Below are 461,373 nucleotides of genomic sequence, written 5' to 3'. Positions count from 1 at the left end.
CTACTGAGACTCTGGCGTCGAGGCCTTGGAACTTGCGAAGAGCTTTGGATGGACGAACATATCAAGCTAAGTAGCGGCACCACCGCTCAGTTACAGCATGATATCGTCGATCACAACCTCAACAACCTGACCTGGTGGACGCAAAAGCATAACAATTATGCAATACGGGAAGTAATCGATTTATTGAATATAAAATATAATTTTGATAGTAAAGAGACTGTCGAACCCAGTTTCTGGGGAAGTCAGGAGCAACGCACACGTTTTCTGAAAATCAAGTACGCGGGCATGCCATTATTCACCCGTCCGTTTATCTACTTTTTTTACCGATATTTTTTAAAAGGTGGTTTTCTGGACGGCAAAAAAGGCTTAATCTGGCATTTTCTTCAGGGATTCTGGTACAGGTTCCTGGTAGACGCTAAGATTTACGAAGTGTATTTCAAAGTTGGAAGAAGCAAGGAAAGTATCATCTCACATTTCAGGACAGAATATGGAAAAGACCTTAAAAGCCCAAACCAATCTGTCCGGATATGACAACAGCTGGTACCAGCCAGGCGGTTTTATCAAGCAGCTTCTCTGGTACATCACCTGTCGGATGTTTGTGAACACTTACCTGCCCTACCCGTCTTTTTTTAAAGTATGGCTTTTGAGAATTTTTGGGGCGAAGATTGGTGTGAATGTGGTGCTGAAACCCAAAGTGAATATCAAATACCCATGGTTTCTGGAAATCAGGGACCAGGTCTGGATAGGTGAAAATGTGTGGATCGACAACCTCACTTTGGTGAGAATTGAATCAAACGTTTGCCTATCGCAGGGTTGCATGCTGCTGACGGGCAATCACAATTATACCAAAAGCACTTTTGACCTGATCGTCAAGCCCATTACAATTGAAAAAGGCGCCTGGATCGGAGCGAAAGCCACGGTTTGCCCGGGCGTACAAGTGGCTTCCCACGCGGTGCTGACTGTGAGCTCGGTAGCGACAACTAACCTGGAAGCCTATGGGATTTACCAGGGAAATCCGGCCAAATACATTAAAACAAGAAATATAACCAGTTGAAAGTAAGTATCCTGACCGTAGTTTTCAATGGCGTTCAAACTATTCGCCAGTGTATTGAGTCTGTGAAAGATCAGGACTATCCACTGATTGAATACATCGTAATCGACGGTAATTCTAAGGATGGCACCCAGGCGGTGGTCCAGTCTTATGGCGATAAAATTAGCAGATTTATCAGCGAGCCCGATGCGGGAATTTACGATGCCATGAACAAAGGCATACAATTAGCAACGGGTGATATCATTGGAATACTGAATGCGGATGATTTTTATGCAAACCGCACGGTGATCAGCGAAATGGTCGCAGCAATGTCAGCCGGTCATTTTCAGGGCTGCTATGGTGACTTGGAATATGTGGATTCGGTTGATGAAACCGTCATCAAAAGAAAATGGATATCAGGCAGTTATAAAAAAGGTGCCTTTTTAAATGGATGGATGCCGCCGCATCCGACCTTTTTTGTAAAAAAAGAAGTTTATGAGCAGTTCGGCAAGTTCAGGCTTGACCTTGGAAGCGCGGCAGATTACGAATTGATGCTGCGGTTCATTCACAAGGCAGGTATCAAAATTGCTTATTTACCAAAGGTACTTGTCAAAATGCGGATAGGAGGAGTTAGCAACAGTACACTAGCCAACCGCATTGCCGCTAACCGAAATGATTTAAAAGCCTGGAAGACAAATAATTTGACCCCCAGATTTTACACTTTGTGGCTAAAACCTTTGAGAAAAATTTTTCAGTTTATTTAAATAAAAGAAGCAGGATAGCGTCCAAACCGGATAATAAATATTTTGATATTCAGGTATTTACATGTTCTTAATATTGATTTAAATTACGACTTTTGGTTAGGATAACTCCCTAGCAACGTTATAACACTTCACATACATTGGCAGACACTATGGAATTACAACTACCTCTACAGATCCTAAGTGAAGGAAACTTCAATAACATCATCCATCACGATGTTTACCAATGCCTCCTCTCCTTTCTGATCGCCTGTTTCCTCTCCATTATTTCCATCCCCATTATCATTAACCTGTCGAATCTTTTACACTTGACAGCTAAGCCGGGTTTCAGGAGTTCGCATGAAACGGAAACGCCCACATTAGGTGGAATTGCCATTTTTGCCGCTACATTGATTGCCTATTTCCTTTGGCCACATTCTGAAAACATACTGGATTCCAACCTGATCAGCCTCGCCATGACGGGTGTGATCATTCTGTTTTTCCTCGGTATTAAGGATGATATACTGGCGGTAGACCCTACCAAAAAACTGATTATCCAGATTTTCGCATCGCTGATACTTGTGGCGATGGGTAACTTTAAGGTTGATAATTTCTACGGTATTTTTGGAATTCACCAGGTTTCAGACTTTATCAGTATCCCGCTCACGGTCTTTATTTTTATTGCCATCATCAATGCTATTAACCTGATCGACGGTATCGACGGTCTTGCAGGTGGTATCAGTCTGATCGCCGGTCTGGGTTTTGGGATCTGGTTTATCCTTAATGATCACTTCTCATTTGGCTGTCTGGCGTTTGCCATGTCGGGATCGCTGATGGGTTTCCTTCGTTTTAACTTCTCCAAGACCAGTAAGATCTTCATGGGAGATACCGGTTCACTGATCGTCGGTTATCTGCTTTCGATATTCTCTGTCGAATTTTTGTCATTAAATGTAGGCTACCTGCATGACCCCAATGCATACTTCAATGCACCGATCATTGTGATGGTGCTGCTGATCGTTCCAATTTTCGATACGCTGCGCGTGTTTATCGTCAGGCTTTTCAAAGGGGGGTCACCATTTGTTGCGGATCGCAATCATATGCACCACATCCTGATTGATAATGGGCTAAACCACTTTTGGGCTTCGTTCTCATTGTGGATGGTTACGATCCTGAACACTGCATTGTTTTTTACCTTTCATGGCGACATTACCAACACGGCATCTCTATACATTTACATCGCCTTATTTGGCCTGTACATGATATTTGCGCACTTCCTCAAGAAAAGGATCGTAACTGTAAAGGACAAAAAGAAAATGGTTAAAAGCCCTTCTTTCAATGACGATGACCTGTCTTCTTCCAATAAAGTTCTCAGGGATTTTTAGAAAATATCAGGTGAATTTACTGTGATTACCACAGTAAATCTCATTGCCTTGTATCGATTGTTTGTACCTTAGCGCCAAATCCATTGTCTAAAAGGTATGAATAAAAAGATCAGAAAAGAAGACGCTCTATACTACCATTCCAAAGGTAGGCCTGGTAAAATTCAGGTGATTCCTACCAAAGAAACCAGCACGCAACGTGACTTATCACTCGCTTATTCGCCCGGAGTAGCAGAGCCCTGTCTGGAAATCGCTGAAAATGTCGAAAATGCTTACCTCTATACAGCCAAGGGAAACCTGGTTGCTGTAATTAGTAACGGAACAGCCGTTTTGGGATTGGGTGATATCGGACCGGAAGCTTCCAAACCCGTAATGGAAGGTAAAGGACTCCTCTTTAAAATATATGCTGACATTGATGTCTTTGATATTGAGCTCAATACCAAAAATGTCGACGAATTTGTCAGGACCGTTAAAATTCTTGAACCAACCTTTGGCGGTGTTAACCTGGAAGATATCAAAGCTCCTGAGTGTTTCGAAATCGAAGCACGACTAAAAAAGGAGCTGAATATCCCCGTTATGCACGACGACCAGCATGGTACTGCGATCATTAGCGCAGCGGCAATGCTCAATGCATTGAAATTGGTCAACAAAGATATCAACGACATTCGCGTCGTCGTATCGGGAGCAGGCGCTTCTGCCGTTTCCTGTACCAAACTGTACCTCTCTCTTGGAGCCAATCCTAAGAACATTGCCATGTTTGATACCAAAGGCCACATTCACAATGGCCGGACGGATCTTACTGAAATGAAGAAACAGTTTGCAACCGAGGTTGCCTACGATTCACTTGAACATGCCATGAAAGGAGCAGACCTGTTTCTGGGACTTTCCACGGCCGATATTGTTTCCAAGGATATGGTCAAATCAATGGCTAAGGACCCGATCGTACTGGCCATGGCGAACCCCAATCCCGAAATTCCCTACCCGGATGCTGTGGAAGCCCGCGAGGATGTCATTATGGCAACCGGACGCTCGGATTATCCCAACCAGGTGAACAATGTACTCGGCTTTCCTTACATTTTCAGGGGCGCCCTCGATGTACGCGCGACTGAAATCAATGAAGAAATGAAGCTTGCAGCGGTTCATGCCCTGGCCGATCTGGCAACCAAGCCTGTTCCCGACATTGTCAATCTGGCGTACAATGAGACCAATATTGTTTTTGGTAAAAATTACATCATTCCAAAGCCGGTAGATCCCCGACTGCTGACTACTGTCGCTCCCGCAGTTGCGAAAGCAGCTATTGCGACAGGTGTTGCCCGAAAAACCATTACCGACTGGGATGCTTACGAACAGGAATTATCCAGCCGTTTGGGAAGGAACGAGCAGATTTCCCGTGTGATCCTCAACAAAGCCAAGCTCGCTCCAAAAAGAGTGGTTTTCGCCGACGCTGAGAACATTCAGGTACTCAGAGCTGCACAACAGGTTCGTGATGAAGGCATTGCCATTCCAATCCTGCTGGGAAGCAAGGATACCATTCAAAAAATGATCTCTGAAAGCAAGCTGGATTTAACCGACGTTTCAATTGTCGATCCGCGCGCCGACGAGAATGCCCATACGATCGATCAATATGCGAACGCGTTATACGAGAAACGCAAAAGAAAAGGGTTAACCCCTGTCGAAGCGCACAGATCGATCTATTTCAGAAGTTATTTCGGATCAATGATGGTGGAAAACGGCGAAGCCGACGCGCTCATTTCCGGACTGACGAGAACCTACCCCGACACCATTCGTCCGGCGTTGCAAGTGATCGGTAAAGATCCTGGCGTGAATAAAGTGGCCGGTATGTACATTTTACTTACCCCCAAAGGCCCGCTTTTCTTCTCGGATACCACCGTAAACCTGGATCCTACCGTAGATGAAATCGTTGAAATCACGGAACTGACTGCAAAAGCCGTTGAACGGTTTAACATTCATCCGCGGATTGCACTGCTCACATATGCCAACTACGGCAGCGCAGATGGTACGGACGCAGTGAAGATGCGGGAAGCGACTGCGATTCTTAAAAAACGTAATCCGTCCATGGTGGTAGAAGGAGAAATGCAGGCGCATTTGGCTTTCAACACGGCACTTTTGAAAGAAAACCACCCGTTTAGCGATCTCGTAGACGGTGGCGCCAATACCCTTATTTTCCCCAACCTCTCGGCAAGTAACATCGCCTATAACCTCCTGAAAGAGGCAGCGGAACTGGAAACGATCGGGCCGATTTTGCTAGGTATGAAAAAACCTGTTCACGTATTGCAGCTGGGAAGCTCTGTTCGTGAAATCGTTAATATGGTGGCGATCGCTGTCGTTGAAGCGCAAATGAAGATGTGATTTCTTGATCAGACGTTGTCATTTTTCGTCATTCGTTGTCAGATGTTGTCAGGTGCTATTTATGACAACATCTGACAACGAATGACAATATTAAACACCACCAAACAACACCTGACTAGAAATGACAATATCTGACAATTAGCGTAACACTATTACTTTATCTTCACCCACTCAGAATTATAAAGCGGCGAGTGAATATCTTTGAGCTTGGCCTCCGGTAACTTCACCACTTTTCTATCATAGGTCATCAAACCATTGATTTCAACCTCCACATCCGTAGTTTGTGTATAAACCGCGGCAGATAACCCCTTCCTGATCAGCGCTTCAAACCTACCGATAAACGACTCATAGCGTTTGTAGAGCTCGTCCTGGTTCTTAAAACTCTGGTATCCCCAGTTATCTTTTTGCTGCCAGGTATGCTGGTCAACTGGCAAGCCCAGTCCTCCAAATTCACCCAGAACGATAATTTGCTTGGGTCCAAAGATTTCAGGTTTGGGCATAACCGGAGCAGGATAATTATGCATATCGATAATATGCCCAACCGGATGGAAATTACCCCCGCTCGCGCTGTTTACCAGTCTGCTCGGGTCATATTGCATAGTCCAGTTCGTGATTTCTTCGGTCTTAAACTGCCCCCAAGCCTCATTGAACGGCACCCATACCACAATCGATGGAAAGTGGTAATTGGCATCCATGATCGCCTTCCATTCTGTTTTATAAATATTTTCCGACTCAGGCGTACGGTTTTTATCCGTTTCCGCGCCGGTAATGCCGGGTCGCTGTTCCCAGTTGTTGCCCAGATCACCACTTGGCATATCCTGCCACACCAGCATACCCAGTTCATCGCAGTACCGGTACCATCTTGCAGGCTCCACTTTCACATGCTTTCTGATCATATTGAAACCCATTTCTTTGGTTTTAACAATGTCAAATTTCAAAGCTTCGTCGGTCGGTGCGGTATAAAGCCCATCCGGCCACCATCCCTGGTCCAGTGGCCCGTATTGAAATAAAAACTTGTTATTGAGCATCATCCGCTGCACCCCATTTGCGTCAGGCTCCATGGATATTTTGCGCATGGCAAAGTAGCTTTTAACCTCGTCCACTGCTTTTCCATTCCGGATAATGGCGACGGTCAGGTCATATAAAAAAGGGGAATCCGGCGACCAAAGTTTCGGGTTACTAATGTTTAAAACTGCATCTGTACCAGCTGGCACTTCCTGCTCAGTCACTTTGCTGGTACCGTCCCAGGCTGTAATTTTTACTTTATCAGCTGGTTCGGCGCCTTTCACATCGGTATGCACGGTCACGGTTTGCTTATCAATGTCAGGTGTCTGTTTGATACCCTCCACATAGCTAGCCGATACAGTTTCCAACCAGACAGTTTGCCAGATACCCGTTACCGGCGTATACCAGATTCCATGTGGGTTCTTGATCTGCTTTCCTCTTGGCTGCGGCCCGTCGCTGCTGGGGTCCCACACTTTAACACTGATCTCCAACGGTTTTTTCTTGATAATCAAATCCGTAATATCAAATGTAAACGGGTCGTAACCACCCTGGTGTGAACCAGCGGCCTTTCCATTGACGAACACATCACATTTCCAATCCACAGCACCAAAGTGTATGAGCACCCTTTGATCCTTCGATTTCGGCGCAACAAAATCAATACTGCGGTTGTACCACAGAACGCTATCCTTTCCCACTGTTTTGCCAACTCCGGACAATGCAGATTCTACCGCAAAAGGGACCAGAATTTGACCGTCAAATGTGGTAGGTTTGGTATCAGCCATATTTTTCGCGACAATGGCGTAGCTCCACAAGCCATTGATGTTCTGCCAGTTTTGCCTGACAAGCTGTGGCCTGGGATATTCAGGAAGCGGGTTTTGAGCCGTCACTTTTTCGGCCCAGGGTGTCACAATCTTCCCTTGCACATATTTGTATTCCGCAGTTTTTTGCGCAAAAGATTGGTCGCAGAAGCTGCCCAACACGGCGCCTAAACAAAGCAGTATTTTTTTCATCCGGATTTTTGGTTACAATCGTATTAGTAAATATTTCAATGTAAAAAGAAATGCATCAGACGCCTCTACTGTCATAAATGGCATACATAACCCAGCGAAAACACGTTTTCTGCTGTATTTAATTGCTATAAAGGAATTATAAAGTTTAGTGATTAGATTTGGAACGGTTCACTCAAATTACAAAATCATGAAAAAGCTCTGCCTCGTTATTCTATCCCTATTTACCTTTCTGACCGTGTCCGCTCAGGATTATGCCAACAAGATCACACTGGTTTTGCACGGAGGTGCAGGCACCATTACGCGGGCGAACATGTCCCCGGAGCGCGAAAAGGCATATAGGGAAATACTCAACATGGCTTTGCAGAAAGGCTATGAGATTTTGAAAAAAGGCGGCACCAGTGTTCAGGCAGTAGAAGCGACCATTCACGTCATGGAAGACTCTCCGCTGTTCAATGCCGGCAAAGGGGCTGTATTTACCAATGAAGGAAGGAATGAGCTGGACGCTTCTATCATGGAAGGCAAGACATTGAAAGCGGGCGCAATCGCCGGTGTTACGACTATCAAAAATCCGATCAGTACCGCCATTGCTGTCATGGAAAAGTCACCGCATGTGATGATGGCAGGCAAAGGCGCTGAGAAATTCGCAAAAGAACAGGGTCTTGAAATAGTGGACCCCTCCTATTTTTACACTGAGGCCAGGTATAAGGCATTGCTCCGCGCCAAAGAGGAAGAAAAGACAGAGCTGGATCACGACGCAAAGGAAGAAAAGGAGATCAAGAAAAACCCAAAAACAGGTTTCCTGGATAACAGTGAGCTCATTTTTACAGAAGGCAAAAAATTTGGTACTGTGGGATGTGTGGCGCTGGATCAGTTTGGTAACCTTGCCGCAGGTACTTCTACCGGCGGAATGACCAATAAAAAATATGGCCGCATCGGCGATGCGCCCATTATCGGAGCAGGAACTTATGCGAATAATGCAACCTGCGCAGTCTCAGCCACGGGCCATGGCGAGTATTTTATCAGATCCGTTGTGGCTTACGACATATCTGCATTAATGGAATACAAAGGATTGTCACTGCAAGATGCTGCTAATGAAGTAGTCATGAAAAAGCTGGTGGAAAGAGGCGGTGAAGGAGGTGTGATCGCGCTGGACCGCAACGGAAATGTGGCCATGCCATTCAACAGCGAGGGAATGTATAGGGGATATATCAAAAGCGATGGAAAAAGTGAAATTTTGATTTATAAAGACTGATTTCTTCCTGAAAAGTCATACAAAAAAGGGTTGCCCGGACGTTCTGATTTTAGTAAAGAACCTACCGCTTCCTTTTCTTCGATATGAAATCAGTTTACAGAATTATCCTCCTGCTTTTGCTGATCACGCCTGTATGTTACGCGACCCATATCAAGGGTGGCGAGATTTCGGCTTCTTACGTTTCTGGACAAACATATAATATTAAAGTTCGCCTATACCTTGACGCGGGAAATGAAGCGAGTAGCGGTCAGTCGACCGTGAATGTTTGCTTCGGCGATGGTAGCATCAAAGAATTTACCAGGGTGCAGACAGGAACTATCTCCGGAAGTTCAAAGGTGAGCTATTCAGACTACATTGGAACACATACCTATGGGTCTATTGGTACTTACCAAATCTCGGTTTCGCTTCAAAATCGTAGTTCGGGTCTCATTAATCTGCCCAACTCCGAGCAGACTCCGTTCTTTTTATGGACTGTCATTAATACTCAACTTGCCAATAACACGCCGGTAATGCCCTATCCGGTATTTGAAGCAGGTGTCAGGCAGCTATTTTCGATTGACCTCAAACCATCCGTGCAGGATCAAGACAGCGTTACGGTGAAGGTATCGCGTCTTAGCAAAGCCTCACCTGGTACCTGCGGAGTGAGAATGGCGGATCATAGTTATTTGTTTCCTAATGAAATAAGCAGCTCAGGGGTTTTTAAAGTTGATGCTGCAAATAAGAGACTGGTTTGGCAGGCACCGGAAGTAGTTGGCAATTATGCTTATGCAATGGTGGTTAGCGAGTGGCGAGACGGCATCGTAATCTCGGAAATGTATCGAGAGGGCCTGATCTCGGTTGTTGACCGCCCGGGTGAAACAGTGGAAGTACTGCCTTATGAATCTTCGGAATTTGGTGGATTAATCACGTCGGCGCCCCAGGTAGATTCCCCGGAAGTTTCCATGGCCATTGAAGCCTATCCAGTACCCGCAGAAGATTTTGTAACGGTGAAAGCTTACAGCAAGACCAGGGCCGTGATCCGGTTGCAACTCATTGATATAAAAGGAAGAGTCATTCGGGAAATCACCAGCAAATCACCGGTCATTTTAGTCCAGGAAGAATTTGATGTAAGAAACCTGAGCAGAGGCCTTTACATTATCCGCGCCGACAATTCGGCCCATTCGGTGACTCAGAAAATAATACATTGAGCACAGAAGCGCTATTGGCCCACTACATCCACAGACGTGATTTTATCCCTGAAAAGCTGGCTTTTCAGAAGCATTTCTTTGATCATAGCCAGGTGCGTGTAGGTGATCATATGGCCGGCATTGTAGAGGAAAATATACTGCGCACGCTTACTGCGAATATGTTTTTTTGCAAAATCAATGTTGGAAGGATCGGCAATCCAGTCGTTACCGCCCTGAATAACCGTTGTGGGGACATGCAGGTTCTGCCAAACGGGCAGCAGCTTTTTCAACTCTTCGGAATGACTGTACTTCTCAGCAGTAGCGGTATTGAAAGCACCCGGTAGGAATAATTGGATAAAAGAGTTGCGACCCCATTTCGAAAACCAATAAAACTTCTCTTTTTCAGGATCAATGACCGGCGATACCATGATCAGTTCCTTCACTTTTTCCGGAACCATTGAAACCAGTTTTGCAGCGATCGGCGCGCCATATGACCTGCCGAGGACAGTTACCTTCTCATCGCTTTTGTTGAGATTGAAAACAGGCAATAAGGCATTGGCCTGGGTAGCAATAGAAGTTACAAACCTGCGTTTTTTCAACCTGGATTTACCATAGCCCACTCTGTCAACGGATACTATGTGAAAGTGCTTTTGCAAATCCTCATCGTCCATCAGGTTCATATAACCCCAAAGCGAGCCAGGTGCACCATGGATGAGCAGCAACATAGGAAGCGTATCAGAACCTATGCTGGCAATGCAAAGTGAGAGTGTATCGTTTTTAATGATTTGTTCGGTAGGTTTTACCTTCTTCAAAGCGTAATGTTTTCTGACCTGTTTTGCCGAAATAATATACCTTGAAAAGCACGAACTTAGCGAAGCCGAAAGGAAAAGGAATAACAGGGCAGACCGAAGGAATTTAAAACTTAACATATAATTCAAAGAATGTTACTCTATTTCATAAATTCACAGGATATTTCAATATACGATAAAATCACCCTTAAAGTGAAAAGGCTCAGCGATTTTTTAAAGAATCCACCCGGATTAAATTTTTCCGGTCGTTTCTGTGTTCACTAAAAAACGGATGCCAGCTATCAATTGACATGATTGTCTAACTTTTATTTTTAATGACAGCCAACCACCAAGAACTGTTCTTTCAGCGTCTGAGCAAACAGAATGAAAGATACAACTACAAATTGCCTTCCAGACAGGACGCTGGTAAATTCATCAAGGACCTGATCAATTTTTTATTTCCGATCAGCCAGGATTGCCCAAGTTGCCCATCCAAGGACTTGGCCATGAAATATGCTGACTTACGCCACAGTCTGGACTGCATGCTGCAACCGTTGCTGCCACAATTAAAAAAAGACAAAGAGGAGATCCTGGATCAGGTTTTTTCGCAGATTCCAGGTATCTACGAAGATCTTTTGATGGACGCCAAATCCATCACCGACAATGATCCCGCCTCGGTCAGTATCGAGGAGGTAATTTCTGTTTACCCGGGTTTTATGGCCATTGCAACCTACCGTTTCGCGCATTCTTTTGCCAAAGCCGGTATCCCGCTTCTGCCTCGTATGCTTACCGAATACGCCCACAGCCAAACCGGTATCGACATTCACCCTAATGCCGTGATAGGACATTCATTCTTTATCGATCATGGAACTGGCGTAGTTATCGGTGAGACTACCCATATTGGAAATAACGTAAAACTGTATCAGGGAGTAACGTTAGGTGCGACCCACGTTTCCAAGTCCCTTGCTTCCCGCAAGCGCCACCCTACAATTGAAGATAATGTGGTCGTTTATGCCAATGCGACCATTTTAGGGGGAGAGACCGTGATCGGTCATGATTCTGTGATCGGCGGAAATGCCTGGTTAGTAAGAAGCGTACCTCCATTTTCGCAGGTTTATCACCAGAGCAAAATAGAGATACGCCCGCAATCGGTGCCTTCTGTCACATAATGCTCCGGATAAATCTCCGGACGCCTTCCATGTAAACCGGTTCTGCCTGTGAAAAGGCATAACGAGGCTGTGTAGTCATTGTAATACTGATAAAACCATAGGTAAGGCACCACCACTCGTAGTAAGTTTTGGTTACGGCCTCGCCCGACTTTGGACGCAGGCCAGCGATCATTTCCCATACCGGGTTTCCTTTGATACTCATTGCCTGCGAGTAAACTCTCTTGGAATCACAGTATGCGCCTTCCAGGTTAAACATTACCTGGAAAACCTCTGGATTCTCAACGGCAAAATTCCATATACTTTGAGCAACTTCCACCAGTTGTTTCTGGGGATTGCTGAAATGTCCTTTTATCTTGATAAATTCTGATTGCAGGTAATCGAAACCTTCGATGCGGATTGCCTCAAGGAGTTTGTCTTTGCTTTCAAAATATTCGTATAGGATTGGCGGGCTGTATTCAATCACCTCAGCAATTTTGCGAATTGAAACAGCAGTCCACCCGTCTTCACGAGCAATCTCCTTCGCTGTTTTAACGATATCTGAACGAACCTGAATTCTAAGTCGCTCTCTTCGCTCTACTATTCCCATGCTACAATGTGTCTTTTATGATTGAGTCAGAATGATATGCTTTCAAATATAATCATATCCACCATACGGCTCAAGGGCATTTGGTGCCTTGGCAGCAAAAAAATTGCTCAGCTTTTTTATTTTTTTTCACAAACTGCGTTCATGAAATCTGACGGCTGATTATAAAATTTTACGGTTAGAAAATTTTTTTTAACCGTAAAAATTGTTATCACTCTACCTTCCTGGTTGCTCCGTTTTTCTCTATTTTTTCCACCAGCTTGTAATTCGCCTCCTGTGCCCTTAGTTTGCCCCGCGAATCATCGGCAATGCGTAAATTGTTCTGGTACAGATCCAGCCGCACCGACTTTTGGTTGTCATTTGCGTAGTTTCTGAGCACTATCCGCATTTGATTTTTCAATGTCTCATCCAATACTGGAAAACAGATATCCATCCTTCTGTGCAGGTTCCGGTGGGTCCAGTCACACGAGGAGAGGAAAATTTCATCATTGCCGCGATTCGCGAAATGAAAAATCCGTGTGTTTTCAACGTACCGGTCGACGTGGCGGCTGACGGTAATATTATCACTGATCGATGGCAAACCTGAGATCAGCCCGCAACTTTCGCTGACGATCACATGCACAGGAACGCCCATTTGCCCCGCCTGATAAAGCTTGTCAATCAGAATATGGTCCTGCAACTGATTGATCTTGATAGTAATAAAAGATTTGAGACCTGCATTACAATTGGCGATCTCCCGGTCGATCAGATCCAGCAATCTTTTCTGAAGGGTAAACTGAGTTACCTGCAAGAAATTGAAAGGCAAGTACTTATATTTTTTAGGTTCGTCCTGGGTCGATAGATATCCAAACAAAAGTTCAAGCTCATTAGTCAATTCCCTGTGGCTGGTCAGCAAAGCGTGATCGACTATCTCCCTACTGGTGAGCCTGTAAAAACCTCCCGTTCCTAAAAATGCATAACGCTCCCATCCTTTCTGTACCTTCCTTTTGACCAAAGCCATTTTGGCATGGACTTTCAGCCCCGGAACACTCAGAATGATCTTAACACCTGCATCCCGCATCTTTTTAGACCATTGTAAATTCTCTTGAATGTCGAGCTTGGTATTCAGTTCCACATAAGTCGTAACCCGCTTTCCATTTCTCGACGCACTGATCAATGAGTTAAGAATAAATGAATTAGGGCTGATCTTATAGAGTGAAACATGAATCTCTCTAACGTGGGGATCGATGGCGGCTTCATTAAAAAACCTGACGATCGGCTCATAGGATTGGTATGGAAGGTGAAGTAGCTGGTCTGCTTTCTGAATGGCATCAAAGACTGAGCTCTTCTCGTCAAAGTCAGGATTCTGAACAGGCCTCTGGTAAGGATAGTCCAGCCGCCGGGACAAAACGGGAAACTTGATCAAATCCTGCATACAGATATAATGTCCGCGCTCATGAAACTCGTTCATCGGTATAGCGGCCTTGCCTGCAAGGTATTCTCGCATAAAAAGCGGCATGCCCGACTCGTAAAAATATTGGAAGGGCTGAATAAAATTTCTTTTTTCAAGCTGTTTCAAAATGCGTTGGGTGATCTGCATCGGGTACTCGTCTTCCACTGACAGTTCGGTTTCCCGCTCAACGCGAATGGCGTAGCTTTCCAGAATCGTATAGCCCGGAAACAACAACGGGAGATTTTCCCGGATCACATCTTCGAGAAACGCAACATGCCTTTTCCCGTCCGATTCGGGCAGCTCAATGAAACGTCCAAATGGCTCAGAAGGCACATTCACAGTCGCATACCAATCCTCTTCCGGGTCTTCTTTAAGTTGCAACCTAACGACCAGATAAAGCTGCCTTGATTCAAAAAAAGGCATTTTGGAAGTGCGCCGACTGTCCATAAAAACAGGCTGCAAATATCTGAACAGCCTGTCGACAAAAAATTTACGCAGAAACGGCGAATGCTCCGCGGCAAAAACTTGCCGATAATAAAGATGGACGCCCTGATCGGCCAACGCAGGTAAAATGCCTGAAACTAAAATGTCATTGAATTCCCGCAACTGGTTTTCGACCGTCTCGTAAATATGTTCCAGCAGCGACTCAGGAAAGAGGTTCAGTTTGACGCGAATATCGTTGCTAACTTCTCCCATGGCAAGCAAACTCGGGATACGGACCCGGAAGAATTCCTTGGTCTGAGAAGCATAAATCCCCAAAAAACGCAGGCGTTCCCGCACTGGCACGGTTTCGTCGTTTGCTTCGAGCAGCAGCCGGTAATTATTAGAAAGCCAGCTTAGATTTGGATCGAAGTAGGGATAGGAAACATCAATCATTGAGTGTGGTGAAAAAGATTCTAATTTTGTTACAATATAAATACATTTGGCGGGTAAGGATATAACTTTGCGGCACAAAAATTAACCATGTACGGGAAGCGTCCGATGTTATATCTTCATTCAAATTCTTAATATTATTACTATGCGCTATCAATTATTGGGCCGGTCTGGTTTACGGGTATCAGAAGTTTGTCTGGGTACCATGACCTTCGGAACAGAATGGGGCTGGGGAGCTGACAAACACGAGAGTTTCAAAATATTCGAAGCATTTGCCAACGCCGGTGGCAATTTTATTGACACCGCCAACCGCTATACCGAAGGTTCTTCCGAAAAGTATGTAGGGGAATTTATTGAAAGTGACCGTGATCACTGGGTACTGGCTACCAAGTTCACGCTCAAAGACCGCAATAACGATCTGAACTTTGCCGGCAATCACCGCAAGAACATGTTCCGATCAGTTACGGCCAGCCTGAAAAGACTTAATACTGAGTACATTGACTTACTTTGGGTACATATGTGGGACAATACTACCCCTGTGGAAGAGGTAATGCGCGGCCTGGACGATCTTGTCAGCCGGGGGCTTGTGCACTACATTGGTATCTCCGATACACCTGCCTGGATAGTTTCTCAGGCCAATACCATTGCCGATTTTCGTGGCTGGAATGCCTTCGCCGCCATTCAATTTGAGTACTCATTGTTACAAAGGACACCAGAAAGGGACCTGTTGCCTATGGCCAAAGCGCTGGATCTGGCAGTTACCCCATGGGGAGCTATCGGTGGAGGGGCATTGACCGGAAAATATTTGAGAGGAGAAACCGGCCGCGTACCTGATGACAGTACCCGTCGCAATGAACACAGTAGCATTATTGCACAAACTGTGGTGGATGTTGCAGCAGAACTGGGGATTACGCCTGCCCAGGTGGCCATTAACTGGACACGTCATCGCGATCAGGTAATGATACCGATCATCGGCGCGTCCAAAGAAAAGCAACTGGTCGACTCGCTCGGATGTCTTACTTTTCAACTACCTGATGAGATCATTCAAAGACTTAACGAGGTCAGCAAGATCGAGCTGGGCTTCCCTCACGAATTTCTGAAATCCGACGGGGTTAAAGAGGAAGCGTTTGGGGGATTATTTGAGAAGCTGGATAACCATAGGGGCTGAAAATACTTCGGCTGTCGGCTTTCGGCCATCAAAAATAGATTGCCGAAAGCCGATCGCCGAAGTCTATTTACCCCACTGATCCGGGGCCACTCGCCATGCTCCAAGGCTTTCCACCTGAGAACTATTGACATAATCATGTTCCAATGCAGTTTCAATCAATGCATTATAGTTACTCAATGTGCTTAATTTCACATCTTTGGCTTTAAAATTATTTTCTGCAACTGCAAATCCGTAGGTAAAGATCGCCACCATTCCCGCCACTTCAATACCCGCTTCACGCAGTACGTCGACTACTTTAAGAGAGCTGCCTCCTGTCGAAATCAAGTCTTCAATAATGATAACGGATTGTCCTTTTTCGATTCTGCCCTCGATCTGGTTGCCCATTCCGTGCTTTTTAGGCTCTGGGCGGACGTAGGCAAAAGGAAGTTCGAGCAAATCAGCTACCAACGCACCCTGGGCAATTCCGCCAGTGGCCACACCTACCACTACCTGAGCATCCGGATATTCCTTTTTAATGAGCTCAGCAAGCATTTTCTTGATATATGTCCTGGTTTCGGGATAGGACAAAGCGACGCGGTTATCGCAATATATCGGTGAAAGCCAGCCAGAGCTCCATTGAAATGGCTTTTCGGGGCTTAGCTTAATGGCCTGGGCTTCAAGCAGCAGTTCTGCAATTCTTTTGGTACTATCCTGATTGTTCGACATTGTTACGCTTCGGATTCTTCTTTTCTATTATGATTTATAACTAATAACTTATCAATTCTGCTTCGGTCCATATCGATCACTTCAAATTCAAAGTGCTTCCATTTGAACTGCTCCCCCGTTTTAGGAATATTTTCCAGCACATGTAGCACAAAACCTCCCAGTGTGTTGAAACCTACCAGTTCCCGTCGTTCCGAATCCTGGATGTTCAAATTGAAATAATGCAAGAAATCGTCGAATGGGAGCTGCGCGTCAATCAAATAACTCCCGTCTTCGCGTTTGACAATCTCGGAAGCTTCTTCGATGTCCTCGGAAATATCGCCTACGAGCGCGTCCATAATGTCATGCATGGTCAGCACGCCCAGCAGTCCGCCGTATTCGTCGACGATAATGCCAAAATAAACGCGCTGCTCTTTGAATTTCTCTAAGGCCTGGTAAGCACGGTTGCTTTCGGGAAGGTATACCGGGTCACGAACTATGGCATTCAGATCCGTCATTTGGGCTTCAATGTCGGTAGCGATCAGATCTTTCACATAGACCAGCCCTACCACATCGTCCACAGTACCACGACAAACCGGATAAATGGAATGTCTTGAATCAAAGATCTTGGCTTTGTTTTCTTCAACGGTATCTTCCAGGTCCAGCCAAACGATCTCCTGCCGGTTGGTCATCAGCGAGGTTACTTTTCTGTCACCCAGCTGAAATACATTATGAACGATCTCCTGTTCAATCTCTTCGAAAACACCACCGGATGTACCTTCCTGAATGAGGCTTTTGATCTCCTCTTCGGTTACGGAATTCTCGCTTTGCTTAATATTCAGGATCTTAATGATCAGATCACTGGAAAAACCCAGCAGGGCGATGAATGGGGCGGTTATTTTCGAAAGCAGGTCCATGGGGGTAGCCATGAACTTGGATATGGCCTCGGGATTGGCCATACCAATTCTTTTCGGGACCAATTCTCCCAGAACAAGTGACAGATAAGTGATAAAAACCAGCACCGTACCGACGGCCAAAGAATGGCTGTATGGCGCCAAAATCGGTATAGTAGCAATAAAATGCTCGAAATCGGATGTAATGTTGTCCCCGCTATACATACCCGTTAAGAGACCTATCAGTGTAATACCGATCTGAACTGTTGATAGAAAACGGGTTGGTGAATTGGCTAGGTTTAATGCGGCTTTGGCGCTGGAATCACCATTTTTTGCAGCAGCTTCAAGACGGGATTTGCGAGATGAAACAAGTGCGATCTCAGACATGGAGAATATACCGTTGAGAAGCACAAGAAGTAGAATTATCAGGAGTTCCAAGAACTTTTAATTTGATACTATTACAAATTTATCAATAATAATCTCTGTCTAAACTAAACTCTTTACTTAATTTTGGCATCGATTCACGTACCATTTGAAAAATGATCATTTTTTTTGACGACCGTCCATTCAGAATTGTACGGACTAATCAGCTTTCTGCCACCGAAACTTCGGCTTTTGACCACATTGTGGACCTAAGATTGGAGAAGCTGCAAAAAAGCATGCTGACCGGGCATGTGTTATTCCTCAATTCCACTGCGACGAGCGCCATCCAGTTAATTCAAATTCTGGAAAAAGGCTTACCCAAAGAAATGTTGTCTATCACGATAGCAACGAGGGAGAAAACAGAGGTGGAGGACAGGATTAAAGGCCAGTATAAGGTCATTAAGGCCGCGGGAGGTGTTGTGGTAAAGAATGGCAAATGGCTTTTCATGTACCGTCGCAAGAAGTGGGACCTTCCAAAAGGAAAGCTTGATAAAGGCGAAAATTCCAAAACAGCCGCTATCAGGGAAATAGAAGAAGAAACTGGTGTGAAAGCACTGGTGAGAGACAAAATCTGCACAACATGGCATACCTATACGCTCAATAACAGTCGCATTCTGAAACGTACGAAATGGTATCTTTTCGATTGCCTGGACGATTCCAAAATGAGCCCGCAAGCGGAAGAGCAAATTGAAAAGCTGGACTGGTATACACAATCGGAAGCCAAGTCACTACTGATCAATTCATACAGCTCGATCAGATACGTGGTCGATAGCCTGGCGAAAACTCATAACATCAAGGAATCCTAACATTAGAAAGGAACTGAATAGACTCAGCCTTCCTGGTTGAGTTTATTCAGTTCCGAGAGTGAATAAGGCAGAAAATCGTCCACCTCCTGTCCATATCTGTGCAGGTCACGAATGATGCTCGAACTGATGGGTGCAAGTGGCGGTGAGGTGATCAGGAAAACAGTTTCAATCTCTTCGTACAAGTACCTGTTTACTTGTGAGATACCGTTTTCATATTCGAAATCGGTCGTGTTACGCAGGCCGCGGAGTAGAAATCTGGCCCCTAATTCCCTCGCTGTGTGAGCCGTAAGGTCATCATAAGTCACTACTTTCACATTCCGCTCTGAATCAAAAGTTTTTTCGATCATTTCCTTCATTACGTCCAGCGGAAAGTATCTTTTCTTGGTTGCATTATTACCGATACCGATCACAACCTCGTCAAAAAGCCTTAACCCGCGCAAAACAATGTCCTGATGTCCTTTGGTGAAAGGATCGAAGGACCCGGGAAAAAGTGCGATACGCTTCATAAGCTCAGCTGCGGTTGTATTAGGATGATACCAGGTACGTATTGAAAAGGCCGAAGTACCTGTGACCGGGAACATCGGCGCATTGGGGAGTATATTTTAATGTAGTAGGGCCGCTTCCGATCTGCAAATTGGGGAAAAATCGTGAAAGCTCCGTATATGCATCAGAAGAAGATGATATTTCACCGTAACACAAAACTTTCATTTCTTCCGGCAGCAAATTCAGCTGACTGAGTGTAAAAAGCATAATGTAGGCCAGCTCCTGTGTTTGTGAATATCTGAACCTATTGCAAAGGATCAATTGCTGGCTCTCGCTGACGATCAGGGTGAAATATTCCTTTTCAAAATAAACAGAAACGATCCGAAGCTCCTGCTGCTCGGCATGGCTTACCAGCGCACCGATAATCAAAGGACTCGTAATATGGTAAAATGCGATGCTGGATGAACCGAAATGATTGATCATCCAATCGTACCAGATCTGCGGGATACTGAAAACATTATTGGCATGCACCAATGGCAGTTCATGGTAAAGTACCCTTTCATCCTTTGGAACGGGATTTCCTAATGCGAAGGAAAGATAGTCCTGCGCAGAATCCTTTTCAAAGATCAAATTAGGTATCAGGCTGAAAGCGTGAGAATTAATAGCAATTCTAACATTTTTCCAGTCATTGGAAGACCATAGCAAATGCCCGGTAAAGATCTTTTTTAGTTTTTCAAAAATCTCGTCCGGATTCAAGGCGGTATCAAAAGCATAATCTTCCAGCCAGATACATTCCATGCTTTCATCCCGGACAATGCAAAACCGGATCCGCCTTTCGTCCACTTCAATGCATAATGTGCATCGCGGAATACTGGCCGCGTCAAATGAGCTATCGCCTACAAGCAGCGTAGGTATAATTTCAATGACCTGGTTTTCAGAATTTGCCACAGTAACAGGATAATTTTTTAATTAATATAGTTGTCAAGCCTCAGAATTCCCTCTACCGAATCGGTTTTGGAAAAGAGAATATGCAGTTGATCCGCACGGTATTGGCTGATCTCTTGCCAGCTCATAAAACAAACACTCCGTATAATCTGGTCGTCACTGGAAAACTCCGGATCGATGCCTTTCGTCAGTGTGCCTTCAAAGGATTTAATCTCAAAAAACAGCTCAATCGCGTGCAGTGGATCAGCGATATGCTCATTAAAAAAAAGCAATGGGCCCACCTTCACATCCAAACCCGTTTCTTCCTTAAACTCCCTTACGACAGCCTGTTGGGCACTTTCCCCAAAAAGTATTCCCCCACCCGGCGGACTCCAGAAAAACCCATTTTGTCCATACAGCGAATGATTTATAAGCAGGATTTTTCCTTCGGCCACACAAATACCGCAAGCGCGCACCCGGATCTGGCCTCCGTACAGACCCTTCACATGATCATTGACCGTATGCAAAATATGGTTTTTTAGAGCGGCAAAGATAACCATCCTGCCAGAATTGGCAAGACATAATTCTCCTTGCGGCAGTCTGCGTCACTTTGAAAAGAGCTAACAGATCCGTATCGCTTTCTGCGTGAAGTACTTAATTTGATTTTCAGGAATAAGGACTGCCCGAGATATAACTCTCAAGGGTATTGATATGCTCCTTTTGCTCCGTGATAATGGCCGAAACAATGTCATTGATAGAAATAATCCCAATCAATATCCCGTCGCGGTTCACAGGTAGATGCCGGATATGTTTATCGGACATAATCTGCATACATTCTTCAATCTTTTGGTCAGTTTCGACAGTAATCACCTTGGCCGTCATTACATCCCTGATGAGCGTATCACGTGAAGCTCTTCCCTGAAGAATAACCTTTCTTGCGTAATCCCTTTCCGAGAATATACCGATCAATTCATTATCTTCAAGAACCAAAACTGCACCAATGTTTTTCTCAGCCATGAGTTCCAGGGCCTCAAACACCGTGTTGTCCTGCGTTACCGACCAAAGCGCATTGACAGGCTTGTTGCCCATTACATATTGTACCAGCATAGATGTTTAGGTTTTGGTTGTGAGGTAAAAGGGAGTCTAATATATGGAATTGAAACATTAAAATCCAATTAATTCTGAGTATATTTTTGTAAAACTACCTCCACTTTGATATTACTTTTCCTTCCATTAGATTCGTTGGCATGGAAACAGACAAAATTTTACCTTCCGAGTTACTACGAAAACGTTTTCCTTTTAAACCCACTGACGGACAGCTTCGTTTTTTCAACAAAACCAATGATTTCCTCATCGAAGAAAAGGGCCTGGAACGATACAGGGACTGTTTTTTACTAAAAGGCTACGCTGGAACCGGTAAAACAACCATCATCAGTACACTCATAAAAGTCCTCAAAAACTTTGGGTACAAGTCCATTTTGCTGGCGCCGACGGGTCGCGCAGCGAAGGTAATGTCGGGTTATGCCGACAAAGTCGCATTGACGATACATAAGAAAATTTATAAACAAACTGCGGACTCGTTCTCGGGTACATTGACATTCCAGCGTCAAAAAAATTACCACGACAACACGTTGTTTATAGTCGATGAAGCCTCTATGATCACCGACGAGGCTGATTTTGGAAGCCGAAGCCTTTTGGCCGACCTTGTGGATTTTGTATTTGAAAATCCCGGCAACAAGCTCATGCTGGTCGGCGACGTTGCGCAGCTTCCTCCGGTGGGCAAAGAACTAAGTCCTGCATTGGACGGTGACTATCTGGAAAAAACCTACTATATGTCTGTTTTTCAGGAGGAGCTCAAAGAGGTAATGCGCCAGGATGAGCAGTCGGGGATATTGTTCAATGCCACTTTGTTAAGAAACCAGCTTGCAGCTGAAAAACCTGAAATTCAGATCACTACCCGCTCCTACCGGGATGTTTTCAAGATGACGGGTGAAAAACTGGAAGAAGGTTTACGGTACGCGTACGATAAATATGGGCAGGAAAATTCGATCATTCTGACCCGCTCCAATAAATCAGCCGTTCAATACAATGAGTACATCCGTCGAATGATCAATTTTTCGGAAGAAGAACTCGATGCGGGTGACAGACTGATGGTGGTACGCAATAATTATAATATTCTCGATGAGGAATCGCCGGCTGGCTTTATTGCCAATGGTGATTTTGTCGAACTTTTAAAGATCCGGAAAACGCAGGAAATGTATGGTTTCCGCTTTGCGGACGTCACATTACGGTTGAGTGACTATGAAAAACAGCCAGAGTTTGACGCCAAAATCTTTCTGGACACACTGCATTCTGCCTCTCCTTCCATGTCCTCGGAGGACAACAAGAAGCTATATGAGGCAGTTTTGGAAGATTATTTTCATATTAAATCAAAAAAAGAGCGGATCGAGGCTTTGCGTAAAGACCCCTATCTGAATGCATTGCAGGTCAAATTTGCCTATTCGCTTACCTGCCACAAAGCGCAGGGGGGACAATGGAGTGCGGTATTTATCGATCAGGGTTACTTACCCGAAGAGCAGATCAATGCAGAGTTTATCCGCTGGCTTTATACTGCCATCACCAGGGCTACCGATGAAGTATTTCTGATGAATTTTCATCCCCATTTTTTCAAGTAGTATGCATTCAGATTGTCATCATTTGGTTGCCGATGCTCTTTGCAATCTGTCATTGATGGCCAGTCCGAGCCCGGTCATCGGTACCCATTCGGCCTGTATAGTGGTTACCGGCAATGTATCCAGCTCGCGGAGGTAGGCAAATAAATGGTGTGCCGCCTCCTTCATATCCCCGGTAGGGCTCAAAACCCGCTGGTATTTCCTGTCCACACCTTCCAGATATCGGTCAAATAACAAATAACCCGTCAGCTCACTATTCTCACCAGAAATATCATTCTTCCTTTGAAGGTATAATGGTTTTCTCGGAGCATAGTGGCTTTTGAGCATGCCAGGGGCTTTGGGATCAGAGGATGAATGCGGCATCAGTATCACCGGGCCTGCCACGTTTTCTATGTCTTCAATGGCCAGACCTCCCAGCCGGTACACAATGGTATCCGTACCTTCAAAGCCAATGATGGTGGACTCAATTCCAACTTCGCACTCGCCACCGTCTAATATGTAGGGAATTTTGTCGCCCAGCTGCTGATTAACGTGCCCCGCATTGGTAGGACTAATGTATCCAAATGGGTTCGCACTCGGAGCGGCCAGCGGAAAAGTAAGACTGGCCAGCAGGTCCAGCAGCATCGGGTGCTTGGGAATGCGCACCGCAACCGTATCCAATCCGGAAGTGACCAGATCAGGAATAATTTGCTTCTTGGGCAAGAGCAATGTCAGCGGGCCAGGCCAGAAGTGCTCAGCCAGTCGCTGCGCTTTTTCGGGAAAATCCGACACGTATTCTTTCACCTTTTCGACCGAATCCGTGTGAATGATTAAGGGATCGAACGCAGGCCTGTTTTTTACTTCAAAAATGGACAAAACTGCTTTTTCATTCAACGCATTTCCGGCCAGCCCGTACACGGTCTCGGTAGGAATTGCTACCAGTTCTCCTTTAATAAGAAACTCTTTTGCAACGTTTAGTTCAGTTCCGGTGATTGCCAAAATATTGTTCGATTTTAAGAATACAAAAATAACTCCTGTGAATTTTAAATCCGCGACATCTCATTTAGATTGTTTTTAAATAACCCTGAAAGTTTGGCATAAAAGCACCCCGTTACGCAATCCCTGTTTATATTTATTGATTAAATAATACTATCTAAAACCCTTTTACCATGTTTCAAATCAAAGAACAACCTGCTGTTTTTGATGTCTGCATAATAGGCTCAGGAGCGGGAGGTGGAATGGCAGCTTACCAACTTGCAAAAGAGGGTGCCAAAGTGGCTCTTTTGGAAGCTGGCGGATATTTTGATCCTGCTGATCCAAAGTACATTACGCAATTAAAATGGCCTTACGAATCACCGAGACGCGGTGCTTCAACCCACCGCCCATTCGGAGACTTCGATGCTGCATGGGGTGGCTGGGAACTGGAAGGCGAACCATATACCCGTAAAAATGGAACGCAATTCGACTGGTTCCGCTCGCGTATGCTCGGCGGACGCACCAATCACTGGGGTAGGATTTCTCTGCGTTTCGGGCCAAAAGATTTTAAAAGAAAAAGCATCGACGGCCTTGGCGATGACTGGCCGATCGGTTATGACGATGTGAAACCGTACTATGACAAAGTAGATAAGCTGATAGGTGTTTTTGGAACTGTTGAAAACATCGATAATGAGCCGGATGGTATTTTCCTTCCTCCTCCCAAGCCACGTTTGCACGAATTGTTCCTTAAACAAGCTGGAAAAAAAGCGAACATTCCCGTTATTCCTTCGCGTTTATCGATCCTTACCAAACCCATCAATGATCAGCGCGGCGTGTGTTTTTATTGCAGTCAATGTTCTCGCTCGTGCCAGGCCTACGCGGATTTCTCTTCTTCATCAGTTCTTTGTATTCCTGCTATCAAGACCGGTAACGTAACCTTGATCAACAATGCAATGGCGCGTGAGGTCTTGACCGACCCTGTTACGGGACTTGCAACAGGCGTATCTTATGTAGACCGCGAAAAACTTACCGAGCATACAATTAAAGCCAAAGTGGTAGTACTTGCGGCAAGCGCAGGAGAGTCGGCCAGGTTGCTATTGAACTCTAAATCAGACCGTCACCCGAATGGACTTGCCAATTCCAGCGGAGTAGTAGGTAGATATCTGCATGATTCCACAGGCGCGTCCCGTGGAGCATTCCTCCCTCATTTAATGGATCGCAAGCGGTACAATGAAGATGGCGTAGGTGGTATGCACGTGTATACGCCGTGGTGGCTGGACAACAAAAAACTGGATTTCCCAAGAGGTTATCACATCGAATACGGTGGTGGTATGGGTATGCCAAGTTATGGTTTCGGTTCAGGAATTGAGCACCTGAACGGTAAATATGCTACCAAAGATGGTGTGATGAAGCCTGCTGGTGGCTATGGCGCTTCTCTTAAAGAGGATTACCGGCGCTTCTACGGAGCGAATATCGGAATGGCCGGCCGTGGTGAAGCCGTACCCGATTTCAACAACTATTGCGAGATCGATCCGAATGTAGTTGACAAATACGGTATTCCTGTACTTCGCTTCCACTACAAATGGTCGGATTACGAGATCAAGCAGGCCAAGCACATGCATGATACATTTGAAGAAATGATTCACGCATTGGGTGGAGTTCCCAATGGTGTAAAACCAGGTGCGGACACCAACTATGGTATTGCAGCCCCCGGTCGTATCATTCACGAGGTAGGAACTGTGAGAATGGGTAATGATCCGAAAACTTCGGCACTCAACAAGTACTCCCAGGCGCATGATGCTAAAAACGTATTTGTGGTAGATGGAGGTTCTTTCGTATCACAAGCGGATAAAAACCCGACCTGGACGATCCTTGCACTATCTATGAGAGCATCGGAATTCATTGTTGATCAGGTTAAATCAAAAAATATCTAATCATTTGAACATTGTTTCAAATCATACCTTATGAAACGCAGAGATACACTTAAAGCCTTGACGCTTAGCTCTCTGGGAATTACCGCGCTTAATCCGCAGGTAGCCCTTGCCGAGCAGAGAGAACTAGATACGATGACCCCACCGGAAACCCCGATCAAGATCCCGGGTGGAAGGCAAAAGGAAGAAGCGATCCGTGACGCCAAATTGATGAAAGAGAAATTTTTCACAGTTGCTGAATTAGCCACGATAAAAGTTCTTGTTGATATCATTATTCCAGCCGATGCAAAATCAGGAAGCGCTTCACAAGCAGGTGTCCCCGATTTTATAGAATTTATCGCCAAGGATATGCCTCAAAACCAGATTCCTTTGCGGGGAGGACTCAAATGGCTCGATATCGAATCAAACAAACGGTTCAAGAAGAATTTTACCCTCAGTACCAAAGCGCAGCAACTGCAGATCATTGACGACATCGCTTATCCTGAAAAAGCAAAACCTGCTTTAAGCCAGGGCGTGGCATTCTTTAATTTGATGCGTAACCTCACAGCATCGGGCTTTTATACGTCAAGGATAGGTATCGATGACCTTGGCTACGTAGGCAATACTCCCAATGTTTGGGAAGGCGTTCCGGCGGATGTACTGAAACAGTACGGTTTGAGCTACGATTAAGCAGGATTGTAATCCTTATAAAAAGAAACAGGCCTTCGATAACGAAGGCCTGTTTCTTTTTATAGCTATTCTATTTTTCTTAATACAACTTCTGTCGCTGCTGTTTGACGGTTTCGTCTTTTAAGAATTCGTCGTAGGTCATCAACTTGTCGAGAATACCTTTTGGCCCTATCTCAATGATCCGGTTGGCAATGGTATGCACGAACTGATGGTCATGGGAATAAAACAACAGACAGCCCTGAAAATCGATCAGACCATTGTTCAATGCCGTAATGGATTCAAGGTCAAGATGGTTGGTCGGATCATCCAAAACCAGCGCATTCGCACCCGAAAGCATGGTGCGAGAAAGCATACAACGTACTTTTTCACCTCCTGAAAGCACCTTCGCTTTCTTCAACGACTCCTCTCCCGAGAAAAGCATCCGGCCTAAAAACCCGCGGATAAAGCTTTCATCCTTCTCCTCAGAATACTGACGAAGCCAGTCCACCAGATTTAGATCGACATCAAAGAAAGATGTAGGGTCCTTGGTGAAATAGGATTTGGTGATTGTAACGCCCCAGGTGTAAGTACCTTTATCCGCTTTCTGAATCTCATTGATGATATCAAAAAACGAGCTGATAGCCATTACATTGCGGCTTACAAACGCAATTTTATCACCCTTATTAACATTAAAGCTCAGGTTTTCGAAAAGCTTGGTACCATCGTCTGCGGTTTTGGCCAATCCCTCAACGCGCAAAAGCTGATCACCCACTTCTCTTTCCGACTTGAATGCAATGTATGGGTACTTACGGGACGAAGGCTTGATATCGTCGATCGTCAGTTTCTCCAATAGTTTCGCGCGGGACGTTGCCTGCTTGGATTTTGAAGCATTGGCGCTAAACCTGCGAATAAACTCTTCAAGTTCTTTCTTTTTATCCTCTGATTTTCTGTTCGCATCCTGGCGCTGCTTCAAGGCCAATTGGCTGGATTCGTACCAGAATGAATAGTTACCTGAGAACATTTGCACTTTGCTGAAATCGATGTCTACCACATGCGTACAAACCTCGTCGAGGAAGTGGCGGTCATGGGATACAACGATGACCGTATTTTTGAAATCCGCCAGGAAGTTTTCCAGCCACAAAACTGTCTCCACGTCCAGGTTGTTGGTAGGCTCATCCAGCAAAAGAACATCAGGATTACCAAACAGGGCCTGCGCAAGAAGCACCCTCACTTTGTCATTCGCATTCAAATCACTCATCAATGCCGAATGCAGCTCCTCTCCAAGCCCCAGGCCGCTCAACAACTGCGCTGCTTCGGTTTCCGCTTCCCAACCATTCAGGTCCGCAAACTCAGCTTCAAGATCAGCAGCTTTTTCTCCGTCAGCATCTGTAAAATCTTCCTTTTCGTATATCGTCTCGCGCTCTTTCATGATTTTGTAAAGACGTTCGTGTCCCAAAATCACTGTATCCATTACTGTATAGGCATCAAATTCAAACTGGTCCTGTTTCAGGAATGTCATCCTTTCACCAGGGTTCATGCCGACACTTCCGGTTTGCGATTCAATTTCTCCTGAAAGGATTTTCAGAAATGTCGATTTACCTGCCCCGTTAGCTCCAATCACACCGTAACAATTACCCGGGACAAATTTTATATTTACTTCGTCGAATAATACCCTTTTACCGTATCGTAAGGATACGTTCTGAACCGTAATCATCTTAAAATTGATTTTTATGAATGAGACCGCAAAACTACAAAAAACACGCCGATTTAGCATGTTTGAATAAACTAAAAGCAAACAAAACGGGCCGGTAATCGCCGGCCCGTTGCAATTTAAAAACTGATTGGATCAAGGAATCACGCGTAACGTGTGTGCCCCTCTGCCCACGCTGATCTTCGCGCCTTGCTTTTTGAGTGCCGGGGTATCCCCTTTTGTTACACTCCAGAATTCTACACCGCCATTTCCACTGCCATACTCCAGATACTCGCAAACGCCAACGGCCAGGTTAGAGCCGTCTTTATCAAATGCGACACTTTGAGGGAAAATACCTTCAAATGGATAGTCGGCTACTTTCGTAGGGACGCCAGTCGCCGCAACTTTGCATAATGTGAGCGAAGCGCCTGTTCCGGCTCCTGCTTCTGTCCACGGCGCGCCGCTTTTTCCTGCATTTACTGCTACCAGCATTGTCCCATCCGGGCTGATCGCAAAAGAGCCGGTGTTGATACCTACCGGAACCTGCCCTGCCACTTTGTGTTCGACGGCGCCATCCATTGAAAAATCAACAACCACTACATCCCCTTCTGCGGTACCTTTTCCAGCCGCAGCTTTTGAATCCAGCACCAGATAGTGCTTTCCATCAGGCGAGAAACGTCCAAAGGTAGGGTCTGTACCCACTTTTATTGGCTTACCAACCATTTCGACATTTTTTAACTTGCCAGCTTCTCTGATTACTTTATATAATCCTACCTCATTGGAGTTGTCCAGTGTAAAAGCAATAAAATCACCCGATGGATGCCAGGAAAGATCAACGATCTTATTGGCTGTATCAATAGCTGCTGGCAAATTCAGGAAACGTGCAGGCTTACCGTCCGGTCCGGCTTCAATGAATACCAATTCCTTACCGGCGTCGGTTGTAGAAAGGATTAATTCGTTTTTGTTGATATCTATCGCTGTTGGCTTTCTGCCTACCGGGAAACCAAACTTAGCTTTTGGAGCAGCCAGATTTGTTATATCAACAACAAAAAGTTTTTCTCCCGCCGGAAATTCCTTTGCCGGATCTTTATACTCAGCAACAGCATCTTCCGGTCTGATTCGGTTTTCCAAAACAAAGGCCAGCCCCCCGTTTACGGGAACAGCTAGTCCCTTCGAGCCTGCCAGGGCGGAATTGGACACCAATGCGGTACCTAACCCTTTACTTCCTCTCTCAACCGGAAATTTGATGGTCGTTAACTGATCTCTCGATGTGACGTCCCTCAATAACTTACCATCAACAAGTGCCGAAGCTGCCATATCTGCGTCCGAAACTACAACCAGACCGCGTGCATTGAAGTTAATGGGTGATTGGGCAACCGACGGAAGACTTCCAAGAGCTGCCAAACCGGCAAATAATGCGACTTTTTTCATGTACCAGAATTTAGGTTTTAGGTGGTTTGAAAAATATAAAACGTATTTCATGAAAGAAACCTTGTAGGGCGGAGCGCCCTACAAGGTTTCTTTCATGAAATCGCAATATACAATAAAAAAAATAAACCCCGGCAATTAAGTTACCGGGGTTTATTTCCTTTTAGAAAAGTCTTATGCTGCTATCGCAAGTGAATTAACCAATTTGGCCAATTTCGACTTCTGGTTAGAAGCTTTTTTCTTATGGATAATATTTTTCTTTGCCAAACGATCCAACATTGAAGAAACAGTTTTGTAAACTTCAACAGCTACTGCCTTATCAGTCGTTTCACGCAATTTCTTTATGTACGAACGTGTAGTTTTGTGCTGGTAACGATTACGCAAACGCTTAGTTTCGTTAGCGCGAATTCTTTTTAAAGCTGATTTATGATTTGCCATTATTTTGTACTTGATATTTTTCTATTTCTCATTTCGGTTTGCAAAAATAGAAATTGCTTCTTAAAATGCCAAATTTAGCGGGAAATATATTTGAGAATCTTTCATCGGCTACTTCGGCATCCGCTGAACGTCCGATGCCAGATACTCTTCGATCCGGATTTCCAGCTCGTTATATGGAATATTGCTGTGCAGCTCCCCTTCCACGGCCAGTGAAATCTTGCCTGTCTGCTCTGAAATAACAATAACAATCGCGTCAGTAGCTTCACTCATTCCCATTGCCGCCCGGTGACGAAAGCCCAGTGAGGAGGGTACGTCCACGCCATCTGCAACAGGAAGTACGCATCTGGCGGCCTTTAAAACCCCGTCCACGATCACTACGGCGCCGTCGTGCAACTCACTATATTGGTTAAAAAGCGACACAAGCAGTGGCTTGGAAACACGGGCGTCCAACAATTCTCCCGTTTCCACATATTTACTCAGATCGTCCCGCTTATTAACTACGATCAGGGCCCCGGTAAAATTAGCGGCAATGGTTTTGCTGGCATCAATGATGTCTCTAAGGTTTTCCACTTTGAAATCCCTTACGGAATTCCCCATTACCTTTTTGAGAAAACCATTATTGGTATACACCGTTGATTTGCCAATAATGAGCAGAAAGCGACGGATTTCCTGTTGAAAAATAACGATCAAAGCCACAGCTCCCACACCCATAAAATACTGTAAAATGGCAGTCAGCAGGCCCAAACCCAATCCTTTTACAACCAGATAAAAAACATATACAAATAAATAGCCCAGAAAAACCCGGCTTGCAATACTTCCCCTCACCAGCGTATATACCTGATAAAGAAGAACAGACACTAAAAAAACATCCAGGACGTCAGCCCAATTGATGTTCAAAAAACCCACACGCATATGAAAATCAATATTATTTCGCGACTAAATTACTATTTTAATTCATACAGTTACCAGCCTGTATCCATAGTTTTACCACTTCTATCGCCGGCCTGACATCATGCACACGAAGAATGGAGGCGCCCCGTTGTAATGCCAGCGTGTTAAGCACCGTGGTCCCATTTAATGCTTCATCCGCTGAAACTCCAAGCGTTTTGTAAATGGTTGTCTTTCTCGAAATTCCTGCCAGCACCGGATACCCCAGTAAACTGAATTCAGGCAAATGCCGCATCAATTCAAAATTCTGTGCGATCGTCTTGGCAAATCCAAACCCGGGATCAATAATCAGGTCCGCCACTCCCCTCTTTCTTAGCTCAACGGCTTTGGCCTGAAGGTCGCTGATAATCTCCGATATTAGCTGGCCATATGTCGTCATTTGGTTCATTGTCTGGGGTGTTCCCCGCATGTGCATCAGAATGTAAGGTACTTTTAATGCGGCCACCGTATCAAACATTTCCATATCCAGGCTCCCGCCAGCAACATCATTAATAATATGTGCGCCCTTTTGTATCCCTCTTTTTGCCACCTGAGCACGAAAGGTATCAACAGAAATCACCAAATCAGGAAAATACTTACTGAGCGGCTCGACAGCCGATTCTATCCTATCTCCCTCCTCCTGCTGGTCAATTTCCTTCGCACCGGGCCGGGTAGAATAGCCGCCGATATCAATAATGCCCGCTCCTTCCTCGATCATTTTCCCGGCTTTGTCAATCAGCTCGTTGTGGGTTCCAACACGGCTTTCAGAGTAAAAAGAATCTTCGGTCATATTGAGTATTCCCATCACCACTGGCGTTGACAGATCGAAAAGCTGACCTCTTACGTTGAGCGTTTTTTTGCTAACTTGCGACATAAATCTTGTTAAATGCGGGCAATAGGATGAATATGAGGTAATTTGTTACTAACGCCACAAATGCAGTAAACCAATTAAACAGTGAAATCCACAGAAGCGGAATATCAGGAAATCATTCAGTATTGCCAAGATCTTTTTACAAAAAAAAATAAAGATTACGGAACTTCATGGCGCATTCTGCGCATTCCTTCCATTACGGATCAAATATTTATCAAAGCTCAGAGAATTCGCACCATTCAGGAAAAAGGTGTTCAAAAGGTCAGCGAAGATGTATCCTCCGAATTCATCGGAATTATCAACTATTGCGTGATGGCATTGATCCAGATCGCTTCCAGCGAGGGCAAGCAAATCATCGACGAGTCGGATCTAACCACTCTTTATAATATTCAGGTGAACGAAGTAAAAGAGCTTTTGTTTAATAAGAATCATGATTATGGTGAAGCCTGGCGCGATATGCGCGTAAGTTCCATGACCGATATCATCCTGATGAAGCTGCTAAGGATCAAACAAATTGAAGATAACCAGGGCTACACATTGGTATCTGAAGGCGTAAAAGCTGGTTACCAGGACATTATCAATTACTCTGTCTTCTGTTTGATTAAATCCAATTCATTGCAGACTAACTAATCATAACCAGCCGGAAGGCGAACCCGTTAACCCATCTGAAATGAAAATTCTTGCTCAGATTTCGCGTGTCATAGTAGGACTGCTATTCATATTTTCCGGTCTGATCAAGCTCAACGATCCGATCGGGACCCAATACAAGTTGGAAGAATATTTCGAAGTATTCGCAGCTGATCTTCCCGCTTTCCATGATTTTTTCATTTCACTGGTTCCGTTTGCCCTCTACTTTTCGGTATTCCTATGTACTGCCGAAGTGGTCCTGGGCATTGCGTTGTTGGTGGCATACAAGCCAAAAACGATTTCATGGCTTCTTCTGGCTATTATTCTGTTTTTTACTTTCCTAACTTTTTACTCCGCATATTTCAACAAGGTAACCGACTGCGGATGTTTCGGGGCGGCCATTAAACTCACTCCATGGACTTCATTTGGAAAAGATTTGTTCCTGCTGGCGCTGATTCTTGTCATCGTTTATTACCGCAAAAAATTCAAAGCCTTCCCCACCGGTATCATTGTGGTCATTTCGACCATTGCATCGCTCGCGATTGCCGTGTACTCTTTGAGACATTTACCGATTATTGATCTGCTGCCATATCGTGTGGGAGCTAACATTCCCGCTCAACTCAAACCTTCGGAACCGATTCGTTACCTGTATATTTTCGAAAAAGGAGGTGAAAAATTCGAGTTCGAAAAGTACCCGAGCGACACGACCCTGGTTTTCAAAGAAATGGTGGTTCTCAATGAGGATGCTAAACCAAAGATCACCGATTACAAAGTATGGAATGATGCAGGAGATTTCACCGAAGAAACATTCAAAGGCAAAAAGCTGTTTCTGATCATCAAAAATCTGACCGACATTAACACGGCTGCTTTGCCGGACATGAATAAGCTCATCAATAACGTACGGACAAAGGGCATTGACCCCGTCATTCTAACTTCCGGCAATAGCTCTGAGATCGAGAAATTCCTGAACGAACATCAGCTCAACGCGCCATATTACTACGTGGACGCGACTGTTTTGAAGACGATTTCACGTTCCAATCCCGGCCTGTGGCTACTGAAAGAGGGAACGGTTAAAGGAAAGTGGCATTATAATGACACTCCTACCGCTGAGGAAGTTATAAAATTGGTAAAATAGCAGCAGCTCTGCGGAAGAACCAGCATTCAATGAAAAACATTATACTCGTCGGAATGATGTCTTCCGGCAAAACTACCCTTGGCAAAAAACTGGCGCGGGCATTGGGATACCGCTTCGTTGACCTCGACAAGTTGATTGAAACAGATCAGCAGATGGACATTCCTTCTATTTTTAGTCAAAAAGGAGAAACTTACTTTCGTGAAGTTGAGAGCCGGATATTAAAGGAAACGGGAGCTCAAAAAGCGATCGTATTGGCGTCGGGCGGGGGTACCCCCTGTTTTTATGACAATATGTCTTTTATCAAAAAAATGGGTATCAGCATTTTCCTGGACGTACCGGCCGCTGATCTGGCGCGACGGATCGAGAACCACGGCAAAGACGACAGGCCGATTCTTTCGGGAACAGCCTCCTTACAAGATACTTTACAAAGTAAAATAACCGAGCGCCTACCCTACTACTCCCAGGCCGATATGACATTGAGCGGCGAGATCGAGGTGAAACACCTGTTGGAAGTCCTCGAACCCCTTCTATAACAAAAAGACCCGCGGTTTGCAGGTCTTTTTAAATTCATTTCATTATTTTTCTTTCAGAAGAAAGTCCCCAGCGTCAACATCACATTAACAGGCTTGTTGGAAATTTCAACGGAGGAATAATCTTGTACATTGTTCAAAGAATAAGGAGTAAATGCAGACTTATACGTGGTCATCGTGCCAGTCAGGTCGGCAAAAAATCTGCTCGTTCTCACACCCACACCAGCCGAAAACAATAGCTTGCTTCTGTCGATGCCATCATTTCTGCTCAGGTATGGATCGGAAATATAGGCACCTCCGACGCGGGCCCGGAATACATTCGCCCGAAACTCGCCCCCTAACCTGAAATTGACTGCGCTTCTATATGTATCCTGGATCTCTGCCTTTGTATCATTCTTAAAATTAGTATTGTCAGTACTGCTCAAATAACTGGTTTTAGCACGCATCATACTATAGTCCGCGTACTCTATAGATCCTGTGATAAAACCTTTGTCCTGTAAAAAAACGGTAGCCCCGAAATTGCCCCTTAGCGGGCTTACCAGGTTATACTCAAAGTCATTGGGTGCAAGAGGCAAGGTTGAATATGGAGGAGTGATCAATGTTCCGTCAGGACCCGTCACCAGGTTGTCGACATATTGAGCATTCACGTTTTGAGAAAAAGTCTCTTTAATGGCCGTAAATGTCGGGCTGATGATTGTTCCGCCTAGTTGAAATATTGGATTGATTTTATATATCACACCAACCGAAAGATTAATACCGCTTCCGGTCACGGTAAGGTCCTCACCCTGTTCGATGGATATTAGCTCGGGGCTGTCAATGTAATTGTCACGGAAGGTACGGCTGTATTTGTAACGCAGCCTGCTGAAACCAACATTGGCACCAATGTAAAATTTGTCATTTAGATTTCCCGCGTAGGCAAGAGTCCATTGGGTGTTTGCCCCAGTTGCACTATAAGACCCTGCCTGATCTACCACACTGCTTTGATCAACGGCATTATAAGGAGGGCCAGCCGCAGTGGTCGGATTGATCAGGTACATCTGATAATAAGCTGCGGGCACTGAAAAAGCGACTGGTCCGCCTTTGGTTGGATCGCTTTCAAAATCGGCTTCCAGTTGCGCAACAGAGGTTTTGTTTCTGTTCACATTCTCAACAACATTGTCCAGGTATGCGCTCCTGTTGTTACGTCCCGAATAATAATAAGTATCTTGAAATGATTGCTGGCGTGAAAACGAAATGCCCAGTGACGATCGCTTCCATTTCCTTTGAAAGCCCGGCTGACTGGCTATCACCAACGATGCCTGCGCCAGATTAACATTGGCTTTACTATCTGAATTGCCTGTTCCGAGATAATCGGTTTTCGTACTGATACCAGTTACAGCAGGGCTAATAGTCAGTTCAGAACGAGTATAGAACCCCAATCCTGCAGGATTGCCGTGAATGGCGCTTGGGTCGCCTCCTAATGATGCATGATTTCCACCCAGGGCCTGGAACCGGGCCGAGCCGGTCTGATTCATTTCTGAATAGCGCAGTGCGTCGGCTGCATATTGAGCATAGGATGTAGAGGAAGCGAGCAGGGCGATGGTGAGTGATGCCCATAAATATGGTTTTGTCATGGCATTTTTACTGATAACCGGAATCTTAATTTAACTATTAGCTAAACGAAAACCCTGCAAAATTATGACATCTTGCAGGGTTTTGTATATCAAATTCTATGCGTCACGCACGGGCCGCTACAATTATCTCGGTCCTCTTGACGAAGAACGGGTAGCTCCACCGCCTGACGAACCGCTGCTGGCTGGTGCACTGTAACTTCTTGACGGTGCACTGTAAGTTGGTGCGCTGTAAGTCCTGGTGGGTGCACTGTATGATTCAGTACTTCTGCTTGGTGTAGAGTAGGTTCCGCGTGAAGAAGGAGCACTATAATCCGACCGGCTCCGTGAAGGGGTGCTGTAAGACGGGGTGCTGTAGGAACTTCCGCTGCTTCCGCGTGACGAACGTGGTGAAGCATAACTTCCTGTGTTCCCACTTTCAGAAGAATAGCTGCTGCTACCAGATGAACGTGGACGAGAGTAGTACACATTGTTTCCTTCTCCCGAGGCTCCTCTTGAACCGTAAGACTCGCCGCTTGTTCTGCCACCTGCATCGGCGACTCCGCTCCGTCCGTAACTTCTGGATGATCTTGGTGAAGCGTAAGTATCACTGGCCGAAACCGTATTGGCCGATCTTCTGCCGCTGCGTTCCCCCGAGCCTGTGGCTGATCTTGGCGTATTTACAGAACCCGAGTTATAACGATCATTACTTCTGGATCTGCTGCCACCTACATTGGAAGCAACACGTGGTCCATAAGTTCTTGAAAGACCTCTTTCATAATTGCTATTTACGACAATCACCGGACGGCTGTAGGCCCAGGGATTGTAACCATAGCCTCCGCCGTAGAAGCTATCATAGTAGCCACCATATCCGTATCCATAGTTGCTGTAACCCCATGGACTGTAACCCCATGAATTATAACCAAATGGATCATAACCATATCCCATCATGCTTCCGTATCCCCAAGGCGAATATCCCAGCATCATGGAACCCATTCCAAAGCCCATATAAGGACGCATTCTGAACGAGTTACCAAATCCAAACTGGAACCCGATATTCATTGCGCTGCCTGGCCAGTAAGAACCAAGGCCGCCATAATATGGTAAAGTATTGGCTGTGGCAAGGTTATATCCGTCGGTAAACCCTGCATTGTAACCTACATCACTGGAAATTGCTCGTTTTACACTGCGTGATGAAAGGTATGATTCGTCGTAGTAGTCGCTGGTGCCTGATTCGGCGTAGTCTCCGGTATAAGTATAATCCGGATTGTCAGAGCGGGATACTTGATCTGCACCTCGGTCATTTAACACAACTCCGGAATTAGGATTCCCGCCATAAAGGTCGTCATATCCGCCACCCGAACGTGATACATATTGATTTGTGGTACATCCCCAAGCTCCCAGCAACACTAGCAAAGACAAATATTTTGCTTTATTGATCGTACTCATGGCTTTAAAGGATTAAAAGTTTGTTGCTAATATATATAAAATTCCGTTCCGTACAAGTAAGTAAACGTCTGTTACAATACATTAATTCCAAAGTTAACATAAAAAACTATCTTTGCAACTCCTAAAAAAGGAGGTACTATTTAACGATAAACTCCATTTCAATTACAAAATAATCCTAAGAATGAGTAAAGCCCTGCCAACCCGAAGTGAAAATTACTCCGAATGGTACAATGAGTTAGTAAAAAGAGCCGATTTGGCCGAAAATTCCGCGGTGAGAGGCTGTATGGTTATTAAACCTTATGGTTACTCGATCTGGGAAAAAATGCAGCGCGCATTGGATGATATGTTCAAAGAGACCGGACATTCCAATGCATATTTCCCTCTTTTTATCCCAAAATCTTATCTGAGTAAAGAAGCATCACACGTTGAGGGTTTCGCCAAAGAGTGTGCTGTTGTTACCCACTACAGATTAAAAAATGATCCCAACGGAAAAGGTGTGATCGTGGACCCGGACGCAAAGCTGGAAGAGGAGCTGATCGTGCGCCCTACGTCTGAAACTGTCATATGGAGTACTTATAAAAACTGGATACAGTCTTATCGCGACCTTCCGCTGCTCATTAATCAATGGGCCAATGTCGTGCGTTGGGAAATGCGTACGCGCCTTTTCCTGCGTACGGCTGAGTTCCTTTGGCAGGAAGGCCATACAGCGCACGCTACTGCTGCGGAGGCGATCGCAGAGACCAAACAAATGCTTGAAGTATACGCGACTTTTGCGGAGGAATGGATGGCTTTGCCAGTTGTTAAAGGCGTAAAAACCGCTAACGAACGCTTTGCAGGAGCAGAAGACACCTATTGTATCGAGGCATTAATGCAAGATGGGAAAGCACTTCAAGCAGGTACTTCCCATTTTCTAGGCCAGAATTTCGCTACTGCGTTTGATGTTAAATTCCAGGACAAAGAAGGCAAGCTGGAACATGTTTGGGGAACTTCCTGGGGTGTTAGCACCCGTCTGATGGGTGCTCTGATCATGGCGCACTCGGACGACAGTGGACTCGTGCTGCCTCCCAAGCTGGCCCCTATCCAGGTGGTGATCGTTCCGATTTATAAAAACGAGGAACAACTTGCCCAGATTTCTGAAAAAGTGAGTGAAATCACCAAGCAGCTTAAAAAACTGGGTATCAGCGTAAAATACGATAATAGCGACGCTTATAAGCCAGGCTATAAATTTGCGGAATATGAACTGAAAGGTGTTCCTGTAAGACTGGCACTGGGCGGCCGTGATCTTGAAAATGGTACTGTTGAAGTAGCAAGAAGGGACACAAAAACCAAAGAGACGGTTTCTTTGGATGGCATTGCTTCTTACATTCAGGACCTGCTCGACAACATTCAGGATTCGATTTACAATAAAGCACTGGCGTTTAGAAAAGAAAATACTTTCAGCGTAGATACATTCGAAGAATTTAACGAGGTACTGGACAACAAAGGAGGCTTTGTGCTGGCACATTGGGATGGAACTTCGGAGACAGAAGAAAAAATTAAGGAGGAAACCAAAGCTACCATCCGTTGTATTCCACTCGATCAGGAAGCGGAGGCAGGTGTTTGTATTTACTCTGGAAAACCGTCCGCCGGAAGAGTTGTCTTCGCCCGGGCATATTAATTTTACCACCCCGATTTTCCCAGTTCCGAGAGGAACAAAAAGAGGGATATTTTTAACCATTTAAGTTAACATACAATGAAGCAGGCGCAGGCAGGTGATCAAGTACAGGTTCATTACAAAGGAACCTTACCAGACGGGCAACTTTTTGATTCTTCGGAAGGACGTGAACCATTAAGCTTTCTACTTGGAAGCGGACAGGTGATAAAAGGATTTGATGACGGCGTAACGGGAATGGAAATTGGCAACAAAAAAACCATCCATATCCCTAACGCTGAGGCTTATGGCCCCGTCAACGAAGATATGATCATTAATTTTGAACGAAACCAGATACCTGCTGACATTCCTTTGGAAGTAGGCGGTACACTCAACATGCACCAGGATGGCGGACAGGTAATCCCTGTGGTGATCAGAGAGGTGACAGAAGAATATGTTATTTTGGATGCAAATCATCCGCTAGCCGGCCAGGACCTGATTTTTGAACTGGAATTGGTAGGGATCAATTAATTGACGCAGATTTAAACAGGATCAGCCTGAATATATTTCGGGCTGATCCTGTTTTTATTCAGCCCATTTCAGACTAAAAGTCTCGGGTTTCCCCCGGGAGATTTTGAGAAGTATTTGCTTCGCAGCCAGGTCCTGCAACATTCGCTCGGCTCTTTTTTCTGAAATATTAATAATCTTGGAAAAAACTTTTGCATTCACCGAATCAGTTTCTTTCAGGTAAGTGATCAGCGTCTTGACATGCCTCGATGCCAGAATTTTCCCGGTATCGGCATCTCCTTCTCCATAAAGTAAAAGCCTCGGAATTGGCAGGCTTTTGTCTTTAACCCTAATGTAAATAATACGCTCAGCCTTCTCGTTGATAGCATAATGTGGTTTCTCCGGGCTTTCATCCACTTCGATCAGCATGATCTTTTTCCCGTCAAGCTGCGCTGACTTCACACGGATCAGCAGCTTTTTTTCAATCAGTTCACCGAGCGCCTTTTCCAGCTTCTGCAATTCCTTTAATTCCGATTCAACACCCAATAGGGCCGCATTGTCGGCGACACCGATCAGCAGATTTCCACCGGCTGTGTTCGCAAACGAAACGATGGTTTTAGCGATTTTATAAGGACTATCGATTGTCCTTTTAAACTCGGTCGTGAGTCCCTCTCCCTGCTTAATCAGTTGAATGATACTTTTACTCATGCATTTACATTAACCCATATTTTTTGCCCGGTAATGACCGGACCATTCCCTGAAATTCCAGATTCAAAAGCAACGTTGCCAGTTTGTTCTGGTGCATGCCCGACTGCCAGGCCAGCTCATCGATCTGAACGGCCCCTTTTTGTTTTAAAAGTGCAAGTATCTGCCCCTCGTCCTGAGTAAATCCTTCGAAACTGCATTGGGCCTGCACCGTAGGAATTGTATCCGGCTTTTCAGTTTCCAATCCCCAACCCATTGCCGCCACCATATCCTCTACCGAAGTAAAAATAGATGCTTTATGGTCCCTGATCAGATAGTTGCAGCCCTCGGATTGCCCGCTCCCGATCATGCCCGGAACCGCGTAAACATCCCGATGATAATTTTGAGCAAACTCCACCGTGATCAGGCTTCCTCCCTTTTTGGCTGATTCCACAACTACAGTAACATCACTCAGGCCAGCAATAATTCGGTTTCGGGCAGGAAATCTCATAAAATCAGGCTTGGTACCCAATGCGTTTTCGGTTACAAGCCCTCCGTTTTCCTGCATTTCCAGGCCAGTGCGCTGATGCCCAGCCGGATAGATCACGTCCAGCCCACTGGCCATCACACCCAATGTAGGTAAATTGTATTTGAGGCAAGCGCGGTGCGCAGTAATGTCCACACCGTAAGCGAGGCCGCTGACGACCATTGCCTTATAGGGTTCAAGGTCTTTGATAATGGTTTCGGTCACCGATTTTCCGTAATCACTGATTTGCCTGGTTCCCACAATACCAATGCTGATAGCTGTATTAAAGTCAAATTTGCCTTTGGTATACAGCACGACCGGTGCGTCATATAAAGGTTTCAATCGCGCCGGATAGGTTGGATCCGTGAAAAAATGCAGATCAATGCCTGATCGGTTGCAGTTTTCCAGTTCCTTTTCAGCCATTGTGAGCGTTCTTTTGGCTAAAATAGCTTTGACTACCTTATCGCCTACACCGGGGATTTTGATGAGTTGTTTGTAATCGGCAAGGAATACGTGGGAAGCGCCACCGCAGTAACTAATGAGCTGGCGGATCGTAACTGAACCGATTCCGGCCGTGTGGATAAGCGCCAGGGTAAAGACTTTTTCGTCTTCGGCAGATTGTAACATATATAGTGTGTTTTTGAGGACTGAATTTGATGCAATCAGTCTATAAGCCTGCTGGCATACATTTTGTCAATATACGTCCAATAGTTTAGCTCAAAAATAACAATAATCTGCAAAAGGATATATGGAAAATTTACAGACTGATCAAGCGGAGACCGCCCAGCATTATGAAGGTATGGGAGCGACCTGCTATCCGGAGGGAGTGTATTATCGGGTATGGGCCCCTCACGCCGAAAGTGTCTCTGTGGTAGGGAGTTTCAATGATTGGAACGATTCAGCTACTCCTCTCCAACCAGAAGAAAATGGCGTTTGGGGCGTTTTGGTTGAAAATTCAAAGGAAGGTGACGAATATAAATTTGTGTTAAAGACGCCTTCGGGCAACCTGTACAGAAATGATCCTCATGCATTGAAAATGACCAATTCAGCTGGAAATTGTGTCGTATATAACCATTCGTCCTTTGATTGGCAGGATGTCGGTTTTCAGATCCCAAGCTGGCATGAGATCGTCATCTATGAATTGCATGTAGGTACCTTTCACGTGAAGGAGAAAAACCAGGTTGGAACACTGTATACGGCTATTGAAAAGCTGCCTTATTTAAAGGAAATGGGCTTCAACGCTGTTGAATTAATGCCCTGTTCTGAGTTTCCCGGATCGCGCTCATGGGGATATAATCCCGCAAACCCATTTTCGATAGAGTCCGACTATGGCGGCCCCGATGGATTGAAAGCATTTGTGAAAGCGGCTCACGAGGCGGGTATAGCCGTAATTTTGGACGTAGTTTATAACCATTTTGGCCCATCAGATCTGGACCTATGGCAATTTGACGGCTGGCAAGAAAACGATGGTGGCGGTATATACTTTTATAACGACTGGCGCGCAGAAACCCCATGGGGCAATACAAGGCCTGACTATGGCCGAAACGAAGTCAGGCAATACATTCATGACAATGCATTAATGTGGCTTAAAGATTACCGCATAGACGGCCTTCGGATGGACATGGTCCCCTACATTCGTAATGTGAAGGCCGATGGCAATCCGGGAAATGATATCAAGGAGGGAATGTCGCTGATCCAATGGATTAATAAGGATATTCGTGACAACTGTCCTAACTGCATTACTATTGCCGAAGACATGCATTCACTGGATTTTATTACCAATTCAGTTGAAAATGGAGGACTTGGTTATGGCTCTCAATGGGACGCTGAGTTCGTACATTCCATTCGGGATGCTATTATTACGGCCAATGATCAGGATAGAAATATGGATCAGGTTGTTGCCGCGATTACCAACAAATACAATACCGACTCTTTTCAGCGGATCATTTACACAGAATCTCACGATGAGGTCGCCAATGGTCAGGCCAGGGTCGTCGAGGAAATTGCTGAGGGAGATGTCAATAACTGGTATTCGAAAAAACGTGCTGCGCTGGGAGTTGCGTTGGTATTGACTTCGCCTGGCATTCCGATGATATTTCAGGGGCAACCGCTTCTCGAAGACAAATGGTTCTCTGACGACGATCCGATCGACTGGTCAAGGCTGGATAAATTCAGCGGGTTCGCTAACCTCCACCGGGATATGATCCACATTAGAAGGAATTGGTTTGGGGTTACAAAAGGATTGCAGGGACAGAATGTGCAAATAATACGTGCTGATAATGAGAAAAAAGTGATAGTCATGCATCGTTGGGATCAGGGTGGACCGAAGGACAGTGTGGTGGTGGTACTGAATTTCTCTACCGAAACTTTTTCAGATTATAAGGTTGGACTTCCAAGAACTGGCAAATGGAACCTGCGTTTCAACAGCGATAATGAACAATATGACTTAGAATTTTCTCATTTGGGTGTTTTTGACATTGAAACGATGGAAGGTGAATTTGATGATTTGCCGGTACACGGCTCTTTGCAGATCCCGCCATATACTGCATTGATTTTCTCGCAGGAAGAATAAAGTTGCAAGATCTTGGTACAACAGGACGAGGCTGGTTAACCGGCCTCGTTCTGTTGCTTATTGAATGATCCTAAAAATCCTGTCCCAGCGTAGTTTGTTTAAAAAACTGACAGGATTGGGATCTATGGACATCCAGACGAAAGCTGCTTTGCCTACAATATGATCCTTGGGCACAAATCCCCAGTACCTCGAATCCGCCGAATCGTGGCGGTTATCGCCCATCATAAAGAAATAATCTTGTTTGAATGTGTAGGATTCAAGGGTCTTTCCGCCGAGTGTTATTTTGTTGCTTCCCAGTGTAACCTGGTTGTTTCCTTCATAATTTTTGATAACCTCTCCGTAGAGCGCAATGTTAACTGCATTCATTGGGATCGTCGCGCCCTTCTTTGGGATCAGTACCGGCCCGTAATTGTCCTTATTCCAATCCAGTAAATTAGTCGTTGGAAACAAAAAAGGTTCTTTTAAACCCTTGCTCATGAAAACCGGTTCGATCCTTTTTACAAAATCATAAGATTTGAGCTTACCGGCAAGATCGCCCGTCGTTTTGACGATATAACCAAATTCATCATTCGAAGCAATGCTATCATCAAAGGTTTCGGTAAACTGGGTAAAGTCAGTAATGCCGTTTTTGTGAAATACATTTTCCTCATTGACTGCCGTAGTTGTCGAAACAAAGTACTCATTCTGCATCCGTACTGGATTGACCTGTTTGATACCATTAATGTAAACTTGTCCGCCCATGATTTCCAACCTGTCTCCCGGTAAAGCCACGCACCTTTTTATGTAATTGGAACGCTGATCCAGCGGATGAGGATGGAGTTCCGGCAAAACCGAACTATATTTCTGGTAAGCATCAGGGTGTTCCACCGGCAGATAGAACACAACTACATCTCCATGTTTTACCTCTGTGAAACCGGGAAGACGGAACGGAGGCAGCTGAATCCAGTCGAGATAAGAAGGAATATTGGAGCCCCAAATGGTCTGATGCGTGAGCGGTATTTGCAAAGGTGTCACCGGCGTCGTGGTTCCATAATGCAGCCTGCTGACAAAAAGGTAATCGCCTACCAGCAGGCTATTTTCCATCGAAGGCGTTGGAATTACAAAGGCACTGAAAAACAGCCAGCGTATGACGGTAGCTGCAATAACGGCAAACAATACAGAATCCAGCCATTCGCGAAATGCGGATTTCTTTGATTTTGTCCTGGCAGGCTTTTCTAAAATTTCTGTAACCGGCATTTTAGTGGGGATTAATGTGTCCGCAATATAGCATTAATCAAAATAATAAGAAAACAGTTATATAATGTTTATTTATATATAACCCGCAATAAAAAAGGGGAAAACCTGATGGCTTTCCCCTTTAAATGTATGTTTACTAATACTAGTTAATCACACGGAAAAGACGGCTCCAGCGGATTTTGCTAAAAAAGCTGGTCGGGCTCGGGTCGATCGACATCCAGACAAACACTGCTTTTCCCACGATATGATCCATGGGTACAAAACCCCAGTAGCGTGAATCCGCAGAATTATGACGGTTATCGCCCATCATGAAATAATAATCTTGCTTGAACGTATAGCTCGTGATAGCTTTCCCAGCCACTTTCACCGACTTTTCGTCCACTACTACGTCTTCATTCGCTTCATAATTTTTAATAACCGGTCCGTACATCGCCACATTTTCAGGCGTCAGCTGAACGGTCATGCCTTTGGCAGGGACGGTTACAGGTCCGTAGTTATCACGGTTCCATTTGAAAAGAGACGAATTTGGATACAACATCGGCTCGCTGATATCCTTTGAGGATTTCACCAACGTAATATTTTTAACGAAATCATACGTTTTCAGCTTGGCTGCGATCTCCACAGTCGTGAAAACCAGGTAGCCCATCTGATCATTGGAAGGAATGGTATCATTATAGCTCTCACTATATGCGTTGTATTCTGAAATTCCATTTTCTTTGAAAACCTTCTCCTCATTGACAGCTGTTGTAGTGGCCACAAAGTACTCGTTCTCCATCCGAACAGGGTTTTCAACGGCAGTACCATTGGCAAATACCTGCAAATCGCGCACTTCCAACTTATCTCCCGGCAATCCCATGCAGCGCTTGATATAATTGGTTTTCAGATCGACTGGGTGCTGTAATTCCGGTGGATAGTTGAACACAACCACATCACCGCGTTTTACATCGCTAAATCCGGGTAGCCGATATTGTGGCAACTGGATAGCGTCGGTATAGGAAGGAATATTGGTTCCCCAAATCGTCTGATGCGTTAATGGAACCTGCAATGGTGTTTTTGGGGTCCGTGTACCGTAGTGCAGCTTGCTTACAAAGAGAAAATCCCCCACCAGCAAACTGTTTTCCATGGAAGGGGTTGGTATTGTAAATGCTTCGAAAAACAGCCAGCGGATCAATGTCGCTGCCACAACAGCAAACAATATGGAGTCAAACCATTCTCTTACCGGAGATTTCTTTTTCTTATTATGAACAGCGTTAGAAGTCAGCTCTTTATTAATAGCCATGCTATGCAATGATTGTTAAGTGTATTAATCCAAATTTTTGAGAAGGTCATTCATGCCAAAAACCCCGTATCTGCCAGGGAGCCATTCTGCCGAAACCACCGCGCCTAGTGCAAATCCTTTGCGGCTGTGTGCAGTATGTGAAATTTCAATGGTGTCGACTTCTGATTCGTAGCGCACGACATGTGTGCCGGGCACTTCTCCCTCACGTTTTGCCAGAATCTGCACAAAACCTTCTTCGTCATCGGGAGCCAGCTTCCAACCTGTGAGACCTTCCTGCTCAGCAATCATGCCTTCTGCGAGTGTGATAGCAGTACCGCTGGGTGCGTCCAGTTTATGAATATGATGGATTTCGGTCATCGAAGCCTGGTATTCCTGCCCATTCATCAGGCGCGCAAGCTGCCGGCTCAGGCGGAAAAACAAGTTCACCCCAATACTATAATTCGAAGCGTAAAAGAAAGCGCCTGATTGCTCTTTGCACAGGTTTTCAATCTCGGTGCGGTGTTCCAGCCAGCCTGTGGTGCCACTTACTACCGGCCAGCCTTTCTTTAAGCAATAGGTAATGTTATCGTATGCTGCTTCCGGCGAGCTGAACTCGATGGCTACATCCACATCCGTGGATTTGAGCTTGTCCATATCGGCGCGGTTCTGTATATCTATTTTTCCAACGATCGAATGTCCCCTGTCCAGGGCAATTTGTTCAATCGTTTTTCCCATCTTGCCATACCCGAGTAATAATATTCTCATTAACTAAAAATTTGAATCCGTACTTATTTATCAATTACTTTAAATTAAAAACGAGCCTTAAACCGGGCGTCGGCGTAGTCATCGACGGTTGATGCAATTTGGGTTCTATTCTCAGACTCAGGTCTTCGGAGAGGTCAAATGTCTTTAAATGCGCCGCTACATTGGCCTCAATGATCGAAAGCGTGTAAATCAGTCCTGTTACAATTAAAGCAAATCCCCTGTTTCTCCTCCAATAATTTTTCCCCTTCGCGATCCTGTCCCTGGTGGCTGGTAAATACTGGCTACTGGTATTCAGCGTATTTCTAACCCTGACAATTTTGGTAGAATCAGCCGTCAAACCTTTCTTGATCTGCCCATATGTTGGGCTATTCTTATCCAGGTCATAAAAGTCTTTATAAGCGCTGAGATAGTCATGGTATTTAAGCGAGTTCAGATAATAGGTATACAACCCGCCACCAAATGCAATGTAAACAATGGGCAGCTTCCAGTAATCCCGGTTATAAATCTGCCCCATTCCGGGGATCAGAGCCAGTCTGGTTGCTGTTTTCGGAACGGGCATAAATTTCTTCTTCCCGTCGGTGTCTTTAACATTTTTTAACGAATCTGACCCGGTTACAATCAGGGTATCACCTGTAATTACGGTCTCCTTACCGATCTTTATAGTATCCCTTTTTGTTGCTGTTTGGGCTGCAAGCCCCTCCGAAAATAGCAAAATAACCCCAAGCCAAAACCAGTTTTTCAAGTCCTATTTGAATTTCAAAGTGTCCAAAATCTTTTTCAATTCGTCCTGAGAGGTAAAAGGGATCTTAATTTCACCCTTGTGCTCCTCATTGCTTTTTACAGAAACCTTGGCTCCGAAAAAGGACGATAATTGAAACTGTAACGACTTTATTTCCTGATTAATTGTTGCCGGTTTTTTGGTACCGAAAGAGATATCACTCATCATCCCCAGCTTTCTTACCTCCTCTTCCACCTTTCTGACAGACCAACCTTCTTCAATAATTTTATTGAAAATTTTAAGCTGGCTTTGGTCACTATTAATAGTAATAATGGCCCGGGCATGCCCCATACTGATCTGGTTGTCGCGAAGCGCGGCCTGGATCACGGGTGGCAATTTCAATAGTCTGATATAGTTATTGACGGTAGTGCGGTTCTTTCCGACTCTTACGCCCAGCTCTTCCTGTTTCAGGTTACATTCCAGAATCAGCCGCTGGTAGCTCAGGGCAATTTCTATGGAATTAAGATTTTCGCGCTGGATGTTTTCAATAAGGGCCATTTCCAGCATTTGCTGATCATTGGCAGTCCTTACGTAAGCAGGTATGGTGGTGAGCCCCAATGAGCGGGAAGCCTGCAAACGGCGTTCACCTGAGATAAGCTGGTAGGAATCGTCTCCAAGTTGCCTAACGGTGATCGGCTGAATGATGCCTTGCACACGAATAGAATCCGCCAGTTCCTGCAATGATTCCTGATCAAACTTGGTTCGCGGCTGGTACGGATTGGCTTCAATGTTGTTTACATCAATGTCGTTCATCGAGCCCACAACCTCTGTCGGAGCGAGACGGGCACTAGCCCGGGGCGGGTTCATTTTTTCCGAATCCTGCAGAAGAGCTCCCAATCCTCTTCCCAACCCGGTCATTTTCTTTGTCTTACTGCTGTTCTCCATCGTATGTAGCGCTATTCAAATCGTGTTAATCAGTTCACTCCCAGCTGTTTATCGGAAGATAGCAAACCATTTTTACTGAGAATTTCTCTTGCCAGATTCAAATAGCTGACAGCACCTTTGCTATCTGCATCCTGTGCCATCACTGGAATTCCAAAACTTGGCGCTTCACTGATACGTACGTTACGAGGGATAATGGTATTAAAAACGAGTGACTCAAAGTGGTTAGTAACCTCATTTACAACCTGATTGGATAAACGCAGGCGCAAATCATACATGGTTAACAGTATGCCTTCAATGACCAGCCCGGTGTTCAGGCGGGATTGAATGATTGTAATTGTATTCAATAACTTACCCAAACCTTCCAGCGCGAAATACTCGCATTGCACCGGAATGATCACCGAATCCGCTGCCGTCAGGCTGTTAATCGTGATCAGACCCAATGACGGAGAGCAGTCGATGACGATAAAATCGTAGTCTTCGCGCACTTCCGCAATGGCATCCTTCATCCTGTGTTCACGGTTTTTAAGATTAATCATCTCAATTTCCGCTCCTACCAGATCAATGTGCGAGGGTAATAAATGCAGGTAAGGAAAATCGGTTTCAAGTATAATATCGGCCGTTTTTGCCTGCTCAACCATGCATTCGTAAATACTATTTTCCATTTCCTGGGGGTTAAATCCCAGCCCCGAAGTGGAATTTGCCTGAGGGTCAGCGTCAATGATCAGCGTCCGGAACTCTAGCGCAGCTAAACTAGCGGCCAGGTTAATAGCAGTGGTGGTTTTCCCTACTCCTCCCTTTTGGTTTGCAATTGCAATTACTTTGCCCATGTATTAATTTCTGTTACCAATGTCAAATTTCCATTATTCGGGACAATTCACCAAAAAATGTTCCACGGAGTTTCAAATTAAATAAATAAGTGACTGTCTGTCAGAAATATATCTAACATTATTATTTGGTTAAAAATAAAATAGCATTGAAATAGGGGGATGTTTCACGCCCAAACCTGGGTCCCTTCTGTGCAATTTTTGCACATTTCAATCTCGGAGCGCGACCGGATCAGCGAAGCCCGGAAGTCCTGATACTTCTTGCCTTTCCAGAGCTGCCGGAAAGTCTGCCGCTTCATATCTCCCAGCTGGTATTCCGCGTCTTTGTCAAAACAGCACGGTACAACTGCCCCATCCCAGGTAATCACGCACGAATGCCACATTTTCCAGCAATGGTCGACAAATTTATTTTTAATAGAATAGCGCCCGGTTTCATGCTTTTCGTACCGCGAATATTTCTCAATGGTAGGTATCAGATCAGAGCCTTCCTCGTAGTCATAGATCTGGGCGGTTTTTAGTCCTACCTCATCCACGCCCATTTCCTCCGCGAGCTTTTTAACGTCCTCAATCTGATGTTCATTGGGTTTTACAACCAGAAACTGAAAAATCACGTGAGGCGTACTCGACTTCAATTCCTTTTTCCATTTAATGATGTTGCGGGTTCCCTCCAGCACTTTTTCGAGGTTCCCTCCTATCCGGTACTGCTGATAAACATCCTGTGTGGTACCATCAATGGAAATGATCAACCGGTCCAGTCCCGATTCAACCGTTTTTCTGGCTTTCTCATCCGTCAGGTAATGCGCGTTGGTAGAAGTAGCAGTATAAATGCCCTTGTCATGCGCATACTGAACCAGTTCGAAGAATTTCGGATGAAGGTAAGGCTCTCCCTGAAAGTAAAAAATGAGGTATAATAATGTATCAGCCAGCTCGTCAATGGTCTTTTTATAGAGCTTTTCCTCCATCATTCCGGTCGGTCTGGTAAAAGAACGCAGGCCGCTGGGACATTCCGGGCAACGCAGGTTACAGGAGGTGGTAGGTTCAAAAGAAATGGCGATCGGCATTCCCCAATGAACCGGGTTACCCGTTGCTTTTGAATAAAAGTAACTACTCAATATCTGAATGGCATTCCAGGCTCTCTTCACTGTCACTTTGGACATCAGGTTCAGGCCATCTTTAAAATTTTTATTCATTACTATGGCTATTCGGCTGCCAGCTATCCGCTATCGGCCTGATTTTAAGGATTGATTTAGTGCTTTTGTCCTTTCCAATTAAACGACAGCAATCCCTGTGGTATATTTGATTTCGGAAATTACAAAATAACTGCTGATGTGTAACACACTTTTCAGAGCAGAAAGTTTGTGCTGGTAAAATTGGTTGTATGCTTCCCCATCTTCGACCACTACTTTGAGCATGTAATCGAAATTACCCGAAACCACCGAGCATTCCAGTACCTCGCTCATGTTGACGATGGCCTGGTTAAAGTCCTCAAAGCTTTCCTTGCGTTGTTTGTCAAGGGTAACATTGCAATAAACGACCAGCGCCTTCCCTAATTTTCTACGGTTGAGCAAGCAAACATACTTATCAATAAACCCCTCCTTTTCCAGCTTTCGTATCCGCTCGTGTACTGGCGTCACCGAAAGATTAATCTGGCTGGCTATTTCCTTGATAGTCAGCTGCGAATTCTTTTGAAGCAGATCCAGAATTTTCCGGTCTGTAGCGTCAGGTTGCATACAGTTTTTTTTATTGCTAACTGGGATCTCAAAGTGTACAGGCAGAATTTTTTCTTACATATACGTTCAAAAATAGTTTTCTTTTCTGTCTTAAATACATTTGATAGTAAGTTTTTCCATCATAAATTAATTTTGCAGTCTCTTTTCAATACTATCCAACACTGCAAATACCCCATCCAATGATCATTGGCGTACCCAAAGAAATCAAGAACAATGAAAACCGTGTGGCACTGACCCCGGCAGGCGTAACCGAATTCCGTAAACACGGTCATACCGTTCACCTCCAAGCTGGGGCAGGCAAAAGCAGCGGCTTTTCAGATGAGCAGTATTCAGAGGCAGGTGCAAGCATTCTTTCGACCATAGAAGAGGTTTACGCAATCGCCGAAATGATCATTAAAGTAAAAGAGCCGATCGCAAGTGAATATGAGCTCATTAAGCCCGATCAACTTCTGTTTACCTATTTCCACTTCGCTTCTTCCGAGCCGCTGACTCACGCCATGATCGCCCGGAAGGCTGTATGCCTGGCTTATGAAACCGTTGAGAAAACAGACAGAAGTTTGCCACTATTGGTACCAATGAGCGAAGTAGCAGGTAGAATGGCCGTTCAGGAAGGCGCCAAGTATCTCGAAAAACCCATGGGTGGCTTCGGAATATTGCTTGGTGGTGTCGCAGGGGTTAAACCAGCCAATGTCCTGGTTCTGGGCGGTGGGATCGTAGGTACCCAATCTGCAAAAATGGCGTCTGGACTTGGCGCCAATGTCACAATCGTAGACATCAGTCTTGCCAGACTACGCTATCTGGAAGATATCATGCCGGCCAACGTGGATACCGTTATGTCCAATGAGTACAATATTCGTGAATTGGTAAAAAGTGCAAATCTGATCATCGGAGGCGTGCTCATTCCAGGTGCAAAAGCACCGTCGCTGATTACCCGGGATATGCTGAAGCTGATGAAGCCGGGTACCGTTATGGTAGACGTGGCCATCGACCAGGGCGGCTGTTTTGAAACCTCGAAAGCGACTACCCACGAAGATCCTATATATGAAGTGGACGGTGTCGTTCATTATTGCGTAGCTAACATGCCTGGTGCTGTGCCTTATACCTCCACATTAGCACTGACCAACGCTACCCTTCCATATGCATTACAGCTGGCGAACCTGGGCTGGAAACAAGCCTGCTCTAACAATGAAGAGCTTCGCAAAGGCCTCAATGTTGTAAACGGGAAAGTGGTATTTAAAGGTGTTTCGGATGCATGGAACCTCCCATACACCGATGTAAAAGAATTATTCTGATCAACAAACCTCTCTGAAAAAAGCCTGGTGGGGACAGATACCTGCCAGGCTTTGCTTTTCTAAAAATATTACAATTAATTTCCTTGCTGCATTGCGGTTTCCATTATTATTCTTACTTTTGCATAAATTTTAACGAACATCCGTTCGCTTCTCTGCTTCATACACGGTTTGGCATTAGTTAGATTAGCCACCAACCTTAAATTTGCCCGGTTGGATTTCCCGTTTCTCATGCAGAGCCCCACGGATCGTTTGTGGTGGGCTTTGCGCAATCCCTGTTTAAATTATTAAGAACTGCCTTGTCTTGTTGTCCGTTTAACCGGCAGCTTGAAACGACAATAGCAAAATCATATTCCTGTGTTCAACTGAAACTGAATGCATTTTGTCGGAAAACTGTGGTTTATCCGTAGTGAAGAATAAAATTATCTCACAAGAATTAATACTAATAAACATATAATGACAACAGAAACTATTGAAAATTTCTCAGAGCTTGGTCTCTCTGAAAACATCATTAAAGCCTTAACTGAAATGGGTTTTGAAAAACCCTCTCCTATACAGGCACAAGGAATTCCAGCAGTAATGCAAGGATCTGACGTAATTGGTCAGGCCCAAACCGGTACCGGTAAAACAGCTGCATTTGGTATTCCCGTGCTGGAAAGAATTGACACATCTAACAACGCAGTACAAGCCCTTATACTTTGCCCGACACGTGAATTAGCAGTACAGGTTTCTGAGGAATTAGGCCGGTTGGGCAAATTCATGAGAGGCATCAGAATTGAAGCTATATACGGAGGCGACTCTATCGATCGCCAGATCCGCTCTTTGAAAAAAGGTGTACATATCGTGGTAGGAACTCCTGGTCGTGTCATGGACCACATGGAGCGCAAGACATTGAAATTTGACGAAGTAAGAATGATGGTGCTTGACGAAGCGGATGAAATGCTTGACATGGGCTTCCGTGAAGACATTGAAAGCATCCTTGCTGATATGCCGGAAGACCGTCAGACTATTCTTTTCTCGGCAACGATGTCGAAACCGATTATGTCGATTACCAAGCGTTTCCTTAATGATCCTATCCTGATCAAAGTGGTTCGCAACGAATTGACAAACGTGAATATCGAACAGGTATACTTTGAAGTGAAGCCACAGGCCAAAGTTGAAGTAATGACCCGTCTGATTGACATGCACCATTTGAAATCCCTTCTGGTTTTCTGCAACACCAAACGCAAGGTGGATGAGATCGTTGAAGACCTTCAATTGAGAGGCTATGCTTCGGAAGGTATCCATGGCGACTTGCGCCAGCAGCAGCGTAGCAATGTGATGAGCAAATTCAAAGCTGGTGTTACTACTATCCTGGTTGCAACCGACGTAGCAGCTCGCGGTATTGACGTAAGCGGACTGGATGGCGTGATCAACTACGACATTCCTTTGGATGAAGAATATTACGTACACCGTATCGGCCGTACTGGTCGTGCAGGTTTGTCAGGAAAAGCATTCTCACTGGTTGCCCGTGACGAAAAATATCGTCTTAAAACCATTGAAGGCTTTACGAAGGTAAAAATTGAAAAAGGAGTAATTCCTTCTTACGAAGATATCGTTGGTGTTCGTAAAGCACGTTTTGTTGAAAACATCTCTACATCCATCAAAGAAGGTGATGACCTGGATCTTTTCAATGATGTCCTGGAAATGTTGCATCACAGTGGCTTCACTACCGAGCAAATTGTAGGGGCTTTGGCCAAGCAAATCATGGGCGTTCAGAAAAATGAATACGCTGACAGCAACCTGGCATGGGAAGAAAGACGCGGAGAACGTGATGGCCGTCGTGAAGGTGGAAGTGGAGATAGATTTGAGCGTCGTTCGTCAGGCGGAAGCCGTTTTGAAAGAGGTAATGATCGCAGAGAAGGCGACCGTCGTGGTACAGACCGTTATGCACCAGCCGGAAGAAGCGAATCCCGCAGACCAGAAGGTGGCCGTGACGAATCGAAACGTAGCGCTACGCCGGAAGCAGGTATGACCCGCTTGTTCCTGAGCCTTGGCCGTAAAGACCATATCTTGCCAAAAGACATCGTTGGAGCCATCGCTGGCGAAGCCAACATTCCGGGAAAGACCATCGGCGCAATTGACATTTATGACAAATTTACATTCGTAGATGTTCCTGAGCGTGATGCCCGTGCGGTACTACGCGCAATGGATGGCAACACGATCAAAGGAAAGCCTGTCCAAATTGACATTGCCAAATAAGGATTCAATCATTGCGATTACTAAAAGGGACTTGTAAAAAAGTCCCTTTTTTTGTTACCTTCCCGCATGCAAAATATCGAAAAACTCGAAGTCTGGCTGAGAGGCCCGCTACCAGGCATACCGTCGCTGTTGCAGCCGGTCGCACATGCATTGCTTCAGGCGCAGGAGGAGATTGGCACATTCGCAAACGCCTTCCCTACCAGACTTTTATGGGAACGCCCCGAAGGTCTCGCCTCTGTGGGCTTTCATTTGCAGCACATCACCGGTGTACTGGACCGGCTTTTCACCTACGCATCAGAAGAATCACTCAATGAAACTCAGCTTAACTATCTTAAAAACGAGGGAAAAGAGCCTTTCGAAGGATGTTCCTATCAGGACCTACTGAACGCATTTGCAAAACAAGTTGGGCTTGCGATTGACCAGCTCAAACTGACAGATGAAAACACATTAACCGAAATTCGCTACGTTGGCAGGGCGATGGTCCCCTCCACCCAGCTTGGCCTGCTCTTTCACGCAGCCGAACATACGCAGCGGCATGTTGGGCAACTTCTCGTAACCGCACGGATATTGCTGGCAAGAAATGAATAGAAAGATCTTGATGAGTGATCAATTATCACCTTCCGGTCGGGCTTGAAAAAGTCGTTGCAGCCAGGTTTGATTTTCCACATCTTCCCCTTTTGAATTAATATTTTCACTTGGAAGGCTTTCCATTTTACCAAGATCAGGCCGACCGGCATTGACCCAGCAAGTATACCAAACGTCCCCTACCATTTTGACGGAAGCTTTCATCCGTCTTTCCACCTGATGATCAAGCATCCTGTGATACTTTTCTGAAAACTCACGGGAGTAAGTTCGGGTTAAAATATTATTCCTCAGCTCGTAGCTGTACTTTTTATCAGGTTTGAAATTACTGGTCAATTCCTTTTCAAAATAAAAAACAGAATCGCTGGCCTGATGCGATGCAGCCACGGTTTGCCATACATCCTCCGCAATGTTATTCCGGTATTCAGCTTCTCCAATCCATAAATCGTAGTCTCCCGCAAACAACTCAGGCAGGCGGGATTCCCAAAAACCATGAATACCTTCCTGATTACTGAGCTGTCCATTGTAGTTTTTGGTGGTATGCAAAGGAACATGCGAATCGGCAATGTAATGCCCCAGATCAGCCGACACTCTCAAAATACGGCTGACATTCTTCTCCCTAAGTGCATCAGTTAACTGAAAAGCAGCCGCCTGGATATGCCAGGGAACAATACCATGTTTTCTCAAACTATCCTCCCCCATCTTCTCGATAGCTTCCCGCCAGTATTTTGGCAACACCAGTAAGGCACTGTCACCGTAAACGTCCAGATCGATAAAATGTCTCTCCGCTTCGCCCACAACCGAGTATCTTCTTTTGTCGGGATTCGTTGCGTTCTCGGATAAATAGTCAATATGCTTTTTGTAGAAAAACTGCATTTCGGCGGGAAGACGGTAGACAGCCAATCTGTTGATCCGCTTGTGCGCCCAGAATCCCCACTGCGGCGAGAAGCCTGAAAGTAGTACTGTCGAAGACATCAACACGGTACAAATCAGCCATTTTACTTCAAAAAACCTGATTTTTTCTAAAACTTTTTTTGCGAAGTCACTTTTTGCTACCATACAATATTTGGCTGCTGGTTAATAGCCTTTTACTGCCATTCAGACGTGACTTGCAAAAAAAAGTAACGATCTCGCCCGGTTTTTAACGCATTTTTTTCATTTCTGCATTTTTGAATAAGCCTCATTGCACATTCCACACCAATTTTTCGTGCAAATACTAAAAACAATCATAGTTCGCAATCCAAAATTAAATTTCGAAAAAACAGGTTTTACGTATCATTCATTTCATTTTTGATCAATTTTTCAGAATAATTTATATTTTATATATAAATAATACAATTATTAAATATTGTTTTAACTTTGTATCAAGAAAATTTTAGAAATGTATCTTATCGAATAAGCAATAATGAAAACGAGAAATAAAACATTAGGATATTTAGTACCCATCTTCGCTTTGTGCGTCTTTATGCTGGTTATTTACGGAGCGTACGTACCGCACAAACCTGCTGAGATCCAGCGCGTGGTTTGTATCAAATTCAAAGCGGGAACTACCAACGAAGATGTAGAAAAACACTTACGCGATTTTGCGATCATGAAAAACGCGGTGAAAGATGTGGTTGCCTATTCAGCCGGTCACGTTCAGAAATCAGGAGCTAGCGAAAATCAATTTGATGTTATTCATTATCTGACTTTCCGGACCAAAGAGGGTGCGCAACAATATGCAGCCAATGCCGACCGCAAAGCATTTGTTAATGCGAACCAGGCTAATTGGGACGATGTGCTGGAAATGAATTCCAACATTGAAAAATAATTAACAATAGTAATAGGAGTGAAAATCTTAAAAAGAGTCGGGCATCCCGACTCTTTTTTTCGTGTTACCCTACCAGTCAATCTCTTCAAGTCCCTGAGCTTTTAAGTATTCATTGGCTTTACTGAAGTGATGCGTACCAAACCAACCACCGTTGTTGGCTGACATCGGAGACGGGTGTCGCGCTTTTAATACATGATGCTTGGATGCATTGATAATACTGCCCTTGTCCTGCGCATACTTTCCCCAAAGCATAAACACCAGATTTTCCTTATTATCCGACAGGCATTTAATCACAGCATCTGTGAACCGTTCCCAGCCTCGGTTTTGGTGGGAACCTGCCGCACCACTTTGCACGGTTAATGTCGCATTGAGCAGTAAGACGCCCTGCTTAGCCCACCTTTCCAGGTTTCCTGTCGCAGGCACAGGCTTTCCGATGTCTTCCTTGATCTCTTTAAAAATATTTACCAGCGAAGGTGGCATTCTTACACCGTCATTGACCGAAAAACAAAGACCGTTTGCCTGTCCAAGACCGTGGTACGGATCCTGGCCTAGAATAACCACTTTGCAATCGTCAAAACTGCAAAAATTGAAGGCGTTAAATATCTGTTTAGCAGGTGGAAATATCTGTTTTGATTTGTATTCATCCTTTATGAAAGCCGTAAGCGAAATAAAATAAGGCTTTTCAAATTCCGGAGCGAGGTGCACTTTCCATGACTGCTCAATTTTTACATCCATACCATTGTTTTTAATTTGGAAACCAAATTATATGATTTTTGATTTGGTTTTATCAGTAATTGATGACTATTTTCGTTTAAACGGAAGTATTATTAAGTATATTTAGCGCAATACCCACCGTATCCAAAACTCACTAACACCCTCACCTATATGGTTTCCAAAGTGACAGATGGTGTGAAAGTCACCGTATTAACGGAATATCAACCCGATTACTCCAACCCGGGACAAGATCATTACGTTTTTACCTATAAGATCCTGATTGAAAATCATAGCGAGCATACTGTTAAACTGCTGAGGAGACATTGGCTAATATATGATGCGAATGGTACCGTCAGGGAAGTAGAGGGAGCAGGAATTGTTGGTCTTCAACCCATATTGGAACCAGGTGATGTGCATGACTATGTGTCCGGCTGCAACCTGAGAACGGATCTGGGGAAAATGGCGGGTACATATTTAATGGAACGGGTGTTGGACGGGCGCCAATTCAGGGTAATCATTCCCGCCTTTTCACTGGTAGCACCCTACCGAATGAACTAGAATTATCAGCCTACCCGCGGTCCGACTTTCCCCTAAATGCCAAACCATTGATTGCAGCTTATTTAAAATACCTTTTACGTTCGGGAAACGAACACGCTATCCATTCTCCTTTCCTTTTCGAGCTCTACACACAGGTAATTTCTGCCAAGAAAGACGATAACCCCGACTATGTTGCGCTTAAATCTTTACGCAAAGAGCTTTTGCGATCCCAGGAGGAAATTGCGATCCTTGATCTTGGAGCCGGGTCACGCGTTAATAAATCCAACCTGCGTAAAATAAGTACCATTGCCCGGAATGCTGAAAAGCCAGCCAAATTCGGCAGGCTCTTCAATCGACTCATCCAACGATTGCAGCCACAAACCATTCTCGAACTAGGAACTTCACTGGGATTGACTACCTTATATATGGCCAAGGCAAAGCCAGATGCCGACATTATTACCTTTGAAGGCTGCCCCGAAACCGCAAAAAAAGCACAGCATCATTTTGATAGCTCCAATGCCGCCAATATTGAAATCGTATTGGGCAATATTGACCATACCCTTCCGGAGACATTGAAACGGATGAACAAGGTGCTGGACTTTGCCTACTTTGACGCCAACCATCGTTTTGAACCAACCGTTCGTTATTTTGAGGAGTGCCTGCCTTACATTCAAAATGATTCAGTCTTTATTTTTGACGACATATACTGGTCGGAAGGTATGACACAGGCCTGGGAACAGATTAAGGCACATCCACAGGTTACGCTTACAGTGGACCTGTTCTGGATCGGATTGGTTTTCTTTAGAACTGAGCAGGTTAAGCAGAATTTTGTGCTGCGTTTTTAAGTTAGCAACCCCATTGGTCACAACCCATTCCGTTAGATAAGTTCGAAGGTTCCCGCGCGGCTTTATTTATGTAAAGTTGCTATATTTACTTTCCCTCGTCTAACAATTGATGAATACACAAACTATACTTAACGCACTGATAAGCAAAGAAGTATTATCAGCGCCTCAGGCTTCCGTCATTGAATCTTACGAAGCTACCAAACCGTTTTCCATTCACTGGGAACTGCGTTCGGTTCTCTACCTGGGCATCATCCTTTTTACCTCGGGAATCGGGATCATTATCTATGAAAATATAGATACCATTGGTCATCAGGTAATCATAGCAGCCATTGCGGCCCTTACCGCCGCTTGTTTTTATTATACAGTGAAACACAGCCTGCCCTGTAGTAACCAGGAGGTCAGGAATCCCAATAAGTTCGTTGACCATGTGCTCCTGCTGGGCTGCACGCTGTTCCTGGCTCTGGAAGGTTACCTGCAGTTCCAATACAATGTCTTTGGTTCCCGCTACGGACTTGCGATCATTATCCCCACTATCATATTCTTTGCCTGCGCTTACCGTTTTGACCATCGAGGCACCCTTTCCATGGCCATTACCGGCCTGGCCTCATGGCTTGGACTGACGATAGCGCCATTGTCCATTTTATCTGGTAATGATTTCACCGCAGAAAGGATATTAACCACAGCAGTTGCGCTTGGAATTGTGCTGGTTAGCTTCGGATGGGTGTCGGACAAAAAAGATGTAAAGAAACACTTCTCCTTTACTTATATGTTCATGGGGGGAAACCTGGCCAGTATCGCGGCGATAATCGGCCTGTTCTCTCACGATCTAAAAATAGTCTACTTTCTGATCGGGATAGCCCTCTCCTGCTTTTTCGTCTACCGGGCCCGACATGCACAATCGCTGGTTTTTTTATTAATGGGGGTGATTTACGGCTACACTATCATTACTTATTCGATATTCACCACAGTTGGAGAAGATGCCGCAATCGCTTTGGGCACATTCTACTTCCTGTTTTCCAGCATTGGTGTCATCTTCTTTCTTTTAAACTTTAAAAAATTCCTTGGGATCAAGAAATGAAAAAAGCCTATAACGAAAACTGGATTGAAAACCTGCACATTCAACAGACGGCTTCCGCCTGGCTGTCCAAAAATCTGCTGACCAAGGAGCAGTATGAACAGGTAAAGGCCCTCTTCCCCGAACAATTCTATCGGCCAGGGATCTTCGTTAAAATCGGGCTATTTTTCTTTGCCACCATCGCCTGTTCCTTTTTTGTAGGATTTGTCTCTATCTTCTTCATTGACAGTGGTTCAGAGATTGGATTCTCTTTCCTCAGTTTAATTTGCGCAGTTTGTTTTACGGTCTTTTTGGAATATCTAATCAAAAACAGAGGATTATTCCATTCAGGAGTCGACAATGCATTGTTATATGCTGCCGTTTCGGCAGCTATGGTACCGGTTTTCATGCTTTTTGAAAATGCAGGATTCTGGATCTACGGCATAGTGGCGCTGGCCATTCTGATCCCGGTTATCTTGCGGTATGCGGACTTACTGGCTACCCTGATTGCCTTTGGAGTACTTTTTACATTGCTGGCAGACTTAATGATGAAATTCCCGTTGGGGAAAGCATTGCTTCCGTTTTCAGTAATGATCTTATCAGTGGTCGTTTATTTCATGGCTAAGAAAAACAAAAGCCTCTACTACCAGGATTGCCAGAAAGTACTCGAAGTGCTTTCACTTTTTACATTCTATCTGGGTGGTAACTATTTCGTTGTCAGAGAAGGGAATGCTTTAATGAACGATTTTAGCCTTCCTGTTTCTCCACAGATCTCTTTTGCACCTTTGTTCTATTTTTTCACAATCATTATACCGCTCGCATACATTGTAACTGGTTTGAGAAAGCACGACCGGATCCTATTCATCATTGGCTTGCTCGCTTTTGCGTTCTCCATTTTCACATACCGCAGTTATTTCAGTCAACTTACACCTTCGCAGGAGCTGGCAGTAGCCGGCGCGCTGATGATCTTCATTGCCTGGGCCGCTATTCGTTATCTGCATACGCCGAAACATGAACTATGCGACGAGCCCGATGGCAGGCGTAAACTCGCCAATCTGGAAGCCATTTTGGTTGCTCAAAATCTGGGGCAGACACCTCATGAAAACGGAATAGAATTTGGCGGGGGTAATTTTGGAGGCGGAGGAGCCGGGGAAGTTTATTAATTTGATAAAAATTAAGAACTTTACAGAGAGTTACATATCTCTGTTGAAACCCGTCTAATGAAAAAACAACTTTTACTCCTGTCACTTTGCCTTTTTAGTTACTTTTCATTTTCCCAATCGGCTTCCAAAACTTCGGGTAACCCCGTTTTTCCGGGCTGGTATGCTGATCCGGAGGGAATTATCTTTGGCACCCGCTTTTGGATATACCCTACCTACTCTGCGCCCTACAACCAGCAGGTACATATGGATGCATTCTCTTCCAAAGATCTGGTAACCTGGGAAAAGCATAGCAATATCCTCGATACCGCCTCCATCAAATGGGCAAAACGAGCGATGTGGGCACCTTCCATCATCGAAAAAGACAAAAAGTATTATCTGTTCTTCGGAGCCAACGATATACAAAGCGACCAGGAAGCGGGTGGTATCGGGATTGCAGTTTCCGACAAACCGGAGGGGCCATTTAAAGATTACCTCGGCAAACCCCTCATTGATAAATTCCATAACAAAGCGCAGCCGATCGACCAGTTTGTTTTCAAAGACAAAGACGGCCAGTATTATCTATTCTACGGAGGCTGGCGTCACTGCAATGTAGCCAAGCTAAAAAATGACTTCACAGGTTTCATTCCCTTCGAAGATGGCACCATATTTCGTGAAATTACCCCCAAAGGCTACGTAGAAGGTCCATTCATGTTCATCAGAAACGGAAAATACTATTTCATGTGGTCAGAGGGCGGATGGACAGGTCCGGATTATTCAGTAGCCTATGCGATCGCTGATTCTCCTTTCGGACCCTTTGAAAGGGTTGGGAAAATTCTTCAGCAAGACCCCAAAGTGGCCACGGGTGCAGGCCACCATTCTGTCATCCAAATCCCCGGCAAAGATCAATGGTACATTGTCTATCACAGACGTCCGCTTACTGAAACGGATGGTAACCACCGTGAAACCTGCGTGGATGTGATGAGCTTCGATCAGAAAGGGCTGATCAATCCCGTAAAAATTACCCGTGAAGGGGTAAAACCGGTAAGCTTGAAGTAACCGTTCTTAAGTTCAACATTCAAAAAATCAACCCTTGTCAAGGATCATACCCCTGAAAGCAATGCTCTTGCTATTGCTTTTAAACCCGCTCTGCCAGGCGCAGCGGTTTTCGTCCGTTGTCTTCAATAAACTTCCCCAGGATTTTCAGCTCTATCCGCGAAATGCTGAAAACGAAGCAACGGTACCTGTGTCAGGTATTGTTGAAGCGGCCGGCTGGAAATACATTTCCGTGCAGGTTACCCGAAATGACGTGCCGGCTCAATACCAGAAGGCGGACATTCAGTATAACCAAAAGGGATTGGGCGTGTTTGAATTGGAAACAAAGATCAAGGCGGAGCTGGCCAACTACGGATTCAAAGTTTTTGTATCCAGGGGAACAGATTCTGTGTTGATCGTAACCAGGCAGAATGTGGTCAGCGGCGACGTTTATGTCCTTTCCGGTCAGTCAAATTCTACCGGCTTTTTTACAGAGTCCGATACGAGTCTCTTTTGCCGGACATTTGGGAAAATCACCAAAAACCTCAATACCTTTCCCTACGATGCAGCCGATACCTTATGGGTACTTTCCAACCAGAAGGCCTACGACAACGGCGTAGGCACCATGGGTCTTGAAATCCAAAAGCAGCTGGTTCAGAAATCCGGGATACCCAACTGCCTGATCAATGCAGGTTTCCATTGGTCCTCCGCATTTGGCCACGCTCAAAGAACGCCAGGCAATCCAGCCGATCTGAACAATGGGTATGGGAGAATGCTCTACAGGCTGCAAAAGGCAGGTTTGGCGCAGTCCGTGAAAGCGTACATTTTCCGCCAGGGAGAAACAGAGGCTTATCATGAGGGCGGCAACTGGCAGGGCTATTTCGATGTGCTGTACAAAAACCTGAAACTAGACCTTCCCAGCATTCAAAAATTATACGTTTTTCAAATTGATATTATCTACTATCCTTCCCCGGTTGGCGCAGAACTTCGCGATTATCAGAGGCGGCTTGCGGAAATTTATCCTGACATTCAATCTTTGGCCACAGTAGGAACTAAGGGTTTTGATGGCTTGCATTATAGTCGCGAAGGTAACCAGCAAAGCGGTTTTGAGCTTTCCAGAATGATGCTCAAAGATTTGTATGGGTCAAAAGATACGCTCGGCATTTACTCCCCCGGCATTAAAAAAGTATTCTACAAATCCGAAGAAAAGAAGCAACTGGTGCTGGTTTTCGATGAGGGGCAGCAACTTGTTTACCCTGAGCCTCATCTGACCAATCCGCACGTTACGCTCCAAATGAAGGATTTCTTTTATTTAGACGGGGCTTCCGGCGCGGTAAGTTCAGGAAAAGCGGAGGGAAACCGGATAATCTTAGAACTCAATGGTTCACGCCGGGAAAAAAGCATGAACTACCTACCCATGTATTTGGAGAAAGGTGGGCCGTATTATCCATTTAATGGGCCATACATTGCCAATAAGCAGGGAATGCGCGCTTTTACATTTTACAATGTCCCTATTGGAATCGGGTTGTCAATACCCGTGTTAGCCGCTGAGGCCACAACGGACGGAAGCGTGAAGCTGCTATGGGACCAGATTGCGGGCGCTGAGAATTACTTGTTGGAAAGAAAATTGGAAGGAGAAGATGCCTATACGGTCATTGCAATCCTTTCCAGCCCGACGGCACAATATGTTGACGAATCCGCGCTAGTCAGTACCGACATCCATTACAGGTTGAAAGCACTTAATCGGACCGCTGAATCCTCGGACTATTCCTATGCCAAAATCGAAGCTCCGATCGTTTTGGGGATAGAAGATAAAGGGTCTTTTTTCTCCGTTTATCCCAACCCAGTGTTAAAAAATCAGCCCGTCACCATTAAGTTCAACCAGGTTGTCAATGGAAGGATCTCTGTCTTTAATGCGACCGGGCAATATGTGTCTGGTAAGAATGTAAATCATGAAAAGGAAGTAAAATTGTCTGTACCCGATAAAAACTCGGGCTACCATTTTATCAGGTTTGACTCGGAAGGTCAGGTTTGGAATAAGAAAATATTACTACCTTAACCGCCATAAAGCCATTTCCGAAATGCATTCATTCAAAATAGTTTTAGAGGTCTCAGGCGGATTAATCATTCTTTTTTCCTTAATTCCACTGATTAGGAACGACTTCTGGGCTTTTCGTGTCTTTGAATACCCCAGGCTGCAAAAGTTGTTTTTGAACCTGCTGATTATCATCCTTTTTCTTTGCCTATACAACATTTCATCCGGTTTTGATTTCATTTTTACTGCCTTCGCGTCCTTGAATGCTTGCTATCTGATCTACCAGATATTTCCATTCACTTTTTTTGCAAAGAAGAGCATGTTGAAAGTGACTCAGATCAATGAGATGAACGGTATCAGCATGATCTCTTCCAATGTATTTCAGGACAATAAAAATACCGCGGGATGCATGAAAGTGCTAAAAAAATACAATCCCGACCTGATTTTACTACTGGAAGCTGACGAATCATGGGATGAGGGAACAAAGAAGCTGGCTAAGGATTATCCTTACAATGTGCTGGTCCCAATTGATAATACCTATGGAATGTTGCTTTACTCGAAACTGAAACTGGTCGATCCGGTGGTCAGGTATCTGGTCGACAAGGAGATCCCATCCATTAAAACAAAGGTAGAACTACGCTCGGGGAAAATCATTCAGTTATACTGCGTGCATCCCACTCCACCTGTTCCTGGGGAAAACATGTATTCGACCGAGCGCGATAAAGAACTGTTACTGGTTGCCAGGGAGGTAAAGGAGAACAATGTCCCCACTATTGTCGTTGGGGACCTTAATGATGTGGCCTGGTCCTATACTACTAATCTGTTTACGCAAATCAGTGGTTTGCTGGATCCAAGAAAAGGACGCGGATTTTTTAATACATTTCACGCCAAATACCCGTTCCTGAGATTTCCCCTTGATCATGTATTTTGCTCAACAGATTTCAAGTTGATCAGCTTGAAGCGGCTGGAGAACTTTTCGTCGGATCATTTTCCTATTTTAATTTCCTTACAATACGAGCGGACTGCTGATAGTGAACAGGAAGAGCCTGTGGCCGATCAGCAGGAAATCGAACTTGCCAAAGAAAAAATCGCAAAAGACACCAATTGATTTGCTGAGAAATGCATTCTCATTCTGACTTTTGGCGGGTTGGAATGATTTTTGCTACTTACAATCCGAATATCTGCCGTACCGGTTCCTCATTCTATCTGATTTAGCCATTGATCCAATATGCATAACATGACATATGAAGAAAAGATACAACCTGAACTAAACAAATGGCAGCGCAGAATGCAGAAGCGGCCCAATTTTGTTGACAGGACTTCGAAAACTTTTCAGGATAAAATCAATAATATCATTCCCGACAAAGTGCATCAGGTGATTACCGCGACCATTAAGCAAATGACCCGTGGTGTGCTCACCGGTGCAGAATTTACTACCTCAGCTCCATTGCAGACCAATAGTTTGGAAGAAATAGAGATTGCGGTAAAGAAGAAAATCGAATTTTATAAAAAGGCAGGGGCGGCGGAAGGCGGTATTACCGGCGCAGGGGGATTTTGGCTTGCACTGGCCGAATTCCCGATTCTGATTGGGATCAAAATGAAACTCCTGTTTGAAATCGCGGCGCTCTACGGTCGGCCGGTAGATGACTACCGGGAGCGGTTATTCATTCTGCATATTTTCCAACTAGCCTTTTCAAGCCAAAAGCAAAGACAAAAGGTATTTGAACAAATGACCCTGTGGCACGTCAAAAGTGCTGACCTGCCCCAGGATATCCACCAGTTTGACTGGAAAACATTTCAGCAGGAGTATCGCGACTATATTGACCTGGCAAAAATGGCGCAGCTTATTCCCGGAATCGGGGCGGCTGTGGGTCTGATCGTCAATTACAGATTGCTAGACAAGCTTGGTAAAACAGCGATGAATGCTTATAGGATGCGTTGGTTTGAAGAAAAGTATATCAACAACAGTTACTCAAAGATCACCTTGGAAAACAATTGAATGAGCGCTTCTAAAAAGGGACATGTATATACAAAAGGACTAGATTCCGCCTTTCTGGCAGTTTACAATGGTTACGTTTTCTTCCTGCGTTTTTTCAGGGAAGTCTTTAAGGGCAGAATGGAATTTCAGGAAATGATCAAGCAATGTTATGCGATTGGCAACAAATCATTGCTGCTGATCAGTTTGACAGGTTTCATCACCGGAATGGTTTTCACCAAACAGTCCCGGCCTTCGCTGGCAGAATTCGGTGCTACCTCCTGGCTGCCTTCTCTGGTAGCCATCGCCATTGTCAGAGCGCTCGCTGCATTGGTGACTGCATTGATCAGCGCAGGTAAAATCGGGTCGAGCATCGGTGCCGAGCTGGGCTCAATGCGTGTTACCGAGCAAATTGATGCGATGGAAGTGTCGGCGGTGAACCCCTTCAAGTTTCTGGTGGTCACCCGCGTACTGGCATCCACCATTACCATCCCCATTCTGATGTTCTATTGTACGCTCGTAAGTTTGTTGGGTGCTTTCTTGAACGTTACCCTCAACGAGGGCACGAGTTTCATTGCATTTTTTGAAAATGCGTTTGAACAGATCACCTTTCTCGATATCGGGACTTCCGTGGCCAAAGCCGTCGCCTACGGCTTTACCATCGGGATAGTGGGATGTTACCAGGGATACAATGCCAGCAAGGGTACCGAGGGTGTGGGTAAGGCTGCAAACTCTGCGGTCGTGATTTCAATGTTCCTCATTTTTATTGAGGAAGTAATAATTGTTCAGGTTTCGAATTATTTCAGAGGATAAAATGGAAGATAGTACCACGCTTGATAAGGCGGTTATCGAAATCAAAGATCTTTACAAATCTTTTGGTGATCTCCACGTGCTATGCGGAGTGGATCTCCAATTGAACAAAGGTGAAAATGTAGTGGTACTCGGACGATCGGGGACAGGGAAATCGGTATTGATCAAAATCATTGCAGGTTTGCTCAAACAGGACAGAGGAAGCTGCATCGTGCTGGGCGAGGAAGTGTCCACACTCAATGAGAAAGAACTGAGAAATCTTCGCTTGAAAATCGGCTTCTCCTTTCAGAACAGTGCATTATACGATAGTATGACCGTGCGCGAAAACCTGGAATTTCCATTAGTCCGAAACGTGGCCAATCTCACGCGGGCCGATATTAACGAGCAGGTAGAGTCGGTACTCGATGCAGTTGGATTGCTGCAAACGATCAATCAGGTGCCATCCGAGCTCTCAGGAGGGCAACGTAAGCGGATCGGCATTGCGCGGACCCTGATTCTCAAACCTGAAATAATGCTTTATGATGAACCCACAGCCGGTCTGGACCCCATCACCTGCCTGGAAATCAATGAGCTGATCAACGAGGTTAAAGAAAAATACCATACAAGTTCTATCATCATCACACACGACCTTACCTGCGCCAGAGCAACCGGTGACCGCATTGCGATGCTACTGGATGGAAAATTTCTCAAACAAGGAACATTTGAAGAGGTATTCGATACCGACGAAGAAAGAATCAAAAGTTTTTACGATTATAATTTTATTCAATAATAATGGAAACATCAACAAGAAAACGCTCCATCACCGTCGGTCTGTTTGTCCTCATCGGCATTATCATTTTCGTGGTAGGCATTCTGACGATCGGTAGCATGAAAAAAGTTTTTTCTTCCACCATAACGGTCAAAACCATCTTTGATGACGTCAACGGCTTGAAACCGGGTAACAATATCTGGTACTCAGGTGTTAAGATCGGAACGGTAAAAACCATCCGTTTCCTGGAAAACTCCCGCGTGGAGGTGATGCTCAACATTGAGGAGAAATCACAGGAATTCATCCGCAAAAATGCGAAAGCAAAAGTGAGCACCGACGGATTGATCGGCAATAAGATCATTGTTCTTTACGGTGGTACCCAGAAAGTACCATCCATCGAAGACGGCGACGAGCTGGTTGTTGAAAAAATAGAAAGTACGGAGGAAATGCTGGCTGTGCTTTCCGAAAATAACAAGAACCTGCTGGGCATAACCAGCGCTTTTAAAACGATCAGTAAAAATATCCTCGCCGGGAAAGGAACTGTGGGTATGCTACTCAATGATGAGAGGCTCTACAATGACGTGGACCAGACGTTAGCGGCACTCAAAAAAGCCTCTGTGAACGCTCAGACATTGACTTCTTCATTATCAGACTTCACAGACAAGCTCAATCAGAAAGGCGGCCTTGCCAATGATTTCGCGACTGATACTGTGATTATGAGCGACTTGCGAAGCACAATTAGCAAATTAAATGAAACCGTTTCCTCGGCCAATGTCATGGTCGGTAACCTTAAAACAGCCAGCGCTGACCTAAACTCGAATACAACCAGTCCACTGGGTGTGATGCTGCATGACGAAGGCACTGCCGCCAACCTGAAAAGTACATTAAAGAACCTGGAAAGCACGACAGAAAAACTCGACGAAAACATGACCGCGTTGAGGTCAAATTTCCTTTTCAGAAGGTATTTCAAAAGAAAAGCAAAAGAGGAGGCAAAAGAACCTTCTAAAGATGAAGTAAAAGAACAGGTAAACCAATAAATTCATAGTTTTGCAAACCCACTAACCTTTTCGGCGCTTGAAAAACTTTAACTGAATTCTTGATGGCTCTACAACTTAACCCTGCTCTTGATATTGCATACATTGATCAAGTATACGGAGATGATCCAGTTATTCTTTACATGATTTTCGATGCTTTCCTGAGCGATTCTGTGCCACGCTGGCACGCATTGCACCAAGCCCTTGACAATGAAGATATGAAGGAATCTGCCAGCATCGTGCACGGCCTCAAACCTTCTTTTACCATGACCGGCCTTACTGATATACGCCCCAAAGTAGAACTGTTGGAAAAAGCCATCAAAGAAAACAACCCGGTAGAAGCATTGCTGACCATGTATAAAGCCATTTCCGAAGAGCTCAATTCCATGATCCCAATACTGGAACAGGAATCGGAGCGATTGAAATTACTCTGAAATTGTTATTGTAAAATAGTTCAGCGCGTGGTGTAAACTACGCGCTCTTTCTTTTGGCCTTGTCCCAGGCTGCGCTCTGACTGCCTTGGATATACCGCCTTATGCCGGCCAAAACAGCATAATTCATCATACAGAAGTAATAAGGGACAAACAATGCTTTTACTTTGATCTTTCTTCTTTCCAGTGCCCAGCCTGCGAAGGAAAGCGAGTAAAAAAGGACCTGCGCAAAAAGGATGAGCTGGTAAAGCCAGCTTCCTCCTTGTAGCACGATCACAAAGTTGAGAATCAGCGCCAGGATCATCAGGAAAGGTGTGACCGTCCAGCGCAGTACCCGGTGACTGATATACTGGAAAGACAATATTGGGTAGTGAAACGGATTGAGCAGCTTTTTCAGTCTTAAAATAGACTGTATCCCGCCGGCCGCGATACGTACTTTCCTTTTAAGCTCCTCCTGAATGTTCTCTGACGAAAGCTCGGAAGCATAAGCCTCGGGCTCATAAATGATGCGGTATCCCTGCTGGGCAATGCGCATGGAAATCATAAAATCGTCCAGGATCGTGTCTGGTTCCACCGAAGTATAAACCGCATGCCGCACACTGAACAACTCGCCGGCTGCGCCCACCACAGAATACAATTCGGAATCCCATTTTTTCAGTGTTGACTCATACTTCCAATAAAATCCCTCTCCGGCCGTTGCATCGGATACCGCATCCTGCATAACCCGTTTTTCACCGGACACCGCCCCTACTGTCGGATCAGCGTAGTGACGTGCGATGAGTAGCAGCGCATCCTTGTTCAAAAAAGTATTTGCGTCTGTGTAAACAACCACCTCACTGTCGACCTCATACATGGCACGGTGCATGGCCAGAATTTTCCCGCTCCTCTCCGGCTTGTGCATCAGCTTGATCTGGCTGTAAGTGCTGATCAGGTCGGGGGTGCGATCGGTGGAGCCGTCGGTGACGAAGATTAGTTTTAACTTTTCTTTTGGATAGGAAAGGCCAAGCGTATTTGCAATTTTTTCCTCGATGATGCTTTCCTCATTATATGCCGCAATGATCAGCGTTAATGTAGGAAAATCCTGATCAAGACCGGGCGCTATGCGTTTTCCCTTGAAAATCCTTCGAATGCCTACAAGCGCATACAGTAAAATACCGTAGCCGAGGAATGTGTAGAATACGATGAATAAACTGAGCCAGAAGAGTATTTCCATAAATTAACGGGTGAGGGGAAAGCCCAGGTTATCGCTGTCGGCTTTGTTGGTAAAATGCCAGGTAATGGCTTTGATGAAAACAGCAATGAAACTAAACTCCTTGTTTTTTATATAATGTATCAGGTTTCGAGGAACTACTGTCGCCAGGAAATAACAGCAAAATATGAAGAAAGTAGGCCCAGGGGCATTTTTACGGATAAACAATATCCTGTTGCGGTTCATAAAAAATTCTTTCAACGCCGTGCGCTTTCCTACTGAAACGGACTCTTTGTGGTATATCAATGCCGAAAGATCTACGTGAATTTCATAGCCCGCTTTTCTGATCCGCTCGCACCAGTCCAGTTCTTCATAATATAGAAAATAGTTTTCTGCCATACCGCCGGCTTTCTCCAAGGCTTGCCGCCTAACCATCATCGCCGCTCCGTGAACATAACCAGTGACGCCGCTTAACGAGTCGTACTGGCCCTTATCCTCCTCAAACTGCCCGATACAGGCATTTCGCGCCGTATAATAATTCATGGGTGTGTACCCTGTGTATTGGAGCATACCCGGATGATCGAAATAATGGATTTTCGGCGATATCAGACCGATCTTCGGGTTTGCCTCCATGGTATTGACGAGCCTGGTTATCAGGTCAGCCGTTACTTCGGTGTCGTTATTGATCAGAAACAAATACTCACCCGTCGCTTCCCTGATACCAATGTTGTTACCGCCCGCAAAGCCAGTGTTTACCTCAGACCTGACAAACTTTATATCCTTATACGTGCGCTGCCAATTGGGAACAGGGTTCACCTTGCTTGCATTGTCAACGACTATTATTTCCAGATCGGGATAAGTATTAACCACTTCCAGTGATTTGAGCAAATCCTCTGTAACCTGAGGCTGGTTAAAATTCACAGTAACAATGGAGACGCTCTTCATACAAAATGAGAAACCGGGCTGTTCTGAATTGGGGAAAAATTTTTATTGATTTGTAGAACTATTTCAAATTTAACAATAAAAATATAGCTTTAACCAAAATGTGCCGCGAGCCAGCGGATTTTGTCGATAAGACCTGGCAAATGCTGTTTTAGCTAAACAAAATCTAATCAATTATTGACAAAGTGAAAATACCTAGGCTGCGGGATATCAAAAAAGTTGCGGAAGAAACCGAAAGTTACGTTTCCCAACCGACATCGGATTACACCCTACTTGATTCCAAGATAAAGGAACTAGTGCAGGTAATTGAGCAGACCAATGTAGACATCGATCATTCCAGGGCCTGTGAGCAGCGCATTGCAGACGCATTTAAACGATCCGCAATTACCCAGAAGCAGATTGCACCTTTTCAGGCACTCGATCAGGATAATAATCTATCTCGCGAGGAGCTGCTGGAAGGGCTTGAAAAATTGCTGGCAGAAAACAAAATAGACAGTAAAATGGCAAACAGGTTGCCCCGGCGCCATTTTTTGCAAAAGGGGGTTTTATTTTTGTTAGCCGTTTTGCTTATTGTTTTCGGCTTTGCCATGATCATTATGCCAGCGCCGCCCGACTTTGAGATCTTAACTGTTTTTTATTTTAATGCAAATGACGGTGTTACCGTAATGGATCTGGTTTCATTACTGATTATTTTTGGGGGAGTACTTCTGTTCGTGTTAAATTTCAACAAGAAATGATCAGTTTTCCCAACCCTCCCACCACCGTTAAAAAGATCCTTCTGGTAGAAGATAACCTTTTGTTTCGCAAGGTTATCGAAGCCTCCCTATTGAAAGCCGGCTACAATTGCGTGTTGTGCGAATCAGCCACAGAAGCCCTCGAGCTGCTACTGGTCGAAACCCCCGATCTGATTTTATCCGACTATGACATGCCGGAAATGAATGGCTTTGATTTTAGGCAGGCGGTTTTGCTAAATCCCAACGTCCGCGACATTCCATTCGTTTTCCTTACTTCGTTCACCGACAATTCGCTGGTGCTGGAAGGGCTCAGCATGTATGCGCTGGATTTTATCAATAAGGAAACACCTATCCCAGTGATCATTTCCAAGCTGAACAATATCATCACCTCTCTTCAAAATGAACATGTCAGATCGGTTCGCGAGCTAAAAATTGCTGCCGAAACACTTAATGTCAAGTCGATACCGATAAAGGCCCCAAAAGTGGCCGGTTACAGGATATACTTCTGGCACAGGGGATACCGGGGCTATCCCGGAGGGGATTTCATCGATTTTGTGCATGCCGACAGCCGCTTTTCTTTTGCTTTTTTGGGCGATATCATGGGCAAGAAATGGCAGGCATGGTTTTTCACATTCGGTTTTTTGAGCTATATCCGGGCTGCGATCCGGTTTTGCGTGCTGGACAACGATTTTAACCTTGACGTGATCGTCCAGAAAATCAATAAGCTCATTTACCTCGATGAAGGCCTTCAGAATATTTTATCCAGCCTCTCGCTTCTGCTGCTGGACAGCGAAACAGGCGAAGTTCATTACACAGGTGCAGGCGATCTGCCCCTGATCAGCTACAAGTCTGGCGACCGGCAAGTGACAACCATACAGTCTTCGGGATTGCTACTGGGCCTTCTCGAAGATGGCTTTTACGACAAACAGATCATCGGAATGAAGCCGGGGGACCAGCTTGCCATTTTTACCGATGGCATGATTGATATCCCATCCAATGGTTCGAAAAAAAGCGATTATCCGTTCTTTGTCGAGAAAATAAGTCCATACTTGGGCGAGCCGGAAAGTTTTGAGCAGATCACTTCACAAGTCCTGGAAAGGATCGATGATAATAATCAAATGGACGACGCCAGTATCATTTTTATAGAAAAACAATAATCCCCAATGATTTTACAAGTCACCCAAATTCACCGCGTTATACAAGCCACCATTTTACCGGAAGAGGCCAGTCTGACAAATGCCGAGTTATTCAAGGAGGAAATGATAAGCCTGATCGCCAACGGTGCCAGGCTGGTAATAGTAAGTTTCGAAAATGTGAATTATATCGACAGCTCTTTTCTGGGGAGTTTGGTGGTGGCATTAAAATATGCTATGCCTCGCAACGTCGATATCTATCTTGTCTCTCTTAAACCGGACGTCAAAAACCTGCTGACACTGATCAGGATGGATAAGGTCTTTAAAATGTTTAAAGACTATGAACAGGCGATGGAATCAGTAAAGTAGCTTATGAAGGAGGATTCAGACGAGATCAATATAGTTTTTAGATGTCACCGGGAGGCAATTCCCGGCACGTTGAATGTATGCCTGGACCAGATCAGAAAAAACACAGAATCCCATTTAATTGACGAATCTGTTTTATCGAGGATCAAATGGGTAATTACCGAGTTGCTGACCAATGCGGTCAAGCATTCAGGGCAGGACGAGTCAGCGCTGAAAATCAAGATCAGCAGATCTGAGCTGGTACTCGAAAAAGCGGACTCAGGAAAGCCGCTCATACTGACAGGGCAGAATAATGGAAAAATCAGCTGGCCATTGGAAAACCTCTCCCCTCCTATTGATTTCCCAATTTACCACAACGGGATGGACTCTTTGTGTGTCAGAACCGATCAAAATGGTAAAGCAGTTTTTTTTATTGAAAAAATGGCCGGTATGGAAATGCCGGGGCTGCTGACAGATACCAGCGAGCATTTTGGTCTGTTGATCATGACCAAGGCATCCGATGAATTCACCTACGAATACGATCCGCTGAACAAGGTAAACCGCTTTGCGTGCCTGTTCAATCTCAACAGCAAATAGTATGAAACACAGATTTGAAGTTTTAGATATTTTTCGTGGGTTATTCGCCTCTCTGGTCTTTATATTTCACCTGGCGCCTTTTTCGGACACACCAATATTGAATAATCAGTTTATTGAGAACTGCGATATGTTCGTAGATTTTTTCTTTGTCCTCAGCGGCTTTGTAATTGCCTACAGTTATCAGTTCCTCTCTGATGGCCCTCAGCTTAAACTGTTTCTGACTAAGAGAATTTACCGTGTTTATCCTCTTCATTTGGTGATGCTGCTGGCATTTGTTGGAATGGAAATTGCCAAAAATCTGCTTAGTCCCTACATTCAGGTTAACAATCTGGTGAATCCAGCCAATAACATTTATACATTTTTCAGCTCGTTATTTCTTCTCAACTCAACACCTTTTCCTGGCGTGGCTGACGTAAGCTGGAATATTCCCAGCTGGTCTATCAGCGCTGAAATGATTGCATACATTGTGTTTGGGACGCTTGTAGTCTTCATCCATTCATCGGGCCAATTCGCCCGTAAAAACGTCTTTTACGCACTGGTTATCATTATTTCACTAGCCGGGCTTTGGCAGGTATCCACCAATTTTCAGATCAATTACAGTTTCAACTACGGATTTCTCAGAGGAATTATGGGCTTTTTTACGGGCGTGACCTGCTTTAATCTGTTTGACAATACACACCAAACCCTTAGGACATGGCCGCCGGTCATTTTTTCGATTGCAGAGGTCATTACGCTCTCATTAATCATACTTTGTATTTATGAAGGTCAGATCATGAAACCTTGGGGGGCGGTATTTGAGATCTTATTTTTTGCCTGTATTTATACTTTTTCCTTTGAAAAAGGCATTGTATCAACAGGATTGAAAAGCATCAGACTCTTTCATCAGTTGGGAAAATATTCCTACTCTATCTATATGACACACGCGTTGATGATCAGTCTATTTAATGTGCTTTTCATTCGGCTGCTCAAATTTCAGCCGCAAGATTATTCCTACCTGGTCATTTTAAACTTTGCATTGATCTATTTTGTATCGGCTTGGACTTATAAGAACATTGAAATGCGCTTTCAATATAAGTCCAAGCGCAAACCTGCTCAGGAAGAAGTTGGAAAATAGTGTCAGGCTACTTGCATTGGTTTTGAAAAGACCGCTACCTTATTTGACGGCCAGTTTGAGCCAGTAAGTTTTCACCAGGCCAACAGCCTCGGTATACCCCGTAGCAAATACACTGAATAGGCTGAAAGGCTGAAAACGGTTGAGTCCCCAATAGCCAATACTCACGCCAATCAATGTCGGGAAAACACCTGCGACGGCCACCCCATACACATTGCCAATGAGGTAAATGCCTAAAAAGGAGGCCGAAACACTACCCGCAAGCATTAGAAGCACTTTTATAAAATTGATCTTGGGTTGATGGATCACGTCCAGGGTAAGTGCAAAAAAGCGGTCGAGCGGGTAGAGCAATGCGAATGTCATAAAAAGCCGCATAATATTAGCCGCCTCTGAATCAACATATTTGCTACCACCGATGATATTAATGGCGACATCCGCTAAGAGCACCGCGCCTATACAGGCAGGTAACAAGGCTACGGTGATGAGCCCGGTATAGCGTTTCATGGTCATGATCACTTTCTCCCGATTACCTTCGTTATAGGCGGCCGAAAGCTCGGGCATACCCGTAGCGGCAAAGCTACGGAGGGGGATTTCTATGACCTCCATCAACCTTTGCCCTAAATTAAAAACGGCCAATGCTTCCGGTCCCAGCATGAAATTGATGATCATGTTGTTGGAAGTTCCAAAAAGATTCGAACTGAGCGTAGTACCAACGCTATATTTTCCAAAATGAAATATCTCAGCGATACAGTATCGCGTCCTGTTCTTAAAATCAGACAGCCTGGCCCAGCCCATTACAACGGTAAAAACGCTAGTCATCGCCGCTCCCCCAAGGTAGGCGTAAATAATATTTTGCAGGTTGGCCGTTTTGGTGACCGCCATGATGATCACAAACAGTATAAAAACACCTTGACTTAAAAAACGGATGCATAACAACTGATCGAACCTTTGCTCAGCCTGCACTACGCATGAGGCGATAAAATAAGGCAGTGAAGCCACATAGATCACTCCAAACCATTCCAGAAAAAGGATCAGCGACGGATTTTTGAAATACGAAGAGCATAAAAAAGCCGGAATGTTGATCAGCAGCAGAATGGCGGTGATGGAGCCTCCGATAAACCAGGCCGAACCCACGACCTCGGCCTTTCTGCCTTCCTGGGCACCCGCGTAAAATTTGATGAAAGCCGTCGTCAGAAAACCAGACCGGAATGTATCCACCAAGAGCAGGATCGAAAGAAAGAACACCCACATTCCAATGCTTGCGACCGGCAGTGCGCGGTACAGGATAATCATGTTCAACATGCCTAAAACAGACATGATACCATTTCCGGCGAGTGAAAGAAAATGTTTGTTTCTTAACTTTTGTAAAAGTTGAAATGCCATTTATTTACAGAGTCAGAAAGTGAGCCGGGGTTTGATGAGCTTACGCAAATATGTCATTTTTTAATTAGATTTTATCTCAGGCACGAATTATTTCCAGCGATTATTTAACTAATTTGCCCAAACATCCTGCAGTCAGATCGTTAGAACTAATATTACATTTTTTTGTGCAAACCCGGATTAAAGTTTTAACTTTCCTCCAAGGCTCTGCACTCATCAACGGGAAAACATTAATTTGAAAGCTTATTGGAACCACTTTATTATTAAGACATGAGTTTATTTGGTTTGCCGAAATGGATTTTACCCCATTTATTTACCAACAAGCGGTTTCAGGATCTCACAGGCGAAGAAATTGATCATCTTAAATTGAATATCAGTCGTTTCAGGGACGAAAACCCCGATATCTCGGTGGTGATTCCTGCCTGGAATGAAGAAAATAACATTTATAGAACGCTCTCGTCGCTGTCTGCCAGCAACAGCAAATACAAAGTTGAAATAATTGTGATCAACAATAATTCAACGGACGGGACCCAAAATGTGCTCGATACATTGGGTGTGCGCAACTACCTGCAAACCGTTCAGGGAACACCTTTTGCCCGGCAAATGGGCCTTGAATTAGCCAGGGGAAAATACCATCTCTGCGCGGATTCCGACACTTTTTACCCCCCCGACTGGATGGACCTGATGGTAGCACCGATGGTGAAGGATTCAGGCATTACCGGGGTGTACGGCAATTATGCATTTATTCCACCGGATAGTCAAGGCCGCCTCGGACTCTGGCTTTACGAAAAGTTTGCCGGAATCATGATCAGAATCAGAAAGAAAAACAGGGAGTATCTCAATGTATACGGTTTCAATATGGGGTTTGTAACCGAAATTGGCCGTAGTACCGGAGGATTCAAAGTAAACGGCGCCCGCGTTTATGCCAATATTGTAGGAAGCGACTTTCAAAATGAAGCGGAAGACGGTCGAATGGCCCTGAACCTGAAAAAAGCGGGCAGCCTGAAAATGGTGACTGATTCCAAAGCCACCGTGTTTACATCCCCGCGTAGGCTGCTCGACGACGGCAGCATTGCTAATGCGTTTTTCAACCGGGCCAAACGACAATTGAAAGGAATGCGTGATTATCTCTCCATGTTTTGACCCTATGCATATTTTTCAGGACACGACACTGCTGATTACCCATTACAACCGAAGCGAATCTCTGGAACGTCTTTTGAACAGTTTTGAAGATCTTAATTGCCGGTTTGGAGACATTGTGGTTTCCGATGATGGAAGCAAACCAGAGCACCTTACCAAGGTGAAATCCCTTAAAAACAGGTTTAACTTCACACTTGTTACTACGCCGGTCAACAAAGGCCTCGGCAATAATATCAACAAGGGCCAGGATGCGGTCAAGACGCCGTACACTTTATATGTACAGGAAGATTTCCAACCGTCTGATCTCTTTCCGGAACACTTCGAGGATGCGCTCGGGTTTATGCGGGCCGATCACAAATGGGACATTGTCAGGTTTTACGCCTACTTTGCCTACCCCACCCTGAAACCTTTTCAAAAGGGGTTTTCCGAAATGGTATATTCGTTCTGGGACATGAACCATCTCAAATTTTACTATTACAGCGACCATCCGCATTTGAGGCGTAGCAGCTTTTTGGAGAAATTCGGAAGGTACCCCGAAGGAATTAAAGGCGATCTGACAGAATACAAAATGGCCGTAAGTTTTTTACAAAAAAAAGGTAAGGGGTTGTTTTTCAACGATTTTACAAAAATTTTCTACCAGAAAAACTCCTCTAACGAGCCGAGTACAATGGTAAGAGCCGACTGGAAACTCAGTGAAAACCCGCTGGTCAAACTAGCCCGCGTTGGCTACCTCCGTTACCGGTGGTTAAAGAATACACTCGACCTTGTGTTCATGAAATAAACCCGGGTGCATTGACTTAACCTATGAAAAAGGAACATTTCTTTAAAGGCGTGACATTGCTGGTCACCCATTACAACAGGAGCCAATCCCTGGAACAACTCTTAAAGTCATTTATCGATCTGGACTGCAGATTCGAAGATATCGTCGTTTCCGATGATGGCAGCAAACCCGAGCATATTGACTATCTTCAGTTATTGCAGAAGCAGTTTGATTTCCGGCTGCTCACAACTCCCAAAAACAAAGGATTGGGCAATAACATTAACAAGGGCCAGGATGCAGTCCAGACTCCGCTTACTTTATATGTACAGGAGGATTTTACACCTGCCGCCATTTTCCCCGAGCGTTTTGAGCATGCAGTGAGGCTGATCAATTCAAGGCCAGAGATTGACATGGTCCGCTTTTATGCCTATTTCGAATATCCGTACCTGAAAAACCCTGACCAGGGATACTATGATATGGTATTTAATTTGTGGAGGCCAGGTTATCGTAAGTTCTACATGTACAGCGATCACCCGCATCTGCGGCGCAACAACTTCTTTGCAAAATTCGGAAGGTATATTGAGGGTCAGAAAGGTGATTTTACCGAGTACAGTATGATGATGTCGTTTCTTAAAAAGAATGGAAAAGCGCTTTTTTATAGGGATTTTCAAAATTTGTTTACACAAAAAAATTCCGAAGCCGAGCCTAGCACAATGAAAAGGGAGAGCTGGCGGGAAAGCGACAATTTTTTTCTTTCACAATTAAGGCACCTATACCGGCATTTAAAATTTAACTTTGATTATCTGATCTGAAACCCTGGTTACGGCTTTTAGGATCTGGATACCAATCAGCTAATACCGAGAGCCCCTTAATTCAAGTCTATGCCGACCAGTTTGACAAAAGATTCATTCAGATGGTATTATGCGAGCATATACCTTGGCCTCGCGTTGATTTTTGGCTCGCAGTACTTCACCTATAAGAACGTGCGGGACCTCTCTCTCAACAATGAAAGGCTCACCCGGACCATTGGCGTTTTGAACCAAACCGCCAATTTCGGCCTGGTTACTAAGGATTTTCAGTCGAATATGCGGGGATACCTCATTACCGAGAACCGCGCTCTTCTGACTGACAACTATAATAAAAAGATTCAGCTCATCGGCATTACCGATACTTTATTCAATCTGGTTAAAGACGATTCAATTCAGACTAAAAGGGTAAAGGACCTGCTTTCGATATCCAGCAGCATTGTCGGTTATTCCCAGGGACTTATCACGCTGTACCGGACCGACGGACAAGAAAGAGCCTTTAGTAAAATCCAGGAAGGAGAGGGAATCCAGCTTAACAGTACATTGACACGAAAGATCAATGAAATTGAAGACTATGAAAATCACAATCTAAACCAGCGGCGCATGCTGGTAGCACGGACACAGGAAAATTCAGTGCTTTTCATCATCGTAACAGGTGTCGTAGGGTTTTTGTTGACGATACTTTCCATTATTTTCATGAATCTTGACAAACGCAAACAAGTCCTGTTGCAAAAAGAAATCAATGAAAAAGAGAGGCTGGTCAGCCAGTACCTGGAAGCTATCCCAGACGGGGTAATGGTGATCAATAAGCAAAGTGAAATTGTGTTTCTGAATCAATCAGGACGGGACATTTTAGGTTTGAAAACCGGTCGGCTCATCACCCTGGCTGATGAGCTCAACCAGATCAAACTGCTGGACCCAACCCGTTACCACGTGCGCTTTACACCCGACACACTTCCGGTGGCGCGGGGATTACACGGCGAGAAGTTGATCGGCAATAAAATTGATCTGGTCAGGAATGATAAAATTTATCATTTGGAAACCAACGTACAGCCAGTGATCGGGCTGGAAGGTGAAATCACCAGCGCTATTACTGTTTTCAGGGACATTACAGAACGTGCTAACTATGAGGCAACGCTGGAAAAGGCCCGCGTGCTTGCTGAAAAATCAGTTAGGGTCAAAGACATTTTTCTATCTAATGTAAGTCATGAGATCCGAACGCCGCTGAATGCGATCATTGGCTTTACCAACTTGCTGATCGGCGAGGTGACTGAGCCCAAAAGCGTTGAGTACGTAGGCTACATTCAATACGCAGGCAAAAATCTACTGGAATTGATCAACGATATTCTGGACTTCTCCAAAATCGAAGCCGGACAGGTACACCTTGAAAAAACAGCTATTTCACTCAAAGAAGTCGTCGAATCCGTTTCTGTGATCGTCAATCAAAAAGCCGTTGAAAAAGGGATTACTTTCCAGGCTGTCATGGCCGATGGGCTACCCGAGTTCGTTGAAGCCGACAAATTGCGGCTCACCCAGATTTTGCTGAATGTGTGCGGTAATGCCGTCAAATTTACAGAAAAAGGAAGGGTAAGCCTGACGGTGAACCCGATTAGCGAAATCGTGAATACTACACAGACAATCCGGATAGAGGTCATTGATACTGGAATCGGCATTGCCAAGGATAAGCTTCATGACGTTTTTAACAGGTTTGTACAGGCCACTGAGAGTACGACCAGGGTTTTTGGCGGTACAGGCTTAGGACTGAGCATTGTAAAATCATTAGTCCAACTTTTTGATGGCACTTTAAAACTGCAAAGCGAGGTGGGAAAAGGAAGCGTCTTCACCATGGACTTCCCGTTCAAGGTAATGAAGGACGCTGCACCTTTGGAGGACATCGAGGTGGACATTGATACAAGTGCGGCAATCAGTAAGCTGCGTGTGCTTGCTGCCGAAGATAACACCCTTAATCAGAAGCTATTACAAGCCATTTTTGAAAGAATAAAAATACCCCTGACCATCGTCAATAACGGCCAGGAAGCACTTGATAAATTGAATTCGGAAGAATTTGATATGGTTCTGATGGATATCCAGATGCCAATTATGGACGGCTATACGGCCATTAAGGAAATCCGCAGGTCCATTTCAAAAACCATCCCGATTATTACGATGACTGCCCACGCAATGGTCGGCGAGAAAGAAGAGTGCCTCAGCATCGGAGCTAACAGCTATATTTCAAAACCCTTTAAGGAAAGTGAATTGTTATATACGATCGCACATTTGGGCAATAAAGACAATATCGAAGCCCCTCCATCACCAACACCACAAACAAAAGATCTCAATTCTCAACCACCAAATAACATGTCCGATAATATTTTAAATCTTGACTATCTCTCTGAAATCACGGGCGGCGACCAGGAGCTTCGTGATGAGCTGATCGCGATGTTTGAAAAAGATAGCCAAATCCAGTTACGGACTATTGAGGAAGCATCCGCATCGGGAGATATGGATAGACTGCGCCAAACAATTCACAAGTTCAGATCTTCGTTATTTTCTGTGGGAATGCTGGCTACGGCCAATCAGTACAAAGACCTGGAAGCAATTCTCAAACAGGGAAACTGGAATGCGGAACTGAGCCAAAAACTGGTGCAGCTTAAAGCAGAATCCGAGTCAGGATTGGTTCAACTGAAATTGCTTTAATACTTATCGATTCTCAGCGTTTAGGACTACCAACCTGGTCGACAGCTTTGTAAATTTCGCTTACGCTGTTTTCCCAGCTATGAGAGCTCGCAAATGTCCTCCGCGCTGCAATCCTGGATTCTGAATTTTCGAAAAGCGCCAGCTCAATGAGTGAAATATAGTCCTCCTTGGTCTGACCCAGGTAAACGTGCTCAGAAAAAACACTCATCGCATCTGTCCGCGTCGCAACTACGGGTTTTCCTACGGCGAGATATTCGTCAATTTTTCTGGGATAATTCCCAATCGTTACTTCGTTAAGCAGCTGAGGGTTCAGGCACACATCGAAGGAATTGATATAGGCGGGCAGGTCTTTGATGTCCCTTGAGCCGGTAAATATTACATTAGGCAAGGCGTGTAAGCCACTTTCCCGAAATTCGTTATCCTCGGGCCCCACCAGCACCAGGTTCCAGTCGGGGCGCTTTTCGGCAATGTATTGCAACAAGTCCATGTTGAGACGAATGCTCTGCAATGCACCCACGTAACCAATGCGCGGACGCGAGCTCGCCCGCATGTCGTCAGGCTCAGCCGCATTGATGCCTTCCATAAAGATCTCCAAATCACAGCCTTGCCCTACATAATAGGCATTCGGGTTGTACCTTCTGCAATAGTCTGCCAGATAAGTTGAATTGGCAACGCAAAGATCACTTTTGGCGATCAGTGCGGGCTCAATAGCAGCCCCATGTTTTTTCCAGTAATCCACGGCGAGCATAAAATCCCTGGAATAGTAAATCGACAGCTTCGGTTTCAGCATATCTTTTAGATAAAAGCTCCGGAACATATCATTATCATTGAAATGGATATAATCCACAAAACCTAGCTTCGATACTGCCCTGGCGATGCTGCCGGCAAAGATCCTGTTGTTTCTTTTATTGAGATAAGTGAAGATCCTCTGAGAGGAAAGCCAGTTGATGGATTCTATTAATTCGTCGGGATATAATACCCAGAGGTTTTCCTGTATTTTTTCAAGTCCATCCCGTTTTTTTTTGATCACATCACGGCGTTTGGCCACTTTGGGGTCACTACCGTTTTTTAGCTGGCTGATCCGGTCAAGAGGCGAATTCACATACAGTACCCGATGCTTTTTGCAGAATTCCAACGCGATATTCTTGCAATTACTACCAATTTCCACATCCCAAGCCTGTTGTCCGGTAATAACAATGTCCATAAATAATTCACCGATAAGTAAAAAAAGAATTCTGCATCCGTTTTGAAAAAGACAACCAAGCCTTTAAACTAAGTGTGGCTGAGTATTTTTTTGTCAAGTTGATCAAGTATCCCGGGATGGTTTAACATGTCAAATTTTCTCGCAAAAAGAGCGCCGGAATTCAACAGTTTTTCCAGATCGCTTTCTTTTAATATTTCAGGGCTCGCTTTCCCGTTCTGCCAATCAATATACCTTAGGTTGTAATTTACCATTTTGTCCCGAAAACCCGAGTTATACAGAATCGTTTGAAAGATTATTTCATCAGGCGCCCATGTATGCCGGAAGAAAGATACGAGACCGGGATGCGACCGTAGATATTCTATTATGTACCTGGCAGCATCCAGTGTGATACTCATCCATTGCGACCGCCCGACGGGTACCGGATGCTCGGGCATTTGCCGAGACGGCAGTAACCGGTTCATCCATTTCTGCACAAAATACTTTCCTGGAAATGAATAATCCGTCAAATGATACTCGGTTAGCCTGGTAATAGCTTCCGTCCATTCCTCCATGACAAGCTGATATTCCATAAAGTTTTGTCCTTTATGCTCCTGAAAAAAAACGTGAATTTCATCCGGATTTTTCAGTGGGTAATCAGAACCGCTCAACAGATTGATATAATCAACTTCCAAGCCGGAATCTGAAATAGCCTGAAAACCGTTGACCATTGCTTGAACAATACTGTATGCACCCCAGCCCACTTTTACACGCTCCTTGACAAAAAATACCCGTTGTTTGGAAGCAAGAAACTGAAAATCACTCAATACCTCTTTCCGGTCAATGTGCAAAAAACAATACGCATCGGGATGTTCCAGCGCCTTGATCAGTCTTGCCAGTTGCCTGGGTTGGGAATGAGCCAAAATAAGATGGGCAATTCTCATAAACTGATCTATTAATTTGTAATTCTCGTCATTTTTTATGCAGGGTATCTGCATTTATATGACTTAACGTGGGCATAATTTAGTATTATTTGTATACATAATATTACTTGGCCTCATCAATTTAAAGCTACTAAGTCATCACTTTATAAGGCCGCCAAGCTTTCAAGTCCGATAAAAAATTACGGATATTGTGCAGTGGCCGCCAGCCTGGTCGGCTTCTCCTCTTGCTTGTCATCAATAATTTTGGTGACATTGATGATGGCAACGACCAGATAAAAGTAAATATTGGAAGGAAACTGCACCAAAGCTTCTTGTGGGTAATTACCGATGTTATAAGCGAATACAATCAGAAGCATGGCCATACAGTAGGTCTTTAGTTCCTTGTCGCGAATGGTAAAGTAGTTATTGATCCCTTCCCGCAAAATGAAAAACATCAGAAAACAAAATATACCCAGGCCAATCCAGCCCAGCTCCACTGCTACCCTGACATAGCCACTATCAGGAGGAAAATTGGCCAGGTAAGAATTCGGAGCAAAGCGCTGCCCCCAGGCACCCGTCGCGCCGAGCCCTCCACCCATTGGATGTGACAGTATATAGGGTTGAATGCGTTTTTGGTTATTTTTTCTGGCCTGAAATGAGATGTCCTCGTTGGGTTTGAAGGCCGTCTGAAAGCGTACAATATTGGAGTTGGAGGTAGGTACCAAAATCAGAAAGAGTATTCCAACCCCGGCAATGGCCGTACCGATCAGTACCTGACGGTTGAACCGAAGAATGACAAACAAAACCATTGCAGCAGGAAGGAGCACATACGCACCCCTGGTGCCTGAAAATAGCATTGCAGTAAAGAATAAGACCACAAAAAGGGCCAGCAATATCTTTTTCCAGATCTGTTTAACGAAAGTAATCAAGGCGATGCATAAAACACTGCTCACCACCATGTTGTATGAAAAAGCGACCGGATCCGAGAATATGGAAAATTTTCTCCAATGTCCTGCGATAAAGAGCAGGTTCTGAATATTAGGATCTGAATACAGCCACTCTTCCTCCGCGGCGGAAAACCCTATAAACTCTTGCTTGAATGCATATAGAGCCGCAAAAACAGCTAAAACAATCCACATTTTCAACAAAAATCGGATCTGTTTGACCGTTTTGATCTGGTACATGAAAACGAAGTACGTGAGCATCACTATGGCCACTGACCGTATCGTATAAACCCAGGCCAGCCGGGACTCGGTGACCGGATTGGCCACCTCTACAAAATTATAAACAATCCAGATCAGGATCATCGTGCTAATCGGTCCACTGAAAATTTTCCAGTTTGGATTGCGTTTTTGATGAATAAAAAAGCCCAGGATCAGTAAACCCTGAATGCCGTCCATGAGCGTCCCCATGGGAAAATCGATCCCTATCTTCATAATAAAGAAGAGCAGATACGCCAGCACCAGCAGAACGACCATTCCAAATTGCGGGAAAACCACAATTGAATACACCACGATTGGAACGATCATAAGTATCAGAATGATTGCAACCGCAAAAATCCCCTTGTAGGCGATGAGTGCCCCCAATCCTGCCGAAATCAAAAGCAGGATGACAAGCCCCGTAACATTGCTGAGCTTATCAACCCAAAAGAGCTGTCTGAGCCAGTTTTTAAAACCAGATCGGGAACTGTTTTCGCCGGGAACAAAAAGTTGTAAATCTTTCTCCACTTAAAAAAATAGAATTTTAAAGAAAAAAATGAATGCACTGACCAGTGCCAGCAACAGGGCCACCTGACGTGTCTTCTTTTGCAATGGCGTCAGATGATCGAAAGTCATCTTCTTTTTCTTTTCCGTTTTTGCTGGGTAAATTTTCATATCACAGAAGGCTATAACTGTTTATGGTCTGTTTGTCCACTTCTTGTTGCCACTGAAATCTGGTTTGCCTTCCGCGCATTGAGCAGCGCCAAAAGTTGAAAAGCAATAAACTTTGGAATGTTGACCAGCGACTGATAAATCCTCGGGTCGGTATGCGACCTCCTTAGTGATATATAAAAACCTGTTACAAAGACGCATAAGCCTACAAACCAGGCTATTACAACCGGAATGGAAATAAACAGGTTGATCAGCATGAAGAATACCGACAAAATCAGAAAAATGAAAAGCGGTGGTCTGAGCAGGACCAATCCAAAAAGCACCTGATTCCAGTTTAAATTGGCCAGCCCACTGAAAAAAATCTTGAAACCCAAGGCGAAATATTTGAACCAGGTATTGATCCAACGCGCCCGCTGCTTGACGAGTTGATCAGATCCAGTCGTCTTTTCGTCATAAACTATGGCTTTTCCGGTGAATGCAATACGGTACTTTCTAGTGACAATCCCTTCCTGCAGCACTTTGTCAAACCCCGCGCCAGTTACGTCCAGATGTCCCAGACACTCCTTGTAAAGAGCTGTGCTAAACGCCATACCCGACCCTGCCAGCGTGGCTGATGATCCGGCGCCAAAGAGAATCTTACCATCATAGAAATGATAATAAATGTCTCTGCCTGCATCCAGACAAGCATAGGTACTATCCAGGTTTTTAGCCTCCCTGACCCCTTGAACCGCCTGAAAACCAGCACTAAAATAGGTATTCAACTCATTGAGGTACTGCGGATCCGTTAAGTTGTCACTATCAATAATAGTCAGGTGCGAATGTGGCCTGATAAAATGTTTGATCGCATAAAAATGTGAGCGGGTGTTACTACCCAGAACCTGTTCAGGTCTTAGCAGCAACACTTTATCGACTGGAAAATGAAGATCACTAATGTCACATTTATCAGCCACTACATAAATATGATACTGCTCGTAGTTCAGTTCCAGCAGTGAAGCTACCACCGCAGGTAGCTGCTGGGTATACTCGTATGCTGTGACAATGATTCCGTAGTCCGGCAGATCTGTCACGTTGTTCTTACCTGGCTGCTGCTTCTCCCCTCCTCTTATGCTATAAATGAGCAACAAGATTACAGGAAAGACCAGGTTAAACCAGATCAAAAACTGAATAAGCAACCAGATTCCTTCTACGATTTTCATGCTTCCACGGGTTTGCCTATCTTACCTGCCTGCTCTGGAATATCTTCCGTATTGGTAAGTACCCAACCTGAGAACTTGTCTTCCAGATTGTTAAGGTATTGTATCTTGGATTCATCTTCTTCTGAAATAGAACGACCTGCTGCAAAAACGGCAACAACCCTGTCAGAGAATGTCACCCATTCCTTTGCCTTGTTCATCGCCGTCAGCGAATCGGCTTCTATCAGTATGATATCGAACTGCGCCTTCAAAGCTCGAAGACGTTCGCTGATCCCTTTCTCGCTGGCGAATTCCAGCAGGGAGACATCACCTCCTTTGTTGCCCAGGATACGTATCTGTCCTGGACTGGCTTCGATAATTGTATCACTTTTGATAAAGCCTTCAATCATGCTTGTGTCGGGGTTGAGCTTGGAAATATCAGGCTGTCCAAAATTACCGTCAATGAGCAGTACTGTTTTATTGATTTTTGAAAACGCCCAGGCTAATGCGATCACAAAAGAGGTTTTGCCCACCCCGTGCGACAGACTGGTCACCGCGATTACTTTCGGATCATCCAGCTCATTATCCAGCTCATAGCGAATCGAACGCACCAGGTTTTTGTAGAGCCTGATGGCCTTATCGTCCGAAGCATTCATACCAGAAAGGCTTAGACTGGAACCTTTGTCCAAAGCATTCAGATAGCCCAATACCGGCCGCTCGGTGGCATTGGCAAGCTGCAAAGGATAACGAATGGATTTGTCGAGATAAAATAAAATAAAGAAGACAAATACACAGAAAGCCAAACTGATCACACCGGAAAGGATCACGAGCACCATTTTTTTCGACGCCTGCACCTCTCCCGGCATTGCGCGTTCGATCAACCGCAGATAAACTGGAAAACTAAATTCCAAACTCGCCTCATTGTACCGCTGCAGTGATTCGATATATTCTTTACTAGCAATGTCGATCGAAGTTTCGTACTCCTGAATTTTCGCCTCATTGGGTACCAGCCCGTCAAATTTCTTGTTCAAACGGTCCAGTTCCCCCTGAATGGAGGCCACACTGTTTTTGGCCAGTTCCAAAGAAATTTCCATGGTCAGTTTCTGGGTTACCAGATCCTGTTTAAGCGCCATTGGATTATAAGCGTATTTATCCGATGCCTCGTCAATCTCGCCTGCAAGCTTGCTCCGAAGCGAATCCAGGCTGAATTTTAGGCGCGGATCAAAATTATTGAGCACATAACGTTCATTCAATGCCCTGAGATTTCCCTTTGTCGCAATGATTTTTTGGTTGATACCCGTAAGGGCGCTTTCGAAATATTTTCTTTCTGTAGGATCAAATTTGTGGTCAATGTTACGGATCGCCGCTCCTAGGGCAATGATATCCTTCTGCGCAACTTCTCTTCGGGTTTCGTAGTCGGCCATTTGTCCATAAATACTTTTCGCCTGTTCGTTGAGGTTCAACACCCGGTTCTGGATCTTGAAGTTTCTCAACGTGTTCATTCGCGCATTAAGCTCTGCCTGTTTTTGCAGCATAAAGTTCTGAAGGAAATCAATGGTCCTTTTATTGTTACCAACCACCCTGGACGAATTGTCAGAAATAAACTCCTGGCTCAAAGTGTTGATCACATAGGCTGAAAGCTTCGGATTTTCCGCTTCGTATTCAATGTCGATGTAATCACTGGCGCCCGTCCTGTAAATGATCAGTTTGTCCCGCAGAGCGTTGGCGTCGTATTTCATATCGACGATGATCTTATTGAGATGTTCCTCATAAGGTTTCCACAGGAAAAGCTCTTCGCGGTTGTTATACTTCTCAGTAATGAGACTGATGGCTTTGACTTTATCAGCCTTGCTCATCGTTTCCAGCGCACTGACCGGTTCCCGCCAGGTCGAGTCCTTTAATCCTTTCAGATCGTTGAGCAGCAATCGGTAAGATACTTGATCCAGTGTCCTTTTCAGTCGCAATGTTTGAATAAGACTTTCAAACTTGCGCGAAATTTGTTGGTCTTGCTCTTCCTTGGCTCTTGTAATAACTTGGTCGGTCTTATCCACAAGACCGGTCGCAATACGGGCGCGTGAAACGAACGTATCCGGCAACCTTCTGACCAGGAAATAGCAAATAATGACGGTGATCAAGGGAACCAGGATCAGTGTTATTTTATTGCGTTGCAGTAATCTCAAAAATTGTACAAATTCGCTCATTTTATATCTTCTAATTTTTGTCCCAACAATTCTTCCAGGCTGCTTTTTGCAATCAATACGTCACTTTCAGCATTCAGCAGGTTCTGCGAGTGGTCGGTCTGCATGACCAGCATCTGATTATACTTTTCTATCGACTCCTGCCCCATTTCAAACCGGTGCTTGATGTTGGAAACCATACTTTCCACATCCAGCACAGCACCGGAACGTAGGCGGTAGACTGCCTTTTTCTGAATGTAAGTAAAATAGCGCTTTTTCACTTCCGCTTCCATGCTCAGATCATAAGATTCCTTGTCTAATTGGGCAATGGCCAGTTCGCCTTTGGCCTGCTTGATCATACTTGGCTTTTGCAGGATAGCGCCGATGTTGACAAAAAAACCAAGCTGATAACCACTAAGAAGTGTGGGGGAAATAGTAGCTGTATTGTTATTGGGGCTATACAGATAGGAAAAATTGAAAATGTCAAAGTAAGAGAGCTTGGCCTTTTTGACGCCGTATTCAGTGACAGCTACCCTAGCCTCATACATTTTAACTTTTGGGTAATTGGCTTTGCAAATCGCAATCAGTTTGTCAAGATATTCATGGGAAATATCCTTAGTTAAAGACTCCTGAGCTTTGGCTGTGGATATTATTAAAAACAAGGGAACCAAAAATACGGCGTATCTCATCGGCATCAGTTTGAAAAATATGTTATTTAAAATTACTTTATGCTTGATTTTGTAGCGATACAAAATACATTTGACTAAAATTATTACTACATTACTTTTAATAGTCCATTCAGAATGCCTTTCTCTGATCAAATTCGCAACAATCCCCGTTTAAAAAAGTTTTTTCACTGGCTTCTTATTCCCACAAATCAAGCCCGTCCAAGACTTTGGGTAAGGGTTTTTTTAAACCGGTTTTATCATCAAAAGGGTGAAGGTGTGGTAATCAGACGCTGGGTACGAATGGATGTAGTGCCGTTCAATCATTTCTCAATCGGAAACAATTCGATGATTGAAGATTTCACTACGGTCAATAATGGTGTGGGGGATGTGATAATTGGGGAAAATTCTCTGATAGGCCTTGGTAATGTGATCATCGGCCCTGTTCAAATAGGTAATAATGTCATTCTTGCTCAGAATATTGTCGTCAGCGGCCTGAACCATAACTACGATAACGTTGCTCAGCCCATTCATCAGCAAGGAGTAAATGTTGCCGCAATTGTCATTGAAGACGATTGCTGGATTGGTGCCAATACCGTGGTAACCGCTGGCGTAACCATCGGAAAACATTCCGTAGTAGCTGCCGGAGCTGTGGTCACCAAAAGTATCCCGCCTTTTTCTGTTGCGGTAGGCAACCCTGCCCGCGTCATTAAAAGATATGATGAAACTCAAAAAGAATGGGTCAAAACCTACTGACATATCATACGTTTTCTGACTGTAAAAGAGCAGGGAAGGTTTTAAGGATGATCTGCATATCCATCTTGAATGAAAACTCCTTGGCGTATGTGATATCTAATTGTGTTCTTTCCTCCTCGGACATATCTGCTTTCCCTTTGCCCCTTTTGGTTACCTGCCACAGGCCAGTTAATCCCGCCGGGCCTGCAAAGCGCAGAATTTTGTCGTCCGTAGTCATTTTTTCGGCTTCATATAGAGGCAATGGCCGGTTTCCAACCAATGACATGTCACCTTTGAGAATATTGATCAGTTGTGGCAATTCGTCAAGACTTGAATTTCTCAGAAACTGACCAAACCTGGTGATACGTGGGTCATTCTGAAATTTCATAAAGGCGGCTTTCTGATCCTTTTGAAAATGATAGAGTTTTTCACAGATCTCTTTGCCATCATGGAAAAGAAGGCTCTTGCAGCGACTACCTGCCAGACAATCAGCGCATAACCCATTACTTTCAATCTGCTGTGCGGGTTCGGTATTCTTGTTGTACATGCTCAATGCGGCCATTTTACGGATCAGTTGATCGGCATCAGTACGCATAGTCCTGAACTTGTAAAGGTCGAAGATCTTATAGCCGCTCCCTACCCTCTTGGATTTGTAAAACACAGGGCCCTTTGAGTCCAGACGGATGAGCAAGGCCACCAGCAAAAACACCGGTAAGAGTAAAATAACGGCACCGCCCGTTGTGATCACATCAATCGCCCGTTTCCAGAATGGTGTTTTACTTCCCTGAGAGCCTATTTTTTGTGAAGCTTTGTTAGCAACATACCATTGCCTTTTCTTAAAATATCTGATTCTGGTGACCAGGTCACCATCGTCAAAACGAACGGAGAAAATATCGTCGGCATGCCTTGCCTTTGCTGTGTCGATTCCTTCCTGACTAAGACGGTCGACCATTAATACAAAAGGAATATTGCCAAATCCCGAGCTGCCTCGAATGATATCGAGTAGTTCCAAACCCCCACTAGCTGCGTGTGCAAGGATGACGTCTGCCGGATAGTTCTCATTCAGCGCTTCCAGTACGCTTTCTTTTGAAGCAAAATATTCTGCCTGCAAAGTTTCCTCATATCGTTCGGAGAATCGTAGATATTCATCCAGGTCTGCATTCAGGTACATAACCCGGAATTGGGCTGTGTAGGACTTCGTTTCAACAACCATTCCCGGGGACGTGCTTGTCAATTCCATAGTATTAACTGATTAGGAGAAGCGTTTAGCGCGGCGCAAGATCGCATTGATCTTCGCATGAACTTCCATGGGATTAAACGGCTTTACCATGAAGTCGTCTGCGCCCAGATTAAGGCACTGGATACGTTCACTGCTTTCGTCAGATCCTGAAAGTATGATAATTGGAATATCCGAATACAGATTGCTGGCTTTTGCTACTTTTAAGAACTCTTTTCCGCTGAGGTTTGGCATGTGCAGGTCTGCAATGATCAGGTCTGTCTGATGGCCTTCTTCCAGCCATAACATCCCTTCTGACCCGTCACTTTTTATCACTACGTTAAAATCCTTTTTTAGAAAATGTTCCAGGATTTTAGTGATACTGGGTTCATCATCTATAATTAGCAGATTTTTTCTACTGTCCATAGGTTTTGTAAATATTTATCAAATGTCGTTGGCTGGATTAAATCAATGTTAGGAGTTTGCAATTAATTTGTAGAATTAACAATAATACTTGCCATAACAAAATCTGAGTGAAAAATTGTAGTTTTCCTGTATTACGCCAAGTTAATTTTGGACAAAAAACCACTCTCTCTATCTCTCTTCAATTAATTAGGAGGTTTGGTGCATCATAGCAAATTGAAAATTCTTTGGGAAGGCTAGTAAAACGTGTCTAGTAAAATTAAGTATTGGCAGCTATATCACAAAAGATAACTGTTCTAAATTACAAAATTTTTCAAAATTAGTTCTACAAGTAGCGCGGTAATTGGCTGGTTGTACAGAAGTTAATCAGAAATGCGAAATTGGAATGTGACAGTTGTCTGCGCAGCAATGGCCCGTCCATTGAATCTGGCGGGTACCCATAGCGGGCCGTTTTTGACTGTGAGGATGGCCTTATCATTCAGCGAAGGGTCTCCCTTTGCCGAAAATGCCGACAATGTGCTGTCGGTTTGCACTGTAAAGCTAACTTCGACTTCCCCGGATTTCCCTTCGGCCGTAGCGTTCTTTAAAAGGTAGGATCGATATGATTCCCAGCCATTTACAGGAACAGGGCGGCTGGATGGCAGTGCGATTGAGGCACCCGCAGCGTAGTCCTGGCTTACCTTTGCCGCTGACTTTCGCGGTGGTAGCTGAGCGGACGATGCGGCAACAGGCGCCGAAGCAGGTACCGATTCCACAATTGCAATGTGTTCAAGGGCGCTTTCCACGACAGCTTCTTGGAGTTTATTAGCAGATAGTTTAGGCTCCTGCTGAGGGGGCGCCGCAGGTACTATTGCTTCCAGTTCATCAGCCTGGGAGGTTTCTGGCGCGGAAGATGGCGCGGATTTAAGGGTCAGGGCCGGAGTCGAAGCTGCTGGCGGGATTGGGGTTTCCTTTACCCCTTCTTCGGGTCTGGCTAGGTCATCACCAGGCGCCCCGATCGACATTTCAAGGGCAACATTCTGGTGCTCGCTATTTTTGTTTGATATAAAATACAGCCAGTAAAAGCCCATCAGCAGGCACACCGATGCCGCTGACGCGTATGCCCACATGGGTAGAATCCTTTTCTGCTCCGGTTTGGTTCTTTCTTTTAGTGCTTCATCCAGGGTGGCTAGTGCCGACGCATAATCAATCTGATCTTCATTCAATGCCAGAAAACCCTCATATGCATCAGCCACAGGCGGCTCTTCCAGCATTCGTTTTTCGAAACTGTGCTGCTCTTGCGTCGACATCTCGCCATTCTGATAACGGCGAAAATCATTGAAGTCAAAATCCGGTTGTGAATTACCCATCGCCATTTTTATCCATGCAAATTTTCAAATTCCGCTTTCCGTTCTGGATATAACTTTTCACTTTATTGAAATCAAAACCCGTTTCCGAGCTGATTTCCTTATAACATTTCTCTTCTACATAAAATAACCGGATACTTTCCCTCTGCTCGCTGATCAGTGTTTGCATGCATTTATCCAAAGCGCTTAGCTGTGTATCCAGAATAAAAATGTCGTCAAGATCGCTGCTTTGCAAATCTGCGTTCTGAACATCGTCACTCAATTCGTCTGTCCCCACAAATATCCTTCTGCTTCTGAGCTGCATGAGACAGTAATTCCTGGCGACACTATGCAGCCAATTTTTCAAACTGCCAACCTCATGACTTCTCAAATCAGCAACAAGTTTCTCAAATATCTGCATCACAGCATCCTTACTTTCGTTCTCATCCCGCAAATACTTGTAACATATGCCGAAAATCATTTCCATATAAGGCGCATACAGTTCGCCGAGCACTCCGATATCCCCCGTCTGCTGGTACATCGAGAGCTGCTGAGCCTCTGATAGCTTTTCCGTTTTCTTATTTCGAAATATGCCTAAAAACTTCACATGTGCGTGCTTAAAGAGAACTTCTTCTGAGCCAACTAACCATTGGATGCAGTTTTTTCAAAATTCCATAAAAAATATTTAAAAGTTTTATGGAATTATCCGCCGGTGTGCATCCAGCTAAAAAAACCAAAATACAACTGACCATGAAAACAAAAATCGTAATACTCCTCGCCACATTTTTCAGCGCATTCGCCATGCTGCCTGACAGGACCATTACCGGCACGATCAGCGATAGTAACCAGGCCCCGATCTCCGGTGTCATGGTGACTGTGGCGGGCGGCAAAGCATTCACGCTGAGTGATTCCCTTGGAAAATACTCCATTCCTGTTCCAACATTTTCCAGATCGTTGACTTTCAGTTGCGTGGGTTACAAAACAAAGGAAGTGAAAATCGCAAAGAGTTCTGTGCTTAATGTAACGATGGACGCAATTGCTCCCGGGCAGGAAGAAGTAGTAGAAGCAGATCATGAGAACGAGGTCCTGGAACTGATCGTTGAGCCCAATTTCGCAAAAATGGCAGCGAGCCCCTCGACCTATGCAGCCTGTACGCCCATGCGTTCGCAAAAAATGAACACAGAAAATTACAATCCTATCAACGAAAATGGATTTCAGATGGTAGGCCAGCAGGCAGTGACCACATTCTCTGTTGACGTTGACCGGGCTTCTTACAGCAACATGCGCAGGTTTGTGAATGCGGGACAAATGCCGCCCATTGATGCGGTAAGGATCGAAGAAATGATCAACTATTTCGAGTACGATTATCCGCAGCCCGCCGATGGTAAATCCGTATCGGTTACTACTGAAATAACCGATTCACCGTGGAACAGGGGATTAAAACTACTGCACATTGGTTTACAGGCCAAAACAGTTTCCAGTAAAAACCTGCCTGCTTCCAATCTGGTATTTTTAATAGATGTTTCAGGTTCCATGTCCGACGAAAACAAGCTTCCTTTGCTTAAACAGGCGTTTAAGCTATTGGTTGATCAGTTGCGTGCGGAAGATAAAATTTCCATTGTGGTATATGCGGGTGCAGCTGGCGTGATCCTGCCGCCTACCTCAGGAGCCGATAAAATGAAGATCAGGGAAGCGCTTGAAAGTCTGGAAGCAGGAGGTTCTACGGCTGGGGGCGAAGGAATTGAAATGGCATATAAACTAGCCAAAGAAAACTTTCTTCCAAAGGGTAATAACCGCGTTATTCTGGCAACAGACGGCGATTTCAATGTTGGTATTTCCAGCGAGGGAGAACTGCAGCGCCTTATTGAAGAAAAACGAAAAGGAGGAATTTATCTGAGCATCATGGGCTTCGGTATGGGGAACTACAAAGACAGCCACATTGAGACGCTGGCCGATAAAGGCAATGGAAACTATGCTTACATTGATAACATTCAGGAGGCCCGAAAAGAGTTTGTGCAGGAGTTCGGCGGAACGCTATTCACTGTCGCCAAAGACGTAAAAATCCAGATCGAATTTAACCCCGCACATGTACAGGCCTACCGGTTGATCGGATATGAAAACCGGGCATTAAAAAATGAAGAATTTCATGATGACAAGAAAGATGCAGGTGATATGGGGTCAGGACATACGGTAACTGCTATTTACGAGATCGTTCCGGCTGGCATGCAAAGCAGTTATCTTGCCCAAACTGATGCATTAAAATATCAGAAAAACAATGCATCCGAAATCAGCAAAACAGATGAAATGCTGACCATTAAGATACGCTACAAAAACCCGGATAGCGAAAAAAGTGTACTCTTTGATTTACCAGTAAAATACACATCCAAGCCCATGTCGGCCTGCTCAGAGAATCTGCGGTTTGCAAGTTCAGTAGCAGAATTTGGTCTTTTGCTGCGCAATTCAGAATTCAAGGGAAAGTCCTCCTATGCTAATGTGATCGCCCGGGCCAAAGGTGCTTTTGGCAAAGACGAGGAAGGGTACCGCTCCGAATTTGTAAGACTCGTTAAAACCACCCAATCGCTGGACGGAAGCCAGCAAACGGCCCGAAAAGATTAAAAATAATACTGGCCAGAGTATTGAAGGCTCTGGCCAGTATTTGTGATTGAGAGTGTTTTTCTAATCCTCCTTCAAAGCTTTCTGAATCAACGACAGTCCCTCTTCACTATAATCAAGTGAAAGTGCCATATTTCTACCGGGGTCACTCATTTTGGCCCAGGTTTTACGGAGAATGTCTATCATTTTTTCTTCGCTGAGCTTTGCGATCAGATCGTCGTACTGAAATTCAAGAAAAACCAGACAAAGCGCGTTTTCCATGGTTTGGACCTCACCATCGGCCTTGATGCGCTGTTTTAAAATGATCTGCCTCACCCGGTCGACGATATCCTGCTCGTAGCCAACAGATTCCAAGATTTCCGAAGCTTTTTGGGCATGAAACCGACCCAAATCACTTCTCCATTTCAGATACCCCACCCTGCCTACCGGGTACGAATTCCGCGCTATTTCCCAACGGCCAATGTGCTGGCTTCTTGAAGCAAGCAGTAAGCTCTCGCTGGCTTCGGGTTCTAGCTTTTTGACCCATTCATACAGCTTGATGGCATAAAAATACTCGGTGGGAAAGTCTACACCATCGTATACAAGGTGTTCGGGCGCGTTGCGGTTATAGGCGTCAAAAAGTTCAAAGGCACGTTCAAGTCTGTTCATGGAGACGGAAGCTAAAAATTATTTCATAGGTTTGAATTTCAAAGCAATTTTGGTCATTCGCGGGTAGTCATAGGCGGTGCTCTGGGTTTTCATGATAAATGAATCGTCAGAGACGTCCTGTGGCATGATCGTCCATTCCCCTCCTTTCACTTTTGCTTCCGGCGCACTGACTGTAATATTCTTCTCATTGACCTGCCATTTCAGAAGAAAAGGCTTGCTTTCTCCCTTAAAAATCCCTGAAAAAGTACCATCCTTTTTCAACTCAACCGTTTCCATATATCGTTCAAAATCAATGGCCCCAAATTGCTGCGTCATCTTCCCATCTTTAAAGGTAACCGCATCATTTACAGCAATTTCCTCAATTTGCCACTTGCTTGTTCCGGTAAGGATATCGGCTGCCTCACCGGGATTTCCCGCCGACTTCCTACACGCCTGTAACTGCCACAACAAGCCTACTAAAAATATTAGAAATAATGTCCTTAACTGCTTCATATACTCAATTAATGTGCATTGCAAATATAATGGCATCTCTGCCAGATCATTCCATGAATGCCGCGGTCAATATCGACAAAAGACCACGGATCGCCTAATCGCGGTTAAAAAGCACGGTCAGATTGGCCAGAAATTGTGCGGCTTTGTCGTCGATCTGTCCCGGCAAGAGGCGCCACGCCCAATTGTCGCCGTGCGTGCCGGGGCTGTTCATTTTCGATGTTTCATCCAAATTCAATACATCCTGAATAGGAAGAATCGCGGTCTTGGCGACCGATCCGTAAGTAAGTCTTGCCAATGCTTCGCAAACATTCTCCTCATTTATGTCGTGGCCGACGTAGTTTTCGATGCGGGACCGCAGGGCATCCTCTGTGGATTGACGGAACCACCCTTTTACCGTATTATTGTCATGAGTACCCGTATAGGCGATGAAATTGGGGGAGAAATTGTGGGCAATGTGATCTGATTGCGGCATATTTTCGTCAAATGCAAATTGCAGTACCTTCATGCCAGGCAGTGAGAATTTATCTCTGAGCTTAAACACCTCAGGACTTACTTCACCCAAATCCTCCGCAATGAAGGGAAGGTTACCGAATGTTTCGTGCATTTTCGTAAAAAATGCCTCGTCCGGCCCCAGTTTCCACTCGCCATTGACAGCAGTTTTTTCTCCGCCCGGTACCTGCCAGTAATCGGCAAAGGCGCGAAAATGATCCAGTCTTATCAGGTCAAAAAGCTCGATATTTTTAGCGAGCCGCGCCACCCACCATTGGTAATCCTGTGCTTGGAGGGCTTCCCAGTTAAATACCGGCATACCCCAAAGCTGGCCGTCATCAGAAAAAGCGTCCGGCGGAACCCCGGCAACACCCGTGATCCTGCCTTTCTCATCGACGCAAAAGAGCTCCCGGTTGGACCAGACATCTGATGAATCATAACTCACATAGAATGGAATATCTCCCAGCAGGCCTATATTCAAACCATTACAGTAAGCGCGCAACTTTTTCCATTGCTTGTCAAATATATATTGCTGCCATTGAATGTAGCGAATGCCATCAGCTTCTGTCTTTAACACTGTTTGCAATGCATTATCATCCCTTAGCCTGAATGGCTCGGGCCATTCGTACCAAGGCTGGCTTCCATGTTTTTCTTTCAGCACCATATAAAGTGCAAAGTCCCCAAGCCATTCGGAATTTTTTGTACAAAAGCCTTCAAAATCGGCTCTGTCAGCATTATTAGCGTTTTGATCAAATGTTTCGTATGCCATTTTCAAAAGCTCGGCTTTCACATGCTGAGCTTTTGAAAAACTTACATGCCCGGTTTGCGGAAGGTAGTATTGTGACAGTGTTTTGGCTGACAGCAGGTCATCCTTCATGAGTTCTTCCGGACTGATCAAGAGCGGGTTTCCGGCCCGGCTGCACAAAGCGCTGTATGGTGAATTTCCCTGTGCTTCTTCAATCGGGTTCAGCGGGAGTATCTGCCATAACCTCTGATTGCCTTTTTCAAGAAAATCTGCAAATGCAAAGGCTTCGGGACCCATATCGCCTATTCCAAACGGCGAGGGCAAAGAAGTAATGTGCATTAAAACGCCAGCTTTTCGCCCGCTGTCAAGCCGGGAACCTTTTAAAATGGCAACTGGTAAGTGGGTAAATAGTTCCTGGGGATGAAATTTTCCAGGGAACTTCCCATTTCTTTCGGTCAAAACATTGAGCCAGTCCGAGGAAAGATTATCAGGAAGGATAACGGTTGTATCCTTCCAGTCCAGATCCAAAAATGCTTCACTCTGCTGTTCGCAAAGTTGCGCAGTGTGGAGCGGGACCACCACCACATAAAAATCCTTTTTATACTTTCTGGCAAAAGCAAGCAAGTGGTCCTTATAGATGCCGCGTGTTTTAAGAGCGATATAGTCACCCTGAGTGAATAGTAAAGGGTTATCCCTTCTGAGGCGGTATAAAGCGCTGGTCAACCACAATTTCACTTTTGCATCGTTTCGGTTCAGCCAAAGGTTTTCCAATAAGACCTCGACGTCCCTTTCCTCAAATTCTTTCAGTGATGCTTCCCTTAAATTATAATCGACCGGTCTTCGGTTATCGGGATCGACCAGACTAAAATCCCACAATTCACAGCCCTGATACACATCCGGTACTCCTGGGCAGGTAAATTTAAGAATTAGCTGCGCCAACGAGTTCACAATCCCATAGTCTGATATTTTTGCGTGGAAAGAGGAGAAATTTTGCCAGAAATCACCTTCCTCGTTGAGTAACTGCGCGGCAAAACCCTTAACATTTTGCTCATATTCGTAGTCGGGTTCCGCCCAGCTACTTTGTTCTTTTGCCTCTCTGATGGCCTTTTCCAGGTAATTACTTAGCCTTTGAGGAAAATCATCGCTTCCCTCGCCAGGCATCGGATATGCACCTGTCAATGTCTGGTATATCAGGTATTCATCATTGTCGTCCGGCCCTGCTTTGCCTTCTTTTAATGGGCTGTTAAGGTTTCTCCATTTACTTACCTGGTCAAGCCACTGTCGGGGCAAGTCGGTCAATACATTTAATCTCGCCCGTACATCTTCGCCCCGCTTGGTGTCATGCGTGGAGGTCGTGCTGAGCGCAAACGGCCATTCATTGCTGCGCGTGCGCATATAGGTATGAAAATCTTTGACCGGTACCCCAAACCGGTCTGGAAAATCGCCGACTTCATTATGGCCGATGAAACGATAATAGGTATACATTAATGTGTCCTCACCGCCTTTGGCCATTAAGGGACCGGAAAATTGCATCAGGCGCTGATAAAATGCCAGCGCTTTTGACCGGTATGCCTCGTCAGCCGATGAAGGTTTTTCAAGCAAGGATTTCGATAATAATGCCACCGCACCCGAAAGCTCGCTATGGCTTGCGGCAACTTCATCCAGAATTTTACCAACGGCGGCATTTTCTGCTTCGGGCAGCGGCATGGTTGTTCCATAGTAGCGGTACACCGGGCAGTGAATCAAAAATTCACCAATAGCCTTTTTGAGATTATTTTTGTCAACTATTTCAAGCTCTTTGCCCTCCGTTAATTCGAGCTCCACAAAAAGACCATACAGGTTTTCCAGCTCTCCACCCATATGCTCGTAGAGAATCTCGGCCTTTTTTCTAAGCAAATGAATTCGAATGGGATCCTCATTTTGAATCAAATCTTGATAATAGTCCGTAAATGCTTCTTCGGCGGCGCTATTGGTAAATACGTTATTGAGTACCGCTAAAAATTCATAACCCGATGTTCCTTCAACAGGCCAGTTCGCGGGAAGCTTCTCGTTTTTTTCAAGTATTTTTTCAACAACAATATAAGTATCCTTTCCTGCCAGTTCCCTGATTTTTTCAAGGTAATTGGCTGGATTGTAAAGACCGTCAATGTGATCGATCCTCAACCCCTGGACAATACCTTCGTCCAGTAAAAGATGGACAAATTGATGGTACTTCTCCCAGACCGAATCGTCCTGCATATTGAGGCATATCAGGCTGTTAACTGTAAAAAATCGTCGAAAATTAATCTCCTGCTCGCTTTTTCTCCAATCGCAGAGCAGGTATTCCTGCTGGTCGGCCAGCTGCGTCAGCAGGACTTTGTTTGCATTAATCTGATCAAGGGCATTCTTAAAAAAAGTTTGAAAGGATTTGTTCCGGTTCAATGCCGAAAGTTGCAGCAGAAACTCGTTCCATTGGCTGGCATATGTTTTTGGATCTTCTGTTTCGTGTATTTCTTTCAGCAGATTCACCAGCTGATGAGCTGATTGTGGCTGTCCGGCTCCGCTCAAATTCAGTACTGTCAAATACGAGCGCAAATTGACTGGAAAAGAGGAACTCCCAAAATCCAGGGTCAATCTGTGGTCGTTATACTTTAAGGCAATCTCCCCTGTTTGGATGGCATCATTCAGTTCTTTTCCCAGAAACGGGGCCATTATCTTGCCATGAAAAAACTGGCTGTTCAGGCTGATATCAAAAAAAGGAGCGTACACAGACAGCCCACCCTTTTCCAGTACATCCATGAGCCATTGATTTTCGTGATGATAGGCCATGTGATTGGGTACAATATCCTGCAACCATCCTATGTTACTTTTTTTCAGCTCTTTACTGAGCTCCCGAAACTGCTCCAATGTACCCAACTCCGAATCAATGCGGCTCGGATCGATACCATCATAGCCATGTGTGCTTCCTGCGGTGGCAGCAAAAATCGGCGAGGCATAAATCGTCCCGACGCCCAGTTTTCGAAAATAGGGTATCAGTGACTCAAAATCTGCAAACGAAAAATCTTTGTGGAATTGTAGGCGATAGGTAGATACAGGATATTGCATAGTAGCCGGATATGATGTGTTTTTGCACTCTAAATACTATGCCAGCTTCCAATGATGAAATATTGTACCCTCCATTTTATTTTGCCAACAACTCTCTCAAGAGAGTTATTTCCAGAGGCTTCGACAACAGCTCGATAATGTGAGGATTGGAACTTGCTTCTTCAATATCCACGATATCCACCGTCGAGGATATCATAAACAATTTGACCTTGTCCCTTAGACTGGCAGGTAATGACGCGTAATGTACGGTAAATTCGAAACCATTAATACCCGGCATCTGTAAATCGAGCAGGATCACCGTCTCAGGAAATGTTTCGTCAGACAATTTCAAATACTCCATTGCATCGGAAGCCGAATTGAATGGACGGACAGTTTTCGCCAACCCACTTTTTAAAAGCAGTTTCTCCTGAGTAAATAAGTCAAATACACTGTCATCTATTATAATAAACTCCATTATATATTGAGCGTAAGAATTTTATTATAAACCATCCGCAAACCTCTCCACTATAAAATTGCAGAAAAATAATTTTTTTTTCTACATTTAATAGATAATGTAGAAGTAGTTACTATAACAAGTCAAAAAGCAGTTAAATCTAATTGCAAATTGACAAAAGTTAAGTAATACTTTATTTGGTTAAATGTAAAATGAAAGTATCTCTCGTCTCGGTTATTTTTCTTTTGTTCTCTATCAACTTTCTTCAAGCGCAAGAAAAAAACAGGCCATTCCGCCACCTGACCACCAATCAAGGCCTTTCACAGAATAATGTGACCAGTATCGCTGCGGACCGCCGTGGATTCATGTGGTTTGGAACACAGGACGGTCTGAACATGTACGATGGATACAGGTTTATGGTTTATCACAATGAACCAGGCAATGCTGGTAGTCTGGGACACAGCTATGTCCACGTGGTATTCGCCGATAGAAACGGCGGACTTTGGGTCGGTACGGATGATGGAGGTATAAGCTGTTATAATTATCAGACAAACCAGTTCGAAAACTTCCGTCACGATCCCAAAAAAATGACAAGCATCGGCAGCAATAACGTGTTATCCATTGCCCAGGATTTGAAGGGAAATCTTTGGATTGGGACCGACGGCGGTGGACTGAATTATTACGACACGACAAAAAAAACTTTTCGCAGGTATGTGCATGACCCGAAGAATACCGGGAGCCTTGCGAGCAATTCCATTACCTGTGTATTGGTTGATAAGTCGGGTACGGTTTGGGCAGGAAGCAAAGAGAAAGGCTTGGACATGCTGGATACGGACTCCGACCGTTTTATCCATTATGTCCATGATCCCGCCGACCCGGCTTCCATCAGCAATAACCAACTCAATAGCATCTACGAAGATTCGAAAAATAATCTTTGGATCGCAACGGAAGGTGGTGGGCTGAACCTGATGGACAGAAATATCGGTAAGTTCATTGCTTATCGCCACAGCTCAGCTGATCCGCAGAGCATTTCGCATAATGACGTTCTTTCCATCACAGAAGATAAAAGCAAGAGACTTTGGATCGGCACCAGAAATGGCGGCATTAATATCCTCGAAAAAAACGGGGGTTTCACAAAATATGTCGCCAATAAGGCCAATCCCGAGGGAATTAACAATGGCTCTATCTACTCTCTTTTCTGTGACAAAATGGGAGCGATGTGGGTGGGCACATATAGCGGCGGGGTCAACGTAATGGACCGTGAGCCCTTAAAATTTAATCGTTACAGAAGTAATCCTAGTGAGCCGCAAGGCATCAACAATGATAATATTCTTTCTATCACCGAAGATCATGAGGGGAAATTGTGGCTGGGAACGGACGGCGGCGGTATCAATGTGCGGGACCGTTCTACCAATCGATTTAAACATTATCTGCACCAACCGGGCAAAAGCCAGAGCATTGCAAGCAACTATATCATATCCCTGCATGAGGATAGTAACCAGAAAATGTGGATTGGTAACTACAAGGGCGGCATCAGTGTTTACAACCGCCCCGGTGATTCTTTCAGCAACCTCAATAAAGAGGGAAAGATTAAAGACGCCATACCGGCCAATATTCATGCACTTATCGATGATTTGAAAGGTTCGCTTTGGATTGGAACCTCAGATGGATTACTTCGCTATGACAAAGCAAAAGGGTCTTACGTCCGATATATTCATGACTCTGAGAAAAAGGGCAGTATTAGCAGCAATCTGATCTTGTCTATGCACGTAGACCGTGCGGGGGTTTTGTGGATTGGAACGGAAGGTGGTGGTTTGAATTTTTTCACTGAAAAAGACAACACATTTACCTCATTTCTAAACAACTTAAACGATCCGAAGACGATCAGCAACAATCTGGTCAATTGCATTTATGATGATAGCAAAGGAAATCTTTGGATAGGCACAAACGGAGGTCTTAACCTTTTTGACAGGGTTCGCAGGCAGTTTGTCAGCTATCGCCAGAAAGACGGATTGCCCAATGATGTGATTCAGGGCATGATGGAAGATGGGCACGGAACTTTGTGGATCAGCACCAATAATGGCCTTTCCGCATTTAACCCCGCGACCAGGGTATTCAAAAATTTTGACAATAGCGACGGCTTGCAAGGTACTTCCTTTAACCGGATGTCCTTTTATAAAAACGAAGCTGGGACCATGTATTTTGGAGGGCAGAACGGCCTGAACGTTTTTCATCCCGACAGCATCCGCTATAATCGCTCTATTCCTCCTGTTTTCATTACTGACTTTCAGATTTTCAACCGCTCGGTAAGCCCCCAGGACAAAGATTCCCCAATCAGAAGCCATATTATTGAAGCAAAAGACATTACCGTGTCCTACAAGGACCTGATGCTCTCCTTCGAGTTTACGGCCCTGAACTATACGCTGACACGCAAAAACAAATATGCCTATAAATTAGAAGGTTTTGATGAGGATTGGATATATCCCGGCACCATCAGAAGGGCTACTTACACTAATCTGGATCCCGGGGATTATGTGTTTCGTGTGAAAGCATCCAACAACGATGGTATCTGGAATGAGGCCGGAACCTCGGTGAGACTGCATATTATCCCGCCGTTCTGGAAGACTTGGTGGTTCCGTATTATAGGTCTTCTGCTTAGCCTGTTGATTATTGTCTTGTTATACCGGGCCAGGATCAAAGTTATAAAAAGGCAGCAAATCGCGTTACAGAATCAGGTTGAGGAAAGAACGAAAGAAGTTATCTTGCAAAAACAAGAACTTGAACGGCAAGCCGACAATCTTCACAAACTGAACGGCGAGCTTCAACAGAAACACGTCGAAGAACAACAAGCCAGGCAGGAAGCAGAAAAGGCCAATCAAGCCAAAAGTATATTTCTGGCTACCATGAGCCATGAAATCAGAACTCCGATGAATGGTATTCTGGGCATGGCCTTGCTCATGTCCCAAACTGAAATGACAGAAGAACAAGCCGAGTATGCAGATACCATTATTAGCTGCGGGGATGGCTTGTTGACTGTCATCAATGACATCCTTGACTTTTCAAAAATAGAGTCGGGTAACATGGAGTTGGAAAGCAAGCCATTCGACCTGCATGAGTGTATTGAAGAAGTATTGGGAATTTTTTCAAGAAAAGCAGCTGAGGTTGGCCTCGATCTTGTTTACCAAATAGACCCCCAGGTCCCCGCCTCGATCGTGGGTGACAATCTCCGTTTACGGCAGGTTTTGATCAATCTGGTGGGCAATGCCATCAAGTTCACTCATCAAGGCGAGATCATGGTGAGCGTTGAAAACACCGGAAAAGTAGGGAAGAACCGAATCGAACTGAAATTTCGAGTACAGGACACGGGCATAGGCATTCCGGAAGATAAGCTGAACCTTCTGTTCAAGGCATTCTCACAAGTTGATTCATCACATACCCGTAAGTATGGGGGTACTGGCCTGGGACTGGTCATCAGTCAGCGTTTGGTGGAACTGATGGGCGGAAATATCTATGCGGAAAGTGAAGTGGCTACTGGTACGAGCTTCTATTTTACGATCCATACCGAGCCCAGTGAAGACTCGGTCCGTCTAGCGGGAGAAATGAATGGGCCTGGATCGGAGGGTAAAACGATATTAGTGGTCGATGATAACAAAACTAATTTAAGAATTATCGAAACGCAGCTCAAAAACTGGAATCTGATTCCAATACTGGCTTCCTCGGGCAAAGAGGCCCTTCGAATTTTGAGCAGCAACGAAAAGATCGACATGGTCATTACCGATCAGAACATGCCCGAAATGAATGGTGTGCAGCTTGCTCAGAAAGTCCGGGAACGGTTCAATGAGCTGCCAATCGTGCTGTTAAGCTCAGTGGGAGATGAAACCCGAAAAAACTACGCAGGTATTTTCTGCTCGATACTCACCAAACCGGTAAAACATCAAAGACTTGGAGATGTTATTAAAAAGGAGCTTTCAAAGCAGGTCGTCACCACAGATTCGTCCACTGCAGAAGGCAAAAGCTTACTCTCTACTTATTTTGCCGAGGAATTCCCATTAAAAATCCTGATCGCAGAAGATAACGCTATCAATGAGAAGTTGTTTGTCACGGTACTAACCAAACTAGGCTACCCGACGCAGGTGGCAAGAAACGGCAAGGAAGCTCTGGAAGAGGCAAAGTTGCAATCATTTGATATTGTTTTTATGGATGTTCAAATGCCTGAAATGGACGGCCTCGAAGCTACACGCCTTATTCGCAAATTAGCCATTCAACAACCTTACATTATCGCCATGACCGCTAACGCCATGCAGGAAGATCGGGAAATCTGTTTACAGTCGGGAATGGATGATTATGTATCCAAGCCGCTTCGTTACGAAGAAATCAAAGCCTCACTTCAGCGTGCGTTTGTAGCGAAGCAGGTGCAGACTGGGTGAATGGTCGGGATGGTCATCCGAGTTTGACTCGCAACGACTATCCTTTTTGGAAAAATTCGAAGTTCTTACTCAATGGACTACAACCATTTTGTTGCTACCTTCTTCTTCGTTTTCTACCTTAGTCATCACTATATATAGCGTCATTTTGGACGATGAACTAAAAGCAGAAGAAATTGTGCTCCCGTCCATGCTGCAACATTATGTGGAAAACACTTTGTGGTATGGATTGATGCATAAGCACGGCGATCTAAATTTATTCATCAGGATTCAAAGTATAGATGACGATGTTTGTAAATGCGTCATTGAAGACATGGTATTGGCAGTAAGAAATCTTTTTTCTGCGTATCCACAAATCTCGTCTGGTGAATCCGAAATACATCGATCAAGTCACTCACAATAAATGGTTTATATTACTCATGGATGGTTCCTAAGTCAAAATTTCACGAAAAAAAAAAGGACGTAGTTCATCAATTTTTAAACATCAAATGACCGGCTATCTCACTTGCTGATCAAATAATTTGAGCAGCGTTTCAGATGGGTCTTTGCAGAAACCTGAATGAACTTTGGATGACTGGATCACCGTACTCCTGGTCGCTGTAAGCCACCGGAATCGGGATGAGATCGGTAATGAACCAATGGCCCCTCCTTCTTTTCTTCCTCTGCAAATGCATTCCAGTGCTTGCAAATACCGGCTCACCTCGTCCAGATCCAGCGAAGCTGCAAAGGCGGAAAGCCGCAGCTCATTTAATTCAAACTTAGCTTGCAAGAAGCCTTGCCCGGGGCAGTACAGTATGACGCCAATATTCAAAAACTCCTCACGCTCCACCCTGGGCACAACGCGGATAATGGCGTACTCATATAAGTGATTCCCTTGCATCTTGCGCGCCTTTTATAAATACATCTGAAACAGAGAGCCTGGTCTCTAAAAATTTTGAATAGGCATTCCGGTGTTCCTCGGCCGAGCTAAACGGAGAATCGGTGACCAACCATTCATCAGGAATTAATGATACAATGGATTGGATGGCGCTCTCATTGAGCACAGCACGAAAAGCGGTATTAACAGTTTCTAATTCTGACGCATAGCGCAAAAGAACATGATCTTTGATCTGCGCGAATGGCTTGCCTGCCTGCTCTTCCCAGTTCTCCCAGGAATGATGAAAATACAAAGCTGCCCCATGGTCGATCAGCCAGAGTTCTTTGTGCCACATCAGCATATTCGTGTTTCGCGCAGTTCGGTCAACATTAGTCAGAAAGGTGTCCAACCATACAATTCGTGAGGCTAGTCCGGAGTCAACAATGGTTACCAATGGGTCAAAGGTAATTGCTCCTGACAGATAATGGACCGCCAAATTTAACCCTGTACTCGCGCGAAGGAGATCCTGGATTTCTTCGTCCGGCTCGGTTCGGCCAAAGGCTTCATCCAGGTTCGCGAAAACAATTTCAGGAATTTTAAAACCCAGAAACCTGGCTAGCTCCCCTCCTATCAGCTCAGCGATCAATGCCTTTGGCCCCTGGCCGGCCCCACGAAATTTGAGAACATAAAGAAAATCGTCGTCCCCCTCCACAATCGCAGGAAGCGACCCTCCTTCCCGCAAAGGAGTCAGGTAGCGCGTGACCTGTACAGTTCTCAAATCTGGCTGTTTTGTGCCCATTTTAGCTACTTTGATAATTTAGAAATCGTCAATATAAGCATTTTTAGGAAAATATTTTTAGCCCGATTAATCGTTCATTTTGCCACAAACAAGGTTTTTGGAAGAAAAAATTTAACTTTATAAATAAAATAATTTGGAAAAGTGAAAGCCGCTGCTAGTTTTGTAGAATTAATTGCAATAAAGCAATTTAACCTCCTCTAAATTTAATGGCAGCCCGCTTACGCATTATATTGACGCTTCTAGTCTTGGGATTCACCATTGGCGACATGTTGATGGGGCAACCCTCCAACGCTGTGTATGCAGACAAGCAAACCAATGATGGAACCGCTGCTGGCCTTGGTTTGACGGGGAGCTATTCTGTGACCGGCGCCGACAATGTACGTAATACGCTTGCAAGCCCTAAACCCAATAATTCCTTTGCAACACTGACGGCCAGTAGTACCGCGGGTATTTCCAGCGCATGGATCCAACTCGAATTTCCCAGCGAGGTAACCAGCAGTGCTGGATCACCCACAACGGTATATCTCCGGACTAACAATAATAATTCCAGTTTGCTGGGCGGCAGGCTCGCTGTGACTGCTTATGATAAAAATAACAATGCTGTCAGCCTCGTCTCGTCAACATTTTCGACCTACTACTTGGCTGATGGCACCGTTTTAATTTCTGTTTCGCCAACAGCTACATTCAAGTTCGTAAGGGTTACGGTCTCGTCTCCCATTCTTTTTGGCACCAATTCACTGCAGGTCTATTACGGATTCTACGGGCCCACTGCGTCAAATACGTCGAACCCCTACCCTTTCAATGTCGTGGATTGCGGCCGACCCAATGTGACCACCAAAGACCATTCTGGCTTGACATTGGGAAGTTTTGAAGTTCAGAACGCAGGCGACGCCATTGACGAATCGACTACTACCAAATCCTCGTTTGTGTCCACGGGCGCAGCACTTTTGGGGGGGCACATCAAACAGACCTTCTTTTTTAATGGAGTTTCGAATCCCTCCGATGCGGTGAGAGTGATACTTTCTCAAAGCGGTTCTTTCCTCGCCGCCAATGTCGCAGCGAGCGTAACTTTGCAAGCGTATAGCGGTAACAGTTCGGTCGGGATATCCAAATTGGTCAACGATTTGCTGGACGTTCAACTGCTGACTTTACTTGGAGGAAACGACAACGCCGTTACCTTTTACTTCGCACCAAAAGATGCCTCCGGCAATTCGGTCATATTTGACCGGGTGGAGCTGGATCTCAACATTGCGCTTCTTGGTGTTGGGCTTGGAGCCAATGGGATCAATGTGCATGACGTGCGCAGGTCACCTGACGTGGCAGGCGCCTCCAACGTGAGCACATGCAGTAACATTGGTACTGTTGCGCTTTCAGCATTATCCCCTCAATTCAACATCGGCGGGATAGGAACATTCAGTTATGCGTGGTACACCGACATACGATCGGGAACACTCCTGTCCTCCCAGCAAACCTGGACAGCGCTGGGGCTCAACACGCCTGGCCAAGTTGACTATTACGTCGAAACACAAAAAAGTGGCACGGGGTGCATAGCATCACCGCGAAAGAAAGTTACCATAACGGTCATAGCACCACCTACGTCACCCTCGATTGCCCTCGTCCCGTAATTGCATTTTCACCTTCCGTTCACCTCAATAATTTATTTTTCAAACCTCCAAACAAATCCATTTTTATGAAAAAATGTTTTACTACCCTCTGCATTCTTTTTGCATTAACTATGCTATCCCAGGTTTCCAAAGCCGGAACCTACTACGTCATAAACGGGGAGCCCTTCTCATTGTCACCCGCTGCCGGTTCCAATTTTCTTCAATACATCTGGACAATAAAAACCGGGGCTGCGCAGACCATTGAAACACTAGACGAGGCATCCGGCGGAGTTTTAACGCATACATTCAGTGATGCAACAAGTTCTCCAACATTACATACGATTTCCTTGGGGGTGATTCAGGTGCTGGATGGTTGTCTATCCGAGGTAGTGGAGCACACCATTATCGTCCTGCCAAAGCTGACGGTTTCTATTACCGCCGACAAGTCCAATTTCTGTACAGACAAAGCCGTAGATGCAACTTTGAGCGCCAGCGTTTCTGCGGTAACCGGCCTGGGTACCTATGAGGTGACTGTTTCTCCCTTTGCCTGGTCAAAAGGGGGTAGCTTGATTACCGGCGAGGTCAGCCCGACACTGGACGTAACAGATGTGGGAATATATGAAGCGGTTGTAAGCTACATATTGCCAACCTCTGGAACTTATCAGCCGACGGCATCTAAATTGCTCAACTCAGTGATACCTGGCAGCCAAGAGATCCTTCATAACCTGGCCGTGCCTATTACTCCGATTATTACGCTTAATTAATTCGTAAAAGATTCGGGATTTAGAAAACTTGTACTGATGCGTCATTCCCTACTTACATGGATGCTTCTTGCGTCCGGCTGTGCCTTTGCGCAAAGTCCGGCCAGGGAAGTATCCATGTGCAAGCAAACCACGCTACGTCTCAAAGCGGCATCGGCCGGGGCTTCACGCTACGAATGGTACAGAAATAACGAGCTCATTATCGGCTCCGGAGCTGAGGAATTGATCGTCAGCGAAGAAGGTACTTACAAGGCGATCGGTGTTAATGATGACAATTGCATTTCGCAAGAATCAATTCATATCATCATCAAACACCACACACCGAAGGCTGTTGACGACGCAGCCGAAGGGTTTGTCAATAACGACATTGTTTTGGATGTGCTAAAAAATGACTTGACGGTCTGTGCCGATTTTGATGGCGCAACACTCGCCATTGTAGAGCAGCCTGCCAGTGGTAATGCAGTCCAGGTTGACGGCATGCTGAAATTTTCTCCGCTTCATAACTTTGTTGGTCAGGTAACGATTACCTATACTATCAGAGATAAAACCGGACAGCTCTCTAATATTGCCAATGTTAAAATTGATATTCTAACTAATCCATTGCCGGTCAAACTTGCCTATTTTGATGTGAGCAAGCAGGAAAGCCTGGCAAAATTGGAGTGGGGCACGGCCATGGAATCCAACAGCGATCATTTTGATATTGAGAGAAGTCTGGATTTGAAAGACTGGCTCAGAATTGGTACAGAAAAAGCCGCGATCGAAAGTAATGTTAAACGTAATTATTGGCATACCGATAGTTTGCCTGAATCAGGGACAAATTACTATCGATTGAAAATGGTCGACGCCGACAATTCCTTTACGTTCAGCCGGGTACGGTCAGTCCATTTTCCGGAATTCTCCTGGGCCGAAGTTTATCCCAACCCCGTGGACGATATGCTTTATGTTGTGATCCGAAACAAACAGGTTAAAAACATCCGGCTGATCAGCAACTCGGGCCACGTCAGGCTATCAAGGCCTGTGACCTCTTCTTCTTTTACGATCCCTATGAAAAGTTACCCGATCGGAATGTGCTACATCCATTTTGAACAGGACGACGGTACTGTCAAGATCTTCAAAGTAATGCATCAATGACGCGGCCCAATCAACGGATTGACATTAGATTTTTAATTTTTTTACCGATAACAAACCTAAACTAAGAACTGTAACCAATGGCAGCATTAGCAGCCATTGGTTATATTATTTACTGATTGGTCAGTACAATTTTGCCAAACTGCTTACCCTGGTGCATATAGTCAAATGCTTCCTGAGCGTCAGCCAATTTAGGATACACCTTATCGATCACCGGTGCGATGCTATGCTTTTCGGTAAATGCAAGCATTTCTTTGAAGTCCTGCAAAGTGCCCATCGTCGTACCGAGTATCGAAATGTTGCGCCAGTACACTTTGTTTGGAATAATGTTGCCAATCGGACCGTTAGTACCCCCGAAAAAGACAATCCTACCACCAGGTCTGACCACGTCGATGAGGCTGCCAAAGCCACTGCCGGACGCACTATCCATAATTACATCAAATCCTCCGGTTACGTCCTTAGCCTTTTGCGTCCATGATTGGTCTTTATAAATGAAACCCTCTTTTGCGCCGAGTTCCTTAGCTGTATCGATTTTATCCTGCGATCCGGACGTAACGTACACCTCCGCTCCTGTCGCGACTGCATATTTCAGTGCAATCAGCGCAGTACCGGCACCAATTCCAGTGATCAGAATTTTCTCCCCAGCCTTCAAAGCGGCTCTTTTAAAAAGCGCCCTGTAAGTTGTAACTCCCGCCAGTGGAAGTGCCGAAGCCTCGATATCCGTCAGGTGGGCAGGTTTTTCGTGAATATATTTTTCATCTATGGCAATGTACTCCGCAAAAGTACCAGGATCAGGATTTCCTAATATTTTGAAATCCTCGCCAAACGCAGCTGGGTTATCGCCCCAGTTGTGGCCGGGGTTTATGATCACTGCTTTTCCGATCCAGTCCGGGGCGACATTTTTACCAACTCCGGTCACTGTTCCAAATCCGTCAGAACCCAGGATGAGCCCACCTTTCGGACCTGCATACTGGCCTTTTTGAATCCACACATCCCTATGATTTAATGATGAATACGCCAATTTGATTAAAATCTCATTTTCTGCTGGCTCCGGTGTAGGTACTTCCCGGATTGTTAATGGCTCGTTGCTCTTGATTAAGAATGCTGCTTTCATGATTTATGTTGTTATTTAAAATGTAAAATTGTACCGTAAATTGCATATATTTGCAGTATATATTTTCTATAATGCAGTATAATTTTACCCGATGAAAGAAAATCTGCACCAGCCATTTGAGATTATCTACAAGGAGCTCGACGAATGTCCTAAGGCGGAACACCAGCATAATTTCTTTGAACTTGTTTATATCATCTCTGGAAGCGGCATTCAGGTGATTAACCAAAATAAATTTCAGTACCACCAGGGACACATGTTCCTGATCACGCCGGAAGACACCCATGCATTTGATATTGAGACGACGACACGGTTCTTTTTCATCCGCTTTAATGACGTGTATATCAAAAGCAATTCCTCTCTGGTAAGCGCCTCACAAAGAGGCGAGTTGCTGCAAAGGCTTGAATTTATTCTGCAAAATGCAAACCACCAGCCAGGTTGCATTCTTAAAAATCAGACAGATAAAAGTATTATCAGACCGCTGGTGGAGGCGATCATCCGCGAATACGTGAACCGCGACCTATACAATCAGGAGCTGATCAACCAATATGTTAATACGATGATTATTCTGGTCGCCCGGAATATTGCCAAATATTTGCCCGAGCAAATTAGCGAATGTACCGAAGAGAAAGCGCTTGACATTCTGCAATACATTCAGCAGAACATCTATTATCCTGAAAAGATCAAAGCTGGCCGCATCAGTCAGCATTTTGGCATTTCTGAGTCGTACCTGGGGCGTTACTTCAAAAAACAAACCAATGAAACGATGCAGGAATACATCATTGGGTCAAGGCTTAAACTCATTGAAACTCGCTTGCTACATAGCGACATGCGCATCAATGAGATCGCGGCCGAGCTTTCGTTCACGGATGAGAGTCATTTGAACCGCTTTTTCAAAAAAAGCAGAGGCATGACGCTCGGAGAATTTCGCAGAAAACATCGCCAAACCGCGGCTGCTTTGTAATGCTGGAATGGTATTTTACAATAGATAGTCAAGATCACCATTCTAAAATCCGGAACTATGAAAACGCTCCAATTAATTTTACTTATACTCTTTTTAACGCCTGCTATTTCGTTTGGGCAGTCTTCTGGTAAAAAGTCAGGCTCCTCCAAAAGTCAGAAGGTTTATCATAGAAAGACTACCAGAACTAAGATCAGCACTGATACTTCCGATGTGAATGCGATTCTGAAAGATTCAGCAAATGCAGAAAGCGGTCCGATACTAAATGATAACGGTAACATCAGTACGACCGGCACCATCGACGGTCGCAGCAGCACAGGACGCCCCGGCACCGATACGACGACATCTTACACAGTTAAAAGAAGCAAAAAAACCATCCGGACCGGCGGAGCCATTATGCCCGACACTATTAAAAAGAAGGCTGTGAAGCCATAGGGCTACCATGCATGAATCCACTTGCTGGATTAGAATCTCAAAAATCAGATCAAACCAAACTTCAAGACGTCAAATCTTTTAGCTTTGTGCGTTGTTTTTTTGAATGTCCTGATGTATCTGATTCTAATTTTTCTGCATTCTGTTATCCGCTGGCTGGTATTCGCCAGCTTGATCTATGCCACTTATCGGGGAGCAAAAGGGTGGCTTACCAAAGCGAGTTTTTCTAAAACAGATGACGCTGTTCGGCACATCACTGCCACTTTCTCCCATATACAGCTCATGGTGGGCTATATTTTATATTTTAATAGTCCCTTCATTGCATATTTCCTCTCGCATTTCCGCGAGGCCATCAAGCAATTTGAGTTTATGTTTTTCGGTATGATCCACATCTCGCTCATGTCTATTGCCATTGTCCTGATCACGATCGGTTCGTCTGCAGCAAAGCGGCAGGAGACAGACCTGGACAAATTCAAAACGATGACGATTTTTTACAGTATTGCATTGCTGCTGATACTCATTGCCATTCCCTGGCCATTTTCACCACTTGCGGCAAGGCCTTACATGCGAATATTCTAATTTATAGTTTTTCGGCAAGGTCTTTTACAGCGTTCAAGGCATAATCCCAACCTTGTGAGGCTTCTTCATATTGTTTATCAGTCATGGCGTGATGAATTTCCTCTCTGGCTGCGAGCAAAGTTTTACCGCCACATTCGAGAAATTCATAAGTAATGATTGAGATTTCCTTTGGAGGCTTTTCCCCGTTGAACAGGCTATGCCTTAGTAGTTTTTCGGGAACCACTTTCAGTATTTTCCCATTCGTATACATGTTCCCATCGTTACCTTTCCAGCCAAATGCGTTGCCAGCATTCCAGTCTGTGACGTACTCGCCACCCATTTGACGGGTAATTTCACAATCCGTAAATACCTTCCATACCTGCCCAGGTAAGGCGTTAATTTCTAGTTTTTTATCTATGATCCGATGAAGCATATACCTTTTATTTTAATTAATTGGAGGCAAATCCAAGCCCTTGTTCATCCAAAGCCTTCTTGAAAACAGGCAGTGAGGCCGGGCCTATTCCGTGCAATTTCATCACATCCTTTTGCGTCCATTTTGAAAGCTGGAACACGGTCAGTATTCCATTATTTTCCATCGCACGTCTTGCGGGCGCGCTTAGCAGCGCTAAAAAACCGTTTTCCGGCTTACGCCCTGCTTCACAAACCGGACAAGTCGGGCAGTCGGAGCTCTTATAATATTGGTGGCCGTTCGGGCAGGTTCTTAAATCAGGTGATGATGCCATAGTCTTCGTCGACAGATTCAGGATATGTCCATATCCATTTTCCCGCTTTTGTGGTGAAGCAAAACTATAAACTGATCCGTGTTTTTCGAAGGTGAGAATGAGACTTTAGCGAGGGGCAATTGAGACGTTATTCGCTGTAATGTTCCAATATATATTCTCTCGCTTCCTGCTGCGTCATCGCGGCAAAATCTCGGTAACGATCATGTACATCGATAATTTCTTCCAGGGCGTCAGCAACAAGGGATTTGTTTTCCCAACTTTTGAGATCTTCCGCCACGATGGCCAGACACCCTTTTTTATAGGCGATCTGTCCCAGCACGTGCACCAATGTATTGCGGACTCTTGCGGTTTGATCATGCTGCAATTCTTTGAGAAGCGGCAACACGTCCTGTGGGAATTTACGTCCGCGAAGCTCTATGCCATGACAGATCTCCCGCCGGATTTCCTTATCGGGATGGTGCAGGTACTTTTTCGACCATTCCAGGACAGGCCTGGGATTAACCTCGCCCATTTTTTTGATCGAACCGATGACTGCATTGCGCGGTGAATGATGCGTATCAAAAAGACCTTTGTCAAAAAAATCAACAACGGCATCAAAATCCCGTTTGCCGATTTCCCCGGCCGCATTGATGACCGTTTGGCGAACCTTAAAATCATCATCATTCATCAATGTCCCCAGTATTCCGACAACCGCGGGCCGTAATTCTTCCCATTCAAAATAAATCCGCCCTATCGATAAATAGGCGGCTTTTCTGATATAGGTATCCTCATCTGCAAAGTAGGTTCTTGTTTTGGGAAAAGCGCCCTGGTGTAGTTCCCCTTCCATTTCCTTTTGAATGGCTAGCACTTGATCTGCTCTTTCTTGCGCGGATAAATCGTAAAAGGCCAAGATAATGGTATGATGCTCAGTGAATGCAATAACAATATACTAAAATATGCCGCGCCTGATATCGAACAAAAAAATCCCCGCAGATAAATCTGGCGGGGCTCAAATGGAATTAATAAACGTTGAGAAAAAAGTATATGTGCAGAAAGTGACCTCAGCTTTACAGTTACTACTATCTATATCTACAAAAAGACTACCTACAAATATATATTTTTTTAAAAATTTTTCTCTCAACACAATATTTGCTTGTAACATTAGTCAGAAAAAAACCTGAGCGTAGTCCCTGGCAAACTGATCGAAAGAAGCAGCAGCCGCACCGGTTGCGTCCAGCACGCCGGAAGTTACAGCAGCCGCTTCTCCACGCTTGTAATGTGCATAATCCTCCACCAAACCCTCCGCTTGCCACTCAGGAAAACCTACACCCAGCAGCATATCTTTCAAAGCCTGCGAAGGTATGTCAACGAATTTTACCTCAAAACCGAGCGCAATCGTTAGCTCTTCAGCCATTTCGTAATGTGACAGTGCCTGAGGACCTGTAAGGTCATATATTTTACCTTCGTGACCTGGCTCAGTCAAGGCACAGGCAGCTGCCCGGGCGATATCCCTGATATCGACCATACTCACTTTTGAATCTCCCGCAGCGCCGTAAAACCTGCCTTGCGTGAGGATCGTTTCTCTGAAACCCAGCAAACCCTGCATAAAAAGATTGGGGCGAAGAAAAGTATATTCCATTCCCGAATCCCGGATCAGGTTCTCCACGACGGCGTGATAGCGTAAAAAACGAACCGGCGAGTCGACACTGGCCGCCCATTGAGACAGCTTGATAATGTGCCTGACGCCCATTTTGCGGGCAGCTTCTACAAAATCGCATTGCTGGTTTTCAGCGAGCTCCGAAGAATTGGTCAGCAAGAATGCCCGATCTATTCCTTCAAGTGCTTTTGTAAGAGATAGTGTATCGTTAAAATCTCCGTCAACTACTTCCGCTCCCGATAGTTTGGCCAGCTCGCTGGAATTATTCCGTGAGCGGACCATGGCCCGAAATGAATGCCCTTGTGATGAAAGGTAGCTGGTAAGTTCGTTACCAATTGTGCCTGTTGCCCCGGTGATCAGGATTTTGGGTGATGCCGATTTTGACATGATTTGCTAATGTTTGACAGTTATGAATGATTGATATGTCAAAATTAGCCCGGGTCTTAATGGGGAAATTGTAAGAAAACGAAAGGGGGCACAAGGCCGGTCATGGGCAGAAGAAATTCCGGCCATTTTTATTATTCGCGGAAAATTTTTTCACGGTGATTTAATCCCCAATCCTTCATTGCATAAATAATAGGTGTTAAGGTATCGGCATAGGGTTCTGCTTTATAGCAAACCTTAACAGGGTAATCCTGTATTACTGTCCTGCTAATGAGCTTATGCCCTTCCAGTTCCTTTAATTCCTTCGCCAATACCTTCGGCGTAATGCCAGCAATACTTTCCTGAATGTCTGTAAAGCGATCATTCCCGACAGAAATCGAGATGATTATGGGCAGCTTCCATTTTCCATTAATTACATCAAGGGTGTCCCGGACTGGCTTAACGGTCTCAAGACAGTTGCAGTATACTTTATTCTTTGCCATACCAAAATACTAATTTCACTTTCCTTTGGGAAAGTACTATACAAAGGAAAGTAGTTTGGTGTAATTTTGCAAAAGAATTTATTCAGTATTTACATAGCTGGAAATCGGAAAACCAATGCTGATAGGGCTGCCATTTGGGGAATGGATATAGCGCAGCCGATGGCTTCTGGATTTCGTCAGGATTACGAAGGCAAGACACTGCGTAAGCATCTTGGTGCGCCGGACCAGTATGGAATTGATCCCGCGTTTGAATCGAAAAAATTATAACCAATAAAATATACATCAAATGAAAATAGGAATAATAGGTACCGGCGCAATAGGCGGTACGATAGCAAAAAAAATGGTGGCAGCGGGTCACCATGTTAAAGTTAGTAATTCAGATCAGGGTGATAAACTAAATGCTCGTGCTGTGGCACTAGGTGCGTCACCTGCAACAATAGAAAATGTTGTAAAAGATGTAGATGTTATCATTTTGTCTGTGCCGACAGTGGCCATCCCAACTTTGCCTAAAGATTTATTCAAAAAAGTCCCGGACAATGTGATCGTGGTAGACACTTCTAATTACTATCCGTTCCGTGATGCCGATATTGAAGAGATCAAAAACGGAAAAGTGGAAAGTGTTTGGGTATCTGAACAATTGGGAAGACCTGTAATAAAGGCATTCAACAATTTATTGGCCGAAACACTAGAAAATGGCGGAAAAGAACCCGGTGCCAAAGACAGGATTGCAATGGCTGTGGCTGGTGATCATGCTGAGGCAAAAAAAGTAATTGTTGGATTAGTTAATGATGCAGGTTTTGATGCAGTTGACTCTGGTGATCTTTCCGAATCCTGGAAACATCAGCCAGGTACGCCTGCTTACTGCACAGAACTTAATGCAGAAGAATTAGAAAAGGCGCTTTCTGATGGTATAAAAGAAGAAGCACCTTTCAAAAGAGATAAAGCGATTGCTGGTCTTTCTTCGCTACCCACCTATCCGTCTCATCCCGATGTAGTCAAATTCAATAGAGCATTATTTGAGAAAAATCCAAATCTGTTTAAGGGAAACCGGTTTTAAAATAAATCTTACGTTTCCGATTAGCTAGGATCTATTTTTGGGTAGAACAGTGACAGGATTTCGTAAAAACGTTTCATTATTGCGTACTTCTGTATCAGAATCGCTGCTAGTAATTGACAGAACTTTGTCATTATAAATATTAACAATAAAATAATGGCAAAAACAATTTTCATAACCGGCGCATCCCGCGGATTTGGCCGGATTTGGGCAGAGGCATTTTTACAACGTGGGGATAATGTGGTTGCAGCTGTTCGCAACCCTGAAACCTTAACGGACCTTAGAAAAGAATTTTCATCAAATTTATTAGTATTAAAACTTGATGTAACAGATAAAAAAGCAAGTTTTGAAGCGATAGACGTTGCAAAAAAACACTTTGGTCGCATCGACGTTTTGATAAACAATGCAGGTTTTGGGCACATTGGCGCTGTGGAAGAGCTGAATGAGCAAGACTTCAGATCGCAGTTCGAGACCAACGTTTTGGGCTCATTATGGACCATTCAAGCGGTTCTGCCCACCATGCGTGCGCAAAATTCAGGCCAAATCATCCAACTTTCAAGTGCTTTGGGTTTAAACACAGTATCATTAATGGGACTGTATAGTGCATCCAAGTTCGCAGTTGAAGGTCTTACTGAAACATTGGCTGGCGAAGTAAGTGGTTTTGGGATTAAGGTAACTATACTGGAACCCGGTGGCTTCTCCACAGGTTTCTTTGGTACAAATTCCTTGGCGTTAAGTGAATCAATACCGGCTTACAATGACGTCAGAAAAGCTTTTTATGAGCAGGCTAATGAGCTGGATTCCGGTAAGCCAGAAGCAACTGTTCAAGCTATTCTGGGCCTGGTGGATTCAGAAAATCCGCCACTAAGGTTGCTATTGGGTAAAACGACTTACCCCTGGGTAAAATATACTTACGAGGAACGTCTGAAAACATGGGAGTCCTGGCAGGATGTTTCTGTGGCAGCACACGGTTAAGGGAAGTAACAATAGCGGGATCCGGGTTTGCCGGGTCCTGTTTTTATAATTGCGAACAATATGAAGCATTTCAAAAAAATTAGCGAGCTGCATGAAGCGCTTGGTGTGAAGCCGCCTGAGCACCCACTTTTCAGTGCGATATATGGTGAACGGGACACTTGTCCGGGAAATACGGAGATCGAATTTTCCTCAGCTTTTTATATTATAGGATTTAAAAAGTTGAAATCGGGAAGTATGCTTTATGGAAAAACAAAATATGATCACGATCTCGGGTCGATGTCATTTGTAAAGCCGCAGCAGAAGGTGAGCTTTAAAAATGTGGAATTAGAGGAAAGGGGATTTTTGATTATCATTCATGAAGACTTTTTACCGGGAACTGCTCTTTGTAGCGAGATAAAGAAATATGGCTATTTCGATTATGAGGTTAATGAGGCACTGCACCTCTCACCTGCGGAAGAAGACATCATCTGGAATTTGTATTACAGCATAGAAAAAGAGCACTATAACAATACCGATGAGCTTAGCAAGGCTATTATTGTAAGTCATCTTGATTCCATGCTTAAATATGCACAGCGTTTTTATAAAAGGCAGTTTATCAACCGGACAGAATTGACAGGCTCTACTGTTACCAAGTTCAATGCATTGCTAGCCGCTAATTTTGAGGAGAGAAAAACGAAAAATATTGGTCTTCCCACGGTGTCTCTGATGGCAGATGAGCTGAACATATCTTCCCGGTATTTAACCGATCTACTGAAACAGGAAACTGGAAAAACAGCGTTAGAACTTATTCATCTTTTTTTGATCGGTGAAGCAAAAAATTTATTGACAGAAGGCGAACTTAATATATCTGAAATTTCGCATTTACTTGGTTTTGAAAATACCACATACTTCTCCCGTCTATTTAAAAAGGAAGTAGGGACTGCTCCAAATAAATTCAGAGGGAGCCTCCTAAATTAACGGACGGGAAATCTACCATAATATTAGGAAAGGTTCTTCATAGTCTGGTATGTAGATCCTGGCGAGGACACTATTGCGTTAAAATTATATTCCAATTTAAAATATCAAATAATGAAGCGTACATCAAAAGCGCTATGGTCAGGTACCATAAAAGAAGGTAAAGGCGAATTAACTACACAAAGTGAAACCTTGAATAAAACGAACTACAGTTTCAAAACTCGTTTTGCAGGGGAAGAAAAGGGCACAAATCCTGAGGAATTGTTAGCCGCAGCACATGCCGCATGTTTTACAATGGCTGTCAGTTTTGCAATAACACAAAGAGGGCTGAATCCAACATCATTGAGTACCGAAGCTACTTTGTCAATGGAGGGTTTTGGTATAACCGGAATACATCTTTCTATCACTGGTTCTGTGTCTGGCATCGGTGCGGATGAATTTGAAACCATCACAAAAGATGCCGAAAAGAATTGCTTAATCTCCAAGGTTTTAAATGTACCAGTCAGTTCAGAAGCACATTTTGTGTCTTAACTCAGATAAATTTTAATCTGGTAAACATCTTTTTACCATGCAGGACTTTCGCATCATGATCGATGCTGGTAGTCAGCGACAAATATCTTAAACACATAAAAAACAAACGGTCGGAAGAAAAATCTTCCGACCGTTTTGTTTAAACTATGCATCGATCTGTTTCGTATCGATGGTTACTTTTTCTGTTGAGACAGGAATGTAATCAGCGAAGCAAATTCTTCGTAAGACAATTCGTTGGCAAGCCCAGGAGGCATCATGGAGTTTTCCATTTCCTTTCTGGAAGTGATGTCCGACATTTTGAAATTGTAAACCGCACCGGTGATGTCTCTCAAAACCAGTTTCTCAGCCGATTCCTCAGAAACAAAGCCCATATAGCTTTTCTCATCCTTGGTTGTGATCAGTACAGAAGCAAACCCTTGTGAGATAGATGCATTCGGCTTCAAAATAGATTCGGCGATTTGCTCGCGGTTCATAATCGAACCGATTTGCCCCATGTAAGGTCCTTTTAGCGGGCCACTCTTGGTAATGCTGTGACAAGCCACACACCCTTGTCTGGTAAACAATGTTTTGCCCAACGCAGGGTTACCTTCGATTTTAGCGATCGCCAGCATGACGTCTTCAATTGAGTTTTCGCCAATCTGTCCTTTTTTATTCTGGATCTTGGTCAGGTCAATTCTCTGCTCCGTTTTTTCAACGACAATGTCCTCACCGCCAAATTCATCGATCCCCATACGTTGGCGACCATTCAAATCTGCATAAAATTGCTTTCCGGTAGCGTCCGCCTTATTCCATTCCTGCATCAGGAAACTTTTGATTGCATCGGATGACTGCCAGGTGATTGCCTTATAATATGGGCCGTGCGTATCTGGCCGGGTGCTCCACCACCATGAGCCATCGTATGGCGCCTCTTCTTTATAAAGTCTTCCCAATGTGGTCAAAATCTGCTTTTTCAATGCTTCATCCTTCGCCTGTTCATAAGCAGCGATCAAACCTGACACCGCTTTTGGATCATGCATATATCTTAATGCCCAAAGTGCAATGGTCGAATTTTCTGTACCGATCGCTTTTACGCAAGCATCCACGGCATTGATCGCAACCAGCGAGCGAACTGCAATATGCGCCGGAACGATAGCCGAATTAGGCGTTGCGTGTGGGCCCTCTGTTCCTTTTGCAGGGGATACAAACGAAGCAGGAACTTTCACAGCAAGCAATGCCGAAGCAGCCTCTGCGCGTCCAAGCCGTCCCAGACCCACACTGGCAGCTATCTGCACGCGAGGTGAGAAATCTTTCATTGCTTTCAAAAACGGCTCGGTAGGTACTTTATCCAGATTAGGCTTTCTGTCAGCCAAAGCGCGTAATGCAAATTCACGCACGTCGTTATCTTCCGTCAATTTCACCAGGTTACTAATTCCTTCTTTTCCTGCGGCCTGGCCGTAAGTGAAAATCCCGGCCGCTCTGATGTACAATGGAAGACTTTTGTTAGCAGCTATCGTCCACGAAGCTTTTGCTGCTTCCTTGGGCGAACGTGCCAGCAATTCCTGCTGACCAGCCAAACGTTGAACTGCGCTTTCTGATTTCAAAAGTGCTTCTAATTCTTTCACAGAAGACTTTTTCACATCTTTGAAAGCTTTGTAGCGCCAGCCTTTCGGAACTGCGCGAACAACAAAACCTTTGTTTGGATTACCCGAATAACCCGCGCCATCCCATGCCGCCAGGAACATACGCCCCGAAGCATCCACATCCAGGTCAGTGATCTGAGCTAATTTGATAAACTCCTCTTCATTTTGTGTAAATGTGGCGCCATCCGCAGTAACCCGGTGTACATACACCTGGCTCCTGCCCCAGTCCGCCATCATTGGCACACGGTTGTATTTAGCAGGCCATGTCGGATCGTCCAAAAACAACGAACCTGTTCCCGATCCTCCGCCAAGATCGATCAATGCGGGTATAATTTCTTCTGTAAAGCTCTTGAAAAGAACAGGGTAGCCATATTCCCCGGACTGGATCTGGTTACTAAAACGAATGTTCCAGCCGCCGCCGTCATTGGTATTGTCACGGGTAAAAATATTCATATATGGGTCAATAGCCACATCATATATGTTACGCATACCATGTGTGTAAACCTCCATTTCAGTGCCGTCAGGACGAACCCTTACGATTCCACCGCCGAGTTGGGTCATTTTTTTCCCTGAACGGTCCACTGCGTCATGGAAACCGAAGTCCCCTACTGCAATGTATATCCAGCCGTCAATACCCATGCGAATACCATTGGTAGCGTGGTCAGTACCACGGCTTTGCAGGAATTTTGGTGAGCAAATATTCTGAACCAATGGTTTGGAAGGTCCGTCAGCAACCCCGTCATGATCCTTATCCTCAAAAACTACCAGGTCCATTCCGGAAGCTTTACCAGTTTCTTTTGAGAAGGTAGTATGCAAAACAAAAACCTGATCGCCCATTGAAATGATCCCACGCGGATCGTCTACTTTCGCGAATGTAGTGCTCTGATCCACTTTGCCATCATTGTTGGAATCAACCAAACGAACAATGCTGCCCTTTCCCGGATCTTTTCCCAAAGAACCGATCATATCAACACCCACATACACTTCCCCTGTTGCCGCCACTGCCAAACAGGCAGGACTCGGGGTAAGATTAGCTCCCGCGAACGGGGTCACATCCAGCTCAGCAGGCCAGCTTGTCGCATTAGGCAACGAATCGATTTTCGTCAGGGCTTTTTTAACTTCCAGGTCGTCATGATGCTGAATACTCGTACCGTTCCAGTACAGCAGCAGAAATGTAGAGATCAGACCAAATGTAATTTTTAACATATTATTTAGAAATCAATGAACCCGCATGATACCGGGTGTAAATTGGACAATATACTAATGTAAATAAACTCCGAAATTTTAATAACTACTCTAAAAACACGCCTTTTCGCACAAAAACGATTGTTCTCATGCTATTTGGCCTGGTAGCTTGCAAATTTGATAAAAAGTTCGGGCAAGGCTTCATGCTGTCCATGCAAAATTGTAAAATAGAAATACCGCTCAATTGTCAGGCCTTCTACATCAATGATCCGGCATTCCTTACTTTGCAATTCCTTGAGCACTGCATGAATGGATAAAAAAGCCATACTATCCGAGTGCAGCACATATAATTTCATGCTCTCGCTCCCACCCAGCTGCATTTCGTTGTTGAGCTCGGAAATACTAATACCTACTTTTTTCAAGGCATGTGCAACTACTTCCAATGTCCCTGAACCTGGCTCTCGTAAAAGCAGTGGAACCTCCCTGAGCTTTTCAGCAGGTATTGAACCGGTGGCTCCGGTAGGGTTTTTACTACTGGCCACGAGCACGATCTCATCTTTGAGAAATTCAATGTACTTGATGGCAGCGTTTTTTGAATAACCTTCAATTACACCGAGATCAATTTCCTTGTTTTGCAGCGCCAGCTCAATTTCCTCGGTATTTTTTATGGTCAGACTAACCTTAATTGTCTGAAATTTTTGGTGAAATGCTGCCAGTATAGGTGGTAGAATGTACTGGGCCGCGGTTGTGCTTGCCCCCAGTCTCAATGTTCCGCCCAAACGATGGGACATGCTATTGATTTCAAATTCAAGGTTCCGGTAAACTTCAAATATCTGCTCGGCATGATGCACCAGTATCTGTCCGGCCTGAGTCAGCTTTATTTTGGAGCCATTTCTTTCGAAAAGCTTGGTATTCAACTGATTTTCCAGCTCATGAATGTGCTTGGTGACCGCAGGCTGGCTAATAAACAATTCCGCCGCGGCTTTGGTGAAATTGAGCCTTTTGGCAACCGTATGAAAAACCTGCAACCGAAAATCGAAAACCATGGGGCGGATTAAAAATTAAACTTAGTTCATCCCGGCCGATTATTCAAGTTCCAATACAGATCAGTGTTCGACTGTGAATATGAATGTTCAAATTCGGACAATACAATTTTAGGAAAAGTGACTTTTTATTGCCTTCAAGGCACTTTTCAAAACTGGCAAGGGATTTGTTATACAATTACAGAAATAATAACGGCGACCACCGCTGACCATGGACGATTAACCATTGTCTATCGTTAGCGGTCAGTCGTCGGTTGTCAATCGTCGGCGGTCAATCGTCAAAGCTCAACTTAACAAATATGAAAGGTACGTACTTAGGAGAGTTTGAAGAAGTTGTTTTATTAGCCGCCGCGATTTTGTCCGGGGATGCCTACGGTGCGGCTATTACCAACGAAATCGAGCAGCAAATGGGCCGGTCGGTCAATCTGGGGGCGGTGCACGCTGCTCTGCACCGACTGGAAGAAAAAGGACTGCTTTCCTCACGCATGGGCGGCGCTACCGCTGAAAGAGGTGGTCGTAGCAAGCGGCTTTTTACGGTGACAATGGCCGGCACGCGGGCACTGGACAACATTCGTGACATCCGCAACAGAATGTGGGACAACATTCCAAAACCCGCCTGATATGAAACCAAATCACATTCAGAAACCTCCGAAATGGGCTACCTGGCTACTGCATTGTCTGTGCGCTGACCATTTGATGGAAGAAATGGACGGTGACCTGGAAGAACTTTTCTACCAGCGCGTGAAGTCTGTGGGAGTTACAAAAGCACGTTTCCGCTACGTAATCGACGTTTTCAGTATGCTCAGACCATTTGCATTTAAAAAGAAGAAAAACACATACCCCCAATTTACCTATACCCAACCCGCCATGATCAGAAACAATTTCAAAATCGCTTTTCGGAATCTTTGGAAACACAAGGCATTTACATTCATCAATGTCATGGGGCTTACCGTCGGAATGTCGGCTTGCTTTTTGATCGCATTGTATGTTCATTTTGAGTTAAGCTACGATGGTTTTAACAAAAAAGCGGATCGGATTTACAGACTGGCAACGGATTTAAAAACCACTTCCGAAACATTGAATTACAGCATCAGCTCGTGGGCATTTGGACCGAATTTAAAAAATGAATTCGAAGAAGTTGAGGCATTTACACGCATCAGTACCCGAAATTATCTGGTCAGGAAAGGTGATCTCAAATTCAAGGAAGAAAAAACCGTCTTTGCAGACAGTTCTCTTTTCAATGTTTTTGATTTTGAATTGATTAAAGGAGATCCAAAAACAGCATTGAAAGACCAAATGAGCATCGTTTTCACTGAGAAGACGGCTAAGAAATATTTCGGCGATGCGGACCCGATCGGTCAGACATTGCTGCTTGGGGATGAAGGCATACCTGCCACCGTTACCGGGGTCATGAAAGAAGCGCCTGCGAATTCCCAGATCAAAGGCGACCTTTTTGTTTCGATGAGCTCTTACACCCAACGTTTCAACAAAGGCGTCGACACCGATTGGGGCAACTTCGGCACCACCACCTATCTGCTGCTCAATCCAGGCGTAAAAACCGAAAAACTTGCAGCCAAATTCCCTCCATTTTTAGAAAAACACGCAGGACAAATGATGCGTGAAAATAAAATGGCTATAACATTTGTCATGGAGCCTTTGCTGGACATTTACCTGCATTCAAAACGCGAGGCGGAAGAATCAGGGAGCATGAACAATGTCTACATTTTCTCGGTAGTTGCGATTTTTATACTGCTCATTGCCTGCATCAATTTTATAAATCTTACCACAGCGCGTTCCGCAGAAAGGGCGCGGGAAGTAGGCGTACGCAAAGCTGTCGGCGCGGCCCGTTCGCTTCTCAGGCGACAGTTCATCATCGAATCGGTCCTGCTTTGCACCATTGCTTTTGTTTTCTCGGTTGTGCTATCGGCCATTTCGATTCCGTTTTTCAATGATCTTTCAGGAAAAATCATCAGCACAGGCATAGCTGACAACCCGCAGTTTGTAGCCTGCTTATTCCTAGCCGCACTGCTGATCGGTTGCTTGGCGGGAATTTATCCGGCATTTGTTTTATCTTCCTTTGATCCGATTGTCGTTTTGAAAGGCAGGTTTACGATGAGTGCAAAAGGAAATTTGCTTCGGAAAGGCCTGGTAACGGTTCAGTTTGCTGTCTCTATCGCATTGATTATCGCAACGATCGTCGTTTACAAGCAGGTTAATTTTATGCGCAGTCGTGATCTTGGTTTTTCCAAAGATCAAATGTTGGTCATTAATGGTGAAACCGACAAAAAGCGCAATGTATTTCAAGAGTCCCTGCTAAACATTAGCGGCGTTAAATCAACGGCTGCTTCCACACGTGTACCTGGCTCCAAAAACAATGAGGCTTACTCTGAAATTGAGAATGCACGAGGCGAAATGCAGAGCGGAAACCTGGAAGTTTACAGTGTCGATTTCAATTTTTTACAACAATTTGACCTGAAAATCATCGCCGGACGTGCGTTTTCAAAAGCATTCGGTTCGGATAGTTCCAAAGCATTGGTCATCAATGAAGCTGCTGCCAGAATGCTCGGTTACCAGTCACCACAGGAGGCAATCGGCAGGAAATACAAACAATGGGGCCGCCAGGGGACGATTATCGGCGTAGTCAAAGATTTTCATTTCAAATCATTACAGGAAAACATTACCCCGCTCACTTTCCGTTTTCTGGATTTTTGGAATGGCGATTTGGTTTCGGTCAAAATCGAAGGCAATCATGTCAGACAGACCTTGGCCAGCATTGAAAAGGAATGGAAAGCCCAGAACCCCGAAAAGCCATTTACGTACTACTTTATGGATGAGTATTTCGACCGCCAGTACCGGGCAGACGAGCGTTTTGAAAGGCTGTTTCTGGATTTCGCTGTTCTTGCCATTTTCATTTCCTGCCTCGGCCTGCTCGGTCTTGCATCTTATAGTACAATGCAGCGCACGAAGGAAATCGGCGTTCGTAAAGTAATGGGTGCTTCGACGGGTAGCATTGTCGGACTTTTGTCAAAAGATTTCCTAAAACTGGTTTCGCTGGCTTTCCTGATCGCCTCTCCCCTCGCCTGGTTTGGCATGCGTAAATGGCTGCAAAACTTTGCCTATCAGACTGATATCGAATGGTGGGTATTTGCTGTCGCTGCCATACTTTCGGGTACTATCGCATTTGCCACAATCAGTTTTCAAAGTATCAAAGCTGCCTTCATGAATCCAATTAAAAGCCTGAGAAGTGAATAAGATGAATAGCAACCGCGACATTAGACCACCCCAATGGCCCACGCGCCTTCTCAGATTATTCTGTGCAACACATTTGGTGGAAGAGCTCGAAGGCGATCTGGAAGAACTGTATTTTCAGCGTTTGAAATCAGGCAATGCCCGCAACGCCCGGCTACGGTATGCAACCGACGTTTTCAGCATGCTCCGCCCATTTGCATTTAAAAAAGAAAAGAGTAAGTACCCGCAACCTTCATTCCTGCAAACATTTATGATCCGAAATTATTGCAAAATTGCCATGCGCAATATGTGGAAAAACAAGGCTTTTTCCTTTGTGAACCTCACCGGCCTGGTGGTCGGTATTACAGCTTGTCTGTTAATCCTGCAATATGTAAGCTTCGAGCTAAGCTTTGACCAGTTTCATCGCGACGCTGACCGCATTTACCGCGTCACCAACGACCGTTTCCAGCAGGGAAAGCTCGTGCAGCATGGTACCATTACCTACCCTGGTGTCGCTCCTGCGATGGGAAAGGATTTTAATGAAATCGAATCCCACACCACCATTGGGAATCCCGGTACATTCAGTTTGCAGAAAGACCAGAAAATTTATGAAGATAAAGGTGCTTATGTGAATGTCCAATTCCTCACAGTTTTTACCTTCCCCCTTCTTGTCGGCAACCCCGCAACTGCCCTCAAAGCTCCAAATGCAATTGTAATCTCTGAGAGCAATGCGAAACGAATTTTCAACGCTGGCCCAGCCAATTATGCCAGTCTGATCGGAAAAACCCTCTTGGTTGATCGTGACACGGAACCCTATCAGATCACCGGAATCATGAAAGATTTCCCGGCCGCCTCCCATTTACAATATGGTATGCTGATGTCGTATGAAACCCTTACTAAAACCTGGGGTGAATGGGTGAGAGCTGGTTTCGAAAGCTCGGATATGTGGCACTATGTAAAGCTTAAACCGGGTGTCGAGGTGGCTAAACTGGAAAAGAAATTTCCCGCATTCTCCCAGCGACATTTCAAAGGCGATAAGGTTACGGGCAGCCAGGAGAAGTTTTTCTTGCAACCGTTAAACAAGGCCCACCTTTTTTCGGACTACGAATATGAGATTGGTAAAGTCAATAATGGTAAGGCAGTATGGACGATGCTGATTATTGCTGCATTTATTCTGCTTATCGCCTGGATCAACTATATCAATCTTTCTACCGCACGATCGCTGGAACGTGCCAAGGAAGTGGGCGTTCGCAAGGTCGCCGGAGCCACTTCTGCTCAGCTCATCTGGCAGTTTCTATCTGAATCTGTTCTGCTTAACCTGCTCGCACTTGTGTTGGCAATCGGGCTTACCGTAGCATTGCAGCCAGCTTTGAACAAGCTCATTGAGAAACCGTTGTCTCTTTCACTGCTGACTGGTGGTGGATTTGGCGGAATTTATATGGTTTTTGTGCTGGCCGGTGTCTTTTTGCTGGGTATTCTGCTTTCCGGATTTTATCCGGCCTTCGCATTGTCAGCATTCAAAGCGATACAGGTTTTGAAGGGATCATTCAAGAGGTCCACAAAAGGCATCTGGGTACGCCAGTCACTTGTTGTTTTTCAATATACCGCTTCCATTACGCTCATCGTCGGTACATTCATTGTTTTCAAACAATTGAAGTTTATGCGGGAAGAGAACCTGGGTTTCAATATGGATCGCGTGCTGGTCGTGCGCGGGCCAGAGCTTACTCGTTGGGATTCAACCTCTATTGACAAGATCAAGGCCTTTAAGACAGAGCTGGAACGCATTCCTTCCGTGAAAGTAGCGAGCAATTCGGCCAATGTATTTGGCAACCGTCTGAGCCGCAGTTTTGATATCAGAAGAGTAGGTTCCAATGACACAAAAGGCGTCACGTTCAGCCGCATGCCCGTAGATCTGGACTTTTTTGATACCTACCAGATCAAAATGCTGGCAGGTCGCAATTTCCGTCCGACCGACTCAGATATCGCAGGCGAAAAGATCAACAACGCAATTCTGAACCTGTCGGCAGCTAAGCTACTGGGTTTTAAAGACGCTGAGCAAGCTGCCGGTCAAAAATTTCAGCTTCATGGCAAAGAATGGAATATCGTCGGCGTGGTAAGCGACTTTCATCAGCAATCTCTGAAACATGCCATTGAGCCTATTGTTTTCGCCCCTTTTTACACACTTTCCGGATTCTTTTCCATCAAGATTAACACCGCTGATCTGGGAAATTCTATTGATCTGGTCAAAGAGAAATACGATGGGTTCTTTCCCGGCAATAATTTCAATTATTTTTTCATGGACGAGAAGTTCAATGAGCAGTATAAAGACGACCGCATTTTCGGGCAGGTTTCAAGTTTCTTCTCATTACTGGCAGTCATGATCGCTTCGCTAGGGATTTTCGGGTTGTCATCCTACACCATTGCCCAGCGAACCAAAGAAATTGGCGTACGAAAAGTGCTCGGGGCAACGGTGAGCAGCATTGTAGCATTATTATCGCAGGATTTTCTCAAACTAGTGCTGATTTCCATCCTCATAGGCTCGCCGATCGCTTGGTATGCTGTAAGTCAGTGGTTGAATGATTTTGCCTACCGCATTGACATTGAGTGGTGGATGTTTGTGCTAGCCGGACTACTAGCGGTTATTATCGCTTTTGCAACCGTTAGCTCGCAGGCGATCAAAGCTGCATTGATGAACCCGGCGAAGTCATTGAAAAGTGAATGAGTCATTGGCTAGCTTTGCCATGAATGAATAGATTTCTTTTTGGGTGGTTCATTTGTTGCAGTAATGTTCCTCCAATATTACCTTTTGTGAAAAGCCGCATGGATATTTCCAATGTCTTTTCACAAAAGGTTAATCACTCATCATGAACAACAAGCTCCTGTTTTCCCATATTCAACCAAGAAGAAACTTTCTTCTTCATTCACTCAAAGCCTCTGCTGGACTGGCTCTATTCTCGCCGGATTTGTCATGGGGTAAAACTTCAAACACGATCAAAAAGACCTGGACAGTGCAGCAGGTAATGGATCTGGTTATGAAAGACGGTAACCTTTCACCGATCAGTGACACAGTAGACACATTGAAGTCCGGCAAGGCGGGACAGACCGTTACTGGTATTGTAACGACCATGTTTGCGACCGTGGCAGTGATCAAGGAGGCGGCAAAACGCAATGCCAACTTCATTATCGCCCATGAGCCTACGTTTTACAACCATCTTGATAAACCCGACTGGGTCAAAAACAATCAGGTTGTTAAGAAAAAGCAGGAGCTGCTCGAAAAGCATCAAATCGCCGTCTGGCGGTTTCACGACTATTGCCATTCATTAAAACCAGATGCAGTCAGTTACGGTGTTGCGAAAAAAGCCAATTGGCTATCCTACTACAAAACCGGTTCGGAAGTACTCACCATACCTTCCGTCGCATTGGGCGACCTGGTGAAGCATTTAAAAAAATCATTGGACATTAAACAGTTACGGGTAATTGGCGAGCTTGACCAGCCATGCGCCAAAGTCGTACTCATGCCAGGAGCCTGGGGCGGCACACGCCACGTAGCAAAAGTAGAAGCCGAAAATCCCGATGTACTGATTGTAGGAGAAGTCTCCGAATGGGAAACAGCCGAATATATCCGAGACAGTAGATTACTAGGAGGCAAAACAGCATTGATTATCCTGGGGCATTCTGTCAGCGAGGAACCCGGCATGGAATACTTTGCAGAATGGCTTCAACCCAAGCTGTCAGATCTGAAGGTAACGCACATTGCCTCGGAAGATCCGTTTAAGTGGCTTTGATAAGTCACCCATCTTTCACCTATCCAGTAGAACGAAGTATTAACCCGCTTCTAAGTTGTAACCTTTATGGCACACTTATGCGACATCTCTATACTGCATTTTCCTAATTTCTATGTCATATCAGCGCAAGAAAATTGTGATCATCGGCGGCGGCGCTGCGGGTGTTTCAGCTGCCGCCTATGCTTTGCAAAAGGGATTTCTGGATGTGACGCTCATAGAGAGCTCAGGAACGCTGGGAGGACTTCATAAGGACGTCGAGATAGATGGCCTGCATTTCGATCTGGGTGCATTTTTCTTTTGGCAGCATCATAATATATTGAGGCTTTTTCCTGGTCTGGCTCAAATACTCGTTTATGCAGAGAGCAGCAAACATTTCGCCCTCACTAATCAGCACAATCTGGATCATTATCCCCTGACGCTAAAAAGCTATATCCAGGAAAATGGTTACCTAGATACTGCTGCCGATTTCTTTCGCGTTTTCTACCGCAGGATTTCAAAGCCGATCTCCACCTGTAAAAATGTGTCGGATGTGATGACATATTATATGGGTCCCTTTTTCAAAAAGACTGGACTTCATTTTTACCTTGAACGGCTGTATGGACTTGACCCTAAGCTTCTAGACACCGAATTTGCTTACCACCGGCTTGAAAGCGTTATTTCAAAATTTACGATTAAAAATATGCTCGACGCTCTCTCAAAAGGCGACCTGAATTATTTCAAAAAATATGAAATCCTTCGAGAAACCTGGGCGCGCCCAGAGTCCGGCTTTGAAAGCATGTACCAATTTATTCAAGCCCAATTACAAGAACTTAAATGCGAGATAATCTTAAGGGAGAATGTTGAACGAATTAATCTGCGTGAGAAGACAATCGAAACAGGATCTGGACTGACCATTTCCTATGACTATCTATTTTCGTCGCAACCTCTTATGACCACCGCTTCTATGTCAGGGATTTCATTGGATTTAGATTTAAAATATAGGCCTCTGTGCAGTTTGTTCTATGAAGTCCCATTTGAAATCATGAAAGACTGCTTTGTATTATTCAATTTCACACATCGGGGAAGATGGAAACGCGCTACTTTTCACTCCAATTATTACAATAGAAACAAAAGTGGAGATTGCGAACTGCGTCACTATTTTGTAGTTGAGTCGCTGCCTGAACTCACCCAGTCCGAGAGCGAAACAGCGCATCTGTTGGATCAAGACTTTAAGAGTACATTTGTTGCAACAAAGTGGGAGGATAACTTCCAACACGCAAAACTTGTGGGTCACCACGTTACGCGAAATGCCTATCCTGTTTTCGACATGGGATTTGATAGAAGCAGAATTACCAATTTCAAGCAATGCATGCAGGATGAGGGTGTATATATGGTTGGCAGACAAGGCCAATTTGTACATAATAGTTCAAGCGACGCTTCCCGAAGCTCCATACTGGCTATCGATGATATTATCGAAAAAACAAAAAGTCAGGGCGACTTATCCGCTATGCGGCACTCGGCTTTGTAGATAAGCTTGCTTATCTTCGGCAAGCTCATTCCAACTTTTTCGGCCAGCTTGTTGTCATGATAGAACTAACTCGTTCTCATCATTTATGAAAAATCCATTACTCTTTTCCCTCACGCTTCTGCTCATCGCAGGTTCTGTTCAGGCTCAGAATTCTCATAAATTCAAGAGGTTTGGCGTAGGAATTTATGCCGGGCCGCAGCTTTTTGGGAAAATATATACTGACGACAAGCTCGCCGATATCTCGGGCATTACAGCCGGTCTGGACATCAGGTATGCGTTCTCGAAACAGCCACAAGGTTTCTCCCTGCATTTGCAACCCAGTTTCAATACTTTTCGGCATTTCACTGCCGAGGGCGCCAATACGCAGTTCTATCGCGAAACTACCTGGCGATGGGAAGCATTTCATTTGCCACTGCTTGCCAGGTACACTTTTACCTCTGGCAGGATTAGGCCCTTTGCTGAAATTGGCCCTACGCTCCGGTTCCGCAAAGCTTTAACGATCCGAGAGTACGGCTACATCTGCGGTTTTGCAGGTTGCAGCAACAGCGACTATACCACCAATCTTCAATCAGAAGTTAACAAAGACCCGATTGTACTGACTGCCGCAGCCGGTGTCGAAATTGATGTTTGGAAAGTAACCATCCCGATTTCCGTAAGGTTGCAGGAGGGTTTAAGTAGCTACGAAATGAAGGGTTACCTGGCAGACGGCCCCTATTATGAAGGATTGAAAACCAGGGCGATACAAGTTACGGCAGGGATTAGTTTTTAAATTTGATAAAACAATCAGCCTGACCGAACAGGTCCGATCAGGCTGACAATCATCTTTACGCAATCATCCCGTGCGGATCGATTACAAACTTCTTGGCGGCGCCTTTATCGAAATCCTGATAACCTCGTGGAGCGTCTTGCAAACTGATTACTTCCACGTTAACAGCCTTGGCGATTTTGATTTTGTCATACAAAATGGCATTCATGAGCTGGCGGTGGTACTTCATAACGGGACATTGTCCTGTATAAAAAGAGTGCGATTTAGCCCAACCCAGTCCAATCCGAATGCTTAGGCTTCCTTCCTGGGCCGCTTTATCTTTGGCCCCTGGGTCTCCTGTTACGTAAAGTCCGGGAATACCGATCGCGCCACCGGCACGGGTAACTGCCATGGCAGTATTGAGCACCGTTGCTGGTCGCTCTTCTGCTGCATGAGCACCGTGACCCCTGGCTTCAAAACCCACGCAGTCTACAAAACAATCTACTTCCGGCACACCGATGATGGCTTCAATGGCTTGCTCAAGCGGTGTATCTTTGGTCAGGTCAATCACTTCACAACCAAAGCTTTTCGCCTGATCGAGTCTTTCCTTTATCATATCCCCCACAATCACCACAGCCGCTCCAAGCAGATGACAGGAAGCCGCGCAGGCCAGTCCCACCGGGCCGGCACCGGCCACATACACGATCGATCCCGGACCTACACCCGCAGTTACTGCGCCGTGGTAACCGGTCGGGAAAATATCAGATAGCAGGGTAAGGTCCTTAATGTAAGCCATTCCCTGATCCTTGTCGGGGAATTTGAGCAAATTAAAATCCGCATAAGGTACCATTACATACTCAGCCTGCCCTCCTACCCAGCCACCCATATCCACGTAACCATACGCGGCCCCGGGGCGTGCCGGATTTACATTCAAACAAATACCAGTTCTGCCTTCCTTGCAATTGCGACACCTTCCGCAGGCAATGTTAAATGGCACCGACACCAGATCCCCTACTTTGATAAACTCAACGTCCTTTCCTGCTTCCAGCACAATTCCTGTGATCTCGTGACCCAGCACCAGCCCAGCCGGAGCAGTAGTACGCCCCCGGACCATATGCTGGTCACTTCCGCAAATATTGGTGGACACGATTTTGAGGATAACGCCATGTTCACATTTGCGGTTACCCAAAGCAAGTTTAGGATATTCTATTTCCTGAATCTCCACTTCTCCGGGCTTAATGTAAGCTACTCCATGATTTTGGCACATAAGGTAAATTTTAAGGGGTTAGTATTGAACTCTTACATTCTTCGATAATTATAAAATTATCTGGCAATTATTAAATTCAAATACCTAAATCCTCGAAATTTACTCTTATAATGACGTCATAAATTTAATTTTCGCAGCCCATGACCTGGTTTGGCCCTTTTGCTTTCAACATTGTATTGGTCAAACTTTAACGGCGATAACAATACCGGTGGCCCAAACCTGCCTGGTTAACGCCAGGTCAGTCCGGCTGTCGAGGTATTCGAGCAGGTTCAATGCTTTCATGTCGTGCCCTTCCGGCCAGTTAGGCTGAGGTAGCATATCGTCAATGATATAAAAAGCACCTGGATTCAGCATACCCAATACTTCATCCAGAAGCAGGTACTTCCCGTGCCAGGTATCGGCAAAAATGTAATCATACTTTTCACCTTTGTTATTTTCAACCCAATCAGCGCCGTCGGTGTGGAGCAGCGTCAGTCTCGGGTCGCTTGCTAAATGGTTGGCTGCAATGTCCAGAAAACGCGCGTCATTATCGATGGATACCAGTGTTGAGCCTTGATCCATACCAGCCAGTATCCAGGCTGTCGACAAACCTGTACCAGTTCCCAATTCGAGCATTTTGCTGCCAGGTTTAGCGGCTGCGAGCGTTTTCAGCAACGAGCATGTGTGAATGTCTGATGCCATCGTAAAACCTGATTTCTTTGTTTCCTCGTCAATGGCCGTGTAGGCTGCCGGAATGGGCTGGTTGATATCTTGCGTCATGGTACTGGAAAATTTTGTTTGGTAATCGATTGTGAAAATACCTGTCCTGAAAGCATTCACAAATTAATTGGTGCAAATTCAATTGAAGGACATTGCTCACTACCGCTTAATAAAAAGCCAAGTCAATAGCCCCCAAACACAAGACAATTCATTCTGATAATATTTATATTTGAAGTTAACTGCCATTAGGCAGCAAGTTGCAATTCTGCTACCAACGTTCACTAAACCAACACTATGAAAAAGCACCATTTACAACCACTTTCTGTTTATCTGCTGCTCTTTTTTGGCGTATTTGCCTGCACCGATCACGTCGAACCCATTCCCGAGCCCACCCAATTTGCCGTTTCCGATTTCGCCTCTGGTTTAAGAGCACCCATAGGGATGGTCGTTGATGAGAAAGGTCAATTGTGGGTTTCCGAAGCAGGCACTGGAAATAATGATGGATCCATTGTGATGATTACACCCGGTGGACTCAAAACTACGGTGCTAACAGGTTTTTTGTCGGCCGCCAGCCCGGAGGGAGGTCCGGAGGGTCTTAGCCACCTGTACTACGAAAACGGAAAACTGTATGTCTTGCATGGCCTGGAAGGGTTCCTTTATATCGTAGACGTGTCCAATTTCAAAGCTAGCGATCCGGCAATGGCCCTGAATTTGGTTCCAAAAGAGGATATTGGTACATATGTAAAAACGCTCAATCTGACAAATCCTTTAAACTCTAATGCATTCAGCCTTACGAAAGGTCCGGATGGGCATTTTTATATTGGGGATGCAGGAGCAAATGCGATTATCAAGCGTGACAAGGATACCCACGCATTGAGCTTGTTTGCAAAAATACCAGGACCTTCCATGACCGTTGACGCTGTTCCTACTGGCATTGTATTCGACGGGACTAAGTTTCTCGTGAGCCAACTTACAGGTTTCCCATTCGCCTCAGGTGTTGCAAATGTATTTCAGGTTACGACAGACGGAACCGTTAGTGTTCACAAAAGCGGCTTTACCACACTCACGCACCTGACATTGACTGTTAATAACAAGCCGCTACTGCTCCATTTCGGCGATTTCGCACTTCCAGATGGCTTCCTGCCATTTACCGGTTCAATTTTGAATGAGGACGGAACTGTTCTGCTGGGTGGATTGATGATGCCCACTGACATTAAACGCAGTGGCGACCGGACATTTTATGTTCAAAGTTATGCGTTGGGGACTATTCAAAAGTTGACATACTGATTCACAACAAACACAAAGGCCCTAATTCGGTAGTTTTCGGATTGGGCCTTTGCTTTTTTGTATCTCAAAGCAACGGTTTGGAATTATCTTCCGCTTCCTCGGGATTAACTACTTTTCCGGAGGGATTAACAGGCATCGTATCACCAAGTAATTTCCCCCACGGTTTGAGCTCATCGATCCGGTCAAAAATAATTTTGAGTACTGCTATAAAAGGTATGGACAAAAACATCCCGCTCACTCCCCAGAGCGTACCGCCCAAAAGGACCACCAATATCGAAATGAGTGCGTTAACCGAAACCTTGGAAGATACCACCCTGGGAACAATGATGTTATTATCGGCAAATTGGATCAATGTATAGGCACCGATGATCAGCAACGGCGTGGTATAGCCGTCTTTGGTGATAAACGACATGAGCACGGGCAGCGCAATGGCCACAACCCCACCGATATAGGGAATCAGGTTCAAAATTGCCCCGATCACACCCAGCAAGAGCGCGTACTTGACGCCCAGAGAGAGGAGAGCTATTGAATTAAGTGTGGCAACGATGGAAGTTTCGATCATTAACCCTACAATGTAACTTTGTACAGCCCCCTTCGTTTCTTTCAAAATCTCTGCTACCTGCTCGGAGTTATCCTCATCAAAAACCTCAAATATAAAATTGAGAATGAGAGGCTTGTAGAACAGTAACAGAAAAATATATAACGGAATCAGTACAAAAAAACTGATCACTCCGAAAACCGTGTTTAATGTTTTTCCAATATAAGTACGGCTGCTGTTCATGGCTTCATCGACCATACTCATTTGCTTTTCGGTGGAGATACCGAAACTGGTGGACAGCCAGCTTTGCAGATTAGCCAATAGCGCCTCCGTTTTCTTTTGAAGCTGCGGGAGCATTTCGCCAAAATGTGCGATTTGGGACGAAAGGAAAAACATGATTCCGGCAACGACCAGTATGGCCAGAAAAACAGTCAGGACTATGGCCAGGACTTTATTAACATTCCACTTTTGGAACCTGTTGTATACCGGATTTAGCAAAATAGCAATCAATCCCGCGAACGCAAAGGGAACTATGATGTCTTGCAGAAGATATAAAAAGTAAAAGAACAGATACATGCCGATCAGCGACATCGGAGCCTTGATGTAAAAAGGATAGCCTTGCCTGGCATGCAGCCACTGATCAGGATTAACAGATTGGCTCCCCTTGCTTTTCTTAAAAAACAAGCCCATAAAGTTCGATTTGGTTTAAGGTATAAAGTATCGGCACACGCCAAAAGCAACCGGTTGGTGGCAACTCCGAAAAGAATATCAAAACAGTGCCAGACCTTACTGAAAGTGGGACTGTGAAGGCGAAACTATCCGGCGCTCCTGCTTAGATATAGTACATTATCTTCTGCCGGATGATAATGTGTGTAGACCTGGGCCCCTTCTTTCAACTCATTAAACCACTCCTCGTCAACATCGATGGGCACGATCCTTTTGCTTCTTGGATGTTGAACTTTTAAATAATAAGACCTTGGATTACCATTGGAATTCCTCGTGCGTGGGTGAATGATCAGTTCCTTGGCTTGGATTGCGCAAAAAGCCTGCTGCGTTAGTGACGCCTTGGGATATAGCCAGTACTTCCTCGCTACGTGCAGCGCTGTCGGCAGGAATGGCATCAGTATTAATACCAGACCCACTGCCGCCAGTAACCGGTAAGGATTCGATTCCTGATCGCCAGCTTGGGCCTCACCGGCCAAACTATTGAGCAGCTGGCTGGTTTTTTCCGGTTGCAATATGAGTCCGATAAAAACGATTAAAAACAACAAAGCCAAAATGTAGAAAAGCCAACTGCTGCCACGTTTTCTCCACTTTTCAATTTTATAAATAAGCAGATCTCCGTAAAACTCGCTTTTTGTATATCTGTTCATATTGCCGAATTATCTCGTCAAACTAACAACTCTTGCAAATATTAAGGCTGAAACAAATCCAGCTGAACAGGCGGAGCACTGTCTCCAAGTAACGGAAGTAAGTCTACCACATCATACTGGCGGCGCTTCTCGTTGAATTTCCGGATCACAAAAGCGTTGCAATGAAAACTGGCCTCAAAACCGTCAAAAACGGTGTAGGCCAGTGCAATCCACTCCCGCGTCAGTCGCCTGCCGATAGACATATGCGGGTTTTTAGATTCGTCGGCCCACTTTCGGATATATTGCTTTTTCAGCTTTTTGTCAAATGTCTTCATTACAACCTCCGTCCGATCTCGGATCGCCTGGCTGGATCCGTCAGTTGGTTTAATGTAAAATGCGGAAAAGTTGGCCCTGTCAAAGTCACCAAAACCTGAGAATGTGATCTCAAATGGCGTTAACCCGGAAACGATTCGCTGGTATTCAGCTAAAATGAATGGATAGTTTTCTTCCTCCGCCTCAAATCCGTCGAGCGAAATATGTGCTTCCGCATTGGCGCTGCCGTAGCTTTTGCCGATGGCTGTCTTATATGATTGCTTCAAGTCCGCCAGCTGCTGCGAGATTTCCGGGCTTGGCATAATAGCTAGTGAATATTGGTCCACGAGGCGTTGGATTTAGTTAAAAAAGTTAAATAGCGTGTCGTATTAGTCAGTTCAAATCTACATTTTTTACCACAAAAAACCCGCCGTAAACAGCGGGTTTAAAATCTTGGGTCTAATTTTCACTTCTCCTTTTCAATCCATTGCCTTGCATTCACGAAGGCTTCCATCCATGGACTTACTTCGTCTTTTCTTCCCTCGGGATAATTGGCCCAATGCCATTGGAAAAGTGATCTTTCTATATGAGGCATCATCACCAAATGTCTGCCCGTTTCGTCGCAGATCATAGCCGTGTTGAAAACTGACCCATTCGGACTTGCCGGGTAAGTTTCGTAACCGTATTTGGCGACAATGTTGTATTGATCTTCGGTATATGGGAAATCAAACCGGCCTTCTCCATGTGAAACCCAAACACCCAAAGTGCTGCCTGCCAAAGTAGAAAGCATTACCGATTTATTAGGCTGAATGGTCAGGGATGTGAAGATACTTTCGTGCTTGCCACTGGCGTTGTGCAGCATTTTAGGCTTTTCTTCATGGTTTTCATTGATCAGCCCCAATTCTATGAAAAGCTGGCACCCGTTACAAACACCTACCGACAATGTGTCCTCCCGTTTGAAGAAATTTTCGAGCGCAATTTTAGCCTTCTCGTTATAAAGGAACGCTCCGGCCCAACCTTTTGCAGAACCCAACACATCGGAATTAGAAAACCCTCCTACTGCACCGATGAACTGAATATCTTCCAGTGTTTCCCGGCCTGAGATCAGGTCAGTCATGTGTACGTCCTTCACATCAAAACCTGCCAGATACATTGCATTGGCCAATTCTCTTTCTGAATTACTACCTTTTTCGCGAAGTACCGCTGCTTTTGGTCTTGGTTTGGAAGCATCGATAACAGGTTTCTTTCCGTCGTATTGTGCAGGAAATTTATAACGAAGCAGGTGGTTTTTATAATGATCGAAACGCTCCTTCGCTAGTGCTGGTTTGGTTTGTTTTTTGTCAAGCAGGTAGGACGTTTTAAACCAGACATCACGTAAATGTTCGATGTCAAAATCCCAGCTGTTGCTTGAATCTTTTATTACCAGCGTAGCGGCCAGATTTACAGTTCCAATTTTGCTAAAAGCAACATCATTCGCTGTCAAAACTGCCTCAGCCGACTCGTCGGCCTGGAACACGATAGCGATATTTTCAGCAAAAAGCTTTTCAATGATATCCTGCTCACCTAGTCCGGAAAGATCAATAGTAGCGCCCAGACCACGATCTGCAAAACACATTTCCAACAGCGTAGTGATCAAACCACCGCTTCCGATGTCATGACCTGCCTGAATTTTACCTGCCTTAATGAGTTCTTGAACGGTATTAAAAGTGGTTTTAAACTGAGCCGCATCCTGAATATCAGGTGTTTCAGAACCAATTTTATTCAATATCTGGGCAAATGATGAGCCGCCCAGTTTATAGGTATCTCCTGAAAGGTTAATGTAGTAGATCGCACCGCCACTTTTCTTCAAAACCGGCTCCACGACCGCGGTAATGTCATCGCAATGTCCGGCCGCGGAAATAATCACCGTGCCCGGCGCGATCACCTCGTCGCCTTTGTATTTCTGCTTCATAGAAAGCGAATCTTTACCCGTAGGAATGTTGATCCCCAGGCCAATCGCAAACTCCGAGCAAGCTTTCACGGCTTTGTATAAACGCGCATCTTCGCCCTCATTTTTACAAGCCCACATCCAGTTTGCTGAAAGTGACACACTGGTCAGTCCATCTTTGAGAGGCGCCCATACAATATTGGAAAGCGATTCTGCAATCGCATTACGGCTACCTGCTGCCGGATCGATCAACGCTGAAAGTGGTGCGTGGCCTATCGAGGTAGCGATGCCGTCTTTTCCCTGAAAATCAAGGGCCATTACTCCCACATTATTCAGCGGTAATTGCAACGGACCAGCACATTGCTGTTTGGCAACATGGCCACCCACGCAGCGGTCTACCTTGTTGGTAAGCCAATCTTTGCTGGCAACAGCTTCCAGTTGCAGCAACTGTTCCAGATATTGGTGAAGTTTGGCAATCTCATATTGGACCGGCTGATAATTTCTCTCAACCGTTTTATCATTCATCACCACCTTCGGAGAACTGCCAAACATGTCGTCCATTTTCAGGTCCATCGGTTTGGCGCCTGTTTTCGCAGACTCAAATGTAAACCGGTGATTGCCCGTCACATTACCGACTGTATACATCGGAGCCCTTTCCCTGTCAGCGATTTTCTGTAAAGTTTCAATGTTCTCCTTGCTGATCACTAATCCCATACGTTCCTGGGATTCGTTACCGATGATTTCCTTGGCCGAAAGTGTCGGGTCACCTACCGGCAATTTATCCAGATCAATATTACCACCGGTTTCCTCGACCAGTTCAGACAAACAGTTTAAATGGCCACCCGCACCATGGTCGTGAATAGAAACGATCGTGTTGTTTCCGCTCTCCACCATTCCGCGAACCGCATTGGCCACACGCTTCTGCATTTCAGGATTTGAACGCTGGATCGCATTCAGCTCTATGCCAGATCCAAATGCGCCTGTGTCAGCCGAAGAAACAGCGGCACCACCCATTCCGATCCGGTAATTCTCACCGCCTAATACTACTATTTTATCGTCGATCTGCGGCTTCTCTTTTTTAGCCTGATCTGCTTTTCCGTAACCAATACCGCCAGCTTGCATGATCACCTTGTCATAACCCAGCTTGCGGCCTTCTTCTTCATGTTCGAAAGTAAGCACAGATCCGACGATCAATGGCTGACCGAATTTGTTACCAAAATCCGTAGCGCCATTGGAAGCCTTAATGAGGATATCCATTGGGGTTTGATACAACCATTGCCTTTCTTCAACACCTTTTTCCCATGGACGATTTTCTTCCAGGCGGGAAAGCGCGGTCATATAAACGGCGGTTCCGGCCAGAGGTAATGAACCTTGCCCGCCAGCAAGCCTGTCACGGATTTCTCCGCCTGAACCAGTGGCTGCGCCATTGAATGGTTCTACTGTGGTTGGGAAATTATGCGTTTCCGCTTTCAGCGACAGTACTGATTCAAAATCCTTTATTTCGTAAAATTCAGGAACATCCGGCCGTTTCGGCGCGAATTGCTGAACAACAGGGCCTTTTACAAAAGCCACATTGTCCTTATATGCCGAAACAATGGAGTTAGGATTCGTTTCCGAAGTCTTGCGGATCAATTTAAAGAGCGATATAGGCTGCTCCTCACCGTCAATGACAAAGGTACCGTTGAAGATCTTATGACGGCAGTGCTCAGAGTTGACCTGTGAAAAACCAAAAACCTCCGAATCCGTTAATTTCCGGCCTAGTTTTTCAGCCAGTTTATTTAGATAGTCGACCTCCTCATCGCTAAGGGAAAGCCCTTCTTCTTTGTTATAAGCAGCAATGTCAGCAATTTCCAGAATGGATTCCGGCTGAATGCTAATCGTGTAAATTTCCTGGTTAAGCTCGCTGTATTTTTGCGAAAGCATCGGATCGAAGTCCGTAAAATCCGCTTCAACCCGCTTAAATTCCTCGATACGGATAATACCCTGAATGTCCATATTCTGGGTGATTTCAACCGCATTGGTACTCCACGGCGTGATCATGGCAGCGCGGGGGCCAACAAAGAAATCAGCAATTGTGGTTTGGCTTTGAAGTTGCGCACCACCAAACAGCCATGTTAATTTTGAAGTATCTGAGGCTGTGAGCGTTCGCTCTATTTGTAATGCAAAAACTGTGTTGTGATCGTCGGCGAAGAAGTAAATCATGGTATCGTTTTATGGTGCAAAGGTAATTTAATTTTTCCCCGATGCCCATTTGAAGGATAAAAATTGCATTCTCTATATGTAACAGTCGAACGATACTGTGTTGTTCCTGAGAAAGGTGAATTTCTGAACTCGGTTAACTTTCAACCCTAATATGCCAACAAACGTCCGCAGGCGATGATGGCAATCCACACGATAATGGATACAAAGGCTGATAATTTGGAGGACACAGGAAGTTCTTGCGCGGTTTGTGTATTGCCCTGCTTCTTATAGATAAACTGATGGAAGATAAAGACATTCAATGCTGCTACTGCCAGCAAGGTCATTTTCAGCCAAAATGTAAAGTCAGTTCCCAAGGCTTTCGCATTGGTGATAAATAGTAAAATACCAGACGGAATGATCAGGATAAGGCCCCGCTGCGACCATGGTAGCAAATGCCTGGCCAGACCCGTAACCGGAAGGTTTTTGGAATAACCCAGCAGCCGCAGATCGAAAAGGAATGCAGCCCCTACCAGCATCACAATTCCAATAATATGTACAATTTCCAAAGCCGGATAAAGCCACAAGGACTGCCTGATACCGACAGCCCAAGAGCTTTTTTCCAGCCATTCAAGATTTTCAAGCACCATTAACGCAGTTCAAATTTCTTGCCGCCAACAAATATCCGCTCGGCACGCATCTCATTTTTTTCTGTTTTGTGCGGATAGGCAACCAGCCTTACTGATGTTCCTTTTGTGATCATATCGGCAGTCAACCCACGATCAGTCATACGGCTTGTCGGCGCCAGAAAGACAGTAATGAGCTCTTTTTTATACTTTACCTTCGCCAACACGTGGGGATTTTCATAAATAGATTCTTCGATTTTTGTCTCAAAATCCGTTGGTTTGGTCTGGTCATAATCTGCCCAGCCGTGATGTAAAAAAGTAAAAGATGCGCAAAAAAAGAACGCAAGTGCCAGTGAAATTTTTGTCAGTTGAGTCATAACCTGCTGAGTTTAGTGTATTTAAAATTAATCCATTAAAATGATTTTTAAAACTAAAACCATAGGCAAAACCCATTCACTCCATTAAAAAGGTTTTCAACTATATTTGCCCCCCAAAACAATTTTCCCGAAGTCTTGAAATATATCATCTTATTCCTTTTTACTTTCTTCGCTTATCAGACATTCGCCCAGGACGGTTTTCTTCCAATGGACAGCGAAAAAAATATCTTGTATTCCGACTCAGGAAAGCCCGAACTGAGTAAAATGGAAATTTATAAAAAGGCGCAGGAATGGGTCAGTAAGACTTTTGGAAACTATGAAAACGCGGTCACAGGCGACAGCCAGGAAATAGGTAGGCTACTCATTACAAGCTACGTGCCGGTATCACATCCCCTTTACGAATACGTGCGATTTGACCTGTCTATCGAATGTAGGGATACTATGTACATGGCCAAAATATCAAAGCTCGACGGGATATCGACCCTACGCAGCCCGGCCAGGCTCGGTGCAAGAGAGAATGACATGATCACCGCCAAGGAAATAGCAGTAAAAACTGAAACGAACCGAAAAAAGAAATCAGTAGCACAAGAAGCACTCCAGCTTGCCAAAGCCGGTAATGAGGCCATCAACAACGCGATGTACAACCTGCTTGGCAGTCTGAAGGTGTCGGTTACGGCCAAAGACAGTCACTAGGTGTTATTTTAGCCCTTTCCATTTTTTAATCAGCATCTCGGCGATCACCTCGTAACCTTTGTCGGAAGGATGCAACCCGTCGTAAGTCATATTACTAGCTTCTACCGGATAAGGATATTGATCGGTTTCCGGATTAAAAGGAATCGATGTGTACTCCGGATACGTGTAGTTTTTGTAATTACCTGTCTGCGGATCTTTGAGTTTCTTAAAATTCACCATATTGTTCAGGTCAATGCCGCTGTCATGGTAAAGATCGACGACGGGAAATTTCTCGTGCTTGCCGATGGCGACCACCGCGTCGGCAAATTGTTCGAGATTCTGCTCCTTTTTAGGCTTATAGGAGCCGTAAGCATTGTTTTTTGAACTATTGATATAGACAAAATCCCCGCGCTGCATGGGCGTAATGAGAATGATCTTCGCTTTTTTGTTGAGCAGTTTTAATTTATCGGTAATGATCCGGAAAGCGCCGTAAACTGTACCGGTACCCTTATTCTCTTCAAAATCGGCAATAGTACCCAGCGCCCGGCCTTGCCACCAGTCGTTGGTACCCAGAAAAACCGTGTACACATCGGCTTTTACAAGATTAAGCGACTCAATTTTATCGGCGATATTAATAGATGTCCATCCGTTATGCCCCTGGTTGATGTACTGCACACGGGGATATTTTTCGGAGATCAATGTCAGGTAACCTTTTGTGACGCGGTTTCCGGTTTCATTCTGGTGATCATTCAGGTAGGTGATCGAATCGCCGATGGCCACCCAGGTGATTTTCCGGCGGGCAGCACCATTGAAAACTAAAACGATTAAAAGGAGCAGGACAAATTTTTTCATGAATGATTGGATTGCATTAACGACCGAATATAGTAATCCATATCCGGTCGTTTTTTACTGCTGTATTCACCGACTAATTTCTGGCAGCGACATAAATTCACCTGGCTCCAAATGCCCTTTGTTTTGATCAATTTTTTCACAATATTACCACAAGATCGACCTAACCGTTTTCAACCTTATGATAAAATTCTCCGTACCCAGGTCCAGCTCAATCCGGCTGGCAGCAACCCTTTGTGCAGTCTCCCTGGCCTCTTTCACTTTACAGGACACTACCCCCAAACCTGATGAGAGCAGATTTACGCCTGTTGTCATTGCCGATAACCTGGATGAGCCTATGGTTTTTGAAGTGATGAAAGATGGTACCGCCTACATTATTGAAAGAAAAGGGGCTCTGAAAAAATATGACCCCGTAACCAAATCCACCGACTTGATTGCGACTATTCCCGTCAATACCAAATATACCAGCGCAGAGGGCGTGGTACGGGAGGCGGAAGAAGGGTTAATGGGCTTTACCATGGACCCGAATTATGAGAAGAATCACTGGATTTATCTGTACTATGCCCACCCTACCGAGAAAAAACACATACTTGGACGTTGGGAGATAAAAGAGGGACAGTTGGTGGAAGCCTCCAAAAAGACATTGCTCGAAGTGGAAACCCAGCGTGAAGTGTGCTGTCATACGGGCGGTGGTATGACCTGGGATAAGGCAGGTAATCTTTACCTGACAGTGGGTAACAACACGGGTAACCAAAAAGGCGCGCAGACCGACGAGCGTCCGGGCAGAAGCAGCTGGGACGACCAGGGGCATGCCGGCAATACCAATGATTTGAGAGGAAAAATATTGAGGATCCACCCGGAGCCGAACGGCACGGCAGGGGCCGCCCCATACACCATTCCCGAAGGAAATCTTTATCCGAAAGGAACTGCCAAAACCCGCCCGGAAATATATTCAATGGGCCATAGAAACCCATGGCGTATCGCAGTCGATAGCAAAACAGGTTACGTTTACTGGGGTGAAGTAGGACCTGATGCAGGGGAAGATTCGGAGATTGGGCCAAAAGGCTATGACGAGTTGAACCAGGCCAAAAAGCCGGGCAACTTCGGCTGGCCTTGGTTTGTGGGTAATGACCAGGCATTTCCGGTTTATGACTATGCAACCGATAAGCCTCTTGCCAAAAAAGATCCAAAAAACCTGGTCAATACCTCTCCTAACAACACAGGACTAACAGACCTTCTTCCGACAGCGCCTAGCTTTATTTACTATCCTTACGGTGTTTCTGAGAAATTTCCGCTGGTCGGCTCAGGTTCTCGCAGCGCTACTGGAGGTCCCATTTACCACCAGGCCGATTTTACAAATCCAAAGCGGCCGTGGCCAGCTTACTATGAGAATAAATGGATTGCCGCCGACTTCTCCCGCGGCTGGATCATGGCTATCAGCATGGACGACAAAGGTGACTACCAATCAATGGAGCGTGTGCTGCCTAACTACCACCCGGTTCAGCCGATCGACATCAAATTCGGGCCGGACGGAGACCTTTACATTCTCGAATACGGTAGCAACTGGTTCAGAAAAAGTGATAACTCCCGATTGGTCAGGATCGAATACAATGGTGGCAACCGCAAGCCTTTAGTGGAAATTGCTACCGACAAAAAAGGAGGTACCGTGCCTTTTCAGGCCAAGCTGTCATCGGAAGGAACCAAAGATTACGATGGTGATGCATTGAAATACAGCTGGAAAATCGCCAGCGCAGGCAAGGTCCTGAAAACATTTACCACTACTAATCCTGAAATCACTTTCGATAAGCCCGGCGTCTATACCGCTACTTTGACGGTTACCGACGCCAAAGGATCCAGCAATAGCAAGTCATTGAAAGTCGTCGCCGGTAACGAGCCGCCCAAAGTAACGGTGAACCTGGACGGAAATCAGACGTTTTTCTTTGCAGGCAAACCCATTCGTTACCAGGTAGATGTGGACGACAAAGAAGACGGTAGCCTGGCGGCAGGAAAAATCAAACCAGAGCAGGTAGCGGTCAGCATCGATTACACCTCAGAGGGTTTTGACTACGCCGAAGTCATTCAGAGCCAGCGCAGCGTGGACGCATCTACACAGTTTGCGGTGGCGCAGGTACTCATGGGCAAAAGCGATTGCAAAGTCTGCCACCAGCCCAATACCAAGTCTGTTGGCCCTTCATTTGCTGATATTTCAAATAAATACAAAGGCCAGAACGGCGCGCTCGACAAGCTCGTCAAAAAGGTATTGGAAGGCGGCTCGGGCGTTTGGGGAGAAGTAGCAATGGCTGCCCATCCCAGCCTGCCAGTGGCCGACGCGGAGGTTATTGTCAAGTACATTCTCAACAGTACGGATAAAACGCTGAGCACATTGGCCGTCAAAGGCGACTATACGCCCGATATCCCGAAAGGTGACAATGGAAAAGGTAAGGTATTGATCCGGGCGGCATTCACCGACCGGGCTGTCGGTAACAGCAAGGCCATTCCCGCCCAAACAACCGAAGAAATGATCGTGCTAAGAAATCCTGAGATCTTCGCAGCGGAAGCTGCCGTGGTGAAAGGCGCCGAACTAAAAGCGTTGGGCGTGGCCGGACAAGGTTTCAGCGTAGTCAGTTTTGACAATAGTTATCTGGGTTTCAAAAGCATTGATCTTTCAGGAATACAAAAATTGGAACTGAATGCTGCCGCTCAAAAACGCGAAGGCAGCGTGGGAGGTACGATTGAAGTGAGACTGGATTCTCCTACCGGAGAAATTATCGGTCAGCAAAAGGTTGAAATGGCACCCGAGGTAGATATCGCCAAGGTGATGGCTGAAATGGAGAGCGAGAAAAAGAATGCCAAGCCAGCGACTCCCGCGAAAGCACCAACCAACCGTTTTGCCAGACCTCCCGTACACGTCAGCCTGCGCGATACCAAAGGCAAACATGACTTGTACCTGGTTTTCAAAAACGACAATGCCAAGTCGATCGAGCCATTGTTTTCGTTTTCAAAAATTACTTTCCAGCAGTAGCAATGTAAACTGATTTTGCTTCATCTTCTCAACAGGTCAGCATTGGTGATCTGTTGAGAAGATTGCAATAAGGCACAAAAAAATCCTCCTTGTTGGGGAGGATCTTACAATGATATATGAACAAAAATCAGATAACGCTAACGTTAACTGCGTTTAATCCTTTTCTACCATTCTCCACTTCGTAAGACACAGTATCGTTTTCGCGAATGTCAGTATTTAGACCTGACGAATGTACAAAAATGTCGTCTCCACCATTTGTAGGAGAAATGAAGCCAAAGCCTTTGGTTTCATTAAAAAATTTAACAGTTCCTTCTTGCATTATTTTATTTTAAATTAGAGTGCAAATATACGATAATATTCTAAATATTTTACCTAAATTGAATAAATTCAGTATTTTATTCACTCTTATTAGGTATGTCTCTTTCGGTTGCTATTTATCACAAAACGGAATATGTTTATGACCGGAAGGTTTTTCTTTCTCCGCATCTTTTTCGTCTCAGGCCAGCGGCGCATGCGCACGCGGTCATCAACAGCTATCAGCTGACGATCCTGCCTCCGAGCCATTACATTCATTGGCAGCAGGATTTGTTCGGTAATTTTATTGCCAGGGCCGATTTCTCAGAAGCGATCAATGGTATGTCGCTGGAAGTGAGGTTGGATGCTACATTGAACCCATATAATCCTTTTGATTTTTTGCTGGATGATTTTGCAAGGTTTTTTCCATTCTATTATCCTTCACGGATTCAAAGTGACCTGGCTTCCTACACCGAAATACTGGACTGGGGACCGCGGATCACGGACCTGGTTCAAAAAGCAAGAGCGCTCACAGGAGACACCATCGGCTTTTTGGTTGAACTGAACAAGCTCATATACAACCATGTAGGCTACATACAAAGAATGCAGGCGGGCATACAGACCTGTGAACAAACATTGGAAAGCGGCATGGGCGCCTGTCGGGATTCAGCTTGGCTGCTGGTGCAGGTAATGCGTCACCTTGGCCTGGCAAGCCGCTTTGCTTCGGGTTATCTGGTTCAGTTTATTGGTGATGCCACCATTGGCTCGGTTGATTTACATGCCTGGGCAGAAGTATTTATTCCCGGAGCAGGCTGGATCGGACTTGACGCAACATCCGGACTTTTCACAAGCGAAGGCCACATTCCGCTGGCCTGTACGCCGCGCCCCGCAGATGCTGCCGTGGTCACTGGCACCACCGACCCGTGCCAATCGAATATTTACTACCAGAGCTCAGTAACCAAGCTACCGGCAGGAAATAATCAGGCGCTTCCACTTTTCTGAGAACAAATCTGATAGCCTTTTAGGCGCATCCTGCCGTACCTCACCGGGAGTTAATCAAACTTTAACACAGCCGCACATTAAATGCGAGACTGTGATGGCTTTTTGTTTAAATATGGACCCATTACGATATGGCCTCAACTTCCTAACCTGAATTCCGGCTCATGACCAGCCGTATTCATGCTAACCTTTAAATCCTTTATCTTTTTTATTTCGATTTTATGAACAAAAAAATTAGCCTAGCCACTCTTGCCACGGCCTTCATCATGGTCACGTGCCAGGTGTCCCGGCAGGGTACGTCGGATACCATACTGAGGACCACCGATGCATCAGTGAGTGCCATACCTGCATTCACCTCAGATCCCTCGCCTGCTTACCTCACACCAGAGCAAAGCATTAAAACCTTCAAGCTTCCCAAAGGCTATCACCTTGAACTCGTTGCCAGCGAGCCCATGATCCACGAGCCGGTTGCCATAGCATGGGACGGTAATGCACGTATGTATGTAGCCGAGCTCAACACCTATATGCAGGATGTGGAAGGAACCGGCGAGCATGCGCCAACCAGCAGGGTAATGTTATTGGAAGACACCGATAATGATGGTAAAATGGACAAAAGCTCTGTTTTTATCGACAAGATGCTGCTGCCCAGGATGCTGCTGTGTGTTGGCAACGAGGTATTGGTCAATGAGACGGATACTTATGATGTTTTCAGCTACAAAGACACTAACAAAGACGGCGTTGCAGATGTCAAAAGACCAGTTTACACACCTGGTAAAAAGTCGCCCGGTAACCTCGAACATCAGCGCAGCGGGCTGGACTGGAATGTCGACAACTGGATTTATATGGCCGTGGACCCGGTACGGTTTCGCTACAAGAATAAAATGCTGGTGCCCGATTCAATTCCAAGCGGTTCCAGCGGGCAATGGGGTATCACTCACGACAACTACGGCAGGCTTTTCTTCTCATCGGCCGGGGGTGAAAATCCTGCATATGGGTTTCAGATCAATCCCGTTTATGGCAGAATGGAATTCGATGACCAGTTTAGTGAACAATTCAACGAGGTATGGCCCATTATTAAAACACCAGATGTGGAAGGTGGCTTGAAACGTCTGCGCCCGGATACCACATTAAACCATTTCACGGCAAGTTGCGGGCAGGTCATTTTTCGTGGCGACAGGCTCCCGGCTGATTTGCAGGGCGATCTGCTGATCAGCGAGCCGGTCGGACGGCTGATCCGCCGCGCCAAAGTAATTAACAAAAATGGAAAGATCACCCTCGAAAATGCTTATCAGAAAGAAGAATTCATCGCCTCTACGGACATGAATTTCAGGGGCGTAAATATGTACACCGGCCCGGATGGCTGCCTGTACCTGGTAGACATGAACCGCGGCATTATCCAGGAAGGGAACTGGACAGGCCCCAACAGCTACCTGCGCCCGCAGATCAAACGTCTTGGCCTTGACAAAAATATTCAGCACGGCCGGATTTACCGGATGGTATATGACGGCATCAAACCCGGCCCTAAGCCGCATATGCTGGATGAAACCTCTGCCAAACTAGTCACTTACCTGGGCCATCCCAATGGCTGGTGGCGCGATAATGCTCAAAAGGAGCTTATTGTCCGCAATGATCAGTCCGTAGTACCGGCATTAAAAACGATTCTGGCAAGTCAAACCGGCAAAGCGGGTGCATTTTCACGCCTGCATGCGTTATGGACATTAGAAGGTCTCGACGCACTGGACCAGACCAGTGTTGCCAGCGCGATGAAAGACCAGGATGCTGAAATCAGGAAAGCAGCCGTAAGACTGGCGGAATCGTATCTGAAAAAGGACAATGCGCTCATCAACAATCTTACCGCATTGAAAACCGACCCAAGTAGCGACGTGCGTATGCAGATGGTGTTTTCGCTTGCACACAGCAAGTCTGCGGAGGCAAAAAGGCTCTCAGACGACCTGGTTACTGCATCGAATGGAAATCCGGTATTTGCCCGTGCGGTAAGAAGTATTGAGAAAAATGAGGATGCCAAAAAGTTTGGCCTTCGCCTGGGCAGGCTGGACGCTAGCGACCGGACGTTGGTCATGAATGGTTCGATCATTTACAAATCGTTGTGCGCTACCTGCCACGGCGCCGATGGCAAAGGACTAGTCAGCAAAACCGCTCCGCCATTAGCCGGTTCCAAAAGGCTGGCCCGTAGCACGGATGCCTCCGTGCACATTCTGCTGCACGGTCTCTCCGGCCCTGTCGACGGGCAGACCTACCCTAGTGAAATGCCATCCATGAAGGACAATGATGATCAATGGATCGCCTCGGTGGTCAGCTACGTGCGCCACGAGTTTTCCAACGCCCCTCCTATCCGGCCGGACGCAGTCAAGGCTATCCGCGAAAAGACTTCGGGACGTGACAAGGCCTGGACATTGGAAGAGCTCACGGAGAAAAAGGCGCAGTAAGATTTGTTGGAATAGTCATTTGTAGTCAGGAGTAGTCATTTGTAGTTAAAAAGTTGAGCGTAGTTTCAGACTACGCTCAACTTAGGGTTTTGACTTTTGAAGAAGCGGGAATGTTCAGCGATTAGTTAACCTGCTTTACCCGAAAAACACCTTTCACAGCCGTAGTACCTATTTGAAGTGGACTGGGCGCGGTGTCAATCCAGCCAGCGGGCTCCACGGTGAATGTACCCATGACCCAGGCTTTGTCGGAAAAGTCAACTTTTAATGAGCCGCCACTTACCGCCAGGTTTTTTCCGTAAATATGCTGGTAGACCAGCTTGCCTTTGTTGAGATTAAAAGCAACATCAATACCCTTTGTCCAATAAAAATTACCGGTTGCAGCCCCTTTCCAATGCAAGGTCAAGCTCTCCTTACCGTCCATGCCCTGGATAACATTCCTCACGCCGGTGATATTGGCCCCTCCTGCATAAGTGCGCCAGCCGCCTCCGTCCAGTTGCACGGATACTCCTTCCGGGGCCGTAAAAATGTTGCAAACCAGCCTGATATCTTTAAAAATGACGCCATCAATCTTTACGGTTTGGTTCAGAAAAAGGGTCACCGCGGCCGGATTGACAGACGGAATCGAGGAAGGTGCATCATACTGGGCCTCGGTTTGGTCAGGTTTGAGTACTCCCTCACCGCGCAGCTGCCATTTTTCAATGTATTTTGATGGAATGCGCTCAGGAAGCGGCACAAAGTAATCACCTTCGACAATCTCTGATTCCCTGATCTGGAAAGCTACCAGAAGCAGGTTGCCACCCGGGTTCAAAAACGAGTTACCAGGATAAATGTACATTTTCTGAAACAACCCCCAATCGCTGAAATGCGTGGTCTGAACACTCACGGAACGGGCAGTTGTATCAAGACTTTTAAAGGACGGCGACTGCCAGACTCCCTTGTCGTTTTGATATGCAATGCTTAATGCTTGCGGGAAGGAACCATTCACATTTGTCTCATCATACTTGAATGAAACTGTAACCGGTTTGGCGAAGATCTGTCCGTGTGGTAGTAAACGGAACGCCTGGCCCGTGCCAGCCGGGCATTGGTTACTAAGTGGCTGTACAGAAATCGTTTGCTCGGAGCTCAGCGCACCAGCAGGAATGGTGACGCGGATACTTTCATCAGCGGACTGGATTGTCCCGCCAGCAGGGCCTATATTGGCTGTGATGGCAGTTCCTTCCACAGTACCTATTGGTGTAACAGCACCGGTGACTTTGCCGGGAATCTCATCGTCCGGCTTGGGTGTAACAGGCTCATCCTTTGGGTCACAGGAGGCAATCAGAACAGTGAGCGCAAGGCCCACCAGCAATTTAAACGGATTTTTCATGGCAGATAATAATGATAACTTTATGAGAATTGATCTTGTCATTTGACCCCACAAAATTACAAGCCATTGAAACCCTGTAAAATAGACGGTACTACCCATTTTCATGAGCAGTACTGCCTACTTCCGGTATTGGTCTGTTGATCTGATTATTTTTTATCCAAAGCCATTTTCAGCGCCAGGCCTGTGAGGATCAAAATCTGCGTAATGCCCAGTTGCAGACTTTGGCCCATCACCGAGCCATTTTCGGGTTTGATAAACTGAGGAAAGAAGGAAAGATAAAATACGGCCGCCTTAGGGTTGAGCACATTGGTAAAAAAACCCATACTGAATAGCTTCGCCGGATTGTCATTTTCCAGGTCAGCCTGCATTTCAAATAAACCCTTGTTTCCAGGTTTGACAGCCTGATAAGCCAGGTACAGCAAATAAAGCGTGCCGGCAGTTTTCAAAAATGTATAAGCCAGCGGCACGGCAAATAAAACAGCTGTCAGACCAAATGAAACCATGATGATTGGATTGTTACAATCATCCAATTTCAAAAAATCTGGTAGTCCAATGTAGCCATATCGCCCGCGCGACTTTACCCGGTAACCGTTGGATAACATTAGAAATTAAAATATTGATACATAACCACTTATCAATATATTTAGGTATACATTTTTGTCCCAAAAGAAGTTACAAACCAGGATAGCATATGCCGACACCGATAACACTTCTGCAACCAGACCGGCCCGATTCGATGGCAGGTGCCCGAGAGCTCATTAACCGCGCTATCCGGGAAGGGGTTTCCTACTACCCTTCTCCCATCAGCTGGCGGGATGAAGTATTGTATTTTTTACTGCCCGACCGCTTCAGCGATGGAAAGGAATCCACGCGTCCATTGTTGACAAGGGACGAAATCACAGCATTGCGCCATACTCCAAACCGGCCGGATTGGAACTGGCAGCAATGGGCCGAATCGGGCACACGGTGGCAGGGAGGCACTATTGAGGGCATCAGGAGCCAGTTGGTTTATCTCAAAGAACTGGGGATTACTGCCATTTGGATCGGGCCCATTTTCAAGCAGCGGGTTGGACTGAATTCTTATCACGGCTACGGCATCCAGGATTTTCTGGATGTAGATCCGCGCTTTGGCACCAGAGAAGACCTGATCAACCTCGTCAGTGAGGCCCATAGCAAAGGGATACGTATACTATTGGACGTTATAGTAAACCATTCCGGCGATAACTGGGGATATGTGCCTCCCGGGGCGGCATTGAGCAGTGCTGTCAATGAGCCCGCTTACAAATCATGGCCGCATTTCTACGGATCCGGGGATCAGCAGGATACAAAAGACTGGCAACTGGCTTGGCGCGATGCGGCACAAACCGGGTTTGCTACCGAACCTATCGACATTACTTCACGCCACGAAGGTGCATGGCCCCGCGAGTTTCAGTCCAAAAATATCTACACCCGTGCAGGAATGGGCAACCTGGGCGAGTCGCATGACATAGGCGACCCGCATGCAGAACACAAGCGCACTGATTTTCTTTCACTAAAGGATTTTGCCCTCGATGTGCCAGGTACGCTCAGTCAGTTGATCCAATGCCTGCAATACTGGATCGCATTGACGGACTGTGACGGCTTTCGCATTGATACGGTCAAACACATGGCACTGGAAGAGACCAGAAACTTCTGTGGCGCAATCCGCGAGTTCGCCGATCTGATCGGAAAGCATAACTTTCTTTTGATCGGTGAAATTGCGGGCGGTGATGGTTTTCAGGATGCAGTGCTGGACTACACGGCTATGATGGAGCGAAACCTGAATGCCGCCCTTGACATTGGCAGTGCCCGGTTGACATTGTCTTCGGTCGCCAAAGGATTGCAGAGAGGTAATTCCTATTTTGATATTTTCAATGAGCAAAGCCAGGGGTTTGAGTCCCACCGGAGCTTTGGAGACCGGCACGTTTCCATCCTGGATGACCACGATCACGTGTTTGGAAGCAAGGTCCGCTTTTCAGCTGAGGTTCCCGACCACTTCGCCGTCAAAGATTATTATGTCACCGTGCCAGTGGCCATTCAGCTGCTTACATTGGGCATTCCATGTATTTACTATGGTACCGAGCAGGCGTTTGCAGGGCCGGCCAGCACGCAGACAAGCCTACTGGATGGCTGGCGATCCAATGATAAATACCTGCGTGAATCCATGTTTGGCCCCGCTCATCCTCGCGCCAACAGTACCGAAGACATTGAAGATCAAGTAATGCTGCAAGATGAAACATTACCTGGATTTGGCCCATTTGGTACGAGCGGAAAACATTGTTTCGATCAGAGTAGCCCGGCATATATACGGATTTCGAGTCTTTGCAAAACAAGGGCTGCCCATCCGGTGCTGCGTCTGGGACGGCAATATCTACGACAAATCCAGGTTCCCGGCACCGGTTTCGAATTCCCGAAAGCGGGTGAGCTGGTGGCCTGGTCACGCATTCTTTACAACCAGGAAGCGCTTTGCATTGTCAATCCGAATGGAGCCGATGCGCGGGGCGGTAATGTGGTCATCGCCGCTGAGCTCTCGGCGCCTGGCAGTGAATATGTTGTCATTGCCAATACCGCTCAAATGGCCGCAGGGGTAGCATATGCAGGGTCACACCCGATCGGATCGAAGCTGACTGTGAAGACAAACCAGCCAAGCGGCCCTTCATTTGTCGAAATTCGTGACATTCAATCGGCAGAAGTTGTGGTTTTGCTCAAAAATAGCTTCACGTGATAACGGTTATTACTTTGATTTAAAACAAAAAAGACCGGTTGTCTCCATCAAAGCAGCCGGTCTTTTACTAAATACTTTTCAGAATTACTCTTTGGACAGCAGGCCTGGATAAAGCGTTCCGTCCGCAGATGGGAAATCAATATTGAGCAATCTGGCAATTAACGGGGCAATGTCCTGCAAACCCATTTCCGGGATTACCGTGCCCTTTTTGATGCCTTTACCAAAAACGACAAAACCCGTCTGGATCTCTTTGGAATCAGGAAAAAAACCGTGTGTACCGCCGCTTGCCGGGCGAATAAAATCGCCAGTCGCCGCGCCGTTGAAGGTAAAACCATGCTTTGGAGCCAGTGCCAATGCTGCATTCGGGTCAGCACCAACGGCATCCAATGCAGCGCGGTCCTTGATGTCGAACATTGCTTTTTGTGCTGGATTAAGCTTGTTCAAAGTCAGTTTTACCATTTCCAAAGTTTTGGTATCCGTTGGATCTTTCAAATGCAAAAACGACGAGCCCGCCGAGGCGTGGAAATAGGCTTTCCAGGAATTTTTATTGTTTGGGTCGTAAAGTCCGGCCTGCGCAAGGAGGATATTCGGCGCGATGGACGAGTGAATGTCGACAAAGCCGTGGTCGCCGGTGACGATAAATGTGGTTTTGTCTTTGATACCCGCTTTCTCAACTGCTTCCATAATCGCTTTAATACCACGGTCTACGCTCGCCAATGCGGCACGCATTTTGTCGCCGTCACGTCCTTCTTCATGCTCGAAGTGATCGACCGCAACCAAATGTACCGCCAGGAATGAAGGCTTGTATTTACGGATAATGTAGGCGCTCGCCCTTGAAAGATTGTCGTCAATTCCCATGTAATCCCCGTCAAAATCAATCTCTTCCAGCTTGCCGATTGCATTTTGCTGTACTTCCTCGAAAAAGCCTTTCGGAAAAGAATTTTCATTCAACGCATTCAGCATATCCCGTTTTCCACCTTTTGTTTTCGGCAAATACCAATACTCCGGAATGTTGTAATCCGCCGGTCCGCCGAGTGATACCGGCCAGAATACAGATGCCGTTTTCAACCCTTTTTCTTTGGCCGCGCTAAAAATCGTAGGCACCTTGATCGTCTTGTAATCCCAGATCCATTTGCCGGTAACTTCCAAAGGCTCCGAAGGCGTGTTGTAATACACACCATGTTTGCTCGGTTTGACGCCGGTTACCATTGTGGTATGTGAAGGGTAGGTTACCGTCGGGAAAACACCGGTAACGCCGTCGGCATACGAGCCGGTTTTCATCGCCTGGCGAAGGTTCACCATCGACCAGTCGGCGTCTTTGTAAAACTCCGGACGCAGCCCGTCAATGCTGATCAGGATCACGTGCGAATCTTGGGCGCAGGCCGCGAACGTGCATGCGAGGGCCAGCAGGGTAAGAAGTTGCTTTTTCATTTAATGAGTGAATGAGTGAATGAAAAAGTGCGATCAAGCAACGAGACGTCACTTGACCACACCTGACTATATATGACTATAAATGACTATTCCGAACCATCGGCGAACAATCCCAAGCAAAATCAAAACGCATACCTCAACCCAATCTGGATCTGGTAAGGGTTACCGTTCAAGTTGGATACACCCGTACCATTGCTCATGCCGTAACCGAATCGCTGCGTAGCTCGGTCGAATGATCTGATCGTGTAAAGGTTTTGCTTACCTAGGTTGTTTCCTACACCCCAGTCCTTGTTGAGCAAGTTGGCAACGTTGAAGATATCGACAGAAGCTTCCAGACCGTGGTTTTTGTAGAAATTAAATTTCTTCGCCAATCTCAGGTCGAATACACCATAAAATCCGTTGATGCCTCCGTTACGCTCAGCCATTTTGCCCATATCTCTTGTGATATAGTCCTTAATGCTCTGCTCTGCTTCCGGGTTGTTAAGGATGGCGTTGATTCCGTCGCGGACAACCTTCGGCGTTTCAGAACTGTTAGGATCATAAATAAAAGGAAGGTCGTTGGAGGAAACGAAGTCACCGTTCATATTACCGCTCACGGCCATTGAGTAACGCGTGCCGCCGATACCGGAGTAACGCAGACCAAGTGTTACTCCCCAGAGGCTTGGCGCGGTTCCATAGAATACTACTTTGTTACGGAAATGGTTGTTAGCATAAGTAATACGGCTCACGTCGCGTGGATCATCTTTGACCATTAAATCGAGTGTTGCCGTGTTTGCCACGTTACCATTGTATGAAGTATTGTCTTTCGAATCGTTCCATGTATAAGAGAATGTGATCTGTCCGTCTTTGAAGTAACGGTAAGTACCGTCGATGACCACGGCATACTGGTTTTTCTTACCATTGCTATTCAGTTCGAGCACGCGACCTACGTTCTTGGTTTTGCGGCTTTCCAACCAGTTGGTAGCGCCATTTTTCTCTGTAATGGTGCTAACAGGTACATATACACCACGATTCGCTTCTGCCGCAATACGGAAGTAAGGTTCTTCCACCATGTTGCGGTCTACATACATATAATTGTTGCGTGCCCAGGAAGCATACCCGCTCACACCGATCCGCAAACGATCGCTGAAAAAGTGGTTGTACGAGAAGTTCGTTTTGTAAAGAACAGGGATCTTCGCGTCTGCGTTGTTCATGTTGATGGTGATCAGACGCTCGATTTTCGGGTTGTTGAACAGGTCAGCACCGGGAGCAGAAGATGGGTCGGCACGGTACCCCGGAAAATCAGGACGTGGCACCTGGTCGCCCTGGATTTCTACTGCCGCCACTTTCGTTCCGTCAAACAACATGTTGTTGATCATCGAGTAAGGGTTCAATTGCGAACCGAAGATACCTGCGCCAAAACGGACGATATCTTTGCTTTGCTCATTTACATCCCAGGTAAGCTGTACGCGTGGCTGCAATTGGGTGGTATTGATCTTGTTGTCTGTCCGCAGCTGCAATTCATCGAATACGACCTGGCTGAAATTTGCTTTGTTAAGATATTGTGTATTGTCCAAACGCAAACCTGCAACCATATCAAGACCGCGGGCCAGTTTTGTATCCATTTGTGCGTAAATACCTGTTGCCAGAGAATTGACGATCGAACTTGGATCGTCAAGCAAGTTGATCTCACGGGCGTAACGGTAAGGCGTCTGGTTGTTGAAATTATCAAGACCTGTGAAATAGAAGCGTCCATTCATTTCGCTACCATAAACCGACTTCATGCGGTTGAACATCACGTCAATACCAAATGTGAAGTTGATCTTCCCGGTGTTATAGTAAAGGTTGTTCATCGCCTGGTAAGTCTGCCCTTTAAACCATTCAGGCGAGAAACGCTGACCACCAATCTGGATCGCGGTAATGTAGTTGTTTGTTCCGGCAGTAGAAGTTACGTTTTCCACAATCGCACGCGGGATACTAGCCGAAGGAAGCTCCGAGCTTGGGATTACCGCCTCATCCTGAAAGAAATGCTGCACTTTAAATTCATTCGTGATTTTCGGGCTCACGATCGTACGAAGCGATGCCATAATGCTGTTATTGAAACGCTTACGGTCTATGTAAGATTCGTATGCATTAATGGACGTATTGTCACCTTCCGACAGGTTATCCTTTTCCCTAATGAGGTTGTTACGGAGCGTCAGCAGGTTTTTTGAGTTGAGCTGCCAGTCAATTCTTGCGAAGATCGCGTCTGTACCCTTTGTCTTGCCAAATGAACCAAACTGCGGGTTGTTGGATACGCCATATTTTGATCTTGCAATGTCCAGGAAGTTGTCAAGCGTTGTCTGCGTTACGCGGCTGGCTGCTATATCAGCGTCTGATTGCAGGTTTGCGATAAACAAAGGACGAGAGTCGGCCTGATGGTCCCACGCCACAAAGAAGTGCGCTTTGTCTTTTTTCAATGCGCCACCCAGCGACATACCGTATTGATACGTTGAAAAGTCTTGCGTCCTTTTGTTTCCGCGTAGATCATTAGGACTTGAAAGCCAGTCGGTACGCATAAAGTTAAATGCGCTACCTGACAGTTTGTTTGTACCCGACTTGGTTACCGTACTGATCGTACCGCCGCCCGCGCGGCCCATGGTTACGTCGTACTCATTAGTGACCACCTTGAACTCGCGGATCGCTTCCATTGAAATCGCGTAGGCGCCTCCGGTTTCACCACCCGCAATCGTGCTGCGTGAGCTCATACCATCAATGGTGTAGTTGGTCGAGGAAGCCAGCTGACCACCAAGGCTGCTACCGTTGCTCAATGGCGAGAGTTCAATAAGCGCGGTGAAATTTCTTCCGTTTACCGGCAATTTGGTAATGTCTTTCGCAGTAATAGCAGTGGATGCACCTAGCGTTACAACCGTATTTTTCAGTGAGTTAGCCTTAATATCAACTGCATTCAATTCAGTTGCGCTCGCTTCAAGGCTGAAATTCAAACGCAGCTGATCGCCCTGGTTGAGCGAATAACCCGTTTTCTTTTGCTCACCATAACCGATATAGGAAACCGTAATCGAATAAGGCGATCCTAATGGTAATTGCTTGATGATGTAATCTCCGTTGGCGTCCGTTACCGTGCCCGCCTGAAAACCGGTGGATTCATTTTTTACAAATACAGTAGCCCCAATAATCGGGCCCTCTTTGACTTCGGAGACCTTCCCCACGATCGTGGCTTGGTTGCCTTGCGCCAGTGAGCTGGGCACAGCATACAGCAATAGTGCCCACACAAGCAGGCAGGCAGTAATTAATCTCATCATTTTCTGTTCGTTTATTTAATTGCTAATTAGTGGTTGAACGACGCCCCGGCTGACTGACAAAAGATTAACCATACTCCATATACGTTACGCACAAAACAACAGTAAACCTTCGGCTGCTTGAGACAGACCCCGATTTTATCCTATTATTCTGAAAAATCTGACACAATTGTCCAGCCCCTGTTTTTCAACAGGCATTCCGTGTTTAATGTCAGTCAGCGAACTATATATGAAGAGGGTGTCGGCTTATGTAAAACCGTTCGGATGGCATTCCCCGTTAATCAGGCGCAAATGTAATTGTGTAATATTACCACCGCGTTAATTATGGGTTAACCTTGGGTTAATTTGAAAAGGGCAACGGCTCAATAAATCGGCCAATTACTCAATGTGCGCGAGTTTGGCAGACACGGTCACGTAATTTTACGTAATGTCTTGCAGGAATGCAGGCTTTGAAGCAATTTTTTGTTCGCTAAGCTATAAATCGATATAAATTATATGGAATTCCCGATACTGATCGTATTTTTTGCCATTATATTTTACCTCAGGTATGCTACCGACAAGCGCTCGGTCAGTGAAAAAGAGGCAGAAAGGTTGTCTGAAAACATTGCTATATACCGTTCCGGGAATCTGTCCAGGGCATTTGAAGCGTTCGATCAACGGATTGCCAGCTATCCGCAATCCAGCATCTCTTATTTATACAGAGGCCTGTGTTACAAGCAAATGGGCAATTCAAATGAGGCCGCAAAGGATTTTCTGACCGGAATCACCTATGACAATACCTTTGCCGACCTTTATACTGAACTGGGCAAACTGCAACGAGAGTCAAACCAGCTGCAAGAAGCTTTCAACACCTTTTCGACCGCTATCAGGGTCTCGCTCGGACAGGCGCCCGAACCTTATCATGAAAGAGGCCTCACGTTGCAATTGCTCGACCGCCACGCAGAAGCAGATATCGATTTTGGCACCGAGGAATTTATCGTTCAGCAGGAAGCAAGGGAAAAACTAAGTGAAACCAAAACGGTACGCTCTCCCTGGTTTGACCGCAAGCTTCGACTCAACACACTACTGGTATTTTTGTGGTCAGCGCTGCTGATCATTTCAATTAAGACTGCTTCTAGCATTCACTTACCATATCTGACTGCGGTTGCTTTGTCGGCAGCCCTGGGCTATGTAGAACCTGACCGAGGCTGGATACTGGCGGTGATCCAATGCCTGACGCTGCTGCTGGCATATATATACTTCGTGGACAGACCGGTGTCTCAGGCGCGGTCCGAGCTGGAATACTTTTCGCTTTTCGGGGCTATTGGCCTAACATTTATAGCAAGTTTCCTGGGTGCGTTCCTTAAAAAGGCAATCAGCTTATGAAAAATTCCTGACTTCGCTGCAAAGATAGTTGTTGCCACTGATGACAGTTTTGATGCAAGTCAGGAGCTCTTCGGGTCGATTATTTTTTAATAGGTATCCCCTTACGCCTACTTTCATCAGTGAAACTGCCTGCTCGTATTGCAGCTTCCCGGCATAGACTACAAAAGACGAGCCGGGATTTTCCCGCATGATTCGCTTTAGAGCCGCTTGGTCAATCCCCTCACATTCCTCTGCAAGCCCGATGATAATGATATCGAAGTACTGATGTATTCTATCTTGCTTGAAGGAACTGAGACACGTCGTTTCGAGTATATTGAGGTCCGCGAAATGGTCTTTGAGTAGGACAGACATTCCTGAACGCAGAACGGGGTGCTGGTCTATGACTGCAATATTCATTCCTGATCAAAGTTTTAGCCACGACATAGCGCCAATCAAAAAAATCATTCTCCCGACATGGCCGGGAGATGATCACTTTACTCAACGTTATGAAATCATTCACCTATTACTTTTTCACTTTTCAACCACGATCATTATTCCACACTGGTCAGCCCCTCTACTGTTTAACAAAAGTATTGCGTATACCAACCATCGACATCACAATAAATTAAAACCAACCCTAAAAAATGTTTTTTTAGAACTAAATAAATTTAGCATCATTCTAATTACTTCTATCACCGATTTTCCTTATTATTGTCTTATAAACACACAGAATTTTTATTATTACTACGTTCCGATGAACATTCAAATTATTGTAGCTGAGGACCATCCTCTGGTTTTGATGGGTATCCAGCATCTGTTAATGGAGCATATGCCCGGCGCAGTGATAGCGACGACCGGTGATTTCACCAAAACGCTCGTCATGCTCGAAAAACAAAAATTTGATCTGCTCATCATGGATATCAATCTTCCCGGTGGCGACAAGGTAGGAATGATCAGTCAGGTGAGAATGAAGCAGCCTGCTATACCTATTCTGGTGTGTTCCAGCTACGACGAGCAACTCTATGCTCTGCCATTCCTGAAAGCAGGGGCGAACGGGTACATTTCGAAAACGGCCATAAATGAAGACTTCAAGCTTGCCGTGGATAATGTGCTTAGCGGCAGGATCTATGCGAGTCCTACGGTGATGCAAAATGCATTCGGCCAGCTGTTCAGTACAAAAAACAGCCAGGACTCGGTAGCGGACAAACTTTCCGATAAGGAACTGGAAGTTGCCAAGCTTTTATCCAAAGGACTGTCAACCAAAGCAATAAGCAATCATATTCATCTATCTTCCTCGTCTGTGAGCAGCTACAAAACAAAGATCTTTGAAAAATTGGGGGTAAACAATGTCATTGAACTGACTACCTATTTTGAATTGAATGGATAGCCTTTTGTGCAGGTGATTGCGTATTCACAGTGTTTTTAATCGCTGAATGAGAATTATCCAGGTCATCGTGTTGCTATGGTTTGCCTGCCTTTTGTCAGTCGTACCGTCTGTTTTTGCCCAGGAACAACATTTGTCTGCCTACCGTTTACAACATTTTACGGATCAAAACGGCCTTCCGCAAAACAGCGTGAAAGCGATTATGGCGGACAAAAACGGTTTTGTCTGGCTATCCACCGAAGCGGGACTGGTACGTTTTGACGGACACAAATTCATTTTATTCGAAAAGTCGGCGCTACCTATATCCAGCAATAGGATACGGGGATTTGTTCCCAACGTATTGGCCCACACCGGCCATGGTAAATATGAGTTCTACGCCTTAACAGAAGGCAACGAATACGCAGGTATCCTTAAAAATGGACTTGCCTCCGTAGACACTACATTTTATGGCGGTTATCAAAAAATCAACCCCTATCTCGCCAACCAAATACGGCATAACAGCATGCTGGCCAGTCTGCCTTCACAATATGCTGTCGATCCGTTTGTCGATGATTACTTTGCGGCTACTGAAAAGCAGTTATTTTACATTTGGCAAAGCAACAAGATAACTTGCTACAAACAGGGAAAACCTTCCTTCAGCGTGGACGGCCCTTTCAAACATTTTCTACTGATTGGAACCAGCCCCTTTGCCATCGACATGAAAGGCAAATTTGTCAAGATCAGCCCTCAGTCTCAACACAGAGCACTTTCTCTGAGTGGTGACATTACTGCCAACGAGCTGTATTCGCCTGATCAAAACACCTATCAACTTTATTGGAATAACGTTTCGCGGCAGGCATTTCTGTATCTAAACAAGTGCTTTTACATCATAAAAGAATCTGAAAGCGGTACTCTGACGACAACATTAATCCTAAAAGATTTTGACTTCAATAACCTTAGTATCGTTACTGCTTTTTACGACGAGGCGCAAAGCTTTCTTTTTTTAGGCAGCATTACAAAGGGGCTCTATCTGATCAAAAAGAACGATTTTCAGACCTTAAAAATGCAGGTAGCAGATGCTGATAATGTTTATTATGCCCAAAAACCCGGCCCGGGTCGATCAGTATTGACCGCACAAGGGTACAGAATGGGCCTAAGCCCAAATGGCTCGAAAGCCTTGGCTAGCCGTGCATCGGCTTTCATGGAAGATTTCAGCCACAAGTTTTTTATGGCTGCCAATCGGGATAGTACTTTTTGGTTTGGTGCCGGTAAAGTCCTTTTCAAACTGGATCAATCAGGAGAAAAGATACTGGCCCGTTTGAAGGTGCCAGAAAACTTCACCTCGCTATTCGTAGATCAAGGCAACAAGCTTTGGATCGGTTGTGACCACGATAATCTCTATCGGCTGGATGACACTTCTGGTGGGTATAAGTTCACATCTGTTCTGCGAGGAAGGTTCGGGCGCATCAACATGATAGGGCAGGAAACGCCGGGAACCCTCTTATTGGGCACAGAAGCCGGTCTGCATCGGTTTCATTTTTCCAGCGGCAAGCATGAGGTGGTCAGCCATTTCAAAAACATGAACATCCGCAGCTTTCATGCCACTGCCGAGGGAACATGGATCACTACCTATGGAAATGGAATTTATCTTCTCAGAGGCAATAAACTAGTCCGCTTCCCATTGGATAAAGATCGTTTTCTGGCTACCGCACATTGCATTGTGGAAGACAAAAATGGCTTCTTTTGGATAACAACCAACAGAGGTTTGTTTCAGGTCGCCAAGGCCCAGCTACTGGACTATGCCAAAAGCAACGGCAATCTAGTGTACTACCTGTATTACGATCAGACCTACGGATTCTCAACCAATGAATTTAACGGAGGTTGCAATCCGTGCGCGGTGAAGCTGGCCGACGGTACTATCTCCCTCCCCACCATGGACGGCCTGGTATGGTTTTCGCCCCTTAAAATCAAATCGGAATTACCGGGAAAGGCTATCTTTATCAGCTCAATTAACGTTGACGGGAAGGACATCGCCGTAGGTGACACACTTGAAGTACCGCGCGATTTTCAACAAATGCGGATGCAGGCCAGCACACCTTATATGGGCCATGTGAACAATATTCAAATGGAGTATTCGCTTTCCGGCGAGGGCAGGCCGGAAAAGTGGCTGCCAATCAACCAGGATTTTGTAATACCGGTTTCTAAAATGGCATACGGTGAATACCGTCTGATAATTCGAAAGATCAACGGTTTTCAGCACAACGATTACAGCTACAAAACAATCGCGCTGCATATCCCCCCCGCCTGGTTTGAAACCTGGTGGTTCAAGTCTCTGTTGGCAATCTTGCTTTTGGCCCTATTCTTTTTTGCAGTAAAATGGAGGACTGGCTATCTGGTCAAAAAGGATAGGGGAAAAAACCTGCTTCGCCATTACCGTGTGATCAGTCAGATTATAGCGGCCGTTAATCATGACATTCAGACGCCGCTTTATTATATCGGCTATTCGCTGCGACAGATCAACTCCTATCTGCATCAGCAGCCCTCCGGAAATTCACTGATTACCCGCATGAGTGATGAGTCCCTGAACACCACCCTCAGACTAAGTACGCTCACAAAGAACCTGCTGGACTACGTTAAGCTTCAAAATAACAATGCTGCCTCTCGTACTCAAATGGGCGAAGTCAAAGCCTCCGAACTCGTTTCCAGCGTCTGTGAGGTATTTTCAGCAATAGCCGCATTCCGACAGATCGGGATCAGCAACCAGGTGCCAGCGGATTTTATAGTATGGAGCGATCCGAACCTGCTGGCCATCGTGATTCACAATCTGCTCGACAATGCTTTGAAAATCAGCAAATCAGAAGTCATCATTTCGGCCGGATCAGAAAACGAAAAAAAGCAGATCGTTATCGAAGATACCGGGGAAGGTATGCCCGATGATTTGATCAAATGGCTCAACAAACCGTACAGATCCTACGAAGAATGGCTCCGGGTTTCCACCCACACCCAACAAAAAGGAATAGGGCTTGTCATCGTCAAAGATCTATGCGTGCTGCTCCAAATTAATATTATCGTCACCGCCAAACAGGGCAGCCAAACTATCATTCAGCTTATCTTCTAAATAAATGCCTGCACATTTGTGACCCGCCGTGCCTTTGGCAAACTTATCGGCAATCGGGTTCAAATTGATGCCATGCTCCATATAGGTTTTCAAGCCGTCCAGTACTATGGGCAAATCCGCCGGTGTTGTCATTAATGGCTTTGATCAGCTCTTTGCCGGTTGTAGTAAACCCGAAGTTGGCAAATGGTCACGTAGGTGGCCTGGTCAAGATTTCCGATTTATAGGTTTTATAAAAATATTTGGATATAAATGTAGACTAACATTCATTGACGTAGATAAACTTTGACATTGCGAACCGTTAAATAAGTTTTCGTCCAACTCCTGAAGGGCAGTTTACTTATAGTGACAAAAATTTTAGATTTTCATGACAACGAAATCTACCTCCTCAGTCTTGAAACATGAATAATAACCATCTTTATCGCCAGGAATACATTCGCCTTTTGTGGGTCCACTCCCAGCAGATCAGTAATCAAACGGCTAAGGCAAATGAAGAAAGAAAGACTTTAAAACTGCGTCAAAAAGAAAAGATCAAGTCCCTAAACAGCGGATTAGATCTATTGAAGCTTGCCTACCTTACAATCAAATATTTCTCTGAGCTGCGAAAATTTAACCGTTTGGCCGAACAAAACCATAGCAAACTGCTTCATAGACAACAAGAAGAGATCCGGAAATTAAAATCCAGCTGGGAACTGCACACCATTCCCGTTCGCCGATAGCACATTGTCCCAACTACCCACTTAGATTGACCGCTGTGCCAGGTGATCATCGCGTTTTCGACCATTGTACACTTGGGCTGTCTACCTTTTTGCCATCCAAGTAACCGCTTCCAATACCGTATATCTTGAAATTGAACACCAGAGGCCCTATCTGCATTAGTAAAATAAAGCCGCTTTTGCCTTATACGACTGGCATGAAAAAGACCCTGATCACCCTCATTTCATTTATTGCGCTGGTCGCCTATCAAAACACCAAGGATGAAGATCGTACATGGAGCGTTTACAAAGCAGACTCTCATAGTACGAGCTACTCGCCACTCGACCAGATCAATACCTCCAATGTGGCACAGCTGCGGCCAGCCTGGACTCTTACATTGAAAGATATGAAAGATGGTTCGCGGCCTGGCAACAGCGAGTGTAACCCCATTATCGTCGACGGGGTAATGTATACAACCTCGGCCAAGCATTGGGTATATGCGGTGAATGCTGCTACCGGCGAGCAGATCTGGTCATTTGATCCGTTCGATGGCGCGGAAGGGGGTGGGGTAAGTCGCGGACTGACTTATTGGGAAGAAGGCAATGGTAGTGATGCCAAAAACAAAAGGATCCTGGTAACGGGCGGGGATAACTTGTTTGCATTGGATATCAAAACAGGAAAACCGATCCAGGATTTTGGTAAAAATGGTAAAGTGAGCATGAATGTGGGGCTTAGGGACGATCCTGAAACCATTTCCGTTATCCCGACCTCTCCCGGGATTATTTTCAAAGATTTATTGATCATGGGCACAGAAGTGTCCGAGTTATATGGCGCGCAGCCCGGCTACATTCGAGCCTACCATTGCATGACCGGCCAGCTTGTATGGACATTCCATACGATTCCGCTGCCAGGGGAACCAGGTTATGAAACCTGGCCGAAGGATGCCTACAAATACGCAGGCGGCGCCAATGACTGGGGAGGCATGAGCGTGGATAGCAAGCGGGGAATGGTATTTCTGGCAACCGGATCCCCTACCTACGACTATTATGGAGCTGATCGGAAAGGGAAAAACCTATATGGAAACAGCGTGGTCGCATTAGATGCGGCCACAGGCAAATACATCTGGCATTTTCAGACGGTGCACCACGACCTTTGGGATTATGACCTGCCTGCTCCTCCGAACCTGATCACGGTAGAAAGAAACGGAAAACCATTGGATGCTGTCGCACAGGTTTCCAAGCACGGATTTATTTTTGTATTTAACCGCGAAACCGGTGAGCCGCTTTTTCCGATTGAAGAACGTAAGGTACCTGCTTCCAACATTCCCGGTGAAGAGGCATGGCCCACCCAGCCATTCCCATTGAAACCCAAACCCTTCGCCAGACAGTACATGTCCGAGGCTGATTTGACGCATTATACCGACGCAGGTCATGACTCACTAGTCAAAAAATACCGGTCCATGCGTTATGAAGGTCTTTTTACGCCTCCTGATCTGAAAGGCACATTAATGCTGCCCGGCTCGCGCGGCGGAGCTGAATGGGGAGGTGCAGCCTTTGATCCCAAAAGCAGTGTGTTATATGTTAAATCCAATGAATCACCCGAGATCGAATCCATGAAGAAAGTGGATCTGGAAGAGGAGTCGAAGAACATGTCTGTTTTCCAGCAAGGTAAATCCATATACATGACTTATTGTGTGGCTTGCCATGGCAAGGATAAAAATGGTGATGAGCCCACTTATCCTTCGCTGATCGGTTTGCGAAATCGGATGACCCGGGAGGCTGCATTGGATAAGATCAAAAAAGGGGCTGGAAAAATGCCTGCGTTTGCCAGCGTCGTGAAAGGCAAAGAGAAAGCGATCATTGCATTTTTGTACGAGCGAGAGCAGCAAAGTACCAATGCTGTTACCAAATTTGAAACCGGTAAAACCAAAGCAGGTGCCGACAAATACCTGAACCTGACTGCTTACGGACATTTCCGCGACCCGGACGGTAACCCAGCGCTCACGCCACCCTGGGGAACATTAAGCGCTGTGAACCTGACGACGGGAGAATACGACTGGCAGATCCCGCTGGGAAATGATGATAAAAGACAGATCAAAGACGGCCCCGAAACTGGTCAGGAAGGTTCAGCCGGACCGATCGTCACAGCGGGCGGCCTGATATTCATCAGTGGCACCAATGACAAAAAGCTTCGCGCATTTGATAAAAAAACCGGTAAACTACTCTGGAAAACTGACCTGCCGGGCGTGGCCAACGCTACGGCCTGTACCTACATGAGCGCGGGCAAGCAGTACGTTGCCCTCTCTGTGGGTGGAACCAAAGAAAACCCATCGGGATTCATTATGGCATTTAAAATACCCTGAACAGGTTTTGACTGAGCCGTCGCCTGTTCAACTTTCTATCCTCCAACTTTGTAGTGGCCATGGAGATTGCTACAAAAGCAAAACAATTTGTAGAATATATATGAATTATAGTGAAATCTATCCACAATTCAGTATCTTCTATTGCAATGTTCTATTTAATCAATATTTTTGATCAAAGCCCGCACATAGTACCTAGTGAAATCAAGCAGATCCTTCCTGGAACTGCGTTCATGATCTGATTTCCCACTCGATTTTATCGTCACACACCTACGCTTTGGTTTATCTCCAAACTTAATTGAGACTTATGCGCGATCAATCAATAAATAAGACCTCAGGATATTTCCCGCAGCTCGACGGACTGCGCGCGCTTGCGATCAGTCTGGTCATCGCATTTCATTGGCTTCCCGAGAACCTTCCTGTTCAAAGCCTGTCAACCGGCCCATTCGGGGTCACCTTGTTCTTTGTTTTGAGCGGCTTTTTGATTACCGGGATTTTATTAAAAGCAAGGAGCTCTCTGGCCACCCAGGGATTTGCACATGTTTACAGATCCTTTATGATCAGGCGCATGCTAAGAATTTTTCCGGTATACTATTTTGTACTTTTAATAGTTTGGGTTGCCCAGTTCCTGTATTTTCTACCTCCCATTGAAACCGAATTTTACGAGCATCCGCTCTATTACCTGGCCTATTGTTCCAATTTCCTGATCGACAAATTCAACAACTGGTCCGATGTGCTGTCGATCTACTGGACGCTGGCTGTGGAAGAGCAATTCTATATTTTCTGGCCCATTCTCATTCTGAAAATAGCCACCAGGCATTTGAAAAAAGTGATCATCGCCTGCATTGCGATGGGTATTTTGTCCAGGTTTGTCCTGGAAATACTCGGTCACGGCGGCGGTGTACTGATGCCTACCTGCCTGGACTCTTTCGGCCTGGGTGCCTTATGGAGTGTCGTGTTGCTTCAAGAGGACAAGACCGAAAAATTTGTCAGACAAATTCATTGGCTAACCCTGATCAGTGCCGCGCTGTTTATCCTGTTCTGCTTTTATTTGCAAGATTCGATTTTCAAAGTGTTATTATTCAGGACTTCGATGTCGTTCTTGTCACTATATCTGGTGGTCACAGCCAGTTTCAAAAACGGCTTTCAATCCGTTGCCGGGAAAGTGTTTGGAAACAAATACATTGGGCTGCTGGGAAAGATCAGCTACGGGATATATGTATACCATATGCTGGTGCCGGATTTTCTGATGCCAACGTTAATCAATTTTTCCAGACGCGTACTTCATTTGAAAATAGCGCTGTCCCCTACCTGGTTTGCAGTGGCCAGTTTGTCCTTGTTACTGGCCACTGCAACATCGTCCTGGTTGCTGCTTGAAGTTCCTTTCCGGAGATTGAAAAACAGGTTTCAGGTCCAGCCGGGCGACTCCAACGGCTATATCGGGTATCGCGAAGAGATTGCTATGAAAATTGGAAAGTATATCAGAGTTTGAATGAGACTGCAATCTCACTCCTCCTCTTCGGCATTCTTCAATTTAGATAGCAGCGCATAAGCTCCTTTCACCACTATTCTGGCATTTTCACCATCAAATCCTTCTGGAAATTTCACCTGCGAAAACCCGTTTTCTGAAACACCGCGGCTGACTTCCAGCATACTAAACAGCAGCCCGGCTTGCTCATTTTTTTCGGCACCGCTCTGTTGCACGAAAATGTAGGACTTTTCTTCAAAATCAACAATGGCCTGGTCGGGCAATGCCGGAACGGGATTTGCACCAGTTTCGATGATTGCTTTTACAAAATTCTGCGGCAGCAGGCCCGGGTCGTCCTTGGTAAGGTGGCAATGTACCCGGACAGTGCGATCTTCATTGATCTTCTGGTTGATCAAATAAACCTCGGCCAGCTGTTCCTTGCCGGGATTATTGCTCACGGTAAAACGCACTAGCTGCCCCAACCTGATTTTGGGAATATCCTGCTCAAAAACCGAAAGCTCTACATGCAGGTGGTCGGTATCCACAATCTCGAACATAACATCGGTCGGATTGACGTATTTGCCCAGGTTCACATTGACCGTAGTCACAGAGCCACTGATTGGAGCAACAATGGCCGCGCTATTGACGATCGTACCATTTTCCACTGCATTCAGGTCAATGCCTGCGGTTTTAAGCCTTTCTCTCAGACCAGCCAAACGGGCCTTCTGAATTTTAACTTCCGATGAAGCCTGTTGCAAAACTTTCTGGGCATTGACATTCCCCTTACTCAGCTCATTTTGGCGTACAAAATCCTGTTGCGCGTATTCCAGCTTGCTTTCCGTTTCCAGGTAATCCTGCTGTATTTGGATGAAATCGGGATTTTCAATGGTTGCCAGAATTTGTCCTCTTTTGACCTTCATTCCTTGCAGCAGCTCGGTTTTCCTGACAAAACCACCCATCGGCGCCGAGATACTGACCAGGTTTTGAGGCGGGATATCAATGCTTCCATTGGCGAGCACCACATCGCTCAAATTGCGGGTAGTAATCATCCCGATCTCTATCCCGGCGGTTTCATACTGCGGCCGGGTAAGCGCAACGGTATTGCTTTCCTGCTCTTTTTCCTGTGGCGCCGAACCACCGGTTTCGGGTTTTCCCTCTTTTTGATTGCAGGATGAGAGCCCTGCCAGTATTAATAAAGCGACTAATATATTTCTCATTGATGCTGATTTCTTAAATAATTTGATAACTAATCCACTGATTGTCATTGCTTGTTGAGCAAGAACTCGATTTCAATGACCGACTGGTTGTGTGCATCCAGTAGGTCCAGATAGGTGTATCTGATGTTCCATGCACGGGTCATTGCCTGAGCGAATTCCACGTACCCGATCTCACCCGCCTCATATGCCCGAGTAGCATGAGACCGGATAGTTTCAGCCAACACCAATGTTTTCTCTTCGTACAGGTTCAGGCTCTCGTTGGCAGTTTGATAGGACTGCAGAGACTGTTGCAGGGAAGTCCCTAGCTCTAATTTGGCCAGGTCCAGTTGGTTTTGAGTGACTTTTTCATTGAGTTCAGATGCTTTGATGCGCGCTTTGCTGGCACCATTGAAAATGGGTATCCCTACTCCGAACTGAAAACCCTGAAAACGTTTCCCTGCCCCGTAGAAAACTTCATTGTTACCTACGATTTGGGCGCCAATCAGCGACTGATTGAAATAACCAACACTAAAACCCGGCAAAAGGCTGGTACGTTGAGCCGCTGTTGAACTCCGGTCAATGGCGATTTGCTGGCTCAGGTATTTCAAATAGGGGTTACCGGCGATCCTGGTGGTATCTGCCGTAACTTCTGCCAGGCTGCGTTTGGTCAGGGTATCCACATCGGGCTCGACCGGTTCAGTACTGAAAATCAATGTCTGCAATTGCTTTTGTAAATTGAGCCGGTCGCCTTGGTTCTGAATGAGCCGGGTCTGTATTTCGCCCTGTTCGCTTTGTGCTACCGAATATTCCAGCTGGTTGGACTCGCCGGTTTTCAATCTCAATGCTGCGGCTTTGACAAAACGCTCAGCCCGGGCACTTTCCTGCCTTAGCACATCTTGCTTTTCTGCTGTCAGCAAAAGCTTATAATAAATGCTTTTGATTTGCCTGACCAGCTCCGCCTTTGTCACCTCAGTCCTGGCCTCCACTCCCTTCACCTGTTCGGACAGCAACGCTTTACGCTTCGCCCCTACTTTGGGATGCGGAAAGGCCTGCGTCACATTAAACTGGTTATCGAACCGTTTGCTGTTGTACTGTCCACCCATCCACGACACTTCCGTTTTGGGGAGCTCCACAGCGGTTCCGACCATTGCTTTTTGATAATCGATCTGATATAGCCCCGATTTTATTTCCAGATTCTTTGTGGTCCCCTCTTCAATGGCCTTTTCCAGGGATATTTTACGGCCGACCGTTGCTTTATCCTGCGCCTGCACATTTGGAGAGACCACCACGCCAGCCAAAATGAGAAAGAGTCCAATCAATGGGTTCAATGTAGTTTTGGCGGCAAAACGCTTTTCAAAAATCAGATATAAAACCGGCAAGACAAGTAGTGTCAGCAGTGTTGCCGACAGCAAACCTCCAATGACTACCGTAGCAAGTGGCCTTTGCACTTCTGCACCTGCACTGGTAGAAAGCGCCATTGGCAAAAAGCCCAGCGAAGCGACCAGGGCCGTCATCAGTACAGGCCGCAGCCGGGTCTCGGCCCCCTGAAAAATAACTTTCCTTAAATCTGTCTCGCCTTCTTTGCGCAGAAAGTTAAACTCTGCTATCAGCACGATCCCGTTCAGGACGGCCACGCCAAAAAGGGCGATGAATCCGATACCTGCAGAAATACTGAATGGCATATCCCGAAGCCACAACGCGAGAATTCCCCCGATGGCCGATAACGGTATGGCCGTTAAAATCAAAAGACTTTGTCGGAGCGAGCCAAAAGTGAAGAATAACAGTATAAAGATCAGCAGAAGCGCGATGGGTACTGCGATGCTTAAACGCCCGGATGCTTCCTGCAAATTCTGAAACTGTCCTCCATATGTAGCATAATAACCCGTGGGGAGCTTTATCTGGCTCTCCATTTTACTCTGGATCTCCTTTACCATGCTTTCCACGTCCCTGCCGCGGACATTAAAAGCCACGGTAATCCTGCGCTTTGCATCTTCACGCTGGATCTGGTTCGCGCCAATTTTCATTTCAATGGTTGCGATCTGGTCGAGAGGGACCTGCTGGCCCGACGGGGATGTAACATACAGCGCACTGACATCTTGCAATGTCCTGCGGCTGGCATTATTAAGCCTGACGATCAGGTCAAATCTTTTCTCGCCTTCAAAAACCAGCCCTGCGCTGCTACCTGCAAACGCGGTGTTAATGGCCCGGTTAGCATCGGCGATATTGATGCCAAATGTTGCCAGACGGTCCCTGTCAAACTGAACCACAATTTGCGGCAGCCCGCTGACCTGCTCCACATAAATATCTTCCGCCCCGGGCACTGCGCCAACCAGCTTTCCGACTTTATTAGCTTCCCGGGCGAGTACTTCCAAGTCTTCCCCGAAAATTTTAATGGCCACGTCCTGCTTGACGCCCGTCATCAGTTCGTTAAAACGCATTTGAATGGGCTGCTGAAACCCGAATGTCACCCCCGCTATCGACTCGGATAAAACGGCTTGCATTTTTTCAGCCAGTTCTTCTCGGCCAGCTGCTTTTTTCCAGGCTGATTTTTCTTTTAAAATGATCATCAGGTCCCCCGCTTCCACCGGCATAGGATCAGTGGGTATTTCCGAAGAACCAATCTTTCCTACCACCTCCACGACCTCGTCGGGGAAATTCTTCCGGATTAATCCAGCTGCTTTTTGAGCTGCGTCCACTGTTTCAGATAAAGAGCTACCAGTCAACACGCGCATTTCAACTGCAAAATCCCCTTCATCGAGCTGCGGGATAAACTCGCCTCCCATATTCAGAAATAGCCAGAGACTAACACCGAAGATCGCGAAGGAGGATACTACTACGACCATCCGGCGACGAAGGGCAAAACCCAGGGCCGGTAAATACAGCCTGTGAAAAAAGGCAATGATCTTGTCCGAAACATTGGCCTTGTGCTCGTTTTGCTTGCTGAGAAACAATGCTGACACCATTGGAACATAAGTTAAAGAAAGGATAAACGCCCCGAGTATTGCAAAACTGACGGTCTGGGCCATAGGTTTGAACATTTTACCTTCGATCCCGACCAGCGCCAGAATAGGCAGGTATACGATCAGAATAATGATCTCCCCGAATGCAGCTGAATTTCTGATCTTGGATGCTGATTCGTAGACCTCCCGGTCCATTTCCTGCTGAGAGAGCCGGTGCGTGTACTTCTTTCCCATAATATGATGCAGGGTAGCTTCCACAATGATCACCGCGCCGTCGACAATGAGGCCAAAATCAATGGCGCCCAAACTCATCAGATTACCCGATACACCAAACAAATACATCATGCTCACTGCAAACAACATTGCCAGTGGGATAACAGATGCCACCACCAGACCGGCCCGCAGGTTGCCCAGCAAAAGAATGAGCACAAAAATGACGATCAATGCACCTTCGATCAGGTTTTTAGAAACGGTATGGATCGCATTATTGACCAGTTTGGTGCGGTCCAGAAATGGTTCGACTACGACACCTTCCGGCAGGGATTTACGGATCTGCTCGATCCGCTCCTTCACATTACCGATCACTTTGGAGGAGTTCGCACCTTTCAGCATCAGCACAAGCCCTCCTACTACCTCACCCTCATCATTGCGCGTCATGGCCCCATAGCGAACAGCGCTGCCATACTGCACGCTGGCAATGTCCCGGATCAGCACGGGCAGTCCGTTCGAGGTAGTCTTGACCTGGATTTTTTCAATGTCTTTTAAACTGCCGATCAGCCCCTCACTTCTGATAAAATAGGCATTGGGCTTTTTATCGATGTAAGCCCCGCCTGTATTCTGATTATTTTGTTCCAGGGCTGTAAAAATCTCGCTTACGGAGATCTGTGCGCTTCGGAGCTTGAAGGGATCAATGGCGATTTCATACTGTTTCAAAAACCCGCCAAAGCTGCTTACGTCGGCAACGCCTTCCGTACCCAGTAACTGGCGACGCACGATCCAGTCCTGTATGCTTCTGAGCTCCATGGGCGGATATTTTTTCTCAAAACCCGCTTTGGTGTGCAGTACATATTGGTAGATCTCGCCGAGGCCCGTGGTGACAGGGGCCAGATTGGGCGACCCTACACCGGGAGGAATCTGCTCCACTGCACTTTTCAGACGTTCGGATACCTGCTGTCTGGCCCAGTAAACATCCACCTTATCTTTAAAAACTATGGTCACCACGGATAGCCCAAATCTGGAAATCGAACGAATCTCCTCGATATTGGGAATGGTCGCCATGGAAGTTTCTACGGGAAAAGTTACCAGTCGCTCTACCTCCTGGGCGGCCAGCGAAGGACTGCTGGTAATGACCTGAACCTGATTGTTGGTAATGTCGGGAACGGCGTCAATGGGCAGCTGGGTAAGTGAGTAGACCCCACAAATCGTCAACGCAAGCGTGAAAATACCGACGACCAGTTTGTTATGAATGGAAAAATATATGATTTTATCTAACATCAGATTTTGATTTACGCGTATGAATGAGCTTACAGTCGTGTCCGTACAAAATGGACGCGGCCGTAAACCAAATCTTGAAAATACAGGTAAACTATATCCTGGGCGGTTGCCAGATCGATGTTAAATCACCGCCGTTGATATTAGAAGAATAAGCAAAAATCAGCTCTTCAAATACTGGAAAACTTGCCATCATTGGCGGAGGGGCTGTTTCTGCTTGGAGCGTTATAGCCGAGCAACAAGTGCAAATACAAAATGGAGAGCACAGGTCAATATCAGTAGATTGCTGTTGAGAGCTTGCGTCAACCGTCACGTGATCACTATACGAAACCTCCAACGCCTGATCCTGGCAGGGAATGCAGGATAGCGCAATGGTGTAAAAGGCTAATATGATCAGAATGATTCGCATACTGCCGCAAAGCTAATTCAAATAAAGATGCAACAGGTAGTCAAAAATGCTTCAATAGGCAATTTCAACTCTGGATTTGTAGGTTTTCTCCTCTGATAGATGGCTAATCATGTAAGCAGAAAGGTCGGCCCGGGATATTCTGGGAATATTTTTTAGAGGCTGCCCCGTAATAATTCTGTAATTACTTATCCTTTTACCGTCTGTAAGCTTTGGCGCACGGACTATTGTCCAGTCCAAGTCAGACCCCGCAAGCGCATTTTCCATTAACAACATATCTGAGTAGACAGGTTTGTAAAGGCGTTGAAGAACATTTTTAATCAGAAAGCTCATAATCCAGGAGCTATTAGGCGGAATGCTGATGGCACCAGATGAAATACAGATTATACGTTTAATTCCTGATTGATGCATGGCTTTCAGGATGTTTTGCATGCCAGCTGAGTAGAGCGTGGTGCGTTTGATTTTTGGAATGCCTATGCAGGAAATGACTGCGTCAAAACCCATCATATGATCTTGAAATGTCTCGGGTAACAAAACATCTCCTTGAACGACTTTTAAATTGGGATGTCGTAACAACAACTGAGCTGGATTTCTCGCAACGGCAGTGACCTGATATCCCTGATCAAGTGCTTGCTCAACTACGTGGCTTCCTGTACCGCCTGTGGCGCCAAATACGATTACTTTTTTCATTGTTTCCTTTGTTTGTTTGGTCAACAAAGGTATTTTAGCACATACTTTTATTCAAGTACATACTCAAAAGTTCGTGTTTCGATGGCAGCAATTAAAGAGAGCTCGACGATTCAATTTAATAAACAGAATGTGTTTAGGCTATGCCCCATAACCTTTGTGATGGAGAAAATAGGAAGCTATTGGAAACCTATCATACTGTTTCATTTACTGGAAGGTGGCAAAAGGTATGGCGAATTAAAAAAAGCGATGCCCCACATCACCGAGAAAATGTTGACCCAGCATTTGAAACAACTGGAAGCTGATCATTTGGTTTTAAGGGAGGCCAGGGCCGTCATCCCACCTCATGTCACATATAGTCTAACTCAGACTGGTCTGGCTCTGAGACCTGTACTACATGCGATGGCAAATTGGGCCATTTCGGAAGGAAAGCGAAGTGATTTACAACTATTTCAAAACTTGAAGGATTTTCCAATGTAATGCCCGTTTCACTTATATCGGACCGCATCGACCAGGCTAGCTACCTGACAATAATTTGCTTTTTAACATCCATCGTCGCGGTTTTGATTCTGACGATATACTTGCCGGGCCCTAAATGGTGAAGCGGTACTTTGGCGCGTCTTTCCAGGTCCTGTTTGAGAAGGATCAAAACCCGGCCGAAAGAATCGTAAACTGCAATATCTGCCTGCTGAATCTCTTCTTTGGATTCAATGTAGACCTCGCCTCCATAAACCGGGTTAGGAAAAATAACCAATTCTGAAACCTGATTCGAGCCTACTAATAATTCATCGGAAGCTGGCGAGTAACAGGTCAGCGAATTGCCTTCCATCGTGAAAGTCTGAGCTATCTTGGCCGAATATACTCCCGGCATATCAGTCTGAATGGTGTCTTTGGTCGCTGTTAAAATCTCCTGATCTCTTTTCCAGACAAAGCTTGTGTTCCGATCGGTGTTGCTGGACGTCAATGCGATGTCAAACGGGCCGATCTTGGCGATTACAGGTTTGGCGATCTGGCTTTGGACTATAATCGAAGCCGGTGAGGAATTATCTGAAATACAGCCAAAAACGTTTTCGCTTCGCACCACAAAACTACCGGTTTGCTTTACCTCCAAAGTATTTCCGGTTTGAACTGCATTGGTTTGCCCTTCATTATACCACCGGTACTTGTCGGAGCCAGCGGCTACATTCAACGTCATGGAAGAATCTGCACAAATTTGCTGCATTCCAGCCTGCAAAATACTCGGAGTTGCCGGTTTGATGGCAGACTGAATGACGATCTGCTGCGTTCTGAGGGTATTTCCGTAGATGTCTTTGACCTTTGCCGAATACACTCCCGGAGCTGATATGCTGAGCGATTTTCCGGTCTGCTCGATCGTGTTACCATTTTGTTCAATAGACCAGACGTAACTACCAAAGTTATCGGGCAATGACAGGGAAATCGAATTATTACCGGCTTCACAGACCACCTGAACTTTGGGCAGTTGATTACTAACCAATGGGTTAACACCTTTCAGGAAATTTTCCGAGAGGACATCATTCCAAGCATTAGCCAGCACAGTCAGCGCCTCAACTCCATAGAAATGTGTTCCGTCGACCCTTGTGATCGGCAGGTCGTCAGTATCCGGGCCACTGAATGTAATGCCCCCCAGTTCTTTAATAACTGCGTTTTGAGCATCAATAATGGCCGGGTTTGTAACTGAAACACCGGTACCATCGGTGACCCGTGAGGTCTTTGAGATAATCCAGGGAAGCTTTGTATTGGTGTCTGACCCAAGCTTTTTAATCACAGATTCCAGATCGGCCCTGAATTCGTCAAACCCCATTCTTACCGGATAGTTGTCTGATTCTCCCAGCATCCACAACACCGCCCGCGCACCGTACTGGCTCGCATAATGCTGCACGGCCAACCGAAGATTTCCGTAAGGCATTTGAGCCGGAAAACGATACGAGTCAGAATAAACGCTGGTAGTAGGCTTGTTTTGGCTGCTCAATAGCCAGTTTTGAATGGAGGTACCAGACCAGGCCGTATTGATGAACAGAATAGGTACATTCAGTTTTTTAGTCAAAAGATCACCCAAAATCCCCCAGCACCAGGCCGTATTTCCATTGGGTCCGAGCACATGCAGGCTGTCTTGCAACTGCAACTGCTCAAAAACAGCAGCTGGCGGATCATTAAGGCTACTTTGAAATTCGTTGTTATAGTTAATGTAATTGACCCGGTCATCGCTTGCGCCGGGAGGAAGCGGAAAGTCCTTTCGGGCATCCACGCCCTGAGCATTGGACTGGCCGGATATGATAAAGACCTCGCCCACGCCCATTTTTGAGATTTGATCAGTGCCAACTACCTTTCCGGAGAGCGAGCCCCTTACTTCAAGGGTGTACCAACCGCCTGACAGCTGTAACTGACCATTATAAACCCCGCCTTTGGGTTTGTCTTCCAAGACTGTCCAGGGCACGTCTGTTCCCTGCCCCGCCTTGACCGGCACTGCGCGGACCTCGATTTTATCTATTTCAGAAGTGTAATTTCCACTGATTGAAACTTTGGTGCTGCCATTTGCCTGCCGCTGAAAAATGGATCTTTCCCCAGGAAATGAAACCTGTAATTGAGCATTGACACAAAAAGTAGAAAAGTGCAAAATAGCTAGCAGCCAAAAAAACCGCAGAACACTATTGCTTTCGAACATCAAAATAACAATTCGCAACTGAAACAAATAATTCGCCCGCCCCCTTGCTTGCGAATTACAAAACTACGTTTTACATATGATAAAAGAAAAATCCTTTAAACCATAATTATTTAAAGGATTTTTCAACTTGCATAAATGGGCATCAAACCCGTATTTTTTTACAATATGTAAGCTACTTATATTCCAGCCAGGTTGTTGCCTTGCAAGCTTTGTCGGTTTTAAAGCGAACCCAGCGGGCTGCGAAATCCTTTGGAAATTTAAAGTCTACCGTCTGTCCCGGCGCAACCGTTATTTTTTCAGAAAGCATCCACGGGCCGTTGCCTACCGGATCCACTTCCATCGTGAAGGTAACCGGGCTAGTGGCCTGATGCGAAAGTTTCAGGTTTTTTTGGTCATAAAAACCAATCAAATATGGATCGGAGGCCTCACCTGCATTTACAGCTGTATTTTTCCAGGGGCCACCATGACCGGTTGGCTTGCCCAGTTTCCACAGATCGTCAATCGCGCCGGCCCAAACAGCAGCCTTCTTGTCATCTGAAACAATGATATGATCGCTATTTTTTTTCACAGTTTCATCAATACCAGTCATCACCAGCAGCCCGCGGTAGGAAGCATAGTCGTTAATACGCAGATTATGAGAAGATACCGGCCTGATTTTAGCATAGCCGTCCGCGTTTTCAGCTGGCAGCTCATAAAACGTACCATGGCAATTGAAAAGGTCCCGCTCGGTGGAAACCTCCCGGCAGATCCGCAAAGCTGCGCTGTTGGTAAGGCCGGTAAAATTGTCATTGCCCAATGGAAGCCGCCAGCGCCGCCCCTTGTCATCAACCACCAGAACAGACGACTCCTCAACGGTCACGACTTTTTGTGGGATCGCGAATTTGGTTTTAATGAAAGATAATGTCTTGGTGTCCTGCTGCCGTACCAGCTTCATATTTGCATCCAGCTCATAGTAACCCGTTTCAGTCACACTCCCAGCTGAATAATTCATTGCCGCAATGCCAAGTGCGCGGCGATTGTCACCCAATCCATAAAGCAGCCCTCCCGAAGTTTTCGACGAAGCAACGGCGCTAAGCCCCGAAAAAATCGGATCGGAAACTATCGAACGCTTGTCGTCAGCGATATAAGAAAAATGGGCCGATGCATTGGTAGCCTTACTTGCTTTGATCCTGATCCACTCGCCAGCGTCATTGGCTGCAAAATCCGTGTTAACTGCGCTTTGTGGCCCTACTTTCACGGATTTCAAAGGCTGCCATGAGCCATTACCAGTTTTGTCGATTTCAAAAGTAAAGCTTACCTGGCTGTCTCCATTGTTCTGAATCCAGGCGGAGCGGTGCGCCCAACCGCTAAACAGAAACGGCTCGGAGTACTCTGATGCCTTCACATTTTCATTCAGCCACACTGCCCCCTCTGCCGTACTGGGCCCTAGCAGGTCAGGTTGTTTCAATGACGTAAACCACAGATTCGAATTGGATTGACCTGGGCCTTCGATGTTACCTTTCGCTTTTCTTTTGTTCAAAAATTCCCTCTGGGCCGAGTCGTCACAGCCGAAAACCAGCTGATCGTTCCAGCGCGTAAAATCTCCAATCACTTTCAAATAGGCGGAGCGAGGGCGGATACCGGCCGCATTTTTGGAAGAAAAACCGCCTGGAAAAGTCCAGAACATACCGTGCATGGTCATCAGGTAGTCAGGCTTTTGCGCCGTACCGATGTCCCTGATACGGGGCCATTCCGTGTTCCATCCGTGCGCACCATCGTAGCTGTGGCTTGCTTTGGGTAATCTGAAAAAGGTCCATTTGCCATTGTCGCGCACACCAAGCAGCACCGATTTGTGGTCCCACCCTGTGGCCCATATCGGATCGGTTTCTGGGTTTTTATTTCCATTAATTCCTCCGGGACCTGTTACTTCCACAAACTGGTTGCGACGGACCACTTTCCAGTTTTTGCCGTCCCATTCCGAGAGCGAGCCCGACTCGATATCAAACTGTTTTTCGGCCAGCTTGCCCGGCTCACCATTGTTGGAATAAACCGCCACACCCTGACCTGAGTAGAAGCCTTTTCCATGCGTTCCAGGCAGCAATGCATTGTACTGATAGGGCTGCTGTTCGCCATCACTTTTGTTATTTTTTACATTGCCATCCTCATATAATTGATTAACAGCCAATGTATTGACGTCCACTTCATAGAAACCCTCCTCCATGGTACCGTACATAATCTTATGGGTGGGGTCTGTCAAGTCGCGCGCATTGCCGGTGTGCCTGCCCGGCATCGTTTTGTATGAAATCGCCCTGACTTCCCCCTTGCTGTCAATGGCGTACGGGCCGATGAACAACTGGTTGCTTTCGGCGTGGATCATCCGGTTTGCGGGGGTACCTCCAATGCTTTCGGGGCGTACAGTCTGCTTTAAATCGGTGCTGATTTCGTAGAGTTTGTCCGATGAGCCAAATGGCAAATGCGGGGCATAGGTAATGGCCCAAAGTTTGCCTGCCCATGGAACCACTGCTCCCGTGCCACATTCTCCCTCGTTATTGTACATAGCCAGGTGCGGATAAATACCGCTATATGAAGGCTTGCTTTTATTTTGGACGCAAGAATTTAAGTTGAGCAGCACCAGCAGTCCGACCAGACCGGCAGCGAGATTATATTTTTTCATTCAATTGGTAGTTTAAAGCTTAGCAGAATAGCGATAAGCTTCTGATTATGAAACAATACTATTAAAATTAATAACCTGAATTTTGTGTAATGCCTGTATTAACCCTTCTTTCAACACCAGGGATAGGCCACAGATATTGTCTTGATTTATCAAAATTCCTTTGCGCCAGTACTTTCACATCAGTTCCAAAGCCAGAGTAATCAGCGACACCGTCGTTGTCTATGGGCGTTACGCCGGGGAATGGCCATTTGGCGCGATTTTGTGCTGCCGGGTCTGGTAAGCCTACCACGGGTTTGGACAGTACTTTTTCAGCCAGTTTCCAGCGGATCAGGTCCATGTAACGAAGGCCTTCGCGCGGGAATTCTACGCGTCGCTCTCTGCGTAGCGCCTGGCGGAGCGCGGTCGCGTTCATTACCGCCACGGCAGGATATGCGCCTGTCTGATCTACTGCAACACCGTAAGCACGCGCCCGAACCTGATTGATCGCATTCAGTACCGTTTCATCCAGCTCACCTAATTCTATTTTCGCCTCGGCATAAGTCAGCAGCATTTCGGCGTAGCGTATGATAATGGCATCATTATCTTCTACAAGACGGTCAGGCCAGGTTTGATCAATACCTTTTTTCCACAGAAAACCGGTGAAACTTGCAAAAGCGGCCACTGCCCGGGTATCCTTGTTGGTCACTTTTTTGTTTTCTTTTGAACTGAAAACCGTCAGAGAATCCGGATGAGGCGTATAATTGTAACCCAACCACTGCGTATTGAATTCAACAACAGTTGCCGTCAGTCTGGGGTCACGGTTTTTAAAGGGCGCAGTGGGCTCATAGAGCTTGGATTCGTCAATTGGTTTACCGTCAATGCATTCATAGGCATCGATCATTTCCCGGGTGGGCAGCTGAGCGCCAAAGCCTCCTGCATTTCGGGAGATATTGTCCTGAACGTAGCCTGCGGTGCTGAACACCTGCTGTTTTTCCTCGCGGGGAACGCTGATGATCAGCTCCTTACTGGACTCACCTGCTTTCACAAATAACTGCGCATAGCTACTATGCAATGTGTACACATTCAGTTTGATAACTGCATCGGAAGCTTCCTTGGCCAGTTGCCATTTGCCGGTATATAGTGCCGTTCTTGCCTTAATGGCCAGCGCGGCTCCTTTGGTAAGGCGTTTGGTTTCAGCCGCTGCGTAAGAAACAGGCAGATTGGATGCTGCAAAATCGAGCTCCTGAAAAACGAATGTGAGCAGCTCTTCACTGGCAGTACGGGTGATACCATACGATTCTTCGAGGGTAATCGGAGTGGTAAGAAATGGAACATCTCCAAAATGTGTAACCAACCTGGCGTACTGATAGGCCCTGATCAAACGCATTTCTGCTTCCAGCCGCAAAAGGATCGCAGCGGGTGTATTGGCGGCCGCTTTATCCTTATTGGCCAGAAATGAATTGGCCCGGGCGATGGCTTTGTAGCAGTTGAGCCAGTAAGTCTGCACGGCTGCATCGTCGGCAGTCATTGTGCCTCCGATCACCGCATTGGTCAGCTGCCCGCGGTGCCATTCATTGTCGCTGAAAAGCTCATTGTCGTTGCCCCAGAAAGCAAGCCTGTACAGATCGTTAACAGCCAATTCAAGCTCTGTTTGATTGGAATAAAAAGTCCCCGTGGATGCTTCCGAAAGCGGGTTCAGGTCCAGGGTGTGACAAGCTGTGAGGCCCGTCAGCAGTGATAGTATTAGGGTTAACTTTTTCATGATCGATAATTTGACTTTTGATATAAATCCCTGTGATTAGAACCGGATCGTTGCCCCAGCCATCAGCGTGGTTACAATGGGATAGGAATAGCTGCCTGACTCGGGATCGAGATAGTTGGGAAACTTGCTGAGCGAAAACACATCATTGGCAGAAACATAAAAGCGCAGCGACTGGATACCTGCTTTCTTTGCGGCGGTCTGCTTCAATGTGTAACCCAGTGTAATGTTTTTAAGCCGGAAATATGCCCCATTGATCAGCCAGTAGTCCGAAAGCGTATAGTTCGCTGCATTGGAAGTCCGTGAAAGGCGTGGATAAGTCGCCCGCAGGTTTTGCTCTGCACTGTTGTTCAGACTCCAGAACTTACCAATCATGTCTGCCGGCATATTACCAAAAGCCTCAGCAAATGGTTGCACAACCTCACTATTAAGCCGCGAGCGTTTTTTGGCCACACCTTGAAAGCTCACTCCAAAATCAAAACCTTCATAATCTGCGCGCAGATTTCCGCCATACAAATACCTGGGCAATGCTCCACCCAACAGTACCTTATCGTCGGTAGTGATCTTGCCATCTTGATTAATATCCTGATAGCGAACGTCTCCCGGTTTGGTGGTCACATTCAGCACCGGCGCGCCGGTAATTTCATCCTGGGTCTGGAACAATCCATTGGCTTTATAGCCAAACCATTCATTATACTCGCTACCATTGCGGATGATCTGATCGCCACGGAATTCGGTACCTTTCAAATCACCTACTGTCGATCGGGCGTCCGAAAGATTGGCTGCAACTGAATAGTTGAGCTTGTTAATACGGTCCTTCCAGCTGGCTTCCAGTTCCCAACCTTTTACATTCAGTACGCCTGCATTCTGATTAGGCTTGTCGTAACCCAGGTAAAGCGGGATGTCAAGCGGCAGAAGAATGTCGGTCGTTTTTTTCATGTAATAATCCGCGCCTAAACTCAGCCGGTCATTTAGAAAAGCAGCATCTATCCCGACATCGGTCGTGCGGCTGGTTTCCCAGGTGATATTTTCAACGGCATACACCTGCTGACCGCCGCCTGTCAATGGTACTACGCTGCCATTTTGGTAGAACAATGCCGTAGAAAAGTCAACGGTAGCCATGTAGGGATAGTAGGCCGGGTTGCCGTCTTTGTCCAATAGTCGCTCATTACCTGCCTTTCCCCACGATCCCCGTACTTTCAGAAATGAAAGCCATTGGTTGTTTTTCAAAAAGTTCTCCTCGGAAATAGTCCATCCAGCAGAAACGGAAGGATATACGGCTCTTCGGTAGGCGGATGCAAACCTGGAAGAGAGGTCCGAGCGAAGGTTTCCCTGCAAGAAGTATTTGCTTTTATAGTTGTACTGCAATCTTCCAAAATAGGAATGCAGGCCGGATTGATTAGCGCTTCCCGAATTGTCACGGAGCTCAGTAGAACCAGAGTTCAGATAAGGAAAGTCAGTCAGCGCAAAGCCGCTTCTGGACGCGCCCAGTGTTTCCAAAGAGCGGTAGTTTTCTTCATAACCGGCCAGTACATCGATAGAATGACCACCTGTAAAATCTTTCACGTAGTTGGCAAGTACCTGTCCATTCATTGTCAGCCCCTCCGATCTGCCTTCCGACAATGTGGTCCTGGCCTGATTGACGACCGTACTATTGGTTCCGTCTGGATTGGTATATTTGATCTGTTTGGAGAAATATTTGTTTTTGTCCATATCAAAAACGGGCGCTACCAATGCAGTCAGCGTCAATCCTTGCACAGGCTTGAAATTGAGCGATATCCGGCCACCGATCTGGTTGTTGAGCGTCTTTGAAAAACCTCCGTTCCGGATCTGCGCCAATGGGTTACGCCCGTCTTTCCCTAATGCCAACCTGCCGTCAGAATACACATCATCGTAGATCGGCGGCATCACGCGGGCTTCATAGATCGGGTTAAAAGTGCTGCTGGGAAGCTCATTGGCATTACCCTGATTGGACGTTCTTTTGTAAAAAACATCCATATTAACCGACATCTTATCATTGACCTGCATATCATTATTGATCCTGAAAAGATATCTGTTGTAAGAGCGGTTATCATAAAAAGCCCCTGCGCTGGCGTAACCCAATGATGCTTTTGTTTTGATCTTGCCCGAACCCATGGTAAATGAAATATCGTGACGCTGGCGGGGTGCGCTGCTTTTGCTAATAATGGATTTTTGCCAATCTGTATTTGGAAACCTGTCCGGGCTTACCCGGTTGCTGTCCAGGTAGGAAGCCATAAGCGCGGCGGCAAAAGGTCCGGTGCTGGCCCCGTCGTTGGTGGCCTGTTCATTGAAATACTTCATGTAATCCAGTACGCCTGCATAACCAGGTGTGGCCGTAGCGCGCTGCACACCATACTCGTAGGTGTATTCGAGACTGCTTTGTCCGTTTTTCGCGCGTTTAGTAGTCACCAGGATCACACCCGCCGCACCTCTTGACCCGTAAATGGCCGCTGAGGCAGCGTCTTTCAAAACAGTGATGCTTTCCACATCGCCGGGATTGACATTATCAATGCTGCTGACAGGCACGCCATCCACAATCACGAGGGGACTATTGGTACCAATGGTGGTAATACCCCGGATCAAAATGGAGGAACCCGAGCCCGGGGCGCCGCTGCTCCTTGTGACGGATACACCCGCAACACTTCCCTGCAGAGCCTCGGAAACCTGCAATGTCTGCCTTCCCGCGACATCTTTGGAGCTGATCGTCGAAATGGCGCCGGTAAGGTCTTTTTTCTTCTGGGTACCATAGCCAACGACCACTACTTCTGCCAGAGAGTTGTCATTGGGTTTGAGGGAAACGTCTACATTCGAACGCCCGGCAAGGTCAATTTCCTGACTCTGATAACCTACAAAAGAAAAGATCAGGGTTACCGGATCAGCGCCGGGAAGTGTCAGACGGTACTGTCCGTTGGCGTCGGTTACCGTACCTTGCTGCTTGCCTTTTATAACAATGCTTACCCCGGGCAGGTCTTTGGACTGCTCATCGGTTACCTTTCCCGAAAGCTGGTGGGTCTGCGCCCAAAGCGGATCAAGCCATCCAAATAGCAAGATGCAGCCAAGTAGAATTTTTTGTCTCATAATCTTTGAATATTTTAGGGTTCCAAGACGGCTTTACTGCAAACCGTTCGAGATTAAAATTTAAGTTTGCAAATATAATTTTGCATATTTTGACGAAGCGAGCATCTGCTTGATCAGATGTCCAACCAAAACTTTGGACAACCTAAACAATTGATAAAAAGCTCGTTAGAGCAAGTATTTTATGGATAATGGACAAGGCAGGGCGAGTTCTTTGGATCATCTGGATTACTGCTGCCAACTTGTAAGTGAACAATATGGCAAACCCGATATTTTATCCTGGACAAACAGTGATTATGTCAAGCTGGGATATATTCTCTACAAAAAAACTCATGTGCAGATTAGCCCCAATACGCTGAAACGTATTTTTGGCAAGATCAAAACCGATGTGCGCTACTATCCGCAAAGAGCTACCCGCGACGCGCTGGCTTTATACATTGGTTATCCAGACTGGGAAAAGTTTACCATTGCCAAAGCTGTTCCCGTCCCGTCCACAGGTCAATTACCTCACACGATAGCGCCCCCGATACCCAAGCTTACAACCGAACCCAGGTCAATTTCTCTGACCGCAAGAAAAAGAGGCGTTTGGTGGCTTTATTTGTTGGCTCTTCTGCTCGTACTGGCTTCTTTGGCGGCCTATCAAATATTCTTTACCGATACTGTCCATACACCGCCCAGGCTGATCTGTGAGAATCCGGTCGGAGAAAATCCGCATTCGGCTGTGTTTGTCGTTCGTGGAATGGACAGTATTGAGTTTTCAAAAGAACATTATACCATTGTTTTTGGCGATAGCCGCACAGATGTATCGGTGGTTGCAGGAGATAGCCTATATTCCCATTACTACGAGGTTCCAGGCCGCTACTCTGCCATTTTAAAGCGGGATGGCGTTGGCGTTGACACGACCTCGGTATACCTAAAAACAAACGGCTGGACGGCAACCGCAAGAATGATGTACGACACGACCCGGGTATATCCCATTGAGGTGCCCAACCTTTTCACCGGCGGCAGGAACAGCGTCAGCACGTTGGAAGCCTCCCATGCCGGGATTGATACTAACAGAACTTTTTTTGTGGATTTTATCAATACCCAGGTCACCAACATCGACGGCGACAATTTTGACCTTTTTGTGAAAGTGAAAACATCGCCTTCCCGGCCCGGCGTGCGCTGCTCGCAGGTGCGTGTGAATGTGTTCGGAGAGTCCTCCAAACATTTGGTGGACGCCATGAAACCCGGCTGCGTACACTGGACGGATTTGCAATTTTCTGAAATCAACAAGCAGGGCGAGTCCAATCAGCTGAATTTTTTGGGTGTAGACTTGCATGAGGGCGGTTCCATGCGAATCAAAGTAGAGAACAAGCACGCACGCGTTTTTATCAATTCCAAACAGGTCTACGAGATCACTTATCAAAAGCCGTTGAAGAAAATCTATGGGCTGGGAATTACCTTCTCCGGCATTGGCTCCATTGAATCCGTCGTGCTCAAAGACCTGAGAACAGGTCAGCCATTTAGCGGAAATTTTCAGTAACTCCCTTTCCCTCTCAGGCAAACCATTCAGGTCATAACTGCTTTACTCAATCAAAATAATGCAAAAATTTGTTTGAATATTGAATTATTTGTTATATCGTTGCATTGGCAATTATTAGCTAACTTATTTTTAGTAGATTATGTAACCAGCCAACATTGCGGAGCATATTTGAAGCTTTTCGAAGTGATTATTTGCATTAAAACTTTCAAAGAAAATGCCAATTTATCATCAACTTGGAACCATCCCTCCTAAGCGGCACACCCAGTTCCGGAAGTCTTCCGAGAAAGATGCCGGACTATATTACGAGGAAGTTTTTGGCACCATAGGTTTTGAGGGAATGTCCTCCCTGCTATACCATACCTGGCGCCCCACGCAGGTTAAAGCTTTTGGGGAGCCTTACGATGTGTCTCCCAAAATCGCAGTAACCCATAATCTGACCATGCGTAAGCTCATTGGTTTTAATATCAAGCCGGCTGATGATTATCTGGAAAGCCGGGTCGCTTTAATGGTCAATAGGGACCTTGTGATAGGGCTGGCCGCGCCAGGCAATGGCTTAATGGATTATTTCTACAAAAATGCTGATGCAGACGAGTTGCTGTTTATCCATCGCGGGAATGGAAAACTGCTTACGTTTTTTGGCAATATTCCATTTCAAAGTGGCGACTACATTCTTATTCCCAGGGGCGTAATCTACCAAATCGAATTTGATACCACCGACAACAGGTTGCTTTACCTGGAATCCCACGCCCCTATTTATACGCCAAAAAGATACCGTAACCATTTTGGGCAGCTCATGGAGCAGTCCCCGTTTTGCGAGCGGGATTACATTTTGCCAAGAGATTTGCAAACCCACGACGAAAAGGGCGATTTTCTGATCAAAATAAAAAAGCAGGACCACATTCATCCCCTCACGTACGCCACACACCCATTCGATGTGGTGGGCTGGGACGGTTACAATTATCCCTGGGGCTTTTCGATCCACAATTTCGAGCCCATTACCGGCCGCATTCACCAGCCACCGCCTGTGCACCAGACTTTTCAGACGGATGCATTTGTGGTTTGCTCTTTTTGCCCGCGGCTGTATGATTATCACCCGCTGGCCATACCTGCGCCCTATAATCACAGCAACATTGATTCCGATGAGCTGCTCTACTACGTCGATGGTGACTTTATGAGCCGCAACGATATCTCGCAGGGCGACATGACCCTTCATCCGGGCGGGATTCCCCATGGCCCGCACCCGGGAGCTTATGAGCGCAGCATTGGTAAAAAAGAAACGCAGGAACTGGCCGTGATGGTCGATACTTTCCGGCCTCTTATGCTCACCGAGGCTGCTTTGGGTATTGATGACGGGAGATATTTTGCGAGCTGGACTGATGAGTGAAGGAATGAAATAATGAGTGAATGAGTGAATGAGTGAATGAGTCAATCCTCCTGGGATGCGAATGGATGATCAAATGTAAATCGTGAATTAATGGTCAATAATGCAATGGTCAAATAAATCGAATACTATGGAAGCAATTACAGAACTAGCGATAGAACCGGTCCATACCGATTTCCTGCCCATCAATGGTATGGATTATGTGGAGTTGTTTGTCGGCAATGCCCTTCAATCGGCCCACTATTTTCAGAATGCCTTTGGCTTTCAGCCGCTGGCAATGGCAGGACTTGAAACCGGCCTGACCGATCGGGAATCTTACGTCGTCATCCAGGACAAGATACGGCTCGTTTTTACCTCACCGCTGCACGGAGGGACTTCCATAGGCGAGCATATCGACCGGCACGGTGACGGGGTGCAGGTTATTGCGCTCTGGGTGGATGACGCTACGAGTGCCTATCAGCAGACCACCCGGCGCGGCGCGAGCTCTTTTCTAAAACCGGTTACAGAGCAGGACGAGCATGGGCAGGTCGTGCGCTCGGGCATTCATACTTACGGGGATACGGTACATATTTTTGTAGAACGACGTGACTATTCAGGAGTTTTCCTGCCAGGATTCATTGAATGGAAGCCTGCACACATTCCAACAACTACCGGATTACGCTATATCGATCATATGGTAGGCAATGTGGGGTGGAACGAAATGAACAAGTGGGTCAAGTTCTATGAAGATGTGATGGGCTTTACTACCATGGTTTCTTTTGATGACAAAGACATCTCCACGGAGTATACGGCCCTGATGAGCAAGGTGATGAGCAATGGAAACGGACGTATCAAATTCCCGATCAATGAGCCGGCGGAAGGAAAGAAAAAATCACAGGTGGAGGAATACCTTCACTTTTACGGCGGCCCAGGCGTCCAGCACATTGCGGTCAATACCGATCACATCATTGAAACAGTCCGGACGCTTCGCGAACGGGGCGTCGAATTCCTGCAAGTGCCTGCCTCCTACTATGATGATTTGTCGGAACGGGTTGGGCAAATCGATGAAGAAATCCGCGCGCTTCGCGAGCTGGGTATCCTGGTGGACCGTGACGAGGAAGGCTACTTGCTCCAAATATTTACCAAACCCATAATGCCGCGCCCTACTTTGTTTTTTGAGATCATTCAGCGAAAAGGTGCGAGATCATTTGGAAAAGGGAATTTCAAGGCATTGTTTGAGGCCATTGAGCGTGAGCAAATGCTGAGAGGAACGCTTTAAAATTATCATGACAGCGTATCATGGATCAGGCTTATCATCAATACACCAAAGCTGATCACCACATGTGGCGGCAGCTTTTTGAGCGGCAAATGAAAATTTTGCCCAGCATCGCCAGCAGTGCTTATCTGGATGGAATCCAAAAAGTGGGGTTTGTTGCTGGCCACATTCCCAATTTTGAAACGGAGACAAATCCATTGCTATCCGCTTTGACTGGCTGGGAAGTGTACGTAGTGCCCGGCCTGATCCCGCATAAAGAATTCTATTCGCATCTCTTTGCGCGACAGTTTCCGGCCTCTAGCTGGCTTAGAAAACCCGAACAGATTGATTACCTGGAAGAGCCCGACATGTTTCATGACACTTTTGGGCATGTTCCGCTTTTGAGCAATCAGGCCTTTTGCGATTTCATCTTACATTTGAGCGCGGTGGCACTGCGGTTTATTGACAATGAAGAAGTTCTGCAACGCATTTCGCGTTTATATTGGTACACCGTAGAATTCGGATTGATCCACGAGCAGGATACTTTGAAAATTTATGGGGGAGGAATTATTTCTTCCGCCGGCGAGAGCATTTACTGTCTGGGTAACCAGGTCCGCAAGATCGATTTTGACCTGGAACTGGTACTGAACACGCCCTATCATATCGACCGCTACCAGGATTATTATTTTGTAATTCAATCCTACGACCAGCTTTATGATTCGGTAACCGGGTTGGAAGAGGCGCTGGGGGCATTTGCAAAACATTAAAGTTTTATCGAGATACCCTCATGAAACCATCGTGGCTTACTATTTCGGAGCACTCAGATTTTTCAATCCATAATCTACCTTTCGGGGTTTTCAGCAGAACGCATGCGCTCCCCGTGGCAGGTGTGGCCATCGGGGATTATATTATTGATCTGGCCCAGGCATACGACAAAGGGGTTTTTCCCGAATATCCATTGAAAGAAAACGTTTTCCGAAAACCTTTTCTCAACGATTTCATCTCACTGGGCCGCACGTTTTCCGGGTATGTCCGCATTGTTTTACAGCAAAGCTTACAGGATCCTGATTCGTTATTAAAAAAACTGGCCAACAGTCTGATCGTCAGACAAAGTGATGTGCAGCTGCATATACCCTTGAAGGTCGGCAACTACACCGATTTTTATTCCAGCCAGGAGCATGCGACCAATGTAGGAAAACTGTTCAGGCCAGACGATCCGCTGTTTCCGAATTGGAAACATATGCCCGTCGCCTATCATGGACGCGCTTCCTCCATTGTCGTTTCCGGCACCGCCATTCAGCGACCCAGCGGGCAAATCAGCAAAGACGCGGCTGGTGCCCCCACCTTTGCGCCAACACGCTCACTGGACTATGAGCTTGAACTTGCCTTCGTAGTAGGGAAAGACTCGCAACTCGGCAGGCCTGTTCCGATTGATCTCGCCGAAGAGCACATTTTTGGTGCGCTGCTATTTAATGACTGGTCCGCCCGAGATATCCAGCGGTGGGAATACCAGCCCCTGGGGCCATTTACTAGTAAAAACTTTGCTTCCAGTATTTCTCCCTGGATCGTTACCATGGAAGCCTTAGAGCCATTTCGTACGGAGCCGCCGGTTCAGTCGCCCATGCCACTACCCTACCTGATCCATTCCGGTAGAAAAGGATTTGACCTTCATCTCTCCGTTGCAATCAAGCCCTCTGGCGATCAGGAGTACCGGGTATCTCAAACCAATTCAGACCATTTGTACTGGAACATCAGCCAACAGGTTGCGCATCATACCATTACGGGCTGTAACCTGAACGTGGGCGACTTGCTGGCCACCGGGACCATCAGCGGACCGGAACATCACAGTGCAGGATGTCTTTTGGAAGCCACGGCAGGAGGCAAGGAACCCATTTACCTCTCAGACAAAGTCGTGCGCAGATTTTTGGAAGACGGTGATGAGGTCATTATTCGTGGATATGGTCAAAAAGGGGATATCCGGGTAGGTTTTGGTGAATTAAAGGGGATAATCAGAGATTAGCAATCGTCTTGACTGTGATCACTTTTTGATCATGTGAAGACAGACAACAAAGAACGGCTCCATGAAGCCGTTCTTTGTACATTACTGCTATATAATATACACGGATTATGAGATCCAAGTAAAATCAAGACGCACTTTGTAGATTACCGCCCTTAACGACCAGCCGAAAATCCACGATTTATTGATTGTATTCCCGGTACCATTTGACAAAAGAATCGACGCCATCTTCAATATTGGTAGTGGCGCGATGACCCGAAACTGCTTCCAGCTCATCAGTATCAGCCCAAGTGGAGACAATATCGCCCGGGATCATATCTTTTAAATTGATTTCTGCTTTTTTGCCAAAAGAGCTTTCCAGACACTTGATGAAATGCAGCAGATTCACAGGCTTGCCGTTTCCGATGTTATAGACCTGGTACTTGTGGGGCAGATCTGATTTTAGTACCGCATTGATCCCTCCCACAATATCGTCTATATACGTAAAATCCCGCTTCATTTCTCCATGATTATAGACATTAATGGCCTTTCCGGCCTCTATCGCGTCTGCAAACAAAAACGGGGCCATGTCCGGACGCCCCCAAGGACCGTAAACCGTAAAAAAACGAAGCCCGACCGTGGTCAGATCGTACAAATGACTATATGTATGAGCCAGCAACTCATTGGTTTTCTTGGTAGCAGCATAAACGTTAATAGGCGTCTCGGATTTTTGAATTGTCGCGAAAGGCTGCTCGGTGTTCAAACCGTAAACACTCGAACTACTGGCGTAAACAAGTTTTCCGGGAGGATGCAGGCGGCAGCATTCCAAAATATTGAAAAACCCTTCAACATTGGATTTCAAATAGCTGCGGGGGTTTTCTAAACTGTACCGTATTCCCGCCTGGGCAGCCAAATTGATCACACAATCGAAATGATGCTCTTCGAACAGGTCCAGTAATTGGTCCATATCCAGCAGGTCCATTTTGATAAACTGAAAGCTCGAAACCGAACTTAAAACAGGATGGTGAGAATCTATTTGGGCAACGTCAATACCGACTTGGCTAAGCCTGTCAAGCTTTAACTGTACGGAATAGTAATCATTTATATTATCGATACCAACGACCTGATGCCCTTCCTTAATTAGTTTTTTTACAAGATGGAAGCCAATAAAACCTGCTGCTCCTGTCACTAAAACCTTCATGGTTAATCACGTTTAATATTGTCACTAATGTCTTTTGGGAAATTCTCAACCGAGATCATAAAGCCAGCCTAGCCCCATGCATGGTGCCCGATGATTTTAAGGGATGGTTCCGGAATCTTTGTCGAAGCTGCATTACCCGACAATTTTACTTCATTGACATGGAAGAGAAGAATGTTTTTGGAGTGATCCACAATTCTGGGGAAGTTGGGACGCCAAATAGGCGAAGCGTTTTTCATTTAAAGTGTGCTATTAAGAGAATTTCAAAAATACTGGATTGTAATCAATCTTGATGGTTTTTAGCAAAGAAATAATTTTTCGGCTGTTTGTCCCTCTTGACTAACATAAATTTTTGCCATCGCTATAAGGCTTCTATTCTCTAAGCGGTCTTTTGCTTCTTGATTTCTTGCATAGGGTTGCAAAAGAGCAAAATTCGCAGATCGGATAAAGGGCAAAAGCTTGTAATTTAGCATCGTTCGCCACAAATAAAGTTGTAACTAAGGATTTATGGACAGAGATCTGCCATCCCGAAAAACTAATGATTTGAATGCAGAGCCCCTGCCTAAACGGCGGCTAACCATTCAGATTGGCGCGCTAATACTATTGGCTATGACCGCTTTTGCCGCCAATTCGATAATTTGCCGAATCGCTCTAACCCAAACGAGGATAGATCCTGCCAGCTTCACCATTATTCGTATTCTAGCCGGTGCAACGACGCTCACACTGATCATATTATGGCGTAAACGACACTTTCGAAATTATGGCAGTTGGCGCGGCGCGGCCAGTCTCTTGATTTATGCGGCTGCATTTTCTTTTTCCTACGTGAACCTGCCGGCCGGAACCGGGGCTTTACTCCTATTTGGTTCTGTGCAAGCAACAATGGTCATTGCCGGTTTGTATCACGGCGAGCATTTACGGACGACACAATGGGCCGGTTTGCTGCTGGCATTTTGTGGTTTGGTCGTTCTGGTTGCGCCTGGCATTCACGCGCCCGATCCGTATAGCGCTATACTGATGGCAGTTGCAGGAATAGCATGGGGTTTCTATTCGCTTTTCGGAAGAAAGTTAGGGGATCCCCTCACTGCTACTGCTGGCAATTTCGTTAAGGCCACGCCATTTCTATTGATACTTCTTCCTTTCGCTGGCTCCGTTGATTCCAAAGGAATCATCCTGGCACTCCTGTCCGGTAGCATTAGTTCAGGCATGGGATACGCTTTGTGGTACAGTATTCTGCCAAACTTAAAAGCCGCTCAGGCAGCATCCGTACAACTATCTGTACCTATCATTGCCTCAACAGCGGCCATTTTCGTTTTGGGTGAAAATCTTACTTTCAATCTTGCGATTGCCTCCGTTGCCATTCTGGGTGGTATTGGATTTGTTATCCTGGGGCGAGGCAACTAACTATTTACGGTCTTCGGTTCATTTTTTGTATTTGATCACGGTAGTAGCGGTATCTTTGAGAATCAATGTGTCCATACAATGAAGTGTGTCAAAATCTAGTGAAAATCAATGAAGATGAGAAAAGCATTTTTGATAATCGACATGCAGAAAGGCTCTTTTACCGATGAAACCCCTCGCTATGACAGTCCACTTATAATTGAAAGAATTAACCACATCGCAGCATCTTTTCGCGCTAATTCGCTACCCGTTATATTTATCCAACATGACGGCACTGGTAGCGGTGAATTTGTCCCTCAAACAAAGGAATGGGAATTGTTAGACGGCTTAGAGAGAGACGCTGGCGACATCTTCATTGATAAATATGCCAATGATGTCTTTTACCGGTCCGCGCTTGCCAAAAAGCTAGACAGTTTATCTGTTTCCGAACTCGTTATTGCGGGCTGCGCCACCGATTTTTGTGTTGAGGCGACCGTGCAATCCGCCCTGGCCAAGGACTTTAATATAACAGTCGCTGCGGATGCCCACACGACTGCCGACAGGCCCCACCTGAAAGCAGTTCAAGTGATTGAGCATTATAACTGGGTCTGGAAAAATATGCTGTCTACCAAAGGAAGTATTCGCGTCGTTCCTTCATTTGCCGTTCTCAAAGAACTCGATTTAAAATCCGCTATGGCCGGGAGACAATAGGAAGATTGTATTTTGTGCGTACCGGTTTCTGATCCCTCAAAGCCGGTTTCCAGCTAGGCATTGACTCCACGACCTGCACAGCCGAGTGGACAAATTCCTTGTCAGACCATTCCAGTACTTCGATGTTTGCAAGCGACCCATCCGTGTTGACCACAAAAGAGATAACCACTTTTCCACTACGTCGCCCGGGCGGACATTGAGCATTCTTTTTAAAGATGCGAAGTGTATCCACCAATCAGGAATCTCGTTAATAGACCTTCCAAAAAATCTTCTGATTCGTATAGCACTATTTATTTTAATCTTGTTATTTCACGGTAGCAGGAAATGCGCTTCAAATTGGTACCTTACGATGTTTTAAATTGAGTTTTATTGGCAGTGGCAACAAATCGTTTTTATCAAAAGACAAAAGATGATCCACACGGCTTGAAGAATCTTTGGGAAAAAGAATTCGAAGAAAAAGCCTTATGGGGGAACAGGATATTCTGTTTCACATTTTTGGTTTGTTATCCACTAACCTCCATCCTTTATTACCTTAACGGCAACCCCCACTATCAGTCTATTTTCCTGATACAAATTACCTGTAGCAGCCTGGTGGCAATGATCATTTTCCTGCATTTCACAGGGAAAATAAATAGTCAGAATGCTTCTTTTCTCAGCCGGATTTTGCTGGTAATTTTTCACGCGTTTATCCTGGCCCGTTTTGAAACCATATACTACAACGATCTGAGTATCAACCTCACCCTGCAGCTGATATTTTCGATCTGGGTGCTGCGCTGGAAGTTTACCTATGCCCTGGTCAGCTCGGTAGCGACAATCCTATTTTTTTCGCTTGCACTTTATATCAATGGAGGATGGGAGGCTCTGATTCTTTTCATACAAGAGGGAGGTTTCTTCTACTTTCTGGGACAAATTGTCTTCCCATTGGTTTTGCAAATGCGTTACAACAAGCAGTATCGCGAGTTTACTTATTTTCACAGCCTTCAGAGGCAAAACAAAGAGCTGGAAAAGCAAAACCAGCTGGTCAGAGCGGCCATGCAGGCTAAATCCGATTTCCTATCTACGATGAGCCATGAGATCAGGACTCCATTGAATGGGATCGTAGGAATTATTCACCTGATGCTTCAGGAGGATTTACGAACTGATTTCCAAAGGGAACTGGTCGGGACTTTGAAGTTTTCATCCGATCATCTAATGGCGGTAGTCAATGATGTTCTTGATTTCAATAAAATCAATTCCAATCATGTCAAGCTTGCAAGGGAGCCGTTTAACCTTTCCATTTTTCTTAAGAACCTTGAAAAAACATTTATTCCGAGAGCCCAGGAAAAGAAGCTGGATTTGATTTTTGAAATCGATCCGGCTCTGCCTGCCCATTTGATAGGCGATCAGGTACGGCTTAATCAAATCATTACCAATTTGATTCACAATGCAGTTAAGTTTACGGAAAAAGGATTTGTAAAGTTGGCTGTCAAGGAACTCGAAAGGGATGAAAGTCAGATAGCATTACAGTTTGAAATCAGCGATTCGGGAATTGGCATTCCGTCGGAAGATCAGTCTTCTATTTTTGAGATCTTTGTACAAAGCAGTACAGAAGCCAAGCGCGGCAATCGCGGCACCGGACTCGGGCTAGCTATCACGAAAGAACTTTTACGGCTTTTTGAAAGTGAAATCAAATTAGAAAGTCAGCAGGGGCAAGGATCACGCTTTTCCTTTCGAATTAATTTCGCGTATTCCGATCACCAACTGGCAGAGGAAAAGCCCGTGGGCGTGAGAGTTAACCTCCCGGAAGCCCGTGTTCTGGTCGTAGACGATAATGCCGTTAATTTATTGTTTGTCACGAATTTGCTCAAAAAAGTGGGTTTGCATTCTGACAAGGCCGAAAATGGCTGTGAAGCGGTTGAAAGGTTTAATAACAACCACTATGACCTGATATTGATGGATCTTAAGATGCCTGTAATGAATGGTTTCGAAGCGACACAGATCATTCGTGCCCAGGGCTCTCAGGTACCCGTCATCGCGCTAACGGCTTCCGCCTTTACAGACGAGCGAGAAAAGGCACTATCCAGCGGATTTTCCGAATACCTTGTTAAGCCTTTTCTTCCGAAGGAATTTTACGACACCATCTTCACCTTTCTTAGAACCGAGGAGCAGAGCAATAACTGACAATTCAGCCAGGCACAGTCACTTCGACTAAATGAATGAATGGGTTCCGTAGTTTAGGGTTCCCAGTTTGACAACTTATGTACTTCCCAGATACCCGCCTAAGGCAATGACATGCGATGAATTCTCACTTCCAATGGCCAAGTCCAGCCATATATCGGGTTTTTTGTAGCTGGACCTGGCCGATCCAGGAGGCAATCTGCTATTTCCCCTTTTCTGATAAAATGTTCAGTGTATTACTTTTTTGTAGTCCCGACTGATTTGCTGATGATACTTCGCATGCAGTTTTATAGCCGTTTCCGCGCTATTCCCCTTTGCTGTAACCGGAAAAGATTTCTGTTCATTAACCCATCGCCATTCCCATAATGATATGTTTTTTTCAAATGATTTGAAGTCGGGCTCAGATCCGTCTTGCAACGCCATGTTCAGCATTGCAAAAAACTTTTGCCAGCGAACTTTATAAAAATCACTCAGAAGTCCACTCCATTGTCGGTTTGAATATTCATGCAAAGGGCTGTTGGCGTCTCCCCACAGCGTGATCAAATCCCTGGCATTTTGTTCGTACAGTGCTTTTTCTTCTGCGTTCCCGCCCCATTTTCTCGCATCGGAAATCCATGGCCCGAGCAGGAAGTCTTTTCTGGTTGCCAGCAGTAGATCCATATCGCTGATCAAATCAATAAATTCCCTGCTGTACTTTTTGAAAGCGATTCGGTCTTTTTTTCTGAATGCAGTTACCCATTTTTTTTGAACAGCCAATGCATAATTGGCCAGGACCTGCCTTGAAACATCTACCAGGTCATAGCTGAACCCATCAGTCTTTGCACCTTTATTTGCAGCTTTGATGAATAGGTCCCAGGCCGGCAGAAGATCTTCCGGCGCATAATTCAATTTCGTTCTGGTCCACACTGTGGTCGAATCCAGGGTTGGCCTGCCAGTGACAATCGACTCTGCACCATCACGGATTTCCTTTCCATTATATACTGTTTTTCTTAAAATCTGCCAAGCTTCTACAAGATCCGGGTCATCCTTACCGTACCTGTTTCTTGCATATTTTTTGAGCCAGTCATCCAGGTCAATCGGTGTTGTTTGCCAGGTGTGCTGCATCATCAGCTCATACATGACCGGATTTTGCTCAATAGCTTCCATCGTCAAACCGATCCCTTCCAGCCGTTTTCTATCCGGGTCAGCCCAGGCCTGCGCAGGGCCGCTGGCAACACCCTCCATCCTACCAAACAAATTGACATTACCACCAAAATTATTGAGCATATTCCAAATCCAGGGTTTACCATAAAAAGCGCCCGTTCTTTTCCAGACCGGTTCAATTTCAGCGGCCAGATCCAGCAGAATCATTTTATCGTCCGGAACCGCATTAAGCAGCGCTTCAATCTGCGGCGCTTTCCAAAACTTTCTGTCGCTGTAAAAGAGCCAGCCCTGCATTACCCATATGGCGTCTGGGTCAGCCTGCCGCATACCATCGTAAATCCTTTCACTTAGTTTCGATAAATATTCAGGATCATCGGTAGGCGGTTCGTTTTCGTTAAAAGTATCGGCAGAATATAAATGGTCAGTGCCATAAAGCGCTGTTTGCTTATCCAGGAATTTCTTTCCGATTTCTGCAAAAAGCGGATCCTGCGAATCCAGGATATAGGTATCGCCAAAGCCATTTGTCCAGTTAGTTGCTTTCAATTGCGCTTTCGGGAATTTGTTTTTAAAAGCAGCAGGAACATGCCCTGTAAAAGCCGGTAAAACCGGTTTCATTCCGAGCTCCCGCTCTCTTTTGACGATTTGCTGCTGTAATGCCTTATGGCTTTCCATCCATTTTAATGGCAAGGGCCCGCCCCATCCATCCAGATTTCCCATCCAAAACCAACCAAAATAGGCGGGACCACTGAAAAAATCTTTCAGCTCGTTTTCAGTGAAACCCATGTCTTTGTACACTTCCAGCCAGGTGTATTCTTCGCCGGTAATGGCCAGCGGCATGTTAATCCCGTGCAGCGCCATCCAGTCGACCTCCTTTTGCCAGCGCTCCCAATCCCACCAGCTCATGCTGTAATTGAAAGTGCAGTAATTCAGGTTGTAACGGTAATTGTATACGGTCGCTTTGCTAATTTTGGCAGGAACAGCCGGTAATTTGTCAGGAAGGGATAAATTGGTACCATTCCAGGTAATCTGGCAGTGCGCAAATTCTGTCAAATAATGGTATAGTGCCGACGCCACAGCAACGCCACTTGAACCGCGAAGCACGATTTTGCCCCCTTTACTTTCGATTTCAAATTCGTCTTTCCCCGATTTTGAAATCAGTTCCTCTACCTCGAAATGCAAGGCATGAGAAGGAATAACCCGGCCTATCAAAGCCTTTCCCGAACTTACGACGACTTGCGCTTTTAACGTTTGCGCCATCAAAACCAGACCAAGGACAAGACAAAGCCACCTGCCCCTCCCCAAAAAATGAAGAGAAGAACAAACTGTATGAAAGTGATTCATTTTAGAAGATTATGGAATTGATACGATCTGAATAGAAAGTATTACAGACTACAAGAATGGCATGAAGAAAAAAATTCTCCGCAGCCCAAAACGGATGCGGAGAATTAACAGGTCAGTAGCCTGGATTTTGCACCAGTGCAGGATTCAAAAGCATCGCGGAATTCGGTATTGGGAAAATACGCTTATTGACATCGGAGTCTGTCTTGTATCCCCATTTATTTTCAAATTTCCCAAAGCGGATCATGTCATTCCGGTGCCACATTTCGGAAACAAATTCGCGCGCTCTTTCTTCATAAATGGATTCAAGGGTCAGGCTTGCAAAAGCGGTTGCCTGCCGCGCGGTCCTGATGGAATTAACCAATGACAATGCTGTTGCCCCGGAAGTAGCAGCTCCCCCTCTTTGGATCGCCTCTGCCTTCATCAAAATCGCATCTGAATAGCGAAAAATAGGTACATCGTTATTTTGGTTTCTGTTCAGAGAAGTAGCATCAGGATGGAACTTTATATTGCGGTAACCCATGTTCCAAGCCAGTTCGTCATTACCCACATCAAAAGAAGCAACATCCTGTCTCAAAGTAACTTGCGGCGTGAGATTGATCTGATATGTATAGGGAGCGGATGGATCCGGGCCGGCATAAAATTGGTCGTAACCCTTTTTAGTTGTCGTTACGGTCACTGGTCGGCCATCATCGTAATATTGCAAACCGGTGAGCCATTCCTTGTTTCTGATATCGTTTGCATCGCTGAAATACTTGTAAAATTCCGGTAAAGTGCTCACCGCTGCGTCGGGCGTAAACGGCATCTTGAATTTGGCAACCATTCCCCTTGGAATGTCGTAGCGCGAATGCAGGTTGGTTGCCCGGAAAGGGAAACTATTGGTTGCTGTCGCATCGAAAGGAATGGCAAAAATGAACTCCTTCATGGCCGGGCCATTATCAGGATAAAACATTTTTAAATATGAATTGGCGGGTTCCAGGGAGAATTTACCGGAATTGATGATTTCATCGCATGCTGCAATACAATCGGCATAACGCGGCGAGCCAGTGTATACTTCCGCATTCAGATACATCTTGGCAAGTAACGCCTGCGCAAGGTATTTGGTCGGACGACCATAGGTTGAAACGTCCACGGCTGCACTCAAATCAGGAAGCGCCGCTTTGATCTCGGTTTCAAGAAATGCAAACACTTCTGCACGTTTCGCATTCGGATGCGCGCTGTAATCCCCGTAGGTAGTGATAATGGGCACATTTCCAAAGCTGTCCATCATCCAAAAGTAAGCAAGCGCCCGCACCATTTTAAGTTCGGCCAGGCTCTGATTTTTAGTGGTCCCTTCGGGCATATTGGTTTCCAGGATAGCCAATGACTGGTTAACAGTTCCAATAATGGTGCTCAGCCATGTCCAGTTTCCAGTCACGGTGCTGTGATCTTTCGTCCAGCTGTGCAAATGCAAATCCTTAAATTCAGCACCATTATACCAGTTTCCGCCCTTGGCCGGGAAAATTGCCTCGTCGGATGTTAAAGTTTGCAAGTGAAAGTACTCAACCGAAATATTTCCGCGGAGTGCCACGTAAGCCGGGCCGGCGGCGCTGATAAACTGTGACTCGTCGGTTGGGAAAACATCGGGTGTCAACTCGGAAGTTACCGGTACATCCAGCTCGTGACAGGAAACCATCGTCCCTAGCAAAACCGCTGAAAAGATTATTTTTATATATGACTTTTTCATGATATCTAAATTTTAAAAATCAGAATGATACATTCACTCCCAAAAGGAAAGTTCTTGTTTTAGGATAGAAGTTGTTGGAATCCACACCCGGCGCAAGGCCGCCCTGATTGATCTCAGGATCTACACCGGTATACTTGGTGATCACAAACAGGTTGTTTACCGACGTATAAACACGGAGACTTTTCATACCTGAGCCAATATTTTTGAAATTATAGCCCAGCGTGGCGTTGTCAAATCTGAGATAACTTCCACTTTCCACAAACCTGGAAGAATACTGATATGAATTGTAATCCGCCATGGATTCACCTCCCGCATCAGCCAGGATGTTGGTGTATTGCGCAGTATTTGGTCTGAACAAGTCGGCGCGGGTTGCGTTGAAAATCTTGTTTCCAAAAGCGCCCCGAAGGAATACATTCAGGTCGAAGTTTTTGTAACGGAAGTTATTGGACCAGCCTGCCAGCAGTTTAGGCTGCGCATTGCCAATGTATTTATAATCAACCCCAATGGAGGGAGTCGTAGTCAACTGCCCGTCTCCGCCAACAAATTGTGAAACACCGTCCGCGTTTTTTCCGGCATATTGCAGTGAGAAAAATTGGCCTAATGGCTTACCAGCTTTCAAGATTTCAAGTGAGTGGCTCGACTGCCCCAGACCTTCGGGATAAGCAAGCAAAACGGAATCGCCACCTGCAAAAAGTGGATTCGACAGGCTCGTGACCGTATTTTTGTTATGGGCAAGATTCAATCCTGTCGACCATTTGAAAGGGCCTTTATCGAATACAACCGCATTCAGGCTCAGCTCTATCCCTTTGTTGTTGATACTGCCGCCATTGGTTGTGATTTTGCCGGTTGGTACCAGAATCGGGTCCACGCTATATGAATAAATCATACCGGTCGTGTTTTTGTTATACAACTCCAAAGTACCACTCAATCGTCCTTCCAATACCGCAAAATCAATCCCAAGATTGCTTGTTGCCGTCTTTTCCCATTTCAAATCCGCGTTGGCGGCTTGCGTCGGTCCAAGCGCGGCAGTAAGCGCTCCTTGGTAATAGTAAGTACCCAGGCTTCCTGACAAAAACTGTGTGGTGTAAGCACCAAACCCAGTCGCATTACCAGTCACACCATAGCTTCCACGCAATTTCAGTTCATTGAAGACTTTTTGGCCTGCCATGAAATCTTCTTCTGTAACCCGCCACGCCGCACCAACAGAAGGAAAATACCCCCACTGGTTATTTTTGCCAAAAACAGAGCTTCCATCCCTTCTCACAGAACCCTGCAGAAGATACTTGTTTTTGTAATTGTAGTTAAAGCGCGCAAAATCAGAGATCAAACGTGTTTGCTGATAAATCCCGTCCGGCCCAAACCCAATCTGAAAACCTGAAACGCCATAAGGATTACTCAAAGCCAGGTTGTTATAACTAATGTTATCGACGGGCAAATTACTTGTCGTTACCTGAAAACCTTCGCCGATGATGTAATCCTGCCATGAGTAACCTACCACCGCATTGAGCGAATGATCCCCAAATTCCTTATTCCAGGTCAGGAATGTTTCGAGAACTTTGCTCGAATTGCGATACGAGCTTCTGTTTGCCTGCCCGTTGGCGCCAAATGATTGCTGGGTATGATATCCTAATCCAGGTTCAGGATTATCATACATATTATTGTAATTGTCAGTAAAGTATTTGTTATAGTAAGTGCCTCCCAGCGAGGTCGTGTTAAGGTATGATAAATTCAGATTGTAAAGCAAACCGAAAGGCAACTTCATTTCGGTCGTGAAACTTCCGGTCAGGTTATTGGTCTTTGTGCTGTTTTCGCTGTTGTTGATCATCGACACAGGATTGTAATAGTCGGTATGATCAAGGTTTTCAAAATAGCTGCCGTCCGTATTTCTAATTGGAGAAACAGGTAAATAAAGCGCGGATTGAAGCAGAACAGTGTTACGAAAGGGAATATCCTTGGCTGTGCTGTTTGAGTTTGTGACTGTCAGACCGAACTTGATTTTATCCTTAAACGCGTATTGTTGAAGCGATAAACGTCCGATGAAACGCTTCAAGGAACTGTTGAGCAAAATGCCTTCTTTGTTGACATAATTCAAACTTGCGCTGTAAGTGCTGTGCTCGGTCCCGCCGCTGAACGAAATGTTGTGGTTGGTCGAAATCGCCGTTTTCCTTTGAACCGCCGATTGCCAGTCCGTATCAGCGCCTAAATCGTCTTTGGGCGCCAGGCCCACTCCATTATTATCAAGAAACGTGCGCAGCTGACTGCCCGTCATCATATCGAGTTTATTGGAGACTTTCTCAATTCCTACAAAACCATTGTAAGTAATTTTTGACTCCCCCTTCTTTCCTCTTTTAGTAGTTACCATAATCACGCCATTCGCGGCACGGTTACCATAGATGGCCGTTGCAGCAGCATCTTTGAGAATATCGATAGAAGCGATGTCATCCGGCGCGATCGTCGCAATGTCGGCCCCGGGAATATTGTCAATCACATAAAACGGCCCTTGCGAACTGTTAATAGTAGACGCGCCGCGAAGTACAACCGCTGCCGGTTTGTTTGGATCGCCACTGGCAGTAATATTCAATCCCGGAACTTTACCTTGCAAAAGCTGGCCCACATCTGTAATCGCCCCTTTATTCATCTCCTCGGCTTTAACGGTGCTCACCGCGCTGGTCAGCGTCTTACGCGATTGAGTTCCGTAACCAATCACTGCTACTTCACCCAAAGTGGTGTTGCTTTCAGAAAGCGTAACAGAAATGCTGCTTTGGTTGCCAACGACTACTTCTTTGGTTGTAAAACCAATGTATGAGAAAACCAGCACGTCCGTATCGGCGGCGTTCACCGAGAAGTTTCCGTCCGTGTCCGTAGTTGTCCCCAATTTGCTCGCTTTTACAACAACCGTCACGCCAATGAGGGGTTTTCCATCTGAACCAAGAACCTGTCCCTTGATGATTTCAAGTATCTCTTTGATCGGGGCAATGATCTTGTTTTGTTTTCTGGCCTGTAAGACCACTGTTTGATCCACAATGGCATATTCAAACGGCTGATTTTTCAAAACTTTCGAAAGTGCGTCTTCCAGACTGCTGTTTTTGATAGAAACAGTAATTTTTTCAGCCTTTGACATCAGCTCTGTTTTATACCAGAAAGAATAACCGCTTTGCCTTTCAATATCTTTAAGGACTCTTTCCAGAGAGGCGTTTTGCGCTACGAGGGTAATTTTTTGCGCTGAGCTACGGGCGCTCACCTGCACACAAAAAGCCAGGCAAAAAATAAAGATCAGTTTCATTACCAAAAATGTTTTGGTGGCCAGGAGGCTTCGGTAACCATCGATGATATACGACAATCCCCGCCTCTTTTGGATAAAAGAGTTGTGATTCATACTTTTGTTTTGAGTTGGTACTAAACGGTTTGAGATAATTGTGAAGTAATGCTGGCTCTATTAGCGGGAGCGGTTGCAACGTTCCCGTTCTTTTTGAGACAACACCTGTTTTTCAAATTCTGCCGGTGTCTATTTTGTCATAAGCGCTGTCCTGGTTTACGGGGTTACAATGATTGATTTTCCTTCTATTCTAAATTTGACGCCACTGAGGGACAGTATTTTAAATACTTTTGAAACATTGCCATTTCGCGGCAACCGCCCGGTGAAGGTTTCTTTTCCCGGATTACCTTCATAGGTAACATCCACGTCGTACCATCTGGAAATCTGCCGCATAATATTTTCCAGATTATCATCCTGAAACTGAAAGTACCCATTTTTCCAAGCCATTTCTTTGTCGGTATCCACGTCGTCGACCAGGCGAATGTGATCTGAGATCCTGTTGATACGCGCCTGCTGCCCGGGAGATAACATAGCCGATTTCCCTGCCTTGCTGACTTTCACAGAGCCTTCCAGCAAAGTTGTTTTCATCACTTTTTCATCAGCGTAGGCCATCACATTAAAATGCGTCCCTAAAACAGCAATCTCAGTATCATTGGCTCTCACGATAAATGGCATTTTCTCGTTGTGGGCTATTTCAAAGTACACCTCTCCGGTAATCTCTACTTTCCGTTCTTTCCCGGTGAAGGAAGTCGGGAATCGCAGACTGGAAGCGGCGTTGAGCCAAACTTTGGATCCGTCAGATAAAACAATGTGGTATTGCCCGCCTTTTGGCGTTGCTACGGTATTGAAAACGACAGCCTGGTCGGTCGCCCCAGAAGCATTATAAATCAGTTCTCCTTTTTTCGATTTGGTAACATTTGTACTTCCCTGGCTTGTGAGATTGCCATTCTTGGCGCCGTCAAGAACAATGCTGGAACCGTCGCCAAGGGTCAGTATAGCTTTATTTCCGCCGGGGGCAATGTCTGCAAGCTGCACGGCCGGTACAGGTTGCCGGGCAACCTGGCTCTGATCCTGTTTAGACCACCAGTATAGTCCAAACGATAAAATTAAAATAGCTGCCGCAGCTATCTGCGGCCAGAGGTAACGTCTCGGTTGTTCTTCCTCAAATATGTCGTCCTCAGTTACTGCCGTCTTTGAGGCAATGATCTTACCCAGAATTCTCTCTGAGACGTAGGCTGGCATTTTGATTTCACTCTCGAAACCATCCCATTCCTTTTCCAGCACCTGCGCCAATAGCTCATCCGGATTCGCTTTGATCCAAAGCGCCAGCTCCTGCTTTTCCTGCTCGCTGCACGTGCCATCAAAAAATTTATGCGTCAGCTCACTTATCCTTTCCGTGTACATAATAATATATTTCAACTTTCGAAGGAAAATCATTTTCTCTTCTGTCATTTGTGAGTTTGGCCGATTCTTCTGACATCAAATTCACATATGACCAAATAAAAGACAAATGAGAACCGTACAGGGACTAGTCGGTCGTAAAAAAAAAAATTATTTTTTGAAAGTGGCTACAAAAGCCAAAATGATAAATGTATCCGAATGGCGACGAAGCTGGGTACGGATCGTGGACATGGCCTGAACTATATGATTCTTGACCGTATTGGGGGAAATTTTAAGCAGATTGGCAATGTCGTCATGACTTCGGCCTTCCTCACGACTAAGATGATATACCAATTTTTGCTGCGCAGGAAGTTTGTCAATAATGTCGCCGAGCAGTTTTTCTGTTTCTTTCAGCGCAATCAAATCATGCGTTTCATTGTGTGCCGACGGGTTCACAAGAAACATTTCGGAAATAATCTGTGTTTCGTGCGACATTCTGCGGAAATGATTGATCGCATGATTCTTTGACATTCGGAAAAGGTAACTTCCAAACTTATCAATCCCGGCAAGTGTTCTGTGTTCGTTCCACAACTTCATAAAAATATCCTGCACGATGTCCTCAGCAAGCATTTCTGACTCTGTAAGTCTTAGAACGTATGCATAAAGTTTATGTTTGTAGAGATGGAAAAGCTGGGCAAAGGCATCTTCGTCCGCCTCGGAAGCGAGCAATAGTAACGACCTTTCTATATTTGCAGCTTGTTCCAGCAAAGTAATCAACAACATTATATATATAATGCAAACATCAAAATAACAGTATTTTATTTTAACATTAGTACCAAAGCCAAATAAAATTTTACACACATTGTCAAATATCCTGCTGCCGTAGGGATTAAATCCCCTTGTGATCCTGGCCCCTTGTGACAGACCAGAAATTGAAAAGCCGTTTTTTTATCAGACTGAAAGGATTAAAATTGCTGTTGCGTAAAAATTATATCGAAAATGAACAATGCCAACCTGACCATGAAGAAAATAGCAAAGGAACTCGGGGTTTCGATTTCGACGGTTTCCCGCGCCTTGCAAAATCACCCCAGAATAGGGGCGCTTACCACCGAAAAAGTTCAAAGGCTGGCAAAAGAACTTCATTTTCAACCTAATAACAGAGCGATCAATTTTAAGAATAACAGGTCATTCAATGTGGGCGTCGTATTACCGCACCTTACCGAAGAATTTTTCTCGATAGCCCTTTCGGGAATTGAGGAAACACTGATGGCCAGAGGATACAGCGTTGTTGTGATGCAATCAAAGAACGACTATGGACGGGAATCAGCGGCGGTAGATTCACTGATTAAACATGGTGTTGACGGCATTTTGCTTTCTATGGCCGCCCAAACATATAATAAAAGTCACTTTTACAACGCTACCCACAAGGTTCCGATCGTGTTTTTTGACAGGGTTCTTAAACATCTGGATTACAGCTCAGTGTACGTGGACATCACCAAAGCAGCATTTGACGCCATGGAACATCTGATCGGGAAAGGCTTCACCAGAATTGCATTGATGAACGGGCCAAACTCACTTCAGGCGACCAATGAACGGTTTAGCGGCTATATTAATGCTTTAAACAAATATAATATTCCGGTCAATATCGAGTACATCAAGAACCTGAATCTGACAGAAGAAGATACGATACTAAAAATCAATGAGCTTCTGAATTTGCCCCAGCCGCCAAAAGTCATTCTGGCATTTCATGACTATATCGCCCTGGATGCGATGCAGGTTTGCAAAGCAAGAAATCTGCAAATCAACCAGGACATCAGTTTTGTTACTTTTTCCAATTTGTCATTTTGTAGATATCTCGATAATCCACCGATTGCCACTATTGAACAATTCCCCTCAGAATTAGGAAGTAAAGCTGCTGATCTGCTGCTGGAAGCTATGGAAGCGCCCGATACTTATCATCCCCGGGAGATTGTAGTGGAGCCAAAACTGATCATCCGGTAAGCGCATCGCCACCGCCAATTCTTTGGCATTTTTTAAATTGAATCGCCATAAGATTTCCCTTAAATGAACATTGAATTATTTTAAATTCTGTTGTTCTACCATTTTCAGCGGTTTGCGCAAAAATTGCGCAAACGTTTGGCCAGCTAGCGCAAACGGTTGCGCAACACTAAACACCGCTTCTGCCATTCGTCCAGTTACGTTTTTCATTGTGCCAGTTTAAATTTGTATACGATCGGCTGAAATCAAATCTTTGGCGATCAAACTTACCTAGCTCGCAACATGCCTTCTGCTCTAACAACGTCTGCTTCCGGCAGAATATGTCTTTTTGGTGAACATCAGGATTATCTGGGATTGCCCGTGATTGCCGCTGCAATTTCACGCAGGATTTCGATCACAGGAGCATACAGATCCGACAATCAAGTGGTGATAAATCTACCCGATATCGGCCAGCGAGAATCATTCGAGTTGCTACCCGTTATTCCTTACACCAGCTTACGTGACTATTTTAAAAGCGCCATAAATGTGCTTATCCGAGAAGGGTTTCAGTTTACAAGAGGAATAGAAGTTACCGTACATGGCAATATCCCGATCAATTCCGGGACGTCCAGCTCGTCGGCATTGCTGGTGGCGTGGATCAACTGGCTTACTTCAATGGCTGATGTACCGGTGGCAAAAACCAGGGCTGAAATAGGAGAACTTGCCTACCGTGCCGAAGTACTCGAATTTGGAGAACCCGGCGGAATGATGGACCATTATTCAACATCGGTAGGAGAAGTGATTTATCTGGAATCGCAGCCAACCATCCGGCTGGAAGTTTTTGAACCACGATTGGGCACTTTCGTTTTGGGAGATTCCAGACAGCCCAAAGACACACTTGGCGTTTTAAAACACGTAAAATTCGGCATGCTGGCGGCTATCGATAAAATTAAAAAAACAAATCCTTCCTTTTCGCTTCATACGTTTCCCTCAGAGAATGCAGTCGATTTTAAAGATATATTGAGCAGTTCCGAATACGCCCTTTTAAATGGCAACCTATCTGACCGGGACGTTTTAAAGGAAGCATTGAAAATGTTCCGAGAGGATGAAATCGATCACCATCGCTTTGGAGAACTATTGACCATCCATCAGGAAAGTCTGCGTGATGCCAAGAAAGTATCCACTGACAAAATCGATGGAATGATAGATGCGGCATTGAATGCAGGTGCTTACGGGGCAAAAATCAACGGTTCAGGAGGAGGAGGATGCATGTTTGCCTATGCGCCCGAAAATCCCGAAGCAGTTGCCCAGGCCATTGAAAAAGCAGGTGGGCTTGCATACCTGATCAAGATCGATGAAGGAACGAAGCACGAGACTATTGAAAAAATTTCTTTAAAAAGCTTTTAATCCGATTATTCCTAACCCTTAATAATTCGTTTCCCAGTTTATCTTGCATGAATTTGGTGCTGATCAACTGATTAAAGTCTGGCCGGTGTATTTAAAAAATATACCGGCCTTATTCCCAACCTTTACTACCATAACAATGAAATCTGATCAAGAACGCAGAAGTTTTCTAAAAAAGGGTCTGCTTGGCGGTATGAGCCTTTATGGTTTTTCAAAAAATCAGCAGCCTGATGCCCCTGACTACGATAACATTCCTGGTTTTCATTCCCCTCCCGCAGTGGGCAAATCAGTTATTGACTTAAAAGTAGCGCCAATTAAGCAGGTAAAAGTGGGGTTAATCGGCATTGGCGCCCGCGGAAGTGGTCATGTCATGCAGTTTGCATCTCTGTTTCCTGACAAAGCCAAGGTTACCGCCGTTTGCGACATCCAGCCTGACCGCGCGGACAAGGCCGTAGCAAAACTGAAAGCCAAAGGACAGGATGCGGTTGCTTATTCTGGCAAGGTCGATTCCTGGAAAGAGATGGTAAAACGCGATGACATTGACCTGGTTGTCATTGCAACGCCGTGGAGAGATCACGTACCGATGGCGGTGTATGCTATGAAACAAGGCAAGCACGTGGTTATAGAAGTGCCTGCGGCACTGACCCTGGAAGAGTGTTGGCAGTTGGTCAATACTGCCGAGGAAACCCAGCGCAACTGCATGATGATGGAGAATGTGTGCTATGGTGACGAAGAACTCTGGCTGCTCAATATGGTACAGCAGGAAGTTTTCGGAACGCTGACCTATGCGGAAGCGGCTTACATACACAACCTGAACGACTATTTACTGGATACAAAAGGCTATTACGATTTCTGGCGATTGAAAGAGAACATTGCACACGATGGAAACCTATATCCAATGCACGGATTGGGGCCTGTTGCGCAGTACCTTGATATCCTCCGCGGCGACCGTTTTGAGCATATCGTATCGATGAGCAGCCTGGAAGCAGCGCTCTCTGAAAGTATCAAGAAACTACCTTCCGATCACCCTTATGCCAATTTTAAAGGTACCATTCATAAAGGCGATATGAACACTTCTCTGATCAAAACAAACAAGGGAAGAATGATTACGCTCAAACACGATGTGGTATCACCAAGGGCGTACGACCGTATCAATTCGCTTGCAGGTACACATGCCTACCACGAAGGTTATCCAAGCCGGCTGTCCGTTCTGGGCAAAGGCCACGATTTCCTCAAAGAAGCAGATTACAGCGAATATAAAAGCAAATACAAACACCCTATTTGGGATAAGCTCAAAAAGGAAATAGAAGTCAACGGAGGACACGGCGGGATGGATTTCGTGCTCATTTACCGGATCATCGACAGCCTCAATAACGGACGGCCCATGGATATGGATGTATATGACGCAGCTACCTGGTGCTCGGTGATACCATTGTCGGAAGTCTCTGTCAAAAAAGGAAATGCGCCGGTCAAATTCCCTGACTTTACCAGGGGAGCATGGCAGAAAAAAAGAGAGCTCAATATCATGACAAGTCTTTAATTGTTGTCGCCACATAGTCGCACAGATAATGTTGTTTAACCCGGGCTGTGTGCTGTGTGGCGTTCTTTTGCCCAGCGCCTCTCAAAAAAAATTTTATTTCGGATAAATTTTCTTTGTCATTTTTATATTTTGCAAAAGAAGCAATTGACAAAGAAAATTTGCTGTATTTGAGAATTTCTATGGCTTCACAGTCATTTTCTGGTAATTTGCACGATCCAACCTGTGAGATATGTCTTTGTACAGCTATGATGATCGACAACTTTGGCAAACCTATTTAAGCGGAGACAATCACGCTTTGGGAATCCTGGCTGAACGCTATTATCGTACCCTGAGACGTTATGGATTAAAATTCGGTGTGGATGCCTCCGTTGCCGAGGATTGTATTCAGGACCTTTTTCTGGAACTGGGCCAAAATCGCCACCGGATCAACGACACCAATTCAGTCAAATTCTACCTTCTTAAAGCCCTCAGAAACAACGTCCTGCAATACCTCCGATACCAGCAGCGCTTTCTGGGCAACGATCAGGACTGGATGCCTGAACTTCCCGATTACATCAATGCCGAAGCACTGCTCATTGAAAAAGAGACGCTTTCGGACTCCTTGTTTCAACTAAAAACTTTGATGGAAACCTTGCCCAAAAGGGAACGGGAAGTGCTTTATCTGCGCTACTACGAGAATCTGAGCGTTGCAGAGATTTCCGAAATCATGGGTATCAACCGACAGTCCGTTTCCAATTTCCTTCAAAAGGCTTTAAGCAAGCTTCGCACCAAATGGCTTGTGACCATGGTTCTGTATCTGAATATTTTTTAATTTTTTTCTTCTTTTTAGGGTATATCGGTAGTTCTCATTCATAATATCAATGTGAACATTTAATACCGGTATCAAACTCATGTTATACCCTGATTTTCAAAGTGTGGACGACTTCCTTGCTAGCGACCGATTCAGGGCCTGGGTGAAAGGAGAATGTCCGGATGATAAGTTACTCTGGCAAAACTGGATGGCTTTAAATCCTGAAAAAATTCAGCTTTACGAAATGGCCGTGGCTACTTTTTTAATGATCGAAGGCCATACCGACGATATTTCGCAAAGTTACGTGAATGACAAAGTGCGATCCATCATTGCCCGCATTGAAGAAACTCCTGTATCCCCCACCGTTTCATTTACCAGCTATTGGAAATGGCTTGCCGCAGCTGTTGTCATTATTGGCCTTGGTATGGGATGGCTCAACTGGAAAAAAAATCGATCCGATCAGGATGTTGTAAGCCATGTGCAATCCGGGGTTCCGGCTGAAACATGGCAATTCCAATCCAATGAAAAGAAAGAGCCGCTGCTGATTAACCTGCCTGACGGGTCTTCGGTTTTGCTTTCCATGGGAAGCCGTGTGCGCTATAAAAACGTGATGGATAGCGCCCGGCGAGAGCTGTATCTGGAAGGGGAAGGCTTCTTTGAAATTTCCAAAAATCCTGACCGCCCGTTTTTCGTGTATACCAATGGGTTGACGACCAAAGTCCTTGGCACCAGCTTTCAGGTAAGGGCTTTTGATAAAGAATCTGAGGTTAGCGTTGCTGTAAAAACGGGGAAAGTAATGGTGATGTCCGGCTCAGGTAAAGAGCCCTCAGGATCAGAGAAGACATTTACACTTCTTCCAAATGAAGCAATCAGCCTCAATAAAGAAAATGAAAAATATGTCAAAAAGGTGCTTAACACGAAATTGGCATCAGCCGAAATGCCCCAGATACCAAAACCGCGTTTCGAATTTCGCTTCACGCCTATATCAGAGGTATTCGCAGAGCTGGAAAAGGCTTACAATGTGGTCATTGAATATGACAAACAAAGAATGCGTAACTGCACGCTTACTGCAACACTTACCGACGAGCCTTTTATAGATAAACTAAGGCTAATCTGCATCGGCACCGAATCAACTTTTGAGATACAAAACAACAAGATTATTATTGACAGCAAAGGATGTCCCTAAACTTAACCCACCTAAACACCTGACTATGAAATAAAAAAACTCTATTCACCTCATAAAATAAAAAAGCGGCAGTGCTACCAACACCACCGCAGAATTTACCAGCATTTGTGATTGTCGTCTCAAAATTCCCTCCAAGGAGGGGCTGGATTTATTTTGCCAATCCATTTCAAAAGATTTACAAAACGAACAAAAATATGCAAATAAAGTTATCTAACCGAGAGGTCGTACTCAGGATTATGAAATTCACGTGCCTACAAAGTGTGATTGCAATTTTGCTCATTAATCTGAGCTGGGCGAATAGTGGGAAAGCGCAAGAAATTCTCAGTCGCAAAGTAAGCATTTCGGCTCAAAATGAGGACATTGAATCGGTGGTCGGACAACTGGAAAAGTCCGCGCGCATTCAATTTCTTTATAGCCGGGAAATAGTATCTTCCAAAAGGAAGGTGTCTGTTTATGCCAGAAATGAGACGTTAGAGAGAGTCCTCAATAACCTTCTGACACCATTGAAGCTTGACTATGAAGTAGTGGGCCAACAGATCGTATTAAAACGAAACAATACCGCCTCCTTATTTCCGCAGATACGGCTGGACGCCTATAAAACAGTGGTGGCAATGGCTGACATCAAAGGCCAGGTCAAAGATGAAACAGGGATGTCGCTGCCCGGCGTGAGTATCCTCATCAAAGGCACCACCACCGGTACCACCACCGACATCAATGGAAAGTACACCATCATGGCTGCGGAAAACTCCACCCTTGTTTTTTCCTATGTCGGCTTTCAATCCCAGGAAATAGCCGTGAGCAGCCATTCCACGCTGGATATCACGCTAAAAGCAGATACTAAAAACCTGGAAGAAGCTGTGGTAGTAGGTTATGGGACCCAGCGTAAAATAAGTGTTACCGGATCAGTAGCGTCCGTCAACATGGAAGACATGAAAACGCCCGTACGCTCGCTGAGCAATGCGCTCGCGGGGAAAGTTGCGGGCGTCATTTCCATGCAAAGCGGTGGCGGCGAGCCTGGTTACGACAATCCGAACTTTACCATTCGCGGTATCGGGACTTTTACCGGTAGTACTTCGCCACTGATCATCGTGGACGGGGTACAGCGCGAAGACGTCAACAGTACTTACGGCGGCGCTTTCAACAACATTGATCCTGAGGACATTGCCAGTATCTCATTGCTAAAAGACGCCTCAGCAACAGCTGTCTATGGGGCCAAAGGTGCAAACGGCGTTTTGATCATTACCACCAAAAGAGGCTCGTCGGGTAAACCCAAGATTTCGGTAAAAGTAGAATCGGGTGTATCCGGGTTGACTAAAATCCCAAAAATGCTTGAAGGAGTGCAATGGATGCGGTTGTATAATGAAGCGCGGGTGAATGGCGGGGAAAATCCGGTTTACAGTGAAGAAACCATTCAAAAAACGGCCAGCGGCCTGGATCCATATCTATATCCTAATGTGAACTGGACCGAAACGATCTATAAAAATCTTGCGACCATGTATAATGCCAACATCAATGTAAGTGGTGGTGGCGATGCGATGAAATACTATGTTTCGATGTCATTTTATGATCAGGAAGGTCAGTATAAAGTCAGTCAGGACAATGGCTATAACCCGAACCTGAACTTCAAAAGATACGATTTCAGAAGTAATGTGGATATCAATGTCAGCAAAAGTACAGTGCTCTCATTGAACCTGGCGGCCATGCTCGTCAACAGCCGTTATCCCGGAAATTCCGCAGGCGATATCTGGTACTCGGCTTTTGCCACCAATCCGATCTCATTCCCTGTAAAATATGCCGACGGAAAATTCGCAGGTCCGCGAAACAACGGCGGAAGTAACCCCTTTAATCTGGTTCAAAACGCAGGATACAGCACAGAGTTCAAGCCTTCCATACAATCTGTTTTTACACTGAGCCAGAACCTGGGCATGATCACCAAAGGACTGAGCGCTACCGGACGATTCTCATTTGATTCCTATGGAGAATTCGGCACATCCAGAACCGGCACCAACGATCTGTGGTATGCAGGCTCGCGCGGAGCTGACGGAAATCTGATTTTCGAACAGGTCCGGACGGGCTCCACTTATCTGGGCTACTCGTCGTATTCTTCGGGTGAGCGAATTATGTACCTGGAAGGGAATATTGCTTACGATTATGCTGTTTCCGATCACAATTTTGGGGGCTTGCTGGTCTACAACATGCGCAACAGGGTTATCGGTACAGCCGGATCGCTGAAATCGTCGATCCCCTACCGCTCTCAAAATATAGCAGGAAGGGTTACTTATGCCTATAAGGAAAAATACCTGGCCGAGGTCAATGCAGGTTATACAGGCTCTGAAAATTTTCAAAAAGGAAACCGGTTCGGATTTTTCCCGGCGGCTTCCATCGGCTGGGTGGTCTCCAATGAACAATTCTTCAAATCATTAAAAAGCAGCATTCCTTTATTTAAGCTCCGGCTTTCGCGTGGTGTCACTGGTAATGATCAGATTGGCGGCGGCGACCGGTTCGGATACCTGACTTACATTGACGGAGCCAACGGAGCATCTTTCGGATTGGGTCCCAACAACTATGGCGGTATTGCTGAAAGTGTGATCGGGGCGCAAAACCTGAGATGGGAAAAGTCCTTGAAAGACAACCTTGGCATCGAATTGGGGCTGTTTAATAAATTCAACGTCGTTGTCGACGTCTTTAAAGATCAGAGAAAAGACATCCTGATCAACCGTAGTTCCATTTCACCGATTGCCGGATACAGCAGCCTGCAGATTTATGCCAATATGGGCGAAATGGTCAACAAAGGCATTGACGGAAGCGTAGAGTACAACGACCGTTTCGGAAAAGACGGAACGCTGCGGCTCTTCGGAAACCTGACTTATGCGAAGAACACTGTCCTTTTTGCTGACGAGCCCAGACGCACTTATGCATACCAGCAATGGGCGGGACATTCGGCAACTGAAAAAACAGGATTCGAACATCAGGGACTATTTGTAAACCAGGAAGATATCAATGCAAGCCCCGGCCAGTTCCGGGCAGTCAATCCCGGGGATATCAAATATTCGGATCTGAGCGGCGACGGAATGATCAATGACAATGACTGGAAATATCTCAACAAATCCTCGTTCCCAAAATGGTCCTATGGATTTGGCTTTGCCACAGGTTATCGAAAATTCGACCTGTCCGTTCTTTTTCAGGGCGTGGCTGATGTTGCGATCATGGCCAACGGCGGCGGCGTATCAGGCGGCAACAATGGCGCCTCCGGCGTAGGGGTAGTCCCTTTTGCAGGCATGGGGCAATATCCTGCCAATGTACTGGCCAACATTGAAAGCCGATGGACAGAAGAGGATCCAAGACAGGATGTTGATTATCCCAGACTCAGCATCACAAATCTGAGCGACAACAATTTTCGTAGCAGTACCTGGTGGCTGAAAGATGGCAGTTTCTGCCGACTCAAACAGGCCAGCCTTGGATACACCATTGTGACAAGCAACTTGAAAAAAGCTGGCTTTCAAAATGTGCAGCTCTATTTGTCAGCAACCAATTTGCTGACCTTTTCCAAGTTTAAAACCTGGGACCCGGAACTTGGGGACAATGGTGCCAAATACCCCTACGCACGGACGATCACGCTTGGAATAAGAACGAGTCTTTAATAATCTAAAAAGAGAATCTCATGAAGATCAATCATAAACTTTTTCAACTTTTGACCACCTTGTGCCTGCTGATTGCGATTTCTTCCTGCGATTACCTGGACCAGCAGCCCGACAACCTGCTGACCGGAGATCAGATCTGGCAGACAAGAGCAAATGCAGAAGCCTATTTGCATAACATTTACTCTTATATCCAGGCAGGTGGCGACGGTGGCGACTACCGGTGCATGGGCGTTACCGATGAATCATCGGTCAATATCGCAACCGTCAACGCCCGCCAGATCGTAAGCGGGAACTGGAGTGCGGCCAGCTGGTATTATTATACCTGGGGCGATTACTATACCGGCATCCGAAAGTCGTTCATCTTTGAAGACAATGTGGACAGGGTCCCCTCCGAGCTTTTGAGTGATGAGCTCAAAAAGCAATATAAATCCGAAGTGCTGTTTCTGCGCGGATGGTTTTACTGGAAAATATTACAGCAGTACGGACCTTTCGTAAAACTGACAGGCGTCCTAAGCCAGGACGAAGACTTTAACCAATATCCCCGCGCGCCCTTTGAAGAATGTGTGGCCCATATCAATGAATTAATGGATTTGGCAGCTGCAAACTTACCACTTCAATGGTCATCATCGAGTAACTACGGAAGGCCGACACAAGGTGCCTGTCTGGCTGTAAAAGCACAAATGGCGATTCTTGCAGCCAGTCCATTGTGGAATGGTAACCCGGCTTTTTCGGCTTTCAAAAACCCTGACGGAACCAGTTTGGCCCCACTAAGTTATGATGCAAACAAATGGAAGACAGCAGCCGATGCTGCAAAAGCAGTTATTGAATCAGGAGCTTACCGTTTATATACCAATTTGGATTCCGGAGACGACACATTTGACCCATACCTTTCAGTCCGCAATATATTTCTGACGACCTGGAACAACGAAATCATATTTGGTAAAACCAACTGGTCAAGATGGGGATTTACAAAATGTGCTTCCCCGGGCCCTGGCGGCTATAATATGTACAATGCAACACAAAATCTGGTGGATGCATTCTCTACCAGCAATGGACGAACCATCAACGACGCCAAGTCGGGATATGTGGAAAGCGGGTTTTCCATGGCGGACGGAACCAAATACTGGGAGCATAAAAAAGGGCAATGGAACATGTATGCCAACAGAGAACCGCGCTTTTACGCCTACATCCAATACAACGGACGGCCGGTACTACCTGCCCCGACCACAGATGACAAAAACTATTACTCCTCCCCTTCCAATGCAGACGGTACCGGTAAAATAGAGCTTTATTATACTGGGAAATCAGGACAAAAATCGGCCGGTAGCAACAACATTACAGGTTACGACGCATTGAAACGGATTAGTCCCAACGATAATATCCGCTATGACGCATCTTCTTATCAAGGGCCGTATATATTAATGCGTTACGCAGAGATCCTGCTCAACTATGTGGAAGCGCTCAACGAGTACGATCCCACTAATGCAGACATCGTGCGCTATCTGAATCTGGTGCGTGAACGTGCAGGCCTTCCGGGCATTGATAAGGTATATCCTGAGGCAGTGGGAAATAAAGAACGGATGAGGGAATTTATTCTTCGCGAAAGGCAGGTTGAATTGTGTTTTGAAGACGATAGGTACAACACGCTGGTCAGGAGATTATTACTTGGCAAACCGGAGTATCAGACTATCTATTCCATGAATGTCAATGCTGACGACCGCGGGGCAGGGTTTTCCTTCACCGGATTTTATACCCGCACCTTATTTCAAAAACGTACCTGGAATGATAAAATGTACCTTTTCCCAATCCAGCAGACGGATATCGAAAGAGACCGGGCGTTGGTACAGAATCCGGGCTGGTAAACACAAACAGACATTCTGAATTTCTGATATAGAACCAAAACATTTAAAATGATGGTAAATTATAAGTCAATTAGACTGATTGTAAAATATTGTCTGGCCATAGCCTTTCTGGCCAGCTGCGAAGAAGATCCTTTCGAGCACAACCCTTCCGCACCGATCAAGATCGAAAGCTTTTTACCCGCTCAGGGAAGCGGTGGCACCGAAATCCTGATCAACGGAAGCAACTTTTCGATCGATACATCGCAGATGCATGTCACGATCAACAATGTCCCCCTTAAAATCGTGGGCACAAATGGTAACCAGGTAATGGCCGTCGTCCCCAAAAGCGTTGGCTCAGGGCCATTGGTGGTTACAATTGGCACCAATACCGTTACAAGCACCGACATTTTCACATACAATTATACCCGGACAGTTTCCACACTGGCGGGTTCGGGAAAGGCCGGTTTCGCCAATGGAAAGGGAGCCGATGCCATGTTTAATTTCTCGGGAGAGCTCTGGTACAGAAGCTCAGGAATTGTGGTAGACGATAAACTGAATGTATTCGTAGCCGATCCGGGAAACCACTGCATCCGCAAAATTGATAGCCTGGGGAATGTAACAACCCTGGCCGGTGATCCTGGCAGTTCCGGCTATGCGGACGGTAAAGGCGCAGCAGCCAAGTTTTCAATCCCATATTCTCTCACCATTGACACCCAGGGCAACCTGTACTCGGTTGACCCTGGCAATGGGGATATTCGTCAGATAACGCCGGACGGCACTTGCACGACATGGGCAATGGCAAATCAGGAGCCGTGGAGTATCGCTTTTGACAAGGTCTCAGGGTTTGTTTATTATTCAAGCTGCAGTCCCTCGGGAAATATTTATCCGGTTACTGCTAAGGGCGTTACCGGCAAACCGATTGTATCTGGCTTGACCTACCCGGCAGGACTTGGTTTTGATCCGGCAGGAAATCTTTACGTATCGATGAATGGAGAGCAGGTGGTACGCAAATTCACGGCTGGCACCTGGGAAAACAATATCATTGCCGGCAAGCTTGGCGTGTCCGGATATGCAAATGGAGCAGGTAATGTCGCCCGATTTTCCAGTCCCTGGGGATTGGCGGTAGACTCAAATTCAAACATATACATTGCAGGAAATGGCACCTGGGATGGAGGTTCCTACAATAGCGATCAAAGTATCCGCCTGATCCAGCCCGACAACTGGCTGGTAAGCACGCTTGCCGGGTCAGCAAGTGCTGGTTATGCGGATGCCGTCGGAGAAGCTGCTGCTTTCAGCGCCCCGACCGGCGTAGCAGTAGACAAAAACGGAACCGTATATGTGCTCGACAAAATAAACAACCGCGTCAGAAAGATTGTATCGGAATAAATATGATTTAAAATAGCCCGGACAGATGTAAGCTTTTACCGGCAAACATCCGTCCGGGCTTGTCAACATCACAGCCTATCCCCAATGTTAGTTAGAATATTTTCCTTCTTTTTTGTTATCAGTTTACTTTCCTGCAAAAAACCACGCACGGTATACCCGAAAGTAGAAGCTTCCAGCCGGGCTGTATACTACGTTTCACCTTCGGGAAATGACTCGGAAGCAGGAACGATTAGCGCTCCGTTTCAAAGTATTAATAAAGCACTGAACGTGGCTGCTCCGGGAGACACTGTTTTTGTCAGAAAGGGAGCGTTTCATGAGAAAATAATATTTCCAAAATCCGGCCGGCCAGGAAAATACGTCACACTCAAAGCCTTTCCCGGTGAAGCGCCCGCCATTGACGGGACCGGATTGACGGTAACCGGAAAAGACGCGCTGGTGATGATCAGAAATGTGAACTATATCATACTGGAAGGGTTCACGATTTCAAATTTCAAAAGTTCGGCTCCATGGGTGGATGTCAATGGCATCATTGTGGACGGAACTTCCGCACATATTACCATTCGTAAAAACAAGGTCTTCAACATTGAGAACAATGCCGCGGCGGCAGACGGCAGAAGCGGCCACGGCATAGAAGTAAGAGGAAATACTAATACGGCCATCACCGATATTCTAATTGAGGAAAACGAGATCCACGATTGCAATACCGGTTACAGCGAAAATCTTACGATCAACGGACATGTAGACGGCTTTACAATCCGCAAAAACAAAATTTATAACGGTGAAAATATAGGTATCGTGGCGGCTGGGGGCTACGCTGCCAACTCCGTTCCGGCATATAACTTTGCCAAAAACGGCCTGATCAGCGAAAATGAAGTGTATAATTTGGATGGTACCAAAGGCCCGGTACCCGCTTACAGCCAGCACAATGGTGCGATCGGGATTTATGTGGACGGCGCCCGAAATATCATTGTTGAAAGGAATAAAGTACACGATAACGGCAGGGGAATCGGTATTGTAAGCGAAACCAATAACTTCCCGACCAGGGATTGCATTGTCCGTAATAACTTCGTTTATAATAACTCACTAGGTGGTATTTACCTGGGCGGGTATATCGGCTATACCGGAGGCGGCACCCGCAACTGTTATGTGATTAACAACACTACTTTTTTCAATAACCGGGATTTAGGATATTCCGGCGAAATAGAAGGTGAAATCCGGATAACAGCTGACTGCCATGACAATGTGATCCACAACAACATTCTCTACGCCCGGGCAGAGAAAGGTGTTTTTATCAACAAACAAAGTACCGACGGCAGCAATAACAGAATTGACTACAATATTTACTTTTCCACCGGCATCAACAGCTGGTCATGGAACAACATAGCTTACAACAATTTCAGCGCCTGGCAGGCTGCCTGTCAGGATGATGCCTCGTCGCTGGCGGGTATCGATCCCAATTTTATCAATATCAAGCTTCCCGATTTACATATTCTTCCCACATCGCCTGCACGTAATTCAGGAATACTAATCTCGTCTGATATTCAGGGGGATGAAGACATTGATGGCGGCAACAGAGTAATTAACAACCGGATCAGCAGGGGGGCGCATCAGCTTCCCTGATTGCCGGAATCCCATTTCCAGGGAAACAAATTAGCTCGTCTTCAAAAGCTGGAATGCATTTTATGGGTAAAAGTTTCTGCCCACTATCGGGCTGTCAACAAACTATGAAAGAGAAATGAAGGCTATTATCTTACTGGGGACTTTAAAAAGCGAAGGGCTGTCAAACACCGAAACGCTCTGCGATTTTCTGACAGGGTACCTTGAAAAAGAAGGTGTAACCGTCGAAACCGTCAAACTCGTCACCCACAATATTCCGCCAGGAACCTACCTGGATATGGGTGGGCAGGATGGCTGGCCAGCTATTATGAAAAAAATCCAGGCAGCGGACATCATGATCTTTGCCACACCCATCTGGTGGTCCAACCATTCCTCTGAAACCCAGAAAGCTATTGAAAGGCTGGACGAAATCAATGATCAGATTTCGGAAGGGAAGGAATCGCTACTCGCCAATAAAGCGGGCGGCATCGTTGTCACCGGCGATTCGGACGGGGCCCAACACATCATCGGAAGTATCGGCAATTTCTTCAATGCTCTTGGTGTTACGTTACCACCTTATTGCACTCTTTCAGTACTCAGTGCGGCCCATATAAAAGGAGCGAAAACCACAAGGACAAAACTTTTGGCCGAATACGAGAAGGAGTACGCTGAAACCGCCCAAAAGATGGCCAAGGGCCTAGCAGATTTCGCAAAGAATGCCGGCAGAATGGCTCCTGATCGGGAACGCGTTTACTTTCATGGCTGTGAAAATAAGCTTTAACTGGAATTTCGAAATCAGGGATATAGACGCAATTCAATTGCTATTTGTGCCTAATCGATAGTAATCCACGATAAAGTCCTTTCATGAATACAATGCTGAAAAGGGTTTATGACTTTGCCGCCAAAGCCCATCACGGTCAGCGGCGCAAATATGCTCCTGACCCTTACATGGTGCATCCCCGAAGAGTTATGAAAACATGCATACAATTTACAACCGACCATTGTATACATGCAGCAGCGCTTCTACATGATGTACTCGAAGATACGGCAGTAACCCAACTGGAATTGGGCGAGTTTTTGGCAATGACCATGTCCCAAAATGACCATGTCCCAAAATGATGCCAGGCAAACCCTGCGGTACGTCATCGAATTGACCGATGTTTACATTAAAAAGGACTACCCGCAATGGAACCGACGAACGCGAAAATCCAAGGAGCTGGAGCGCCTGACGGGTATATCAGCCAATGCGCAAACCGTCAAGTATGCGGATGTCATAGATAACAGTGTTGAAATCGCAGAGAACGACAAAAGCTTTGCCTATGTTTTATTGAAAGAATACATTCAGATCCTTGCGGCATTGGACAAGGGGAATCCTGAGCTGCATCAAAAAGCGAAACAGGTGGTGTTGGAAGCACTTCGAAAACTGTAAAAAAACTTCTTACTAGCCGATCAACCCGTCGGCAAGAGACTGCCACTGTACTTTTGAAAACACTTTTTGCCCAGCGAAGCTTGTTACTGCATTTCGTACACGGTCCACGACATTGGCCGATTCTTTATTGGTTTCAATGTTGCGGTCGTAAACCGCCGCGGTAACCGTAGTCTGCTCCCTGGTTACGGTGAATGTACTGGTAGACTGGTCTGAATAAAAATGAGCTGTTACTCCCCTACTATCCGGCGCCTGGGTCGGCCGAACACGGATGGCCAGGCTTTGCACTTGTCCAGACTCATATTTACTGATCTCTTCAATTTTCACCCAGTCATACCCCCCGGCCACATCGGTGCCGGGGCCGGGAATATCGATCCGTATCAGCAATCCTTCGCGGGCCGGACCGTCCACCGGGTCACCGTATACGTCGAACAGCCTGAACCGGGCAAGGCTGTCGCTGGCCAGACCTTGCCAGCTATTTACATTCAACAGGCGGCTGCCAGCCACTTCAAATAAACCAATGGCCTCGTCCACCGACGCCAGCTCTTTCTTGCTGCCGACATCAATCCGGCTCCCTTGCTGATTTTCGGGAATGGCTCCCGTATAGTTTTTTGCTTCCATTGTTGCTGTATTAAATTTCAAAATCATAGTTCGGGTAAATGGACGCTTTCAGCCAGATACGGTGTGCTCCGCTCTCCTTTTCGTGCGGACTCACAAACATCCTCAATGATCTGCAAATCCCGGATACCCGTTTCAATGGGCACGCATTCGCTGGATCGATAAATAACTATGCCACAACCGGATGGACGGGCTGGGCGCTGGAACAGCAAACGGGGCGCAAAACGAGACGGACCGGCAAGAGGAGGCTGCCACAATGCGAGCCTGGATACGATTCGGGCAACTTATTTTCCACTCTGAGCATTTATGTCCCCGTGTGATTCGTCCGCAACTCGATCTCTGTGACTGGCACATTTTTTGACTAACGGCGGTAAAAATGCCCCAAACTGGCTAGAAATTCATATGAGTCAAATGGAAATCTATTTGGTAGACGATTCGGCCGACTACCGTTTGCTGGTCAGAACGATCTTCAAACAATTCCTGCCCAACTATCATTTACGGTCGTTCCAGGGTGGGATGGAGCTTTATCAGTTTTTGGTATTGCAATCTTCGCCAGATTACGTGGGCAGACGACCTGCCCTGATTGTGATGAACCTTAAAATGCCGGCAATCGACGGTCTGGAATTACTTAAACTGATCCGCAGAACACCCGACAACATCGTGACCAAATGGAGTACCATTCCTGTGGTCATTCTTACGCACAGTTCCTCAGCCGAAGACATTCAAAGTTGCTATGATGCCGGAGCGAGTTCCTTTATCACAAAGCCTCTCGAATTTGAAGCATTGAAATATCTGCTTGAAACGATATGCCATTACTGGATCGACTACAACCGGTTACCGGTGTTAAGCAGTGCACAAGTCCCCGACTCCTCAGGTAAGCACTAGGGCTTGGGAAGACTCATTGTCCCGGACCAGAAATAACTCAGATTTTCAAAGTAAAACGACCATTTGGTAATGTCCGGGTGTTTGATCACGTAGCCGTTCGCCTGCTTGGCATAAGAGGCTTTTACATCCTCGCGGCTTACCACACTGGTATGGTTTTATAAATTGATTCGCACAAAAAAACCGCTGGCTAAATCGGTCGGAACAATGGAATTTATCGAAGCGCTCGGCCTTCTGGCAGGCATATGTACCTCCTCATCGGTGGTGCCACAGTTGGTAACAACCATCAAGAAGAAAAAGGCAAGTGAAGTCTCTACTACAATGTTCATCGTATTGCTTACCGGCAACGCCTTATGGGTCTATTATGGCATTGACAAGAAAGATATCCCGATCATCTCGACAAATGTTTTCACGATCTGTCTGAACGTTGCCATGCTCTTCCTAAAACACCGCTATAAAAACAACGAATAGCTGTTTAAAGGCCAAGATCACGTTTTGCCTTTGGCATCCCAGTGGTCTTTTAAAATCTGACCGTTTTGATCCCTGATCACAACCCTGACAAATCGCTCACCTCTAATTTGACCCTCTCTGCCCCTTGTTCCAACAAATAGCAATACCGGATTTCCTTCATGATCGGTTTTAAAACTAATGTCATACCGTTCGAATTTCTGGTCTATCATTTCCCCGGGCACATATTTCTTGCTGAGTACTTTAAGCAGCTTCGCTCCGATTTTCATAGGCGTTGTATTATGTAAATAAAATTGAACCATTGTGATAGGACATTGGATTGTATCTGGCCTCGCTTTCCCATTTGGCCGCCAGCTTTTCTTCCCCCAAACGCAAGGCGAGCTTACCCTCCGTGAACCTTTACCGCCTATGTATATGCCTGAACCTCACATAACGCAATGGGGATCACATAGTTTTCCGTTTTGATAAGAGCCCGAATCAAAGCTATTCATCCATCCTTGATTGGTCAGACCGTTTATAAAATCAGGTTCTGCCGTAGAAGATGCCATGACAATCACTGGTTCCTATGCGAATGCATCAACCCGCCCAGCAGTACAACTATGAAAGCACTTAGCTTTTCATAGTTTTCTAATTTTAGTTGGATCAAATTCTAAAAATACTATACCAGAAAACCGCCTTTCCGGTAATTCAAACCACATTGATCATGTCAGTCATTCTCTCCTTTACACAAGGAAATACACATTTTCACCTCCCGAAATTTTAAGGCATTCGGTCGCACAACGTTCACATTCTCGACGCAGCGGCTACATGCTCAGTGTAACTGTTATACTCCCGATTTTGCATAGCAATCTGCATTAAGCTTTCACCTTAGGTTTCCTCATTTAAACCATGTATCCGTAGTATGGGATTCAAAACTCTCAGGCAGACTAATCGCTTGATAATCCGAACGGTTCTGAAAACCCCTCATAAACTTGTCCGACAGCATTAAAATGATCGGTTTGTTCTGTGACAGTCGCCTCGTCGGATAGCGATTGTGTGGCTCTTCAACGACGAGTGTTCATGTTGTGAGCATCTGCCCTTTTTGAGGATTAAAATTCTCATATCAGGGTCTGGTATATTCTTTGATCTCGCCCCAAGAGTGCATACGCTCCGATAGAAATCCAGTTTGCCTTGGAGACAATAGGCTCGGAGGATTTTCGGGGCGGTCTTTTCGTCACTAAGCGACAAGGTGGAAATAACAGGCAGCCTTTCCGGAATGGAAGCAATAGGCGTCCGCTATGATGACGTCCGCTTCTTGGATCACCAGTAGGTCGCCGGAAGCCAGATCGACAGAATCAATCCTGAACCTCATTCTTACCATACTTCAAAAGCCTTTTTGTGGCCTCTTCCTTGCTTAAACCCCGCTGAGCATTACAATGCTCTCAGGGAGCTTGCCAACGGCCATTGTGGCCCATGTAACTATCTGATCGCACCAGCACCGATAACTCCAAGATACCGCCCCATCCAATAGGGCAGCAGGAAGCTATCGCCTGCGCTCAGTTCACTGATCCCGTTCGCTTCACGGTCCAGTTTAAAAAGATTGCGGTTGTGTTTCAGTTCGGGCCGCTCGTCGGGTGGCAGTACTTCTTTGGTTGTCTGCCCCCGGAAATCAGGCGTGATCAGTTCAATGTCCTTTCGGTGACTGTTTTTCACCTGCCACTCCACCATATCAAGCGGAAACTCTTTCAAATACCAGACGGTTTGGGCCAGATCAAAGTCTTTGGCACCAGTCATGCCATAACACAAATTCCAAAGTCCGTCCCTTTCAGGCCTTTCCAGTTCCCAGTGCTGCCGGATGGCAGTTTTGTATTTTTCTTTCAGATCCTTGTCAAACGCATAGGGATATAAGCACCAGTACCCCAGAAAATACATCTCGTCATCAGAATGGTTCCAGTCCGCAGAAAGCATCCTGGCCCAGTCGGCTGAGCCCTTTTCTGCCCGGCCGATATCGGCCATGGGACGAAGCAGGTTTTCGAGATAACCATGCTTTTCCATTAACTCGTAGGCCTTTTGCTTGTATAATTCTTTTCCAGTAAAATGATAGGCTGCCTGTAAAAACCCGATGATATTGGAAGAATTCAATTTGCGGTCACCCACATTGACAGGAAACCCGTTTACATATTCCGGGTTCCATTTGCCCCATAGCGTCGGTTTCCCGTCAAAATCGATCAGGTACCAGTCATTATTAATAATATTGGTCATCAGCTGATCCATGAGGTGGACAGCCCGCTTTTTCACATCACCATCCATTAGCTCGGCCATCAGGGTCAGTGTAAACATCTGGCCTACGGTCTGGTCGCTGCTGGTAGTTCCGCGCCAGTCCCAGTCCTCCCCCTTCGCATGCGTCCAGCCGTTGGTCAGTCCCCCGTCCCAGGCTTTATTGGAAAACTTATGATAACCTCTTCTTTCAAAACCCCTTGCGAAATATCCCTTCATTCCGGTAATGTCAAATAACCGCTCCATCGCTTCGAAAGATTCAATGCAATTATCGAGCGCCTCCTGACTGCCGGTGACCTTGTAGCGAAATAGCTGGCTGACCAAATACATGGAAGTCCATAAATTATCACTGTCGCGCTGCCCCATTTCAAATGTAGAAAGGTCCCCGTGTTTCAGGGTTGAAACATCGCAGTTGAAACCATACCTTATATGCCTCAAACGAACCTGTTTTTCATAGAAAAGCGCCTTTTCTTCCAGCGTCATCGGATCAAAATGTAAATCGCCCAATCCCTTGTTTGTCAGTACGAGAACACGATTACCGTCTCCCGCCGAAATCTGCACGACTTCATTTCCGGGAAACCATCTCTCCCCGAAATAGTAGTTGAATTTGCCATCATCGCGAAGCATAAAAGCGCCCTGGGGAGAACCAAACCACAGTCTGCCCCGAATGACCGAAATGGCTGTCAGGTTTGGAACGGGCAGTTTGTCGACAACTGGTTGAAGGATTCTAAAATTATCCGAGCCAAGAACAAGATATCCATTCTTGGTCCCGACAAATATTTTGTCATTTGCAACGTCAAAGCAAGTCAGGCTTTTTTCATCAAAAACCGTTTTAATGCTCTTATCACCAGCTGATAGCACGCTGATCGAATGCTTCCCAAGCAGCAAAAACCGGTTATTTTGGGGATCGAATTTGATTGCCTTCAATACATCATTTTCAACTTTCGCTTCCGCCACCACCGCACCGAGCCTGAATATCCTGATCTGTTTCCCATCCGAAACAGCACTCATGAAATTAGGGGCGGTACACAAAAGAGATGGTTGCAGCAGCCCGTGCCTGGCAATCCACTTTCCCGCAAACGCATTACTAAAAACCTCTTTATCATCCAGATATACCAATTGATTATCCTGCAAAGCCAGCGCAGCAATGCTTTTTTCAGCTACCGGTTTATAGGATCTGTCCGGTTGCAGCAAACCAGGATATTGAAAAGCGCCCGCCTGCGGTTTCAAAATACCTTTGGATGAAAGGACGGCGACCACCCCATTGCGGTCTTCACAGGCCGCCGCCAGCTTTAATGTACTATCCGACAGATAATATTTGATGCTGTAATCCTGGATGTAAGGCTTGTCTTCATAGATCTGTTGCTGCGCGAAAAGCAAATTAAGAAAGCAGCAGGATGCCAGAATGGACAGCAAAGTTTTTTTCATTTTCGATCAAAGGTTTACAACCAATATACCGTGGCAAACCCATTTGAGGCTATTCAAAAACTGTCGCTGCGGCTCGGAAATATGTAGAATGGCCGTACCGCCGAGTAAATCCTTTGTATATCCGCGTGACACTACCCGGCGTCATCTTTTAAAAACCCTGAAAGATTTCGACCAGTTTATCCCCTTTGCCTTCACCACATATAACCCTGGTCTGAGCGCGGCCCCCAATGTCAACGTATTTGAACCACCCGTATGTTTTATCGTTTCGATCATCCTTCCCGATACGTCAAAAAATACAACTTCAAGTGGCTCGCCGGAATCTGGCACTTCAAGCTTGAAATTGGAGACGAAAGGATTTGGGTAGAATTTAATGTTGACCTGGCTGGATCTATCCGTATCGGGCGTTAATGCACCTTGCCTTCCATTAGGTGCCACCGTGCCGATCGACCACTGTTGGTTTGAGCTGCCACTTGTCTGCCATTGACCCAGGTCCACACCATCCTGTGTTAAGCCCAACCCATCAATATATTGCCCGGTAGCACGGTTTTGAAATTTCACGTAGCTTCCTGCCGCCACTTGTGACCATTGCTGATTGTAACTGCTGCTGCCAGTTTTTTGCACCACAGCTGCTCCATTGGTTGAGCTTCCATTGCCGTCCAGGTACAATCCGGACGCACGGTTCTTTATTTTCACATAACTTCCCGTTGTTTCAAAAGACCATTGCTGTGCCGTGCTGCCGCTGGAATGCCACTGACCCGCAGACGAACCATCTGAAAATCTGTACATCCCATCCATCAACATACCCGTGGCCCGGTTGTTAAAAGTAACATAGGTAACAGAGGGGGCTTTTAGCAGAATAGCAGTCGTTGAAAGCGCGGGGACGGTGATGGTCAGAGAATTGGAATTTACAGAAACCGTGCCTTGCTGCAATGCATTTTGGGTATGCGACACAAAAGTCTCCGTGGACGGTAGTGACGACAGCCGCAACGTTTGGTAACTCCCATCGGCTACATTAAAGTTGCTCAGGTTGATCGTGACCGTTCGCGAAGCGCTCATGTCGCGGTTGACAAGCATTACCGTCAATGAGTCTGCATTTTCGCTGACCGAGGAGTAAGCCGATACCGTATTTTCAAGTGAAGAAGTGCTTGAAACGCTGTATTTCTTCGCATTCCTGCCAAATAGGTGCAATGTTTCCCACATACCAATCGACCAGTTCCATGGCGAAAATAGTTCCACGCCATTGTTGGCAAATGTGCCCAGGTGCGATGCATAAATCACGGATTCAAGACTTGGGTTGCTGCTCGACATCGTACCCCACTCGCTTACACCAGGTGTTATGCCATGGTTTGCGCCAAAATGTTCGGTTAGCCAGCCGTCGACGCGCTTGAAAATATATTGTTTGGTAAGTGAGTTATCCCATCCACCGGTACTTGATTTAATACCGTTTGAACCTGGATAATCATAGGTTTCATCATAGTAGATCCGGTGTCCCTGCAGTGCCTCGGCATCATTGCTATAATAGGGATAGTTGTGAATATCCAGCACATCTACCAGTTTGACACCGGTAGCTTTGTATTCGTCGCCAAGACGTTTGATGAAATACTCGATCCAGGGATAATACCGGCCATTGATGTAAATACTTTCATTGGACCATTTGTACCATTGCCATTCAGAGGTTGTTACCGGCCCGCAAAGCTTGATGCCCGGATATAAAGCTTTCGCTTTCTTCGCCAGCTCAATGTAACGATCGACAAAGGCAGCGGCCGACAGCTGGGTTGGCATGGCCCAATCATGTGTGCCGCTCCATATATCTACCTCGTTGTCCATATTCCAGTAAACAAACTTGTTCTTGTCAAACCCTTTACCATTGGCGCCAAACCAGGAATTAAGGATTGCCACCGAAGAGTCGGCCGGCCAGGGTTTACTGAACAAATTAATGTTTCCGGCAACCAGGGCCGCTCCCGCGGCATCCGGATTAGGTGTACCGCCACCAGCCAAATTTTGATGGTAACCATTCCAGCCCGGGTGGGCCTGCATGTAATCCCAGTCAGGGAAGTTGTTACTGCCGTTGGATGCAACTCTTCCCAATAACTGAAAGGCAAACATACCCTGCATGTTGGAAAAGCTGGTGTTGATCTTCTGTGCATTAACATCCCAATCAGCACCATAAACGTTATTAAACCAGTCGGGATGAACCGCAAGTTTTTGACGCCAGTTGTAAGCTGATGCGTTGTTTCCCCCGTTCATCCGTGCGAACCGTAACCCTGCATCTTTGTAAAATTGCACTGGATGGTCAAGGAAATCATTTTTGCCATAAATGTATGGCGAAATCAGGCGTTTGTTCTGCGTTGCATTGACAGTAATAGTCACGTTCTGCGCAAAGGCGGTGATCGTTGAGCATAGCAATGCCCACCCCAGGCACATTTTGGCCAGGTAAAGTACTCGTTTTCCCATTTTTTAATTCTTTTAGTTAGTTTGCTTTCTCTTTCCTTTTTGAATTATGGGGAGGGTATATTCGGTAAGATTCCGCTGGCCGGAGGGAGGAGCCAGCGGATGTAAGCGGGTTTTTCGAGGGTCAGCGAACCATATCAGGCGACGTCGCAAATGGTAACACCTTGCGCGCCTCTTTTGCTTAATCCACCAGGACCTTAAACGTGTGGAGGCCCAGAGAGATCAGGTAATATCCCTTTGGAAGATGCGAAGTTTCATAGGTACTTGCCGAAAAGTCAGCTTGGTCTTCGATAATGAGCCCTGCCGTATTGCGGACAATCAGATGCCTTTTCGCAGGCGGAAGGTCAAAGTTCAACACTCCTCTCACCGGATTGGGGTAAACGATAGCTTTAATTCCGGATTTATTTTTCACATTGATCGTTTTCGAAAATGTGTATTTGCGATCAAAATCCATCTGTTTCAGCCGATAGTAAGCGTCGCCAAGAGGCTGTCCGTCAATGAACTGATAGTCTACCTGGGCCGACATTGTACCTTTTCCGGCTACGAAACCAATTTTTTCAAACATCACACCATTCAGGCTTCTTTGAACTTCAAACCCTTCGTTATTTACCTCCTCTGCCGTGCTCCAAAGCAATACATTCCCCTCAGAGGAAGCCCTTCCCGAAAAACTGATCAGGTTGACTGGTAAAGTAGTCTCGTTGGCCAGCAGAATGGCAGTGGTTGATAGCGCGGGTACCGTGATGGTCAGTGAGTTTGAATTGACAGCTACGGTGCTTTCCTGCGACGCGTTTTGGGTATGCGATACAAAAGTCTCCGTGGTCGGCAAAGATGCCAGCTGCAAAGTTTTGTAGTTGCCATTGGCAGCATTGAAATTGTTCAGATTGATCGTCACCGTGCGGGAAGCATTCATGTCCCGGTTGATGAGCATCACCGTTAGAGAATCGGCACTTGGGTTTACGGACGAGTAGGCCGACACCATATTTTCATCCGAAGAAGTACTGGAAATGCTGAATTCCTTTGCATTCCTGCTAAACAGGTGCAAGGTTTCCCACATGCCGATCGACCAGTTCCATGGTGAAAACAGTTCAACACCATTGTTGGCAAATGTGCCCAAATGCGAACCATATATCACAGATTCAAGGCTTGGATTGCTGTTCGCCTGCGTTCCCCATTCGCTTACACCGGGTGTTATGCCATGGTTTGGGCCGAAATGTTCGGTTAACCAGTCGTCGATCCGCTTAAAAATATATTGCTTGGTAAGTGAGTTATCCCATCCGCCGGTGCTTGATTTAAGACCGTTTGAACCCGGATAATCATAGTTTTCATCGTAATAAATCCGGTGTCCCTGCAATGCCGCCTCATCACTCCCATTGTACCACGGATAGTTATGAATATCTAAGACGTCTACCAGTTTGATACCGGTTGCCTTATATTCATCGCCAAGGCGTTTGATGAAATACTCCATCCAGGGATAATACCGGCCATCAATCCAAATACTTTCGCTGGACCATTTGTACCATTGCCATTCGGAGGTTGTAACCGGCCCGCAAATCTTAACGTCCGGATTGATCGCTTTCGCCTTCTTCGCTAATTCTATGAAGCGGTCCATAAAGGCAGAGGCCGATATCAACGTTGGCATGGCCCAATCGTGCGTGCCATTCCATATATCTACCTCATTATCCATACTCCAGTACTGGAATTGGTTTTTATTAAGCCCTAAACCACCTGCCCCAAACCAATGATTAAGAATTTCCACCGAAGAGTCGGCTGGCCATGGCTTGCTGAACAAGTCAATGTTTCCATCAACCAGGGCCTGCCCCCCGCCGCTTGTATTAACTTGTCCCCCGCCGGCCAGATTCTGACTAACCCCGGACCACCACTGGGATTGGTTGTACCCCCAGTCATTGAAGTTGTTACTGCCGCTGGATGCAACTCTGCCCAGTAATTGAAAGGCAAACATACCCTGCATGTCGGGAAAGTCGGTGTTAATTTTTTGTGCCAATACATCCCAATTGGCAGGGTAAACATTATTGTACCAGTCGGGATGAACTGCAAGTTTTGCGCGCCAGTTATAAGCTGACGCATTATTACCTCCATTCATCCGCGCGAAGCGCAAACCCGCATCTTTGTAAAATTGCACTGGGTGGTCGAGGAAATCATTTTTTCCATAAATGTTGGGTGAAATCAAGCGCTTATCCTGCGTTGCATTCACTGTTACTGTAACGGCCTGCGCAAATACCGTGTTTGTTGCAAGACACAACAACACCAGAATCAGAGACATTTTGGCCAGATAAAGTACTGGTTTTTTCATTTTCAATTTCTTTAAATTGGTTTGATTTCATTTTTTTCTCTTTATGATTTGAGGAGAGTTATCTGATTTATAAATTCTGCTTAGAGACGATCGAGTTACTTTTGCTGCTACGATCCGTATTGTCGGCATTGTCACCTGTGTCCCGCATAAGTCGCGTTATTGAACTCCTGCATGAAGGGCATCGATGGTACGTTGGTCTTTTACCTTGTAATTTTTTCTATCCAGAGTACCACCCGTATCCCACCAGAATGGTATCACGCCGTGTGCGTTAGCCTGCCGGGTTACGTAGGTTATCCAATAGTCAACAGCATCGTTATGCGTTGCCAGATCCAGGGGAACATGTTTACTGCCGTCTCTTCGATAAGCCCCATATTCACCCATCAGCACAGGTACGCCCTTATCGATAAAATTTTCCTTTAACAGTTTGAAGCCTTTAAGTTGTTCATCCTCCTCTCCCCAGGTTGCATTGCGTTCCGGTTCGATGGAGGAATGGTGCCCGGCACCCCAGTAGTAAAACATTTTGCCCCAGCTCGCATCCTCATCCAGTGCCGCAAACTGGAAAGGCGTATAATTATGCGCCTCATAAATCATACGACTTGGCGTTGGGTCAGTAGGCAAAGACTTTACGTCGAATAATTCGACTGGTGCCTGTACAACCAACGCGCGATAAGTATTGCGACCACCCGTAGCACGAACCGCATCAACAAAAGTCTGGTGATATGAGCGCAGCACTGCCATTTTAGTAGCATTGTCGACGTTAGGTTCGTTGGCGCTGGCAAACATGAGATGCTCGTCAAAATCGCGCATGGATGTGGCTATCTGCTCCCAGTAGGCCTTTTGCTTGGCATTAACTGAGTCTTTTTTAGCCGGGGTGCAGTTATTTTCTAGCCATCCTCCATCCCAGTGGATGTTTAGTAGGACGTACATGTCATTGTTTACACAATACCCGACAACCTCTTTGACCCTGTCGAGCCATTTCTGATCGATATGAGCTGTGGCCCGGTTATCCACATGATGCCAATCCCAGGCACAAGGAATGCGGATCGCATTAAAGCCCTTTTGTTTTACAAATTTTATATAGTCTTCCGTAATGACGGGGTTTCCCCAACCCGTTTCCCCACCCGGAGCTTCCATCGTATTCCCAAGGTTCCAACCCATTTTCATTTTAGCGGCAAGCTCCACCGCGTTGCTGCTCATTCCGGTTATGTCGGGTTGTTTAGGTGAAATATTATAGGATGGATATATCTGGCTGAGCTGCTGTGGCTCAGATTTTTCCTTTTCACACGCGGTCAGGCCAGTTATGGTAACAAAAAATATTAAAGCGGGTTTATAGAGACAAGCGATCTTCATGCTATCATTTTGATTTTACATGTAGCTAACCGGACATTGGAAGATCCGCATAGGAGTTTATTATCGCCCCTATGCAGACCTCATTATTACTTCCGGATGTAGTTATGAATTGCAAACTCTGCCTTGTTGGGATCTCTGAATGCCAGCTGCATCCTATCCTCTTTGAGACTGATGACATAAGCCTTGGACCAAACCTGGTCCCTGCCCGTATTCAATGGGACGATATCAACGAAGGATAGCGTCTTGGTTTTGATATCAAAAAAGTAGCCGCCCTGGAAAGTCCCGCTCCTGGTTATCCCTTTTTGGACCACCTTTACCACAGGCTCGGCTGAGCCGCTTCTTAGGCCTAATGTCATCGTGCCGTAATCCTGGGCCGCGCCCATCCAGCTTTGATATTCCGGGTCATATAGCCAGCAATCCCCTCCCGTTTTGGCACATTGATTATCCCAGCCGTAATCGACACCCGAGAAATACAATGGACCTTTGAATTTCGCTGAAACGCCTTTTGCGTCAATGTCAAGCACCCAGGTTTTTTCTTTACCAATCCCCCCGGTGAGCAAGGTAAATATGGGGTCTTTATAATATTCCAGGACTGCCGGGTCAAAAATCCTGATGGAATAACTGATTGTGTCGACTGCTGTCCCATATGTGATTTTGTTCGCCAGTAAAGGGTCAGCGGCGGAAAAATTGCTGGGAACCTTCACGATCACACTCGAATCGGTGTAAACAGCTCCGGCCAAATCAGCTTTTACTCCTTGAAATGCTATATTGAGGGCATTTTTGAGGTTATATCCAACGATGTTGATCGACTGACCGGGCACAATGATGCTGGTCACCGTATCCTTGGGCGCTGTGGCATAATTCCTAACATGAGAAATCATAGGCGGACCGGTAATGTTGATTGTAAACGAAGTTGAACCAGCGCTGTTCACTACTGTCACGACATTGACTTTTTCGCGGGCCACAGAATCAAACGGAATCGAAGGAACCTGCACCACAATGCTTTGGTCTGTAATTAACGTCGGATTAATGTTGGCCGGCCTGCTGCCGAAGTTGACCTGTGAAATCTCTCCCAGATTCTTCCCCAGCACCACCACCCATTGTCCAGCCTTGAGTGTCTCCACAAGGCTGTCGCTGGGCGATGCGGCATAATTTCGTATTTCAGTGATAACCGGTAGTGCGGCTACGTCATTCTTTTCTTCACATGCGGATAGCCCTAAAACACCAGCAATGCAGGAAAACAAAAGAAAACAAATTCTGTTGTATATGATCTTTTTCATTTCTCTTGGTTTTTAAAACGAGTAAGGCACGGGAGCTTCTAACAATTTGGGATTAGCGGTCACCTCCGGCGAGGGTATCGGGAATTTGAATGTCGTGGTGTTGGCAGGCGTCACACTGGCCAGCGTACTACCTTTTGTTACGACACCCTTATCATAATTAAAAAGGATCCGTTCCTGTTCGTTCAGCTTTTTGATAGCTTTCGGCTCATCGTAATAGGAAAGTCTTACCAGATCTTCCCAATAATGCCCCTCGGCTGCCAATTCAACTCTTTTTTCCCTGAACAAGGTTTCAGCATCCAGGGATGTTACCGGAACAAGACCAGCCCTTACACGCACTTTGTTGAAATACATCAATGCGTCCGCATTGGTTGTCGAAGTGTTATTGCCCATTACAGCTTCTGCATAGGTTAAGTACACTTCGGCAAGCCGTAACAATGCATTGTGCTCAATAGAAGATGTCAAGCTCATCGTCGGTGCACTGTTATCGACCCTTGTGCCAATGATGTGCTTTTTCAAACCAGCGTTACCTGTAAATTTAAAACCACCTCCTGCCGCATTCAGCTCAGGGTAATAGTCACCTTTAAGCATGATGGTCGCCTTACGTCTGAGAGAGTCTTCGTTGGCATATTGCTTGTAGAGGTCATAAGTAGGTGCTATGCCAAACCAACCTGCCTGACCGGCCGCCGATATCTCCGTGCCACCGGGCGAATAAACTTGCAGCATGTTTCCTTCAAGCCAGCCGGTGCCCGGTGCCCATTGCAATGCAAATAAGGATTCCTGATTATCGTTATACTGCGTTTTGAACAGATCGGCATAATTGGCCAGCAACGACAATCCGCTTTGTTTGCAGACATTCCCGGCATGCAGTTTGGCGCTATCAAGCAGTGCCTGGTTGCGCGGGCCATTACCTTTTGCATCCACCCCGGCCCAGGTCAGATATACTTTGCTTAACATGCCTTGTGCCGACCAGGTTGTCAGTCGTCCCGCAACATCCTTCGCAGGAAGGTTTTTTGCAGCAAAAAGCAGGTCATTCGCAGCAAATCTGTACACGTCTTCCACCGGATTGCGGTGAACCAGCGGCGAAGTGATGAGCTCTGTATTATCTTCTATAATTGGGATATCTCTCCAAAGCAGGGCCAGATTATAATAGGCAAATGCTCGCAAAAACTTCGCTTCGGCAATGGCGGCAAGCCTGTCTTTTTCAGGGATGGAAGCCGGTGCCTTCTCTTCAATGGCTTTGATGGTCACATTGCAATGCGCGATGATCTTGTACATGCCTTTCCAGTTGGCGATCATAATTTCGTTGCTACCCGTAACTGCAAACGTATGCAGCTGCACAGCGTCTCCCCAATAATTGACGGCCATATTACCGCTAAGCACTTCGCCAATCGGCAAGAAGCAGTTATAATTCCATTCAGCCCACGGCTTGCCACCATACAAGGCGGCTGTCGCCAGTCTGAGGTCATTGGTGGTCTGGTAAAAATTGTCTGCGCTTATCTGGGATAATGGAGGTCGGTCCAAAAAGCTATCACTGCATCCGGCCGAGAACATGGCAAGGCAAAGCCCGGCTGCGGCCATTGTTTTTTTGATTTTCATTGCTCAATATTTTTATAGATTCACATCAAATGGAGAACTGTCTCCGAACATTCGTGTTTGACACCTGTTTCGAAGCAATTTATTTGGTCAACTGCACGCTCGCGCCGACGGTAAACACACGCGGTTGCGGATAGTAACCACTGTCATACCCTGCATTCAGCGGGTTCCACGATCCAATTTCCGGATCTAATCCTTTGTATTTGGTGATCAAGAATGCATTGGACACGTTCACATAAACCCGCAATGAATGAATGTGGGCTTTTTCCAGCAGTTTGTCGGAAAGCGAATATCCCAGCGAAATGGTCTTAAATCTGATAAAGGAACCATCCTCAACATATTTGTCCGACACCCTGTTGTTGCCGTTTGTATTGTCATTTCTGATGCCCGGAATATCGGTGTCAGGATTAACCACATACACGTTACTGATGTCGGTTGCAGGCTTAGTGGGATCAATCAAAGCAAGCTTGGCGTAGTTGTTCAACGCTTTAAGGTACCCGAAGCTGGTCCCTGGAAATTCTCCGTTCATGCGCATTTGATTGAATACCTTGTTACCGTAGTTACCAGTCAGGAATACATTCAAATCAAATTTCTTATAAGAAAACGAATTATTGAGACCAAGCTGCACTTTCGGGATCGGTGAGCCGAGGAAGGTTTGATCGCGCTCATCAATCATCTTGTCGCCATTGATGTCCTTGAACTTAAGGTCGCCGTACCAGATACTACCTCCCGCCGCGCCTACGGGCAGTGGAGCACCGTTCTTGGTCGGCAAAGCATGTGTCTCAAAATCCTCTTGCTTCGCAAAAACGCCGTCTGCTTTGTATCCAAAGAATTGACCTATCGAGTTTCCAACAACCGTCTGGCTATATGGCCATCCTACAAGCGACGCCCCGTCGGTATTCAGTTTCAAGACTTTATTGACGTTGCGGGATACTGTCAGATCTGTCTTCCATGTCAAATCCTTACCCTGAATGTTGGTAGAGCTGATCTTAAAGTCGAATCCCTTGTTGCTGATCGTACCGACATTTACATATGGTGCATCCAATGCTCCCGGAGACCAGCCAACGGCCGTTCCCGAGTAAAATGGCAAAGGGATCTGCATTAAAAGGCCGTCCGTTTTCCGGTTATAAAAATCAACGGAGAAGGTCAGGCGCCAGGACAGCAATGCCGCGTCAAGGCCGATATTGCTGTATTTTGTTTTTTCCCATTCCACATAAGGGTTCCCTATGTTCTCGGTGAGCTGGGATATTCCTGACAAACCGGTGGCAACGGTTGCTAATGTAGATGTATATGCAAAGTCGCGCACGTTCTGGTTATTAGTCAGACCATACCCTACCCTAAGCTTCAATTCATTGATATCCTTGAAATTTTTCAAGAAGTCTTCATTGTGGATTTTCCAGGCAACTGCACCCGAATACGTGGTCACCCACCGGTTTCCGGCCGCAAACCTGGAAGAGCCGTCGGCCCGCACGTTGCCGGTTAGCAGGTATTTGTCAAACAATCCCAGATTCAAGCGGCCAAAGTATGACTCCTGGGCATTCTGGCTTTTTGAACCGGAGTTAGTGGCCGAGGTAGGATCACCACTGCTGATCACCTGCACATTGTTGGACGGGAAATTATTGCGGCCTGCACTTACATTCTCGCCTTTGCTCAACTGCGCCTCATGGCCCACCATGACATTGGCATTGTACCGTTCCTTGAACGTATGCGAATAAGTAAGATAGTTTCTGACCGTTGTATACATGTTTTGACCATAGTTGTAAGATCCGCTGTTGTTAGTGTTTTTCACAAGACCCATCGTGTAGGTTGGGTTGAATCTATCCTCGGTAGCCATTGAAAAGCTGCCCGTAACCTCGTTCCGCAACGTCAGCGATTTGCTGAACAAAATCTCAGCATAGACATTTCCAAATATCTGATTTCTGTTCGCCTGGTCCTTGTTGATCGTCGCAATAGCAAATGGATTGATGGTACTGTTTACCCAACCGTTAGGGTTATACGCACCGCCCCAGCCGCCATCCGCACTCCGCACGGCGATATCGGGAGTCTGGCTGAGCGCCGCGTTAATGACATTTGAACTGGTCGAATTTACGTTCTCCTTGATATTGGCCAGTTGCAGGCTGGTGCCGATCTTCAACCAGTTGGTCGTCTTGTTGTCAAGGTTCAATCTAACGGATATCCTTCTGAAATCCGAGCCGGTGGCAATCCCTTCCTGCTTGAAATACGAACCTGAAAACAGGTATTGGGTTCTGGCGTCACCTCCGTTGATGGTAACCGTGTGGTTAGTCATCGGCGCGTTTCTGAAAAGCTCCTTTTGCCAGTCGGTACCCTTCCCAAGATATTGCGGATTGGCAAATTCCGGCCGTTTATCAAATCCCCAGCCCAAACCGGCATTTCGCTCATTGATGAAGGTGGCGTACTCCTGCAAATTCATGATAGGGATTCGCTTTGGCACTTGCTGGAAACCTGTATAGAAATCGTAAGAGATTCTTGGAGGCGTTACCGCGCCGCGTTTTGTGGTAACGATAATCACACCGTTCGTGGCCTGTGATCCATAAATAGCGGTAGCGGAAGCGTCTTTAAGTACGTCAACCGACTCAATTTCAGAAGGATTGATAGCAGCCAATGGGTTGGTACCAGCGCCCATCGTGGCTGTGCCGCCGATAATCACACCATCGATCACATACAATGGTCCCCCGCCCGCGAAGGAAGATATTCCCCTAATCTGTACTGAAACGCCCCCACCGGGCTGGCCCGATACCTGTTGCACCACCATACCGGCCACTTTTCCCTGTAAAGCCTGATCAATGGTAACCGGGTTCGTTTTACGCAGTTCCACCCCGGACACAGAAGATATCGAGCCGGTAACGTCTTTTCTTTTCGCTTCTCCATACCCGATCACGACCACTTCTGAAAGTGTGGCAATATCGGGTTGAATGGTAATGTTAAATTGCGTTTTGTTGCCCACCGGAATTTGCTCCGACAGATAACCGATAAAGGAAATTTTAAGCACGTCCTCAGGCATTGCCTGGATGGCAAACTTTCCATCGGTATCAGTTGTGACGCCCATCGTTGTTCCTTTCAGCAGGATGGTCACACCCGGCATCAAGCCGCCGGTTTCGTTCTTCACTGTCCCGGACACCTGACGTCGCTGCGCGTGGGTCACCATACAGGAAAACAAAATAAGGGCAGCAACACAGAAGGATCTGTAAATTTTTTTCATCATTGATTTTGCCTTAAGTACGTTACACAATGCAGTTTGAAAACGGATTCCTGTTCTATGTGACAAGCCTGCATTCGGTGCGCGCCTACCTTTGCCAAGCTGGTACATTTTCGAGAATTCCTTGCATCAAAGGTATGCGGTCAGCGTACTTTTGGATGGTATGGATTAGTCCTAATTAAAGTGATAAAAAGTCCACAGATGATCCAAATGCGTAAAATCAGTACATATTTTATCTCAATTAAACTTGATTTTGTAATAGAAGGATGAAGACACAACGCTATCATTAGCGCAGCGCAATGCAATCTTCGTTAAGGAAGAGATAATGTACGGCCAGGGCCAAAACTGTTATGAAAAGGACCGCGGAGGCAAGCACCTCGCCTCAGAATAAATTGCACAGTAAAGCAGCCACCCAACTGATCAATGCAGAAAGCAATACATAGGAAAACACTTCCAGACAAAGAAGTATTGTTAGTTTTCTTTTCATGGGACATCAAAGAATGAATGGCCCAAAAGTAGGGAAACGGATTCTTTGTAAACGGGATAAAACATCCCAAATGATGGTGAAAATTGTCCCGATCGGGTACGTTGCCGGTTTACTCTGCCGCCCGCTTGCCACCTGCATAGGCGGAAGGTAGGGTGTGATACTCTTCCTTGAAGTAGCGTGTAAAATATTTAGGATTGTTAAAGCCGACCTGGTAGGCAATTTCAGAAACGGAAAGCTGGCTTTTTTCCAGGAGTTGCGCAGCATGCTGCAGTCTGATTAACCGTATTACTTCCAGTGGAGACTTGCCTGTAAGTGTCTGGACCCTTTTGAAAAATTGCGAACGGCTCACACCCATTTCACGGGCCAGATCAGTAACACTGAATTCGGCATTCGAGATGTGCTTCTCAATTACCTGAACCATTTCCTTAAGAAACAGCTGATCCAATGAAGTGATCTGAATTTCACTTGCTTTAATCCCATTCTTCGGCGCGAAGAGGGAATGAAGTTCTTCACGAGACGTGATAAGGTTTTTAATTCTTGATTCCAGCACTTGAAAATTGAATGGTTTGCCAATGTATTCATCGGCCCCTGCTTCAAAGCCTTCCAGGCGCTGTTCATCTTCTGATCGTGCGGTGAGTAAAATAACAGGTGTATGGGCCACTCGCTCGTCTGACTTCACCATTTTGCAAAAGTCAAGGCCATTCAATCCCGGCATCATAATGTCGGTCACGATCAGGCGGGGTTTTTGTACTATAGCCTTGGCCCAACCCTCCTCGCCTGTCGAGGCATCAATCACCGAATACGAATGTTTCAGATTGTCTTTGAGATAAAAACGGAAATCTTCATTATCTTCCACGATCAAAATGAGCGGCTTGCCTGTGGAAGCATGTTCGGTTTGAATCCTGACATCGGACAAAACAGGCTGAACAGGCTCGTTAACCACTTCGTGCACCGTGCTGCCCGGCATTTTCAAAGAAAGCATCACTATAAAACAGCTTCCCTGGCCCACTTCACTTTCGACACGTATGGACCCGCCGTGAATCCGAATAAATTCCTTCGTAATGGCAAGCCCGATACCGCTTCCCTGGTTGATGATCGTATTGGGCAGGTCATTCTGAAAAAATCGCTCGAAAATCAAATCGTGTTTCTCCGGGGGAATGCCAATACCCGTGTCTTTGACCCTGATCTCGACCATCCTGTCTTCCCTGGTCTGCTGAACGTCCACCGTTACGGACACCTCTCCAGGTCCCAGCGTAAATTTAATGGCGTTTGACAGCAGGTTAAACAAGATCTTTTCAAGCTTATCGTGATCAAAGATCGTTTCCAGGGCCAGCACATTGGAATTAAAAGTAAGCCGAATCTCCTTTTTATCAGAAAGATCGGAGAACGAGTAAACGGTATCTTTGATGAACAGGATTATATCACCGTCCGAAGGCTGATACCGGAGTTCTTTCTCTTCTAGCTTCCGGAAGTCAAGCAGCTGATTGACCAGGTTCAATAATCGGCGGCCATTTCTTTGGATCAGTTCAAACTGCCTGCGTTCATGAACATCAGTTGCTCTTTCGCTCAGCTTTTCAACGGGTGCCAGGATAAGGGAAAGCGGCGTGCGCAGCTCGTGGCTCACATTGGTGAAAAACTTCGTCTTTAAAATATCCAGCTCCCGCGAACGTTTTGCCTCTTCGCTCGTCTGCCTGATAGCAAACTTCATCCTCTCTCTTTCCTGTATCAACCGGCGAATGGCCAGCAGAAGCAACACGATGGCTACTACATACAAAATATATGCGGTCAGCGATTTCCAGAAAGGAGGCAGCACCTTAATATTCAATGCTATTCCCTCTTTATTCCAAAGTCCATCATTATTCGATGCAATCACCCGAAAAACATAGTCGCCTGCGTCGAGGTTAGTGAAGCTAACTTTGCGGTTGCTTGCATCCGTACCCAGCCAATCTTCATTGAACCCTTCCAGTTTGTATTTGAATTGATTCTTTGCAGGTTGGATAAAGCTCAGCGCCGCAAATTCAATGGAAAAAACGTTGTCGCTTGCATGCAGCAGAATGGGTGGGTTTGTAGTGATCGAGGAATCAAGTGTAAACCTGGCCCCCGCTAAATACTTGGGAAGAATGCTGCGATTAAACAACTGAAAATCAGTAAGCACCAGCCGCGGGACTATACGGTTCTTATCCAGGTCGCGCGGCCTGAATATATTAAACCCATTGACCCCGCCAAAAATCAGCTCACCGCTGCGCATTCTGAGCGCAGCGTCCTCGTTGAATTGCTTGCCTTGCAACCCATCAATTTCAGAATAATTAGTAAAACTCACCTTCAAGCTTGCTTTATCCGATGAAATGGTTGCCGATGACAACCCGTTCGGCGTGCCCAGCCAGAGCTTGCCATCTGCGTCTTCCACCATCGATAGGATCGCATTGTGGGGAAGGCCCTGCTTTTCGGTATAGTTGATAAATGTATTCGATTTCCTTTGCCATACGCTCAGCCCCACGCGGGTCCCGATCCAGATGCGCCCTTTTGAATCTTCCAGAATACCCAAAACGTCATTGCTGCCAAGGGATTTGGGATTGTTCTTTTCCGTTTCATAATGGACGATTTCTCCTGACGTTTTCATCAGTACATCTATTCCAATGGACGTTCCAAACCATATATCCCCGTGGGAATCCTCGAAGATAGTAGGGACATAGGCCGAGTAAAGCGCACGTTGCGCCGGGTGATTGTACTTCGCGAAGGTTTTTGTATTTCGATCAAACAGACAAAGGCCACCGTCGAGGGTGCCGATCCAAAGTCTGCGCTGCGAATCTTCAAATATCTGCCACACGCTTCTTCCCGAAAGGCTTTTGGGCTCTGCGGGATCATGCTGGTAACGGGTAAATTTTTGCCCGTCAAAACTATTCAATCCTCCTAAAAAAGTACCAATCCATAATTGATTTTGATGGTCGAGGCACAGAGTGACGATCACATCGCTGGCCAGGCTCTGCGAATTCTTCGGATCGTGCCGGTAAGTTGTGAATTTTCCGTTAGCCCGGTTGAAGTGTATCAGTCCGCCGCCGTTGGTTCCCAGCCAGAGATTGCCTTTTTTGTCCTCGACAAAGGCATTGATATCATCAAACGGCAGCCCGTAAGGCTTCGAATACCGGTTTATGAGCGGAAACCGCATAATGTTCTTATGAAAATAATTCAAGCCACCTTTGAAGGTCCCCGCCCAAATGATCCCGTCGCTATCTTTGAGCACGGTGGTCACTGCATTATGGCTCAGCGTATGATCATTCTCCGCAGAATGGGACATGTTGGTCACTGCCATCCTTTTTTTGTCCATTACGTCAATACCGCTTTGGCCGTTGGAAATCCAGATATTGCCCTCCGCATCATCGACAACACCTGTGATCATGTCAGAACTGAGGCGCGGAGCTCCAAACGTTTTTCCCAGATGGACTATCTTACCTTGCCGTCTGTTCAAATAAGCGACGCCCATTTCATAATTGGTGGGATACACCCATATATCTCCGTCACTGTCGGCCGTCAGCCGACACTGCAAATAGTCGTTTTTTGTGAGCCTGCGATCGTTGAAAAAATTGAGCCTTTTGGTCACCTTCACACCGTGTTCCTCAAGAACCATATTTTCGACCATCCCATTGGAATGCGCTATCCAGTAGCTACCAACTTTCTCCTGTACGATCGAGGTAACCTTATTACTGACAATGGAAGTCCCATCGCGGTCAGAATGTTTGACGATAATGGATTTTTTGCTTTTCTCATTATAGCAAATCAGCCCTCCATCGTTAATAATAAACCAAAAATTACCCTCCTTATCGGAAACAACAGTTTTGAGATCGTTTGGATTTTTGATCGGATATGCCTTAAAACCCTGTGAAGGGCCTGAAAAAGCCTCCCTTGCCGGGTCATACAAGCAGGGACCTGCAGCGGTAAGAACGCCCATATTGCCTTCTGGCATTTTAAACAAACCGGAAATATAATCGTAAAAAAGAGATGAAGAGTCAGACGCATCGTTACGAAAAACCTTATTGGTGTAACCGTCGAAACGATTAAGGCCCGATTCCGTACCGATCCAGAGAAAGCCAGTCTGGTCCCGGTAAATAGCCGTAACATGCCCGTGCGACAGACCATCGCGTGCGTTGATATGAACGAACCGGTGCTCTTGCCCCAGTGACACGAAAGGGGTATACATCAGTAAAATCAGTATGATCGACCTTACAGACATGGGTAAGCTCAGTCGTTTCACCATTTCGGTTTTCGTTAATGCGTAATCACATCCAGCTCGCCATAGCCAGCCCCATCATCTTCCTGCGTATTCTGCGTGGCCTGCAACTTGATATAGCGGGCCTTGTGCGGCTGAAAACTTTTTGTCTGCCATAATGGATTGTTTTTAATGTTAGAAAATTCCCCTTCTGAGGCCGTCTGCCATTGCTTGCCATCATTTGAAACAAAGAACCGGAAATGCGAAATAATCCCCGCCGTACTTTCCTGCCCCGGAAGATACTTAAAACCGGTCAATGTTTGTTCTTCACCCAGATCAATTACCAGGTCCAGGGGCATCTTTCGATCCCGCGGCTGGTACCAGGCAGTACCCGGATCTCCGTCGATGACGGCCGCCACTTTTTCGTCGCCCACATTAACTACTTTCCAGGTCTTGTGGGAGATATCGAATTTTTCATCCGTCACCGGACTGCTTTGCTGCGATTGCGGGTCAAAAGCAATAGCCTGCAAATGTACTTTTCCCTTGGTTTGGACCGGGCCGGTGTAATGTAACGACTGTTTGGTGGGCAGGCTACCGTCAAGGGTATAAAAGATATCGGATTCGCTATCGGCTGGCTTAATTACAACATCACCCGCCATATTCCTGGTCACAACCGGCGCGGTAAGTACCTGGGGCGCATTGTAAACGCCGATATTGGAAATCAGCGGGCAGCTTTTGGCATCGGTGATCGTAAAGCGCAGCTCTGTCGCCTGGGTGGTGGGCAGGACCAGTATCCGCCTATAGCCAATGGTGGTCTGATTGGCCAGTACCTTCCATTGACCTGCCACTTTTGCTTCGAGGGTAAAAGCTTTTACGCGCTGTCCAAGGGCGATGTATTCCTGCACCAGGAAGCGGTTAAATGTCGTAGGTTTATCAAAATCAATGGTCAGCGAGGCCGATGTTACCTTTTCATCGGTAGCCCAATAAGTATCTTTTTTTCCATCCAGGGCTTTGTCTGCCCCAAATTCTTTGGCATTGACACGCGTGTTGGACGCACTCGCTTTCTTACCTGTCGCCAGGTTTACAGCAAAAGCCTTTTTGACCGCATCAGCCAGTTCCACTACCGCCTTTTCATCCATCTCGTGAATTAGCCCCCTTTTGTCGACCGGAAAATTCAGTAGCAGCGTTCCGTTCCGGCCAAATGAACTATAATAAGTTTTCAGTAGCTGCGGCAGCGTCTTCACCCGGCTATCCTCAGATTCGTGGTAAAACCATCCCGGACGGATAGATGTATTGACCTCGCCTGGTACCCATGCATTACCGTTTTCCAAACCATGATGCAACATGTCCCAGCTCACGTCACCCGTCGCATTCAGTAAACTCCAGTTCTTCTCTCCCACATAACCACCTTCCGTCCCTACCCAGCGAAGATCAGCCCTATCGCCTCCATCATTCCAGATGACGATATTGGGCTGCAATTTACGGATCAGCTTGTAGGTATTAGACCAGTCATAGTAGGTTTTGGCATCAATCTTGCGCGTTTCTTTCGCCCCTCCGTAATAGCCCGAACCTCCGTTGGCACCATCAAACCAGATCTCAAAAACGTCTCCATAGTTGGTGAGTAATTCTGTGAGCTGGTTGCGGAAATAGGTGATGTATTCAGGCTTGCCGTAGTCGGCGTAGTTGCGGTCCCACGGCGAGAGGTATACGCCCATTTTCAAGCCATATTCCCTGCACGCGTCTGCCAATTCGCGCACGATGTCTCCTTTTCCGTCTTTCCACGGCGAATTCTTAACCGAGTACTCGGTGTATTTCGACGGCCATAGACAGAAGCCGGAATGATGTTTGGCCGTCAGGATAATCCCCTTCATGCCAGCCGCTTTACAAACGCGCGCCCATTGACGGCAATCCAGCTTTTCAGGATTGAAAATTTTCGGGTCATCTTCCCCGTAACCCCATTCCTGATCAGTGAACGTGTTGGTCGACAGGTGAATGAATGCATAGTACTCCATTTGTTGCCATTTCAATTGATTTTTGGTGGGTATTGGCCCGAACGGTTTGGGAGCGATGGACTGCCCAAGGCAACTACCCGCGCAATGCACCGCAAGCATGGTGATCAATAAACTTGTCTTGGCGGCCTTGTGTCCAAATCCGGTCATACTTTTAAAAAAACGCTGTTTCATTTCTTTGCTTTGCTTTTATTCCATTTTGTAAATCTGTTCCATCAAGTGCCATTTCTGATCAGCGGTTGCTTCCGTGCCCGTCGCTTGAAATTGGGCCACATATCGCTCCCATTCACTTTGCCGTGGTTTTTTAGAGAGCTCAGCCATGGCATGATCATGGTCAAAACCCTCTACGGTGTCCATGATCATGAATAATTGGGTTCCCAATAGGTATATTTCCATATCCAGGATCCCTACCTCTTTCATTCCCTGCGTAATCTCATTCCAGGCAGCCCCTTTCTGATGTACCTTTTTGTAGGACTCTATCAACGTCGGATCATCACGAAGCTCCATTGTTTTACAAAAACGCCTGAAACGGGCCTCATTTCTTTGCTCCATCTGTCAAACTGTTATCTTTTTCCATCCAATTCGATTATTGTCTTCATTTCCTGCAGGTTTCGGAAAACCACCACATCGGCTTTTGTTCCGATTACCGACATACGCGCCTCCATCAGGTCCCTGACCGTGTTGATCTTTTTTCCATTGAATTCCAGAACGACGTCATTGGGGACAGGCACTTTTTGGGCGAGCTTTCTCAAATGTTCAGAAACCACCCCAAAACGATCCATATCAAAGTTTTTAAAACCAGCCGCAAGCGCTAGCGAGCCTTGTTTCACCCGGAAATCTCCCTTGTTAGTCTGCGCTGACACGTGAAAAGGCCTGAAAATGAGCAGTACGATCAGCATGATCAGGTACGACCGTCCTCGGTTTGAACAAGTAAAATGCATGTCCAAAACTAATCTGCTGTATTTTCAAAAATTGGATCAAAACAGACTTTTTTTTGCCTAAAACAGATTTTTACTATTTTTAGCTACATTTTCTCATGAATAATGAATAAACGGTTTCTGAAACATACTTTGTCGCTGCTCAACACCGACTATGTTAAACTGGATGCGAGATGGAATTACAAAAACGTCATTAGCCCATACCATCGCATCTACTACATTGATGCTGGTGAGGGGAAAATCTCTGACACGTCCAAAACTTTGAATCTCGAAGCAGGCTACCTCTACATTATACCTTCTTACACACTTTGCAATCTGGTTTGTGAAAGCTATTTGAGCCAGTACTTTGTGCAGTTTTTTGAGGAATCTGCCGACGGTACGTCTTTGTTTTCCAATGTTCGTCTGATCCACAGGGTAAAAGCCAGCGATATCGATCGGGTAAACTTTCGTCGGCTGATCGACATCAATCCCGGCCGGGGAATCAATCGTTCTGATAATCCGCAGGTGTATGAGAAAAATATCTACTATAAAGCATATCAGGAGCTTAATAATTATCAGAAAATTTCGGACTTCCTCGAAACCCAGGGCATACTTTTTCAGCTATTGTCCCGCTTTACTGTTCCGGAAATATTCCAGACCCGGCAAGAAAAGATCATTCCTGCCAAAATTCTTGAAACGATGCGGTTTGTGTACGTCAATCTGCATTTACCCCTGAATGTAAAATTACTGGCGGAAAGGGTGAATCTGAACTCGGAGTATTTCTCCCGCCTGTTCGAAAAACATACCGGTACACGTCCCCTGTCGTTCATTTCCGAAACACGCATAGAGCGGGCCGTCCATGTGATGGCGACCAGCCGCGCCTCTATTTCTGAAATTGCTTCGCTGACAGGATTTGAAAGCTTGTCGCATTTTACACGGACATTCAAAAAAGTAACCGGCCGCACGCCCGGTATGTACAGGAAGCAGATATATCACGCTTCTACCGAAGAGTAGCGGCCCGGAAACATCGAGCGTCAGAAATCCACCACTTCATGGAATGCCTGTTTGGGTTGCAAATTCTGGTCAAACAAAAGCGGATAGTCCTTCCTATTGGGCACCGGGAAATTATCCAGCCAAGTCGATTTATCTGACACATTCCAGAATGTAACACCGGTGATCGTGCCCTTGTGCTTGCGGAAAGTATCAAACAGCATCTTGTATTGCGCAGTCTGCCTGGTAACCATTTCGGCCGTCAAAGTACCATTGTCTGTCGGGCGGTGCGCGCGCCGCTCGTGCTCTTTGGGATGAACAGAAACATCCAGTTCGGTGATCTGTACCGCCAAGCCCAGGCTTTCAAACTGGGTAATGGATTTTTCAATCTCGGCGGCAGTGGGTTCATATATTGACCAATGTCCTTGCAGACCTACCCCGTCAATGGGTACTTTCTTTTCTTTTAGTTTTTTCAAAAGTTGAAAGATCTTCTCTCTTTTGGAAGCGCTTTCTGTATTATAATCGTTGTAAAATAATTTGGCTGATGGATCGGCGGCATGGGCATATTCAAATGCTTTCTCGATGTAGTCCTCTCCGATGATCTCATAGAATTTTGAGCGGCGGTAAATGCTGGTACCTGTGTCAGGCACAGCCTCATTGACCACATCCCAGGCGTATATTTTGCCCTTGTAACGGCCTACCACATCGTTAATGTGTTGTTTCAATCGTGCCAGCAGCACTTCTCTACTTACTTGCTTACCGGATGAATCGGTAAAAAACCACCTGGGCGTCTGATTATGCCAGCATAGCGTATGCCCACGCAGCTTCATGCCATTCTGTTGGGCGAATGCGACAATCGCATCTGGACCTTCCCAGGCATATCGGTTGGGCTCTGGGTGGATCGGCCCCATTTTCATCGCATTCTCCGGCGTAATGCTGTTGAATTGGCTCGTGATCAGATCCGCATCAGGGCCTGTCAGGCCTCTTGCCGAAACCGCCACTCCTACCGGAAAGAAGTCTTTGTATGCGTCCTTTAAAGTTTTTTGTGCCAAAAGATTATTGGAAGACAGCAGCATTGAACACAATCCAAAGCCGCTTATTATCCCCATGGTTGAATTTTTCATTAATTCTGCGTTTGATAATGATTTGAGAAACAATACTATTTAAACAGCAGCTGCGAGAACGAGAACAAGTCGTGTCGCCACACCGGCCAGGTATGTCCACCCGGGTATTGGCTGTATTTGTATTTAATGCCCAGCTCATCATACTTGGAAAGCATGATCTTGCAGTTTTTGTAAGCAATGTCTTCCTCACCGCCCATCGATATCCAGAAGTTTTTCAGATTACTATTGATAGTCGTTGCATTGGCTTTGGCAAATTCATAATGCGGGCCGGAAAGCGCTGCATTATTGCCAAACCAGCCCGAACTGAATACGCCTAGCGAGGAAAACAGGTCCGTGTTTTTCACACCGGCATACAATGTCTGTATCCCACCCATAGAAAGCCCCGCCAGTGCCCGGTGCGCTGCATCGGCCTGCACCCGGAAGTTGCTTTCAACGAAGGGCATCGCTCCCAGCTTCAATTCATTTTCGAAGGCTTTCAAAAAGCCATCACCGGCTGTTGCCATACTGCCAGGGCCCATCGGACTTCCCAGGTTTCCGTCCATCATCACTACCAGCATAGGCTTGGCCTTCCCTTCCGCGATCAGATTATCCAGGATCAGGTTCGTTTTCCCCTGGGTGGCCCAGCCCCGCTGGTCCTCGCCGCCGCCATGTAAAAGATACAGCACGGGGTACTTTTCCGTTGATTGGTCGTAGCCCGGAGGCGTATACACATACATTTCGCGCCAGGTGTTACTGGCTTTGGACAAATAACTTTTGACCCTGATTTCTCCATGTGGCACCTCGCGCATGGCATAGTAGCCACCGCCGCGGAAAGGAATTTCAATGCCGCTCGCCATGCGTCCCATGCCGTAAAATGTCTCGCTGGCCGGATCCACCAGCGCTACGCCGTCGATCAGTAACGAGTAATAGTGAAAACCTTCCCCAATGGAATCCGTCGTCACCGACCATACACCGGCGGTATCTTTCACCGCGTCGTATTTTTTACCAAGATCAAACTGTACTTTCTGGGCCTGTGGTGCTTTTACTTTGAATACAACACGATTATCAGGCAAAATCTGCGGGTATTTCGCTGAGCGGATGTTGGTCGACGCAGGTGTTCCCAGAATGGTATATTTAGGTAAAGAGGCTACGTCAACGGGTTTGAACAAAAATTGGGAAAACATATAAAGCCCATTCTTCCAAACTTTGAAATCATGCACACCCGGCTCGATGTAATACACGTGCGGCACCTGATGCTCAAACAGATAATCGTGCGTACGTTTGCTGAACGAGATCAGCCTGTCGTTATCACCGCAGGAGATCCAGAGCAATTTTAGCTTCTTTTTTGCTTCCTCCGGATTCGGCATCAGCTCCTGGGGCTTTTTGGTATTGGGAGCAGATGAAAATCCTCCTACCCAGGCAAACTTATCCAGGTTACCCAGCCCAAAGTTCAGCGACTGCCCGCCCCCCATTGAAAGGCCTGCGATCGCGCGATGTTCGCGGTCGGCGAGTACCGGGTATTTCTTTTCAATGAATGGGATCAGGTCCGTGAGCAGGTCTTTTTCAAAAGTCGCGAATGCTTCCACCTTATCAGGAGCCATGATATTGCCGGTCGCCCGGTCATCTTTCATAGCCCTGCCATTGGGCATGACCACAATCATCGGCTCGATTTTCTTTTCCGCAAACAAATTGTCCAGGATAAGCTGCGGGTTTCCGCCTTTGAGCCATTCCTTTTCATCCCCGCCAATGCCATGCAGTAAATACAGTACGGGGTATTTAGTTTTTTTGTTAAACCCAGGAGGCGTATAAACCAGGGCTTTGCGGCTCGTACCAACGGTTTTGGACGCATATTGAATGCTATCCAGTTTTCCGGCCGCAACGCCTGGACGGGCTGTGTCGAAACCGGTGGGCATTTCCATTTGCATTGTCTGAGCAGAAGCTAGGGTGGTTAGCATCAGCATGCTCATTAATAGTAAACTGAATCTTTTCATTGATTTAGATTTTTAAAGGTTTTCGGTTGATTCTAAAATAACTGTAAGTCGTTACGGGGCCTTAAAAGTATGCTCCGCCCTGAGACTTTGCGTTTTTGCCGTCGGAAAATTCGCCGGTACTGGGCAGCTTACTTTACCGGTAGCCAGCCATTCAGTAGCCCTAATTACTGTGGTCTGATAACCGACACAACGATAGGCGGGTGGATAAAACTCTCCTTTCCATAAATGCCCCATGCTGGAATTGTAAACCTTCCCTGCTCCATAGGCAACAACCCATTCCACCGGCCAGGTTTTCTTTGTGCTGGTACTGTCATAGGCAACCGAGAGCACCGTCAGGTTTTCGGCTGGTCCGCGAGGAAAATAGTATACCTCTGTGTTCGCGGTCTGCCACTGGCTGGGGTAATCCTTGTTGATCGGATGAGGGTTCAGGATTTGAATAAGAGCATTGAACCTGTTTCCATGACCGGTACCCTGTCCCTCGCCCGGCGGGATCCTGGTTATCTGGTTGGAAGGGCCAATTTCGAGCGTATAACCCTCTGAACTTTTACGCCAGCCCAAACCGATCATTTTATCGTATTCTTTCCAATGTGGGAATGCATTGTTGGCCGAATGGAGAATGTACAGGCCGCCCCCTGCTTTCACATACGATTCCAAATTTCGCTCCGCCTGGGTCGGCCACCGAAGCCTGGTATTCTGGATGTTATTGGTGTTCTGGATAACAACAGCATAGTTGCCAAATGTTGGATTCCAGGATTCACGCTGTATCGAATCAGCCGGAATGGTACTGATGTCCACTTCAAAGCGTCCGCTTTCTTCGAGTATCCACTTCGTTACCGCAGAGGTCTGTTTCCAGTCGTGATTACTAAACCCATCTACGATCAGCACGGGTATAAGCCCGGTTTTCTGTGCCTGCGCAGAGCAAAGGGACAGGCAAATCAGCGCGAGGAGAAAAGGTTTGTGCATGGGCTTTTAATTTTAATGGTCCTCAACATGGAAATAATCAAAATCTGCGTAGCCTCCGATGGTCTGGGTGGCATAATTGAATAGCGCGAAACGGTAGCCCATGAAATGCGGCAGCGTGTAGGCCATTTTTAGCGGTGAGCCGATTGGCATCCAGGACGTACCATTCAGGCTATAATAAAAATGGGCCGTATCTTTTTTATTGATAAAATCGCAATGCACTTTGAAGAACGCCTTATTACCTCCCAATGGCAGGGTTTGCACTTCCACGGCCGCTCCCGATTCGGCGCTGACCATGACAATGCTTGCGCTTTCCCTGCCTGCTTTCACACCTACCAGACCGTACTTTTTCTGCAAAAGCCCAATTCCTGCAAAATCGCCCGCTTTCATGTTGGAAACATCGATTGCCAAAGAGCCGGAAGATTCCGGCCCGAAAGTGCGCTGGGTAAGCGTATTCCGGGCCGTTACAAAGGATGTGTCTAGCCGCCCGGTTTTAAGCCGGAGGTAACCTTCACGTTCCGTCACAGACCATAGCGCATTGTCAGGATTGTGGTTCCACTGCCAGACCAGTGGCAATGCAGCCGCGCCTTTTTTGCGGGTGAAATCATCGGAGGTGACAATGCCAGGAATCAAACCTTTGCTGGCGGGCAAGTCCAAGGTTTCCGGTACTTTTCCATTGATCCCCAGAACTGGCCAGCCATCCTGCCAGCTCACAGAAACCAGGTAAGGAATCCGCCCCACTGCTCCATAATCGCGAAACAGGTACGAAAACCACTTACCGTCGGGCGTATCGATGAGCCCGCCCTGCGCCACGCCCATATCCGCCAGCCCGACACGCCCTTCATATGGGCCGGTGATGTTATCCGCCCGGTGAATGATGACAGTCCGCATGCCTCCGCGCGGCCAGGTAATGTTAAAAAGGTAGTATTTACCATTGACCTTAAAAAGTTGAGAGCCTTCTGCGGGAAGGCCAGGGCCCGAACCGGAAGGTGCACTGGCATTTTCAATGATCACCTGCTCGGTAGTGCCTGGCTTCACGCCCGAAACTTGCTCATTGAGCTCTACCAGCCTGATTTTGCCTGCTCCGTAAATCAGATATACACGGCCGTCGTCGTCGAAAAACAACGAATGGTCGTGATAGGAAGGCTTGAAAGACATGGTTTTCCACGGGCCATTCTCGATGTTTTTGGTAGTAAAAATGTATGTTTTCCCTGTCGTCTGTGCGAAGCTCGTCACATAATAAGTGCCTTTGTGATAGCGCAGGCTACTGGCCCACGAACCCCGGCCATAAGTACTTTTCCCGTTTATCAGATTGAGCTCATCCACATTGGCCAGCGTATCATAAGCGTAGCTGACCAGCTCCCAATTGACCAGATCTTTCGACTTCATGATCGGCACGCCAGGGCTCATGTGCATGGTGGTACTGCTCATATAATAGGTATCACCCACCCGGATCATAGCCGCGTCGGGCACGTCCGCAAAAATGATCGGATTGCGCGCGGTTTGTCCCTTCGAGACGAGCGGCGTCAAAAAGAGCATTAAAGCCAGCAAGCCGGGTTGGAGCAAATGCAGGTTCATGTCAGGTCAGCTATCAATGTGAGGTTATTCCATCGGACCAATCAACTCTATGAAGTTGCCGTCGGGATCCTGTACCAATACGAAGTGCTGATTTTGGTTCAACGCCGTCGGCGTGCTGCCCAGAAATTCGACTTTCTGCTGTTTCAGCCTTTCAATGATGGGTTTAAGCGCCTTTACATTAATGGTAATGTACTGCATTCCTGTATCGTCCTGAATGTATTTTGGGCGGCCGTGCGCCGTTTTTTTGCCGAAACTCATCAGCTTCCAATCGGTAGCTTCCGGGCTATTTTCGAGTTTGAGAATATTGACAGTAACGGCCACGCCATTGGTCAGCCCCGAGCGTTTTCCAAAATCTTCATTGATCGTAAAATTTCCGGTTTTGACCATGCCAATCCCGTTGACATAAAAATCCAGCGAACGCTCCATATCCGAGACCACGACCCCCACGCCGATTACTTTACTGGAAAAATTGGATTGCGCACACGTGGCGCTGCCGACTAAAACGGCAAAAAAGACCAAACAGAATGCGGATACTGACTTTTTCATATTTAAAAAATTGGTTATTGAATGCACGAGAGATACCATGCCGACAACTGGATTTTATTTCGAAATTTTTCCAAACATCGGATCATTGCCGCTGTATTTCAGATATTTAAAAGAGGCGGAGTTATCCGTTTTTTCTCCCGAAGAAGTCGCATACATCCCGAATAGACAGCCTATAAAACCGCCTGCTTCTTTGGTACTCAGGAATTTAGCATCCAGCTTGTCTTGGAGCAACTGCCAGGATGCGCCTTTGGAAAAATAAAAACTATAAGTCCCGCCTTCGGCTGCAATACGCAGCTTCACCGGTGAGGCTGCGCCTGCGAGTGGCATTTGAGTGAGTAATTGCATTTGCTGATCTTTTGGATTGCTTTTGTAAAGCTGGATTACCGGTTTGCCCTGATCGATTGATTTGCTGATCAGATAAAAATGATGCTCGTCCTGGAAAATGGCCAGACCTGCCTTTTCTTTTTCCGATTTAGCCGAAAATTCAAGCTCGGTTTCGGTTGTGCAATACAAATGCTGCTGGCGTTTACCAATAAAGGAGGGGTTACCCAATTCCATAATGGTTTCCGGTTTCAATTTAAGGGTGAGTCCGCTTTTCTTCGAAAGCGAAAACGAGCTACTGTCAATGGTTCGCATGAAGAGCAATGCCGGGTCCAGCGACTTTTCAAAAGTGAGCGTATACCCAAAGTTTCCAGCCTGCGGAAGCGCCCCTTGTTGCTTCACTTCACTAAATGCCGCCGTATAGCGATACTGAATTTCTTTGGTGTCCGGGTTGATAATGGGCCACTGGTCTTTCCAGGTCACCGGTGCGATGAAGGTTTCCCGGCCTGTGTTGTAGTAATCTCCTTCATAAGGTCTTACCGCCAGAAAAATAGCATAAGTTTTACCATCCGGGCCGTCCACAAACTGTGCGTGACCGGCTGAGGTGACAGGATCTTTCCGGTTTTCGGGCAATCCTCTTTGGGTCAAAATGGGATTGTTTTCATAGGCAACATAAGGGCCCCAAACGGATTTGCTGCGAAACACCACTTCCGTGTGATTAACGGAAGTGCCTCCTTCGGCAGCATAGAGATAGTACCAGCCAAACCGCTTCATAATATGCGGCGCCTCGATCCAGACCGGCTTTTTACTAAGGTCTACCCCGCCATTGACCAATTGTTTTTCTTCCCCGATCACTTTCAGCGTCACGGGATCGATTTCATAGATGCGGATTGTCCGGTGGCCGGAATACAAAGGTTTGCGATCCGGGGCATCGCTGTTATAGATGATATAGGCTTTGTTGTCCTCATCAAAAAAGAGCGACGGGTCAATGCCGCGAACCTGCGGCACTCGGACGGGATTGCTCCACGGCCCGGCCGGATTTTTGGCTGTGACCACAAAGTTGCCGTCATGATCAATGTCGGTACAGGTGACGTAGAAAGTACCATTGTGATAACTGATAGCAGGCGCAAAAAGGCCGCGTGTCAACTTTTCGCCCATAAAATCCATCTGCGACGGGCGGCTAATGACGTTTCCGATCTGCTTCCAGTTTTTCAAATCCTTGCTGTGGAATACCGGGATACCGGGAAAATAGGAAAAGGTAGAATTGACCAGATAATAGTCCTTCCCCACCTGCACCACACTCGGATCGGGATAAAACCCTGTCAGGATCGGGTTGACCAAAGTGGTCGTCTGCGCAGATGCCGCATAGCTGATGAGCAGCCAAAATGCAGTAAAAAAGGATTGTTTAAAATGCTTGTTCATTTTTTAAAATCTTGATCAGCTGGTAAAAGTTATTGAGCTAAAAACGTGTACACGCTGCCTGCTTTCGTAGGCAAATCATAAAGAAATGTCTCTTTCAAAGCTTGGAAAGTTTTTGTCGCTTTGGGAGAAATGATGGCGGCCGCCGTCTGCTGTGTCACGTAAAACGCGTTCGAATTTTCTCCAACAGCCGTTTTCAAGCTTGCATTTCCGGATGGCTTTAATGCATTCGGCACCCGCAAACGAAGATTTCCACCCAGCCGGGACTTAACGACCACCTTGCTCAGCTTGCCGGCATTCCATTGCATATCCACGATTTCAAAGCCGCCTAATGCAAGGATTCCGCCGATGCTGCCGTCTTTCCAAACGTCGGGTAAAGCAGGCAGCAAATGCACCGCTCCGTCTGCACTTTGCATCAGCATTTCTGTAATTCCGGAAGTACAGCCAAAATTTCCGTCGATCTGAAAGGGTGGGTGCGCATCGAAGAGGTTGTTATAGGTTCCGCCGCCTTCCTTATTGGTTCCCAGCGGGGAAAGCTGGTTTTGGATCAATATAAATGCGTGATTTCCGTCTTGGAGCCTGGCCCACCAGTTTACCTTCCAGCCCATGCTCCAACCTGTGGAGACGTCACCGCGCTGCATTAAAGTCGTTCGCGCAGCAGCGAAGAGCTCCGGCGTGCGGTAGGGCGATATTTGCACTGCCGGGAACAACCCGTACAAATGCGAAACGTGGCGGTGGTGATCATTTGGATCGTCGACATCATCGAGCCATTCCTGCAATTGTCCGTATTGGCCCACATGCATCGGAGGCAGCTGACTGCGTCTTTGTTTGAGGGTATCAATGAATGCACCGTCTTTTTTCAGAATTTGAGCCGCACGGATAGTAGTGCTGAAAATGTCGAATGCGATCTGGTTATCCATTGTTGTACCCGCGTCGAGCGAAGAGCCTTCGTGCGCAGCCGGGGCATTTTCGGGAGAGCTGCCGGGATTTGCCACCAGCCAATGGTATTTGGGATGTTCTACCAGAAAATCGACGTAGAAAGTGGCCGCACCTTTAAGTACCGGATATATTTTTGATAAAAAAGCCTTGTCGCCCGTGTAAAGGTAATGTTCCCAAAGGTGCTGGCTCGTCCAGGCGCCACCCGCAATCCACATGCCCCAGAATGCGCCGTCGATTGCGCCCGTTGCGCGCCAGATATCAGTATTGTGGTGGGCCATCCAGCCTCTTGCGCCGTACATATCCTTTGCAGTTTGCCGCCCGGTCTGGGAAAGCTCCTGCACCATTCTCAGAAAGGGTTCGTGCAGTTCCGAAAGATTGGTTTTTTCGGCCGGCCAGTAGTTCATCTGCGCATTGATATTGATGGTGTACTTGCTATCCCAGGGCGGGTTCATTTTGTTGTTCCAAACCCCTTGAAGATTAGCAGGCTGACTGCCCGGTTGCGAGCTCGAAATCAGCAGGTAACGACCATACTGATAATACAATGTGACCAACCCCGGATCATTTACGTTCCGGAAATTCTTTAACCGTTCGTCGGTCGGCAGATTAGCAGCCTCAGTGGTTCCCAGATCAAACTTAACCCGGTTGAAATATTTCTGATAAGCCGCGATGTGAGTTTTCAGGATCGAATCGTAAGACTTCGGATACGCTTTATTCAAATAAGAAGCTGCCAGCGCATTTGGATCGCCGCCCACATCGTGGTAGTTTTTGAAACTGGTTGCAATGGAAACAAATACGATGGCCGAATTGGCTTCCTGTACAACCAGCGAGGTATCATTTGCGGAGACATTGCCGCCCTGGGTTTTAATCCGGGTGATCACTTTAAACTTTATCACTCCCTTAACTCCTTCATGGTCAGAACCTGTGCCGGCAAGGATGAGCTCCCTGGCCGGTGTGGTCCCGATCTCCGGCTGCTTATGTAATGTGGAATAGGAGGCTGTAAAGGACAATTGCCCCGGCTTGTCGGCGGTCAGGTGCACCACCATCACCTGGTCCGGAAAAGATGCCAGCACTTCCCTGGTGAAGGTTACTCCGTTAACTTTATAGCTCGTCTTTACCACCGCCCGCTCAATGTCCAGCTCACGGTAATAATTTTCAAATTGATCATGTCCCTGGAATGCCAGATGCAATTCACCTGCGGGCTGGAACATTTGGCCGTGGGATTTTTTTGTAATAATGGCTTTGTTGGCCAGCTTTTCGGCTTCTTTTTGTTTTCCTTCAAAGATCAGTCGACGTATCTCCGGCAATGTGGCCAGCGCGTCGGGGTTGTCATTGCGGTTTGGGCCGCCCGACCACAGCGTACCTTCATTGAGCTGAATCCGCTCATCGGTCACATTGCCGTATACCATCCCTCCCAGCCTGCCATTACCGATCGGCAAGGCATTTTCCCAGATTTTACCGGAAGGTTGATTGTACCACAATTTCAAAGGCTGCTTTGCTTGACCAAAGCTAATGGTCGTTGCTGTCAGCAGCAGAAGGCAGAAAATTATTCGCATCCTATGTATTATCAAGTCGGTTAAAAATCGATGGTTGACCATTTGCTTACCAGAAAATGACGTAAATGAGTGCCAGCAAGCCGCAAAGTGCAGCTGCTCCTACCCGGAAAACCCTGTTAGTCTTGAACCACTCTGCTTGTACCAGAAGTGCTTTTTGATTGTCTTTGCCACGCGAAACAGCCAGACTGATCAAAACATGCGCCACGGTGCAAAGCCAGAAAACAATACCCATCCGGTTCAGAAATGGGATACCGGGCAACTGGAATTTAATGAGCGCCGACAGCGGAATGCTCAAAATCGCGGCCGCCAGTGCGCCTTGTGTAGCCGCCTTTTTCCAGAAAAATCCGAGCAAAAAGATCGAAAGGATACCCGGTGAAATAAAGCCGGTATATTCCTGAATATATTCAAAGCCTTGCCCGAAGTTTCTCAAAAACGGGCTGATCGCCAGCGCAATCACAAACGAGACTACGATAGCTACACGCCCCAGCAGTACCGTCCGCTTCTCATCCAGGTTTTTGTTAAAGAATTTCTTGTGAATATCGAGCATGTAAATGGTGGATATCGAATTGGCTTTCCCCGCCAGCGAGGCCACAATGGCGGCAGTGAGTGCAGCAAATGCCAGGCCTTTTAAGCCCACCGGCAAAATGTTGAGCAGTACCGGGTACGCATTGTCTGGTTTTACGATACCCCCGTCGGTGATCCCATTGACGATAGCCTGGTCGGCATTCTCCTGAAAAAGTACATAAGCCGCAAGTCCCGGCAGGACCACAATGAACGGCATCAGTATTTTGAGAAAAGCCGCGAAAAGTACCCCATTTCGGGCGGTTGCCAGATCGGCCCCGAGCGCGCGCTGGGTCATGTACTGGTTACAACCGAAATAGTTGAAATTGACAATCCATTGCCCTCCTATGACAAACATCATCAACCCCGGAAGTTGCTGATAAGCGTCTATGAATCCGCCCCGGCCGTCGTGTACCTGGTATTGACCGGGACTGAACATCAAATGCATGTGACTGTCCGCCTTTTGTTTGATCAGCGACAGTCCTTCGAAAACGCCCGCCCCCGTGCCCACTCTGTCGGACAACAGTTGTAGAGCAAGGTAGGTCGTGGCCAGTCCTCCAATCACCAGGCACACGACCTGGATAACGTCGGTATACCCGATCACTTTCATCCCTCCCAGGGTAATCAGGATCGCAAATATGGTCAGGAACACCGCGCAGGCCATGTAGTTGAAACCCGTCATTTTTTCCAGGCTCAATGCGCCCAGGTATATGATCGATGTCAGATTGACCAGAATGTACAAAAAGAGCCAGAAAACGGCCATGATGGTCGCCAGCCTCTTATCATAGCGCAATTCCAAAAACTGGGGCATGGTGTAAATGCCGTTGCGGATGTAGATCGGAAGGAAATACACCGCAATAACCACCAGCGACAAACCACCTACTAACTCATATACCGAAATAGCCAGACCCAATTGAAAGGCCTGCCCACTCATGCCAATGAATTGCTCAGCCGAGATGTTGGATGCGATAATCGATGAGCCAATGGCCCACCAGGTCAATGAACCTTCTGCCAGGAAAAAATCCTTGGAATCCGTGGTTTTGGAGCCTTTGTTGTGATAAACCCAAAAGCCATAACTGGCCACGACGACAAAGTATACTAAAAAGATCAGGTAATCGGGAGTTTCCAGTCCAAGCTTCATATTTGTTGAGATACTGATAATGTGTCAAATAGACACATTAGCATAGGCAATAGTATTAACTATTTTAGATAAAACAAAATTATTTCATGTCTTTTAATCGATTATTCGAGGACAATGAACTGTTTCAGATCAGTTGGATCGGTCCAGCAGAGCCAATCTGGTCCTGCATAACACCATTGCCCGTTCGGCATTACTTTCAAAAACAGGTTGTTCTGATTCAAACCGAAGCAACATATCGTAAAACGCAGGCAAGTTTCGCTGCTGACTTATCCAGCCCTCGATCATTTCCTGCGTCTGCCGGTCAGCCTTACCGACCATGTATACGGCCAAAGACGATTCGATCTGCGCTTTATCCATTTCCATCGGTTTGCCAGTTTAGATTTTGACTGTCTTACCCGAGGCCACGGATTTGTAAATCGCTTCTACCACGCGAATGTCCCGCAGTCCCTCCTCACCTGGCGCGATCAGGTCGGTGTTGTTGATGAGGGCCATACAATCTTCGTCCAATTGCTTGGCCTGCTGGCTTTTAATTGGAAAATTAATGATGGTACCATCCGACATGCTCCCTTTATTGCCGTTGTAGCCTGACTGTGGTTCCAGTTTTGCCCAACCTTTTTCGTAATTGACCTGCAGATAATTCATATTGATCCCAAAGCTCGTCTGGCATGCCGCACGTGCGCCACTGGGGAAGTCGAGCATAAACATCATGGTTTCCTCTACTTCCTTGTAAATCTCAGGACGGGTGGTCGACGCCTGCGCAAACACGCTGATCGGCTCCTCCCCCGTCGCCAGCCGTGCTCCCTGCAATGCATACACGCCCATATCGCCCATTACTCCGCCTCCAAGCGCTTTCTTTTGCTTCCAATGGTCTGTGCGGGCATCAAAATAGCCTGCGGCGCTGTTTACCATTTTAACTTTACCAAATTTTTGCTCTTTGGCCACTTTCATCACCGCCTGGATGTTCGGATCATGCTGGCAGCGGTAACCAATAGCCAGCTTTACCTTATTGCTTTTACAGGCGCTGATCATTGCCTCACAGTCGGCCACGGAGGGTGCCATGGGCTTTTCGCAGAACACATGCTTGCCCGCTTTTGCTGCGCGCACCACATACTCCCGGTGCATAGAAGGAGGTAACACCACATACACAATGTCGATATCCGGGTTATTGGCTATCTGGTCAAAATTCTGGTAGTTATAAATGTTCTTGTCCGGAATATTGTATTTCGCTTTCCAGGCCTCGGCTTTGGACGGTGTGCCGGTCACAATACCTGCCAAATAGCATTTTTCGGTTAATTGTAATGCCGGGGCAAGCAAATCAGTACTGTAATAACCCAGCCCGACCAGTGCGACACCCAGCTTATCCTTGGCAGGCAATGTTGAAGCTAAAAGCGAATTGCCGGAAAATAAAGTAGCAGCCCCGGCCAGGGTTAAAGTTGACAAAAACTCGCGTCTTTCTAAATTCATAACTGTTATAATGATGTTGACTTTGATAAAATATGATCCTTTATTTCCCGCGATATTCCGGGTCGCATTCACGACATTGCAGAAGGTTCAGGGGGTAATTGTTTTGATACTTCCGTCTTTTTCGCGGGCAAGTTCCCTTACTTTAATGTTTCTTAAATGTGTCTTGCCGGATAGCTCCACATCGTGGTAAAAGATGTACCATTTCCCTTTAAACTCAATGATGGAATGATGGGTAGTCCAGCCGGAAACAGGCTTCATGATCACGCCTTTGTAAGTAAAAGGTCCGTAAGGTGAGCTGCTGACCGCATAGGCAAGCAAATGCGTATCGCCTGTTGAGTAGGAAAAATAGTATTTGTCCCCAAACCTGTGCATCCACGCCCCTTCGAAGAAACGGCGGTCGGCATCTTTGGAAAGCAGTGGTTTACCTTTTTCGTCAAGAATGACAACGTTTTTAGGCGATTCATCAAACACCAGCATATTGTCCTTCATCCGGGCCACTTTTGCGGTGAGCGCAGGCTGGTTTTCATGCCCTTTTCCCAAATCTGTTTTCAGGCTTGCGTTGTATTTTCCGGTGTGCCAGCGTTGCAATTGCCCGCCCCAGATGCCCCCAAAATACATGTAAGCTTTTCCATCTTTATCCGTAAAAACCGCAGGATCGATGCTATAACTGCCCGGAATTGGGTTGGCCTCGGGTTTGAAAGGGCCGGTTGGTGATTTGCTGGTCGCAACGCCAATGCGAAAAACGTCCTTTTTATCCTTGACGGGAAAATAGAGATAGTAAGTGCCATTTTTAAAAGCCGCATCAGGCGCCCAAAGCTGCCGCGCTGCCCAGGGAATGTCTTTGACATCCAGCGCAACGCCATTGTCTTTCGCAGGGCCATTGATATTGTCCATTGAAAAAATATGGTAGTCACGCATGTTAAAATGCCCTCCCTCGTCATCCTGAGGCACATTTGATTCTACATCATGCGATGGATAAATGTAAATCTTGCCGTTGAAAACATGCGCGGAAGGATCAGCCGTATACATATCCTTGATCAGCGGCTTAGGTTTTGCGCTACCGGATTGGCCCGCCGCGTTTTCGGATGTGCCATAAAAAATGCTCAGAATGATCGCTACTAGGTAATTTAATCTCATGAATCAGATAGTTATTTAAAATTGACAGTGTTCAGTTTATGAATTTGAATCGGCCCGGAATTGATAGCGGTCAGCAGCCATTTCTCATGATTCCTGCCTTTGAAAAAAGTGCTTTTCCGGGCGTCTCCGTGGATCATTAACCCACTTTCCGAGCATCCGGCAGGTTTGAAGTCTCCTTTGCCGTTTCCCAGCAGCAGCACTCCGATCGACGCATCCTGCCTGCCCATATTGACCTCATTGGGATAAAAATTGCCAGTCAGTACCACATCTTCATGGCCGTCTGCATTCACATCGCCGGTCACAATCCCAAATACCGGTGACTTCTGGGCTTCAACCGGCAGTGCATGGATTTTGAAAGTTCCGTTGCCGGTGTTTTCAATGTAGGCGCTTTGCAGGTATGTCGCTTCGGTGCTGTACGCGTCTTTGACTTCGTCGCTAGTAAGCAGTTCGTCGAAAGTAACCTTTGCATAATCAGCGTAATGCGGGAATTTTCTGCGAAACTGGATCACCTGCTGGTTCAATGCGTCGCGGGGCACGCTGGGGTAGCGCTTGCCCTGAATAAAATAGCCCATTAAAGGGTCGAAAGTGCCATCCCCATTGAAATCCTTCGCTACCATTTTGATCGGCTCTTTTTCAGATGCGCGGTAAAAAGTGTTCAACCCCTCATTACCGGCAATGAAATCAATGTCGCCGTCGCGATCAAAATCACTGGCAGCCAGACTGTTCCACCAGCCCGTATACTGATTTAAGCCGTTTGGGGCTGTTTGCGGTTTTAATGATTTGCCTTTTTTATTTTCAAAAATCCTGATAGGCATCCATTCCCCTGCAAGCACGAGATCATCAAAACCGTCCTGATTGGTATCAGCCCATAAAGCACTGCAAATCATGCCAATATCGAGTAGCTCCGGGCAAAATTCCGAGGTTACATTGGTGAAATGCGGCTGGCCCGTTTTGGAATCGTTTCTCAGCAGATAACTGCTGGCTGGCAACGGATATTTACCCGGAGTACTGCGGCCCCCAATGAAAATATCCAGGTCGCCATCTTTGTCAAAATCGTCGGTTACAATGCAGGAGCTGCTTAATGAGAGTTCTGGGAATGCAGTAGAGGGTGCGGGCTGGAAGTTTCCGGTACCATTGTTTAAATACAATTGAACTCTGTAAAATGCCTTCTCAGTCGCAGGAAGCTCATTTCCTCCATTTGTTATCAGCAAGTCCAGGTCTCCGTCTTGATCTGCATCCATGAAAACAGCGGCGGTATTTTCATGTAGTGAATCCTGAGAAACAATGCGTTTTTCAAAATACCCATCAGCCTTTTGCACGAAAATAGTAGGCTTGCCAGCCCGGTAACTTCCTCCGGCAAAAATATCTTCCAAACCATCGCCGTTCACATCGCCAGTCGCCATCGCAAAGCCACTTCTGGACAGCATCTTGTGCATGGTAGCCGTCTGCTTGAAATCAACGAAATTGGCCTCAGTATGCTTGAAGTCAAGGTTTAGATGATTGGTGATATCCGTAAAATAGGATTGTTGGGGTTTTGGCAAACCAAGCGCTTCTGGATCCATCGCATTTTTCTGGCTCAAAACGAGCCGTTTGTTTGCCGTGATGTTGTAAAGTTTTTGAGATTTCCCTCCCGGCCAGACTACTTCCAGACTATCGATCTGCTTTTTATCCCCAATGCCAAAATGCAGTACCGGATCCACAGACGACTGGAATCCTCTCACGACATTCAATTCAGCATATTGCGGATCTTTACCAGTCCAAATCGTCACCTTACTGCCAATTCCGGAAAGGTTACCTTTTGCTCCCTCCAATGCAATGCTGAGAAAATTTGAGTTTCGTTTCTCCCGGCTATTGTTCTGATAAACAAATGCTTCTGAATCGATATTGTTCACAACCAAATCCAGATCACCATCGCCGTCGAGGTCTGCATAAGCAGCACCATTGGAATAAGAAAGCTCATCGAGTCCCCAATCTTTGGAGGCATTTGAAAAAGTAAGATTGCCGGTATTTTGGTAGGCATAATTCGCGATCTGCACCTCGGGCACCTTTTTGATGAGCTCCAATGCATTTTGCTGCTTGAAATCGTTGGTACCAAAATTGGAAAAATCTTCCTTGAACTGGATAAAATCGCGATCGGTCACATCACGACGGTAGCCATTGGTGATGAAAATGTCCTTTTGTCCATCATTATCGAAATCGGCAATCAATGGTGCCCAGCTCCAATCCGTTTTCGCAACACCCGCCAGCAAACCGATCTCACTAAACATAGGTACCGGGCCCTGCCTTCCGCTGGGAGCAGCACCGAGATTTAACTGCAACATATTCCGCATGTATTGTAGCTGGTAACCATATTGAGCTGAAATACTCATTTCCTTGCGGTCATAGTCCTGGCCGGCGAGCATTTTTTTTTGACGAAAATTATCCTCCGGAAGCATATCTAGCTGGAAAATATCCGGGTAAGCATCATTGTTGATATCGGCCACGTCCAGCCCCATGCCGTATAAGCTGGTGTGTGAGGTTGCTTGCCGGATGACATTATTGAAAGCAGGTACCCCCGCATTTTTAAAACCATTATTAAGATAAAGTATGTCGCTGCTGATGAAGTCATTGGAACAATAAATATCCGGGTAACCGTCTCTATTCAAGTCACTTATCGCCAGCCCGAGTCCAAGGCCTTCGTATCGAACGCCTGCTTCTTTTGAAATATTGGTAAAAACCGGAATCCCATTTTCCCCAGTCCCTTCGTTGCGGTAGAGCTTGCCGGTACTCGGATAGGAGCCGTCATTGTAAGTTTGGCGCAGGTAATTTGGATTTTGAAGATCAGGCGCTGAATTGAGCATGTACGCATCCAGGTCACCGTCCAGATCGGCATCGAAGAAGGCGGTTTGAACGGTGAACGATGCCTCATTCAAACCATACGCTTTTGCCATTTCCTTAAACTTCGGCTGTTTATTCGCACCTAAACCCTGGTTTACAAAAAGTAAGTTTTCCGAGGCAGCAGGATCAGCAGGCGAGCTCATTTTGGGATGCCGGGCAGCACTTACGTAAATATCCAGCAAACCATCCTGATTAATATCAATCATTGAAATACCTGTGCACCAGCGCGTTGTTTTCACACCGGCTGCTTCTGTAATGTCTTCAAATGCCCATTTTTTCGAAAGCGTGTCAATTTTACTGAGGTATAACCGGCAACTCACCTGATTTCCACCGAAGAAAATATCAGGCTTACCGTCATTATTCACATCCCCTATCCCCACGCCCCCACCATTGTAAAAATTAGTGAATGTGAATGGGTTAATGGAATCATTAGGATTTAATGCATTGGAAAAAGTAATACCTGTTTCTTGTGAATCGTGGGAAATAAAAAGGGTCTCCTGCTTCTTTTTGCAAGAAAGAAGCAGGAGGAAAAAGATTAATGAATAAACTGAAAACGAAATTTTTTGCATGAATTTAAATACTCTTAATACCCCGGATTCTGATCCGTCGGCTCGATTTTGGCGTTGTTGTCTACTTCCTGCTGGGGGATCGGCAGTAATTCGATCTTGTTGGCCTGGAAATAAGTCAATGGTTCCGCTTTGAGCTTACCCAACTTCCGCCATCTCAAAATATCGCGGTTCCGGATCTGTTCGCCGTTTTGCTCCACGCGTCTCTCATGTACGATTGCCGCGAAGACCTGGTCTTTGGTCGATACCGGGAATTTTGCGGTTGGGTATGCAGGCATACTTACGCTTTTACGGGCGCGGATCATGTTCAGGTATTTGACGGCATCGGCAATGTTTCCCGCTTCATTTTCTACTTCGGCAAGCGAGAGGATCGTTTCCGCAAACCGCATAATGCGCTGATTGATAGCTCCGGTCAAAAACGATTCGTTCATTTTATACATAAGCGAATATTTCTGCCAGCTTACTTTCTGGGTTACCCCGTCTACCACCGATGAATTCCCGTTTTGTTGTCCGTCCGTCAGCGTATTGGCACCCTTGTTGTATTTTTCACCTGTAAAATAGAAGCAGTCGTCGTATCGCGGGTCTGTCTTGGCATCGCCTTTCGTTGCTTTTTCAAACTCCGCAAGCAAGCTGTTTGAAGGGATCAGGTTCCGCCATCCAATGGCCGAATATTCCTGGGTACGAACCGTTTCGGTACCGGCAGTGGCGCCGTTTCCGTCTCCGTCCCAGTTATAAACACCGCCCGATGGGAAGAAATTGACCTCAAAAATAGACTCTTTGTTAAACTCCGTTTCTTCCAGGAAGTTGTCGTTGTAGTTATCGACCAGGGCATATACCCCGGAATTGTACACTTTCAGCAGCTCGGTTTTTGCACTGGCATAGTCGCCTTTTTGCATATGAACCCTTGCGAGCAACATTTGCGCAGCACCTTTGGTAACACGTCCCTGATTAGCGGCGTCGTAAGTAGCTGGCAGATCGGCCTGGATCGCCTGCAGTTCCCCGATGACGTAGGCGTAAACCTCCTCAGCCGGAGACCTGGGCAGGCTACCATCGACTGTCAATACATAATTTTTGTAAAGCGGCACGGCCCCCCAAAGGCTAACGAGTTCATAATAAGCATAGGCTCTCAAAAACCGGGCTTCTCCCAGCAACCTCTTTTTGTCGGCATCGGCAAGGTCCGTCACTTTTTCGGAATTGTCCACCACCGCATTGGCGCGGTGGATCATCCGGTAGTAAGCAAGCCATACCGTACCCATGACCGAGTTTCCGGTATCATGCGTGCCGAGCAGCAACTGGTTGCGCGGTGTTTCCAGCTGGCCTCCGCCTGCCGACACATCGTCGCTACGCAGGTCGTGCAGGAAAAACCATTCCCTGGCAACCAGGTTATTGGATTTCAGCATCGAATAGGCGCTTGTTACGCCACTGCTAAGCTCCGAGCCGTTCTTATAGTAACCTTCCACGGTCACGCCATTAGGGTTCGTTTTTTCAAGGGTATCATCGTTACAGGCAAATACGATCCCGAACAATAGGGCATAAATAGTAATCAGTCTCTTTTTCATTTCAGTTTCTTTGATAAAAGATTCAATGTCAAAATCCTACACTTAAACCCACTTGCAAGGTCATGGGCTGTGGATACATCCCATAGTCGATCCCATTGATCAGCTGTGTTCCCGAATCGGTAGAGGATCCGTTCACCCCGATTTCAGGGTCCAGCCCCGAGTACTTCGTGAAAGTCAGCAGGTTGGTCGCCGATATGTAAAACCGTGCTTTTGTGATCGTTTCCTTGGTCAATGCAGAAAGGATCGTCGTTGGAATTGTGTAGCCAATGCTGATATTTTTGATCCGCATGTAAGATCCGCTTTCGATGAAACGGTCGCTCGAACGGCTGTTGTTGTTAGGATCGCCGCTTATTGCCCTTGGCACGTCTGTGTCGGTATTACTTGGGGTCCATGCGTTGAGCACGTCAGTACCAGCGTTGAAGAGTCTGAGCATACCTTGCTCGATCACTTTGGTTCCGTTGTAGATCTTATTGCCCTGAACGCCCTGCAGATACAATGTAAAATCGAAGCCTTTATAGTTTCCTCCCAAATTGGCACCATAACTGAACTTTGGAATAAAGCTGCCGTTGTAGGCCCGGTCGGAAGCATCGATTTTACCATCTTTGTTCAAATCCTTGAACCTGATATCTCCCGGCGCAGCCTGATCCTGATACTTGGTTTTGTCGTCACCGTCGAGTGCATTGGCGGCACTGATCTCGGCCTGGTTCTGGAAAATACCGTCTACCTGCCATCCGAAAAAGGATTGGATCGGGTGTCCCGCTTCGGTTTTGGTAATATCAAAACCTCCGAAATCCGAATTAGCACCTGAGAACAGCGTAGCGCTTGGCGTAGCAAGGCTTAACACTTTGTTTCTGGTGATGTCCAGATTGGCGGAAGCATTCCACTTGAAATCGCCATCGTTTTTGCTGTAACCCAATTGAAATTCATATCCCCAGTTTTTCATGCTTCCAATGTTAGACAAAGGTGAGGATGAGTAACCCACAGAATTAGGGATCGGTACCTGAAGTAATAGTCCGTCGGTATTCCGCTTGTAGGTTTCGGCCGTGAACGTGACGCTGTTATTAAATAACGCCAGGTCAATCCCGAGGTTGGTCATGGTGGTGCTTTCCCATTTCAGCTGCGTGTTGGCCAGAGAACTGAAATAGGAGCCAAGTACCTTGTTTCCGCCAAATACGTAATTGCTGTTGTCGGCCGAAACCAGTGACTGCCACGCATAACTACCGATCCCGTTGAAACCAGTCTGTCCGTAGCTGGCCCGGATTTTCAGTTCAGAGATCTGTGGAACAGATTTCAGGAATTCCTCTTCGCTAATACGCCATCCCAATGACAAGGACGGGAATGTACCCCATTTGTTTCCTGGCGCAAAGCGGGAAGAGCCGTCGCGGCGGATGGAGCCGCTCAGCAGATATTTTCCTGCATATTCGTAGTTCAGACGTCCTACATAGGAAATCAGCGAGCTTTCGTCCAGTGAGCTGTTAGCGCTCGGGTTGGATACGCCCTGTAACTCATCAATGTCATTATTAGGCCTGTATCCGGACCCGTTCAACGTATTGGCGCGGAAAGTTTGCTTGTCCACAATCGCAGTCACATTGAGCAGGTGCTTGCCAAAAGTCTTTTCAAAAGTCAGCTGATTGGTCAGTACCGGCGAGAAGTAGGTGGTGCGGCTGTCGCGGATCTCATACTGGGTGCGCGATTTGAAACCATCATTATAAATAGGGAACTGATTGGTCGTAGTGGCCGAAACTATATCCGCGCCAAAACTGAAACGGTATTTCAGGAAGCTGGTAATTTTCACCTCGGCAAAAATAGAACCCAGTAATTTCAAACGTTGATTTCGGGTAACATCCATCAGCGCAATACGGACCGGGTTATCAGGATCACTGCCGTCGGCTGCTGTCGGGGAGCTGTAACCACCCGGTCTGGTTGGGTCGGTAACAGGCCAGTAAGGCAGGTTCCGAATCATCTGCATTACTGCCGTGCGGCCTCCGCCAAAACCTTGTTCTCCCCTAGATTTGTCGTAAGAAACAGTTAAAGTCTGGCCAATGCTGAGGAATTTAGCAACCTGGTGGTCGGAATTGAGGCGAACATTTGCGCGTTTGTAGTTGGTCCCGATCATAATCCCTTCCTGGTCGAAATAGCCGGCGGAAGTAAAGAACCGGGAAACACTATTACCCCCGGAAACAGAGATCTGATGCTGCTGGATCGGCGCGTTGCGGAACATCACGTCCTGCCAGTTGGTATGTGTTTGTGCGAAAGTATGCGTAGCCCCCTGATAAACAGGCTGGTTCAGGTCAGAAAGTCTACCCGGCATGGCAATACCGGCATTTCCAAGCAATGCAGTTGCATATTGAATATATTGATCCGTATTAAGGACATCGAGTTTTTTCCAGGCGGATTGTGTACCAAAATAGGTATCCAGGTTCACATGCAGCTTACCGTCTTTGGATCCCTTTTTGGTTGTGATAATGATCACACCATTGGATGCTCTCGAACCGTAAATCGCTGCCGAGCTGGCATCCTTCAATACTTCCAGTGATTCAATGTCCTTAGGATCCAGATTGTTCAGATCGCCAGCCGGAATACCATCGATCACATAAAGCGGCCCGGAGGCGTAGTTGATCGAACCGATACCTCGTATACGTACAATCGGGGTTTGCCCGGGGCTACCATTATTGACAACTCGAACACCGGGTACACGTCCCTGCAAAGCCTGCTCCGCACTGATGACAGGCAATGCGGTGAGCTCCTTGGGCGAGACCGAAGAAACGGCCCCGGTGAGCGAGGATTTCTTCTGGGTACCATAGCCGATGACGACTATTTCTTCCAAAGCCTGGTTTTCAGCGGCCAGCGCAACATCAATCCTGGTTTTTGCCCCTACGATGATTTCCTGCTTTTTATAACCTATAAAGCTAAACACGAGCACACTGCTTTCAGAAGGAACACTGAGCGAATACTCACCTTTGGTATCCGTGGTTGTCCCTATGCTGCTCCCTTTTAAGGTGACATTCACACCCGGCAAAACTTCTCCGTTATCAGCGGACACTTTCCCGATTACCTGCTGGTCCGCCCTTTTGGCGGCATACACAGCCTGTATTGACAGCACCAGCACCAAGCCGAACGACCAGTTCAACCATCTTTCCCTAAAAAGAGAAAGTACTTGTAGACAATTCTTCATAGATTAATAGTTAAATGTTAAAAAGACACTTATTGAACGACACAAAAAAACCCATAGATATTTCAGCTATTATTGTCAAAATGACAATATATTTTGCGACTGCGATGCTTCTGTATATGAAGACAGATACCCATCATTTTTCCGATAATATTTTTAACTAATCGCCGAACAAATGTAGGTCAACCAAGGAGTTTGAAGTGAGAACATTTGTAAAAACTAATGTGACAAATGTTCAAAATACGCCTATTTCATAAAAAATTAAGTATAAAATTGGACAGTGCCATGCCAATCCCTCCAAAAAGAATAGTTTCGGTCCTGATCATGCTGCTGATATTCTGGAGCTGTTCTTTCAGCCCGATCAGCGCCAAAGATGACCTGCTTAAGTTCACCTCGCTCACCTCAATGGATGGCTTATCGTCCAACACAGTGCATGCGATCCTGAAAGACCGTTACGGCTTGCTGTGGTTTGGTACCGACGATGGGCTCAACAAATATGATGGGACCGATTTCACCGTTTACCGACACGACCAGGCAGATCCGGCCAGTTTACGATCCAACGATATTTCCGCACTTCATGAAGACCGATTGGGCCAGATCTGGGTAGGGACCGTTCAGGGCTCTTTGCATTTATATGACCGCCACGCAGATCGCTTCATTCCCATTAATGCCAATGAAATCGTTTCAGCCATAACCAGTGACCACAAAGGTGAAATATGGGTGGCAACCAATTTGGGGCTGCTTACCGTGAATCCGGTAACGCACAAGGTAACCCGGTTCAATGAGCGCCCGGGTATTGCAGCCCAGATTACAAACGGACAAATTCTGAGTTTGTTCCAAGACTCCGGGAAGCAAATGTGGATTGGCACAGAGACCGGGTTATACCGATTTGATTTCAGGACAAATCGCTTTTTGCCTGTCAGCTACGAGCATGGCTTGGACGGGGCAAGTAGCAGCCCGGTGAAAGCGATTACAGCTGACAAGCTCGGTAACATTTGGATAGGGACATTTAATGGCCTATACAAGCTTAGCGCAGATGGAAAGCTACTACAAACTTACCGATATCAGGTAAACAATCAGAAAACAATCAGCAGTAATATGATTTATGCGATTGCCGCAGAAAATCATCAAACGCTCTGGATCTGTACAGACGGTGGACTGAACCTGATGGATATCAGCAGCGGAAACGTGACCAGGTATGCTCCTGACGCTCGAACCCCTTTCAGCCTCACAAACAAATCAGTTCGTAGTATTCTCATCGACAAGCAGGGCATTTTTTGGTTGGGTACTTATAAAGGTGGGATCAATAAGTATGACAAAAACTTTACGATTTTCGGCCTCTACCGCTCAGATCCGCATGATCCATATAGTTTAAGTGCTCCATTTGTGACGTCATTTGCAGAAAAAAAGGATGGCGACGTTTTTGTGGGCACGGACGGTGGCGGGTTGAACCTCTATCACCGGCAAACAAACCTTTTTACTAAAATCCCTATTTATCCCAAAAACAAACTAGCCTCTTCTGGTCTGGCGATCATGTCGCTGGAAATGTCCTCTGCTGACCGGCTGTGGATCGGAACGTTTCAGGACGGACTTTTCGCACTCAATCCAACGAACGGTCATTATCAGCAGTTTACACAAGGCGAATCTGCATCTTCGTTGACCAACAATGATATTTTCTGTATGACAACCGACACGCAGGGCAGGCTGTGGATCGGAACAAACGGAGGCGGAGTCAATCTGTACGACCCGCGCACGCAACACTTTTCAAGGTATTTCGATCCGACCATTCCTCTCTATGAGCGTGAGATTCCGCTCAACGGTTATATCAGGGCTATTCATCAGGATAAGCGCGGTAACATTTGGATCGCCTCGCATGGTACTGGTTTGGCCATCTATAATCCCGAACGAAAAAAATCAATTCTGCTTGATAAACGAAGCAGCAACCTGCCGAGCAGTGTTGTGCTTTCTATTCATGAGGATAGCAAAGGCAATATCTGGATCGGCACCGGTGGTGAAGGACTGGCCTTGTTTAATGAAAAAACCCGCAGGTTTTCAGTCTTCGCCCACAAGGAAGGCCTTGCTAACGGTGTAGTCCATAAGATTCTCGAAGATGCTCAGGGCCGCATCTGGGTCAGTACCAACCAGGGTGTCAGTTATTTTGATCCTGCCACCAAAAGCTTTGTCAACTATACGCAGCACAATGGCCTTCAAAACTATACTTTTGTCCTGGGCGCGGGTATCCGTACACAGGACAATTTGTTATTTTTTGGAGGGATTCAGGGTTTCAATTACCTGGACACTCGCATGCTCAGACAGAATAATAATGATATACCTGTCATTTTAAAGGAATTAAGAGCTGGTAATAAAATCATAACCCCCTCTGATTCTTTGATTATCGGCGAACACATCTCCATTGCAAAATCCATTCGCCTGGAATACAAACAGAATTTTTCCATCTCTTATGCGGCGCTCAACTATTCTGATCCGCTGCAAACAGTGTTTCGCTATCGTCTGGAAGGTTTGGATGGTGAATGGCACCAGGCTGGCTTTTCCAAAACCGCCAGCTATACCAACCTGAGTCCCGGCACCTACACCTTCAAAGTCCAGGCCAGAAACTATAAAGGGGTCTGGAACGAGCCGGGTACGAGGATTCAAATTGTGGTTACACCACCATTTTATATGACGCCCTATGCCTACTTTTCCTATTTCGTGGTCTTTTTTGGCTTGCTGTTTCTAAGCAGGCACAAGGGTATTCAACGGCTTAAAAATAAATTCAGACAAGAGCAGCACGATCGGGAAATAGAGCGCCAGAGGGAAGTGGATGAAATGAAGATCAAATTCCTTACCAATTTAAGCCATGAGCTCAGAACACCCATTTCGTTGATCCTTGCGCCGCTGGATCAACTGCTGAACAGAACAGCAGTTGACAAAACCCAATATGTGGAAGGAATCAAGCGCAATGCAAAGCGCCTGCTCAATCTGGTAGACCAATTGCTGGATTTCAAAAGTCTGCAGGAACAAGAATCGAAACTCGACAGCCACCGTGGGGAAATCGTCTCCTTCCTGAGGGAAACGGCGGAATCCTTCCGCTATCTATCTCAAACCAATGGCATTGAATTCATAATCGACTGCCAGATTGATCGCCTTTACATGGAATTTGATGCAAATAAGATCGAGCGGGTCATCCTGAATTTGCTTTCCAATGCCTTTAAGCATACACCCAAAGAAGGCCGGATAATGCTCTCCATCTTTAAAGCCGAAGACACTGATGCAAAGCAGTGCCTTAACATACAAATATCGGATACCGGCATTGGAATTCCTTCTGACAAATATGAGCTCATATTCGAACGTTTTTTCCAGCATGATTCCCCCCCTGCTATGTTGAACCAGGGAAGCGGGATCGGTCTTTCGATAGTAAAAGAATTCGTTCAGATGCATAAAGGGCACATCCGTGTGGCGAGCCAGCCAGGCCATGGAAGCATATTTACTGTGTGTCTTCCATATAACAGCATGGAAGCGACCATACCTTTGGCTACGCCTCTGCCTGCCAACGTTATCGAATCCTCTGAATCCACAGCAGACCAGGCATCACTTCCTGCTTTGCAAGCGCAAACTAATGGCTCGGCGGACATTCTTGTCATCGAAGACAATGAGGAATTCCGGTCCTATCTTAAAGAGAACCTGCAAACCTTCTACCGGGTTATTGAAGCTTCAAACGGAGCTGAGGGCTGGCAAAAAGCGCTCAGTCAACACCCTGAAATAGTCATCAGCGATATCACCATGCCCGAAATGGATGGGATCACCCTTAGTCAAAAAATCAAGTCTGACAAGCGTACTGCTCACATACCGGTGATATTGCTGACCGCATCGACGGGCGAGGAACAGGAACTTCGCGGCCTGAATTCAGGCGCCAATGACTATCTGACCAAGCCCTTCAATTTTGACATTGTCAAAGCCAAAATCAATAATCTGCTCTTGCTGAGCCGACTGCTGAAAAGTACATACACCCGTCATATCGATGTCACCCGGCCCGAGCCGCAGGTGTTGTCAGGAAACCAGAAGTTGCTGACCAATATCCTGGCCTATATCGACCAAAATCTCGATAACAGCCCGCAACTCGGGGTTGAAAAGCTAAGTAAGCAGCTGGGCATGAGCCGGGGAACCCTGTATAACAAGTTATTAGAGATCACCGGGCAGACCCCAGTCGAGTTTATCAGGACCATCAAACTGGAAAAGGCCGCCATCCTATTGGAAAAAAGTGATTTGAATGTCTCCCAGATCTGCTATTCGGCAGGATTTGCTACGCCCAACTATTTTGCTAAATCGTTTAAGGCAAAATTCAACATGCTTCCCTCGGAATACATGAATGCCAAACGTAAATCCGGCTAAGACATGCATTGGCCTCACTTCAAAATCTTGCATGCATCACAGTAAAATTGAAATTATACTACTATTAAAAAATAAAATACGGCATGGTTTTTTATAAGAAGATTTAAAATCCACCGCTATGCCTTCACAAAACATCCTGAATTGCAGCAAAGCACTTGCAGAGCAAGAACTAACCCTGGCATTTGTAGAAAGCGCGACAGCCGGACGGCTAGCTGCCGAGTTTTCTTTAACACCGGACTCTGGCAAAATACTCATGGGCGGACTGGTTTGCTATGATGCCAATTTGAAAATAGAGATCCTTAGGGTACCCAAGGAATTAATTGAAGGGTTCACACCGGAAAGTGCCGAAGTGACCAAAGAGTTAGCCGAGAGGCTGCAAACCTACATTCCCGCTGACATTCACGTTGCGATAACCGGACTAACCACACCGGGCGGCAGCGAAACCCCCGAAAAACCGGTCGGCACCATATTTATCTACGCTATTGTAAAAGGAAAGCCCATAGCGCTACGAGAAGTTTTTCAGGGTGGGCCAGAGCAGATCGTTCTGCAGGCCGTTGACCGGGTAGCCCTGCTGTTGCATGATCAAATTTCTGTGCGTCCGTCGCATGCCAGTTGACACACCAGGCTGGTTACCTCTATTAAAATCAGTCACCCAGTTCTGTATAACCGTCATCACCCAGAATGTCATGACCATTGCTCGCCCTGAATTCACGGACGATAGCGTCTCTTTCCGCCCTGTTCTTGGGATCGACGCTGATAATAATGCCACCTTCTTTTATTCCGGCCTCATAAGTGTCACAATGTTCCTGCGGGATTCTGGCAGCGATAATTGAGCCTATACTTGTAGCATCAAAAGTCCCCTGGCCATCTCCTAGCAAGCGCCTGGATATCCAAATCCCTAGTTTGGGCAAAGAAATCATAGTCGTGATCGAGAGAATGGCATCTGCAATCAGATGCCGGGTACGGGCTTTCTGATCTGCCCGGGCCTGATCGCTGCTTGCACCTACATCCAATGCATTCTCTTCATTAAGTGGATTCGCGTGACTGTTTAAAGTCTCGTCAGACATTAGCAACGAGATTTCATCCTGAGAATGTCCAAGACGCAGCAACCCCGCATGGGCTTTCTGCGCATCCTTTTTGCTGAAAAATACGGCCGAAACTGTTCCGGGTAATTCATAAGAGCTGCCACTTAATTCCATAGTAGGATCATTTTTGATATGGATACATTGGATGTGTACACAAATATGGTGCCAGAGTCAAGCCGCTTGCAGCGTGCATCATCTGGCCAAAAATGAAGAACGCAAATGCATATACGCATCAGGTGCTTTTGCGGTCCCTTGGCCGCAGGCATTCCGCATCCAGCGTTTATAATCAGCCAGACCATGGGTGCGATATTGATGAGCGCAGCTTTGCAGGGCATGTGAACGCCCAAATTCAAGTGGAATAACAGTTGGCTGGCGGACATCTCCGCTTTTGGAAATCCTAAGACACCAACGCCCCATCAGTCAAATGTATCACATGGTCTGATTTTTCTGCAAACTCATCGTCATGTGTGACAATCAGCATGGTCTGCCCATGCTCAGTAGCGAGTTGCCGGAACAGGTCAAAAACAATGGCTGTATTTTTACTGTCCAGATTTCCGGTCGGCTCATCACCCATTACAATCAGTGGGTCGTTGATCAGCGCCCGTGCGATGGCAACCCGCTGCTGCTGACCTCCCGAAAGCAGCGAAGCTCGTTTTACTGCCTGGTCATCGACACCCAGCAACTTTAACAACCCATAAGCTTTGGACTCTACTTCCTGCCTGCTATACTGCGCTCTTTTTAAACCTGGCAGCATTACATTTTGAAGCGCCGTAAATTCGGGGAGCAGGAAGTGCGACTGAAAAACGAACCCGATATGACGGTTACGAAAATCGGCAAGCCATTTATTACTTCGCCCATGCACTTCCTCTCCATTGATACGGATGCTACCATCAAAATCGGTATCCATCGTCGAAAGCAGATACAGCAAGGTGGATTTTCCACTCCCGGATTTTCCGGTAATCGATACGAACTCTCCTTTTTGGACCGAAAAGCTCACGTCTTTCAGGGCCTGGAATGGTGCCGGGTCGTGAAAGTACTTATTAATATGGTTTGCTTCGAGCACACGCATAACTTATCCTCTTAAAATAGCGATCGGATCCATTTTTGCTGCTTTACGTGACGGCAAATAGCCTGATAAAGCAGTTGTCAATATGCCGAATGTAAATCCGGTCACATAATAAAGTGGCTTGAAACTGACGGGCAGGTGATCAAGGGTAATCATCACGTCGCTGTGAAATGGTACTTTTGAGACCGCATAGGAAAGCGCAAAACCAAATACCAGGCCCATAACCGCTCCGACGATGCCAATCACAAATGCCTGCGTCAGAAATACCCATCTTACATCTGCATCTGAAAATCCCGTAGCCTTTAGAATGGCAATTTCCTTCATCTTTTCATAGATCATCATTGTCAGAATGTTAAAAATCCCAAACCCGGCAACCAGCAAGATTGTTCCAGCTACGCCATAAACGATCATTTTGCGAAGGATTTCCCCTTCCAACAAGGAAGAATTGTCCTTTTTCCAATCTGACCCCGAGTAAGCGTATCTTTTTTGAAATTCTTCGGAAATTTGTGGGGCCAGCTCTTTTTCATGGAGCTTGACTTTGATCTCAGTCAGATAAGAGGCAGGTACTTTCAAAAAACGCTGCACGGTTTTCAGGCTCGCATAGCTCTGTTGCTTGTCAATATCACTCATGCCCGTTCTAAAGAGCCCAATGACGGTAACCAAAAAATTATCGCCGCGCTCGGTAGTGAGCTGGAGTTGATCACCGGTTTTAACGTTCAATTTTCTTGCAAGTCCAATTCCCATTAACATACTGTTTGGCTTGGTGGCAAGCTCTTCAAACCCTCCCTCCACAATTTTGCTTCCAAGATTAAAAAGCAGGTTTTCACGCTCAAAGTCGATCCCCATGACCTTTCCGCTCAGGGAGGAAGAGCCCAGCCGGTAGAAAACCTGTGTACTAAGCCCCGCTGAGACGGCCAAGACCCTGCCATCATCGTCAAGCTCGGTGAGTGCCTGTCTTGCGTCTTTTAGACTAAGCAGGATATCCTTTGGTTTCTGATGGTGTACCACATTGATCATACCGGGTCGCGCCCTTTCCAGGGTGGAAGACTCGGCCAGCTGCACTTCGTTATAAAGCCTTAAATGGGGCGATTGCTCAAAGACTATATCCTGGGTATATTCATTGGTCCCCTGAATGAAGCTTACCATAAAGATAAACACCGTGATGCCGAAAGTCACCCCTGTGGTCGCGATAATGGTCTGTTTGAGCTTTGCACGCATGTATGTAAACGCAATCGATACGGCAAGTCTGATCTGGGTCAGGTTCATTTTCATGACATTGTATTTATGGTTTTACAATTACGTCCCCCTTCCCTACTCCGCTGAGTACCTCCAACCATGCGCCATTGCGGGTGCCGACAAGCACTGCGATCTTTTTTATTTCCTGGCCAGATCTAACCAAAACACTGTCCCCAGATTGCAAATAGGCAACCGGGATCACCATTGCTGACACATTCTGGCGTATTAAAATATTGGCTTCCACAGAGGACTGCGGGAAAAAGCCCGCGGTGTCGAGTACCTGTGCTTCTACTTTCAGGCTCCTGTTTTCGGTTTGCAGCACGGGTACGATCTTGCTTACCGTAGCAGAAAACTGCCTGCCAGCAAAAGCATCTGTTTCAAAAAAGACTTGCTGGCCCAATTTCACTTTGCTAATGTCACGCTCATCGACCAATAACTCCAATTTGAACTGTTTTGCACTTCCTGCCATTAAGATCGGCTCACCCGCTTTGGCCAAGGCACCCTCTTTTAGGTTGACACTGTAAATCTTGCCAGTTATGTTGCTGGTCAGGACCTTTCCTTCCTGCAACTGGCTAAACTGGGCAAGCTGGCCAGCAGCATTTAAGACTTTTCCTGAAAGCTCTTTTTGTTTGATCAATAATTGCTGCCGCAGGTTTTGATATGCTGAAAGACTGGTTTGGGATTTCAATGTGGCATCGTCTGCATCTTTCCGGGAAACTGCCTTCTCCGCGGCCAGGTCCCGATACCGATCGGCATTGGCCGAGTCGTGTTCATATTGCTCCCTGGCGAGGGCAACCTTCTGCTGGGCCTCGATCAGCATGGGCGACTGCACGGAGGCATTCTGACGGGCGAGCCGGAGCTCATCAGTCAGTAGGGTCAGCCGTGTGCTTTGGCTTGGCGTGCCTAGCAGCACCAGTACTTCGCCCTTTTTAACCAGGTCCCCTTCTTTAACCAGAATTTTCATGATGCGTTCCGGATTGTTAGACTGCACATATTCATAGGTTTCCGGAAAGATTTCGCCGGATGCGTACACTGCTTCATTTAGCGGCTTCTCAATAATAGTATAAGTTTCTGGCTCCTTTTTACAAGCCAAAAAGAAAAATACCGCCGCCCCGAAAAGGTACCGTATTGTTTTCATATCCTCAATTGTTTTGCAAATAGTGAAGGGTCAGGTAATGTTTGAGGTACTCGCGTTTAGCGTCGGTAAGCTGCCGCCTTGCCAGGCTAAGTTCTTCCTGAAGCTGGCGGAGCTCAATGAAGTTGATAATCCCTTTTTCAAGTTTTTTACGGGATAACAATTCGTTTTCAGAGGAAAGCAGCAGGTTTTGCTCCTGCTCGCTGATCGTCCGGAGAGCTTGGCTCATTAACTTTTGTCCCCTTAACCAAATTTGCTTTTGCTGCTGCAGAAACTGTTCATGTTCAAGATCCGCGGTGCGTATCAGGCCCTTTTGCCGTTTGGGCTCATAGACCATTTTTTCCAAATCCAATATCGGCACTGCCACTTTAAGGCCCACAAACCCGGATGAAAACCACTTGGAACTACCGATAAAATCGAGATTCTGGCCAAAACCTAATCGGCTGTATCCGGAACGCAGCGAAACCTTAGGGTACCAGACTGCCCTGGCCAAAGCATATTGCCGTCTGTGTATTTCTGTCCTCAACAAATAGGTCTGGTGATCCGGTAAGCGTTCTTCATTGAAATTTTCCAACTTCTGTGTCATTAAAACTTCGTTGAAACTTTGGTCTATGCCAATAGAATCCTCCATGGGGTAACCCATCCAAAATTTCAGGTCCAAAAGCGCACATGCAAAGTCAGTTTGGGTTTTAACAATATTGGTTTTCAGGTTTCTTAAAATAATCTCAGATTGGTTCAAGGATATTTTATCGGTCAAACCTTTTTCAAATTGCAGACGGAGCAGCCGGTGGCCCTGCTCATATAGTGAATATTGCTCCGATGCCCCGGCGATGTCAAGCGCGCCAAGCTGAGCGGATAAGTATGCCATATGGACGTTTCTGACGACCTGGTTTACCGCTGACTTCCCATCGCTTTCCAAAAGCTGTTGATCCAAAGCTGCGAGCCTGATTTGTTTCCAGGCTTCAACATCGATCAAATTCAGGTCTGCTTCCAAGCCAATGTTTCCCATCCAGGGCGTTCCCAGACGCACAGGTACAAAAGTACCTTCGGGCTGGCCCACCAGCTGACCAGGAAAAACCTGAACCGGGATTTTCCAGTAATGATCCAAAGCCCCGTTCCCAACAATCTTGGGAATCAGACGTGCTGTGGCCGACTTGTGATCAATTGCTGCCCCTGAAAGTTTGCTTCTGCTCACCTGTAACTCTGGATTATGCTCCCTGGCATAGTTCAAACACTTTTCAAGGCTCCAGCTTTGCGCAGAAGCGGCTATTTTCAATTGACAAAAACCCGTACAAAGGAAGATGATAAGAAGCCTGGCCATTTCTTAGTAAGTCATTATTGTTCATAACTAAAAGAACCAACTGGATAAATCGACTAAATCCCGTTCGCCTGCAAAGCAATTGTCCGTTTCCAGCGATCGAGAATAATAGGAAATTCCACCAAAAGCATTTTGTAAAGCACCGCAACGTCATCGAGCTCCTGATCGAATTTGTCTTTAATGTTCCTCGCCACGCGCACATCGTCCAGGATTGTAAAAAACTGCTTATATCGCTCGGTCATTTCTTTTTCGTTGAACAAACTGCGCATCTGCACATAGAAAAACCGGCGCCTCTGCCCTCCAATGGTCTTCGATCCTACCATCCCTGAGGTCGTAAGCATCTTCAGAGCATTGGACACGGCACTTTTACTCACCTTGAAATAGCCGACTAAGTCCTCAAATAATGCTCCTTGCCCGCCGCATAAGAGCAGATAAACAAAGACCCTTGATGCTACCGGGGTTAATCCCATATGTTCCATGACCACGCCATGTGTTTCAATCCTGTCCCGATGCTCTTCCAAGGTATCTATTCGTTTCGTCTGATACAAACATACAACTCAAAACTTAGTTCTTCAATTAAAGAACCAAATAAATTTAAGGACTCCATGCTACAATGCGGGCTGCCTTCTGGCGTGTCGATAAAACTGACACAAATCATATTAACAGCTATTGATCATCAGCTTATCCCAGCCAGGCATACGGTTACTTTGATCTACAAATCGATGGTCAACCATGCACCCCTTTGCACTGCTATTCACTTAACTGCTAGCCTATTTAATCTATTACCACTACATCTACAACGCATTTATTAATAAGCCGGTCACTTTCACCTGATAAACATGGAAACATACGGGATTTCCCCACTTACCTTTTGGAGTGCTTATGCAGCCAGCAACTTGGTTGCGCTCACCTTAATCTGGACCGCCGACAAGCATCCTGACTTCACCAGAGCAGCCTTTTTTCTGATTTTTATCGGGGCTGCCGCCGTAAATACTTATATCGCCATTGACTCGCCCTGGGCTTATCAGGATTATGCCGAGACGGCTGTCCCGCTCTACAAACAATTTATCCTGGGTGCATTTGAAGCCATTATCACCCCGATGATCCTGGTCATCGCGCTTGGCCAGCTACTGATCGCAGCGGCCATGTTATTGAAAGGCAAGGTCCTGATCGCCGGATGCTGGGCGGGGATCTTGTTCGGGATCAGCATCACCCCGCTGGGACTATATGCTGCCTTCCCGGCAACCCTGTTGATGGCAGTCGCCCTATTTATTTTACAAAAAAACCAGGTTTCGGCGCCATCCAAGAAAAGACCGTCCAAACTGGTACGGATCGTTGCTCACGCCTTAAAATAAAATCATGAAAGAAGACTTATCACGGATCGGAAATGTGTCGCTGATCGAAAAGATCATGCAAGCAAACCGTGCCGCTTCATTTATTGAGAATGGTATGGTGGTCGCCTCCAGCGGCTTTACCAAGTCCGGCGACAGCAAGGCTGTACTTTTGGCCTTCGCCGAAAGGGCAGAGTTTGATCCCATAAAAATTACACTGATCACCGGTGCCTCACTCGGCCAGCACACTGATGCGCGACTGGGCACTGCCGGAGCCGTATCCCTGCGCTTACCCTTCCAGGCGGACCCCGTCATGAGGACCCTGATCAATGAAGGGCAGCTGATGTATATTGATGAAAACCTGGGGGAAACGGCCATGCACCTAAAAACCGGTATTTTTGGTGAGATCGACATAGCGGTCCTTGAAGCATCATCCATCAAAGAGGACGGCAGTATTATACCGACCACCTCGGTGGGCAATTCTGCTGTATTTGCGGCGCTGGCCAAGCAGATCATTGTAGAAATCAACGTTTCTGTCCCTGCTGACATCGAGGGCATTCACGATATTTTGCTCACCGGAAAATATCCCGACAAGGCGATCATACCCATCATCTCGGCCGGGCAACGCGTCGGTCGCGACAGCATTCCCTGCGACCCAGAAAAAATAATTGGTATTGTGTTTACCGATAAAAAGGACAGCCCGGCCGATATTCTTGCTCCGGATAAAACAACACAAAAAATAGCCTCCTACATTCTGGATTTTCTTAAAAATGAAGTGCGCGCCGGACGTTTAACCAATGCTCTTCTGCCCCTTCAGGCGGGTATCGGAAAAGTCGCCAATGCAGTTTTGCAAGGCTTCGCCGAAAGCGATTTCGGGCATTTGACCATCTATTCAGAAGTTTTGCAGGACAGTACGTTCGATCTTTTCGACGCTGGCAAACTTGATTTCGCATCGGGCTCTTCGATCACCGTTTCCCAATCCTGTTACGAGCGGATTTTTGATAATTGGGGAAGTTACAAAGACAAAATCCTGCTGCGTCCCCAGGATATAACCAACTCTGCTGAGGTCATCAGCAGGCTGGGCGTCATAGCGATCAACACAGCATTGGAATGTGATATTTATGGTAACGTTAATTCCTCCCATATCTCGGGCACAGATATCATGAACGGGATTGGCGGGTCGGCTGACTTCGCCCAGAACAGCTACCTGAGCATTTTTGTGACCGAGTCGACCTGCAAGGGAAATACCATATCGCGGGTTGTCCCGATGGTCTCTCACGTGGACCACTCCGAGCACGATGTCGATATTTTGGTAACTGAGCAGGGGTTAGCAGATCTGCGTGGCCTGGCGCCGCGGCAAAAAGCCAAGACCATCCTCCAAAACTGTGTCCACCCTGAATACCGAGGCATGTTGGAGGAATATTTCAAAGAAGCCTGTCAACGAGGTGGCCAGACGCCCCATGTTATTGAAAAAGCCTTCGACTGCTATAAGAATCTGCGACTGAACGGGTCGATGAAACGGCATCACAGCCTTCATGAATCTTCTCTGGATCAGTCTTAATTGAATTCTCACAAACCAAATAATATGAAAACTTTAACCATTGCTGTCCTGTCGATGATATTACTGGCATTTTCATGCAATGATCATGTCATCCCTGCTAGCGAACTATCATTTAAAACCCTGCCTTTCGAGCATGTTGATACAACCACGATTTTTAAAATCCGGGTTGATGATCAAGGCAAAAAGCCTGTGAACGAATACGGAATTGTTTATACAGCCTACTTCCGGGGTGTCGGCAATCACAACCTTGACCCAACCGTTGATGATAGCAAAATAAAGTTCGACACTGCGTTCATGCTGGGAATCAACCAGTTTGGCTATACAAAGGATTTTATCAATGGAAAAACATTTTTTTACTACCGGGCTTATGCGATCCTTGACGATGGATCGGTCATCTATGGCAACCGGATCAGTTTAACGATTTAACCACAAGGCCATCCAAATCGAAACAATAATGAAAAATATTCTTTTAGCAATCAATCCGGAAAAACCCAGCATTCCGTGTATGCAGTTTGGGTGCTACCTGGCGCAACTGACACAATCCAGACTTACCGCCGTTTTTGTAGAAAAGCATCTGGCAGATAAATCGCCCGCATTAAAAACGGTTTTCGGCCAGCCTTATGTGGAGACGATCATTGCCGGTGACCTGCCTGGTTACGGGCAGCATGAAGAAATGCGTGCCATCTACATGGAGACATTCGCGAAAATCTGTGAAGACAGGGGGGTGCGCCACAGCATAAACCCGGATCTGGGCTATCCGCTGGAGGGACTCATTGCCGACAGCAGGTTCGCAGATCTGCTGGTAATCGCCAGGGATACTTGCCCGGATGAAAAAATGGGCCAGTCCCCTTCGGATTTTGTGCAGGATATTATTGCTGCTGCCGAATGCCCTGTGATGGTAGCCCCGATCACATTTACTGACATTGACCAGATCGTGCTGGCCTATGACGAAAGCCGCTCATCGGCCTTTGCTGTCAAACAGTTCAGCTATCTTTTCCCGGAAACCGACGAGTTAAAAATCACGATGCTGCATGTAGATGAAGGTAAAGATGGGAATGAAATACAAAGAGAAAAGCTATCCCACTGGCTGGCTGCGCACTATAACTGTGCCGTTTTTGAAACCATGACTGGTAAAGCAAGCGCCGAACTTTACAAATACTTGCATAAGAAAAAAAAGGCATTGGTCATCATGGGTTCTTATGGTCGCAATACACTTTCAAAACTGCTATCTCCAAGCACAGCTAATTCGCTACTGGAAACCCTGGACCTGCCATTCTTTTTTGCTCACCATTAAACCAGAAACTGATGAAAAAGATCATTGCCGCCATTGACGGCCTCAAATATGCGGAAAGCACGGTACAATTCGCCGTTCAGATTGCCCGCGAAACCCAGTCCCACCTGGTCGGGGTATTTTTGGAAGATTTCAGCTATCATAGTTATTCCATTTATGAACTAGCGCCCCGGCTTGAACCCTGGGAGCAGCAACTCCGCAAGCTTAATGAGCAAGACCTTGCATCAAGGGCAGAATCGGTGGAGAAATTTACTGCGCTTTGCCAAAAGGCCGACATTGAATTTAATATCCATCACGACCGGAATTTTGCATTGTCTGAATTATTGCACGAAACGGTTTACGCCGATCTGCTCATCATTGGCAAAACCGAAACGTTATCGCCTTTCCCGCAAATGCCGCCGACCGGCTTTCTCCGTGATTTGCTGGGCGATATCCAGTGCCCGGTGCTGGTGGTACCGGAACAGTTTGAGCTTGTTGATAAAACCGTACTGTTATACGATGGACAACCTTCTTCCATGGTTGCCATCAAGATGTTCAGTTATTTGCTACCATTCTTGAAAATGCTTCCGGTGGAGATACTATCCGTTAAACCACAGGATGAAAACCTGCATGTCCCGGATAACCGCCTTATGAAGGAGTTTTCTAGGCGTCACTTCCCAAATGCCAGCTACCATATTGTGCACGGCATTCCTGAGCAAGAAATTATAAAGTATTTAAAAGAAAGTGATCAAACGCCGCTGGTCGTACTGGGCGCCTACCAGCGAAACCTGGTGTCGCGGTGGTTTCGCCGGAGTATGGCAGACCTACTGATGGAAGAATTAGATAACCCACTTTTTATAGCCCACATGTAGTGCACGGGCCGGCATTGAACCCCGGCCCGAACTTTTATAACAGCTGGCTCACCGATTGCTGGGCGCAGGTCCACGTAAGCAAATGTGCATGATTGACCACATCGGCAGCCACGCTAAACGTGTACAGATGCCCCAAATCTCTCGACCCATGGGTGGTCATCGCAATCATATCCGCATCAATTTCTTTGGCAAACCGAAGGATACCATCTCTCTCGTCGGTGTCTGTGACGATGTTGATGGTAAATTTGGAAAGCGAATGAAATGACGCATACTCGCTGACTTTTTGTGCGAGAACTTGATGGTTTGTGCCATCAGTAGTAGTATCTACCCTTAGGAGATGGAGCCTTGCGTTCAACAAGGTCTGAAGTTTTTTAAGGTGAACCATTCCGAAGTGATCTTCCAGAATTAGATTACAGGGAAGGACGATGTTTTTGAGATTCCCTAAATGCGATTTCTGATTGACGGCAAAAACTGGCACGGGAGATCGCCTCAGGATTCTTTCAACGTTTGAGCCTATGAATGTACTGTCCCAGCCCCTGGAACCACGCGTTCCCATCACAATCAGATCTACTGACTCTTCAATGATTACATCCGAGACGGCTGGCAACAGCCTTCCGAATCGAATCTGTTGCTGAATGTGAACCGGCTGGCTGACGCCGATGACGAAATTTTCAAAGTCTTCTCTATAACGCTCGGAAACGGGTGGGCCCTCATCTTCTGGCGGTTGACTGGTTACAGACAAAACAATAATGGCCCCGGAGGTTGCATGAGCTAATTCGACCGCAAATTCAAGCCCCAGTAATGCCGACATGGAAAAATCGCAGGGCACAAGTATCTTTTGCATATTCCTGTCAGCATTAATTGGAATGAAATCGAGAAAAGGTCAGGTTGTTAGTTATGCCATAAACGCCCAGGATATTTTCAACACTTTCCTGGACAAGTCGTCTGTCGGACTCCCGATCTACTTTTCCTTCCAGGGAGACCCAGCCTTCATGGACAAATACGTGTATGTCTTCATGATGAAGATGAGAGCTCTGGTGCAGGGTGCTGACGATATGCTTAATAAGCACGGCATCACTTATCGATGTTTTCATGTCCATATCAGATAAATTTTCTGTCGCATGACAAATCATCATTTCTCAGGGGCAACATAAGTCCAAACAGGCTCGCTGGACTGGTTGACCACATCTTCCGCAACACTTCCTTTCAAAAGATGCTCAAAGCCCTTATATCCATGCGACGACATAGCGATAATTGAACCGGGTACGTTGGATGCAAAATTCATGATTCCTTCATCCAGGTTTACGCCCCTGCGCACATTCAACGTATAACGCGTTAGGCTGAAAAACCTGGCATAGTCCTGAAGGCTGGCCTCCGCCTCTTCGTCACGGATCAAACTGGTTGGAAAATTATTGATGTAAAGTACATGTAAGATCGCCCCGAAAAATGCCTGCAGTTTCTTCACTTTTGTTAGCAGCTCGTTTTGCGTTAAATCCAGGGACGTGGGAAAAATAATGTCCTGAACATCCTTTACATGCTGCATTTGATGGGTTACAAACACGGGAACCGGCGAGCGTCGCACGATCTTCTCCGAATGGGATCCGATAAAAAACGCTTTGAGGCCTTGCGCCCCGGTCGTGGACATGACGATCAGATCGACATTCTCACGCTCAGCCACATTGATAACCGTTTCAGTCAAAGGCCCTTGTTCAACCAGGAAGGTGATGTTCACTGTTGTATCAGCTGATGTTGTCTTCATTCTTTCAAATTCCTGCTCAGCTTCTTGGATGAATGCGCTGATCGGCAATACCGGATCATGAAAGACATAGGGTTGACCGGCCATGCCGTTGCCATACAAGTACTCTGGTTCAATTACATGGAGCACTTTCACTTCGCCTTGACTGGCCAAGGCAATCTCCTTCGCAAATTCGATGGCCTGCCGGGCAGCAATTGAAAAATCACAGGGTACCAATATCGTTTTCATGTGCAGCAATAGTAAGGTGAGCTATTTTTCCACCAAATTATTCGTTTGGCAGCCCTAATCCGATGACTTTGTCCACTAAGACAAATGATATTCATCAGTTTCCTGATCGTGGATACAACGTGTTATCCCCTAGGCCCTGTTGAATTTGAACAAACACACGTCTATCCAATCCCCGTAACGATGTAGGTTATCAGCATACCATTAAACCTGTTCGACGCATCGTGCCGGTCTTAAAAAACAACATCTTCTTCGTGCTGGATCATGCCGGTAAAAATGTTAAGCCGGTTGTCCCGTGTCACTTCCATAGTGGATATAAATGTTATAGCCGTTATTCTTTCGAAAAATGTTGATGATGCTATCGTTTTGAAGCAGGTTATCCGGATTCACGCTTACGAGGAAACTCCCTTCCCTGATCTTTGCATCGTAAAGTTCGGCCTGCTCTTTTGGAAATCCGTTGCCAACCATTGCACCAATTGCACCACCGGCAATTGCGCCACCTGCCGCGCCAGCTAGTCCAGCCAGCAATGGGCCAACAAAGACAATCCCAAGGCCAGGCAATGCTATGTTTGTAGCCACTGCGGCAACTGCCGCCGTGATCCCTCCCGCTGCTCCACCCAGCAAAGCGCCCCTGCCGCCACTATCGGCGGCCTGTGTTTTATCAGCTTCCGAAAGGCTACCTTGATGTGCATAGTCGGACATGACAAGCGATATATTATCCTTACTAATACCACTTTCCAGTAAAGATTGATATGCGCTGTCTGCCTGGTTAGACTCGGCAAATAACGCAGTGATGATCAATGTATTTTTGGTGTTATTCTCCATAGCTTCTAAGTTTGTTGATTGGTAAAAATTATAAAATCACATTAAGCTGGCATTAACCATTTCCAATCCCTGATTTCGGGCATATCCTGCAAATGCTCCCGGATGTATTGGTGATGCTCCCATAGTTTTTGGTTGAAACCACCAATGACCTGGTCTGCACCTTTGGTCCCGCTTCTTGAAATAGCCTCGATAGCAAGGTGATACCGGCTGGCTTCATTGAGCACTACCATATCAAAAGGTGTTGTTGTAGTGCCTTCTTCTTTAAATCCCCTGACATGGAAGCGCTCGGGATTCGGCCTTCCATGGATCAAATCATGTATGATGCCCACATATCCATGAAAGGCGAAAATGACATGAGTATTTTCCGTAAATATTTTAGTAAAATCTTCATCGGAAACCCCATGTGCATGGTTTTTTCCCGGGGTTAAGGATAACAGGTTGACCACATTGACGAGCCGGACTTTAAGCTCCGGGAAATGCTTTTGAAGCAGCCAGCTGGCAGCGACAGCTTCCAATGTTGGCACATCACCAGCACAGGCAAGAATAATGTCAGGTTCTGAATTCTGATCGTTCCCTGCCCATTCCCAAACTGAAATCCCTTTTTCGCAATGCTGCATAGCAGCTTTCCAGTCCATCCATTGCAGCTCAGGCTGTTTGCCTGCGATTACCAGGTTTATTTTATCTTTGGAAGACAGACATGCATGCATAACCACGAGCAGCGAATTCGCATCCGGTGGCAGATAAATGTTTACGATCTCCCGCTTTTTGCTGGCAACCGTGTCAATAAAGCCTGGGCCCTGATGACTGTAACCATTGTGGTCCTGCCGCCACGTATGCGAAGTCAGCAGGTAATTAAAGGATGCCAAAGGCGCGCGCCAGGAAAGCTCGCTGCACGTTTTCAACCACTTTGCGTATTGGTTGAACATCGAATCAATGATGGTAATGAATGCCTCGTAGCATGAAAATATTCCATGCCTTCCTGTCAGCAGGTAGCCTTCCATCCAGCCCTGGCACAGGTGCTCGCTGAGCACTTCCATAACCCGCCCTGTTTCAGACAAGTTTTCGTCTTCACTTCTGGGCTCACCCAGATAAAAACGGCCCGTTGCTTCAAAGACATCTCCCAGACGGTTGGATTCGGTTTCATCAGGACAAAAAAGGCGGAAGTTAGCGGCCTTCTCATTTAATTTAAAAACATCACGCAGGTATCTGCCAAGCTGCATGGTGGCCTGCCCAAAATGTTGGCCCGGCAAACGTACTTCCAGCTGGTAATGTTGCGGCTCGGGCAGATTGAGCTCTTTTAACTTTAATCCACCATTTGCAGATAAGTTGCTCCCCATTCGCTTGGAAGCATCCGGGATCAGACCTTTAAGGTTTGACGTTAACCTGCCCTGCTCATCAAAAAGCTGTTCGGGCTGGTAGCTGCGAAGCCATTTCTCAAGCAGCGCAAGTTGCTGATCGTCTTGGGTAACATCTTCCAAAGGCACTTGATGTGACCTAAATGTACCTTCCAGCTTTTGGCCGTCAAGTTCCTTAGGGCAAGTCCATCCTTTGGGGGTTTGAAGCACAATCAATGGCCAAGGCATTTGCTGCCAGTCGCTACCGCTGCGTGCAGCCTGCTGTATTTCCCGGATTTTTTGATATGCCCGATCAAGTTGCTTTGCCAAATCAGCATGGACTTCTTTGGGATCGCTGCCTTCAACCCAATGAACTTCATATCCATAGCTTTTCAAATAATCAATCGCATGTTGTTTCGGGAGCCTGCTCAGTACAGTTGGACTTGAAATCTTATACCCGTTCAAATGAAGGATTGGCAGCACAGCCCCATCACGCCCCGGATTTAGAAAACGGATTGATTTCCAGCTTCCTTCGAGCGGTGCAGTTTCGGCCTCACCGTCACCGATCACGCATGCTGCGATCAGGTCAGGATTATCGAACACGGCCCCAGCGGCGTGAGAAAGGCAATATCCCAGCTCACCTCCTTCATGGATGGAGCCAGGTGTGTCAGCACTTACATGGCTCGGAATGCCGCCTGGCGTAGAGAATTGCCTGAAAAATTTTTGGATGCCTTGCTCATCTTGTGTAATCTCGGGATATATATCGGTGTAACTTCCTTCCAGATAGGTATTTGCCAGTACGGCTGGTGCGCCGTGGCCAGGGCCTGCGATGAACAGTATTTTTGCCCCGGTAGCATTAATCAACCTGTTTAAGTGGACATAGATCAGGTTTAATCCTGGGGAAGTGCCCCAATGGCCGAGAAGCCGTGGCTTAATGTGCGCAACCGTCAGCGGCTGTTTGAGTAGTACGTTGTCTTTCAGATATATTTGCCCAACCGCCAAGTAATTGCACGCCTGCCAGTATTGATGCAGCAGCTCAAAATTGTTATCGTCCATATCTATTCTACACTGATTGGTTTATAAAAACGCCTTCACATTTTCAGCCAAAACGTACTCTTCGTTCGCGGCGATCACACGGACGCAAACTTTGCTATACTCACTGCTAATAGTCTCGGCTGGATGTTTCGCGTTCAAATTTTCATCCAGAAGAATTCCCAGGTAATCCATTTCATCGCAGATTCTCTGTCGGATTTGTGGAACGTTTTCTCCGATTCCACCTGTAAAGACCAGTTCGTCTAATCCGTTCAGAACGGCTGCAAACTGACCAATCGCCTTCTTTACCGAATAACAGAACATGGCCAGGGCCAATCGCGAAGCCGGATCTGACTTTTCTTTTTCAAGAAGCTTTGAGATCTCGTCTGTCTTTCCTGAAATGCCCAGCAAACCGGATTTTTTGTTGAACAATTCATCGAGCTGTCTAGCAGACAAGTTCCGCGACCTCAATAAAAATGGTGCGATCCCCGGATCAATATCTCCCGAACGCGATCCCATGATCAACCCTCCGGCAGGTGTAAACCCCATCGCAGTATCAACACTTTTGCCATTCAGAACAGCCGTCAGACTCGAACCGCTTCCGAGGTGGGCAATCAATATCTTTTTGCCTTCAATTCCAACCCTCATTTGTTTCAAATGCGAGATGATATACTGACAGGATAGGCCGTGAAATCCATATCGGTGTACCCCTGCCTTTCTGATGTTTGCAGGCAACGCGTAATATTTGGCCTGGTCGGGTATATCCTTATGAAATTCGGTATCGAAACTGGCAACCTGCAATGTTTTGGGGAATGCTTGCAAAAAACTGGACAAATTTGAAAGTATGTCGGGAAGGTGCAGCGGCGCAAGTTTTTCAACCTTTTTCAACTCCCCGATGAGCGATTTGCTAACTATTGCAGGCTCAAAAAAACGTGCACCTCCATGGACCACCCGATGGCCAATGCCCTGGATGATAAGCTCCTTTTCATCAATCCAGTTGATCAGCATTTCAATCACCTGTGGCTCGGATGTGTCCCTTAGTTTCTTTGAAACAACATCGTGGCCATTCTCATCAGTTACATGAAAGCTTCCGCTTATAGACCCTATCCCCATAGCTTTCCCAGCCCAGATCATTTCCATTGTATGAGCATTGAAAACTTTAAATTTTAGACTGGAAGAGCCTGCATTAACGGCCAGGATCGTTGGTGACATCTAATCAGAGTTTAGGTATTTTCAATGTTGTGCACGACCGGATTATGGTTCACTGAGCTCGGCAAACTCATTGAGATACAAATCGATTTTCGAATGTTTTTCGGCAGATTCATAAATAGCGGCGATGATCTTCATATCACGCAAACCCATTTCGGCGGGCACCCTGGATGGCTGGTCAGTAATGATGCAAAGCGCAAAGTCGTCCATTTGCAAAGCTTGCTGGTTGACTGGCTTACAATCCATCCCTCCTTCCGAAGTCCTTCCTTTCAAACCCTCATATTCGTAGGCCGGGTCCAGCTCAAACCAGCCCGACTCTGCTTCGGCGCGCATCAGGTTCTGGTTTTTGGAGTAGCTACATTCGCAGTCGGCAATCACTTCGTCTCCAAAATACATCGTCCAGGTAATCCCTTCCTCCAATCCCTGGAATTTGGACGGGTCTGTTTTATCTGCAAAGCGTGCATCCACCACGGTGGGAAGTTTGCCGGTGATATAGATCGCTGCCTGGATGCAGTAAATGCCGTTGTTTACCAAAGGCCCACCGCCCGAGCGCTTCGGATCAAGCCGCCATTGATTTGACTCACCAATATCCATGCTGTCCAAAAGTGTGATTTTTTTTACCTGTCCAAACTTTTCCCCCTGGCCAAGCCGCATCATCTCCCGGTTAAAAGGATCAAAATGGAGGCGGTAGCCCATCGAAAAATGCATCCCGGTTTGCCCGATCGTCTCGATGACATGCTCGCATTCTCGAACATTCATTGCCATGGGCTTTTCACAAATCACATGCTTTCCCGCCTTCATGGCCCGGATGCTGTACTCGGCATGCATGCTGTTGGGCAGCACGATGTAGACAATATCGATCTGGTCGTTATCAGCAATCTTGTCAAAATCTTCGTAGCTATAAAGACCGTTGTCATCCAGACCAAACTCTGATTGATATTGTTTCAATTTCTCTTTGCTACCGCTCACCAGACCAGCCAGGCAGCAGTTTTTTGTCTCTTTCAATGCTGGCATCAGCTGACCTGTAGCGTACTGCCCCAGACCAACCAGGGCGACGCCCAGCCTTTCTTTTCCGTTTTCCATACGAGTGTTTTTTTGTTGAATAAGATTGGATACAATCCAGACGGCAAGCAGCTAGGTTTGTGGCCCTTCACTATCTTTCAATTCGAAGCTGATCTTGGCATTGATGCGGTACTGGGTGATCTGGTCGTTTTCCTCCACAGCCTGGAATTCCTTGACATATACTGAACGTATGCTTTTTAAAGACTTTGCAGCTTCTGTTACTGCGGTTTGGGCGGCATCCTCCCAGCTTTGGGTCGAGTTTGCCAGCACTTCGATTACTTTTACAACAGACATATCCGTAATGGTTAAGGTTGAACTTATTAGCCTTCTTTTTTTTCCGGGCACTTGTAAATAAATGTGCCACAAGATCATCGCGTCTTTCCCGTTTTTACCTGATGAAAAAAATCAGACTAGGCTTGTGCTTGATTAATATAATCGCTGATCAGGCGCAGATACTTTTCCGCCGCGTTCGCTCAACACATCGATCTGCCTGAAAGCATCATTGTATTCAATGCAGTCGAAGATGATGGGCTGGCCATCCATTAAAGATATTGCCACTGTGAAGATCGCCGTGGATGTCCCTTGTAAACCCCAATGCCACGCGTTGTTTCATCCGGTTGGCATACTGCTTCCTTACTGCCGGTAAATAAACCTAAATGAGCTTCCCTGGGGATCTTCCAAATTGAACATGCTTCGCGAACATTGCTTTCTGGTTTGCCTGCCGGTTTCCTCTCAAGATCATCGTGGAAGCGGCCCATCGAAAGGAAGTAGATAGATTCCTCTCGCTGCCCCCGGTTGCCGTCAGTCCAATAGCTTTCACCCGGTTTTGCCGAAAGATCGACATCAAAAATGGAATTGATTGTGCCGCCACCGTTCATTTTTCGCTATTATCCTTGACTAAGCAAATTTATTGATCAAAAAAACCCATCGACTGACCAAGCTTTCAAAAGGGCATGACCTTCGTCATTCTTTTGCAGGCTAACAGCCGCGATTTTTGTAACACACTCGATAAGAGCCTCTCACATTTACTTGCATTCATATGAAAACGATCCTGGTACCTATTGACTTTTCCGAAAACGGGGACAAGGCATTGGCCGCAGCAAAGCAAATAGCTGTTAAAACCGGCGCAAAGCTATCGATCATGTATGCCCACCAGCCTTACGTGGGCGATTATATGATCCCTGAATCGATTGGAACGGCCCCCATCTATCCGCAGTTGGAAGACGATTACCGTGCAAAACTGAACCAACGGGTTTCCAACGCCCAGCAGGAAGGGTACCGTGCCGACGCCATTTTCGAAACAGATAGCGTGGAAACGGCTGTACTCAGACAAGCCAAAGAAATTTCAGCGGATCTGATCATCGTTGGAAGGACTGGTCACCGAACCTTTTTAGACAAATTGATAGGCAGCTCGGCAACCGGCATTGCACTGCATGCCCATTGCCCAGTCCTAATTATACCACCGGAAAGTAAAATGACGCGGTTCGATCAGATTGTATATGCTACCCAACTGGAATTTGACGAGAAGCAGATACTGCTTGATGTCGTCGCTCTGAGCAAACAATTAAAAAGTAAGCTCCAACTTGTAAAAGTGAATTCCGACGAGCAGCTGGACATCCAACCTGACGGGCAGTATATTAATGAAATCGAGCGTGAGCTGGGTATTGATCGTGGTGACATCGCTATACTCAATGGTGATCACGTGATGGATCGGCTGGGAAATTACTGTGATCAAATAAAAGCGGACTTGCTGATCGTTTCTAACCGGCGGAGAGGCTTTCTTGAAAAGTTGCTGAATCCTTCGATGACAAAAAAATTAACCGTCGATACCCAAGTTCCGCTATTAGTTTACCACAAAGAGCCTGTTGATAGCGATCTTAAAGCGCCGATGGTGATCCTGAGCTGATCAGCACAATTTCGCCTCCATCATGCTAACAATACTCCCGTGCAAAATATGAATACCGTTGCAGGTCAGGGGCTTACTGATGCCCAGGTCCTGGCGTCTAGGGATAGGTTCGGGCGGAATCTTCTGGAAGGGAGATCTAAAAACGAATTTCTGGTAGCGCTGATATCGCTGATCAAAGAGCCGATGCTGATACTGCTCCTAGTCGCTGCCAGCATCTATTTTTTGACAGGCTCCCTTCAAGAAGGCTTCATGATGGTTGCCGCAATTGTGCTGATCTCAATTGTTTCGCTCTATCAGGATACAAGAAGCAGAAGTGCGCTGGAAAAGCTCAGGCAATTTACCGAGCCCAAAAGTCTTGTCGTTAGAAATAAGATCGAGTCCAGGATTTCAGTTGAAGACATTGTTGTCGGGGATTGGCTGGTCCTGCAAGAAGGAGAACGGATTGCAGCGGACGGTACAATTATAAACGCCCACGATTTTTCGGTCGATGAATCGATTTTAAGCGGGGAATCAATGTCTGTTTTCAGATATGTTTCTGAAACGATTTACCAGGGTACCCTTGTTGCCAGCGGCCGCGCGGTCTGCCTTGTGACAGCCATTGGAAATCAAACACGGCTCGCCCAGATTGGGGAAAGCCTCGACTCAATTGAAACCCAGAAAACACCGCTGCAAATCCAGATCAATCACCTGGTAAGGAATATGGCATTGATTGGCGCTGTTGTGTTTTCGTTTGTCTGGACGATCAATTACAGCAGGTCACAAAATGTACTGGACAGTCTGATGAAGGCACTTACCCTAGCGATGAGTATTCTGCCCGAGGAAATACCCGTTGCATTCACCACGTTTATGGCATTGGGTGCATTTCGCCTGATGAAAATGGGCGTTATCGTCAAGAATGCAAAAACCATTGAGGCCCTTGGAAGCGCCACCATTATTTGTACGGACAAAACAGGAACCATCACTGAAAACAGGATGTCGCTGGCTGGGATCTATCTGCCTGACGAAGATGCAATTGTATCTATTACTGACAAATTGAACCGCGGGACCCTTCATCTCTTGTCAACAGCCATGTGGGCAAGTGAGCCCGACCCGTTTGACCCTATGGAAATCGCCATTCACCAGGCATATCAACAGTGGTCGGACAAGGATGACCGCCCTGGCTTCCAGATGGTGTATGAATATCCGCTGAGTGGACCCCCCCCGATGATGACTCACGCATTTGAAAACGCGGCTGGTACAAGGATCATAGCCGCAAAAGGGGCGCAAGAGGCTATCTTATCGGTATGCCGATTAAGCGATGAAGAGAAGGAAAACACCCTGAAGGCTGTCAATGAATTCACAAAGAGCGGATACCGGGTTTTAGGTATTGGTGAGAGTAATTTTTCCGGGAAGGAATTCCCACAAACCCAGCAGCAAATCGATTTTCACTTTGTAGGACTTATCGCTTTTTACGACCCTCCTAAGGAGAACATCCAGTCCGTACTCGAGTCTCTTTATCGAGCTGGGATGCAAGTAAAAATCATTACCGGCGACCATGCAGCCACGACCCGGAACATAGCAGCGCAGATCGGGTTTCGTGGCGTGGAAAATGTCTTGACCGGACAGAGTTTGATGGGGCAGGATGAGAAGAATCTTAGAAAGTCAGTAACAAACACGGCAATTTTCGCCCGCATGTTTCCTGAGGCAAAACTCCTGGTCATCAATGCGCTGAAAGCCAATGGCCACATTGTGGCCATGATCGGTGATGGTGTAAATGACGGTCCGGCGCTAAAGGCGGCTCATATTGGCATTGCCATGGGCAAAAAGGGAAGCGAAATCGCCAAGCAGGCCTCCGCACTTATTCTGCAGCAGGATGACCTGTCAGGATTGGTAGACGCCATCTCGGCTGGGCGAAGAATATATAGCAACTTGAAAAAAGCGATCCGGTATATTATTTCCATCCATATCCCAATCATTCTCACCGTGTTTGTACCGCTGCTGCTCGGATGGAGATATGCAGAAATTTTCACTCCGGTCCACGTGATCTTTTTTGAACTGATCATGGGACCGACCTGTTCGATCGTTTACGAAAATGAGCCTGCCGACGAAGATGTCCTGTCACAGCCGCCACGCCCATTCACAAGTAGCTTGCTTAGTTCAGGTGAAGTACTGCTCAGCATTCTCCAAGGCCTGGTCATTACAGCGGGCTTGTTTGGCGTATATTGGTATGCGTTGCACAATGACTATTCAGGGCCACTAACCAGGTCTTTGGTTTTCACCTGTCTGATTTCGGCCAATTTCTCTTTGACGCTGACAAACCGTTCATTTCAAAAATCGCTATTTACAACGTTGAGCTATAAAAACGACCTGATCCAGTGGGTGTTAGCGATATCTATGTCGCTTTGCGCTCTTATTTTCCTTAATGCCACGCTAAGAACACTTTTTAAGTTGGGAACTCCCGACCCAGCGCAGATTTTACTGAGCATGTTGGTTGGATTTATATCCGTTTTTTGGTTTGAGATTTACAAATTCTGGAAGCGAAGAGGATTACCGGCACTTAGTGACCACGATCATAATCCGGGCTGAGCCCTGTCAAGGTATGAAAGTTTTCGATCCGCTTATTTTATGTTGAAAATGCCTTACACTTTAACTAACCAAAGACTTTGTTTGATGAAAAACACTCTTGTTCCTTGCGATTTTTCGAAAGCCTCTGAGCAGGCGCTTCGGTTCGCCATCGAAATTGCGGCTTTAAACCAAGGAGAGGTGACCGTTCTGCACGTTATTAACCTGACTCCCAACTACATTGAGACCCTTGAAACTAATCCATAGGGTTAGATTAAAAGATTGTACATAAAGTACCGTCCCCCGGTAGAAAGTTCTAATAGTACTTTTTACAAAATATTAACTTTGGGCAAGTATTTTTTTGTTGGCCTATCTTCACAATTATGCTGGATGAATCTGGATGAAATCTTCGGATATAGCGCTGAGATTTGAATACAGGCGATATAATCCCCGCTGGTTTGCTGTGCAAAATCCATGGTGATTTTTTTGACGGCAGCTGCCGTACTTTCTTTTAATTTAACTCAAATGTCTGCTGAATTGCTTAAAAGCTATTTAAAATTAAGATACATTGAGTCAAAATTAAGAATCATCTCGTCGAATTGATTGATAACATCTTGTCCAATGTTGCCATTATATTTTTGATTTATAAAAGTTGGAACGGTGCGAACAGCAATTTCTTTAAGTTGTAATTCTTTCTCACCAATTGCCAAATTGATAGTTGGCAGGATGTATACCTGTATTTTTATGGACCCACCAACACCCCCACTTTCGACTGTTTGAGTTTTGCCTTTTTTTGTAATTTCAGTTTTATACCTATTAAAATAGTTACTATAAAACTCACTTGCTGTTGCACCAGAATCAAAATGAAAACTTAATGTATCGGAATCATTTTTAACTGAAATTACCGTTGTAGAGCCATCAAAGGCTAAGTTGTTTAAATTACTGTGAGTAGGGTTTGGTGAAATAACAAAATCTCCGTTTCTGCGAATGTGAACTTCTTTTAACTGTGTGATTACCGGAAATCCTAAAATTCCGTCTAATGTATAATTTAAGGAAGGAAAATGAAGCTGTTCATCTGGCAATACCTGAAAGACTGCATTTTTAATCAAGATGTCTCCTAGATATAAACTGTCAGCTACTCCCAGCCCAGACTGGAATTTTATTCCAGTTATTCCACTTGATTCTTGGAAAGAAACATCCAATATTTTTAGCCCCAACTTTTTGGCGAAGCTTTGTGTTACAGTTGAAATATGTGCTCTAGTATCAAAAACTATCCCCTGAGTTGACGTTTTAGTTTTGAGCGGAATTTCTATTAATCCTAATTTATTCGGTTTCCATTTAAGAGTGACTTTTTTAAGATCGACTTGTTGAAGGGGAATATCTTTTAGTCCTTCATGGATAAGGAGTGTATTTTCTACATCATGTAATCTATCGCCTAAAACATTTTTGTAGTTCTTTACTATGTCTTTTCCGACTTCGGCTGCTTGCTTATATTGAAATGTTTTGAAATAGTTGTCCCGTAGTAGAAGCATCAAATCAATGCGGGCAGAATCTTTAAGTGAAGTGTTATCATTTTTAAGGAGAGATTTTATTAACAAAATTGACTTGGGGCAATTATTAAAAGCACTCTCGATAAAAGCCTGGTAAAAATGCAAATTATTAGCAGGAAGTATTGCTTCGTATTTATGAACATCCGTTTTAAGCTTAAAATATTCTCCCTTCTGAACTAAGATCTGTAGAGTTTGCTCTATTGAAGAATAATCTTCAACGGCTACTTTTTGCTTGCAACAAACAAAAAAAACGACAAAAATTAAGATCGAACTTTTCATTATCTTATTACTTTTGAGTTGCTATACTTACCACACTCACCATATAATCGACATTGTTGCCCTAGCTTAAAGAAAAGGGGTGAATGTTACACGAGATTGATTTAATTATTTGTAATATAGCTTATTACATTAAAAAATTCGCTTTTCCTTTTATAAATTCCTTTTCTGTCCCAGTGCTTCCAGGTAACGGTAAACCGTTGACCTACCTACTCCAATGATGCCAGCAGTTTAGTCAGGCTGCCATCATACTGGCTATGGTCGATACTGCAATAGGGTCGTATAGGGTTAAAGTAAAAGATTGTACGGCAGCGGCCGCCGCACAAAGAGCCACAGCACTATCGTCTCTTCTTCAAAAAGCCCTTAATATCAACACCACTGTACTTTAAAATCTTGTAAAGTGTAGGCTGGCTCTTTATTTTGAACATCTCACGGATTTCATCCGTACTCCGACTATTCTTTTCATAAATTTCCTTGACTTCCGGGGCGATTTTTCGAAAACGCTCACTTAATCCTTCTGGCCTTCCACCAGATCTACCACGTGCACGGGCTGACTCCAGACAAGCCTTTGTCCGCTCTCGAATAATGTTTCGTTCGTGTTCGGCCAACACACACATAAATTGAAAGAAAAGATTAAATAAACAAATTGATGAAGATTTGTTGGTTTTGGATTATGTAAAAATTCGTTCGTTTTAATACAAATGCTTCGGAGCTGATATCCCAGGAAATGAAAAGGCTGGTTTCTCTCCGGACCGAGCCGGTTCTCATTATGGAATCAGTAATAACCTTCCTGGATGAGCGCCTTATCGACATAAAAGGTAGTTTGATAAATATTCTGGAATATGCCAAGTTAGTCCGGATCCGCAATTAACTTTAACGGATCTCCAAAACTGATAAAAGTCAGTTGATTGACTGACTACACTCCTGACAATAAGGCTATTTAGGATTGAAATTTACCATCTCAAAGTAAATCAGTTTCTGAAAATCTTATCGTGATGCTACCAAAAACAATGAAGGCTGCGGTTGTCCGGGAGTTCGGCAAACCTTTGCAAATAGAAGAAATGCCGGTCAAGACACCAGGCAAGCACCAGATTCTGGTAAAAGTCGTCGCCAGTGGGGTTTGCCATACTGACCTGCACGCTGCGGATGGCGACTGGCCGGTCAAACCCAAGCTTCCCCTGATCCCCGGACACGAAGGAATTGGCTATGTTGCGGCTGTCGGCCCGGAGGTCACCAATGTAAAGGAAGGTGATATCGTCGGGGTTCCATGGCTATATAGTGCCTGTGGATGCTGCGACTACTGCACCACTGGCTGGGAAACCTTATGCGAAACCCAGCAAAACGGAGGTTATAGTGTCGACGGCGGCTATGCCGAATACGTTTTGGCCGATGCCCGGTATGTCGCCCATTTGCCGGCAGGAACCGACATGATCCAGATGGCGCCAATTCTCTGCGCAGGTGTGACTGTTTATAAAGGAATTAAAGAAACTGAAACAAAGGCAGGAGAATGGATCGCGATCTCGGGCATAGGAGGTCTTGGCCACCTGGCGGTACAATATGCCAAAGCAATGGGCATGCATGTAGCGGCCATTGATATTGCAGACGATAAATTAGAGCTGGCAAAAAACCTGGGAGCAGACTTGACCGTCAATGCATTAGAAAACGACCCGGGAGAATACCTGAAAAAAGAAACCGGCGGAATGCATGGTGTATTGGTTACCGCAGTATCCCCGATCGCATTCAAGCAAGGTATTTCTGTGATGAGAAGAAAAGGCACTCTCGCATTGAATGGTTTGCCCCCCGGTGGATTTGATTTGCCCATTTTTGAAACCGTGCTAAACCGGTTTACCATTCGTGGCTCCATCGTAGGCACCAGAAAGGATATGCACGAAGCGATAGAGTTTGCACTGGATGGCAAAGTGAAAGCGACTGTCTCCACGGCTTGTTTGGAGGACATTAACGATGTTTTTGCTGATATGAAGGCAGGTGAAATTCAGGGACGCGTTGTAATGAAAATTGCCGATGCCTGATCCGTTCAAGGCGGTAAGCCCCTCCTATGGCAACACTCCTTTGCCTGTCAGGGGGCTTGCTGACATTCAACGACACGGAAAGAAAAAAAGTGATGACCGATGGGGCCGATGCGGTTTCAAAAGAAAATCTGATCGATCTGGATATCGCAGTGAGGGCCTTTGCCCTCAGCATGCATTAACATTCATTTTGAATTCCACGCCGACTAACCAATTCATGCCTGATGAAGATCAAACAAGTGCTTCAACTCCTCCCATTCACTGCAATCCTGGCGATTGCTGTGGCCATTTCATGTACCGACCACGATATTCCCGACCCGGACAAGCTGTGCGAACGATCGGATGGGACACCACGCTTCTTTCCATGCGAGTTTGAAATCGTCAAGGCAGAGTTCGCCAAAGGGTTAACAATCAATGATATTTTTGCTACCATCACCCCGCAAAATCCGGATGTGGTATTGCCAATGCAATTCGCCTGGTACCGTTTCAGCCAAAACCTTAATACGATTGATGTCACTTTCAAAATCAAGCTGCACGTAAAACGTATTGCAAACGCCTCTGTTGATGCCAGTTCAGGGTATATTTTGGACAAACCAACCGGCAAGCCAGCTACCATTGCTTCATTTTATTCTACCGCCATCTTTCCGTCGCTTCATCCGCAGGTACCCATAGAACTTCAATCACTGCCTTTTGGTCAGACCGCAGTTGTTATTTCTGATGCTGCCTATCATATTACGGTCGAGTATTTGCCGCCGCTTGACACGCCAGTTTACACAAATTTTACCGGCAATGTGCTTTATGCGTTCCACAACATCGAAACATCAAAAATACTAATTGCCGCGCCGCACAATTATTCATTGGGAGTTGATGCATCTGAGGCACATATCGTGATCAATCCGACACTTATCCAATAAGTATTCAGATTAGAAAACCAGAAAGGTCATGAAAACAATAATAATGCCAATGATTCTCGCATTAAGTGTGGTTTTGGCAGCAGCTACTTTTGTCGCCTGCGCGGATCATCAAATCCCTGAAGAAACGCAATGGTGAAAACTCTAACAAGGGTATTGCCTGAAAATCCAGAAAGCAGATGTGTAAGTCTATTCTCCTACCATCCTGACGGGAAAATTGCCCCCATATTCTCTTATCATGCCCCGGACAGCGCGAGCCTGCCCACGGCATGCCCGCAGGTGTACCCTGGCTTGGATACACCCGCGGCGATTTTTCTCCTCGTGTGGGTTCTAGTTCACAATATCCCGGATCATCTTCCTGATTTCGAGACTGGTCAGGGCGCTTTTTTTAGGGGTAGTTTGCGTGAAAATAATTCCGGCCATTTTGTTTTTGGAATCCTGCCACGGGTGGGTACCGAAAAGACCGGGACTACTGCTTTCCAGCACGTTCCCACCCGCATCCACAACATCCAGCCAATTGCCCATTCCATACCGAATTGAGGTATTGGGATAAGGAGAAAAAGGGTTGCTTGCATACGGCGTACCCTTAATAACCGCTCCATTTGTCTGATCAGACAGCATAACGGCCAGTGCACTTTCACTCAAAACCCGCCTTCCTTTATACATTCCTTTGTCTACAACCATTTCCAAGAATTTCAGATAATCTGCCGCCGACGTATTTGCCCCGCCGGCTATAATTGGATTGGATGCAGAGCCGTAACGAACATTCATCTGACAAGGATTTCCTATTTTTTCATTAAATAAATCTTGCCATGATTTGCCTGAAACCAGCTCGGCGATCCTGCCCCCAATGTGCATTGCTGAACTTCCGTAGCTAAATGCAGATCCCGGAGAAAACGCGAGGGGAACGTACAATGCAATGGAGTCTACGGCCGCGGCCAGGGTAATGTCTCGCTGGTATTCAAAGCCTTGCGGCGAGTCCCCGTCAAAGCCTGCGGTGTGCGAAAAAAGTTGCCGGATTGTGATATCGCCCTTTTTATTCTTTGTAAAAATAGGGAGGAACTTACCAACAGTATCATCGAGCGAAATTTTATGGTCATCTACCATACTCATCATCACTGCGGCAGACAACCACTTCGAGGCAGACGCAATCGGCTTGATGCTCGCTGAATCCAGGCCCATTGCTTTGTGGTAGATCAACTTTCCGTTTTGTGATACCAGCACCACCACCTGATCATTATAATTAGCCAGATTTGTTTCAATGAACTTATCTACCTGGTTAAAGTCATAAGGTGGATTCGGATCATCCGGCGTTACGTTTTGAGTGTTGCATGCCAAAAAAATGTACGCAATAACACAAGAAAGCAAGGTTTTTATCATTTGTAATTTCATAACGGGTTAGTATTGTTTTGCAGGATCCCAAAGAAGAAATAAAGCAGGCCTGACTGACTGTCCGGCACCGGTTCGCTCCAATCGCACAAAGAAATCGCCAGCTGATTTGCCCTTGAATTTCTCTATGATCTCTCTTAACTCTTTTCTCCATTTTTCCCGGTTCATCCTGGTATCCAGGCTGATCTGATCAATTGTTTTTTCATGTTTATCAGCAATAGAAAACGCTTCCAGCATGATTTTCCGGATCTGTTTTCGTTCGGATAGCGTCATTGCTGTTTGATTTTCGTCCAATTCTTTTCCATCCATTCTTTCCCACAGCGTCCGGTTTGACTCCTTTCTTGCCTTGCGTATCTGGGTTAATTGTATTCTCAGCCCGGCGATCTGTTTCTTTTCAAGTTCAGTCAGTTCGTCTTCCAAAATAACCCGTTTCAACTTCATGACCGGCATAATATGGGTCAATGTGTAAGCTTTCAATTCGTTACGGAGTGCCGGATCAACCTTTTTGTCCTGTGCTTGTACTTCGACGACTATCCACCAAAGTGTGATCACCATCGCGGTTGTTACTATTTTTTTTATCGTTTTCATGTTTAGCGTCGTTGCTCTTTTAATTTATCTTTCATCTCCTGCTGCTGTTTCTGAAACTGTTGGAACTGCTGGGTAGTAAGTACACCTTTTAATTCCGCCTCTTTATCTTTGTTGATCGACTTAAAAGCTTTGAACCTGGACATTTTGCTCCCTGAGCCCTCAATGACCGGATCCATTTTCTGTGCATATTTCAGATTGATCTGTCCCACTTTCTGGGTTTGTTCCGCATCCAGTTTGAGCGAGGCAGTCATCCTTTCTGTTTGCAATTTTGCTCTTTGATCAGCCGGCATCTGCTTTAATTCACTTTGCGCAAATACTTGATTGACTGCAAAAAATAAACTGAGAATGAACGTGATTGATACGTTTGTTTTTTTCATGGTTAAAAAATTATTTGTTTGAACGTTGTGCCTAGACAATTCAAAACAACCAATAAGCCTTTCCCATAAAAAACTTATTCTGCCAAACGACCGATTTTTCGAGTGTATGACCCGCATCTGCCGATGAATGGATTTTGGAACCGTCCTAATCCCTTTGAAGGGAAAAACGATACATTCAAGGGATTAAAAAGCAGATTCATTGGGCATTTTTTAAGATTTCGGGTTTTTCTGCTACCATTGCATTACTAATCAATGATCGATGAAGAGTCTATATAGCCAAATCCAGCCGTCTATTACTCCATATTTATTATGGACCGGCTACTGGCTGATATGGGTGCTGATGCTATCAAGCTTCCAGGAGATTGACAGAGCCCTCTGGGTAGCTACCGTCAATGTTGGCGCACAGGGCGCCGTTTCTGGGATCAACATCCGTCTTTTGCTACCCGGACTTTTGGAAAAAAGAAAATATATCATCTATGGATTGCTTGCTTGCCTGGTGCTGTTTGCATTTACCAAGCTTTATCTTACCCTGGTTGGGCCTGATTTGCCGACAACGTCCTGGGGGCGTAAACTCCGGTTTCCCAGAGCGTTTCAATTCGGGAGGATTTATCTGTTTTTATCAGTCATTCTCATTATCAGTACTGCCTACAAATTCGCTCTGGATCGCTTTGAAACATTGCGGCGGCAGGCTGAGCTGGCTAAAAAGCAACTGGAAATTGAACTGGAAACACTCAAAAATCAAATCAACCCTCACTTTCTCTTCAATACGCTCAACAACATTTATACGCTCGCTTACCTGAAAGAAGACAACGCGGCACCGATGATCATGAAACTCTCCGAATTGTTACGATACATGTTGTATGAATGCCAAACCGAGAAAGTTTCATTGGAGAAAGAAGCGCAGTTTTTAGAAAACATTGTCGAAATGCAGAAATTAAAGTCGGATGCGCACGCGAACCGTTTAAGTCTAGAAGTTAACGGAATTCGTTCAGCGTACCGGATCACACCGCTCTTGATGCTCGGGTTTATTGAAAACAGTTTTAAACATTCGGACCTCGAAGTGAATCAGGATGGCTTTATCAGAATAAATCTGTCTGTGGACGATTCGAATTCTATTCGCTTTACATGTGCCAACACAAAAAGGAAGACCGAAAGAACAGTAACAGAATCCGGCGGAATTGGACTAGTCAATACCCAAAAGCGATTGGAACTGATCTATGGAGCAAACTATGACTTGAAAATCACGGAGACCATTGATCAGTATCAGGTGTTCTTAAAGCTGCCAGTATATGAAAATTAATTGTTTAGTCATTGATGATGAGCTGCTTGCCAGAAGGCTTTTATCGGATTACATCGGCAAAATTCCCGGCCTGAACCTGGTTGCCGCTTGTCCGGGCGCGATGGAAGCCCAAGGTATTTTACTGGATCAAAAGATTGACCTGATGTTTGTCGACATTCAGATGCCCGAACTGACCGGAATTGCTTTTTTACAATCCCTATCGCAAAGGCCTGTCACGATATTGACAACTGCCTACACCGAATATGCACTCAAAGGCTATGAACTTTCCGTATTGGATTATCTTGTCAAACCCATTTCGTTCGAAAGATTTTTCCAGGCTGTAAACCGGGCATCCCAGTACATCAGCCACATGCAACAAAACCCAAAAACGGAACTGACTGATCAAAATCCGATCGCCCGGCACGCGTCTTCACAAGACTCTATTTTTGTAAAATCCGATTACAAAATCCACAACATCCATCATAGCGACATTGATTATATCGAAGCCTACGGCGAATACATTCTGATATTTACCGGAAAAGACAAAATTATGACGCTGGTACCATTGGGTAAAATGGAAGCATTACTGCCATACCCAAAATTCGTGCGGATACACCGTTCATTCATTATTAACTTTTCAAAAATCGATGCGATCCAGGGAAATACGATCTATCTAAAAGGGAAAGAAATACCGATCAGCAAAACTTATCGGGAAACGTTTATGAATCTGATCAACAAGGATCAACTGTTTTAATGCTTTGAACAAAAGCAAAATGGAATCTATACAGGTTGTGGCGCAAAAAATTCGGCGGGATTTAGCATCTGACCAGCCGGATATTGGGTCAAGAATTGCCCTCCTTTAACGGATTAGACCAACGAGCAAATCCACCAGCTCCCGGCTATTGTAATCAGCAGCACCTTCTTGCCTAAAGACCATTTTCCCCTTTCTATCCAGAATTACTGTGGTTGGAATCGTTCCCTGCATAAAGACAGGAGCTATTGCGCTGGCCGCTTTGAAGACATTCAAATCAAACTGGTGCTCTTTCATGAATTTAGCCGACTTTTCATCGTTACCATCCACATCCACCATTAAAAAAACAATGTCATCATTATCCCCAAACCGGTCCTGCAATGCATTAATGGATGGCATCTCCGCAATACAGGGAGCGCACCAGGTTGCCCAAAAATTAATAAATACTACTTTGCCTTTAAGCGAAGCCAGATCAACTGTTTTTCCATCTTTATTTTTGAAAGACATATTCGGTAAAGTCTCACTTTGAATTTCCTGCATTTTATCAATCCTAGGCTGAAACAACCCGATTTTCATCAAACTTTGAATTGTCCATCCCTTTACCTGTGGACTGATTACCATGACGATTGTAAATACGATTAGTGCCGCGGAAAATATGTTTGAGGCTGACAACCAATTCTTATTTTTCATTTTGCTTGACTCGTTATCATTCACTTTACTGCCAAAACCATTTCTGCCGATTTGCTCGTGCTCAGCAAAATATCCAAATGTAAGCTACGTGGTTGATATATTTGTATGCAAAACTTAATGCGGTAACTGTTCTCTAAACCTACCATATACCCAGGTCCCCGTAATAGCACTAAGCAATGTGACAACAATGGCAGTAGCACCCATTCCGATCTGCGCAAAAAGCGGTCCCGGGCAGGCACCTGTCAAACCCCAGCCGAGCCCGAAAACTAATCCGCCGTAAATCTGCCCCTGACTGAACTTTTTATCTGCAAAAGTAATCTTTTCCCCTGAGATAGTATGGATACCAAACCGTTTGATAATCCAAACTGAAATCATCCCGACCGCAACCGCGCTGCCGATAATCCCATACATATGAAAAGACCTCAGCCGGAACATTTCCTGGATGCGGAACCAGCTGACTACCTCGGCTTTCACAAAAAGTACTCCGAAAAGTAACCCCACCACAAGGTATTTCAGGTTGTAATACCATTTATGCTGTTTTTGACTTTCGTTAATACACATTGAATCCGTTGCCCGGACGTCGTGTTCGCTTTGCGCAATCTGGTCTTCTAATAAATTGGCCATACTGTTTTTAATTGTTTACTTTGATAAAATCAGCAAAAAGGAAATTTTGACTGGTTTGAAAAGGGGTCAGATGGTCTGCATAAAAATGGCTTTTCACCTCAAAGGAACCTTTGAAGACATCGGCCAATGCGCTTATGTCATATTGACACACCGCCAATCCGCTGCACTGCCCAGGGCCGGAAAGCGAAAACGTACCCATAATCAGGTGGCCATCTGCAACCGCGTTTTCGACAAGGTATCTATATTTGCTTTTTCGATCCACTGTTGTCAGAAAATGAAAGGTGGCCCTATCGTGCCAGACTGAATATTGTTTTTCTGGTTCAAAATGAAGAATATCACTCACCAGCCAGGTAATCTTTGCCGCCTTTTCACCCAGCCTATTTTTTGCTCTTTCAATGGCTTTGGCTGAAATATCCAAAACTGTGATATCCGAGTAACCCTCGTCGAGAAGATAGTCAACAAGTAAACTGTCGCCTCCGCCAATATCGATAATAGGACTATTTTTGGGCGCCTGGGTATTGTGGATCAGTTTAAGCGAACGCTCCGGCTTGGGTTCCGTCCAGCTCACCTCGTATGGCGACTTGGTATGATACACATCTTCCCAATGCTTTTTTAATTGATCATTCATTCTTTAAAGCGTTAAAATAAATGGCAATATCCAGTTGGCCATTACAAATCCGCCAGCCATGAAACTGACGGTCGCTACCAGGGAGGGCCATTGCAGCGTGGAAAGTCCCATAATCGCATGACCGCTCGTGCATCCGCCGGCGTAGCGCGCACCAAACCCTACTAAAAATCCCCCACCGACCATCATCATAAAGCCGCGAAGCGTCAAAAGTTTATCCCAGCTAACCAGGTCAATGGGAACTAGCGACGAAAAATCCGTAATGCCATATACGCTGAGCTCTTTTAGCAGCGTAGGGTCTAGCTGCATGGGTTCAGGGTTGACCAGAAATGTCGCCGCTACAACCCCTCCGAAAAAGATGCCCAATACGAAAAACATGTTCCACAATTCTTTTTTCCAATCGTATTGAAAAAACGGAATGTCCCCCGGTACACAAATCGCGCAAACATGGCGCAACGACGAAGAAATTCCAAAAGATTTATTGCCCAGTATCAAAAGGGCGGGGACTGTAAGCCCGATCAGCGGCCCGGCCATATACCAAGGCCAGGGCTGCTTTATTATTTCCAGCATAATTTAAAAAATGTTCTTATTGAATCTTTTGCGTGAGATTATCCCAGGCACCTCCATTGTAAACTTCTACTCCTGCATTTTTCAAGACTTGTTGTGCCATCCCACTGCGGGCCCCGCTCCGGCAGCATGTAATCACTGGTCGGCCGTCTTTTTTCAAAAACGCAGCCTTGGAGCTTATTGTATCCAGCGGCATATTGACACTGCCATCAATGTGCCCTGAGGCAAATTCCTGCGGACTTCGCACGTCAACGATCAATGCACCCTGATCAACCAGACTTTTGAAGTCGGTTTTGTTATTTCCGAATAGTACCGATATAATTCCCATAATCTCTTTACAGTAGTGTACTTGGACAGACGTAATTGCTCACTTCAAACTTGCCAGATTCCTTGATGGCCTTAAAACCTCCTTTTACATCGATCAGGTTGTCAAATCCCCTGGCTTTCAGGATTGAATTAAAGATCATTGAACGGTAGCCGCCTGCACAGTGCACGGCGTAGGTTTTGTCTTTATCGATCTCGGCCAGATGCTCGTTGAGGTAGTCGAGCGGGACATTTTCGGCACCAACGACATGCTCTGAATGAAATTCGCTTGCTTTGCGTACGTCCAGAATGATCACGGAAGGATCGTTTTGCAAACGCTCACTGATCTGCTCCACATCCACTGATTCGATCCGATCCACCTCCTTGCCGGCTTTGGTCCAGGCATCGATGCCACCTTTCAGATAGCCGATGGTATGGTCGTAACCCACCCGCGCCAGCCGCGTTACCACTTCCTCTTCCCTGCCCGCTTCTGTTATCAGTAGTATCCTTTGTTTAATATCCGGGATCAGCGCGCCTACCCATGGCGCAAAACCGCCATTAATGCCAATGTTGATGGAATTAGGTATGAAACCTTTTGCAAAAATCTCCGCATCCCGGGTATCGAGCATGACCGCATCCGTTTCATTTGCGGCTGCTTCGAAGGCCGCGGGTTCCAGGGCATGGGTCCCGCGCTGGAGTACCAAATCAATGCTTTCGTACCCCCGGATGTTCATCATCACATTTTCGGGAAAGTAAGCTGGCGGCGGCATCAGCCCGTCGGTAACTTCTTTTACAAATTCCGCCTTGGTCATATCGGGCCGAAGTGCATAGTTGAACTTCTTTTGGTTACCCAGCGTATCAGTCGTTTCCTTGCTCATGTTTTTCCCGCATGCGCTGCCCGCTCCGTGGGCCGGGTATACAATAATGGCATCCGCCAGGGGCATAATTTTATCGCGTAAAGAATCAAAAAGATGCTCCGCCAGTTTTTGCTGAGTCAGCTCGGCGGCTACCTTTTGGGCCAGGTCCGGCCGCCCCACATCACCAATAAACAGCGTATCGCCAGTGAAAATGCCGACCTGTTCCCCCTGCTCGTCCTTCAAGAGGTAACAGGTACTTTCCATCGTATGCCCAGGCGTATGTATTACTGTGAAGGTAATGTCTCCCACTTTAAGTACCTGACCGTCCACTGCCACCGTTGCATCAAAGCCTGGCCTGGCAGTTGGCCCAAATACGATCCGGGCACCCGTTTTTGCAGCAAGGTCAATATGGCCGGATACAAAGTCAGCATGAAAATGCGTTTCAAGCACATACTTTATTTTGGCTCCATCTTTTTGTGCGCGGTTGATATAAGGCTCAACCTCACGGAGCGGATCGATCACCACCGCCTCACCATTACTTTCGATATAATAGGCGCCCTGTGAAAGGCAGCCCGTATAAATTTGCTGGATTTGCATATGCTGTATTTTAAAATTGAAAGGTTCTATTTAATTAACGATACAAAGTTGGGGATCTTTGCTTTGGTAGTCAGTGACATTTATCACGCAATTATTTAAGATGTAACAGTTCTGTTGACAGAATATAGATTCCCATCATCAACACAAACCAGCCGAAGCCTTTTTTCAAGGATGCCGCATCTACCCGCTTGGCAACGGCCCCCCCGATCAGGATTCCTGCCATGGCGATGGCTGTAATTTGTAGCAGAAAAACCCAGTCAATTAAAAAATGACCCAAATCGCCGACGAAACCGATCAACGAATTCAGCGCGATGATCAAAAGTGAGGTGCCAACTGCTTCCTTCATGGGCATTCCCAGTACCAATACCAATGTAGGGATCAAAAGAAAACCACCGCCAGCTCCCAGCACGCCGGTGGTCAGTCCGATGCCCATGCCGCTTAACAACATCCTGATTATGTTTCCTTTCAAATCGCATTCAAGGCATCCAGGTTTTCGCTCCTTACTGCGGATCATGCCAACCGATGCCGCCACCATTAACACTGCGAAAAGAATCATCGTCAGTATAGGTTCGGTGACCTGGAATTGGCCAATTTTAAAAAGATCTTTCGGGATCATGGGGATCACAAATCTCCGGGTAAAAAAAACCGTTGTGATGGATGTGCTCCCAAACAGCAATGCCGTTTTGATCTTTACGGCACCTTTGCGGTAGTTGCTGTAGGCACCGACAAGACTGGTTGATCCAACAATAAAAAGAGAATAAGATGTTGAAATCAAAGGGCTAATTCCAAACATATATACCAGTACCGGCACAGTCAATATCGATCCTCCCCCACCGATCAAACCGAGTGAAACACCAATTAAAACAGATGCTATGTAAGCTACAATTTCCATTATATTATCAATTATCACACAAAAATCGTAAGCACTGCTCGACTGGAAAGTGATAAAAGTCACATATGGAACACAACATTATTTTGAACTTTACAGAATTGAAGTGGCAAATTCCAGAGATCTTTGCTCAATTTAACAAGGCGGCGCCTTTTCGATTAGCTTTGATTGATGACACTAAGCCTAACCCAATCATTTAACTTATGATGACTGAAAATATTTCCTATTATCTCGACAGTGTTTTTCCTGATTTTGAGCCCGAGCTAAAACAGCGTTTAGTAAGGGATTGTATTCTAAAGAAAATACCTGCCGGGGAAGTAATCATGCGGACGGGACAGTTTATCAAACACACATTGCTGATTGGAAGCGGGCGGGTGAAACTTTACCGTCAGGGTGATGACGGCGAAGAGGCTTTCATTTATGATCTGGAACCCGGCAGTGCCTGCGCATTATCGATGATATGTAACACCAAACAGGAAGCCAGCGAAATCATGGGCAAAACTGTGGAGGATACCGTTGCGATCATGATCCCGATCCAGTTGATGGACGAGCTGATGCAGAAATATAAAACCTGGTACTACTTCGTCATTGCCAACTACCGGGCCCGCTTTGAGGAGCTATTGGCCGTATTTGACAACGTCGTCTTCAAAGGCATGGACGAGAGATTGGAATTTTATCTAAAAAAACAGTTTGAAGGCCGAAAGACCGCCGTTCTGACCGTTACCCATCAGGAAATTGCCAGTGACCTCAATACATCACGGGAGGTCGTGTCCAGGTTACTAAAAAAAATGGAACAAGACAAGAAAATCAGGTTGCTAAGAAATAGTATCGCGTGGCTTTCCTGACTAAAAAAGAACGAAATGACTAAGTATCGACCCGATTCGTTGCGCGGCAAATGCCACTCCGATCTTCATTTTTAACTAAAAAATCCGTTGAACGTTATCATGGAGTGATAAGTGACTGCATGAGCTGTCAAATTTCACGACAAGAGCGTATTCAAATGATCAAAGAGTATTTCGGATCGGTGGAGCCGACCCGAAATACTCTTTGATTTTGAGCTATCCAAAATTAAACTTCAAAAGCTGTCCATTTCTGTTCGCTCAGGTGGCTTTTGACAACGTTATCAATAAAGGCCATTCCCCTGATGCCTTCATCAACAGAGGGGTAATCCAGTGCTTCCGGAGAAGGGGTTGTTCCGTCGATGCGCGCTGCCAGCGTGAGGGCAAAATTGCGGTATAAATTACCGAATGCTTCGAGGTATCCTTCTGGGTGTCCGCCGGGCGTGCGACTATTGTGAAGTGCATACGAAGACAGTATATTCTTATAGCCCGTTCCGGCGCGGTAGATCTGCGTTGGCTTATCCAACCATTTTACCACTAAAGTATTAGGCTCCTGTTGGGCCCACTCCAGTCCTCCTTTTTCTCCATACAAACGAATTTTCAGCGCGTTTTCTTCTCCGGCTGCTACTTGTGAAGCCATCAGCACACCGCTAGCCCCTCCCTCAAACTTTAATAACACATTCCCGTCATCGTCCAGCGCACGGCCATCTACCATAGTAGACAAATGAGCACACAGATACGTAATTTTCAGACCCGATATGTACTCGGCCAAATGGGCAGCGTGAGTCCCGATATCCCCCATGCAACCGCTCTTACCCGATCGCTTTGGGTCGGTACGCCATGCTGCCTGTGCGTTACCTTCCCGCTCGGTGAGCTGACTAAGCCAACCTTGTGGGTATTCAACCCATATTTTCCGAATTTTTCCCAATTCTCCTCCTTGTACCATTTGACGGGCTTGCTTTACCATTGGATATCCCGAATACGTATGGGTAAGTAAAAGCAATAGGCCCGTTTCTTCCACTTTCTCCTTGAGCTGCTTAGCTTCATCAGCTGTGAAAGTAATCGGCTTTTCGATCACCACATGAAATCCCTTTTCAAGCGCCAGCATCGCCGGAGCAAAATGCGCGAAGTTAGGTGTTACGATTGTGACAAAATCCATCCTTTGATCGGCAGGCAGATCGGATTCTTTCTGGAGCATCTCCTGATAGGTCAAATAACTCCGTTCGGCCGGTAGGAACAGCGCCTGAGCACTGTCGATAGCAATTTCAGGGTTGATACTAAGCGCTCCACAAACCAGTTCGATGGAGCTATCCAAATTGGCTGCATGGCGGTGAATTGCTCCAATGAAGGCGTCTTTACCGCCGCCGATCATTCCCATTCTTAATCTTCTATTCATGAATACTTTAAGTAAATGATTTGTTAATCGAATTTATTCCAATGATAATCCTCAACGCTCCAAGCCATCAACAAAGTTGTCGTTTTCCTGACAATGAAAGCGCCTTCCATGAAAATTATTACATTTAAATAAAAATGTAAGTTTGACACTTAATTTTAATATTTCAAAATAATAGAAGATAATTAATAAAAATCTTGCCGGATCAGTCGAGGGTGCCTGTGTAGCTCAACGACCTGGGCGAAGATCCGAAGTTTCAAAAACTAAAACCCTGGCATCAGTAACCATCTGACTTTTTATGGGCAGCGTACAGAGACGGGAGGATGTTGAAATGCTCCTTAAAGCATTTAGCAAAGTACTTCGGATCATTAAATCCGACTTGATATGCCACTTCTGAGACGCTCAACTGACTTTTTTCCAAAAGCTGCGCAGCTCGGGTAAGCCGGATAATACGGATGAATTCGACAGGCGGCCTACCGGTCAGGGCCAGGATTTTACGGTGAAGATAGGTCCTGCTCATCCCTAATTGATAGCTGAGATTTTCAACCGATAATTCGGGATCGGTCAAATGGTCCTCCACCATTTTTATAGCTTTCTCAATCAATTTTTCGTCCAGCGAGGTGACCGCTATTTCACTGGACCTGATATCGATGGTCTTTTGGAATTTACTGTGGCCATCTTTGCGCCGTGCAATCAGGTTTCCGATGCGTGCCTGAAGTATTTCGAAACTGAATGGTTTAGTGATATAATCGTCTGCGCCGCATTGGAGGCCTTCGAGCAGCGTCTCCTCAGAGGACCGGGAAGTAAGCAGAATGAACGGTGTATGGGATACGCGCGGATCGAGCCGTATGGCTTTGCAAAATTCAATACCGTCCATTTCCGGCATCATCAAATCACTTACGATTATATCCGGAAACAGTTTTATCACTTTTTGCAAGCCTTCCATGCCGTTTTTCGCCTCCTCTATCTGGTAATGTGCTTTGAGGTTGTCTTTCAGGTAAAAACGAAAATCCTCGTTATCATCGACCAGCAAGATCGTTTGGCTGCTTTTGGAGCCCGCTTGTTTTAGGTCTGGCACATTTGGCTGGTCGGTAAAATCTGATGCATCACTTACTTCCTCTGCTTGCGCCGCAGGGGGCAATTCGCTCACAGGGATCGAAACGGTAAAGGATGAACCCCGGTTGGGTTCACTTTCGACTTCGATCGTGCCCCCGTGCAGCTTCACAAATTCCTGCGCAATAGCCAGTCCGATACCGCTGCCCTCATTGATCATACTCGATGGAAGATCCGTCTGGAAAAAACGCTCAAATACCTTTGGCTGATTCTCTTTTGAAATACCAATGCCGCTGTCCGTGACGCGGATAATGGCCCATTTTATCCCTGCATGTTTTTGTTCGGTTGCCACTTCCACACTGATTTTCCCACCTTGCGGCGTAAACTTAAAAGCGTTCGAAATCAGGTTAAACATGACCCGCTCGATCTTGTTGGGGTCAAAGGCGGTTCGTAAAGCGTCGCCCTCTGAGTGGAAAGAAAAGTCAATGTTATTCTTTTCCCAAAGATCTGAAAATGAAGCGGCGCAATCTTTTACGAATTTGACCAGATCCGCTTCCGAAGCATGCAGCCTAATTTCCTGTACTTCAAGTCTGCGGAAATCAAGCAATTGGTTTACCAGGTTGAGCAGTCGCCTGGCATTCCTGTGCATGAGTTTAAGCTGGGACATTTCCACTGACACCGATTGTACTGCCTGCTTCATCAGCGATTCGATGGGCGTTACAATCAAGGTCAGCGGGGTACGGAATTCGTGGCTGACGTTGGTGATGAACTTAATTTTCATCAGTTCGAGCTCGCGGGTCTTTTGCCTCTCTTCCTTCTCCCGTTGCACATTGTATTTGGTTTGCTCCCGCTTCTGAACCACTTTTCTGGCCAGGACCAGCCCGCCCAAAGCAACTACCGTGTAAAAGAAATTAGCCCATCCCGACTTCCAGAACGGAGGTAATATGCTGATTTTAAGCTTGGCCCCTTGTTGGTTCCAAACGCCGTTACCGTTCGAAGCGATGACCTGGAAAACATATTCACCCGGATCCAGATTGGTATAAGTCGCCATTCTGCTTACTCCACCTGTCGTTACCCAGTCCTCATTAAAACCTTCCAGTTTGTAACGGTACTGGTTTTTTAGGGGATGGAAATAGCTCGGTGAGGTAAACTGAATTGAAAAGGCCGACTCATCCGGGCCGAGGGTAATTTCAGGAGTATCTGCAATTGATTTTGTCAGGATCACATTACCATTGACCGCTTCCCCGATCTTTACGCTATTGTGGTTGATCTGTAAATCGACCAGTTCAACCACAGGTAAGGACTTGTTGATCTTCAACAGCGAAGGGTTCAGCACATTGAAACCATTAACGCCGCCGAAAAAAAGATCACCGTTTGATGCTTTCAGGGAAGCGCCCATATTGAACTGCTTGCCCTGAAGACCGTCCGTGTCGTCGTAGTTAACGAAAGTCAGGCGAATGCGGTCCGGATCCGGAACGATGCTCATACCAGACAAGCCATTGGGGGTTGCGGCCCACATTTTTTGATGATTGTCTTCGAAAACACACAGGATGGTGTTGTCCGGCAGCCCGTCACTTTGCCGAAAAGAGGTAAAAACCTTTTTCTTACGGTCGTACACGTTCAAGCCATCCTGGGTGCCCACCCATAACAGTCCCCGGCTGTCCAAGGCAAGGCTTAATATGCTGTTATTAGTTAAACTACCCGGTTTGCGACTGGCCAGGATTTGGGTGAATTTATCCATCCCTTTATAAAGTACCGACAATCCGTAGCCGGTGCCCACCCAAATATTGCCTTGCTCATCTTCGAGGATCGATGTGACGTAGCCTGAATAAATACCTTTTGCTTGCCCGTAGTTCCTGAATTTGCCCGTCGAAGGTTCAAGCACGTCAAGTCCCTGGCTCAGGGTGCCGATCCAGATCCTGCCCCGGGAATCTTCCATCAGCTTCCAGATACAGTCATCGGAAATACCGCCGTTGGCCTGGTGTGGATTCTTTTTGTAATGCCGGAAGGTTTTGCCGTCGAAATAGTCTAATCCGCCAAAGTATGTCCCGATCCACAATTTCCCCTCCCTGTCGGTGGCCAGGCTCACGATGATATCGCTGCTCAGGCTGCCAGGGTTTGCCGGATCGTTCCGATACCGTTTAAAAGTATTTTCCTTTCGGTTAAAATAGATCAGCCCACCACCGTTAGTCCCGATCCAAACGTTTCCGTTTTTGTCTTCTGCGAAGCTATCTACATCATTATAAGGCAGGGAGCCGGGCCTGGAAGGACTATGCTGGTAGAGCATAAACTTGTTGACGTCCCTGTTGTAGTAGCTAAGGCCACGTTTGAGGGAGCCAAACCAAAGCACGTTCTGCTGGTCCTTATAAATATTACTGATCGAATTCTCGGCCAGGCTCCTGTTGTTATTGGGGTCGTTGAGGCAATACGTAATGCTCCGGGCCTTTTTGTCAATGATGTTCAGCCCGCCGTGGTCGGTTGCGATCCAGATCAAGCCGTCGTCGGAAACTTCCAGATCCATGACGATGTCGTTGTTGAGCCGCAGGGGAGACGAATTTTTATCGACATGCCGCATAGACTTATCGACCTCGCGAAAATGGTAAACGCCATTATTGATGGTGTTGGCATAAATCCATAAGTCATTCTCCCGATCTACTTTTATATGGTAATGCTCGTTGCGACCCGGAATGGCAAGTGCCCTGTTGGTGTAAAGTACCTGAAAAGTGCGCTTGTCGAGCTTTGCGAACGACCCGTTTGTGTTCACAAGCCAAATATCGCCTTCGGCATTTTCCGCGAATGAAGAAATCGCCATACCAGGAAAGGGATTGACAAGCGTTGTCTTTTTTGTCGTTACATCGTATCGGAACAATCCATCTGCGAGCAAAAACCAATAATTTCCCAACCGGTCGCGCTTGACATCACGCACATTCTTATTGGGAAGTCCGTACCGTTTTAAAAAAGGCCCGATGTTCCTGTCAAATTTTTCCAGCTTCGGATCATATACGCACAGCCCCTGAGAAGACAAAATCCAGATGAATCCAAGCGGGTCTTCAAACAAACGGCTGACATTGTTACCTGGCAATGAAGTTGTGTCCAGTTCGCTGTTTTTGAAAACTTTAAAGGAATATCCATCAAAGCGGTTAAGTCCCGACGTGGTAGCAATCCATAAAAAGCCTTTACGGTCCCTGAGGAAATCATTGACCTGATTACTGGAAAGGCCATTGTTGTTATCAAGATGTAAAAACCTGTACTGCTGCTGCGCCCAGATTGAGGGCACTATAAACAAACAAAATACAGCAGTCAGAAAAGGTTTTCCCATGCCCGGTTTACAAAGTTTTCAATCCAAATATAACGATTATTTAAGCTTTTACAACCGACCTTACACAGCTCGTAAAATTGGAATAGTACAATATTTCAAATGCGACCTCCTGCCGCCCTTTCGTGCCTGTCTGCCCGTTACGGGCCCTATCTTTCCTTCATTTTACCGTCGATAACTGGAATAAAAGGCGAAAAAATAGCTTCTTTTTCGGTTCTGGTTTACAAATGACCCCCTATTTGTGCACAATCATCCCCGTTGCAGCATGTTTTTAAGCGACACATTTGTCCAACTATTCATTCGATTTATACCATTGTCCGTTGCGCCGCCAAGTGACATCGGAATTGTCTAAACCAGGAGTACAAATAGTCACTTTTTAAAACAAAACAACATGCAACAGAATTTTTACAAAACAAGGCGGGCAAAGCGGAGCCTGCATTTGCTGGCCGGGTTGCTGCGACCTCTCCTGCTATCACTGGGAATCATGTGCGCTGCCACCGGCGCCTTCGCGCAGGCTGAATCGAAAAAAGCTATTACGGGTACCGTGGTATCATTGGAAAGAGGCAGTGTCGTTCCCGGCGCGAGTGTGGTGGTAAAGGGTACCTCCAATGGTACAACCACTAATGGGGACGGCTACTATTCCATAGACGCAACCCCTGGCAGTACTTTGGTCATTTCCTTTATCGGATATGAGACCCAGGAAGTGCCGATCCGGACCAAAACCAGAATCGATATCCAATTAAAAGAAAGTATCTCCTCGCTCGACGAGGTTGTGGTAGTAGGGTATGGTGAAATGAAGAAAACCGACGTTTCCAGCTCACAGGTAACCGTTTCGGGAAAAGATCTGAGCAAAACCATCAATACTTCCCTTGAACAAGGTTTACAGGGCCGTGCCGCAAACGTAATGGTGCAGCAAAACTCAGGACAACCCGGTGCGGCACCGTCCGTTCTGATCCGCGGACTGAGCTCGCTCACCGGAAGCACGCAGCCATTATATGTAATCGACGGGGTGCAGGTTAAGCCTGAGAATATGAGGGATGACCCTAATAATCATCCGACCGGTTTCTCAAATATCCTGTCAAGCATTAATCCCGACGATATCGAGACCATCAACGTATTGCAGGGACCGTCGGCTACGGCTATTTACGGCGCAGTGGGTGCCAATGGCGTGGTCATGATCACGACAAAGCGCGGAAAGGCGGGTGAGGCCAAAGTGACTTTTAACTCCCTGGTGACCATCCAGGCAGAGCCGAAGCATATCGATGTAATGAACCTGCGCGAATATGCACAGTTCCGCAATGAGGCGGCCGCGGTGGGTGGAACGGCCAGCGAGCCAACTTTTGCAGATCCGTCTGTGCTGGGCAATGGTACCGACTGGCAAAGCGCGCTTTTTCGCCCGACGACGCTTCAAAAGTACTCGCTGGGACTGAGCGGCGGTACCGAGAGATCAACTTACTATATGTCGGGAGAATATTTCAACCAGAAAGGCATTGTGGAAGGATCGGGCTTCAAGCGTTATAATGCCCGTTTAAACCTGGAAAACCAGACACGAAGCTGGCTGAAAATTGGTGCCAATATGAGCGTGGGTATTACCGAAGAGAAGGTCAACACCAACAATGGGGGCATTATCCAGCTCGCCCTGGATCAAAACCCGGCTGTGGCGGTAACCAATCCGGACGGAAGCTGGGGCGGGCCTACTTCGACCCAGTTCCAGTTCTCAAACCCGGTGATGATCTCCAAGATCAATAATGACTATAACCGCCGTACATCCATTCTGGGAAGCCTTTTTGCGGACGTGAAACTGGCCAAAAACCTGGTATGGCATACCGAAGCGAATGGAAGCACCGAGTTTTTGAAATACTACTCGTTCCACCCGTCGTACACGATTGGAGGTTATGTCGTTTCCCAGGACGCGGCAGCTTCTACGCGCTCGGTGAATACCAATACCTGGTGGAGCTTACATAGCCGGTTGGCCTACGATTTGAAGCTCGGCAGACATGGCCTCAACATCATGGCTGGTCACGAAGCGCAGCAGAATACCTATGAGTCGCTGACAGCTACACGTAAAAAGTTCATTACCAATACCATCCAAGAGCTTTCGGGCGGGGATGCGTCTGTAATCTCAAATGTAAGTAACAACAGCGGCAAAGGCTCGGGCTCGCGCGAATCCTACTTCGCCCGAGTGAATTACAGCTTCAACGAGCGGTATTTCTTGCAGGGAACTTACCGGATGGATGGTTCCTCGGCATTCCGTCAGGGGCGCCGCTGGGGCAACTTCCCGGCAGTATCGGTAGCCTGGCGCGTTTCGGAAGAGCCTTTCCTGAAAAATGTGCCGGCGGTCAATGATTTGAAATTGCGCTTTGAAGTCGGTCGGTCGGGAAATCAGGGTAGTGGTGGCAATGCCATTTATTCAACACTGCAAACGGTTCCAACAGGTTGGGGAACCGGCTTTTTGGCATCCAACTTTGCCAACGAGTTCCTGACCTGGGAGAAAGATGACGTCATCAACGGAGGCCTTGACCTGCACATGTTTTCCAACCGCGTGGAGCTGATCGTGGATGCATATATCAAGAATATCACCAGCCTGATTACGGTGAATTCCTATCCATTTACGTACGGAGGCGATATTGGCTATTCGCCGGGTTACCTGAGCTGGCCAGCCGTGAATGCGGGATCGATGAAGAACCGTGGGATCGGTTTTACATTGAATACCGTGAATATCGATAAAGGCGGCTTCTATTGGAAGACGGGTATCAACCTGTCGGTAGACCGCAACAAGGTTAGCTCGCTGCTGAACCCAATCACACTGACCTGGAATGCCACTTCCATAGGTTTCAAAACCGAAATGGGCCACCCTGCGAGCATGATCACCGGATACGTTGCCGACGGGCTTTTTCAGGATGCGAACGACATCAAAAACCACGCTATCCAGACCTCCAACGGGCAGATGACGGTAAATCCGGCAACCGGGACGTGGGTAGGCGACACCAAGTTCAGTGACCTGAATGGGGATGGTGTGATCGACGCAGAAGACCGCACGGTAATCGGTAACCCGTGGCCGAAGTTCACATTGGGCTTTAACAACAACATGAGCTACAAGAACTTCGAGCTGAATGCATTCCTGACCGGAAGCTTCAAAAACGATATTCTGAACTACCCGCGCTACCGGGCCGAAATCCCGGCTAACAGTGGTGTGTTCGGCAACCAATGGAAATCGGTGGCCAACTATGCAAAGCCAAGCACTTACGATCCGGCAGCTGCCGAAACGGTGACGCTTACCAACCCCGGCTACGCCATCCCGCGTATCGCACCGGGCGATCCCAATGGAAACAACCGGATGAGTACCAACTTCATCGAAGACGGGACCTACGTGCGGCTCAAAAACATCACCCTGAGCTACAACTTACCGAAATCGATGTTGAAAGACCTTTTTATCAGAGGTTTGAAGGCATCTGTGGGGGCGCAAAACTTGTTTACTATGACCAAATACAAAGGCTATGACCCTGAGATTGGTATGGTCAATTACGGCGGGACCATTATGGCCGGTGTGGATACGGGCCGTTACCCTTCGGTGCGGATGTATTCTTTCGGGCTGCTTGCGGATTTTTAAGAAGAACGGGCAACCGGGCACAACATCAATTTCAAAAATATTTCTATATGCAATTCAAAAACAAGTTCATAGCAGCCATTGGAGCGCTGATGCTCATGCAGGGATGCGGCGAGGATTTTCTCGATCGTCCACCGCTGGATGCCATTACTTCGGGCAACTTTTACAAAACCGATGCTGAAATTCTGGCCGGGACCGCTCCGCTTTACAATATCGTTTGGTTCGACTTCAATGATAAAGCCAGTATGGCCTTTCAGGAAGCCCGCGCGGGTAACCTGAACTCCAATGACCGGACGGCCTACATCAAGCACGCGATCTCGTCGACGGACGTAAGTAACCTTTTGCCGGGTTATAAATCGTTTTACAAGATTATCGCCCAAAGTAATAATGCCTATAAGGCGATCAAGGAAGCCCAGGGCAGCACCGCTTCGGCAGCGGGTAAAGCACAAGGACTGGGTGAATGCCGTTTTATGCGTGCTACGGCCTATTATTACCTAGTTGCCAACTGGGGAGCGGTTCCTATTGTGTACGACAATGTGGCCCAACTCAACGAAGCGCCAGTGCGTAACAGGATCGAGGATGTCTGGAAACTGCTTATCCAGGATTACCGCTTCGCTGCTGAAAACCTGCCCGCCACTTCCGTGCAGGGCCGCCTGACCAAATACTCAGCCCAGGGAATGCTGGCACGTACGTACCTGATGCGCGCTGGATTGAACCAGAACGGGATCCGCAACCAATCCGATCTGGACAGCGCCAAGCATTATGCCGAGAGCGTGATCACTCAAAGCGGGCTGACACTGGCGGCAACTTACGGGGAGCTGTTCGAAAGCGCGAACAACAATGCCTCAAAAAACAACCCGGAGAGCCTTTTCTCGCTACAATGGATGCCTTTGAACAGTCCGTGGGGCGTCAATAATTCCTTCCAGGCCTACTATGCTTATGATGCCAACATTACCGGCACCGGCGATGGCTGGGGAGCCGCACAGGGCCTTTCGGCTGATCTGGTGAAGTATTTTACCGAAAATCCGGCCGATTCCCTGCGCAGAAAGGCTACCGGCATGTTCGACGGCGATGTTTATCCCGCTATCCAAAAAGCTTCCGGCGGTTTGAAATATACCAGACCTGATGCATTCTCGGCGATTAAAAAATACATTATCGGCTCGCCTGCGGATAATGGAGGTTTGGGTGGGTTTATGTCGGCCAATATCAATTCCTATATGCTGCGTCTGGCAGAAGTATACCTGATCTACGCGGACGCGGTGTTGGGAAACAGTGCTACCACATCCGATGGCAAAGCTTTGGAATACTTCAATCTGGTGCGCAAAAGGGCCGGTATGCCCAATAAGACTTCCCTGACTTTCGAGGATATTTTCAACGAGAGAAGGATCGAGACTGTGTTTGAAGGCAACTCGTGGAATGAGATTGTCCGGTGGTATTATTTCAATCCCGTGAAAGCCACTGCCTACACGGCTGCTCAGCATAAAGAAAACTATGCGATGAGTTATGTAGCGGGCTCTATCAGTCCTAAAAAGTACAATGTGACTTATTCTCCGGCTGAGTTCTACCCACTGACAGCCGCTACGCTGTACCTGCCGTTTCCTGAGGCCGAGATCGTCAATGCGCCGTCGCTTAAAAACGAGTCGGTCGCATTTGATTTCTCAAAACTTGTTGACTAACCCTAATCTACGACCAATATGAATTTCAAAAATATATATAAAACAGGTTTGGGACTTTTGATGAGCGCAGGAATGCTGCTCTCTTTGCAGAGCTGTAACGAAAATGAGCTCGACGGTGCGCCCACTATCAGCAATGTGCGCCTGCTGGATCCGACTAAGGCCGACAGTTCGCTTAACGGCGCATTGCCGGGCACCCTGATTGTGGTTCAGGGCCAGAATTTAGGCAGCGTTTTGAAGGTCTATTTCAATGATTTCGACGCGAGTTTCAATTCGGCGTTGGGCAGTAACTCCAATATCATCGTCACCATTCCGGCCAATGCACCTACCAAGGCGGCGGATGCGGGTGTTTCCAGTAAAATCAAGGTGCTGACCAAAGGTGGCGAAGCGACTTACGACTTCGTACTTATAGCACCCCAACCCGTGATCTCGGGTTTGTATTCGGAATTTGTAAAGCCCGGCGCCACGGTGGTGATCAACGGGGATTATTTCTATAATATCAAAACGGTGAAACTGGGGACGACCGCATTACAGGTGGTGAGCAGTACCCCAAAGCAGATCACCGCCAAAATGCCCGCAACCGATGTGATTGGGAGTATAACCGTTGAAGGCGAGTTTGGCATTGCCAAAACTACTTTCAAAATGAATGATCTGGAAGGGCACATGGTGAACTTCGACGTTCCAGCAACTACCTGGGGATCAGAAGTATGCTGGGGCGGCGCGCCCATCATCGCTGCCACCGATTCCGGCGCTATTTCTGGCAAGTTTTCAAGGATCAAGCAGACCAAATTGCCTGCTGCCGGCTACAATGACGGCTGGGTGTTTTCAACCTGCTATTTCGACTTCAAACTGCCTGCTGGTGCTGCTGCCGACAGGCAGTTCAAGTTCGAGCATAACATCGTTGAATCCTGGAAAGCGGGTAAATACGAGATTACCGTTACTGCCGACGGGAAAGAATATTTTTATTTTTTCCAGCCCTGGAATTCGACCGAATATGCCGCCACCGGTTACCAAACCAACGGCTGGAAAACGGCCGTCATCGAACTTTCCGAATTCAGGAATAATGCAGGTAATACTATTGCCGATGTATCTAAGGTCACCGATCTGAAAGTATTGTTCAACACGCCCGATGTAGCCATTGCGTCCTTCAACGGCAGTGTAGACAACTTCCGGATTGTGAAGAAATGATAGCCAGTTTTCAGCTAAGCACGGCAGGCAAGGCTGGTTTACCAGCTTGGCCTGCCGCTCATTTTAAAAATCGCATATCCTATTTCCATCATCCATTAATAAAACATGAGATCAATTTTCTTTAGCGTAAACACGGCATTTTTCTTCTTTCTGGCTACCATCCTATCCGGTCATGTCAATGGCCAGAACCCCGTTCCGGACCATGGACTATTTGTTAACGACTGGCAAGCCAGAACTTTTAAAAAACCACAATCGATTCCAAGCAAAGAGCGGGCTATCGAAAAAGTCAATTCAAAAATTACGGTGTACTATGATGCCAAGATAAACAAGGTTTCCAGGCATATCTCGGGAGTCAATGCAACCACTTATACCGGCGATTATTCGGCCGACAGCAAATTCTCGAAATTGGTTTCTGGTTGGAACCCAAGTCTGATAAGGTTCCCCGGTGGCGACGCAAGTAATGCGTATTTCTTTAAAGGATTACCAGCTGATTTGCCATCCAAATCATTGACCTACAATGGCGAATGGACTGGCTTTGGAGACGGCACAGAAGATATCAGCTGGAAAATGAATACCGCTAAATATTATGCATTTCTTGACTCAGTAAAATCAGGAGGAATTATTACGGTTAACTATGCCTACGCCCGATACGGCACAAGTGCAGATCCCGTGGCAAAAGCAGCCTCACTAGCCGCAGATTGGGTTAGGTTTGATAAAGGCAGAACGAAGTACTGGGAAGTAGGTAATGAAACTTATGCTTGCTGGGAAGGTGGATTTCGTATTGATACTACCTTGAATAAAGATGGTCAACCTGAGTATATTAATGGTAAGCTTTACGGCAAGCATTTTAGGGTATTTGCAGATTCCATGCGGGCCGCTGCCAAACAGATCGGATCGGAAATATACATAGGAGCAATTTTTGCGGATGACGATCATGTATGGGACGGCAGTGGCAAGCATGTTACAAAGAATTGGAACGAGCTATTAGCACCGGAATTAAGAAAAAGCGACGGTGGCAATTACGCAGATTTTATCTCGGTACACTCCTACTTCTTGAATAAAGAAAAAACCCCCAGGGAAATAATTAACAGCTTTAATGTCCCGAAAGGATTACAGAAATTTATATTCGGAAAACTGGATAAAGCACATGTTAAGCATGTGCCTTTGGCATTAACGGAATGGAACATCAAATCGCCACATCAAACGACGCAGGTTGGAGGGCTACAAGCCGTTTCTGCATTTTGTTCCATGCAGGAAATTGGATTCGGTGCATCCTGCTATTTTGCATTGAAAGATTATTGGCGAGGGGACAAAGGTGATTTCGGTATGTTCAGCCATCGCGATTCTCTATTGGCGGATTCAGAACCCTATCCACCCTTCTATCATTTGTATTACATCAATAAGATCATTGGCGACAAAATGATCAAAAAACAAATTGTCCCCGACAATGGTAATTTATTGACTTTTGCATCATCCTATGAAGGCGGTGGAATTGGAATGCTGATTGTTAATAAATCGAATACTGAGCAGTCATTCCAGGTCGATATCCCTGACCTTAAAATAGGCGATAATTATTACTGGTACGAATTGTCAAAATACGATGACGGCAATATCTGGTCGGAAAAAATTGCCATCAATGGAATATCAAATCCAAAATATTCAAAAGGCGGCCCTTCCGAGGCCTTGGCAGAAATCCCTGCCTGGACAAGAAGCACCAAACAAGGAGTTAAAATGAAGGTAAATGGTCTATCGGCTATCTATCTTTTAATTGAGAGCAAAAAATAATAACAAAAACGGATCAGTCCTCGGAATACTGTTCACGGTGGCTTCTGCAATAAACTCTTTGCTCTAATGTCCGCAGATACGTGTGATGCTGATATGGAAGTTCACCAGCGGCAATTTCATGGACAAGGGCATTTACCACACCCTTACTTTGTGAGCCTGTTGCTCCGATTACTAAGATAAAATGGTTTCTTACGAAACAGTAGGAAGGTTACGAAATATCGTAAATCAGTTTTCCTGGCATGGAACCAGATGATCCGTAAATGTTTCGAATTAGCCAACAAAGGCCGTTTTTACCCCCTTGGAATTTCCGGCATGTTCTTTGAAGCAAAGTGCTTCAAAGAAATAACCTAACCTATGACAAAGTACTTGTTGCTTGCCGCCTGTATCATGGCCCCTATCCTGCTGAAAGCACAAACATGGAACGTGCAAAGCACGAGTATATCTTTTCAGGTCAGCATGTTTGGGGCCGATGTGGACGGGACATTCAAAGGATTTAAGGGAACCATTGTTTTTGACATCCTTCGCCCGGAAACAGCCAGCATTTCGGGAAGTGTGGATGCCGCCACCCTGTCCACCAACAACAGTCTGAGGGACCGGCATTTAAAAGAGAAGGATCAGTTTTTCGAGGTATCGAAATACCCCAAAATTGCAATGAGGTCCACTAAAATAGAGAAGGCACCCGCAGGATATACCGGAACATTTGATCTGACGCTCAAAACCGTTACCAAGAGCGTAATGATCCCTTTCACTTTCACGAAAACAGGTGCTAACGCCGTCATGAGAGGAACAGTAGATATCAACCGGAAAGATTGGAAATTCGGCGGAAATACACTGGGGATGTCCGACAAAGTGAAGCTCGATTTCGAGCTCGACTTATCGGCCCGGGTTTCTGAAAACAAATAATCGATCAGACCCAAATATAACACCAAAACTGCTGCCGACCGGACTGTAATTGAACATTTCCGAGCTATCGTCAGCGATATTTATAGTGGATGATTCTTATTCGTTTAATGTTAAACTAAAAAATCTGAATATCATGAAAACCATCACTTTCGTTGTTTTGCTGGGAATGGTCTTAACCAACTGCAAAAGAGAAGAAAACACGCCGGTCGAACCATTGATGGAAACGGTGGACAGTCTGGCCGTCGTCAATGCAAAAGGAAGCTTTACAGGAGTAGGCGGAGAATCCGTTTCAGGTACGGCCAGGATCATTACCGCTGACCAGAAATATAGCCTTGTTCTCGACCAATTCAGCACTAACAATGGCCCTGACCTGCACGTATATCTTTCTAAACAGGCCACGCCGAAAGATTTTATCGATTTGGGTTCATTGAAATCTACCCGGGGAACACAGGTATATGAAATAAACGGAAAGCCTGATTTTACCGAATATAAATATGCGCTGATCCATTGTCAGCAGTTTAATCATTTGTTTGGATCAGCCTTATTGACTGATGCGAAATAAGCATCCCACACATTTATTTTTGGATCTAATCCGCGGCGCGATCGTTTTGTATATTTACTTTCCTATGTGCAATATCCACCACATTTAGTCCCAGTCAATTAACCGATCCAAGAACAAAAGAAAATACAAAAATTAACGAACGAACATTTCTGGCATAGAATTTGCTCCATCCTTAAAAGACCTGCAAATCTTATATCGGTGAAAAAACGAGTATTAATCATTGAGGACGACCACGACCTATTAGAACTTTTGAGGATTGTTTTTCGCGATTCGGGATACGATGTGATATTTTCTCCGAATCTGCTTGACACAGATTACATCAATCTCTTGCACCCAGACCTGGTCCTGCTGGACGTAAGGATAGCGGGCTCTTCCAAGTCCGGAGCAGATATATGTAAGGAGCTAAAAACGCATCCAGAGACCGAAAAGCTTCCGGTAATTCTATGCTCTGGCGAACACAACCTACCCGAACTTGCCCGAAAAAGCCATGCTGATATGTACCTGACCAAACCATATGATTTGGCGGCAATACTTTCCCAGGTAAATAAATATCTTTCATAAACGTCTGCTATGCTACCACCAGAAATCAATGTAAACAGGGATGATATCGAGAAATTCTTCATTGGTCACCTCAACAAGATTTACGCAGCGAAAACCTTGCTGCGCACCGAATTGCCTGAACTAATGGACAATGTACATTTTTCAGATCTTAGGGAAGCGATCAACGATACTGTCGAAGATGTGAAAAAGCAGATTAGCAGGATGGACGAAATTTACCAAATTATGGCGGCAGAAATCTCCGACGCCGGCTGCAATGGAATGAAAGGCCTTGTAGAAGATTCATTCCATGACATTAAAATTCACGGTGAAAATCCTGAATTAAGGGACATGTCAATACTGTTTTATCTGCACAATATCGAAAGCATCGAAATGGCCTCGTTTCAAATCCTCGAAATGGCTGCTGTTAAATTAAGAAATGATAGGATAAAACGCCTTATAAAAAAGAACTATGAGCAGGCCCGGGCTGATAGGACGTTGTTTCTGCTTATCAGCGCCAAATATATCGCGACGGTGTAAGGCAGAAATGCCAGGCCATCCGAAAAATAGAGCTGTCCTGTTGGTGGCTGGATGCACCCGAACCGGGAAACAACCCGCGACAGACCAATGTGCTGGCGACTATACCCCCTTTCTGGCGTAAACACCTTTCGCCGTCTTGCTATCCCATTTACCATCATGATTGTAAAAATGAATGCTTTTCCCTGAGAATATAACGGATACAAGCGTCTCTGAGCAGTCAATAGCGTTTGATCGCAGCTCGGAAAAAGCACAGAAGCTGCCAATCACCCAACGCATTTTTACTATACCCTGGTGCCGTAGCTCACCGGGACAAAAAAGAAAGAGAGTGATGATTTTGACTACAGTCATTGTTCATACACTTTGCAGCAGGTACGCAATTAATAGCATACTAATCAGCAAAATCACAGCGGTGAGCATGCTCACTGATATTGTTGAAGGCGTGTAGGTATAGGTTTTTAATTGCTTGTTGGTTCTTTTGTATTGCAGAAAGGCAAAAAAGATTGAGAGGGCACCCATAGAGACCAATATTATACCGATGATAGCCGAATACCCATGCGAATGCGCATTTGCCTTGGTTTGAAGGGCCAATTCAATCTGTTTTACAAATATGGAAAACTTTACGACTACAAAACCAAAGGCCATGATGCCTATCCCGGTCCTGACCCAAGCCAGGTAAGTCCGTTCATTAGCCAGATGATCGTTGGGCTTATAGGGTTCCTTCCTTTCTTGCTCTGCCATAGTATAAGTTTCACAAGTAGTCTGCCGCCTAATTTTTTTCTATTAACGTTAATGCTCGTCTGTCACATTAATGTCTGATCCGAATTCAAATTCAAATCCGAAAGCTTGTCAATTAACGGGTTAGCCTCATCTAAATATTGCTGTTCGCTTAACTCTCCATTGTTATAATGAACCAATAATTCATCCAATTCCTTTTTTATATGCAATTCACTCCTTTTTTTGATGATATTTTCCCGGCGGATACGCGAGCGGCGACGTTTTCCAGAAGTCCATACAGCAACAACATAGTTTACCATTTGACATACTATACCTAGCATAAGTACACATAAAAGGTCTAGTAGCATTCCCATAGTTGTTACCGGTTCAAAGCAATTCCGGAATTTTACCCACCTGTTAGTTCATGGTAATCTGCGTTCCTTCCCTTAGATCATCACGCGGGTTGACAATGACCTTGTCCCCCGTCCTGAGGTTTCCAAATACTTCACTCATCGTGGAAGACTGCTGGCCTTGCCTGACTTCGACAAATTCAGCAGCACCCGATGCATTGACACGGATAACGTACTGCCTTTCCGTAGAAGAGATTACCGCAGTCCGAGGTACAGTAAGGGCTCCGCGTGTCCCTTCCGGCGACAACATGATCTCTGCAAACATGCCGGGCCTGATGTTTCCAGATGAGTTATTTACATCAATTTCTACCGTTTCGGATCGAAATTTCTGGCTCATACTTCCAGATCTACGGCTAATGGCCCCGTTGAAGAGCTTACCAGGCATGGCGTTGATTTGAAATGTCACTTGTTTTCCTTGCCTAAGTCCAAGGCTGTAACTTTCTGGAATGTCCACTACCAACCTTAGTCGGTTTTGCTGTTGTAACATCAGCATCGGACCGCTCATGCTAACCCCCGAGCCTACCAACGCGCCTGGGTGCACATTGCGCTCGGTAATGACCCCATCGAATGGTGCGCGAACGGTCAGGTAGGATTTAATTTGTGTAAGCGCTTCAAAATTCGCCGCTTCCCCTATAGCTGCTGCACTATCGGCCATCATGCGCGCCTGTGCACTTTCCAGATCAAGGGCAGATACAGAACCGGTGATTTTACTGCTAGCCTTCAACCTTCTGAAATGCTCCTTGCTGGCCACAAGCATTGCCTGGGCTTTCAGATAGTTCGAACGTGCCGCTACTAGCTGCTGCTCAGTTTCAGGCGCTTCAAGAACCATCAGCACCTGGCCCCGGTGAACGATGGAGCCCCGGTCAACGAGCACTTTTTGTACAAAGCCATCTGCCTTCGGATAAATGCTTACCTGCTGAAAAGCAAGAAATTCACCAGGAAGCTGGATTTCTTGCCCGACCTTACCTGTTGATACCTGAGCAAACTTAAAGTTGGCCGCGTGTTTTTGCTCAGTCATTTTCTTGGATTTTGTATCCGCTGACTCAGAAGAAGTGCAGCCGCTGAAAATGCCCAGTGACAGCAGTAATAAGAGGTAGTTATAATGGGTGGTTTTCATATGTCTGGGATGTATTTTGGTTCGTTGAGCCATTTGCATGCATGATTATGGTAGACGGGATATTTTCTGGCAAAAGGGAAGGATTATCAAAACCCGCTTTTTTCTGCAAAAGCACGTACACCTGCGGAACTATATAAAGCGCGGCCAGCGTGGATGCGATCAGCCCTCCGATCACGGCGCGTCCCAGCGGGGCAACCTGTTCCCCGGCCTCACCAGTGCCAAGGGCCATCGGTATCATACCGGCAACCATGGCAAAGCTGGTCATGAGGACAGGGCGCAGCCGAAGGCCCGCGCTATCAATGGCCGCCCGGTTAGCATCGCGGTATTCCCAGCGCAGCCGCTCGGCATTGGTAACGATCAAAATTGCATTGGCCACCGAGATACCTGTGGACATGATAATGCCCATGTAAGACTGCAGGTTCAATGTGCTGCCTGTCAGCAGCAGCAAAGCGATGGAGCCGACAATAACCGCTGGAACTGTCGAGAGAATGACCACAGACAGCTGCAATGACTGGTAATTGGCTGCCAGCAGTAGGAAAATGACCAGGATCGCAATACCTAATCCCAACTGCAGGCTGTCCAGCGTCTCGGTAAGCAGCGAAGACATCCCTTTAATCTGGGTAACCAGTCCCTTGGGCGCCGCGCCAAGCCCGGCAATTACCTTCTCAACTGAGCTGGTTGCGCTGCCCAAATCCTGATGGTGGATATTGGCAGAAACTGTTACAAACCTTCTTGGCCCGGTACGTGAATATTCTCCCGGCAGCGTATCAACTGAAAAAGTGGCAACATCGCCCAGCACCGGCCGGACCTGGCCGGCCACAAGGGGGATTTCTTGTAATTGGGCCAAGTTTCGCATTGCATATTCAGGAATTTGTACCTGCACTTGATAGGTGTAGGCCGCTTTTTGGTCGAGCCACTGGTTTTTTTCCGTATACCGGCTTGAAGAAGTAGATGCGGTGATCGAGCGTGCCGTCTGCTGCAGGCTTAGTCCCATCACAGCCATTTTCTGCCGGTCGAGCTTGATATTAATAACGGGAAATTTCAATGGCTGCACGATACGCACGTCACGCAAATGCTCGTCTTCTGATAATCCTGCAACCAGCTTGTTGGCATAACCTTCAATCTCTTTCATGTCCCTGCCGGCCACCTGTACCTCAATGGGTGTAAAAGCCCCACCACTCATGAGTTTTTCGGTCAGGTCAGCAGGCTCAAACGAAAGGGTAATGTCAGGCATCTGCTGCTGGACAGCATCGCGGATGCGCTGCTTTAAATTCTGCATATTGGTTTTATACTCTTTGTCGAGCCCAACCTTGATCACCGCATCGTTAGGCCCATTGGTACTTACATACAGGTTTGAGGTCGCATAATTGGTGGGCACCACGCCGACATAGGCCGATGAAATGGCAAGATTGCCTTCGCTGACCTCGTCCACCAACGTTATGAGTTTCGCTACTTTTTCTTCAGTGCGTTCCAACCGTGTTCCGTCGGGTGTTTTCATGCGGATCACCATCTGCCCCGAGTTCAGCTGTGGGAGCATATCTTTTCCGATCAACATAAACCCGGCCGCTGCCAGAGCGAAGATTACCACCACATAAACGCCTACAATAAGGCGGTTATGGCGCAGCAACCTTCGGTTCTGGCCGATGAAACTTTCACGTACGCGGTCGAGCAGAGCGGGTTTAGAAGTTTTTTTCAGTTCCCTGCCAGGGCCGTCCACATGGTCTTTAAGCATCCAGTTGGCCAGGATAGGCACCAGGCTCTGCGCTAAGAAGTAAGACACAGTCATCGCAAAACCAATGGAAAGCGAAAGTGGTAAAAACATGGCCCTGGGAACGCCCGACATAATGAAAGAAGGGGCGAATACGGCCAGGATACAAAGTAGGATCAATAATAGTGGCAGTGCTACCTCCTTGCATGCATCATAAATCGCCTGCTGCCTGGGTTTTCCCATTTCCAGGTGTTGGTGGATATTTTCAATGGTCACAGTGGCCTGATCGACCAGTACACCAATCGCCAGTGCAAGTCCCGACAGGGTCATAATATTGATCGTTTGCCCAGCCAGGCTTAGAAACAGCACCGCGGCAATAATGGATATTGGAATGGTAATGATCACAATCACTGACGAGCGCCAGTCGCCAAGGAATAAAAGCACCATAAGCCCCGTCAAAATCGCGCCGAGACCGCCTTCGAAAAGCAGACTTTTAACTGAATTGATGACAAAGATGGACTGGTCAAATTCGTAGGCAACCTCGATGTCCTCAGGCAGCAAGCTACGCATCTCAGGAAGCTTTGCCTTCAAGGCAGTGACGACTTCCCAGGTTGAAGCATCTGCGGTTTTTACTACCGGAATATAGGAGGACCGGCTGCCGTTGACCAGGGCATAGCCAGCTGTTACATCCGAGCCGTCTGTAACGGTGGCTATATCACGCAAAAAAACAGTATTTCTCCCTTCGGTCCTGACCGGGATCCGCCCAAAGTCTGCCACTTGGTCTTCCAGCGAGTTAAGGGTTGTGATGTAAGTTGTATTATCGACCCGGATATTACCCGAAGGCGTCATAGCGTTATTGGCCGCCAAAGCACCTACGACTTCATCGGGCGAGATATTTAGGCTCCTTGCTTTCTGGGGGTCCAGGTTAATGACCACTGTCCTGGCGTTGGTCCCGATTGGCGGTGGCGCGGTAAGCCCCGGAACAGTCGAAAACAGTGGACGGATACGGGTAACGGCAAGCTCATGAATCTCTTTTAATGATTTGGTTTTACTGCTAAAAACCAAATCACCGATGGGGACCGAGGACGCGTCATAGCGGACAACTTGTGGCGGCAATGCACCCGGTGGGAAAAACTTCATGGCACGGTTGACCTGGATGGCCACTTCCGCGGCCGCCTGTGCCATGTCACTTCCTTCGTAAAAAGCCAGTTTTACGATCGTAAGACCCTGTACACTTCGGCTGCTAATCTCCCTGATACCTGCAATGTAGAGAAATTGGTCCTGCATACGGGTGGCAAAGAAGCCTTCCATTTGAGCAGGGGACATTCCTCCGTAAGGTTCGATCACGTAAATAACCGGGGAATTTAGACGGGGAAATATATCGATCGGGATGCGGGTTGCCGATATGATCGAAAAGACCGCCAAACCGGCAACCAATACCAAAACCGAAATGGGGCGTTTTAATGAGATGGATAACATTGAGTATCTGGACTAAAGGATTTATTGACGCCTGAAAAAAGAAAAAAAGTCGTCGAAGTTGCTACTCGCATAGGCGCGCTGCAGGCGTGTTTCAACTGTACGACGTTGTATATCCACTGCCTGTTTTTCAACCCTGGTTAAGAGTTGAAGCGCATCGGTCAGCCCCAAAATATTTTCAATCCCATTGTTGTAAAGTGAGAGCCGCTGCTGATAAGCGCTTTCCGCAGACCTGATGGCCGTTGGTAATTCAAGCAGTGCGAGCCGCAATGTAGCCAGCACAGAATCAGAGGTTGCCAGCGTATTTTCCAGTTTAAGGTGCTCAAAGTCCAAGCGGCTGCCCGCTTCGCGGACTTTCCATTGCTGTACCGTCGTCCGGCTTTTGGATCTCCGGAAATCAGTAAGATTGACCGTTGCAGCTAGCCCTACCAGAAAATTGGTGCGGCTATATCCAAACCCTGAGCCGATTGGGCCAAAATTGTTATTGATGTCAAGGCTTGTGCCCCTGGCCCAGGCGGCAGTCAATAGCGATACCCGTGGCAGGGCCGCCTTTCGTATTACCTCCAGTTCGGCCATTTGTCGGCCCAGGAAGCTATTTTGATAACGCAGCAACGGATGGTTAAGGGTAACTTTTACTTCATTCGGCTCAACGAGCAGCGCCTGCGCCCGAAATGTGGTATCTATTTCCAATTGGGATGCATTTGTTCCTGTCAGCATGCCCAACCGGAGAATAGCGCGTCGGAAGCCCTCGTCTATTTCGTAATAGTTCAGTTTTGCCCTTGAAAGCTCAACGCTTGCAAGGGAAGAGTCAAGCCCGGGCCTGATACCATTTCTGACCAAGTTGTTGATGATCCTGCTAACTGTGTCCACCCGGGCCAGGTTCCGTCCCTCGATCCGAAGGATCTGCCCTAGCCACAAAAGGTCCAGGTAAGTGCCGATTACAGCCTGTCGGAGCATAAATTCTTCGCGTTCGACCCCTGCCTGTCCTATTTCAACGTCCGCTCTTGCAAGCCGGTCTTCTGAGCGGTAGCGACCAAAATTGAAAAATTCCCAGTCGGCCGTTGCCAGCGCAACGTTACCTGATGCCAGGTCCATCCGGTTTTCATCGCGTCTGCCGCCAGAAGTCGGAACGATCAGGCCCAATGAAAAGTAGGAGCCTGAAAGACCGTTGGCTGTGCCAATATCAACCTGGTCATGCAAACGAACATTGGGCAACCTATTGTCTTTCAGAACCTGGGTGCTGGCGCGAAAGCCTGCAAGGGCCGCACGTTGGGCCGTTACCGACGGGTATTTGCTCAGCGAGGCCTCAATGGCCTGTTCCATGCTCATGATCTGCGCATTAGCAGGCGACTGACAAACAAGTATTAAGAAAAGAAAAAGGGGCTTGAACGGTAATCGGGTCATCTTTTAAATATTCTTTGCGAAACAAATTGCGTGGCTTAGGACTTGCTCCCACTCATCATGGGATGCGGGTTTGAATAAATAGCAGTCGACCTGTCGTTGGTATGCCAATGAAATCGTTTTCGGATCTTGGCATCCAGTAAACATAAAAATCATGATGGAGGACAGCATGCCGATTTGCCGAATTTTAAGGGCCATTTCCAAAAGAAACGCATCGTCTTCGTCATCATCCGCAAAAAACACATTCCATCCAATGTCAGCTGCCATAAGTCCTTTGAAATAGGTCTTCAAAGTAAATAAGCATCCCGTTAGAGGGTAGTTAGAAGGTTATTAAAATCTGATTAGATTGCTATCGATATAGGTCCATTTTGAAGCCTATAGTTAATTTTACTCTCGAAAATGTTAATAAACTGGCCCGGCATATGAATGTTTTAGTCGTTGAGGATGACATAGAGTTGACACAATTCATTCAAAAAGGGCTCGTTTCTGAGGGTGTAGCGGTATCTGTGGCTTTTGATGGAACGATTGGCCGGAGCCTTGTCAACGAGCACCGTTTCGATGTAGTCATGTTAGACGTTAACCTACCTGGTATGAACGGCTTTGACCTATGTAAGTTTATCAAACAAAACTGGCCAGCAGTTCCTGTAATCATGTTGACCGCACTGGGAAGCCTGGACAACAAAGTATTGGGCTTTGAAGCAGGTGCCGACGATTACCTTGCAAAGCCCTTTGCATTCAAGGAACTGCTTTTTCGACTGAAAGCCTTGGCCAGACGCCATCCCTCCAGGGCTCCAAGGCCCAAAAGCCTCCAACTTCTTGATCTGAAAATCGATACGGATTCCCATAGGGTTTGGCGATCTGGCCAGCGGATCGAACTGACCGCCCGGGAGTATGCCCTGCTCGAATACCTGATGCTAAACCAGGGAAAGGTGATCAATCGTGTAGACCTTTTGGAAAATGTGTGGGACGTTCATTTCAATACAAACACCAATGTGGTTGACGTTTATGTTAATTATCTCCGTCGTAAAATTGACCAAGTAGAACCAAAACTGCTTCACACCGTATTTGGCGTCGGTTATCTGCTAGGCGCTGAGCCATGAGCATCAAGCAACGCATCACCATTGGGTTTGGATTGCTGGTAGCATTGTTGCTGCTAGTATTTTCTATTTTCATCTATCAAACCTATGAGTCCTACCGCCGCTCGTTGATGCGCAACAGGTTACAGCGCAGGGCGCTCGCAGGGCAGCTCTATTTCCAAGACCGTGTTGAATTTCATCGATCAAGCTACCTTACCCTGCCTGACCAGCATGAGACCTTGGTAGGGCCGGCAAATGAAATCGTATATAAGTCCTCAGGACCCGACGACTACCGGCTCACATCTAAATTGCTCGGTGAAGCCCGCGAAGAGGAAGTCTTCTTTACCTATGAAGGCAAACCTTGGGATTTACCAAAAGAAGGTATTGCCTTGTCTTTCCAGATCGCAGGAACGCGCTACATTTCTGTCGTTACCGCTTATGATTTACCCGGCAGGCAGGCTAGTAAAAGCCTGCTACTAATACTATTAAGCGGCAATATCATTTTGCTCATCATTGTCGCTTTTGTAGGATTCTTTTTTGCGCGCCGCGCCATGCGTCCATTCGACGGTTTGATCGCGCAGATGGACCCGGCATCGGTCAGTGACTTTTCATTCCGACTCAATAGCCGTACAGCCTCAGATGAAGCTTCCTATCTGGCTAACTCTTTTAATCAGTTGCTCGAACGTTTACAGACACTGGCTATTAGCCAAGAGCATTTTGTCTCCTATGCATCCCATGAGATCCGCACACCCCTCACGGTGGTTAAAGGTATTCTGGAAACCTCCCTGGCCTATGACAACCAGCTGGCAGAAGCCAAGCAGGGCATGGAGAAGGCCTTAATACGCCTTGAGGGGGCCATTGCGCTGGCAAATTCTTTACTACATTTGGCGGAAGTCGAAGGTTTGCAGTCGGCCCGGATACATGCAGATATCAATATCGTAGACACCGTGCTGGATACAATCACCTACTTTGGGGAAAAGCGTCCGGATCAGCAAATCGACTTTCAACTCACTGACAGTTTTACCCAGCAAAGTCCCCACTTACGCATATTTGGAAATGCTACGCTATTGCGCACTGTTATGACCAACATTTTAGACAACGCAAGCAAATATTCTAACGGGCAGCCCATTGGCTTACGCGTGGACCTTGACCAAAATTGGATTGTAATATCATTCACGGATAAGGGAATGGGAATTCCCGAAGCGCAACTCGATGATGTTTTCTTGCCTATGATGAGGGCTTCAAATGTCGGGAACACCCCTGGTTTTGGACTTGGGCTTACAATCGCTAAAAAGATCGTTGACATTCACCAGGGAAAATTGGCCGTTGAATCTATTATCGGGGAAGGTACGTGTGTATGGATCTACTTGCCCACATTACCTCTCACCGGCAATCCGCAATAGAAACGTATGCGTCCGATAGAGCCATACAGATATTCAACAGCTTCGCATTCTGACATTGTTTGAAAAAGTTGACTGTTGCGGTCGAATGGCTTCTGATTACCCACGCAAATATGCCGCTGTCAAGCGGGTTATTGCCGAAGAATTTAGTCGTCTTGCAAAGTACACCAATGAAATCTATGCTATACTAATCACGACTGTTTGACGGCATCGGCAAGTCCTGAATTTTCTTCTAAAAGAATTCCAAATCGTCGATGTAAATTTCCGGAATGAAAATCCTGATCATTGAAGACGAACCCGAACTTGCTGCCGACATCGGAGCATATTTAACCGCGCAGGATTATCTGTGCGAATATGCCGGTACATGGGCGCAAGCCCGGGAAAAAGTCGAGCTGTACCGTTATGAATGTATCCTCTTGGACTTAATGCTACCTGGCGGTGATGGGCTGGATATCCTGGACATCCTTAAAGAACAAGGGCAGCAGGACGGGGTGATCATCATTTCAGCCAAAAACGATTACGAAAGCAAGATCAAGGGCCTGCATGCGGGCGCAGACGACTATCTGGCTAAGCCCTTCCATTTGCCTGAACTGGCAGCGCGCATTTACTCAGTGATCCGGCGCAGGAGTTTTGCCAACCAGAACAATGTGCTGCAAAATGAGCTGAAAGTAGATTTGTCATCAAGGGTTGTGACTGTTAATGGAGCGGTAGTTTCATTAACCCGTAAGGAGCTGGATCTGCTGTTGTTTTTTATCAGCAATAAAAACCGGGTTATAGGCAAAAGCGCACTGGCTGAGCATTTGTCAGGTGACATTGCCGATATGTTCGATAACCATGACTTTGTGTATGCGCATGTTAAGAACCTGAAAAAGAAATTAACGGAAGCTGGTTACGGTAATTATCTCAAAACGATTTACGCGACAGGCTACAAATGGGAAGGATGAAAAAATTGCTGGACCAAAGCCTTCGCCCACTGGTGATGTATGCGATGGTCGTATTGATCGTCAGCATCCCCGTTTATTTTCTGACCATCAACTGGATCTGGGAAAATGAGCTGGATAAGCACCATTATGCGATCCGCGAAAAACTTGAGAAAAGATTGACCAGCCTGGATCTTCCCGACAGCTCGGTGAGCGATATGATCAGCGTTTTGGACAAAGTGCAGCCAGGATTTTCATTTACCCAGGCTACTGCGCCCAGTCCCGACAGCAGTTACACGCTGATCCGGTTTGATACTTTCATGAACGACCGCGAGCAGTTTCGATGCCTGATGACCGATATCCGTGTGAATGGAACACTCCTGCGGGTTCTGATTGAAACCAATATGGAAGAAATCGACGAAACGATCCTGGCGATTGCGGCCGTCACCATTTTCTTTTTTATTCTGTTGTTGGCCGGCTTCGTCTACTTGAACCGCAAGACCTCTCTACGACTCTGGAGGCCATTCTATGATACACTGGCCAGTCTGCAAAGTTTCCGGCTGGAAGGCGGCAAACCAGCAGCATTGCCTGTATCGCAGGTCACCGAATTTACCGACTTGAATCAAAGCCTTGATAGGCTCATGGATGCAAGCCTGGCCTCGTACAAACAACAAAAAGAATTTACAGAAAATGCCTCCCACGAACTACAAACACCACTTGCTATCGTAAAATCCAAGCTGGACCTGCTGCTGCAAAGCCGCTCGCTGGATCAGCCTCAAATGCAGATCCTAGAAGATGCCTATCAGGCGATTAACCGCGTGACAAGGATCAATAAAAACCTTTTGCTTCTGGCCAAAATCGAACATGCCCAGTTTGACCAGCAGCAGAACATATCTGTTGCCGAGTTGTTTCATGCACTGGACGCGCACTTTCTCGACCGCTTTGAAAGCAGCCGCATTCACTATGCACAGCAAGTTAGTGAAATGACTCTGAAGGCCAATCCCATGCTTTTGGAAATCCTGCTCACAAATTTGCTTGTGAATGCGCTACGCTACACCCCGGCAGGCGGCAGCGTTTCGGTACGCGCCGACCAGAGCAAGTTATTATTTGCAAACACGGGCATATCACCGCTTGATGAGCACAGCCTTTTCCGACGGTTCGCACAGGCATCCCATGAGCATGCCGGTAGTGGACTTGGACTTGCCATCGCTCGCGAGATCTGTGAGCGTTACAACTGGCAGATCAAGTATGATTTCGACTGCGGCCATCATCATTTTACCGTCATCTTCTAAAATTCTAAATTTCTTCCAAATCAATCCGGACTTTCACCATCAGATCAAAAAACGAATCTGAATGGCTTTCAAAAAATCATTAATCCTGCTGTTCTTGATAGCAGCGCTGGATAGCGTTCACGCACAGGTAGGCAAGGTCACACTATCGGGCCAGGTCACCTCGCTGCCAAAAAAGCAGATGCTGCCTTTCGTCAATGTGATTTTGAAAACTGAAAGAGACAGTGCGTTCGTGACCGGAACGATCACGGCTGCCGATGGACGTTTTAAATTGACCGGCATCGCACCCGGAAATTACCGTCTGGAATGTGCTTTTCTGGGTTTCCAAACACTCGAAAAGTCAGTAACAGTAGGTTCATTAAGCGCTTTTCTTGATCTGGGCATGCTTGGAATGAGTCAAGACGCGCAGGTTTTGCAGGAACTGACCGTCACAGGCACGCATGCTGACGGCGTGGACGCCCGCCTTGACCGGAAAGTCTTCGATATTAGTAAAAACCTGAGCCAAAGTGGTGGATCTGTTCTGCAAGCCCTGAAAAACCTGCCTGGTGTTACGGCCGGTGAAGACGGAAAAGTGATGCTGCGCGGAAGTGACAAGGTCGCCGTGCTGGTCGATGGCCGGCAAACTGCGTTGACCGGCTTTGGCAACCAGACCAGCCTGGATAACATCCCTGCATCCGCGATTGAAAGAATCGAGATCATCAATAATCCTTCTGCCCGGTACGATGCCAACGGCAATGCGGGGATCATCAACATCATTTACAAAAAGAACAAACAGGAAGGCTTTAACGGAAAAATCGGCTTGACCACAGGGTTGGGCGCATTGTGGGTGCGAAAAGAAAATCTGCCCGACATTCGCCCTCAGTCGCGCAATACATTAAAAATCAACCCTTCCCTAGCCCTGAATTACAAAAAAGAAAAACTGAACCTCTTTTTTCAAGGTGATTATCTACACACGCCCACACTCAATAAAAACGAATTTACAAACCGCTACTACGATTCGGGCGATACCGTCCGGCAGCAACTAAAACGTAACCGAAGCACGAATGTGGTAACATCGAAAGCGGGCATAGACTGGAATTGGGATACGCAAAACGCATTGTCAGTTTCCGCCTTATTCAGCAGTGAGAAAATTCTGGACCGTGGGGACCAGCCTTTTTTCAACGCGGATCTCACCCAGCGCCGCCGCCTGTGGCAGTTTTTGGAAGACGAATTAAAAACTACGGTGACTGCGACAGCCTCCTACCAGCATAAATACCAACAGCCCGGGCGCCTTCTCAATATTGGCTTCAATTATACCTTCCACCGGGAAGATGAAAAGTACTTTTTTACCAACATCATGCCCGACTTTACAGGCAAGGATGCATTCAAGCTGCTTTCCGATGAGAATGTGTTCGATTTGAATGCTGACTATATCCGGCCCTTGCGATATGGCCGCTTTGAAAGCGGCTTGAAGCTGCGCAGGCGTTTTATTCCTACCAATATGCAATTTTTCCCAGGTCTGAATTCACCTATTGACAGTCTTGCGGGTGGCTGGGCCAACTATAAAGAAACAATACCAGCTTTATATGGCAACTATGTTTTTGAAAACCGCAACTTCGAGCTGGAAGCTGGTCTGCGCGTAGAGTATATCAATCTGCGTTACACGGTTAACCCCACTCACCCAACCTATCAAAGTGATGGGTATTCCTACGCCAAACCTTTCCCCAATGTGCGCCTGGCCTATAAGCTCAATGAGCATGATAAAATTTCCCTTTTCTATAACCGCCGCGTTGATCGGCCCAATGAGGTGGATATCCGTATTTTTCCAAAATATGATGATGCCGAAATCATTAAGATCGGTAATCCAGCTTTAAAACCGCAATTTACCAGCTCACTGGAAGCAGGCTACAAAACCAGCTGGGCCAGCGGTTCTGTCTACGCAGCAGCCTATCACAAGCAGACCAAAGGCACCATTACCAGAATCGGAACTACCGTCCCTGGCAGTACCTTGATCTATAACATTTTTCAAAACGCAGCTAAAAGCTACAATACGGGCGGTGAGCTTGTCTGGCAGCAAGATCTTGCCACTTGGTTTTCGCTAACTGTGAATGGCAACCTTTACCGCAACAGCATTGATGCATTTACAGTGGAAAACCTGTATCCGATCCGCTCGGAGTACCATGCCGCCGGACAGCAGCTTACCTCCGGGGGCGCGAAAGTCAATGCCTTGTTAAAAGGGAAAAAGACCGAGTTGCAGGTAGCCGTAGTCTACCAGGCGCCCGATATTGTCCCCCAGGGCCGCACCGGTTACCGGTTCTCGGTTGATGCAGGCGCAAAACGCCAGCTTCATAAAGGTGAGCTGTTTATGAATGCAACCGATCTTTTCGGAACGCTCGTGGTTCGCAAAACAGTTTACGGCGAGGGCTTTCATTATGCCAGCCGCGATTATTATGAGACCCAGTTGATCCGGGCCGGTTACAGCTTCAAATTTTGACTTTCATTCATATATTCTGCTACCGATCATGCGTGCTTTACTAATCCTTCTCATATTTTCCGGCTGGGCGAGTGCGTCGCCCATAATGCCAGGTGATACACTGCCTACCCGGAAACCCATCCTACTCCGGGCATTTTACCCGCCTGTCTCGCTCATCATTGGTGGCCTATTGTCAAGCGGGCATTCCGAAGAAGCCATTAGAAACGAAGTGGCCGAAGAGCGTAACCGCCTCATTCCCAAATTTCACACTAAAATTGATGACTATCTTCAATTTTCTCCTTTGCTAGCCGCCTACGCCCTTGACGGCTTTGGCGTGCATTCTAAAACCGATATCCTGAACCGTACTGTGATCCTGATTAAAGGGGAGGCAATGGCGCTGACGACTGTGACGCTTCTAAAGTCGGCTACCCACACACTGCGGCCCGATGGCAGCAGTTACAACTCATTTCCGTCAGGCCATACCACACAGGCTTTTGCCGCAGCCACTTTTTTAAATGAAGAATACAAAGACCGCTGCCCATGGATGCCCTACGCTTCCTACACGGTGGCCTCATCCGTAGGCCTGCTGCGCGTGGCCAACAACCGGCATTACATCAGTGATGTGCTTGTGGGCGCAGGAATAGGTTATTTATCCATGAAAGTGGCATACTGGACCCATCAGTACAAATGGGGCAAGCCGGGACGCAAACACCAGCTGGTTTATTGATTTGTTTCGGAAGCAGCTTTCATCCGGGCTTCTAACTGCAAGAGATTCTCCTGCTTTTGCCCGGCAAGTTTGCCTTGACAATATGGAGTGCAAAACTGGTGGGACCGTAATAGCTTTGCAGATCCGGCAAGCCAACTGAGGGCAGCAATATCCGTTGCTAGTCTGTGGCTGGTTTCCTCTCGCATTAATGCATCTTTTTCAGCAAATTCTGATGTGCCAAAATGATATAGGTCCGCGTCGCAGACGATTGATTCCAATAAATTGGTAGGCCTTTGTGGTAGTGTGGTTGCTAGGATGCAGCCCATGACGCGCGCTATCAGATCGCCCTCAATGGCCAAACTGCTAGCGAATTGGTGGAAAATCAACGCGCCTCGCTGCTCGTGGCCCGCAGGACCTCCGTTCATATAGCCCAGGTCATGAAACCAACTGGCGGCAAGAACAACAAACCGGTCAGGATCAGTGAGTTGGTAGTAATCGGCAAGCTGTAAAGCATTTTCAACCACGCTTAATGTGTGGTTGAGATTATGGTACGCGAGCTCATCACCGCAAGCAGATAATTGAGCCGATACAAAAGCTCCAATTTGATCCAGCAGGGAAGCAGTTTTCATTGACTTAACAGATTTAAAAGCGTCGCCACGGATATCCGAAGCCTGTTTTAAACGATAAACCTATCAGCGAATTTTGAATTCTTTTTGAATTTCGTTGTACAGTGGTTTTTGTAAATTACTATTTAAAACTTTTAGCAAGCACATTCTTACCTTTACGGACAACCCGAAAAATGCATCCCGAAAAAATGATTTTTGAATTTACATCAAAGCCGAACTTCAATTTCATAGCTGAATTTTCAGCTCAATTCGATATTCCTGTTTTCGACAATTGTTTGACGATTCCTGCTGATATGGGACAAGGATATATGTAAGATTATAGAATTTGGAACAGATTTCAGATTGATTATCCACCGGTATAATTTAAAAGAAGATTTTATCATTAAACGAAATGCCTCAGTAGACCGCAATGATTTAATTAGTATTTTCTTTTACACAAATGAGCAGTTTATTGATTTAGTCTATAACGAACGTAAACCTGTTAGCATTTTCCGAAACTTTACACTAAAAAAGCGCTTGCGAAAAGTACTATCATGAAAGGACTCCAACCTGAGATCGCAGATGCGCGCGCGGGAGTAAAACCAATGTACATTCAGAATAGCATAAGCCGTTGCAAAGGTATACTTGCAACGGCTTATGCTATGAGAGCCTAAACCCGGATCACATTAAAAGTGATGTACCGTGTTAAATGTCAGAATAATCCGTTGGGTAAAGGAATTTCATATCGTTACGCGACACGTTTTTCTGATAGATGGGCATAGCTGAAAGCTGCTTCCAATAGGCATCTTTTCCAAAAGCGTCCCAATGCGCATCACGGGCAGCCTTGTTTTCAAAAGTAGTCATGTACATCAGGTTAGGCATACGACTTCCTGACACCACTTCGGCATAAAAAACGGCATTGAACCCAAGTCTTTTAAATAGCCCGACTTCATCTCCTTTATTGAACATTTCAATTTTGTTCTTCGAGATTTTTTCGGTGTGCCCTTCATAGCTCCTCAATTCATAAACTCTGTCCTTCATCGGTGAAGTAAGTTGGGGTAGCTCGAATTGGGGGCTTTTTTCAAAAGCATTCAGCAAAATAGATTCAATTCGCTCATAGGGCGGTTCGCTAAACAATGCATCGAGATATTCTTTGCCAGCGCTTTGGTACTGCACGTCTTTAATCAATTTTTGTTCCAGTTTGGAAAAATCCCCGTAAGAACGGAATGGAATAAAAACGTAGATCAGCTTTTCGCTTACCGTGTTTGATTCCCCAGAGACAATTGGCTTAAAAACACCTACTTTCGATATACCTGCTTTATGCAATGCCGGAAGATACGCCTGTCTCAAAAAGTCGTCTACCTTCTTCTCCTGGGCCTCGTTTTTAAGGTGGTATACTTTTATCTGATAAAATTGGCGTTTGGCCGCGTATGCCGATACGCTCACGCTAAAAATCGTTACTGCCAAAAGCAGCTTTCTGAACTGGGTCATTGATTAAACGTTTAGGATGTATTTAAAAATCTCCGCGAAATAACAGCCCGTTTTTGTATAAACCTTATTTTCTCCAACTAACAATTTTCTAAGTGCATTTTCTTGGAGCTCTTCTCAGAGTCTGGCCAAGGCCACCCGCGCTATGACGGGAACTCCATGTCATTTTCGGAAAAGTGACACAATCCATCCAGCAAAGCACTCAATTGCATACCGGTAGCTGACAAAGCATATTCGACCCTGGAAGGAACTTCCGGTAAGTTGTCATTCCGGATAATCAGTTTGTGCTGCTCCAGAAGCTTTAATCTGTCAGCCAGAACATTGTCGCTAATATGTCGCAAGTCGTCTTTTAGACTCGAAAAGCGATTATTACCTTCCTCGATGCTGAACATCACTTCGGTAAGCCATCGCTTGCTGAGCAGATTGATCAACTCGTTGAGCCTGCACTTCTCTTCGAGGAACGTCTGATTGTAAAAATTGGTGGAGGTTAGCTTTCTCATAATCTTACTTACTTTTATAGAAGTAACTCACTATTTGAAAAGATATTGTTAACGGCAAGATTTGACAATTCTTTTGTGAGCGGATATACAAAAACACTTACAAACCCACGTTCTGCCTACATCTTTTGGTGATGCAAATTTACCTTCAAGCAGTTGGTAATATAACTACCGCGACACACAGTAGGTCAAAGGGTCAACAGTTCTTATTGATCAGAATAACTTCAACTATAAGGAATTGATCCAAAGTATCCTCACCTCGCTTGCAGTTACATTACGGGTTTTGTCCAATCCATTGGGTAATGTGCTTCAAAAACAACTGGTCAATCGAGGTATAAATCCGTTAACCGTTAATTTCCTAACCTATCTTATTTTATCCATTCCCTGCTTTGGATTTGCACCAAGAATCAATTGGTTAAGCTTCCCTCCACAGTTTTGGCTCTACTCTATTTTGGCGGGCATTTTCGGCGCTTTGGGAAATGGCTTTTTGGTTAGGGCGCTGGAAAAGGGAGAGATATCGGTGCTTGGCCCAATAAATGCCTATAAATCCATCATTGGCATTCTGGGAGGATTTCTGTTGTTGGGAGAAATACCGAGTCTTTGGGGTTTATCTGGCGTTATGATGATTATTTATGGAAGCTATTTTGTTCTGGATACCAAAGAGGAGCGATTTTCCTGGAAGATTTTATTGAGGACCGAGATAAAATACCGGCTTCTAGCTCTGATCCTGACTGCGATAGAGGCCATTTTCGTTAAAAAAATCACATTATTATCTTCCATGACCGCGACGACGATCAGCTGGTGTTTGTTTGGAACGATCTTTTCATTTTTCTTTCTTTTGCTCTACAGGACCAACCCGGAAATTGAGATAAGAAAAATAAGACCCGGCGATATAACCAAATCATTGTATTTGGCAATGTGTGCGGGTGTAATGCTGATCACGACTATCTATTCGCTAATTCATCTTCCAGTTGGATACGCGTTGTCGCTGTTTCAACTCTCCTCGATTGGAGGCATTTTCCTGGGGTATCATTTTTTCAATGAAAGAGATATTCGCAAGAAGCTATTTGGAGCGATAGTCATGATTGCAGGCTCAGTTATGATTATACTTTCTGCGGCCTGATTGACTGTCAGGCATTGTCAATCCATTCCTCTTAACCATGAAACTGCAGCCGGTAAAGCGCATGCAAACTGAAAGTTCTGAATTATTTAATGAGATATATCCATTTGGATGTATTGCCAAGTCTGAATACCCCAACCACCTCTGAGCATTCGACCAATTTTGATCACTTTATTCCATACATTCACTGGAATTACGGGCCACAGACGACTTATAAGCAGCTACTTGCGGACATGATAGCACAGGGCTTTAACAGTAAATACACCAGCTTTGCGAAAGAATGGACCGGCTTGTAGCACAAAATTTAGTGGGGCAACGCATTCGGCTCAAGACAGTCTTGCTTGATTTTCGTTTTTTGTCAGCTGCCAATGGCCGGATATCTTAAGAAATGCGTCACTCGGGCATATCTGCAAACAGAAATCCAGTAATTTAGTCTTATGCCAGAAACTGCTGAACATATACCGGTATTAAACTCGATCTCAGATTTTTTCAGGGTTTATGGGCTTGGTGAGCCTGTTAACAATGAGATCATGTGTATGCGCTTGCAGGACCAGCCAGACAAGAGGCTGATGAACATGCCTTTATGCCGGACCAACTTTTATCGGATCATTCATTTGACCTCCGAAAATCTCTTTCATCTGTACGAGAATAAAAGAACTGAGATCGTAGCCAACACCCTCATTTTCAGCTACCCGGGAAAACTAGAATCTTGGAGCCGGTCGGGAAGGCTGTACGGTAATGTTGTGTATTTTTCAAAGGACTTTTTGCAATTGGATCCTGTCCGTCCCGGATATGAAAGCCTGTACCCCTATTTTACTGCAGACGCGGCTTTTCCGCTCGCGATCAGCGATCAGCAGGCATCAAACCTTAAACTGCTTTCCGATGAATTGATTGAAGAAATAGGTTCTCACTACGCCGATAAGACCGAAATGCTCAAAAATCTCCTTCATGTCTATCTGCAAAAGGTAAAAAGAATTTACGAGGCCAATACCGGCAAACTGACCATTAAAACAAAAGAAAACCGCCTGCTGTATAATTTGTTCAGAAAACATCTTGAATCTTACATTGTCCAGCTCGGGGCCGGCAAGCAAACCAACATGCCTTCCGTCTCGGCAATTGCTGAAATGATGAACATGAATCCGAATTATCTGAATTCCTCAGTTAAAAAGGTGACCGGACAAACGGCTTCGGTGATGATCCAGGAAAAACTTTTGCTGGAAGCTAAGGCATACCTGATCCATACCCCTTTGCAGATTGCAGAAATTGCCTACCGGCTTGGATTCGATAACCTGTCTTACTTCAACCGCTTCTTTAAGAAACATACCCAAACCACCCCCTCCGAATTTCGTAAGTCCATTGTTCTGTAGGTGGTCAAAAGCGTTTGACCTATAGCGAAAAGTGCTATTATCCCTGTAAAAAGTACTAACAACAACCCGTCAGGCAGCGCTTACTTTGCAACAACATTTGAAACCAATCAACAGTTGTCGCAATGATGAAAACGATCCTGATCATTACAGTTCTCTGCCTGCTTTCCAACATGTTCGTTTCTGCTCAGCAATCCGAGATCCGTACCGGCAAGCAAGGAGGTGATACAGTCCAATTGCAAGGGTCAGTTGATTCCGCAATACAAAAAAGCCTTACTCCACAGGAATATCAGGATTATCTCGCCTGGGTTGCCCTGGGCATTGGGGGCTTACCTCACACCCTGGAAGGTTACCGGACGGTGAAAAAGATGGGAATGGCCATGAGAGATCCATTGGATGTGGGCAGGGTCAGTTCATACATTGGTAAAAACGGAGACCTGGCTTCATTGAAACCATTACCAAAACGTCCGGGAACAAAACCTTCCATTGCCCCGTTTGCCGTGCCCCACCGCCAAACTGACCAGCACAACACCGGGCAAATCAGAAAGAAACAGACTGAGCTATTTGACGCCGCGATAGAAGGTTCACATGGTCAGTTGGTGTATCAAAACTCCTATCTGGAAAAGCATAGCCCCGGGATTTTTTTGGCAGACCCAACCAAAGGAAACCAGACCGTCGTTGGCCTTTCGCATGCCGAAATCGGTCACATCCACGCATTCGATGGCTCTATACATCTGATCCTCAGTCCGAGCGACACCAAAGAAGTGATCGAAAAAGGATGGGGGGAATTACACGGCCTGGCCAACGGAGTAGACAGGGTCGCCAGAACTTATATGCTGATTTATTCACCCCGCGATCAACAGGAGCTTGCCGTAACAAGTCAGATACTGGATGCAGCCATCCAATACAGCAGCCATCCGGCCCGCCCATAATTTTAAATGCAGACATTCCACCCCGATTCGAATAACCTTTTAACCTAAAAACTAAAATCATGAAAAAGACAGTCACCGTGCTCGCACTTATTCTATTACCATTTCTGACCCATGCACAAATCTGGTCGATGGATAAAGCTCATGCCAAAGTAGGTTTCACAGTAACGCACAACCTGATATCAGAAGTAGATGGAAACTTCAAAAATTTCGAGGCCGTGATCTCATCTTCCAAACCAGATCTTTCGGACGCGATCTTTGAAATGAGTGCTGAAACGGCCAGCATCAATACGGAAAATGAAATGCGGGACGGGCATTTGAAGGGGGATAGCTTTTTTAATACCGCCAAATTCCCCTCCCTGACGTTTAAAAGCACATCCTTCAAAAAGGTAAGCGGAAGCAAATATACAATGACAGGGAACCTGACCATCAAGGGTACCACCAAACCGGTAACTATGGACGTTACGCTGCTGGGGCCAAACACCGACCAGAAAACCGGGAAGCCGATTCTGGGCATTAAGGCCACAACCAAAATCGACCGCCAGGACTTTAAGGTAGGTACATCACTGGCTTCCAGTACAGTGGCTGATGAAGTTGAGCTGCGTGCTACCGGAGAATTCAAACAAAATTAGACCTGCTGGCTTACTTTTCTCATCCGTCAATGTACCTCCTATGAAAATATCGCACGCTCTGGCGTTGATTGCCTGTTTGCTCACCGGCATCCGCGCGACCGGTTTTGCCCAGACTACTCTCAGACCGGACTATAAAACAGCCGAAAAAGGCTTGGGAAAGATCACAGGAAATGTGGTTGACAGTATCTGGGCAAATCCAGTAGAGTATGTGACGGTAGCATTATACAACGCATCGGATCTGATCAAACCTATTGATGGAACTGTGTCCGATGAGAAGGGTAAGTTTACGCTCAATGAACTGGCTACCGGTTCATATGCCATTAAAATCTCCTCGATGGGTTACAATGAAAAACTGATTTTGATCCCCAGGGTAGACGATAATACGATTGCACTTAAAAATGTCAAAGTCTCCGTTTCAGCACATCTTTTAAAAGAAGTATCCGTTACAGGACAAGCCTCGCTGATCGAAGAAAAAGTGGACCGCCTGGTTTACAATGCGGAAAAAGATCTGACGGCCAAAGGAGGCGATGCCACAGAAATCCTGCGAAACGTCCCGCTCCTCTCGGTGGACCTGGATGGTAACGTATCGCTGCGTGGAAGCCAGAATATCTGGGTATTGATCAACAATAAACCCTCGACCATTTTGGCAGCCAGTGTCGCTGATGCTTTGAAACAAATTCCAGCCGACCAGATCAAATCGGTCGAAGTCATTACATCTCCATCGGCCAGGTATGACGCCGAAGGGTCTGGCGGCATTATCAATATTATCACCAAAAAGAATAACCTCGAAGGCATGTCCCTAACCATTGACAGTGGTATTGGAAACCGTGCGTCAACGCTGGGCCTGAACGGAAGTTACCGGAAAGGAAAATTCGGCATCAACCTGAACGGCTCGGGAAGAGCGATCTACAACAAAGCAATCTACGATTTTACGCAACGAACCCTGGCGGAACAGATCGTGACCAGTCAATATTCAACGGCAAAACATTTGGGAGGATTTGGCAATTATGCCCTGGGACTGGACTATGATCTGAAAAAGAATGAATCGCTCTCAGCCGGTATCAGGTTTGGCACCAGGGTTTTTTCAAGGAAACAGAATATGTCTGTCAGTCAGCAAAATGGCAATGCAGCTCCTGAACTCTCTGGCCGGGATATCGACAGTAAGGATCTTTCCAATTCGGTAGATGTGAACCTGGACTATATCAAAATCATCAAACCCCAAACAGAGCTGAGCATTTCAACATTATACAGCCGGGCAGACCTGACCAACAATTCCGATGCTTCTCTATTCTCTGGGTCACGGCAGCTGCAAGGCACCCAGGAAAACAACAATAAAGGCAATAACCAGGAAGCTACTATCCAGGTAGATTTTACTACCCCGGTCAACAAATCCCAGCTACTGGAATTCGGGGCGAAAGGTATTTTCAGATCTGTCAAAAGCACTTACAGTTACATTTTTTCGACGGCGGATACCAGTGCCGAATACCTTAACATCGCCGGTGGCAATCTGGACTACGCCCAGAATGTTGGCGCAGCTTATCTGAGTTACATGCTCACGACCAAGTCAAAATGGACTGTTAAAGCAGGTGCCCGGTACGAGATGACCACCATTGAAGCGTCCACAGCTGAAACGGAAAGAATCGACATTCCAACTTATCAGAACCTGGTCCCAAGCATAGCTATATCAAAAGCGTTGGGATTGTTTACCTTGAAGGGCGGCTACAACCGGCGTATACAGAGACCCGGTATCGGGCAGCTCAACCCGAATGTCAACATCGTCAACCCGCAAAACCTGATGACCGGCAACCCTCAGTTAAGGCCGGAACTGACAGATAACTTCGAGCTCTCTGCGAGCGGGGCGATTGGGAAATTTTACATCAACGCGGCAGTCTTTACCCGGCAGACTGCCCGCGCGATCTCGCAGGTCCGCATACCCATTGACTCTATCGAAGGTGCGACGCTAACCACGTACCAAAACATTGGCAAACAACAGGATTATGGTGCGAACCTTTATGCATCCTGGCAGATCCTCCCTATTTGGAGTATCAACGGAAGTGTCGATACGTATTACGCAGTACTGAATGGCGTTTCACCCGGCCGGAACGGAGGCAATGTAAACCTGACCAACAAGGGATGGTACGCCAACAAACGTTTTATGACCCAGTTATCGCTACCCGATAACTGGAAGGTTCAGGCCAATGGAATGTTCAACGGAAAAGCGCTTCAGTTACAGGGCCGAATGGGTGGATACATGCTCTATTCGTTGGGTTTCAGAAAAGATTTCAAAGGCAACAAAGGAAGTTTGGGGATAACCGGGGACAATATTTTCAGTAAAAGCATCAAGGTCTCCGGCGATTTCTCCTCGCCACTTTTTGTCCAGAGAACCAGGAACCAACTTATAAACAGGGGTATCAGACTTACTTTCAGTTACAAAATCGGCAGGATGGGCATGGAAGTCAAACGAAAAACCAAGAGCATAAAAAACACCGATGTCAAGGAAGGTGAAGGAAATTAACAACCATTTCAATAATCTAACGAACAATCCAAACATGAAAAAGCTAGCATTTGCATTTTACGTCGCAGTCGGCATTTGTGCCACAAGCTCCGCTTTCGCCCAAGGTCCGCCTCGCGGCGGCGCGCCTGCACTGATGGATTTGGCAACTGCCAGATCACTAACCGAAACCACTGCCGCAGCTGCCAAGGCTGCCAACGCCAATGTCGCAATCAGTATCGTGGATGCCAATGGCGACCTGGTATTTTTCGAAAGAATGGACGGCGCCATCAGTATGGCTGTGACCAGTTCCCAAGGAAAAGCACGCGCAGCCATTCTTTTTGGCATGCCTACCAAAGCAGCCGCTGATGCGGCGGCGGCCGGAACGCCGCTTAATGCTAAAATAATACCTTCCGGGGCAGGCTCCTTCGCCATTGCCGTTCAGCAGGGAGGGCTTCCGATTATCAAAGATGGAAAAATCATTGGCGGTATCGGCGTAGGCGGATCTTCACCGGCCAATGACGAAATCTTTGCACAAAAGGCTCTGGACAGCCTGCGGTAAATAGCGTATGAGGCTTTATCTCGGTAGTTTGTTTTGGAACAAGTACGGGAAACGAGATCAGTCCCAGCACGGCTGTGATGAGAAACGACCAGATGGTGAGCGGTAACCGGTCGAAAGTCATGCCAGCCGTGCGCAGGTTAATGACGGTAGTAATGTAATAGATGCCGCCCAGCAATTGTGATACAATAAACAATGCCATACTTGTAGCCACAACGTCATGCCTGCGCCTGAACGGGGAAGTGCCTGCGGCAAAGCGCTTAACGGCGGATAAACGGCCCATCCTCCCGTAGCCGGGCCCGTCGAAAGGAACATAGACGACAGCACTAGGCGGGCGCGGGAGAAGTGTCAGGAGAGAAACGCCTTACCGGTACTGGCTGCAATGGAAAATTGGAGCGATGATAACCGTGTACATGTCATTAAGGAAGCTGACCGAAGCTCAGGCATGCTTAAATTCTGTACTCCTACCAAAAACGTACGCCAATCTTGACCCCGAATCTGTTGTACCCTGCCTCTATCTTTTGGAATGTTGTGGAAAGGTGCGGCACCTCTGACTTGTAAATACTGCCTAATCCGGCTGCCCCAAAAGCCTCAATAAACGCTCCGAAATGTACTTTTTGAATCTCTAATCCCAAACCTGCGGAAAAGAATAGCATACTTTTCTGCAGGTCTTGCACATCATCACTTTCTGTGAATGTGGTGTGGTTTTCGTATTTATAAGTCAGCGGGACCTGCAATTCGGGGCCAAATCTTACATAGGGACGTAGCTTCCCCGGATTGGTATTTGGAAGATGCAGCTTGATGCCCAGCGACGCATTTATACCGGTAATCGAAAAATCCTCCAAGGTAGATCCAGTGGTACCGGTGGAATAAAAGCTGGTTTGAAAGTACTCCACACCCACCTGGAATTCGGCCAGATTCTTATGGTCGATATATGCCAATGCGATCCCGCCTGAAGCCATCCAGCCGGTTGCCATCTCTCTTTTTACGCCTCCCACGCTGTATTCAGGTACTACGGCTGCAAAACTTCCGATCAGCTGTGGCCTCCACCAGCTGCCGCCTTTGCAATTTTTGGCCTGCTCCAACCCGCTTTTGATCTCTTCATTGAGTGCGGCCTGGTTGCAAGTCCGAACCGACTTCATTTGCTCGTAGACTTCCGCGGTCTTGGCGCATTCACCTATTTTTTTAGAGTCCTCGATTTTGTTCCGATAACCTACCAGAATGCTGTCACTTTCGGCAAACCTGCTGACCGAGTCGCCGAGGCTCGCATGTGCTCTTAGAATCACAGCTGCATTATTGCATCCGTTGAGAAAGGCAACAGTTTCCCTCCAAATTCTTTTTGAGCGCACAATGTTGCAGTTGGCAAGTTCCCGGCGCACCAATGTTACTCCCCGCGTGAAACTTTCCAGCCCGCCACAATCCGCAGTAAAGCCTGGCTTCGGGGTGGATGCGGTCGGCAGCGCGGCCACATAGCTGGAATACTCATTCTGAATGCAGCCTTTCATTGTTTCCCGGATCTCCACTGGAAGCTCGTCGGTCCAGGAAATCAGACTTGTGTAGGCACTCCTGACTGTTTCTGCATTTGTTTTGTTCTTTTTGAGGATATCTATTTTTTGCCGGGTACTTTTGAACTCTCTGAGTCTGGTAATTAGAAAATCCGACGTTTTAATTGTCGATTTGTTCGATTCAACATGCCGGATCAGAAGATCGATATCACAAAGTTTGGCGATCTCCGCAAGAGATTCTTTCCCCTCCAGCCCACTGCTTAATTCTCTGATCCTGGTTTCAATCTCAGGAATGTCGATATTGCGGATCTCGCGGTATGTTTCCAGTGCTTTTAGCTCCTCATATGGCGAGCGTGTTTTTGTGGTACTGCCCAGATTTTTACTTCCCCATTTAGAAAGTTCTTCGGCAATCCTGAACCCCTCCACATACTGTTCGCGGAGTGTGCTATTCGAATTTCCACCCAGTGTTTTGGCATTTATGAAATCATTTTTTGCGCCGGTCGTGTCCAGCTTGCTCAGTTTCTGCCGCCCGCGGTGCGCAAACTCAAAGCCGGTAATGACGCGTTGCTGAGTCGTTAATTCCGTCACATTGCCCTTATTGATCTGGTTGAGACAGTTTTCAATCTTACTCTCAAAAAAGCTCAGTGTCCCGATATCTCTTAATTTACGGTACTCCTTAAACTTATCCAGTGCTTCGGCATACTGCTCCTTTTTGTAGAGCCTTTCCCCTTCTTTTACCAGTTCATTAATGATATTGATCTGCCGTGTCCGCAACATGAAACTTGAATCTTTCGGATAAGACTTATACAATGCCAATGCCTCATTAAACCTGCCTGCATCGAGCTTTTCCTCGGCAATCATCCAAACAGAATAGAGCTCTTTTTTTGTAAACTTCTCCTGTGACCAGGCTAGTCCGGCATTTAAAAATAGCAACAGGAAAGTCAGGTAAATGGTTAATCGCATTTTAAAGGTACCGTTTGAGTGAGTGAGGCTGCATATTGATAGTAGTTGTTTGGAATGTGGCTCAGCTCTTTTGCATTCGCGTTTTTAAAATCCTGACATTTCTCGTCAGCCGATTTCCGGAACTCGGCAGCGAGTTGCTGCAGCCTGGGGTGCCGGGGGTTTGCGTTGAATGCATTTTTGAAATTCTGATTGGCCACGCTGTATTCTTCGTCCTCTACCGCTTTCAAACCTCTGTTTATATAAGCATCAAAAGCCTCTTGATCCGGGGCCGCAGCTACTTGGGCTGGTGCCGGTTCTTCCTGGTCGACGGGCAAATTCGCCGGTATTTCAGGACTGATGTTTTCAGCCGTGACCTGACCTGGTTGGCTGGCCAGACTGTCTTCGGCCACCACCTGTGTCTGACTTTGCCTTGGCGCAATATCCTCCGAAACGAGTACCGTCGGCTCGCCACTCGTTGCACCCAATCCAGAATAGCGGAATATCCACGTTGCCACCCGATTCGAAATCAACGGACCATTTGCAAAAAAACTCCACATCAGGAATCCGAGCAGCAAAAATGCAATGGTATAGATCCATTTTGGAAGTCGGCAGGCTTGTTTTGAGAATTTATAAAACAAAAATGCGGCAATTCCGACCGGCAAAATGGCGGGCAGCCCCAGCATTCCGAATGAAAGCAAAAAAAAGAGAATGAAAAGTGAGACAGGTATGCCCGACCAAATGGCACGGCCCCGTTTATGGTGCTTCCTCAGATCGTCGGTGTCCATCCAGCCGACGTCCATTTTGTCATTATTTTCAGGCATAATCGTTGAGTCTGATACTTCCTGTATTCCGTTTAGGGGGTTATTTCAATGACCCTGATCCCAATACAATCTTAAATTTCCCGAAAAATATTTTGGAAAACTATTTTATCGTCAAGCAAATGGCTTAAATACGTATCACTGATGGGACTGTATAGTGCATGCAAGTTCGCAGTTGAAGGTCTTACTGAAACACTGGCGGGTGAAGTAAGTGGTTTCGGCATTATTTTCCTTAGGGCTAATATGCTTTTCTAAGACTATCGGCGAAGGCGTTGGGAAGCAGACTGAGCTCAACAGCTTGCGCCGCTTTTTCGAGATCGTATTGAATCCTGACAAACTCCACCTGAACGGAAGCCCGCTGACTGGTCAATCGTTAAAAGCACGTAGCATGCTCGCGCGTCCCCATCCTTGGGTTTGCCCACAGAACCCGTATTGATCAGGTGGTGGAAATGGTCACTGCCGTCTCGACCTGAATTGATGATCCGATGATAAGGCATATGAGAGTGTCCAAAGCAAAGGATATCGGCGTTAAATTCCTTTACCAGTTCCACCATATAATCCTCTGGTAGCTCCTGCAACAGATACTCGTTGATGCTGCGCGGACTACCGTGAACAAGCAGCATGCTCAGCTGCTGATCATTGAGTTGAAATTCTAACCTGAGATGCCTGGGGAGTGTCAACAAATAATCCCTTTCCTTGTTTCCGACCAGTTTATAGGCATATTCGCTACTTTCCTCTTTGCTGCAATTACCTTCAGAAGGATGTATTTTTGAAACTTTCAGGTCGTGGTTTCCTGCAATGGCCGCGATACCATGCTTACGAACCAGGCCGATTACCTGGTTGGGCCACACATTATAGCCCACCAGGTCACCCAGGCAGTAGATAGCTTCGGGCCTTTTTGTTGCCAAGTCTTCCAACACCGCCTCAAAAGCCGGGAGATTGGCATGGATATCTGATAGTAGCGCTATTTTCATTTTCCCAGGCGTAATGATTCTGCATATGCATCCGGAAGGATGCTATCCTCTACGGCCTTGGCCGCTTTTTCAACATCATAGTCAAAGCGTATAAATTCAACGGTAACACTTTCCCTGCTCGAAATGGATGCATTTGCATTAATATGAAGGATTACATAACCGCCCCGGGGATCCCCATCTTTTGGTTTACCTACCGAGCCAATGTTGATCGCATGACGGAAATGATCTGTTCCATCTTGCTGGACTGAGTCCAGAATTCTATGATAAGGTTTGTGCGTATGCCCAAAAAGCATCACATCAGCACTGGCTTGCTCCATGATCCGCAGCATACTTTTCTCGTCGCGATCTTCAAATAAATACTCGTTGATCCGGCGGGGACTACCATGTACTAAAAGCACTGATAACGGCTTGTCGTTGAGTTGGAAGTCCAGACGGATGTGTGCCGGTAGCGTTTTTAGATAAGCCCGCTGCTCGTCATTGATGATTTCATTTGTATAGGCAATTGATACTTTACCATTTTCCTTTTCGTCGTCTGTTTTGTAGGCGCAGCCGCAATCATCGCTGCTTCTTCCAATTCCGAAGTCGTAATTGCCGGCAATGGTTGGGATTCCCCGCTTTCTGATCTGGTCTACAACTTCATTAGGCCAGATGTTATAACCGACCAGATCACCCAAACAATAAATAGCGTCGGTATCTCTGGATTCAACATCTTTGAAAAACGCTTCCAATGCCGGAAGGTTGGCGTGTATATCTGAAAAAAGGGCAATTCTCATAAATCATTATTTAAGTATTCAATAATTTCATTGACAGTCTGACGGGCAGAACGGCCTACGCCTATTAATGTTGCAGATGCAAAACCGGTGAAACTGCCATAACCCACTAGCCAGAGCCCGCTTAACTTCAAGGCCTTCGTTCCTTCACAGTCAACTTTGCCGTCTTGATTTAAGATGCCTAAGCCTTTCAGGTGCCGTGTTGCAAAGCCAAATCCAGTACACCAGATCACCACATCAAATGGCTGGCTGCTGCCATCATGCCAGATGACGCCGCGTTCATAAAACTCCTTGAAGGTATCGCGTGCTTGGAGCACGCCACGGGCGCGTGCTTCCTTCACGGCGGGTACCATGACTATATTGCCTATGTTGTACTGGGCCGCATTAAACTCCCTCCCTTCTTTCATTGCATGGTATTTGGCCGATGCCACATCAAAAAGCACCCTGCCATCCACATCATCAGGTAAGAATTGCGGCTCTTTGGCTGTTGCCCAAACCGTGGTTGCGACCTTGGAAACTTCGGCCAGGACTTGCGCCCCGGAATTACCCCCGCCGACGATTAACACGGATTTATCTTTGAAAGGGAGCGGGTTTTTATACTCGAATGAATGCAGCTGCTGGCCTGTAAACAAGTGCCTTCCTGGAATATCTGGAACAAAAGGGTTTTGAAAAGTGCCGGTGGCTGAGATAATCACCCTGCTCTGATAATTTCCTTGGTCAGACTCTACCGTAAAAATGCCGCCCAGCTTTTTGACACTGATTACCTTGATACCTCGCTGTATTGGGATTTGGTACCTTTCCTGATAGGCGTTCAGATAATCAAGTACATCTTGTTTTGAAGGAAACCCGCTTCCGGATTTAGGCATGATCCAACCCGGCAAGGAGCTTTGCTCAGCAGGTGAAAACAGCGTAAGAGAATCCCAGCCGAGTTGCCAAGCGCCGCCACCCTGGCGTTGGTCGTCCAGGATGATATATTTCAGGTTTGTCCTGCGCAGAAAGTAGCCGCACGACAAGGCGCTTTGCCCGCCACCGATAATAATCAGATCATATAGTCCATCTTTCATAACAGGAGCCTTAAACAGAAAACTTCTTTTGCTGTTTGAGCGCGAAATTGACCATCAGAATCAGTACCGGCACTTCGATTAACGGACCGATTACCGCAGCGAAAGCCGCGCCCGAATCAATCCCGAACACAGCGATGGCAACTGCAATACCTAACTCAAAGTTGTTACCGGCAGCAGTGAAGGCAAGGGAAGTCGACTTGGCATAATCCGCGCCCGCACGTTTTGAAAGGTATAAGGCCGAGAAAAACATGATTGCAAAATAGATCGTCAGCGGTAGCGCAATGCGCAACACGTCAAATGGTATGCTTACAATCAACTGCCCTTTTAAACTAAACATGACCACAATCGTGAACAACAAAGCAATTAAGGTGATTGGGCTGATGGCGGGAAGGAATTTTTTCTCGTACCATGCTTTGCTAAACAGCCTGGTTAATACAATCCGGGAAATGATACCCGCCATAAATGGGATACCCAGATAGATAAAAACGCTTTGCGCAACCTGCCCGATGGTAATGTTAACCACCAGGTGGCCCTGTTCAAACCCTTTCAGTCCAAAGAGAGGCGGCAAAATCGTCACAAACACGTAGGCATATACAGAATAGAACAATACCTGAAAAATGCTGTTGAAAGCCACCAGCCCTGCTGCATACAAGCGGTCTCCATTAGCCAGGTCGTTCCAGACAATGACCATTGCGATGCATCGGGCAATGCCGATCATAATTAGCCCGGTCATGTATTCCGGCTTATCCGGCAAAAAGATTACGGCCAGGCCAAACATCAGCAATGGGCCTATAATCCAGTTTTGAAACAGTGAGAGCGCCAAAATCCTGGTGTTGTTAAACACCTTCGGCAGCTCTGCATAGCGCACTTTCGCAAGGGGCGGGACATCATCAGCACCAGGCCAATGGCTAGCGGCACGTTTGTCTGCCCTGAATTAAACTGATTGATGAAATCGGGTGTACCTGGCAAGAAATAGCCGATCGACACACCGATAAGCATGGCCAAAAAGATCCATAAAGTCAGATAACGGTCTAAAAAAGAAAGCCGTGGGGTGTTCATGCGTTTTGATGCTTTAAATTACGTTTCATGACAACAGCCGAAGATGGGCAAAGGCCGCTAAACTGTCTGGTTTGCTGAATGGCCTCGGGCACATGCTCACGGTTAACTGGCGCGAAACTATACCGGTCAAAGTAATGATCAGCTGTGGTTGTGATCAGATATACCTCTTGCAATTCTTGCTTGTCAGCATCGTTAAGTAGCTGACCGACCAACTGCCCGGCAATACCTTTGGCCTGGTGGGTTGGGCTGACAGCAACTGAGCGCAGCAGCCCGACGGGCCCGAAGAGTTCAAGACCGGCGACGCCAACAAGCACCCCGTCCTGTTTTGCCAAAAGAAAATTGCGCAGGCTACCGGGTAAATCTTCGGTAAGCAGGTCAGCTTCTTTTAATAATCTGACCACCGATTCTTTCTCTTCCGGCCTGGCATTATCGATTTGAATGCTCATAATTCTTTAATTTGATTAACAGCATCCTGATCCAGGTTCGCAGCAAGCAGCCTCAGAAACGGCTAATTCCAGCTCCTCTTTGACCGGGGCAGGCGTGCAGCATGAGCCTTCCGCGGATGTTGTGCCACAGCTTTCGTTGCGGGTGAGCGCCTTGCATTGGGTAAAGTCCGGAACAAGATTAACTGTGAATGTTTCGCTACCGCTAACAAACTCACCCGGATACATCTGGCGCGTATCAAACTTTGAATTTCCGAATTCGATCTTAACAGTTGCATCCGCATCCAAAGGAAGCGTTTTTTCAACCAGGTTGACAATTTTAAGTGCTTTGCCGACCTTCATGGAACGGTCCACCTCCTTCACCGAAGGCTCCCAAAGCTGCACGATAATCTCCGTCCAGTTATTCATTACCCCGCCGCAGTCCACCGAAACAATAGGTGCTTGCTTGATCTCGGTAATGTGGTAAGAACTGTCCACAAACTTGCCTTCTTCATACTGGAATTGCAGATGTAAATCTGGATTTTGTTCTAGGGTGCTTTTGAATTCACCCCACGTCATTGGACCCCGGGTCACCCGATCGCCGGCCACCGTATTTAATTGGTTCATGGTTTCTATTGGTTAAATGTAATATTACGATTGATATATTCAAAAAAATACCCTGCTTAATTACAGCAGGATGTAGCAACGGCAAACGTATCAAGCAAAGAGCCAAAAGTTTTTTGTGCTTCCTCCCATACGACTGGGTTAATGCAATAGCATACCCGTGGTGGGTTAATTTCACCCTGAATGATTCCGATCCGTTTCAGCTCCTTCAAATGTTGGGATACAGTCGCCTGCGCGAGTTCGAGCTCATCGACCAGGTCACCACAAACACATGCTTTCCTTGCAATCAACAGTTGAAGAATCGCAACCCTGGCCGGATGTGAGAACGCTTTGGCCAGATCCGCAATCCGGTTCTGCTGCTCGGTGAATATTTCGGTTTTGGTTACTCCCATGCTGCAAATATAAGTCCCATTTTTTCAATTGCAATATTACGATAAGAATTTTTTGTCCGACAAAATCTATCGTATCTTTACGATTTAGCTAAACAACAACCTACTACAATACGATATGAAACTAATCAATTTGTTAATTATGACCATTTTGACCACCGCTGCTGCGCTACAATGGGGAAAATGCGCGAACCTACTCTGCCATACACCGTTTTGATGAGGAGTCCACAAAAGTGCTATTGTGTTTCTGTGGATTGCCATAAAAAAAGCTAAGCAAAACGGTATTCCTCACCGAAAAAGAACAATTTTTGCTATTTTCGTGCAATATCCCAGTAACAAATCGACGCGTTTTGGAGGACAACAGCAAGCTTTGGCAAGATTTCGTGGTGGGTGACCAATCCGCCTTGGAGCAAATTTATAACAGTCATTTCGACGCTCTGGCCAGCTATGGGCTTAGGATCGTTGCCGATGCCGGGCTTGTGGAGGATGCCATCCAGGACGTTTTCCTGAACCTCTGGCGCAGAAGACGATACCTGGGCAAGGTAGAGAATGTCCGGTTTTACCTCTGTAAGGCACTGCGCAACCAGCTCAACCGAAACAATCGCTACGAGCCCTTTCACACAACCGACGACATCGACGGTTTTCTGGATTACCTGTCTACCGTTTCTTGTGAGCAGGAGTCGATCGGCGTGGAAACGCGGCAGGCCCTTATACAAACCATTCAGATCGCGTTGGCTGAGCTCAGTAACCGGCAGCGCGAAGTAGTGCACTTGCGCTTTTACCAGGGCCTGAGCCTCGACCAAGCCGCTCTGGTTATGAATGTACAAAAACAAGTGGTAAAAAATCTGCTCACCCAATCCTACGCCAGGCTTCGGGCCTCCCTTCGCACCTTGGTTTCCGTGCTGGTAATGCTGTTGTTCCAATAACCGGACGAAGCCTGCACTTTCCCCGGCTAAATTTTTCAAAAAAAAGTTTTTCAAACCGATTACCATTTACAGAATCGTGTATCTGTATAGATATAGCCTCAATAGCGGTTTAGGAAGATGAAATATAAAAATTACCAGAGTGAAGATTTTCTCAGCGACGACGGTTTTGTACAATGGGTACTGACTGGCACAAAAAATGTTTTCTGGGAAAATTTTGCGGTGCAATATCCCGACCGTGCAAGCGAGCTGGCGCAGGCAAAAAAACTGGTACTGGCACTCGCAGAGGGCGAGCGGCAGGATCTGAGTGCATTGAGGCCCAGGCTGGTTTGGTCACGGATCAGGTCTGAGATAAATCACCAGAGTGAAATGCAAGAAGCCGCAACGCGTCCGATGTACAAAAGCTGGCCGTTTTTTGCCGCTGCCTCCGTAATTCTTATTTTGGGCATTGGATGGACATTACTCCAACTGCCGGAATCCAATAAGGTTAGCTATCAAGACCTTACAACGATGATCAAGGAAGAGACCGTCCTGATCGAAAAAAATAACCCGAACCAGCATCCCATAAATGTTATCCTGGAAGACGGCTCAATGATTAGACTCTCGCAAGGCGCAAGGCTTTCCTACCCGAGGCACTTTGATAAAAACGAGAGGAAGGTCGTCTTGACGGGGGAAGCCTTCTTCGAAGTCGCCAAAGACCCTGCCAGACCATTTTACATCTATTCCAACGAGGTTATAACCAAGGTTTTAGGCACCAGTTTTACGATTAACTCGGCCGATGACAGTCAACAGGTGGTTGTCCGTGTACGTACCGGACGGGTGTCGGTATATAGCCGGGAAAAGAAAACGCTCGCCGCGCCAGAAACTGCCGGCGTTGTGTTGCTCCCCAACCAGCAGGCCATTTATTATCGGGAAAATCAGCTGCTGAGCCGCAAACTGGTTGAAAATCCAGTGCCTGTGGCGAGCACGCAGGCTACTGCGCAATATGACGACGCACCTGTCGCGAATGTTTTCCGGGATATCGAAAATAAGTACGGTGTCCACTTGATCTACAGCAAAGAGATCTTAAAAAACTGCTTTATCACGACGACAATCGGCAATGAACCGCTTTACGATACCATGGACCTGGTTTGCCGCATTATCGGTGCCAGCTACAAAGAAGTAGATGCGCAACTGGTTATCGATTCGAAAGGCTGTCAATAAATTCAAACCCTGAACCTAACCAACAAGCACATGGACAGATAACGAAACAACTCCCACATCATAGAAAGGGAGCAAGGTTGCCACCTTGCTCCCGGATTGGCCGCTTGCAGTGCGAATGCAAGCACAGGCCTTGTGTTTTGCTCTAAAACAAAAACATTCAAAGTTATGCCAGAATCATCTATCAAAAAAATGATTTTCAAGGTCATGAAAATCTCATTGATACAGTTACTTACGATCATTATCCTGACGGGCATCGGTTATGCCCACAATGGCGTCGCACAAGATCTTTTAAGGAAACGTATAAACATCAGCGTTACAAACGGAAGTTTTAAAGATGTGCTGCGCACTATCGAATCTCAGGCAGACATTACCTTCTCCTACCAGCGGGAAGTGATTCCTGAGGAGCGACTAACGATTATTTGCGAAAATCTCCCGCTCGATGCCGTCTTTTCACAGCTGCTCGCACCGCGACAAATTGGTTACGAAGTACTTAAAAACAGAAAGATACTGTTGACCAGGCTCAAACCGACCGGTATAGAAGCAGTCCCGGATCAGGGGAGACAACCCGAAAAAATAAGTGAACGGACGCTTTCAGGACGGGTAACCGATGAAACCGGTGCAGGCCTCCCCGGCGTGAATATCGTAATGAAAGGCACTGTCACTGGCACGTCCTCTGATATCTCGGGCCATTACCTGCTTTCACTTCCTGACGGGCTTACAGGCGACACCATTGTATTTTCCTCTATTGGTTATGTCAATCAGGAAATACGCGTTGGTAACCAGTCGCAGATTAATGTGACGATGCTGGGCGACACCAAAGCGCTGACGGAAGTAGTCGTTGTGGGATACGGAACACAGAAAAAAAGTGACCTTACCGGTTCGGTGGTACGTGCGGACATCCAGGCATTCAGGGAGTCGCCGAATGTGAACCTGGCCCAGTCCCTGCAAGGCTCCGTGCCGGGATTGAATGTGGGGCAGGTTACCGCGGCGGGGGCAAATCCGACGATCTCGATTCGTGGAAGAACGACGATCAATGGGAACCAGAATGTGCTGCTAGTCGTGGACGGGATCATTTTTACCGGCAGCATGAGCGACCTCAACCCGGCCGACATCGAATCGGTGGACGTGCTCAAAGATCCGAGCAGCATGGCTATCTATGGTGCCCAGGCAGCCAACGGCGTAATCCTGATCACCACCAAGGGCGGACAAAAAACCACCAAACCGGTATTCAGTTATACCGGCAGCTATACCACGCAATCGCCTGTGAATTCGCTGCATTTGTTTGACAGGGAGGGCTATATTAAAAAAGTGATGGACCAGGACTGGAAAAATGCCTACCTGGCACCGGATTTCACCACCCCAAACCCGGATTACAATATTGAGAACTATATTGCCGACCCGCCGGTCCGGGAAGGTCTCAATAATGGCACCAATTTCGACTGGTGGGACAAAACGACCAATCCCGGCTTCATTACCGCCCACAATCTGAGCGTGCAGGGCACATCCAAAGACCTTTCCTATTTCTTGTCGGGCGGGTATACCAACCAGAAAGGCTTTGTCATGAACGACAAGTTTAAGCGGATCACGACGCGGATCAATGTCGAAAACAAAATTTCGAAATGGTTTAAAGTGGGTGTGCAGAGCTCGGGTTCGTTTTCGGACTATTCCGGGGTGGCCCCGGCGTTAGGTGGGATCCGGCTCATGGCGCCGCTGGTGACGCCCAGGGACGAGCATGGCGAATTCATTCTCAACCCCATTGGTACCAATGTCGCCAACCCATTCCTGGTCGCCGATGCCGATGATCTCGACAAGCGTAACAGCCTTTTCGGCAACCTCTACGCGGGCATCGATGTCCCATTTGTGCCGGGGCTTACCTACCGGCTCAATTACGGTCACAATTACTCCTGGGACCAGCATTACAGCAGCAATCCTTACCTGAACGGCGCTTCGGGAACCGCATACAAGATCAATTCGACCTCCTACGACTGGACATTAGATCATATTGTCAATTACAAAACCACTTTCAACAAAATCCATAGCCTGGATATAACACTCGTGGCGGGGCGGCGGGAGCGCAATTTTGAAGAATCCAACGCGACAGGTTACAATTACAACAGCCTCCGGCTTAGCTATAACGACCTGAGCCTGGCGACTGTCCAGAATATTTCTTCTTCGGCCTGGAATGAAAGCTTCCTCTACCAGATGGCCAGGGTTAACTATGAGCTCAAATACCGTTATTTGCTCACCGCCACGATTCGGCGCGACGGATTTTCAGGTTTTGCGGAGAATAAGAAGACAGCCCTTTTCCCCTCCATAGGCTTTGGCTGGGTGATTAGTGAGGAGGAATTCCTCAAACCACTGGATATCAGCATGCTGAAACTACGGGGTTCCTATGCCCGGAACGGGAACCTGGTGGACCGCTATTCTTCGCTGGCGCGGATGAATATCTATCCGGCCTATGTTTTCGGTGAGGGCGCTCCTACCGAATTCGGTCAGCAGGTAGCCACCCTTGCCAACCCAAATTTGTCCTGGGAGACGACAACCGGTTTCAATTTTGGATTGGATTTCGCCGTTCTGAAAAACAGGCTCGCGGGTAGTCTCGATTGCTATCTTACCACCACCAGCGATCTGATCTTCGATGTTAACATCCCCGAAGTGACGGGTTTCAGCCAGATCACCTCCAACATAGGCAACATTGCCAACCGGGGGATCGAGCTCATGCTGAATGGCAAAGCGATAGCCGGACAAAACCTGAAATGGAATGTCAGCTTCAACCTGGCCGCTAACCGCAACCGGATCGTGAAGCTGCTCGGGCAGGACAATAATGGGGATGGCGTTGAGGACGACCTTGTGGCTAGCGGGCTATTCATCGGTCAGCCCATCGGGGCGATCTACGATTACGAATCGGGTGGGATTATTCAGCTCAGCGAAGAACCTCCCAAGGGCTTTTTTGTAGGCACTCACCGAATTATCGATCAAAACAATGACGGTTTTATAGACGCCAACGACCGGGTGATCCGCGGGCGTACAGAGCCCGCATTCAATTTTGGTTTGTTGAATGAATTCCAGTACAAAGACTTTACGTTCCGCTTTTTCCTCAATTCCATTCAGGGTGGACCCAATAGCTACCTGGGCCTGAATATGCCCACCGCGATGGGAATCGGGGATAATGCCCGGCGCCACAATTTCTGGCGGGAACTCGATTACTGGACTCCGGCCAACCCCAACGCCCGCTACCGCAGCCTCGATCAGGGTGCAGCGACTGAATACAATTATTACGGCAACAGGAGTTTTGTCCGTCTTCAGGACGTTACAATCTCTTATTCACTGGGAGCCTCTATGATCCAAAAACTCGGATTACAGGGTTTGAAACTGTTTGTCAGCGGCAAAAACCTGGCTACATGGACCAAATGGCAGGGTTGGGACCCGGAATCAGGGGCCGGGTTATCATCAACCGGCATGCCGGTGATGAAAGGTTTTTCAGTAGGTCTGGATGTTCGCTTTTAAATTTAAAACAGTATGAGATACTTTGCTTCAATCAATAAATGGGTCCTGCTGATCACCATACTGACAGCGGGTTGTAACGAAAAGGAAATTCTGCGCGAGGTTCCCAAAGATTTTGCCAGCCCGGAAAATTCGTTTATCACAGAAAGCGATTTCAATTCCGCCATCATCGCGTTATACGACCTGACGCGCGGCACATTATCGGAGGGTGAGCACCGGCCGCTTGACCACATTTACGGCACAGACCTGGGCTATAATGCAGCCCAGCAGCTCAATGAACGTTTTGGCAGCTACCCAGCTACGCTGACGACCACCTCAGTGCAGGCCCTGTTTCACTGGCAACAGTATTACAAGATCATTTCCAGCGCCAACATTATCCTCAACAGGTTAGGAAATACCAGTTTCACCGACGATCAAAAAAAGGCAATTGAAGCCGAAACGAGGGTTTTCCGCGGACTCGCCTACCGGAACCTTGCCCACCTCTACGGCGGCGTCCCGATCGAGCTCAACGAGGTCAGCTCACCCAAAACCGACTATACCCGCGCTTCCCGGCAGCAGGTTTACCAGCAGGCGGCCGACGACCTTGCATTTGCGGCTTCGTTGCTGCCGGACGTGGAACAGGTAAAAGACGGGAAAGTATCCGCATCAGCGGCAAATCACCTGCTGTCCGAAACCTATTTGTCCCTCGGGCGCTTCCAGGATGCAGTTGATGCAGCCTCAAAAGTGATTGCCAATACAAACAACAAATTGATGACCCAGCGGTTCGGATCGCTTTCAAAGCAGCCGGGCGATGTGTATTGGGACTTGTTTCGCCGGTTTAACCAAAACCGGAGCGCCGGAAACAGTGAAGGTATCTGGGTGTTTCAATACGAAGTCGATGTATTGGGTGGCGTGGTGCGTTCGGCTTCCCTTGCCGGACCGATGCTGGAACGTGATCATTCTCCAAGGCCTTACTCTTTTCCCTACAAGGATCCCTCCGGCATAAGTCCATTTTTATCACTGGGTGTTTCTGATTACACAGGTGGTCGTGGGATCGGTCGCTTTCGGGGGACGAACCATTTTACATATGGCATCTGGAAATATGACTGGAATGATATACGCAATTCGGAATATAATTTTGTGCGCGACGTCAAGTTCAACAATCCGGCCTCGGCCTGGTATGGGCAAAAGCTCTCCGACCATTTAAGTGTTTTCAGAAAGACCCTAGATGATACGATCCGGAATTTCTATCCGTATCAGTCCAAGGTTACCACTCCTGGGCAGCATCCTGCAGAGCTGTTTGTGGACCCGGTTTTAAAAACGTTGAATGCTTCCGGCGCGGGCACGACTTACTCGGACCAATACTTTATCAGGCTGGCTGAAACATACCTGCTGCGTGCCGAAGCGCATTTGGGCTTAGGTGATCAAATGGCCGCCGCCGCCGATATCAATGTGGTCCGCGCGCGCGCTCATGCCAAACTGGTAACGCCTGCGGAAGTGACAATCGATTTTATTCTGGATGAAAGAATGCGGGAACTTGGCGTTGAAGAAAAAAGAAGGCTCACGCTGAACCGTCTGGGTTTGCTTTACGCAAGAACGGCGAAATACTGCAACGGTCATCCTACCGCCGCCCACTTTGGCGTGGACGTTGAACCGCACAACAACCTGTTCCCGATTCCATACAGTGAAATCGAGCGGAACACCAACGCGGTGATCGAGCAAAATCCAGGCTATGCCAAATAACCATTAAAATACAACGCCCAATAAAGTTTTATGCAAAAGAACCTTATCAGCTTATCGGCCTTGTTTGTTCTGTCCGTGTTCTTGTTTGCCGCCAAAACCGGCAAACAACCCGTCATGGCCCACCCGGACAAATCGTCTACCGCCAAACGCCCGAACATCCTGTTCGTCATTTCCGACGATCAATCCTATCCCCATGCCTCGACGTATGGTTACCAAGGCGTCAGCACGCCCGCATTTGATCGCGTTGCCCGCGAAGGTGTTCTTTTCACCAATGCATTCTCCGCCTCGCCAGGGTGCAGCCCCTCCCGGGCCGCCATTCTGACAGGGAAGAACTGCTGGCAACTGGAACATGCCGGCACGCATGCCAGCTCATTTTCGCAGCAATTCAAAACCTATCCCGACCTGCTTGAAGCATCAGGTTACTTTATCGGGCATACCGGAAAGGGCTGGGGGCCTGGTAATTTCAAAATTTCGGGTCGCAACAGAAATCCCGCGGGCCCGGCATTCAGTAAGCTGACCATGGAAGCGCCCAAAGGGATCAGCAACAACGACTATGCTGGCAATTTCAAAAACTTTCTTTCCTCCAAACCCCAGGACAAACCTTTTTGCTTTTGGTTCGGAGCCCAGGAGCCGCACAGGCGCTATCCTACCGGCATCGGCAAGCGAAGCGGGATGGATATATCAAAGGTGAGAGTACCCGGATTTCTGCCGGAAAGCGACGAAGTCAAGTCCGATATCATGGACTATCTGTACGAAATCCAATGGTTTGACAACCATCTCGCACGCATCATACATACGCTGGAAGAAACGGGCGAACTGGACAATACCATCATTGTCGTCACTTCCGACAATGGCATGCCTTTCCCGCGGGCCAAAGCCAATGTCTATGAGTATGGTATCCATCTGCCGCTGGCCATCCGTTGGGCAAGCAAGGCAAAAGGCAATCGGAAGATCGACGACCCTGTGAGCCTGACGGACCTTGCGCCAACCTTTCTGGAAGCGGCCGGTGTTCCCTTCGACGCCAAAACAATAGCCGGGAAAAGCCTGATGAACATTCTCACCGGCGAAGGTCAGGGGGAAGTAGACAAAAGCCGCGAGGCGGTCTATGCATCTCGGGAGCGGCATTCTTCTTCACGCTGGAAAAATCTGGGATATCCGCAGCGCTGCATCCGCACCAGGCAATATCTGTACATCTGGAACGTTTACCCTGACCGCTGGCCTGCCGGCGATCCGCAGGAAATCAAAGAAGGCGGTAAACTCGCCGGTCTGGACAGCGCCTATTTCGACATCGATGATTTTAATGAATCCTACGTTTTTTCCAACCGTAAGAGGCCAGACGTGGCTCCATTTTTCCATATGGCGGTCGACAAACGCCCCGGCCAGGAACTGTACGACATCATCAAAGACCCGGCCTGTCTGCACAATTTGGCCGCCCAGTCGAATATGAAAAATATTGTAGCGGCCCTAGACAAAAAATTAAAATCCTACCTGACCACAACAGGCGATCCCCGAATGGGAAAGAATGGTGATATTTTTGAAACCTACGAGAGGTTCAGTCCACTCAGGTCATTTCCGCCACCTCGCTAGTTTCAATAAGATTTATGGTGTAGGTATCACTGAATTGTTTCGTTCGCCACCCTGAGCATCTAGCGCTGTCAGTACTTCAATTGACTCCCGAACAAATGGAAATCTATGCTACCGAAGTTAGGTGAATCAGTCAAAAAAGGGTTCTTTTCTTTACGGTATGCTTGCTTGGCAGAATGTGCGTTTGTTAACCAGTTTTTGGGCAAAAAACCCATTAAATCAACCAAAGTAAGTTATCCAACACAGCTCTTCAGGTTGTTTTACCATTCAAAGTATCTCGATGGAACATTTCGTGCGAATGTAGGCCACTCCCCTATCAAATGACTGAGGGCCCTTCAAACGGCAAAAAGTGTCTGCAAGTACTACATCTAAGGTAGCCTGTCCGGAATCCAAAGCTTTTTGACCGAAAATCAAATGACTGGGAGTCAGGGATAAACGAAGTTTGTACAACATACAAACTAATCGTGAATCGCTATGAAGTCATTGTACCTCCCCATTATCATGTGTATGGCACTATTGGCCATAGAAGCCTCCGGACAGTCTGTTGTAGGCACGGTTCAGGACAGCAAGGGAAGTCCCGTACCCTATGCTACCGTTTTTCTGCTCAACGGGACTGACTCATCGCTGGTCAAAGGAGCGATAGCCACCGAATCAGGACACTTTGTAATTGAAAATACCCGTGAGGGTACCTTTCGAGTGGCAGTTTCGGCAGTAGGTTTCGAAAAACGGTACTCTACGCCGATCACCCTGGCCACCGGGGCCCGTCATCAGTTACCCTCCCTGGTACTCACGCCCGAAGCCCACCAACTGACCGAAGTAAATGTATTGGCCAAAAAGCCACTGTTCGAGCAGCAAATGGACAAGCTTGTGGTGAATGTGGAAAATATGCTGACCGCCGCCGGGGGCTCGGCCCTCGATGTACTGGAACGTTCGCCGGGTGTAACGGTCAATCGCCAGAACGGTGGTCTTTCACTGAACGGCAAAAATGGCGTGCTTGTGATGATCGACGGCCGACTGAACCGCCTGCCCATGGAGGCCGTGGTGCAGATGCTAAGCGGCATGAACGCCTCGAACATTGACAAAGTGGAATTGATTACGAACCCACCCGCCCAGTACGATGCGGAGGGAGATGCCGGTTTGATCAACATTGTGCTGAAAAAAAATATCAACGAAGGCACCAACGGAAGCTACACGCTGTCGGCGGGCTTGGGACGGTTCGAACGCCTGAACGGCTCGCTTTTGTTAAACTACCGGAAGAAAAACCTGAATCTGTTCGGGGATTACTCCGTGCTGCACAGCCGGACGTGGATGGAATTTATCGGTGACATGCGCATCAGCAACGAAGGGATCGTGAGTTTATGGGACTTCAATAGCCAAAACTACCACCGCAGACAAACCCACAACGCCCGCCTGGGCTTTGACTATAGCCTAAGCCCCAATACGGTGATTGGTGGGCAGTTTGCGGGTTTTTTCAACGGTTTTTACGAAGACGCGACTCGCGTGACGAACATTCGCCAAAATGGTCCGCTGATGGAACAAAGTATTTTGACTGACGATGGAAAGAATATCTGGTACCACCAGATGGTCAATGCAAACGTGCGGCATACCTTTGCCGGGAAGCAGCAACTCAGCCTGGATGTGGACTACCTGATCTACAACAACCAGAACCCGCACGATTATACCAATCTTTCGGCCTTTCCCCAGCTAGGTACCAGCCAGACTGATCTGACCAACATTACCAAAGAATCGCCCATCCGGATCTGGGTTCTGAAAGCCGATTACAGCCAGGCGCTGGGAAAGCAGCACCGCCTCGATTTTGGGGCTAAGTCGACCCGGATGCAGCTGAGCAACGACTTGACCGTCAGCAAAAATCGCGACGGGATATGGCGACGCGACGCGGGCCTCAGCCAATTGTATGACCTGGATGAGGTTGTTGACGCGCTGTATGCGAACGGGCAGTTTCAGCTCCCTAAAGGTCAGAAATTACAGGCCGGCCTGCGCTACGAATACACCCGTACTGATTTGGGTGAGCCCGGCGAGCCACCGGTGGTTCGTCGTCGCTACGGAAGCTTTTTCCCAAGTATTTTCTGGACGAAGGACTTAAACAAAACCAGCAGTCTGCGACTGGCATACAGCCGCCGGATCGCCCGGCCTCAGTATTCCCTTCTGGCTCCGTGGGTGATTTTTACCAGCCCCTATACATTTGTGACGGGCAACCCGAACCTTCTGCCCACCTTTACGGATGCCGTGGAGGCCACCTATCGGTTTAAGAGCAGCTACCTGTTCACGGTCCGGTACACCCACGACCGCAACGCCCTGGACCGCTTCCGGATCCGGGTGGACTCCACCTCCGGTACGTCCGTGGGAAGGCCAGAGAATATTAATTCGATCAACGGGCTGACGACGACCTTCTCGTTCCCGGTGCGCCTCACCAACTGGTGGCATATGCAAACCAACCTGACCGGGTACGGACAGGCGATCGAAACCTTGGCGGAGGGCAAACCCGTATCGCTACGGATCTTTGCCGGCAATGGGCTCAACGCCAGCACGTTTACCCTGAGCAAGACCTGGACCGCGGAACTCGCCCTTTTTTATACCACTCCCTCGTTCATGGGTATTGCCAGAGTAAAAGCCATGGGGAGTGTCAATGCCGGGTTGAAGAAAAAATTTAAGAGTGGCGGAAATCTGCTGGTAAACGTAACGGATCTGTTCTGGACGAACCGCCTGCGGGTCATTACCGACAACCCCGCGGTGAGGCAGGTGAGTAGTTGGGGGCTTAACTTTGAACCACGGGTGGTGCAATTTACCTACACCAACACTTTTAGCAAGAAGACTGTCAACGCTGCCAATCGCCGGGCCACGGGTTCCGAGGAAGAGCGGAGCCGGGGGGGGCGTATCCAATTAGGTAGCGGAAAATCTTTATTAATTTAAATTTAATGTAAAGAAAATGAATAAATTAGCTGATTGCCCACAAAAAAAATCAGCGTAACTCCTTTCGGAGGTCATTGGGTCTGAGTCCAGGTGCCGTACACTACCTAAAGCACCTGAAGGTATGGTTTCTCCGCAAGGTAAAGAAGGGTACTGCCGGCATATCCGGCAGTACTTATAGCCCAATTACCGAAGCTACCGCTTCTGTATAGCCACTAGGTTACTAGTGAGAATTTATAAAAAATCATACCCTGAACCAAAGACCCGATGAACCCTGACTGGTTTGAATTTAATGTATCCGCTGTTGCGTTGATGGCCGAACTTTCCCTTGCCCTCGCAATTCTGAGCTACCTACTCAGCTTACCCAATAAGAATCTGGAAGCCAAACTCTTTTTAGGGTACTTCTTTTCAGTGTGTCTATTTTTTGCCAATGATGTTTTATACAACATTGTAATACATCCCCCCCTTTCACAGAGTTCTAGCAGGGGTGGGTAACTTCATTCTGTCCTTTGCAAATTTATTTTTTGTGTGGTTTGCCTACCAATGCGGAGGGAATTCTTTTAAAAAGGAGTCCAATTGGGTATTGTTAGTTTTGGGTCTAACAATGGCATTGACCCTTTTGCTACAAGGTATCGGCACTCGAAATATCATTCAAGCTCTGGCCTTTTTGACGAGTGAAGCTTGGGTAGTAGGGGTTTATACCAGAAAGGCCCGCCGAGCTAAACTTGAATCGGGCCGGTCTACTGACCCCACCAAAATGCTGAGAGGCTTTCAAAAGTGGGCGTTCCTCAATTTTTCAATTTGGGCAATTGTCATTTATAATCCCGTGGCCAGCCTTATGGGATATCCTCCATTTACACTTTGGTACTATGTGGTACACTCATTGAATCTTATTCAAATCACGTATGCGGCCATTGTCTTTCTGAACTATACCCCGCAGCGCACCTCGTTTCAGGCCAAAGTTGTGGGCCTGGTGCTGTGTCCCCTGCTCATCATTTTAGGACTTACACCTATTCTGCTGCATCAACTGATTGTGGACTTACCGAACTTCAACCTGGTGAACCACCAGATGGTGGTAGCATTTTTGATCCTGATTCCACTCACCGCGCTGGCTGTTATCGTGGGACTGCCGCTTTTTCTACGGTCCAATCTATTGAGTCCCCTCCACCAGATCCTGGACGGGGTGCGCCAGGTCGACGTGGGGAATCTGACGGTGCAGGTACCCGTGACGGTCAACGACGAGGTGGGAACGCTGGCCCGGCAGTTCAACCGCATGACAGACTCCCTGCACCGCTACAGCCACCAGATGGAAGCCCTGGTGACCGAACGAACCAACCAACTTCAACTCGCTCTCGATACACTCAAAACCACCCAGACCCAGCTCATTCAGAAAGAGAAAATGGCTTCCCTGGGGGAGCTGACGGCTGGCATCGCCCACGAGATCCAGAACCCGCTTAACTTCGTCAACAACTTCGCCGAGGTCTCCGCCGAACTGGCCGAAGAGCTGGCCGAGACCGTCGGCGCGGGCGACATCCCCGTGGCCACGGCCCTGTCCAACGACCTGCGTGAGAACATGGGCTACATCGCCGAGAACGGACAGCGGGCGTCGGCCATCGTCCGTTCCATGCTCGGGCACTCCCGCAGCAGATCCGACGAGCGCCGGCCCTCCGACCTCAACGACCTGGCCGACGAGTACCTGCGGCTGGCCTACCATGGCATGCGGCGGTCGGAAGGCCGCCCCCCCGGCGATCCAGCCCAGAAACCCGACTTTCAGGTAGAGCTCATTACTGATTTCGATCCGGACCTGCCCGCAGTGGAGGTAGCTCCGCAGGAAATCGGGCGGGTGCTGCTGAATCTGTACAACAATGCCTTCTATGCCGTACGGGAGAAGCAAGGCCAGCAGCTGGTCAATGCCGGATTACCAGAAGAAGCCCCTTACCAAGCGACGGTGTGGGTGAGTACCCGGCAAGTTCAGGGTCAGGTAGAGTTATCTGTGAAAGACAACGGCAGCGGAATTCGCGATGCTATCCGCGACAAAGTCTTCCAGCCCTTCTTTACTACCAAGCCTACAGGAGAAGGGACGGGTCTGGGGCTGAGCCTGAGCTATGACATTGTCACCAAGGGCCACGGGGGCGAGATGAAGATCGAGAGCTGTGAAGGAGCAAATACGGAATTTATGGTTTGTCTGCCACTTTCATAAGGCTTCACCATGAAACAACTCCTGCCCTTTATACTGGTTTGCCTTACTATATATGGCGCACGGGCGCAATCCGACAGTGCGCCGATTTTTCGAATCGACAGCCTCCCGCCACAAGGGCTTCTGCTCGACAAAGGCTGGCGATGGCACGCCGGCGATAATCCCGAATTTGCCAAACCTGATTTTGACGATTCTGGCTGGGAAAGTATTAATCCTGCGCGGGATATCACGGAACTTCCCCAGGTACGCCGGGCCGGCATCGGCTGGCTCCGGTTGCATATTCAGGTAGACAGCGCCATATTTACCCAACAAGCCCTGGGCATGAGAGTCATGCAGTCCGGTGCCTCGGAGCTCTTCATAAATGGTCATCTCCGGCAACAATTGGGCATGGTATCACCCCATGCCGGGGAGGCCAAATTCGTTTTTAAATACAAAAACCTGATTGGCTTACCCGCAGCTGCAAACTCAGCGTATGTGCTGGCCGTTCGGTTTGCCGTTCAACCACATTTGCCCTATAACAGGTTTGCGCAAAACTCAAATTTCTTGTATTTGGTCGGAATAAATGATATGGAACGATTTTCAATAAACCGCTCCAATCATAACCTTTTTGTATCCTTTGTCTTTACCAGTATAGGTATATTTTTCATCCTGTCGCTGCTGCATTTCTTCTTTTTCCTGTTTTACCCGTCCCAACGCGCCAATCTATATTTTGCTGTTTCAGTACTGATTTATTGTTTTTACTGGATGATTTTGGGGCTGTTCCAAGTAAACCAACTTACCAATCTGCGGCTGTTGATGTATCTGGGTTGGCTGCGGGGGGCGCTTTGCCCGTTTATCTACATTTTCCTGGTAAAGGCCCTGTATGCGACTTTCGACCTACCGAAGTCATCCTATTTTCGCGCCTCGCTGGTTGCCTGTGGCCTGTTGATGGTTATCTATTTAACTAACTATCAAACCGGTGTTCCCTGGATTGAGATTGGATCCGCCGTCGTAATGCTGGCCGAGGCTCTCCGCCTGACCATTTCGGCTGTCAGTCGCAAACGAAGGGGTTCCACCATCGTTCTAGCCGGACTGGGGATGGCCTTGTTGGGAATGGTCGGTCGGATCGTGAACGATTACACGACCTGGTTACCACTAAACCGGGCCTTTATTTTGCCATACGATCTTCTTCGCAGTTGGCCGATACCTATTTTCCTGTCCATTTACCTGGCCTGGGAGTTTGCCTTTACCAGTAAAAGCCTGTCGATTCAGTTGGCTACTGTAAAGAAACTATCGGCCCAAACGCTGGCACACGAACAGGAGAAACAACTCATTCTGGCTCAACAAAACGAAACCCTTGAAAAAAAGGTAACCGATCGTACCGCCCAACTACAACAATCTCTCAATACGCTCAAAGCTACCCAAAGTCAACTCATCCAGAAAGAAAAAATGGCCAGCCTGGGCGAGCTCACGGCCGGTATCGCCCACGAGATCCAGAACCCGCTCAACTTCGTCAACAACTTCGCCGAGGTATCCGCCGAGCTGGCCGAGGAGCTGCAAGAGAGCGCCAAAAGCCAAAATATGGAGGCCGTCATAGACCTGTCCAGCTACCTACGTGATAACATGGGCTACATCGCCGAGAACGGACAACGCGCGTCGGCCATCGTCCGCTCCATGCTCGAGCACAGTCGTAGCAGCTCCGACGAGCGAAGGCCCACCGACCTCAACGCCCTGGCCGACGAGTACCTGCGGCTGGCCTACAACGGCATGCGGCGGTCGGAAGGCTGCACCCCCGGTGATCCGGCCCGGGACCCCGACTTCCAGGTGCAGCTCATTACGGACTTCGAGAATACGCTACCCCCGGTGGAGGTGGCTCCGCAGGAAATCGGGCGGGTGTTGCTGAATCTGTGCAACAATGCCTTCTACGCCGTGCGGGAAAAGCAGTACAAACAGGTAGCAGTGGCCGGAGTAGCCGACGAAGGGACCTACCAGCCGACGGTGTGGATCAGTACCCGCCGGGTTCAGAGTCAGGTAGAGTTATCTGTGAAAGACAACGGCAGTGGCATTCCCGAGGGCATCCGCGACAAAATCTTCCAGCCTTTCTTTACCACCAAACCCACCGGGCAGGGCACCGGCCTGGGGCTAAGCCTGAGCTACGAGATCATCACCAAGGGCCATGGGGGGAGATGCAGTTGGAAACAGAACCTGGTTGCTTTACTGAACTGATCATTAGAATTCCTCTGGAATCATACCCTTAACCTAAGATCCCCATGAATACTACCTGGTATGAATTAAATGTGCTCGTTATAGTTTCGGTGGCTCAGCTTACCCTTGGTTTGACAGTACTGATCTACCTGCTCAGCCTGCCGGCTAAGAATCTGGAAGCCAAACTGTTTGCTGGTTATTTACTGGCGACCTGTTTGTTTTATACAATGCAGACCCTCAATAATCTGGTTGTTTCTCTCTCCTTCAAAGGCCTTATGTATGGGCTGAGTAACATTATTCTGGGCATAGCGCTTTTATTTTATGTAGGGTTTGCCTACCAGTGCGGGGGCAATCCCTACAAGCGGGAGTCACTTTTAGTAATATTGATTGTGTCCTTGATGCTGGGGGGCGCCTTTTGTCTATCCGACCTGGACGCAATTTATATAACATATCCACATATAGCTGGTACCTTGTGGGTAGTATTGATATATGGCAGAAAAGCAAGCCGAGCGGAGAGCAAATCAGATTGGCCCACCCCAAGCAAAAAAGTGTTAAGAGGTTTTCAAAAATTGGCGTTCTTAACTTTTTTGATCTGGGTTTCGGTAGCGTTTTTGCCCCCGGTCATTCATTGGGGCCTCACACCATTTATGCTTTCGTATTTTGTAATACCCCCCTTGATATTGTTTCAAATCACCTATGCCGGCATTGTATTCCTAAACTATACCCCCCATCGCACTTCCTTTCAGGCCAAAGTAGTGGGTCTTGTGCTGTGTCCCCTGCTCATCATTCTGGCTCTCACGCCGATCGTGCTGCGGCAACTGGTCGTGGACCTGCCGAACTTTGACCTGGTGAATTACCGCCTGTCGGCCGCCTTTTTGATCCTGATCCCCTTAACTACCCTGGCCGTGGTGGTGGGGCTGCAGCGGTTTCTGCGCTCCAACCTGCTGAGTCCCCTCCACCAGATCCTGGAAGGGGTGCGCCAGGTAGATGCGGGGAATCTGATGGTACAGGTACCGGTGGAGGTTCGGGATGAAATCGGAGATCTGGCCCAGAATTTCAACCAAATGACGCGGTCGCTGCGGCAGTCGAAGGAGGAACTGACCCAGTATGCCGAAAACCTGGAAACCAAAGTAGTGGAACGGACCCAGGAATTGAAACAATCTTTGGATAACTTGAAAGCTACCCAAAGTCAACTCATCCAGAAAGAAAAAATGGCCAGCCTGGGCGAGCTCACGGCCGGTATCGCCCACGAGATCCAGAACCCGCTCAACTTCGTCAACAACTTCGCCGAGGTATCCGCCGAGCTGGCCGAGGAGCTGCAAGAGAGCGCCAAAAGCCAAAATATGGAGGCCGTCATAGACCTGTCCAGCTACCTACGTGATAACATGGGCTACATCGCCGAGAACGGACAACGCGCGTCGGCCATCGTCCGCTCCATGCTCGAGCACAGTCGTAGCAGCTCCGACGAGCGAAGGCCCACCGACCTCAACGCCCTGGCCGACGAGTACCTGCGGCTGGCCTACAACGGCATGCGGCGGTCGGAAGGCCGCACCCCCGGTGATCCGGCCCGGGACCCCGACTTCCAGGTGCAGCTCATTACGGACTTCGAGAATACGCTACCCCCGGTGGAGGTGGCTCCGCAGGAAATCGGGCGGGTGTTGCTGAATCTGTGCAACAATGCCTTCTACGCCGTGCGGGAAAAGCAGTACAAACAGGTAGCAGTGGCCGGAGTAGCCGACGAAGGGACCTACCAGCCGACGGTGTGGATCAGTACCCGCCGGGTTCAGGGTCAGGTAGAGTTGTCTGTAAAGGACAACGGCAACGGAATACCGGAGGAGATCATTAGCAAGATCTTCCAGCCCTTCTTTACCACCAAGCCTACGGGTGAAGGCACGGGCTTAGGGTTGAGCCTGAGCTACGACATTGTAACCAAGGGCCATGGAGGAGAGATAAAGGTCGAGAGTCGGGAAGGAGAAGGAACTGTATTTACAATGAGTTTACCACAGCAATTAACTACCCTCCACACATGAAAATTTTAGTAGTTGACGACGAGGCTCAGATGCAAACGCTGTTTGAGCAGCGATTCCGGCACGAAACGAGCCGGGGCGAAGTACAACTGACCTTTGCCCGTTCGGGTGAAGAAGCCCTGGCCATGATGCCCGGCTCGGCGCGGTTCTGATTCTGTCGGATATCAACATGCCAGGCATGAGCGGCCTGGAACTTTTACGTCGCATCAGGAACATCCACCCGCACCGCCCGCCGACGGTGGTGATGGTGACCGCCTACGGCGATCAGAACAACCGGCAGCAGGCCGCTCGCTACGGGGCCGACGATTTCCTGACCAAGCCCATTGACTTTAGGCTGTTGAAAGACAAGCTCGGTGAATTTGTGGTAGATAATCATGCCACCGGAATATGAGTACCAGCATACTTGTCGTGGACGACGAAGTGCAATTGCAGCCGCTGATGCAGCAGCGGTTCCGGCGACGGATCAGCGCGGGAGAGTATGTGTTTCGTTTTGCGGCCAACGGGCAGCAGGCCCTCAACACCATCCGGGAGGATGCCAACATTGATGTGATTCTGCTCGACATCAATATGCCCGACATCGATGGTCTGACCCTTCTCTCGCAACTGCCCGATCTGCTGCCTACCAGTCGGGCGGTAATGGTATCTGCTTACGGGGATATCAACAACGTGCGTACAGCTATGAACCGGGGCGCGTTTGATTTTGTAATAAAGCCCATCAACTTCCAGGATCTGGAACTGACCATTGATAAGACCGCCCGGTACGTGAGCCAGCTCCGGGAGTCTATCCACAGTAAAGCCGTCGCGGATCTGAAAGCGCGGTTCTTTGATAACATTACCCATGAATTTCGGACGCCCCTGTCGCTGATTCTGGGCCCGACCGTCACGCTCCTGCAAACCCCCTATCTGGACGAAAGAACCCGGCATGGCCTGACTACCATCCACCGCAATGCCCGTCAGCTCCTGCACCTGGTCAATCAACTGCTAGACCTCGCCAAACTGGAAGCCGACAGCCTGCCAGTCGTGGAGTCAAGGGGAGACATCGTGGCCTTTGTGGGACAGGTCGTGGACTCTTTTCGGGATATAACCGAGGAGAAGGGGCTCAGCTTGCTGCTTTCCTCCGGACATTCCAGCCTGGCTGCACTCTTTGATGCCGACAAATGGGAGAAAATCCTCAAAAACCTGCTTTCCAACGCCATCAAGTTTACCCCCGCAGATGGTCAGATAGCCGTTCGCTGCCAGGTAGAAGAAAATCGGGTAGTGCTCACGATCAGAGATAACGGCATCGGTATCCCCTCTGAACATCTGCTGCACATTTTTGATCGTTTCTACCAGGTAGATACCTCCCTGACCAGGGCGTACGAAGGCTCAGGCATTGGGCTGGCACTGGCGCACGAACTTACCAGGCTGGTAGGGGGCACCATAGCGGTGGCAAGTACCCCTGGCCTGGCGACCACCTTCACACTGGCGCTACCTTTTCATCCCATCTCGGAGGAGGAGCCGGTGGAGATGTTACCCAGCAAGGTAGCCACGGATGCCGGCCCCTGGCTCTTTACCCGTGCCCGGCCCGAAGCCGCAGAACATAATGCTACCCGTCCACTGATCCTGCTGGTGGAGGATAATACCGAATTGCTGACCTTCCTGGCGGAGTCCCTATCGGGTCACTACCGGGTACTGACCGCTTCGACGGGGCGCGAAGGCCTGGATATCGCTCTGGATGAATTGCCCGAGATAGTAGTCAGTGATGTGATGATGCCCGAAATGGATGGGTACCAACTGACGCGGCGTCTCAAAACCAACCCCGTCACCGATCACATTGCCGTGGTGCTGCTCACGGCCCGGTCGGCGGCAGCGAACCGTCACCAGGGGCTGGCCGAAGGCGCGGACGACTACCTTACCAAGCCCTTTGATCTGGATGAGCTGCGACTGCGGTTGCGTAACCTGATCAGTCGCCAGCAAAAACTACGTGACTTCTACGAAAAAAAGATCGGCTTATCTCCCACCGTACCTCAAGGTCCGGAGCCGCTACGAATGGCCGTTCAGGAGGCTTTTGTCGCACGGTTAAATCTGCTCATTGAAGCGAATCTGGACGATTCCTCGTTCCGGGCCGAGTCGCTGGCCGACGAAGTAGCCATGAGCATCCGCACCCTGAACCGTAAGCTCACTATGCTGGCTGGGGTCAGTCCGGCCCGGCTCATCCGGACCTACCGTCTCCGGCGGGCCATTGACCTGTTGCGGGCGGGGCATCCGGTTTCCGAAACTTCCTATATGGTTGGATTTGACCATCCAACTAATTTCTCCACGGCTTTTAAGGAGTTATATAAAAAATCACCTTCCGAGTATCTCGAAAGCTATTGAGGAAAGGCAGACTTTATTATAAGAAATTTTTTACTGCGGAAAAATACGGTAACGGCCATTGTTTTATATTGGATTTATTAAGTCCGGTTGACCTGTAAAGTCCATCAAAAAAAGGCTGATGGTCCGCGGTTGCGAGACAATTGATTTTTCGATAGTATGGGATTGTTTTGAACACCCTGTCATGAAAACAAAAATGTAAGGCGATAGAAATCATGCGGATTAGAGCCTGGCAAGGCAATTTTTAGTACATCCGAAGCAGGGTTTGGGTAAATCATAGGCCAAATTTGAGATGTCTTTCTCAACTTCCCTTGCAGCTGCTTGAACTTGACCGGCGGCGGTTTCGATTAATGGCCTATTGTTTGTTTATAGTCCGGAGCGTATTTTAATAAAAGCCATTGCTTACTATCATTTGTACCCACAGAACACGGTCAATGGAATTCATTAGCAATGTATGTCTATTTATTCTCTGCCGCACCCTTCTCTGACGGCTTAACAATCAGTCCTTCGTCCGGCTTCCACTTATCATACTCCATATAGCGAGCCGTTTGGGTAGCCATGGCCTGTCCTTTTAGCCTGGCAACTACATGTAGGGCACCATCAATTCCTGCGGAAACACCCGCAGTCGTGACGATTTGTCCATTGTCAACAAAGCGGGTATCTGACAGAATCTTTGCTTTGGGCGTTGCCCGTTGTAGCTTCTTGATGTAAGAATGAAAAGTAGTCGCTTGTTTACCGTCCAGCAGTCCCGCTTTGGCAAGCAGTCCGGCACCTGTACAAACCGACAACATTACTTCTGCATGGGTAGAAGCGTTTTTTATCCAGTCAATGAGTTGCTTATTTTCAATGAACGGACCGGTATCACCTCCGGGTAAAACCACAATATCAGGCTTGGGACAATCTGTCAAGCTATAATTTGGAGTTACCTTAATGAATCCCTGACTGATGATCGGTTCTTCGGAGAGCGAGACAGTATAGACATTAAACCCATCTGTTGAAGCAAAGACTTCACTAGGGCCTGCGAAATCCAGAATTTCTACACCATTGTGAATAAAAATAGCCACATTTCGCTTTTTAGCCTGCTTCTCGGTTCGCATCAGTGAATCTGAAAGGGCAGGAGTGCCTTCGATAAGAGGCATTCCGCAATCCTGACAATTGCCGGGCTTTTCGTGCCGTTCCAGATCACAATCACTGCCGCAGGGCTTGCAATAACACGACATTGGTATTTCTCTGGGAGATATGTTCTTTGCCAAAAGTGGGCTGCAAGCGGCAATGAGCCAACAGGCAGCGAACAAGTAAGATGTGTAACGAAGAATGATGTTCATGGGCTAATGAAATTAAGATGAAATAAAAGATACTGTGTTGTTTTTAAGTTTGTCTTTCTGCCAGATCCGGCGTAACTGGCGTGCATCCTGAAAACCACACTTCTGTGCAATGGCTTCCATGGTCATGTCGGGATTATGTCTTAAAGTACGGGCCAGCTCCAGCCGTAGTAGCGTGGTGTAGTCATGAATGGAAATCCCGGTCTCTTTTCGAAATGTCCGGGTCATGTTGCGCGTACTCATACCGGCGATCTCGGCGAGCGTGTCCAACGTAAACCTGGTTTTTAGATTCGCAATCAGCCAGTCCTGCACCTGGTGAACGGCTACATTCATGTGATTGCGGTAATCAAGGTAAACGCTTTTCTGCGAATGGTGGGGACCGCGGCGTAGATAAACGACTAATTCGCGGGCTATCTTCGCGGCAAGCAGCGGACCTTGCTGCTCTTCCAGAATTGCCAGTGCCATATCTATGCCGGCGGTAATTCCGGCGCTGGTATAAATCCCGCCATCGTTTACGAATAACCGGTCATGTTGGGTTAGGATTTGTGGATAAGTTGTTTGCATTTCATCAACGCGCTTCCAGTGCGTAGTGCATTTCCGTCCGTTCAAAAGGCCAGTCTGGGCCATAATAAAAGCGCCAGTACAAACAGAGCATAACATAACTCCCAGACGGTGTTGCGCACGAAGCCAGTCAAAGAAATCGTGCTCCGCTCTAAATTCTTCTGATCGGATATAATGTATGTCCATTCCGGGGACAAAAATCAAATCGCCACGTTGAGGTAGCAGCTCCGTAAAGTGCTCAACCACACCTATCGGAAGACCTGCCGAGCTTGTTACCCGGTTTTGGAAACAGCAATACCGTAGCTGATACGGAGCACCGTACTCAGCGGCTTCATAAAAAACCTGAACTGGTCCGGTCAGATCTAGCACGTGTACATATGGAGGTACAACAAAAATGACTTGCTGAGTTTGCGACATTTATTACTGATTCAGATTGTAAAAGTAGAAGGTATCCGGCATCTTAATGAGCCAAATGTCGGACATTTTGGGACAAAAACAGTTGGTCCGAATAACTCTGTAGATTCCGGTGAAAGTGAGCAAGAGCCAGGATTTGAATTCTGTTGTCGCGTTACCTTTCCAAGAGCACATATGTAGTCTTCCCGGCAGAGAGTTACAATGATAACTTAGACAACTCTTTTGAAGAAAGTTTAGCAATCACCATTACGCGGGTGTCTGTCATTACTGTTCAAAAAGTAATTGAGCACCACTGATCAATAACACTATGCCGACGGCCCCAGGTTAAAGGGCCTTTTGTAATGTGTCCTTTCATTGGTGACAACTGCCAGTCTACAAAAGAGCTGTTGAGTCAGCGAATGACGAGAAAGATTGTTCATTATTGAAGGAGTCATTTTATATTTAAAGATTGGATGCTTAAAGGACACGTATTGTAGAATCTCATAAATTATTGGTAATGAGTGTTGAAAAGGAGATAGGTGTACTTCGAGCAATGGTATCAAAATTTGATCTTGAAAGCTTCGCTGGTTTCTTTGCTCATTACATAAGGCAAAAACCCTCTGATTTGGGCTCCGAGGTCATGGGTAGGTTTGATTCCAAAGTCAAAGATTTCCTTTACATGATTGCCCTGAACGCTTTTAGCGATCAGCAGCAAAGAAGTAGCTTTGAATACAACCAGGGGCAGATAATTGGCTTTGCAAAGACATTGGATAAAATTAAGGATGATGTTCGGTATGTGGCACCAAAGGATTATAACCTGGAGGCGGTGATTCATCAGCTTGCATTCCGTAACCATTTTGATAACGCAACGTTAACATATGTGGAACAGGATATCGAAAAAATAAAGATTGTTTTTAAACCTTTCGATTCCGTCATTGCAACTGATTTTGGCCTCACATTTGAACAGATGGTTGAGATCTATAAATATTCTGAACAAGTCACAAGAGTTAAGTACGCCGCATCAACTGCCTTTCTTAAATCAGAGGAATATTTAGATTTCAAACGACTCAGTGACAGTATGCCTTTCGGTGAGGCCACCTATCCACGCCTTTCGGCTCAGGTAAGGGAAGCGCTGGCAGCTTTCGAGCAAAGGCCACACGCTTACCTTCTTTTTTCACCTGAGGATCTGTACGAAAAATTTCCTCGCAATATTGTTGATAAGTTCCTGGAGCATTTCAGCTTTGTTCCGCAAGAAGATTCAAAAGTGGTTTATTATTCTGCTGAAAGTCCTTTTGAGCTCCAGCCAATCATCAGACTTTCCGCTAACAGGTATTTGCACGTTTATCAGAAGCAGATTCCTGTCGCAATCTACAAAAGACTTTATACTCATCTGTCTGCAAGTGTCAGTCTGTCGGAACGTTTACACCGGCATAAGGACAAGGTCCTCGAAAAAAAGGTTAGTGGGACATTCAGACGATTTTTTGATTCGAAGCAGGCGTTCTTCTATGAAAACTATATTGTGGGATCCGGCGGAGAGCAGGACCTGCTCATCATCTATAAGGGTCGTGCGCTAATTGTTGAAGTAAAAGCCACCAAATTGCGCGCGCCTTTTCGCAATGCGGAAATGGCGGTAAAAAGGTTAAAAGCCGATTTTAAAAGTAGCATACAGTATGGCTATGATCAGTGTAAAAGAATTCATGATCATCTTTGTTCTGATCAAAATTTTACGATAAAGGATCAAAAGGGAAGAGCTCTTTATGAAGTAGACCCATCCCGAATCCAGGATGTTTACTCAATCGTTGTTACCTTGGAGCGCTTTGGAAGTTTGCAAACTGATCTTTCTTTGATGCTTTTAAAAGAGCACACCGCAACCTATCCGTGGTCGGTGTATTTGGATGATCTAGAGACGTTCTTGTTATCACTCAGGCAAATATCCGGCAAAGGTATAGGGGACTTATTTCATTTTCTGGAGCTAAGAGAGTCCCTACATGGGAGAATATATGCTACTGACGAACTTGATATATGTGGCGCTTATTTGAGAGATCCTGTGCAATTCAGACGCTATTGTCAGCAGTCAGACAAACTTATTATATTTCCTCCCAGTGAACAGGATATTTTTGACAAACTTTACTATGCGAAAAAGCTACGGCTTCAGGAACGGGGTTTATCCTGACTAAAATCTCTTCAATTAAGAGAAATTTCGGTCATCTGGTGCGAATGCTTTAATGGAGTCTTCTCCGATTTTGCTTTTATTCTTTACATATTTCCTGTGGATAAATTTTATCCTGCCAACGCTCAGTCGATCTGTGTCAAAGGGACTACGGTAAACAGAGTAAGTTGCATTTGCCGTAATTTTTTAAGTATTGGTTAGAAAAAGCTTCGATGTACTGGGAGTAAATGGTTGGGATTAATCAAACACTCAGTAAATGTGTGTCTTTTTGTTTTTCAAGGAATCGTTTCATGGAATCAGATACAGGCGGTTCTATCGCAAAATCGCCGAACATGTCTTTTAAACTTTTCCATTGCTTTGTTAAAAATCCCATTCTCCTGTATTTGGGACATATCCATACCCAGTCCAGCGTCCATTGTTTGCTTTGGTCGCGACGAATTCTTTCCCTGAAACAATAAGCACCAATAATAGCTCCCTTATCATTTGTCACCAGATATCCCACCGCCTCTATATCCCTTGGCTGGCCTGGCGCAGCCCATTGAAAAGAATCGTATTGCATTTCCCTTTTGAATGCAAGCGCCCTGCTATGCATTTCCCTGTGTTTCCAGACTGGCGAACGCCACGTTACAAGCGCTGGCATTTGCTCTGTCTGCATTTCCCGTAGATACTGCCTGTGAGGCTGAGGATCCAGATATCTCATTTTCTTTTTATGCTGCTGTCTGTGAGCATAGCTGGAGTCCGGGTCTCCTTTTTCCCAAACTTCGCCACAGTCAGCGCAACGAACCGTCAGGGTTTCTCGCATGTCCCTGGGCTGTTTGGGCGAGCTGATGCGTATACTTACAATGCGGCCATCTGCATTTTGTTTCATTGCGAGTCTGTATCCTAAACGGGTAGTTAGGTGGCCTGCAACTTTTGATTGAAGCGGCAAATTCTTTTTTGAATCCGCTAATAGATAAAGTTCACCATGCTTGTGTCTCTTTTTCTCGAACGTTGTAATGGCTAGCTCACTTTGAGTAAACGCCTTATTTTCCTTCGCTAGAATCTTAGGTTTTAGCAAATTAATCAAATAGTTTGCGTCACATTCAAAGCCGATCTTCTCAAGCAGGATCAGAAATAGTGCAACGTCGTTTGCTCGCATTCCCTGATGCCAAAAAATTTCTTTTTGAGCAACCCGGGAGCGGTATGTAAAACGTTCCCATTGAATGCCAAGCATTCTTGACACTTTGTAAGAGTCAAATTCACTCGTCGTAAGTCTGGGATCCAGCCAATAGAAAAGGGTCTCAAAATCGCATGCTGTTAGCCATCCTAACTTTACGATATTATTGAAGGTAACCCTTGCTTTCAATGGAGATGCCGGGCGAATCGAGCTGTTTAGAATCGCCCATAACAATTCAAGTGTGGGGCTGTCGAGAATATATTCCAAAATACATTTAGCGGATTGTAATGTAACTGTCTTTTGCTTGTATCGGTCGAATTGCTATGGCTTTCTCTCTTTAAGGGAAATAAGTTGTTCAATGCTGGCCCCGTGATTTTGTTCTGCGATCGAAAACAATGAATTCCAGAAAGCCTTTTTGTCAGCCTGACACCTGCGATGGATGACAAGGTTTGCCATACCAGTCATTCTGTTGTTCTCATCCCGGATGGCGTAGTCTATCCAATGTGTCTCCTGATCGACAAAAGGATCTTCGTCAAGCCTTTCTTGTAAATCTTCTGTGATGAGTCTTGAATAATTATATTGATAGCGGGAATTGAACAGGTCCTTATCGTAAAAGTAAATAAGATGAACGCAGTCGTTGACGTTCCAGAACAGGTCTTTCCCTCTAAAACGATAAATACTATCGGTCAGATTGCTTCCCAGCATGAGTGCGTCCCGCCACTCATCACGGTAAGCATCATGAAAATCTTTTCCGTCGCATTCGATGGCAATTCTTTTTTCTCCAAGCTGAAGCAGGAAGTCAAGTCGAAACATACCCCAAGGCGTCTGAACTTCGTGTTGAGGATAGATTTCAACCTTGGACGATACGTATTTCTCAAAGGCATCAATGAATAAGGTTTCAATAGGGCTTTCCAGTTTTAGGCGATCTGCGTGGCACTGGGCTCCGTCGACTGAAAGGTCAAAGTTTTGTGCTCTGTTCATGCTTAGTTGAAGGGCTTACAGTGGTTTGTTGGTTTCTTTGTGCTAATAAGACAGGGAATTGCCACACGATTATTATTGTTTGAATTATCTGCTATTCGGACAGTATCCTATGTAATTCCAGATTGACAAAATAGTGATTGCCTCCTATACTCTTCATTTCAACTATTCCCATATCTGTTAACTTTTTTAAGTATGATCTTGCTGTGTTTTCTGCAAAAATGCCTTTTTCGGTAAAGTGCCGGACTTTTGTGAATGGGTTAGTGAATATTACGTCAACGAGTGCTTCCGGACGTGCTATGTCCGTTTCTGATCTCACTTCGTCAAGTATTGCATCTTTTGTAGAGATAATATCGTTGATTTTATAATACGTGTCATTGGCAGTTACCTCCACAGCCTTAAGCATATAAATAATCCAGTTTTGCCAGGAGGCTCTCTGCGTAACTGATGCGAGTGCGTGATAATAGTCTTCCTTGTGCTCCAGTATATATTTGCTAAGAAATAGAATTGGAAGGTCCAGCAATCCTTTTTCAACAAGATAATGGATATTGAAAATCCTGCCTGTTCTGCCGTTTCCATCTCTGAAAGGATGGATAGCTTCAAACTGCAGATGTCCTATGGCCATTTTAATCAAAGGGTCAGTATTAAATTGATCATCGTCATTCATAAATAGCAACAGATTATCAATTTTAGCTTCCACTATACCAGCTCCACGGGGAGGCGTGTAGATGGCGGTCCCGGCATTTGGACCTGTTCCTCCCTGCTTGATATATATTTGCGCAAAAGGTTTACGTATTCCATCAGTTTCTCCTGTAATTTTTTTATAGATTAATTCAAGATACTCCCTGTTGAATGTACGGGATTGTTTTAAATAATGATACCCTTCCCATAAAGATTCCCGATAATGTAAAACCTCCTTGGATGGTCCCTGTTGAACCTGATTGGGGTTATCACTGAATGCCTTGTATAGCTCATCGTCTGTTGTGAAAATGTTTTCTACTGCACTTGAAGCCTTGGCTTCCTGCAGACTGATTGTATTGATCAACATTCCCTGATTTGGTATAGCGGCACTTCTACCTTGTAATCGTGCGATCGCAGCTTTGGAGTTTACCAGTTGTTCGTAGACATCTAATGTCTTATAGTGCTCCTCTCCGATAGGGAGTTCCGGAAGCCCATTCCAGGGCTGAGCCCGGTCAGGATTAAGGGTATAGGGCATAGTTGGGTAATATCAATTTATAAGTCAGTAAGATTATCAAATATAGGCAGAATGATTTAACATTAAAAATCGGTTATTTTAATGTTAGCAAGTAATTGTGGCCTTAATTGTATTGCATAAGCACCGCACTAACATTAAAAATTCGTTATTTTAATGTTAGTGTTAAAGTTGACATCTATGAAGTGGGAGTGCAGCATATCTGGCATTAAAAATAGCCATTTTTAATGCCAGATATGCTGCACTCCCACTTTCCGGCAGAATAGTTTGTTCGTTTTATTCGCTAGTTCGCGTTCAGTGAACAATTTGAAATAACGAGCAAGTTGAATGTTGAAAATTTAGCCGAAAGATTATTCTAAAAGTCGAGTGCGCCAGGTATGGCGTCTGATAAGAACCTGGCAAAAATTTTTAAAGATTAGTGACTGTTATCAGCGGTGTCTTATTTCAGAAATTTTCTTATCAATAATCCATTAGGAGTATTTTAACGAATCGCAAAAAATATTCGTGGAATAAAAATGCATCACTGCACACTACCGCTATTGCACTAATAAACAAATTTGTATTGCACGTAAAAGAAAAAGGACTTAGCGAAATTCGCTAAGTCCTTGATTTTCAAGTGTACCCACCTGGAATCGAACCAGGCACCTACCGATTATGAGTCCGTTGATTCAAATAACTTGGCGTCTCGTATGTCACATATTTATCAGATAATTGTGACATAACGCACAGCAATTATGATTGATGCGAGAAACTATAAATGGATGTACACGCTTTTCCAACAACAAGCGTGTATCCAACTTATTATGCCTCAAGAACCTGAATAATCACGAAGTTCATTTTGTAAGTTCCTGTGCCATAGATCAATATGGACTAACATTTAGGGTATAGGTGGCATTCACTTGTTTTGTTTGCCACCTTGAGCATCTAGCGCTGTCAATACCTCAATTGACTTGCAACAAATGGGAGCAAAGGTCATTAGCCATTGTTTAAAACCAGGATCTAATACTGATAATTTTAACTTAAAACCATCTAAGTAAGGCATTCTTAGCTTTCAATTAACTATATTTGTGATACAATAGTATTAACTATTAGGTTAAAATAGCGATAGGTACTACAATGATAACACTTATATCGCCGTCAAAGGCGCTTCGTAAGCTTGCAGAGAACGTGCGATCCAGGCGTCTAAGTGCGGGCCTTACTCAGGAAGGTTTGGCAGAGCGTTCAGGCGTTGCACTACCAACTCTAAGAAAATTTGAGCAGAAAGGGGTCATCTCTTTAGAGTCATTCCTTAGGCTCCTTTTGGTTGTAGGCGGCATCGAGGAAGTGATTGAGGCTATCAAGCCTGTAAAACCAGCATTTTCTTCTATTGATGAAGTGTTGAAGGAAGAGACTTCAATCCGTAAACGAGGTCGTCGCAAATGAAACGGCTTACCACAGAACTCAAAGTAAGATTGGATTTCGGCAGCGAAATTCTTCCGGTTGGGCGTTTGGCTATTCGCGACCACACCATTTATTTTGAATATGAGGCTTCATTCATTCAAAGAGGATTGGAGATTTCTCCTTTACGATTGCCTCTCAAAACAGGCGTTACCGCTTTTGAAACAAGACCTTTCGCAGGATTGGCGGGTGTTTTTAGCGATAGCCTACCCGATGGCTGGGGTCGTTTACTATTTGACCGCCTTGCGCGTTCTCAAAACATATTGCCGTCAGATATTACTCCACTGGATCGTTTGGCACATGTGGGATTTCACGGAATGGGAGCCTTAGTATATGAACCGGATCATAGTCCGTCTGATATAGAAGATAGCTTTATTGATCTGGATCAACTTGCTCAGCACGCCGGTGAAGTTCTTACAGGAAGTTCAGAAAAGATCATTCAGGAGCTACTTTCTCTAAATGGATCATCTGCCGGGGCAAGACCCAAAGCGCTCATAGGGGTTGATGAGACCCGCCAGAATATAACCCATGGTGCAAAGCAACTCGCCGATAGATTTGAGCCCTGGCTGATCAAGTTCCCAAATTCTCAGGACGGACTTGATTCCGGTGCTATTGAATACGTTTATGCCCTGATGGCAAGAGAGGCAGGCGTTGTAATGTCAGACGCTCATTTATTTGCTGCTAGCAAAGGATGCGGATATTTTGCAGCAAAACGCTTTGACCGGGATGGTATTAAAAGATATCACATGCATACGGTAAGCGGGTTATTGCATAGTGATTTTCGGACACCATCATTAGATTATGAAGATTTACTGACGCTTACTGGTCGGCTTACGAAAGACATCCGTGAGGTTGAGAAAATGTATAGACTGGCTGTATTCAATGTCCTGGCCCATAACCGTGATGACCATGCCAAAAATTTCAGTTTTCTGATGGATGATAAAGGGGAATGGAAGTTATCGCCAGCTTATGATCTGACGTTTTCTAATGGACCTGGGGGAGAACAAAGCACAATGGTAATGGGAGAAGGAAGAAATCCCGGCGACAAGCAGCTTATAAAGCTAGGTATTGAAGCGGGTTTGTCCAAAGCTCTTGTAAATGAAATTATTGCACAAACAAAGGCTGCCTTGGGGCAGTGGAAGACCTTGGCAAAAGAATACGGTATAAGTCAGCCAGAAATAGATTTGATAAATACAAGGCTGGCATGAAATGGACGGTGTATCTATTTCATGCCGTTATTAATTTACTCAAGTTTGAGAAGCCCATACTATTTAATTTTATTGAATTAGGCTACTGATTAATAACCATCTTATACATAAACGGAGGCTTAGCAACCATTCGGATCATTAGATTTTCGAATATTCCCTCCTTCATTTTGTGCCTGTTAAATCGATAGGTATATTCATTGATATAGGCTTGCAAATAGTCGACAGAATGATGCATCCCTCTTAACCAGGCATTAAACATCATTATTGCCCAATGTAATTGCGGGAAAATCTTCCCTTTTTTCCCTGACTTCTCGTGGATTAAGTTTGGGAATTCCTTTTTTAGTCCTCTATATCCCGGCCACCCGTCAGCACGAATATGTGCCTTTGGGTGAATGCTCTCCATCATAAAGGGTTTAAGGTTCTTCTTCTCAGCCGTTTGAATGACTTTTCCGTACATTCTAGAAATGCCGCGTCCTTTTTCTCAATACCTGTAACCACTAGTTTTTTCTTCCATTCGTTACGTCCCCAGTGCTTCATCATCTTGGCCGCTAACATTGGTTTCATCTACTTCGACCGTGTGGCTATTCCGGGGCAAAGAGGGCTCCGGAATAGCCAATCCAAGCATATTTTGATAGTCAAAACGGTAGATCCGATAGTCCCCCGGCTGAATTTTACATATGCTTGTTAATATATATTTATGGCTACTTATTACTTCCCGATACAGAAAGTGTAGTTAATTGAAAAACAGATCGTTGATAAAATAACGGTACAAATTCGGTACAAAAATCAAAGAAACTGTCGATTTGGTAGGTTTATTCCTATTAATAACTAAACTTTTACAAGATTTTGGAACGGCGCAAATTCTTTCGATCCTTGGCAAGGAGCAGTAAGCTTAGAGTTGTATTTTACTGAACCTGTTTGGATCTTTTGCATCAGTAGGTGTCAATACATGGCCAAACATACTTAATACATGATTGACTTTGGATAAGTTAAGGTTTTCTTTGCCTTGTTCGATTTTCCGGATTACAGTAAGTGCAATTACAGTAAGTGCAACCCCAGCTTTGTCGGCAAATTCTCCCTGAGTAAGACCCAATTGCTTCCTTCTGCTTTTTACAAATTCGGCTAGTTGATCCATTCTATATGTACTTACATATAAATATGTGCAGAATCTTTTGATTATATGCTTTTCGATATAGTTTTTCACCAAGTCTTTGCCTATGAGGAATAGAAAATCATTCTATAACTCATTTATTTCGTATTATTGAGTTATAGAAACAAGTTTGATAGCTCATGAAATGCCCATGAGAATGACTTCTCGCACAGTGGGATGATTATTCAGGGCATTCCATCTGACCAATAAAAATCAATTATAAACAGATGAAATGGATATGGGAAAGACCGGATTGGCCAAAATTCACATTTGACCCAGCGGAATTCATACATTTAGAACGCGAATTTCATCGGAATTCGGGTTTGATTTTAGGTTCACTCAGTTCTGTGTCGGCTGACGATGCGGATGAACTAAAGGTGAGTCTTTTGAGCAACGAAGCGCTGGATACATCAAAAATTGAAGGGGAGATATTAGACAGAGATTCTGTTCAATCATCTATCCGCGGTCAGCTGGGACTGCAGACTGACGGAAGAAGATCTGGCCCCAAAGAAACCGGTGTTTCCCGAATGATGGTGGATCTCTACAAGAGTTACAGTGAGCCCCTTGACCAAGAGCGCCTATTCTCCTGGCATCAAATGATGATGAACGGAAGGATAGATTTGGAAATAGTTGGAGGTTACCGAGTTCATGAAGATCCGATGCAGATTGTTTCGGGGAGGTTAGATTTGTCCCAAGTTTTCTATGAGGCTCCACCATCTTATAGGGTGCCAAAAGAGATGGAAAATTATCTTCTTTGGTTCAACCGAGCTTTCAATGAAGGAACACCTACGTTGGTTCATGCTGGTTTGGCTCACCTGTTTTTTGAATTAATTCACCCCTTTGAGGACGGAAATGGTCGAATCGGACGTGCCATTGCAGAAAAGGCATTGACTATGGGAGCCAAAAATCCCCTGATCACTTCACTGTCCAGTACCATAGAGCAAAACAAAAAGGCATATTATCAGGCTTTGGAGCGTGCCAATGGCTCGTTGGAGGTGACAAAGTGGTTAGTTTATTTTTCTGAGGAGGTATTGAAAGCCCAAGTCAATGTGCAGAAATTGATTCTATTTATTGTGGAAAAGGCGCGCTACTTTGAGGACTTCCGGAATAAGCTGAATGAGCGTCAGTCCAAAGTAGCACAACGGTTGTTTCGGGAAGGACCGGAAAGTTTCAAAGGTGGGCTGAGTGCCGAGAACTACATTCGAATTAGCAAAACTTCTCCAGCCACTGCAACCAGAGATCTAGCGGAAATGGTAGCCCTCGGAGCCCTAAAAAAGACTGGAAAACTTAGACATACACGGTATTATCTCCCGATGGTGGAAATCTCACATTGAGATTTTATCATTTTGAATTGAGGTCAAAATATTGTGTCTTAAGGATTTTGAAATACTTCCCATTTTCTGGCTGTCCATACGATGTATTCGCTTTTTCAAGAAAAAGGGTAGTTTCGGTTCAATATGCTAATCACCAATTTCTTCACAGTATCCATTTCCTCTGGTTTGCTCGACGCGATAAAGAGCGTTAAGCTGGCAATGGCCTCATTGCTTATGATGGAAATTCCTTCGCTGTTATGGAGTAGATTGTTCGATTGTAAAAAAAGAAGAAAACAAGCTGCCAGGCCTGCCAGCGAATAGATTCCGCAGCGCATATCTACCGGATGGTTGTATAAGAAGTAACGTGTAGACGATGATAAGGATAGCGTCGGTTAAGACAGCAATGCTTTTACCCATTCAGGCTCTGGCAACTCATAGAAAATGAGCGCACCTTTATCAGTTAGCCGTAGTTCGGCAAGTGGTTGAGAAGACTTTACTTCGATCTTATCAACTTTCATTTCAATGAACTCATGCTTGGGAAGAGCACTAGTTTTAAACTTTTTGGCCCAATACCAGAATGTCGAATACTTGATTGATTCCTGCTCGCAGAATACACGAGCACCTTTGCCGCTACTTTTCCATCGAAGGTATAGCTGGTGATAGCGTTGATGGGGTTTGTTTTGTTCTTTTCTCATATCCCAAAGCTCACTATTGGCGGTTAGCCCTGAAAGATGGATATAGGCGATTGCTTACCAAATATCGGCAAATACAGAAAATTATGGCCAATTACATTCCGGATAATATTTGCAAAAAATATTATCCGGAATGTAATCCCTATTGCTCGTACTAACAATTAATCGGAATGATTACGGCACCATACCAAACACAACTATTTTCACGACAGCGTTATGAAAATACAAGAGTAACACACTCATTGTTTTTAATAAAAAATGAGGGAAATGATCATACTTCCCTCTGAGGTGGAGACGGAGGGAGTGAAATCGAACACCTGACCAAGCTTCTCAAGCTAATTCAAGCAATAAATCTAAGGGATTGATCAGGTGTTCAACTATCGTTCTCGGTTCTGGCAGGAATTTATCCTACAATTAGCCGGGCTGCTCGATAATAAGCAGCTATTTCTCATTCATTTTAAGTAAGTTACATATAGAAAATCTATTCAGTTGTGAAGCTCAACTGCCTAAGAATCGCTATTATCGGCTCATGTAGGAAAAGCCCTGAAACGGTGATACAGATAATATTTTTTTCCTTCTACTCCCCCTAACATTAAAAATTCAAAAAATAACGTAAACCTCAAATGTTCAATTTTGTATCACCCTACAAAATCATAATTACCTGGGGTAAGTAATAGATACATTTGAGCATACTAACCTGCATTTACGTATCTAATAGAATTATCATGGATAACATTCAGCTTACAAAACAGCAAATAAATTTCTTTGCCACCCACGGGTACCTGGTTGTCGAAGACCTGATTTCCAGTGAAGAAATCGAGCTTTATAAAGTAATGTATGATGATTTTCTTTCCGGCAAGATCGATGTCGGAGCGAGCAGATCGGACCTGGGAGAGGAACTTGGGAACAGTGGGACGGTAGAGAATATCACCCAGATCATGTGGCCCAGCGATTTCAGACCTGAGCTTCTGGAAATGTCGTACCATAAACGCGCATTGGAAATAAGCAGACAGCTGATGGGCCACGATCTTGATATGGATTTTGATATGCTGATCAATAAATCGCCATTTACCAACACCATTACACCATGGCACCAGGATGAAGCTTACTGGTTGAATGTTCCCGATAAAAGGGCTGCGAGTTGCTGGCTTTCGCTGGACTACGCCACTTTGGACAGCGGCTGCATGTGGTTTGTGCCGGGATCCAACCTGAAAGAAGTGAGGCCACATACCTTTGCCAAGAAAAAGGGCGGTGCGCTGATGTGCGAGGCCAGCGAGGGTGAAGGTGTTGCTGTCGAGCTCAAACCTGGCTCCTGCACTTTCCACCACGGAAGGACTTTGCATTACAGCAGAGGAAATGCCACTGAAAATCAAAGAAGGGCATTTATCGTAAATTTCAGGCCTGGCGAAATGATCTGTTACGAGCGGGAAAACGGCTTTGACCATGGCAGACAAAACGCGGGTGACAGACAATTGAAAAACGACGAATTCGCCGGATAATATGGAAAAATCAGTAGTGATCGGCGCACCTGCCGGTTTCGAAAACAGCAGCCAGACCAAATACACCATTATCATCGGGATGTTGTTTTTTGTGTTCGGTTTCGTCAGTTGGGTAAATGCGGTACTCATCCCGTATTTCAAATTGGCCTGCCAGCTTACCATCCAGCAGGCAATGCTCGTCGCCTTTGCATTCTATGTTTCCTACTTCATCATGGCCTTCCCCTCTTCCTATATTATTAAGAGGACAGGCTACAAAAATGGAATGGTACTCGGCTTGTGGATAATGGCTTCCGGAAGCCTCATTTTTATTCCGGCGGCGATGCACAGGGTGTACGGTTTGTTCCTGGCCGGCTTATTCGTGCAGGCAACTGGGCTTACACTTCTGCAAACTGCCGCCAATCCGTACATTACCATTCTAGGGCCGATCGACAGTGCCGCGATGCGAATGAGCGTGATGGGTGTATGTAACAAGGTAGCCGGTGCAATCGCCCCGCTGTTGCTGCTTGGCGCGATTTCAAAAGATCCGGACGAAATCGACCGGCTCGTGGCTATGCTGCCAAACCTGTCAGCTCCGGAACAGGTCCGATTGCTCGATGACCTGGCTGCAAGACTGATCGTACCCTATGTGATCCTAAGTGTTACATTGCTGGTACTGGGTATTTTGATCCGCTTCGCGTCCCTGCCGGATATCGCCGATGAGGATATCAACGCGGAACCTGCCTCGACTGAGAAAACAAGCATCTTCCAATTTCCATATCTTTTGCTGGGCGCAGTAGCTATTTTCTTCGGATCGACGGTGGAGGTATTGGCAGTGGATTCGATCATCAACTACGGAGAATTTCAGGGAGCTACATTTAAGGAAGCCAAGTTCTTCTCTACCTATACACTCCTGATTATGATCGTCAGCTATATCATCGGGATCTTCACCATTCCCAGGTGGATCAACCAGCGGAAGGCACTTTTGTTTTCGTCTGTTATCGGTATTGTTTTTACGATGATTGCCGTGATGTCGGATGGAAAAGCTTCGCTTTGGATGATCGCAATGCTTGGACTGGGTAATGCGCTCATCTGGCCTGCAATATGGCCGCTGGCGATGGATGGACTGGGCAAATTCACCAAAACAGGTTCGGCTCTGCTGATCATGGGGCTGATCGGCGCCGCTCTTTCTCCCCTGGTTTATGGCGGGCTCAGTGACCGGTACAATCCTCAAATCGCCTATCTGGTGCTGATCCCATCTTATCTGTTCCTTTTATATTATTCCGTTTCCGGCTACAAGGTGGGTAAAAGCCGCCAAGGTTAGTTCGCCAGGTCTTCTATAAAAAACCGGCTGCGGTATTCCAGCGGGGTCTGCCCGGCGTACTTTTTAAAGACGGTCGCGAAATACTGGGATGATGAAAAATTGAGCTGGTAAGCGATATCCATCACATTGAACTCCCTGTGGTGGGCCAATTTTTTTTTCGCCCGCTCTATTTTCCTTCGCTGAATATAATCCATGGGCGTCACCCCGACTTCATTTTTAAACCATCTTTTAAAATGGGATTGGGAAATCCGGTGGTGGCTGGCGAGTACGGGAATAGAAAGATTTGTATCCAAATAGTCTTCAATGTATTTTTTCACCCTTTCGATTCTCAGGCTATTGCCGGGCTGGTTCCGGGCTGTCTCTGAGCATACTACGACCAGTTGCAATAACTGAGCGAGCCGGATGTGGATCGATAATCTGTCAAAATCGGTAGCGGTTTCTTTGCCGAACTGAAAGATTTCGTCCAAATATTTCCGGATCATCGTGTTCCCTCTGAAATGTCTGGCAGGAAGGTTTTTCAGCGCATTTAGCAAACTGGCTGCGTTTTTACCGCTGTAACCCAGGAAATGGCTGATATCTGCTGGAATCTCAATCTGAAGCCAATACACAATTCCCTTTTCCTCCGGCTGGTCGGCGGTGCTGTGCTGCTCATTGGGGAAAGTTACAAATAGGTCACCGCCCCGGATCATGAATTGTTGCTGCCCCACTTCATAAACCTGCTGGCCTCTGTCGCAATAAACAATTTCCATGATGCTCTCATGCATATGGGGCTGCAAACTGCTGGACGCACCATAGTATGAATACCTTCCAAGCAGCACCGCATTGTCCACCCCCAGCGCGCCCAGATCCAATATGGTACGTGTCGATTTTGTTTTCATTGCCTGACCTTCTTACGTTTTTACCCTGCAATTTAAGTTGCCCCGCCGGGGCCTGCGATAATTTTTAATGCCTATCATTATGCTGTAAACAGGTATTCGCCCTGGAACTACCTGCTATAAAAACGAACGACTGCAAATCCTGCGCGACTGCCATAGCTGGATAACTGAACCGGTTGCCAGGAATAATAATCCCGCATAGCTCAAAGCTTCTTTCAATAACCAAACCTTCCCCATAAAAAGCAGCCCACCTCCCACCATCAGCATCACAAATGCAGGATAGCTGCCCATTTTGCGGGCTTTCAGGTAGGCTACCATAAGATTGATGACGAGCAGCGACAGCAATACCGGCATAACCCACGAAGCATAACTTCGAAAAGAGATCCCAAATATGCTGAACAGGTTCAGATAGGCAGCCAGGCATAAACTGCATTTGGGCAACAACAACATACCGATTGCGGCAGCCATTTTGATCGCCTCATGCATCCAGCCAAAAGGCCGTCTTAGGATATCTCCGTTTCTCTCCATCGCCAGATTCCCTTAAGCGTTTTTTAATGACAGCAGGAAGGTCCCGGTGCTGCGTTTCCGGCTTTCTGGGGAACAGACGGCGGCACATCGTTGGCAGGATTTTGGGTAAAAAATCCGTTTGGCTTTAATAAAAATCCAATATACGCCGTGGGCATCACCGGATAATCCTCCATTCTCGGAATATGGGTATGCCCCATGGTATACCAAATCACGATATCCTGGTCGGCCACATTCCGGTCCTGTTCTGTCCATTTGATCAGTCCGTCGCCGCCCTGATGCTGATTGGGATAATCCCCGGCAGCAAACATTTCGGACTCTTCAAACGGTGTGACCCACAAATGGTTTTGTACAAATCCTGCCCTGCGGTACCAGCTGGTGCGCTCGTTAGCGAATGGAAAACAGTTATCCCCCGGCATCAGCTTGTAGCCAACCGGCTCGCCCAATGCATTTTTGGAATTGGGGTTGACTATTTTCCAGGTTCGGGCTGTGGGCAAGTTCATTTTTCTTCTTGCATTCTTCTCGGTATCCAGCAGGGTTGCTTTTGCATAAAATGCGTTTTCAAAAGGATTGCCCTCCCCTTCCTCTTCGGCGACAACATCCAGCTCATATACTGAATTGGATTCTCCGTCCAGATCAAAATCAAGGCGCATGTTGAAAAAATGCTGATGGTTGGGCGCGTAAACCTGCGGCGCAACCAGCGTACCGTATTTGGATTTCACACCTTCGGGCAGGGTTCCAAGCGATAAAATCCCAGTCAACTTGATCTCAAACTGGATATTCCCATCCTGATAGAGATACCAGAAAAACCCGTATTCATAATTTTCAACGGTCGAAACAGAGGATATCACCAATCTTCTCGACCGCCTTACCTCGGCTTTTCCATCGCGGCGGTCGGTGTGTTTCCAAAGAATCCCGTAATCTTCTTCGTGCATGCATATCGCGTTCCCGATCGTCACGATCTCGCCCCGGCTGTTGTTCATCACTGCATCCAGGTAATGAATATAACCCAGGCAATCGCAGCCCAATGTGAGGCTGTTGGCACATTGCCCCATGCCATATTCGCCGGTATCAAATGCATTTTTACGTTTCTGCGTAGACGTCGGATCACCATAAGGCACTACCATTTCGGAAAGGGAGGCGCGGTAGAGGATCGATCGCACATTGCCTTCGTCGTTGTAGGTAATGTTGTGTAAAACCAGCCCTTCCCTTGAATTGAAACCCACTACGAAATTCCATTTCTGCCACGCCACTTCGTAACCATTGACTGTGAAACTTGGCCCTTCGGGTTGTGAAATTTCCAGCGGCTTGATATCCGCCCGGAACGTTTTCACGCGATCGGCGCGGTAATTGGCCGACTGCTGCGGAAGCGGGGTATAGCCATAATCCTCAATGCGGATCAGTTTCATCAGCCGCAAATCCACTACCGGGCGCAAACCTTCGATTGGCCGGGCGTAACCATTGTCGGTTTCATCGCTTCTTACAAAACAAAGCGGACGCGCCAGCCGCAGGTTACTTTCCTCTTCCGCTCCGTAGTTACCCGCAGTCCAGATATCGATCATGACCAGTTCGGGATTGGTCACGCCGTGTTTTTTTAAAGCTTCGGCAAAAGCGGGATCATTTTTGATCACTTCTTCACATTCAATCTGTTCGTCGGCGGTCATGGTAGGCTGCACACCGTCGATCGAATTCCACTTGATGATCTGCTCTTCATTGATCAGCGCGGTAACTTCGTGAGTGACGCCGGTCAGACTATCGTAAATGACTGCGAATGTAGCCCTCGCGGGTGCTTCTCCCCCATTGGCGTACCTGGCAACCTCGGCTTTGGTAGGTTCTTTGAGTACAATAGAGACAAAACGGGTCGTGTTGTAGGGAAGACCTTTTTCACGGCGGATAAATGCAACAAACTTGCTGATTTCCTCAGCAGTAAGCGATTGCAGCGGATGTAGTACAGGAGTGACGGTTTTCATAAGTAGTACGGGAGTGATGGTTTTCATACATTGAGTCGATATACTTAAAGCTCCACAGGCTTCATCCTGGGAGTGATGAAATGGATTGTCAGCCAGGCGATCAGAAAGGATACGCCGCACACAATGAATATGATGTTGTAACCCGCGACCAGATTACCTGCTTCTTTGTAAAAATCAAGGGTATAACCAATGAACAATGGGAACAAAACCCCGCCAATTGCACCCGCCATCCCGCCAATCCCGATCACGGAGCTGACAGCGCTCTTGGGAAGCATATCGGATACAATGGTGTAGATATTGGAACTCCAGCCCGCGTTACCCGCAACTGCCAAACCAATAAGCCCCACAGCCACCCACATATCAGACACAAAACGCGCCCCGATAATGGGTACCACGCAAAGTGCAGAAATCAACAAAGCAACTTTGCGCGCTTTGGAAACCGACCAGCCCTTTTTAATAAACCAGGAAGAAAGCAAACCGCCTCCGATCGCGCCAACCGTTGCCGCCGAATACACGATCACCAGCGGCAAACCCGGCTTTTTGAGATCCAGATTGAAAGTGGTACTGAAATAAGAAGGCAGCCAGAACAGGAAAAAGTACCAGATTGGATCGGTCAGGAATTTTCCCATGATAAAAGACCAGGTCGGTTTCAGGGTGAAAAGCTTTGTCCAGGGGATCTTTTCTGCCGGGGTAAGGTCCTCATTGACTTCATCATCAATACGGATGTAGGCAAGTTCTTCGGCTGACAATTTTGCATTGTTGTCGGGATGCTGGTAAATCAATCGCCACGCAACCAGCCAGATAAAACCGATCGCGCCGGTGATGATGAATGCCGCCTGCCAGCCGTAAACGCCCAAAAGCCAGGGGACCAGTATCGGAGCAACACACGCACCGATGTTGGACCCTGAGTCGAAAATACCCGTCGCCAGCGCCCTTTCCCGTTTCGGAAACCATTCGGTCACTGTTTTCACTGCCGCTGGGAAGTTCCCGGATTCTCCGATTCCCAATGCAGCCCTCGCAATGCCAAAACCCAGCGAGCTGGTCACCAAAGCATGGCACATCGCCGCAACACTCCATATTGTAACGGAAATGGTATACCCCGTTTTAGCCCCAATCCGATCCACAACCCGACCGAAAACCACCAGACCTATCGCATAAGTTGCCGAAAAAGCCATCACGATATAACCGTAATCCTGCTCCGTCCATCCGTACTGCAATTCGAGTACGGGTTTTAACAATCCCAATACCTGCCGGTCGAGGTAATTGATCGTCGTGGCAAAGAACAACAGTGCGCAGATCGCCCACCTGTAATTTCCGGTCGCATTGTTTAGCATTGTTTGGGTTAGGGTTATTTGGGTTTGTCAAAAAAGTAAAATAAAGTGAGTTGCTGACACGATCATCTTTTGAGCAGATTAACATTACATAAGCAAAATTCGATTGCTTATGCAGATTGTCCCGGTGCGCTGCACCTTGAATGGTCAGGTTTTTTGCACGCTAGGTACATAAATGATCTTTAGATTGAACACGAGGTGCAGCGCACCGAAACAATTATGTTTTTGCCTCTGTTGGTGTTATTACCAACATGCCCCCCTACTCAAAAACAACACTCGACTCCTGAAAAACCATCTCCGCGCTAGCCTTGTCCAGGAACAAGACTGCATTGGGCAAAGTACGCATGATGGAAGAGGGATATTGTTCCGAAATTTCATCCACCAAAGTATGATATACCGCCTGGGCTTTGGAGGGGCCGGGTACCATGCTGTAAATGGCTTTTGCTTTCAGCAGGGCAGGGACGGTTAGCGTGTAGGCTACCTTTGGGACTTCTTCCAGTGTGTCGAAACAACCCTCATTCACCTGCTGCTGCCTGCTCTCAACATGCAGGTCTACCACCTTCACCAATTTACTTTCATTAAAATCGGCAACAAAAGGGTCATTGAATGCCAAATGCGTGTTCTCGCCAATTCCCATGCACGTAATGTCGGTCGGATATTGCAGTAGCAAGGCCGAGTAACGTTCGCATTCCACTTCCGGATCTGCCGCGCCTCCATCCAGGCGGAAAACGTTGGCAAATGGTACCTTATCGAAGATCTGGCCGCCGAGGAAATGGCTGAAGTGCTGTGGTGCCCCGACAGGCAAACCAATGTATTCGTCCATATGAAAAGCGTTGACGCGTGTCCAATCAATGTCCAGTGTGATCAGTTTGGCAAGAAATTCATTTTGGGAAGCAGCAGCGGCAAAAATGATATTCACTACTTCCTGAGTCTGATGCAGCTCGTTGATCTTGTCCGCCACCGTTTTTGCAGCATCATCGCCTAATTGTTCCCTGTTTTCAAAAATCCTGACTTCCAGCTGATCCGCTGTTCCTTTTTTAGTAATAGACATTTAAGAGATATTTTAAATTAATCGATATTTATATAGCGTTGTTTTTCAGTTCAGAACCTAAATTTCACCCCGGCGCGGCCCCAGAAAGAGTAGAACTGTTTCTGGTACATTCTGTTACGCTCCCCGAAATAGTCCGTTTGTGGCGCTTTGGTCAGGTTTTGTGCCTCCACATAAAAGGAGATCTTGTCGGTGATCCGGTAACTAGCATTGGCGTCGATCTGGATCCGCTGGTTACGGATCACGTCGGTCGCATCCTGGTCGCCAAGCAATACCGTGTATGCCCCATTGTAGTTGAGGTTACCCTGGATGGTGAATTTCTTGTGATTGAAAGCCAGCGAACCATTGGCAGTGTGATCTGCCTGGCCGGGCAGCCGGAGGTCTTTGCGGAACTGCGCGTCGGCATTGGAATGGGTATAGGTGTAATTGGCCATCAAAGAAATCCCTTTCAGTATCCCTGGCAGGAAGGTCAGATTAGCCTGTACATTCAGCTCCATACCCAGCACATTGGCACTTTCGCCGTTTAAGGTTCTAAACCATCTCCATCCTTCATAACGCTCTGCACCGTCAAATTCGTTTCCAGCCAATGCAAACACACTGTTGTACTGAAACTTGTTGATTTTTTTATAGAAGAAACCTCCTGAAATGATACCCAGGTTATCGAGGTATTTTTCATACATCAGATCCAGATTGGTCGAAAACGCGGGTTGAAGCTGCGGGTTTCCATCGGTAATGGTTTCACTCAGGATGCTGATCAGCCTGCCCGGTACCAGGTCCACAAAGTTGGGGCGCGAGTAGCCGTAAGTGAGTGCCGCGCGTACGAGCGAAGATTTGTCGATATCGTACTTGAACTGAACATTCGGAAGTACTTTCAGGTAATCATTGGTCTGCTGATTGGGCGTGGTCGAAGCCCAGTTTCCATCGGCGTCGGTCTGGATAATATTCCCCTTGTAATCCACATTGGTTTTCTCCATTCTTACCCCGATCAGGAACATCAGCTTATTAAACTGGATCCGGTTCATCAGGTAGGCGGAAGAAACGGTTTCAAGGGCATCGTAGTAGTAAGAATCGATGCTGTTTCTGGTTGCGCCTACGTTGATTGGAAAGAGGTCGGTGCCAAGGTTGTCATTCAGGAAATTGATCGTTTTGTCTTTATTGACACCCAATCCGAAATTGGTATTTCCATCCAATAACTCATCAGAAACTTCCAGCGAACCCGAGAAATTGGTCAGCTTTCCAGCTGCGGCATCGCCTGCGTAAGTGGTCACAATGGTTTCGTCAGGGCGGGAGCGTTCGTTATGCATGCGTTTTACCTTCACACCAGCCTTGAAAAAAGCCGAATTATTGCCGATCTGATAAGGAACACTTGCATTTAAACGGGCCGTAAAATTGGTACCATTGGTATTCCACCAGTCGCGTTCCACGGTATTGTAGGTATAAAGGGAAGCATCGTTTTTCCAGTCCGTGCCGGAAGCTGACAAATAGTCGGTGCTGATATCGGAAATGGACAGCGGGATGTTGCCGGTGATGTAGTTATAGATACCCGACTTGTTTACAAACTTGGATTTGTTCATAAAAACCCCTGCATCCAGCTTCACTTTACCTACCACGGTTTCACCCTGGATATTGAAATTCAGGTTGCTGTTGTCCTCGGTCGCAGCCTTGATCTCGTTATAACCCCGTCCCCTCGAATTGGTAAATACCCCGTCCTCTCCCAGCACATTCCGTGCCGTCTGCATCCGGGTACGTTTGCGGTAACGGGTCAGTTCGTTATTGTGGGTGCTGTACATGAAATTGGCAATGATATTGGTCGTCGGGCTGAAATTGTAATCGACGGTGGCCGAAGTACCAATCCGTGTCCGCTGGTTTTCCACATATAAAAGACGGATGTCGGTAGGGAAATAAATTGCTCCTTTTCCATAATCGTTCTGCTCCCAAACCTGCGCCCTGATCTCGTCATAACCGTTTTTGGTACGGAAATAGCTTCCCGTCGCAATCACGCCCAGCTTACCGTTTGGACTGCTCTCGCTTGCCAGGAAACGTTTGCCCCATGATGCATTTCCAATCCCGTTCAGGTTGCTGCGCAGGTTATTGTAGCCTGCCCCTAAGTCAACCGCAAATCTTGATTTCAAAGTAGCAGCCGTCGGGGTTTTCATATTTACCACACCTGCGATTGCATCGCCATCCAGATCGGGCGTAAGCGTTTTCACTACCTCCATCGATGAAAGCACATTGATGGGGATCACGTCCAATTGCGCGTTCCGGGAGCCGTCTTCCTGGGTTCCCATGATCTGCTCGCCATTCACATTGATATTGGTAAAATTGCCCGGCGTGCCACGCATTTGCACCGTCGCACCTTCCCCGCTGCTGTTCCGGCCAATGGTAACCCCCGGCAGACGCTGCAATGACTCGGCTACGTTCAGATCGGGATAACGTCCCATGACATCGGCAGAAATCACCTGCTTGATGTTGTCCGAATTGCGTTGCTGGTTCAGCGCCTTGCGCTGGCCTTCGAGCAGTGCGGTGACAGTTACCTCGCCCAGGTTCAGGTCAGCCGATTTCAGTTTGGCGTTCGCAAAAACAGTCTTGCCGGCAATGACGCCAACCGATTGTTCATCAGGCGCAAATCCCATGTAATTGATCGTGACCGTCTGCGCGCCGGCAGGAACATTGACCAAGGAATAGTTTCCTGCCAGATCGGTAACGCTACCGATATTGGTTCCTTTGATAAAAACGGAAGCGCCCGGAAGAATTTCACCGTTGACACCCGTCACCTGCCCTTTTACACTGCCGTGGCTTTGCTGCGCAAAAACAGGCGAACCGGAAAAAAAGAGCAAAAAAGCGGCCAACATACCCGCGAGGGTACCATAGTTCGTGAGTCGTTTTTTCATAAAGAATCGAGAGCGGTTATAAGTAGGATTTATTTGAATTTGTAGCCGATGTAATCTACCAGGAAGCGAAGGGCAAACGTGCTTCCGGTGTCACGGTTGGTGAGCCACGCTTTGCCTTTTCTGAACCGGATGCGGGTTTCGAGCACCGCGCCACGCAGGTTAGGATCTGGATGGTCCTGTGCGTAACGGTTTTTCAGGATCCAGCCGGCCGATTTTTCGATGTTTTGGTCAAATTGCTTGTAGCCGTTTTGGGAAAGCTGCATCCAGACGATCCCGGCCAATGCCGTGGCCGAACCGGTGATGGACCCTTTATCCGGCTGCCTGCCGTTGAGGTAGTTATCGTAATAGATCGTGCCGTCGTTTTGCTGTGCTTTGGCGAAAACCTCGGCCGTACGGGAAGCTGCGTCCAGGTATTTTTTATCCCCGGTGAGCTTGAATGCCTGGATCAGCGATTCGGCGTACCACAATGAAAAACGCGGGTGAAACGAGCGGGCTTCTGCCGAATTGGGCATAAAGCTCATCCAAACGCCTTCCGGGCCTTGTTTTTCGATCAGACTATTGCACAGATTGATGAAAGCATCTTTGAACTTTTTATCCCCCGAAAATTCAAATGCATCTTTGAACAGCCAGCCTTCGGTATTAGGCCGAGAAACGTCAAACAAAGTTTGCTCGGCCTTGTTCTTCCAAAACGGGCTGTTCTCTTTAAGCACTTCGCCGGTTTTCGCATCGATATTATCGTAGCAAATGCCGTTTTCGGCATCGTACATATTTTTCATCATCCAATAAGCCGCCGACGTGGCGACTTTGGCGTATTTGTCATTTTTGGTTACCCGCGATAGCTCGTAAATGCCAGGGGTACCATCGGAAACGGTAGCAAAAATGATGAAATCCTCACCTATCGTATCGCCATGGTGGGCGTTCACCATGCCTTTGAGCACCGGATGGTTTTTGATTTCCAATCCAGCCCAATACTCTCCGCCTTTGATCGCAGCGACCAGGTATTTTTTGTTGCCTGTTTGCTTATAAGCTGCCAGCAACGCGTTGACCGCCTGACCGGTATGCCAGGGGACTTCATATTCGTACCATTTCCCCTCGGTCATATTGTAATCGCATCTCGATCTGCCTTGCTCGTCCATCATCGGGCCGGAAATGTATTGGGCAATCTGGTCAACGGCCAACAGATAATCCTCTTTTTTCACCTGCCCACAGGCAACGTTTGCCGAAAGCGAAAAAAGCAAGAACACGAACAAATAACGATTTGGGTTATTCCACTTCATAGGTTTTGTTTTTAGAATTCGTCTGGTATTTATGCTTGGTGTTTACGACCGGCAGATCGTCGCTGAGCCGCATGCTGAATGTCCAGGGCGCGCCGGTTTTTTGGGGTATTTTCAAAACAAATAAATGCGTACCCTTGCCCAGGGAAACAGGCATCCTTTGCTCAACGGCCCTATTCCCGCCTCCTGCAATCGCGGCTATTTTTTCTCCGTCGCAAAAAACCTCAGTCCCCGCAGTCGATGTTACAAAAACCTCATCGACACTTTTGCCGGTTACATTCAAAGTGCAGTACGCATAACCGGTTGCGGCCTTTGTTTTTCCAAAATAGTTGCTCAAATCAATCATTCCGCCGCTTTTGGAAGCGAATTTGTGCCAGCGATAGTTTTTCCGTTTGTAAGTTGCAATGCCTCCGGGGATCGGTGGCTTGTTGTATTCTTTGTTTTCTGAATAAAGGAATGAGGGTACGCTACCTTCTTTTTCCGAAGGAAACGGCCCGCTCAGCAGCCAATAGGTGAAGAAGGTATGTGGCGTTTCCAAAATATCAAATCCAATCTCAACGGGAGCAGGCAAAACCAGCTTACCCGAAGGTTTCACAGCCTTTGCAAGTTCCGTTTCCAGTCCCGCCAATGCACTGATTTTGACATCATAAGTACCCATTACCACATCGAGCCAGTAGGGTTGGTTCTCGTCCAGCCAGCTTTTCCGGTAATTATTTTTTAAAACAACATACCTTTCTTTGAGCCTCTTCACTGCATCTGCGGATTGCTCTACCAATTTTTTAGCCTTCGCAGGTTTTTCCGTTTTCCAGACAAAAGCCTGTTTGTAGGTCGCCGCAGCCGAGGCTAATATTTTTCGTGAATCCATCATTAAAGTGTACTGGGCAATCGAATGTTCGAGGGTATGGATATCGCCGGTATTGAATTGTGGTTTTGCATTCGCCAGGAGGCTTGAAGCTTCTGCAAGGATCTTTTTGGCTTCTGGTACCGAGGTATTGTTCAGCCACAGCGACTGCCCTTTTTGTGGCAGCAACTCCTGCTGCCACAAAACATCATTCATATTGTAGGTAAGCGGCAAGCTTCTCAATTCCAATAATTTGAATACTGATTTTACATAATCGCTATTGAGAGATCCGTATGCCGCCAGACTGTACCGGCTATCGAAATCAGTTTCATTTTTCACGGCCAGGTTCCAGCTTTTTTCAGCTGCGGCGTACACACCATACCAGTCGGCCGAGAAAAGATAGGTACCCCCATCGTCCCACAAAGTCGTAAATGCACCCGTGGCCCCCTGCGCTTTTCCTGCTTCCATGAAACCTTTGATATTGGCCTTCGCCATCACCATATCAGGAAACATCCGGTACGAATTCAGCACGCCCGGGCACACCATGAATTCCAGCCCGCGGCTTGCAAAAGGTTTGATCCAATGGTCGTAGCTCTTGGCCTGGCCGTATTCCCAGGTCAGGTACACCACGTCTTTGGGCAGCATTTCGGGGATCTTTTCATATTGAATTGCCACATCTCCCCAAAGCATCATTTTTTTGTTGTGTTTTTTCAAAACCCCGTACAAGAAATTCAGGTGATCTGCATAAAACCGGTCTGCGCCAATGCTGTCGATATATGCTTTTGATTTTCCTTTGTTCAGATCAAATGTTTCGTCGCAATTCACATTAAACCATGGCGCGTTAAATGAATCTGCCAGTTCCCTGATCACATCTTCCAGAAACTGCCTGGCTTTGGGATCGAGCGGGGAAATCAGCGAGCCGGTTTCGCCCATGGATTTGTATTGCGGCACAGCCAGAATTTTCTCAAAATGCCCGAAAGACTGAAAACTGCCAATCAGTTTCATGTGGAATTGCTCCGCATAAGCGGATAGCTCACGGATCTGCGGAATAGTCAGCTTCCCGTCTTTGGGCGCAAAGTCCGGGTGGGACAGCGGCTGTACAATGTGCTCGATGTAGAAGGAAAGGTAGTTGATCTTCAACTCCGCCATTCTTTCGATTTGTTTTTTGATATAACCGATGGTCGAAATAGGTCCGCGGCTGATGTCATCAAAAATCACCCTGGTAGCGAAAGCAGGCCAATCCGCAATGAAAAGCTCTTGTTTCCAGCCTGCGCGCGTAAGTTGGCGTAAGGTCTGCAACCCGTAGAAAAGTCCGGTTTCGGTATTGGCGGCGACCGTTATTTTTCCGGACCGAGCTTGTAAAAGGTAACCTTCCGCCCCAATGCTATCGCGGTAAGGTTTTGATTTCGCTAAAAATGCAGTATCCGCAGCAGACAGATCTTTGAGCAAAACCAGCTCAATCACCTGTTTTTGCTTTGTGACTACGCCATTTATTGCGGGCTTATATGTTTCCCAATGCGCTTTCAGTCGCTGCAACGGTCCATCGTTCAGTCCGGTTGCTTTGAAATCGGCCGAAGCCGCAAAAGACATTGAATTTCCTCCCTGCTTCACCACCTGAGGAAAAGGAAGTACCGGCAGCACGCCGGCGACCGTATATGCATATTGGATCGTTGCAACATTGTTATAGGAATTCAATTCCTGACCTTCACTTTTCACCTTCACCGTGATCTGATTCTGACCGGCCCTTGGATTGAAATTGAAATGCACAGTCTGTACACGTGGTACCAGATCATTTGGGGCGTCGATGGGCGCCACTGTTGCGCTGTCAGAAACTGAGTCATTTACAATCAGATATACTATTGACTTACCCGATTGCGCATTTCCAATGTTATGTACGTTAGCCTCAATACCCGGTTTATCCACATTTTTCGAAACCTGGATATCCCCGGCAGCAATCGCAATATCTGGTAATGCAGTTTTATTCGGCTCAGATAATTTCTCCGGATCTATCCTGACCACTACCTGACTTTTCGCAGGAAGGGCAATCCGGATCACCCCGACCCGCTCCCGGATCGTAACCAATGCTTCGTGAATCAGCTTTTCAGCTACGGTATCATCGTTTTCGTCGGTTCCAATGTGCAGCTTATATTGGCCGGGTGCCAACATCCAGGTATTCATTTCCACCTGCTTTGCACCTCCCGCATTGTAAAGCGAAACAACTGCCGAAGAACGGTCGCCCTTCCTGACGAATACGGATACGTTTCTGCCTGTATTTTTCCAGGAGGCTACCAATGCGGGATATTCAAAACCTCTTCCGAAATGGCCTGTGTACATGCCAGTCAGCAGGTCGCTTCCCCTCACATACACGCGGTCGGTAAATTTCACCTCGCTGGTCAGTAGCGGGAAATTGTAGCGGAGGGAATTCAGGATCTGGTCAAAACCGCCGAGCAGCTCCCTCACATCGCCGGTGAGCTGGTACTTATTATAAGGCGAGGCATATAGGCTGATCAGCCGGTTGTATTGCTTGTCCCCGCTCAGTTTGGCGGTCATGGCAAACAAGTTACCAAACGGATTTGCCCCGGCTGTTCTATCGTCACCCCCGGCCGTCAGTGTTTGTTCTACCCATTTCAACGAGCCGGGCTGGGCTGTTTCCATTTCTTCCTCCCGGCTTGTCATCAATTCCGCCACCTTATTGATCGGGTTCAGAAAAGATTTGTCTCCGGTCAGGTCATGCAAGCCGTTCAGGAAACTGTAAAGTTCTGCGATGTGGCCCAGATGGCCCCATTGGTAGTAATTGTAACGTAGTCCGGGGTCGTACCATTTGTCTGAATCACCTCCGATCCTCTCGTTTTTAAAAGATACGGCTGGCGGAATAATGCCCGAAGGTTTGCCGTTTTCAGTTCTTCCTGCGTCGGCTACCCACGCATTGGCCCACTCGGAAAATTGGCGGATTAACGTAGGGTTACGGTTGTACCAGGCTGCCCATAATCCGGTGAGCAATGCCCTGGCATTCAGGGGAACGTCCACGCCGTAAGGCGATTTCTCCCATGTTTCGGTCGAGGAGAAATAATAAGATTTAAAATGCCGGTGTCCCAAATGCGTGGTACCTGTCCATACTTTATCAAAATTCTGCATGCTGATCATCGCGCGCTCCACATAAGCCGGATCGCCGTAACGCACCAAAAACATTCCAGCGTGTGAATCTCTGAAAAGCTCAGCGGCGTGCTCTACGTCGTCAATTTTTTTGTCATAACCCCTTACAAGCTCCCCGCTGTTCCAGATCCCGTCGGCCAGGCGGGTGTAACCCTTGCGGACAGTTTCATCGTCCGCACCCAGGATCGCGGGCAACCACCAGCGAAGCATTTCCACATCATCGGCATACTTTCCGCCCAGTTCGCCATTGGGAGCCTGGCGCTGGTTGACCCACCAATGAATTACTTTTAGCATTCGGCCCATTGCTTCGCGCTGGAACCTGGCCCAATCCGGCGCATTTTGCATATCCACATCCGAAACGTACGGATCCTTGATCTGATCGCCTTGGTACATTCGGATCAGCTCGTGGTCGGGAAAGGCTTTCGACAGTTCGTTGAAGAACACAGGCGCCTTACTTTCTGCAAGCAACTCACTGTCCTCTTTATCAAGCCAATAATGTATTCTGGCCAAAAGGTAAAGCGACTTATAGTACAATGGAGATGCCCGATCGGTCACGACCTGGTCCAGCAGATCGATCGCCGCGTACATGCGCTGGATCTGGCTCATCCTGGTTTTTCGCACTTCCGCCGACCAGCCTGCCTGCTCGTAAAATGTCGCGGCAGTGATGTGTTTTTGCAAGATATCCAACCGGCTTTCCAAAACGGAATTGCCGGGATCGTTTCGAAGTTCTTTCTCCAATGATAGTGCTACGGAAGTCATTTCGGACAGATCCGTTTCCGGTGCTTTGGTAAAAGTATTTAACGGCCAGTCTGCCACTGGCCTGAATTCCAGGCTGTATATACCTGCTAATTGGGCAGGTCCGGTCCCTTTTACTTTGACAACCGCCCCTTTACTTCCAATTGTCACTTTCCTGCGGACAGAGCGGTACGGAAGCCGGTACCAGGGAACAGTGATATTTGCCAGAGCGCTATCGTTCACCATCATTTCCATGAGCATTGCCTGCTCTCGGGGATAACCCACCGTTAATGACACAAAGTACTCGCCCGGCGGAACATCCGCCCTAAACACCAAACTTCCTTTACCGGTAACCCCATCCTGAAAAAGCGAATCAGGGATGCGGTTGTACGTGGTATCGAAAGCCTGCCCGGGAGCCGACAGCCAGCCATAGCCGCGCTCTTTGGAATATTTTGTGGCCGGTGTGATGCGAATGAAACCACTTTCGACTTTGGAAACCGGAGTTCCCATATCGAACAAAAAATAATCAGCCTGCCTTCCATTTGCATGACAGAAGGTAAATAGCGCTCCAATGAGCAGACCGATGATTCTCACTAACGACAATATATATACGTTAACTGGTTTAACTTTTGTTTTAAAATCAATCTAGCCTGGCTTTGATGTTTTTCGAAGATCCATCCTTTCTAAGAAAATCTTCCACAGGCTTACCGCTGCTTTTTGCCGACACCAATCCGTCCACACTATTGCTTACAAGCACCGATGTCCCTGCCTGTTTTGTGTCAATGTCAAGAATTGCGAAATCTTTGGTGTCGTTTACAAAAAAGGCGGGCCGCTGCTCAGGCGCTAGTGTCGACATACTAATGCCCGACATTCTGAGACCTTTTACATGCCGGATAAAAAATCCAAACGCCGGAAGTTTCCCAAACATCGTCGCTTCCGGATACAGATCTTCCAGTTCCTCTATTTTTCGTTTTACGTCAGCGGGCACCCCTCCTCCCGCAAACGCTATGCGAATGTTGTTAAATGAAACATTTTCTACATTGGCTTTGGCAATGCCCGAAACTGAGCAGCCTGTTATTGCCGCGCCGGTAGCCACCACATCGGATATGGTGATGTCGCGCATGATGCCGGGCTTGGGCATTTCTGCCGTGGCAATGTATTTTCGGGCACGGTTGCCGAGTCTCAGAAAAAGCGGCACCTCCGGGCCATCGATCACCAGATTACTCACTACAATATGCTCCATGATCCCGCCATCGACAATCTCCATGGCCAGCCCCCCGATCCCGGCGGGTTTGCCATAAATGGTTGTCGTTTGTGCCGAGGGCTTGATCACACAATTTGAAATAGCAATATTCCGGAAGCCACCGACAGATTCCGTGCCGAATTTAATGGCGCTGCAATGACTGCTGAGGATGCAGTTGGAAATCACAATGTGCTCGGATACAAGCGGTGAAGTACTTTTGATCGTGATCCCGTCATCATCCGAATCGCCGGTGATGTTGGAAATGGTCACGTTGCTGCAGCCGTCGATATCCATCATATCGTTGTTCTTGTTGGAGTGGTTCCAAATGCTGATCCCGTCGATGCGCACCGTTTTGCAGCCCAGATAATGCTGCATCCAGAATGCTGAATTTCGCAATTGCACGCCGGTCACAGAGACATTTTCGCATCCCGCAAACCATAGGAGGTAAGGTCTGTTTTTATAACGGTCTGGCTTTTTCAAAGTAGTGGTCACAAATGCGGCGCCTTGTCCGTCGATAGTCCCTTTGCCCTCGATGGCTACGTTTTTTTGGTTTTTACAAAAAATCAACGCCTGTTTTGCCCAATCCTCGCCGTAAAAATGGATCCCTGAATCCTGATAAGGATAAAATTTTGCCGCGGGTTGTCCGAGCAGGATTGCATTCACTGAAAGATGGAGGGTTACGTTGCTTTTTAAATTCAGGGTGCCGCTAAGGTAAGTCCCCTTTGGAATGTATACGGTGCCACCCGTGATGGTACAAGAATCTATTGCCTTCTGGATAAACAGGGTATTGTCGGTGATACCGTCGCCGATCGCACCGGAATTACGGATGTCGTATTGCTGTGCTTCCAGGCTTCCGGCAAGCAGAAACTGAAATGCGAGAAGCATCATCCAAACAAATCCGGCATATCTTTTATCAGGCATACTCATTGATATCTAAACTAAATAATTCATAATAAATCACCTACACCAATAAACCAACATTACTGGACCATTGTTGCCTGAGCCACTGCGCTGTTCCTAAATATGCAGCATCCAGGTCCCCGATCTCCGTTTCGGCCCCGCCTACATCAATGGCAAGCCTGCCGCTGAAACCCACTTCCCGCAGCACGGAAAAGAAGATCTCCCAATTGATATTTCCGCTGCCGGGCGGAAGATGGCCAGCCTTTTGACCTGTGTTATCTGAAATATGGATGTATTTAACACGGTTACCCAAACGGATCAGACTGAGCGGCAGGTTTTCCCGGATCAGAAACTGGTTCGATGTATCCAGGTTAAACATCAGGTTGGACGCGCCGACTGCTTCTGCGAAAAACAAAAAAGAATCAGTAGACGGGGTCAGGCTGCCTTCGCAAGGATGAAGGTGATAATCAAGCCCATATCGGGCTGCCAAGGCACAGACCAAACGGTATCTGTCGGTCAGCGTTCCCCAATAATGCTCCCACCGGACAGCCGATAAGGGTCGTAGGCTATCGATTTCACTGCCGCTGTAATGACGCATGACCGCCATGTTTGCGGGATATTGGAGCGGCAAAAGCGGCCCGTTATCCAATACACCCTCGGTCCCGAAAAACTGTGCGGTTTCGCATCCCATTTCAAACAATTCCAGACACTCTGCTTGGCCGGCTGCATCCAGATCAGATCCCAGTTGCGGCAATACAATGCATAAAATTGGCACAGTACAACCGCATTCTTCCAGTGATTCTTTAATGGTGTTTTTATGCTTGAAAAGGTATTCAATATTCTTTTTCCCAATTCCTTCGAGTTCTATCGACGAAAACCCCAGCGCAGCCATTTCCCGGATATGGCCGACCGTATGCTCAATAGGCGGCGGATACCCATATCGTGAAATGATATAGAGGTATGCACAACATATGTCCATGGGGTTATTCATATTTTCCTCTCTTCAAAAACACTCGTGCACGTGCACGAAAAATAATTAAAATAAAATGTGCCTGACTTATCACTGATTTCCTGTGCTGTTTTATTAGGAGTGATTAAAAATCGTGCACGTGCACAAAATTAAAATAAAAAAAATAGCGACCAAATTATTTATCGTCTTTTTGAAGACGATTTGCATAAAAGAATACAGGAAGGTCTTTTTGGCAATTAATCGTTTAGGATTTTTCAAAATGATGGTATGCCACGTATAGACCGCAGCTGCGGTCTATACGTGGCATTAAAAGAAGGAATCTTATTTCTCCAAAGCAATCCTATAACTTACCGTTTGCGTGAAGCCTTCCCTCGGCGGGGCGACCTCGATCTCTACCGGAAATGCTTTAATAGCCGGATATGGCGTCCAATAATGTGAAGCACCCCTACCCACAACAAGCTTGCCGTTTCCTTCCGTCGTGAAAACGAAGTTCTTCTTCCCTCCACTTATTGCAACCGTCCTGTCATTTACCTGATTCACTTCCATCCCCGCTTGCATCACAAAAGGCTCAGTGATTGTCACCGTTGGAAAAGCGTCGTGATAAGTCAATACCACTTTCTTTTCTATGAAATCGTCGGTAAAAGTGTAGGTAATGGCGTAAGCGATGCCGCCATTGATCCAATCCCTGTTCTTCAATTCACCACTGGCCTGCACCCGAAACCTGTCATTATCCAAAGCGTTTGTACTCATGCGGGCATCGAATTCGAACAAATTGGTGAAATACCCAATAGAATCCCGATAAGCGATCTGGGGCGTCAGACATTTTACGCCAGGCGCTTCGGGAAAGCTCATGGGCTCGGGACGGGAATATTCGGTTACGCTCGACACCTGCAATGCACCGTGGCCTTCCACCCACAGGTACGACATCGTGCCGCCATCCGGCCGGAACATATACTTGCTTTTCGAGCCAGCCTTCTGATCCTTATAGCGATAACCCGTTATGGTTACCATGAAATTCTTTGTCCGTACCTGCGCCACATCCAGATTATCAAAATATTTGACCCATCCAATCTTTTCCGTTGGCAAAAGTTGATAGGGCCTGCTTTCCTTTTTCTCAAACTGATAGGCCATCGCAAGGTTTTTTGCCTTGGTAAAAGTGGGGTAAATGCAGGGCTTCGTTTCGAAAACACGGTTATGATGCGGGCCATAGCCAATCAGGCCGCCGGGAAGGATATTCTCTCTCAAAAAAAGCAGGTTTTTATAAGATGCGCTCGCATAGCGCTGGTCTTCATCCGCATACAGCGAGAACAATGCCTGGCATCCGTCGGAAGTGGCCCCGCCATACATCGTCCACTTATTGGACCTGATCCCCCACGAATTGTCCAGGGAACCATCCGGATAGATAAAATCCAGATGTGTTTTCAATGCGTTCTTTACCGAGTTATCCACCAGTGTATCACCCACCGTTTTGGCATAAAGCCCTAATCCCCAAAGTGACATCTCCATTTCATAGCCGAGATCGATGCCCAATTTGGCGCCTGTCCCTCTCCCGCCCTCGCCATTGATAAACCCCTTTTCATCCATCTTGGAAACTGTTCGGTGCGCAAGCTCGCGAGCACGGGCAAGATAACGTTCCGTTCCCGTCAGCTGGTGCGCTTTGGCGAGTGTGGCGGTGGTAGTGGCTACATAGTTGATACTGGCAAATTCTGGTTTCATCACCTTGTAAAGATAGTTGGCGGCTTTGGCGATCGCTGCGAGCCATGAAACCTTTTCGTGCTTGTCCAACTCTGCTGAAATAATCTCATAGGCAAGTAACAGCATCAGCAACTGGTCGGTGGTAGTGCCTGTCCATTCTTCGGGCGTCTCTTTCCAGCTTCCATCGGGTTGCTGCTGGCCGATCAGCCAGGATGCCGCGTTCCTGGCGCCTTTTAGGTACCTTTTTTCGCCGGTGATCTGATAGGAAACCGCAAAAGGGTAAACTGCCTCAGCCGCCCGCGTATGCAGTACATGACAGGTGTTACAAGCCAATGCGCCGCAATCGGCCTTCTCCTGACCTTCTATTTGCAGTTCCAGCAATGTGCCCGAAAGTTGCACCAAAGTTGAGGCATATTCTTTCTTCATGGATAAAGACTGCGGGAGGACTGTCCAGGCAGGGCACATTAAAACCAGCAGCGAAAAAATAGATCGGTACTTCATATGAAAATAGAACTGTGCACGTGCACGAAATGAGATTTAAAAAATATAGTCCTCGCTTAATTTCTATAATACCTATAATTGGCACTGGTAACGATATCGATGGGGATCAGATAATCATCCTGGACGGTTGTAGAAAAAACCAGATATTGAAACAACGACATCACCCCACGATAACCCTGCTCCTGGGGCTTTTCGCAAAGCAGAAAGTCGATCACCCCTCTTTTGAGATAATCCAGGTTTTTGTCCAGATAATCGTAACCAATGAGGACAATATCGCTTCTCCCAATCGATTCCAGCCACTGTGCTACCAATGACACCCGGGAATTGGTCACATAGATAATGCCGATCTGCTTGTGTTCTTCCAGCAAGGCGGTAAGCCTTCCGGCAACAGCAGCATAGCCGGTATCCGTCATATTCAGGTGAACAAGCTGGTCCTCAGAAAGCTTCTCCCTGAAATAGGCCAGAAATCCATCCTCCTTGCGCAGGATGGCCACGTTGCTTTCAATCTCACGGGCGATATTGACAATCATTGCCTTCTGCCCATCTTTAAGACAATAGTGGACCAGTTGACCGGAAAGATACCCGCTGTCGAAAAGTTCGGGTCCGATATAGCAAAGTCGCTGCTGGTCCGGAATGTCCGAGTTCATCAGCACGCAGGGAATTTTCTTCTTTTTGCAGAATTTCATCAGCACGATCGACTCCTTCTCAAAAGTGGGCGTGATCAGTACGCCATCGGGGGTATTTTCCATGATCCGGTTCACCTGTTGGGCAAATCCGGACTGGACATTCTGATCAAAAAAGTAGTGCTCCACCTGAACGCCATATTGCCTGATTTCCAAATCCGCTTTATTAATCCCTTCGAGCGGGGCTTTCCAGTACTCTGTTTCTTCGGAAATGTCAGGCAGCAGCACTGCAAGCCGCAGGGTACCTCTGGATGTCAGGGCGAGTCGCCGGGCGAGCACGTTGGGCTGGTAATTAAGCTCTTCGATAATTGCATTGACGCGGTTCCTGGTTTTTACAGCTACCCCCGCCCTGTTGTTGATCACCCGGTCCACGGTGCCGAGAGAAACGTTCGCCCTGCGTGCAATTTCCTTGACACCGCTCAGCGAATTGTCTTCTTTTCCTTCCACAATACATAAATCATTGAATACCGTCCAAATATAAACAATCGCCCGATAATTTATGATTGCAGTTGAAGTCAACAGCAAAGTGAATTTGGCAAGTCCTGGTTACAGATCCCCCATTCTCACCTCTTTCACCGCGTGATCCGCCGCCCTGGCCGTCAGAGCCATATACAGAATTGACGGGCTTTGATTTCATGTACTGGTCATGCAGGCGCCGTCGGTGACGAACACATTTTTGTAATGGTGCAGCTGGTTCCATTCGTTGAGAAGGGAAGTTTTCAGGTCTTTCCCCATACGCACGCCCCCATTTCGTGAATATCCAGTCCGGGAGGCTGTTTGGTATCACGCGATACGATATCCTTGCAGCCTGCTTTTTCGAGCATTTCCATGCTGTCTTTCAGGAAGTCATTTAGCATTTTTTCATCGTTATCGTCGTACCCGACCGAGGGAACCAGCAGCGGGATCCCCCATTGATCTACCTCTTCGGTGCTCAGCCCCACGTGGTTTTTTACTTTGGGAACTGTTTCTCCTGGCATGTACATGCAGGCCCGCCAACCACCCGGTTTGGTCAGTGCTCCCTTCAGACCTGCACCAAATGGCTCTTTGCCAACTCCGCATCCGATCCGGTTTTCACTGGTTATAGAAATAATATCGGCTATTGCCGGAGCCCAGATCCTGGTCAACACAGTCGGTCATATTAAGGAAGGTCTCAAACTTACCGATCAGCATTACGGGTGGGTCATGGCAGCCTTTAGCATAGGCGCTTCAATTGCCGCTTTCTTTTCCGGAGTTTTGATAAAAGTAAAAGCAGAAGGCTGTCCCTTCTATCAGGTGCACTCCTTTTAGGGCTTGCCGTTATCACAGCAATCTATGTAGGTTTTACAGTTTTGTTGATGCTATGGCTTATTGCCGGTTTAGGGCAAAGCCTGGCTGAGATACCTTTTGAAACACTGATCGGGGAAAATATCGATGATGCCCAGCAGGGAAAAGTGTATGGTTGCCACTTCGCTTTTTCCCATTTGTGGTGGGCAATTGCTTATCTGACTGCTGATTTTGGGGAAGCCGCTTTCCCGGAAAAGACTTTTTATATGGATGCATCCTGACCCTTGGGCTTCTGATGATCGCTTTTCTTTTTTTTCCCCGGCCAAAGCAGGCAACCGGTGAGGCCAAACCTGATTTATAACTGCTTTTAAACCAAAAATTCCTTTTCAAACTCTCATTTAATCTCAATTTTCTATGAAACGAATGCTTAATATTTCTGCGCTGTCCTTTGCCATACTGACAACCAGTTCAAGTAAATCGCAAAAAGGGACACACACCTATAAAGATGGCCGCGAGCATGCTGATCATACAGATTCCACAAAGGCAGCATCTGTGGATACAACCGGTATTGACCACAGTCACGATACAACCGCTCATGGACAAAGCCACGACCGCCCATAACAGAATCTAATTCCAGCCACATTACAAATCCATTTAACTTATGAAGTATAAAAAACTTTTTCTGTTAAGTTTTTCATTGCTGCTTACCTTGACTGCCGTAAACGTTTCAGCCCATGGTGTCGATCAAAAGACAAAATCATTTCTGATTGGCAATGAAGGAGCGGCATTTATGCCGTTCCTGTACACTGGCGCTAAACACATGATAACCGGTTACGACCACATCTTGTTGTTAGTTGGAGTGATATTCTTTCTTTACAAGCCCAAGGACATTCTGATCTATGTGAGCATCTTTACGATTGGGTACAGCCTGACACTGCTGCTGGGTGTACTAGCAAACATTTCAATCAATGCCTATCTAATCGATCAATGCCTATCTAATCGATGCGATCATTGCCCTCTCGATTGTCTACAAAGGCTTTGACAATCTGGGTGGCTTCAAGAAGATTTTCGGCTTTCAGCCCAACACAAAAGCTGCCGTTCTGATCTTTGGCTTGTTTCACGGGTTCGGACTGGCCAGTAAACTTCATGATTTTAAATTCGGCAAAGAGGGGCTGGTCACGAATCTGATCGGCTTTAATATTGGAGTTGAAATCGGGCAGTTCCTTGCCTTGATTCTGGTCCTTGTTGTCATCAGCCTATTGCGTTATAGTGACAGCTTTAAGCGGTTTTCAACTTTAACAAACACGCTTCTGATGGCCTCAGGCTTTCTTTTGATCGGCTATCAGCTAACCGGTCATTTCTTACGATAAAATCTAAAAATCATGACAGATATCAATCCACCTCTTCTAAAAACCAAACAAATCATCCGAGCAACTATCGCCACCTTCTCGCTCGGGAGCCTACTTTTTGTAACCGCCGTCATGCCTGCTGAGTATGGTTTGGATCCGCTGGGAACCTGCAAATTACTTGGATTCAGCCGTCTCTACCAGCCTGATACGCAGGTCGCAGTTGCAACGGTCGAAACAGACGGATCAAAATCCTGTCCGGTGCTTAAACTTGAAGAGCTAGGATCCGGCCCGAATGTGCCAATCCCCAAAGAGGTTTATAACCTTGCCCCTTCCAAACAGCATGAGCAGCGTCAGGACAGTGTCACGATTCGGGTACCGGCTGGCAAAGGACTTGACTATAAAATGAATGTATTGAAATACGGACAGGTAAAATACGAATGGGTCACCGATACCGGCGTAATCCAAGAGCCATTGACCAGCAATATATGCCCTTTATTTAACCCTTCTAAACTGTACCTAGATCCAATTTCCGCTATTAGTGGCTGACATACAACTTGTTGCAACAATCGACTTATCAGTACCCTTAATACTAAGGCCAGTCAACCTCCTGTCTTGGAACAAAAAGCCCTTTGATGCATTAGGGTTTCGAATGCATAGCTGAATATGATTTTTTTCATGAAAACCAGCTCCATCATACAATTCTTCCCCTTCGACAAAAACGCCGCGCACAGAATCGAACGGAGTTGTGCCGTTGTTTTTCTGTATAAGATGAATGTTTTCAATTACAGCGCAATCCAGCTCCCTAATCAACCTGTCTTTTGAATTAGGGACATCTTTATTCTTGGGAACCTCTCTGCCATTAGATGCGGCAGCACTCACCAGGTTTTCATACGAGCTACGTGCTATCCTCAGATAAAGCGTACCGAGCAGGTCTAAACACTTATCCAGATCGATAACAGCTCCCAGCACGGAACGTATTTGAAACTTTTTGGTTGGATGGTTGTGGGCAAAATCTAAAGCCCGTTCATAGTTATTTTCCCAGGAATACAGTCCTTGCCCAAGCCAATCATATTTGGAAGCAGCTTGGCTGCATCTGTTGCTGTCCTGAGACTATTGCATCCCTGACGCTCTGTTCACATCCATGAAAGCCGATCAGTAAGCCAGGACGGGCAAAATACATGAGATATGTCTAACGGACAAGCACTTTGTTCTCCTGTCTTTGACTTTCTTTGGGAACAAAAAGGTCATAAATTTTCAGCTCACGTAATAAAGATTCCGAGGCTCTAGGGTTCTCTACTTGTCTTCGCTGACTTTCCAGACCTTTTTCCAAATCCCTTAGTTCTTTTAAGCTCATACCTGTTGGGATAAGATTGAGATACGTTCCTTACAAATAATATGAATTTATAAGAATTTAACATCACGCTTTATACTTACTGAAATATCATGTAACTCGTACATAACTAGATCGCAAGGATCTTCCGCTGGATATGGAACAATAAGGTGTTAAAATAAATTCAAATAAAAGAAATCCTTTTTGGTGATGTGGTATATCTACCCATCTGTATATGAATCGAGTAGATTTATTGTTTGGGCAATCATTTATTGCTACCTTCGTTTGTTTCGAAGCCAACCCATCAGATTGACAGTGCGATAATATACCAAATGGTATAGACGGTATTCCTATGTTTGAAATATAGTTGTTGTATCGGCGAAGAAACCAGAATAATTGCGGTAAGAAAATTGATGGAGGACTCAACAAAAAAATCGCCCTGTTTTTTTATCCATTCCCTGTTAAGGCCAAGCAGAATCGTGCAGGCTGACTCAGCCGCATCTGTAATATCCGGCATCGTAGAGGGTTCGAGCGGGTTGCACTTGGCGCTTCGCTCCAGGTCATCGAAATTGATCGTGTAAAAACGGGGAAGTACTTTGTATGCAGCCTGATCGGACAAAAACTATTGTATGCGATGAGCGAAAGATCATCAAACTTGAAATCATAGACCAGCATGGCAAAACATTTCCGGATATGCTGGGTAATGATGTGGCGGATAACAAAATAGCTCTTCCCGGAACCAGGCGAGCCTAAAACCAGCAGCCCTCGGAAGGGATTAATGAAGTTGATCCAGCTTCTGCGACGTTTGCCCCTAAGAGTATATTCCGCCAGTAAATTGATCGAAAATTCGCTTTCCAGAAGGCGCTCTTCCTGCGGAAAAGTTTCATTTTTCGGTACAAAATATTCATCACACTCATTATCAAACAATTAACCAATGTCAGAACCAAATAAGATACAAAATTACTGATTTCTGTTGAGTATACTTATGATGAGATTTTTTACGGTATCCATCTCATCCGGCTTGCTGGCTGCGGCAAAAGAGTAAGGCTGGCAAGGGCCTCGTTGCTCATAATGGGATCGCCATTGTCAGACATTAATAAATTGTTCCTTCTTAGAAAGAGCAGGAAGCATGCCGCAGCAATACGCTTGTTGCCGTCTACAAAGCTATGATTCTTAATGATTAGATATAGCAAAGTTGATGCCTTTTCTTCGACCGATGGATAGAAATCCTCGTCTCCAAAACCCTTGCCGGTTTGTGCAATAGCACTTTGAAAACTCTCGTCTTTTTCTTTTCCAAAGACCGCAGAATCAAAGTCGGCCTTCATTGCTTCGACGACCGCATGGTACTGAGCTAAATCCGGATAAATTGCCGGGCGAACAGTCCGGCCTTTCCTGTCGAGTTGTTCGTGGTCGTAATCGTCCAGCAGTGCTAGTCCTTTTGCAAAAGTGGCGAACCAATTCAAATCCTTCAGATTTTCGGACTCTTCGATGGATCGGCTAAGGATACGTATGCCATCTCGTAAGGTTTGAATATGTTGCTGCTTTTGCTTTAATCTGGCTTCATTAATAACATAACCTTTTACAAGAAAGTCCTTCAGCCGCTGGGTTGCCCATTGTCGGAATTGAGTTCCCTGCTTCGTGTTCACTCTATATCCCACCGCGATGATGACATCAAGATTATAGTGAATCCGGTCTCGCTCTATTAGCCGGCTTCCCTCCCTTTGAACTGTTCGGAATTTCCGAACAGTTGGAATTTCATCTAGCTCGCCTGACAAAAAAATATGCTTTATGTGCTCACTTATGTTAGCCTTGCTTGAATTAAACAATTTCACCAACTGCGCATTACTAAGCCAGACAGTATCCTGCTCAAACATTACGTCTATGGAAGTCTCTCCGTCCGGGCTTTGATAAATCTCAATTTTACTCTCCATGCATTCAATCTACATTTCTTTGACCAAAAAAATCTCAACAATATTTATGGATTTGACAATACGGCCGGACAGCAACCAACTCACGGTATGTTCCTGGCTGCGATCACTTTCCTAACGGCATTCCCACAATTCGAACGTAAGTCCTCGCGCCTGACATAGCCTAGGCTCTCAGATAAAGCCCAACAAGAGACAAAAGTGTTATCTTCAGGTTACGAATTGCAGCATTTTTGTAATCTACAAATAACACTTTTACCAGGAAGGAATCAAGTGTTCTCCTTATAAACATCAAACTCCTCGTCGTACGAGCCGCGTCTATTATTCAGAATTCCGCTCAACAAACCACCCCACAAGGCCTTCATGAGCTAGGATTCACCAGGCACCGAAAACACCGTAAACATTCACCTGCTCTAAACCATCTCATATTTTCCCTTAACGGTCTCTGAATATCTTCGAGAGTTCGTCTAACATGCTCTGGCAACTGTGGCAGGTCCAGAATATCGGATAGTTGGCGTAAAACCAGGCCAAAGTGGAGAATTCGGATAGCTTAACCACCTGATTCCGTAGCATATCTCACGTCACTTTGCTATCATTCAATTATTTAAGCTGGTCAAATCCGACCGAAATGATATGACCGTAATTCCCGAAATGTAGTTGTAATGGCTCCGAATTCTCCACTGTAGACTGAATCTCGGGTAACACCCCACGAACATGTGATCTCTTCCACCGTATAGCAATTTGCCTTGGTCAGCGGCTCCTCCTCAAGTTCCACTTTTTCGACAGGCTTCACTCTCCGTTCAGGAAGCTCGAACAGCCGCTGCAATTCTGTCCGGAGAATTCTGGTCTTACGAACACCCAGGTTGATCACCGGCAGTCTGCCTGAGATAATCATCAAATGGATCGCCCGGTCAGAACACCCCAGGATTATCGCTGCTTCCTTGACAGTGAGAAATTCCTTCTCTAAGAGCTGCATCTTCTGAGCTTCTCTGACCAGTTGCGTCTGACGATTGCTTTCAGCGATCTTCTCGGTCATCTTCTGCTGCTTGGCAGTTTTCCGCCTGAGTTTGTAATTTCGTTTAGCGCAGTCATCGCCGCAAAATTTTGTCACCGTCGTTTTGGCCGTGAATTCGTTGCCGCAATGCTGGCAGATTCTGGTGATGGAAATGTTTGAACTCATAAGCTTACTTAAAATGCAGTTAGATCATATAAGATTATTTAAGCGCAAATAAGAGAAGTAATCTCTCCCACTTTGCCAGCCTTTCAAAACCGTCTGATCCTGAGGGACAAAAAATTAATAAATCATCCAGAAAAGAGCAAAAGAAAACGCCTGAAAATTTAGACCAAATATCTAATTTTCAGGCGTTTGTATATTGTTGCTTTCCGGTATTCTATGTATTTACTTGCCGATACAAAACTTTAAAATTACTCTATATCAGACAGTTATCCGTTTACAGGGACAATTGAGGGACAAGAATTGCATCTGCATCTTATAAACAACTATTAATATCAACAAACAAAAAAATAATCGTTGCTCCTTATGGAGTGCGCCCTATGCGACAAAATTCGTCATTTTTGCTCGCATATTTAAGATAGTGAGCCGCCATTTTTAAGTGATAGTATTGTTTGAACTAAGAGAAATTTTTTCACCCATAACTGGATATTAGTCACTTTACACGCAGTACAGTATAACGTGCCAGTTGTCCATTTATAGTACTCTGATTTTGTGTACAACTATTGTGTAATTTGAAAGTGATGAAAACGGTTGTTTTTAGAACTAAATGGAGAGGAAAACCCAGGAGTTCAAGAGTACGGAAAAACCACCGAATTTTAGGCAGCTCTAAGCGGTTACAAAAATGAGCCTTATTTTAGTATCGGCCATTAAGCCGATATCCACTTGGGTTGACCTAATATATGACGGTTACTGTTTTCAAAGTTTTTAGCATACTATTGTAGCAAAAAGAAATTATGAACTTACATCAACACGGCTCGCATTTGGCAGTCATCGTACCCACACTAACAGTAAGAAATTGCTCTGGCGCCATTGCATTTTATCAAAAAGCATTTGGTGCCACTGTTCTTATGTCCAACACTGATTCAGATGGATCAACAGTCGCCGAAATGGAGATTATGGGCGCAAGGTTTGTTGTTGCAGATGAGTCGGAAGAGTACAACCATTTCAGCCCTGAGAAATTGCACGGCACACCTGTCCGGATTGGATTGCAGGTCGTAGATCCTGACCAGTTATTTGCACGCGCAGTAGAAGCGGGCGCATTAATTATCTATCCTGTCGCCGATCAGGATTACGGGTATAGATTGGGCCATCTGGTAGATCCTTTTGGTCATCATTGGGAAATCTTTAAGCCGTTAACCTAGTATTATGAATTGGATCACGCGTGAGCGCTCCAAGATTGACTGCATACCCTGTCCTCCAAAGGAAAGAGAGATTAAACAATGATTCCAGAATCGAATTCACAAAACTTTAATATCGCTAGCTTGCGAAAGTAGCTGTAAGACAATATCTTCGCATATATTCTCAACGTTTATTTTCTTCCCCTCTAGTGACTTTCCTTGGAAATTAAGACCTTTGACCAGCTTACCTATTTTCATCTTTTTGTTTTTCGGTGAGCTGGCAAAGGCACCATAATAGACGTGATCTCTTCCGACCGGTTGTGCCTGGCTATGTCAACACTAGTCTTGGTGTCGTGCAACACTAGATAAATATCTATTATGGACTAATCTGCAATTACAGTCGAAAAGACTTGACCATAACCTGACCATCCAGTTCATACACACAAAAAATCGTTTCTTTGTCTGAACTCAATGCAAGCTTAGGATATTGCCCTTTTACCAACGGAAATGTTTTCTCACCACCCGCACTTCGAAATTGTACAGAGCCGTCCTGATGCCATGCGACTAATGGGCCTTTACTGGTTTGCAGGATTACTGGTGTACGGCCGCTGCCAAGTTTTTCTTCCGGTTTTAATGGTTCAGCGATATACACGTCCATCTGACGTCTCCATACAGTAGTTACCCTTCCACTTGCATCAGCTGACAAATCTCCGCCGTCCATAGGACATCCGTCAATCATGAAGTCCCCCGTTCCAAGTTTCTGAGCTTTGTCAAAATGCTCGCCATTGTCCTTCGAGCTGATCATATACATGTTCCGCGCGCCGTTGAGCTTATTACGGAACATGACATTCAAAACACTATTTTGACCTATTGCAACGGAAGGTTTACAGCAATCACAGATCCCTTTTTGTTCGCCCTTATAAATTAATTGGTTCTTTCCCCAGGTCAACCCTCCATCCTTTGAAAGGGAGCCATATAGATTATTATTTCCGAGACGCGTATCCAGCCATGCGGTATAGACTAGATTATCCCTGCCTGCACTGATGCCAGACAATGCTTCTTTGGCGGTAGTATCCGTGTCATTAACACGTACAGGAGTTGACCATTGATTTGTTGCATTCGAAGATCTAATTGCATACAAGTTGCCATGGTGATCACCAACAGTTACTACCGTATAATCCTTTGTTGTGGTCAATTGTGGGCCCCTTCCCATACCTAAACCCATTTGTGAAAAGTTACCCAGTACAAAAGGTTTCGAGAAAGATTTACCTCCATCATTAGATGAAACATAATATAAATCCCTTTCTTTTCCATTTTTGACGCCATAAACGATACGGATAACCCCATTGGCATCGACGGCTATTTCGGGTTGACTTCCCACGCCTATGTTTTGTTCATTTACTGCAGCATTAAATGATCTGATATCCATTTGATGCATCCATATCACCAGAACACCTATAATCAATCCTAGTTTCGATAACAACATAACTTTGGTATAATAATTTTAATGGCATGATATGACTAACAAAAAAAGCAACAGCGTTAACTTTTTACCCCTCAGGAGAAGCGAATACCATAATTATGTAAGGTATTTCTGCAATTGTGTAGAAATATTGGCAAAGGAACTGTAATCTTTGTAATGTTAAAAACCGTATATTTCTGTATGAAGGGTTTTGTTTTGATGTTACTGATAATGACTCACTTACTGGCGCTGTCGGCAAGTAATAGTTATGCGTGTGGCAGCAAGCATAAGATCTCTAAAACTGAAATAAAGGATACTGGTAATAAAAAAGTTTATTGTAATGCTTCTGACCATCAAAGATCAGGCAGTAAGAAGAAAATGTGTGGCCACACTTGTGACGGCTCCGGATGCAGTTGTGCCCACGGGTCTTCGGTATTTGCATTAAAAACACATCAAGTCGCACTGATTAGCAAAAATGTTTTTGTTATTTCCCAGGCTAATTCCTGGTTCTTCAAAGAATCTACTCCCAAACCGGTATACCTCTCTCTTTGGATGCCCCCAAACATAAGCTGTTAAATTGTCCGACGCCACAAGTGCGTCTTTTCGAAAGCACCCCTGCTTTTGATTAATCAGTTTATTATTAACAGTTTAGGCCTTTTAAGATGAAATCAATAAAAATATTGATGGCAATAGTGTTGTTGCTATCCCCATTTCTGTCTAATGCAGAAATCAAAAATGTATCCACAGAAAATGTAAAAATTGCCGGATCATGTGCCCTATGTAAAGAAGGGATTGAAACAGCAGCATTTGAAAAAAACACATCAAAGGCCAGCTGGGACAAGGATTCAAAAATGGCTCTGGTCACCTACGACAGTAAGAAAACCTCGATTGATGCAGTTCTTAAAAAAGTAGCTTTGGCGGGTTATGACAATGACAGGTTCTTGGCTCCTGACGATGCTTATGCAAAGCTTGCGGACTGCTGCAAGTATGAACGTGCCGTTAAAAAGCAGGCCGTTGTAGAGAAGAAAATGACAGAACATCAGCATGTTGCTATGGCGGACACACAGAAAGACGCTGCCGCTGATGCAGATCCGTTAAAACCTGTTTTGGATGCCTATTATGCCGTTAAAGATGCATTGGTAAGTTCTGACGGCAATACAGCATCAACAAATGCCATCAATCTTGTAAAAGCAATCAAAGCGGTCAAAATGGATCAGCTTGCTTCTGAGCAGCATATGGTCTGGATGAAAGTAATGAAAGACCTTGATTTTGATGCAGACCATATTTCTGAAACCAAGGACGTAGGCCACCAGAGAGATCATTTTTCTTCGCTTTCAGATAATATGTATAAACTCATAAAATCTGGAAAGCCATCTGAGGCAGTTTATTACCAGCATTGCCCTATGGCCAAGGAGGGTAAAGGAGCCAACTGGCTGAGCCAGATACCTGCTATTAAAAACCCGTACTACGGCGCACAGATGCTAAACTGTGGCAAAACTACCGAAACCATCAAGTAACAAAAGCAGGCCTATTTTGCCATGCTTTAATTCTGCCCTTACAGCTAGCTGTTGGGGCAGAATATTCTTCTATTATTTAACGTAAAACATCTTATGTATTTTGGTAAAACTGCTGGCGTAAAGGCTATTTTCCCTGGTATTATTTTTCTTCTATTTTCTGAAATAGCATTTGCACAGAAGATAGTCCGGTATGATCTATACGTAAAGGATACGACGGTAAACTTTACAGGCAAACTAAAAAGAGCGATCGCGGTAAACGGACAAATCCCTATGCCTACGCTGACCTTTACAGAAGGTGACACGGCTGAGATTTATGTCCATAATGAGCTTAATGAGGAAACCTCGTTGCACTGGCATGGACTATTCCTGCCAAACAAATATGATGGGGTTCCCAATCTAACGCAAATGCCTATTAAACCGCATACTACACATTTGTACCGGTTTGCCATTATTCAAAACGGGACGCACTGGTATCATAGCCATACCGGATTGCAGGAGCAGATCGGCATGTATGGTTCTATGATCCTGAACAAGAAAAAAGAACCAGTTATCCCGACAGTTCCTATCGTATTGAGTGAATGGACAGACTTGAACCCTAAAAATGTGCACCGGATGCTGCACAATGCCAGTGATTGGTTTTCGATCAAAAAGGGCACGACACAAAGTTATTCAGAGGCCATTAAACAGGGTTACTTTAAAACCAAGGTAGCCAATGAGTTCAAACGGATGAATGCAATGGATGTCAGCGACGTCTACTACGAGAAATTCCTTATCAATGGCAAAAATCAGAGCCAGCTTTCACAGTTCAAGCCCGGTGAGAAAGTGCGTTTGAGAATTTCGAACGGAGGCGCATCCACTTACTTCTGGCTTACTTACGCCGGAGGTAAAATGACCGTAGTTGCCAATGACGGCAATGATGTGGACCCAGTCGAAGTAGACAGGTTGATTATTGCCGTTTCGGAAACTTATGATGTGATTGTTACTATTCCACAGGTAAATCCGGGGGCCAAACCAATCGCATACGAGTTTCTTGTAACCTCGGAAGACCGCACCAGATCCGCTTCCCTGTATTTGGGTGAAGGAATCAAACAGCTTACATCGCCACTGCCCAAACTCAAATATTTTGAGGGCATGAAAATGATGAACGGCATGATGAAAATGAATGGTGATCTGGATGATATGGGCATGAACATGAGCCTGAACCAGATGGATATGAACCTGGTCATGTATCCGGAAATTACAGGCCCTGTGAAAGGAAAGAAAATAAAAGAGGCGGGTAAACCGGCTGAGATGAAGGGTATGGAGGGCATGAAAATGGATGATAGTAAGAAGCCAATGGAAAGCGGACATGCCGATCATAACATGTATAACAGCAACGCCCTTTCTTCGATTACAACCCTGAATTATGCCATGCTCAAATCACCTCTCAATACATCGCTTCCAAAAGATGCACCTGTAAAAGAACTGCGGTTTGTACTGACGGGAAACATGAACCGTTACGTGTGGAGTATGGACAACAAGGTAGTTTCTGAAAGTGATAAGATCCTGATTAAAAAAGGTGAAAATGTCCGTATGGTGATTTACAATAATTCCATGATGCGCCATCCGATGCACCTTCATGGGCACGATTTCAGGGTTCTCAATGGTCAGGGTGAAAATGCCCCGATGAAAAATATCATTGACATTATGCCTATGGAAACTGATACCCTCGAATTTGCAGCAACTGAAAGCGGGGATTGGTTTTTTCACTGCCATATTCTTTATCACATGATGAGTGGTATGGGAAGGGTTTTCTCTTATCAGAACTCACCTGCAAACCCTGAAATAACAAACCCTAAACTTGCACAACGCAAACTTTTTGCAGACGACCGACAATTTCATTTCATGGCAGAAAATGATATTGCCAATAATGGGAATGACGGGGAAGCTATGATACAAAATACCCGTTGGAGTATCGGCACTGAATGGCGGCTGGGTTATAACGACCACCATGGCTACGAAGTGGAAACGCATGTAGGGCGATACATTGGCAAAATGCAGTGGCTTATGCCTTTTATAGGATTTGACTGGCGGTACCGAAAAATGGATATGGATGAAGTTGAAACCAATCTGTTTGGGCAGCGGAATACGAAAGACAAACGCTCGATACTGAGTGCGGGTGTCAATTATACGCTACCCATGCTGGTTTCTGCACAGGCTGAAATCTTTACGGATGGTATTGTCAGGTGTCAGTTAGAAAGGATGGACATACCCGTTTCCAAACGCTTGCGTATGAACCTGATGGTCAACACTGATAAAGAGTACATGGCGGCGATCAAATATATTTTTACCAGGTATGCGGGTGTTACCGCGCATTATGATAGTGATATGGGATTTGGTGTAGGATTGACTTTGAATTATTGATCAATGAAAGGCTTGCCCTTTCCACATAAACCAAAAAAAATGGAAAATCACCACGGGCACCATCAAATGCCAAAAGAGGTTCCAATGCCTGAAGATCATGATCCAACGAAGCAAATGGATGAGCACCAGGGCCACGACAAACATGCAGGGCATCATACAGAGGATTTTCTAAAACGATTTTGGATATGCCTGGTACTGACGATTCCTGTATTGCTGCTCTCGCATATGATCCAGCAGGTGGCCGGATTTGACATTGCATTTTCCGGGGACAAATATGTGCTCCTAATCCTAAGCACCATCATTTATTTTTATGGTGGCTGGCCTTTTCTGACAGGCCTTGTCAGTGAAGTCAAAAATAAGAACCTGGGCATGATGACCCTGGTCGCCGTGGCAATTACGACTGCCTATGTATATAGCGTCGCAGTTGTATTTGGGCTGGAGGGGATGGACTTCTTCTGGGAGCTGGCTACCCTGATGGATATCATGCTGGTCGGCCACTGGCTGGAAATGAAATCCCAGATGGCCGCATCGAGGGCACTGGAATCACTGGTAGAATTACTTCCATCCGTGGTGCATGTGGAAAGGGATAACCATGTAACCGATATTGCTTTAAAGGATCTTCGCTCCGGTGACATATTGCTTGTAAAACCTGGCGAAAAGATACCTGCTGACGGGGTAATCCTGGAAGGTAGCTCCTATGTAAATGAAAGCATGTTGACCGGTGAAAGTGTTCCGGTGCAGAAAAAGAAAGATGATAAAGTAATTGGAGGTGCCATTAACAGCGACGGGGTATTGAAAGTCCAGGTTACCGGTGCAGGAGATGACACTTATCTGCAGAAGGTAATTGGTATGGTCAAATCGGCACAGAGTGCTAAATCCAGTACCCAGAATCTGGCTGATAAGGTTGCCAAATGGCTTACCCTGGTTTCTATTACGGTTGGGATCGTCACTTTTATTGTCTGGTTTTCCAGCGGGCAGAGTTTGTCTTTTGCTTTGGAAAGAATGGTAACAGTGATGGTAACTTCTTGTCCACACGCCCTTGGTGTAGCGATCCCACTCGTCATCGCCATTTCAACAACGCTTTCGGCAACGCATGGCCTTTTGATCCGTAACCGGACAGCTTTTGAGAATGCACGTAAACTGACGACAATCATCTTTGATAAAACAGGTACCCTTACCAAAGGCTCCCACGAAATCCAACAGATCATTGTTGAAGACCAGCAGTTTTCAGCCGATCAGATCCTGCAATATGCAGCCGCAATTCAGCAAAACTCTGAACATCATATCGCGCACGGGGTAATCCGGAAATTAAAAGAGAAAGGATTGGAGCTCTGGTCATCTGCTGATTTCAATTACATGCCTGGTATCGGCGTGTCAGGAACTGTGAATGGAAAAAAAATAGTTGCGGCCGGACCAAATTACTTTAATCAGGAAAACAAAACAATACCTGCCATCCCGGATCAGGTTGATCAGAATACCGATACAGTAAACTTTATACTCGTTGACGGAAAGCTGGTTGGAATAATCACTTTTGCTGATTCTATAAGGGAAAGTGCATCAGGGGCAATCGACGCATTAAAAAAGATGAACATTAAAACCTTCCTGCTGACCGGGGACAATGAAAAGATTGCCGAAGCTGTGAGCAAAAGACTAGGTATGGATGGCTATCTGGCTAATGTTCTTCCGCATCAGAAACAGGACAAGGTCAAGGAATTTCAGGACAAAGGAGAAATTGTTGCCATGACCGGAGATGGTGTAAACGATGCGCCGGCCTTGGCACAGGCCGATGTGGGTATTGCTATTGGTTCAGGAACAGATGTTGCAGCTGAGACCGCTGATATTATCCTGGTTAATAGTGATCCGATGGACGTTGTGCAAATGATCACCTTCGGAAGGGCTACTTACCGGAAAATGATACAGAATTTAGCTTGGGCGGTTGGCTATAATGTCATCGCAATTCCGTTGGCAGCAGGTGTTCTGTATCCTACGTTTATGCTCAGTCCGGCCATGGGGGCGGTATTAATGAGCGCATCTACCATTGTTGTAGCGGTGAATGCCAAACTGCTCACGGTGAAATAAAATTGATAGAATATCCGGTTTTTATTTTTAACATACTAAAATCAAACACTATGAAGACGACTTTCAAAACATTGATGCTACTTGCTTTACTTGGTTTTACTGCTGCATGTTCTGATGATGACGATGATGCACTTAAAATCCAGGCCCATGACCAGAATCAAATGATGACAGTAATGCATGATATGATGGCTGAAATGGAAACAATGAAAATGACGCAGGATCCGGATATCGACTATGCCGAAATGATGAAAATGCACCACATGGGCGCGATTGAAATGGCCGAACTGGAATTGAAGTCAGGAACTAATAGTGAAATGAAAAGAATGGCCCAGGATATTGTCGATGCACAAAAGAAAGAAATTACCCAGCTTGATTCCTTCCTGGCCACAAGTACCCCGACAACGATGAACATGGAATTTCACATGCAAATGATGGAAGGAATGGAGCGGATGGGAAAACAGGCAGACTTACAGATTATCACCGGGAACATTGATCAGGATTTTGCCACGCTGATGATTGGCCATCATCAGAGCGCAACCGAAATGGCACAAATGCAGCTATTGATGGGCAAAAATACTCAGCTTAAATCACTGTCATCAATGATTGTCGAAGATCAAAACAAGGAGATAGCCCAATTTCAAAGCTGGTTACTGGCAAACAGAAGTAAATAAATTCATCCTTAAATATTCACAAATCATGGAAAATCAGCAATTTAAAGACTGCATTGATGCTTGTGTAGCCTGTGCACTCGCTTGTAGCCAATGTGCTACCGCATGTTTGAAAGAAGAAAACGTAGGCCATTTGACCATGTGTATACAACTTGATCTTGAATGTGCCGCTATGTGTCGAAGTGCAGCCGAGTTAATGAGTCTGAGAAGCAGCTTCAGTGCTCACTTGTGCCGCGTCTGCGCAGATGCCTGTAATGCCTGCGCTGACGAGTGTGAAAGACATGCAGCCATGGGAATGGATCATTGCCGAAAGTGCGCTGAAGCGTGCCGGACATGCGCCAAAGCTTGTGAAGAAATGGCTACGCCGGTCTAAAGAACGGTTGACGTATACAGCAAGAAGTGAAGACGTGCCGATAGCTAAAATCCTTTAATTTTCGGTATGTCTTTACAAATGGATCCAGGTCATAAAAGATGCTGACCAATGTCACATTTTGCTTATTATCAAAAACATACATTTGACAATTCATTTAATTAAAGAAAATTCAGCAATGAAAAAGCTAATATTTTTGTTCGCCCTGGCAGTTGTAACTTTAACAGCTACCCAAAACAGTTATGCACAAAATTACAAAATGCCAGTACCTTCCATTGATGCAAAGGGAAAGATTACTGATGCAAAAGGAAAACACATTGGCTGGGTTACCAGTGATGGGATAATCAAAGATGCGGCAGGAGTAAAAATCGCCCACATTGACAATGCCGGAAATGCACTCGATGCTGCAACGGGAAAAAATCTTGGTAAAGCTTCAAAAAACGGCACCTATCTGTATCATGTAAATAGTGGGGAGACTGATAGTTTAACAATATCTGTTCCCATGAATGGTATTTGTGAGGTCAAAGATAAAGATGGCAAAACAGTTCTTTCGGTTCATGAAAACTACAAGCAGTATGGTGCCTGCGCCCTGCATTGCCTTCAAATGAAAAACGAGCATAAGAATATGAAAATGAAATGAGGTCAAGAAACATAAGTTTCCTAGCAAAGACAAACCCAGGTCTCTGCCGGGAAAAATCTATATAGCTTCTATGCTATCGTCTCAATATCTGAGTACAATTTAACGTAAAGAAAAAACATTAACTGTACTATTATAGCATCCCTTTGTAATGTATCCAACAAAATACCAAAATGGCGATATTTCATTTTAACCACGGTTTGAATGAACCCGGCTGCTTATAAGAGATTGGGATGATTGCGGATTGTGTAAAAAATTGGTTCGTTTTAATACATACCTGATGGGCTCATGTAGATTGGCAAATATTGGAAATCAAATATATTTACGCTTAGGAGGTGCATTAAGCCCCTACTGCAGATTTAAAAACTTACCCAAAATGAAATTTGTCAAATTCCTTCTATTTATATTATTTATCGTAGGTTTCGAATGTAGTGCACAGACACGTGATATATTTAAATCTAAAAATGTTTATCAGTCCAAGAATCTGCTTATCACGCAAATTGACAAAAATTCTTATGAACACATCTCATATTCACAGACAAATGATTTCGGTAAAGTACCTTGTAATGGACTTATTGTAAGGAATGATAACGAAGTCATTGTGTTCGACACTCCTATCGATGACAAGAGTTCGGAGGAATTGATTAGATGGATCAAAGAAAAACTTCATTGCAAAATCAACGCGATAATACCAACTCACTTCCACAATGACTGCTTGGGCGGACTAAAAGCATTTCATGATAATTCTGTTGCTTCTTATGCATATTTCAAAACAATTAAGCTCGCAGCTGAGAACAATTACGTCGTTCCTCAGAATAGCTTCCAGGATTCTCTGAATATCACGGTGGGGCATGAAAACGTGATTGTGAAGTTTTTTGGTGACGGCCACACAAAAGATAACGTAGTAGGCTATTTCCCAAAAGACAATATTATGTTTGGAGGTTGCCTAATAAAAGAGTTGGATGCAGAAAAGGGATATTTGGGAGATGCTAATATTGCAGAATGGTCGCCTACAGTTGAAAAAGTCAAAAAATGGTATCCTAATGTAAAAATTGTGGTTCCAGGTCATGGCGACCTGGGCAATAGCAAATTGCTTGATTATACAATCAAATTATTCAGCACTAATTGAGAAGGCTAGCGCTTATATGTATGTTGCCCTCTGAAAATATACTCGCCATAGTTGCCCACTCAAAAGCAAATTGATACCTTTTTAACGTTGTAAATATTCGTAACTACCATTGGTATAGCATTAACCGTCTGGTAATCGTTCATGCGGCGGCTGCCGCCGTTCCCTGGGCTCATTAAAAGAAAAGCAACGCATGTTATCAAGGATGTTCATTGGATACATTCAACAACTACACAAGAAGAGCGTATACCATTAAAAATAGTCACTATCGAAGAGTGGAAACCAAAACGCTCTGTCCGAATCACTCACCGGGATGGCAAGTAATAAAAGAGGTCATGAGAAAGACCGTTTCCACGTAAGCTGGTAAACGACAAATGGGAAAAGTATTCGGACGCTAGCTTATTGCTGCCATAAAAAATCTGGAGAACAGGTACTTCTAAGAGCCGAAAGTTTTCTGTTTGTACGTAAGCAGTCGGCAGTCCCCCTTGGTTTCTTCGAGGTATAGACGAGGATTACTGGTTAAATTTCCAGCGGTTTGGAAGAAGATCTGAGAATTTACCTTCGTAGTTTGGATCGTTCATTTTTCGAAGAATGTCCAGTAGCCAGTCTTGTGGATTTACATCGTGCTTTTTACAAGTCGCAAAAAGAGAGTAAATCATAGCAGCATTTTGCGCGGTATCATGCGTACCTGCAAAAAGGAAGTTGCGCCGACCCAGGGCAATGGGTCTGATCGCATTCTCGATCAGGTTATTATCGATTTGCAAATCTCCATGAAGAGCGTATAGTCTCATGCTTTCCATAAGCGGAAGCGCATATCCTATCGCTTTTCCAATAGGGCTCTGCGGCAGTACCTTGGGATATTCACCCTGCATCCATTCGTGTAATTGGGTCAAGATCGGCAGGGATTGCGTCATCCTTTTTTCAACAATCTGGCCTTCATTAAGCGGTGGAGTCTGATCACGGATTGCTTTTTCAATCCCGTAAAGTTGGCCTATCGTTGCGACCGCCCAACTCGCTCTTTCGCTGTCATATTTAACCGCTTCATCGAATTTACGGCGGATGTGAGACATACAAAAGTAATGATAGATAGATTGATTTTTCTCAAAAAGGCTCTGATAAACATTGTATCCATCTGTTTGGATCACGCCGGAAAAGTCTTTCAGTATTCTTTCCGGCCCGGTTTTATCACGGCCCGGACGATAATCAAAGAAGACAAGTCCATCTGCCGGGGCATGGTAAGTCCACAGATAACCCTTGTGAGAGCTACCTTTCTTGCCGCTATTTTCCAGGACTTGTATACTGGTTTCGTCAACCTGCAAATATAGATTGGCTAATACTTCACGCTTGAGAGCGCTATAAATCGGTTCCAGGGATTTACATGCTGCGTTGGTATTGTCTGTCAGTGTCGAGGGCGGAATTTTCATCCCTATGCGCTCGAAGATTTGTTTTTGCCGGTACAGTGGTAAGTGGTCAACGAATTTGCTGGTAAGAAGATGTGCAAGAACAGATTCGTCAAAAAGGCCCCGCTTGATAGTCCGGGATGGTATCGGTGCAATCAGCACCCCTTTTTCATCTGAATTGACAGGATCTTTTAATGCCCATTTGCGGCGGATGATTCTTTGAACCTTGAAGGAGGCCGGGATCATCACCAGTATTTCAGTCACCTCCTGGCCGATTACTTTATAATCAGCCAGATCGCCTTGTGGATCGATGATGATCTCTTCTCTTTCTAACTCGTCTGGCAATACCATTCTTGTACGTTCTGCTTTCAGACGCTTTTCACCTTGCTTGTCCTGCTCCTGATTAAGATTCTCAGCCTCAGTAACTGTAAGCTCTTCCGAGTTTTGTATGTCCTGAGGAGTCGCGCCCAAGGGAAACAGGTCGAGTTGCCCTTCCAGATGTTTTTTAACTCTGTTATCGGACCTAATTCCGAAAAGTTTTCGGCGTAATTCATTAGCATCGAGCAGTGCCAGCCTGAGTTTCTGCTCGGTTTGCTCCAGCTTCTGCTGGGCCTGTTCATATAGTAGTTTGTAGTCTGGTTCGGCCGTGGTCATACTATAAAAATACACAAAAAAAGTGGCTTTACACTGCATAAAGGCCACTTTCTACCAAATATTATCTGTTTTCTAATGTATAGAAAGTTGTTTATAACGTTTGCGTAGCTGCACGGATTTTAGCTTGACGCCTTGTAAAATCAGCATTAATTCCCGGGTTGAGATCATTAGCTTTTTATCTGCGGGGCGCTCAAAAGTACCTGCTTCCAGCCGTTTTGTATAAAGTGCGTAACCATCTCCGTCCCACTGCAGTAGACGCACCTGGTTGGCCCGCTTACCTATGAATACAAAGACATCACCGGACAACGGATCCAGCTTCAAACCATTTTGCACCAGGCCGGCCAGTGAATAAATACCGCAGCGCATATCCGCTGGTTGGCTGTATAAAAAGTAGCGTGATGATGATGATAAAGATAACATCGGCTAGGATAATAACGCCTTTACCCATGCTGGCTCAGGTAACTCGTAGAAAATGAATGTACCCTTTTCAGTTAGCCGCAGTTCTGCCAAGGGATGACTTGATTTCACTTCGACCCTATCCAATTTCATTTCTATGAAATCTTGCCTGCTAACCGAGCCCGTCTCTAACCGCTTGATCCAATATCTAAACGTCGAATACTTAATCGATTCTTGTTGGCAAAATACACGGACGCCTTTACCGCTGTCTTTCCAGCGTCGGTAAAGCTGCTGATAACGTTGCTGGGATTTGCTTTGTTCTATTTTCATATCCCAAAATTCATAATTCTCAATCAGACCTGGAAGATGGTCACAGGCGGTTGCTTACGTTTGTACGAACGGTCTCGCTGAGAGTTGTCTCTATGGACCGACCTTACATGTAGTATTCCGACAACCTAAACTCTTCCTGCTTATTATTATATTGAATCTCTGCGCAGATCACTTTGAAATTTGGAGGGATCACATCAGATTAAAAGGTTGCTAATCAATATGATGTGGAATGCAGAGTGTCTATTTCGGAGATATGGGGGCAGGCGTTTCGGAGCATATAGGGCCAGCGTTCCGGGAATCATTGGGCCACTTTCCGTTTGCAATAATAGTAGTTTAAATTTAACTACTCAACTGTTTTTTCTTTCGTAAAGAGTCCCCTTCAAGCTCAATACGGTGGGAAGAGAAAACAATTCGGTCAAGAATCGCGTCCCCCTTATGTGAACATTAGCATAAGGGGGATGCCATTTTAGATCGACTAGTTCACACCTCTTATCGCATCGAATTAAAGGGTGAAAGTTTACGAAAAAAACGGTAAAATTGTCAGCCCATCAGAATCTCTCAGATCAGAACCTAAATTAAGGGGGTCAGTATGCCCGGTACGGGGTCAGCATTAACGGAATATCCATGCGACTGTTGATTGACAGCAAAAACTGGCACAGGAGAGCGTCGGAGAATCTTTTCAACATTTGAACCGATAAATGTACTCTCCCACCCGCGGGAGCCGCGCGTGCCCATCACAATCAGATCCACTGACTCTTCAGTAATCAGGTCCAAGACCGCTGGCAATAGCCTGCCAATTCGAATCGTGTGAATAATATTAATCGGTTGGCTGATCTTTACCACGAAGTTTTCAAACTCGGCTTTATAACGCTCCGAAACGATCGGATTTTCGTCTACTTGCTGTTGACTAATTGCCGACAGCACAATAACGACTCCGGATGTTGCCTGAGCTAATTCGACAGCAAATTCAAGCCCACGTCGCGCTGACACAGAAAAATCACAAGGCACAAGTATTTTTTGCATTTCCCAGAGAGTATTAATTGGAGTGAAGCCAGGAAAAGGTTAGATTGTTCGTAATGCCATAAACGCCCAGGACCCTCTCAACACTTTCCTGGACAAGTTGCCTGTCGGACTCTTGATCTACTTTTCCTTCCAGAGATACCCATCCCTCTTTGACAGATACCCGTATATCTTCATCATGAAGACGAGAGTTCTGGTGCAGGGTGCTGACGATATGCTTCATAAGCAAGGCGTCACTTATCCATGTTTTCATGTTAGATGACCTTTCTACGGGCCCGCAAAGCATCAATTCTGCGGGTTAACGTAAGTGAAGACAGTTCCAGTGGTATGATTGACCACATCTTCGGCAACGCTTCCTTTCAACAAATGCTCAATTCCCTGGAACCCATGTGTCGACATGGCGATAATCGAACCCGGCATCTGGGAAGCGAAATCCACAATCCCTTCCTCAAAACTTGCACAGCGGCGCACATTTAGTGTATACCGTTCCAGGTTGTAGAAGTTGGCGTAGCTCTGCAAGCTGGCTGTGGCCTCCTGATCATGGACCAAGCTCATTGGATAATTATTGATGTAAAGCACGTGCAGAATTGCACCAAAGAATGCTTGCAGTTTTTTGACCTCTGTCAAAAACTCATTTTCAGTCAAGTCCATTGATGTAGGCACGATAATATCCCTTATATCGTTTACATGCTGCGTTTGGTGGGTCACAAACACGGGAATTGGCGCGCGCCGCACGATTCTTTCGGAATTTGATCCGATAAAAAATTCCCGTAAGCCCTTCGCGCCAGTACTTGACATGACGATCAGGTCAGCATTTTCGCGCTCAGCCACATTGAGGACTGTTTCAATCAAAGGACTTGTTTCCACCGAAAAATTAATAGGTACCCTCCCCTCACCAATTGCCGATTTCATTTTTTCAAATTCTTTTTCAGCATCTTCAATCAGCCCATCGACTGCAAGCGAGGTATCGGCAAACAGGTAAGGCTGACCAGCCATACCATTCCCGTACAGATACCGGGTTTCAATAATATGCAAAACTTTCACTTGTCCATGGCTTGCTTGAGCTATCTCTTGGGCAAACTCGACCGCCTGGATGGCAGCTTTTGAAAAATCGCAGGGTACTAATATCGTTTTCATGTGCAGGAATAGTAAGTTGAGCTATTTTTCTACCAAATTATCCTGATATAGAGCTATTTCCGATGACCCAATCTATCCTCCTGACTGACATTAGTCAGTTTTATGGCGTCGACATACGGCTAAGTAATACTCAGGTGGCCGTTGCAGAACTCGAACAAAAACAACTTTATTTTCTTCCAAAACAGGTTGCTTTTTTGTAACTTCAGGAATGCAAGGAAGAAAAAACTACACGGAAAAATTGTTCACCAGCTTTCAATTATCTGACCCGGGTTCCGAAGGATAATTTCTATCGAAAGTTGAAAGAGGCGCTGGATTTGAATTCCATTTACAAAGAAACCAAAGAGCTCTATGATCGCACTGGAAACCCATCCATAGATCCGGTTGTATTTTTTAAACTTATGCTGGTCGGTTACCTGGAAAACATAACCTCTGACCGTAAATTGGTGGATCACTGCTCGATGCGCATGGACTTGTCATTCGACCATTAGCCGGACCAGACAATTATATCCAGCTGCCGTTTTTGAGTCTCTATTCAATAAGATATTTGCCTTGTGTGTTGATAAGGGCATGGTTAGCGGACATACCCAAGCCATGGACTCGGCACCTATTAAGGCGAATGCTTCAATGGAAAGTCTTGAACTGAAAAGACCTTTTCAATCTATTGAAAGGCACTTTGAAAACGTAGATACCGAGAACGAAAATCAAGTACCAACTGCTACAACTTCCACGGCAGGGTTGATTACTGCTCCGCTGCATCATTTGAAGCGTGTGAAGCATATTCATGATAAGCTGCGCAAGAATCCGGTTGGTGCCAGCGGCGCCTCTCTTGAAAAAGCACAGTTATTCAGTAATAAAACGCATTATAATCCGCATGATCCGGATGCTCGTATTTCGGTAAAGCCTGGCAAGGCAAGAAAACTTAACCATCACTGCAGTATGGCAGTAGATTCAGGCCAGGGCGTAATCAGTCATATACAGGCTGACTTCGCAGATGGAAGAGACAGTCAGTATCTGCCAACAATGACTCTACAAGTCCAAAACCGACTGAAAGCTAATGAGCTTCGCATGACTGAGCTGTTAGCAGACGCAGGGTACTCAAATGGGTTTAACTATCAGTTCCTCGACCTGAGAAATATCACACCATGGATCCCTGTGTTTGGAAAGTAAAAACCAGAAAGGGAATGGGTCACCTATTACAGGAAAGAAGATGTCTTTACCTGTACCATGGGTAAGACAATTCCTTTTAAGGGCTTTGATCGAACCTCTGACGGAAAGCCAATAAAAAACTACCGGGCTTCAAAAAGAGATTGCATCCCCTGTGTTCTAAAAGAATCCTGTACGCCGAAATCTCAATTTAAAAGAATTTTTACGACAGCTTATGAAAATTACCACCGAGCCTATGAAAGACAACTAAGCAAGCGTGGTAAACGGATGAAACAAGTCCGGCAAAGTACGGTAGAGCCGGTCTTTGGAGCCTTGGTCCATCATTACGGATTAAGTAAAATCAATGTTCTAGGTAAAGCCGCAGCACATAAGGTGATGCTAATGGCAGCGACCTGCTTCAATCTCAAAAAATACCTCAAAACATTCAAAAGGAAATTTACAAATAGTGCAGCAATGAAGACCATGGCTCACTTAACCGGCGCATTTTTGAAGCCCTCGATTGCTTTTACGCCGAATTTTTAGAATTCTCAGAAGTCAGCACTAATAATTCCCAGTACTTAAGTATAAGGCTAGTTCCGCAACGGCCACTCAGGCTTTATTGAATTTAAAGAACCACACCTTTAACCAGTCGGCGGTAATCATGTACGCAGTCAGGATGCCGAGTAACACTAACACCTGCTTCCCCTCAATCCCTGTCAAGCCCAGAGAAAAGGCAACCGGAGACCATGGGAGGTAAACGGCCAATATCAGCGCAATAATCGTGATAGTTAGCAACAGATTTCCAGGCCTACTTTTAAAAAATGATACTTTGGTACGGATTACCAGCAAGATCAACAGCTCGGTAATCACCGATTCAAGAAACCAGCCTGTACGAAAAGCAGCCCCGGTCAAATGAAAGTGAAAATAGAGCGCATAGAACGTCAAAAAATCAAACAGAGAACTGTGAAGCCCAAAGACGATCATAAAATTCCGGATCAGTTTCATGTTCCAACGGCCGGGCGAAGCAAGTTGCTGCTGATCCACATTATCGGACGCAATCGCCAAAGCGGGCAAATCGGTGATAAAGTTTGTAAGTAGTATTTGCTTGGGCAACATAGGCAGAAAAGGGAGTAAAAGTGAAGCCGCAGCGACACTGAACATATTGCCGAATGTGGCACCTGTGGTAATGAAAATGTATTTCATTGAATTGACAAAGGACTTTCTCCCTTCCTGGATGCCATCGGCCAATACAGAAAGGTCTTTTTCCAGCAGAACAAAATCAGCAGCTTGTTTTGCCGCGTCCACCGCATTGCTTGTTGAGATTCCCGCGTCGGCCGCGTTGATGGCGGCGACGTCGTTGATGCCGTCACCGATATAGGCAACAACCTGCTTGGCCTGCTGCAGCGCTTTGACAATACGAACCTTCTGATGGGGCTCGATTTCGGAAAACACATCGGTTTTCAGCGCTCTGTTAAGCAATGCTTCCGGCGACATTTGGTTTAGCTCGTCACCTGTCAGGATCTGAGGCTGGCCGATACCAAGTTTCTGCGCGATATGCGCAGCCGCATAACGGTTGTCTCCGGTAATGATCTTGAACTGAACCTGCATTTCTCCGAGCCTTTTGATAGAGGCTATGCTGGATTCTTTTAGTGGATCTTCTAATAGCAGAAAACCCATAAATGTCATCCCGATCTCATCCTCGCGGCTGATTTTATTCCCCCCAAACACTTTCGATGCGATACCCAGCACGCGATACCCTTCTTTGGAAAAACGTTCAAAACGATCATTGATATCGCTTCGCATCTTTTCATCCAGCTGCTGTAAATCTCCCGTCTGGGTATGCACAAACTGGCAAACTTGAAGAATGTTGGCCAAAGCCCCTTTACTAATAATGATTGCCTCTTCTTGAAAGCCTACCAAAATACTCAGCCTCTTTCTTATAAAATCGTAAGGTATTTCTCCACGCTTGGTATAACCAGGATCTTGAACGCTCAGCGCGCAGATCGCCTGGTCGACCGGGTTAGTGAAGCCCTGCTGCATGGATGCATTTAGAAATGCGAACAACCGGACCTGATCATCCGGATTGCCATATACGTCAACAAAATCTTTCGCTACGACAGTGCCTTCTGTAATGGTCCCGGTTTTGTCGGAGCACAAAATACGGACCTCGCCGAAATTAAAGATGGATGAAAGCTTCTTGACAATCACCTTCTTTTTCATCATCCTTGCCGCTGCCGACGACATAGCTACGGTCATAATGGCAGGCAGCAGCTCAGGCGCCATCCCGACGGCCAGAGCCAGGGAAAACAGCAGTGAATCTAACAGGGGTTTGTGGAAATAAATATTTATTGCAAAAATGATCAGCGTTAAGGCGGCGGTAATCTGCAGCAAGAAGTAACCAAATTGTTTGATGCCCCTCTCAAAGGCTGTTTCAGGCGTATCCGAAAGGCTGGCGGCTATTTTACCAAAAAGGGTGTCATTTCCCGTGTAAACCGCTATGACTGTCGCAGTTCCACTGACAACATTGGTCCCTTCCCACAGACAGTTCAAAGTTTTTGCAAGGGGAGCTGCATCGTCGGCTATACCCACCATTTTCTCTGCCGGATAACTTTCGCCGGTAAGGCTGCTTTCATTCACATGGAGCTCGTTACTTTCGACAATTCGGCAATCTGCGGGAATAATGTCACCGGCCCTTAGATGGAGAATATCTCCAGGTACAATTTCATTTGTATTGACCGCCTGCTCAACCCCATTGCGAACAACAAGGCTTTTGATTTCGATCATTTCCCTGAGCTTTTCAACCGCTTTGCCCGCGTGAAGCTCTTGCCAGAAACTTAGCAGTCCCGTCACTACAAGGATGAAAAAGATGATCAAAGTATCCGAAACCTCTCCGAGAACAGCCGAAAGCATGACGGCTATTACAAGCAAGAGCACCAGCGGGCTGGTGAATTGCCGAATGAATATCCTCAGGGCCTTTTTGAGCTCTGATTCACCGATAATTTTCTTAAAGTTTTGCTTTTGTCGCTCCCTGACAATTTCATCCTTTAACCCCTGTTCATTACTGTCGAGTAGTTCAAAAACAGTGGCTAACGGCAGACTGCGGATATTTTTTATGAACATGATTTGAAAAGCATTTAAATACTGGCATGCTATACTTAAATGCAAAGTTCATCAAGGTATAGGTCGGCATATATGATGCTGGTCAGTGGAGAATATGAGCTGGATAGTTAAATCAGAATCCGCCATTATAGGTAAGCTCCTGTATGTTGAAGCGGGCGTATGGCAAGTATTTTTTTCGATTTCCCATCCGGCTTCAAGGACTGTCGGAATCAAAACACCATTCCAACTGTTGTAATGGCTTACCTTAGTAACCCATGGTTGTCTTGGCCCATCGCCCATATTACGTAATGTACGTAATTCTGCGATCTGATGCTGCGCGTCAAAGATAACAGTGAAAGAAACGGCCAAATCCCCATAATCGAATTCAAGTTTAGCAGAGTTGTCATCGATAGGCAACCATCTCAAATGTTGACTTGGCAGTAAATTGGTTGGAAAACAAACGCTTTCCCCAAGCCAACGCATTACTCCCCTTTATCATACTTCTCACCAGTTTCGTTTTGAATGGTAAACAGTGAAAATAAAGAGACTACCAGCCTGCCCCTGCCATTAATGAACATATCCCGAGCCGTAAACATTGCCGTTTTGCCTTTCCAGACAAACCCTGGCTTACTTGCGGTAAAATATTCCTCGCCTGCAATTTTGATCCAATCCTTCTTTAAATCGGTTTTGAACAATCCATTATGGACCAGGTGGACATTGCTAATATACGGCTGCCCTTCTTTAAGCACGTGCCGAAAATACTTCCGGACAGGAACCGGAAGCCCGGCGAGCTGCTTGGCTGTAAACTTTTGGGATGATATGTCTTTTGAGTCACTAAATAACTGTGCTACCTCGTCGGTAAATTTAAGGTAAAGATTTAAGCGGCCCATCAAAAAAATCAAGCAAAGTAGTGCAGCAATTGCAATCGTAACTTTAAACGAAGCGGAAAAGGCCGGCTTGTCTCTTAGGGTGGACGCGACCTGAGCGTAGATATTTGTCGTTCCCATTTGTTAAGATCTAATTCTATGGCTATTTGCTTTAATACGGGAAAGGAACACTTCAAAGCCGTCAGCTTTGGCTGGGAAAGCTTTTTCGGGTTCTTGTTTTGCGCTGACAAAAATTCCGGTAACGACTTTAATGAAACTGGTTTGGAATGTGCTCATAGGACAGCTGGTTGAGGTCTTAAGATGATTTTAGTCTAAACTTCTTTCAACGATTTGAAATCAAAATATATCGATAAAATTATCCCCTGTAACTCTCCAAAAACATGATCCGAGCCAGCCTTCCTTATGAGAATAATCAGGCTAGGCTTCTAGTTGATTGATGTAACTGCTGATAAGGCGAAGATAGTTTTCTGCCGCGTCCAGGTGTCCCTGAGAATCTGCGGTACCTTCTGACTCCATAGCGCTCAATGCATTTACTTTCGCCCGGATGTTTGCGCGCAGGCATTTATAATAAAGGAAGATGCGGTTATCAACAGCAGTTTGAAAGGCTGGAAAGCGGTCGCAATAAACAGAAAGGAAAATTTCACAGAGCGCATCATGGCCAAAATATTCCAGGTCCATGCATAAAAAAGCGATATCGCTCAGCACATCGATCTGCCTGAAAGCATCATTGTACTCAATGCAGTCGAAGAGGATCGGTTTATCATCAATGAAGATATTGCCACTATGCAAATCGCCATGAATGTCCCTTATAAATCCAAGCCGTCCCCGCTCCCTAATCCTGCCCGCATATTGAGTAATGAATGCGTCACTAAATGCAATCGCATGATCAATGATTTCCTGGTAGTAAGCACTGGAATGCTCTAAAATAAATGGCCGTATGCCGGCGATGTCGTTGAATGTGGCCATCTGTGCCAACAGATCAAACGGTTGATAGACAACCGGAGCGTCACGATGCATTTGGGCAATTTTCTCAGCTAATGCTATCATTTCATTGCTGCCTATTTTCTCTTTGGAAAGCAGGTGATCCATTCTCTTTTCAGTTGATAACCGCTTCATCATCAACGTATAGTCAACTGGTTTGCCGTGTAAGCCGCCGATCTCAAATCCATTCTCATGACTAGTGACTGGAAGTACTTTCAGGTAAATTGGTGAGAAGCGTTTATTCAGGTCCAATTCCTTTTCGCAGAGTGCTTTTCTTGTAGACAATTCGGAAAAATCCAGAAAGGAAAGCTTAACCGGCTTTTTGATTTTGAACGCCAGAGTATCGGTCAGCAGGATCCAGGATATGTGCGTTTCTTGCAATTGCGCGCAAAGTGCTTTCCCGTTATAAATACCTTTTTCGGCTAGTACGTGAATCTCGCCCTCATTCATATCTCCTCAGGTAACTGGTTGCCAGTGTGAGCATCTCTGAGATATTGTCAGTACCAGAACGAAGTACCAGGTGCTCATCAAGGTAAGGTTCAAAGAGCTCTTTCATGCTCTCGTATACACCCAAATCTGCTTCGCTGTCCGCTCTTAGCTCATCTAACCGCTCGCGCACCAGCTCCTCGCTGGCTATAACCAAGATAAAAGCAATCTTGGAATTACGCTTTGAGGCAATGCCAGAGAACAAGTCTCGCATGGCGTGGTGATAAAAAGTTGCGTCTGCTACGACCGTTTCCCCCCTGCTCAAATGCTTATCCGTCAGCTTAGCCATAGTCCGGTATATATACATTTTGTCGTCTAATGTATACTTCCCCTTGGCTTGAAGCGAAATTCTAATCCTATCGCTACTCAAATAAACCGCTTTAAGCGTCACGGCCAGTTTCTGGGCAAAGTAGCTCTTACCTGAGCCTGGCAGTCCCGAGACAATGATGACCAAACCAGATTTTGCATTTCCCATTTTGAAGATTTTATAAGTTACATGTCAACCAAATAATAAGCTATCGTAAACGGTTAGCTTTTGTTAGTTAGGACAACAAATTGGCCGGGTTCCAGTTTCAGCTTGATAAAATGCTTATTACCCTCTTCATTCAAAAGGACATTCACGCTGCCTTGCTGTCCGTAAATAAACCTAAGTGAGCTCCCTTGCGGGTTCAGTAGCGGATCTACCCGGACGTACTCTTCATCGTTCTCATCTTGAGAGCTGTTGTAAGCAACCACAATTTCTTCATCATAAAGAACTCTTGAAAACGCCAGAAGGCATTTTTCAAATGTGGGAAGCATGAAATCCTTTCCGTCCACCGAAAGTTTTCGCATATACATACGCCCGAACCTGAGCGCCGCATTTTCCTTTCTGAGTTTGGCCAGAGCAGCGATCTGCTGGTAGATCCGGCAGGATTTATTTAAAGCATTTACTTTGGGATCCTCTAAGCTGAACATCGCTTCGCGAACATTGAAATCCTTTTCACCTGAGCCGTCAAAGCCCTGCTCAGTGCCATAGTAAATGCAGGGCGTACCCAGTGCGCACAGCAAAAATCCAATGCCTGCAATAATCTGGTTTTCAGAGGCCTCTTTACCGAATCGCCGCTTTATTACCTGCCCTACCTGATCGTGGTTGTCGATAAAGGTTACCAGGAACTCACCAAACTCACCTCTGCCCATCGCTCCCTGGCGGAGTGATTCATAACGCTCGACCAGCTTTTGCGGTTTAGAGACACCACGGATCACGTCAGCCAGAATATGGTAGAGCGGAAAATCCAGAACAGAATTAAGCCCAAAATAAATGGCCTTATCTTCGATCATCACAGAAGTTTTCGGGCCGATATACCGGTTGTACATCTCTTCGGGACCGACAAACTCTCCAAAAAAGAAGAAATTACGTTTTCCTAGCTTGTAAGCGTACTCACGTACGTGTGAACAAAATTGGCTAACGGTTTCCTCCCCCATATGCTTGACGGCATCAATACGGAAACCGTCGACGTCTGTTTCCCTGATCCAGTAACAATGTATCTTCGTCAGGATCTGCTGAACCAGCAAAGCCTCTGGAGAAGCATCATTTTTGTAGCTCTTAAGATTTTCAAAATCGCCTTCACGGGTTTCAGGATACGCATCGAAATTTCGGATTTGCCCTTTTCGCCAGTAAAGCTCGGGATTTCTCAGCTCAATTGGGACAGGTAAATCGGCTGAGCGCCAAGACTCAAATGGAAATACTGCCCCCTGATAATAGTAATATTTTTCATCGCCCGGATAAGTCCAGTTGTCCCCGGAATGATGCAAGACGATATCCAAAAAGACTTTGATATCATAACTATGTGCCTTTTCGACGAGCTCTTCAAGATCCTTTTTCGTTCCGAACCTATGGTCGACTGCCAGGTAATTTTCCACTGCGTACCCGTGGTAAGAAAAGGTGTTATTCTGAAACACCGGGCTCAGCCATAATGCTGTGCAACCCAGGTCCCGGATATAGTCCAAGTGACGGGTAATCCCGCTGAGTGTCCCGCCACAAATTCTCTGAAGCTGATCTGCATTCCCAAAGCCGGTTTGTCTGTTTGGCTTGTCCTCAGGCGTTCTTTCAAGATCATCATGAAAGCGGTCTATTAAAAGAAAATAGATAAACTCCTCACGCCACTCCCTGTTACCATCAGCCCAGTAGGTCTTACCTGGCTTAGGTGAGAGATCGATATCAAAGATGGAATTCACTGTGTTGCTTCCGCTCATATTCATAAGGTTATGCCTATTATAAGCAAAGCTATTGGCCAACAGGAAATAGCTGACTGATCACGCTTCTAAAACGATATGACCTTTGTCATTCTCTTGCAGGCCTACAGATACGAGCTTTGTATTATGCTGACTCAGAGCATTCCCAATAAATAATACATCCTATGAAAACGATCTTAGTACCCTTAGACTTTTCCGAAAATGCTGACAAGGCACTAGAGGCTGCCAAGCAAATCGCAGCTAATACTGGTGCAAAGCTGCTGATCATGTATGCCTACCAGCCTTATGTTGGGGACTTTATGATCCCCGAATCCATCGTTACTGCGCCCATCTATCAGCAGTTGGAAGACAATTACCGCACAAAACTAAACGAGCGAGTGTCCCGGGCACAACAGGAAGGCTTTCGCGCGGATGCCATATGGGAAACCGGCGGCGTAGAAACGGCTGTACTCAAACAGGCAAAAGAAAACTCCGCCGATCTGATCATAGTCGGAAGAACTGGTCACGCAGCATTTCTCGACAGATTGATAGGCAGCGCAGCGACCGGTATTGCACTGCATGCGCATTGCCCAGTTCTCATTATACCGCCAAGCAATGAGGTGATTCATTTTGGCCAGTTCGTTTATGCTACTCAACTGGAATTTGATGAGAAGGAAATACTCGTTGATGTCATCGCTTTGACTAAACAGTTAAAAAGTAAGCTTCGACTGGTAAAAGTTAATTCCGATGAGCAGCTCGACATCCAACCGGATGGGCAGTACATTGATGAAATAGAGCATGAGCTTGGCATTGGTCGCGACCAGATTACGATACTCAATAGTGATCATGTGATGGATCGGCTGGAAAATTACTGCAATCAGATCAAGGCGGATTTACTGATCGTTTCTAACCGGCGTAGAGGCTTTCTTGAAAAGCTCCTTAACCCCTCGATGACAAAAAAATTGACGGTGGATACCCAAGTTCCACTATTGGTCTATCACAAAGAGTCGGTTAAAGACGGGCTCAAAGCACCGATGGTGATCCTGGGCTGATCGTCGGACTTGACCCACCAGATGACAATCATTGAAGGAGCTGATTAGCATCATTCCGTTACAAGCTTAAAGAAAATAATTTTGAAATAAGGCGAGTGCTATAGCCGATGTTAAACTTAGACAAATTCAACAATGAAAACGGACCTGGAAATTCAAAAAAATGTAATAGATCAATTGAATTAGGCTCTTGATTGATAGCTTCAATATGCTTATATTTAGTTATAAATAAGCATATTTTAATGGAAAAGCGATTCAAAAGTCTATCATTATTTGAGTTCCAGGCCCAGTTTCCGAATGATGAAAAGTGCACGGAATATATTGCTAATTTAAAATGGGCCAATGGCTTCAAATGTAATAGGTGTGGGCATGATAAATACTGCACGGGGAATAAGGCTTATGACCGACAATGCAGCCGTTGTAATCACGGTGAGTCACCAATGGCCGGTACGTTATTTCACAAAAGCAAATTGCCGATTTTGAAAGCATTTTACATCATTTATTATTTAGCCACAACAAAAAACGGGATTAGCAGCACCGAATTAAGTCGCAAATTGGCCCTACGTCAAAAAACGTGTTGGCTGTTCAAGCAAAAAGTAATGAAGGCCATGGAGAGCAGTCAAAATTTTCCAATGGAAGGTAAGGTAGATGTCGATGAAACTTACGTCGGTGGCCAAGACGAGCAAGCAATTGGGCGAAATGAAGGTAAAAAGAAGATCATGGTTGTTGCTGTTGAACGAAAGGGAAAGGGCGTTTCTCGTATGTATGGCCGGGTTATTGAGACGGCTAGCAAGAAAAACCTTAAAAAATTCATGGAGGAGCATATCAATAAAGACGCTTTGGTTCGTACGGACGGTTGGACAGGTTATAAAGGTCTGGAGTCAGAGTTCCCAAAACCTACTCGTGAAAAATCAGAGAAAAAGGGCAAAAACTTTCCTCAATTGCACAGAAGTATAATGATGTTTAAGGCTTGGCTCAGAGGCGTTCACCACTCAGTTCACTATCTGCAAGCTTACATCAATGAATACACCTACAGATTGAATCGGCATAAAATGAAAGAAGGAATATTTGAAAATCTAATCAAGCGGATGGTGTCAAAGCCACCCCATACTTATAAGATGATTATCAATTAAAGGCCAAATTCAATAGATCAATTACGCTGGCAGCCAATCCTGGACGCTGCTGAAATAGGCGTTTCTGTCAAGAATGGGATTGTAACGCTGTCTGGACTAGTTAACTCATATCCTAAAAAACTGGCTGCTGAGAAAGCTGCAAAAAAGGTGTCCGGAGTGAAAGCTATTGCAGAAGACATCATCGTACATGTTTATCCGGAGAATCAAAAAACGGATACAGAACTGGCAGAGGCCGTAGCCAATGCGCTTGAATGGCATTCGGCTGTGGCAACCGAAAAAATCAAGATCAAAGTGGAAGACGGATTTGTGACCTTATCTGGTGAAGTTGACTGGTCCTATGAACGGACCATGGCGGTCCATGCGATCGAGAATCTGGCTGGTGTCCGCATGGTTGTCAATACGATTACTATAAAAGCCAGACCTATCACAGAGGATATTATCAAAAAGATCGGATCTGCCTTCCAGCGTCATGCCTCTATTGATTCAGAAAAGGTAAAGGTCTCTGTGTCCGGAATAAAGTCACTTTATCAGGAACAGTCCGCTCCTGGAGTGAAAGAGAAGATGCGGAAGATGCTGCCTGGGCTGCCTCCGGAGTAAGCCAGGTCATCAACAATCTGGTGGTAGAAGAGGAAGAGTATGCATTGTAAAAAGTTGAGGTGCAGTTTAAAAAATAAGCCGGCAAATCGCGGGCTTATTTTTTTCCTGGCTCCTGCTACCATTAAATATTCCTGTGCAAACTGTAAATACTATTGAAAGCCCGGGCTTAAATGATGCGCAAGTTCTGGCATCAAGGAAAGAGTTTGGCCGGAATTACCTGAAAAGGAAATCCCGTAGCGAATTTTTTGAAGCGCTAGTATCGCTCGTCAAAGAGCCGATGCTAATACTGCTTATGATCGCTGCCAGTATCTATTTTTTGACAGGCTCTGTTCAGGAAGGTCTTATGATGATTGGTGCAATTGTGCTGATCTCCATTATCTCGCTTTATCAGGATACAAAAAGCAGAAGTGCACTGGAAAAGCTCAGGCAATTTACCCAGCCGAAAAGCCTTGTTATAAGAAATGGTATCGAATCTCCGATTCCAGTTGAAGACATTGTTGTAGGGGATCTGCTAATCCTGGAAGAGGGCGTGCGGATCGCCTCGGACGGCACAGTTATAAAGGCGCACGATTTTTCAGTCGACGAATCGATTTTAACCGGCGAATCAATGTCTGTTTTTAGATATGGTTCCGACCCGGTTTACCAGGGTACCCTTGTTGCCAGCGGCCGTGCAGTTTGCCAGGTGACGGCAATCGGAAATAAAACACGCCTAGCCCAGATTGGCGAAAGTCTCGACTTGATTGAAGTTGAGAAAACGCCGCTGCAAATTCAGATCAATCAGCTGGTAAGAAATATGGCATTCATTGGGGCTGTCGTGTTTGTATTTGTCTGGGCCATCAACTACGCCAGATCACAAAACGTGCTGGATAGTTTAATGAAGGCACTTACCCTGGCAATGAGCAACCTTCCCGAGGAAATACCGGTTGCCTTCACCACGTTTATGGCCTTGGGTGCATTTCGCCTGATGAAAGTGGGCGTAATTGTCAAAAATGCAAAGACCATTGAGGCGCTGGGAAGCGCAAACGTGATCTGCACGGACAAAACAGGCACCATCACTGAAAACCGGATGTCGCTGGCTGGGATCTATCTTCCTACCGAAAATGCGATCGTTTCAATCTTTGATAAACCAAGCAAGGAGACCATT

The 461,373-nt window shown here is 46.2% G+C and carries 383 protein-coding genes and 7 pseudogenes (2 of these 390 cut by a window edge); 179 read left to right on the top strand and 211 right to left on the bottom strand.

The genetic code is table 11. The features are described from left to right. From ON006_RS07000 to ON006_RS06980, 5 genes are all read left to right on the top strand, one after another. Window positions 1-531: the 3' portion of a glycosyltransferase family 2 protein gene (locus tag ON006_RS07000; protein ID WP_244819195.1), read on the top strand. 396 nt of this gene lie to the left of the window's left edge; 531 of the gene's 927 nt are visible here — the last part of the coding sequence; its start codon lies off the left edge, out of view; it ends in the stop codon at window positions 529-531. Next, window positions 488-1,054 (top strand): WcaF family extracellular polysaccharide biosynthesis acetyltransferase, encoded by a 567-nt coding sequence (locus tag ON006_RS06995; RefSeq protein WP_244819196.1) that lies wholly within the window; start codon window positions 488-490, stop codon window positions 1,052-1,054. The genes ON006_RS07000 and ON006_RS06995 overlap by 44 nt, the downstream gene beginning before the upstream one ends. Then, the gene (locus ON006_RS06990) at window positions 1,051-1,794 is read left to right on the top strand and encodes a glycosyltransferase family 2 protein (RefSeq protein ID WP_244819197.1); all 744 of its coding nucleotides are present in this window, start codon (window positions 1,051-1,053) and stop codon (window positions 1,792-1,794) included. Before ON006_RS06995 ends, ON006_RS06990 begins: the two co-directional genes overlap by 4 nt. A 149-nt stretch (window positions 1,795-1,943) precedes the next feature. Then, window positions 1,944-3,152, top strand: coding sequence for an MraY family glycosyltransferase (locus ON006_RS06985; protein ID WP_244819198.1), 1,209 nt, complete (start codon window positions 1,944-1,946; stop codon window positions 3,150-3,152). A 96-nt stretch (window positions 3,153-3,248) separates the two neighbouring features. Next, window positions 3,249-5,519 carry an NADP-dependent malic enzyme gene (locus ON006_RS06980; protein ID WP_244819199.1) on the top strand — a complete coding sequence of 757 codons (2,271 nt, stop codon included), beginning with the start codon at window positions 3,249-3,251 and terminating at the stop codon, window positions 5,517-5,519. Window positions 5,520-5,671: 152 nt separating this feature from the next. Here the strand turns inward: ON006_RS06980 and ON006_RS06975 are convergent, their stop codons facing one another. Then, complete coding sequence (locus tag ON006_RS06975) at window positions 5,672-7,534, bottom strand: glycoside hydrolase family 2 protein (protein ID WP_244819200.1); 1,863 nt, start codon at window positions 7,532-7,534, stop codon at window positions 5,672-5,674. A gap of 187 nt (window positions 7,535-7,721) precedes the next feature. Here ON006_RS06975 and ON006_RS06970 point away from each other — a divergent pair, with 187 nt between their 5' ends. After that, window positions 7,722-8,786 (top strand): isoaspartyl peptidase/L-asparaginase family protein, encoded by a 1,065-nt coding sequence (locus ON006_RS06970; protein WP_244819201.1) that lies wholly within the window; start codon window positions 7,722-7,724, stop codon window positions 8,784-8,786. 83 nt (window positions 8,787-8,869) lie between these two features. Continuing rightward, entirely contained in the window at window positions 8,870-9,973 is a 1,104-nt protein-coding gene (locus tag ON006_RS06965; protein WP_244819202.1) for a T9SS type A sorting domain-containing protein, read from the top strand. An 11-nt stretch (window positions 9,974-9,984) separates the two neighbouring features. Here the strand turns inward: ON006_RS06965 and ON006_RS06960 are convergent, their stop codons facing one another. Beyond that, entirely contained in the window at window positions 9,985-10,764 is a 780-nt protein-coding gene (locus ON006_RS06960; protein ID WP_244819203.1) for an alpha/beta fold hydrolase, read from the bottom strand. Window positions 10,765-11,075: 311 nt separating this feature from the next. Between ON006_RS06960 and epsC the strand changes: the two genes are divergently transcribed. Further along, window positions 11,076-11,909, top strand: coding sequence for a serine O-acetyltransferase EpsC (gene epsC, locus ON006_RS06955; protein ID WP_244819204.1), 834 nt, complete (start codon window positions 11,076-11,078; stop codon window positions 11,907-11,909). Here the strand turns inward: epsC and ON006_RS06950 are convergent. Together ON006_RS06950 and ppk1 are read right to left on the bottom strand one after the other, a co-directional pair. Beyond that, the gene (locus ON006_RS06950; RefSeq protein WP_244819205.1) at window positions 11,902-12,495 is read right to left on the bottom strand and encodes a TetR/AcrR family transcriptional regulator; all 594 of its coding nucleotides are present in this window, start codon (window positions 12,493-12,495) and stop codon (window positions 11,902-11,904) included. The two genes, epsC and ON006_RS06950, sit on opposite strands and share 8 nt — an antisense overlap. Before the next feature lie 208 nt (window positions 12,496-12,703). Next, complete coding sequence (gene ppk1, locus ON006_RS06945) at window positions 12,704-14,800, bottom strand: polyphosphate kinase 1 (protein WP_244819206.1); 2,097 nt, start codon at window positions 14,798-14,800, stop codon at window positions 12,704-12,706. Between the two features lie 142 nt (window positions 14,801-14,942). On the opposite strand from ppk1, the gene ON006_RS06940 reads away from it, so the two are divergent. Then, complete coding sequence (locus tag ON006_RS06940) at window positions 14,943-15,965, top strand: aldo/keto reductase (RefSeq protein WP_244819207.1); 1,023 nt, start codon at window positions 14,943-14,945, stop codon at window positions 15,963-15,965. Window positions 15,966-16,028: 63 nt separating this feature from the next. On the opposite strand, the gene pyrE is transcribed toward ON006_RS06940, so the two are convergent. Both pyrE and ON006_RS06930 read right to left on the bottom strand, forming a co-directional pair. Next, window positions 16,029-16,670 (bottom strand): orotate phosphoribosyltransferase, encoded by a 642-nt coding sequence (gene pyrE / locus ON006_RS06935; protein WP_244819208.1) that lies wholly within the window; start codon window positions 16,668-16,670, stop codon window positions 16,029-16,031. A 2-nt stretch (window positions 16,671-16,672) separates the two neighbouring features. Continuing rightward, complete coding sequence (locus tag ON006_RS06930; RefSeq protein WP_255772815.1) at window positions 16,673-17,977, bottom strand: hemolysin family protein; 1,305 nt, start codon at window positions 17,975-17,977, stop codon at window positions 16,673-16,675. 101 nt (window positions 17,978-18,078) lie between these two features. Between ON006_RS06930 and ON006_RS06925 the strand changes: the two genes are divergently transcribed. After that, entirely contained in the window at window positions 18,079-18,768 is a 690-nt protein-coding gene (locus ON006_RS06925; protein ID WP_244819210.1) for an NUDIX hydrolase, read from the top strand. 23 nt (window positions 18,769-18,791) lie between these two features. Here ON006_RS06925 and coaD read toward each other — a convergent pair whose 3' ends face one another. The 4 genes from coaD to ON006_RS06905 form a co-directional block, all read right to left on the bottom strand. Further along, window positions 18,792-19,274 (bottom strand): pantetheine-phosphate adenylyltransferase, encoded by a 483-nt coding sequence (gene coaD / locus ON006_RS06920; RefSeq protein ID WP_244819211.1) that lies wholly within the window; start codon window positions 19,272-19,274, stop codon window positions 18,792-18,794. 19 nt (window positions 19,275-19,293) lie between these two features. Continuing rightward, window positions 19,294-20,199 carry a DUF3822 family protein gene (locus ON006_RS06915; RefSeq protein ID WP_244819212.1) on the bottom strand — a complete coding sequence of 302 codons (906 nt, stop codon included), beginning with the start codon at window positions 20,197-20,199 and terminating at the stop codon, window positions 19,294-19,296. Between the two features lie 17 nt (window positions 20,200-20,216). After that, entirely contained in the window at window positions 20,217-20,735 is a 519-nt protein-coding gene (locus ON006_RS06910; protein WP_267609966.1) for an NUDIX domain-containing protein, read from the bottom strand. A 106-nt stretch (window positions 20,736-20,841) separates the two neighbouring features. Then, on the bottom strand, window positions 20,842-21,264 hold the full coding sequence (locus tag ON006_RS06905) for a CBS domain-containing protein (protein WP_374760201.1): 423 nt from the start codon (window positions 21,262-21,264) through the stop codon (window positions 20,842-20,844). A gap of 158 nt (window positions 21,265-21,422) precedes the next feature. Here ON006_RS06905 and ON006_RS06900 point away from each other — a divergent pair, with 158 nt between their 5' ends. After that, window positions 21,423-22,850: an ATP-dependent DNA helicase gene (locus ON006_RS06900; RefSeq protein WP_244819215.1), complete on the top strand. Its 1,428-nt coding sequence runs from the start codon at window positions 21,423-21,425 to the stop codon at window positions 22,848-22,850. Between the two features lie 18 nt (window positions 22,851-22,868). Here the strand turns inward: ON006_RS06900 and ON006_RS06895 are convergent, their stop codons facing one another. Continuing rightward, the gene (locus ON006_RS06895; RefSeq protein ID WP_244819216.1) at window positions 22,869-23,825 is read right to left on the bottom strand and encodes an L-threonylcarbamoyladenylate synthase; all 957 of its coding nucleotides are present in this window, start codon (window positions 23,823-23,825) and stop codon (window positions 22,869-22,871) included. Between the two features lie 170 nt (window positions 23,826-23,995). Here ON006_RS06895 and ON006_RS06890 point away from each other — a divergent pair, with 170 nt between their 5' ends. Together ON006_RS06890 and ON006_RS06885 are read left to right on the top strand one after the other, a co-directional pair. Continuing rightward, window positions 23,996-25,735, top strand: coding sequence for a GMC family oxidoreductase (locus ON006_RS06890; protein WP_244819217.1), 1,740 nt, complete (start codon window positions 23,996-23,998; stop codon window positions 25,733-25,735). Window positions 25,736-25,765: 30 nt separating this feature from the next. Then, window positions 25,766-26,401, top strand: a complete 636-nt coding sequence (locus tag ON006_RS06885; RefSeq protein WP_244819218.1) for a gluconate 2-dehydrogenase subunit 3 family protein — start codon at window positions 25,766-25,768, stop codon at window positions 26,399-26,401. 79 nt (window positions 26,402-26,480) lie between these two features. Here the strand turns inward: ON006_RS06885 and ON006_RS06880 are convergent, their stop codons facing one another. The 5 genes from ON006_RS06880 to folP all read right to left on the bottom strand — a co-directional run bounded on the left by ON006_RS06880 (window position 26,481) and on the right by folP (window position 31,737). Next, a complete protein-coding gene (locus ON006_RS06880; RefSeq protein ID WP_244819219.1) occupies window positions 26,481-28,094 on the bottom strand; it encodes an ABC-F family ATP-binding cassette domain-containing protein in 1,614 nt (537 codons plus the stop codon). Window positions 28,095-28,226: 132 nt separating this feature from the next. Further along, window positions 28,227-29,501, bottom strand: a complete 1,275-nt coding sequence (locus ON006_RS06875) for a lactonase family protein (RefSeq protein WP_244819220.1) — start codon at window positions 29,499-29,501, stop codon at window positions 28,227-28,229. A 171-nt stretch (window positions 29,502-29,672) separates the two neighbouring features. Next, the gene (rpsT, locus tag ON006_RS06870) at window positions 29,673-29,936 is read right to left on the bottom strand and encodes a 30S ribosomal protein S20 (protein WP_244819221.1); all 264 of its coding nucleotides are present in this window, start codon (window positions 29,934-29,936) and stop codon (window positions 29,673-29,675) included. Between the two features lie 108 nt (window positions 29,937-30,044). Next, a complete protein-coding gene (gene cdaA, locus ON006_RS06865; RefSeq protein WP_244819222.1) occupies window positions 30,045-30,848 on the bottom strand; it encodes a diadenylate cyclase CdaA in 804 nt (267 codons plus the stop codon). Window positions 30,849-30,885: 37 nt separating this feature from the next. Continuing rightward, window positions 30,886-31,737 (bottom strand): dihydropteroate synthase, encoded by an 852-nt coding sequence (folP, locus tag ON006_RS06860; RefSeq protein ID WP_244819223.1) that lies wholly within the window; start codon window positions 31,735-31,737, stop codon window positions 30,886-30,888. Window positions 31,738-31,818: 81 nt separating this feature from the next. Here folP and ON006_RS06855 point away from each other — a divergent pair, with 81 nt between their 5' ends. The 3 genes from ON006_RS06855 to ON006_RS06845 are packed head-to-tail and all read left to right on the top strand — an operon-like array spanning window position 31,819 to window position 34,029. Further along, on the top strand, window positions 31,819-32,364 hold the full coding sequence (locus tag ON006_RS06855; protein ID WP_244819224.1) for a DUF1599 domain-containing protein: 546 nt from the start codon (window positions 31,819-31,821) through the stop codon (window positions 32,362-32,364). A 40-nt stretch (window positions 32,365-32,404) separates the two neighbouring features. Further along, window positions 32,405-33,496, top strand: coding sequence for a BT_3928 family protein (locus ON006_RS06850; RefSeq protein WP_244819225.1), 1,092 nt, complete (start codon window positions 32,405-32,407; stop codon window positions 33,494-33,496). Window positions 33,497-33,525: 29 nt separating this feature from the next. Beyond that, window positions 33,526-34,029 (top strand): shikimate kinase, encoded by a 504-nt coding sequence (locus ON006_RS06845; protein ID WP_244819226.1) that lies wholly within the window; start codon window positions 33,526-33,528, stop codon window positions 34,027-34,029. A gap of 53 nt (window positions 34,030-34,082) precedes the next feature. Here the strand turns inward: ON006_RS06845 and ON006_RS06840 are convergent, their stop codons facing one another. Further along, window positions 34,083-35,639 (bottom strand): hypothetical protein, encoded by a 1,557-nt coding sequence (locus tag ON006_RS06840; protein ID WP_244819227.1) that lies wholly within the window; start codon window positions 35,637-35,639, stop codon window positions 34,083-34,085. A gap of 123 nt (window positions 35,640-35,762) precedes the next feature. Then, a complete protein-coding gene (locus tag ON006_RS06835; protein WP_244819228.1) occupies window positions 35,763-37,064 on the bottom strand; it encodes a hypothetical protein in 1,302 nt (433 codons plus the stop codon). Window positions 37,065-37,245: 181 nt separating this feature from the next. Between ON006_RS06835 and proS the strand changes: the two genes are divergently transcribed. Beyond that, window positions 37,246-38,721, top strand: a complete 1,476-nt coding sequence (proS, locus tag ON006_RS06830; RefSeq protein WP_244819229.1) for a proline--tRNA ligase — start codon at window positions 37,246-37,248, stop codon at window positions 38,719-38,721. 75 nt (window positions 38,722-38,796) lie between these two features. Further along, the gene (locus ON006_RS06825) at window positions 38,797-39,225 is read left to right on the top strand and encodes an FKBP-type peptidyl-prolyl cis-trans isomerase (protein ID WP_244819230.1); all 429 of its coding nucleotides are present in this window, start codon (window positions 38,797-38,799) and stop codon (window positions 39,223-39,225) included. Between the two features lie 54 nt (window positions 39,226-39,279). On the opposite strand, the gene ON006_RS06820 is transcribed toward ON006_RS06825, so the two are convergent. Next, complete coding sequence (locus ON006_RS06820) at window positions 39,280-39,909, bottom strand: AlbA family DNA-binding domain-containing protein (RefSeq protein ID WP_244819231.1); 630 nt, start codon at window positions 39,907-39,909, stop codon at window positions 39,280-39,282. A gap of 4 nt (window positions 39,910-39,913) precedes the next feature. After that, window positions 39,914-41,038 (bottom strand): DNA-processing protein DprA, encoded by a 1,125-nt coding sequence (gene dprA / locus ON006_RS06815; protein WP_244819232.1) that lies wholly within the window; start codon window positions 41,036-41,038, stop codon window positions 39,914-39,916. A gap of 121 nt (window positions 41,039-41,159) precedes the next feature. On the opposite strand from dprA, the gene ON006_RS06810 reads away from it, so the two are divergent. Continuing rightward, window positions 41,160-42,983 (top strand): alpha-amylase family glycosyl hydrolase, encoded by a 1,824-nt coding sequence (locus tag ON006_RS06810; protein WP_244819233.1) that lies wholly within the window; start codon window positions 41,160-41,162, stop codon window positions 42,981-42,983. 57 nt (window positions 42,984-43,040) lie between these two features. Here the strand turns inward: ON006_RS06810 and lepB (ON006_RS06805) are convergent, their stop codons facing one another. From lepB (ON006_RS06805) to ON006_RS06770, 8 genes are all read right to left on the bottom strand, one after another. After that, entirely contained in the window at window positions 43,041-44,219 is a 1,179-nt protein-coding gene (gene lepB / locus ON006_RS06805; RefSeq protein WP_244819234.1) for a signal peptidase I, read from the bottom strand. Between the two features lie 142 nt (window positions 44,220-44,361). Continuing rightward, the gene (lepB, locus tag ON006_RS06800; protein ID WP_244819235.1) at window positions 44,362-45,498 is read right to left on the bottom strand and encodes a signal peptidase I; all 1,137 of its coding nucleotides are present in this window, start codon (window positions 45,496-45,498) and stop codon (window positions 44,362-44,364) included. Window positions 45,499-45,522: 24 nt separating this feature from the next. Then, complete coding sequence (gene dapB, locus ON006_RS06795; RefSeq protein ID WP_244819236.1) at window positions 45,523-46,242, bottom strand: 4-hydroxy-tetrahydrodipicolinate reductase; 720 nt, start codon at window positions 46,240-46,242, stop codon at window positions 45,523-45,525. Window positions 46,243-46,276: 34 nt separating this feature from the next. Continuing rightward, window positions 46,277-46,984, bottom strand: a complete 708-nt coding sequence (locus ON006_RS06790) for a DUF5683 domain-containing protein (RefSeq protein ID WP_244819237.1) — start codon at window positions 46,982-46,984, stop codon at window positions 46,277-46,279. 3 nt (window positions 46,985-46,987) lie between these two features. Next, window positions 46,988-47,905 carry a ParB/RepB/Spo0J family partition protein gene (locus ON006_RS06785; protein ID WP_244819238.1) on the bottom strand — a complete coding sequence of 306 codons (918 nt, stop codon included), beginning with the start codon at window positions 47,903-47,905 and terminating at the stop codon, window positions 46,988-46,990. A gap of 29 nt (window positions 47,906-47,934) precedes the next feature. Beyond that, the gene (locus ON006_RS06780; protein WP_244819239.1) at window positions 47,935-48,732 is read right to left on the bottom strand and encodes a ParA family protein; all 798 of its coding nucleotides are present in this window, start codon (window positions 48,730-48,732) and stop codon (window positions 47,935-47,937) included. 164 nt (window positions 48,733-48,896) lie between these two features. Next, window positions 48,897-49,919, bottom strand: a complete 1,023-nt coding sequence (locus ON006_RS06775; protein ID WP_244819240.1) for an SPASM domain-containing protein — start codon at window positions 49,917-49,919, stop codon at window positions 48,897-48,899. A 78-nt stretch (window positions 49,920-49,997) separates the two neighbouring features. Further along, window positions 49,998-50,459 (bottom strand): Lrp/AsnC family transcriptional regulator, encoded by a 462-nt coding sequence (locus tag ON006_RS06770; protein WP_244819241.1) that lies wholly within the window; start codon window positions 50,457-50,459, stop codon window positions 49,998-50,000. 179 nt (window positions 50,460-50,638) lie between these two features. Here ON006_RS06770 and ald point away from each other — a divergent pair, with 179 nt between their 5' ends. The 3 genes from ald (at window position 50,639) to ON006_RS06755 (ending at window position 54,577) form a co-directional block, all read left to right on the top strand. Further along, window positions 50,639-51,751 carry an alanine dehydrogenase gene (gene ald, locus ON006_RS06765; RefSeq protein WP_244819242.1) on the top strand — a complete coding sequence of 371 codons (1,113 nt, stop codon included), beginning with the start codon at window positions 50,639-50,641 and terminating at the stop codon, window positions 51,749-51,751. A 453-nt stretch (window positions 51,752-52,204) separates the two neighbouring features. Next, entirely contained in the window at window positions 52,205-53,989 is a 1,785-nt protein-coding gene (locus ON006_RS06760; RefSeq protein ID WP_244819243.1) for a DEAD/DEAH box helicase, read from the top strand. 66 nt (window positions 53,990-54,055) lie between these two features. Next, a complete protein-coding gene (locus tag ON006_RS06755) occupies window positions 54,056-54,577 on the top strand; it encodes a DinB family protein (RefSeq protein WP_244819244.1) in 522 nt (173 codons plus the stop codon). A gap of 18 nt (window positions 54,578-54,595) precedes the next feature. On the opposite strand, the gene ON006_RS06750 is transcribed toward ON006_RS06755, so the two are convergent. Then, a complete protein-coding gene (locus ON006_RS06750; RefSeq protein ID WP_244819245.1) occupies window positions 54,596-55,630 on the bottom strand; it encodes a zinc dependent phospholipase C family protein in 1,035 nt (344 codons plus the stop codon). Window positions 55,631-55,976: 346 nt separating this feature from the next. Here ON006_RS06750 and ON006_RS06745 point away from each other — a divergent pair, with 346 nt between their 5' ends. Beyond that, the gene (locus ON006_RS06745; protein ID WP_244819246.1) at window positions 55,977-56,381 is read left to right on the top strand and encodes a Dabb family protein; all 405 of its coding nucleotides are present in this window, start codon (window positions 55,977-55,979) and stop codon (window positions 56,379-56,381) included. Window positions 56,382-56,450: 69 nt separating this feature from the next. Here ON006_RS06745 and ung read toward each other — a convergent pair whose 3' ends face one another. After that, a complete protein-coding gene (gene ung / locus ON006_RS06740; RefSeq protein WP_244819247.1) occupies window positions 56,451-57,116 on the bottom strand; it encodes a uracil-DNA glycosylase in 666 nt (221 codons plus the stop codon). 150 nt (window positions 57,117-57,266) lie between these two features. Here ung and apaG point away from each other — a divergent pair, with 150 nt between their 5' ends. The 12 genes from apaG to ON006_RS06680 all read left to right on the top strand — a co-directional run bounded on the left by apaG (window position 57,267) and on the right by ON006_RS06680 (window position 68,741). Next, entirely contained in the window at window positions 57,267-57,653 is a 387-nt protein-coding gene (gene apaG / locus ON006_RS06735) for a Co2+/Mg2+ efflux facilitator ApaG/CorD (RefSeq protein ID WP_244819248.1), read from the top strand. Window positions 57,654-57,700: 47 nt separating this feature from the next. Further along, the gene (locus ON006_RS06730) at window positions 57,701-58,477 is read left to right on the top strand and encodes an O-methyltransferase (RefSeq protein ID WP_244819249.1); all 777 of its coding nucleotides are present in this window, start codon (window positions 57,701-57,703) and stop codon (window positions 58,475-58,477) included. A gap of 109 nt (window positions 58,478-58,586) precedes the next feature. Then, the gene (locus ON006_RS06725; protein ID WP_244819250.1) at window positions 58,587-59,555 is read left to right on the top strand and encodes a DUF2157 domain-containing protein; all 969 of its coding nucleotides are present in this window, start codon (window positions 58,587-58,589) and stop codon (window positions 59,553-59,555) included. Then, window positions 59,552-60,694 carry a hypothetical protein gene (locus ON006_RS06720; RefSeq protein ID WP_244819251.1) on the top strand — a complete coding sequence of 381 codons (1,143 nt, stop codon included), beginning with the start codon at window positions 59,552-59,554 and terminating at the stop codon, window positions 60,692-60,694. The genes ON006_RS06725 and ON006_RS06720 overlap by 4 nt, the downstream gene beginning before the upstream one ends. A 57-nt stretch (window positions 60,695-60,751) precedes the next feature. Continuing rightward, window positions 60,752-61,729, top strand: a complete 978-nt coding sequence (locus ON006_RS06715) for a glycoside hydrolase family 43 protein (protein WP_244819252.1) — start codon at window positions 60,752-60,754, stop codon at window positions 61,727-61,729. 34 nt (window positions 61,730-61,763) lie between these two features. After that, on the top strand, window positions 61,764-63,764 hold the full coding sequence (locus ON006_RS06710; protein WP_244819253.1) for a T9SS type A sorting domain-containing protein: 2,001 nt from the start codon (window positions 61,764-61,766) through the stop codon (window positions 63,762-63,764). Window positions 63,765-63,915: 151 nt separating this feature from the next. Next, window positions 63,916-64,848, top strand: coding sequence for an endonuclease/exonuclease/phosphatase family protein (locus ON006_RS06705; protein WP_244819254.1), 933 nt, complete (start codon window positions 63,916-63,918; stop codon window positions 64,846-64,848). A gap of 120 nt (window positions 64,849-64,968) precedes the next feature. Further along, on the top strand, window positions 64,969-65,739 hold the full coding sequence (locus ON006_RS06700; RefSeq protein ID WP_374760191.1) for an EcsC family protein: 771 nt from the start codon (window positions 64,969-64,971) through the stop codon (window positions 65,737-65,739). After that, window positions 65,740-66,528 (top strand): MlaE family ABC transporter permease, encoded by a 789-nt coding sequence (locus tag ON006_RS06695; RefSeq protein WP_244819256.1) that lies wholly within the window; start codon window positions 65,740-65,742, stop codon window positions 66,526-66,528. A gap of 1 nt (window position 66,529) precedes the next feature. Next, the gene (locus tag ON006_RS06690) at window positions 66,530-67,294 is read left to right on the top strand and encodes an ABC transporter ATP-binding protein (protein ID WP_244819257.1); all 765 of its coding nucleotides are present in this window, start codon (window positions 66,530-66,532) and stop codon (window positions 67,292-67,294) included. 2 nt (window positions 67,295-67,296) lie between these two features. Beyond that, window positions 67,297-68,310 (top strand): MlaD family protein, encoded by a 1,014-nt coding sequence (locus tag ON006_RS06685; protein ID WP_244819258.1) that lies wholly within the window; start codon window positions 67,297-67,299, stop codon window positions 68,308-68,310. A 62-nt stretch (window positions 68,311-68,372) separates the two neighbouring features. Then, entirely contained in the window at window positions 68,373-68,741 is a 369-nt protein-coding gene (locus tag ON006_RS06680; protein WP_244819259.1) for an Hpt domain-containing protein, read from the top strand. A 37-nt stretch (window positions 68,742-68,778) separates the two neighbouring features. On the opposite strand, the gene ON006_RS06675 is transcribed toward ON006_RS06680, so the two are convergent. Continuing rightward, a complete protein-coding gene (locus ON006_RS06675) occupies window positions 68,779-69,951 on the bottom strand; it encodes a glycosyltransferase family 2 protein (RefSeq protein WP_244819260.1) in 1,173 nt (390 codons plus the stop codon). A 3-nt stretch (window positions 69,952-69,954) separates the two neighbouring features. Continuing rightward, window positions 69,955-70,872 carry a glycosyltransferase family 2 protein gene (locus ON006_RS06670; protein ID WP_244819261.1) on the bottom strand — a complete coding sequence of 306 codons (918 nt, stop codon included), beginning with the start codon at window positions 70,870-70,872 and terminating at the stop codon, window positions 69,955-69,957. 182 nt (window positions 70,873-71,054) lie between these two features. Here ON006_RS06670 and ON006_RS06665 point away from each other — a divergent pair, with 182 nt between their 5' ends. The 5 genes from ON006_RS06665 to ON006_RS06645 are packed head-to-tail and all read left to right on the top strand — an operon-like array spanning window position 71,055 to window position 74,792. Continuing rightward, window positions 71,055-71,606 (top strand): hypothetical protein, encoded by a 552-nt coding sequence (locus tag ON006_RS06665; protein ID WP_244819262.1) that lies wholly within the window; start codon window positions 71,055-71,057, stop codon window positions 71,604-71,606. Beyond that, window positions 71,603-72,760: a response regulator gene (locus tag ON006_RS06660; RefSeq protein WP_244819263.1), complete on the top strand. Its 1,158-nt coding sequence runs from the start codon at window positions 71,603-71,605 to the stop codon at window positions 72,758-72,760. Before ON006_RS06665 ends, ON006_RS06660 begins: the two co-directional genes overlap by 4 nt. Before the next feature lie 6 nt (window positions 72,761-72,766). Then, window positions 72,767-73,105, top strand: coding sequence for an STAS domain-containing protein (locus ON006_RS06655; protein WP_244819264.1), 339 nt, complete (start codon window positions 72,767-72,769; stop codon window positions 73,103-73,105). Window positions 73,106-73,108: 3 nt separating this feature from the next. After that, window positions 73,109-73,678 (top strand): ATP-binding protein, encoded by a 570-nt coding sequence (locus ON006_RS06650; RefSeq protein WP_244819265.1) that lies wholly within the window; start codon window positions 73,109-73,111, stop codon window positions 73,676-73,678. A gap of 1 nt (window position 73,679) precedes the next feature. Beyond that, the gene (locus tag ON006_RS06645) at window positions 73,680-74,792 is read left to right on the top strand and encodes an acyltransferase family protein (RefSeq protein WP_244819266.1); all 1,113 of its coding nucleotides are present in this window, start codon (window positions 73,680-73,682) and stop codon (window positions 74,790-74,792) included. A 39-nt stretch (window positions 74,793-74,831) separates the two neighbouring features. Here the strand turns inward: ON006_RS06645 and ON006_RS06640 are convergent, their stop codons facing one another. Beyond that, entirely contained in the window at window positions 74,832-76,172 is a 1,341-nt protein-coding gene (locus ON006_RS06640; protein ID WP_244819267.1) for a lipopolysaccharide biosynthesis protein, read from the bottom strand. 267 nt (window positions 76,173-76,439) lie between these two features. On the opposite strand from ON006_RS06640, the gene ON006_RS06635 reads away from it, so the two are divergent. The 4 genes from ON006_RS06635 to ON006_RS06620 all read left to right on the top strand — a co-directional run bounded on the left by ON006_RS06635 (window position 76,440) and on the right by ON006_RS06620 (window position 81,572). Further along, window positions 76,440-77,312, top strand: coding sequence for a glycosyltransferase family A protein (locus ON006_RS06635; RefSeq protein WP_244819268.1), 873 nt, complete (start codon window positions 76,440-76,442; stop codon window positions 77,310-77,312). A 4-nt stretch (window positions 77,313-77,316) separates the two neighbouring features. Next, a complete protein-coding gene (locus ON006_RS06630) occupies window positions 77,317-78,090 on the top strand; it encodes a glycosyltransferase family 2 protein (protein ID WP_244819269.1) in 774 nt (257 codons plus the stop codon). Between the two features lie 23 nt (window positions 78,091-78,113). Further along, complete coding sequence (locus tag ON006_RS06625; RefSeq protein WP_244819270.1) at window positions 78,114-78,881, top strand: glycosyltransferase; 768 nt, start codon at window positions 78,114-78,116, stop codon at window positions 78,879-78,881. A gap of 69 nt (window positions 78,882-78,950) precedes the next feature. Then, window positions 78,951-81,572: a response regulator gene (locus tag ON006_RS06620; protein ID WP_244819271.1), complete on the top strand. Its 2,622-nt coding sequence runs from the start codon at window positions 78,951-78,953 to the stop codon at window positions 81,570-81,572. 13 nt (window positions 81,573-81,585) lie between these two features. On the opposite strand, the gene ON006_RS06615 is transcribed toward ON006_RS06620, so the two are convergent. The 7 genes from ON006_RS06615 to ON006_RS06585 all read right to left on the bottom strand — a co-directional run bounded on the left by ON006_RS06615 (window position 81,586) and on the right by ON006_RS06585 (window position 89,584). Further along, window positions 81,586-82,776, bottom strand: coding sequence for a glycosyltransferase (locus tag ON006_RS06615; RefSeq protein ID WP_244819272.1), 1,191 nt, complete (start codon window positions 82,774-82,776; stop codon window positions 81,586-81,588). Window positions 82,777-82,844: 68 nt separating this feature from the next. After that, window positions 82,845-83,696, bottom strand: a complete 852-nt coding sequence (locus tag ON006_RS06610) for a beta-1,6-N-acetylglucosaminyltransferase (protein ID WP_244819273.1) — start codon at window positions 83,694-83,696, stop codon at window positions 82,845-82,847. A gap of 179 nt (window positions 83,697-83,875) precedes the next feature. Beyond that, window positions 83,876-85,402 carry an O-antigen ligase family protein gene (locus ON006_RS06605; RefSeq protein WP_244819274.1) on the bottom strand — a complete coding sequence of 509 codons (1,527 nt, stop codon included), beginning with the start codon at window positions 85,400-85,402 and terminating at the stop codon, window positions 83,876-83,878. Beyond that, entirely contained in the window at window positions 85,403-85,549 is a 147-nt protein-coding gene (locus ON006_RS06600) for a hypothetical protein (RefSeq protein WP_244819275.1), read from the bottom strand. A gap of 11 nt (window positions 85,550-85,560) precedes the next feature. Next, window positions 85,561-86,742 (bottom strand): glycosyltransferase, encoded by a 1,182-nt coding sequence (locus tag ON006_RS06595; RefSeq protein WP_244819276.1) that lies wholly within the window; start codon window positions 86,740-86,742, stop codon window positions 85,561-85,563. Continuing rightward, window positions 86,739-88,919 carry an exopolysaccharide transport family protein gene (locus ON006_RS06590; protein ID WP_244819277.1) on the bottom strand — a complete coding sequence of 727 codons (2,181 nt, stop codon included), beginning with the start codon at window positions 88,917-88,919 and terminating at the stop codon, window positions 86,739-86,741. The genes ON006_RS06595 and ON006_RS06590 overlap by 4 nt, the downstream gene beginning before the upstream one ends. Then, window positions 88,916-89,584 carry a TolC family protein gene (locus ON006_RS06585; RefSeq protein WP_244819278.1) on the bottom strand — a complete coding sequence of 223 codons (669 nt, stop codon included), beginning with the start codon at window positions 89,582-89,584 and terminating at the stop codon, window positions 88,916-88,918. Before ON006_RS06585 ends, ON006_RS06590 begins: the two co-directional genes overlap by 4 nt. A gap of 255 nt (window positions 89,585-89,839) precedes the next feature. Between ON006_RS06585 and ON006_RS06580 the strand changes: the two genes are divergently transcribed. After that, window positions 89,840-90,316: an acyltransferase gene (locus ON006_RS06580; RefSeq protein WP_244819279.1), complete on the top strand. Its 477-nt coding sequence runs from the start codon at window positions 89,840-89,842 to the stop codon at window positions 90,314-90,316. Window positions 90,317-90,320: 4 nt separating this feature from the next. Here ON006_RS06580 and ON006_RS06575 read toward each other — a convergent pair whose 3' ends face one another. From ON006_RS06575 to ON006_RS06560, 4 genes are all read right to left on the bottom strand, one after another. Continuing rightward, window positions 90,321-91,535 carry a sugar transferase gene (locus ON006_RS06575; protein ID WP_279679523.1) on the bottom strand — a complete coding sequence of 405 codons (1,215 nt, stop codon included), beginning with the start codon at window positions 91,533-91,535 and terminating at the stop codon, window positions 90,321-90,323. Window positions 91,536-91,547: 12 nt separating this feature from the next. Next, window positions 91,548-91,937: a response regulator transcription factor gene (locus ON006_RS06570; protein WP_244819280.1), complete on the bottom strand. Its 390-nt coding sequence runs from the start codon at window positions 91,935-91,937 to the stop codon at window positions 91,548-91,550. Between the two features lie 359 nt (window positions 91,938-92,296). Next, a complete protein-coding gene (locus ON006_RS06565) occupies window positions 92,297-93,283 on the bottom strand; it encodes an energy transducer TonB (RefSeq protein WP_244819281.1) in 987 nt (328 codons plus the stop codon). Next, on the bottom strand, window positions 93,276-93,866 hold the full coding sequence (locus ON006_RS06560; protein ID WP_244819282.1) for an RNA polymerase sigma factor: 591 nt from the start codon (window positions 93,864-93,866) through the stop codon (window positions 93,276-93,278). Before ON006_RS06560 ends, ON006_RS06565 begins: the two co-directional genes overlap by 8 nt. Window positions 93,867-94,009: 143 nt before the next feature. On the opposite strand from ON006_RS06560, the gene ON006_RS06555 reads away from it, so the two are divergent. Next, the gene (locus tag ON006_RS06555; protein ID WP_244819283.1) at window positions 94,010-95,875 is read left to right on the top strand and encodes a YfbK domain-containing protein; all 1,866 of its coding nucleotides are present in this window, start codon (window positions 94,010-94,012) and stop codon (window positions 95,873-95,875) included. A gap of 60 nt (window positions 95,876-95,935) precedes the next feature. Here ON006_RS06555 and ON006_RS06550 read toward each other — a convergent pair whose 3' ends face one another. The 4 genes from ON006_RS06550 to ON006_RS06535 form a co-directional block, all read right to left on the bottom strand. Then, window positions 95,936-96,520 (bottom strand): DUF4202 domain-containing protein, encoded by a 585-nt coding sequence (locus ON006_RS06550; RefSeq protein ID WP_244819284.1) that lies wholly within the window; start codon window positions 96,518-96,520, stop codon window positions 95,936-95,938. Window positions 96,521-96,538: 18 nt separating this feature from the next. Next, window positions 96,539-97,012, bottom strand: coding sequence for a hypothetical protein (locus ON006_RS06545; protein ID WP_244819285.1), 474 nt, complete (start codon window positions 97,010-97,012; stop codon window positions 96,539-96,541). 94 nt (window positions 97,013-97,106) lie between these two features. Continuing rightward, window positions 97,107-101,330, bottom strand: a complete 4,224-nt coding sequence (treY, locus tag ON006_RS06540; protein ID WP_244819286.1) for a malto-oligosyltrehalose synthase — start codon at window positions 101,328-101,330, stop codon at window positions 97,107-97,109. 76 nt (window positions 101,331-101,406) lie between these two features. Then, a complete protein-coding gene (locus ON006_RS06535; RefSeq protein WP_244819287.1) occupies window positions 101,407-101,784 on the bottom strand; it encodes a response regulator in 378 nt (125 codons plus the stop codon). Window positions 101,785-101,975: 191 nt separating this feature from the next. On the opposite strand from ON006_RS06535, the gene ON006_RS06530 reads away from it, so the two are divergent. Both ON006_RS06530 and ON006_RS06525 read left to right on the top strand, forming a co-directional pair. Continuing rightward, entirely contained in the window at window positions 101,976-106,190 is a 4,215-nt protein-coding gene (locus ON006_RS06530; protein WP_244819288.1) for a hybrid sensor histidine kinase/response regulator, read from the top strand. Window positions 106,191-106,519: 329 nt separating this feature from the next. Continuing rightward, a complete protein-coding gene (locus ON006_RS06525) occupies window positions 106,520-106,621 on the top strand; it encodes a LytTR family transcriptional regulator DNA-binding domain-containing protein (protein WP_310590306.1) in 102 nt (33 codons plus the stop codon). A gap of 62 nt (window positions 106,622-106,683) precedes the next feature. Here ON006_RS06525 and ON006_RS06520 read toward each other — a convergent pair whose 3' ends face one another. Then, window positions 106,684-107,067 carry a DUF3037 domain-containing protein gene (locus ON006_RS06520; protein ID WP_244819289.1) on the bottom strand — a complete coding sequence of 128 codons (384 nt, stop codon included), beginning with the start codon at window positions 107,065-107,067 and terminating at the stop codon, window positions 106,684-106,686. Next, a complete protein-coding gene (locus ON006_RS06515; RefSeq protein WP_244819290.1) occupies window positions 107,045-107,842 on the bottom strand; it encodes a HipA family kinase in 798 nt (265 codons plus the stop codon). The genes ON006_RS06520 and ON006_RS06515 overlap by 23 nt, the downstream gene beginning before the upstream one ends. Window positions 107,843-108,048: 206 nt before the next feature. Here ON006_RS06515 and ON006_RS06510 point away from each other — a divergent pair, with 206 nt between their 5' ends. The 3 genes from ON006_RS06510 (at window position 108,049) to ON006_RS06500 (ending at window position 111,338) form a co-directional block, all read left to right on the top strand. Continuing rightward, window positions 108,049-109,467, top strand: a complete 1,419-nt coding sequence (locus ON006_RS06510; RefSeq protein WP_244819291.1) for an immunoglobulin domain-containing protein — start codon at window positions 108,049-108,051, stop codon at window positions 109,465-109,467. A 65-nt stretch (window positions 109,468-109,532) separates the two neighbouring features. Continuing rightward, complete coding sequence (locus ON006_RS06505) at window positions 109,533-110,210, top strand: hypothetical protein (protein ID WP_244819292.1); 678 nt, start codon at window positions 109,533-109,535, stop codon at window positions 110,208-110,210. 36 nt (window positions 110,211-110,246) lie between these two features. After that, window positions 110,247-111,338: an Ig-like domain-containing protein gene (locus ON006_RS06500; protein ID WP_244819293.1), complete on the top strand. Its 1,092-nt coding sequence runs from the start codon at window positions 110,247-110,249 to the stop codon at window positions 111,336-111,338. 109 nt (window positions 111,339-111,447) lie between these two features. On the opposite strand, the gene ON006_RS06495 is transcribed toward ON006_RS06500, so the two are convergent. After that, window positions 111,448-112,449 (bottom strand): quinone oxidoreductase family protein, encoded by a 1,002-nt coding sequence (locus ON006_RS06495; protein WP_244819294.1) that lies wholly within the window; start codon window positions 112,447-112,449, stop codon window positions 111,448-111,450. A 91-nt stretch (window positions 112,450-112,540) separates the two neighbouring features. On the opposite strand from ON006_RS06495, the gene ON006_RS06490 reads away from it, so the two are divergent. The 3 genes from ON006_RS06490 (at window position 112,541) to ON006_RS06480 (ending at window position 114,418) form a co-directional block, all read left to right on the top strand. Further along, the gene (locus ON006_RS06490; protein WP_244819295.1) at window positions 112,541-113,410 is read left to right on the top strand and encodes an AraC family transcriptional regulator; all 870 of its coding nucleotides are present in this window, start codon (window positions 112,541-112,543) and stop codon (window positions 113,408-113,410) included. Between the two features lie 57 nt (window positions 113,411-113,467). Continuing rightward, on the top strand, window positions 113,468-113,842 hold the full coding sequence (locus ON006_RS06485; protein WP_244819296.1) for a hypothetical protein: 375 nt from the start codon (window positions 113,468-113,470) through the stop codon (window positions 113,840-113,842). Between the two features lie 111 nt (window positions 113,843-113,953). Further along, complete coding sequence (locus tag ON006_RS06480) at window positions 113,954-114,418, top strand: hypothetical protein (RefSeq protein WP_244819297.1); 465 nt, start codon at window positions 113,954-113,956, stop codon at window positions 114,416-114,418. Between the two features lies 1 nt (window position 114,419). Here ON006_RS06480 and ON006_RS06475 read toward each other — a convergent pair whose 3' ends face one another. The 5 genes from ON006_RS06475 to ON006_RS06455 all read right to left on the bottom strand — a co-directional run bounded on the left by ON006_RS06475 (window position 114,420) and on the right by ON006_RS06455 (window position 117,642). Continuing rightward, a complete protein-coding gene (locus ON006_RS06475; RefSeq protein WP_244819298.1) occupies window positions 114,420-114,830 on the bottom strand; it encodes an SRPBCC family protein in 411 nt (136 codons plus the stop codon). 16 nt (window positions 114,831-114,846) lie between these two features. Next, window positions 114,847-115,140 carry an RNA polymerase alpha subunit C-terminal domain-containing protein gene (locus tag ON006_RS06470; RefSeq protein ID WP_244819299.1) on the bottom strand — a complete coding sequence of 98 codons (294 nt, stop codon included), beginning with the start codon at window positions 115,138-115,140 and terminating at the stop codon, window positions 114,847-114,849. Between the two features lie 127 nt (window positions 115,141-115,267). Further along, on the bottom strand, window positions 115,268-115,966 hold the full coding sequence (locus tag ON006_RS06465; RefSeq protein WP_244819300.1) for a HEAT repeat domain-containing protein: 699 nt from the start codon (window positions 115,964-115,966) through the stop codon (window positions 115,268-115,270). Window positions 115,967-116,284: 318 nt separating this feature from the next. After that, the gene (locus ON006_RS06460; protein ID WP_244819301.1) at window positions 116,285-117,163 is read right to left on the bottom strand and encodes an SDR family oxidoreductase; all 879 of its coding nucleotides are present in this window, start codon (window positions 117,161-117,163) and stop codon (window positions 116,285-116,287) included. 131 nt (window positions 117,164-117,294) lie between these two features. Further along, a complete protein-coding gene (locus ON006_RS06455; RefSeq protein ID WP_244819302.1) occupies window positions 117,295-117,642 on the bottom strand; it encodes a winged helix-turn-helix transcriptional regulator in 348 nt (115 codons plus the stop codon). A gap of 66 nt (window positions 117,643-117,708) precedes the next feature. Between ON006_RS06455 and ON006_RS06450 the strand changes: the two genes are divergently transcribed. The 5 genes from ON006_RS06450 to ON006_RS06430 all read left to right on the top strand — a co-directional run bounded on the left by ON006_RS06450 (window position 117,709) and on the right by ON006_RS06430 (window position 121,156). Then, window positions 117,709-117,909, top strand: coding sequence for a hypothetical protein (locus ON006_RS06450; protein ID WP_244819303.1), 201 nt, complete (start codon window positions 117,709-117,711; stop codon window positions 117,907-117,909). A 19-nt stretch (window positions 117,910-117,928) separates the two neighbouring features. Further along, on the top strand, window positions 117,929-118,699 hold the full coding sequence (locus ON006_RS06445) for an NADPH-dependent F420 reductase (protein WP_244819304.1): 771 nt from the start codon (window positions 117,929-117,931) through the stop codon (window positions 118,697-118,699). 153 nt (window positions 118,700-118,852) lie between these two features. Continuing rightward, window positions 118,853-119,671 carry an SDR family NAD(P)-dependent oxidoreductase gene (locus tag ON006_RS06440; RefSeq protein ID WP_244819305.1) on the top strand — a complete coding sequence of 273 codons (819 nt, stop codon included), beginning with the start codon at window positions 118,853-118,855 and terminating at the stop codon, window positions 119,669-119,671. Between the two features lie 60 nt (window positions 119,672-119,731). After that, complete coding sequence (locus ON006_RS06435; protein ID WP_244819306.1) at window positions 119,732-120,628, top strand: helix-turn-helix domain-containing protein; 897 nt, start codon at window positions 119,732-119,734, stop codon at window positions 120,626-120,628. Between the two features lie 111 nt (window positions 120,629-120,739). Next, the gene (locus tag ON006_RS06430; RefSeq protein WP_244819307.1) at window positions 120,740-121,156 is read left to right on the top strand and encodes an OsmC family peroxiredoxin; all 417 of its coding nucleotides are present in this window, start codon (window positions 120,740-120,742) and stop codon (window positions 121,154-121,156) included. Between the two features lie 173 nt (window positions 121,157-121,329). Here ON006_RS06430 and ON006_RS06425 read toward each other — a convergent pair whose 3' ends face one another. Together ON006_RS06425 and ON006_RS06420 are read right to left on the bottom strand one after the other, a co-directional pair. Then, the gene (locus ON006_RS06425; RefSeq protein ID WP_244819308.1) at window positions 121,330-123,981 is read right to left on the bottom strand and encodes a DUF7133 domain-containing protein; all 2,652 of its coding nucleotides are present in this window, start codon (window positions 123,979-123,981) and stop codon (window positions 121,330-121,332) included. 131 nt (window positions 123,982-124,112) lie between these two features. Next, window positions 124,113-125,006, bottom strand: a complete 894-nt coding sequence (locus ON006_RS06420) for a LysR substrate-binding domain-containing protein (protein ID WP_244819309.1) — start codon at window positions 125,004-125,006, stop codon at window positions 124,113-124,115. A gap of 296 nt (window positions 125,007-125,302) precedes the next feature. Between ON006_RS06420 and ON006_RS06415 the strand changes: the two genes are divergently transcribed. The 6 genes from ON006_RS06415 to ON006_RS06390 all read left to right on the top strand — a co-directional run bounded on the left by ON006_RS06415 (window position 125,303) and on the right by ON006_RS06390 (window position 134,292). Then, on the top strand, window positions 125,303-125,623 hold the full coding sequence (locus tag ON006_RS06415; RefSeq protein WP_244819310.1) for a PadR family transcriptional regulator: 321 nt from the start codon (window positions 125,303-125,305) through the stop codon (window positions 125,621-125,623). A 1-nt stretch (window position 125,624) separates the two neighbouring features. Beyond that, window positions 125,625-128,255 (top strand): ABC transporter permease, encoded by a 2,631-nt coding sequence (locus ON006_RS06410; protein WP_244819311.1) that lies wholly within the window; start codon window positions 125,625-125,627, stop codon window positions 128,253-128,255. A gap of 1 nt (window position 128,256) precedes the next feature. Beyond that, entirely contained in the window at window positions 128,257-130,953 is a 2,697-nt protein-coding gene (locus ON006_RS06405) for an ABC transporter permease (RefSeq protein WP_244819658.1), read from the top strand. A 142-nt stretch (window positions 130,954-131,095) separates the two neighbouring features. Further along, complete coding sequence (locus ON006_RS06400) at window positions 131,096-132,016, top strand: Nif3-like dinuclear metal center hexameric protein (RefSeq protein WP_244819312.1); 921 nt, start codon at window positions 131,096-131,098, stop codon at window positions 132,014-132,016. Window positions 132,017-132,128: 112 nt separating this feature from the next. Continuing rightward, entirely contained in the window at window positions 132,129-133,523 is a 1,395-nt protein-coding gene (locus ON006_RS06395; protein WP_244819313.1) for an NAD(P)-binding protein, read from the top strand. Window positions 133,524-133,608: 85 nt separating this feature from the next. Then, complete coding sequence (locus tag ON006_RS06390; RefSeq protein ID WP_244819314.1) at window positions 133,609-134,292, top strand: outer membrane beta-barrel protein; 684 nt, start codon at window positions 133,609-133,611, stop codon at window positions 134,290-134,292. A 55-nt stretch (window positions 134,293-134,347) separates the two neighbouring features. Here the strand turns inward: ON006_RS06390 and fdhA are convergent, their stop codons facing one another. Beyond that, window positions 134,348-135,535, bottom strand: a complete 1,188-nt coding sequence (gene fdhA, locus ON006_RS06385) for a formaldehyde dehydrogenase, glutathione-independent (RefSeq protein WP_244819315.1) — start codon at window positions 135,533-135,535, stop codon at window positions 134,348-134,350. Window positions 135,536-135,715: 180 nt separating this feature from the next. Further along, window positions 135,716-136,294 carry an O-methyltransferase gene (locus ON006_RS06380; protein WP_244819316.1) on the bottom strand — a complete coding sequence of 193 codons (579 nt, stop codon included), beginning with the start codon at window positions 136,292-136,294 and terminating at the stop codon, window positions 135,716-135,718. 234 nt (window positions 136,295-136,528) lie between these two features. On the opposite strand from ON006_RS06380, the gene ON006_RS06375 reads away from it, so the two are divergent. After that, window positions 136,529-137,521 (top strand): ScyD/ScyE family protein, encoded by a 993-nt coding sequence (locus tag ON006_RS06375; protein ID WP_244819317.1) that lies wholly within the window; start codon window positions 136,529-136,531, stop codon window positions 137,519-137,521. A 64-nt stretch (window positions 137,522-137,585) separates the two neighbouring features. Here ON006_RS06375 and ON006_RS06370 read toward each other — a convergent pair whose 3' ends face one another. The 6 genes from ON006_RS06370 to ON006_RS06345 all read right to left on the bottom strand — a co-directional run bounded on the left by ON006_RS06370 (window position 137,586) and on the right by ON006_RS06345 (window position 144,831). Continuing rightward, on the bottom strand, window positions 137,586-138,749 hold the full coding sequence (locus ON006_RS06370) for an AI-2E family transporter (protein ID WP_244819318.1): 1,164 nt from the start codon (window positions 138,747-138,749) through the stop codon (window positions 137,586-137,588). A gap of 125 nt (window positions 138,750-138,874) precedes the next feature. Further along, the gene (locus ON006_RS06365; RefSeq protein WP_244819319.1) at window positions 138,875-139,432 is read right to left on the bottom strand and encodes a hypothetical protein; all 558 of its coding nucleotides are present in this window, start codon (window positions 139,430-139,432) and stop codon (window positions 138,875-138,877) included. Window positions 139,433-139,473: 41 nt separating this feature from the next. Continuing rightward, the gene (locus ON006_RS06360) at window positions 139,474-140,070 is read right to left on the bottom strand and encodes a 2'-5' RNA ligase family protein (RefSeq protein ID WP_244819320.1); all 597 of its coding nucleotides are present in this window, start codon (window positions 140,068-140,070) and stop codon (window positions 139,474-139,476) included. 119 nt (window positions 140,071-140,189) lie between these two features. Then, a complete protein-coding gene (gene purL / locus ON006_RS06355) occupies window positions 140,190-143,852 on the bottom strand; it encodes a phosphoribosylformylglycinamidine synthase (RefSeq protein WP_244819321.1) in 3,663 nt (1,220 codons plus the stop codon). A gap of 146 nt (window positions 143,853-143,998) precedes the next feature. Further along, complete coding sequence (locus ON006_RS06350; protein WP_244819322.1) at window positions 143,999-144,478, bottom strand: DUF6644 family protein; 480 nt, start codon at window positions 144,476-144,478, stop codon at window positions 143,999-144,001. Next, on the bottom strand, window positions 144,478-144,831 hold the full coding sequence (locus tag ON006_RS06345; RefSeq protein ID WP_244819323.1) for a hypothetical protein: 354 nt from the start codon (window positions 144,829-144,831) through the stop codon (window positions 144,478-144,480). Before ON006_RS06345 ends, ON006_RS06350 begins: the two co-directional genes overlap by 1 nt. A gap of 135 nt (window positions 144,832-144,966) precedes the next feature. Between ON006_RS06345 and ON006_RS06340 the strand changes: the two genes are divergently transcribed. Next, the gene (locus tag ON006_RS06340) at window positions 144,967-145,524 is read left to right on the top strand and encodes a DUF4468 domain-containing protein (RefSeq protein ID WP_244819324.1); all 558 of its coding nucleotides are present in this window, start codon (window positions 144,967-144,969) and stop codon (window positions 145,522-145,524) included. Between the two features lie 3 nt (window positions 145,525-145,527). Here ON006_RS06340 and ON006_RS06335 read toward each other — a convergent pair whose 3' ends face one another. Continuing rightward, on the bottom strand, window positions 145,528-146,355 hold the full coding sequence (locus tag ON006_RS06335) for an SGNH/GDSL hydrolase family protein (RefSeq protein ID WP_244819325.1): 828 nt from the start codon (window positions 146,353-146,355) through the stop codon (window positions 145,528-145,530). 178 nt (window positions 146,356-146,533) lie between these two features. Here ON006_RS06335 and ON006_RS06330 point away from each other — a divergent pair, with 178 nt between their 5' ends. Beyond that, window positions 146,534-149,374: a PQQ-dependent sugar dehydrogenase gene (locus tag ON006_RS06330; RefSeq protein WP_244819326.1), complete on the top strand. Its 2,841-nt coding sequence runs from the start codon at window positions 146,534-146,536 to the stop codon at window positions 149,372-149,374. Between the two features lie 127 nt (window positions 149,375-149,501). Here ON006_RS06330 and ON006_RS06325 read toward each other — a convergent pair whose 3' ends face one another. Continuing rightward, complete coding sequence (locus tag ON006_RS06325; RefSeq protein ID WP_244819327.1) at window positions 149,502-149,693, bottom strand: cold-shock protein; 192 nt, start codon at window positions 149,691-149,693, stop codon at window positions 149,502-149,504. 95 nt (window positions 149,694-149,788) lie between these two features. Between ON006_RS06325 and ON006_RS06320 the strand changes: the two genes are divergently transcribed. After that, on the top strand, window positions 149,789-150,670 hold the full coding sequence (locus tag ON006_RS06320; RefSeq protein ID WP_244819328.1) for a transglutaminase family protein: 882 nt from the start codon (window positions 149,789-149,791) through the stop codon (window positions 150,668-150,670). 218 nt (window positions 150,671-150,888) lie between these two features. Beyond that, window positions 150,889-153,114 (top strand): DUF7133 domain-containing protein, encoded by a 2,226-nt coding sequence (locus ON006_RS06315; protein ID WP_244819329.1) that lies wholly within the window; start codon window positions 150,889-150,891, stop codon window positions 153,112-153,114. 121 nt (window positions 153,115-153,235) lie between these two features. On the opposite strand, the gene ON006_RS06310 is transcribed toward ON006_RS06315, so the two are convergent. Together ON006_RS06310 and ON006_RS06305 are read right to left on the bottom strand one after the other, a co-directional pair. Then, window positions 153,236-154,480, bottom strand: a complete 1,245-nt coding sequence (locus ON006_RS06310; protein WP_244819330.1) for a hypothetical protein — start codon at window positions 154,478-154,480, stop codon at window positions 153,236-153,238. A gap of 146 nt (window positions 154,481-154,626) precedes the next feature. Then, entirely contained in the window at window positions 154,627-155,082 is a 456-nt protein-coding gene (locus ON006_RS06305) for a LysE family translocator (RefSeq protein ID WP_244819331.1), read from the bottom strand. 89 nt (window positions 155,083-155,171) lie between these two features. Here ON006_RS06305 and ON006_RS06300 point away from each other — a divergent pair, with 89 nt between their 5' ends. Beyond that, window positions 155,172-157,223, top strand: coding sequence for an alpha-amylase family glycosyl hydrolase (locus ON006_RS06300; protein WP_244819332.1), 2,052 nt, complete (start codon window positions 155,172-155,174; stop codon window positions 157,221-157,223). Window positions 157,224-157,307: 84 nt separating this feature from the next. On the opposite strand, the gene ON006_RS06295 is transcribed toward ON006_RS06300, so the two are convergent. Both ON006_RS06295 and ON006_RS06290 read right to left on the bottom strand, forming a co-directional pair. After that, entirely contained in the window at window positions 157,308-158,654 is a 1,347-nt protein-coding gene (locus ON006_RS06295; protein WP_244819333.1) for an alkaline phosphatase family protein, read from the bottom strand. Between the two features lie 122 nt (window positions 158,655-158,776). Continuing rightward, the gene (locus ON006_RS06290) at window positions 158,777-161,935 is read right to left on the bottom strand and encodes a TonB-dependent receptor (protein ID WP_244819334.1); all 3,159 of its coding nucleotides are present in this window, start codon (window positions 161,933-161,935) and stop codon (window positions 158,777-158,779) included. Between the two features lie 492 nt (window positions 161,936-162,427). On the opposite strand from ON006_RS06290, the gene ON006_RS06285 reads away from it, so the two are divergent. Further along, entirely contained in the window at window positions 162,428-163,297 is an 870-nt protein-coding gene (locus ON006_RS06285; RefSeq protein ID WP_244819335.1) for a tetratricopeptide repeat protein, read from the top strand. Here the strand turns inward: ON006_RS06285 and ON006_RS06280 are convergent. Beyond that, entirely contained in the window at window positions 163,292-163,693 is a 402-nt protein-coding gene (locus tag ON006_RS06280; RefSeq protein WP_244819336.1) for a response regulator, read from the bottom strand. The two genes, ON006_RS06285 and ON006_RS06280, sit on opposite strands and share 6 nt — an antisense overlap. Before the next feature lie 337 nt (window positions 163,694-164,030). Between ON006_RS06280 and ON006_RS06275 the strand changes: the two genes are divergently transcribed. From ON006_RS06275 to ON006_RS06255, 5 genes are all read left to right on the top strand, one after another. After that, complete coding sequence (locus ON006_RS06275) at window positions 164,031-164,663, top strand: response regulator transcription factor (RefSeq protein ID WP_244819337.1); 633 nt, start codon at window positions 164,031-164,033, stop codon at window positions 164,661-164,663. Window positions 164,664-164,709: 46 nt separating this feature from the next. Continuing rightward, window positions 164,710-167,757, top strand: a complete 3,048-nt coding sequence (locus ON006_RS06270; RefSeq protein ID WP_244819338.1) for a sensor histidine kinase — start codon at window positions 164,710-164,712, stop codon at window positions 167,755-167,757. A gap of 398 nt (window positions 167,758-168,155) precedes the next feature. Next, complete coding sequence (locus ON006_RS06265) at window positions 168,156-168,473, top strand: hypothetical protein (protein ID WP_244819339.1); 318 nt, start codon at window positions 168,156-168,158, stop codon at window positions 168,471-168,473. A 194-nt stretch (window positions 168,474-168,667) separates the two neighbouring features. After that, entirely contained in the window at window positions 168,668-170,812 is a 2,145-nt protein-coding gene (locus ON006_RS06260) for an outer membrane protein assembly factor BamB family protein (protein WP_244819340.1), read from the top strand. A gap of 304 nt (window positions 170,813-171,116) precedes the next feature. Beyond that, complete coding sequence (locus ON006_RS06255; protein WP_244819341.1) at window positions 171,117-172,301, top strand: acyltransferase family protein; 1,185 nt, start codon at window positions 171,117-171,119, stop codon at window positions 172,299-172,301. 14 nt (window positions 172,302-172,315) lie between these two features. On the opposite strand, the gene ON006_RS06250 is transcribed toward ON006_RS06255, so the two are convergent. The 4 genes from ON006_RS06250 to ON006_RS06240 all read right to left on the bottom strand — a co-directional run bounded on the left by ON006_RS06250 (window position 172,316) and on the right by ON006_RS06240 (window position 179,020). Next, a complete protein-coding gene (locus ON006_RS06250) occupies window positions 172,316-173,494 on the bottom strand; it encodes an efflux RND transporter periplasmic adaptor subunit (RefSeq protein WP_244819342.1) in 1,179 nt (392 codons plus the stop codon). A gap of 44 nt (window positions 173,495-173,538) precedes the next feature. Then, window positions 173,539-177,927 carry a CusA/CzcA family heavy metal efflux RND transporter gene (locus ON006_RS06245; RefSeq protein WP_244819343.1) on the bottom strand — a complete coding sequence of 1,463 codons (4,389 nt, stop codon included), beginning with the start codon at window positions 177,925-177,927 and terminating at the stop codon, window positions 173,539-173,541. Between the two features lie 91 nt (window positions 177,928-178,018). Beyond that, complete coding sequence (locus ON006_RS32295) at window positions 178,019-178,333, bottom strand: DUF6660 family protein (protein WP_374760192.1); 315 nt, start codon at window positions 178,331-178,333, stop codon at window positions 178,019-178,021. A gap of 51 nt (window positions 178,334-178,384) precedes the next feature. Next, entirely contained in the window at window positions 178,385-179,020 is a 636-nt protein-coding gene (locus ON006_RS06240; protein ID WP_244819344.1) for an NAD(P)-dependent oxidoreductase, read from the bottom strand. An 81-nt stretch (window positions 179,021-179,101) separates the two neighbouring features. Here ON006_RS06240 and ON006_RS06235 point away from each other — a divergent pair, with 81 nt between their 5' ends. Beyond that, window positions 179,102-179,497 carry a winged helix-turn-helix transcriptional regulator gene (locus tag ON006_RS06235; protein WP_244819345.1) on the top strand — a complete coding sequence of 132 codons (396 nt, stop codon included), beginning with the start codon at window positions 179,102-179,104 and terminating at the stop codon, window positions 179,495-179,497. A 40-nt stretch (window positions 179,498-179,537) separates the two neighbouring features. Here ON006_RS06235 and ON006_RS06230 read toward each other — a convergent pair whose 3' ends face one another. The 4 genes from ON006_RS06230 to ON006_RS06215 all read right to left on the bottom strand — a co-directional run bounded on the left by ON006_RS06230 (window position 179,538) and on the right by ON006_RS06215 (window position 189,190). Beyond that, window positions 179,538-181,700: a T9SS type A sorting domain-containing protein gene (locus ON006_RS06230; RefSeq protein ID WP_244819346.1), complete on the bottom strand. Its 2,163-nt coding sequence runs from the start codon at window positions 181,698-181,700 to the stop codon at window positions 179,538-179,540. A 172-nt stretch (window positions 181,701-181,872) separates the two neighbouring features. After that, window positions 181,873-184,353 carry a hypothetical protein gene (locus ON006_RS06225; protein ID WP_244819347.1) on the bottom strand — a complete coding sequence of 827 codons (2,481 nt, stop codon included), beginning with the start codon at window positions 184,351-184,353 and terminating at the stop codon, window positions 181,873-181,875. 67 nt (window positions 184,354-184,420) lie between these two features. Further along, on the bottom strand, window positions 184,421-186,094 hold the full coding sequence (locus ON006_RS06220) for a RagB/SusD family nutrient uptake outer membrane protein (RefSeq protein ID WP_244819348.1): 1,674 nt from the start codon (window positions 186,092-186,094) through the stop codon (window positions 184,421-184,423). Between the two features lie 36 nt (window positions 186,095-186,130). Next, a complete protein-coding gene (locus ON006_RS06215) occupies window positions 186,131-189,190 on the bottom strand; it encodes a SusC/RagA family TonB-linked outer membrane protein (RefSeq protein ID WP_244819349.1) in 3,060 nt (1,019 codons plus the stop codon). 181 nt (window positions 189,191-189,371) lie between these two features. Between ON006_RS06215 and ON006_RS06210 the strand changes: the two genes are divergently transcribed. The 5 genes from ON006_RS06210 (at window position 189,372) to fahA (ending at window position 195,347) form a co-directional block, all read left to right on the top strand. After that, entirely contained in the window at window positions 189,372-190,712 is a 1,341-nt protein-coding gene (locus ON006_RS06210; RefSeq protein WP_244819350.1) for a hypothetical protein, read from the top strand. Between the two features lie 214 nt (window positions 190,713-190,926). After that, window positions 190,927-192,096, top strand: a complete 1,170-nt coding sequence (locus ON006_RS06205) for a homogentisate 1,2-dioxygenase (RefSeq protein WP_244819351.1) — start codon at window positions 190,927-190,929, stop codon at window positions 192,094-192,096. A 127-nt stretch (window positions 192,097-192,223) separates the two neighbouring features. Then, on the top strand, window positions 192,224-193,351 hold the full coding sequence (gene hppD, locus ON006_RS06200; protein ID WP_244819352.1) for a 4-hydroxyphenylpyruvate dioxygenase: 1,128 nt from the start codon (window positions 192,224-192,226) through the stop codon (window positions 193,349-193,351). A gap of 20 nt (window positions 193,352-193,371) precedes the next feature. After that, window positions 193,372-194,094 (top strand): phenylalanine 4-monooxygenase, encoded by a 723-nt coding sequence (gene phhA, locus ON006_RS06195; RefSeq protein ID WP_244819353.1) that lies wholly within the window; start codon window positions 193,372-193,374, stop codon window positions 194,092-194,094. Between the two features lie 20 nt (window positions 194,095-194,114). Continuing rightward, window positions 194,115-195,347, top strand: coding sequence for a fumarylacetoacetase (fahA, locus tag ON006_RS06190; RefSeq protein ID WP_244819354.1), 1,233 nt, complete (start codon window positions 194,115-194,117; stop codon window positions 195,345-195,347). Between the two features lie 178 nt (window positions 195,348-195,525). Here fahA and ON006_RS06185 read toward each other — a convergent pair whose 3' ends face one another. Both ON006_RS06185 and ON006_RS06180 read right to left on the bottom strand, forming a co-directional pair. Then, on the bottom strand, window positions 195,526-196,524 hold the full coding sequence (locus tag ON006_RS06185) for an NAD-dependent epimerase/dehydratase family protein (protein ID WP_244819355.1): 999 nt from the start codon (window positions 196,522-196,524) through the stop codon (window positions 195,526-195,528). Between the two features lie 68 nt (window positions 196,525-196,592). After that, window positions 196,593-196,760: a hypothetical protein gene (locus ON006_RS06180; RefSeq protein WP_244819356.1), complete on the bottom strand. Its 168-nt coding sequence runs from the start codon at window positions 196,758-196,760 to the stop codon at window positions 196,593-196,595. Between the two features lie 268 nt (window positions 196,761-197,028). Between ON006_RS06180 and ON006_RS06175 the strand changes: the two genes are divergently transcribed. Continuing rightward, on the top strand, window positions 197,029-197,922 hold the full coding sequence (locus ON006_RS06175; RefSeq protein WP_244819357.1) for a DMT family transporter: 894 nt from the start codon (window positions 197,029-197,031) through the stop codon (window positions 197,920-197,922). Between the two features lie 114 nt (window positions 197,923-198,036). Continuing rightward, window positions 198,037-198,609: a cysteine hydrolase family protein gene (locus ON006_RS06170; RefSeq protein ID WP_244819358.1), complete on the top strand. Its 573-nt coding sequence runs from the start codon at window positions 198,037-198,039 to the stop codon at window positions 198,607-198,609. On the opposite strand, the gene ON006_RS06165 is transcribed toward ON006_RS06170, so the two are convergent. Further along, entirely contained in the window at window positions 198,590-198,841 is a 252-nt protein-coding gene (locus ON006_RS06165; RefSeq protein ID WP_244819359.1) for an energy transducer TonB, read from the bottom strand. The two genes, ON006_RS06170 and ON006_RS06165, sit on opposite strands and share 20 nt — an antisense overlap. A gap of 143 nt (window positions 198,842-198,984) precedes the next feature. Here ON006_RS06165 and ON006_RS06160 point away from each other — a divergent pair, with 143 nt between their 5' ends. Continuing rightward, a complete protein-coding gene (locus ON006_RS06160) occupies window positions 198,985-200,769 on the top strand; it encodes a response regulator (RefSeq protein ID WP_244819659.1) in 1,785 nt (594 codons plus the stop codon). A gap of 225 nt (window positions 200,770-200,994) precedes the next feature. Here ON006_RS06160 and ON006_RS06155 read toward each other — a convergent pair whose 3' ends face one another. From ON006_RS06155 to ON006_RS06135, 5 genes are all read right to left on the bottom strand, one after another. After that, window positions 200,995-203,250: an alpha-N-acetylglucosaminidase gene (locus ON006_RS06155; RefSeq protein WP_244819360.1), complete on the bottom strand. Its 2,256-nt coding sequence runs from the start codon at window positions 203,248-203,250 to the stop codon at window positions 200,995-200,997. Window positions 203,251-203,362: 112 nt separating this feature from the next. Continuing rightward, window positions 203,363-204,973 carry a RagB/SusD family nutrient uptake outer membrane protein gene (locus ON006_RS06150; RefSeq protein ID WP_244819361.1) on the bottom strand — a complete coding sequence of 537 codons (1,611 nt, stop codon included), beginning with the start codon at window positions 204,971-204,973 and terminating at the stop codon, window positions 203,363-203,365. 19 nt (window positions 204,974-204,992) lie between these two features. Then, window positions 204,993-208,349 (bottom strand): TonB-dependent receptor, encoded by a 3,357-nt coding sequence (locus tag ON006_RS06145; protein ID WP_244819362.1) that lies wholly within the window; start codon window positions 208,347-208,349, stop codon window positions 204,993-204,995. Between the two features lie 156 nt (window positions 208,350-208,505). Further along, window positions 208,506-209,741 carry a FecR family protein gene (locus ON006_RS06140; RefSeq protein WP_244819363.1) on the bottom strand — a complete coding sequence of 412 codons (1,236 nt, stop codon included), beginning with the start codon at window positions 209,739-209,741 and terminating at the stop codon, window positions 208,506-208,508. 99 nt (window positions 209,742-209,840) lie between these two features. Continuing rightward, window positions 209,841-210,452 carry an RNA polymerase sigma factor gene (locus tag ON006_RS06135; RefSeq protein ID WP_244819364.1) on the bottom strand — a complete coding sequence of 204 codons (612 nt, stop codon included), beginning with the start codon at window positions 210,450-210,452 and terminating at the stop codon, window positions 209,841-209,843. Window positions 210,453-210,668: 216 nt separating this feature from the next. On the opposite strand from ON006_RS06135, the gene ON006_RS06130 reads away from it, so the two are divergent. Further along, window positions 210,669-211,670 (top strand): LacI family DNA-binding transcriptional regulator, encoded by a 1,002-nt coding sequence (locus tag ON006_RS06130; protein WP_244819365.1) that lies wholly within the window; start codon window positions 210,669-210,671, stop codon window positions 211,668-211,670. A gap of 75 nt (window positions 211,671-211,745) precedes the next feature. Here the strand turns inward: ON006_RS06130 and ON006_RS06125 are convergent, their stop codons facing one another. Then, entirely contained in the window at window positions 211,746-211,877 is a 132-nt protein-coding gene (locus tag ON006_RS06125) for a hypothetical protein (protein ID WP_255772819.1), read from the bottom strand. A 72-nt stretch (window positions 211,878-211,949) separates the two neighbouring features. On the opposite strand from ON006_RS06125, the gene ON006_RS06120 reads away from it, so the two are divergent. The 11 genes from ON006_RS06120 (at window position 211,950) to ON006_RS06075 (ending at window position 226,459) form a co-directional block, all read left to right on the top strand. Continuing rightward, window positions 211,950-213,053 carry a GHMP family kinase ATP-binding protein gene (locus ON006_RS06120; RefSeq protein ID WP_244819366.1) on the top strand — a complete coding sequence of 368 codons (1,104 nt, stop codon included), beginning with the start codon at window positions 211,950-211,952 and terminating at the stop codon, window positions 213,051-213,053. Window positions 213,054-213,189: 136 nt separating this feature from the next. After that, window positions 213,190-214,590, top strand: a complete 1,401-nt coding sequence (locus tag ON006_RS06115) for a Gfo/Idh/MocA family protein (protein WP_244819367.1) — start codon at window positions 213,190-213,192, stop codon at window positions 214,588-214,590. A 229-nt stretch (window positions 214,591-214,819) separates the two neighbouring features. Next, window positions 214,820-215,401 carry an RNA polymerase sigma factor gene (locus ON006_RS06110; protein WP_244819368.1) on the top strand — a complete coding sequence of 194 codons (582 nt, stop codon included), beginning with the start codon at window positions 214,820-214,822 and terminating at the stop codon, window positions 215,399-215,401. Window positions 215,402-215,480: 79 nt separating this feature from the next. Beyond that, complete coding sequence (locus ON006_RS06105; RefSeq protein WP_244819369.1) at window positions 215,481-216,566, top strand: FecR family protein; 1,086 nt, start codon at window positions 215,481-215,483, stop codon at window positions 216,564-216,566. A 194-nt stretch (window positions 216,567-216,760) separates the two neighbouring features. Next, on the top strand, window positions 216,761-220,207 hold the full coding sequence (locus ON006_RS06100; protein WP_244819370.1) for a TonB-dependent receptor: 3,447 nt from the start codon (window positions 216,761-216,763) through the stop codon (window positions 220,205-220,207). Window positions 220,208-220,227: 20 nt separating this feature from the next. Then, window positions 220,228-222,069 (top strand): RagB/SusD family nutrient uptake outer membrane protein, encoded by a 1,842-nt coding sequence (locus ON006_RS06095; protein WP_244819371.1) that lies wholly within the window; start codon window positions 220,228-220,230, stop codon window positions 222,067-222,069. A 48-nt stretch (window positions 222,070-222,117) separates the two neighbouring features. Then, window positions 222,118-223,434, top strand: a complete 1,317-nt coding sequence (locus ON006_RS06090; protein ID WP_244819372.1) for an IPT/TIG domain-containing protein — start codon at window positions 222,118-222,120, stop codon at window positions 223,432-223,434. An 84-nt stretch (window positions 223,435-223,518) separates the two neighbouring features. Next, window positions 223,519-225,054 carry a right-handed parallel beta-helix repeat-containing protein gene (locus tag ON006_RS06085; RefSeq protein ID WP_244819373.1) on the top strand — a complete coding sequence of 512 codons (1,536 nt, stop codon included), beginning with the start codon at window positions 223,519-223,521 and terminating at the stop codon, window positions 225,052-225,054. Window positions 225,055-225,169: 115 nt separating this feature from the next. Further along, window positions 225,170-225,811: a flavodoxin family protein gene (locus ON006_RS06080; RefSeq protein WP_244819374.1), complete on the top strand. Its 642-nt coding sequence runs from the start codon at window positions 225,170-225,172 to the stop codon at window positions 225,809-225,811. An 83-nt stretch (window positions 225,812-225,894) separates the two neighbouring features. Beyond that, the gene (locus ON006_RS32290; protein WP_374761299.1) at window positions 225,895-226,149 is read left to right on the top strand and encodes an HD domain-containing protein; all 255 of its coding nucleotides are present in this window, start codon (window positions 225,895-225,897) and stop codon (window positions 226,147-226,149) included. Next, window positions 226,130-226,459 (top strand): hypothetical protein, encoded by a 330-nt coding sequence (locus tag ON006_RS06075; protein ID WP_267609965.1) that lies wholly within the window; start codon window positions 226,130-226,132, stop codon window positions 226,457-226,459. Before ON006_RS32290 ends, ON006_RS06075 begins: the two co-directional genes overlap by 20 nt. A 12-nt stretch (window positions 226,460-226,471) precedes the next feature. On the opposite strand, the gene ON006_RS06070 is transcribed toward ON006_RS06075, so the two are convergent. Next, window positions 226,472-227,077, bottom strand: a complete 606-nt coding sequence (locus tag ON006_RS06070; protein WP_244819376.1) for a hypothetical protein — start codon at window positions 227,075-227,077, stop codon at window positions 226,472-226,474. Window positions 227,078-227,115: 38 nt separating this feature from the next. Here ON006_RS06070 and ON006_RS06065 point away from each other — a divergent pair, with 38 nt between their 5' ends. Then, window positions 227,116-227,394, top strand: coding sequence for a hypothetical protein (locus ON006_RS06065; protein ID WP_244819377.1), 279 nt, complete (start codon window positions 227,116-227,118; stop codon window positions 227,392-227,394). 91 nt (window positions 227,395-227,485) lie between these two features. Next, complete coding sequence (locus tag ON006_RS06060) at window positions 227,486-227,959, top strand: response regulator (protein WP_244819378.1); 474 nt, start codon at window positions 227,486-227,488, stop codon at window positions 227,957-227,959. Here ON006_RS06060 and ON006_RS06055 read toward each other — a convergent pair. Beyond that, on the bottom strand, window positions 227,956-228,102 hold the full coding sequence (locus ON006_RS06055) for a response regulator (RefSeq protein WP_244819379.1): 147 nt from the start codon (window positions 228,100-228,102) through the stop codon (window positions 227,956-227,958). The genes ON006_RS06060 and ON006_RS06055 overlap by 4 nt on opposite strands. A 61-nt stretch (window positions 228,103-228,163) precedes the next feature. Here ON006_RS06055 and ON006_RS06050 point away from each other — a divergent pair, with 61 nt between their 5' ends. Next, window positions 228,164-228,427 (top strand): SWEET family sugar transporter, encoded by a 264-nt coding sequence (locus ON006_RS06050; RefSeq protein ID WP_244819380.1) that lies wholly within the window; start codon window positions 228,164-228,166, stop codon window positions 228,425-228,427. A gap of 17 nt (window positions 228,428-228,444) precedes the next feature. Here the strand turns inward: ON006_RS06050 and ON006_RS06045 are convergent, their stop codons facing one another. From ON006_RS06045 to ON006_RS05985, 14 genes and pseudogenes are all read right to left on the bottom strand, one after another. After that, window positions 228,445-228,693 carry a hypothetical protein gene (locus ON006_RS06045; RefSeq protein WP_244819381.1) on the bottom strand — a complete coding sequence of 83 codons (249 nt, stop codon included), beginning with the start codon at window positions 228,691-228,693 and terminating at the stop codon, window positions 228,445-228,447. Window positions 228,694-229,640: 947 nt separating this feature from the next. Further along, window positions 229,641-229,775, bottom strand: a complete 135-nt coding sequence (locus tag ON006_RS06040) for a hypothetical protein (protein ID WP_255772820.1) — start codon at window positions 229,773-229,775, stop codon at window positions 229,641-229,643. Further along, a pseudogene (locus tag ON006_RS32285) lies at window positions 229,759-229,806 on the bottom strand (hypothetical protein); the annotation flags it as partial. The pseudogene ON006_RS32285 and the gene ON006_RS06040, both read right to left, overlap by 17 nt. A gap of 76 nt (window positions 229,807-229,882) precedes the next feature. Next, entirely contained in the window at window positions 229,883-232,108 is a 2,226-nt protein-coding gene (locus ON006_RS06035) for a ligand-binding sensor domain-containing protein (protein ID WP_244819382.1), read from the bottom strand. Window positions 232,109-232,249: 141 nt separating this feature from the next. After that, window positions 232,250-234,562 (bottom strand): glycoside hydrolase family 44 protein, encoded by a 2,313-nt coding sequence (locus tag ON006_RS06030; RefSeq protein WP_244819383.1) that lies wholly within the window; start codon window positions 234,560-234,562, stop codon window positions 232,250-232,252. A 178-nt stretch (window positions 234,563-234,740) separates the two neighbouring features. Continuing rightward, entirely contained in the window at window positions 234,741-236,870 is a 2,130-nt protein-coding gene (locus tag ON006_RS06025; protein ID WP_244819384.1) for a glycoside hydrolase family 44 protein, read from the bottom strand. 156 nt (window positions 236,871-237,026) lie between these two features. Continuing rightward, entirely contained in the window at window positions 237,027-238,220 is a 1,194-nt protein-coding gene (locus ON006_RS06020) for a glycoside hydrolase family 5 protein (RefSeq protein ID WP_244819385.1), read from the bottom strand. Window positions 238,221-238,306: 86 nt separating this feature from the next. Beyond that, window positions 238,307-239,500 carry a hypothetical protein gene (locus ON006_RS06015; RefSeq protein WP_244819386.1) on the bottom strand — a complete coding sequence of 398 codons (1,194 nt, stop codon included), beginning with the start codon at window positions 239,498-239,500 and terminating at the stop codon, window positions 238,307-238,309. A gap of 12 nt (window positions 239,501-239,512) precedes the next feature. Then, window positions 239,513-241,096: a RagB/SusD family nutrient uptake outer membrane protein gene (locus ON006_RS06010; protein WP_244819387.1), complete on the bottom strand. Its 1,584-nt coding sequence runs from the start codon at window positions 241,094-241,096 to the stop codon at window positions 239,513-239,515. A 79-nt stretch (window positions 241,097-241,175) separates the two neighbouring features. Next, window positions 241,176-244,316, bottom strand: a complete 3,141-nt coding sequence (locus ON006_RS06005) for a SusC/RagA family TonB-linked outer membrane protein (RefSeq protein ID WP_244819388.1) — start codon at window positions 244,314-244,316, stop codon at window positions 241,176-241,178. A gap of 590 nt (window positions 244,317-244,906) precedes the next feature. Next, window positions 244,907-249,049, bottom strand: coding sequence for a hybrid sensor histidine kinase/response regulator transcription factor (locus ON006_RS06000; protein WP_244819389.1), 4,143 nt, complete (start codon window positions 249,047-249,049; stop codon window positions 244,907-244,909). A gap of 11 nt (window positions 249,050-249,060) precedes the next feature. After that, window positions 249,061-251,184 (bottom strand): alpha-L-fucosidase, encoded by a 2,124-nt coding sequence (locus tag ON006_RS05995; RefSeq protein ID WP_310590182.1) that lies wholly within the window; start codon window positions 251,182-251,184, stop codon window positions 249,061-249,063. A gap of 15 nt (window positions 251,185-251,199) precedes the next feature. Continuing rightward, window positions 251,200-251,562 (bottom strand): L-rhamnose mutarotase, encoded by a 363-nt coding sequence (locus tag ON006_RS05990; protein ID WP_244819390.1) that lies wholly within the window; start codon window positions 251,560-251,562, stop codon window positions 251,200-251,202. Window positions 251,563-251,573: 11 nt separating this feature from the next. Further along, complete coding sequence (locus tag ON006_RS05985; RefSeq protein WP_244819391.1) at window positions 251,574-251,951, bottom strand: hypothetical protein; 378 nt, start codon at window positions 251,949-251,951, stop codon at window positions 251,574-251,576. Between the two features lie 102 nt (window positions 251,952-252,053). Here ON006_RS05985 and ON006_RS05980 point away from each other — a divergent pair, with 102 nt between their 5' ends. Beyond that, window positions 252,054-252,941, top strand: a complete 888-nt coding sequence (locus ON006_RS05980) for a helix-turn-helix domain-containing protein (RefSeq protein WP_244819392.1) — start codon at window positions 252,054-252,056, stop codon at window positions 252,939-252,941. Between the two features lie 20 nt (window positions 252,942-252,961). Here the strand turns inward: ON006_RS05980 and ON006_RS05975 are convergent, their stop codons facing one another. From ON006_RS05975 to ON006_RS05910, 14 genes are all read right to left on the bottom strand, one after another. After that, the gene (locus ON006_RS05975; protein WP_374760203.1) at window positions 252,962-254,026 is read right to left on the bottom strand and encodes an endo-1,4-beta-xylanase; all 1,065 of its coding nucleotides are present in this window, start codon (window positions 254,024-254,026) and stop codon (window positions 252,962-252,964) included. 50 nt (window positions 254,027-254,076) lie between these two features. Continuing rightward, window positions 254,077-256,011, bottom strand: a complete 1,935-nt coding sequence (locus ON006_RS05970; RefSeq protein ID WP_244819393.1) for an alpha/beta hydrolase-fold protein — start codon at window positions 256,009-256,011, stop codon at window positions 254,077-254,079. A 51-nt stretch (window positions 256,012-256,062) separates the two neighbouring features. Continuing rightward, complete coding sequence (locus ON006_RS05965) at window positions 256,063-256,974, bottom strand: ThuA domain-containing protein (RefSeq protein WP_244819394.1); 912 nt, start codon at window positions 256,972-256,974, stop codon at window positions 256,063-256,065. Window positions 256,975-256,986: 12 nt separating this feature from the next. Next, window positions 256,987-258,510, bottom strand: coding sequence for a glycoside hydrolase family 43 protein (locus ON006_RS05960; RefSeq protein ID WP_244819662.1), 1,524 nt, complete (start codon window positions 258,508-258,510; stop codon window positions 256,987-256,989). A 63-nt stretch (window positions 258,511-258,573) separates the two neighbouring features. Continuing rightward, window positions 258,574-259,095, bottom strand: coding sequence for a VOC family protein (locus ON006_RS05955; protein WP_244819395.1), 522 nt, complete (start codon window positions 259,093-259,095; stop codon window positions 258,574-258,576). 54 nt (window positions 259,096-259,149) lie between these two features. Further along, window positions 259,150-260,838, bottom strand: coding sequence for a glycoside hydrolase family 43 protein (locus ON006_RS05950; protein ID WP_244819396.1), 1,689 nt, complete (start codon window positions 260,836-260,838; stop codon window positions 259,150-259,152). 29 nt (window positions 260,839-260,867) lie between these two features. Beyond that, a complete protein-coding gene (locus ON006_RS05945; protein ID WP_244819397.1) occupies window positions 260,868-263,327 on the bottom strand; it encodes a glycoside hydrolase family 95 protein in 2,460 nt (819 codons plus the stop codon). 46 nt (window positions 263,328-263,373) lie between these two features. Further along, window positions 263,374-265,029, bottom strand: a complete 1,656-nt coding sequence (locus tag ON006_RS05940; RefSeq protein ID WP_244819398.1) for a sodium/sugar symporter — start codon at window positions 265,027-265,029, stop codon at window positions 263,374-263,376. Window positions 265,030-265,158: 129 nt separating this feature from the next. Further along, window positions 265,159-265,392, bottom strand: a complete 234-nt coding sequence (locus ON006_RS05935) for a hypothetical protein (RefSeq protein WP_244819399.1) — start codon at window positions 265,390-265,392, stop codon at window positions 265,159-265,161. Between the two features lie 12 nt (window positions 265,393-265,404). Continuing rightward, the gene (locus ON006_RS05930; protein WP_244819400.1) at window positions 265,405-266,493 is read right to left on the bottom strand and encodes a Gfo/Idh/MocA family protein; all 1,089 of its coding nucleotides are present in this window, start codon (window positions 266,491-266,493) and stop codon (window positions 265,405-265,407) included. An 87-nt stretch (window positions 266,494-266,580) separates the two neighbouring features. Next, a complete protein-coding gene (locus ON006_RS05925) occupies window positions 266,581-267,630 on the bottom strand; it encodes a glycoside hydrolase family 43 protein (protein WP_244819401.1) in 1,050 nt (349 codons plus the stop codon). An 11-nt stretch (window positions 267,631-267,641) separates the two neighbouring features. Beyond that, a complete protein-coding gene (locus tag ON006_RS05920) occupies window positions 267,642-271,076 on the bottom strand; it encodes a VCBS repeat-containing protein (RefSeq protein WP_244819402.1) in 3,435 nt (1,144 codons plus the stop codon). A gap of 14 nt (window positions 271,077-271,090) precedes the next feature. Further along, window positions 271,091-272,632: a RagB/SusD family nutrient uptake outer membrane protein gene (locus ON006_RS05915; RefSeq protein ID WP_244819403.1), complete on the bottom strand. Its 1,542-nt coding sequence runs from the start codon at window positions 272,630-272,632 to the stop codon at window positions 271,091-271,093. Window positions 272,633-272,660: 28 nt separating this feature from the next. Then, entirely contained in the window at window positions 272,661-275,807 is a 3,147-nt protein-coding gene (locus tag ON006_RS05910; protein ID WP_244819404.1) for a SusC/RagA family TonB-linked outer membrane protein, read from the bottom strand. A 282-nt stretch (window positions 275,808-276,089) separates the two neighbouring features. Here ON006_RS05910 and ON006_RS05905 point away from each other — a divergent pair, with 282 nt between their 5' ends. Then, a complete protein-coding gene (locus ON006_RS05905) occupies window positions 276,090-280,193 on the top strand; it encodes a hybrid sensor histidine kinase/response regulator transcription factor (RefSeq protein ID WP_244819405.1) in 4,104 nt (1,367 codons plus the stop codon). A 118-nt stretch (window positions 280,194-280,311) separates the two neighbouring features. Continuing rightward, window positions 280,312-280,809: a CinA family protein gene (locus ON006_RS05900; protein ID WP_244819406.1), complete on the top strand. Its 498-nt coding sequence runs from the start codon at window positions 280,312-280,314 to the stop codon at window positions 280,807-280,809. A 28-nt stretch (window positions 280,810-280,837) separates the two neighbouring features. On the opposite strand, the gene ON006_RS05895 is transcribed toward ON006_RS05900, so the two are convergent. The 6 genes from ON006_RS05895 to ON006_RS05870 form a co-directional block, all read right to left on the bottom strand. Next, window positions 280,838-281,392 (bottom strand): hypothetical protein, encoded by a 555-nt coding sequence (locus tag ON006_RS05895; RefSeq protein ID WP_244819407.1) that lies wholly within the window; start codon window positions 281,390-281,392, stop codon window positions 280,838-280,840. A 283-nt stretch (window positions 281,393-281,675) separates the two neighbouring features. Continuing rightward, window positions 281,676-282,347, bottom strand: coding sequence for an ABC transporter ATP-binding protein (locus ON006_RS05890; RefSeq protein WP_244819408.1), 672 nt, complete (start codon window positions 282,345-282,347; stop codon window positions 281,676-281,678). A 3-nt stretch (window positions 282,348-282,350) separates the two neighbouring features. After that, window positions 282,351-283,616 carry an ABC transporter permease gene (locus tag ON006_RS05885; protein WP_244819409.1) on the bottom strand — a complete coding sequence of 422 codons (1,266 nt, stop codon included), beginning with the start codon at window positions 283,614-283,616 and terminating at the stop codon, window positions 282,351-282,353. 10 nt (window positions 283,617-283,626) lie between these two features. Beyond that, window positions 283,627-284,718, bottom strand: a complete 1,092-nt coding sequence (locus ON006_RS05880) for an efflux RND transporter periplasmic adaptor subunit (RefSeq protein ID WP_244819410.1) — start codon at window positions 284,716-284,718, stop codon at window positions 283,627-283,629. 4 nt (window positions 284,719-284,722) lie between these two features. Beyond that, window positions 284,723-286,036 (bottom strand): TolC family protein, encoded by a 1,314-nt coding sequence (locus ON006_RS05875; protein ID WP_244819411.1) that lies wholly within the window; start codon window positions 286,034-286,036, stop codon window positions 284,723-284,725. A 53-nt stretch (window positions 286,037-286,089) separates the two neighbouring features. Further along, window positions 286,090-286,554, bottom strand: a complete 465-nt coding sequence (locus tag ON006_RS05870) for a GbsR/MarR family transcriptional regulator (protein ID WP_244819412.1) — start codon at window positions 286,552-286,554, stop codon at window positions 286,090-286,092. Between the two features lie 318 nt (window positions 286,555-286,872). Between ON006_RS05870 and ON006_RS05865 the strand changes: the two genes are divergently transcribed. The 5 genes from ON006_RS05865 to ON006_RS05845 are packed head-to-tail and all read left to right on the top strand — an operon-like array spanning window position 286,873 to window position 291,067. After that, window positions 286,873-287,388, top strand: coding sequence for a hypothetical protein (locus ON006_RS05865; RefSeq protein WP_244819413.1), 516 nt, complete (start codon window positions 286,873-286,875; stop codon window positions 287,386-287,388). 4 nt (window positions 287,389-287,392) lie between these two features. Beyond that, a complete protein-coding gene (scpC, locus tag ON006_RS05860; protein ID WP_244819414.1) occupies window positions 287,393-288,925 on the top strand; it encodes a succinyl-CoA:acetate CoA-transferase ScpC in 1,533 nt (510 codons plus the stop codon). A 24-nt stretch (window positions 288,926-288,949) separates the two neighbouring features. Next, a complete protein-coding gene (locus ON006_RS05855; RefSeq protein WP_244819415.1) occupies window positions 288,950-289,351 on the top strand; it encodes a hypothetical protein in 402 nt (133 codons plus the stop codon). Window positions 289,352-289,379: 28 nt separating this feature from the next. Further along, entirely contained in the window at window positions 289,380-290,219 is an 840-nt protein-coding gene (locus ON006_RS05850) for a putative universal stress family protein (RefSeq protein ID WP_244819416.1), read from the top strand. 11 nt (window positions 290,220-290,230) lie between these two features. Then, window positions 290,231-291,067 (top strand): universal stress protein, encoded by an 837-nt coding sequence (locus ON006_RS05845; protein ID WP_244819417.1) that lies wholly within the window; start codon window positions 290,231-290,233, stop codon window positions 291,065-291,067. A 34-nt stretch (window positions 291,068-291,101) separates the two neighbouring features. Here the strand turns inward: ON006_RS05845 and ON006_RS05840 are convergent, their stop codons facing one another. The 10 genes from ON006_RS05840 to ON006_RS05795 all read right to left on the bottom strand — a co-directional run bounded on the left by ON006_RS05840 (window position 291,102) and on the right by ON006_RS05795 (window position 299,388). After that, window positions 291,102-291,911, bottom strand: a complete 810-nt coding sequence (locus tag ON006_RS05840) for a universal stress protein (RefSeq protein ID WP_244819418.1) — start codon at window positions 291,909-291,911, stop codon at window positions 291,102-291,104. Window positions 291,912-291,924: 13 nt separating this feature from the next. Continuing rightward, entirely contained in the window at window positions 291,925-292,161 is a 237-nt protein-coding gene (locus ON006_RS05835; protein WP_244819419.1) for a BON domain-containing protein, read from the bottom strand. Window positions 292,162-292,199: 38 nt separating this feature from the next. Further along, complete coding sequence (locus ON006_RS05830) at window positions 292,200-293,051, bottom strand: universal stress protein (protein ID WP_244819420.1); 852 nt, start codon at window positions 293,049-293,051, stop codon at window positions 292,200-292,202. 276 nt (window positions 293,052-293,327) lie between these two features. Then, a complete protein-coding gene (locus ON006_RS05825) occupies window positions 293,328-293,873 on the bottom strand; it encodes a hypothetical protein (RefSeq protein ID WP_244819421.1) in 546 nt (181 codons plus the stop codon). Between the two features lie 41 nt (window positions 293,874-293,914). Then, the gene (locus tag ON006_RS05820; RefSeq protein WP_244819422.1) at window positions 293,915-296,263 is read right to left on the bottom strand and encodes a phosphoketolase family protein; all 2,349 of its coding nucleotides are present in this window, start codon (window positions 296,261-296,263) and stop codon (window positions 293,915-293,917) included. Window positions 296,264-296,284: 21 nt separating this feature from the next. Continuing rightward, window positions 296,285-297,451: an acetate/propionate family kinase gene (locus ON006_RS05815; protein WP_244819423.1), complete on the bottom strand. Its 1,167-nt coding sequence runs from the start codon at window positions 297,449-297,451 to the stop codon at window positions 296,285-296,287. A 42-nt stretch (window positions 297,452-297,493) separates the two neighbouring features. Beyond that, complete coding sequence (locus ON006_RS05810; RefSeq protein WP_244819424.1) at window positions 297,494-298,531, bottom strand: Gfo/Idh/MocA family protein; 1,038 nt, start codon at window positions 298,529-298,531, stop codon at window positions 297,494-297,496. 51 nt (window positions 298,532-298,582) lie between these two features. Beyond that, a complete protein-coding gene (locus tag ON006_RS05805) occupies window positions 298,583-298,804 on the bottom strand; it encodes a dodecin family protein (protein ID WP_244819425.1) in 222 nt (73 codons plus the stop codon). Between the two features lie 132 nt (window positions 298,805-298,936). Then, window positions 298,937-299,068 (bottom strand): hypothetical protein, encoded by a 132-nt coding sequence (locus tag ON006_RS05800; protein WP_255772821.1) that lies wholly within the window; start codon window positions 299,066-299,068, stop codon window positions 298,937-298,939. Beyond that, entirely contained in the window at window positions 299,053-299,388 is a 336-nt protein-coding gene (locus tag ON006_RS05795; RefSeq protein ID WP_244819426.1) for a hypothetical protein, read from the bottom strand. The genes ON006_RS05800 and ON006_RS05795 overlap by 16 nt, the downstream gene beginning before the upstream one ends. Window positions 299,389-299,549: 161 nt before the next feature. Between ON006_RS05795 and ON006_RS05790 the strand changes: the two genes are divergently transcribed. The 3 genes from ON006_RS05790 (at window position 299,550) to ON006_RS05780 (ending at window position 303,224) form a co-directional block, all read left to right on the top strand. Beyond that, a complete protein-coding gene (locus tag ON006_RS05790; RefSeq protein ID WP_244819427.1) occupies window positions 299,550-300,416 on the top strand; it encodes a universal stress protein in 867 nt (288 codons plus the stop codon). 48 nt (window positions 300,417-300,464) lie between these two features. Further along, window positions 300,465-302,981, top strand: a complete 2,517-nt coding sequence (locus ON006_RS05785) for a cation-translocating P-type ATPase (RefSeq protein ID WP_244819428.1) — start codon at window positions 300,465-300,467, stop codon at window positions 302,979-302,981. 84 nt (window positions 302,982-303,065) lie between these two features. Beyond that, window positions 303,066-303,224, top strand: coding sequence for a universal stress protein (locus ON006_RS05780; RefSeq protein WP_244819429.1), 159 nt, complete (start codon window positions 303,066-303,068; stop codon window positions 303,222-303,224). A 281-nt stretch (window positions 303,225-303,505) separates the two neighbouring features. Here the strand turns inward: ON006_RS05780 and ON006_RS05775 are convergent, their stop codons facing one another. Together ON006_RS05775 and ON006_RS32280 are read right to left on the bottom strand one after the other, a co-directional pair. Continuing rightward, window positions 303,506-304,786, bottom strand: coding sequence for a retropepsin-like aspartic protease (locus tag ON006_RS05775; protein ID WP_244819430.1), 1,281 nt, complete (start codon window positions 304,784-304,786; stop codon window positions 303,506-303,508). 335 nt (window positions 304,787-305,121) lie between these two features. Then, the gene (locus ON006_RS32280) at window positions 305,122-305,400 is read right to left on the bottom strand and encodes a serine integrase family protein (protein WP_374760193.1); all 279 of its coding nucleotides are present in this window, start codon (window positions 305,398-305,400) and stop codon (window positions 305,122-305,124) included. 378 nt (window positions 305,401-305,778) lie between these two features. Between ON006_RS32280 and adhP the strand changes: the two genes are divergently transcribed. The 3 genes from adhP to ON006_RS05755 are packed head-to-tail and all read left to right on the top strand — an operon-like array spanning window position 305,779 to window position 307,724. Beyond that, the gene (gene adhP, locus ON006_RS05765) at window positions 305,779-306,813 is read left to right on the top strand and encodes an alcohol dehydrogenase AdhP (protein ID WP_244819431.1); all 1,035 of its coding nucleotides are present in this window, start codon (window positions 305,779-305,781) and stop codon (window positions 306,811-306,813) included. 26 nt (window positions 306,814-306,839) lie between these two features. Then, on the top strand, window positions 306,840-306,992 hold the full coding sequence (locus ON006_RS05760; RefSeq protein WP_244819432.1) for a hypothetical protein: 153 nt from the start codon (window positions 306,840-306,842) through the stop codon (window positions 306,990-306,992). A 42-nt stretch (window positions 306,993-307,034) separates the two neighbouring features. Continuing rightward, complete coding sequence (locus ON006_RS05755) at window positions 307,035-307,724, top strand: hypothetical protein (RefSeq protein ID WP_244819433.1); 690 nt, start codon at window positions 307,035-307,037, stop codon at window positions 307,722-307,724. Between the two features lie 327 nt (window positions 307,725-308,051). On the opposite strand, the gene ON006_RS05750 is transcribed toward ON006_RS05755, so the two are convergent. From ON006_RS05750 to ON006_RS05740, 3 genes are read right to left on the bottom strand one after another with little or no spacing between them, the layout of a single operon-like run. After that, window positions 308,052-309,113 carry a serine hydrolase domain-containing protein gene (locus ON006_RS05750; RefSeq protein WP_244819434.1) on the bottom strand — a complete coding sequence of 354 codons (1,062 nt, stop codon included), beginning with the start codon at window positions 309,111-309,113 and terminating at the stop codon, window positions 308,052-308,054. A 6-nt stretch (window positions 309,114-309,119) separates the two neighbouring features. Then, window positions 309,120-309,698: a hypothetical protein gene (locus ON006_RS05745; protein ID WP_244819435.1), complete on the bottom strand. Its 579-nt coding sequence runs from the start codon at window positions 309,696-309,698 to the stop codon at window positions 309,120-309,122. Window positions 309,699-309,700: 2 nt separating this feature from the next. Then, window positions 309,701-310,075, bottom strand: a complete 375-nt coding sequence (locus ON006_RS05740) for a DUF4890 domain-containing protein (protein ID WP_244819436.1) — start codon at window positions 310,073-310,075, stop codon at window positions 309,701-309,703. A 259-nt stretch (window positions 310,076-310,334) separates the two neighbouring features. Here ON006_RS05740 and ON006_RS05735 point away from each other — a divergent pair, with 259 nt between their 5' ends. Both ON006_RS05735 and ON006_RS05730 read left to right on the top strand, forming a co-directional pair. Continuing rightward, window positions 310,335-311,375 carry a sensor histidine kinase gene (locus ON006_RS05735; RefSeq protein WP_244819437.1) on the top strand — a complete coding sequence of 347 codons (1,041 nt, stop codon included), beginning with the start codon at window positions 310,335-310,337 and terminating at the stop codon, window positions 311,373-311,375. Beyond that, a complete protein-coding gene (locus tag ON006_RS05730) occupies window positions 311,365-312,108 on the top strand; it encodes a LytR/AlgR family response regulator transcription factor (RefSeq protein ID WP_244819438.1) in 744 nt (247 codons plus the stop codon). Before ON006_RS05735 ends, ON006_RS05730 begins: the two co-directional genes overlap by 11 nt. A gap of 105 nt (window positions 312,109-312,213) precedes the next feature. On the opposite strand, the gene ON006_RS05725 is transcribed toward ON006_RS05730, so the two are convergent. The 7 genes from ON006_RS05725 to ON006_RS05695 form a co-directional block, all read right to left on the bottom strand. Beyond that, a complete protein-coding gene (locus ON006_RS05725) occupies window positions 312,214-312,795 on the bottom strand; it encodes a TlpA family protein disulfide reductase (RefSeq protein WP_244819439.1) in 582 nt (193 codons plus the stop codon). 114 nt (window positions 312,796-312,909) lie between these two features. Beyond that, the gene (locus tag ON006_RS05720) at window positions 312,910-313,356 is read right to left on the bottom strand and encodes a DUF6691 family protein (RefSeq protein WP_244819663.1); all 447 of its coding nucleotides are present in this window, start codon (window positions 313,354-313,356) and stop codon (window positions 312,910-312,912) included. A 70-nt stretch (window positions 313,357-313,426) separates the two neighbouring features. After that, window positions 313,427-314,047, bottom strand: a complete 621-nt coding sequence (locus ON006_RS05715; RefSeq protein WP_244819440.1) for a class I SAM-dependent methyltransferase — start codon at window positions 314,045-314,047, stop codon at window positions 313,427-313,429. Window positions 314,048-314,050: 3 nt separating this feature from the next. Next, a complete protein-coding gene (locus ON006_RS05710; RefSeq protein WP_244819441.1) occupies window positions 314,051-314,614 on the bottom strand; it encodes a YeeE/YedE family protein in 564 nt (187 codons plus the stop codon). A 16-nt stretch (window positions 314,615-314,630) separates the two neighbouring features. Next, the gene (locus ON006_RS05705; protein ID WP_244819442.1) at window positions 314,631-314,939 is read right to left on the bottom strand and encodes a rhodanese-like domain-containing protein; all 309 of its coding nucleotides are present in this window, start codon (window positions 314,937-314,939) and stop codon (window positions 314,631-314,633) included. 7 nt (window positions 314,940-314,946) lie between these two features. Beyond that, window positions 314,947-316,368, bottom strand: a complete 1,422-nt coding sequence (locus tag ON006_RS05700; RefSeq protein WP_244819443.1) for an MBL fold metallo-hydrolase — start codon at window positions 316,366-316,368, stop codon at window positions 314,947-314,949. Window positions 316,369-316,459: 91 nt separating this feature from the next. Continuing rightward, complete coding sequence (locus ON006_RS05695; RefSeq protein ID WP_244819444.1) at window positions 316,460-317,260, bottom strand: sulfite exporter TauE/SafE family protein; 801 nt, start codon at window positions 317,258-317,260, stop codon at window positions 316,460-316,462. Between the two features lie 200 nt (window positions 317,261-317,460). Here ON006_RS05695 and ON006_RS05690 point away from each other — a divergent pair, with 200 nt between their 5' ends. Then, the gene (locus ON006_RS05690; RefSeq protein ID WP_244819445.1) at window positions 317,461-318,102 is read left to right on the top strand and encodes a Crp/Fnr family transcriptional regulator; all 642 of its coding nucleotides are present in this window, start codon (window positions 317,461-317,463) and stop codon (window positions 318,100-318,102) included. A gap of 223 nt (window positions 318,103-318,325) precedes the next feature. Here ON006_RS05690 and ON006_RS05685 read toward each other — a convergent pair whose 3' ends face one another. Next, a complete protein-coding gene (locus ON006_RS05685) occupies window positions 318,326-319,474 on the bottom strand; it encodes a Gfo/Idh/MocA family protein (RefSeq protein ID WP_244819664.1) in 1,149 nt (382 codons plus the stop codon). A gap of 292 nt (window positions 319,475-319,766) precedes the next feature. After that, entirely contained in the window at window positions 319,767-323,861 is a 4,095-nt protein-coding gene (locus tag ON006_RS05680; RefSeq protein WP_244819446.1) for a hybrid sensor histidine kinase/response regulator transcription factor, read from the bottom strand. A gap of 388 nt (window positions 323,862-324,249) precedes the next feature. On the opposite strand from ON006_RS05680, the gene ON006_RS05675 reads away from it, so the two are divergent. The 8 genes from ON006_RS05675 to ON006_RS05640 all read left to right on the top strand — a co-directional run bounded on the left by ON006_RS05675 (window position 324,250) and on the right by ON006_RS05640 (window position 334,653). After that, complete coding sequence (locus ON006_RS05675) at window positions 324,250-327,468, top strand: SusC/RagA family TonB-linked outer membrane protein (protein WP_244819447.1); 3,219 nt, start codon at window positions 324,250-324,252, stop codon at window positions 327,466-327,468. A 47-nt stretch (window positions 327,469-327,515) separates the two neighbouring features. Beyond that, window positions 327,516-329,141 (top strand): RagB/SusD family nutrient uptake outer membrane protein, encoded by a 1,626-nt coding sequence (locus tag ON006_RS05670; RefSeq protein ID WP_244819448.1) that lies wholly within the window; start codon window positions 327,516-327,518, stop codon window positions 329,139-329,141. 18 nt (window positions 329,142-329,159) lie between these two features. Continuing rightward, complete coding sequence (locus ON006_RS05665) at window positions 329,160-330,326, top strand: glycan-binding surface protein (protein ID WP_244819449.1); 1,167 nt, start codon at window positions 329,160-329,162, stop codon at window positions 330,324-330,326. 105 nt (window positions 330,327-330,431) lie between these two features. Further along, window positions 330,432-332,111: a hypothetical protein gene (locus ON006_RS05660; protein WP_244819450.1), complete on the top strand. Its 1,680-nt coding sequence runs from the start codon at window positions 330,432-330,434 to the stop codon at window positions 332,109-332,111. A 354-nt stretch (window positions 332,112-332,465) separates the two neighbouring features. Then, the gene (locus ON006_RS05655) at window positions 332,466-333,014 is read left to right on the top strand and encodes a YceI family protein (RefSeq protein WP_244819451.1); all 549 of its coding nucleotides are present in this window, start codon (window positions 332,466-332,468) and stop codon (window positions 333,012-333,014) included. A 133-nt stretch (window positions 333,015-333,147) separates the two neighbouring features. Beyond that, entirely contained in the window at window positions 333,148-333,576 is a 429-nt protein-coding gene (locus ON006_RS05650; RefSeq protein WP_244819452.1) for a DM13 domain-containing protein, read from the top strand. 198 nt (window positions 333,577-333,774) lie between these two features. Beyond that, the gene (locus ON006_RS05645) at window positions 333,775-334,137 is read left to right on the top strand and encodes a response regulator (protein ID WP_244819453.1); all 363 of its coding nucleotides are present in this window, start codon (window positions 333,775-333,777) and stop codon (window positions 334,135-334,137) included. 9 nt (window positions 334,138-334,146) lie between these two features. Continuing rightward, window positions 334,147-334,653 (top strand): DUF892 family protein, encoded by a 507-nt coding sequence (locus ON006_RS05640; RefSeq protein ID WP_244819454.1) that lies wholly within the window; start codon window positions 334,147-334,149, stop codon window positions 334,651-334,653. A 351-nt stretch (window positions 334,654-335,004) separates the two neighbouring features. Here the strand turns inward: ON006_RS05640 and ON006_RS05635 are convergent, their stop codons facing one another. The 6 genes from ON006_RS05635 to ON006_RS05610 form a co-directional block, all read right to left on the bottom strand. Further along, the gene (locus ON006_RS05635) at window positions 335,005-335,391 is read right to left on the bottom strand and encodes a YidH family protein (RefSeq protein ID WP_244819455.1); all 387 of its coding nucleotides are present in this window, start codon (window positions 335,389-335,391) and stop codon (window positions 335,005-335,007) included. A gap of 62 nt (window positions 335,392-335,453) precedes the next feature. Continuing rightward, window positions 335,454-335,741: a hypothetical protein gene (locus tag ON006_RS05630; protein ID WP_244819456.1), complete on the bottom strand. Its 288-nt coding sequence runs from the start codon at window positions 335,739-335,741 to the stop codon at window positions 335,454-335,456. A gap of 43 nt (window positions 335,742-335,784) precedes the next feature. Further along, the gene (locus tag ON006_RS05625; protein WP_244819457.1) at window positions 335,785-336,894 is read right to left on the bottom strand and encodes an efflux RND transporter periplasmic adaptor subunit; all 1,110 of its coding nucleotides are present in this window, start codon (window positions 336,892-336,894) and stop codon (window positions 335,785-335,787) included. After that, window positions 336,875-340,081: an efflux RND transporter permease subunit gene (locus ON006_RS05620; protein WP_244819458.1), complete on the bottom strand. Its 3,207-nt coding sequence runs from the start codon at window positions 340,079-340,081 to the stop codon at window positions 336,875-336,877. Before ON006_RS05620 ends, ON006_RS05625 begins: the two co-directional genes overlap by 20 nt. A gap of 21 nt (window positions 340,082-340,102) precedes the next feature. Continuing rightward, a complete protein-coding gene (locus ON006_RS05615; RefSeq protein WP_267609964.1) occupies window positions 340,103-341,407 on the bottom strand; it encodes a TolC family protein in 1,305 nt (434 codons plus the stop codon). A 78-nt stretch (window positions 341,408-341,485) separates the two neighbouring features. Next, window positions 341,486-341,746: a response regulator gene (locus tag ON006_RS05610; RefSeq protein ID WP_244819460.1), complete on the bottom strand. Its 261-nt coding sequence runs from the start codon at window positions 341,744-341,746 to the stop codon at window positions 341,486-341,488. A gap of 155 nt (window positions 341,747-341,901) precedes the next feature. Here ON006_RS05610 and ON006_RS05605 point away from each other — a divergent pair, with 155 nt between their 5' ends. The 6 genes from ON006_RS05605 to ON006_RS05580 all read left to right on the top strand — a co-directional run bounded on the left by ON006_RS05605 (window position 341,902) and on the right by ON006_RS05580 (window position 349,343). Beyond that, window positions 341,902-342,579: a response regulator transcription factor gene (locus ON006_RS05605; protein ID WP_244819461.1), complete on the top strand. Its 678-nt coding sequence runs from the start codon at window positions 341,902-341,904 to the stop codon at window positions 342,577-342,579. Further along, complete coding sequence (locus ON006_RS05600) at window positions 342,576-343,958, top strand: sensor histidine kinase (RefSeq protein WP_244819462.1); 1,383 nt, start codon at window positions 342,576-342,578, stop codon at window positions 343,956-343,958. Before ON006_RS05605 ends, ON006_RS05600 begins: the two co-directional genes overlap by 4 nt. Before the next feature lie 266 nt (window positions 343,959-344,224). Further along, the gene (locus tag ON006_RS05595; protein ID WP_244819463.1) at window positions 344,225-344,899 is read left to right on the top strand and encodes a response regulator transcription factor; all 675 of its coding nucleotides are present in this window, start codon (window positions 344,225-344,227) and stop codon (window positions 344,897-344,899) included. Next, on the top strand, window positions 344,896-346,167 hold the full coding sequence (locus ON006_RS05590; RefSeq protein ID WP_244819464.1) for a sensor histidine kinase: 1,272 nt from the start codon (window positions 344,896-344,898) through the stop codon (window positions 346,165-346,167). Before ON006_RS05595 ends, ON006_RS05590 begins: the two co-directional genes overlap by 4 nt. A 61-nt stretch (window positions 346,168-346,228) precedes the next feature. Further along, a complete protein-coding gene (locus tag ON006_RS05585; protein ID WP_244819465.1) occupies window positions 346,229-348,637 on the top strand; it encodes a TonB-dependent receptor in 2,409 nt (802 codons plus the stop codon). A 28-nt stretch (window positions 348,638-348,665) separates the two neighbouring features. Further along, window positions 348,666-349,343: a phosphatase PAP2 family protein gene (locus ON006_RS05580; RefSeq protein ID WP_244819466.1), complete on the top strand. Its 678-nt coding sequence runs from the start codon at window positions 348,666-348,668 to the stop codon at window positions 349,341-349,343. On the opposite strand, the gene ON006_RS05575 is transcribed toward ON006_RS05580, so the two are convergent. The 3 genes from ON006_RS05575 to ON006_RS05565 form a co-directional block, all read right to left on the bottom strand. Next, complete coding sequence (locus ON006_RS05575; RefSeq protein ID WP_244819467.1) at window positions 349,337-349,951, bottom strand: HD domain-containing protein; 615 nt, start codon at window positions 349,949-349,951, stop codon at window positions 349,337-349,339. The two genes, ON006_RS05580 and ON006_RS05575, sit on opposite strands and share 7 nt — an antisense overlap. Window positions 349,952-350,632: 681 nt before the next feature. Then, window positions 350,633-351,418 (bottom strand): NIPSNAP family protein, encoded by a 786-nt coding sequence (locus ON006_RS05570; protein ID WP_244819468.1) that lies wholly within the window; start codon window positions 351,416-351,418, stop codon window positions 350,633-350,635. 140 nt (window positions 351,419-351,558) lie between these two features. Further along, window positions 351,559-351,915 carry a winged helix-turn-helix transcriptional regulator gene (locus ON006_RS05565; RefSeq protein WP_244819469.1) on the bottom strand — a complete coding sequence of 119 codons (357 nt, stop codon included), beginning with the start codon at window positions 351,913-351,915 and terminating at the stop codon, window positions 351,559-351,561. A gap of 301 nt (window positions 351,916-352,216) precedes the next feature. Here ON006_RS05565 and ON006_RS05560 point away from each other — a divergent pair, with 301 nt between their 5' ends. From ON006_RS05560 to ON006_RS05530, 7 genes are all read left to right on the top strand, one after another. Continuing rightward, window positions 352,217-353,035 (top strand): EamA family transporter, encoded by an 819-nt coding sequence (locus ON006_RS05560; protein WP_244819470.1) that lies wholly within the window; start codon window positions 352,217-352,219, stop codon window positions 353,033-353,035. A gap of 89 nt (window positions 353,036-353,124) precedes the next feature. Beyond that, window positions 353,125-353,328 (top strand): hypothetical protein, encoded by a 204-nt coding sequence (locus ON006_RS05555; RefSeq protein ID WP_244819471.1) that lies wholly within the window; start codon window positions 353,125-353,127, stop codon window positions 353,326-353,328. Between the two features lie 141 nt (window positions 353,329-353,469). Further along, entirely contained in the window at window positions 353,470-354,399 is a 930-nt protein-coding gene (locus tag ON006_RS05550) for a helix-turn-helix domain-containing protein (RefSeq protein WP_244819472.1), read from the top strand. Window positions 354,400-354,521: 122 nt separating this feature from the next. After that, window positions 354,522-355,328, top strand: coding sequence for a luciferase domain-containing protein (locus tag ON006_RS05545; protein ID WP_244819473.1), 807 nt, complete (start codon window positions 354,522-354,524; stop codon window positions 355,326-355,328). Between the two features lie 59 nt (window positions 355,329-355,387). Then, window positions 355,388-355,957: a YceI family protein gene (locus tag ON006_RS05540; RefSeq protein ID WP_244819474.1), complete on the top strand. Its 570-nt coding sequence runs from the start codon at window positions 355,388-355,390 to the stop codon at window positions 355,955-355,957. A 40-nt stretch (window positions 355,958-355,997) separates the two neighbouring features. Beyond that, window positions 355,998-358,472, top strand: a complete 2,475-nt coding sequence (locus ON006_RS05535) for a TonB-dependent receptor (RefSeq protein ID WP_244819475.1) — start codon at window positions 355,998-356,000, stop codon at window positions 358,470-358,472. 34 nt (window positions 358,473-358,506) lie between these two features. Beyond that, window positions 358,507-359,010 carry a heme-binding protein gene (locus tag ON006_RS05530; RefSeq protein ID WP_244819476.1) on the top strand — a complete coding sequence of 168 codons (504 nt, stop codon included), beginning with the start codon at window positions 358,507-358,509 and terminating at the stop codon, window positions 359,008-359,010. A gap of 37 nt (window positions 359,011-359,047) precedes the next feature. On the opposite strand, the pseudogene ON006_RS05525 reads toward ON006_RS05530, so the two are convergent. The 10 genes and pseudogenes from ON006_RS05525 to ON006_RS05480 all read right to left on the bottom strand — a co-directional run. Next, a pseudogene (locus tag ON006_RS05525) lies at window positions 359,048-359,325 on the bottom strand (cbb3-type cytochrome c oxidase subunit I); the annotation flags it as partial. A 146-nt stretch (window positions 359,326-359,471) separates the two neighbouring features. Next, window positions 359,472-361,475: an autotransporter outer membrane beta-barrel domain-containing protein gene (locus tag ON006_RS05520; protein ID WP_244819477.1), complete on the bottom strand. Its 2,004-nt coding sequence runs from the start codon at window positions 361,473-361,475 to the stop codon at window positions 359,472-359,474. Then, the gene (locus ON006_RS05515; RefSeq protein ID WP_244819478.1) at window positions 361,466-362,275 is read right to left on the bottom strand and encodes a hypothetical protein; all 810 of its coding nucleotides are present in this window, start codon (window positions 362,273-362,275) and stop codon (window positions 361,466-361,468) included. The genes ON006_RS05520 and ON006_RS05515 overlap by 10 nt, the downstream gene beginning before the upstream one ends. Before the next feature lie 287 nt (window positions 362,276-362,562). Continuing rightward, entirely contained in the window at window positions 362,563-363,246 is a 684-nt protein-coding gene (locus tag ON006_RS05510; protein WP_310590183.1) for a metallophosphoesterase family protein, read from the bottom strand. After that, window positions 363,243-364,019: a metallophosphoesterase family protein gene (locus tag ON006_RS05505; RefSeq protein ID WP_244819479.1), complete on the bottom strand. Its 777-nt coding sequence runs from the start codon at window positions 364,017-364,019 to the stop codon at window positions 363,243-363,245. Before ON006_RS05505 ends, ON006_RS05510 begins: the two co-directional genes overlap by 4 nt. After that, on the bottom strand, window positions 364,016-365,080 hold the full coding sequence (locus ON006_RS05500) for an ArsO family NAD(P)H-dependent flavin-containing monooxygenase (protein WP_244819480.1): 1,065 nt from the start codon (window positions 365,078-365,080) through the stop codon (window positions 364,016-364,018). Before ON006_RS05500 ends, ON006_RS05505 begins: the two co-directional genes overlap by 4 nt. 10 nt (window positions 365,081-365,090) lie before the next feature. Continuing rightward, window positions 365,091-366,139, bottom strand: a pseudogene (gene arsB / locus ON006_RS05495) (ACR3 family arsenite efflux transporter). Beyond that, the gene (gene arsN2, locus ON006_RS05490; RefSeq protein WP_244819481.1) at window positions 366,136-366,585 is read right to left on the bottom strand and encodes an arsenic resistance N-acetyltransferase ArsN2; all 450 of its coding nucleotides are present in this window, start codon (window positions 366,583-366,585) and stop codon (window positions 366,136-366,138) included. Before arsN2 ends, arsB begins: the two are co-directional and overlap by 4 nt. Window positions 366,586-366,600: 15 nt before the next feature. Next, entirely contained in the window at window positions 366,601-367,188 is a 588-nt protein-coding gene (locus tag ON006_RS05485) for a DUF6428 family protein (protein ID WP_244819482.1), read from the bottom strand. Between the two features lie 56 nt (window positions 367,189-367,244). Beyond that, entirely contained in the window at window positions 367,245-367,577 is a 333-nt protein-coding gene (locus ON006_RS05480; protein WP_244819483.1) for an ArsR/SmtB family transcription factor, read from the bottom strand. Window positions 367,578-367,924: 347 nt separating this feature from the next. Here ON006_RS05480 and ON006_RS05475 point away from each other — a divergent pair, with 347 nt between their 5' ends. The 12 genes and pseudogenes from ON006_RS05475 to ON006_RS05420 all read left to right on the top strand — a co-directional run bounded on the left by ON006_RS05475 (window position 367,925) and on the right by ON006_RS05420 (window position 388,201). Continuing rightward, window positions 367,925-368,500 carry an RNA polymerase sigma factor gene (locus tag ON006_RS05475; RefSeq protein ID WP_244819484.1) on the top strand — a complete coding sequence of 192 codons (576 nt, stop codon included), beginning with the start codon at window positions 367,925-367,927 and terminating at the stop codon, window positions 368,498-368,500. Between the two features lie 117 nt (window positions 368,501-368,617). Beyond that, window positions 368,618-369,700: a FecR family protein gene (locus tag ON006_RS05470; protein WP_244819485.1), complete on the top strand. Its 1,083-nt coding sequence runs from the start codon at window positions 368,618-368,620 to the stop codon at window positions 369,698-369,700. A 165-nt stretch (window positions 369,701-369,865) separates the two neighbouring features. Then, complete coding sequence (locus tag ON006_RS05465) at window positions 369,866-373,207, top strand: SusC/RagA family TonB-linked outer membrane protein (RefSeq protein ID WP_244819486.1); 3,342 nt, start codon at window positions 369,866-369,868, stop codon at window positions 373,205-373,207. Window positions 373,208-373,219: 12 nt separating this feature from the next. Beyond that, on the top strand, window positions 373,220-374,926 hold the full coding sequence (locus ON006_RS05460; RefSeq protein ID WP_244819487.1) for a RagB/SusD family nutrient uptake outer membrane protein: 1,707 nt from the start codon (window positions 373,220-373,222) through the stop codon (window positions 374,924-374,926). Between the two features lie 30 nt (window positions 374,927-374,956). After that, a complete protein-coding gene (locus tag ON006_RS05455; RefSeq protein ID WP_244819488.1) occupies window positions 374,957-376,513 on the top strand; it encodes a sulfatase family protein in 1,557 nt (518 codons plus the stop codon). A gap of 504 nt (window positions 376,514-377,017) precedes the next feature. Further along, entirely contained in the window at window positions 377,018-379,441 is a 2,424-nt protein-coding gene (locus ON006_RS05450; RefSeq protein WP_267609963.1) for a TonB dependent receptor, read from the top strand. Window positions 379,442-380,042: 601 nt separating this feature from the next. Beyond that, on the top strand, window positions 380,043-381,638 hold the full coding sequence (locus ON006_RS05445; protein ID WP_267609962.1) for a sensor histidine kinase: 1,596 nt from the start codon (window positions 380,043-380,045) through the stop codon (window positions 381,636-381,638). Window positions 381,639-381,647: 9 nt separating this feature from the next. Then, entirely contained in the window at window positions 381,648-383,840 is a 2,193-nt protein-coding gene (locus tag ON006_RS05440; RefSeq protein ID WP_244819491.1) for a sensor histidine kinase, read from the top strand. A 44-nt stretch (window positions 383,841-383,884) separates the two neighbouring features. Next, the gene (locus ON006_RS05435; protein WP_244819492.1) at window positions 383,885-385,849 is read left to right on the top strand and encodes a sensor histidine kinase; all 1,965 of its coding nucleotides are present in this window, start codon (window positions 383,885-383,887) and stop codon (window positions 385,847-385,849) included. Further along, window positions 385,846-386,237, top strand: a pseudogene (locus ON006_RS32275) (response regulator). The gene ON006_RS05435 and the pseudogene ON006_RS32275 overlap by 4 nt, the downstream one beginning before the upstream one ends. After that, window positions 386,234-386,791 (top strand): annotated as a pseudogene (locus tag ON006_RS32140) (response regulator); the annotation flags it as partial. The pseudogenes ON006_RS32275 and ON006_RS32140, both read left to right, overlap by 4 nt. A gap of 75 nt (window positions 386,792-386,866) precedes the next feature. Continuing rightward, the gene (locus tag ON006_RS05420; RefSeq protein WP_244819665.1) at window positions 386,867-388,201 is read left to right on the top strand and encodes an ATP-binding protein; all 1,335 of its coding nucleotides are present in this window, start codon (window positions 386,867-386,869) and stop codon (window positions 388,199-388,201) included. A gap of 455 nt (window positions 388,202-388,656) precedes the next feature. Here ON006_RS05420 and ON006_RS05415 read toward each other — a convergent pair whose 3' ends face one another. Further along, window positions 388,657-389,523, bottom strand: a complete 867-nt coding sequence (locus ON006_RS05415; protein ID WP_244819493.1) for a DJ-1/PfpI family protein — start codon at window positions 389,521-389,523, stop codon at window positions 388,657-388,659. Window positions 389,524-389,535: 12 nt separating this feature from the next. Continuing rightward, on the bottom strand, window positions 389,536-390,498 hold the full coding sequence (locus tag ON006_RS05410) for a GlxA family transcriptional regulator (protein WP_244819494.1): 963 nt from the start codon (window positions 390,496-390,498) through the stop codon (window positions 389,536-389,538). A gap of 493 nt (window positions 390,499-390,991) precedes the next feature. Between ON006_RS05410 and ON006_RS05405 the strand changes: the two genes are divergently transcribed. Then, window positions 390,992-392,647 (top strand): hypothetical protein, encoded by a 1,656-nt coding sequence (locus ON006_RS05405; protein WP_244819495.1) that lies wholly within the window; start codon window positions 390,992-390,994, stop codon window positions 392,645-392,647. 238 nt (window positions 392,648-392,885) lie between these two features. Here ON006_RS05405 and ON006_RS05400 read toward each other — a convergent pair whose 3' ends face one another. The 3 genes from ON006_RS05400 to ON006_RS05390 all read right to left on the bottom strand — a co-directional run bounded on the left by ON006_RS05400 (window position 392,886) and on the right by ON006_RS05390 (window position 395,994). Then, window positions 392,886-393,857, bottom strand: a complete 972-nt coding sequence (locus ON006_RS05400) for a hypothetical protein (RefSeq protein ID WP_244819496.1) — start codon at window positions 393,855-393,857, stop codon at window positions 392,886-392,888. 264 nt (window positions 393,858-394,121) lie between these two features. Next, window positions 394,122-394,781 (bottom strand): putative endonuclease domain-containing protein, encoded by a 660-nt coding sequence (locus ON006_RS05395; protein ID WP_244819497.1) that lies wholly within the window; start codon window positions 394,779-394,781, stop codon window positions 394,122-394,124. 91 nt (window positions 394,782-394,872) lie between these two features. Further along, entirely contained in the window at window positions 394,873-395,994 is a 1,122-nt protein-coding gene (locus tag ON006_RS05390; protein WP_244819498.1) for a Fic family protein, read from the bottom strand. A 1,113-nt stretch (window positions 395,995-397,107) separates the two neighbouring features. Between ON006_RS05390 and ON006_RS05385 the strand changes: the two genes are divergently transcribed. Together ON006_RS05385 and ON006_RS05380 are read left to right on the top strand one after the other, a co-directional pair. Continuing rightward, window positions 397,108-397,413, top strand: coding sequence for a helix-turn-helix domain-containing protein (locus tag ON006_RS05385; protein WP_255772823.1), 306 nt, complete (start codon window positions 397,108-397,110; stop codon window positions 397,411-397,413). Next, on the top strand, window positions 397,410-398,636 hold the full coding sequence (locus tag ON006_RS05380) for a type II toxin-antitoxin system HipA family toxin (protein WP_244819499.1): 1,227 nt from the start codon (window positions 397,410-397,412) through the stop codon (window positions 398,634-398,636). Before ON006_RS05385 ends, ON006_RS05380 begins: the two co-directional genes overlap by 4 nt. Before the next feature lie 82 nt (window positions 398,637-398,718). Here ON006_RS05380 and ON006_RS05375 read toward each other — a convergent pair whose 3' ends face one another. Next, window positions 398,719-399,093, bottom strand: coding sequence for a transposase (locus tag ON006_RS05375; protein ID WP_244819500.1), 375 nt, complete (start codon window positions 399,091-399,093; stop codon window positions 398,719-398,721). Window positions 399,094-399,528: 435 nt separating this feature from the next. Next, on the bottom strand, window positions 399,529-399,771 hold the full coding sequence (locus ON006_RS05370; RefSeq protein ID WP_244819501.1) for a helix-turn-helix domain-containing protein: 243 nt from the start codon (window positions 399,769-399,771) through the stop codon (window positions 399,529-399,531). A gap of 242 nt (window positions 399,772-400,013) precedes the next feature. On the opposite strand from ON006_RS05370, the gene ON006_RS05365 reads away from it, so the two are divergent. Further along, on the top strand, window positions 400,014-401,120 hold the full coding sequence (locus ON006_RS05365; RefSeq protein ID WP_244819502.1) for a Fic family protein: 1,107 nt from the start codon (window positions 400,014-400,016) through the stop codon (window positions 401,118-401,120). A gap of 95 nt (window positions 401,121-401,215) precedes the next feature. Here ON006_RS05365 and ON006_RS05360 read toward each other — a convergent pair whose 3' ends face one another. Both ON006_RS05360 and tnpA (ON006_RS05355) read right to left on the bottom strand, forming a co-directional pair. After that, a complete protein-coding gene (locus tag ON006_RS05360) occupies window positions 401,216-401,434 on the bottom strand; it encodes a hypothetical protein (protein WP_244819503.1) in 219 nt (72 codons plus the stop codon). A gap of 57 nt (window positions 401,435-401,491) precedes the next feature. Next, complete coding sequence (tnpA, locus tag ON006_RS05355; protein WP_244819504.1) at window positions 401,492-401,794, bottom strand: IS66 family insertion sequence element accessory protein TnpA; 303 nt, start codon at window positions 401,792-401,794, stop codon at window positions 401,492-401,494. 722 nt (window positions 401,795-402,516) lie between these two features. Here tnpA (ON006_RS05355) and ON006_RS05350 point away from each other — a divergent pair. Next, a complete protein-coding gene (locus tag ON006_RS05350; protein ID WP_244819505.1) occupies window positions 402,517-403,290 on the top strand; it encodes a phytanoyl-CoA dioxygenase family protein in 774 nt (257 codons plus the stop codon). 1 nt (window position 403,291) lies between these two features. Next, the gene (locus tag ON006_RS05345) at window positions 403,292-404,590 is read left to right on the top strand and encodes a sugar MFS transporter (RefSeq protein WP_244819506.1); all 1,299 of its coding nucleotides are present in this window, start codon (window positions 403,292-403,294) and stop codon (window positions 404,588-404,590) included. On the opposite strand, the gene ON006_RS05340 is transcribed toward ON006_RS05345, so the two are convergent. The 14 genes from ON006_RS05340 to ON006_RS32265 form a co-directional block, all read right to left on the bottom strand. After that, window positions 404,587-405,468 (bottom strand): AraC family transcriptional regulator, encoded by an 882-nt coding sequence (locus ON006_RS05340; protein ID WP_244819507.1) that lies wholly within the window; start codon window positions 405,466-405,468, stop codon window positions 404,587-404,589. The two genes, ON006_RS05345 and ON006_RS05340, sit on opposite strands and share 4 nt — an antisense overlap. A 114-nt stretch (window positions 405,469-405,582) precedes the next feature. Next, window positions 405,583-405,993, bottom strand: a complete 411-nt coding sequence (locus ON006_RS05335; RefSeq protein WP_244819508.1) for a hypothetical protein — start codon at window positions 405,991-405,993, stop codon at window positions 405,583-405,585. A gap of 23 nt (window positions 405,994-406,016) precedes the next feature. Next, window positions 406,017-407,987: a primary-amine oxidase gene (locus tag ON006_RS05330; RefSeq protein ID WP_244819509.1), complete on the bottom strand. Its 1,971-nt coding sequence runs from the start codon at window positions 407,985-407,987 to the stop codon at window positions 406,017-406,019. Between the two features lie 17 nt (window positions 407,988-408,004). Continuing rightward, window positions 408,005-409,294 (bottom strand): MFS transporter, encoded by a 1,290-nt coding sequence (locus tag ON006_RS05325; protein ID WP_244819510.1) that lies wholly within the window; start codon window positions 409,292-409,294, stop codon window positions 408,005-408,007. Between the two features lie 256 nt (window positions 409,295-409,550). Continuing rightward, entirely contained in the window at window positions 409,551-410,342 is a 792-nt protein-coding gene (locus tag ON006_RS05320; protein ID WP_244819511.1) for a glucosamine-6-phosphate deaminase, read from the bottom strand. A 50-nt stretch (window positions 410,343-410,392) separates the two neighbouring features. Continuing rightward, window positions 410,393-413,230, bottom strand: coding sequence for a TonB-dependent receptor (locus ON006_RS05315; RefSeq protein ID WP_244819512.1), 2,838 nt, complete (start codon window positions 413,228-413,230; stop codon window positions 410,393-410,395). Between the two features lie 29 nt (window positions 413,231-413,259). After that, on the bottom strand, window positions 413,260-414,507 hold the full coding sequence (locus ON006_RS05310; RefSeq protein ID WP_244819513.1) for a D-glucuronyl C5-epimerase family protein: 1,248 nt from the start codon (window positions 414,505-414,507) through the stop codon (window positions 413,260-413,262). Then, complete coding sequence (locus ON006_RS05305; RefSeq protein ID WP_244819514.1) at window positions 414,494-419,827, bottom strand: glycoside hydrolase family 20 zincin-like fold domain-containing protein; 5,334 nt, start codon at window positions 419,825-419,827, stop codon at window positions 414,494-414,496. Before ON006_RS05305 ends, ON006_RS05310 begins: the two co-directional genes overlap by 14 nt. Window positions 419,828-419,873: 46 nt before the next feature. Then, a complete protein-coding gene (locus ON006_RS05300; RefSeq protein WP_244819515.1) occupies window positions 419,874-421,397 on the bottom strand; it encodes a glycoside hydrolase family 28 protein in 1,524 nt (507 codons plus the stop codon). Window positions 421,398-421,437: 40 nt separating this feature from the next. Beyond that, window positions 421,438-422,355 carry a sugar phosphate isomerase/epimerase family protein gene (locus ON006_RS05295; protein ID WP_244819516.1) on the bottom strand — a complete coding sequence of 306 codons (918 nt, stop codon included), beginning with the start codon at window positions 422,353-422,355 and terminating at the stop codon, window positions 421,438-421,440. Between the two features lie 312 nt (window positions 422,356-422,667). Further along, complete coding sequence (locus tag ON006_RS05290) at window positions 422,668-424,542, bottom strand: ulvan lysase-like protein (RefSeq protein WP_244819517.1); 1,875 nt, start codon at window positions 424,540-424,542, stop codon at window positions 422,668-422,670. 56 nt (window positions 424,543-424,598) lie between these two features. Continuing rightward, the gene (locus tag ON006_RS05285) at window positions 424,599-425,672 is read right to left on the bottom strand and encodes a LacI family DNA-binding transcriptional regulator (RefSeq protein ID WP_244819518.1); all 1,074 of its coding nucleotides are present in this window, start codon (window positions 425,670-425,672) and stop codon (window positions 424,599-424,601) included. 186 nt (window positions 425,673-425,858) lie between these two features. Continuing rightward, window positions 425,859-425,960, bottom strand: a complete 102-nt coding sequence (locus tag ON006_RS32270; RefSeq protein ID WP_374760194.1) for a hypothetical protein — start codon at window positions 425,958-425,960, stop codon at window positions 425,859-425,861. Beyond that, window positions 425,945-426,352 carry a hypothetical protein gene (locus tag ON006_RS32265; protein WP_374760195.1) on the bottom strand — a complete coding sequence of 136 codons (408 nt, stop codon included), beginning with the start codon at window positions 426,350-426,352 and terminating at the stop codon, window positions 425,945-425,947. Before ON006_RS32265 ends, ON006_RS32270 begins: the two co-directional genes overlap by 16 nt. Before the next feature lie 207 nt (window positions 426,353-426,559). Between ON006_RS32265 and ON006_RS05275 the strand changes: the two genes are divergently transcribed. The 5 genes from ON006_RS05275 to ON006_RS05260 all read left to right on the top strand — a co-directional run bounded on the left by ON006_RS05275 (window position 426,560) and on the right by ON006_RS05260 (window position 428,383). Beyond that, window positions 426,560-426,769 (top strand): hypothetical protein, encoded by a 210-nt coding sequence (locus ON006_RS05275; RefSeq protein WP_244819519.1) that lies wholly within the window; start codon window positions 426,560-426,562, stop codon window positions 426,767-426,769. A 133-nt stretch (window positions 426,770-426,902) separates the two neighbouring features. Beyond that, window positions 426,903-427,109 (top strand): hypothetical protein, encoded by a 207-nt coding sequence (locus ON006_RS05270; RefSeq protein WP_244819520.1) that lies wholly within the window; start codon window positions 426,903-426,905, stop codon window positions 427,107-427,109. Window positions 427,110-427,149: 40 nt separating this feature from the next. Then, window positions 427,150-427,530, top strand: a complete 381-nt coding sequence (locus tag ON006_RS32135; RefSeq protein WP_310590303.1) for a HupE/UreJ family protein — start codon at window positions 427,150-427,152, stop codon at window positions 427,528-427,530. Then, entirely contained in the window at window positions 427,472-427,858 is a 387-nt protein-coding gene (locus ON006_RS32130) for a HupE/UreJ family protein (RefSeq protein WP_310590305.1), read from the top strand. Before ON006_RS32135 ends, ON006_RS32130 begins: the two co-directional genes overlap by 59 nt. A 12-nt stretch (window positions 427,859-427,870) precedes the next feature. After that, on the top strand, window positions 427,871-428,383 hold the full coding sequence (locus ON006_RS05260) for a hypothetical protein (RefSeq protein ID WP_244819522.1): 513 nt from the start codon (window positions 427,871-427,873) through the stop codon (window positions 428,381-428,383). Here ON006_RS05260 and ON006_RS05255 read toward each other — a convergent pair. The 4 genes from ON006_RS05255 to ON006_RS05240 form a co-directional block, all read right to left on the bottom strand. Then, the gene (locus tag ON006_RS05255; RefSeq protein WP_244819523.1) at window positions 428,354-428,806 is read right to left on the bottom strand and encodes a hypothetical protein; all 453 of its coding nucleotides are present in this window, start codon (window positions 428,804-428,806) and stop codon (window positions 428,354-428,356) included. The genes ON006_RS05260 and ON006_RS05255 overlap by 30 nt on opposite strands. 808 nt (window positions 428,807-429,614) lie before the next feature. Then, entirely contained in the window at window positions 429,615-430,094 is a 480-nt protein-coding gene (locus tag ON006_RS05250) for a type IV secretory system conjugative DNA transfer family protein (RefSeq protein WP_244819524.1), read from the bottom strand. A gap of 71 nt (window positions 430,095-430,165) precedes the next feature. Continuing rightward, window positions 430,166-431,098 carry a virulence protein RhuM/Fic/DOC family protein gene (gene rhuM / locus ON006_RS05245; RefSeq protein WP_244819525.1) on the bottom strand — a complete coding sequence of 311 codons (933 nt, stop codon included), beginning with the start codon at window positions 431,096-431,098 and terminating at the stop codon, window positions 430,166-430,168. A gap of 607 nt (window positions 431,099-431,705) precedes the next feature. After that, window positions 431,706-432,272: a helix-turn-helix transcriptional regulator gene (locus tag ON006_RS05240; RefSeq protein WP_244819526.1), complete on the bottom strand. Its 567-nt coding sequence runs from the start codon at window positions 432,270-432,272 to the stop codon at window positions 431,706-431,708. A gap of 788 nt (window positions 432,273-433,060) precedes the next feature. Here ON006_RS05240 and ON006_RS05235 point away from each other — a divergent pair. After that, on the top strand, window positions 433,061-433,468 hold the full coding sequence (locus ON006_RS05235; RefSeq protein WP_244819527.1) for a VOC family protein: 408 nt from the start codon (window positions 433,061-433,063) through the stop codon (window positions 433,466-433,468). Between the two features lie 370 nt (window positions 433,469-433,838). Here ON006_RS05235 and ON006_RS05230 read toward each other — a convergent pair whose 3' ends face one another. Further along, complete coding sequence (locus ON006_RS05230) at window positions 433,839-434,825, bottom strand: sialidase family protein (protein WP_244819528.1); 987 nt, start codon at window positions 434,823-434,825, stop codon at window positions 433,839-433,841. Window positions 434,826-435,568: 743 nt separating this feature from the next. Here ON006_RS05230 and ON006_RS05225 point away from each other — a divergent pair. The 7 genes from ON006_RS05225 to bla all read left to right on the top strand — a co-directional run bounded on the left by ON006_RS05225 (window position 435,569) and on the right by bla (window position 443,709). Further along, on the top strand, window positions 435,569-436,423 hold the full coding sequence (locus tag ON006_RS05225) for a DUF3347 domain-containing protein (RefSeq protein ID WP_244819529.1): 855 nt from the start codon (window positions 435,569-435,571) through the stop codon (window positions 436,421-436,423). 93 nt (window positions 436,424-436,516) lie between these two features. Continuing rightward, window positions 436,517-438,826 carry a multicopper oxidase domain-containing protein gene (locus tag ON006_RS05220; protein WP_244819530.1) on the top strand — a complete coding sequence of 770 codons (2,310 nt, stop codon included), beginning with the start codon at window positions 436,517-436,519 and terminating at the stop codon, window positions 438,824-438,826. 84 nt (window positions 438,827-438,910) lie between these two features. After that, entirely contained in the window at window positions 438,911-440,905 is a 1,995-nt protein-coding gene (locus ON006_RS05215; RefSeq protein WP_267609961.1) for a heavy metal translocating P-type ATPase, read from the top strand. 50 nt (window positions 440,906-440,955) lie between these two features. Continuing rightward, the gene (locus ON006_RS05210; RefSeq protein WP_244819531.1) at window positions 440,956-441,576 is read left to right on the top strand and encodes a DUF305 domain-containing protein; all 621 of its coding nucleotides are present in this window, start codon (window positions 440,956-440,958) and stop codon (window positions 441,574-441,576) included. Window positions 441,577-441,601: 25 nt separating this feature from the next. Continuing rightward, window positions 441,602-441,946, top strand: coding sequence for a four-helix bundle copper-binding protein (locus ON006_RS32125; RefSeq protein ID WP_244819532.1), 345 nt, complete (start codon window positions 441,602-441,604; stop codon window positions 441,944-441,946). Window positions 441,947-442,121: 175 nt separating this feature from the next. Next, complete coding sequence (locus ON006_RS05200) at window positions 442,122-442,583, top strand: hypothetical protein (RefSeq protein WP_244819533.1); 462 nt, start codon at window positions 442,122-442,124, stop codon at window positions 442,581-442,583. Between the two features lie 373 nt (window positions 442,584-442,956). Continuing rightward, entirely contained in the window at window positions 442,957-443,709 is a 753-nt protein-coding gene (bla, locus tag ON006_RS05195; RefSeq protein ID WP_244819534.1) for a subclass B1 metallo-beta-lactamase, read from the top strand. Window positions 443,710-444,218: 509 nt separating this feature from the next. Here the strand turns inward: bla and tnpC are convergent. The 4 genes from tnpC to ON006_RS32475 form a co-directional block, all read right to left on the bottom strand. Beyond that, window positions 444,219-445,799, bottom strand: coding sequence for an IS66 family transposase (gene tnpC / locus ON006_RS05190; protein ID WP_244819535.1), 1,581 nt, complete (start codon window positions 445,797-445,799; stop codon window positions 444,219-444,221). 33 nt (window positions 445,800-445,832) lie between these two features. Continuing rightward, window positions 445,833-446,180: an IS66 family insertion sequence element accessory protein TnpB gene (tnpB, locus tag ON006_RS05185; protein ID WP_244819536.1), complete on the bottom strand. Its 348-nt coding sequence runs from the start codon at window positions 446,178-446,180 to the stop codon at window positions 445,833-445,835. A gap of 3 nt (window positions 446,181-446,183) precedes the next feature. Beyond that, on the bottom strand, window positions 446,184-446,486 hold the full coding sequence (gene tnpA, locus ON006_RS05180) for an IS66 family insertion sequence element accessory protein TnpA (protein WP_244819537.1): 303 nt from the start codon (window positions 446,484-446,486) through the stop codon (window positions 446,184-446,186). A 339-nt stretch (window positions 446,487-446,825) separates the two neighbouring features. Continuing rightward, window positions 446,826-446,909, bottom strand: a complete 84-nt coding sequence (locus ON006_RS32475) for a hypothetical protein (RefSeq protein ID WP_510185788.1) — start codon at window positions 446,907-446,909, stop codon at window positions 446,826-446,828. A gap of 34 nt (window positions 446,910-446,943) precedes the next feature. Here ON006_RS32475 and ON006_RS05175 point away from each other — a divergent pair. Next, a pseudogene (locus ON006_RS05175) lies at window positions 446,944-447,021 on the top strand (ATP-binding protein); the annotation flags it as partial. 35 nt (window positions 447,022-447,056) lie between these two features. On the opposite strand, the gene ON006_RS05170 reads toward ON006_RS05175, so the two are convergent. From ON006_RS05170 to ON006_RS05160, 3 genes are all read right to left on the bottom strand, one after another. Beyond that, window positions 447,057-447,509, bottom strand: a complete 453-nt coding sequence (locus tag ON006_RS05170; RefSeq protein ID WP_244819538.1) for a universal stress protein — start codon at window positions 447,507-447,509, stop codon at window positions 447,057-447,059. A gap of 13 nt (window positions 447,510-447,522) precedes the next feature. Then, window positions 447,523-447,729 carry a BON domain-containing protein gene (locus ON006_RS05165; protein WP_244819539.1) on the bottom strand — a complete coding sequence of 69 codons (207 nt, stop codon included), beginning with the start codon at window positions 447,727-447,729 and terminating at the stop codon, window positions 447,523-447,525. A gap of 62 nt (window positions 447,730-447,791) precedes the next feature. Next, on the bottom strand, window positions 447,792-448,643 hold the full coding sequence (locus tag ON006_RS05160; RefSeq protein ID WP_244819540.1) for a universal stress protein: 852 nt from the start codon (window positions 448,641-448,643) through the stop codon (window positions 447,792-447,794). Window positions 448,644-448,939: 296 nt separating this feature from the next. Here ON006_RS05160 and ON006_RS32470 point away from each other — a divergent pair, with 296 nt between their 5' ends. From ON006_RS32470 to ON006_RS05150, 3 genes are all read left to right on the top strand, one after another. Continuing rightward, window positions 448,940-449,131: a transposase gene (locus ON006_RS32470; protein ID WP_510185786.1), complete on the top strand. Its 192-nt coding sequence runs from the start codon at window positions 448,940-448,942 to the stop codon at window positions 449,129-449,131. Window positions 449,132-449,267: 136 nt separating this feature from the next. Continuing rightward, complete coding sequence (locus tag ON006_RS05155; protein ID WP_267609960.1) at window positions 449,268-449,810, top strand: hypothetical protein; 543 nt, start codon at window positions 449,268-449,270, stop codon at window positions 449,808-449,810. 57 nt (window positions 449,811-449,867) lie between these two features. Then, on the top strand, window positions 449,868-450,329 hold the full coding sequence (locus tag ON006_RS05150; protein WP_244819542.1) for a transposase: 462 nt from the start codon (window positions 449,868-449,870) through the stop codon (window positions 450,327-450,329). 66 nt (window positions 450,330-450,395) lie between these two features. Here the strand turns inward: ON006_RS05150 and mgtA are convergent, their stop codons facing one another. From mgtA to ON006_RS05120, 7 genes are all read right to left on the bottom strand, one after another. Further along, on the bottom strand, window positions 450,396-452,906 hold the full coding sequence (gene mgtA, locus ON006_RS05145) for a magnesium-translocating P-type ATPase (protein ID WP_244819543.1): 2,511 nt from the start codon (window positions 452,904-452,906) through the stop codon (window positions 450,396-450,398). A gap of 51 nt (window positions 452,907-452,957) precedes the next feature. Further along, the gene (locus ON006_RS32255; protein WP_374760198.1) at window positions 452,958-453,368 is read right to left on the bottom strand and encodes a DUF6544 family protein; all 411 of its coding nucleotides are present in this window, start codon (window positions 453,366-453,368) and stop codon (window positions 452,958-452,960) included. Then, the gene (locus ON006_RS05140) at window positions 453,368-453,892 is read right to left on the bottom strand and encodes a DUF6544 family protein (RefSeq protein WP_244819544.1); all 525 of its coding nucleotides are present in this window, start codon (window positions 453,890-453,892) and stop codon (window positions 453,368-453,370) included. Before ON006_RS05140 ends, ON006_RS32255 begins: the two co-directional genes overlap by 1 nt. A gap of 3 nt (window positions 453,893-453,895) precedes the next feature. Next, complete coding sequence (locus ON006_RS05135) at window positions 453,896-454,048, bottom strand: hypothetical protein (RefSeq protein ID WP_244819545.1); 153 nt, start codon at window positions 454,046-454,048, stop codon at window positions 453,896-453,898. A gap of 141 nt (window positions 454,049-454,189) precedes the next feature. Beyond that, window positions 454,190-455,203, bottom strand: a complete 1,014-nt coding sequence (locus ON006_RS05130) for a hypothetical protein (RefSeq protein ID WP_244819546.1) — start codon at window positions 455,201-455,203, stop codon at window positions 454,190-454,192. After that, complete coding sequence (locus tag ON006_RS05125) at window positions 455,196-455,714, bottom strand: P-loop nucleotide/nucleoside kinase family protein (protein WP_244819547.1); 519 nt, start codon at window positions 455,712-455,714, stop codon at window positions 455,196-455,198. Before ON006_RS05125 ends, ON006_RS05130 begins: the two co-directional genes overlap by 8 nt. A 53-nt stretch (window positions 455,715-455,767) precedes the next feature. Further along, window positions 455,768-457,471 (bottom strand): alpha-amylase family glycosyl hydrolase, encoded by a 1,704-nt coding sequence (locus ON006_RS05120; protein ID WP_244819548.1) that lies wholly within the window; start codon window positions 457,469-457,471, stop codon window positions 455,768-455,770. 164 nt (window positions 457,472-457,635) lie between these two features. On the opposite strand from ON006_RS05120, the gene ON006_RS05115 reads away from it, so the two are divergent. The 5 genes and pseudogenes from ON006_RS05115 to ON006_RS05100 all read left to right on the top strand — a co-directional run. After that, on the top strand, window positions 457,636-458,502 hold the full coding sequence (locus tag ON006_RS05115) for a universal stress protein (protein ID WP_244819549.1): 867 nt from the start codon (window positions 457,636-457,638) through the stop codon (window positions 458,500-458,502). Between the two features lie 239 nt (window positions 458,503-458,741). Further along, window positions 458,742-459,632 carry an IS1595 family transposase gene (locus ON006_RS05110; RefSeq protein WP_244819550.1) on the top strand — a complete coding sequence of 297 codons (891 nt, stop codon included), beginning with the start codon at window positions 458,742-458,744 and terminating at the stop codon, window positions 459,630-459,632. A gap of 12 nt (window positions 459,633-459,644) precedes the next feature. Further along, on the top strand, window positions 459,645-460,229 hold the full coding sequence (locus ON006_RS05105) for a BON domain-containing protein (protein ID WP_374761301.1): 585 nt from the start codon (window positions 459,645-459,647) through the stop codon (window positions 460,227-460,229). Then, window positions 460,196-460,279 (top strand): annotated as a pseudogene (locus ON006_RS32250) (BON domain-containing protein); the annotation flags it as partial. The gene ON006_RS05105 and the pseudogene ON006_RS32250, both read left to right, overlap by 34 nt. An 83-nt stretch (window positions 460,280-460,362) precedes the next feature. Next, on the top strand, window positions 460,363-461,373 hold the 5' portion of the coding sequence (locus ON006_RS05100; RefSeq protein ID WP_244819552.1) for an HAD-IC family P-type ATPase. Its footprint extends 138 nt past the window's final position; the window shows 1,011 of its 1,149 coding nt (coding positions 1-1,011); its start codon is at window positions 460,363-460,365; its stop codon lies beyond the right edge, outside the window.

The sequence above is a fragment of the Dyadobacter pollutisoli genome (assembly GCF_026625565.1).
Taxonomy (GTDB): Bacteria; Bacteroidota; Bacteroidia; order Cytophagales; family Spirosomataceae; genus Dyadobacter; species Dyadobacter pollutisoli.
This window is presented reverse-complemented; position numbering and strand designations above follow the sequence as displayed.

Excerpts from the sequence above, each read along its gene's own strand:
- apaG (WP_244819248.1), top strand. The coding sequence starts at position 57,267 with ATGGTTTCCAAAGTGACAGATGGTGTGAAAGTCACCGTATTAACGGAA.
- ON006_RS06170 (WP_244819358.1), top strand. The coding sequence starts at position 198,037 with ATGAGAAAAGCATTTTTGATAATCGACATGCAGAAAGGCTCTTTTACC.
- ON006_RS05610 (WP_244819460.1), bottom strand. The coding sequence starts at position 341,746 with ATGGCAGCTGACATTGGATGGAATGTGTTTTTTGCGGATGATGACGAA.
- ON006_RS05695 (WP_244819444.1), bottom strand. The coding sequence starts at position 317,260 with ATGGAAATTGTAGCTTACATAGCATCTGTTTTAATTGGTGTTTCACTC.
- ON006_RS06650 (WP_244819265.1), top strand. The coding sequence starts at position 73,109 with ATGAAGGAGGATTCAGACGAGATCAATATAGTTTTTAGATGTCACCGG.
- tnpA (WP_244819504.1), bottom strand. The coding sequence starts at position 401,794 with ATGAGAAAAGAACAAAACAAACCCCATCAACGCTATCACCAGCTATAC.
- ON006_RS05990 (WP_244819390.1), bottom strand. The coding sequence starts at position 251,562 with ATGGAGCAAAGAAATGAGGCCCGTTTCAGGCGTTTTTGTAAAACAATG.
- ON006_RS06505 (WP_244819292.1), top strand. The coding sequence starts at position 109,533 with ATGAAAAAATGTTTTACTACCCTCTGCATTCTTTTTGCATTAACTATG.
- ON006_RS05725 (WP_244819439.1), bottom strand. The coding sequence starts at position 312,795 with ATGAAAAATAAGAATTGGTTGTCAGCCTCAAACATATTTTCCGCGGCA.
- ON006_RS05745 (WP_244819435.1), bottom strand. The coding sequence starts at position 309,698 with ATGAAAACGATAAAAAAAATAGTAACAACCGCGATGGTGATCACACTT.
- ON006_RS06275 (WP_244819337.1), top strand. The coding sequence starts at position 164,031 with ATGAACATTCAAATTATTGTAGCTGAGGACCATCCTCTGGTTTTGATG.
- ON006_RS06445 (WP_244819304.1), top strand. The coding sequence starts at position 117,929 with ATGAAAATAGGAATAATAGGTACCGGCGCAATAGGCGGTACGATAGCA.
- ON006_RS06715 (WP_244819252.1), top strand. The coding sequence starts at position 60,752 with ATGAAAAAACAACTTTTACTCCTGTCACTTTGCCTTTTTAGTTACTTT.
- ON006_RS06345 (WP_244819323.1), bottom strand. The coding sequence starts at position 144,831 with ATGACTCAACTGACAAAAATTTCACTGGCACTTGCGTTCTTTTTTTGC.
- ON006_RS05625 (WP_244819457.1), bottom strand. The coding sequence starts at position 336,894 with ATGAAAACCACCCATTATAACTACCTCTTATTACTGCTGTCACTGGGC.
- ON006_RS06220 (WP_244819348.1), bottom strand. The coding sequence starts at position 186,094 with ATGAAAAAGTTAACCCTAATACTATCACTGCTGACGGGCCTCACAGCT.
- ON006_RS05840 (WP_244819418.1), bottom strand. The coding sequence starts at position 291,911 with ATGCAAAAGATACTTGTGCCCTGCGATTTTTCCATGTCGGCATTACTG.
- ON006_RS05445 (WP_267609962.1), top strand. The coding sequence starts at position 380,043 with ATGGCATTGACCCTTTTGCTACAAGGTATCGGCACTCGAAATATCATT.
- ON006_RS05340 (WP_244819507.1), bottom strand. The coding sequence starts at position 405,468 with ATGAAAACAAAATCGACACGTACCATATTGGATCTGGGCGCGCTGGGG.
- ON006_RS06660 (WP_244819263.1), top strand. The coding sequence starts at position 71,603 with ATGATCAGTTTTCCCAACCCTCCCACCACCGTTAAAAAGATCCTTCTG.
- ON006_RS05690 (WP_244819445.1), top strand. The coding sequence starts at position 317,461 with ATGATGACTGAAAATATTTCCTATTATCTCGACAGTGTTTTTCCTGAT.
- ON006_RS05415 (WP_244819493.1), bottom strand. The coding sequence starts at position 389,523 with ATGAACATCATTCTTCGTTACACATCTTACTTGTTCGCTGCCTGTTGG.
- ON006_RS06420 (WP_244819309.1), bottom strand. The coding sequence starts at position 125,006 with ATGGTTTTCGATTTTCGGTTGCAGGTTTTTCATACGGTTGCCAAAAGG.
- ON006_RS06020 (WP_244819385.1), bottom strand. The coding sequence starts at position 238,220 with ATGAAGATCGCTTGTCTCTATAAACCCGCTTTAATATTTTTTGTTACC.
- ON006_RS05600 (WP_244819462.1), top strand. The coding sequence starts at position 342,576 with ATGAGCATCAAGCAACGCATCACCATTGGGTTTGGATTGCTGGTAGCA.
- ON006_RS05585 (WP_244819465.1), top strand. The coding sequence starts at position 346,229 with ATGGCTTTCAAAAAATCATTAATCCTGCTGTTCTTGATAGCAGCGCTG.
- ON006_RS05120 (WP_244819548.1), bottom strand. The coding sequence starts at position 457,471 with ATGAGCGGAAGCAACACAGTGAATTCCATCTTTGATATCGATCTCTCA.
- ON006_RS05740 (WP_244819436.1), bottom strand. The coding sequence starts at position 310,075 with ATGAAAAAAACAAACGTATCAATCACGTTCATTCTCAGTTTATTTTTT.
- ON006_RS06050 (WP_244819380.1), top strand. The coding sequence starts at position 228,164 with ATGGAATTTATCGAAGCGCTCGGCCTTCTGGCAGGCATATGTACCTCC.
- ON006_RS06305 (WP_244819331.1), bottom strand. The coding sequence starts at position 155,082 with ATGTTATCCAACGGTTACCGGGTAAAGTCGCGCGGGCGATATGGCTAC.
- ON006_RS05385 (WP_255772823.1), top strand. The coding sequence starts at position 397,108 with ATGATAACACTTATATCGCCGTCAAAGGCGCTTCGTAAGCTTGCAGAG.
- ON006_RS06760 (WP_244819243.1), top strand. The coding sequence starts at position 52,205 with ATGACAACAGAAACTATTGAAAATTTCTCAGAGCTTGGTCTCTCTGAA.
- ON006_RS05865 (WP_244819413.1), top strand. The coding sequence starts at position 286,873 with ATGGAAACATACGGGATTTCCCCACTTACCTTTTGGAGTGCTTATGCA.
- ON006_RS06215 (WP_244819349.1), bottom strand. The coding sequence starts at position 189,190 with ATGAGACAAAAAATTCTACTTGGCTGCATCTTGCTATTTGGATGGCTT.
- ON006_RS32125 (WP_244819532.1), top strand. The coding sequence starts at position 441,602 with ATGGAAAATCAGCAATTTAAAGACTGCATTGATGCTTGTGTAGCCTGT.
- ON006_RS05200 (WP_244819533.1), top strand. The coding sequence starts at position 442,122 with ATGAAAAAGCTAATATTTTTGTTCGCCCTGGCAGTTGTAACTTTAACA.
- fahA (WP_244819354.1), top strand. The coding sequence starts at position 194,115 with ATGAAACCATCGTGGCTTACTATTTCGGAGCACTCAGATTTTTCAATC.
- ON006_RS06180 (WP_244819356.1), bottom strand. The coding sequence starts at position 196,760 with ATGAAAAACGCTTCGCCTATTTGGCGTCCCAACTTCCCCAGAATTGTG.
- ON006_RS06315 (WP_244819329.1), top strand. The coding sequence starts at position 150,889 with ATGAACAAAAAAATTAGCCTAGCCACTCTTGCCACGGCCTTCATCATG.
- ung (WP_244819247.1), bottom strand. The coding sequence starts at position 57,116 with ATGGATGTAAAAATTGAGCAGTCATGGAAAGTGCACCTCGCTCCGGAA.
- ON006_RS05435 (WP_244819492.1), top strand. The coding sequence starts at position 383,885 with ATGAATACTACCTGGTATGAATTAAATGTGCTCGTTATAGTTTCGGTG.
- ON006_RS06850 (WP_244819225.1), top strand. The coding sequence starts at position 32,405 with ATGAAAATTCTTGCTCAGATTTCGCGTGTCATAGTAGGACTGCTATTC.
- ON006_RS06135 (WP_244819364.1), bottom strand. The coding sequence starts at position 210,452 with ATGTTGTTGATTACTTTGCTGGAACAAGCTGCAAATATAGAAAGGTCG.
- ON006_RS05655 (WP_244819451.1), top strand. The coding sequence starts at position 332,466 with ATGACAAAGTACTTGTTGCTTGCCGCCTGTATCATGGCCCCTATCCTG.
- purL (WP_244819321.1), bottom strand. The coding sequence starts at position 143,852 with ATGATTTACTTCTTCGCCGACGATCACAACACAGTTTTTGCATTACAA.
- ON006_RS05545 (WP_244819473.1), top strand. The coding sequence starts at position 354,522 with ATGATGAAAACGATCCTGATCATTACAGTTCTCTGCCTGCTTTCCAAC.
- ON006_RS06260 (WP_244819340.1), top strand. The coding sequence starts at position 168,668 with ATGAAAAAGACCCTGATCACCCTCATTTCATTTATTGCGCTGGTCGCC.
- ON006_RS06680 (WP_244819259.1), top strand. The coding sequence starts at position 68,373 with ATGGCTCTACAACTTAACCCTGCTCTTGATATTGCATACATTGATCAA.
- ON006_RS05135 (WP_244819545.1), bottom strand. The coding sequence starts at position 454,048 with ATGAGCACATTCCAAACCAGTTTCATTAAAGTCGTTACCGGAATTTTT.
- ON006_RS06075 (WP_267609965.1), top strand. The coding sequence starts at position 226,130 with ATGACCATGTCCCAAAATGATGCCAGGCAAACCCTGCGGTACGTCATC.
- ON006_RS05965 (WP_244819394.1), bottom strand. The coding sequence starts at position 256,974 with ATGCACAAACCTTTTCTCCTCGCGCTGATTTGCCTGTCCCTTTGCTCT.
- ON006_RS06110 (WP_244819368.1), top strand. The coding sequence starts at position 214,820 with ATGTCTTTGTACAGCTATGATGATCGACAACTTTGGCAAACCTATTTA.
- lepB (WP_244819235.1), bottom strand. The coding sequence starts at position 45,498 with ATGGCTATTAATAAAGAGCTGACTTCTAACGCTGTTCATAATAAGAAA.
- rhuM (WP_244819525.1), bottom strand. The coding sequence starts at position 431,098 with ATGGAGAGTAAAATTGAGATTTATCAAAGCCCGGACGGAGAGACTTCC.
- ON006_RS05555 (WP_244819471.1), top strand. The coding sequence starts at position 353,125 with ATGAGATATATCCATTTGGATGTATTGCCAAGTCTGAATACCCCAACC.
- ON006_RS06510 (WP_244819291.1), top strand. The coding sequence starts at position 108,049 with ATGGCAGCCCGCTTACGCATTATATTGACGCTTCTAGTCTTGGGATTC.
- ON006_RS06965 (WP_244819202.1), top strand. The coding sequence starts at position 8,870 with ATGAAATCAGTTTACAGAATTATCCTCCTGCTTTTGCTGATCACGCCT.
- ON006_RS05705 (WP_244819442.1), bottom strand. The coding sequence starts at position 314,939 with ATGGGAATTATATCGGTACTATTCGGAAATAACAAAACCGACTTCAAA.
- ON006_RS05640 (WP_244819454.1), top strand. The coding sequence starts at position 334,147 with ATGCTACCACCAGAAATCAATGTAAACAGGGATGATATCGAGAAATTC.
- pyrE (WP_244819208.1), bottom strand. The coding sequence starts at position 16,670 with ATGTCGAACAATCAGGATAGTACCAAAAGAATTGCAGAACTGCTGCTT.
- ON006_RS06530 (WP_244819288.1), top strand. The coding sequence starts at position 101,976 with ATGAAAGTATCTCTCGTCTCGGTTATTTTTCTTTTGTTCTCTATCAAC.
- ON006_RS06490 (WP_244819295.1), top strand. The coding sequence starts at position 112,541 with ATGAAAGAAAATCTGCACCAGCCATTTGAGATTATCTACAAGGAGCTC.
- ON006_RS06035 (WP_244819382.1), bottom strand. The coding sequence starts at position 232,108 with ATGAAAAAAACTTTGCTGTCCATTCTGGCATCCTGCTGCTTTCTTAAT.
- ON006_RS06085 (WP_244819373.1), top strand. The coding sequence starts at position 223,519 with ATGTTAGTTAGAATATTTTCCTTCTTTTTTGTTATCAGTTTACTTTCC.
- ON006_RS06520 (WP_244819289.1), bottom strand. The coding sequence starts at position 107,067 with ATGCAAGGGAATCACTTATATGAGTACGCCATTATCCGCGTTGTGCCC.
- ON006_RS05345 (WP_244819506.1), top strand. The coding sequence starts at position 403,292 with ATGGAAAAATCAGTAGTGATCGGCGCACCTGCCGGTTTCGAAAACAGC.
- ON006_RS06425 (WP_244819308.1), bottom strand. The coding sequence starts at position 123,981 with ATGTTAAAAATTACATTTGGTCTGATCTCTACATTTCTGCTGCTGTAC.
- ON006_RS06810 (WP_244819233.1), top strand. The coding sequence starts at position 41,160 with ATGGAAAATTTACAGACTGATCAAGCGGAGACCGCCCAGCATTATGAA.
- ON006_RS05575 (WP_244819467.1), bottom strand. The coding sequence starts at position 349,951 with ATGAAAACTGCTTCCCTGCTGGATCAAATTGGAGCTTTTGTATCGGCT.
- ON006_RS05810 (WP_244819424.1), bottom strand. The coding sequence starts at position 298,531 with ATGGAAAACGGAAAAGAAAGGCTGGGCGTCGCCCTGGTTGGTCTGGGG.
- ON006_RS06210 (WP_244819350.1), top strand. The coding sequence starts at position 189,372 with ATGGATAATGGACAAGGCAGGGCGAGTTCTTTGGATCATCTGGATTAC.
- ON006_RS06300 (WP_244819332.1), top strand. The coding sequence starts at position 155,172 with ATGCCGACACCGATAACACTTCTGCAACCAGACCGGCCCGATTCGATG.
- ON006_RS06095 (WP_244819371.1), top strand. The coding sequence starts at position 220,228 with ATGAAGATCAATCATAAACTTTTTCAACTTTTGACCACCTTGTGCCTG.
- ON006_RS05400 (WP_244819496.1), bottom strand. The coding sequence starts at position 393,857 with ATGCTTGGCATTCAATGGGAACGTTTTACATACCGCTCCCGGGTTGCT.
- ON006_RS05405 (WP_244819495.1), top strand. The coding sequence starts at position 390,992 with ATGAGTGTTGAAAAGGAGATAGGTGTACTTCGAGCAATGGTATCAAAA.
- ON006_RS06970 (WP_244819201.1), top strand. The coding sequence starts at position 7,722 with ATGAAAAAGCTCTGCCTCGTTATTCTATCCCTATTTACCTTTCTGACC.
- ON006_RS06675 (WP_244819260.1), bottom strand. The coding sequence starts at position 69,951 with ATGGAAATACTCTTCTGGCTCAGTTTATTCATCGTATTCTACACATTC.
- ON006_RS06835 (WP_244819228.1), bottom strand. The coding sequence starts at position 37,064 with ATGAGTACGATCAATAAAGCAAAATATTTGTCTTTGCTAGTGTTGCTG.
- ON006_RS05395 (WP_244819497.1), bottom strand. The coding sequence starts at position 394,781 with ATGAACAGAGCACAAAACTTTGACCTTTCAGTCGACGGAGCCCAGTGC.
- adhP (WP_244819431.1), top strand. The coding sequence starts at position 305,779 with ATGCTACCAAAAACAATGAAGGCTGCGGTTGTCCGGGAGTTCGGCAAA.
- ON006_RS06145 (WP_244819362.1), bottom strand. The coding sequence starts at position 208,349 with ATGAATCACAACTCTTTTATCCAAAAGAGGCGGGGATTGTCGTATATC.
- ON006_RS06150 (WP_244819361.1), bottom strand. The coding sequence starts at position 204,973 with ATGAAAAAGTCATATATAAAAATAATCTTTTCAGCGGTTTTGCTAGGG.
- ON006_RS06000 (WP_244819389.1), bottom strand. The coding sequence starts at position 249,049 with ATGGTGAAACGACTGAGCTTACCCATGTCTGTAAGGTCGATCATACTG.
- ON006_RS05380 (WP_244819499.1), top strand. The coding sequence starts at position 397,410 with ATGAAACGGCTTACCACAGAACTCAAAGTAAGATTGGATTTCGGCAGC.
- ON006_RS32280 (WP_374760193.1), bottom strand. The coding sequence starts at position 305,400 with ATGTGTGTGTTGGCCGAACACGAACGAAACATTATTCGAGAGCGGACA.
- ON006_RS05295 (WP_244819516.1), bottom strand. The coding sequence starts at position 422,355 with ATGGACATATGTTGTGCATACCTCTATATCATTTCACGATATGGGTAT.
- ON006_RS06255 (WP_244819341.1), top strand. The coding sequence starts at position 171,117 with ATGCGCGATCAATCAATAAATAAGACCTCAGGATATTTCCCGCAGCTC.
- ON006_RS06065 (WP_244819377.1), top strand. The coding sequence starts at position 227,116 with ATGGACGCTTTCAGCCAGATACGGTGTGCTCCGCTCTCCTTTTCGTGC.
- ON006_RS05795 (WP_244819426.1), bottom strand. The coding sequence starts at position 299,388 with ATGAACGGTGGCGGCACAATCAATTCCATTTTTGATGTCGATCTTTCG.
- ON006_RS06700 (WP_374760191.1), top strand. The coding sequence starts at position 64,969 with ATGCATAACATGACATATGAAGAAAAGATACAACCTGAACTAAACAAA.
- ON006_RS06655 (WP_244819264.1), top strand. The coding sequence starts at position 72,767 with ATGATTTTACAAGTCACCCAAATTCACCGCGTTATACAAGCCACCATT.
- ON006_RS05935 (WP_244819399.1), bottom strand. The coding sequence starts at position 265,392 with ATGGAAATGGATAAAGCGCAGATCGAATCGTCTTTGGCCGTATACATG.
- ON006_RS06320 (WP_244819328.1), top strand. The coding sequence starts at position 149,789 with ATGTCTCTTTCGGTTGCTATTTATCACAAAACGGAATATGTTTATGAC.
- ON006_RS05310 (WP_244819513.1), bottom strand. The coding sequence starts at position 414,507 with ATGAAGTGGAATAACCCAAATCGTTATTTGTTCGTGTTCTTGCTTTTT.
- ON006_RS06295 (WP_244819333.1), bottom strand. The coding sequence starts at position 158,654 with ATGAAAAAGCAACTTCTTACCCTGCTGGCCCTCGCATGCACGTTCGCG.
- dapB (WP_244819236.1), bottom strand. The coding sequence starts at position 46,242 with ATGAGAATATTATTACTCGGGTATGGCAAGATGGGAAAAACGATTGAA.
- ON006_RS32295 (WP_374760192.1), bottom strand. The coding sequence starts at position 178,333 with ATGCGAATCATTCTGATCATATTAGCCTTTTACACCATTGCGCTATCC.
- ON006_RS05515 (WP_244819478.1), bottom strand. The coding sequence starts at position 362,275 with ATGCCTGAAAATAATGACAAAATGGACGTCGGCTGGATGGACACCGAC.
- ON006_RS05815 (WP_244819423.1), bottom strand. The coding sequence starts at position 297,451 with ATGTCACCAACGATCCTGGCCGTTAATGCAGGCTCTTCCAGTCTAAAA.
- ON006_RS06925 (WP_244819210.1), top strand. The coding sequence starts at position 18,079 with ATGATCATTTTTTTTGACGACCGTCCATTCAGAATTGTACGGACTAAT.
- ON006_RS06470 (WP_244819299.1), bottom strand. The coding sequence starts at position 115,140 with ATGGCATCATCACCTGATTTAAGAACCTGCCCGAACGGCCACCAATAT.
- ON006_RS06685 (WP_244819258.1), top strand. The coding sequence starts at position 67,297 with ATGGAAACATCAACAAGAAAACGCTCCATCACCGTCGGTCTGTTTGTC.
- ON006_RS05510 (WP_310590183.1), bottom strand. The coding sequence starts at position 363,246 with ATGAAAATAGCGCTACTATCAGATATCCATGCCAATCTCCCGGCTTTT.
- ON006_RS05700 (WP_244819443.1), bottom strand. The coding sequence starts at position 316,368 with ATGCAAATCCAGCAAATTTATACGGGCTGCCTTTCACAGGGCGCCTAT.
- ON006_RS05735 (WP_244819437.1), top strand. The coding sequence starts at position 310,335 with ATGAAGAGTCTATATAGCCAAATCCAGCCGTCTATTACTCCATATTTA.
- ON006_RS06330 (WP_244819326.1), top strand. The coding sequence starts at position 146,534 with ATGATAAAATTCTCCGTACCCAGGTCCAGCTCAATCCGGCTGGCAGCA.
- ON006_RS05110 (WP_244819550.1), top strand. The coding sequence starts at position 458,742 with ATGGAAAAGCGATTCAAAAGTCTATCATTATTTGAGTTCCAGGCCCAG.
- ON006_RS05550 (WP_244819472.1), top strand. The coding sequence starts at position 353,470 with ATGCCAGAAACTGCTGAACATATACCGGTATTAAACTCGATCTCAGAT.
- ON006_RS05390 (WP_244819498.1), bottom strand. The coding sequence starts at position 395,994 with ATGCCCTATACCCTTAATCCTGACCGGGCTCAGCCCTGGAATGGGCTT.
- ON006_RS06630 (WP_244819269.1), top strand. The coding sequence starts at position 77,317 with ATGCATATTTTTCAGGACACGACACTGCTGATTACCCATTACAACCGA.
- fdhA (WP_244819315.1), bottom strand. The coding sequence starts at position 135,535 with ATGTGCCAAAATCATGGAGTAGCTTACATTAAGCCCGGAGAAGTGGAG.
- ON006_RS06625 (WP_244819270.1), top strand. The coding sequence starts at position 78,114 with ATGAAAAAGGAACATTTCTTTAAAGGCGTGACATTGCTGGTCACCCAT.
- ON006_RS06235 (WP_244819345.1), top strand. The coding sequence starts at position 179,102 with ATGGCAGCAATTAAAGAGAGCTCGACGATTCAATTTAATAAACAGAAT.
- ON006_RS06645 (WP_244819266.1), top strand. The coding sequence starts at position 73,680 with ATGAAACACAGATTTGAAGTTTTAGATATTTTTCGTGGGTTATTCGCC.
- ON006_RS05125 (WP_244819547.1), bottom strand. The coding sequence starts at position 455,714 with ATGGGAAATGCAAAATCTGGTTTGGTCATCATTGTCTCGGGACTGCCA.
- ON006_RS06415 (WP_244819310.1), top strand. The coding sequence starts at position 125,303 with ATGAAAGGTACGTACTTAGGAGAGTTTGAAGAAGTTGTTTTATTAGCC.
- ON006_RS06640 (WP_244819267.1), bottom strand. The coding sequence starts at position 76,172 with ATGGCATTTCAACTTTTACAAAAGTTAAGAAACAAACATTTTCTTTCA.
- ON006_RS06770 (WP_244819241.1), bottom strand. The coding sequence starts at position 50,459 with ATGCAACCTGACGCTACAGACCGGAAAATTCTGGATCTGCTTCAAAAG.
- ON006_RS06410 (WP_244819311.1), top strand. The coding sequence starts at position 125,625 with ATGAAACCAAATCACATTCAGAAACCTCCGAAATGGGCTACCTGGCTA.
- ON006_RS05830 (WP_244819420.1), bottom strand. The coding sequence starts at position 293,051 with ATGAAAACGATATTGGTACCCTGTGATTTTTCAATTGCTGCCCGGCAG.
- ON006_RS06090 (WP_244819372.1), top strand. The coding sequence starts at position 222,118 with ATGATGGTAAATTATAAGTCAATTAGACTGATTGTAAAATATTGTCTG.
- ON006_RS06350 (WP_244819322.1), bottom strand. The coding sequence starts at position 144,478 with ATGGTGCTTGAAAATCTTGAATGGCTGGAAAAAAGCTCTTGGGCTGTC.
- ON006_RS06380 (WP_244819316.1), bottom strand. The coding sequence starts at position 136,294 with ATGACGCAAGATATCAACCAGCCCATTCCGGCAGCCTACACGGCCATT.
- ON006_RS06370 (WP_244819318.1), bottom strand. The coding sequence starts at position 138,749 with ATGGGCTTGTTTTTTAAGAAAAGCAAGGGGAGCCAATCTGTTAATCCT.
- ON006_RS05350 (WP_244819505.1), top strand. The coding sequence starts at position 402,517 with ATGGATAACATTCAGCTTACAAAACAGCAAATAAATTTCTTTGCCACC.
- arsN2 (WP_244819481.1), bottom strand. The coding sequence starts at position 366,585 with ATGAGCATTCAAATCGATAATGCCAGGCCGGAAGAGAAAGAATCGGTG.
- ON006_RS32290 (WP_374761299.1), top strand. The coding sequence starts at position 225,895 with ATGAATACAATGCTGAAAAGGGTTTATGACTTTGCCGCCAAAGCCCAT.
- ON006_RS05980 (WP_244819392.1), top strand. The coding sequence starts at position 252,054 with ATGAATAAACGGTTTCTGAAACATACTTTGTCGCTGCTCAACACCGAC.
- ON006_RS05270 (WP_244819520.1), top strand. The coding sequence starts at position 426,903 with ATGAAACGAATGCTTAATATTTCTGCGCTGTCCTTTGCCATACTGACA.
- ON006_RS05915 (WP_244819403.1), bottom strand. The coding sequence starts at position 272,632 with ATGAAAAAGAGACTGATTACTATTTATGCCCTATTGTTCGGGATCGTA.
- ON006_RS05460 (WP_244819487.1), top strand. The coding sequence starts at position 373,220 with ATGAGATACTTTGCTTCAATCAATAAATGGGTCCTGCTGATCACCATA.
- ON006_RS06080 (WP_244819374.1), top strand. The coding sequence starts at position 225,170 with ATGAAGGCTATTATCTTACTGGGGACTTTAAAAAGCGAAGGGCTGTCA.
- ON006_RS05805 (WP_244819425.1), bottom strand. The coding sequence starts at position 298,804 with ATGTCTGTTGTAAAAGTAATCGAAGTGCTGGCAAACTCGACCCAAAGC.
- ON006_RS05845 (WP_244819417.1), top strand. The coding sequence starts at position 290,231 with ATGAAAAAGATCATTGCCGCCATTGACGGCCTCAAATATGCGGAAAGC.
- ON006_RS05315 (WP_244819512.1), bottom strand. The coding sequence starts at position 413,230 with ATGAAAAAACGACTCACGAACTATGGTACCCTCGCGGGTATGTTGGCC.
- ON006_RS06845 (WP_244819226.1), top strand. The coding sequence starts at position 33,526 with ATGAAAAACATTATACTCGTCGGAATGATGTCTTCCGGCAAAACTACC.
- ON006_RS05835 (WP_244819419.1), bottom strand. The coding sequence starts at position 292,161 with ATGAAAACATCGATAAGTGATGCCGTGCTTATTAAGCATATCGTCAGC.
- ON006_RS05570 (WP_244819468.1), bottom strand. The coding sequence starts at position 351,418 with ATGACCCAGTTCAGAAAGCTGCTTTTGGCAGTAACGATTTTTAGCGTG.
- ON006_RS05985 (WP_244819391.1), bottom strand. The coding sequence starts at position 251,951 with ATGCATTTTACTTGTTCAAACCGAGGACGGTCGTACCTGATCATGCTG.
- ON006_RS06720 (WP_244819251.1), top strand. The coding sequence starts at position 59,552 with ATGAAAAAAGCCTATAACGAAAACTGGATTGAAAACCTGCACATTCAA.
- ON006_RS06335 (WP_244819325.1), bottom strand. The coding sequence starts at position 146,355 with ATGAAAAAATTTGTCCTGCTCCTTTTAATCGTTTTAGTTTTCAATGGT.
- treY (WP_244819286.1), bottom strand. The coding sequence starts at position 101,330 with ATGCAATATCCTGTATCTACCTATCGCCTACAATTCCACAAAGATTTT.
- ON006_RS05235 (WP_244819527.1), top strand. The coding sequence starts at position 433,061 with ATGAACTTACATCAACACGGCTCGCATTTGGCAGTCATCGTACCCACA.
- ON006_RS06745 (WP_244819246.1), top strand. The coding sequence starts at position 55,977 with ATGAAAACGAGAAATAAAACATTAGGATATTTAGTACCCATCTTCGCT.
- ON006_RS05165 (WP_244819539.1), bottom strand. The coding sequence starts at position 447,729 with ATGAAGCATATCGTCAGCACCCTGCACCAGAACTCTCGTCTTCATGAT.
- ON006_RS06635 (WP_244819268.1), top strand. The coding sequence starts at position 76,440 with ATGAGTTTATTTGGTTTGCCGAAATGGATTTTACCCCATTTATTTACC.
- ON006_RS06185 (WP_244819355.1), bottom strand. The coding sequence starts at position 196,524 with ATGAAGGTTTTAGTGACAGGAGCAGCAGGTTTTATTGGCTTCCATCTT.
- coaD (WP_244819211.1), bottom strand. The coding sequence starts at position 19,274 with ATGAAGCGTATCGCACTTTTTCCCGGGTCCTTCGATCCTTTCACCAAA.
- tnpA (WP_244819537.1), bottom strand. The coding sequence starts at position 446,486 with ATGAAAATAGAACAAAGCAAATCCCAGCAACGTTATCAGCAGCTTTAC.
- ON006_RS05970 (WP_244819393.1), bottom strand. The coding sequence starts at position 256,011 with ATGAAAAGATTCAGTTTACTATTAATGAGCATGCTGATGCTAACCACC.
- ON006_RS05615 (WP_267609964.1), bottom strand. The coding sequence starts at position 341,407 with ATGAGCATGGAACAGGCCATTGAGGCCTCGCTGAGCAAATACCCGTCG.
- ON006_RS05875 (WP_244819411.1), bottom strand. The coding sequence starts at position 286,036 with ATGGCCAGGCTTCTTATCATCTTCCTTTGTACGGGTTTTTGTCAATTG.
- ON006_RS05885 (WP_244819409.1), bottom strand. The coding sequence starts at position 283,616 with ATGAAAATGAACCTGACCCAGATCAGACTTGCCGTATCGATTGCGTTT.
- ON006_RS05170 (WP_244819538.1), bottom strand. The coding sequence starts at position 447,509 with ATGCAAAAAATACTTGTGCCTTGTGATTTTTCTGTGTCAGCGCGACGT.
- ON006_RS05530 (WP_244819476.1), top strand. The coding sequence starts at position 358,507 with ATGAAAAAGCTAGCATTTGCATTTTACGTCGCAGTCGGCATTTGTGCC.
- ON006_RS06910 (WP_267609966.1), bottom strand. The coding sequence starts at position 20,735 with ATGGTTATCTTTGCCGCTCTAAAAAACCATATTTTGCATACGGTCAAT.
- ON006_RS06875 (WP_244819220.1), bottom strand. The coding sequence starts at position 29,501 with ATGAAAAAAGTCGCATTATTTGCCGGTTTGGCAGCTCTTGGAAGTCTT.
- ON006_RS05440 (WP_244819491.1), top strand. The coding sequence starts at position 381,648 with ATGAAACAACTCCTGCCCTTTATACTGGTTTGCCTTACTATATATGGC.
- ON006_RS05635 (WP_244819455.1), bottom strand. The coding sequence starts at position 335,391 with ATGGCAGAGCAAGAAAGGAAGGAACCCTATAAGCCCAACGATCATCTG.
- ON006_RS32255 (WP_374760198.1), bottom strand. The coding sequence starts at position 453,368 with ATGCGTTGGCTTGGGGAAAGCGTTTGTTTTCCAACCAATTTACTGCCA.
- ON006_RS06575 (WP_279679523.1), bottom strand. The coding sequence starts at position 91,535 with ATGGAATTGACAAGCACGTCCCCGGGAATGGTTGTTGAAACGAAGTCC.
- ON006_RS05500 (WP_244819480.1), bottom strand. The coding sequence starts at position 365,080 with ATGAAAGATGGACTATATGATCTGATTATTATCGGTGGCGGGCAAAGC.
- hppD (WP_244819352.1), top strand. The coding sequence starts at position 192,224 with ATGGAAGCAATTACAGAACTAGCGATAGAACCGGTCCATACCGATTTC.
- ON006_RS06395 (WP_244819313.1), top strand. The coding sequence starts at position 132,129 with ATGTCATATCAGCGCAAGAAAATTGTGATCATCGGCGGCGGCGCTGCG.
- ON006_RS05505 (WP_244819479.1), bottom strand. The coding sequence starts at position 364,019 with ATGAGAATTGCCCTTTTTTCAGATATACACGCCAACCTTCCGGCATTG.
- ON006_RS05775 (WP_244819430.1), bottom strand. The coding sequence starts at position 304,786 with ATGAAAAGTTCGATCTTAATTTTTGTCGTTTTTTTTGTTTGTTGCAAG.
- ON006_RS06205 (WP_244819351.1), top strand. The coding sequence starts at position 190,927 with ATGCCAATTTATCATCAACTTGGAACCATCCCTCCTAAGCGGCACACC.
- phhA (WP_244819353.1), top strand. The coding sequence starts at position 193,372 with ATGGATCAGGCTTATCATCAATACACCAAAGCTGATCACCACATGTGG.
- ON006_RS05790 (WP_244819427.1), top strand. The coding sequence starts at position 299,550 with ATGAAAACGATCCTGGTACCTATTGACTTTTCCGAAAACGGGGACAAG.
- ON006_RS05730 (WP_244819438.1), top strand. The coding sequence starts at position 311,365 with ATGAAAATTAATTGTTTAGTCATTGATGATGAGCTGCTTGCCAGAAGG.
- ON006_RS32270 (WP_374760194.1), bottom strand. The coding sequence starts at position 425,960 with ATGGGGAAAGACCTGAAAACTTCCCTTCTCAACGAATGGAACCAGCTG.
- ON006_RS05785 (WP_244819428.1), top strand. The coding sequence starts at position 300,465 with ATGAATACCGTTGCAGGTCAGGGGCTTACTGATGCCCAGGTCCTGGCG.
- ON006_RS06595 (WP_244819276.1), bottom strand. The coding sequence starts at position 86,742 with ATGAAAATCGTAGAAGGAATCTGGTTGCTTATTCAGTTTTTGATCTGG.
- tnpC (WP_244819535.1), bottom strand. The coding sequence starts at position 445,799 with ATGCAGTGTAAAGCCACTTTTTTTGTGTATTTTTATAGTATGACCACG.
- ON006_RS06040 (WP_255772820.1), bottom strand. The coding sequence starts at position 229,775 with ATGAGGTTCAGGATTGATTCTGTCGATCTGGCTTCCGGCGACCTACTG.
- ON006_RS06885 (WP_244819218.1), top strand. The coding sequence starts at position 25,766 with ATGAAACGCAGAGATACACTTAAAGCCTTGACGCTTAGCTCTCTGGGA.
- ON006_RS06550 (WP_244819284.1), bottom strand. The coding sequence starts at position 96,520 with ATGAACAGACTTGAACGTGCCTTTGAACTTTTTGACGCCTATAACCGC.
- ON006_RS06900 (WP_244819215.1), top strand. The coding sequence starts at position 21,423 with ATGGAAACAGACAAAATTTTACCTTCCGAGTTACTACGAAAACGTTTT.
- ON006_RS05360 (WP_244819503.1), bottom strand. The coding sequence starts at position 401,434 with ATGCGCTGCGGAATCTATTCGCTGGCAGGCCTGGCAGCTTGTTTTCTT.
- ON006_RS05975 (WP_374760203.1), bottom strand. The coding sequence starts at position 254,026 with ATGGGGATAATAAGCGGCTTTGGATTGTGTTCAATGCTGCTGTCTTCC.
- epsC (WP_244819204.1), top strand. The coding sequence starts at position 11,076 with ATGACAGCCAACCACCAAGAACTGTTCTTTCAGCGTCTGAGCAAACAG.
- ON006_RS32135 (WP_310590303.1), top strand. The coding sequence starts at position 427,150 with ATGAAGTATAAAAAACTTTTTCTGTTAAGTTTTTCATTGCTGCTTACC.
- ON006_RS05710 (WP_244819441.1), bottom strand. The coding sequence starts at position 314,614 with ATGCTGGAAATAATAAAGCAGCCCTGGCCTTGGTATATGGCCGGGCCG.
- ON006_RS05960 (WP_244819662.1), bottom strand. The coding sequence starts at position 258,510 with ATGCTCTTTTTGACGCCGCTCGTCTCGAAGGGACAAACCGCGCGCAAT.
- ON006_RS05880 (WP_244819410.1), bottom strand. The coding sequence starts at position 284,718 with ATGAAAACAATACGGTACCTTTTCGGGGCGGCGGTATTTTTCTTTTTG.
- ON006_RS06975 (WP_244819200.1), bottom strand. The coding sequence starts at position 7,534 with ATGAAAAAAATACTGCTTTGTTTAGGCGCCGTGTTGGGCAGCTTCTGC.
- ON006_RS06585 (WP_244819278.1), bottom strand. The coding sequence starts at position 89,584 with ATGAGATACGCCGTATTTTTGGTTCCCTTGTTTTTAATAATATCCACA.
- ON006_RS06905 (WP_374760201.1), bottom strand. The coding sequence starts at position 21,264 with ATGGGCAACAAGCCTGTCAATGCGCTTTGGTCGGTAACGCAGGACAAC.
- ON006_RS05535 (WP_244819475.1), top strand. The coding sequence starts at position 355,998 with ATGAAAATATCGCACGCTCTGGCGTTGATTGCCTGTTTGCTCACCGGC.
- ON006_RS05325 (WP_244819510.1), bottom strand. The coding sequence starts at position 409,294 with ATGCTAAACAATGCGACCGGAAATTACAGGTGGGCGATCTGCGCACTG.
- ON006_RS05565 (WP_244819469.1), bottom strand. The coding sequence starts at position 351,915 with ATGAGAAAGCTAACCTCCACCAATTTTTACAATCAGACGTTCCTCGAA.
- ON006_RS06060 (WP_244819378.1), top strand. The coding sequence starts at position 227,486 with ATGGAAATCTATTTGGTAGACGATTCGGCCGACTACCGTTTGCTGGTC.
- ON006_RS06105 (WP_244819369.1), top strand. The coding sequence starts at position 215,481 with ATGTTATACCCTGATTTTCAAAGTGTGGACGACTTCCTTGCTAGCGAC.
- ON006_RS06140 (WP_244819363.1), bottom strand. The coding sequence starts at position 209,741 with ATGACAGAAGAGAAAATGATTTTCCTTCGAAAGTTGAAATATATTATT.
- ON006_RS05160 (WP_244819540.1), bottom strand. The coding sequence starts at position 448,643 with ATGAAAACGATATTAGTACCCTGCGATTTTTCAAAAGCTGCCATCCAG.
- ON006_RS05260 (WP_244819522.1), top strand. The coding sequence starts at position 427,871 with ATGACAGATATCAATCCACCTCTTCTAAAAACCAAACAAATCATCCGA.
- ON006_RS05365 (WP_244819502.1), top strand. The coding sequence starts at position 400,014 with ATGAAATGGATATGGGAAAGACCGGATTGGCCAAAATTCACATTTGAC.
- ON006_RS06995 (WP_244819196.1), top strand. The coding sequence starts at position 488 with ATGGAAAAGACCTTAAAAGCCCAAACCAATCTGTCCGGATATGACAAC.
- ON006_RS05450 (WP_267609963.1), top strand. The coding sequence starts at position 377,018 with ATGGCACTATTGGCCATAGAAGCCTCCGGACAGTCTGTTGTAGGCACG.
- ON006_RS05780 (WP_244819429.1), top strand. The coding sequence starts at position 303,066 with ATGAAAAACACTCTTGTTCCTTGCGATTTTTCGAAAGCCTCTGAGCAG.
- ON006_RS06590 (WP_244819277.1), bottom strand. The coding sequence starts at position 88,919 with ATGAGCGAATTTGTACAATTTTTGAGATTACTGCAACGCAATAAAATA.
- ON006_RS06175 (WP_244819357.1), top strand. The coding sequence starts at position 197,029 with ATGGACAGAGATCTGCCATCCCGAAAAACTAATGATTTGAATGCAGAG.
- ON006_RS06690 (WP_244819257.1), top strand. The coding sequence starts at position 66,530 with ATGGAAGATAGTACCACGCTTGATAAGGCGGTTATCGAAATCAAAGAT.
- ON006_RS06515 (WP_244819290.1), bottom strand. The coding sequence starts at position 107,842 with ATGGGCACAAAACAGCCAGATTTGAGAACTGTACAGGTCACGCGCTAC.
- ON006_RS05620 (WP_244819458.1), bottom strand. The coding sequence starts at position 340,081 with ATGTTATCCATCTCATTAAAACGCCCCATTTCGGTTTTGGTATTGGTT.
- ON006_RS05240 (WP_244819526.1), bottom strand. The coding sequence starts at position 432,272 with ATGAGTTCAAACATTTCCATCACCAGAATCTGCCAGCATTGCGGCAAC.
- ON006_RS06130 (WP_244819365.1), top strand. The coding sequence starts at position 210,669 with ATGAACAATGCCAACCTGACCATGAAGAAAATAGCAAAGGAACTCGGG.
- ON006_RS05890 (WP_244819408.1), bottom strand. The coding sequence starts at position 282,347 with ATGCGTGTGCTCGAAGCAAACCATATTAATAAGTACTTTCACGACCCG.
- ON006_RS06225 (WP_244819347.1), bottom strand. The coding sequence starts at position 184,353 with ATGAAAAAATATAATCTCGCTGCCGGTCTGGTCGGACTGCTGGTGCTG.
- ON006_RS05920 (WP_244819402.1), bottom strand. The coding sequence starts at position 271,076 with ATGCAAAAAATTTCGTTTTCAGTTTATTCATTAATCTTTTTCCTCCTG.
- ON006_RS05330 (WP_244819509.1), bottom strand. The coding sequence starts at position 407,987 with ATGAAAACCATCACTCCCGTACTACTTATGAAAACCGTCACTCCTGTA.
- ON006_RS06880 (WP_244819219.1), bottom strand. The coding sequence starts at position 28,094 with ATGATTACGGTTCAGAACGTATCCTTACGATACGGTAAAAGGGTATTA.
- ON006_RS06775 (WP_244819240.1), bottom strand. The coding sequence starts at position 49,919 with ATGAATAAAAATTTTAAAGATGGCCTGAACCTGATGTCCAAAGTGACA.
- ON006_RS05155 (WP_267609960.1), top strand. The coding sequence starts at position 449,268 with ATGGAAAGTCTTGAACTGAAAAGACCTTTTCAATCTATTGAAAGGCAC.
- ON006_RS06045 (WP_244819381.1), bottom strand. The coding sequence starts at position 228,693 with ATGAAAATCGGAGCGAAGCTGCTTAAAGTACTCAGCAAGAAATATGTG.
- ON006_RS06230 (WP_244819346.1), bottom strand. The coding sequence starts at position 181,700 with ATGTTCGAAAGCAATAGTGTTCTGCGGTTTTTTTGGCTGCTAGCTATT.
- ON006_RS06455 (WP_244819302.1), bottom strand. The coding sequence starts at position 117,642 with ATGGCAAAGAATAAAGTATACTGCAACTGTCTTGAGACCGTTAAGCCA.
- ON006_RS06985 (WP_244819198.1), top strand. The coding sequence starts at position 1,944 with ATGGAATTACAACTACCTCTACAGATCCTAAGTGAAGGAAACTTCAAT.
- ON006_RS06725 (WP_244819250.1), top strand. The coding sequence starts at position 58,587 with ATGAATACACAAACTATACTTAACGCACTGATAAGCAAAGAAGTATTA.
- ON006_RS05220 (WP_244819530.1), top strand. The coding sequence starts at position 436,517 with ATGTATTTTGGTAAAACTGCTGGCGTAAAGGCTATTTTCCCTGGTATT.
- ON006_RS06390 (WP_244819314.1), top strand. The coding sequence starts at position 133,609 with ATGAAAAATCCATTACTCTTTTCCCTCACGCTTCTGCTCATCGCAGGT.
- ON006_RS06485 (WP_244819296.1), top strand. The coding sequence starts at position 113,468 with ATGAAAACGCTCCAATTAATTTTACTTATACTCTTTTTAACGCCTGCT.
- ON006_RS05540 (WP_244819474.1), top strand. The coding sequence starts at position 355,388 with ATGAAAAAGACAGTCACCGTGCTCGCACTTATTCTATTACCATTTCTG.
- ON006_RS06265 (WP_244819339.1), top strand. The coding sequence starts at position 168,156 with ATGAATAATAACCATCTTTATCGCCAGGAATACATTCGCCTTTTGTGG.
- ON006_RS06100 (WP_244819370.1), top strand. The coding sequence starts at position 216,761 with ATGCAAATAAAGTTATCTAACCGAGAGGTCGTACTCAGGATTATGAAA.
- ON006_RS06120 (WP_244819366.1), top strand. The coding sequence starts at position 211,950 with ATGCCTTCTGCTCTAACAACGTCTGCTTCCGGCAGAATATGTCTTTTT.
- ON006_RS05855 (WP_244819415.1), top strand. The coding sequence starts at position 288,950 with ATGAAAACTTTAACCATTGCTGTCCTGTCGATGATATTACTGGCATTT.
- scpC (WP_244819414.1), top strand. The coding sequence starts at position 287,393 with ATGAAAGAAGACTTATCACGGATCGGAAATGTGTCGCTGATCGAAAAG.
- ON006_RS06240 (WP_244819344.1), bottom strand. The coding sequence starts at position 179,020 with ATGAAAAAAGTAATCGTATTTGGCGCCACAGGCGGTACAGGAAGCCAC.
- ON006_RS06480 (WP_244819297.1), top strand. The coding sequence starts at position 113,954 with ATGTATCTGATTCTAATTTTTCTGCATTCTGTTATCCGCTGGCTGGTA.
- proS (WP_244819229.1), top strand. The coding sequence starts at position 37,246 with ATGAGTAAAGCCCTGCCAACCCGAAGTGAAAATTACTCCGAATGGTAC.
- ald (WP_244819242.1), top strand. The coding sequence starts at position 50,639 with ATGATCATTGGCGTACCCAAAGAAATCAAGAACAATGAAAACCGTGTG.
- ON006_RS05590 (WP_244819464.1), top strand. The coding sequence starts at position 344,896 with ATGAAAAAATTGCTGGACCAAAGCCTTCGCCCACTGGTGATGTATGCG.
- ON006_RS05850 (WP_244819416.1), top strand. The coding sequence starts at position 289,380 with ATGAAAAATATTCTTTTAGCAATCAATCCGGAAAAACCCAGCATTCCG.
- cdaA (WP_244819222.1), bottom strand. The coding sequence starts at position 30,848 with ATGCGTGTGGGTTTTTTGAACATCAATTGGGCTGACGTCCTGGATGTT.
- ON006_RS05455 (WP_244819488.1), top strand. The coding sequence starts at position 374,957 with ATGCAAAAGAACCTTATCAGCTTATCGGCCTTGTTTGTTCTGTCCGTG.
- ON006_RS05825 (WP_244819421.1), bottom strand. The coding sequence starts at position 293,873 with ATGGAGAATAACACCAAAAATACATTGATCATCACTGCGTTATTTGCC.
- ON006_RS06365 (WP_244819319.1), bottom strand. The coding sequence starts at position 139,432 with ATGAACAGATATACAAAAAGCGAGTTTTACGGAGATCTGCTTATTTAT.
- ON006_RS05605 (WP_244819461.1), top strand. The coding sequence starts at position 341,902 with ATGAATGTTTTAGTCGTTGAGGATGACATAGAGTTGACACAATTCATT.
- ON006_RS05670 (WP_244819448.1), top strand. The coding sequence starts at position 327,516 with ATGCAATTCAAAAACAAGTTCATAGCAGCCATTGGAGCGCTGATGCTC.
- ON006_RS05905 (WP_244819405.1), top strand. The coding sequence starts at position 276,090 with ATGCCAATCCCTCCAAAAAGAATAGTTTCGGTCCTGATCATGCTGCTG.
- ON006_RS05375 (WP_244819500.1), bottom strand. The coding sequence starts at position 399,093 with ATGTACGGAAAAGTCATTCAAACGGCTGAGAAGAAGAACCTTAAACCC.
- tnpB (WP_244819536.1), bottom strand. The coding sequence starts at position 446,180 with ATGTTATCTTTATCATCATCATCACGCTACTTTTTATACAGCCAACCA.
- ON006_RS06245 (WP_244819343.1), bottom strand. The coding sequence starts at position 177,927 with ATGTTAGATAAAATCATATATTTTTCCATTCATAACAAACTGGTCGTC.
- ON006_RS06025 (WP_244819384.1), bottom strand. The coding sequence starts at position 236,870 with ATGAAAAAACCAGTACTTTATCTGGCCAAAATGTCTCTGATTCTGGTG.
- ON006_RS05675 (WP_244819447.1), top strand. The coding sequence starts at position 324,250 with ATGCAACAGAATTTTTACAAAACAAGGCGGGCAAAGCGGAGCCTGCAT.
- ON006_RS05480 (WP_244819483.1), bottom strand. The coding sequence starts at position 367,577 with ATGGGAGTAACCAAAACCGAAATATTCACCGAGCAGCAGAACCGGATT.
- ON006_RS06435 (WP_244819306.1), top strand. The coding sequence starts at position 119,732 with ATGAAGCATTTCAAAAAAATTAGCGAGCTGCATGAAGCGCTTGGTGTG.
- ON006_RS05595 (WP_244819463.1), top strand. The coding sequence starts at position 344,225 with ATGAAAATCCTGATCATTGAAGACGAACCCGAACTTGCTGCCGACATC.
- ON006_RS06465 (WP_244819300.1), bottom strand. The coding sequence starts at position 115,966 with ATGGAAGGGGAACTACACCAGGGCGCTTTTCCCAAAACAAGAACCTAC.
- ON006_RS05215 (WP_267609961.1), top strand. The coding sequence starts at position 438,911 with ATGCCTGAAGATCATGATCCAACGAAGCAAATGGATGAGCACCAGGGC.
- ON006_RS06545 (WP_244819285.1), bottom strand. The coding sequence starts at position 97,012 with ATGAAGCAGTTAAGGACATTATTTCTAATATTTTTAGTAGGCTTGTTG.
- ON006_RS06400 (WP_244819312.1), top strand. The coding sequence starts at position 131,096 with ATGAACAACAAGCTCCTGTTTTCCCATATTCAACCAAGAAGAAACTTT.
- ON006_RS05930 (WP_244819400.1), bottom strand. The coding sequence starts at position 266,493 with ATGAATTTAGAAAGACGCGAGTTTTTGTCAACTTTAACCCTGGCCGGG.
- ON006_RS06310 (WP_244819330.1), bottom strand. The coding sequence starts at position 154,480 with ATGAAAAATCCGTTTAAATTGCTGGTGGGCCTTGCGCTCACTGTTCTG.
- ON006_RS06460 (WP_244819301.1), bottom strand. The coding sequence starts at position 117,163 with ATGTCAAAATCGGCATCACCCAAAATCCTGATCACCGGGGCAACAGGC.
- ON006_RS05950 (WP_244819396.1), bottom strand. The coding sequence starts at position 260,838 with ATGAACAAGCATTTTAAACAATCCTTTTTTACTGCATTTTGGCTGCTC.
- ON006_RS05685 (WP_244819664.1), bottom strand. The coding sequence starts at position 319,474 with ATGGGAATGATCGGCGGCGGTAAAGACGCCTTCATTGGAGCAATTCAC.
- ON006_RS05895 (WP_244819407.1), bottom strand. The coding sequence starts at position 281,392 with ATGGAATTAAGTGGCAGCTCTTATGAATTACCCGGAACAGTTTCGGCC.
- ON006_RS06495 (WP_244819294.1), bottom strand. The coding sequence starts at position 112,449 with ATGAAAGCAGCATTCTTAATCAAGAGCAACGAGCCATTAACAATCCGG.
- ON006_RS05370 (WP_244819501.1), bottom strand. The coding sequence starts at position 399,771 with ATGGATCAACTAGCCGAATTTGTAAAAAGCAGAAGGAAGCAATTGGGT.
- ON006_RS06950 (WP_244819205.1), bottom strand. The coding sequence starts at position 12,495 with ATGGGAATAGTAGAGCGAAGAGAGCGACTTAGAATTCAGGTTCGTTCA.
- ON006_RS05650 (WP_244819452.1), top strand. The coding sequence starts at position 333,148 with ATGAAAACCATCACTTTCGTTGTTTTGCTGGGAATGGTCTTAACCAAC.
- ON006_RS06785 (WP_244819238.1), bottom strand. The coding sequence starts at position 47,905 with ATGGAGAACAGCAGTAAGACAAAGAAAATGACCGGGTTGGGAAGAGGA.
- ON006_RS06615 (WP_244819272.1), bottom strand. The coding sequence starts at position 82,776 with ATGGACATTGTTATTACCGGACAACAGGCTTGGGATGTGGAAATTGGT.
- lepB (WP_244819234.1), bottom strand. The coding sequence starts at position 44,219 with ATGCCGGTTACAGAAATTTTAGAAAAGCCTGCCAGGACAAAATCAAAG.
- ON006_RS05760 (WP_244819432.1), top strand. The coding sequence starts at position 306,840 with ATGGCAACACTCCTTTGCCTGTCAGGGGGCTTGCTGACATTCAACGAC.
- ON006_RS05470 (WP_244819485.1), top strand. The coding sequence starts at position 368,618 with ATGAAATATAAAAATTACCAGAGTGAAGATTTTCTCAGCGACGACGGT.
- ON006_RS06155 (WP_244819360.1), bottom strand. The coding sequence starts at position 203,250 with ATGAATCACTTTCATACAGTTTGTTCTTCTCTTCATTTTTTGGGGAGG.
- folP (WP_244819223.1), bottom strand. The coding sequence starts at position 31,737 with ATGTCGCAAGTTAGCAAAAAAACGCTCAACGTAAGAGGTCAGCTTTTC.
- ON006_RS06325 (WP_244819327.1), bottom strand. The coding sequence starts at position 149,693 with ATGCAAGAAGGAACTGTTAAATTTTTTAATGAAACCAAAGGCTTTGGC.
- ON006_RS05755 (WP_244819433.1), top strand. The coding sequence starts at position 307,035 with ATGAAGATCAAACAAGTGCTTCAACTCCTCCCATTCACTGCAATCCTG.
- ON006_RS05945 (WP_244819397.1), bottom strand. The coding sequence starts at position 263,327 with ATGCGAATAATTTTCTGCCTTCTGCTGCTGACAGCAACGACCATTAGC.
- ON006_RS05225 (WP_244819529.1), top strand. The coding sequence starts at position 435,569 with ATGAAATCAATAAAAATATTGATGGCAATAGTGTTGTTGCTATCCCCA.
- ON006_RS06750 (WP_244819245.1), bottom strand. The coding sequence starts at position 55,630 with ATGGTAGCAAAAAGTGACTTCGCAAAAAAAGTTTTAGAAAAAATCAGG.
- ON006_RS05925 (WP_244819401.1), bottom strand. The coding sequence starts at position 267,630 with ATGAGATTAAATTACCTAGTAGCGATCATTCTGAGCATTTTTTATGGC.
- ON006_RS05750 (WP_244819434.1), bottom strand. The coding sequence starts at position 309,113 with ATGAAATTACAAATGATAAAAACCTTGCTTTCTTGTGTTATTGCGTAC.
- ON006_RS05150 (WP_244819542.1), top strand. The coding sequence starts at position 449,868 with ATGGGTAAGACAATTCCTTTTAAGGGCTTTGATCGAACCTCTGACGGA.
- ON006_RS06610 (WP_244819273.1), bottom strand. The coding sequence starts at position 83,696 with ATGAGAATTGCCCATCTTATTTTGGCTCATTCCCAACCCAGGCAACTG.
- ON006_RS05680 (WP_244819446.1), bottom strand. The coding sequence starts at position 323,861 with ATGGGAAAACCTTTTCTGACTGCTGTATTTTGTTTGTTTATAGTGCCC.
- ON006_RS05300 (WP_244819515.1), bottom strand. The coding sequence starts at position 421,397 with ATGCCTGATAAAAGATATGCCGGATTTGTTTGGATGATGCTTCTCGCA.
- ON006_RS06535 (WP_244819287.1), bottom strand. The coding sequence starts at position 101,784 with ATGGAGTTTATTATAATAGATGACAGTGTATTTGACTTATTTACTCAG.
- ON006_RS06565 (WP_244819281.1), bottom strand. The coding sequence starts at position 93,283 with ATGGGTAATTCACAACCGGATTTTGACTTCAATGATTTTCGCCGTTAT.
- ON006_RS06440 (WP_244819305.1), top strand. The coding sequence starts at position 118,853 with ATGGCAAAAACAATTTTCATAACCGGCGCATCCCGCGGATTTGGCCGG.
- ON006_RS05940 (WP_244819398.1), bottom strand. The coding sequence starts at position 265,029 with ATGAAGCTTGGACTGGAAACTCCCGATTACCTGATCTTTTTAGTATAC.
- ON006_RS06475 (WP_244819298.1), bottom strand. The coding sequence starts at position 114,830 with ATGCTTCATCGGATCATAGATAAAAAACTAGAAATTAACGCCTTACCT.
- ON006_RS05485 (WP_244819482.1), bottom strand. The coding sequence starts at position 367,188 with ATGAACCAATTAAATACGGTGGCCGGCGATCGGGTGACCCGGGGTCCA.
- ON006_RS06070 (WP_244819376.1), bottom strand. The coding sequence starts at position 227,077 with ATGGAAGCAAAAAACTATACGGGAGCCATTCCCGAAAATCAGCAAGGG.
- ON006_RS05335 (WP_244819508.1), bottom strand. The coding sequence starts at position 405,993 with ATGGAGAGAAACGGAGATATCCTAAGACGGCCTTTTGGCTGGATGCAT.
- ON006_RS06125 (WP_255772819.1), bottom strand. The coding sequence starts at position 211,877 with ATGAAAAACGTAACTGGACGAATGGCAGAAGCGGTGTTTAGTGTTGCG.
- ON006_RS06840 (WP_244819227.1), bottom strand. The coding sequence starts at position 35,639 with ATGACAAAACCATATTTATGGGCATCACTCACCATCGCCCTGCTCGCT.
- ON006_RS05140 (WP_244819544.1), bottom strand. The coding sequence starts at position 453,892 with ATGGGAACGACAAATATCTACGCTCAGGTCGCGTCCACCCTAAGAGAC.
- ON006_RS06430 (WP_244819307.1), top strand. The coding sequence starts at position 120,740 with ATGAAGCGTACATCAAAAGCGCTATGGTCAGGTACCATAAAAGAAGGT.
- ON006_RS05520 (WP_244819477.1), bottom strand. The coding sequence starts at position 361,475 with ATGCGATTAACCATTTACCTGACTTTCCTGTTGCTATTTTTAAATGCC.
- ON006_RS05820 (WP_244819422.1), bottom strand. The coding sequence starts at position 296,263 with ATGGACGATAACAATTTTGAGCTGCTGCATCAATACTGGCAGGCGTGC.
- ppk1 (WP_244819206.1), bottom strand. The coding sequence starts at position 14,800 with ATGATTGATGTTTCCTATCCCTACTTCGATCCAAATCTAAGCTGGCTT.
- ON006_RS05720 (WP_244819663.1), bottom strand. The coding sequence starts at position 313,356 with ATGTGTATTAACGAAAGTCAAAAACAGCATAAATGGTATTACAACCTG.
- ON006_RS06290 (WP_244819334.1), bottom strand. The coding sequence starts at position 161,935 with ATGATGAGATTAATTACTGCCTGCCTGCTTGTGTGGGCACTATTGCTG.
- ON006_RS06670 (WP_244819261.1), bottom strand. The coding sequence starts at position 70,872 with ATGAAGAGCGTCTCCATTGTTACTGTGAATTTTAACCAGCCTCAGGTT.
- ON006_RS06270 (WP_244819338.1), top strand. The coding sequence starts at position 164,710 with ATGAGAATTATCCAGGTCATCGTGTTGCTATGGTTTGCCTGCCTTTTG.
- ON006_RS05630 (WP_244819456.1), bottom strand. The coding sequence starts at position 335,741 with ATGGGAATGCTACTAGACCTTTTATGTGTACTTATGCTAGGTATAGTA.
- ON006_RS05465 (WP_244819486.1), top strand. The coding sequence starts at position 369,866 with ATGCCAGAATCATCTATCAAAAAAATGATTTTCAAGGTCATGAAAATC.
- ON006_RS06250 (WP_244819342.1), bottom strand. The coding sequence starts at position 173,494 with ATGAGAAATATATTAGTCGCTTTATTAATACTGGCAGGGCTCTCATCC.
- ON006_RS06570 (WP_244819280.1), bottom strand. The coding sequence starts at position 91,937 with ATGGACAGTAGAAAAAATCTGCTAATTATAGATGATGAACCCAGTATC.
- ON006_RS06005 (WP_244819388.1), bottom strand. The coding sequence starts at position 244,316 with ATGATGAAAAAAATTTACAGATCCTTCTGTGTTGCTGCCCTTATTTTG.
- ON006_RS06755 (WP_244819244.1), top strand. The coding sequence starts at position 54,056 with ATGCAAAATATCGAAAAACTCGAAGTCTGGCTGAGAGGCCCGCTACCA.
- ON006_RS06030 (WP_244819383.1), bottom strand. The coding sequence starts at position 234,562 with ATGGGAAAACGAGTACTTTACCTGGCCAAAATGTGCCTGGGGTGGGCA.
- ON006_RS06820 (WP_244819231.1), bottom strand. The coding sequence starts at position 39,909 with ATGAGTAAAAGTATCATTCAACTGATTAAGCAGGGAGAGGGACTCACG.
- ON006_RS06015 (WP_244819386.1), bottom strand. The coding sequence starts at position 239,500 with ATGAAAAAGATCATATACAACAGAATTTGTTTTCTTTTGTTTTCCTGC.
- ON006_RS06555 (WP_244819283.1), top strand. The coding sequence starts at position 94,010 with ATGAAAACAAAAATCGTAATACTCCTCGCCACATTTTTCAGCGCATTC.
- ON006_RS06980 (WP_244819199.1), top strand. The coding sequence starts at position 3,249 with ATGAATAAAAAGATCAGAAAAGAAGACGCTCTATACTACCATTCCAAA.
- ON006_RS06695 (WP_244819256.1), top strand. The coding sequence starts at position 65,740 with ATGAGCGCTTCTAAAAAGGGACATGTATATACAAAAGGACTAGATTCC.
- ON006_RS06285 (WP_244819335.1), top strand. The coding sequence starts at position 162,428 with ATGGAATTCCCGATACTGATCGTATTTTTTGCCATTATATTTTACCTC.
- ON006_RS06940 (WP_244819207.1), top strand. The coding sequence starts at position 14,943 with ATGCGCTATCAATTATTGGGCCGGTCTGGTTTACGGGTATCAGAAGTT.
- dprA (WP_244819232.1), bottom strand. The coding sequence starts at position 41,038 with ATGTTACAATCTGCCGAAGACGAAAAAGTCTTTACCCTGGCGCTTATC.
- ON006_RS05900 (WP_244819406.1), top strand. The coding sequence starts at position 280,312 with ATGCCTTCACAAAACATCCTGAATTGCAGCAAAGCACTTGCAGAGCAA.
- ON006_RS06620 (WP_244819271.1), top strand. The coding sequence starts at position 78,951 with ATGCCGACCAGTTTGACAAAAGATTCATTCAGATGGTATTATGCGAGC.
- ON006_RS06500 (WP_244819293.1), top strand. The coding sequence starts at position 110,247 with ATGCGTCATTCCCTACTTACATGGATGCTTCTTGCGTCCGGCTGTGCC.
- ON006_RS05955 (WP_244819395.1), bottom strand. The coding sequence starts at position 259,095 with ATGAAAAAGTCAGTATCCGCATTCTGTTTGGTCTTTTTTGCCGTTTTA.
- ON006_RS05715 (WP_244819440.1), bottom strand. The coding sequence starts at position 314,047 with ATGAATGATCAATTAAAAAAGCATTGGGAAGATGTGTATCATACCAAG.
- bla (WP_244819534.1), top strand. The coding sequence starts at position 442,957 with ATGAAATTTGTCAAATTCCTTCTATTTATATTATTTATCGTAGGTTTC.
- ON006_RS06375 (WP_244819317.1), top strand. The coding sequence starts at position 136,529 with ATGAAAAAGCACCATTTACAACCACTTTCTGTTTATCTGCTGCTCTTT.
- ON006_RS05290 (WP_244819517.1), bottom strand. The coding sequence starts at position 424,542 with ATGAAGTACCGATCTATTTTTTCGCTGCTGGTTTTAATGTGCCCTGCC.
- ON006_RS06825 (WP_244819230.1), top strand. The coding sequence starts at position 38,797 with ATGAAGCAGGCGCAGGCAGGTGATCAAGTACAGGTTCATTACAAAGGA.
- ON006_RS06890 (WP_244819217.1), top strand. The coding sequence starts at position 23,996 with ATGTTTCAAATCAAAGAACAACCTGCTGTTTTTGATGTCTGCATAATA.
- ON006_RS06115 (WP_244819367.1), top strand. The coding sequence starts at position 213,190 with ATGAAATCTGATCAAGAACGCAGAAGTTTTCTAAAAAAGGGTCTGCTT.
- ON006_RS05320 (WP_244819511.1), bottom strand. The coding sequence starts at position 410,342 with ATGTCTATTACTAAAAAAGGAACAGCGGATCAGCTGGAAGTCAGGATT.
- ON006_RS05910 (WP_244819404.1), bottom strand. The coding sequence starts at position 275,807 with ATGAAGAATTGTCTACAAGTACTTTCTCTTTTTAGGGAAAGATGGTTG.
- ON006_RS05210 (WP_244819531.1), top strand. The coding sequence starts at position 440,956 with ATGAAGACGACTTTCAAAACATTGATGCTACTTGCTTTACTTGGTTTT.
- ON006_RS05410 (WP_244819494.1), bottom strand. The coding sequence starts at position 390,498 with ATGTCGCAAACTCAGCAAGTCATTTTTGTTGTACCTCCATATGTACAC.
- mgtA (WP_244819543.1), bottom strand. The coding sequence starts at position 452,906 with ATGTTCATAAAAAATATCCGCAGTCTGCCGTTAGCCACTGTTTTTGAA.
- ON006_RS05130 (WP_244819546.1), bottom strand. The coding sequence starts at position 455,203 with ATGAATGAGGGCGAGATTCACGTACTAGCCGAAAAAGGTATTTATAAC.
- ON006_RS05665 (WP_244819449.1), top strand. The coding sequence starts at position 329,160 with ATGAATTTCAAAAATATATATAAAACAGGTTTGGGACTTTTGATGAGC.
- rpsT (WP_244819221.1), bottom strand. The coding sequence starts at position 29,936 with ATGGCAAATCATAAATCAGCTTTAAAAAGAATTCGCGCTAACGAAACT.
- ON006_RS06780 (WP_244819239.1), bottom strand. The coding sequence starts at position 48,732 with ATGGGCAAAGTAATTGCAATTGCAAACCAAAAGGGAGGAGTAGGGAAA.
- ON006_RS06600 (WP_244819275.1), bottom strand. The coding sequence starts at position 85,549 with ATGAAAATTTACCCAGCAAAAACGGAAAAGAAAAAGAAGATGACTTTC.
- ON006_RS06280 (WP_244819336.1), bottom strand. The coding sequence starts at position 163,693 with ATGAATATTGCAGTCATAGACCAGCACCCCGTTCTGCGTTCAGGAATG.
- ON006_RS06010 (WP_244819387.1), bottom strand. The coding sequence starts at position 241,096 with ATGAAAATCAAAAAAACAATGGCCGCAGCCGGGCTTTGCCTTGCCATG.
- ON006_RS05275 (WP_244819519.1), top strand. The coding sequence starts at position 426,560 with ATGCTATGGCTTATTGCCGGTTTAGGGCAAAGCCTGGCTGAGATACCT.
- ON006_RS05995 (WP_310590182.1), bottom strand. The coding sequence starts at position 251,184 with ATGAAACAGCGTTTTTTTAAAAGTATGACCGGATTTGGACACAAGGCC.
- ON006_RS05580 (WP_244819466.1), top strand. The coding sequence starts at position 348,666 with ATGCGTGCTTTACTAATCCTTCTCATATTTTCCGGCTGGGCGAGTGCG.
- ON006_RS05660 (WP_244819450.1), top strand. The coding sequence starts at position 330,432 with ATGAGATCAATTTTCTTTAGCGTAAACACGGCATTTTTCTTCTTTCTG.
- ON006_RS05115 (WP_244819549.1), top strand. The coding sequence starts at position 457,636 with ATGAAAACGATCTTAGTACCCTTAGACTTTTCCGAAAATGCTGACAAG.
- ON006_RS06405 (WP_244819658.1), top strand. The coding sequence starts at position 128,257 with ATGAATAGCAACCGCGACATTAGACCACCCCAATGGCCCACGCGCCTT.